We start from the raw sequence: 450,788 nt of genomic DNA on the forward strand, positions 1-450,788 counted from the left end.
CGAGGTACGGCATGACCGCCGTCACCCGCGCCGCGCCACCCTCCACGACGGCGCCCAGGAAGAACAGCAGGCGGCAGAGCCGGTCATGCACACTCTGCGCCGAATCGGAATACAGGCTCTCGATTACGTAGACGTCCTCGCCGCGGACGCCGACCATCGGGCGCGCCTTGTGCTCGCCGTCCTCGAACCGGCGTTCCTCATGCTCGGCCAGCGGCACGCCGAGCACCGCCGCGATGTGTTCGCCGAGACCGTGGCGCGAATCGAGTGCGAAAAGCTGCATGCCGGGAGTATAGGTCCACTCGGGGAGATTGCGGTCAGGCATCGACACGCCCGCAGTCCACGGTTCACGTACCCTGACCGGCGCTTTGCACCGGGTCATCGAATCTCCGGACGAACCCGCGATCCAGCCTGCGCTTGAGCCACGGCGCGGCGCGCCCGATGAGCCAGAAGCGGCCAGACAGCAGCAGCCCAGAGGGATCGCCGAGATCGAGAACCGATAACCAGCGGCGCTGAGGCCGGGCGCGAAGTGTTGAAGCGCGATTACCAGACCCACGCGCGGATCGCGCGCGCGAGCGCGACACCGGTTTGGTGCTCGACGGCGGCGATCCCGCGGAACTGGGACAGATGAACCGGGACAGCAGAGACAACCTCGACCGAAGCTATACTTCCATGGAAACAATTGAATCTTGCGCTCGGGTACCCGAAAACATGCGCGAACTGCCAAAGGGTTTCCGCGCGGCGACCCCGGACGACGCCGCTGCCATGGCCGAACTGGTGAACATGGCGGGCGAGGGCATGCCGCTGTACCTGTGGAGCCGCATGGCCGAGCCAGGCCAGGATCCGTGGGAGGTGGGGCGGCAGCGTGCCCGGCGCGAGACCGGTGCCTTTTCCTGGCGCAATACCGTGCTGCGCGAGGTCGACGGCCGCGTCGCCGCCTCGCTGGTGGGCTACCCGCTGCCGGATGCGCCCGAGTCCACGGACTACTCGGAGCTCCCGCCGATGTTCGTGCCCCTGCAGCAGCTCGAGGACCTAGCGCCGCGCACCTGGTACGTCAACGTGCTGGCGACCTACCCGGAATTCCGCCGCCAGGGACACGCCACGGCGCTGCTGGACATCGCGGCCCGGCTCGGCCGCGATGCCGACCGCGACGGTCTGAGCATCATCGTCGCCGATTCCAACACGGCCGCACGCCGCCTGTATGAGCAGGCCGGATTCCGCGAACGCGCCGCCCGCCCCATGGTCAAGGAAGACTGGGACGGTGCCGGGGACAACTGGGTGCTCCTGGTCCGCCAGTAGTGATAGGCCGTGGGCTGCACATGGCCAGCCCGACGCAGCGGCAGCAGCGCACTCAATGAAAAAGACCCGGCGCGAGGCCGGGTCCGGATAGATGGTGGAGGCGGCGGGAATCGAACCCGCGTCCGCAGGACCTCCGCCTCAGGGTCTACATGCTTAGATCCGTCTTTGTTTTTAACCAACTCCCTCCCGACGGACAGGGAGTGGAGTCGGCGAGCCCGTTAGGTTTCGCCTCACGGAGCCGGGCAATCCGTGGGGCTAGCCTGTGTGATATGCCCGCTCAACTCCGCCCACAGGCGAGCGGGAGCGAGCGGCTCACGGCTGTTTAGGCCGCGAGGGCGTAGTTGTCGTCGTTGGCAACTATCTTTTGTGCCACGTGTTTTACGAGGTGAGTGACGTCCTCGGCATGCACCTGAGGTTTCGCGACCTGCGTCGAAGCCATGTCGCCCCCGGTAGCTGAACCGACAGTATAGGCGCTGTAGCGTTCCGCTGCGAGGGGCTAGCTCAGACCGTGTGCTTCAGCAGCCGGGCCTTCTCGCGCTGCCAGTCCTGGTCCTTCTTGGCGGCGCGTTTGTCGTGCTGCTTCTTGCCCTTGGCGAGGCCGATGGTGAGCTTGGCGTTGCCCCGCTTCCAGTGCAGGTCAAGGGGCACCACCGTGTAGCCCTTCTGCTCGGTGGCGCCGATCAGCCGGGCCAGTTCGTGACGGTGCAGCAGGAGCTTGCGGGTGCGGGTGGGGTCCGGGCTGACGTGGGTGGAGGCCGTCGGCAGCGGCGGGATGCTGCAGCCGATGAGCCACGCCTCGCCGTTCTTGACCAGCACGTAGGCCTCAGTGAGATTCACTCGCCCGGCGCGCAGGCTCTTCACCTCCCAGCCGTGCAGGGCGATGCCCGCCTCGAGCCGATCCTCGATGAAGAACTCGTGCCGGGCCTTGCGGTTGACGGCGATGCTCGCGCCGCCGGTGCCGTTGCCCTTCTGCTTGCCTGCTTTCTTGCTCACCGCGCGCATTCTAGCGACGGCCGGAGGCCCCGCCAATGACGGTGCGCTTGCGGGCGCGACAAGCGCCCCTGACAATCGGGGCCCATTCCACAGTGGAGGGCGTGCGTGATCGGGCAGCCGGGCTCCGGCCGTGCCCAGTGGTCCAGCGGTTTCGTGTTCCTCCTCGCGCTGGTGGGCACCACCGTCGGTCTGGGCAACATCTGGCGCTTCCCCTACCTGGCCGGGCAGCACGGTGGTGGCGCGTTTCTGCTGCTGTACGCCTTCTGCGTGCTGGTGGTGGCGCTGCCGCTGATGGTCGCGGAGCTCGCCATCGGCCGGCATGGCCGGCGCGGTCCGTACGGCAGCATCCGACGGCTGGTGACGGCGGAGGCGCGGCCGGCGTCGTGGCGTGCCCTCGGTCTTGCCGCGGTGATCGGGGGCCTGCTGCTGCTCTCCGGCTACAGCGTGGTGGGGGGCTGGTCGCTGGCCTACGTCTTCCGCAGCGCCTCCGGGGTGTTCGACGGGGTCGATGCGCTGCAGGCGGCGGAGGTGTTCCGCGCGCTCACCGCGGACCCGGAGCGGCTGCTCGCCTGGCACACGGTGTTCATGGCCGTGACGGTGGTGGTGGTGGGGCGCGGTCTGCGGGACGGTGTCGAGGCCGCGATACGCTGGTTCGTCCCCGCGCTGACGCTGACTCTGGTGGGGCTGGTCGCCTTCGCCTGGGGCCGCCCCGGGTTCGAGCAGGCCTGGGCGTTTCTGTTCCGGCCGGATTTCTCGCAGGTGGGTCCGGAGGCGCTGCTGGCGGCTCTCGGGCATGCCTTCTTTTCCCTCAGCATCGGCATGGGCGCCCTGATGGCCTTCGGCGCCTATGCCTCGGCCGGACAGGCGCTGATTCCCACGGCGCTGGCGGTGGTGGTGCTGGATACGCTGCTGGCGGTGCTCGCCGGGCTTGCGGTGTTCCCGCTGGTGTTCGAGGCGGGCCTGCCGCCGGAGTCCGGCCCGGGGCTGCTGTTCCAGAGTCTGCCGCTCGCCTTCGGCAGCCTGCCCGGCGGGCGTTATCTCGCCACGCTGTTCTTCGCCATGCTGGCGCTGGCGGCCTGGACCTCGGCCTTCGCCATGCTGGAGCCAGCGGTGGCCAGTCTGGCGGAGCGCCCGCGCATGGATCGCGCCCAGGCCGGGAGCATCGCCGGCCTGCTGGCCTGGGCCCTGGGGCTGGTGCCGCTGCTCTCGTTCAACGTCCTCGCGGACAACGGTCTCGCGACGGGGCAGGGCGGTCTGTTCGAGCTCTACAACCTGGTCACCACCGGCGTGCTGCTGCCGGCGGTGGGCCTGGCGACGGCGCTGTTCGCCGGCTGGGTGGTGCGTGCGGATACCTGGCGCCTGGAGCTTCGCAGCCCCGCGCTCTACCCCGTGTGGCTGCTTCTGATAAGGTTCGTCACGCCCGTGGCCATGGCGCTGGTGTTCCTCCAGGCCTCGGGACTCCTGGGACCCCTGGCCGACTGGAAGAGCCTATGACGACGGTGGCGCGCTCCGCGCTGGTGCCCTATTCCGCCGAGGATATGTTTCGCCTGGTGGACGATGTCGCCTCCTACGAGCAGTTCCTGCCCTGGGTGAAGCGCAGCCGCGAGCTCCACCGGGACGCGGACACGGTGCGTGCCGAGCTGCTGTTCTCGAAAGGCGGGTTCGAGAAGTCCTTCACCACCCAGAACCGCATCCAGTACGGCAAGATGATCGATATTCGGCTGGTGGAGGGGCCTTTCCGGCATCTGGACGGCTACTGGCGATTCCAGTCCCTGGCCGACGACGCGTGCAAGGTCTCTCTGGATCTGGAGTTCGAGTTCTCGAACCGGCTGCTGGCGATGGCCTTTGGCCGGGTGTTCACCCAGGTGGCGGGGACTCTGGTGGATTCGTTCGTACGCCGGGCCCATGAGCTCTATGGCCGGCAGTGAGGCCACCGCCTACCTGAGCGTCGAGGTGGCCTATGCGCGGCCCGAGCGCCAGGAGATTGTGGCGGTGCAGGTGCCGGCAGGCACCACCGTGGCCGGCGCCATCGACGCCTCGGGCATCCGCGAGCGCTTCCCGGAGATCGACCTGGGGGCGCAGCCGGTGGGCATATACGGGCACGTGGTCGAGCTCACCACCCGGGTGAGGGATCGTGACCGGATCGAGATCTACCGCCCCCTGCAGGCGGACCCCAAGGCACAGCGCCGGGAGCGGGCCCGCCGCCAGCGCCGCCGGCGCTGACCGCCGCGCCGGCCGTCAGCCGTCCGCCGGTATGCCCGCGCGCAGCGGGCTGTCCGCGGCGACGAAATCCCCCCGGGCGCCGACCAGCGCCTCATCCTCGAAGTACAGCGTGAGCCGGCGCGAGACCGGTTCCAGCTCGTCATCGCTGCGCGGAACCACCCGCTGCACGTAATCCCACCGCTCGTCGGCGAACGGATGCTGCAGGGTCGGCGAGCCGAGCAGGAAACGCACCTGCCGCGGCGACATGCCGCGCTCGAGCTGGGTCACCGCTTCCTCCGTGATCACCGTGCCCTGGCGGATATGGGGCTTGTACACGATGGGCAGGCTGTCGACCAAGCTCGCACAGGCGGTCAGGGCCAGCAGTGAGATGCATACTGGAAGCGTTCTAATGAGAGTGTATACTGGAATCATTCTGAACACGGGCGGGGCTCAAGAGGCCATCAGGAGGTAGCGGGATGGTAACCCAGGTAGCGCGCAGTGGGCACGAGGGCATCAGCAGCAGTGCGGAAACGCGGGACCTGCGCAAGGCGGGTCTGAAGGTCACCCTGCCGCGGGTGAAGATCCTGCAGATCCTCGAGGCCAATCGCGACGGGCATCTCTCGGCAGAGGATGTCTATCGCGGGCTCATGGACGCCGGGGAGGACATAGGCCTTGCCACGGTCTATCGAGTCCTCACCCAGTTCGAGGCGGCCGGGATCGTCGTCCGCCACAACTTCGAGGGCAACCGGGCGGTCTTCGAGCTCAACCTCGGCGACCACCACGATCACATGGTCTGCATCGGCTGCGGTCGCATCCAGGAATTCAAGGATCGCACCATCGAGAACCGCCAGCGGCAGGTGGCCGCGGAGACCGGCTTCGAGCTCACCGACCACTCGCTGATCCTCTACGGCCGCTGCCGCGAGTGCCAGGCCGCGCACTGAGTCGCCTGCGGGGCGGCAGCGGCCGGGGCAAGCCACCCCGCGCCGAGCCAGCCAGGGGATTCGCGGCGGGGGCGTCGCTCCTACCCCGCCCGCTCCAGCATCTCGCGGGCGTGGTTCAGGGTGTTCTCGGTGATTTCCACGCCGCCGAGCATGCGCGCGAGCTCCTGGGTGCGGGCATCGCCCTCCAGCCGGCGGACCCCGGTGCGGGTACGCCCCTCCGTGACCCGCTTCTCCACCTGCAGCTGATGATGCGCCTGCGCGGCGACCTGGGGCAGGTGCGTGATGCACAGCACCTGATGCTGGCGGCCGAGCTCGCGCAGCTTCCGCCCCACGACCTCCGCCACGCCGCCACCGATGCCGGCGTCCGCCTCGTCGAAGACCAGGCTCGGGATGCGGCCGATATGCGCAGTGGCCACCTCCAGCGCCAGCCCGATACGGGAGAGCTCGCCGCCGGAGGCCACCTTGCTGAGGGGGCCGGGGCGCTGGTCGGGATTGGTGCGGATCTCGAAGCGGACGTCGTCGAGGCCATGGCTGGTGGGGCGGGCGTCCGGGTCGTGGGCGACGCGGACCAGGAGCTCGCCACCGGGCATGCCCAGCTCGCGCATCAGTGAGCCCACCTCGCCGGCGAGGCGGTCCGCCGCCGCCCGACGGCTCTCGCTGAGGCTCGCGGCGGCCTCGCGGTAGGCCTCGGCGGTGGCCTCCCGGCGGGCGTGGAGCTCCGCGAGACGGCTCTCCGCATTCTCGAGATCTTCCAGCTCCCGGCGCAGGGCCTCACGGCGCTCGGGAAGCGCCTCCGGCTCCACCCGATGCTTGCGGGCTAGGTCGGTGAGCTCGCCAAGCCGGCTCTCGACCCAGGCCAGGCGCTCCGGGTCCATCTCCATATGGTCGGCGAACTGGCGCAGGCCCTGGCAGCCCTCCTGGAGCTGCACCTGGGCGCTGGTGAAGAGATCGTGCGCCTCCTGCAGCGCCGGGTCTGCATCCAGCAGCGGTTCCAGCCGTCGCTGGGCGGCACCGAGCAGCCCCTGGGCGGAGGGTTCCTCGTCGTAGAGCTCGGCCAGAGTCGCCTGGCAGGCGGCGAGGATGTCGCCGGCGGCGGCGAGTCGGCGCTGCTCCTGCTCGAGCTCCCGGATGCCGTCGGCATCGAGACCCAGGGCGTCCAGCTCCTCGACCTGATAACGCAGCAGCTCCAGCCGGTCCTGGTAGTCGCCCTGGCCGCCCTCGAGCTGGCGAATCTCGTCGCCGATGCGGCGCCACTCCGCGTGCAGCTCGCGCACCCGGGCGAGGGCACCGTCGTGGCCGGCGAAGGCGTCGAGGGTTGCACGCTGAACCTCGGTGCGCATCAGTGACTGGTGGGCGTGCTGGCCGTGTACCTCGATCAGCCGTGCACCAAGCTCGTCCAGCTGCTGCAGCGGCACCGGCCGGCCGTTGATCCAGGACTGGGAGCGGCCGCCGCGCTGGATCACGCGGCGCAGGACGCACTCGTCCTCGGCGTCCAGTGCCTGCTCGGCGAGCCAGTCGCGGGCGCCGGGGTTGGCGGAAACGTCGAAGCTGACGTGGATCTCACTGCGCTGGGCGTGCTCCGGCACGGCGCCGGTGTCGGCGCGATCCCCCAGGCAGAGGCCGAGGGCGTCCAGGAGGATGGACTTGCCGGCGCCGGTTTCGCCGGTGAGCACGGTCATGCCCGGCGCGAGCTCGAGCTCCACCTCGTCGATGATGGCGAAGTCGCGGATGTGGATGTGGCGCAGCATGGCGATCTCCCTGTCGCGTTCGCCGCCCGGCGCGCTCAGGGCGGCGTCGCGTCCCCCCAGCGCAGCTTGGCGCGGAGGATGTCGAAATACCGGTAGCGCGGCGGGTGGACCAGGTGCACCCGTGCCTGGCGGCGGGTCACCACGATACGCCCCCCGTTGACGAGGCCGAGGTCTTCCTGGCTATCGCAGCTTACCCGGATCTGCTGGATGGAGTCGCTGTTCACCACCACCTCCACGGTGCTGGCGGCGCTGATCACCAGGGGGCGGTTACTCAGTGTGTGCGGGCAGATGGGCACCAGCGCCACGGCCTCGAGGTCGGGGTGGACCACCGGGCCGCCGCCGGACATGGCGTAGGCCGTCGAGCCGGTGGGCGTGCAGATGATGAGCCCGTCGGAGCGGTGTCGGTTGCAGAGCTCGCCGTCGATCCAGGTCTCGAACTCGACCATGCGGGCGGTGTTCCACTTGTGCAGAACCACTTCGTTCAGCGCCATGCCTTCGCTGATCACCTGGTCGCCGCGACAGATCCGGGCGCTGAGCAGGAGCCGGTCGTCGGCGATATAGTCGCCGTCGAGGACGGCGTCGATCTCGTCCAGCCGCCCGGGCGAGACGTCCACCAGGAACCCGAGCCGGCCGCGGTTGATGCCGAGCAGGGGGATGTCGTGATCCGCCACCAGGCGCGCGGCCCGCAGCAGGGTGCCGTCGCCGCCGACGGCGATCAGCAGGTCCACCCCGTGCAGCAGGGCATCGCGACCGATGCGCGGGGTGTCCCCGTGGCGGTCCACGCTCACCGAGTCGGCATCCAGCAGCACGCGGCGGTTGCTTGCCTGCAGATGGGCGATCAGCCGGTCGATGGTCTCGCTGACGTCCGGATCGCTCGGTTTGCCGGTAATGGCGATGGTCTGGAAGGGCTGCATGCACTCATCCTAGCGAAAGTATTGTCAGGTCTCAGCGGGCCTGTGCGCCGCGGCGGCAAGGCGCGAGGCGCGCAGTGTAGCCGAGCTACATAAGCGGCGAGCAACGCAGTCCGCCGCGGCGCACAGGCCCGCCCTGCGGGAGCCCCGGAGCGGGCCGGCGGCGGCGTTGCGCTCGCTTGACGTGGAATCACCACGCGGGCGCTCCCGCGCCTTGCCGCCGGCCCGCTCCGGGGCTCTGAGACCTGACAATACTTTCGCTAGGATGAGTAAGGTCCCGCCGCGATGTGCGGCAACGGTAGCACTTCGCCGGTGGGGGGCCAATCGGCCCCGCGGGCGCCAAATTGACAGCCCCCGGGGGCATTGATAGCGTCAATCTGGCACTCCCGGCCGGCGAGTGCCAATCCTGCTCGCAGTCACTGGCGCCACCGGGAGGCGCATATAGCGGAGTGGCCATGGCCCGGAGAAGCGGAGACCCGGTATTGAGCGAACGCGCTCAGCGCCTGCTGAAGGCGCTGGTACACCGCTATATCCGGGACGGCCAGCCGGTGGGCTCCCGGGTGCTGACCCGCGAGTCCGGCCTGGACCTGAGCCCCGCTACCGTGCGCAACGTCATGGCCGATCTGGAGGAGGCCGGGTATATCCGGGCCCCGCACACCTCGGCCGGGCGCGTACCCACGGACCGGGGCTATCGCTTCTTCGTGGATTCCCTGCTCACCGCGAAGCCCCTGCAAGGGCCGGACGTGGAGCGGCTGAGCATTCGCCTCGACGGCGAGGGCGACACCGAGCATCTCCTCGACTCCGCCTCCAACCTGCTCTCGGGGCTCACCCGGCTGGCCGGCGTGGTCACCCTGCCCAAGCACGGCTTCGGGGCGATCCGCCATCTGGAGTTTCTGCCGCTCTCGGAGCGGCGGATCCTGGCGATCCTGGTACTGAACGATCACGAGGTGCAGAACCGCGTGATCCACGCCGATCGCGACTACAGCGCCGCCGAGCTGCAGCAGGTATCCAACTATCTCAGCGCGGAGTTCGCCGGCAAGAGCGTGAGCGAGGTGCGGCGGGCGCTGCTGGAGGCCATGCGGGCCGATCAGCAGGACATGAACCGGCTGATGAGCGCGGCCATCGCCGTCGCCCGGCAGCTGTTCGAGGAGGAGGACGCCGAGGGCGGGGAGGATTTCGTGCTCGCCGGCGAGACCAACCTCATGACCTTCGCCGAGCTCTCCAGCGTGGACAAGCTGAAGGAGCTGTTCGAGGCCTTCAGCCGCAAGCGCGACATCCTCCACCTCCTGGACCGCTGCCTGGCCGCCGAGGGCATCCAGATCTTCATCGGCGAGGAGTCCGGCTACGAGGCCTTCGACGGGATGAGCCTGGTCACCTCCACCTACCGCAGCGATGACGAAGTGCTCGGCGTGCTCGGTGTCATCGGGCCGACGCGAATGGACTATGACCGGGTCATCCCCATCGTCGACGTCACCGCCCGATTGCTCGGCCATGCCTTGAAACCCGGGCATTGACCCCAAACATCGCCTCGCGAAGGCGACGGACCTGTCCGTCGTCGCGGGTAATTACGTTCACGCAGTCGACGACGCTGGCGGAGAGACAGATGGCAGAGGAAGAACGCAAGGACCGGCCCGCCACCGGGGAGCCGGCGCCGGAGCAGGCGCCCTCCGAGGCGGCCGACACCGAGCCAGGGCCCGACGCCGCGGCCGAGTCCCCGGCGAAGGGCGAGACCCAGCCGGAGGCGGAGCCCGACCTGCGGGAGGCGCTGGAAGCCGCGGAGGCGCGGGCCGAGGAGAACTGGAACCAGTTCCTGCGGGCACGGGCCGAGATGGAGAACATGCGCCGGCGTGCGGCGCGCGATGTGGAGCAGGCGCGCCAGCAGTCGCTGGAGAAGCTCGCCGGCGAGCTGCTGGCGGTGAAGGACAGCCTCGAGATGGGCGTCGATGCCGCCAACGAGGAGAGCGCCGACGTCGCCAAGCTCCGGGAGGGCTCGGAGCTCACCCTGCGCATGTTCAACCAGGCGCTGGAGAAGTTCGGCATCGAGGAGCTCAACCCGAAGGGCGAGCGCTTCGACCCGGAGCGGCACGAGGCCATGGCCGCGCAGGAGTCCACGGAATACGAGCCGAACACGGTGGTGCACGTGGTGCAGAAGGGCTATCGCCTGGGCGAGCGGCTGCTGCGCCCGGCGATGGTGATCGTCGCCAAGGGCGGCAGCGGCAGCGGCCAGAGTGGCGGCAACGTGGACGAGCAGGCTTGAAATCCCGGCCCGCCACCTAAATCACACGGCGGGAACGGTAATGAATTCACGACGCCCCGGCGCGGGGCGGCTCGGAACAGATAAATAGGGAGTGCACAGATGGGCAAGATCATCGGAATCGACCTGGGGACGACGAACTCCTGCGTCGCCGTGATGGAGGGCGGCCAGGCCCGGGTCATCGAGAACGCGGAAGGCAGCCGCACCACACCGTCCACCGTCGCCTTCACCGACGACGGGGAGGTGCTTGTGGGCGCCGCCGCCAAGCGGCAGGCGGTGACCAATTCGGAGAACACACTGCACGCGATCAAGCGGCTGATCGGGCGCAAGTTCGAGGAGGACGTCGTGCAGCGCGACGTCCGCGAGATGCCTTACAAGATCGTCAAGGCGGACAATGGCGACGCCTGGGTCGAGGTGCGCGGCAAGAAGATGGCACCGCCGGAGATCTCCGCGCGGGTGCTGCAGAAGATGAAGAAGACCGCGGAGGACTACCTCGGCGAGGAGGTCACCGAGGCGGTGATCACCGTCCCCGCCTACTTCAATGACTCCCAGCGCCAGGCCACCAAGGACGCCGGGCGCATCGCCGGGCTCGAGGTCAAGCGCATCATCAATGAGCCCACGGCGGCGGCGCTCGCCTACGGCCTGGACAAGAAGGGCGCGGACCGCAAGGTCGCCGTCTACGACCTCGGCGGCGGCACCTTCGACATCTCCATCATCGAGATCGCCGAGGTCGAGGGCGAGCATCAGTTCGAGGTGCTCTCCACCAATGGCGATACCTTCCTCGGTGGCGAGGACTTCGACCGCGCGGTGATCGACCACCTGATCGCCGAGTTCAAGAAGGATCAGGGCATCGACCTCTCCGGTGACCGGCTCGCCATGCAGCGCCTGCGCGAGGCGGCGGAGAAGGCCAAGATCGAGCTCTCCTCGGCGCAGCAGACCGAGATCAACCTGCCGTACATCACGGCGGACCAGGCCGGGCCGAAGCATCTCAACGTCAAGCTCACCCGGGCCAAGCTGGAGAGCCTGATCGAGGACCTGGTCAAGCGCACCATCGATCCCTGCAAGGTCGCGCTGAAGGATGCCGGCCTCAAGGCCTCGGAGATCGACGAGGTGATCCTGGTGGGTGGCCAGACCCGTACGCCCAAGGTCCAGGAGGCGGTGAAGGCGTTCTTCGGCAAGGAGCCGCGCAAGGACGTCAACCCGGACGAGGCCGTGGCCATCGGTGCCGCGATCCAGGGCGGCGTGCTCGGCGGCGACGTCAAGGACGTGCTGCTGCTGGACGTCACCCCGCTGTCCCTCGGCATCGAGACCCTCGGTGGCGTGATGACCAAGCTCATCGAGAAGAACACCACCATCCCGACCAAGGCGAACCAGGTGTTCTCCACCGCCGAGGACAACCAGAGCGCGGTGACCGTGCACGTGCTCCAGGGTGAGCGGGAGATGGCGAAGGACAACAAGTCCCTCGGCAAGTTCGACCTCTCCGACATTCCGCCGGCGCCCCGCGGCGTGCCGCAGATCGAGGTCACCTTCGACATCGACGCCAACGGCATCCTGCACGTGACCGCCCGCGACAAGGGCACCGGCAAGGAGCAGTCGATCCAGATCCGCGCCTCCAGCGGCCTCTCCGAGGACGAGATCGAGCGCATGGTCAAGGATGCGGAGGCCCATGCCGAAGAGGACCGCAAGGCGCGCGAGCTGGTGGAGGCCCGCAACCAGGCGGACAACCTCATCCACGCCGCGCGCAAGTCCCTCTCCGAGGCAGGCGACAAGGTGGACGCCGAGGAGAAGAAGGGCGTCGAGGACGCCATCGCCGAGCTCGAGGAGGCGATGAAGGGCAGCGACAAGGACGCCATCGAGGCCAAGACCCAGGCCCTGGCGGAGCGCTCCGGCAAGCTTGCCGAGAAGCTCTACCAGCAGGGCAGCGGCCAGTCCGGCGGCACCGACGCCGGCGGTGATGCCGGCCAGGGCGGCAGCGGCACCGAGGCCGGCAGCAGCCAGGAGGACGTGGTTGATGCCGAGTTCGAGGAGGTCAAGGACGACAAGAAGTAGGCGTCACGGCGGCGCCGCTGGCGCCGCCCGCCCGCGAGCGAGGCGCAGCGCGCCCGGCGGGTCCTGCGGGACCCATCGGCGCGGCCTGCGCCTTTCGCGTTCCGGTAGCGAGCACACGGGCCCGTCCGCGCGGCGGGTAGGCACGGCGAACAGTACAGAACGGGCACCATGGCGAAGCGCGACTATTACGAGATCCTGGGCGTGGCCCCGAACGCCTCGGAGGGAGACCTGAAGAAGGCCTATCGGCGGCTGGCAATGAAGTACCACCCGGATCGCAACCCCGGGGACGCCGATGCCGAAACCCGCTTCAAGGAGGCCAAGGAGGCTTACGAGGTCCTGAGTGACCCGCAGAAGCGTGCCGCCTACGACCAGTTCGGCCACGCCGGCGTGGATCCATCCGCCGGGGGTGCGGGCGGATTCGGTGGCGCAGCGGGCGGTGCCAGCTTCGCGGACATCTTCTCCGACGTCTTCGGCGATATCTTCGGGGGTGGTGGCGGCCGCGGCGGCAGCCGCGTCTTCCGGGGCGCCGATCTGCGCACGACGCTGGAGATCTCGCTGGAGGAGGCCGTCCAGGGCACGGAAAAGGATCTCGAGATCCCGACCATGGTCGACTGCGAGGCCTGTGACGGCAGCGGCGCGGCGCCGGGCAGCCAGCCGCAGACCTGCCCCACCTGCCACGGCCACGGCGACGTCCGCGTGCAGCAGGGTTTCTTCTCCATCCAGCAGACCTGTCCGCGCTGCCGCGGCAGCGGGACGGTGATCAGCGACCCCTGCACGCGCTGCGGCGGCAACGGCAAGGTCCGCGACCGCAAGCACCTGAGCGTACGGGTGCCGGCCGGCGTGGATACCGGCGACCGCATCCGCCTCGCCGGCGAGGGCGAGGCTGGCGAGAACGGCGGCCCGCCGGGGGATCTCTACGTCCAGATCGCGGTGCGCGAGCATCCGATCTTCAAGCGCGACGGGGCGGATCTGCGCTGCGAGATCCCCGTGAGCTTCCCGACAGCCGCCCTCGGCGGAGATCTGGAGGTGCCGACGCTGGACGGGCGGGTGAACCTGCGCGTGCCGCCGGGCACGCAGTCGGGCAAGATCTTCCGCATTCGCGGCAAGGGCGTGACGCCGGTGCGTGGCGGCGCGCCCGGGGATCTGCTCTGCCGGGTGAACGTGGAGACGCCGGTGAACCTCACCGCCCGCCAGAAGGAGCTGCTGGAGGAGCTGGCCGATACCCTGGAGCGGGGCGGCGAGCATCACAATCCACGCGGCAGCTCGTGGCTCGACTCGGTGAAGTCCTTTTTCGAGAACATGAAATTCTGAACGCGGAGGCGCGCACATGACCCGCATCGGGATTCTCGGCGCCGGCGGACGCATGGGTCGGGAGCTTATCCAGGCCGTTGCCGCGCGGCCGGGGGCGGAGCTCGCCGCGGCCGTGGTGCGCCCGGGCAGCGCCATGCTGGGGCGCGACGCCGGCGAGCTGGCCGGCACGGGCACGCTCGGCGTGACTCTCGGTGACGATCCGGCGGCGGCCGCAGCGGCGAGCGACGTCCTGATCGACTTCACGCTGCCGGCCGCCTTCGACACCAACCTCGCGGCGGCCCGGGCGGCCAGGGTGCCGATCACCGTGGGCACCACCGGGCTGGATGGCCGGCAGCTGGGGGCGCTGGAGACCGCGGCCCGGGAGATCCCGGTGGTGTTTGCGCCCAACTACAGCAGCGGCGTCACCCTGGCGTGCCGGCTGGCGGCGCTGGCCGCCCGCGCGCTTGGCGACGAGTTCGACGTGGAGATCATCGAGGCCCACCATCGGCACAAGGTGGACGCACCGTCCGGAACGGCCCGTCGCCTCGGCGAGGTGGTCGCCGGCGCGCTCGGTCGCGACCTGGACGCGGTGGCCTGCTATGGCCGGGAGGGGCACACGGGCGCGCGCGACGCGCAGACCATCGGCTTCCAGAGCATCCGCGGCGGCGACATCGTCGGCGAGCATACTGTCCTCTTTGCCGGCGAGGGCGAGCGTATCGAGATCACGCATCGGGCCTCCAGTCGCCGCACCTTCGCCGGCGGTGCGGTCCGGGCCGCCTGCTGGCTGGTGGCGCAGCCCCCCGGGCGCTACGGCATGGAGGAGGTTCTGGGTCTCACCGATTAGCCTGCCTTAGGAGTCTGCGCCGTAGAAGTCTTCCGAGCGAGGCGGTCCCACTGCGAGGCGATTTGGCCGCTCGTGGGCGTTCGGGATTCATAACGAGAACTGCGCCGCAGCAAGAACACCTGATAACCAGGCACAACCCTTGATCAGCTCACTCACAAATCGAGGGCGACAGGGGTTATACAGGTTGTTACACTTGACACTAATGAAGTTTTCGGATCTTGCCATTCACACCTTAGGAGACGATGACCATGCAGCTGAATGCTGACCAACCCGAACCTGCGTCAGGCTATTACCTCGGCACGGAACGCGCTGATCGCGCCGTCGAATATACGCTGAGCGCCGCCCACGGCTGGGAATTCCTGCTCGACAACCACCTCGAGGCGGAAGAAGAGCAGCGCCAGGCGGTCCGCCACAGCGTGGTCCTCGGCGAGAACTGATCGCGCCGGCATCGCCGGCGACACACACCCCGCAGGGCTTGCCCTGTGGGGTTTTTTTGGTTTGACGACAACGGGAGTCCGGCATGCCGGAGCTTGGCTGGGCGCCGGAACTGCTGCTGCTCATGCTGCTGGTCGGAGTGGCCGCGGGCTGGCTCGACAGCATCGCCGGCGGCGGCGGTCTCATCGCGCTCCCGGCGCTGCTCCTCACCGGCGTAGGGCCCCTGGAAGCGCTCGGCACCAACAAGCTCCAGAGCTGTGTGGGCGCCGGGGTGGCCGCTACCAACTACACCCGCCGCGGCTGGGTGGATCTGCACTGGGCGCGATGGCTCATCGTCGCCTCCTTCACGGGCGCGGCCGCCGGCACCTGGCTTGTACAACGGGTGGACACCCGCTTCATCGAGTGGGTGCTGCCGGCGCTGCTCGGCGGTGTCGCGCTCTATTTTCTGCTCTCGCCACGCCTCGGCGACCTCGAGAGCCGCCCGCGGCTTGGGCGGTTCGGCTACGGCCTGACGGCGGCTCCCGGTATCGGCTTCTACGACGGCTTCTTCGGACCCGGCACGGGCTCGTTCTTCACCGCCAGCGCCGTGGCGCTGCTCGGGGCCAGTGCCACCCGCGCGGTGGCGCTGACCAAGCTGCTCAACTTCGCCAGCAACGTGGCGGCACTTACCCTGTTCCTCGCCGGGGGGCACGTGGTCTGGGCCCTAGGGCTGGCGATGCTTGCAGGGCAGGCCATCGGCGCGTGGCTCGGCTCGAGCCTCGCCATCCGTCACGGCGTCGGGCTGATCCGGCCCCTGGTGGTGCTGGTAAGCGTCACCCTTATGCTGCGACTCCTCTGGCAGCAGTGGGGCGGGTGAACGCCCCACCGGCTTCGTGGTCCAGTGAGCGGGACAGCCAGGGTGCGGGGGAGCGATGCGGATAGCGATCATCGGTGCCGGTGTCGCCGGGCTGGCCGCGGCGCAGCGGCTGCGGACGGCAGGACTCGCCCCTGTCGTGCTCGACAAGGGCCGTGGCCCGGGCGGCCGTACCGTGTCCAAGCGCACGCCGCTCGGTGCCGTGGACCTCGGCGCCCAGTATTTCACGGCGCGTCACCCGGCGTTCCGGGAAGCAGTGGCGCGCTGGCAGCGCGACGGCGTGGTCGCCGAGTGGCCGGTGGCGCCCCGCGTGCTGCCGGAGGGCCGGGTCGCCGCTGGCGGGCCACGGTATCTGGCCTGCCCGCGCATGTCCATGCTCGCGCGCCATCTGGCCGAGGGCCTGGATCTGCGGCTGGCGGTGCGTGTGGCGGGGCTGCGATCGGGCGCCGCGGGCTGGACCCTGGAGACCGACACCCAGGGTGTCCTCGGCCCCTTCGACCGCGTGCTCGTCACCGCCCCGGCCCCGCAGACCCGAGAGCTGCTCGAGGGCGTCGCCCCGGCGCTGGCCGAGGCCGCGGCCCGGGCTGGCATGGCGCCGTGCTGGTCGCTGGCAGTGGCGCTGGAGACCCCATTGCCTGCGCTGCCGGATGCGGCCTTCGTGAACGCCGGCTCTCTCGGCTGGATCGCCCGCAGCGGCAGCCGCCCCGGACGCATGCATGAGGCCGAATGCTGGGCGCTGCATGGCTCGCCCGCCTGGAGCGCCGGGATGCTGGAGGCGGACGGGGAGACTGTTACGAACGCGCTCCTCGATGCGCTCGCCACCCTGGCCGGTGAACGCCCGCGCTGCCTGGCGGCGGTGCCCCATCGCTGGCGCTACGCCCGCGCTACCGCGCCGCTGGAGTGGCCGGCGGGTTATGTTGCCGACGGGGCGCTCCTGGTGGCCGGCGACTGGGTTGCCGATGGCCGCGTGGAAGGCGCCTGGCTGAGCGGCGGGGCTGCGGCCGACGCCCTCCTCGAGGGCGCCGGCCTCGCGTCAGCTCGGGGCTGAGGGCCGGCCGGGCACGGTGATCAGGTAGACCGCGCCGGTCAGCAGCAGCGCTCCGAGCAGACCGAATGGCCCCAGGGCCTCGCCGAGCAGCGCCCAGGCGAGCAGGGCGGCGCCGAGCGGCTCCAGCAGCACGAGAATGCTCGACGCCGTGGCCGTGGTATGGCGAAGGCCATGGAAGAAGCACAGATAGCCGAGGGTCGTGGGCACGAGGGCGATGTACAGCATCACCGGGACTGCGAGGGCGGCACCGTCCGCCACGGCACCCGGATCGGTGGCGAGTGCGAGCGGCAGCAGCGCCAGTGCCCCGGCGCCAAAGCCGAAGCCGGCGGTCTGCATGGGATGCACCCGGGCGGCGGCGTAGCGGCCGATGAGGGTGAAGGCGGCGTAGACGAGGGCAGCGCCCATGGCGGCCGCCAGCCCGAGCCAGAGCCCGTCCCCCAGCGCCAGGGCCTGGGGTGAGACCACGAGCATGGCAGTGCCCAGGATCGCCGTGGGCAGAGCGACGAGCACTCTGGGTGTCAGCCGCTCGCCCAGCAGCAGGGCGGCGAGCAGGGCCACCAGGATCGGTGCGAGGCAGAGCGTGACCAGGGTGGCCAGCCCGGCGCCGATCAGCTTGACGCCGGCGAGGTAGCCGCCCTGAAACCCGGCCTGGGCCAGGCCGAGGGCGATCATCCAGCGGCCGGTGCCTGCCGGCAGGCGGAAGAAGCCCCGGCCCATGGCCGCCATGCCGATGCCGATGAAGGCCGGCGCGGCGAGGGCGAGCCGGGCGAAGGCCACGGCGAAGGGCGAGACGTCGGTGTGGTCGAAGAGCACGCGGGAGACCACGCCGGTGGTGCTCCAGAGCGCAGCGGCAAAGGCGATGAGTGCGGTGCCGCGCACCGCGGCAGGGAGCTGGTCAAAGGCCATCATGACAGTGATTCCGTGTCCGTTGAGCGATTCGGTTCAACGGCCGGACACGGCCAGACTGCGGCCCGGAGGGCCGCTACGTGGAAAGCCGGTCCCGGCCCGGGTCAGGCCCGGGACGGGGGCGGGGTGCTGCCCGCGTGGCGCAGGGATCGATGGCGTTGCATGGCGCGGAGCATACTGTCCGCGCCCAGTCGCGGCAAGATGCAGATTCTGTGGACGGGTTCTTCGTAAAGTGGGAGCCCTGTCACGGCATTACGCGTCATTCCCAGTATCATTCTAGGCGTATTCGCGAGGTGCGAATGCGATAGTCTCTCTCCTCCTGTGAGTCGATATTTGCCGGCCCTCCCCCGGGCCGGCTCCTCTTTCCGGTGCCGCCCCTTGTCCGCGCTCACAGTGGCCGCGGTGTCGGACTCAATCCGGAGCGCCCCTCCTCCAGCCAGCGGTACACCCGCCGCCAGTGGTGACGTTCCCGGGCGGCGCGGCTGTCGTTGAGCTCGTGGATGCCGCAGCCCTGGTCCGTGGCGTGGACATAGCCCTGGGAGTCGCGTAGCTGCGCCACCACCGGGATGTCCAGGCTGCCGAGGAAGCGCGTCAGGGCCTGGAAGGCCCGGGTATTGGCGCGCACCCGGTTGGAGATGATCCCCACCTGAACGCGGTCGCCGCGCACCTTGCCGATGAGGAAAAGATCGCGGACGAAGTCCGCCGCCGCAGAGGTATCGATGGGAGAGGGCAGCACCGGGATGAGGATCGCGTCCACCTGGCGGACGTGATCGAGGAAATCCTGCCGGTCGATGCTTGCCGGGGTGTCCACCACGATGCGGTCCGTCTCCGGCGGCACGCGGAGCTGCCAGCTGCGGGTCATGGTCAGCGGAGTGCGCTCGTAGGCGGTCACGCCATGAATCGGGGCGGCGTTGCCGTTGCGCAGCTTCAGCCAGTGGCTGCTGGAGTGCTGGGCGTCATAGTCGAAGAGCGCGGTGACATGGCCCTGCCGAGCGTAGTAGCTGGCAAGATTCGTGGCGATGGTGGTCTTGCCACAACCGCCCTTGGTGTTCATCACCACGATCCGACGCATTCGGCTTCTTGCCCGCCTCGATTGCCCCTGCCGGCGTCAGTCTACGGCATCGGGCGCTGACCTTCAGGCCGCGGGGCGCGTCAGCGTGACGTCGAGCTCGGCAACGCCCTCGAGCTGCCCATGCAGATGATCGCCGACACCGACTGCCGCGACGCCGGCTGGCGTGCCGGTGAAGATCAGGTCCCCCGCGGCCAGGCTGACCAGCGCCGAGAGCCTGGCGATGATCTGGGGCACCTTCCAGCTCATCTGCGCGAGATCGCCGTCCTGGCGCACCTGGCCGTTCACCGTCAGCTGGATACGCCCCCGCTCGGGGTGGCCGATCTCTGCCGCGGGTACCAGCTCGCTGCAGGGCGCGGCGCCGTCGAAGGCCTTGGCGAGCGCCCACGGGCGCCCGAGGCGCTTGGCCTCTGCCTGCAGGTCCCGCCGGGTAAAGTCGATGCCGAGGGCATAGCCGTACACCCGCTCCAGCGCTGCTTCCGCGGGGATGTCGCGGCCACCGTCGCCGAGGGCGACCACCATCTCCAGCTCATGGTGCAGATCGGCCGTCGCCGGGGGATAGGGGACATCGCCGCCACCGGGCACCAGGTCGCCGGGATTCTTCTGAAAGAAGAAGGGCGGCTCCCGGGTCGGGTCCTGGCCCATCTCCACCGCATGGTCGGCGTAGTTGCGGGCGACACAGTAGATGCGGCGCACCGGGAAACGCGCCGTCGTACCGCGCACGGGCAGGGCAGGGCGCGCCGGCGCCGGGGTAACGTATTCATTGGACATTCGGGAAGAATAACCGCAAAGGCGGGGAGTGCGCCAAGGCCGGGAGATTCGCGGCGGGGGTGCCGCTCCCACAGGCCTCGCCCAGGCACCGCGATGGGGCTGACCTGTCGTCGCTCAGGCGAACAGGCCGTGGAGGTACCAGCCGCGGTGGGCGCGGCGGTCGCGGTAGATCCAGAGGCGCTCGCCCTCGGGGTTGTGGGCGACGTAGTAGTCGCGGGCGGTGTCGGTGCCGTCCCACCAGCCGGACTCGATGCGCTCCGGGCCGTGCTCCAGCACCAGCGGACCGCGCCAGCGGGGGAGGCCGCCGGCGGTGCTCAGGGGCTCGGGCTGCGGCAGCAGCCACAGCGGCCGCTCCCCGGCGGTGGGTGCAGCGGCGCCGGCGCCGGGGCGGGCATAGCGCCAGGCCCGCTCCGGCCGGTGCTCCTCGTGGACAGCGAGCCCGCGCACCGTGCGTTCCCCGAGCCGGGCCGCCAGCGTCTCCACCAGCTGCTCCCAGCCTGCATCCGCCGGACCGCCGCGGTCACCGTCGAGCAGGTTGCCGGTCTCGGCGGCGAGGGCTTCCAGCGTGCCCGCGGCAAGCTCGATGGCAATGACCCCGGCGGGCAGCCGGACGCGCTCGAGCTGCTCGTCCAGCAGGGCGAGCAGGCGTGTGGCCTCCCGGGCCGGGGCCAGCAGGCCCACGGTCACCGGCGTTGCCGCCTGGTGCAGGTGCTCCAGCGTTACCCGGCAGGTTCGCACGCCGGCCCCCAGGCCCTGCAGGTAGCCGCAGAGCTCCTCGATGAGCTGGCTGAAGCCGGGGCGCAGCTGAGCGGCATGCGCCACCTCGGCGGTGAGCTCCAGGCGGCTGCGGAAGCGTGGTGGCGGCTGCCAGTCCCGCCGCGGGTCCGGCTGCTCGCCATAGGCACGGGCGAGCTGGCGCAGCAGCCCGGGGCCGAGGCGCCGGGCGATGCCGGCCCGGGGCAGCCGGTACAGCTCGCCCAGGGTCTCCACGCCTAGCCCCCGCAGGGCATCCTGCTGGCGCGCCTCCAGCGCCAGGGTCTCTACCGGCAGCCCGTCCAGGCGACCGGCCAGTTCACCGGTCTCCAGCACCGGCGTGGTCTCGCCGGCCCGGGCGAGTAGCCAGGCCGCTGTGGGGGTGGGGGCGATGCCCGTCTGCAGCCGGTGGCCGAGCCGGGCGGCGCCATCCCGAACCCGACCCATGAGCCGCTCCAGCCCACCGAAGTAGCGCAGGCTGCCGCCGATCTCGAGCAGAACCGCCGCGGGCGGCTGCAGGCTGACCCGGGGCGTGAACCGCAGCGACCAGGCGGCGAGCTGCTTCAGCGCCCGGGCCTCGCTGTCCCGGCGGCGCTCGCGATGGTGCAGCTCGGGCAGCAGCGCGCCCGCAGCGGCAAGGCTCATGCCCGGGAGCACGCCACCGGAGCGCGCGGCGGCGTTGACCGCAAGCACCTCGCGCCCCTCGGCCACGGCAAACGGCAGCGCCGCATCCGCGGCCCGGGTAAAGACCGTGAGCGGCAGCTCGGGTAGATACAGGCAGAGCCAGAGCATGGGGGGTGGCGTTGCTGTTGGCGCTCAGAGCTCCGGACAGGTCCGGGGATTCAACACAACGACACAAAGGACACAAAGATTCACAAAGAAAATCAGATTCTTCGTTGTGTAACTTTGTGTTCTTTGTGTCGTTGTGTTTCTTCCTTGGCCTGCTTCTCGGCCAGCGTCCCCACAGGGCCTAACGCAGGCGTTTCCAGAGGCGGGTGAGGCGGCCATCGCCTTCTGCCGGCAACAGGGTGGCCTGGGGGCGGCTGCCGGGGCGTGGGGGTGTGGGCAGGGGGAGGTCCATCTGCCCGGGGCGCTCCGGTGTGCCGTTGCGGGGCAGGGGGATGACCGGCGCCCGGGGGCGCAGGCCCGGAGCGTGGCCCGCCGCCGAACGGCCGCGGGCGCCCGGGTGATGTGCGGTGGTCTCTGTGGGACGTGGCAGCGGCGTGACCGGTGTGCGCGGGGCGGATGTCCCGGGATCCGGGGCCGCCGTCGGGGCGAGTGGCCCGGGATACAGGGTCAGCTGCTGGCGGCGGCCGCCGCGGCACTTGATCAGCTCGAGCTCGAGCTTGCCTTCCCTGGCCGGCGTCAGGTGCAGGCGCAGGGCGGCGGGCGAGCTCTCGGCCGCCGCGCTGGCCGGGCGGAACAGCAGCCCGAGGCTGTCCCCCGCCTCGGCGGCGAGCTGCAGGCGGCGGAGACTGCGGTCGTCGCAGCGGCGCGGCCAGGCGAGGACGGCGGCGCAGGTGCCGGCGCGCAGCGCCTGCTCCACGGACCACAGGGCGTCGCGGTGGCCAGGGGGGTGCACCAGCAGCAGCCGGGAAAGGTCGATGCCCTGGGCCGCGAGGGCTGGCGCGTAGGGCAGGTAGGGGGGCGCAATCAGCGCGATCCAGCGGCCCTCGCGAGAGAGGCGCGCCAGCGCCGGCATCAGCAGGCGCAGCTCGCCGATGCCCTGACGTTCGTGCAGGATCTCGGTGAGCGCGCCGGCGGGCAGGCCGCCGCCGGGCAGGGCAGTGTCGAGCTCCGGAAAGCCGCTGGGGATGTGGCGACCGCCGGAGAGGGGCGTGCTGACACGCTGCTCACCGGCCCGCCAGATACCCGGCTGGGCGAGAAGCTGATCCAGGGCGTTCTCCATGGCTGACCTCGATACGTCAGGGAGGTGCGCCTACAGCCCGGAGCGGATAACGCCCACTCCGATGCCCTCGATCTCGAGGGGTTCCTGCCGCAGGTCGACCTCGATGGGCCGGAAGTCGGCGTTCTCCGGCAGCAGGCGGACGAGATGGCCCTCACGCGAGAAGCGCTTGACCGTGACCTCGTCCTGCAGCCGGGCGACGACGATCTGGCCTTCCCTGGCCTCGTGGGTGCGGTGCACCGCGAGCAGGTCACCGTCGAGAATCCCCGCGTCCTGCATGCTCTGGCCGCGCACCTTCAGCAGGTAGTCGGCCGGAGGCGAGAACATCGAGGCGGTGACCTGGCAGTAGTGGTCCACATGGGCTTCGGCGAGCAGCGGGCTGCCGGCGGCGACGCGGCCGATCACGGGCAGGCCGCTCACCCCCTCCGCGGCTGGCTCTGCGGGGGGGTCCAGCAGCAGGCGGATGCCGCGGGAGGCGCCGCGCTGCAGACTGATCACGCCCTTGCGGGCAAGGGCGCGCAGATGCTGCTCGGCCGCGTTGGAGGAGCGGAAACCGAGCTCGCGGGCGATCTCGCTGCGGGTCGGCGGATAGCCGGTCTCGCGCAGGAAGCGCCGGATGAGCTCGAGAATCTCCTGCTGTCGGGCTGTCAGTTCCTGCATGTTTCCTCCGCAGGCCATCGCAACGGCGATGGGCCAGTGACTGTTAATTTATACAGTGCTGTATGGATGTGCAAGGGCGGTGAGTTGCAAGTGGCAAGTTTCAAGTTGCAAGCGAGAGGCGGCCGGGGCTCCGGCTCAGATCGCTGCCACAGGCCACTCCCCTTCCGGCTTGTCACTTGCAACTTGCCACTTGCAACTCGTGGCTTGCCACTTGCAACTCCGGACGACTCACGAACCCGGCAAAGCCTAGTAGAATCCGCGCGGATTCCGGGTCGTGAAATGGACGCGCGATGGTACATGTGACCGGCGAGCTCGAGGACGTCAGCGAGCAGCAGCTCGACTTCGATGCCTGGACCGCCCGCCTGCCCCTGAAGCTGGAGCCCGAGGAGCGCGCGCGTCTGGCCCGTGCCTGGGAGACGGCGGAGCGTGTCTACGGCGACACCCGCCGTGAGGCAGGGGATACCTGCTTCGGCCATGCCCTGTCCGTCGCCAGCGTGCTGGCGGCACTGCGCCTCGACACGGACACGCTGATCGCCGGCCTGCTGCACGATCTGCCCTGGCACGAGGGCCCGGATAGCGAACAGCTCGCCCGCGAGTTCGGCGAGGACGTGTCGGTGCTGGTGGACGGCTGTGCGCGGATGGGCGTGGTGAGCGAGCTGCATGCCCGACCTGCCGGCGGCGAAAGCGGCGAGCGCGCCGAGGCGCTGCGCAAGATGCTGCTCGCCATGGCGCGGGATATCCGCGTGGTGTTCCTGGTGCTCGCCGAGCGCCTCCACGACATGCGTGTGCTCAAGCACCGCCCGCCGGAAGTCCAGCAGCGCATGGCGCGGGAGACCATGGATCTCTATGCGCCGCTGGCGAACCGGCTCGGCATCTGGCAGCTGAAGTGGGAGATGGAGGATCTCTGCTTCCGCTTTCTCGACCCCGTCACGTACAAGCGCATCGCCCGTCTGCTGGCCGAGAAGCGCGTGGACCGCGAGCGCTACATCGCCGAGATGCAGGAGCGGCTAGAGAGCGCGCTGAGGGAGGCCGGGATCGAGGCCGAGGTCACGGGGCGGCCCAAGCATATCTACAGCATCTGGCGAAAGATGCAGCGCAAGGGCCTGGGATTTCACGAGCTTTTCGATATCCGGGCGTTTCGCGTGCTGGTGGACACCGTGCCCCAGTGCTACGCCGCCCTGGGTGTGGTGCACAGCCTCTGGCAGCCGATCCCCCGTGAGTTCGACGACTACATCGCCAGCCCCAAGGAGAACCACTACCGCTCGCTGCACACGGCGGTGGTGGGGCCGTCGGGGCGTACCGTCGAGGTGCAGATCCGCACCCGCGAGATGCACCAGCAGGCGGAGCTCGGCATCGCCGCGCACTGGCGCTACAAGGAAGGCCGCGGCCAGGACCCGGCCTTCGACGCCAAGGTCGCCTGGCTGCGGCGCCTGCTGGAGGCCGGCACGGACGAGAACGCGGAGGAGGACATCCTCGACCGCTTCAAGGCCGAGGTGTTCGAGGACCGGGTCTACGTCATCACCCCGCAGGGTGACGTCGTCGACCTCCCGCGGGGCGCGACGCCGCTGGACTTCGCGTATCACGTGCACAGCGAGGTCGGCCACCGCTGCCGCGGCGCCAAGATCAACGGGCGCATCGTGCCGCTCACCCAGCCGCTGCAGAACGGCGATCAGGTGGAGATCCTCACCGCCCGCATCGGCCATCCGAGCCGCGACTGGCTCAATCCGGGGCTGGGTTACCTCGTCACCCCGCGGGCCCGGGCCAAGGTTCGTGCCTGGTTCCGGCAGCAGGACCACGACAAGAACGTCGCCGAGGGGCGTGCGATCCTGGAGCGGGAGCTGCACCGCCTGGGGCTCGCGGAGGTCAACCTGGAGCGCCTCGCGGCGCGCTCACGCTTCCCGCGCCTGGAGGAATTCCTGGCCGCCATCGGCCGGGGCGACGTCACCGGTGGCCAGATCGCCGGCCTGCTGAGCGACCAACTGCTGCCTGCGCAGGAGTCCGCCGAGGACATGCTCACCCGCCGGCGCGGTGCCGGCGAGGAGCGGGGTGGTGAGGACGACGTCACCGTCTACGGCGTCGGCAACCTGCTCACGCGCATGGCCCGCTGCTGCCAGCCGGCACCGGGGGACGACATCGTCGGCTTCATCACCCGCGGCGAGGGGGTCAGCATCCACCGGCGCGACTGCGCCAACGTCCAGCGGCTGGAGGAGAAAGCTCCGGAGCGGCTCATCGAGGTCAGCTGGAGCCGTCGCACCGAGCGGCACTACCCGGTGGACGTGCTGGTGGAGGCCTATGACCGCCAGGGCCTGATCAAGGACATCTCCGCCCTGCTCAGCAACGAGCACATCAACGTCACCGCGGTGAACACCCGCACCGACCCGGACGACCAGCAGGCCCGCATGACCCTCACCCTCAACGTCGCCGACGTCGGCCAGCTGAGCCGGGTGATGGAGCGCATCGCGGGGCTGCGCAATGTGCGCGACGTGCGCCGCGTCGGCTGATGCCGACGCGGCGCACGTCCGGCGCGAGTTCAAAGTGCGAAGTTCAAAGTTCAAAGGGTGAAAAAGCCGTGCCCTCGCGGAGGGATACTTTGAACTTTGAACGTGTAACTTTGAACTCAACGTGCTCCGGGCCGCGTCGCGGCCCGGAGCACGTTGCAGAAGAGCGCCCCCTGCTCGATGGCATCGTCCAGCGCGACGTGGGTGTGGGGCAGGTCATCGAACCAGTCGCGGGGCAGGGTGTGCTTGACGGTGCGCCGGTACTCGCGGCCGAGCACCGCCATGGCGTAGGTCTTGATGTCGATGGCGCTGAAGCCGAACGGGTTCTCGCCGGTGAAGCGCAGCAGGTACCAGGCGATGAACATGAAATCGAAGGACGCCGGGTAGCCGACGAAGACCGGGCGGCCGGGCAGCCTGCGCAGCCAGTCCCGATAGCGGGGCATGGCCTGCTCCGGTGCCTCCGGATCCTGCCGGCAGGCGATCCACGCCTCGCCCTGGGTCTGCCACCAGGCGGCGGTGTCGGGATGGGCGGCGGCCCCTGGAAGGCAGCGCAGGTTCGCGCTGAAGGTATCGATGAGGGTCTTGTCGCGATCGTACACCGCCGAGCCGAAGGACAGCATGCTGTGGAGCCCCGGGGCCGGGCCGTCGGCCTCGATGTCGGTGGAGACGTAGAGCTCTCGTGCCATCGCGGGTTCGCCACTCACCGCGCGCCGGCGCGGAAGCGCTCCTCGGCCAGCCGGTCCGCGACGGTGCCCGTCGGCAGCCCTTCCGCGTCGGCACGCCGGAAGATGATGTCCAGCGTGCGGGGAATCCGCTCGATGTGCCGGCGCACACTCGCCGCGTCGTAGTCCCCCAGATGCTCGAAGGCGACGTCGATGATGCCGCCGGCGTTGATGGCGTAGTCCGGTGCGTAGAGGATGCCGCGCCGGCGCAGGGCTTCGTCCTCCGCCGGGCTGTCCAGCTGGTTGTTCGCCGCGCCGGCCACCACGGCCACCCTGAGGGCTGCCACGGTGGACGCGTTCAGCACGCCCCCGAGGGCGCAGGGGGCGAGGACGTCGGCCGGCTCGGTGGCGATGTCCTCCGGGGCCACCGGGCGGGCGTCGAGCTCGCGCACGGCCCGCGCGACGCGCTCGCCATCGATGTCGCTTACCTGCAGCCTGGCACCGGCGGCGCGAAGCTGCTCGGCGAGGCGCCAGCCCACGGCGCCGAGGCCCTGGACGCTCACCGTGAGCCCTTCCAGGCCGCGCCCCAGACGGTGCGCCACGGCCACCTGCAGTCCGAGGAAGACGCCGTACGCGGTGGCCGGGGACGGATCGCCGCTGGCAATGCCCCCATCGAGACCGCGCCGTTCCCGGATACCTGTGACATGGGGTGTTTCCTGCGCCACGGTGCGCAGGTCGGCGACCGTGGTGCCGGAGTCTTCGGCGGTGACGTAGCGCCCGCCGAGGCTGTCGATCAGCCGCCCCAGCGCCGCCAGCAGAGCGGGGGTCTTGTCCCGTCCCGGGTTCGCCATGACCACGGCCTTGCCGCCTCCCACCGGCAGCTCGGCGAGGGCGGATTTGTAGGTCATGCCCCGGGAGAGGCGGAGGACGTCCCGCAGCGCAGCCGCCTCGCCGGCATAGGGGAACACCCGGCAGCCGCCCATCGCCGGCCCGCGGTGGGTGTTATGGATGGCGATGATGGCGCGCAGCCCCGCCGCCGTATCGCTGCCGAAGACCACCTGCTCGTGGCCGTCGAAATCCGGATGGCCGAAGATCTCCATGGCGTCGCCCTGCCGCGGGATGGTGCGGCGTACCATGCCATAATCCCGGCCGCATGCGCTGCGGAACCAGGGAGGGCAGGCGAGTGACACGGCGCTTCGGCGGATGCGGGCTAGTGCTGGCGCTGCTTCCGGCCGTGGCGGCGGCGGATTGCGGCGAGCCCGCGACCCCGCTCGCCGCGGTGCGGGGCGCGGGTGAGGCGCCGCTGCCCCCAGGGCGGATGGTGACGGTGGAGGCGACGGTCACCGGCAGCTTCCCGGGTGGCGACGGGCTCGACGGGTTCTACGTGGAGTCTGCCACCGAGCCCCGGGCCGGGGTGTTCGTCTACGCGCCGGAGGTGGACGCCGACGCCGCTCCCCGCAGCGCCGAGCGCTGGCGCATCCGGGCGCGTACCGGGCGCTACCGCGGGCGCATCCAGCTGGAGTCGGCCGAGGCACTGCAGCGCTGCGGCACCGCCAGCCTGGAGCCCGCGCCTCTGCGCCTGCCGGCCGCCGCAGGCGAGCTGGCCGGCCACAGTGACCGGCTGGTGCGCCTCGAGGGCGCGCTCGTGGTCACCGATGCCTGGGACCTGGCCCGTTACGGCAGCCTGGCCCTTGCCAGTCCGCAGCGGCGCATGCACCCGGCCAACGGCACGGCGGGGGGCGAGCCGGCCGGCGTGATCCTGGACGACGGCAGCTACCGGCGCGGCCCCGAGCCGATCCCCCACCTCGATGCCGAGGGGACCCGCCGCCTCGGCAGCCGGGTCGAGTCGGCCGTCGGTGTGCTGACCCGGGCCTTCGGCGCCTGGCGGCTGCACCCGGTGCAGCCGGTACGCTTCCGCGATGACAATCCGCGCCGCCTGGCGCCGGTGCGCGAGCCGGGCGCGCTGCGGGCGGTGAACTTCAACCTGCGCAACTACTTCCTCGACCGCGCCGGCCGCGGGCCCGACACCCCGTCGGGTTTCGAGCGCCAGCGCCGGCGGCTCGCGGCCAGCCTCGAGGCCCTCGACGCCGACGTCCTCGCCCTGCACGAGATCGAGAACCGCCCCGCGGTGGTGCGGGACCTGCTGCGCCTGGTCAATGCGGGCCGGGACGAGGCCCGGCGCTACGCCGCCGCCGCGGCGGCCATGGACCGCCGTGGCGTCATCCGCAGCGCGCTGCTCTACCGGCCGGCGCGCCTCACGCTCGAGTCCGTTCGTCTGGATGCTGCGCGGGTCCACGACCGGCCTCCGGTGATCGCCGATTTCCGTGACCCGGACGGCCAGCGGCTGCGCGTCGCCGCGGCACACTTCAAATCCCGTGGCGGCTGTCCGCAGGCGGGCGACGTGGACCGGGGCGAGGGCTGCTGGGCGCAGCGGCGCCGGGCACAGGCCGACGCCCTCGCCGATGCCCTGGCGGCGGACGGTCCGGCGCCGGTGCTGCTGCTGGGGGACCTCAACGCCTATCCGGCGGAGCGCGCGCTGGCCCCGCTGCGCGCGGCCGGACTGGTGGACCTGGTCGCCCGCGAAGTGCCGGCCCCGCGCCGCTACACCTACGTCTACCGGGGCGCGGCCGGGTATCTGGACCACGCGCTGGCGAGTCACGGGCTCGCCGGGCGCGTGGCGCGGGTCGGCATCTGGCATGTCAATGCGGACGAGCCGCCGTTCCTCGCCGATCGGGGCGACGGGGTCTGGCGAGCGTCGGACCACGATCCGGTGGTCGTGGACCTGCGTTAGGCAAGGCCGGCCGGCGCTGCTAATCTGCCGGTTCCGTGGAGCGGGCGGACGGGGATCATCGGCGCATGAGCACGGCGGCGCTGGAGCTGCACAACATCCACAAACGCTTCGGCGAGCTCGAGGTGTTGCGCGGCATCGACCTCACTGCGATGCGCGGGGACGTCATCGCCCTGATCGGTGCGAGCGGCTCCGGCAAGAGTACCCTGCTGCGCTGTATCAATCTGCTGGAGCCGCCGAACGAGGGCCGGATCCTCTTCGACGGCGAGGAGCTCGCCCTGCGCCGCTCGCGGGAAGGCACACTGGTCGCGGCCGATTCCCGACAGATCACCCGCTTGCGCGCCGGGGTCGGGTTCGTGTTCCAGAACTTCAACCTCTGGCCGCACATGAGCATTCTGCAGAATGTCATCGAGGCGCCGATGCAGGTGCTCGGGCGCAGCCGGCGCGAGGCGGTGGCGGAGGCCGAGGCGCTGCTGGAGAAGGTTGGGCTCGCGGACAAGCGCGACAGCTACCCGGCGTTCCTCTCCGGTGGCCAGCAGCAGCGTGCGGCCATCGCCCGGACGCTCGCCATGCACCCGAAGGTGATCCTCTTCGACGAGCCCACCTCCGCGCTGGACCCGGAGCTCGTGGGCGAGGTGCTGGGCGTGATCCGCCAGCTGGCCGAGGAGGGGCGGACGATGCTGATCGTCACCCACGAGATGCGCTTCGCCCAGGAGGTGGCGAGCCAGGTGGTGTTCCTGCATGAGGGCCGCATCGAGGAGCAGGGGCCGCCGGAGGCGGTATTCGGCGCGCCGCGCTCCGAGCGCTGCCGGGCATTCCTCGCGAACCACCTGGCCGTGTCCGCCGCCACGGGCTGAGTAACGGCTTCACCACACCCACGCCGGCGGGGTGCCGGCACTGACGGCGAGGAGACCGACAATGATGAGAAAGCTGCTCCTTGGGCTGCTTCTGGGCCTCGCGGCGACGCCGCTGGCCGCCCAGGACACCCTGCGCATCGCCACCGAGGGCGCCTATCCGCCCTTTAACTTCATCGACGCCTCCGGCGAGGTGAAGGGCTTCGACGTCGACCTGGCCCGCGCGCTCTGCGAGGAGATGGGCGTGGAATGCGAGCTGGTGACCCAGGACTGGGACGGCATCATCCCGGGCCTGATCGCCGGGCGCTACGACGCCATCATCGCCTCGATGTCCATCACCGAGGAGCGCCAGCAGGCAGTGAGCTTCAGCGAGCCGTACTACTCCAACAAGCTGCAGTTCATCGCGCCAAAGTCGAGCGACTTCAGCCCCGACGAGCTCGCCGGGCTCACCATCGGCGCCCAGCGGGCCACCATCGCTGCGCAGTGGCTCGAGGACAACACCGAAGACGTCAGCATCCGGCTCTACGACACCCAGGAGAACGCCTATCTCGACCTCGAGAGCGGGCGCCTGGACGCCGTGCTCGCAGACGTCTACGTGAGCTATGAATGGCTCGAGAGCGAGGCCGGCTCGGATTACGAGTTCAAGGGCGATCCGGTCTACGACGACGACAAGATCGCCGTGGCCGTGCGCAAGGGTGACGAGGCGCTGGCGCGCCGCTTTAGCGAGGCCATCGAGGCCCTGCGTGAGGACGGCACCTATCAGGAAATCAACGCCAAGTACTTCCCCTTCGACATCTACTGACGGCCGCCGCCGGCGCCCGGGCTGAGCCGGGCGCCGGCGGTCCCATTCCATGGATCTTCAGGGATTCGGCACACAGCTCGCTTCGGGCACCTGGGTGACCGTCCAGCTGGCGCTCGCCGCCATGGCCTGTGCCATTGTGCTGGGCCTGCTCGGCGCCGGCGCCAAGGCGTCGCCGGTGGCGCCGCTGCGCTGGCTCGGCACGTTCTATACCGGCACCGTGCGCGGGTTGCCGGAGTTGCTGGTGATCCTGCTGGTCTATTTCGGAGCCGCGCGGGTGCTCAACGCCGCGGCGGGGGCCCTGGGGCACGACGGCTACGTGGAGCTGTCGCCGTTCGCCGCCGGCGTGGTGGCGCTCGCCTTCAACTACGGCGCCTATATGACGGAGGTCTTCCGCGGGGCGCTCGCCACCATCCCCCGCGGCCACATCGAGGCCGGGCAGGCCCTCGGCCTCGGCCGGCGGGTGATCTTCCGGCGCATCGTGCTGCCGCAGGTCTGGCGGGTGGCGCTGCCTGCCACCGGCAACATCTTCCTCGCCCTGCTCAAGGACACCGCGTTGGTCTCCGTGATCGGGCTCCAGGACCTGATGCGCGAGACCGCCATCGCCGTCGGCTACAGCAAGCAGCCCTTCACCTTCTACCTGGCAGCGGCGTTCATCTACCTCGGCCTCACCGCGCTCGCCACCGCCGGCATCCATCTGCTGGAGCGTCGCACCGCCCACGGCATGAGGACGCTGCAGGGATGAACTGGCAGGTCATGATCGACAGCCTGCCGCGCCTGCTGGAAGGGGCGTGGCTGACCCTGGAGCTGGTCTTCGTCTCGGGGGTGCTGGGGTTGATGCTCGCCGTTCCCATGGCGATGGCGCGGGTGTCGCACCGGCTCTGGCTGCGGGTGCTGCCCTGGCTGCACATCTACTTCTTCCGCGGCACGCCGCTGCTGGTGCAGATCTATCTGGTCTACTACGGGCTGGGGCAGTTCGAGGCGGTGCGGGAGTCGCTGCTCTGGCCGTACCTGCGGGAGGCGTACTGGTGCGCCATCATCGCCTTCACGCTGAATACGTCGGCCTACACCGCGGAGATCCTGCGCGGGGCGCTGCAGGCGGTGCCGGGCGGGGAGGTGGAGGCGGCGCGCGCCCTCGGCATGCGCCCGGGCACCGTCTGGCGGCGGATCCTGCTGCCGCGGGCGTTCCGTATCGCGCTGCCGGCCTACAGCAACGAGGTCATCCTGATGCTCAAGGGCAGCGCGCTCGCCAGCACCATCACCCTGATGGACCTCACCGGCGTGGCCCGCACCATCATCGCCCGCACCTATACCCCGCTGGAGCTCTTCCTCGCCGCCGGTGTGCTCTACGTGGTCCTGGCGTTCCTGATCCTTGGCGGTTTCCGCCTGCTGGAGCACCGGCTCTCGCGTCACCTGCGCGCCTGAGGGCCGTCCGGAGTTCGCCGAGGCGCGGCGCGAACCGGGGGCGGCTTCGCTTTTCGTGCGCGGGTCCACGGTCCTGATGGCCGCTGCCGCGGGACGATGCCGGCATTGGGGGCCGTTGCGGGAGTGCACGTCGCCTGCCGCGCGCCAGCCACGGCGTGGGGTGGGTGGCGATATTGGGGGTGATGCAAGGGGCACTGGGGACACGCCGCTGGACGGGAGCACCGGCGCTGCTCGCCGGTTGGCTGCTGGCCGGCTGTGCCGGACCGGCCTCGCTCGCCGACGCGGAGCACGGCAGGTTGCCGGACGGCCATTCGGCGCCGGCGGTGGCAGAGCGCCCGGCCGGCCGACCGGCGGCGGAGCTGACACTGCCGGCGCTGGCCGGCGGGGCTGTGCCCGACGCGGCGCCGGCGCCCCTGCGCTCGAAGCTCTCCGGGATGCCCGCGGCGGCACCCGAGGCGGCTGCGGGCCTGCGGGTTCACGAGGACGGCGAGCGCACGCGCGGCCTCGCGCTGCAGGGCGCCCGCGACGGGGCGCTCGGCCGCCTGGCCCTCGAAGCGGCCTACACCCAGCGCGGGGGCATGCCGGCCGGTCCCGGGCAGACCGGCGGGGTCACCGGTGTGTGGGCGGGGGCGCTGGCGGTCGAGGCCCTGGAGCGCCGCCTTAGCCTGCACGCCGAGTACGCGCTCAGCCAGCACGATGCGCGGTCCGGCGAAGAGCCCGGGGAGGCTGCCACCGGCGAGGCGGGGGACCTGCGCCTCGCCTGGCGGCACGAGGCTGGCGCCGCCGTCGCCGCGCCGCGCTGGAGCGTCGCCCTGGAACAGAGCATGGCCGAATCCGCCTTTCGCGGCTTCGGTACGAGGCCGCGCGCCGGCGTGCGCGTCCGCCGCGTGGTGGGGGAGCTCGACTGGGGCCGGCTGCAGGCGCGGCTCGCGCGCGAGCTGCAGGCGGACGGGCTCGCGGGTACCGAGGCCTCGCGCCGGTTGCTGGACCTCTCGCTGCACTACCGGGGCGCATCGCCGAGCCGACTGCCGTTCGCGGACTGGCTGTTCCCGGCACCGCGCTACCGTCTGGACCTGCGGCGCACCCTTGTCGCCGACTCGGCGGCGGTGCCGGTCACCGCGACCGCCGAGGCGGTGTTTGGTCGCGGTGGCTGGCAGTGGGGGCTGTGGCATCGGCGCGAGTATCGGAGCGGCGCCGCCGGGAAGGCGGCACCGCCCGGCAGAGAGCGCACGCGGCTTCGGCTGGCGCTGCCGCTGGCCGGTGGCCTCACGCTGCGGCCAGCCGTGGAGCGGGTGTCCCGGCGACCCGCCGTCGGGGCGCCCACGCTGCGGTACTGGCACGGCGCACTGACGGCGGAGCTGACGGTTCTGCCGCGACGCCTGCGAGGCCATCTACGGCTGCATGCCCGGGAGCGGCAGGACCGGAGCGCGCCGCGCGTCGGCGGGCTGACCGGTGGACTGGACTGGACGCTGCCGGCCCTGCCGGGCCGCCGGCCGCGGATCGCGCTCAAGCTGGACGGCGGCGTGGAGCGGCGTGATCCACCAGCGGGAGACTCGACGCGCCATCATTACCAGGCCAGCGCCGCGCTGGAGGTGGCCTGGGGCGACTAGCCCCAGGGGAGACTGACGCGGCTGCCCGCGGTCGCCGGCAGCAGGCCCAGGTGGCGCGGGTCGGTGACCCATTCCAGGCGGCAGGCGAACGGCCGGAAGCCCCGCCGGCGGTAGAAGGCGAGGGCGCCGGGGTGGTCTTCGCTGCAGGTGTGCAGCCAGACGCGCCGGACGCCGGCGCTGGCAGCGGCGTGCAGCGCCGCGCCAAGCAGCGCGCAGCCAAGGCCCCGGCCTCCCTGCTCCGGCGTCAGCCCACAGTGCAGGATCTCGGCATCGAGCGGAGCGCGCAGCAGCAGCTCGCAGAAGCCCACCAGGCGGCCGCCTGCGCGGGCGGCCCAGAGCCGATGGCCCGGGTCGGCCAGATCGCGGGCGAGAGCGCCGGTGCCCTGCTGCAGGCGCCCGTGCCAGAGCCACGGATCCCCCACCCGGCGGTACAGGCCAAGGTAGGCGTCCGGGTCGGGTCGCCAGGGCCTCACGGCGGCGGTTCCGGGCGGCGCAGCGCCCGCGGGGTCCCGCTCCAGGCAGATCACGCGGGAGAGGTAGCGCCGGCGGGGGACGTCGGCGCGGCGGCTGTGCGGCTGGGCGATCCGGCGCTCGAGCGTGGGATTCACGGGCGTTGTGCTTACCCGCCGGACTCCGCATCCAGCAGATTGACGGCATAGCCGAACAGAGCGGCGCTGCCGCCGGTATGCAGGAACACCACGTTCTCGCCGTCGCCGAAGTGCCCGCGCCGGATGAGGTCGATGAGCCCCGCCATCCCCTTGCCCGAGTACACCGGATCCAGCAGCAGCCCCTCCAGCCGGGCGGCCAGCGATACGGCCTCCTGCATGCCGGCCGTGGGCACGCCGTAGCCGCCGCCGACGTAGTCGCAGTTGGCGCGTACGTCGGCGGCGGTTACGGCCCCCGGGATTTCCAGGTGCTCGGCGGTGCGCTCGGCCAGGGCGAGGACGTTCTCCTCCTGCTGCTTGCGCGGGGCGCGCACGCCGATGCCGAGCACCGGGATGCGGGTGCGGGCACCGGCCAGGCCGGTGACCAGGCCCGCCTGGGTACCGGCGCTGCCGGTGGCGTGGACCACGTGATCGATCCGCAACCCCTGATCATTGGCCTGACCGAGGAGCTCCAGGGCGGCGTTGACGTAGCCCAGAGCGCCGATCTCGTTGGAGCCGCCGCCGGGGATGATGTAGGGGCGCCGGCCCTCGGTGCGGAAGCGCTCCGCGGCCCGGGACAGGGCGGCCACCATGTCGGTACCGCCCTCATGGCGCTCGATGCTGGCGCCGTGCAGCCGGTCGAGCAGCACGTTGCCGTTGTCCTGGTAGTCCCGGTCCGCGCGCCCGGTGCGGTTCTCCAGCAGGATGTGGCAGTCGAGTCCCAGGCGGGCGGCGGCCGCGGCGGTCTGGCGGGCGTGATTGGACTGGGTCGCCCCCTGGGTGATGACCATGTCCGCCTCGTGGCGGCGGGCGTCGGCCATCAGGAACTCGAGCTTGCGCGTCTTGTTGCCGCCGGTGCTGAGGCCGGTGCAGTCGTCGCGCTTCACCCACAGCTGCGGGCCGCCAAGGTGGGCGGACAGCCGCGGCATGGGCTCGAGGGGGGTGGGCAGATGGGCGAGACGAACACGTGGATAGCGGGCCAGATGCATGGCGGACTCCTCCCGGGCTTCCCCCGGCGCTGGCGCGGGCCGGGTCGTCAGGCCGAAGCTACTGCGTCGGGGTGGGTCGCGGCCAATGCGGGATATGTTCGTTCCATAAAGAAAGGGCATGACGCATCATGCGGGCTGGCCGCAGCCCTCGCATCGCCATGGAGCCTGGAGCATGAAACTCGCCTGGCTGGAGGATTTCCTCGCACTCCTCGACTGCGGCACCTTCTCCGCGGCGGCGCAGCGCCGCAACGTCACGCAGCCGGCATTCTCGCGCCGCATCCGCATGCTCGAGGACTGGCTCGGCGTGGCGCTCGTGGACCGCAGTGCCCACCGCTTCACGCCCACCGCCACCGCCCGGCGCTTCGAGCGAGAGATGCGCACGCTGGTGGGCCGCACCCACGAGCTGCGTACCCGAATGCGCGCCGATACTCTCGACGAGCGCCGGCTGACGGTGACCACCCCGCACACGCTGATGGTGACGCACCTGCCAGTGTGGCTGCATCGGTTCCAGGGCTGGCAGCCGGAGACCGCCTTCCTGGTGCGCACGGGCAACTCGGAGGAGTGTGTGCGCCAGCTCGAGCGCGGCGATGCCGATCTGATGATCGGCTATGAGGCCGAGTCGGTGGCGGCGGTCAGCGAGGGCGCCATGGCGACGCTCGAGCGCGCCCCCTTGTCGGTGGAGTATCTGCTGCCGGTGGTGGCGCAGGGGGAGGGGAGCGCCGCCATCGGTGCCGACCGCATGCCGCTGCTCGCCTATCCCGCCGAGAGCTTCCTCGGGCGGGTCGTGCGCCGGCACTGCCTGCCGGCCCTGACGGGGCAGCTGGAGCCGGAGATCGTCTGCGAGTCGGCGTTCGCCGCGGGGCTCAAGGCGATGTGCCTTGCCGGCCTCGGGGTGGCCTGGCTGCCAAGCTCGCTGGTGGCCCAGGAGCTGGCCCGCGGGGCGCTCGACTCGCTCGCGCCCCGGCTGCCGGCGCCGGCCCTGGAGGTGAGCGCGCTGCGGCTGCCCGAGCACGTCAACCCGGCGCTGCCGGAGCTCTGGCGGCGGCTCGCACGCAGGCACGGTAACCCACCACCCGGCCAGCCCGGATAGCTCACCGATTCGCAAAGCGAACGCGTGGAGATGCCGGCCCGCCCGCCAGATACTTGCTCGCAACCGCGGATCGGTGAGCTATCCGGGCTGGCGCGCATCCGGGGTCCGCTGCCGGTAGCGTCCCCCGCCCGATGCCGTTTCTTTATCGCCCCTCCAGAACTCGGCATTGGCAGTGCCCGGGGCGGGTACTAGCCTGCTAGAGAGGGTCCGCGATCGGCGGTGTCCGGGGGAACGGCCGGGCCGCCGCGAGCGAACCCGCATCACCCAAGACGGAGGGTTGGCAGAAATGAGAACACAGCACCTCGTAGCCGGCATCGCTGGCCTCGTCATCGCCTGCGGCATCGGCAGCCCGGCCGTCGCCCAGGAGTTCCAGGAGACCCTGCAGCGCATCAAGGACCGCGGCACCATCAACATCGGCCACCGCGAGGCCTCGGTGCCGTTCGCCTACATCGGCGAGGAGGGCGACGAGCCCATCGGCTACACCATCGATATCTGCCTCAACGTGGTGGATCGCATCGAGGAAGTGATCGGCGTCGACGAGCTCGAGATCAACTGGGTGGCGATCAATCCGCAGACGCGGATTCCGCTGATGGCGAACGGCACCACCGACATGGAGTGCGGCTCGACCACCAACAACTTCACCCGCCAGCAGCAGGTGGACTACGCCTACACCACCTACATCACCGGCACCCGGCTGCTGACCAAGAAGGACAGCGGCATCGAGAACGTCGAGGACCTCTCCGGCAACGTCATCGCGCTTGCCCAGGGCACCACCAACGAGCGGGTGGTCAAGGAGGCGATCGAGGAGCGCGATATCGAGGACGTGGAGGTGCTCTCGGTGGCGGACCATGATGAGGGCTTCCTTGCCCTGCAGACGGACCGCGTGGATGCCTACTCCACCGACGACATCCTGCTCGCCGGACTGATCGAGAAGGCGCGCAATCCGGACGATTACCACATCGTCGGGGACATGCTGTCTTTCGAGCCCTACGCCATCATGGTGCCGAAGAACGACAGCGAGTTCCGGCGCGTGGTGAACATGGAGCTCGCGGAGCTCTTCCGCAGCGGCGAGATCTACGACATCTACGACAAGTGGTTCCCGCCCATGGGCGTGCCGCTGTCCGACATGCTGGATTACGCCTTCAAGGTCCAGGCGGTGCCGGAATAAGGCCCGGTTCCACCGAAACGGCGCCGGGGCCCGGCACGGGTCCCGGCGCGTTTCCTAGCGAGGGCGTGCAAGCACCATGAACTACAGCTGGAACTGGGGCATCCTCTTCCAGGAGCCATACTTCGGCTGGCTCATCTCGGGCACCGGCTGGACCCTGGCGGTGGCGAGCGCGGCCTGGATCATCGCCTTCGTGGTCGGCTCGGCCATCGGCATTCTCCGCACCACGCCGAGCCGCCTCGCCCGCGGCTTCGGTACCGCCTACGTCGAGCTCTTCCGCGGCATTCCGCTGCTGGTGCAGCTCTTCCTCTGGTACTTCGTCGTGCCCGAGCTGGTGCCTCATGAGCTGGGCATGTGGATGAAGCGCGACATGCCCAATCCCGAGTACACCACGGCGGTGATCTGCCTCGGCCTCTACACCGCCGCGCGGGTGGCCGAGCAGGTGCGCTCCGGGATCGAGTCCCTCGGGCGCGATCTGGTCTACGCCGGGCTCGCCATCGGGTTGACGCCGCTGCAGAACTATCTCTACATCCGGCTGCCGATCAGCTACCGCATCATCATTCCGCCGCTCACCTCGGAGTTCCTGACGATCTTCAAGAACTCCGCGCTGGCGCTGACCATCGGCGTGCTGGAGCTCACCGCCCAGGCCCGCCAGATCGAGAACTACACCTTCCAGGGCTTCGAGGCGTTCACCGCGGCGACGGTGATCTATCTCGTCATCACGATGCTGGTGGTATTCATCATGCGCATCATCGAGCGCTACACGAAGGTGCCGGGTTTCGGCGCGGGTGCCCGGTAGGCCATGGCGGACTTCGACTATCAGGTCATCATCGACTCGCTGCCCTTCCTGTGGCGCGGGATGCAGCTCAGCCTGCTGCTTACGGCGCTGGCCCTGTGCATCGGGTTCGCCTGGGGCACGGTGCTCGCCATCATGCGCGTCTGGGGACCGGCACCGATCCGCTGGTTCAGCGCGGTCTACGTCAACGTCTTCCGCTCGATCCCGCTGATCCTGGTCATCTTCTGGTTCTACTTCCTGGTGCCGCTGGTCACCGGCGAGTCCGTGGGGCAGTTCCAAAGCGCGCTGATCGCCTTCGCGCTGTTCGAGGCCGCCTACTACGCCGAGATCATGCGAGCCGGGTTCAACTCCGTATCCCGCGAGCAGTACTACGCCGGGCAGGCCATCGGCCTGACCTATCGGCAGAACATGCAGTACATCATCCTGCCGCAGGCGTTCCGGAACATGATCCCGGTGCTGGTGACCCAGGCCATCATTCTCTTTCAGGACACCTCGCTGGTGTACGTCGTCGCGCTGCGTGATTTCATGACCTCCGCCAGTGTGGTCGCGAGCCGCGAGGGGCGCCTGGTGGAGATGTACACCTTCGCGGCCCTCGTCTATTTCGTCATCTGCTTTTCGGGCTCCATGTTCGTCAAGCGCCTGCAGAAGAAGACGGTTTCATGATCGAGATCGAGCACGTCAGCAAGTGGTTCGGTGACTTTCAGGCCCTCAAGGACTGCTCGCTGAATGTGGAGCAGGGCGAGGTGGTCGTCGTCTGCGGGCCCTCGGGCTCCGGCAAGAGCACGCTGATCAAGTGCGTCAACGCCCTCGAGCCGGTGGACGAGGGGCGCATCGTGGTCAACGGCATCGAGGTGACCACCCGGCGCACCAACCTGCCCAAGGTGCGGGCGAAGATCGGCATGGTGTTCCAGCACTTCGAGCTGTTTCCGCACAAGACCGTCATCGAGAACGTCACGCTCGGCCAGATCAAGGTGCTGAACCGCAGCGCGGAAGAAGCCCGCGAGAAGGGCGAGCAGCTGCTGGAGCGGGTCGGGTTGGCTGACCAGGCGGAGAAGTACCCCGCGGCGCTGTCCGGCGGTCAGAAGCAGCGGGTGGCAATCGCCCGTGCGCTGGCCATGGACCCGGTCGCCATGCTCTTCGACGAGCCTACCTCGGCGCTGGATCCGGAGATGATCTCGGAGGTGCTGGACGTGATGGTGCAGCTCGCGCAGGAGGGCATGACCATGATCGTGGTCACCCATGAGATGGGCTTTGCCAGCAAGGTGGCCCAGCGCGTGGTGTTCATGGACCAGGGCGAGATCGTCGAGGTCCAGGAGACCGATCGCTTCTTCAAGCGCCCGGAAACGGACCGCGCACAGTACTTCCTCTCCCGCATCCTCCACGAGTGAACGCCTCAGCCACCGCCCGGGGAGGGCGTGACGATGGACACGGATTCCTTCGGTAACCCGCTGGCGGCGGGTCTGCCCTATGCTCGGGGCCGGATTCTCCGCAGCACCGAGGACGACCTCACCAAGCTGCGCCATGCCTGGACGCTGATCGAGCGCCGCCTGGCCGCGGGTGCCGGGGTTTTCAACTTCACCGGTCTCGAGCGCGGCTTCCACGCGGGCGCGGACGAGGTGCTGGACGACGAGCTGGCGCCGGCCCGGCATGCGCAGCGCCTCGCCGTGCTCGCCTGCGAGCACCTGGGCGGCGACCCCGGGCGCCATGACGTCATGCTGTTCAACCGCCAGACCGCGGCGCTGATGGCGGCCATGCTCTGCCTGGCGGAGCGTGGCGATACCATCATCGGCGTCTCGCCGACCTACAGCCATCCGTGCATCGCCCGCGGTGCCGGTCAGGTCGGTGCGCGCTACCTGGACGTGGTCGGCAGCGAGGGGCTGCGCCGGGCGCTGCGCGAGGCGGACGGCGTGTCCCTGGTGGTTCTGACCCGCCTGGCGGTGAGCTACGAAATCCTGCCCGAGGAGGAGCTGCGGGAGATCGTCACCCTGGCGCACCGCCATGGCGCGCGGGTACTCCTGGATGACGCCGGCGGCGCCCGCGTCGGCCCCGCGCTGTTCGAGCAGTCGCGATCACTGGAATACGGCGTCGACGTGGCGTCCACCGGGCTCGACAAGTACGGGACCGTGGGCCCGCGGCTCGGCCTGATGGTGGGCGAGCGCGACCTGGTGGCGCGGATCCGCGCCTTCGCCTTCGGCTTCGGCCTGGAGGCCCGGCCGATGCTGTATCCGGCCGTCGTGGCTTCCCTGGCACAGTACCGGCCGGCCCGGGTGCGGGAGCTGGTGGCCGCGACGAAGGGCGTTGCCACGGCGCTGCGCGGACGGCTTGGCGCGCGCGTCTCCGAGACCCCGATCATCGCGCTGTTGCGGGGCGAGGATATCCTGGAGCTGGCACTCGAGCGTGCCGGGCTTGCGGCCACCCGCGTCGTGCCGGTGGAGGCGACGGCGGCGCTGGCGATGACGCTGCTGCGCGAGCATGGCGTGCACACTGTGCATCTCGCGGCCATCCCGCCGGGAACCTCCGCGCTGCTGATCAAGTTCGTGCCACCGGAAACCCTGGAGCGCTTCGGCGGCCCGGACGCCCTGGCGGCCGCCATCGACGAGAGCATAAGCAGGGTGGCGACGCTGCTCACCGACGAGGCCGCCCTGCGGGCGGCGATTCTCGGTCCCGACGCGGAGTAGGTACTAATCGTTTCGGAAGTGTTGTCAGGTCTCAGCGGGCCTGTGCGCCGCGGCGGCAAGGCGCGAGCCGCGCAGTGTAGCCGGGCTACATAAGCGGCGAGCAACGCAGTCCGCCGCGGCGCACAGCCTCGCCCTGCGGGAGCCCCGGAGCGGGCCGGCGTCGGCGTTGCGCTCGCTTGACGTGGAATCACCACGCCGGCGCTCCCGTGCCTTGCCGCCGGCCCGCTCCGGGGCTCTGAGACCTGACAATACTTCCGAAACGATTAGTAAGCGCCGGCCAGCGCCGTCGGGCCTCCGCAAGCCCCCGGCACTCCGGTATCATCGGACGACGGCGTGGGATGCGTTGAGGGCGCGCGGTGAGTCTGGAGAGCTGGTTCCTGTTCCTGGCGGTGAGCCTGGTCCCGGCGATGTCGCCCGGGCCGGCGGTGGTGCTTGCGCTCAGCAACAGCCTGCGCTTCTCGCCGCGGGCGACGCTCTGGTCCGCGCTCGGCAACGCGCTCGGGCTGCTGGTGCTCGGTGCCGCCGTGACCCTCGGCCTCGGGGGGCTGATCGCGGCCTCGGCGAGCGCCTTCACCGCGCTGAAGCTCCTGGGCGCAGCCTACCTCGTCTACCTCGGCGTGCGCATCTGGCGGCGTGGCGCCGGCGAGATGGAGTGCCGGGTGACCGCCGGCGCGGCGCGTCCCGGACGTCTGTTTCGGGAGGGGTTGCTGGTCGCGGTGACCAACCCCAAGGCGATGATCATTCTGGTGGCCCTGCTGCCGCCGTTCCTGGACAGCAGCGCGGCGGTGTGGCTGCAGGGCAGCATCCTGTCGCTTACCTATGCCGTTCTCTGCTTCCTCAACCACATGCTGGTGGCGATCTGCGCCGAGCCGCTGCGGCTCGCCCTGCGCAGCCCGCGGGGCCAGCGCATGCTGCGGCGCGGCCTGGGCGGGACCTTCGTCGGTGTGGGCGCGGCGCTGGCGGCCTCCGGGCCCTGAGGGCAGGGCGTGAGCGAGGGGCGTGCGCCGCTGCCGCCCCGGCCGCAGCGCGGCCGTGGCGCCGTGAGCAACCGCGAGGGGCGTTTCGCCCGTCAGCGGCACGAGCCCCTGGACAGCGACTGGTCCGACCCCGCCGGCGAGGTGCCCGAGTCCTCGCCGCGGACCACGGTGGCTGAGGATCGCTCGCGCCGGGTCATCACCTACAACCGCTCGCCGGATATCGGCTTCGACCGCTCGCTGAATCCCTACCGGGGCTGCGAGCACGGCTGCATCTACTGCTATGCCCGGCCGAGCCACAGCTATCTGGACCTCTCGCCGGGGCTCGACTTCGAGACGCGGCTGTTCCAGAAGCCGGATGCGCCGGAGCAGCTGGCGCGGGAGCTGCGGGCCGAGGGCTACCGGCCGGCGCCCATCGCGCTGGGTGTCAACACCGATGCCTGGCAGCCGGTGGAGAAGCGGCTGCGGCTCACCCGGCGCATCCTCGAGGTGCTGCTCGCGTTCCGCCACCCGGTGCGCGTGATCAGCAAGTCCGTGCTCATCGAGCGCGATCTCGACCTGCTGGCAGCGCTCGCCGAGCAGGGGCTGGTGACGGCGGACGTCAGCGTCACGACCCTGGACGATGAGCTTAACCGGCGCCTGGAGCCCCGCGCCGCTGGCGGCCGCCGCCGCCTGGCGATGATCCGTCGCCTGGCCGCCGCCGGCGTGCCCACCAGCGTGCTCATGGCGCCGGTGATCCCCGCTCTCAACGACCATGAGATCGAGTGTGTCCTCGAAGCCGGCGCCGAGGCGGGCGCAGCGGCGGCGAGCTACGTCATCCTGCGGCTGCCCCACGAGGTGGCGCCGCTGTTCGAGGAGTGGCTGGAAACCCACTACCCGCAGCGCGCCGCCCACGTCCTGAGTCTCGTCAGCCAGCTGCACGGCGGGCGCACCTACCGCGCCGAGTTCGGCAGCCGCATGCGTGGCAGCGGCGAGCTGGCGACGCTGATTGCCCAGCGCTTCAATGTGGCCCGGCGCCGCCACGGCCTCGCCGAGAGCCTGCCACAGCCGCGCTGCGACGCCTTCCAGCCGCCGCCGGCGGCAGGCGATCAGCTGGGCCTGTTCTGAGCCCCCGCGGCATTCCGATACCGGCGCGGCCTGCGCTATGCTGGAGTGCCGCGAGCGCGGAGGTGCCCCATGAACCCCTTGCTCGAGCTGGCCGAAAGGCGGATTCAGGAGTCCCTGGAAAGGGGCGAGCTGGATGATCTCCCCGGGCAGGGCAGGCCGCTGGCGCTGGACGACGACAGTGGGGTACCCGAGCACCTGCGAGCGGCCTACCGCGTCCTGAAGAACGCCAACTGCCTGCCGCCGGAGCTAGCCGAACAGCAGGAGATCCGGCGCCTCGAGGATCTCCTCGCCCACGTCCACGAGCCGCAGGGGCCCGAGGCCGCGGCGGCCCGCCAGCGGCTGCTCGTGCTGCGCCTGTCCGTGGAGCGCCACAGCGGTCGTCCGCTGCGGACGGTGGCGGGCTACCAGGAGCAGCTGGCGGAGCGCCTGTCCGGATCCCGCGAATGAGCGGCGGCGACGTCTCCGGCCTGCACGGTGACCGCCGGCGCTCGGCGGTCACCGCGGCGTTTCCCAAGGAGGTGTTCACCGAGGGCGACGAGCTCTACGGTCGCATGCTGGCCGAGATCGGCGCGGCGCGCCGTGAGGTCTGCCTCGAGACCTACATCTACTGCGACGACGCGGTCGGCCGCCGTTTCGCCCGGGCCCTGGCCGAGCGCGCGGAGGCCGGCGTGCGCGTGCGCCTGCTGGTGGATGCGTTTGGCTCGCTTGGCTGCTTCCCCCGGGCGCTGGAGGACGAGCTGCGGCGAACGGGCGTGCGGGTACGCCGGTTCCACCGCTGGCAGTGGCGGAATCCGCTGCGCTACAACCGCCGGGACCACCGCAAGCTCCTGGTGGTGGACGGGCAGGCCGCCTACCTCGGCGGTTTCAACATTCATGCCGAGAGCTCGCGGCGGGCGGTGGGGGAGCGCCGCTGGCGCGATACCCACGTGCGCTTCGCGGGGGCGCTGGCGCGTGATGCCGCGGAGCAGTTCGACCTTTTCTGGTACCGCCGCTGGCGGCGGCACCAGCCCCTGCGCCTGCCGGCGACGGATGTCCTCGCCGGCAACCACAACGCCTATGCCCGCCGGCGCCTGCGCTATTTCATCGACGATATCCTGGAGACGGCGCGCCGCCAGGTCTGGCTGACCACCCCCTACTTCGTTCCCGACCACGCCATGCAGCGCCGGCTGGTGGAGGCCGCGGGTCGCGGCGTCGACGTGCGCATCCTGGTACCGGGCAAGAACGACATCCGGCTCGTGCGCTGGGCCTCCCATGCGGCCTACGCGCGGCTGCTCGGGGGCGGCGTGCGGCTGTTCGAGTACCGACCCCGCCTTCTGCATGCCAAGACGGTGGTCGCGGACGGCGAGTGGAGCATGGTCGGCACGGCGAATCTCGACTACCGCAGCTTCCGCGACAACTACGAGCTCAATCTGATCTCCTCGGACCCGGCCCTGTGTGCCCGGCTCGAGGAGAGCTTCCGCGCGGATCTGCGCGAGAGTATCGAGGTCCATCCGCGGCGCTGGCAGGAACGGCACCGCCTGGAGCATCTCGCCGAGGCGGTGGGGTGGTTCGCCCGGCGCTGGCTGTGAGCGCTGCGCGTTGACACCCACCGGCGCGAACCTGCTACCGTCACCGGTCTTTACCGACGCAGTCCGCCATCGGCGAGAGGTTGCCCCATGATGCGCATGATCACCCGCGGCTTTACCACCATCGCCCTGGCCACGACGCTGTCGCTTCTGGCGGCGCCGGCCTTCGCGCAGAGCATGGAGGGCAACGGCGGCGGCCAGGGCGGCGGCGAGGCGGCCGCCCTGCAGCAGGAATTGCAGGACCTGCAGCGCCAGCTTGCGGAGATCCGCACCGCGGCCATGGAGAACAACCCGGAGCTGCAGGAGCGCCAGACGTCGCTGCAGAACGAGGTGATGACGCGGATGCGCGACGAAGGGGTCAACCCCGAGCAGGACATTCGCGAGCTGCAGGATCTCGCCACTCAGCTGCGCAGCGGCGACCTTAGCCAGTCCGAGCAGCAGGAGCTTGCCCGGGAGTACCAGCAGACGCGCCAGGAGCTCCTGGAGGCGCGGCGCACTGCGCTGGATGACGAGAATATCCGCCGGGCCCAGGAGGACTTCCGGGAGGATCTGGTCACTGCCATGGAGGCGGAGAACCCGGACGTGCGCGACCTCATCGAGGAGTTCGAAGCCACCCGTGAGGCGCTGCGTGAGCAGATGCAGGGCGGCGGGCCTGGGGCTGGCGGCGGCAGCGCGGGCGCCCAGTGACCCCCGACGGACGGCGCGGCCGCTCGCGGCGGGGCAGGGCATGGGGCTGACTCTCGCCACCCCCTCACTGCTGTTTCCGGCGGTCTCGCTGCTGCTCCTTGCCTATACCAATCGCTTCCTGGCTCTCGCGTCCCTGATCCGCGACCTGCAGGCGGAATACCGCAACACCCATCACGCCAGCCTGCGGCGGCAGATCGACAATCTGCGGCGCCGGGTGCGCCTGATCCAGGGGATGCAGGCGGCGGGCGCAGGGAGCCTGCTGCTCTGCGTGGGCAGCATGTTCCTGCTATTCGCCGGGCTGGAGGCGCCGGCGCGCTGGCTGTTCGGCGCAAGCCTGGTGCTGATGATGCTCTCACTTGCCCTGTCCGTGCGCGAGATATGGATCTCGGTCACGGCGCTCAATATCCAGCTCGCCGACATGGAAGCGGAGGACGAGCGCTGACGCCCGCCTACCGGGAGACCCCGCCATGACCTCGCCGCTGGAGCTCGTCGTTCCGCTGCACGATCCCAATCAGTCCCTGCGCCTGCGTCGCTTCCTGCTGGCGGCGCTGGTCTACGGCGTTGCCATCGGCCTGATGGGACTGTACGTGGTGCTCGGCTTCATGACCCTGGTTGGCTGGCAGATCACCACCGCTGCGATCCTGGCGGTGAACGGGGTCATCTACACCGTGCTGCGCAGCGGCCGCAACGAGCGCCTGCGGGACCCGAGCCTCACGGGTGTGCAGATGTTCTGCACCTGCCTGCTCATGGCGCTCACCATGTATCAGGTCGACAGCGCCCGTGGCGCGCTGCTGCTGCTGTACCTGGTGCTGCTGATGTTCGGCGTGCTGCGGCTGCGGCAGTGGCAGTTCATGGCGCTCGGACTGTTCGCGCTGGTCTGCTACGCCGCCGCCATCGCCGCCGTGTGGCAGACGCGCCCCTGGGCGGTGAACATGGACGTGGAGCTGCTGCAGCTCGCCGCCATGGCGACGCTGGTCCCCTGCGGAGGCTTTTTCGCGGGCTATGTGGGCGGTCTGCGGCGCAAGCTGCGGGACCGGCATATCGCCCTGCAGCAGGCGCGGGAGCAGGCGCACGATCTGCGCGTGCTGGATCCGCTGACCGCAGTGAGCAATCGCAGCCGCATCATCGAATTCCTGGAATACGAGGTGGCTCGCGCGGCGCGGCTGGAGCAGCCGCTGTCGGTCATCATGCTCGACCTGGACCGCTTCAAGCGGATCAACCGCCAGTACGGTCATCCGGTGGGCGACGAGGTGCTCAAGCGCGTCGCCGAGCGCCTGCAGGGCGCCATGCGCAGCATCGACGGGCTTGGCCGCTACGGTGGCGAGGAGTTCCTGGTGGTTTTGCCGGACACGCCCCTTGCCGAGGCCAGCGTGTTTGCGGAGCGGCTGCGCGAGCGCGTGGAGGGCTGCCGATTCGCGAGCCTGCCGCCGACGTTCAAGCTGTCGGTATCCGTGGGGCTCGCCGAGTTCCGCCACGGGGACGGCGTCTGGAGCCTGATCGAGCGCGCCCGGGGCGCCGCCGACCATGCCCTGGACGCCGGCGGCGGGCGCATCGATGCCACGGAAAGCAGGTAACCCGCCCCCCTGCGCCCGCAGCCTCCGGCATCGCGGATAGGCGACAAAGGCCCCTGAATCGACGGAGTTTGCCGCCGTCGGGTCAGGCGTGGCCGAGCGGCGGCCGCGGCGCGTCGGAGCCGCCACGGTTGACCTGGTGTGTGCTGAGCTCGGACTCGATCGCCTGCCAGTCTGCCTCCGCCAGCAGTCGTTCGGCGAGTGGCAGCAGGCGCCGCCGGCGGATTGCGAGCTGATGGCGCTGGCGGCGCAGGAAGCGCTCCGCCCGGGCATCGAACTCGGCCTTGGGCACCAGCACGTCCTCGGCCATGTCCTCGACAGTCTCCATCAGACGCTGGGCTTCCTCGCGGAGTGCCGACTGGCGCCGTTCGACGGCGCTGATCAGCCGCCGCAGGGGCGGCTGGGCGTCGCTCAGGCGGTGATAGACCAGCCGCTCCCGCGCATATCGGGGCAGCTCGCCGTGATGGATGAGGAAGTACAGGGTTTCGCCCACTGTATCCAGATCCGCCTCGCCCGCCTCGCGGAAGCGCAGCAGCTCGCGTTCCAGCAGGCCGAGGGCATCCTCGAGGTCGGCGTGGGCAGTGTGCAGGTGGCGCGCCATGCTCATCGATGGGACCTCCCGGGCTGAGCGCCCGTCGCGCGTGGACACGGCCCGAAGCGGGCACCGGGAAGTCTAGTCAGTGCCCGGGCGTCTGCCCGCTTCGGGCAACGGAAACGTGAAGTGCTTCCTCACCGTCCGTCGGGGCGTGCAGGGCCTCGAGCCAGTCGGCGATCCGGCGGACGGTGTCGGCGCGGTGTGCGAGCGCCAGATGGCCGCAGGCCGGCAGCCACTGGCCGTCGCCGGGTGCGGCCAGCGCACTGTGGGCGGGACTGACCAGCTCGTCGGCCGGGCTCGCGAGGTGCAGGGATGGCAGGTGTGCCGGTGCCTGAGGCAACGCCGCGAGCCACGCCGAGGCCGCGCGCATCTGCCGCCCGTTGGGCCCGGGGGCCAGGCGGGCGAGGGTGGTACCGGCATGCGGGGTGCCGAGGGTGATGAGCCCCGCAAGCCGACTCGTTCCGTACGCCCCGAGGTAGGCGCGCGCGACGAGGCCGCCCATGCTGTGGGCAATCAGCACAAGACGCGGGTCCGGGTCGGTGGCCGCCAGGGCCTCGATACGCTCGTGCAGCCGTTCCGCCAGGGTGTCGATGTCGGCGAACACGGGCTCGAGATCCACGGCGCGCTGGCAGCGGTAGCCGGCCCGCGCCAGCCTGCGCCGCAGTGGCAGCCAGAACTCGGCATTGCAGCAGTAGCCGTGGACGAACAGCAGGCTCGGGCCCGACTCGGCAAAGGCGGGCGCGAGGTGCCGGGTGAACGGCTTCGCCGGCTGCAGCAGGCTGTGGGTGAGGGTAAAGGCGACGAGCTCGCCGATGAACACGCGCGCGAAGGGCAGGGGCCGCGGCCAGGCGCGTTCCGGATCGGTGGCGGCGGCGATGGCGAAGGCGGCGCCGACATAGATGGCGCGCCCGCTGAGGGCGAGCAGCAGGACGATGGTTGGCACTATCCAGCCGGGGGCGTCGGTGGCGAGCCACCATGCCAGCGCCAGCAGCAGGTGCAGCAGGAACTCGACGGCCAGCAGCCGTCGCTGGAGGCGCGCCAGCACGGGGGTCAGCCGCGGCTTGCGCGCATGGTCAGGCCGCGCTCCCGGTGCGGCTCTGCGTGATTTCCTCGCGCAGCGCCCGGCGCAGGATCTTGCCGACGTTGGTCTTCGGCAGCTCGGTGCGGAAATGGATCTCCCGCGGCACCTTGTAGCGAGTAAGGCCCTCGCGGCAGTGGGCGATCAGCTCCTCCTCGGTGACGCCCGGCCCCGAGGTCACCACGAAGGCGCAGACGCGCTCGCCGTGGTCGGGATCGGGCGCGCCGACCACGGCGGCCTCCAGGACCTTGGGGTGGGTCACCAGGACGTCCTCCACCTCGTTCGGATACACGTTGAACCCGGACACCAGGATCATGTCCTTGCGCCGGTCGACGATGTAGACGAAACCGCGCTCGTCCACCCGGGCCATGTCGCCGGTACGCAGCCAGCCACCCTCGAAGAACGCATCGGCGCTCTCCTCCGGGCGCCCCCAGTAGCCGGGGGTCACCTGCGGGCCGCGCACGCACAGCTCGCCCACCTCGCCGATGCCCAGCTCGTTGCCTTCGCTGTCACGGATGCTGATGTCCGTCGAGGGCACCGGCAGTCCGACGCTGCCGTTGAACGCCTCCAGATCCAGCGGGTTGATGCAGGCTGCGGGGGAGGTCTCGGTGAGCCCATAGGCCTCCAGCAGCGTGCAGCCAGTGACCTCGCGCCAGCGCTCGGCGACGCGACGCTGGACGGCCATGCCGCCGCCGAGGGTCAGCCGCAGGCTGCTGAAGTCGAGCTCGGCGAAGTCGGGATGGTTCAGCAGGGCGTTGAAGAGGGTGTTGACACCGGTCATGGCGGTAAAGCGAGTGGTGCGCAGCAGCCGCACGAAGCCGGGGATGTCCCGCGGGTTCGGCACCAGGACGTTCTCCCCGCCGAAGCGGATGAAGGTCATGCAGTTCGCGAGCAGGGAGAAGATATGGTAGAGCGGCAGCGCCGTGATGATCACCTCTTCGCCTTCACGCAGGGCATCGCCGAGCCAGGCGGACGCCTGCTCCAGGTTCGCGACCATGTTGCGGTGGGTCAGGATGGTGCCCCGGGCCGGGCCGGTGGTGCCGCCGGTGTATTGCAGGAAGGCGATATCGTCCGGACCGAGCGGCACGTCCCGCAGCGGCAGCCCCGCGCCCCGGCGCAGAGCGCCGGGCATGGCGATGGCGCCCGGGATCTGCCAGGGCGGCACCATGCGCTTGATATAGCGTGCCACCACGTTGACGAGCTGTCCCTTGGGCGTCGGCAGCAGGTCGCCGAGCCGGGTGGTGACCACCGTGCGCACCGACGTCTCGGCGATCACCGCCTCGAGCACGTGGGCGAAGTTCTCGAGGATGACGATGGTCTCCGCGCCGGAGTCCTGGAGCTGGTGACGAAGCTCGCGGGGGGTGTACAGCGGATTGACGTTGACCACGGTCAGGCCGGCGCGCAGGGCACCGAACAGGGCGACCGGGTACTGCAGCAGATTGGGCAGCATGATGGCGACCCGCTGGCCGCGTTCGAGGCCGGCCTCGTGCTGCAGCCAGGCGGCGAAGGCCCGGCTCAGGGCATCCAGGCGAGCGTAGCTCAGCGTCGCGCCCATGCAGGTGAAGGCGCGCCGCTCGGCGAAGCGCTCACAGCTGCGGTCGAAGATCTCACGCAGCGAGGGGTAGGCCTCGGGATCGATATCCGCCGGGACGCCGGGGCTGTAAGACGCCAGCCAGATCCGCTCCATCTCCCCCTCCTTTCGCCGGACCCGGCCGGCTTGCCGTCACGCGGGCGTCATGCTCCTCGCGCAGAGTATAGGAAGCCATGGCAGACGCAGCATCCGGTCATGTTGCATCGCGTCAATCGCTTTGTTATGTTGCACCACAACAGAGGCAAAGCCATGCACTCTGACAACCAAGAGGCCAGTGACCATGTTCGATGAGCTGTTTTCCAAGAACGCCGTGAGCGTAGACAAGATGTTCGAGCCGAGCCGCCGTTTCCACGCACTCATGCTGAATGGCGTGGAGAAGGTCGCCCACTTCCAGCTCGACGCCGTGAAGTCCTATGCCGAGTTCGGTCTGAAGAACCTGCGCGAGGGCCTCGAGCTGCGCGATGTCAACGATATCCAGGGCTTCGTGACCAAGCAGGGCGAGCGCGCCCGCGAGCTGGGCGAGAAGGTCCAGAGCGACGTTCAGACCCTCGCCGGCATTCAGCAGGAGCTGGGCACCGAGGTGCAGAAGCTCATGCAGAACAACGTCGCCGGCCTGAGCGAGGCGCCTCGCGCGGCCCGCAGCAGCAGCAGCAAGAGCAGCTCCGGCGCGTCCTCCAGCGGCTCCAGCGGCAGCCGCAAGAGCGCCTGACCACGTTTAGCCCGGATATCTCACCGATTCCCGGCTGCGGGCGCGGATCTGGCGGGCAGTCCGGCGTTGCGCTCGGTCCGGGTGCTCGACGTACTGTCGAGTACGCCTGCGCGCCCGGACTCTCCCGCGCCTTGTCCTGCCCGCCATCTCCACGCCCTCGCTTCGCGAATCGGTGAGATATCCGGGCTAGTCACCACGTCTTCCCCGACCGCCGGCCTCGCGCCGGCGGTTCTGTTTCCGGCCCTGGCATGACCGGGCGCGCCGCACGGCCATGCGCAGGCCACCGCGCTGCGGGTCCGGGCACGCTACGGGCTCATCTGCCGTGCCTGACCGCGCCCGAGCCTGTCACCTGATCGCCATAGGCGCCCGCGCCCGTGGGCGTTACTCTGAGGCGGCATCAGGAGCCGGCTGCAGGCGGAGGGCATCATGAGCAACGGGGCGCGGGTCATCGTCATCCGGCACGGCATTGCCGAAGACGCCGAGGCCGCCGCGCGCGCCGGGACGCCGGACGCGCAGCGCGCGCTCACCGGGGCCGGCCTGCGCAAGCTGCGGCGTGCCGCTGCCGGCCTGCGAAGCCTCGAGCCACAGCTGGCTGCGATTGGTCACAGCCCCCTGCGCCGTACCCGCGAGACCGCCGAGGCCCTGGCTGCGTTCTGGCCCGGGGTCGGCTGTCAGCCGTTGCCCGCACTCGCCCCCGGTGGCGACGCGGCCGGCGTGCTCGCCTGGGTTGCCGACTACCGGGACGGCATTCCGGTGGCGTTGGTGGGGCATGAGCCGGATCTCGGCGAATGGATCGCGCGCGCGGTCAGCGGTGAGCCCGGCCCCGGCTTTCCGCTGCGCAAGGCGGGGATGGCCTGCATCGAGTTCCCTGACCGGGTGCGCTTCGGGGAGGGACGACTGCGCTGGCTGCTGCAGCCGAAACAGCTCCGGCGCCTGGCATCGGAGTCCGGGTAGTGAGCGTGGCCAGGGCAGAGGACACCGCCGATCAGGTGGCCGCCATCGATCTCGGTTCCAACAGCTTCCACATGGTGGTCGCGCGGGTGGAGGGCACCGACCTCAAGGTCATGGATCGCCTGCGCGAGCCGGTGCGGCTGGCGGCGGGGCTCGGCGGCAACAAGCGTCTGACCCCTGAGGCAGTGGAGCGGGCCCTGGCCTGCCTGGAGCGCTTCGGTCAGCGGGTGCGGGAGCTGCCACCCGGCTCCGTGCGCGCCGTGGGCACCAACACGCTGCGCAAGGCGAAGGACCGGCGCGGCTTCCTCGCGGCCGCGGGTCGCGCCCTCGGCCATGACGTCGAGGTGGTCTCGGGCTATGAGGAGGCGCGGCTGATCTATCTCGGCGTCGCCCACAGCCTCGCCGACGACGAGGATCGCCGACTGGTGATGGACATCGGCGGCGGCAGCACCGAGCTGATTATCGGTGAGCGCTTCGCCCCGCGGCTCATGGAGAGCCTGCACATGGGCTGCGTGAGCGTGACCCAGGATTTCTTCGCCGACGGAGCGATCACGGCGAAGCGCATGGCACGGGCGGAGCTCGCGGCCCAGCGGGAGCTGGAACCGGTGGCCGAGCGCTTCCGCGAGCTTGGCTGGAGCCGGGCCGTGGGCGCCTCCGGCACGATCCGCGCGATTGACCGCACCCTGCGGGAGAACGGCTGGAGTGACGGCGCCATCGGGCCCGCCGGCCTGGCGCGCTTGCGCAAGGCGCTGATCGCCGCGGGTCACGTCGATCGGTTGAACCTGAAGGGCCTCGGCGGCGAGCGTGCGCAGGTCATCCCGGGCGGCTTCGCTGTCCTCAGCGGCGCCTTCAGGCAGCTCGACCTGGAGCGGCTGGACGCGGCCGACGGCGCGCTGCGCGAGGGACTGCTCTACGATCTCCTAGGCCGCATCCGCCATGAGGACGTGCGCAGCGCGAGCGTCGTCGGCCTGGCCCGCCGCTACCATGCCGATGCCGCGCAGGCGGCGCGGGTCGAGACCACGGCGGGGTATCTGCTGGCCCAGGTTGCCGACGACTGGGGCCTGCAGGGGCAGGCGAGGGCACGGCTGCTCGCCTGGGCGGCACAGCTGCACGAGGTGGGGCTGGATATCTCCCACAGCCAATACCACAAGCACGGCGCGTATATCGTCGGCTGGAGTGATCTCGCCGGGTTTTCCCGGGACGAGCAGCAGGTGCTGGCCACGCTGGTGCGCGCCCACCGGCGCAAGTTCCCGCTCGGCCAGTTCCGCGACCTGCCCGGCGGCTGGGCCGATACGGCCATGCGCCTCGCCGTGCTCCTGCGCCTGGCGGTGGTGCTGCACCGCGGCCGCAGCCCCGACCCGCTCCCCGCCGTCACGCTCAGGGCGCGAGAATCCGAGCTCGCGCTCGCTTTCCCCGCAGGCTGGCTCGATCGCCATCCCCTGGCCGGCGCCGACCTGGAGGAGGAGGCGGCCTACCTCGCCAACGCCGGGTTCACGCTCGGCCTCGAATGACTTGCCATCGCTGGCTTGAACACAACGACACCACGAGCACCACGGTTCACGATGACAGGAAAAGGCCCGTTGTGATCCGTTGTGTTCGTGGTGTCGTTGTGTTTATTCCATCGTTGCAGAACGCAAACCGGTTTCAGGCGCTCTCGGCGCGGTCGCGGAGCAGCTCCAGCTGGGCGCTGAAGGGCGCTTCGCCGTCCCCGGGGGTGGCCCGGGTGTAGCTGCCGTCGCGGTTCAGCACCCAGGCCTGGGTGTTGTCGCGCAGATAGCACTCGAGATCCTCCAGCACCCGCTCCCGCAGGTCCGGCTGCAGGACGGGGAAGGCGGTCTCCACCCGGCGGAAGAAGTTGCGCTCCATCCAGTCCGCCGAGCTGCAGTAGAGCTCCGGCTCGCCGTTGTTGGCGAAGTAGAACACCCGCGTGTGCTCCAGGAAGCGCCCGACCACGGAGCGCACCCGGATGTTGTCCGAGATCCCCGGCACCCCCGGGCGCAGCGAGCACATGCCGCGTACGATGAGGTCGATCTGCACGCCGGCCATGGCGGCCGCGTACAGGGCCTGGATGGTGCGTGCCTCCACCAGCGAGTTCACCTTGATGATCAGTCGTGCCGGGCGGCCCGCCTCGGCGTGCTCGGTCTCGCGTTTGATCTTCGCGAGCATGCCCTCGTGGAGGGTGAACGGGGACTCGAGCAGCCGCGCCAGGCGCGAGACCTTGCCGAGGCTCGTCAGCTGCAGGAACACCCGGTGGACGTCCTCGCCCATGTCCTCGTCGGCGGTGAACAGGCCGTAGTCCGTGTACAGCCGCGCGGTGCGCGAATGGTAGTTGCCGGTACCGAGGTGGACGTAATGCTGGAGGCGCCTGCCCTCACGGCGGACTACGAGGATCATCTTCGCGTGGGTCTTGTGCCCGACCACGCCGTAGACCACGTGCGCCCCGGACTCCTGCAGGCGATTGGCGAGCTTGATGTTCGCCTCCTCGTCGAAGCGCGCCCGCAGCTCCACCACCACGGTGACCTCCTTGCCCGCGCGTGCCGCGGCCACGAGATGGTCCACCAGCACCGAGTCCGGCCCGGTGCGGTAAAGGGTCTGCTTGATGGCGAGCACGTCAGGGTCCTGCGCGGCCTGGCGCAGGAACTCGATGACCGGCGCGAAGGACTCGAACGGATGATGCAGGAGAATGTCCTGCTGGCGCATGGCCTTGAAGAGGTCGCCGCTGTGGCCGAGCTTGGAGGGCAGGCCAGGAGTGAACGCCGGGTACTTGAGATCGGGGCGGTCGACGAGGTCGTATACCGCGAGCAGGCGGTTGAGGTTGACCGGCCCATTGACCTGGTAGAGATCCTCCTGACCGAGCTCGAACTCCTCCAGCAGGTAGTCGGCCATCCGTTCCGGGCAGTTGGCGGCGACCTCGAGTCGCACCGCATCGCCGTAGCGACGCGAGGGCAGCTCGCCCTCCATGGCCCGGAGCAGGTCGTCCACCTCCTCCTCGTCCACGTACAGATCACTGTTGCGGGTGACGCGGAACTGGTAGCAGCCGGTGGCGTTCATGCCCGGGAACAGGTCGGTCACGTGGGCATGGATGACGGAGGACAGGAAGACGAAATCGTTCGGGCCGTTGCCCTCGATCTCCTGCGGCAGACGGATCAGCCGCGGCAGGGCGCGTGGGGCCTGAACCACGGCCATGCCGCTGTTGCGGCCGAAGGCGTCCTTCCCCTCCAGCGAGACGATGAAATTCAGGCTCTTGTTCAGCACCTGCGGGAAGGGATGCGCGGGGTCGAGGCCGAGGGGGCTGAGGATCGGCAGCAGCGAATCCTCGAAGTACTCCCGGATCCAGGCCTGCTGGGCCTGGGTCCACTCGCTGCGACGCAGGAAACGGATGCCGGCGTCGGCCAGCGCGGGAGTGAGCTCAGCGTTGAGAATGCCGTACTGCTCGTCCACCAGGTCATGGGTGCGCTGGCTGACCTCGCGCAATACCTCCTGGGGCGTGCGATTGTCCGGCCCCGCCTGCACCGAGCCCATCTCCAGCGCCTGCTTCAGGCCCGCCACCCGGATCTCGAAGAACTCGTCCAGGTTCGAGCTCGCGATGCACAGGAACTTGAGGCGCTCCAGCAGTGGGTTGGCGGGCTCCATCGCCTGCGCCAGCACACGTCGATTGAACTCCAGCAGGCTGAGCTGTCGGTTGATGTAGAGGTCAGGGTTTTTCAGATCCGGCATGTCCATGGGAGTCATCCTGCGGCCGCCGCCACGGGCGGCATGAGTCTGGCGCGGAGTGTGCCGCGGGCCCGTGAACTCAAAGTGACAGCCACTGCCTCAGGCAGTGTGGGGCCGGCAAGCCGGCCAGCCCGGTTGAAAAGGTACTGCCACGGTCCTATTAGGACAGAAATCGCTGGCGAAGGGCTCCGTCGACAGAGGTACGGCGCATGCGACATGACAATACCCACAAGAAGTTCCGCCGCTGGCCGCCACGGGTCAAGAGGCGCAGACACGAACCGGCAGAGCGGGCTCCGGATGCCGGCGCCCCCGCCCCCGCCGGACGTGAGTCCCCTGCCGACCCGCCGGAGGAGCCCCAGGGCCGCTCGCGGCCGGTGGCCGGGCGCGACGTCAAGGTGAGCTTCCGCCACCGGCGGCGAAGCGTTTCGCAGCCGGAGACCTGAACCGAGGCGGCCCCTTCCGGGCCGCCGTCCTTTCCCGCATCGCCCATTCCGCCAAGGAGACATTCGATGAGTCGAGTAGTGAAAGCCTTCCTCGTCGCCGGCGCTCTGCTGCCCGGGGCTGCGCTCGCGCAGCAGACCTACGAGATCGACCCGACCCATACGTACCCGAACTTCACGGTCGACCATCTCGGCTTCTCGCTCATGCACGGCCGGTTCAACGAGACCACGGGCACGATCGTGATGGATCGGGAAGGTGACGGCTCCTCCGTGTCCGTGACGATCCAGGCCGATTCCATCGATACCGGCTACGACGAGCGCGACGAGCATCTGCGCTCGGGGGATTTCTTCGACGTGGAGAACTATCCCGAGATCACCTACGAGTCCCGCGAGGTGATCTTCCACGACGAGGACAGCGCCACCGTCCTGGGGGAGCTTACGCTGCTCGGCGAAACCCGTCCCGTCAGCCTGGCGGTCAGCGCCATCAACTGCGGCGAAAACCCCATGAGTGGCGCCGCCACCTGCGGGTTCAATGCCTACGCCACGATCAACCGCTCGGACTTCGGCATGAACTATGCGCTTCCGGCGGTTGGCGATCAGATCAACATCCGCATCGAGGCCGAGGGCATCCTGCAGGAGTAGGCGGCCCCGCTCCAGGCGCCGCAGGTCGGCAAGCGCGCGGCGCTCGCGGACAGCCGAGCCCCGGCGCGGCATTGTCCCATTCGCCTGCCGGTGTGTCGGGTCCCGCCTTGCGGCGGTTCCCGACCTTGTATGCTGCGCTTGAAGCTTTTCGAGCTTCACGAACCGGTTACCGGGGAAGCCGCGCCGACCTGGAGGCAGTCGCCGACTGACCTCGTCCGTAGAGCGGCTCCCCGCCTCATTGCCCACTTCGAGGAGTATCCGGAAGCCAGCCGTGCTGGACTTCGCATCACAAGGTCGAAGCGGCAACAACTGCGAGGTCGGGGAGCCTGGTAGCCAGTCTCTCTCAGTCACGTTCAGGAGGCCAAGAGGATGTGCAACGTCGGGGTCGATATCGCCGCTGCAAGCTTCGAGCTGGTCACGCGCAAGGCCGGGCGCAACAGCCCCTCGAAGCGCTTCGAGCAGACCCCGCAGGGCCATCGCCGCGCCATCGCCCACCTCCAGCGCCTCGCCCCCGAGCGCATCGTGCTCGAGGCCACCGGCGTGTACTTCCTCGATCTCGCCCTCGCGCTGCACCAGGCGGGGCTGCCCGTGTGCGTGATCAACCCGCGCGCGTTCAAGCACTTCGCCGATCTCAAGCTCACCGGCTCGAAGACCGATCCCATCGACGCCGCGCTGCTCGCCGACTACGCCGAGTGCATGCACCCGCCCCTGTGGCAGCCCCCGCGCGAGAGCGCCCTTGCCCTGCGCGAGCTCGGCCGCCAGGTCAACCGCCTCGTCGGCGAGCGCACCCAGGCGAAGAACCGCCTCCACGCCCTCGGCGCCAAGCAGGCCACGCCGGCGCTGGTCATCGACGACGAGCGCGAGGGCATCGCCGCGCTCGATCGGCGCATCGAGCGCCTGCGCGCCGCAGCGCTGGAGCTGATTAGCGCCGATGCCACCCTCCAGGCGCAGTTCCACGCCCTCACCGCCGCCGTCGGCGTCGGCGAGGTCAGCGCCATCACGCTCATCGCCGAACTCTGCACCTTGCCCGAGCAACTCAAGGCCAAGCAGGTCGCCCGCCACGCCGGGCTCGACGTGCGCCTCAACCAATCCGGTACCAGCGTCGCCAGACCCGGACGGCTCAGCAAGGCCGGCAATGCCTACCTGCGCGCGGCGCTGTTCATGCCGGCCATGGTCGCCATCCAGAATGATCCCTACGCCAAGGCCTTCTACGAGGCGCTCATCGCCCGCGGCAAAAAGCGCATCCAGGCCATCTGCGCGGTCATGCGCAAGTACCTCACCGGCATCTGGGCCTGCTTCAAAACACAGCAGCCCTTCGATAGCAGCCAGCTGTTCAGCAGAAACCACATGCAGAAGGCTTGACCCGGCAAGGGAGTATCTACGGCTATGGGAGCGGCACTCCCGCCGCGAATTCCCAGGATCATACCTGGCGCGCATATCTCACCGATCCACGCCCGCAGCCGTGAATCGATGAGATATGCGGGGTAGGGCGGCGGCGTTCGGGGCTTGCCATACGCCACCGTATGGACTAGATTCGATGCCATGAACGAGAGCAATGCCAGGCAGTCGCTGAGCGCCGAGGACTGGGCCGACGCCGCGCTGGAGGCGATCGCCGAGTCCGGCATCAAGGGGGTGGCGGTGGAGCCGCTGGCGCGGCGCCTCGGCGTCACCAAGGGCAGCTTCTACTGGCACTTTGCCAATCGGCGGGCGCTGCTGGAGGCCGCGCTGCGGCTGTGGGAACAGCGCGAGACCGACGCCGTGCTGGCCCGCGCCGCCGAGGAGCAGGACCCGCGCAAGCGGCTTGCGCGGCTCTTCCGCGAGGCGGATGGCAGTCAGCGCGCCGGCCGCCTCTACTTGGCGCTTACCGGTGCGACGGAGAACCGCTTCGTGCAGGTGGTGGTGCGCCGGGTGATGGAGGAGCGTATCGGCTTCCTGCGCCAGTGCTACGCGGCGATGGGCCTGGATGCGAACGAAGCCCACGACCGCGCGGTGCTCGCCTACTCGGTGTTCCTCGGCACGCTGCAGATGCGCCGCGATGCACCGGACGTGGTGCCGAGCGGGGAGCACTTCCACCAGTACATGCACTTCATCGGCGAGGCCCTGATCCCCGGCTACCGGCCGGAGCTGGTCCGCCGCGAGGGCACGGGGGCCGGTGCCGTGGCGAGCGCCACGGTGAATGTCGGGACCAACACCCGAGGAGACGTGTCATGACGACGCTCGCAGTGATCCTGCTGCTGCTGGCCGGGGCGCTGGCGCTGGCTTTTGTCGGCGTTCCACTCATCGTCTGGACTGTGGCGCTGGCTGCCCTGGTGGCGGTTGGCGCGGCCACCGGGGTGCTGGGTAGCGTCGCAACCGCCGCGGCGGTCGTCCTGCTCGGGCCGCCGGCGCTCGTGCTCAACGTGCCGGCGCTGCGCCGGCAGCTGCTCTCGGCCCGGCTGCTCACGATCTTCCGGCGCGTGCTGCCGCCCGTGAGCCAGACCGAGCGCGAGGCGCTGGAGGCGGGCGACACCTGGTGGGAAACCGATCTCTTCCGCGGCCGGCCGGACTGGCAGCGGCTGCTGGAGACCCGGGTCACCGAGCTCTCGGCGGAGGAGCGCTCGTTCATCGACAACGAGGTGGAGACCCTGTGCGCGATGCTGGACGAGGACCGCATCGTGCGCGAGGATCGGGACCTGAGCCCGGCGGCGTGGGACTACCTGCGCCGGGAGCGCTTCTTCAGCCTGATCATCCCCAGGCGCTACGGCGGGCGGGAGTTCTCCTCGCTCGCCCAGTCCACGGTGGTGGCCAAGATCTCTACCCGCAGCCTGTCGGCGGCGGTCACTGTCATGGTGCCGAACTCCCTCGGGCCGGGTGAGCTGCTGCTCAAGTACGGCACCGAGGCGCAGAAGGACTACTGGCTGCCGCGGCTTGCGGATGGCCGGGAGATCCCCTGCTTCGCGCTCACCGGCCCGGATGTCGGCTCCGACGCCGGCTCGATGCCGGACTACGGCGTCGTCTGCCGCGGCGAGCACGAAGGCCGCGAGGTGCTCGGGATCCGGCTCAACTTCTCCAAGCGCTACATTACGCTGGCGCCGGTGGCGACGGTGCTGGGCCTCGCCTTCCGGCTGCACGATCCGGACCATCTGCTTGGAGAGCGCGCGGACATCGGCATCACCTGCGCGCTGATCCCGGCGGATCACCCCGGAGTGCGCATCGGCCAGCGTCACTTCCCCATGGGACTGGCCTTCATGAACGGGCCCATCGAGGGGGAGGACGTCTTCATCCCGCTGGACTGGATCATCGGCGGTCAGACCATGGCCGGCCGTGGCTGGCGCATGCTGGTGGAATGCCTGTCGGTGGGCCGGGCGATCTCCCTGCCGGCATTGGGGACGGCCGCGAGCAAGGTCGCCTACCGCATGACCGGCGCCTACGCCCGCATCCGCCGCCAGTTCAAGCTGCCCATCGGCCGCTTCGAGGGCGTACAGGAGGCCATGGCGCGTATCGGCGGTGGCACCTACACCCTCGAGGCCGCCCGCGTGCTCACGGCGAGCGCCGGCGACCTCGGCGTCCGGCCCTCGGTGGTTTCGGCCATCGCCAAGTACCACATGACCGAGCGCATGCGCGGCATCGTCAACGACGCCATGGACGTGCATGCCGGACGCGCCGTGATCTTCGGCCCGCGCAACTACCTCGGCTACGCCTACCAGGCGGTGCCGGTGGGCATCACCGTCGAGGGCGCCAACATCCTCACCCGCAGCCTGATGATCTACGGCCAGGGCGCGATCCGCTGCCATCCCTACGTCTTCGACGAGATGGAGGCGGCGCGAGCCGACGACGTCGCCGCCTTCGACCGGCTGCTGTTCAGCCATCTCGGCTACACCGTCAACCGCGGCGTGCGGGCCTTCCTCCTGGGGCTGACCGGGGCACGGCTCGCGCGCAGCCCCGCGGACGGCGAGCTCGCCGGCTACTACCGCCAGCTCGAGCGCATGAGCGCCGCCCTGGCCTTCGTGTCCGACGTGGCCATGGCGCGCCTCGGCGGCGATCTGAAGCGCCGGGAGCGGCTCTCCGCACGCCTCGGCGACGTGCTGAGCCAGCTCTATCTGGCCTCGGCGGTGCTCAAGTACCACCACGACGGTGGTCGTGACGAGGCCGAGTTGCCCTATGTGCGCTGGGCTCTGGAGCAGGCCCTGTTCGAGATCCAGCGCGCCTTCGAGGGCTTCTTCGAGAACTTCCCGGGGCGTTTCGCCGGTGGTGCGCTGCGGTGGCTGGTGTTCCCCCTCGGCCGCCCCTACCGTGCCCCCGCCGACCGCCTCGGCTCCGAGGTCGCCCGCAGCATGATGACGGCCGGCGCCGCGCGCGACCGCATCAGCGCTGACATGTACCTGGGCGACGGGCCCGAGGACGCCATCGGCCGCATGGAGGCGACCTTCGCCCTGCTGGAGCGGGTGGAGCCGGTTTACGAGCGCTTCCTGAAGGCGGCGGCCCGGGGCGAGCTGGATGGGCACACCTTCGAGGCGCGCCTGGAATCGGCGCGGGCCCAGGGCGTGCTGGGCGCCGAGGAGGCCGCACTCGTGGCCGAGTACGAGGCGCTGCGCCGCGAGGCCATCGCCACGGACGTCTTCGAGCCCTCGACCCTCAGCCCGGCGGGCGCGGGCGAGGCGCCGCGACGCGCCGACGTGGCCTGAGGGGCGCAGGCGAGCAGCGTTTTCCGGCGCCCGCTCCGGGCGCCGGCAATGGCGGAGGAGCGCATGACGGAGCAACTGGAAGTCCGCCGCGCGGCGGTGCTCGGCGCCGGGGTCATGGGCGCGCAGATCGCCGCGCACCTGGCCAATGCCGGTATCGAGACCGTGCTCTTCGAATTGCCGGGGGAGGGCGCCGATCGCAGCGCCCCGGCGCAGCAGGCCATCGAGCGGCTGGCGAAGCTGCAGCCGGCGCCGCTCGCGACCCCGGCCTACGCCCGGCGCATCCGGGCGGCAAACTACGATGAGGACCTCGCCGAGCTCGCCGACTGCGATCTCGTGATCGAGGCGGTGGCGGAGCGGCTCGATATCAAGCGCCAGCTCTTCGAGGGGGTGGCGCCGCATCTGCCGCCGGCAGGGGTGGTGGGCACCAACACCTCGGGGCTGTCGGTGAACGCCCTCGCGGAGGTGCTGCCCGAGGGGCTGCGCGGCCGCTTCTGCGGCATTCATTTCTTCAACCCGCCGCGCTACATGCATCTGGTGGAGCTCATCCCCGGAGCGGCCACCGAGGCCGCCGTCCTCGACCAGGTGGAGGCCTTCCTCGTCACCAGTCTGGGCAAGGGCGTGGTGCGGGCGAAGGACACGCCGAACTTCATCGGCAACCGCATCGGCGTGTTCTCCATCATGGCCACGATGCACCACGCCGAGCGCCTCCGCATCCCCTTCGACGTGGTGGATGCCCTCACGGGACCCGCCATCGGCCGGCCCAAGAGCGCCACCTTCCGTACCGCCGACGTGGTGGGTCTGGACACCCTGGCCCACGTGGTGGAAGGCTCCGCACCGCGACTCTCCGACGACCCCTGGGTCGGTTATCTGAGGCTCCCGGACTGGCTGCGCGCGCTGATCGACCGGGGTGCCCTGGGGCAGAAGAGCGGCGCCGGGGTCTATCGCAAGGAGGGGCGGCAGATCCTGGTGCTCGATCCCGAGCGCGGCGAGTACCGCCCGGCGCAGCCCCAGGCGGCGGACGCGGTACAGACCCTGCTCGCCGAGCGCGATCCGGGCCGCAAGCTCGCCGCTCTGCGGGCCTCGGACCATCCTCAGGCGAAGTTCCTCTGGGCCATCCACCGGGACGTCTTCCACTACGCCGCGCACCTGCTCGGCGGCATCGCGGACAACGCCCGGGACGTGGATCTGGCCCTGCGCTGGGGGTTCGGGTGGCGGCACGGCCCGTTCGAGACCTGGCAGGCCGCCGGCTGGCGGGAGACCGCCCGGGCCCTCGGTGATGACATCGATGCCGGGCGTGCCCTGACGGCGGTGCCGCTGCCGGACTGGGTGCAGGCGGTGGAGGCCGTGCACACGCCGCAGGGCTCCTGGGCACCGGCAGCCGGAGATTACCGTGCCCCCTCGCCGCTGCCCGTCTATTGCCGCCAGCGCCAGCCGGAGACCGTGCTTGGCGGCCCGCGTCCGCCGGCGGGGGAGACCACCTTCGAGACCGAGGCGGTGCGGCTCTGGCATCTGGAGCCGGACGTGGGGATCCTCTCATTCCGCACCCGCAGCCAGGCCGTCAGCCGCGAGGTGCTGGAGGGCGTGCTCGCCGCCGTGGACGAGGCCGAGGCACGCTACCGCGCCGTGGTGCTCTGGCAGGACAGCGAGCCCTTCTCGGTGGGCGCGGATCTGAAGCAGGTCACCGCCGCCCTCGATGCGGGTGACTTCGACAGCCTCGAGCGCATGGTGGCGCGCTTCCAGGAGGCGACCGGGCGCCTGCGCAGCGCGCGGGTGCCGGTGGTGGCGGGGCTGCGCGGCATGGCCCTCGGCGGCGGCTGCGAGTTCGTCATGCACTGCGACCACGTCGTGGCGGCGCAGGAGAGCTACGTCGGCCTGGTGGAGGCAGGCGTGGGGCTCATCCCTGCCGGTGGCGGCTGCAGGGAGCTGGCCCGTCGCGCCGCGGTGCAGGCACCGGACGGCGACCCCTTCCCGTTCCTGCGCCACTACTTCGAGGCGGTGGCGAAGGCCGAGGTGGGTCGCAGCGCCCCTGAGGCCCGCCGGCTCGGTCTGCTGGGGCCGAACACCACCACCGTGATGCATGGCCAGGAGGTTCTGCACGTGGCCATGGCCCATGCCCGGGCGCTCGCCGAAGCGGGCTACCGGCCGCCGCTGCCGGAGCCGGTGCGGGTCGCGGGGCGCGAGGGGCTCGCCAACTTCGAGGGCATGCTGGCGAATTACCGTGCCGGTGGCTTCATCAGCGAGCATGACCACGCGGTGGCACGCGCCGCCGCGGCGGCCCTCTGCGGCGGCGAGGTGGAGAGCGGCACGGAGGTGGACCAGCGCTGGCTGCTGCGCCTGGAGCGGGAGGGCTTCATGGCGCTGCTGCGCAGCGAGGCCACCGCCGCGCGCATCCGCCACATGCTCGAGACCGGCAAGCCGCTGCGGAACTGACGGGGGATCGAACATGAGCCAGATCCAGGACGCCTACATCGTCTCCGCCCTGCGTACCCCCGTGGGCAAGGCGCCCAAGGGGCAGTTCCGGCACACCCGGCCCGACGATCTGCTCGCCCACGTGCTCCGCGGCGCGGTGGCGCGGGTGCCGGGGCTAGACCCCGCCCTGGTGGAAGACGTCATCGTCGGCTGTGCCATGCCCGAGGGGGCGCAGGGCCTCAACGTCGCCCGCATCGGCGCGCTGCTCGCCGGCTTTCCCGACTCGGTGCCCGGCGTGACCGTCAACCGCTTCTGCGCCTCCGGCCTGCAGACGGTGGCCATGGCCGTCGAGCGCATCCGCCTCGGCGAGGCCGACTGCATCGTCGCCGGCGGCACCGAGAGCATGAGCGCCGTGCCCATGATGGGCTTTCGCCCGTCGTTCAACCCGCGCCTGTTCGAGGATGACGAGCACGTGGGCATCGCCTACGGCATGGGCATCACGGCCGAACGCGTGGCCGAGCGCTGGCGGGTGAGCCGCGAGGACCAGGACGCCTTCGCCCTCGAAAGCCACCGGCGGGCCATTGCTACCATCGACGGCGGTGAGTTCCGCGACGAGATCCTGCCGGTCACCGTGCACACCCACGCCCCGTCCGCGGACGGCCAGACGGTGGCGGTCGCCGAGACCATCGCCGACACCGACGAGGGCCCACGCCGGGATACCAGCGCCGAGGCGCTGGCGAAGCTACGGCCCGCCTTCGCTGCCCGCGGCAGCGTCACCCCCGGCAACAGTTCCCAGACGAGCGACGGCGCGGGGGCCGTGGTGGTGATGAGCGAGCGCCTGCTGCGCAAGCTCGGCGCCGAGCCATTGGCACGTTTCGCCGGCTTCAGCGTGGCCGGAGTCCCTCCGGAGATCATGGGTATCGGCCCGAAAGAGGCGATACCCCGGCTGTTGAAGAGAACCGGCGTGCACCTTGCCGACGTGGACTGGATCGAGCTGAACGAGGCTTTCGCCGCGCAGAGCCTGGCGGTGATGCGCGAGCTGGAGCTGGACCCGGAGCGCGTGAACCCGCTCGGCGGCGCCATCGCCCTGGGCCACCCTCTCGGCGCCACCGGCGCGATCCGCACGGCCACCGTGGTGCACGCGCTGCGGCGGCGCGGGCTGCGATACGGCATGGTCACCATGTGCGTCGGCACCGGCATGGGCGCGGCGGGGCTGCTCGAGCGGGTTTGAGGGTCCTGTTCCCATAGGTGCTTGCCGGTGGGTAGGTCGCACGCGGCGCCGCCGCGCACGACCTACGGTGTGTGAAAGCGCTGCGCCAGGCGTTCCCGGAAGGCCTCGGGGGCGTGGGCGATGCGGCGTTCGCGGTAATCGAAGAACACGATGCCGGTCTTGGCGCGGGCGATCTCGGTGTCGTCGGCGGGGCGGTGGAGGCGGTAGGCGAGATCGCAGCCGCGGCGGTTATGGTCATGGGCGCCGACCGCGATCTCCAGATGGTCTCCGGCGAAGGCCTCGGCGCGGTACTGGATCGCGGCGTCGGCCACAATGATGCCGAGGCCCTCCACGTCCAGCTCCCGGTAGCCCAGCGCCGCGAAGAACTCGGCGCGGGCCTGCTGGCAGAAGGCGAGCACCGTGTCGTTGCCGACGTGTCCGCCGTAGTTGAGGTCGGTCACGCGTACGGTCAGACGTGTGACGAAGGGGAGCGTCTCCGGCAGCGCGACGTGAACCCTGGCCATGCTCAGTGCTCCCGGGCGGCCGGGCGGATCCCCTGCTCGCGCAGGGCCCGCTCGAGGGTGTCCACCGACACCGCTCCCGGAAAGGCGCGCTTGCCCACAACGAGCGTCGGCACCCCGGAGAGGCCGATGCGACGGGCGGCCTCCACATGCTCCAGCAGGCGTTCCAGCGGGGCCTGGGTCTGCCACGCCTGCTCCGTGAGATCGCCGGCGCCGTGGGCCGCGGCCAGCTCCCTCAGCACCGCCTCGTCACCGATATTGCGGCGCTCCACGAAGTAGGCATGGAAGATGGCGGCGTGCAGCGGCAGGAAGGCCTCCGGGCGCTGGTCGAATACCGTCTGGGCGAGCAGCAGGGCCTGGCGCGAGTTGGTGGTGAAGTCGCGCTCGGCAAGGGGCAGCCCGTCCTCGGCGGCCATGCGCTCGAGGTTCGCGGTCATGGCCTGCCACTGCTCCGGGAGATAGCCGAGCTCCGTGACCGGTCGCCCCTGGGCGGGGTTGTCCGGATGGATCTCGAGGAAGCGGTAGTGAACGGCGACCGGATAGTCCGCGACCACCCGGGCGAGCCGATGCCAGCCGATGTAGCAGAACGGACAGACGTAGTCGAAGTAGAGCTCGACCGGGATCCGCTCGGCAGTTGCGCTCACTTCGGCACCCGGTTGTAGCCGTTGAGTGCCGCGACGCGATAGCCCTCTGCCATGGTGGGATAGTTGAAGGTGGTGTTCATGAAGTAGCGCAGCGTATTGCCTGGCGCCGGCTGGGCCATGATCGCCTGGCCGATGTGCACGATCTCGGCAGCCTGGTCGCCGAAGCAGTGGATGCCCAGCAGCTCGAGGCTGTCGACGTGGAACAGCAGCTTGAGCATGCCCGTGGTCTGGCCCGAGATCTGCGCACGGGCCAGGTCCTTGAAGAAGGCATGCCCCACCTCGTAGGGCACCTGCGCCTCGGTGAGCTCGCGCTCGCTACGGCCAACCGAGCTGATCTCGGGGATGGTGTAGATGCCCGTGGGCACGTCGTGAGCGAGCCGGTAGTCGCACTCGCCGTTGACCATGTGCGTCGCGGCATAGCGGCCCTGGTCGTAGGCCGCGCTGGCGAGGCTCGGATAGCCGATGACGTCGCCGACGGCGTAGATGTGCGGCTGGGCGGTCTGGAAGTCGTCGTTGACCTCGATCTGGCCGCGGCCGTTGGGCACGATATCCAGGGCCTCGAGTCCCATGCCGTCGGTGTTGCCGCTGCGGCCATTGGCCCAGAGCAGCAGGTCGCCGCGGATGCGCTTGCCGGACTTGAGCTCCAGGGTGACATGATCATCGCCCGCCACCACCCGCTCGTACTCCTCGCGGTGCCGGATGAGCACGCCGTGCTCGCGCAGGTGATAGGAGATGGCGTCGGAGATCTCGTCGTCCAGGAAGGCGAGCATGCGCTCCCGGGTGTTGATCAGATCCACCTTCACGCCGAGCCCACGGAAGATCGACGCGTACTCGCTGCCGATGACGCCGGCCCCGTAGATGATGATGTTGCGCGGGGTGTGGTCGAGCTCCAGGATCTGGTCGCTGTCGCAGATGCGGGGATGCTCGAAGTCCACGTCCGGCGGGCGGTAGGGCCGGGAGCCGGTTGCGATCAGAAAGTGCCTGGCCTCGAGCCGGCTGCTGCGCCCGTCCGGCCCCATGAGCTCCACCGTTTGCGGGTCGACGAAGCGGGCCTCGCCCTGCAGCACGGGGACGTCGTTGCGCACGTAGAATCCGGTGCGCAGGCTCACCTGGCGGTCGATCACCTGCCGGGCGTGGCGGAGCATGGTCGGAAAGGACAGATGCCGGGGCTCGCTCGCCTCGCGGAACAGCGGGCTCGAGTTGTACTCCATGAGCCGCCGGACGTTGTGGCGCAACGCCTTGGACGGGATCGTGCCCCAGTGGGTACAGCCGCCCCCGACCTCGCGATGGCGCTCGATCATCGCCACCGAGCGCCCGGACTTGGCGAGCTTCATCGCCGCCCCCTCGCCGGCGGGCCCGCTGCCGAGGACGATGGCGTCGTAGCGCTTGGTGCTCATGGGCCCTCCGTCGGCGCGTTGCGGCGCCGCAGTATAGCGCGTGGGCCCCGCGCGGTCAGGCGGTGAGCCGGCCAAGGCAGAGCATGGTCTGCTCGGCCAGATGGCAGAAGCCGTCGAAGGCCTCGCGCAGGGCCTCGCCGCTGGCGGCGCCCGGCTCGGCGAGCAGCACACCGATGGTCCGGCCGCGGAGCTGCAGCGGCGCCACGAAGACCACCGGCCCAAGCTGCGCTGCCGCCTCGGCCATGACCTGGCGGCGGCGCGGGTCCTCCAGCCGCGCCGGCCGCCCTTCAGCGAGCAGACCCGCCAGCGCCGACCCCGGTTCCAGCGACACGCGTTCCAGGGCGCCGTAGAGCGCGGCGGGCACGCCCAGGGCCGCGCGGATGGCGAGCCCGCGGCGATCCCGGCGCAGGGCGGCGAGGGCGCAACGGTCCAGGGCCTGGCCGCGGTAGAGACCCTCCACCGCCAGATCGAACAGGGCCTGCAGGTCCCGAGACTCGTGGGCCGTGGCGGACATCTCCCGCAGCACCCGCAGCTGCAGTGCCGGGTCCGGCTGTCGCGTCGGTTCCGCCAGGCGCTCCGGTCGGGCCGCATCGGTGCGGGCGCCGACATCCACGCCCAGGGCCCGCCCGAGCTCGGGCAGCGCCGCCGTGGCCCGCTCGATCAGCGCGCCGGCCTCCACCGGCTCGAGGCGGGCCTCGCGCGCGACGCGGTTCGTGGCCGCCTCCAAGCGGCCGGCCTCGAGGTCCGCGACTACGGCATGGGCGTTGCGGGTGAGGCGGGCCCGGCCGTCCCGCGGCGCGCCGGGGCGGAGCGCTCCGGTGAGCAGGTCGCCGAGGCGCCAGTCCCGGGCGAGGGCGCGGGAGAGCTCCCGCAGCGCGAAGCCCAGGGTGTCGCGTTCGATATCCGCCGGGCTGCCGGCGCCCTCGGCCAGGGCGGTCTCCAGCCCGGCGGCGGTAGCGTCGTCGGCCAGGGACCAGAAAGCCAGCTCGCCGATGCGGTACAGCAGGGCGGCGATCAGCACCTCCTCCGGGGCCGGGTCGCCGGTGGCCTCTGCCAGCGCCCGGGCCTGCACCGCTGCGTGCAGCGAGCTGCGGAATACCCGGCGCACCCGGCTGTGCTGGTCACCGCGCACCAGGGTGTCGATCACCGTCAGCGAGAGCCCGATGGCCCGCACCGTGTCGAAGCCGAGCACGATCACCGCCCGGCTCACCGTGCTGATGCGCACCCCTGCGGGGTTGAAGTAGGCGCTGTTGGCGATGCGGATGACGTCCGAGGTAAGCGCCGCGTCGCGGAGGATCACCCGGGCGAGATCCGTAGCCGAGCTGCCGTGGTCCTGCGCGGTGTTGCACAGGGCCTGCACGGTGTCCCCGAGTACCGGCAGGTCCTCGCGCTGCAGCCGGCGCAGCCAGTCGTCGAGTCCGTCCGGTGCAAGGGGAGGGGCGTCGCTCACAGGCCGGCCTCGATCACCGCCCGGCGGTTGCGGGAGCGCTGGTAGCGGTCCCCGTTGTCGGCGACCGGCGCGGTCTCGCCCTCGCTGCGGATGCCGAGCCGCTCGGCCGCCACCCCTTCGGCGATCAGGCGGTTGCGCACCTCGATGGCGCGGGCGAGACCCAGTGCCCGGTTGTAGCCCCGGCTGCCGGTGCTGTCGGTGTGGCCGACAATGGTGATCTCCGAGAGATGGCCGGCATTGCGGAGCTGCCCGGCGAGCCGTCGGATGGCCTCGAAGTCGACCCGGTCCAGCCGGGCGGTGCCGTGGCCGAAGTAGATGGGTGTTGCCCCGCCGCCCAGGCCCCTGATGGTTGCCCCCAGGTCGGCCGGGTTGGGTGAATGGTCGCGCCGCTCGGGTGCGGCGCCGGCTGCCACGCCGGATGGCGCCGCTGTATTGCCGCCGCCGTCGTCGCCAGCGCGATCGCTCTCACTGCGGCTGTCGGGGGGATCGCCTCCGGTTGCCGCGCCCAGGCAGGCCAGGTGTCGGCGCAGCGCCGGCCGGAAGGCCACCGGCGAGACGACGGCGTCCAGCGGGCCCACCTGCCAGTCCGGGAAGCTCAGGCGCATCTCGTGCCCGGCCTCCAGACCCTCCAGCAGCAGGGCCGAGATCTGCCCGTCGAAGCGCAGGGCGTTGCGCTCGGGGCGCGCCTGCACGCGGGTGAGCCGCTCCCGTCGCCCGGACTGCCAGGCGGTGGCCTGGCGGTAGAGCTGTCCCTCGCGATCGGCCCCCGGGGGACGCCGGGTGACGAAGGTGGTGACCAGACGGTCGTCGCGATACTGGGTGAGGATCAGTGTGCCGAGCCGGGGTATTCGGTGAACGAGATGGCAGGCGTTACCGCCGGGCACGCTTTCCCAGCCGGCATCGGCGAGGCGCGCCCGGAAGCCGTCGGCGCCAGCGGCCGACGGCAGCAGGATCGCGGTCAGCCAGAGCGTAATCAGCATGCGTTGCATAACCGGGGAATCGGCGCCGTAGCCGCAGGCTTGAGGGGGACACCGGCATATCGCATCGTGCAATGAGCCCCGCTTTATGAATTCCGGTGCCTCGTTTAAGCTATTGGGCTTTTGCCAGTGGCGGTAGACTCCGGCCCTGGCGCTTCCGGCCATGGGGCCGGCCCCGGACAGCACAGCAGGAGCGAGACAGGCTATGACCGAGCGAGTTGAGGCAGGCGGGCTTCAGGTGGCGAAGCCGCTGCATGATCTGATCGAGCAGGCGCTGCCGGGAACGGGGGTCGATGCCGGCACGTTCTGGTCCGGGCTGGCGAGCATCGTCAGGGACCTCGGCCCCCGCAATCGGGAGCTCCTCGCCATTCGCGACGAGCTCCAGGCGCGCATCGATCAGTGGCACCGGGACAATCCCGGCCGCCACCACGACCCCTCCTACCGCAGCTTCCTCGAGGAGATCGGCTATCTGCGCCCCGAGGGCGAGGATTTCCAGGTCAGCACCCGCAACGTGGACCCCGAAATCGCGGATATCGGCGGGCCGCAGCTGGTGGTGCCGGTGAACAACGCGCGCTACGCACTGAATGCGGCCAACGCCCGCTGGGGCAGCCTCTACGATGCCCTCTACGGCACCGACGTCATCCCGGAGACGGGCGGCGCCGAGAAGGGCGCGAGCTTCAACCCGGTGCGCGCGCAGAAGGTGGTCGCCTGGGCGGCGGACTTCCTGGACCGCAGCTTCCCGCTCACTGGCGGCAGCCACGCCGACGCCACCGCCTACAGCATCGCCGCCGAGGGTGCCCGGGGCACGCTGCGGGTTGCGCTGGCCAACGGTCAGACCGTCGGCCTGCAGGACCCGACCCAGCTCGTCGGCTACCAGGGCGGCGAGACGCCTACCGCGGTGCTGCTGCGTCGACACGGGCTGCATGCGGAGATCCAGATCGATTCCGGGCACCCCATCGGTCGGGAGCATGCGGCGGGCGTCAAGGACGTGCTGCTGGAGTCCGCTGTCACCGCGATCCAGGACTGCGAGGATTCCGTCGCCGCGGTTGACGGCGAGGACAAGGCGCTCGTCTACGGCAACTGGCTCGGCCTGATGAAGGGGGATCTCAGCGAGACCTTCGAGAAGGGCGGCCAGCAGGTCACCCGCCGGCTCAACGCCGACCGCCAGTACACCACACCCGAGGGTGGCCAGCTGACGCTGCCCGGCCGCAGCCTGATGCTGATCCGCAACGTCGGCCACCTGATGACCACGCCGGCGGTGCTGGATGCGGACGGCAACGAGATCCCCGAGGGCATGCTGGATGCCCTGTGTACCGCGCTCATTGCGATGCACGACCTCAAGGGCAATGGCTCGGTGAGCAACAGTCGCAGCGGCAGCGTGTACATCGTGAAGCCCAAGATGCACGGGCCGGACGAGGTCGCTTTCACCGTGCAGCTGTTCGAGCGCGTCGAGGACATCCTCGGCCTCGAGCGCAACACCCTCAAGGTGGGGGTCATGGACGAGGAGCGGCGCACCACGCTCAACCTCAAGGCCTGCATCCGCGAGGCGCGCGAGCGCCTCATCTTCATCAACACCGGCTTCCTGGATCGCACCGGCGACGAGATCCACACCAGCATGGAAGCCGGGCCGATGATCCGGAAGGGTGAGATGAAGCAGTCCCGCTGGCTGAATGCCTACGAGGACTGGAACGTGGACATCGGCCTCGAGTGCGGGCTGCGCGGGCATGCCCAGATCGGCAAGGGCATGTGGGCCATGCCGGACCGCATGGCGGATATGCTCGAGGCGAAGATCGGCCATCCCAAGGCCGGTGCCAACTGTGCCTGGGTGCCTTCGCCCACCGCGGCCACCCTGCATGCCATCCATTACCATCAGGTGGACGTCAAGGCGCGCCAGCAGGAGCTCGGCGGGCAGCGCCGCGCCAGCCTGGAGGACCTGCTGGCCGTGCCGGTGGCCGAGGATCCGGGCTGGTCGGCCGAGGAGATCCGCCAGGAGCTGGAGAACAACTGCCAGGGCATCCTCGGCTACGTGGTGCGCTGGATCGATCACGGCGTCGGCTGCTCCAAGGTGCCGGACATCAACGACGTCGGCCTGATGGAGGACCGGGCGACGCTGCGCATCTCGAGCCAGCACATCGCCAACTGGCTGCATCACGGCATCGTCGGCGAGGATCAGGTGATGGACGCCCTGAAGCGCATGGCCGAGGTGGTGGACCGCCAGAACGCCGGGGATCCGGCCTACCGCCCCATGGCCCCGTCCTTCGATGGCGTCGCCTTCCAGGCCGCCTGTGACCTGGTCTTCAAGGGCCGTGAGCAGCCCAGCGGCTACACCGAGCCGGTGCTGCACGCACGGCGGCTGGAGCTTAAGGCGAAGGGCTGAGCAGAGTGCGGAGCGGGGCTGTGGCAAACGGCCCCGCCCGCGTTCCCGAGCCCGCCTATCTCGCCGGTTCGCGAAGCGAGGGCGTGGAGATGGCGGGCAGGACAAGGCGCGGGAGAGTCCGGGCGCGCAGGCGTACTCGACAGTACGTCGAGCACCCGGGCCGAGCGCAACGCCGGCCTGCCCGCCAGATCCGCGCCCGCAGCCGTGAATCGGTGAGATAGGCGGGCTAGTTACCCGCCGCCGCAGCAACCCGCGCTGCTCGCCCCGGCGCGGGCGCCTGGCGTCGCCGCCGGCTGCGGCACTGCCGGGGCTTGCCCCGAATCCACGGCGCCACCCCGCCGCCAGGCGATCAGCTCCGCCAGCACGGTGATGGCGATCTCCTCCGGCGTGCGTGCACCGAGGTCGAGGCCGGCGGGGGCCTTGATGGCATCCAGCCTGGCGGCGTGATGGCCGCGCTCGGCGAGCTGCTCCCGCAGTCGGGCGAACTTGCGGCGGCTGGCAATGAAGCCGATGCGCTCCGCTCCGCTGGCCAGGGCGGCCTCCAGGGCCGGGCGGTCGCCCCGGCCCTGGGTGGCCACTACCGCGAACCGAGGGGCCGGCCAGTCCTCACCGGCGCGCCAGTCGTCGGCGTGGCGGACCGCCCCGGCGAACGCCTCCGCCGTGGTGTCGGGGGCCACCGCCTGCACCGCGAAGCCGACACCGGCGGCGGTGACGGCGAGATGGCGCGCGGCCGGGCTGGCGCCGTACACCCGCAGTGCCGGCGCCGGCAGCACCGGGTCCACGAAAAGATCCAGCGTGCCGCCGCTGGCACAGCCGGTATGAAAGTCGCGGAGCCCTTCCACGGCGCCCTGCTCGCGCCGCGGCGAGACGCGGATGAGCTGGGGCTGGCCATCCTCCAGCGCCTCGGCGACGGTGCGCAGCACCGCCGGCTGGGCGCAGCCGCCCCCGATCCAGCCCGCCTCGATGCCCTCGGCGGTGACCACGGCCTTCTGCCCGGGACGGGCGGAGGTGGGCGTCTCGCAGCGCACCACGGTCACCAGGGCGCAAGGCACGGCGGCGTCCTGAAGGCGCTGCAGGGTGGCGAAGAGTGTCTGTTCCCCGGTCATGGCGGAGCCTCCTCAGAGTCTGGCCAGCTCGTCCTCGAGGGCGAGCAGGCTGGCGAGATCGTGGGCCGGCGCGAGCCGGTCGACATAGGGCAGGGCGGCGCGCATGCCCGCGGCCTCGGGCCGATAGCCGGTGCGCCCGGCGAGCGGATTGAGCCAGACCACCCGCCCACAGCGCCCGCGGAGCTCGGCCATGGCGGCGGCCAGGCGCTCGGGGGTCCCGGTGTCGAGGCCGTCACTGAGGATCACGGCGACCCCGCGGCGGCGAGCGACGGATGGGGCGTGGTCACGGTTGAAGGCCTCGATGGACTCGCCGATGCGCGTGCCGCCGGACCAGCCGCTGGAGAGCAGGGCGAGCTGCTCGCGCATGCGCTCCGGGGAGGGCGCCGCCACGGCCTCGGTGACCCGCACCAGGTGGGTGTGGAAGATGAAGGCCTCGGCCCGGGGAAAGGCGAGCAGGGCGCCGCGGGCGAGGCGCAGGAAACGCAGGCTGTAGACGCTCATGGAACGGCTGGCGTCCACCAGCAGCACCAGCGCCGGTGGCCGCCGGCGCGCCCGGCGGAAGGCCGGGTCCACGGGTATCCCGCCCTGGCCGAGGCTGTGCCGCAGGGTGCGCCGCACATCGAGCCGCCCGCGGCGCCCGGCGCTGCGCCAGCGTCGGCGCAGCCGTCGCTGCCAGCGGCGGGCAAGGCGCTCCATCAGGGCCTCCAGGGCGGCGTTCTCGTCGGCGTCGTGGAGATGGCGGAAATCCGTGTGGCCGAGGGCGCGGCGGGCGCTCGCCCCGTGCTGGGCGGCGCTGCCGGGCGCGGCGTCGGCGTCGCCGGGGCCCTCGCTCCGCCGCGGGCGGTCGGGGCTGCCGTGCTCGCCGCCGCCGGCGCCGGGTACCGGCTGCAGCCCGCCCCCGGGCCCCTGACTGCGGGTGCGCACGCCGCGGCGCGGGAACCAGTAGCGCTGGAAGAGCTCGTCGAACTCCCGCCACTGCTCCGGCGTGCCGCAGAGCAGGGGGCGCAGCGCCGCCGCGAGAGCGCGCCGGTCTTGGAGGCCGACGGCCTCGGCGATGCGCAGGGCGTCGTGCTGCTCCTCGATGCCCACCGGCCAGCCCCGCGCGCGCAGGCTCTGGCAGAGCCCGAGCAGGTTCGCGGCCACCGGCGGTGCGGTCGGGGTCATCGCGTCTCCGCGGCCAGCGCGTCGATGCGCTCCGGGGTGAGGGCGTCGCGGTCGGCGCGGGTCTTCACCAGGCAGGAGAGGGTCTCCAGCAGGGCCTCCGGCGACTGGTCGATGCGCTCCAGGCCGAGCCCCATGAGCGCGGCGGCCCAGTCCAGGGTTTCGGCCACCCCCGGCGCCTTGCGCAGCCCAAGCCGGCGCAGCTCGTGGACGAAGCGCACGGCCTGCTCGGCGAGCCGCCGGTCGATGCCGGGCAGATGCGCCTCGAGAATCGCGAGCTCCTTGTCCAGGCCGGGATAGTCCAGATAGTGGTAGAGGCAGCGCCGGCGCAGGGCGTCGGAGAGCTCGCGGGTGGCGTTGGAGGTGAGCAGCACCCGCGGGCGGCTGGCCGCGCGCAGGGTGCCGAGCTCGGGCACCGTGACCTGGAACTCCGAGAGCACCTCCAGCAGATAGGCCTCGAATTCCTCGTCGGCGCGGTCGATCTCGTCGATCAGCAGCACCGGCGGTTCGGTGGCCGAGATCGCTTCCAGCAGCGGGCGGCGCAGCAGATAGCGCTCGCTGAAGATCGCCGCCTCGGCGTCCTCGCCGGCCCGGCCCTCGGCCTCCAGCAGGCGAATGGCCAGCAGCTGGCGCTGGTAGTCCCACTCGTAGACCGCCGACTGCAGATCCAGCCCCTCGTAGCACTGCAGGCGGATCAGCCGGCTGCCGTGGAGGCGGGCGAGGGCCTGGGCGACGGCGGTCTTGCCGACGCCGGCCTCGCCCTCCAGCAGCAGCGGCCGGCCGAGCTGCTCGGCCAGGGCCAGAGTGGTGGCCAGCGCCGGGTCGGCGACATACCCTGCCTCGGCGAGCCGCTCGCGGTAGCCCTCGGCGCCCTCCATGGCGTCAGCGACTGCCCCCGAACAGCCGGCGGAAGAAGGCCTTGATGCTGCCCCAGAGCAGGGTCATGGCGTTCAGCTCCTGGGGGCCTTCCTCGAGCTTGCGCCGCGCGGCCTCGGCCTCGGCACCCTCGCCGCCGGCCTGCACGCGGGTCTCGAAGCGCTCCACGAACTGCGAGAGCAGCCGGTCGGAGATGTTCTCCAGCATGCGCCCGCCGAAGCTTGCGAACTTGCCGGTGAGCGAGATCACCGCCCGCCCGGCGAGTACCGTGCGCCCATCCGCGCCGGGCTCGAGCCGGGCGGTGAGCTCCATGGTGGCGCTGGAGGTGCCCTTGGAGTCGGCGCCGCGGCCGCTCATGCGCAGCTCCCGGCGCTCGGCGTCCAGCCCCAGGACCTCGATGTCGCCGTTGAAGGTGGCGCTCACGGGACCGACCTTGAGCCGCATCTCGCCGCGGTAATGGCTGTCGTCCAGCTGCTCGGTGATGCCGGCGCCGGGCATACAGGCGGCCACCTCACGGATGTCCTGGAGCAGGGCCCAGGCGTCGTCGGGCGCGATGGCAAGGTCGTAGCGCCGGTCGAGCACCACCTGCATGCCCTCGCCCTTTGCCTGGGGCTGGCCCGCCGCCGGTGCGCGCTCGCCCTCCGGGCGCGGCTTCGGCTGGAACGGTGCCACCTGGTCGGCCTCCGGCCGGCGGTCGAGGCCGAGCTCATGGAGCGTGCGCCAGACCCGGTAGGCGTTGTGGGGCATGTCCACGTGGGTGATGCCAAAGCGGGTGAAGGCGTCGTTGATGGCGTTGGAGAAGCAGGGGATGCCACCCACGTGGGAGGACTCGCCCACGCCCTTGGCGCCGATGGGGTGGTGCGGCGAGGGGGTGACGGTGTAGTCCGTCTCCCAGCTCGGCGCCTCCATCATGGTGGGCACGAAGTAATCCATGAGCGAAGCGCCGAGGATGTTGCCCTGGGCGTCATAGGGCAGCTCCTGGCCCATGGCCACACCAAAGGCCTCGGTGAGCCCGCCGTGCACCTGACCCTCGATGATCATCGGGTTGATGCGTGTGCCGCAGTCGTCCAGGGCGTAGAAGCGGCGGATCTTCGTCTCGCCGGTGTAGCGGTCGATGTCCAGCACGCAGAGGTAGGCGCCGAAGGGGTAGGTCATGTTCGGCGGGTCGTAGTACTCCACCGCCTCCAGTCCCGGTTCCATGCCCTCGGGGACGTTGTTGTAGGCCGCCCAGGCGATGGTGGGCATGTCCGTGACCTGGTCCGGCACGCCCTTGACCTGAAAGCCCTCGCCGGTCCACTCGAGGTCGTCCTCGCTCACCTCCATGAGGTGGGCGGCGATCTTCTTCGCCTTGTCGCGGATCTTGCGTGCGGCCTGGGCGGTGGCGGCGCCGGCCACCGGCGTCGAGCGCGAGCCGTAGGTGCCGAGGCCGTAGGGGGCGGTGTCGGTGTTGCCCTCCTCGATGATGATGTTGTCCGCGGGCAGGCCGAGCTCGGTGGCGATGATCTGGCCGTAGGTGGTCTCGTGGCCCTGGCCCTGGGTCTTGGTGCCCATGCGGGCGATGATGCTGCCGGTGGGGTGCACGCGGATCTCGGCGCTGTCGAACATGCCGACGCCGAGGATGTCGCAGTTGCGGGTGGGGCCGGCGCCGACGATCTCGGTGAAGGTGCACAGCCCGATGCCCATGAGCTCGCCGTGCTGCTCCCACTTCTCCTGCTGCTCGCGGCGCAGCCCCTCGTAATCACAGGCTTCCATGACCTTCTTCAGGGCGGTGTGATAGTCGCCGGAGTCGTACTCCCAGCCGAGGGCCGACGGGTAGGGGAACTGCTCCGGCCTGATGAAGTTCTTCAGCCGGATCTCGGCCTTGTCCATGCCGAGCTTCACCGCGAGCACGTCGATCATGCGCTCGATGAGGTAGCAGGCCTCGGTGACGCGGAACGAGCAGCGGTAGGCCACGCCCCCCGGCGCCTTGTTGGTGTAGACGCCGTCGACGCGGGCGTAGGCGGTGCGGATGTCGTAGCTGCCGGTGCAGATATTGAAGAAGCCCGCCGGCCACTTGCTCGGGTCGGCGCAGGCGTCGAAGGCGCCGTGGTCCGCCAGGACGTGGGCGCGCAGGCCGAGGATCTTCCCGTCCTTCGTCGCGGCGAGCTCGCCGGTCATGTGGTAGTCCCGGGCGAAGGCGGTGGTGGAGAGGTTCTCGATGCGGTCCTCGATCCACTTCACCGGCCTACCGAGGACGATGGAGGCCACCGTCGCCACCACGTAGCCCGGATACACGCCCACCTTGTTGCCGAAGCCGCCGCCGATGTCGGGGGCGTTGATGTGCACCTTGCTCTCGGGGATGCCGGAGAGCTGGGAGAACACGGTGCGCACCACGTGGGGCGCCTGGGAGGTGAGGTGCACGGTGAGCTCGCCGCGCACCTTGTCGAAGTCGGCCACACAGCCGCAGGTCTCGAGCGGGCAGGGGTGTACGCGGGGGTAGAGCATCTGCTCGCGCACCGTGACCTCGGCCTCGTCGAAGACGCGGTCCGTGGCGTCCTTCTCGCCCACCTCCCAGGTGAAGATGTGGTTGTGATGGACGCGCTTGCCGTGGGCACCCTCGTCCTGGCCCTGGAGGTCGTCGCGGATCACCGGGGCGTCCTCGGCCATGGACTGGTGCGGGTCCACCAGCGCCGGCAGGGGCTCGTACTCCACTTCCACCAGGTCGATGGCGTCGGCGGCGATGTAGCGGTCATCGGCCACCACCATGGCCACTTCCTGGTTCTGGAAGCAGACCTTGCCGTCGGCGAGCACCATCTGCTTGTCGCCGGCGAGGGTGGGCATCCAGTGCAGGTTCAGCGGCGCCAGGTCCTCGGCGGTGAGGACGGCGTGCACGCCGGGCAGGGCCAGCGCCTTGTCCTTGTGGATGGCCTTGATGCGGGCGTGGGCGTGGGGGCTGCGCACGAAATCCCCGAACAGCATGCCCGGGCGCTGGATGTCGTCCACGTAGTGGCCGCGCCCCTGGATGAAGCGCGCGTCCTCGGTGCGCTTGCGCCGGCAGCCGACGCCGCCGAGCTTCTCGCTCCGTGCCAGATCTTCCGCAGTGCTCGCCATGTCTGCTCTCCTCGCGATGGCCGCCCGCAGGTCGCGGCGGTCGGGAATCGGTGATGACGCCTGTCGGGCAGGGGCGCGGCTACTCGGTAGCCGCCTCGCCCTCTGCGACGGGCTCGCCGCGCAGCTCACGGGCGGCGCGGCGCACCGAGCGCACGATGTTCTGGTAGCCGGTGCAGCGGCAGAGGTTGCCCGCCATCTCGAAGCGGATCTCCGCCTCGCTGGGGTCGGGGTTGTCCTGCAGCAGCCGCCAGCCCCGCACCAGCATGCCGGGCGTGCAGTAGCCGCACTGCAGGCCGTGCTCCTGGACGAAGGCGGCCTGCAGCGGGTGCAGCCCGTCGGGCCCGGCCAGCCCCTCCACGGTGATCAGCTCGGCCCCCTGGCACTGGACCGTGAGCACGGTGCAGGACTTCACCGAGGCGCCGTCCAGATCCACCGTGCAGGCGCCGCAGTGGCTGGTCTCGCAGCCGATGTGGGCGCCGGTGAGGCGCAGGCGCTCACGCAGGGTGTGGATCAGCAGCTCCCGCGGGTCCACCAGCACGTCCACGGCCTCGCCGTTGACCGTGAAGCTCACATGCACCTTGTCGCTCATCGGGCGCCTCCTTCGGCTCGCTCCTGGGCCAGGCGCAGGGCCCGGCGGGTCATCTCACCGGCCACGTGGGCCTTGTACTCGGGGCTGCCGCGCAGGTCCTCGGCGGGGTCGGTGGCGGCGGCCGCGGCCTGGCCGGCCTGCTCGATGCGCCCGGCATCCAGCGGCTCGCCGGTGAGCAGATCCTCGACGTCGTGAACGCGGATCGGCGTGGGGCCGAGGTTGGTGAGCGTCAGCCGGACGCGCTGTACGCGGCCCTCCGCCAGCTCGAGAATGCAGGCGGCGGCGGCGGTGGCCCAGTCGCCGGTCTTGCGCTTGAGCTTGCAGTAGGCGTGGCCGTGGCCCGGCGCGGGGATGGGGATGCGGATGGCGGTGACCAGCTCGTCGTCCCCGAGATCCTTCAGATAGGGGCCGAGGTAGAAGCCGTCGGCAGCGGACTCGCGCTGACCGCGCGGGCCGCGGATGACGAAGCGCGCATCCAGGGCGGTCAGCACGGCGGGATGGTCATTGGCCGGATCGCCGTGCAGGGCATCGCCGCCCAGCGTTCCGCGGTTGCGGACCTGGGGGTCGGCAATCTGCCGGGCCACCTCCGGCAGCAACGGGCAGCGGCGGGCGAGCACGTCGGAGGCGAGCAGCTCGGCCTCGGTAGTCATCGGCCCGATGACCAGCTCGCCGCCTTCCTCGCGGATGCCCTTGAGCTCGGTGATCTTGCCCAGATCAATGAGATGCGCCGGCTCGGCGAAGCGCAGCTTCATCATCGGCAGCAGGCTGTGGCCGCCGGCGAGCAGGGCCCGCTCGCCCTCGAGCTCGCTCAGCAGGCGCAGCGCCTCGTCGACACCGCTTGCGGCGTGGTATTCGAATCGCCCCGGGATCATGGCTTGTCTCCTCCTTGCCCTGCCGGTTGCCCGGTCTACTTGTACACCCAATACAGCGCAGTGGGTCCATTGCGTACAAGCCGCCATTCACCAACGGCGTTATCGGTGCGTGAATGGCAGTATTGCCGCCGGAATGGCAGCCGGACGCTCAGGCAAGCCCGAAGGCATCCTTGACCCGCGGCACCTGGCTGCGGCTGATGGGCACCTCGGTGGTTTTCCGGTCGCCCAGGGTGAGTACGTAGCGCTCGTCCCGGCGGGCAAGGGCGGTGGCATACCCGAGGTTGACGATGTAGGAGCGATGCACGCGCAGAAAGCGCTCGGGGTCGAGGCGGGCCTCGAGGTCGGCGAGCGACAGGTTGCAGAGATAGCGCTCGCCCGCCGTGAAGACGTCGGTGTAATGCCCGCCGGCGCGCAGGTGCACCACCTCGTCCAGATCCAGCAGCATCACCTCCTGCTGGCGCGACACGGGCAGCTTGCGCAGCTGCCGCAGACGCCCGTCGGCGGCCGGGCGCGCCCCCGACGTGGCATCGGTGACGTCGAAGAACACCAGGCAGTAACCGCCCGGCGCACCGCCCGCGCCGACCATGCGGGTGAGCTTGATCAGGAGGATGCGGTCGGGGATGTTGATCATCATCGTCATTGGCGGCGAGCTGCTGACCGGGCAGTAGGCGCCGCCGCTCGCCTCCAGCAGCCAGGCGATCTTGTCGCGGCTCTTGAGCGGATGCAGCTGCAGTACCTCGCGGCCCATCACCTCGCCGGGTGCGACGCCCAGCACCTCGGCCGCGACGCCGTTAAGGGCCGTGACGCGGTGTGCGGCGTCGAGCCAGATCACGCCGGGATCGAATTTCTGCAGACGGTGCTCGAAGCGCTCTTCCATGAATGATTACCCCTCCTTGCCTGGCGCTCGCCGCGCGACCTCCACGCTTGGACCGTGGGCGGGGGGCGAGGTTGCGTACATACCCCCGGGTGTGTTTGCCGTTACTGCTCGGCGCCCCCGCGCCGGGATTTGCTCGCTGCGGCGGGGCTGTGATGTACTTTACGTGGTCTGACCAAGAGCGGATGGGTGACGGGCGATCGCTGCAGACGGCGCTCGCCGATGGGCTCTGAAGCCCATGGTCTATACTCTGACGCCACTACGGGTTGCTGCCCGCCGGGCGGTACAGGACAGCGGCCGGCCGCGCGGCAGGCGGAAGGACGCGGCAGCCGGCCGGACGGAATGAGAAGGTTCCCGCTCGGGTGTCGTCTGTTCGGGGCGATACGCGTGCCGAGCCGGGAAGCGGCCAGACGGCCGCCGATCGGTGCATAAACCAAGGCCCCAATGGGAGGAGTGAGATGACCGAGACGAAAGACAACGGCCAGGTCACGAACAAGACCAATCAGGCCGAAGTGACCAGCAAGCCGACCTCGCGTCGAAATTTCCTCAAGGGGGGGCTGCTTGCAGCCGGCGGCGCCGCCGCGGCGAGTACCTTCCCGGCCCCCTACGTGCATGCCCAGCAGAGCCCCATCACCCTGCGCATGCAGACTTCCTGGCCATCCGGCGACATCTGGATGGACTTCGCCCAGCAGTACGTTGACCGCCTCGAGGCGATGTCCGGCGGACGGCTGCGTGTCGAGCTGCTGCCGGCCGGTGCGGTCGTCCAGGCCTTCCAGGTGATGGACGCTGTCAGTGACGGGGTGCTCGACTGCGCCCATACCGTGGCGGCTTACTGGTACGGCAAGCACCGGGCGGCGTCGCTGTTCGGCACCGGGCCGGTCTGGGGCTGGGACGGCCAGAGCTTCCTCAGCTGGTTCTACCAGGGTGGTGGCCAGGAGCTCTACCACGAGCTGGCGCAGGATATCCTCGGGCTCAACGTCTACGGATTCTACGCCTTCCCGATGCCGCCGCAGCCGTTCGGCTGGTTCAAGGAGCCGGTGACCTCGGTGGAGGAGCTCCAGGGCTTCAAGTACCGCACCGTGGGGCTGGCCACCAATGTCATGCAGGCACTTGGCATGAGCGTGACCCAGCTGCCTGGCGGCGAGATCGTCCCGGCGATGGAGCGCGGCGTGATCGACGCGTTCGAGTTCAACAACCCGTCCTCCGACCTGCGCTTCGGTGCCCAGGACGTGGCCAAGCACTACATCCTGAGCTCGTACCATCAGGCCAACGAGACCTTCGAGATCATCTTCAACCGGGACGTGTTCGACGACCTGGACGACGACCTCAAGGCCATCGTGCGTCACGGCGCGGAGGCGGTGTCCACCGCGAACTTCGCCTCGGCGATGGACAACTACTCGCGCGATCTGCAGCGGCTCCAGGAAGAGCATGGCGTCACCCTGCACCGGACCTCGGACGAGATCCTGCAGGCGGAGCTCGAGGCCTGGTCGGACGTGATCACGGAGCTCGAGGAGGACGACGAGTTCAACAAGCGCGTCCTGGACAGCCAGCGCGAGTGGGCGCGGCGCGTGAGCTTCTACACGATCATGAACGGCGTGGATCAGGCGCTCGCCTACGAGCACTTCTTCCCCGGTCGTCTGAAGCTCTAGCAGCCAGCGAGGCCGTGAGGTCCGGGCCCTTATCCTGCCGGGCCGGGGCCTCGCGGTTCCCAGTGGCCGGGCCATGCGCGGCTACAACCGGAGAGATGCACGGCGGCCGCGGGGCCGCCGTGCCGTAACGACCGGCAAAGGATAATCCCGCACCATGGTAAGGCTGGTTACACTCATCGACTCGCTCACCGGCTGGTTCGGCCGCGCCTTTGCGTGGCTGATCCTGCTGATGGCCTTCGCGATGGGCTACGAGGTCCTCTCGCGCTATCTCTTCAATGCGCCGACCGCGTGGGCCTACGACCTCTCGTACATGATGTACGGCACGCTGCTCATGATGGGCGGCGCCTACACGCTGTCGCGCAATGCTCACGTGCGCGGCGACTTCCTCTACCGGCTCTGGCCGCCACGGGTGCAGGCAGGCGTGGAGCTGGTGCTCTACTTCCTGTTCTTCTTCCCGGGCATCCTCGCGCTGATCTTCGCCGGCGCGAAATACGCCGGACGCTCCTGGCGCTATCTGGAGACGAGCGTGTTCTCGCCTGCCGGGGTACCCATCTTCCATTTCAAGACGGTGATCGTCGTCGCCGGGGTGCTGCTCCTTCTCCAGGGCATCGCCCAGGTCTGCCGCTGCATCCTCTGCCTGCGCACCGGAGAGTGGATGCAGCATGAAGAGGACGTCGTGGAGCTCGAGGAGAAGCTGGCCCGCGAGGCCAAAGAACGAGAAAGCTATGCAGGTACCGACACCATGAGCGGCCACGCTTCCGGGGGAGAGCGCGCATGACCGAACCGCAAATCGGGATCCTGATGCTCGGGATCTTCATTCTGTTCATCTTCTTCGGCTTTCCCATCGCCTTCACGCTGATGGCCCTCGGCATCGCCTTCGGGTATTTCGCGTATTGGGAACCCGGGCGCATGTGGCGCGACTATGACCGCGCGGTGGAGGCCGGCGCCGAAGGCTGGGACGTCTGGATTGCCTGGCTGGACGGCTTCCTGAATAACCGCGTCTTCGACCTGTTCGTCAACCAGACCTATTCGGTCATGTCGAACGAGGTGCTGACCGCGGTGCCGCTGTTCCTGTTCATGGGTTATATCGTCGAGCGCGCGAACATCGTCGACCGCCTGTTCTCGACGCTCTACATCGCGGCACGCCGGCTGCCCGGCGCCATGGCCGTCGCGGCGCTCATCACCTGCGCGCTGTTCGCCACCGCCACCGGTATCGTCGGCGCCGTGGTCACGCTCATGGGGCTGCTGGCGTTCCCGGCCATGCTCAAGGCCCGCTATGACACGAGTTTCGCCTCGGGGGTGATCTGCGCCGGCGGGACGCTCGGCATCATGATTCCGCCGTCGATCCTGCTCATCGTCTATGCCGCGGCCTCCGGCACGTCGATCGTGCGGCTCTATGCGGGGGCGCTGCTCCCGGGCTTCCTCCTGGCCGGTCTGTATCTGGTCTACATTATCGTCCGTTCCATCCTGCAGCCGGAAAAGGCGCCGAAGCCCACGGACGAGGAGGTGGGCGACGTGCCCACCGGCAAGCTGGTGCTGATGATCATCGGCTCGTTCGTGCCGCTCGCGGTACTGATCCTCGCGGTGCTCGGCTCCATTCTGTTCGGGCTTGCCACGCCCACCGAGGCGGCGTCGGCCGGAGCGCTGGGAGGCCTCGCACTCGCGGTCGGCTACCGCGCGCTGACCTGGGACCGCCTGCGCGAGGCCGTCTATCTGACGATGAAGACCACGGCCATGGTTTGCTGGCTGTTCGTCGGGTCCTGGGTGTTCTCGTCGGTGTTCTCCTATCTTGGCGGCGAGCACGTGATCACGAACTTCGTGACCGGGCTCGACATGTCCCCGGTGATGTTCCTGATCCTGGCGCAGCTGATCATCTTCCTGCTGGGCTGGCCGCTGGAGTGGTCCGAGATCATCATCATCTTCGTGCCCATTTTCCTGCCGCTGCTGCCGCATTTCGGCATCGACCCGCTGTTCTTCGGGATTCTGGTGGCGCTCAATCTGCAGACTTCGTTCCTGACCCCGCCGATGGCGATGTCCGCGTATTACCTCAAGGGGATAGCGCCACCTCACGTGCAGCTCACGCAGATATTCCGCGGCTGCATGCCGTACCTGGCAATGGTGATCATCTGCATGGTCATCCTCTACAACTTCGAGGGCATCGTGTTCTGGCTGCCGGGGGTGATCTATGGCTGAGCGTATCCAGCCAGCTGACCCGGTGACCCTGACCGCCCGCGAGGCGGCGCGGCGGATCGGCTCCGGTGCGCTCAGCTCGCGCGCTCTCGTCGAGGCCTGCCTGGAGCGGATCGCCCGGGAGGACGAGTCCCTCCGGGCCTGGAAGTTCGTGGATCCGGAAAAGGCGCTGGCGGAGGCAGACGAACGCGATCAGCGCCGCAAGCGCGGGCTGCCGCTCGGGTCCCTGCACGGGGTGCCGGTGGGCATCAAGGACATCATCGACGTCCAGGGCATGCCCACGACCAATGGCACGGCCGTAGACGAGGGTCGCCGGCCCGAGGCGGACGCCACGCTGGTGCGCCGGCTCCGGCAGGCCGGTGCCGTCATTCTGGGCAAGACCGTGACCACCGAGCTCGCCTACTATCAGCCGGCCGACACGCGCAACCCCCATGACCCGGAGCGCACGCCGGGTGGGTCGTCCAGCGGGTCGGCCGCGGCGGTGGCGGCTCATATGGTCCCGCTGGCCGTCGGGACCCAGACCCATGGATCGGTCATCCGGCCCGCCGCCTTCTGCGGCGTGGTGGGATTCAAGCCTACCTACGGCGCCATTCCCCGCACTGGCGTGCTCAGGCTCGCGCCGACGCTCGATCAGGTTGGCGTATTCGCGCGCAGCATCGAGGACGCGGCGCTTGCCGAGGTGGTGATGGGTGCAGACGGCAGCGACACCGACGTCCGCGAGTACCCCGGGCCTCTCACCGGTACTACGCTCTCGGAACCGCCGGTGGCGCCGGACCTCGCGTTCACGGGCAGTCCGGCCTGGGACAGGGCCGAGGAGGGGACCGAGGCGGCCTTCGACGAGCTTCGGGAGGCGCTCGGCGACCGCATCGAAGCGATGGAGATGCCCGAGGTATTTGCTCGCGCCCGCGGGTGGCTGGATGCCGTCATGCGGGCGGAGATGGCGCGCAATGTCGGCCACTACGTGGATCGTTACCCGGATCAAATGAGCGACAAGCTCAGGGAGCTGGTGGAGGAAGGCCGAGGTATCCGCGCGCCGGACTACCTGGCTGCCCGGGACATGTCCACGGTGCTCCACGAAGGGTTGCGGCCCATCTTCCACCGCTTCGATGCCATCGTGACGCCGGCGGTGCCGGGCGAGGCGCCGGTGGGTCTGGACACGACGGGAGACCCGGCCTTCTGCAGTCTCTGGACGTTCTGTGGCTTGCCCTGCCTGAGCCTGCCACTGCTGACCGGGCCGAACGGCCTGCCTCTCGGCGTGCAGCTGGTGGGGCAGCGGGGGCAGGATGCGCGGCTCCTGCGCACGGCGCGCTGGCTGGTGCGACAGCTCACCGAGGGAGAGGCGACATGACGAGCGAATACATTCTCGCAGGTCTTGCCCTGCTCGGGCTTATCCTGTTCCTGATCGTCGTACCGCTGTTCGTGCCGCACGTGGACCTGATTCTGTTCACGATCGGCTGCGTGGCCCTGGCGGCCTACGACTTCTGGCGCACGCTCGCCAAGCGGGGTGAGTAGGGCCGGGCGCCGTGCCTGCGGAGCCGCTCCGGACGCCCGCAGGGCGCGCCTGCGTGGGAGCGGTCCCCGACCGCGAAACGCCGTGTAACGGCGTAGCGTAGCGCAATCGGCGACCGCTCCCACGAGGCGGAGAGGCCCGCCGATAGCTGAGCATACGTTCGACAGGCTCAGTAAAAAGCCCGGCCGAGGCCGGGCTTTTCTGTTGGCGACTCCTGCCGCGGTGTCTACGCCGCCTGGGACTTCTGCGCCAGGTCCCGCAGGACGTAGTGCAGGATGCCGCCGTTGCGGTAGTAGTCCCACTCGGTGGGGGTGTCGATGCGCACCCGCGCCTCGAACTCCTTCACCGAGCCGTCCTTCGCCTTCGCGCGTACCTTCACCGAGCTCGGCTCGCCCTCCAGGGAGCCGATGTCGAAGACCTCCTCGCCGGTGAGGCCGAGGCTCTCGGCATTCTCGCCCTCCGCATACTGCAGCGGCAGCACGCCGAAGCCGACCAGGTTGGAGCGGTGGATGCGCTCGTAGCTCTCGGCAATCACCACGCGCACCCCAAGGAGCGCGGTGCCCTTGGCCGCCCAGTCGCGGCTCGAGCCCGTCCCGTACTCCTTGCCGGCGAGGATCGCCAGGGGGGTGCCTTCCTCCTTGTAGCGCATGGCGGCGTCGTAGATGGACATTTCCTCGCCAGAGGGGTAGTGCACCGTCCAGCTGCCCTGGCTGCCCGGGACCAGCTGGTTGCGCAGGCGAACGTTGGCGAAGGTGCCGCGCATCATCACCTCGTGGTTGCCGCGCCGCGAGCCGTAGCTGTTGAAGTCCTGCGGCATGATGCCGAGGGACTGCAGATACTTGCCCGCCGGGCTGTCCGGCTTGATCGCGCCGGCCGGGGAGATGTGGTCCGTGGTGATGGAGTCCCCCACCTTGACCAGGCAGTGCGCGCCCTCGATCTCGGAGATGCCCCCGGGCTCCAGGTCCATGCCCTCGAAGTACGGCGGGTTGCGGACGTAGGTGGAGTCCGGCCACTCGTAGATCTCGCCCTCCGGCACCGGCAGCTTCTGCCAGGTCTCGGAGCCGGCGAAGACGTCCGAGTACTTGTCCTGGTACATCTGCGAGCTGATGCTGCTGCCGATCAGCTCGGCGATCTCGCGCTGCGACGGCCAGATGTCCTTCAGGTATACCGGCTTGCCGTCCTTGCCGTGGCCGATGGGCTCGTTGACCAGGTCCCGGGCCATGGTGCCGGCGAGGGCGTAGGCCACCACCAGCGGCGGCGAGGCGAGGTAGTTGGCGGGCACGTCCGGATGGATGCGGCCTTCGAAGTTGCGGTTGCCGGAAAGCACGCCGGAGACGATCAGATCACCCTCGCGGATGGCGTTGGTGATGGTCTCGTCCAGCGGCCCGGAGTTGCCGATGCAGGTGGTGCAGCCAAAGCCGACCACGTTGAAGCCGAGGGCCTCCAGCGGCTTCATCAGCCCGGCCTTCTCGAGGTAGGCCGGGACCACCTGGGAGCCCGGGGCGAAGGAGGTCTTCACCCAGGGCTTGGTGTCGAGGCCGAGCTCGTGGGCCTTCTTCGCCACCAGGCCCGCCGCCACCAGCACGGCCGGGTTGGAGGTGTTGGTGCAGGAAGTGATCGCGGCGATGACCACGTCGCCATGCTTGAGGTAGTGCTTCTCGCCGTCGAGCTCCACCTCGACGGCGCCGGCCTCGTGCCAGAGGTCGTTGCCCGGGGCGGTGTGGCCGCCTTCGCCCTCGAAGCGCTCCTCTTCGGCGTCGGGCAGCGTGCCGCGGCCCTCGAGCTCGCCCTCCAGGTAGCTCAGGAACGCCTCCTTCGCGCTGCGCAGGGCGATGCGGTCCTGCGGGCGCTTGGGGCCGGCGATGCTCGGCTCGACCTCGCCGAGGTCGAGCTCGAGGATGTCGGTGTACTCGGCCTCGCGATCGCCCGTGTCGCGCCACATGCCCTGCTCGCGGGCGTAGACCTCCACCAGGTCGATGGTCTCCTGATCGCGTCCCGAGAGCTCGAGGTAGCGGATGGTTTCCCGGTCCATCGGGAAGATGCCGCAGGTGGCGCCATACTCCGGCGCCATGTTGCTGATCGTGGCCCGGTCGGCCAGCGGCAGGTTGTCGAGGCCGTCGCCGAAGAACTCGACGAACTTGCCCACCACGCCCTTCTCGCGAAGCATCTGCGTCACCGTCAGCACCAGATCGGTGGCGGTCGCGCCTTCGGGCATGCTGCCGGTGAACTTGAAGCCGATCACCTCGGGGATGAGCATCGTGATCGGCTGGCCGAGCATGACCGCCTCGGCCTCGATGCCGCCCACGCCCCAGCCCAGCACGCCCAGGCCGTTGACCATGGTGGTGTGGGAGTCAGTACCCACCAGGGTGTCCGGATAGGCCAGCGGATTGCCCTCGGTCTCCTTGGTGAACACCACCTTGGAGAGGTACTCGAGGTTCACCTGGTGGACGATGCCGGTGCCGGGCGGCACCACACGGAAGTTCGAGAAGGCCTTCTGGCCCCAGCGCAGGAACTTGTAGCGTTCCTCGTTGCGCTTGAATTCGATCTTCGTGTTCAGGTCCAGCGCGTTCGCGGTGCCGTAGTGGTCGACCATCACGGAGTGGTCGATCACGAGGTCCGCCGGCTCCAGCGGGTTGATCAGCTTGGGGTCGCCGCCGAGCTTCTGCATTGCGTCGCGCATGGCGGCGAGGTCCACCACCGCCGGCACGCCGGTGAAGTCCTGCAGGACGACCCGCGCCGGCATGAAGGCAATCTGCTCCTGGGACTTGGTCTTCGGGTCCCAGTTGCACAGCGCCTCGATGTGCTCGGCGGTGACGTTCTGGCCGTCCTCCTTGCGCAGCAGATTCTCCAGCAGCACCTTCAGCGAGAAGGGAAGGCGGTCGACGTCGTAGCGGTCCTTGAGGGCGTCCAGCCGGTAGATATCGTACTGCCGGCCTTTGACGTTCAGCGTCGAGCGGGCGTTGTAGGTATTGCTCATCGGTCCTCCCGGTCCATTTGGCGGGTAGGGGCGGCCATCGATGCTCAGGGCCGGCACACCGATCCGTCTGCCCCGCAAGTCGTGTGTTCTGCGGCTTCGGGGCGGCAGGCGCCAGCCCCGAGGCGCCCATATTCTACATGACGCACCGCGGAAGAGCAGCGCGCCGGGCCGTCAGTAGATGCGGGCGAGCTCGCCGCGGGCGGCCTCGATGATGCCGCGTCGACCGATGATAAGCCGGAGCCGGCCGCCCCCCGATGCCCGCCAGAGGCTGGCGGCGCGCAGGGCCGCGAGCAGCAGGCTGCGGATGAGCGCGGCGTTGTAGGGGTCCTCGAGATAGGCCTGATGGCCCCGCACCACGATGCGCGGGCGCAGCGGGCTGATGTTCTCCCGGTAGAGCTCGCCGAGATTGCGCAGCACGCTGTCGTGGCTGACGCTCTCGAAGTACTCCGCCTGCTTGCTCGCCTGGGCGAGCCCGTCGATCACCCGTTGGAAGCGCTGCCGGTCGCGGCGCAGCTTACGCTCGAGCTGCATCACCGCCACCAGATAGCGCGTCAGCTCCATCTCCCGTGGCTGGGCGAGATGCTCCACCAGCAGCCGCAGCCCGGGCTCGAGGGCCCCGGGGCCGCCGTAGAGGTCGGCGACGGAGCCCTCCCACTGGTTCAGCAGGGCATGCAGGCAGGGCTCGATCCGCCGCCGCTCGCCCTGGCCGTGGGCGGCGATCTGGCGAACCTCGGAGAGCGCCTGTACCAGCCCGGCCAGCGCCAGCGCCTGCTCGCGCTCAGGCGACGCCAAGGTCGGGCTCCCCCGCTGCCGGGTCCAGACGCCGCTCGATAACCCCGCCGCCGAGGCAACGGCTATCGTCGTAGAAGACCACCGACTGCCCCGGCGCCAGCGCACGCTGCGCATGCCGGAAGATCACCCGTGCACGGTCGCGCCCCCGCGGCACTACCCGGCAGGGCTGCAGTGGCTGGCGGTGCCGCACCCGCGCCAGGGCGTCGAGGGGCGCCCGCGGCGGTGCACCGCTGATCCAGTGCACGTCGCTGGCCTCCAGCGCGCCGGCCAGCAGCGCCGGATGGTCGTGCCCCTGGACCACGATCAGGCGATTGCCGGTGAGGTCCTTGTCGAACACGTACCAGGGGGCGCCGCTGCGCTCGGCGCGCCCGCCGAGATCGAGCCCGCGCCGCTGCCCCACGGTGTAGAAGGCAAGGCCACGGTGCTCCCCCAGCACGCTACCGTCGATATCGACGATGGGTCCCGGCTCGCGCGGCAGGTAGCGACCCAGGAACTCGGCGAAATCGCGCTCGCCGATGAAGCAGATACCGGTGCTGTCGGGCTTGTCGAAGTTGGCGAAACCCGCGGCATCCGCGCGCCGGCGGACCTCCGCCTTGCGCAGTCCGGCAAGCGGGAACACCGCCGCCTCCAGCTGCGCCTGGTCCAGGGCATGCAGGAAGTAGGTCTGGTCCTTGTTGCCGTCGGCGGCGCGCAGCAGCGTCCGCGCCCCGGGTCGGCCGCCGACCCCCGCGTAGTGGCCCGTGGCAATGCGCGTGGCCCCGAGCCGGCGGGCGTGGTCGAGAAAGGCGCGGAACTTGATGTGCCGGTTGCAGAGGATGTCCGGATTCGGGGTCCGGCCGGCGCGGAACTCGGCGAGACACGCCTCGAACACCTGCTGGCGGTACTCGCGGGCGAAGTTCACCCGGTGCAAAGGGATGCCGAGGGTGTCCGCGACCTGGCGTGCGTCCGCAAAATCCGCCTCGGCGCTGCACTCGGTGTCGCTGTCGTCGTCCTCCCAGTTCTTCATGAACAGACCCTGCACGTCGTGGCCCTGCTCGACGAGCAGGAGCGCGGCGACGGCCGAGTCCACGCCTCCGGAGAGACCGACGACGATGCTGTCCCTGGAAACCGCCATGGTGTGCAGTGATCCGGCTGCCAATGCTGACCTGGCGCGGGAGCCTAGCACGGCAGGGCGTTCCGGTGCGGCAGGGTCAGGGAAGGTCCTGCAGCACCGCGAGCGGGTAGCGGGCGCCGGCGTCCAGATCGGCTATGACACGGCCGACCAGTGGGCTGCGCCAGCGTGGTCGTGCCGCTTTCAGTTCCTCCCGGGTAAGCCAGCGCACGGCCTCGATTTCCGCGTCCAGCTCAGCGTCGGGGATCCGCTCTACCGCGTGGGCGTAGAATGCCGTGCGCAGGAAGGTCTCTGCGCTGTTCGGGTGGCGCCAGCGGTACAGACCGATGATTGCCTCCGGCTCCACCCGCCAGCCGGTTTCCTCCCGGGCCTCCCTGATGGCCGCATCGACAAGGCTCTCCCGGTCCTCGAGATGACCGGCGGGCTGGTTCAGCACGCGGCGGCCATCGACATGTTCCTCAACCAGCAGCAGCCGGCCGTCGGTGTCCACCGCCACCACGGCAACGGTGACGTGCGGTCGCCAGTCGCTCATATCGCATCCACCCCGTCGGAGGCGACGAAGACATTCTCACGGTGCGCCGGCCGGCTGCGGGCGGCGCTCTCCGGCTCTTCGAAGAAGTCGGGCTTCATGAGCTCGATGAAGCGCTTGGCCTGGGCGGAAAGAAACCGCCCACGCCGCACCATGACCCCATAGGTCCGCTTGGGGAAGATCTCTGGCAGCGAGCGCACGGCCACCCGCTCCTCGCCCGTGAGGCAGATATTGCTGACGATGGCGATACCGAATCCCAGCTCGACGTAGCGCTTGATGGTCTCCCAGCCGCCCACCTCCAGGCGAACCCGGTAGGGGATGCTGTGCTGCTGGAAGACGAGGCTGATGAGCCGCCAGGTGGTGAGCTGGCGCGGCGGCACGATGAGCTCGCCGCCGGCGAGGTCACGCAGGGAGATGACGTCCCGGCGGGCGAGGGGGTGGTCCTGCGGTGTGATCAGGGAAAGCCCGTAGGAATAGATGGCGCGATAGTTGACGTCGTCTGGCAGATCCAGCATCGAGCCGACGCCGAAATCCACCTCGTCCTGGCGCAGGGCCTCGCCGAGCTCGCGGCCCTGCAGGTTGTGCAGCTTGATGCGCACCCCCGGATGGGCCGCCATGTATCGGCGCAGCAGCTCCGGCAGCAGATACAGCGTGGTGGACTCGCCGGCGGCGATGTCGAGGTGGCCACGGTCCACGCTGGCGCTGCGTTCGGCGAAACGGGTGGGCAGGGCGTCCACGCCCTCCACCAGCGGCTGGGCCAGCTCGTAGAGCCGCTCGCCGTCCGGCGTCAGCCGTATCCGCGGGCCCCGGCGCTCCAGCACGGTGATGCCGAGCTCGCGCTCAAGGGCCTGGACCTGCAGCGAGACTGACGGCTGGCTCAGGCCGAGCCGCTCGGCGGCGCGGGAGATGCTGCCGGCCTGGGCGGTGAAGCAGAACGCCCGCAGTTGCTTGAGGCGATCCTGGCGGTAGGGGGCACCGGTAACGGCTGGGGCACTCATGGCAGCGGCTCAAGCATTGGGTAAATTCATAATAGATATTGTGTGAATTGTATTGTCAAATGGTGCGGCGCGGCATACAGTCCGGGCAAGGCTGGCGTTCGCGGCATGCGAGCGCGCCTGCAGGGCCCGCGGACGGGCCGGCCCGCGCCTCGAACGGAGGTGGGGTCGACGGCCGTAGCGCGGCGTGGCGCCCCGCCTGGTAACCGGGCAGGCGGGGTCGACGGGGTGACAGGGCACCCCGGGGCCGGCCGGCGGCGCACAAAGGCGCCCGCATCGGCACAAAGGGAGCAAGCCACGCCCCCGACGACCGCCCCGGCAGCTGGCCGGGATTATCAGCGATATCCCGTAAGGGAGGCGAGAGATCCATCATGACCGAGCGCAAGAGCATCGAGCAGATCAAGCGTGACTGGGCCGAGAATCCGCGTTGGGCCGACGTCACCCGTCCGTACCCGGCCGAAGAGGTGGAGCGCCTGCGCGGCAGTGTGCACATCGACTACACCCTGGCGCGGCAGGGCGCCGAGAAGCTCTGGGGTAGCCTGCACGACGAGGAGATGGGCTACGTCAACGCCCTGGGCGCGCTGACTGGGAACCAGGCCATGCAGCAGGTCAAGGCCGGGCTCAAGGCCATCTACCTGTCCGGCTGGCAGGTGGCGGCGGACGCCAACTCCGCCCACACGATGTATCCGGACCAGTCGCTGTACCCGGTGAACTCCGTGCCGGCGGTGGTGGAGCGCATCAACAACTGCCTGCTGCGCGCCGACGAGATCCACCATGCCGAGGGGGACGACAGCATCGACTGGCTGCAGCCCATCGTCGCCGACGCCGAGGCCGGCTTTGGTGGCGTGCTGAACGCCTTCGAGCTGATGAAATCCATGATCCGCGCCGGTGCCGCCGGTGTGCACTTCGAGGACCAGCTCGCCTCGGTCAAGAAGTGCGGCCACATGGGCGGCAAGGTGCTGGTGCCCACGCAGGAGGCGGTGCAGAAGCTGATCGCCGCGCGCCTGGCGGCCGACACCATGGATGCCCCGACGCTTGTGGTGGCGCGGACCGACGCCCTGGCGGCGGACCTCATCACCTCGGACGTCGATGAGTACGACGCCCCGTTCCTCACCACCGAGCGGACGGCCGAGGGCTTCTTCCGCACCAAGGCGGGTGAGGACCAGGCCATCGCCCGCGGGCTCGCCTATGCGCCGTATGCGGACCTCATCTGGTGCGAGACCGGCACGCCGGATCTCGGCTTCGCCCGGCGCTTCGCCGAGGCCATCCGGCGGGAGTTCCCGAACCAGATGCTGGCCTACAACTGCTCGCCCTCGTTCAACTGGAAGGGCAAGCTGGACGACGCCACCATCGCGAAGTTCCAGGACGAGCTGGCTGCGATGGGCTACAAGTTCCAGTTCATCACCCTGGCCGGCTTCCACAGCCTGAACCACTCCATGTTCCAGCTCGCCAAGGGCTACAAGGCGCGCCAGATGGCGGCCTACTCGGAGCTGCAGCAGGAGGAGTTCGCGGCCGAGAAGGACGGCTACACCGCGACCCGCCATCAGCGCGAGGTGGGTGCCGGCTACTTCGACCAGCTCACCCAGGTGATCCAGGGCGGCCAGTCATCGGTGACGGCCATGACCGGCTCCACCGAGGAAGAGCAGTTCAAGGTCGCCCAGTAGCCGCGAGCGCCTTCCATCCCCGTCAGGGCCGTGCCATCCGTCGGATGGCACACTCCGCAGACCCGGAACTCAAAAGGTTCCGGGTTTTTTTCGCGCGCCGCCGGCGGCGCGCGAGTTGCAAGTTGCGAGTTGCAAGTGGCAAGTACAGAGGCCCCCTCTCGGAGCGCCTGCCGGCCCGTGACGGCGCCTTCCCCTCTTGCAACTTGCAACTTGCCACTTGCAACTCATTCCTTGCCGCTCAGTAGTTCCCACCGTTGGCGGCATCACGCCGACCTTTTAGAATCGGGATGTGATCCCCATCTCCCGGTGTCCGAGCAGGGCAGACTGATCCGGTATGAGTGACGAACGCGATCCGAAGCGTGAAGGTGACGACGGGCTCTCGGTCCAGGAGGCCGAGCCCAAGGTCAAGCAGCCCCCGCTGTACAGGGTGGTGCTGCTCAACGACGACTACACGCCGATGGAGTTCGTAGTGGAGGTCCTGCAGACCTTTTTCTACATGGACCGCGGCAAGGCCACACAAATCATGCTTCACGTGCATACTCGGGGTAAGGGGATCTGCGGGGTATTCAGTCGTGACGTCGCCGAGACCAAGGTGGATCAGGTCAACGATTACGCCCGCGAGCACGACCACCCGCTGATGTGCACGATGGAACCGGCCTGAGCGAGGAACCGGATACCGGCCACCGGGTCCAAGCGGTGGCAGTGACAGGTCACACGGCGGGGCAGACCAGGTAGACGCGCATGCTGAGCAAAGAGCTTGAGTTCACGCTGAATCTCGCCTTCAAGGAGGCGCGTGACAAGCGGCACGAATTTCTGACAGTGGAGCACCTGCTGCTCGCGCTGACGGACAACCCGGCAGCCCTGGAGGTGTTGCGTGCCTGTGGCGCGGACCTGGACAGTCTGCGCAAGGATCTGGAGACGTTTCTCGACGAGACGACGCCGCTGCTGCCGCCGCACGACACGCGCGAGACGCAGCCGACGCTTGGCTTCCAGCGGGTGCTGCAGCGCGCGATCCTGCACGTGCAGTCCTCCGGCAAGAAGGAAGTCACCGGTGCCAACGTGCTGGTGGCGATCTTCTCCGAGCAGGAGTCCCAGGCCGTCTACTTCCTGCACAAGCAGAACATCTCGCGTCTCGACGCGGTGAACTTCATCTCCCATGGCATCTCCAAGGTGCCCGGCGACGACGGCGGCGGCAGTGCCGAGCCCGGACCGCCGCAGGAAGACGAGGAGGCCGCGCAGGAAGGGGCGACCCGCAAGCCGCTGGAGAGCTTCGCGACGGATCTCAATGCCCGCGCCAACCAGGGGCGGATCGACCCGCTCATCGGCCGCCGCCACGAGATCGAGCGCACCATCCAGGTGCTCTGCCGCCGGCGCAAGAACAACCCCCTCTACGTGGGCGAGGCCGGCGTCGGCAAGACCGCCATCGCCGAGGGCCTGGCGAAGCTGATCGAGGACGGCGAGGTGCCGGAGATCCTCGCCGACGCCCGCATCTACTCCCTGGACTTGGGCGCTCTGGTGGCCGGTACCAAGTACCGGGGCGACTTCGAGAAGCGCCTGAAGTCGCTGCTCGCCCAGCTCAAGAAGGAGAAGCACGCGATCCTGTTCATCGACGAGATCCATACCATCATCGGTGCAGGATCGGCGTCGGGCGGCGTCATGGACGCCTCCAATCTCATCAAGCCCATGCTCGCGAGCGGCGAGCTGAAGTGCATCGGCTCGACCACCTATCAGGAATACCGCAGCGTCTTCGAGAAGGATCGGGCGCTGGCCCGGCGTTTCCAGAAGATCGATGTCTCGGAGCCCACCGTGCCGGAGACCGTGCAGATCCTGCGCGGGCTGAAGGAGCGCTTCGAGAGCCACCACGGCGTGCGCTACACGCAGCCCGCCCTGGAGGCGGCCGCGGAGCTGGCGGCGAAGTACATCACCGACCGGCATCTGCCCGACAAGGCCATCGACGTGATCGACGAGGCCGGTGCCAACCTGCGCCTGCTGCCGCCGTCGAAGAAGAAAAAGACCGTGAACGTCGGCGATGTGGAGTCCATCGTCGCCAAGATGGCGAGGATCCCGCCGAAGCGGGTCTCTACTTCGGACATGCGCCTGCTGGAGAGCCTGGAGAAGGATCTCAAGCGCGTCATCTACGGCCAGGATGAGGCCATCGATACGCTCTCGGCCACCATCAAGATGTCCCGGGCGGGCCTGCGCGACACCGAGAAGCCGGTGGGCAGTTTCCTGTTCGCCGGGCCCACCGGCGTCGGCAAGACCGAGGTCACCCGCCAGCTCGCCGAGGTGATGGGGATCCACCTCATCCGCTTCGACATGTCCGAGTACATGGAGCGGCACACGGTGTCCCGGCTGATCGGCGCGCCCCCGGGCTACGTCGGCTTCGACCAGGGCGGCCTGCTCACCGAGGAGGTGATCAAGCATCCGCATTCAGTGGTGCTGCTCGACGAGATCGAGAAGGCGCATCCGGACGTGTTCAACCTGCTGCTGCAGGTCATGGACCACGGCTCGCTGACGGACAACAACGGCCGCCACGCCGACTTCCGCAACGTCATCCTGGTGATGACCACCAACGCCGGTGCGGAAGAGCAGAGCCGCCGGTCCATCGGCTTCACGCCGCAGGATCACGGCACGGACGCCATGGAGGCGATCCGCAAGACCTTCACGCCGGAGTTCCGCAACCGGCTGGACGCCATCATCCAGTTCAACGGCCTGGCACCGGAGGTCGTGGAACGGGTGGCGGACAAATTCATCCGCGAGCTGCGCCATCAGCTCGCCGAGAAGAAGGTCACCGTGGAGATCTCCGAAGCCGGCCGCCGCTGGCTCGCGGAGAAGGGCTACGACCCGAAGATGGGCGCGAGGCCCATGGCGCGGCTGATCCAGGACCGCGTGAAGCGGCCGCTGGCGGACGAGCTCCTGTTCGGGCGCCTGGCGCACGGCGGCCACGTGGTGGTCGACGTGGACGAGGAAAGGGATTCCCTCGCCTTCCATATCGACGAACCCGACGTGGTGGAGTAGGGCAGCAGTGGCGGGGCGGCGATCGCCGCCCCGACGCGGGAATTCGGCAGGGAGGCCGGCGCTACGGTTTCAGCGGGCGCGGTAGACGATGCGCCCCTTGTTCAGGTCGTAGGGCGTGAGCTCCACGGTGACCTTGTCACCGCGCAGGATGCGAATATAGTGCTTGCGCATCTTGCCGGAGATGTGAGCGGTCACGGTGTGGCCGTTCTCCAGCTCCACGCGAAACATGGTGTTGGGCATCACGTCCACGATGGTGCCCTGCATTCGGATATTGTCTTCCTTCGCCATTCACCCTCTCTCGTATGGCCCCGGAATCTGGCTCTGTCATCACAGCCGCCCGATTCTACCGGAGCGCTGGCTCCGGGCCAACGAAAGTCCTTGTCGAGAGTTGAGACTTCTACCTGAAGACCTTCTTGCGCCAGCCACGCCGCTGCACCTCGTCGGCGCGGTTACGGGCGTGCGGGGGAATTCCTCCTTCCGATCCGCGAGGAAAAGGGCTGCTTCAGGCGCTCGTGCCAGGGGCGGAGTGCGGTGGCCCCTCCCGCCACTCCCCGTGCCTGGCACGGCGGCAAGTCAGCCACGGGACCGCGGATCACCCCGCGTTGAACTCCTGTACCCGGATCTATCCCCGATTCAGGAATCTCCCGGCCTATTCCACCGCTTCCCAACCCTCCGGGGTGAAAACCTCGTGAGGCCGGAAGTCCGCCTTGTAGCTCATGCGCGGGCAGTCCTCGATCCAGTAGCCGAGGTAGAGCCAGTCGAGGCCGCGCCGTTGCGCCTCCTCGATCTGCATCAGAATCGCCAGCGTGCCGAGGCTGCGCCGGGGGAGATCCGGGTCGTAGAAGGTGTACACGGCGGAGAAGGCGCCGTCCGTGACGTCGGTGACCGCGACGCCGAGGAGGTCCTGGCCGGCGCGCAGCTCCAGAAATTCCGTATGGCACCAGTCGGCGGTCAGAAAGCGCCAGTAGAGATCCGGATCCGCATCGTCCATGCCGCCGCCGGGGTGCCGGGCGCGGACGTAACGGGTATAGAGCGCATGGTGGGCGGGATCGAGCACACGGCCGCGGCTCCGCAGCCGGACGTCGTGGTTGTCGCGACGGCAGCGGCGGTGGCGACGACGGGGGCGGAACCGATGCACCGGCAGGCGCAGGCTGCGGCAGGCGGTGCAGCCGGGGCAGATCGGCCGGTAGATCTGCTCGCCGCTGCGCCGGAAGCCGTGGGCGAGAAGCTGGTCGTAGGCCGAGGAATCCAGCGGCAGGCGCGGATCCACGAAGCCGAGCCGCGCCGGGCGATCGCCGAAGTAGGGGCATTCGTGCAGCCCGGTTGGGAACAGGCGCACGCCCTCGCGGGCCAGCGTGTCCGTCATCCTGCCGCCTGCTCCCTGACGCCCGGCGGCACCAGCCCCGGGCTCAGCGACCAGATGCCGCGCCGGGTGGGGCAGGCGAGGGCGCTGCGCAGCTCCGCGAGGAACCGGCTTCGGGGCACGGTCACGGCGCCCAGGCGCTCGAGATGCGGGGTGGGCAGCTGACAGTCGATAATCGTGAATCCCCAGGCGCAGAGCTGGGCACAGAGCCAGGCGAGGGCGATCTTGCTGCCATCGGGCGCGCGGCTGAACATCGACTCGCCGAAGAAGGCGCTGCCGAGGGCGACCCCGTAGAGCCCGCCGATCAGCGCGCCGTCCTGCCAGACCTCGACGGAGTGGGCGAGGCCGTCATCGTGCATCGCCACATAGGCGCGGCGCATGCCGGGCGTGATCCAGGTACCGCTGGCATCGGCCCGCGGCGCCGCACAGGCATCGATCACGGTCTCGAAGGCCGTGTCCAGGGTGACGCGGTAGTCGCCCCGCCGCAGCCGCTTGCGGAGTGAGCGGCTTACCCGCAGCTCGTCGGGGTAGAGCACGGCGCGGGGGTCCGGGCTCCACCAGAGGACAGGCTGGTCCTCCGCGAACCAGGGAAACACGCCGGCGCGATAGGCGCCCTCGAGGCGGCGGCGGGACAGAGGGCCCCCGATGGCGAGCAGTCCGTTCGGCTCGCGCAGCGCATGGTCCGCCGGCGGGAAGGGCGAGTCATGGTCGTCGGCGGCGATCCAGGGAATGCGCGTGAGGTCAGAGCTCATCTCGCAACCGCTCCAGCATGTCCACGCGGTACGGCCCTTCCATTGTAAGCGTCTCGGCGTAGGCCTCGACCGCCTGTCGCTCCCGGGCGAGGAAGTCGCCGACGGCATCCCGGAAGCGCGAGTCTGCCAGGTAGTGGGCGGAATGGGTGAGGGTCGGCAGGAAGCCGCGCGCGACCTTGTGCTCGCCCTGGGCGCCGGGCTCGAAGCGCTGCAGCCCGTGGCGGATGCAGTAGTCGATGCCCTGGTAGTAGCAGGCCTCGAAGTGCAGGCCGTCGATCTCTTCGCGGCAGCCCCAGTAGCGGCCGTAGAGGGTGTGGTCGTCGCGCAGGCAGATCGCGCCCGCGACCGGTTCGCCGCCACGCTCGGCCACCACCAGCACGACACGGTCCCTGAGGGCCGCACCGATGTCGGCGAAGCAGGCCCGGCTGATCAGCGGCAGATTGCCATGCTCGCGGAAGGTCTTCGCGTAGAAGCCGTGCAGCTGCGCCCAGAGGGCATCGTCCGCCTCGTGGCCGTGGACGATGCGCAGCTCGATGCCGGCCTCGCGCACCAGACGCCGCTCGCGGCGGATATTCTTGCGCTTCTTGGACGTCAGCCCGGCGAGGAACTCGTCGAAGTCGGCATAGCCCGCGTTATACCAGTGATACTGGCAGCCGACGCGATGCTGATAGCCGGCACGGAGCAGGGCGGCATGATCCGGGCGCTCTGGGAAGAGCCAGTGCGCAGAGCTGAGTTCCAGCTGGTTGGTCATCGCGCGGGCACCGTCGGCCAGGGCGGCGCGCAGGCGGCTGGCATCGCCCTCCGGAGCGAGCAGCATGCGCGGCCCGTTGACGGGGCTGTAGGGCACGGCCACCACCAGCTTCGGGTAGTAGTCGAGGCCGTGTCGCTCATAGGCGTCAGCCCAGGCGAAGTCGAATACGAACTCCCCCCAGGAATGGCTCTTGAGATAGGCCGGCGCAGCGGCGACCAGGGCCCCGTCATGGTAGAGCGCGAGGTGATGCGGGGCCCAGCCGACGCGCGGGGAAACCGCGCCATGGCGCTCCAGCGCGGCCAGGAACTCGTGGCGCAGGAACGGATTCCCGGCCCCGGCAAGGCGGTTCCACTGCCCGGGCTCGATATCCTCGATGCGGGGGATCGCGTGCAGCTCCATCGACTGGCTGACCTCGGAATCGGCGCGTTAGTGCCCGTCGCCTTGGGCGGCGGCTGCGTGGCGCGAACCGCCGGGGTATACTGCGGTGCAGCGGTCCGGGGGTGACCGGCCGGCTTGCCGGGTCGGCCACGATGGCAGTAATGTTCGCGGCAATCGTCGCTTACGTAGCGTTCTTCACATTATTTCAAGCCCGGGTCCCGTGGCCAAGTCGGAAACCAGCAAACAGCCCAGTAGCGCCATTGGCCAGCACATCAGCCGCGTCCTCCGGGAGGCCGCGCTGCTCGTGCTGATGGCGGTCGCCGGCTTCCTGCTGCTGGCGCTGCTCACCTACAGCCCGTCCGATCCCGGCTGGAGCTACACCGCGCCCACCCGCGGCATCGCCAACGGGGGCGGCGTCGTGGGCGCCTACTATGCCGATCTGACACTCTATCTGTTCGGCTATCTGGCCTATCTCGTGCCGGCGCTTATCGCCTTCGCCGCGGCGCTGGTCTACCGCTGGCAGAGGCGCGATGGCGCCATCCACTGGGGCGTCTTCGGGCTGCGCCTCGCAGGGTTCGTGGTCACCCTCATTGCCGGCACGGCGCTCGCCACGCTGCACTTCGAGCCTGTGCCGGGCACTGTGCCGCTGTCCTCCGGCGGCATCCTCGGCGATCTCGTCAGCCGCGAGCTTACCGCGGCGTTCAGCTTCACCGGGGCGACCCTGCTCGCCCTCGCGGTGTTCCTCGCCGGCGTGACCCTCTTCACCGGGCTCTCGTGGATCCGCCTGATGGATCTGCTCGGGCGGCTCGTGCTGGCGGGGCTGCAGAGCCTCGGACGGGTCCGCGGCTGGCTGAACGAGCGTCAGGCCGGCCGGCGGGCGCGGCGCGAGCGCGAAGTGGCGCTGCGCGAGGAGCGCAAGCGCGCCCGTACCCGCAAGCCGCCGCAGATCGAGCCCGCCGTGGCCGAGGTCAAGCCCGGCAAGCGCGTGCAGAAGGAGAAGCAGATCGCGCTTTTCGAGGAGCCACCGTCCCCCGGCGAGCTGCCGCCCGTCTCTCTGCTGGACTCGCCCAAGGCCGAGCAGCCGGGCTACACCGGGGACGCCCTGGAGGCGATGTCCCGGCTGGTCGAGCACAAGCTGCGGGATTTCGGGGTCGAGGTGGAGGTGGTGGCCGTGCAGCCCGGGCCGGTGATCACCCGCTTCGAGCTCCAGCCGGCGGCGGGCGTGAAGGTCAGCCAGATCTCCAACCTGGCCAAGGATCTGGCCCGGGCGCTGTCCGTCACCGCGGTGCGCGTGGTGGAGGTCATCCCGGGCAAATCCGTGGTGGGGCTGGAGATCCCGAACGAGCACCGGCAGGTGATCGCGCTCTCCGAGATCATCCGCTCGGAGGGCTTCGAGCGCTCGCCGGCGCCGCTGACGCTGGCCATCGGCAAGGACATCGGCGGCCACGCGGTGACCGTGGACCTCGCCAAGATGCCGCACCTGCTGGTGGCGGGTACCACCGGCTCGGGCAAGTCGGTGGGGATCAACGCCATGATCCTGAGCCTGCTCTACAAGAATCGGCCGGATGCCGTGCGCTGCATCATGATCGACCCGAAGATGCTGGAGCTCTCGGTCTACGATGGCATCCCGCATCTCCTCGCGCCGGTGGTCACGGACATGAAGGAGGCCGCCAACGCGCTGCGCTGGTGTGTCGGTGAGATGGAGCGGCGCTACCGGCTGATGGCCACGCTGGGCGTGCGCAACATCGCCGGTGCCAATCGCCGGATCCGCGATGCCGCCGAGCGCGGCGAGCCGATTCGCGATCCGCTCTGGACCCCGCCGGAGCCGCTGGTGCCGGACGCCCCGGAGGAGACCGGCGAGCCCCCGGAGGCGCCGGTACTGGAGCCGCTGCCCTACGTCGTCGTGGTGGTGGACGAGTTCGCCGACATGATGATGATGGTGGGCAAGAAGGTGGAGGAGCTCATCGCCCGGCTGGCGCAGAAGGCCCGCGCTGCGGGCATCCATCTCATCCTTGCCACCCAGCGGCCGTCGGTGGACGTGATCACCGGGCTGATCAAGGCCAACATCCCCACGCGCATGGCCTTCCAGGTCTCCTCGCGGGTGGATTCGCGCACGATCCTGGACCAGATGGGGGCCGAGTCCCTGCTCGGTCACGGCGACATGCTCTACCTCGGCCCGAGCAGCCGTGGCATCCCGGAGCGCGTGCACGGGGCGTTCGTCTCCGATGCCGAGGTGCACCGCGTCGCCGAGCACCTGAAGCGCACGGGCGAGCCGGAGTACGTGGACGAGATCCTCTCCGAGGGTAACGGCGACAGCACACCGATCCCCGGTCTGCCCGGCGAGAACGGCGGCGACGGCGAGCGCGACGAGCTCTACGACCAGGCCGTGCGCGTGGTCACGGAGACGCGCAAGGCCTCGATCTCCGGCGTGCAGCGGCGCCTGAAGATCGGCTATAACCGGGCTGCGCGCCTGGTCGAGGAGATGGAGGCGGCGGGGGTCGTGGGCCCGCTGCAGGCCAACGGCGCCCGCGAGGTGCTCGCCCCGCCGCCCCCCGGCGACTGACCGCAACACCCCGGAGGCCCCCGTGCATCGATTGCTCCTGCTGCTCGCGCTGCTGCCCCTCGCCGCCGGCGCGAGCGACCCGGTCTCCACGCTGGAATCCTACTTCTCGGAGGTGGAGACCCTGCGCGGCGAGTTCCTCCAGGAGACCACCGACGAGGCCGGCACGGTGATCGAGGAGGCCGAGGGCACCTTCGTCATCGCCCGGCCGCAGCGTTTCCGCTGGCACTACGAGACGCCCTACGAGCAGCTGATCGTGGCCGACGGCGAGCGGCTCTGGGTCTACGACGTCGACCTCCGGCAGGTCACGGTCCGGCCACTGGACAGAGTCCTCGGCGTGGGCGCGGCGCAGCTGCTGAGCGGCGAGTTCGAGGCGCTCACGGAGAGCTTCAGCATCGTCGCGGGGGAGGGCGACTGGATCCGCCTGGAGCCCACGGATCCGGCCTGGGACTTTCAGCATGTCCGCCTCCTGCTGGAGGACGGCGTGCCGCGGGTGGTGGAGGTGCGCGACGACATCGGCCAGAGCGTGCGCATGCGGCTCTCGGCGCTGGAGCGCAACCCGGAGGTGCCGGAAGCGCGGTTCGATTTCGAGCCGCCGCCGGAGGCGGATGTGATTGAGGATGGCGCCAGCGCGGGGGAGGAATGACCGACTGGACCCGCCCGCTGGCGGATCGCATGCGGCCGCGCCGGCTCGAGGAGTTCATCGGCCAGTCGCATCTGCTCGCGCCTGGCCGCCCGCTGCATGAGGCCATCGCCGCCGGCCGGCCGCACTCCATGGTCTTCTGGGGCCCGCCCGGCACGGGCAAGACCACCCTCGCGCGCCTCATCGCGGCGACCGCGGAGGCGGAATTCCTGACCCTCTCGGCGGTCATGTCCGGGGTCAAGGACATCCGCGAGGCGGCCGCCCGAGGGCGGGACAATCAGGCCGCAGGACGACGGACCATCCTCTTCGTGGATGAGGTCCACCGCTTCAACAAGTCCCAGCAGGACGCCTTTCTCCCCTACGTGGAGGACGGCACGCTGATCTTCATCGGCGCCACCACCGAGAACCCGTCCTTCGAGCTCAACAACGCGCTGCTCTCCCGGGTGCGGACCTATGTGCTGCGGGCGCTGGAGGAGACCGACATCGCCGCCGTCGTGGACGCCGCGCTGGCAGACGCCGAGCGCGGCCTGGCCTCGCGCCGGCTGAGCCTGAGCGGGGAGGCACGGGCCCTGCTGACGGCCGCCGCCGATGGCGATGCCCGCACCGCGCTGAGTCTGCTCGAGGTGGCGGCGGACCTGAGCGCGGACGGCACCGAGATCGACAGCGGGCTGATCCGCGAGGCCGCGGCGGGCGGGCGCGCCCGCTTCGACAAGGGCGGCGACGCCTTCTACGACCAGATCTCCGCCCTGCACAAGGCCGTGCGCGGGACGGCGCCGGATGCGGCGCTGTACTGGTTCGCGCGCATGCTGGAGGGCGGCTGCGATCCGCTCTACATCGCCCGCCGGGTGGTGCGCATGGCCTCGGAGGACATCGGCAACGCCGATCCCCGCTCGCTGCAGATCGCCCTCGATGCCTGGCAGGCTCAGGAGCGCCTGGGCTCCCCCGAGGGTGAGCTTGCCATCGCCCACGCCATCGCCTACCTCGCCTGCGTGCCCAAGAGCAACGCGGTCTACCGGGCGTTCCAGGCCGCGCAGGCGGACGCCCGCCAGCACGGTTCGCTGGAGGTTCCGGTCCACCTGCGCAATGCGCCGACCCGCCTGATGAAGGAGCTCGGCTACGGCCGCGAGTACCGCTACGCCCACGACGAGCCGGAGGCCTATGCGGCGGGCGAGGAGTATTTTCCGGACGCCCTCGCCGGACGGCGCTACTACGAGCCCACCGATCGGGGCCTCGAGCAGCGCATTGGCGAGCGCCTGGCGCGTCTGCGTGCCCGCGACCGCGAGGCCCGTGGCCCCGGATCCTGACGGGGCGGCGGTTCGCCGCGGATCGCCGATCACGTACACTGCGCGCTTTCCGAGGCGGGAGAAGGTGATGCCGGGCGCAGTGGAGCTGGTGGCGGTGGCCGGCGGCGGCGCGATCGGCGCCGTGCTCCGGCATCTGACCGGGCTTGCCGTACACGGCCTGCTCGGCCGGGGCTTTCCCTGGGGCACCCTGGCGGTGAATCTGAGTGGCAGCCTCGCCATGGGCCTTGCCTACGTGCTGCTCGCCGAGCGCGGCCTGCTACCGGGCGCCTGGCGGAGCTTCATCACCGTCGGGCTGCTCGGTGCCTTCACCACCTTCTCCACGTTCTCGCTGGATACCATCGCACTGGTAGGCGCGGATGCGCCGGCCCGGGCCGCCGCATATGTGCTGGCCAGCGTCGGCCTCTGCCTGCTGGCGGCCTGGCTGGGCATCCTGCTCGGCAGAACCCTCTGAGAGGAAGCACGGAGCATGCTGGACCCGAAAGATCTGAGAGCCGATCCCGAGGGCGTTGCCGCTGCCCTGGCGCGTCGCGGCCATGCGCTGGACGTCGCGGAATACCGGGCGCTGGAGGACGAGCGTCGCGACCTGCAGGAGCGCACTCAGAGCCTGCAGCAGGAACGCAACACGCGCTCCAAAGCCATTGGTCAGGCCAAGGCCCGCGGCGAGGATATCCAGCCGCTGCTGGACGAGGTCGCCGACCTCGGCGACCGCCTGAAGGCGGCGGAGGGCGAGCTGGAGCGGGTACAGGCGAAATTGCGCGAGATCCAGCTCGGGCTGCCCAACCTGCCCCACGCGAGCGTCCCCGATGGCGACAGCGAGGCGGAGAACGTGGAGGTGCGCCGCTGGGGCGAGCCGCCGACCTTCGACTTCAGTCCCCAGGATCACGTCGACCTCGGGGCGCTCCATCAGGGCCTCGACTTCGAGGCCGCGGCGCGCATCGCCGCTGCGCGGTTCGTGGTCATGCGCGGGGACTTCGCCCGGCTGCATCGCGCGCTTGCCCAGTTCATGCTCGACCTGCACGCCGACGAGCACGGCTACCGCGAGGTCTACGTCCCCTATCTGGTGAACCCGGACGCCCTGCAGGGCACCGGGCAGCTGCCCAAGTTCGCGGACGACCTCTTCGCCATCGCCGGCGAGGATCATCCCTTCCACCTGATCCCCACCGCCGAGGTGCCGGTGACCAACCTCGCGGGCGGCCAGATCCTGGCGGACGAAGAGCTGCCGCAGCGCCTGGTCTGCCACAGTCCCTGCTTCCGCTCGGAGGCCGGCTCCTACGGCAAGGACACCCGCGGCATGATCCGCCAGCACCAGTTCGACAAGGTCGAGCTGGTACACATCACGCGGCCGGCGGAGTCCTATGACGCCCTGGAGACGCTCACCGGGCACGCCGAGTTGGTGCTGCAGCGGCTGAAGCTGCCGTATCGGATCGTCACCCTCTGCACGGGCGACATGGGCTTCGCCGCGGCCAAGACCTACGACATCGAGGTCTGGCTGCCGGGGCAGGAACGCTACCGGGAGATCTCCTCCTGCAGCAATGCCGAGGCCTTCCAGGCCCGGCGCATGCAGGCGCGCTGGCGCAACCCCGAGACCGGGCGCCCGGAGCTGGTGCATACGCTCAACGGCTCCGCGCTGGCGGTGGGGCGCTGCCTCATCGCCGTGCTGGAGAACTACCAGGAGGCGGACGGGCGCATCCGCGTACCGGAGGCCCTGCGACCATACATGGGCGGGCGCACCGTGCTGAAGCCGGCAAACGCCTAAGGAAGCGCTATTCCGGCACCAGCCAGTCGCAGCGCCAGTGGCCCGCCGGCGCGCCCAGCGCCTCGAGCAGCGCCGGCAGCGCCGTCTGCAGGGTCTCCGGCAGCGTCCAGGGCGGGTTGGCGATCACCATGCCGGCCCCGGTGAATCGGCCCGGCACGTCCGACGGCCAGGGCTGGAACTCCGCCACCAGCAGACGGCGCAGGCCGCTGTCCGCCAGGCGCTCGTGGAAGGCTGCTACGTCCTCGGCGTAGACCCGCGGGTACCAGAGGGCATAGATGCCCTGCGGCCAGCGCTGCCAGGCGGTGACCAGGCCGGTGGCGAGCCGGCGGAATTCGTCCCGCACCTCGAAGGGCGGGTCCACCAGCACGAGCCCGCGTCGCTCGCCGGGCGGCAGCAGGGCCTTCAGCGCCTCGTAGCCGTCGCGCCGGTGCACCGCCACCTGAGGGTCGCCGCGGTAGTGCTGGGCGAGGGTTGCGCCGTCCTCGGGGTGGAGCTCGCACAGGGCCGCGTGGTCGCCCTCCCGAAGCAGGCCCCGTACCAGTGCCGGCGAGCCCGGATAGGCCCGCGGGGTGCCGCCGCGGCGGTGCGCCTGCACCTGCGCAAGGTAGTCCGTGACGGCCGCCGGCAGGGGGCCGGGGGCGGCCAGCAGCTGCTCGATGCCACCGTCGGCCTCCCCGGTGCGTCGGGCCGCATCGCCGGCGAGATCGTAACTGCCGGGCCCGGCGTGGGTGTCGAGATAGGCGAAGGGCTTGTCCTTGCGCTGCAGATGCCGTAACAGCGCCAGCAGCACCACATGCTTGAAGACGTCCGCGAAGTTGCCGGCGTGAAAGACGTGGCGATAGTTCACGGCGTCTCGTCCGGCACCAGCAGGCTGCCTTCCAGGATCTCCGTCGCGTGGCCGCCGACGCGCACCGCCTGCACGTACTCGGGCTGCCCGATGACCTCCACCAGCGCCTCCCCCGGGCGTCCCATCCAGTGTCCCTGCTCGGCGGTGAAGTGGGGATGGCGGATCAGCTGGTGGTGCCAGAGGTAGGCCGCCATGCCGCCGGTGGCGGAGCCGGTGAACGGATCCTCCGTCATTTCCGGCGGAACCCCGAAGTGACGCGCGAAGGTATCGCCATGCTCGACACCCTCCGGCGTGAACAGATGCGCGCTGAAGAAGTCCCCGAATTCCCGCAGCTGAGCGTAGAGCACATGGTCCAGGTGCACCCGCCGCAGACTGTGGAGGGAGCGCACCGGGATCATCAGCTGTGGCGTGCCCGTGCTCACCGTCTGCACCGGAACGTCGGGCAGGAGATCGTCCGGCGTGAGCCCGAAGGCCGGGCAGACCTCCTGGGGCTCGTACACGCGCAGGAACTCGGGGCGCGGCTGGGTCATGGTGATCAGCGGCGGATCCCCCGGCGCGCCGGTGATGTCGATGTCGATCACCCCCACCTGCAGCTCCAGCTTCACCTGGCAGGCGCCTTCGCGGTGCAGGCGGCCGCTGCTCAGCAGGCCGTAGATCGCGGCGATGGTGGGATGGCCGGCGAGCGGAATCTCCTCGCCGGGGGTGAAATACCGCGCTCGGAAGTCCGCGCGGCTGGAGCGCATGAGGAACGCCGTCTCGGAGAGGTTCATCTCCCGGGCGATGGTCTGCATCGTCCCGCGGGAGAGATCGTCGGCGTCGAACACAACGGCGCACGGATTGCCGCCATAGGGCCGCCGCGTGAACGCATCCACCTGCATCATGGCGAGAACCTGCATGGCGATCACTCTCTCTGTCGGCGGATGGGGACAGCCCGGCCCGGCCGGCCATCATACTAACGCCGCCGGAAGTAAAGCCATGTCTCAGGGCCCATCGGCAGGTTCTCGGATGCGGGCTAACGACGCATGCGACGGCCATCTGCGGATACGCGACCCGGGTGGTCGCACCCTGCGATCGGTGATGGTAGGGTTCGCGCTGCCTGACGGCAGGGGAGCGACGGGACCACCCAAGCGGGAGGGCCACTGGCGTGTCGAGCGTGGAGTCTTCGATGAGCGAGATCAGGGACATCAACGCCGCGTTCGAGGCGTGGCTGGATGCCACCGAGCCGGCGACGCCACCGCGCGAGGATGCGGCCGACCTGCGCTACCGCCGCTACGGCCAGACGGTGGCCGCGCTGGAGTGCGAGTCGGACTACCTCGTCCTCTGCCGCATCGAGACCGACCCGGCCCATCGCGGCCAGGGCTCGGCCACGGCCCTGCTGGACCTGCTCAAGGCTCTCTGCGACCGCTACCACGTCACCCTGCTCGGCCAGGCGGCCTCGCACACGGATGAGGGCCTGGATCAGCAGGCCCTGCTCGACTGGTACGCCCGCCACGGCTTCACCATCGACCGCGAGCGCACCGCTCAGCCCCTGGTCTGGTACCCGGAGCGCCCATAGGCCGAAATCCGGCGCTAGTGCTTGGTGACATCGCGCTCCGCGACCTTTGGGCACGCCCATCGCCTGGTGCCCGGGGCGGAGTGGGGAGGCTTCTCCCGGGACACGCCGTGAATACGTCCCTGTAGGCTCGAAGGCGACATCCCTGTCGCCTACGGTCCCGGGAGAGGCCACCCCACTCCGCGCTCGACCCGCCGGGGCTGATCCGCGACCGAAAGCGAACAGGAGAGCTGCCCGTGGATCGGCATCCGCCGCGGGAGGAGGCCGACATCCCGTCGTCTTCCCGCGGACTGGCCCCGGCGGGTGGTGGTCGGCGAGTGGTCACCTCTCCCGGGACCCTCTGCGGCAGGGATGCCGCAGTGGAGGCTCCAGGGACGGATTCACGCCGTGTCCCGGGAGAGGTGACCACTCGCCGACCTGGGCACGAGACCCGATCCATGGCCGCGGGTGCAGCACACGGACTTACAAATCCGCCCGCCGTGGATGTCCGCGCACGGGCGCTACTGGACTGAGCGGGGCGCCGGCAACCCTCAGGCGGGCTGGTCCTTCAGCACCACCCGGCCATCGGCGCCGAGGACCCGGCGCTGGAGCCAGGTGAGCAGGAGGCCGTAGGCGGGGACGAACAGCAGCAGGCTGATGGCGATCTTCGAGGCATAGTCGACCAGGGCGATCTCCGGCCAGTTGGCGGCCATGAACGGGTCGGGGCTGCGGTGGAAGGCGAGGCCGAAGAACGCCAGCGTGTCGGCGGCGTTGCCGAACACCGTCGAGACCGCCGGCGCCACCCACCAGCGGGCCGCCCGGCGCAGGCGCTCGAACACGTGGATGTCCAGCAGCTGGCCGAGCACGTAGGCGAGGAAGCTGGCCGCGGCGATGCGGCCAACGAAGGCATTGGCCGCGGCCAGGGACTCCAGCCCCTGGAAGGCGCCCTGCTGGAACAGCACGCCGAAAACGTAGGAGACGATCAGCGCCGGACCCATCGCCACCAGAATGATCCGCCGCGCCGCCGCCTGGCCGAAGGTGCGCACCGTGAGGTCCGTGGCGAGGAAGATGAACGGGAACGAAAACGCCCCCCAGGTCGTATGCACGCCCAGCAGCTCGATGGGCAGCTGCACGAGATAGTTGCTCGCCGCGATGATCGCGATGTGCGCGCCGGCGAGGGCCAGCAGGGCGCGGCGGTATTGGCTGGGGGTGATCGTGCGCATTCGGGTAGTCAGTGAAGTTTCGGGTTTCGGGGTGACATTTTCGAGTTTCGGGTTCGAGGCTCAAAGTTCAGCGCCTTCGAGCCCGATCGTCCGGTGCTGCCGCCCTGGGTGCGTTGAAGCCGAACCTTAAACCTTAAACGCGAAACCCGAAACTCCACGTACTGCTCCGACGCACCCGCAAGACGCCCGCCCACCAAGGCCCGAAAGCGGCCAGCGCCACGCAGAGCTAGAGGCAGCTTGCGAAACGGGACACCAGGGAATCGCTGATCAGCTTCCTCTACTGGGGTTCAGGTTCCTGCGCATGGGCGCGACCGGGCTGACGGCGCAGGCCGACAGGCGGTGCGTACCCAGGAATCGGAATCAGTGGGTTAGCAGTCTGAGCAGCACCATGAACGTGGCCGTCCCCGCGCCGATGCTCAGCAGGGCGTGGCCGCGCCAGAGGTGCAGTCCGGCGGTGACGGCGATGGCGGCCAGGTGGTGGAGCCCGAAGGGCGCGCTGGTGAAGGCGACATCCTTCAGCGTGTAGATCACCAGCAGCAGCATCACCGCGGCGGGCAGGTAGCGCCCGAGATACTGCAGCAGCGGGTGATCGGCATGGCGGCCGAGCAGCACGAAGGGCGCGGCCCGCGTGGTGAAGGTGGCAAGCGCCATGATGACGATCGCCGCGCTCAGGTAGCCGAGCTCACCCATGCCTTCCTCCGTGGGTCCAGCAGAATGAGCGTGGTGGCGATGGCGAGCCCCGCGAGCAGCAGGTGTTCCGTCCCCACCACGCCGATGGCCAGCGCCGCCGCCGCCACCGCCACGGCGAACGGCCGCAGGTCCCGGATCGCACGGTACTGCTCGATGGCGAGGACGACGAACAGGGCGGTCAGCGCGAAGTCCAGCCCCGCGGTGTCGAGGGCAAAGCCGGTGCCGAGCAGGGCGCCGAGGGTGGAGCCGAGCACCCACCAGAGCTGGTTGCAGGCGGCGATCCAGGCGCGGAAACGCGTTGCATCCACTGCCGCGGGCGGCTCCACCCCGGACAGCAGCGAGTAGGTCTCGTCGGTCAGCGCGAAGATGAGATACAGCCGGGCGAGCCCCCGCCGCGGGAAGCGCGCGGCGAGGCTGAGGCCGAAGAAGGCATGGCGGGCGTTCAGCGCCAGCGTCGTGATACCGATCTCGAGCAGGCCGGCGCCGCCGCCGAGCAGCCCGACGGCCAGGAACTGCGCCGCACCGGCGAAAACCAGCACGCTCATCAGGGTGGCGAAGGGCCATGGGTACCCCAGCTCCACGAAGAGCACGCCGAAAGCCATGCCGAGCGGCACATAGCCGAACAGCACGGGCAGGCTCGCTCTCAGGGCGGGACGCAGGGCCGGGTCGGAAAACGCCATGAGCTCGGGTTGCTGCTTGTCCGGGGAGGCGGGAGATTAGCGCAAGCGGGCTGCCATTGTCTTTCACCTGCCGGCCGGCCGAATCGCCTCGCAGTGAGGCCGCCTCGCTCGGAAGCGTTCTACGGCGCAGACTCCCAGGGCGGGTTGGCGTAGCGGCCGGGCCTGGACCGGTACAGTGCCCTGCGGCATGGCCACCGGCAGCGCTCAGTAGCGGCGCATCTGCCCGACGACGACGCCCTGGACGGTGATTCGGGTCGGGTGGTAACGCTGAGGCTCGTGGGCGGCGTTGGCCGGATACAGGATCACGCAATCCGGGCGCTGCTCGATGCGCTTCAGCGTCGCGCTCTCGCCGTCCACCAGGGCCACGACGATCTCGCCGTTGCGGGCCTGCTCCCGGTGTTCCACCACGATGCGGTCACCATCCAGGATGCCCTCGTCCGCCATCGAGTCCCCGCGCACCTCGAGCACGTAGCAGCGCCCGCGCCCCCGCAGCCACGATGGCACGGCGACCTGCTCGCTATCGGCCACCGCCTCGATGGGCCGGCCGGCGGCGATGCGGCCGAGGAGGGGCAGCGTGTCCGCGTCTTCCATCGCGGTCTCGGTCAGGTGCACGCCGCGGTGTTGCCCGGCCATGGGTTGCACCAGCCCGGCATCCACGAGCGCCTGCACGTGGCGGTGCAACGAGCCGCGGGAGCGCATGCCGAGGCGACGGCAGAGCTCGTCGAGGCTCGGGGCCTGGCCCTCCCGGGCACAGTCGCGGAGCGCCTCGAGGACTTCGCGCTGCCGGGGCGTGAGTGGCGGCATAGGGGCGCTTGTTCGTTCTCGGTTGGTTCTCTATTCTAGCGTTTTGGAGGGCTTCGATATACGTGGGGTCGGCCCTGAGTGCCCTCCCCGCGGCACGGCCTGCCGGCCGCCTGCGAGACCGCGTGGGCCAAACCGGAAATGGCGGGGAAGGATATGGGCACTCCTGCAGAACGAATTCCGGAGACCACCGAAGACCCGGTGCGCCGGCTGGCGGCCCGTTTGCGCCGGCGCTATCGGGACCGCATCACCGGGGAGCTGGTGGTCCCCGCGCGGGAGGGGCGCTACGAGCCGCTGCCCGACGGGCTCGAGCCGAAGCTGCGGGAGGCGTTGACGAGCCGCGGCGTGAGCCGGCTCTACAGCCACCAGCGGGCGGCCTGGGATAGCGTGCGCGCCGGGAGGCATACGGTGATCGTCACGCCCACCGCCTCCGGCAAGACCCTCTGCTACAACCTGCCCGTGCTGCAGGACGCGCTCACTGAACGCAGCAAGGCCCTCTACCTGTTCCCCACCAAGGCCCTGTCCCAGGATCAGGTCGCCGAGCTCATGGAGCTGAACGAGGCCGGTGGCCTTGGCGTGCGCGCCTACACCTTTGATGGCGATACCCCGGGTGACGCCCGCAAGGCCGTGCGCACCAGGGGCGACATCATCGTCACCAACCCGGACATGCTGCACCAGGGCGTGCTGCCGCATCACACCAAGTGGGCGCAGTTCTTCGAGGGTCTGAAGTACGTCGTCATCGACGAGATGCACACCTACCGCGGCGTGTTCGGCTCCCACGTCGCCAACGTCATGCGCCGGCTGCGGCGCGTATGCCGCTTCTACGGCGCCGACCCGGTGTTCATCCTCTCCTCGGCGACCATCGCCAACCCGGCGGAGCTCGCGGCCGGGCTGGTGGGGGGCGAGGTCAGCCCGATCACCGAAAGCGGGGCGCCTGCGGGGGAGAAGCAGCTGCTGCTCTGGAACCCGCCGGTGATCAACGCCGACCTCGGGATCCGCGCCTCGGCACGCTCCCAGGCGACGCGCATCGCGCGCATGGCCGTGCGCGGCGGCCTGAAGACCATACTCTTCGCCCGCAGCCGGCTGATGGTGGAGGTGCTGACCAAGTACCTTAAGGACGTCTTCGACAACGACCCGCGGCGGCCGGCGCGGGTCTCGGCCTATCGCGGCGGCTATCTGCCCACCGAGCGGCGCGGCACCGAGCGTGCACTGCGCGCGGGCGAGGTGGACTGCGTGATCAGCACCTCGGCGCTGGAACTCGGTGTGGACATCGGCAGCCTCGACGTCTGCGTGCTCACCGGCTACCCCGGTACCATCGCCACCACCTGGCAGCGCCTGGGCCGGGCGGGGCGGCGCAACCGCCCGGCGCTGGGGGTGCTGGTGGCCTCCAGCGAGCCGCTGGACCAGTACATCATCCGCAATCCGGAGTTCTTCCTCGGCGCCTCCCCGGAGTCGGCGCGCATCGACCCGGACCAGCTGCTGATTCTGCTCGATCATGTGCGCTGTGCCGCCTTCGAGCTGCCGTTCCAGGCCGGCGAGCGCTTCGGCGGCGAGCCCCTGGAGGAGCTGCTGGACTACCTCGAGCAGCAGGGCGTGCTGCACCGCGAGCAAGACACGTGGCACTGGACGGAGGACAGCTACCCGGCCAACAGCGTCAGCCTGCGCTCGGTGGCCGAGGGCAATTTCGTGGTGGTGGACGCCACCGACGGCGGCAAGCGCATCATCGCCGAAGTGGACTACGCCAGCGCGCCGGAGACGATCTACGAGGGAGCGATCTATCTCGTCCAGTCGGCTCCCTACCAGGTGGAGCATCTGGACTGGGAGGGCCGCAAGGCCTACGTCCGCCAGACCCGGGCGGACTACTACACCGATGCCATCGACTACACCCGCCTGCGCATCCTCGAGCGCTTCGAGGGCCAGAGCGGCCGCGAGGCGGAGGCGGCGCGGGGCGAGGTGCATCTGGTGCGCCGCATCCCCGGCTACAAGAAGATCCGCTACTACACCCACGAGAATATCGGCTACGGCCATATCGACCTGCCGGACCAGGAGATGCATACCACCGCGGTTTGGTGGCAGCTGCACCCGGAGGCGCTGGCGGCCGCCTTCCCGAGCCGTCAGCAGGCGCTGGACGGCTTTCTGGGCGCGGCCTATGCCCTGCATCACGTCGCCGCCATGCGGGTGATGTCCGAGCCGCAGGACCTCGGCCGGGCGGTGGGGGACGGCGACGCACGCTGGTTCGCCACCGCGGGGCCCGGCGGCCGCGGACAGCTGCGCACCCTGGACGGCGGCGAGCTCGATCCGGATGCCGAGGCCCGGTTCCGGCCCGCGGTGTTCCTCTACGACAACTACCCGGGTGGGGTGGGGCTGTCCGCGCCGCTTTACGACCGGCGGGCGCTGGTGCTGCAGGACGCCCGCGATCTGGTGGCGGCCTGCGGCTGCGAGGCCGGCTGCCCGGCCTGCGTCGGGCCGATCCTGGCGGGGGAGGGGCAGCGCGGGTTCTCACCCCGGCAGGCGGCCCTGACAGTGCTCGACCGATTGCTCGCCGATGAGCCGTCTCGCCGCCCGGCTTGATGCCCTGCGCCGCGAGAGCGGCGCCGCGGCTGCGCCCGGCGCCGCGCCGGCGGGTGTCGCTGCGCGGCTGGAGCGCCTGGGCGCCGGCCGCCATGGGCGCGTGCCCGCGCCCCGGCACCTGGACGAGGCCGCGCTGGCGGCAGCCCTCGGCGCCGAGCGGCTCGCCCCAGGTTGCCTCCGGCGCGATCGTCATGTCGCCGTTTCTCCGCCCGCCGGACCGTTGCCAGGGCTGACGGCAGGGGCGCAACGCGATGCCCTCTTCCTGGACACCGAGACCTCCGGCCTCGCCGGCGGGACGGGCACGGTGGCATGGATGACCGGTGTGGCCCGCTACGAGGGCAATGGGCTCCTGATCCGGCAGTGGTTCCTGACCGGCTTCGCGGGCGAGGCGCCGATGCTGGCCGCCGTCGCCGAGGCCATTGCGGGTGCTGCGGTGGTGGTCACCTACAACGGCGGCAGCTTCGATCTGCCGCTGCTGCGCGACCGCTGCCGCCTGGTCCGTGGCGTGCCGCTTCCGGAGCCGGAGACACACCGGGATCTGCTGCACGACGTGCGCCGGCTCTTCGCCCGCCGGTGGCCGGACTGCCGCCTGGCGAGCGCCGAGGCGCGGCTGCTGGGGGCCCCGCGCACGGCGGACCTGCCCGGCGCCGAGGCGCCCGGCGTCTGGCTCGGGCTGTTGCGGGGCGAGGCCTCGGTACCCGTTGCCGGCGTCCTCGACCACAATGCCGAGGACGTGCGCAGCCTGGCCCGCATGCTGCCCGCGCTGGCGGCGGCCTACGCCGCACCGGCGGAGAGCGGTGCGGATGCCGCCGGCGCCGCCGGCGGCTGGTTGCGTGGCGGCGACCCCGACCGTGCCCGCTTCGCGCTGGAGCACTCGCGGGCGGAGCTCGATGCGCGCGCGCTGCACCGCCTCGCGAGTCTCTACCGGCGGGAGGGCCGCTGGGCGGATGCAGTGGCGTGCTGGGAGTCGCTGGCCGGCGCCGGCTGCCCGGAGGCGACGGAACGGCTGGCGAAGTACCACGAGCATGTGGCCCGGGATCCGGACCGTGCCCTGGCCCTGGCGCGCACCCTGCCGCCCGGCGAGGCCGCCGATCACCGGCGCCGGCGCCTGCAGCGGCGGCGCGAGACGCCGCGCAATCTGCCCCTGGATCTCGCGCCGCGCCCGCGGGAGTAAAACGGGGCCGAGCCCCCGGCACGGAGTGATACTGTCTGCGCATGGGCTAGCCCGCATATCTCACCGATTCACGGCTGCGGGCGCGGATCTGGCGGACAATCCGGCGTTGCACTCGGCTCGGGTGCTCGACGTACTGTCAAGTACGCCTGCGCGCCCGAACTCTCGCGCGCCTTGTCTTGCCCGCCATCTCCGCCCCCTCGCTGCGCGAATCGGTGAGATATGCGGGCTAAATGCCGCCACGCCGGAGGACCCCATGCTGCTCTACGACTGCCCCGGTGCCCCGAGCCCCCGCCGGGTGACGCTGTTCGCCGCGGAGAAGGGGATCGAGCTGCCGACGCGGCCCGTGGATCTGCGGGCCGGCGAGCACTTCGGCTCGGCGTTCCGCGCCATCAATCCGCGCTGCACGGTACCCGTGCTGGTGCTCGACGACGGCGAGGCGCTCTGCGAGAGCGAGGCCATCTGTCGCTACCTCGAGGTTCTCCATCCTGAGCCGCCGCTCATGGGGACGGATGCCCTCGACCAGGCCCGGGTCACGGAGTGGCAGCGCCGGGTTGACGGCGAGGGCCTGCAGGCGATTGTCGAGGGCTTCCGCAACGCCGCTCCGGGCTTCCGTGACCGGGCGCTGCCGGGGCCCGAGCCGGTGGCGCAGATCCCGGCCCTGGCCGAGCGCGGGCGCAGCCGCTACCGGCGCTTTCTCGAGGTCCTGGAGGCACGGCTGGACGAGTCCGAGTGGCTGGCGGGCGCGGGCTTCAGCATCGCCGACATCACCGCCTTCGTCGCCGTCGAATTCGCCGAACGGGCGCTGCAGTCCCCGATCACCGAGGCCGGCCCGGCGGTGCGCCGCTGGCACGCGCGCCTGGCCGCGCGACCGGCCATCGCCGGTGAGCCAGCGCTTCGCTAGCCCGCATATCTCACCGATTCGCGAAGCGAGGGCGCGGAGATGGCGGGCAGGACAAGGCGCGGGAGAGTCCGGGCGCGCAGGCGTACTCGACAGTACGTCGAGCACCCGGGCCGAGCGCAACGCCGGACTGCCCGCCAGATCCGCGCCCGCAGCCGTGAATCGGTGAGATATGCGGGCTAGGCGCTCGCGATCTCGTCCATGGCGGCCAGCAGGGCGTCGTGCTGTTCCGGGGTGCCGATGCTGATGCGGAGGCACTCGCGCAACCGGGGCTGGTCGAAGTGGCGGACAAAGATGCCCCGCTCGCGCAGGGCGCCATGGAGGGCCGCGGCCCCGCCGCCGTAGCCCTCGGGGACGTGCACCAGGAGGAAGTTGGTGGCGGAGACTGGCGCGGTCAGGCCGCGTTCGGCAAGCGCGGTGCGCAGGCGCTCGCGTTCGTGCCGCACTGCGTTCCAGCTCTCCGCAGCCTCCGCGCGCTGCTCCAGTGCCACCGCGGCGAGGCGCTCGGCCACGGCGTCGACGCTGTAGCTGTCGCGGGTCTTGCCGGCGATGGGGCTGATCAGGCCCGGGTCGCCGAGCCCGTAGCCGAAGCGCAGGCCGGCCAGGGAGTAGCCTTTGGAGAGGGTGCGCAGGATCAGCAGGTTGTCGTGATCGTGCACGAGAGAGACGACGTCATGCCCCTCGGAGGGCTCGGTGAAATCGACGTAGGCCTCGTCCACCAGCAGCACGCCCTGCAGGGCTCCGGCAATGGCATCAATGCGGGCGGGCGGCAGCAGCGTCCCCGACGGCGCGTGGGGGTTCACCAGGAAGGTCAGGTTGACGCCGGCGCGGTTCATGCGCTCGGCGAAGTCCGCCGGCGGCTGCCAGTGTTCGTCCAGCGCGACCCGCTCCACCGGCGAGCCGTGCACGGCGGCCAGCACCGGATACAGCGAATAGCTGGGTTCGGCCATGCCGATGGGACGGCCGGGCTCGACGAAGGTCGTGATGGCCAGCCGCAGCAGCTCGTCGCCGCCGTTGGTGGCGACCACATGCTCCGGGGTCAGCCCGTGCAGGGCTGCGGCCCGCTCGCGGAAGGTCGCTGCCGTGGGGGAGGGATAGCGGCGCAGCGCCTCGCCATCCAGCGCCCGCAGGGCGTCCATCACCGCCGCAGCGGGGGGATAGGGGTTCTCGTTGGTGTTGAGCTTGACGACATCACGCGCCCGGGGCTGCTCGCCAGGCGTGTAGCCCGTCATGCGCTGGATGTTCGGCCGTTCGTAGCTCATGACTGCCGTCCGGCATCTGGAGGGACCGCACATGATAACCGCTAACAGCCAGGCCCGGACACGGGCGTGGCGCCAGCTCGTCGCCCTCGCCGCCACCGTCCTGCTGGCTGCCTGTGGGACAACCGGCTCCGTGCCCTCCGACCCGGAGGCGCAGGATACCGGGGCATTCCCCTGGGATGCCTACCAGGCGGCGGACGGTGAGACCATCTGGCGCCTGGACGACGAGGCCTCGCGGCTCTGGATCTTCGTCGGTCGCGCCGGGCCGATGGCCGCCCTCGGCCACGATCACGTGGTGGCCGCGGGCGGTCTGGAGGGGGCGCTGCGGGTCGGACAGGACGACTGGCAGGCCACCCGGGGGGAGCTGCACCTGCCCGTGGCGCGCCTTGCGGTGGATCCGGCCGGCGTGCGCGATGGGCTGATCCCGGGCCTCGGCCCGGCGCCATCCGCCGAGGCGATCGCTGCGACGCGGGAGAATCTGCTTGGTCCAGGGCTGCTCGACGCCGAATCCCACCCGCGCATCATTGTCCATGTGCGCGATCTCGCGGGCACGCCCAGCCGGCCGCTGGCAACGCTGGAGATCATGGTTCGGGGTGCCGGTCACGCACTGGAGGTGCCGGTGCGCCTGCGCCGCGAAGGCGACGTGCTCACGGTCTCGGGGCTGGCGGCGATTCCCCACGGGGATCTCGGCCTGGAACCGTTTACGGCGCTGGGCGGGGCGCTGCGGGTGGCGGAGACGCTGGTGGTCGACTTCCGCCTGCGCTTCCGAAGGGATTAGCCAGCGGCTCCGCCGCTTGGGTGTGGATGGCGCCGCGCCGGCGGCAGCCTCAGCCGGGCACGACGGCGGCGGTGACCTCTTCCCGGTCGTGATAGAGCTGCTTGCAGCCCAGCCGTGCCGACGGCGGCAGCGCGGCCTCGAGGCGGGCGAGGGCCTCGCGGACCGCGGAATGGCGGCGCTTCATCGGCAGCTTCAGGTTGCACACGGCGCCGTGACAGTCGCCGCGCCGGAGCCACCCCGCGACCAGCGCGGCGATGCGGTGGGGCTGCTCGACCATGTCGCAGACGAGCCAGTCCACGGGCCGTCCCACCCGGTAGCGGAAGCCGTCGGCACGCACGTGTTCGACCAGCCCCTCGGCCATCAGGCGGGGATCCATGGGCCCGTTGTCCACGGCGGTCACCCGCAGGCCGCGCCGGGCAAGCTGCCAGCTCCAGCCGCCGGGGGCGGCGCCGAGGTCCACCGCACGCATGCCGGGCCGCAGCAGTCGCTCGCGCTCGGTGGCACCAAGGAAGGTCTGCAGCGCCTCGTCGAGCTTCAGGGTGGAGCGGCTCGGCGCGGCCCGCGGCAGCCGCAGCCGCGGGATGGCGAGCGGCCAGGGTGCACTGTTACGCGGGTCGGCGAGACCCACGCGCGCGTCGCCGGACCCGTCCAGAAAGACGTGCAGCCGCGGGGCATCGGTGACGTCGGTGGCGACGCCCCGCTCGGCCAGCGCCTTGAGTACGGGCGTGCGCAGGGCGCGGCAGAGCCGGGACAGGGCGCGGCCGTCGTTGCTGTCCGGGTGCTCGAGCCAGACGTCGCTGAAACCCGGGGCCAGCCCCACGACAGTCTCGGCGATGGGGGTGGCGCGGTCGGCGGCGGGCAGCGCCACCGCCGGGCCGAGGGCCAGGAGCTGACGCGCGAAGACCAGCCGGCTCCAGCGCAGATCCGCGATCAGAGGGCGCGCCGGCACCGGCAGCGCGTGGAAGGTGACGAAGGCCTGGCCGGGGCGGGCGTCGCAGTAGCCCGCCACCCCGATGGCGGCGCAGGCGTCGGTGATCTCCGCCGCGCAGTCCTTCTCGAAGCCGGGGCGGCAGTAGAGCAGCAGGCCATCCGCCGGGGCTGAAACCGCGTAGCGAGTACGCGTATCATCCGCATGCTCAAGCCCGTGCCGCTGTCCGGCGCTGCGCCCGGAGTGTCCGTGTCCGTAACCGCCCGCCCGTTGCCGATCACCGCCCGCGTCCTGGCCGCCGCCCGCCGCGGCGGGCTGTGGACGCTGATCACGACGGTCATCGCGGCACTCGTGGCGCTGCCGGTGCTCACTGTGCTCTATCACGTGTTCGTCCCGGCGCCGGAGGTCTGGTCGCATCTGGCCACGACGGTGCTGCCCCGGTACCTGGTCAATACCGCGGGCCTGGCCGTCGGGGTGGGGATCGGCGTGCTGGTCATTGGCGTCGGTACGGCCTGGCTGGTGGTCATGTGCCGCTTTCCCGGCCGGCGGCTGTTCGAGTGGTCGCTGCTGCTGCCGCTGGCGGTGCCGACCTACGTCATCGCCTACGCCTACACGGACTTCCTGCAGTATGCCGGCCCCCTGCAGAGCATGCTGCGGGAGCTCTTCGGCTGGACCGCCGACGACTATACCTTTCCGCCGATCCGCTCGCTCGGGGGGGCGATTGCGCTGCTCTCGCTGGTGCTCTACCCGTACGTCTACCTGCTCACGCGGGCGGCCTTCCTGGAGCAGTCGGTCTGCGTGCTGGAGGTCGGTCGCACCCTCGGCCGCGGCCCATGGAAGCTGTTCGGGACCATCGCCATCCCGCTGGCGCGACCGGCCATCGTCGGCGGTGTGTCGCTGGCGCTGATGGAGACGCTGAACGAGTTCGGCGCGGTGCAGTTCTTCGCCGTGGATACCTTCACGACCGGGATCTACCGCACCTGGTTCGGGCTCGGCGAGCGCACGGCCGCGGCGCAGCTGGCTGCCTGCCTGCTGATCTTCGTGCTCGTGCTCCTGCTGCTGGAGCGCTTCTCCCGCGGGCGGGCGCAGTTCTTCCATACCTCGCGCCGCTATCGGGAGCTGCCGCAGTACGAGCTCGCCGGCATGACGCGCTGGCTGGCGACGCTGGCCTGCGCGCTGCCGGTGCTCCTCGGCTTCCTGCTGCCCGCCGCGCTGCTGGTGAGCATGACGCTGCAGGAGGGCGATGCGCGCCTTGGCTGGGCCTTCCTGCCGTACATCGTCAACAGCGTCAGCCTCGCCGGCGTCGCGGCGGCGGCGGCGGTGCTGCTGGCGCTGCTGCTCGCCTACGGCGTGCGCATGGCGCCGTCGCCGCTCACCACCGCCGCGGCGCGGATCTCGGCCATGGGCTATGCGGTGCCGGGGGCGGTCATCGCCGTGGGTATCCTGATCCCCCTGGGCTGGGTGGACCGCCAGCTCTACGGGCTGTTTCAGGAGGGGCTTGGCTGGGATGTCGGCCTGCTGCTGACGGGCACGGCATTTGCGCTGGTCTACGCCTATCTCGTGCGCTTTCTGGCCGTCTCCTACAACGCGGTGCAGTCCAGCCTGACCCGCGTCACTCCGGGCATGGACGCCGCCTCACGGACCCTGGGGAAGACGCCCGGCGCGACGCTGCGCCGCGTGCATGCCCCGATCATGCGCGGCAGTCTGTTCGCTGCTGGCATCCTCGTGTTCGTGGACGTCATGAAGGAACTGCCGGCGACCATTATCCTGCGCCCGTTCGACTTCACGACGCTTGCGGTGCGCTCCTACGAGCTGGCCTCGGACGAGCGCCTCAGCCAGTCCTCCACCGCGGCGCTCGCGGTGGTGCTGGTGGGCGTGCTGCCGGTGATCCTGCTGAGCCGGGCGATGCGGCGCTCGCGCCCGGGCTCCGCGGGGGAGTAGAGCCGGGGGTCAGGCCGGAAAGACGAACGCCTGCTGCGGATCGAGCTGGACATCCACGGGCTGGTCGCGCTCCGGCAGGAACACGCCGGGCATGTGGGCGTGCATGTGGTACTCGTCGGTGCCGTGGTGCACGCACAGATGGATAAAGCTCGCCCGGCCCAGCAGCCGTGACATCAGCACATGGCTGCCGTTGTGCTCGCTGCTCCGCGAGACCGGCAGTACGCGCAGGGCCTCGGGGCGGATCAGCACCTGCACGGCCGTGCCCTCAGCCAGGTGGCCCGCCTCTAGGGTGCCGGCGGGGGTCTCGACGCGGCCGTTGCGCACCACGCCGCGGAGCTCGTTGCAGTCCCCGAAAAAGCGCACCACGAACGGGTCTGCGGGGTTGCAGTAGACGTCGATGGGGTGGCCCTGCTGGATGATGCGCCCGTCCCGCATCACGGCAATGCGGTCCGCCATGAACAGTGCCTCTTCCGGATCATGGGTAACCAGCAGGGTGGCGGTGCCGCTGCGCTTGAGCAGATGCAGTGTGTCGTCGCGGATACGGTCCCGCAGCCGGGCATCGAGGCCGGAGAAGGGCTCGTCCAGAAGCATGATGCGCGGCTCCGGTGCCAGGGCCCGCGCCAGCGCCACGCGCTGCTGCTGCCCGCCGGAGAGGACGTGGGGGTAGCTGTCGGCGAAGGGGCCGAGGCCGAGCTGGCCGAGCAATGCGCGGCCGCGGCGCTCACGCTCGCCGGCAGTGACCCGGTTCAGCCCGAAGGCGACGTTCTCGAGCACGGTTAGGTGCGGGAAGAGCACGGCGTCCTGAAAGACGAGGCCGACATTGCGCTGCTCGGGGGGTACCCAGGCCCCCGTCGCGCTGTCCGCCACGAGCTGGTCGCCGACACGGACGCGCCCTTGCTGCGGGCGCTCGAGGCCGGCGGCCATGCGCAGGAGCGTGGTCTTGCCGCAGCCGGAGGGGCCGAGAAGGCAGACGAGCTCCTCCGGCTGCACGTCCAGGGTGATGTCTTCGGCGGCGGTGACCTCGCCGAAGCGATGGGTGATCCCTTCCAGGGCGAGGGCGGTGCCCGCCGGCCGACGGCCCTCGCCGTGCAGAGTTGGGACCTCTCCCGAGGGGAAATGCGAGGGCAGCGGTGCGGCGTTGTGGATCATTCCGATAGTGTCACCGAACGGCCCGCGCGCGCGCAAGCGCTTCTCATTTGTAAAAATTACAATGTAAGCCCGGATGGTTGACCGGGGGCAAGGCGCGGGTTTCAATCCTTGGCGCAATTAGAGGGATTCGCATCTACAGCCGCAACAGGAGACCCCCATGCGCATCGTCCATCACCTGATTCCGGCGGTGACCGGTACCGCGCTCGCCGTAAGCGCCGGACTGGCCGCCGCCCAGGAAGTCAACCTCTACTCGGCGCGTCACTACGACTCCGACCAGGCCATCTACGACGCCTTCGAGGAGGAGACCGGCATCGAGGTGCGCGTCCTCCAGGGTGATTCCGACCAGCTCATCGAGCGCATTGAGCGCGAGGGCGAGGCCACCCCCGCGGACGTGCTCATGACCGTGGACGTCGGCCGCCTCTGGCGTGCGGACGAGGCCGGGGTGTTCACGCCCACGGAATCGGAAACCCTGAGCGAGCGTATCCCCTCCAGCCTGCGCCATCCGGACGGCCACTGGTTCGGCCTCAGCCAGCGCATGCGCGTGATCTTCTACGACACCGAGCAGTACGACGAGCCGCCGCTGTCGAGCTACGAGGAGCTCGCCGATCCGCGCTTCGAGGGCGAGGTCTGCATTCGCTCCTCGAACAACATCTACAACCAGTCGCTGATGGCGTCCATCATCAGCCACCACGGTGAGGATGCAGCGCTGGAGTGGGCCGAGGGCGTGGTCAACAACATGGCCCGCGCGCCCCAGGGCGGCGATACCGACCAGATTCGCGGCGTCGGCGCCGGCGAGTGCGGCCTGGCCGTGGCGAACCACTACTACTACGTGCGCCTGATGAAGTCCGACGACGAGGGCGACCGCGCCGTTGCCGAGCGGGCCGGCATCATCTTCCCGAACCAGGACGGCCGTGGGACGCACGTCAACGTCGGCGGCGCCGGCGTGGTGGCGAACGGTCCGAACCCGGAGAACGCCGTGCGTTTCCTCGAGTTCCTGGCCTCGGACGAGGCGCAGTCCCTGTTTGCCGCCGGCAACAACGAGTTTCCGGTGGTCGACGGCGTCGAGATGGACCCGATCCTCGAGGAGTGGGGCGAGATCAACACCGATGACGCCAACATCGCCGAGTTCGGGCCGCTCAACCCCGTGGCCGTGCGCCTGATGGACCAGGCCGGCTGGCGCTGATCGGCCGGGACCGGCGGCAGGGAGGCCGCCAGGCAGAAAGGGGCGCCCGTCGGCGCCCCTTTTTATTGGCTGATTGGCAGCGAACTTAAGCTGCGCTGCCCGCCTCGCGCCGGGCGCGACCGCTACAGCGCCTCCAGCGCCGCGGGTTCCTGGCGCACTCGGCGAACCCGGCGCATGGGATGGGTGTCGGAGAGGCGGGTGCGCGGGGTATCTTGAGGCCGCGCGCAGTCAGTTCTTGCCACGCCGGGCCATTGTGGCCCGAGCCGTGGATGCCGCAAGCCAGGAGGGGCCATGGCCATACCGGTTCTTATCGTCATCGGCGTCATTGCCGCCGTCATCATCGCCTCGTTCCGGGTCTTCCGGGAATACGAACGGGCCGTGGTGTTCCTGCTTGGGCGCTTCTGGAAGGTCAAGGGGCCCGGGCTGCGGCTGATCATCCCGATCATCCAGCAGGCCGTGAAGGTGGATCTGCGCCTGGTGACCCTGGACGTCCCGAGCCAGGACGTGATCTCCCGCGACAACGTCACGGTCAAGGTCAACGCCGTGCTCTACTTCCGCGTGCTCGATCCGGAGCGGGCGGTGATCCACGTGGAGGACTTCTTCGCCGCCACCAGCCAGCTGGCGCAGACCACGCTGCGCTCGGTGCTGGGCAAGCACGACCTGGACGAGATGCTCTCCGAGCGGGACAAGCTGAACGCGGACATCCAGGAGATTCTGGACTCGCAGACGGACGCCTGGGGCATCAAGGTTGCCAACGTCGAGATCAAGCACGTGGACCTCGACGAATCCATGATCCGCGCCATCGCCCGGCAGGCCGAGGCCGAGCGCAACCGGCGCGCCAAGGTCATCCACGCCGAGGGCGAGCTGCAGGCCTCCCAGCAGCTGTTCGAGGCCGCCGAGGTGCTTGCCCGGAACCCCCAGGCGATCCAGCTGCGTTACCTGCAGACCCTCTCGGACATCTCAGTGGACAAGAGCTCGACGATTGTCTTCCCGGTGCCCATGGAGTTCCTCAAGGGCTTTGGCACGAATGTCACGGCACCCCAGTCCCAGCCCCGCGGCCCGGCCGAGGCGCCGAGTGGCGGCGGCTGAGTCCGCCGCCCGCGACGTGCCCGAGGCGGACGTCGCGGGCGTCGACGCCTTCCTGGATGCGCTCTGGATGGAGCGCGGCCTGGCGGACAATACGCTCGCCGCCTACCGCAGCGACCTGACCGGCTTCGCCGCATGGCTGGCACGGCGGGGCCGGGCGGGTTTGCTCGGCGCGCATCGCGCCGACGTCATGGGCTATCTCGCCGAGCGCGTCCAGGCTGGGGCCCGAAGGCGCACCAGCGCCCGGCTGCTGTCGAGCCTGCGCCGCTTCTACCGCTACCAGGTGCGCGAGGGACGGCTAAGCGAGGATCCCACCGCCCGTGTGGAGCCGCCCCGACCGGACCGGCCGCTGCCCCACGCCCTCTCCGAGGCCGAGGTGGAGCGTCTGCTCGCCGCCCCGGATACCGCCGATCCCATCGACTATCGCGACCGAACCATGCTCGAGGTGCTCTATGCCAGCGGCCTCCGGGTCTCGGAGCTTGTCGGGCTGCGTCTCGAGCAGGTGAGCACCCGTCAGGGCGCGGTACGGGTGACCGGCAAGGGCGGCCGCGAACGCCTCGTGCCGCTGGGAGAGGCCGCCGTGGAATGGCTCGACGGCTACCTGCGGGGTGTTCGTCCAATGTTCGCCAGGGGATCGGCCAGTGCCGCGGTGTTCCTCACCCGCCGCGGCACGGGCATGACCCGCCAGGCATTCTGGTACCGCATTCGCCATCATGCCGAGCAGGCCGGGATACGCACCGCGCTCTCGCCGCACACACTGCGGCATTCCTTCGCCACCCATCTGCTCAACCACGGCGCGGACCTGCGGGTGGTGCAGCTGCTGCTGGGGCATAGTGACCTCTCCACCACGCAGATCTACACTCATGTCGCCCGGGCGCGCCTGCAGGCGCTGCATGCGGAACACCACCCGCGGGGCTGACCCCCCGCATGGAGATGCCATGATTCGCCACGCCCTCACCGCCGCGCTGCTCGCCCTGCCCACCCTGGTTGGCGCCCAGTCCGAGGCGGTGGAGACCCGCATCCGCGAGGCCATCAGCGGCATCAGCCCGGAGACCGTGGTGGAATCGGTGCGCGCGACCCCCGTGGACGGGCTCTATGCGGTCCGCCTGGAGGGCACGGTGATCTACGTCACCGGCGACGGCCGCTACCTGCTGCAGGGGGAGCTTATCGATCTGGAGACGCGGCGTTCCCTGACCGAGGACGCACGCCGCGACACCCGGCTCGAGCGCCTGGCGGAGATTCCGGAATCGGCGATGATCGTCTACGAGCCGGAGGGCGGTGCGGAACACTCGGTGACGGTGTTCACCGACATCGACTGCCCGTACTGCCAGCGCATGCACGCGCAGCTGGACGGCTATCTGGAGCGCGGCATCGGTATCCGTTACCTGCTCATGCCACGCGCCGGCCGGGACTCCGCCTCCTACGACAAGGCCGTGGCCGCCTGGTGTGCCGACGACCCGCGCACGGCCCTGACCCGGGCGAAGCGGGGAGAGGCCATCGAGCGCCTGAGCTGCGAGCACCCCGTGGAGGAGCACATGGCGCTGGCCCAGGCGTTCGGCGTGCGCGGCACCCCCAGCCTCGTGCTGCCGGACGGCACCATGGTAAGCGGCTACCGCCCGCCCGCTGATCTCGCGGAGCTTCTGGAGCAGACGGCGGCGCAGTAGCCAGGGCGTGGCTTCGCCCCGGCTTAGCCCTCAGCGCTCGAGCAGCTCGAGCTTGTTCGGCTTGCCGTCCCACTCCTCGGCGTCGGGCGGCGGTTCCTTCATCTCGGTGATCACCGGCCACTGCTGCGCGAGCTCGGCGTTGAGCTCGAGGAAGTGGTGCATCTCCTCGGGCAGATCGTCTTCGGAGTAGATCGCTTCCGCCGGGCACTCGGGCTCGCAGAGGGTGCAGTCGATGCACTCGTCGGGGTCGATGGCGAGGAAGTTCGGCCCCTCATGGAAGCAGTCGACGGGGCACACCTCGACGCAGTCGGTGTACTTGCACTTGATGCAGTTCTCGGTGACGACGTAGGTCATCGCTGTCTCCGCTCGGGGATCGCTGGTGGGGAGATGCTAGGCAGGCCCGCACCCCCCATCAACCTACAGCCGGGCAGGGAATCCCGGGCAAAGGCCCGATTGCCGCCGTAGGTCGTGCGCGGCGCAGCCGCGTGCGACGTTCCCGTGTGATCCGCGGCACCGCGGTGCATCCCGGTTCGGTGCCGGGGCGCTGGATGGCAGGCGCCGCGCACCAGGACCCTTCGGGCACCGGTCGCGATGAGCTGAAATCGTTTCAGAGCAGGGGTTTAGGCTTCTTTCTTGGCCAGAGTTTTGAGTTCGTAGAGCAGGGCATGGGCCTCGCGCGGGGTGAGATCGTCCGGATCGACGTCGCGCAGGCGCTCCAGGGCCGGATTGGGAGGCTGCGGGTCGAACAGCGGTAGCTGGCTGGCGCCCGCCGCCGACTGCGGGCGTGCGCCCGGCTCCAGCTCGCGGAGCTTCCTGCGCGCCGATTCCAGCACGTCCTGCGGCACGCCCGCCAGCGCCGCTACCTGCAGGCCGTAGCTCTGGCTTGCCGGGCCCTCCTGCACCGCGTGCAGGAACACGATCCGCTCGCCGTGCTCCACTGCCTGCAGGTGCACGTTGGCCGCCGCCGGGTGGCGCTCGGGCAGCGCCGTCATCTCGAAATAGTGCGTGGCGAACAGCGTGAAGGCGCGCAGGCGACCGGCAAGGGCGTCTGCTGCCGCCCAGGCCAGGGCGAGGCCGTCGAAGGTGCTGGTGCCGCGGCCGATCTCGTCCATCAGCACCAGGCTGCGGTCGGTGGCGTTGTTCAGGATATTGGCGGTCTCGGTCATCTCCACCATGAACGTCGACCGGCCGCCGGCGAGGTCGTCGGCGGCGCCGATGCGGGTGAAGATGCGGTCCACCGGCCCGATGCGCGCGGCCTCCGCGGGCACGAAGCTGCCGATGCGGGCGAGCAGCGTGAGCAGCGCCACCTGGCGCATGTAGGTGCTCTTGCCGCCCATGTTCGGCCCGGTGATCACCAGCATGCGCCGTTCGTCGTCGAGGGCGATGTCGTTGGGGACGAACGGCTCGTCAGTGACCTGCTCCACCACCGGATGACGGCCGGCCCGGATCTCGATGCCCGGCGCCTCGCTCAGCACCGGGCGCACGTACTGCAGGGCCTCGGCGCGCTCGGCTAGGGCGGCGAGCGCATCCAGCTCGGCCAGTGCCGTGCCGAGCTTGACCAGCTCGTCGATACCCTCCCGCAGTCTCGCCACCAGCGCCTCGTAGAGGGCCTTCTCGCGGGCGAGGGCGCGCTCCCGGGCGGACAGCACGCGGTCCTCGAAGGCCTTCAGCTCCGGGGTGATGTAGCGCTCGGCGCCCTTCAGGGTCTGGCGGCGGATGTAGTGCGCCGGGGCCTGGTCGCTCTGGCCGCGGCTGATCTCGATGTAGTAGCCGTGGACGCGGTTGTAGCTGACCTTGAGATTGCCGATGCCGGTGGTTTCGCGCTCGCGCCGCTCGAGATCCAGCAGGAACTCGTCGGCGTTGCGGGAGAGACCGCGCAGCTCGTCGAGCTCGGCGTCGTAGCCGTCGGCGATCACACCGCCGTCGCGGATGACCACCGGCGGCTGCGCCACCAGTGCCCGCTGCAGCAGATCCAGGCGCTCCGGCTGGGGCGCGGCGCGATGGGCGAGAGCGGCCAGGAGTGCGGCGTCGGCGTTGGCCAGGTGGTCGGCCAGCGCCGGCAGGGCGGCGAGGGTGTCGCGCAGGCCGGTGAGATCCCGCGGGCGTGCCGAGCCGAGCGCGACGCGCCCGCCGATGCGCTCGATGTCTGCGCAGCCCCGGAGCGTCTCGCGCAGCGGCTCCTGGAGGCCGCCCTCGATCAGGCTGGTGATCGCGTCCTGACGCGCCACGAGGGCGCGATCGTCACGCAGCGGCCGGCTCAGCCAGCGCCGGAGGGCGCGGCTGCCCATGCCGGTGACCGTGCTGTCCAGTACCCAGGCGACCGTGTGCTCGCTGCCGCCGCCGAGGTTGACCTCGAGCTCCAGATTGCGGCGGCTGGCGGCGTCAATGACCACGGCGGCCTCGCGGTTCTCGACGGTCACGCCACGGATGTGGGGCAGGGCGGCGCGTTGGGTGTCGGCGACGTACTGCAGCAGCGCGCCGGCGGCAGCCACGGCGAGGGACATTCCCGCGATGCCGAAGCCGCTCAGGTCACGCGTGCCGAACTGCTCGTTGAGCTGACGTGTGGCCGTCTCGGTGTCGAAGTGCCAGGGCGGACGTCGGGTCAGCCCACGGCGCTCGGCGAGGGCGGGCGGTGGCGAGGTGTCCTCGCCGAGCAGCACCTCGGCCGGGCGCAGCCGCTCGAGCTCCGCGGCCAGCGCCTCGGCATCCTCCACCTCGAGCACGCTGAATCGCCCTGCGGCCAGCTCCAGGGCGGCAAGCCCCCAGCGGCGGCCGTCGGTCGCCGCTGCCAGCAGCAGGTTGCTCTGGCGCTCCTCCAGCAGTGCCTCGTCGGTGAGTGTGCCCGGCGTGACGATGCGGACCACCCGGCGCTCCACCGGCCCCTTGGCACTGGCGGGATCGCCGATCTGCTCGCAGATGGCCACGGACTCGCCCAGGCGCAGCAGGCGGGCGAGATAACCCTCGTGGCTGTGCACAGGGACGCCGGCCATCGGGATGGGCTCGCCGGCGGACTCGCCGCGCCGGGTGAGGGTGATGTCCAGCAGCGCAGCGGCCCGCCGTGCGTCGTCATAGAACAGCTCGTAGAAGTCGCCCATCCGGTAGAACAGCAGCACCTCCGGATGCTCGGCCTTGATGCGCAGATACTGCTGCATCATCGGCGTGTGGGCGTGCTGCTGGCTGGTGGCCATGGCCTTGGCTCCGGCTCGGGGATCGACGACGGAGGCGAAGTATACGGGTCCGCAGCGCCGGCCTTCAGCCCCGGGGTGCTTGGCCGCCTCCTGCGGGTGGGGCAGACTCTGGACCGCATGCGGCGCCACTCGCGTGAGCCGAACGGCGATGGCCTGCGGAGTGGCCGCGAGCAGCTTTCCGCGTCTCCCCGGGGGGTGCGCGCTGGCTACAGGAGCAGGCGATGACGGCTGATGACGAAGGGCTGGTCGTGCTGGCGCGCGATGCCGGGCAGCGGCTGCGCATGGCAGGGCTGCGGCTGGTGACCGCCGAGTCGTGCACCGGCGGCTGGATTGCCAAGACGGTGACCGATGTACCCGGCAGCTCGCGCTGGTTCGAGCATGGCCTGGTGACCTATTCCAATGAAGCGAAGACCCGCCTGCTCGGGGTGGAGCCGGCGCTGTTGAGCGAGCACGGCGCGGTGAGCGACGCCGTCGCCCGGGCCATGGCGCGGGGGGCGGTGGCCGGTGCAGCGGACACCGTGGCGGTGGCGGTGACCGGAGTCGCCGGGCCGGAGGGTGGCACGCCCGACAAGCCGGTAGGCCTGGTCTGGCTTGCCTGGGCGGACGGCGCGGGCCGCGTCGCTAGCTACTGTGGCCGCTTCGAGGGGGATCGTATGGCGGTCAGACGGCAGAGCGTCGTCGCCGCCCTGCAGGGGTTGTGCACCTTCCTGGACTGAGTCGGGACACTAGCCCGCATATCTCACCGATCCGCGGCTGCGGACGCGGATCGGTGAGATATGCGGGCTAGGGGTTGTGGCCTCAGCCGCCGTGTGCTTGTATGACAAGGGCTTGAGCCGTGGTTCCGGCAAGCTGCATCAGCACAACGCTGTAACCTGCTATTAATGGAACAATGCCACGCTCGGGCCGACTCGGGGGAATTCGAACAATAATCTCGAATGAGGGGGCCCTTGCGGTGGATCCCTTGCAGCGCTACCGCGCACTGCCGATCGTCGTCGCCGAGGCCGCCGGTGATGAACCGGGCCTTGCGCCCATGCTGGCCCGGGCCGGGTTCCGGGATGTCCGCACGGCGGCGAGCGCCGCTGCGGTCGAGGCGGCTCTGCGCGAGGCCTGGCTCTCCGGCCGGCAGGACGAGCAGATCGCCCTGGTGGTGATCAGCTCCGGGCTGCTCGGGCGCCTTGACGGCGAGCGGGCGCAACGCCTCGGCGCCATGGCCGAGGAGGCGGACGCTGCCCTCGTTCTGCTCGGCGGCGATGACCCTGGCGGCCTCGACGGCATGGCGGAAGCCTGGGCGGCGGGGGTGCGGGAGATCCTCCCGTCGTCCCTGCCTGCCGAGGACACGCTGTCGCGCCTGGCCGCGGTGCTTGCCCATCAGGACGAGGTGCGCCGCCTGCGCCGGCGCGAGCGCAGCCTGGAGGGCGAGGTCGCCGAGCTGCGGGTGGCGGAGAACCGCCTCCAGCACATGGTCTACCACGACGAGCTCACCGGCCTCTGGAACCGCCGCCGCCTGAAACAGGCGGTGGAGGTCGCCATCCTGCGCGCCGCGACGCTGCACCGGGAATGCGCCCTGATCCTGCTCGACATGGATCGCTTCAAGTTCCTCAATGATCTCGAGGGGCACGAGGCGGGAGATCGCATGCTGGTGGAGGTCGGCCGGCTGCTGCGCCGCCACGCCCGGCCCGGCGATACCGTGGCCCGGGTCGGTTCGGACGAGTTCGTGCTGCTGATGGAAAATACCGCGGGAGACGAAGCGCTGGGGCGGGCCGAGGGGATCCGCGAGGCCCTCGAGGCCAACCGCTTCCGCTATGGCGAGCGTTACTACCGCACCTGCGCCAGCCTGGGCGTAGTGGACCTGCGCCCGGACGCGCATCATCTCCAGACCGGGGAGCTGCTGGCGCGGGCCGATCAGGCGTGCTTCGTCGCCAAGGAGCGCGGGCGCAACCAGGTACACCGCTACCAGGAAAGTGATCCGGGTCTGGAGCCGCTGCGGCGCGACCATCTCTGGGCACCGCGCATCCGCGACGCGCTCGAGCAGGACCGGCTGTTCTTCTGCTACCAGCCCATCGTGCGCATGCTCGACGGCACCGTCAGCCACTACGAATGCCTTGTGCGCATGCGCGACAGCGAGGGCCGGGTGCACCTGCCGGGGCAGTTCATCCCGGTGGCCGAGCGCACCGGGCTCATTCAGCAGATCGACATGTGGGCGGTGGACCAGGCCCTGGATCTGCTGGCCTCGCTGCCCGCCGAGCAGTCCCAGGTGTCGATCTCGGTAAACCTGTCCGCCCACGCCTTCCGAACCCGGGAGCTGTTCGATCTGATAGTGCGGCGGCTGGAGATGGCCTGGGTCTCACCCACCCGGCTGGTCTTCGAGATCACCGAGACGGCGGCGATCGAGAACATGGAGCGCTCGCGGGAACTGGTGGCCAGGCTGCGTGCCCTGGGCTGCCGCTTCGCCCTCGACGACTTCGGTTCCGGCTTCAGCACCTTCAACTATATCAAGCACTTCCCGGTAGATTATCTGAAGCTGGATGGGAGCTTCATCGTCAATATCAACCGCGACCGCACGGACCAGGAGCTGGTGCGGCACATGATTGCCATCGCCCGCAGCCTCGGCAAGCAGACCATTGCGGAGTTCGTCGAGTCCCGGGAGATCCACGACACTCTGCGCGAGCTCGGCGTCGACTATGTCCAGGGGCACTACCTCGGGGTGGCCGCGGAGACGATGGAGGCGCCGACGCCCCATGCCGCCGTGCGCCAGGGGGCCATGAGCAGCCTGTTCCGGGCGCCGGCCCCCCTTCCGCGAACCTTCGACAGCGACGAGGGACACTAAGCCCGAATATCTGACCGACGCGCGCCCGCCGCCGCGAATCGGTGAGATACGCGGGCTACCCCGACGGGTGGGGCGGGGTGTCGTCATCCGCGGGCTCGGCGCCCGTAGAACCGGCCCTCAGCTTCCCCTCGAGGGATTCGCAGCTCTCGACCAGCGCGGCCATGGCGGCGGCATCCCGCTCCAAGGCAGCCCGGCGCGCGGCCAGCGCGCCCCGAAGCTCGCCCAGTTCCCGACGCAGGGCCTCGCGGTCCGCGGTCAGTGGCGGATCGCCGCGGCGCTGGTGGGCCGCATCCAGGGCGCGCACCAGCGCAACCCCGTCCTCCGCCTGCCACTCCCGATGCTCCGGCAGCGCGCGCAGCCAGCGCAGCAACAGCCGCCGGGCCATGGCGGGGCGCCCGGCCAGGGTGTCGGTCAACCGCTCCAGCAGCGCCGTGAGCGTGTCGTCGCCGAGGGCCGCGAGCCGCTCGGCGAGGGCCTCCGGCGTGGGCGTCTCGTCGTCCGGGATGGCCCCGTAACGCTGGCGATAGCTCGCCCGCAGGGTCGCCAGCATCTCGCGATGATGCTCGCGCGGCAGCTGCTCGTGCAGTAGCGCGCCGTAGATGAGGTTCTTCAGATCAGTGGCGCGGCGGCGAAAGCGTGCGCCGAAGGCGCGCTCGGCCGTTGCAAACAGCCGCCGCGCATCGCTCTCCTCGAGCTCCGGATCGGCGAGGGTCCGCTCTACCGCGTCCGCCAGGCCCTGCACATCCGCCGGTGGTGCGGGGGCTTCGCGCAGGGCGCGGGGCGCGGTGACCACGGTGGCGGGCTCGGCCCTGGCGGCGGATGCCGGCGTCGGTGCCGCCGCGGGCTGCGCGTCATCGGGGCTCGCTGCGAATGTCTCGCCGGACTCGTCCCCGCGGCTCCGGTCCGTGAGGTCACCGGTCCAGGACTGCCAGAAGGCGGCGAAGCCACCGCGGCCGCTCGCCGGCGGGAACTGCCGCTGCAGAGTGGCGGCCAGCTGCAGGATCTGCCGTGCGGCGGGCGCCTGGGGGCTGCTCAGCAGCAGCGGCTGCTGGCGCAGGACGGCGGAGGTCACCGCGCGGTCCATGCCGATGTGGCCGAGGTAGTCTAGGGTCAGCCCCAGATGGCGCTGGGAAGCGGCATCGAAGCGGCGGAACAGGCGGTCGCCTTCCTGCTCGGCGGGGAGCATGTTCACCATGACGCTGATGCGCCCCGCGTACTCGCGGCGACGCAGCGTCTTCAGCAGCGTGAAGGCGTCGGTGAGGGAGGTCGGCTCGGTGGTGATGGTCAGCAGGACGGCGTCGCAGGCCTGCAGGAAGCTCAGCGTGCCCGCGCCGATGCCGGCGGGCGTGTCCACGATGAGATAGTCGAACTGCCGCTCGAGGGTCTCGAGCTCGGCGGCGATGCGCGCCCGGTCGCCGGCGTCGGCGCGCCGGCCAAGGCGCTCCAGGCCCGAGGCCGCGGGCACGATGCGCAGACCCTCGGGCGCCTCCAGCAGGACCTCCGCGAGCGTGGCCTCGCCGCTAATCACGTCTTCCAGCGTCCGCTCCGGGCGCAGACCGAGCAGGATATTGACGTTGGCCAGGCCCATGTCCGCGTCCAGCAGGCAGACGCGGCTGCCGCCGCGCGCCAGGGCGATGGCCAGATTGGTCGCCAGGCTGGTCTTGCCAACGCCGCCCTTGCCGCTGGTCACGGCCAGCGTGGTGGCAGCGCCCCCCGCCGCGTCTGATTCCGTGATCACCCCGCCCCCCATCTGTCCACCGGAATACGCGAATTTTTCCTGATTTTGTGACACAGCATACACATAGGGCGCCAGACGTGATATCACTGCGCGAACTTGGCTGCCAGGTGTGAGGGGTCACGGGTGGCGGACTATGAGGCGCGGCTGCCAAAGCGTGCGCTCGATCTGCTGGAGCGGGCTGGAGAGCCCGTCGGCGGCGAGCTTGCGCGGGCGCGCTTGCGCGCCCTGCTGGAGGAGCTCTGCGAGGCGGAGGTGAGCCGGAGCGCCGCCTGGGCGGGCTTCACCGCGGACCTGCTGCAACGCCTGCGGGACAGCGGTGCCCCCGAGGGCGGGCGCTACCGGGTGTTGGCCGAGCAGCTCGGGGAGGATCTCTCGCCGGGGGAAATCCACGCCCTGCGTGCTCTCCTGCCCGCGAGCGACGCCGAATGCCCCCTGAGCAGCGAAGAGCCGGCGGCCGACGCCGAGCCCGAGACCGAGACCGCCGCCGCGGCCGACGGTAGCGCGGACGCCCGTGCCGACGCCGATGCCGGTGAGGCGCACGAGGCCGCGGACCCGAATGCGGTCTACCGCCACCAGCTCGAAACCCGTACCCGGGATCTGGATGCCCTGCAGCGGCAGCTGGGGCGGGACGCCGCCGAGACCCTCCGCCGCAACCGTGAGGCAGGCGCCCTGCTGGAGTCGCTCATGGCGCGACTCGAGCTCGCGGCCGACATCCCGGAGGTGATGCGGGCGGATCCCTCCCTCAGCGAGGAGATCCGGCGTATCGCCGAGGCCCACGAGGCCCTGGGCCATCAGCTGGAGGCCACGGTGCGCTCGGTGGAGTCCATCGCCTCGGACAACCGCCGGCTGCAGGCGGAGCTGCGCCGCGTCCGCACCCTGAGCCTGACCGACGAGGGCACCGATCTGCCCAATCGCCGTGCCTTCTTCCGCCAGCTGCGCGCCGAGGCCGCACGCGTCCAGCGCGCAGGCGAGCGCTTCTCGCTCGCCATGCTCGACCTCGACCACTTCAAGCCCATCAACGACCGCTACGGGCACGCCGCCGGGGATCTCGTGCTGCGCGCCTATGCCGAGCAGGTGCTCTCCGTGTTCCGCGCCCACGACCTGGTGGCCCGCTACGGGGGCGAGGAGTTCGCCGTGCTGCTGCCGGGGACCACCCTCGACGGGGCTCAGCGTGCCCTCGGCAAGGTGCGCGAGCAGGCCCGCGGGCTGCACGTCACCTGGAAGGGCGAGACCATCCCCGTGCCGACCTTCTCCGCCGGCATTGCCGAGTTCGTGCCGGGCGAGCAGCCGGAGCTGGTCATCCAGCGCGCGGACCGGGCGCTTTACAAGGCGAAGCGCAACGGCCGCGACCGCACCGAGCTGGCCGTGCAGCAGTCGCCGCCGGGCGAGGCCGACGCCGCCGCACAGCGCGGAGCAGGGCGGTGAGCGTGCCCACGCGACACTCGGCGCTGGCGGGCAGCTGAGCCCATGCAGCCTCTGGCCCTGACGCCGCGGGACATCGTCCTCGCCGCTCCCGACCTGGCCTCGCCGCCGGAGGTCTACCGGCGCCTGACCGAGGTGCTGGAGCAGGGTGACTGGGATCTGCCGCAACTGGCGCGGGTGGTGGAGTCGGATCCCGGGGTGACCGCCCGGCTGCTGAAGCTCGTCAACAGCCCCTATTTCGGGATGCCACGGCGGGTGAGCTCGGTGGCGGACGCCGTCGGCGTCCTCGGCGCCAACGCACTCCGCAGCCTGGTGCTCGCCAGCACGGTGATGGAGCGCTACCGCGGCGTTCCGGAAGAGCTGCTGGACGTCCGCGCCTTCTGGCGCCGGTCTCTGCGCGTGGCGGTGACGGCAAGCCTGCTCGCCGAGGCAGCGCCGCGGGCGGTTGAGCGCCAGGAGCTGCTCCTCGGCGGCCTGCTCCACGATATCGGCGGGATGCTGCTCTGCCTCACGGTGCCGGAGGCGGTGCGGGAGGCCCTGCTGGAAGATCCCGATGTAGCCAGCTCCGGCGCCCTGGAGCGGGTCGTGCTGGGGAGCCCCCGACAGGCCCTGGGCGAGGCCCTGCTGGAGCACTGGCGGCTGCCGCCGCGGATCGTCGCCGCGGTGGCCTGGCACCCGCAGCCGGCACAGGCACCGCAGGCCGCTCTCCTGGTCGCCCTGACCTCCCTGGCGGTGGCCGGCGCCGCCGCTCTCGCCGAGGGCGAGGGCCCGCTGACGGATCCCGCGGACCCGCGCTGGGCGCTCGCCGGTGTGTCACCGCTCCCCGCCGAGGCGCTGGCCGAGGCCGCGGATTCGGCCTATCGCTCGACGCTTGCGCTGTTTGAGGGAACCGCCGGCGCGTACTAATCCTATCGAAAGTATTGTCAGGTCTCAGAGCCCCGGAGCGGGCCGGCGGCAAGGCGCGGGAGCGCCGGCGTGGTGATTCCACGTCAAGCGAGCGCAACGCCGCCGCCGGCCCGCTCCGGGGCTCCCGTAGGGCGGGCCTGTGCGCCGCGGCGGACTGCGTTGCTCGCCGCTTATGTAGCTCGGCTACACCGCGCGCCTCGCGCCTTGCCGCCGCGGCGCACAGGCCCGCTGAGACCTGACAATACTTTCGATAGGATTAGTTATGCCTGAGCGGCTGTTCTTCGCCGTGCAGCCACCCCCGCCGTCCCGTGCCATGCTGGCCGGAAGTGTCGCCGCCATGGGCCGCCCGGCCCGCCGCGTGCACGCGGATGACCTGCATCTGACGCTGGCCTTTCTGGGCGAGGTCGGGGGCACCGAGGCACCGAGCCGTGCCGGTGACCGGGCGGCGACGCAGGCGCCGCCGTTCTCCCTGGCGCTGGATCGGTTCGGGCTGTGGCGTCGCCGGGGGATCGCCTATGCCGCGCCGAGCCGGGTGCCGAGTGCCCTGCTCGCGCTGCACTCGGCGCTGTGGTCGGCCCTCGAGGCGGAGGGCTGGTCGCGGGAGCGCCGCCCCTTCCGCCCGCACCTGACCCTTGCCCGCGGTGCGGTGAGGGCGCCCCGTCAGGTGACGGTGGATCCCTGGCGGGTCGAGCACCTGCTGCTGCTGGCGAGCGGTCCACCACCGGCACCGCGTTATCGGGTGCTGGCGTCCTGGGCGCTCGGCGGTGCGGCGGCGGAGTAGGGTGCGGAATCCGGCATCGGACGCTCTCTCGCCGGGCGGCGGCGCCGCGGACCGGTCCGGCGCCGGGGCTGGGAGCAGTTCCGCTTCTGTGGAATAATCGGCGGCCGTTTTACGACTCACGCGAGCTCAGAGGTGGGCATGGACGAAGACCGCAAGAAGGCGCTGGGCGCCGCGCTGGGCCAGATCGAGAAGCAGTTCGGCAAGGGCGCGGTGATGCGCATGGGCGATGCCCGTGCGGTGCGCGACGTGCCGGCGATCTCCACCGGCTCGCTGACCCTGGACATCGCTCTCGGCGTCGGCGGTCTGCCGCGCGGCCGGGTGGTGGAGATCTACGGCCCGGAATCCTCCGGCAAGACCACGCTCACCCTGCACGCCATCGCCCAGGCGCAGAAGGCCGGCGGCACCGCAGCCTTTGTCGACGCCGAGCATGCCCTGGATCCGGACTATGCCGAGAAGCTCGGCGTCAACGTCGACGAGCTGCTTGTGTCGCAGCCGGATACCGGCGAGCAGGCGCTGGAGATCGCGGACATGCTGGTGCGCTCCTCGGCGGTGGACATCGTGGTGGTGGACTCGGTGGCGGCGCTGACCCCGAAGGCCGAGATCGAGGGCGAGATGGGCGACTCGCATGTCGGCCTGCAGGCGCGGCTGATGTCCCAGGCCCTGCGCAAGCTGACGGCGAACATCAAGCGCTCCAACACGCTGGTGGTCTTCATCAACCAGATCCGCATGAAGATCGGCGTAATGTTCGGCAGCCCCGAGACCACCACCGGCGGCAACGCGCTGAAGTTCTACGCCTCCGTGCGCATGGATATCCGCCGCCTGGGGGCGATCAAGAAGGGCGACGAGGTGGTGGGTAACGAGACCCGCGTCAAGGTCGTCAAGAACAAGATGGCACCGCCGTTCCGCCAGGCCGAGTTCGAGATCCTCTACGGCGAGGGCATCTCGCGCGAGGGCGAGCTCATCGACCTCGGCGTGAAGCAGGGCCTCGTGGAGAAGTCCGGTGCCTGGTACAGCTATAACGGCGACCGCATCGGCCAGGGCAAGGACAACGTCCGCAACCACCTGAAGGCCAACCCGCAGATCGCCGACGAGCTGGAGGCCAAGCTGCGCGAGCAGCTGCTCAGCCGGCCGAGCCGCGAGACCGCCGAGGAGGATCAGGCCGACGCCTGAGGCAAGCGTGGACGACGCCGACGAGGACGCTGTACGTGAGCAGGCCGTGCGTCTGCTGGCCCGGCGCGAGCACTCCCGCCGGGAGCTGGCGCGCAAGCTCGGCCAGCGCGGTCACCCGGCCCCGGTGATAGGCCGCGCGCTGGACGAGCTGGCGGCCGAGAACCTGCAGAGCGACGCGCGTTTCGCCGAGGCCTACGTCCGCAGCCGGCTGGAGCGGGGCTACGGTCCGGTGCGCATCGAGGCGGAGCTCGGCGAGCGCGGGGTGGATGCGGCCCTCGTCCGCCCGCTGCTCGAGGCCGATGACGACGAGTGGATCGAGCGCTGCCGCGAGGCCCACGCCCGGCGCTTCGGCCACGCCCCGGGCGACCTGCGGGAGCGCGCCAGGCAGACGCGCTTTCTCGCCAACCGGGGCTTCAGTGCCAGCCAGATTCGGCGCACTCTTGAGCTGGCAGGGGCCGCAGAGCCCGCCGACCGCGACGCGTAACAACGGACCGACATGACCACCAAGACCAGCGCAGAGATCCGCACCGCGTTCCACGAGTTCTTCCGCGAGCGCGGGCACGAAGTGGTGCCGAGCAGCCCGCTGGTGCCCGCGAACGACCCGACGCTGCTGTTCACCAACGCCGGCATGGTCCAGTTCAAGGATGTCTTCCTCGGCCGGGAGCAGCGGCCCTACAGCCGGGCCGTCACCAGCCAGCGCTGCGTGCGCGCCGGCGGCAAGCACAACGATCTGGAGAACGTGGGCTACACGGCCCGGCATCACACGTTCTTCGAGATGCTCGGCAACTTCAGCTTCGGCGACTACTTCAAGCGCGACGCCATCCGCTACGCCTGGACGTTCCTCACCGAGGTGCTGGAACTGCCGCCGGAGAGGCTCTGGGTCACCGTCTACGAGGAGGACGACGAGGCCGCGCAGCTCTGGCTGGAGGATATCGGCGTCGACCCCGGGCGCTTCTCCCGCATCGGCGCCGAGGACAACTTCTGGTCCATGGGCGACACCGGCCCCTGCGGCCCGTGCTCCGAGATCTTCTACGATCACGGCCCCGAGGTGCCCGGCGGACCGCCCGGCACCCCCGAGGAAGACGGCGACCGTTACGTCGAGATCTGGAATCTGGTGTTCATGCAGTACGACCGGGCCGCGGACGGCTCCCTGGCGCCGCTGCCGAGCCCGTCCATCGACACCGGCATGGGGCTCGAGCGCATCGCCGCCGTGGTCCAGGGCGTGCACAACAACTTCGAGATCGATCTCTTCCGCAATCTGGTGAGCGCCGCGGCCCGCCTTGCCGGCACCGACGAGCTCGAGAACAGCTCGCTGCGGGTAATCGCCGATCACATCCGGGCCTGTGCCTTCCTCATTGTCGACGGCGTATTCCCGAGCAACGAGGGTCGCGGCTACGTGCTGCGGCGGATCATCCGCCGGGCGGTGCGCCATGGCTACAAGCTCGGCATCGCCGAGCCGTTCTTCCATCGCCTGGTGGCGCCGCTGGTCACGGAGATGGGCGACGCGTACCCGGAGCTGCCGGCGGCTCAGGAAACCGTCGAGCGCATCCTGCGCCAGGAGGAGGAGCGCTTCCGCGAGACCCTGGAGCAGGGCCTGAAGCTCCTGGGCGAGGACCTGGACCGCCTGGAGGGTGGCACCATACCCGGCGAGACGGTGTTCAAGCTCTACGACACCTTCGGCTTCCCCGTGGACCTCACTGCCGATATCGCCCGCGAGCGCGGCCTCGAGCTGGACATGGCGGGGTTCGAGCGCGCGATGACGGCCCAGCGCGAGCGCGCCCGGGCCGCCAGCACCTTCCGCGCCGAGTACGGCGGTGCGGCGGACTTCGGTGGTCGCAGCGATTTCACCGGCTACACCGAGAGCGAGGATGTCGGCCGCGTGATCGGCCTCTACCGCGAGGGTGGTGCCGTCAACCGGCTCGAGGCCGGGGACCAGGGCATGGTGATCCTCGACCGCACGCCGTTCTATGCCGAGGCCGGCGGCCAGGTCGGGGACACCGGCTGGCTGGTGGCCGAAGGCTTCGTCTTCGAGGTACAGGATACGGTCCGCTACGGCGCCGCCCACGGCCATCTCGGCGTGGTCCGCGAGGGCGGCATCGGTCTCGACGAGGCGGTGGATGCCCGCATCGACCGCGAGCGCCGCGCCCGCACCGAGCTCAACCACACCGCGACGCATCTTCTGCATGCAGCCCTGCGTGAGGTGCTCGGCGAGCATGTGCGCCAGAAGGGCTCCCTGGTGGCGCCGGAGCGCCTGCGCTTCGACTTTGCCCACTTCGAGCCCGTGACCCGGGAGCAGCTGCAGCGCGTCGAGGCCCTGGTGAACGACCAGATCCGCGCGGACGAGCCCGCCGAGATCTTCGAGACCGACTACGACAAGGCCATCGCCCTCGGCGCCATGGCACTGTTCGGCGAGAAGTACGGGGATCGGGTGCGCGTGGTGCGCTTCGGCGACTTCTCCACCGAGCTCTGCGGTGGCACCCACGTCGCCCGGGCCGGGCGCATCGGCTACTGCAAGCTGGTGAGCGAGGGCGGCGTCTCCGCTGGCGTGCGCCGGGTCGAGGCAGTCACCGGCGATGCCGCGGTGCGCTGGGTGCAGGATGTCGAGGCACGCCTCGGCAGGGTGTCCGAGCTGCTCCGGGTGAGCCCGGAGAACGTCGCCGTGCGGGTGGAGCAGGAGCTGGAGCGCAGCCGCGGGCTGGAGCGCGAGCTGGGCCGCCTGCAGCAGAAGCTCGCCAGCGCCGCCGGCAGCGACCTCGCCGGGCGCGCCGAGCCCGTGGACGGGCTGCAGGTGCTGGCCTCGCGGGTGGACGGCGACGGCAAGTCGCTGCGCGAGACCGTGGACCAGCTGAAGAACAAGCTGGGCAGCGCGGCCATCGTGCTGGCGAGCGTCGACGGCGGCAAGGTGCGGCTGGTGGCGGGAGTCACCCCGGACGCCACCGACCGGATCAAGGCCGGCGAGCTGGTCAACGCCGTGGCCACCCAGGTTGGCGGCCGTGGCGGCGGCCGCGCCGATTTCGCCCAGGCCGGCGGCAGCGACCCCGAGCGCCTGGATCAGGCCCTCGCCTCGGTCACGGACTGGGTGCGGGCGCAGCTTTCCGGCTAGCGCAGGCGCCAGGGAACCGGGAGACAGAAGAACATGGCACTCATCGTTCAGAAATTCGGCGGCTCCTCGGTGGGCAGCATCGAGCGCATCGAGAACGTCGCCCGCAAGGCCATTCAGAGCCGCGAGGCCGGCCATGACGTGGTCGTGGTGGTCTCGGCCATGAAGGGCGAGACCGACCGGCTGCTCAAGCTCGCCCACGAGGCGGCGCAGACCGCGAGCCCGCGGCCGCGCGAGCTGGATCTGCTGCTCTCCACCGGCGAGACGGTCACGATCACGCTGCTCACCATGGTGCTGGAGCGGCTCGGCGCCCCGGCGCGCTGCTATACCGGCGCCCAGGTGCGCATCCTTACCGACAGCGCCTTCAGCAAGGCGCGCATCCAGGACATCGACGACGAGATCATCCGCGAGGATCTGCAGCTCGGGCGGATCGTTGTCGTCGCCGGCTTCCAGGGCGTCGACGAGAACGGCTCGATCACCACCCTCGGCCGCGGCGGATCGGATACCACGGCGGTGGCCCTGGCGGCGGCGCTCGGCGCCGACGAGTGCCAGATCTACACCGACGTGGATGGCGTCTACACGACGGACCCACGGGTGGTGCCCACCGCACGACGACTGGACCGGATCACCTTCGAGGAGATGCTGGAGCTGGCGAGCCTCGGCTCCAAGGTGCTGCAGATCCGGGCCGTGGAGTTCGCGGGCAAGTACCGGGTTCCGCTGCGGGTCCTCTCGAGCTTCGAGGAGGGGCCGGGCACACTGATCACGATGGAGGGAGAGAACATGCCTCAGGGGAGCATGGAGGAGCCGCTGATCGCCGGCATCGCGTTCAACCGCGATGAGGCTAAGCTGACGGTGATCGGAGTGCCGGACAAGCCCGGCATCGCGGCCCGCATCCTCGGGCCGATCGCGAAGGCCAACATCGAAGTCGACATGATCGTTCAGAACATCAGCAACGAGGGCATGACCGACTTCACCTTCACGGTGCACAAGAACGAGTACGAGCGGGCAATGGAGATCCTCCGGGACCAGGCCAAGGAGATGGGCGCACGCGAGGTCTTCGGTGACACCGGCATCGTGAAGCTGTCGCTGGTCGGTGTGGGCATGCGTTCCCACGCCGGCGTGGCGAGCCGGATGTTTGATGCCCTGGCGGATGAGGGCATCAACATCCAGATGATCTCCACCTCGGAAATCAAGATCTCGGTGGTGATCGATGAGAAATACCTGGAACTCGGCACCCGCGCCCTGCACAAGGCCTTCGAGCTCGACGACGAGGAAGGCCGGACCGTGCGGGTCGAGGGCAACTAGACCGGGCCAGGAAAGGACAGTCCCCGGGGCGCGGAACGCGCTTCGGGCGGCAGAGTCCCACTTTTGAGGGTTCGGCTGGAACGCAAGGATCAGCGTCACCCGCGGGGGTGACGGCTGGACGAGGGCCTGACAGCGGGGCAGGGCGTGGAGTGCCCGTGACCCGTTGGCAGGCGTCGTGGCCGCGGGGGCGGCAGGTGCTGCGACAATCTACGAGGAGTCGGGAAGATGCTCATTCTCACGCGCAGGGTCGGAGAGACCCTGATGATCGGCGATGAGGTAACGGTCACCGTATTGGGTGTGAAGGGAAATCAGGTGCGGATCGGAGTGAATGCCCCGCGCAATGTGTCGGTGCATCGCGAGGAGATCTACGACCGCATTCAGAAGGAAGAGCAGGACGACGAGCCGGAGGGGTCCGACGGCACGCCGTCCTGAGGCCGGTTTACGGCAACGGCACGTTGCCGTATCCTCTGCCGCGCAGATTGCGGACTGGCCGGAACAATGGCCACGCCCGCGGGCCTCGCTTCGCGGGGCGGGATCACCGGAGAGATGGCCGAGTGGCTGAAGGCGCTCCCCTGCTAAGGGAGTAAGGGCTTAACCGCCCTTCGAGGGTTCGAATCCCTCTCTCTCCGCCAAACAGCGCCGGGGCGGTCAACCCGCCCCGGCCCTGTCGAGTCGAAGGAAGCAAAGCTCGGCGTTGGCTTGACCGCTCAATCCAATCCCGACATACTTCGCGGCTCTCCAATCAGCGCCTGTAGCTCAACTGGACAGAGCACCTGACTACGGATCAGGAGGTTGGGGGTTCGAATCCTCCCGGGCGCGCCAAACATGACAGCCGGCACTCGTGCCGGCTGTTTTCGTTGTGCGCCGGGCACGGCGCGCCGGCGCCGTGACCGGCGCTGGATAACCGGTGAGCGAAAGCGAGCCGGGAAGTGGCCTGGGGGTGGAAGTCCCCTGCGGGCCCTGGTGACGGGAACCGCGAGCCGAACGGCAAGGGCATCATCGTGAGGTGCTGTCTGAAGGAAGCCTCAGGCGAATCTCCGACCCGACGAACAGGAACCGCATAGGAGGCGTGTCGTCGCGGGCGAGCAGGCAACGATCTGCGAACCCGATGTCACCCCGGAGCGGCGATACGTAGATGCGGCGGGTGTGGAGTGAAGGTCACGCGCCTTACCCCGGGAGGTCTGTCGGGCTGCTGTGAGCTACCGGCGCCGCGAGGTGCCGGGAAGGCCTGGCAGAAGTCAGCCGAGGCCATAGTAGTCGCCGGCACAGGGCGGCGAAGGGCCGAACGCGTGGAGCCGATCCGGCACTGGAGTGCTCGATGGCCGAAGCAGGCGTAGGCGAGGCGGCTGAGAGGTTGCCGCATCCCCGGAGGGCTGACGGCGGAACCGTCGGAGGTACGGGTGATGGACGCCAAGCGGCTGCGGCGCGCTCGAGACGAGCCGGGTCCGAGTCGACGGCGCTGCTGGAGGCGGCGCTGTGTCGCGAGAACCTGATGGCGGCCTACCGGCGGGTGGTGCGCAACCGGGGGGCCCCCGGCATCGACGGAGTGACCGTCGATGAGCTGTGGGCCTACTGCCAGGCGCACTGGTCGTCGATCCGCGAGCGGCTGCTGGAGGGGACGTACCGTCCCTCGCCGGTACGGGAGGTGAAGATCCCCAAGCCCGGGGGTGGCTCCCGGGCACTGGGCATCCCGACCGTGGTCGACCGGCTGATCCAGCAGGCGCTGGTGCAGGTGCTCACCCCGATCCTCGACCCGACGTTCTCGGGTGAGAGCTACGGCTTTCGCCCGGGGCGCAGTGCCCATCAGGCCGTCGAGCGTGCCCGCGGGCACGTGGCGGCGGGGCAGCGCTGGGTCGTGGACCTCGATCTGGCGCAGTTCTTCGACCGGGTCAATCATGACGTGCTGATGGCCCGGTTAGCGCGTCGGATCGAGGACCGGCGGGTGCTGCGCCTGATCCGGCGCTACCTGCAGGCCGGGGTGATGGCCGGTGGCGTGGTCTCGCCGCGGGCGGCGGGGACGCCGCAGGGCGGGCCGCTCTCGCCCCTGCTCTCGAACGTCCTGCTGGACGAGCTCGACCGGGAGCTGGAGCGGCGCGGCCACCGCTTCGTGCGTTACGCCGATGACGTCAGCGTCTACGTGCGCTCGCCCGAAGCGGGTGCGCGCGTGCTGGCATCGCTGGAGCGGTTCCTGTGGCGGCGGCTGCGCCTGGTGGTCAACCGTGAGAAGAGTGCGGTGGACCGCCCGTGGAAGCGCACGCTGCTCGGCTACAGCATGACCGCGCACCGTGAGCCGCGGCTGCGGGTGGCCCCCAGCTCGGTGCAGCGGCTCAAGGCCCGCCTGCGGGCCGCGCTGCGCCGCGGGCGGGGCCGCCACCTGCAGCGGGTGCTGGCGGCGCTGCAGCCGCTCATCCGGGGCTGGGTGGCCTACTTCCGCTTCGCCGAAGTCAAGGCGGCGTTCGAGGCGCTGGACCAGTGGCTCCGGCGCCGCCTGCGTTGCCTGCTGTGGCGGCAGTGGAAGCGCTGGCGCACCCGCGCCCGGCGGCTGATGCAGCACGGTGTCGAGCGCCTGCGAGCGTATCGCTCCGCCACCAACGGGCGTGGCCCGTGGTGGAACGCGGGGGCGGCCCACATGCACGTGGCCATCCCCGCGCGCTGGCTGCACCGTCAGGGTCTCGTGAGCTTCCTCGGCGAGCACCGTCGACTTGCGAGCGCTGCGTGAACCGCCGTATACGGCCCCGTACGTACGGTGGTGTGAGAGCCGGGGCGGGTGACCGCCCCGGCTACTCGATTGGTGGGCCCGGGAGGATTCGAACCCCCAACCCACCATGATCGGGTTCGACAGGCCCGTGTCAGCGCGCCTGAACGCCGCCGCGCAGCGGTGGCGGCCCGCAGGGCGAGGGCCGCCAGGCCCGAGTAATCCTCCCGGGCGCGCCAAACATGACAGCCGGCACTCGTGCCGGCTGTTTTCGTTGTGCGCCGGGCACGGCGCGCCGGCGCCGTGACCGGCGCTGGATAACCGGTGAGCGAAAGCGAGCCGGGAAGTGGCCTGGGGGTGGAAGTCCCCTGCGGGCCCTGGTGACGGGAACCGCGAGCCGAACGGCAAGGGCATCATCGTGAGGTGCTGTCTGAAGGAAGCCTCAGGCGAATCTCCGACCCGACGAACAGGAACCGCATAGGAGGCGTGTCGTCGCGGGCGAGCAGGCAACGATCTGCGAACCCGATGTCACCCCGGAGCGGCGATACGTAGATGCGGCGGGTGTGGAGTGAAGGTCACGCGCCTTACCCCGGGAGGTCTGTCGGGCTGCTGTGAGCTACCGGCGCCGCGAGGTGCCGGGAAGGCCTGGCAGAAGTCAGCCGAGGCCATAGTAGTCGCCGGCACAGGGCGGCGAAGGGCCGAACGCGTGGAGCCGATCCGGCACTGGAGTGCTCGATGGCCGAAGCAGGCGTAGGCGAGGCGGCTGAGAGGTTGCCGCATCCCCGGAGGGCTGACGGCGGAACCGTCGGAGGTACGGGTGATGGACGCCAAGCGGCTGCGGCGCGCTCGAGACGAGCCGGGTCCGAGTCGACGGCGCTGCTGGAGGCGGCGCTGTGTCGCGAGAACCTGATGGCGGCCTACCGGCGGGTGGTGCGCAACCGGGGGGCCCCCGGCATCGACGGAGTGACCGTCGATGAGCTGTGGGCCTACTGCCAGGCGCACTGGTCGTCGATCCGCGAGCGGCTGCTGGAGGGGACGTACCGTCCCTCGCCGGTACGGGAGGTGAAGATCCCCAAGCCCGGGGGTGGCTCCCGGGCACTGGGCATCCCGACCGTGGTCGACCGGCTGATCCAGCAGGCGCTGGTGCAGGTGCTCACCCCGATCCTCGACCCGACGTTCTCGGGTGAGAGCTACGGCTTTCGCCCGGGGCGCAGTGCCCATCAGGCCGTCGAGCGTGCCCGCGGGCACGTGGCGGCGGGGCAGCGCTGGGTCGTGGACCTCGATCTGGCGCAGTTCTTCGACCGGGTCAATCATGACGTGCTGATGGCCCGGTTAGCGCGTCGGATCGAGGACCGGCGGGTGCTGCGCCTGATCCGGCGCTACCTGCAGGCCGGGGTGATGGCCGGTGGCGTGGTCTCGCCGCGGGCGGCGGGGACGCCGCAGGGCGGGCCGCTCTCGCCCCTGCTCTCGAACGTCCTGCTGGACGAGCTCGACCGGGAGCTGGAGCGGCGCGGCCACCGCTTCGTGCGTTACGCCGATGACGTCAGCGTCTACGTGCGCTCGCCCGAAGCGGGTGCGCGCGTGCTGGCATCGCTGGAGCGGTTCCTGTGGCGGCGGCTGCGCCTGGTGGTCAACCGTGAGAAGAGTGCGGTGGACCGCCCGTGGAAGCGCACGCTGCTCGGCTACAGCATGACCGCGCACCGTGAGCCGCGGCTGCGGGTGGCCCCCAGCTCGGTGCAGCGGCTCAAGGCCCGCCTGCGGGCCGCGCTGCGCCGCGGGCGGGGCCGCCACCTGCAGCGGGTGCTGGCGGCGCTGCAGCCGCTCATCCGGGGCTGGGTGGCCTACTTCCGCTTCGCCGAAGTCAAGGCGGCGTTCGAGGCGCTGGACCAGTGGCTCCGGCGCCGCCTGCGTTGCCTGCTGTGGCGGCAGTGGAAGCGCTGGCGCACCCGCGCCCGGCGGCTGATGCAGCACGGTGTCGAGCGCCTGCGAGCGTATCGCTCCGCCACCAACGGGCGTGGCCCGTGGTGGAACGCGGGGGCGGCCCACATGCACGTGGCCATCCCCGCGCGCTGGCTGCACCGTCAGGGTCTCGTGAGCTTCCTCGGCGAGCACCGTCGACTTGCGAGCGCTGCGTGAACCGCCGTATACGGCCCCGTACGTACGGTGGTGTGAGAGCCGGGGCGGGTGACCGCCCCGGCTACTCGATCCAGGCTATGCGCATCGGGCGGGCTGAGCGGTGTGACCGATCTGCTCCAGCAGTGCGCGCTCGTCGAGGTGCAGCCAGGTCTCGACGATGTGCCCGGCTTCCAGCCGATACAGCACCATCCCGGTGAAGGTCACGCGTCGCCCGCTGGGCGGATAGCCCGCGTAGGCCCCTGTGTGGCGCACGGACACCACGAAGCGGGCCGCGACGAAGTCCCCCTCGGCCAGCATCGCGAGCGTTCGGTAGTCCATGTCACTGAACGCGGCGCCGAACTCCCGGAAGAACTGCTTGTAGGCCTCGCGACTGTCGGGGTTGCGGCCACCGGGGAAGCCGTGGGTCACGATCCCCTCCGCCACGGTGGCGTCGATGACGTCGAGATCGCCGCCGTGGGTGCCGTCGAGGAAGCGCGTGACCACTTCGCGGTTACGGGTCTCTGGTTGCATTATCCCGGTCTCCTTCATCTCACTGGTCTCCCTTGCTAGGGCGCTTGCGCTGCAGAGCTGTGTGCGGCGGCCAGGCGTTCCAGCAGCTCATGCGCGGGTACGTCCGTGGGTTGGGTGTGCACGGCCTCGGCCAGGATCCCGGTGAGCTCCGCGGTGCGGTCGCTCGCCGCGGGGAGGTGCCCACCGAGAATCGCGCTGGGCGCAAGCGCTTCGAGCGCCCGCAGCTTTCGGCCGAAGGCGTGTGCGTCCATTTCCCCGAGCCACGGGGCGTCCAGCGCGGACCAGCGCAGCAACCCGTCGCGCAGCGTGGCCCGGGGAATGGCCTGTGCCTCCTCCACCGGCGCCGGTAGCAGGGCGCCGAACGCATCGGCGGCAAACAGGGCCCGGGTGCGGGTGTCGAGGAAGCCGAGCGTCTCCGGCGCGTCGAAATACGGCGGGCGCAGGGCCACCAGCTCGCGGTCCGGCAGCTGCAGGCGCTCGCCGGGCGCGACCAGCCGCACCCGGTCCACCGGCAGCCCCTGCAGCGTCATCTTTCCCATGCCGAGAAAGCCGGTGACCACCTCGGCGCGGGGGGCGATATCCAGCAGTGCGGCCAGATTGCCGAGATGGTCCGGATCCGTGTGGCTGATCCAGATCCAGCGCAGATCCGCCGGGTCGATGACGCCCGCCAGACGCTGCAGCCAGTCCGTTCGCAGGGCCGCGAGGCCGGTTTCCACGAGCACCGGCTCGGGGCCCTGGATGACGAAGCTGTTCACGGCCAGTACGCCGTGTCCCGGCACCGGCAGCCAGGCGCCGAGCTCCCAGACCCCCGGCAGCACCTGCCGGGGCTGTTCCGTGCGGGGGGATTCCATGGTTTGCGTTCTCCTTCTGTCTCTCGAAGTCAGCCGGTGACCCGGCATAACCTGCCAATTACTTCAGTAACCAGTACTGTTCACTGAAGTGTGGCGAGTATTCCGCGGCGCCTCGCCATTGTCAATACTTGAGTAAACAGGTATGTTCATCGATATGGGTGAGCGCCGCTACCGCATGAAAAAACGCGCCGAGAGTCAGGCGCGTACGCGCGAGCGTATTGTCGAGGCGACGGTCGCCTTGCACGAGGAGCTGGGCCCGCGGCAGACGAGCATTCGTGCCATCGCCGAGCGTGCCGGGGTGCAGCGGCTGACCGTCTACCGGCATTTCCCGGACGACGCGAGCCTGTTCCAGGCCTGCACCGCGCACTGGCTGGCCCGCAACCCGCCGCCGGATGCCGCGGTCTGGCGAGCGTCCCCGGCGGGCGAGCCCCGCTGCCGTGACGCGCTGATCGCGTTCTATCGCTACTATCGCGACACCGAGGCCATGTGGGCGGCGTCGCATCGCGACGAGCCGGACGTCCCGGCGCTGCAGGGCCCCATGCAGGCCTTCCGGGCGCATCTCGACGCGGTTCGCGACGAACTGCTGGCCGGTTTCGCCGCGCCCTTGCGCACCCGGGAGGTGGCGCTCACCCTGAGGCATGCGCTCTCCTTCCCCACCTGGCAGGCGCTGGCACAGGCGGGCCTCGAGGACGAGCAGGCCGCTGCACTGGCCGTGGCGTGGCTGCGCGGAGCGGGGGAGGACGCTGCCGCCGGGGCCGGTGCCACGGATGCCGCGTCCCGGTCCGGAGCCGGCGGGGCATGACGGTTCCTGATCGGCAACGAGCGTCCGCCACGCTGGCAGCCCGTATGGGCGCGGCGGGAGGCACCCACGGCGGCCTCGCGCCCGGCACGGCGGCTGCAGCGACCCCTGCGTCGCGGGCTCCTGCCCCCGGGACAGCGGAAGGTCGTTGCTCATCAGGTGTCGATTTGCCGGTGACGGTCTGACACGGTAAAAAAGGACTCAAACGGTCCACATTGTTAGGAAATCGCTATGACGGCACGGGCACGGGCGGACGTAATGCTCGACCCTCAGGTGCAGGCACGGCATCACGAGCGGGTGCGCGAGGCGCACCAGACCGAGCTGGTGGAGGACTACGTCGAGCTCATCGCCGACCTGATCGACGCCAAGGGCGAGGCGCGGGCCGTGGAGCTCGCCCAGCGCCTCGGGGTGCGCCAGGCCACGGTGGGCAAGATGGTGGCACGCCTGCGCGAGATGGATCTGGTGCAGAGCGAGCCCTATCGGGCGATCTTCCTTACCCCGCGCGGCCGGCGCATGGCCGAGGCCTCGCGCCAACGGCACGCGACGGTGCTGCGCTTTCTGCGGGCCGCGGGGGTGTCCGAGGCGACGGCGATGACCGACGCCGAGGGCGTCGAGCACCACGTCAGCGACGAGACGCTGGCGGCGCTGGAGCGTCTGGCCGGCTGGCTGGAGGCGGGGCGGGATGCGTCCCGGTCCGGATAGTGCAACGGATGGCGAGGCGGGCGCGCGGGCGTGCTCGGCACGACGTCGAGCACTCGGTCAGGGCCCAGGGCACGGTTGCCCGCCGGATCCGCGGCCGCAGTCCCGAACCGGAGCGCTTTCCGGGCTGAAGCCATTGATCGGCGGTGTGGATTGTGTACACTGTGCGGCTGCAAGGCGGCGTTGGCCCGATTGGGTTGACCGCCCGGCACAGGCATCTTCGGGAAGGCCGCTTGCGGCCTTTTTTTGTAGCTGGCGCCCCGGTGGCGCAGGCGGGTTTCGAGGAATGGGCCGAGGGCCCATTTTTTGTTCCGGCACGGGCCGGATGCGGAGCGGATGACGGCAGTCGACAGTCTCACGGGGTTGCTGGAGCCGGTGGTCGAGGGGCTCGGCTACGAGCTGGTCGGCGTGGAATACCACCCGAGCGGCCGACAGGGGCTCCTGCGGGTGTACATCGATCACCCCGAGGGCATCGGCGTCGACGACTGCGCGCGGGTGAGCCACCAGGTCAGCGGTGTGCTCGACGTCGAGGACCCGCTGCCCGGCGAGTATCTGCTCGAGGTCTCCTCGCCCGGTCTCGACCGGCCGGTGTTCAAGCCTGCGGATTTCCAGCGTTTTGCCGGCGAACGAGTGCGCCTGCGGCTGCGCGGGCTGGTGGACGGCCGGCGCAAGTATCGCGGGCGATTGCTCGGGCTGCGCGGCGAGAGCGTGGTGATCGAGGAGTCCGGCGGGGAGGTGGCCGTGCCGCTTGCCGAGATCGATCGGGCCAATCTGGAGCTGGAGCCCTGAGCGCGGGCGCGCATGGGCTGTGGCGAGCGGGAGACGGAAGACGATGAGCAAAGAGATCCTGCTGGTGGTGGATGCCATCGCCAACGAGAAGGGCGTGGATCAGGAAGTGATCTTCGAGGCCATCGAGGCGGCGCTCGCCTCGGCGACCCGCAAGCGTCACCCCGAGGAGATCGACGCCCGCGTGGCGGTGGACCGGAACACCGGAGAGTACGAGACCTTCCGCCGCTGGCTGGTGGTGGACGACGAGGAAGAGATCGAGGAGCCGCAGGCGCAGCTGACGCTCTCCGAGGCACGCCAGCGCGACCCGAACGCCCAGCCCGGCGACTACGTCGAGGAGCCGATGGAGTCGGTGGAGTTCGGCCGCATCGCCGCGCAGACGGCCAAGCAGGTGATCGTGCAGAAGGTGCGCGAGGCCGAGCGGGCCAAGGTCGTCGAGGCCTACCAGGAGCGCGAGGGCGAGCTGATCACGGGCATCGTCAAGCGCGCCGAGCGCGGCAACGTGTTCCTGGATCTTGGTGGCAACGCCGAGGCCTTCATCCCGCGGGAGGAGATGATCCCGCGCGAGGCGGTGCGCCCCGGGGACCGGCTGCGCGCCTGGCTGCGCGAGGTGCGCGCCGAGGCCCGCGGGCCGCAGCTGTTCGCGAGCCGCTCCGCGCCCGAGTTCCTGATCGAGCTGTTCAAGCTCGAGGTGCCGGAGATCGGCCAGGAGCTGCTGGACCTCAAGGGCGCCGCGCGGGATCCCGGGCTGCGGGCGAAGATCGCCGTGCAGGCCCTGGATACGCGCATCGACCCGGTGGGTGCCTGTGTCGGCATGCGCGGCTCGCGGGTGCAGGCGGTCTCCAACGAGCTCTCCGGTGAGCGCATCGACATCATCCTCTGGGACGAGAATCCGGCGCAGTTCGTCATCAACGCCATGGCGCCGGCGGAGGTCGAGTCCATCGTCGTTGACGAGGACCGGCACAGCATGGACATCGCCGTGGCCGAGGAGCAGCTCTCCCAGGCCATTGGCCGGGGCGGGCAGAACGTCCGCCTCGCCAGCGAGCTCACCGGCTGGGAGCTCAACGTCATGACCGCCGAGGAGGCGGAGGCGAAGAGCGAGCAGGAGGCGGCTGAGCTGGTGCAGATGTTCATGGACGAGCTCGACGCCGACGAGGACGTCGCCGCCCTGCTGGTGGAAGAGGGCTTCTCGAGCCTGGAGGAGGTGGCCTATGTGCCGGCCTCCGAGCTTCTCGCCATCGAGGGGTTCGAGCACGAGATGGTCGAGGCGCTGCGCGCCCGTGCCCGGGATGTTCTCCTCACCCGGGAGATCGCGGCCGAGGAGGCCGGGGGCGGGAGCCAGGAGCCCGCGGACGATCTGCTCTCGATGGAGGGCATGGACGAGACGCTGGCCCGCAAGCTGGCAGCCCAGGGCGTGGTCACCATGGAGGACCTCGCCGAGCAGTCGGTGGACGACCTCACGGATATCGACGGTCTGGACCCGGAGCGCGCGGCCGCGCTGATCATGAAGGCCCGCGAGCCCTGGTTCGCCGACCAGGAGGACGGCCCGGCCTGAGCCGCGCCCGGAGCGCGGACAGCCGTGGGCGTGTCCTCTGAGGGCCGCCCGCCACGACGGGGACGGAGGTTAAGCATATGTCGCAGACGACAGTCAGAGAATTCGCCGAGGCGGTGGGCATCCCGGTGGAGCGCCTGCTGGGCCAGCTCAACGAGGCCGGCCTGGAAGGCCGCGAGCCCGATTCGGCCATGTCCGACGAGGACAAGTCCGCCCTGCTGGGTCATCTGCGCAAGACGCACGGGCGCAAGGACGAGGAGGCCGAAGGCGGCCCCAAGCAGATCACCCTGAAGCGCAAGAGCCACAGCCAGATCCGGCTGCCCTCCTCGGGCGCCGAGCGGCGTGGTGCGCGCGGCGCACGCACCGGTGGGCGCACGGTCAATGTCGAGGTGCGCAAGAAGCGCACCTACGTCAAGCGCAGCGTGGTGGAGGCCGAGGCCCAGGAGCAGGACGCGCAGATCCTGCAGACCGCGCTGCAGGAGGACCTCGAGGCCGCCGAGGCGCGGCGCGAGGCGGAGGCGCAGGAGGCCGCGCGGCGCGAGGCCGAGGCGGCGGAGGCTGCTGCCCGCGAGGCCGAGGCCGCCAAGGCCGAGGCCGCGAAGGGCGCCGAGGCCGCCGCTGCGACGGATACGCCGGCCGAGCCCGGCGCCGAGCCGGCCGAGGCCCAGAGCGTTGCCGATCTCGAGGCGGAGCAGCAGAAGTCCGACTCCGAGGCGGCGCGCAAGAAGGAGATCGAGGACGAGAAGGAGCGCAAGCGCCTGGAGGCCGAGGCGAAGCGCGAGCGCGAGGCCGAAGAGCGCGCGGCGCGCAAGGCCGCCCGCGGCAAGGGCAAGGCCCGGAAGAAGGCCGAGACGCGACCCTCCGGTCGCGGTGGCCGCGGCGCGCGGCGCCCGGCGGCAGGCTCCGCCAGCGAGGCCCTGCAGCAGGGCTTCGAGAAGCCCACGGCGCCGGTGGTGCGTGAGGTCCAGGTGCCGGAGTCGATCACCGTGGGCGATCTCGCCCAGCGCATGAGCGTGAAGGCCGCGGACCTGATCAAGGAGATGATGAAGCAGGGCGTGATGGCCACCATCAACCAGCCCATCGACCAGGACACTGCCGTCCTGCTGGTGGAGGAGATGGGCCACAAGCCGCGCATCGTGCGCGAGGATGCCATCGAGGAGACCGTGCTCAGTCAGGCCGCAGAGCCGGAGGGCGAGCAGGTGCCGCGTGCCCCCGTGATCACCATCATGGGCCATGTCGACCACGGCAAGACCTCGCTGCTGGACTACGTGCGCCGCTCCAAGGTGGCGGCCGGCGAGGCCGGCGGCATCACCCAGCACATCGGTGCCTACCGTGTGCCGACCGACCGCGGCGAGCTGACCTTCCTGGACACCCCGGGCCACGAGGCCTTCACGGCCATGCGCGCCCGTGGCGCCCAGGTCACGGACGTGGTCATCCTCGTGGTGGCGGCGGACGACGGCGTCATGCCGCAGACCGAGGAGGCGGTGAAGCACGCCAAGGCCGCCGGGGTGCCCATCGTGGTCGCCGTGAACAAGATCGACCGCGAGGATGCCGACCCGGACCGGGTGAAGAACGAGCTCGCCCAGCGCGAGGTGATCCCGGAGGACTGGGGTGGTGACACCCAGTTCATCAACGTTTCCGCCATTACCGGCGAGGGCATCGAGGATCTGCTCGAGGCGGTGGCGCTGCAGGCGGAGCTGCTGGAGCTCAAGGCCGTGCGCGACTGCCCGGCCTCCGGCATCGTCATCGAGTCGAGCCTGGATCGCGGGCGCGGCCCGGTGGCCACGGTGCTGGTGCAGAACGGCGTCCTGCGGCAGGGCGACACCATCATCTCCGGCACCGAGTTCGGCCGCGTGCGCGCGCTCCTCGACGAGAAGGGCGAGCGGGTGAAGGAGGCCGGGCCGTCGACGCCGGTGGTGGTGCTCGGCCTCTCCGGCCTGCCCGAGGCGGGCGACGAAGTGCTGGTGGTCGAGGACGAGAAGAAGGCCCGCGAGGTGGCCGACTATCGCCGCGAGAAGGGCCGCGAGAAGCGCCTGCAGGCGCAGAAGGCGGCGAAGATGGACGAGCTCTTCTCGCAGATGCAGGACCAGGAGGTGAAGACCGTCAACCTCGTGGTGAAGGGCGACGTGCAGGGCTCGGTTGAGGCGCTCACGCAGTCGCTGACCAACCTCTCCACCGACGAGGTCCGGATCAAGGCGGTGGCGAGCGGCGTCGGCGCCATCAACGAGTCGGACGTCAACCTGGCGCTGGCCTCCGAGGCCCTGCTGATCGGCTTCAACGTCCGTGCCGATGCCAAGGCCCGGCGCCTCGCGCAGGAGAACGGCGTCGACCTGCACTACTACAGCATCATCTACGACGCCATCGACCAGCTGCGCAACGCCATCAGCGGCATGCTCGAGCCGGAGACCCGGGAGCAGATCATCGGCCTTGCCGAGGTCCGGGATGTGTTCCGCTCCTCCAAGCTCGGCCAGATCGCCGGCTGCCTGGTGGTGGACGGCGTCGTGCGCCGGCGCAACCCGATCCGTGTGCTGCGCGACAACGTGGTCATCTTCGAGGGCGAGCTGGAGTCGCTGCGCCGCTTCAAGGACGACGTCAACGAGGTGCGCTCGGGCACCGAATGCGGCATCGGCGTCAAGAACTACAATGATGTCAGGGCCGGCGATCAGATCGAGTGCTACGAGCGCGTGACCATCGAGCGGACTCTGTAATGCCGAAGGACTTCCCGCGTACCCGCCGGGTGGCCGATCAGGTCCAGCGCGAGCTGGCCGGCCTGATCCGGGACGAGGTCCGCGACCCGCGGGTGGGGTCGGTGACCGTCTCCGAGGTGCAGGTGAGCCGCGATCTCGCCTACGCCGACGTGCACGTCACCGGCCTCGGCATGGATGCGGAGGCCTCCCGCGAGATGACGGCCGCCCTCAACCATGCCGCGGGCTTTCTGCGCAGCCAGCTGGCACGCCGTCTGCGGCTGCGTACGGTGCCGGCGCTGCGCTTCCGGCATGACGAGGCCTTCGACCGGGGCGCCCGCCTCTCGCGGCTGATCGACGACGCGGTGGCAGACGACGCCAGCCGCCGCGACGACTGATCGGGAGGGCGCTGATGCCGCGCAAGGGCCGCCCGGTCAGCGGCATTCTCCTGCTTGACAAACCCGCCGGCGAGACCTCCAACCGCGCCCTGCAGCGGGTGCGCCGGCTGCTGCAGGCGCGCAAGGCCGGGCATACCGGCAGCCTGGACCCGCTCGCCACCGGCCTGCTGCCGCTCTGTTTCGGCGAGGCCACCAAGGTCAGCGGCTGCCTGCTGGACGCCTCGAAGCGCTACGAGGTCACCGCGCGCTTCGGCGTGACCACCGACACCGCCGACGCCGAAGGCGAGACGCTGGAGCGCCGGCCGGTGCCGGCCCTGGACCGGCCAGGAGTGGAGGCGGCGCTGGCCGGCCTGCGCGGCGAGCAGGACCAGGTGCCGCCCATGTACTCGGCGGTAAAGCATCAGGGCCGCCGCCTCTACGAACTGGCCCGCTCCGGGGTGGAGGTGCCGCGGGCCGCCCGCCGGATCACCGTGCATGCCCTGGAGCTGGCCTGGCTCGCGGGCGAGGAGGCGGGCCTGCGTGTGCACTGCTCCAAGGGCACCTATGTGCGCACGCTGGTGGCGGATCTCGGCGAGGCGCTCGGCTGCGGCGCGCACGTCACCGCGCTGCGGCGCACGGCGCTCGGCCCTTTCGAGGCCCCCGGCATGGTGACCCTGGAGACGCTGGAGCAGCGTGCCGCGGATGGTCCGGCGGCGCTGGACGAGCTGCTGCTGCCGCCGGATACGGCCATCGCCGACTGGCCGGCGGTGGTGCTCGGCCCCGAGACCGCGCCGTATCTGCGCCAGGGCCAGGCGGTCTGGATTCCGCGGGCGCCGGCGCCCGGCGCGGTGCGGCTGTACGGGCCGGAGGGGTTCCTCGGCATGGGCTTGGTGCTGGATGACGGCAGGGTGGCACCGCGGCGCCTGCTCGCGGTCCCCGAAGGCTGAGCGCAGCCACCGGGGGGGCTTTCGCTTGTTCCCCCTCGGTGGCACCGATAGAATACCGAATTCGCTGGAATACCGGATTACTCAGGAGCTTTCGATGTCTCTCACGGCTGAACAGAAGCAGGAGATCGTCCGTGACTACGGGCGTTCCGAGGGCGATACGGGGTCGCCCGAGGTGCAGATCGCGCTGCTGACTGCGCGCATCCAGCACCTCACCGAGCACTTCGCCACGCACAAGCAGGATCATCACTCCCGCCGCGGGCTGCTGAAGCTCGTCAACCAGCGTCGGCAGATGCTCGACTATCTGCGGCGCAAGAGCCGGGATCGCTACCAGAGCGTCATCGAGCGCCTCGGCCTGCGCAAGTAGGCGAACTTTCCACGACCGCAGGGTGTAACCGTAGTGACTCCGACCGCCGTCAAGAAGTCTTTCCAGTTCGGCGAGCAGACCGTGACCCTGGAGACCGGGCGTATCGCCCGCCAGGCCAGCGGCGCCGTACTGGTGAACATGTCCGATACCGTGGTGCTGGTCACGGTGGTAGGGAAGAAGGAGCAGGTAGAGGGCCGCAGCTTCCTGCCCCTGACCGTCAACTATCAGGAGCGCACCTACGCCGCGGGCAAGATTCCCGGTGGCTTCTTCAAGCGTGAGGGTCGCCCCTCGGAGAAGGAGACCCTGGTCTCCCGGCTTATCGACCGGCCCATCCGGCCGCTTTTCCCGGAGGGCTTCTCCAACGAGGTGCAGGTGATCGCCACGGTGATCTCCATGAACCCCGAGGTCGACGCCGACATCCCCGCGCTCATCGGTACCTCGGCGGCCCTGGCCGTCTCCGGTATTCCCTTCGAGGGCCCGATTGGCGCGGCGCGGGTGGGCTACAGCGACGGCCAGTTCCTGCTCAACCCGACCTTCACCCAGCTGGAGAGCTCCGAGCTGGATCTGGTGGTCGCCGGTACCGAGCAGGCGGTGCTGATGGTGGAGTCCGAGGCACACCGCCTGCCCGAGCAGACCATGCTCGACGCGGTGCTCTACGGCCACGAGCAGATGCAGTCGGCGATCGCCGCCATCAACGAGCTCGCCGCGGAGGCCGGCAAGCCGCGCTGGGACTGGCAGCCGCCGGCGAAGGACGAGAGCCTCGCCGAGCGCGTGCGCAGCGTCGCCGAGCAGTCCCTGACCGAGGCGTACGCCATCACCGAGAAGCAGGCCCGCCAGGAGGCCATCGGCGCCGTTCGTGAGCGGGTGGTGGAAGAGCTCGTCGCCACCGACGAGAAGCCCGACGGGTATTCTCCCGATCAGGTCTCCGCCGCGTTCAAGGATCTCGAGAAGCGCATCGTCCGTGGCCGCATCATCCGCGGCGAGCCCCGGATCGACGGTCGTGACACCCGCACCGTGCGCGCCATCGACATCGAGGTGGGCTCCCTGCCACGCACCCACGGCTCGGCCATCTTCACCCGCGGCGAGACCCAGGCCGTGGTGGTGACTACCCTTGGCACCGGCCGCGACGCGCAGATCATCGATGCCATCGAGGGCGAGCGGCGCGAGCCGTTCATGCTGCACTACAACTTCCCGCCGTACTGCGTCGGTGAGACCGGCTTCATGGGCACGCCCAAGCGCCGCGAGATCGGCCACGGCAAGCTCGCCAAGCGCGGCATCCAGGCCGTGATGCCGACGCCGGAGGACTGCCCCTACGTCATCCGCGTGGTCTCCGAGATTACCGAGTCCAACGGCTCCAGCTCCATGGCCACGGTCTGCGGCACCAGCCTCTCGCTGATGGACGCCGGCGTGCCCATCGCCGCGCCGGTGGCGGGTATCGCCATGGGCCTGATCAAGGAAGGCGACGACTTCGCCGTGCTCACCGACATCCTCGGCGACGAGGACCACCTCGGCGACATGGACTTCAAGGTGGCTGGCACCGAGCAGGGCGTCACCGCCCTGCAGATGGACATCAAGATCAACGGCATCACCCGCGAGATCATGGAGCGGGCGCTGGAGCAGGCCCGGGAAGGGCGGCTGCACATCCTCGGCAAGATGAACGAGGTGATCGGCGAGGCCCGCGCGGAGATGTCCGCCTACGCGCCGCGGCTGATCACCATGAAGATCGACCCGGAGAAGATCCGCGACGTCATCGGCAAGGGCGGCGCCACCATCCGCCAGCTCACCGAGGAGACCGGCACCACCATCGACATCACCGACGATGGCACGGTGACCATCGGCTCCGTGGACAAGGCCGCCGGCGAGGAGGCGCGCCGGCGCATCGAGCTGCTCACCGCCGACGTCGAGGTGGGCCAGATCTACGAGGGCAAGGTCATCAAGCTGATGGACTTCGGCGCCTTCGTGAACATCCTCCCCGGCCGCGACGGGCTCGTGCACATCTCCCAGATCTCCAACCGTCGCGTGGAGAGCGTCTCCGACGAGCTGACCGAAGGCCAGACCGTGCGGGTCAAGGTGCTGGAGGTGGACCGCCAGGGCCGCATCCGCCTCAGCATCAAGGCGATCAACGAGGAGGGCGCCAGCGCCTGACCGGGTGCCGCCAGCCGACGATCGGGAAGGGGCCTGCGGGCCCCTTTTTCGTCTCTGAGCCGCTTCTGGGATTCAACACAAGGAGACCAAGGTTCACAAAGCCCTTTGCGCCTTTGTGTTCGTTCTTCTAGCGATCCACGAACAGGTCCAGTACCAGCTCCGATTCCGGCAGCGCCGGATCCACCTGGTAGCCGCTGAAGTCGGTGACGCCCTCACCACGCAGCACGTCCTCGTCGATGAAGAACTGCCCGGTGCACTCGCGGCTTGGCCGCGTCAGGATCACGTGCGCCGCATCGGCCACGATCTCCGGGTGGCGGCCGCGGGCGGAGAGGGCGGGGCCGCCGAGCAGATTGTCCACCGCGGCGGTCTTCAGCAGCGTGCGCGGCCACAGGGCGTTGCAGGCGACGCCGCGGTCGCGGAACTCCTCGGCCATGCCCAGCATGCACAGGCTCATGCCGAACTTGGCCAGGCTGTAGCCGACGTGCCCGCTGAACCAGCGCGGCTGCAGGTCGAGCGGCGGCGCCAGTGTCAGGATATGCGGATTCTCTGCCCGCAGCAGATGCGGCAGGCAGCTCTGGCTGCAGAGGTAGGTGCCGCGGGCGTTGACCTGGTGCATGAGGTCAAAGCGCTTCATCGGCAGGTCCAGCGTGCCGCGCAGGTCGATGGCGCTGGCGTTGTTGACCAGGATGTCGATACCGCCGAACCGCGCCACCGCCGCGTCCACGGCGGCCTGCGCTGCCGCCTCGTCGCGGATGTCGGTGACCACCGGCAGACAGCGTCCGCCTGCGGCCTCTACCGCCGCCGCTGCCTCGGGCAGCGTTCCGGGCAGCTTCGGGTGCGGGCGCTCGGTCTTGGCTGCGAGCACGACATTCGCCCCGTCGGCCCCGCACCGCCGGGCAATGGCGAGCCCGACCCCGCGGCTGCCCCCGGTGATGAACACCGTCCGCCCCGACAGCGTTGCCATACCCGTAGCCCTCCTCACCGATACGACCCGGCCTCGCCGGCACCGGACTGACACTGGGCAAGGTCTGTCCCAGCCCGGAGCCTCCTTCTCGCCCGGAGCATACGCCAGCGTATGTTCGCCCGTCGATGGACCCCGTCCGACCCGGTGTCACTGGATGGCCCCTTTCCGTCCCTGCCTTGCCCCCTCCCGGGCATGAGGCAGCCATGCCGCTGCCGTGCAATGGCGCTGGCCGCGCTTCGCCGGGCGGCCACAAGGAATGCCACTGGAGAGCCCCCGACATGACGACACTGATCCTCGACGACCTGAGCGAAGCGGCCCGCCGCCGCCTGTTGGGAACGCCACCGGCCCGCCCGGGCGCTCAGTCCGGAAACCCCTCCGCCAGCGCCGCCAGCGTGCGCCGCTCGACCCAGTACCGCGGCCGGAACAAGGGGCCCGCCTCGAGAAAGCCGACGTGACCGCCCCGCGGGCTGACCTCCAGGTCCACCGCCGGGGAAACCCGACCCGGGATGCCCGCGGCGGGTACGAAGGGGTCGTCCCGGGCCTGCAGCACCAGCGTGGGATCCGCGATACGGGCGAGAGCCGGGCCGGGGCTGCAGGCGCGGTAGTAGCCCACGGCACCGTCGAAGCCGTGCAGCGGCGCGGTCACATGCTCGTCGAAGGCGCGCAGGCTGCGCAGCTCATGGATCCGCTCCGCGGGCCAGGGCGCATCCGGCCGGCCCTCGAACTTGGCCCGATAACCCCGCCGCAGCCCCCGCAGCAGGTGCCGCTGGTAGACCCGGGCAAAGCCCTGGTCCACCGCCCGCGCGCAGGCATCCAGGTCGAACGGCACCGACACCGCCACCGTCAGCTCCGGCTGGACGACGCTCGCCCCGGCGGCCCGCCAGTTGAGCGCCATGGCGCCGCCGAGGGAAAAACCCACCACCGCGGCAGGTCGTTCACCGAGCTGCCGGCGCAGGTGGGCGAGGGCATGCAGGGCGTCGTCCCAGGCGCCGGCATGGTAGAACCTCGGCAGGCGGTTCGGCCGTCCGGCCGCTCCCCGATACTGCAGCGCAACCCCCTGATAGCCCGCGGCGTCCAGCGCGGCCAGGAGGCCGAGAATGTAAGGTGAGTTGGCACAGCCCCCGAGGCCGTGCAGCGCCAGTACCAGTGGTCCCGAGCGCCGCGGGCCGAGGAAGGTATCGACGAAGTCGCCGTCCGGCAGCTCCACCCGCTCCCGGCTCAGCGCCACCGGCGGCGGCCGCCGCAACAGCGCCGGCACCATGGTCTGCAGATGCCGGCCCCGCACCAGCGGATGCGGCCGGAACCCGCTGCTGCGCGCCTCCGTGGCGGGTTTGTCTATCGGAACGTCCATTTGCCCCGAGTGTAAGGCAACGGTTTCCGTAGGTCGCACACGGCGGCGCCGTGCACGACCTACATCCCGGTTACGAGCCGGTGCCGGCCGCGAGCCGCGGTGGGGCGGCGGGCTCGATGTCGCAGTGCTCGCCGCCGGCCCGGGGGAGGGTGACGATGAAGCAGGCGCCCTCGCCCGGGGTGCTCTCCACCGTGATGTCGCCCCAGTGCAGCTCGACGATGCGGCGGGCGATGGACAGGCCGAGGCCGCTGCCCTGGGGCTTGCCGGCGCGCTGGTCCTGAAGCTGGTGGAACTTCTCGAAGATGCGTGCCTGCTCCGCGGGCGGAATGCCGGGGCCGTTGTCCTGGACCCGCAGGGTGATGCGCTGGTCATCGGCCGCCAGACCGAGGTGCACCTCGCCGCTGCCGCGGGGGCAGAACTTTGCGGCATTGGAGAGCAGATTGATGAGGAGCTGCATCAGCCGGTCCCGGTCGCCCTTGACCGGCGCCGGCCCCTTGGGTGGATCCAGGCGCAGCGCTACCTCCGCCTCGTGGAACAGCTGCGAGGTCGCGTCCGCCGCCTCGCGCGCGACCTCGGCCAGGTCCAGCGTCTCCAGCCGCCAGCCGCTCCATCCGCTCTCCATCCGCGAGAGGTCCAGGACCTCGTTGATCAGGCGGCTCAGGCGCTCGGTTTCCCGGACTACGATCTGCAGGAACTCCCGGCGCTGCTCGTCGGGCATGTCCGGGCTCTCCAGCAGGATCTCGCCGAAGGCCCGGATCGAGGTGAGCGGCGTGCGCAGCTCATGACTGACCATGGAGACGAACTCGTCCTTGAGCCGGTCGAGCTCCTGCAGCCGCTCGTTGGCGGCGCGCAGCTGGGCGGTGGCGCGCTCCAGCTCCTGGGATTTCTGCTCCAGGCGTCGGCTGTATTCGATGGCCTGGGAGGTGGCGTCGAGGATCTCCAGCACGCCCTCGAAGGTGAGCGCTTCGCCCTTGACCACCGAGCCCATCATCACCCGCGCCGAGGTGGCACCGATGTGCCCCGCGAGCAGCCGCTCGGCGTGGCTCACCAGGGCCGGGTCGGCGAGGGCGTCGTCCGCGGGCAGGCCGCCATGGCGGCGGCCATAGTCGGCGAAGGCCTCGTGGGTGCGCCGGGCGCCGAGGAAGCGGGCGAGCAGGGCGTGCAGGTCCGCCACCGTGGTGCGTCCCTGCCAGAAGCGGCCCTCGTGGCCCGACTGACGGAAGACGTCCACGAACAGCGTCGCCTGGATGCGGTCGATGTCCCGTGTCGGGCCGAACACCGACAGGCCGATGGTCAGCCCCGTGTTCAGCAGCAGGCTCCATAGGGTGCCGTGGGCGATCGCATCCAGCCCCTCGAGGCCGAACAGTGCCTCCGGGCGCAGCCAGCCGATCCCGCCCGGGCCCTCGGCGAGCCAGGCCATGGGCAGCCAGCCGGCCCGGATCAGCGCCGGCAGCAGCAGCGTGTAGCCCCAGACCAGGAAGCCGCCGACCAGGCCGGCCAGTGCCCCGCGGCGCTGGGCGCCGTGCCAGTAGAGCCCGAGCAGGATGGGCGGGGCGAACTGGGCCACTGCCGCGAAGGCGATGAGGCCGATGCTGACCAGCGCATAGCTTTCGCCCACCAGCGCGTAATAGACGTAGCCGAGCAGGACGACCGCCACGATGGCGAGCCGGCGCACGCGCAGCACCAGCCGGCGCAGGTCGGCGTCGCCACGGCTCGGCAGCAGGCCGCTGCGCAGCAGCGCCGGCATGACGAGGTCGTTGCTGATCATGGTGGAGAGCGCCACGGTGGCGACGATCACCATGCTGGTGGCCGCGGAGAAACCGCCGAGATAGACCAGCAGCGCCAGCAGCTCCTGGCCCTGGGACAGGGGCAGGGTGAGTACGAACGTGTCCGGGTCCACGCCATGGCCTAGGGTGAGCAGCCCGCCCAGGGCGATGGGCAGGACGAACAGGTTGATCACGAACAGGTACAGCGGAAACAGCCAGGCCGCGGTGAGCAGGTGCCGCTCGTCGGTGTTCTCCACCACCGTGATCTGGAACTGCCGCGGCAGGAAAAGCACCGCCGCCATTGACAGCACCGTCAGCGCGATCCAGTGCCCGTAGCCGCCCGGCAGCGCCCCGAGACCGAACAGCGGCACAAGCTCGGGCTGGCTCGAGGCCCGCTGCAGCAGATCGCCGACGCCGTTGAACAGCCCCCAGGTCACGAACGCCCCGACGGCAAGAAAGGCCACGAGCTTGACCACCGACTCGAAGGCGATGGCCACCACCATGCCCTCGTGGCGCTCGGTGGCGTCCAGGTGGCGGGTGCCGAAGAGGATGGCGAACGCCGCCAGCACCATGGCCACGTAGAAGGCCTTGTCAGACAGGAAGAGCCCCGAGCCGACCATGGCCTCGCCCCCCTGGAGCACGCTGAAGCTGGCGGAGACGGCCTTCAGCTGCAGGGCGATGTAGGGTGTGGAGGCCACCACGGCGATCACGGTGGACGCTGCGCCGAGGCCGACGCTCTTGCCGTAGCGCGAGGCGATGAAATCGGCGATGGAGGTGATGCGGTAGGTCTTGCAGATGCGGATGATCTTGCGCAGCACCAGCCACCACAGCGCCGCCATGAGGGTAGGGCCGAGGTAGATGGGCAGGAAGCCGATGCCGGTCGCCGCGGCGCGGCCCACGCTGCCGTAGAAGGTCCAGGCCGTGCAGTAGACGGCGATGGACAGGGTATAGACGTAGGGGTTGCCGGCGAGCGAATTGCCCGCGTCCGCGCGCCGGTCCGCCAGCCAGGCGATGGCGAACAGCAGCGCCAGATAGAGGAAGGACAGACCTAGGATCAGCCCCTGGTCAACTGTCATCCGCCCTCCGGTGCAGCGCCGCGAGCAGCAGGATGAAGCCGGCCCAGACCGCGAACAGCCCGGCCCAGAGCCATCCGCGGCCGGCGGCGGCGAGCAGAGACAGGCCCGGGTAGGCGAAGACCACCAGTCCGAGCAGGAACAGCGCCACGGCGCGATCGGCGAAGCGCGAGCGTGACATGGCTAGAAGGCCCGCTGCTGGCGCCGGTACTCGACCATGCGCTCGGAGGCGCCGACCGCGTCGCGCAGGGTGACGATGCCCTGGGTCGGCAGCAGATCCAGCAGGCGCACGAAGATCTCCGCGGTGGTGAGGGCATCCCCGAGGGCCGTGTGGCGTCCGCCGACGCTCACGCCGAGGCGCTGCGCGATGGCCTCCAGCGTGTGCTCGGGAGTGTGGTCGTGGATGAGGATGGACAGCAGCAGCGAGTCGAGCACCGGGTTGTCGAAGATCACCCCGGTGGGGCGCTGCTTCAGCTTCAGGAAGCGCATGTCGAAGGCGACGTTGTGCCCCACCAGCACGGCGTCGCCGACAAAGGCGCGAAAACGCCGCAGCGCCTCGGCGATGTCCGGCGCGTCGGCCACGTCGGCGTCGGTGAGTCCGTGGACTCGGGTGGCGAGCTCCGGGATGCCGCGGCCGGGGTTGACCAGGGTTTCGAAGGTCTCGCCATGGATGACGCGACCGGCGGTGACCCGCACCGCGCCGATGGCCACGATCTCGTCGCCGTGGCTGGGCTCCAGGCCGGTGGTCTCGGTGTCGAAGACGACGTAATCCAGCTCCGCCAGCGGCCGCTCGGCCAGCTCGCCCAGCGGCCGGGCGCGCTCACTCAGGCTGAAATCGTAGAACTCGGGCCGCGGCGGCAACGGCCGGCCCGGCTCCAGCTTGGCCGGCGCCGCGGGCAGGGGCAGCCGGAGCAGGGCGCGCTGCTCGTCCGCCGGCTCGCGAAAGCTCCAGACGGTGGTGTCGTGGCGCTCCAGCACCTCGCGGGCGCTCACCGTGCCGCCCACGTCCTCCAGGGGGGCGTCCAGCCAGCCGGCGAGGCGGGCGGTGGGGACTGGCCGGCCGGACCAGCTCATGTCCAGATAGACGCGGCTGCCTTCCTCGCGGCCGCTGACCGTGAGCGCCGCCACGGCGTGCTCCGTGCGCAGGCGCAGCAGCAGCGTCTCCAGCACCTGGCTCACCAGATAGGGCTCGGCCCGCACCCAGACATCGGCGGCGGCCTGTACCCGCGGCAGGGCCTCGCCCTGGCGCTGGACGACGCTCGCCAGCAGATCCCCGGCGTGGACGTCTTCCAGCCGCCAGTTGTCGGTAACCACGGATTCCGTCTCGGCGCAGAGCCGCGCGAAGCGCTCGCCGAGGCGCGCGCTCTCGTCATCGATCACCCGGCCGAACCGCTCGACGTCGGCGGTGAGGCCCTCGGCGCGGGCGATGGCCAGGTTCTCGCTCGCCGCCCGCAGGCTCGCCAGGGGATCGCGCAGTCCCTCCACCTCCTGGCGCAGGGCACGCTCGCGGCGCAGCAGGGCGCGGGTGCGGGTGCTGACGTCCTCCAGCGTGAGCACGAAGCCGCCGGCCTCGGGGCCGTCCTCTGCCAGCAGGGTGACCCGGCAGCGCAGCAGTCGGTCGCCGCTTGCGCTGGCGCAGACAAGGTCGGCGCCGTCGTTGCCGCCGGCCTCCGCGCCGGCACGGCGCTGGCGCAGCAGGTCGAGGGTGTGGCGCAGGGGCGCGTCGTTCAGCACCTCGCCCACCCGGCGGCCGAGGCCGAGGGCGGGCTCGCCCTGGAGCAGGGCGCGGGCGGCATCGTTGTAGAGCAGGAGTCGGCCCTCGGCGTCACAGACCACGACGCCCTCGCGGATTTCCCGCAGCACCGTTTCCAGCCGCGCCTTGCGCTCCTCCAGCCGGGCCGACCAGGCGGCCACCGCCTCGCCGAGCTCCGCCTGACTGCGGCTGATCGCCGCCCCGAGCTCCTGCACCCGCTCCGGCAGCCGCTCCAGCCAGTGGCGGCCGCGCAGCTCCAGGCGGTGCTCGGGGTTGGAGCAGGCGAGGATTTCCGCACCGCGGCTCACCGTCGCCAGAGGGCGCAGCACCCGCCGGTCCAGCACCACCACGATCAACAGTGTCACCAGGATGGCGAGGCCGCCCAGGGCGAGCACTGCCGGCATCGCCGCCGGATAGCCGAGGGCAAGCCCCGCGGTGAGGCCGGCGAGGATAAGCACCCCCAGCGCGGCGAGATACCAGGCGCGGCGGCGGATCGGGGGCAGGCGGAAGGCCCGCACGGCTCAGTCCGCCTCGCCGGCGAGCCGTCGCACGCGCTCCACCACCTCGCGGGTGGAGAACGGCTTGACGATGTAGTCGTCGGCGCCGAGGGACAGCCCCTTCTCCCGGTCCACCTCGCGACCGCGGGCGGTGAGCATGAGGATGGGGACGCTCTCGAGGCCGGGTTGCTCGCGCAGGGCCTGGCAGAGCTCGTAGCCATCCATCCCGGGGAGCATGATGTCCAGCAGTACGACGTCGGGGCGCTGCTCGCGGGCCGCTGCGAGGGCGCCTTCGCCGTCATTTGCCGTGGCCACGCTGAAGCCGCTGCGGCTCAGCAGGAACTCCAGCGAGAGCACGATGTTGGGTTCGTCGTCGACGATCAGCACGTGTTGGGCCATGGCGGCGCCCTTGTCGTTCTGGCGGACCCGGTGCCGCCCGTCTCTCCTCCAGCGGCCGCCCCTGGGCGGCCGGGGATCCTTGCCCTCAGTATACGCACGCGGCAGAGCGGCTTGTCAGCGGCCCGGCGGCGTTCGACCGGGGACCGCTGACGGGGCTACTCTGGTGGCTGGTGCACCGGGCTCGTACGGTCGGTGCCGCCTTCGCCGCGGGAGTGATCATGGACGCTGATGCCGCCGCCAGCGTGCGCGCTTTCCTCGAGGCCCATGCGCCCTTCGACGGTCTGCTGCCGCGCCATCGCCAGTATTTCGCCGAACACTGCGAGCAGCGGGACTACGCGCCGGGGGAGGTGATCCTCGAGCCGCGCATGGGGCGGGTAAGCCATTTCCACCTGGTGGCCGCGGGCCGCGTCCGGGGCGAACGCCCCGACATCGGCGACGACGGCAGCGAGGCATTCGAGCTCGGCGAGGGGGATACCTTCCCCATGGCCGCGCTGCTCGGGGAGCGGGCGACCAGAACGGTCTACCGGGCCGAGGATGCCGTGCGCTGTTACCGGCTCGCCCGCGAGCACTTCGAGCGCCTGTTCACCGAGAGCCCGGCGTTTCGGGACTACTGCATCCGCGGCGTGAGCAGCCTGCTCGAGCAGGTGCAGCAGGACATCCAGCGTGGCGCGGCACGCAGCCTCGGCAGCGAATCCACCCTGGACATGCCGCTGGCGCGACTGATGCGGGCCGAGCCGCTGAGCTGCCCCCCCGAGCTCAGCGTGCGCGAGGCGGTGGAGCGCATGCATGCGCGCAAGGTCGGCAGCATGGTCGTGGTGGACGAGGCGCAGCGCCCGGTCGGCATCTTCACGCTGCACGACCTGCGGGCCCTGATCGCCGCCCGCGCCGACCTGGAGGCGCCCATCGGCTCCGTGATGACGCCGCGCCCCTGCTGCCTGTCCGCCGAGACCTATGCCTTCGAGGCGGTGGTGGAGATGGCCCAGCGGCATATCCGCCACGTGGTGGTCACCGAGGGGGAGCGCCTCGTCGGCGTCGTCTCCGAGCGTGATCTCTTCGCGCTGCAGCGGATCAACGTCGTGCACCTGATGCGCGCGGTGGCCCGGGCCGAGAGCCTGGACAGGCTGGTGGCCGCCCGCGGCGACATCAGCCGGCTGATCGACGGCATGATGGCCCACGGCGCCGGCGTCGAGCAGATGACCCGCATCATCACCCTGCTCAATGACCGTACCGTCTCCCGGGTCATCGAGCTCTGCCTCGCCGAAGAGGACGACCCCGGCGTGCCGTTTACCTGGATTGCCTTCGGCAGCGAGGGGCGCAGCGAGCAGACGCTGGTGACCGATCAGGACAACGCCATTCTCTTCGACCCCGGCAGCGAGGACACCGTCGCCGTGCGCCAGCGGCTGCTGCCCATTGCCCGGCGCATCAACGAGGCGCTGGACCGCTGCGGCTTCCCGCTCTGCAAGGGCAACATCATGGCGAGCAACCCGCGTCTTTGCCTGAGCTTCGCCGAGTGGGAGGAGGCGTTCCGCCGCATCGTGGCGAGCGCCACGCCGGAGCATCTGCTGGATTCCACCATTTACTTCGACTTCCGCCCGGTGTGGGGTGATATCGCCTTCGGTGAGCATCTGCATCAGCGGGTGCTCGCCATGGCCTCGGGTAACAGCCTGTTCCTGCATACGCTGGCGGGCAACGCGCTGTCCGTGAAGCCGCCGCTCGGCGTCTTCCGGGACTTCGTCACCGAGCGCGATCCCAAGGACGACGTCCACCGGCTCGATCTCAAGATCCGCGGGCTGACGCCGTTCGTCGATGGCGCCCGGGTGCTCTGCCTGCAGGCCGGTATCGAGGAGACCAATACACCGGAGCGCTTCGCCCGCCTGGCCGAAGCGGAGGCAATCCGCGGCGAGGAGGCGGAAGCGTTCACGCGCTCCTTCGCCTTCGTCCAGCTGCTGCGCATGCGTGAGCACCAGCGCCAGGCCGCCGCCGGCCTGCCCATGCACAACCGCCTAGACCCGGAGACCCTCAACCCGATGGACCGGCGCATCCTCAAGGAGGCCTTCCGCCAGGCCCGCCGGCTCCAGCGCAAGCTGGAGATCCGCTTTCACCTGTAGCGCCCAGCGCTACAGGTGAAAGCGAGTGGCAAGTAACAAGTAACAAGTTGCAAGTTGCAAGTTGCAAGTGGGCGATGAGAAATGCCGGGAGACAGGGCGCAAATAACGAGGCGTGAGCGGGATCGCTAGTGGCCGTGCCGTCGCGAGGCCGCCTCCCCATCTCGCTTGCAACTTGCAACTTGTAACTTGCTACTCGGAGCGACTGCCGACTCAGGAAAAAGCCTAGACCTCGCCACCATCGCTCAGCAGCGCCTTCAGCAACTGATTGGGAAAACGTCTCCGCATGGCCACGGCGTAGAAGGTCTCGGCGATGCCGGGGAGGCGGTCCGCCTCCACCAGCGTGCCCTGGGCGAGCTCGTCGCGTACGACGATCGGCGGGAGGATGGCGAGGCCGACGTCGGCGCGGCCGAGCAGTCGCATCATGGCCATGTCGTCCACCTCGGCGGCGATCCTCGGTGCCACGCCCAGGCGGTCGGTGAGGGCGTCGAAGCCGCTGCGCACGCTGCTGCCCGGGGTCGGCAGCACCACCGGATGGTGGCGCAGCAGCGCGTCCAGCGGGCCGCCGCCGGCGAGCCGCTGCGGCGTGCCCACAAGGCTCACCGGCTGCTCGTCGAGCCGGTGCACGAGGAATCGGGTGCGGGCGTCCGCCGGCGGCGGCCGGTTGCTGAGGACAACGTCCAGGGTAAGCGCCTGCAGCTCGGCGAGCAGTTCCGCCTGACTCCCCGAGCGCAGCACCAGGTCCACGTCCTCCCGCCCGAGCAGCGGGCGCAGGAAGCTGATCTGGAAATTGCGCGAGAGCGTGGCCAGGGCGCCGACGCGCAGCGCCTGCCGGGCCTCGCCGGTCTGACGCAGGGTCGCCAGCAGCTCGGTGCCGGTGGCGAAGATCGCGTCGGCGTGGTCCAGGGCAATGCGTCCGGCCTCGGTGAGGTGCAGGCCGCGGCCGCGGCGCTCGAACAGGTCATGACCGAGGCGATCCTCCAGCTTGCGGATCTGCACCGAGAGTGCGGACTGGGACAGATTCAGCCGCTCTGCGGCCCGGGTCAGGCTGCCCTCGTGGGCCACCGCGTGGAAATAGCGCAAATGCTGAAGGTTGAGGTTCATTACGGATAGCCTGGGTTGCATCGTTCGATTTTATCGAACGAAACAGGTAGAACAATGAATTTTTTATGCGGCTCCGCGCTGGTACTGTCTGCGCGGTGCCGGCCCGTCGGGGCGCCTGATCCCGGCTGACCGAGGCGAATTCGAGACCTCGCGGGCCGCGCACGGGCAACGGGCACTGGGCACTGGGCACTGGTAAGGAGATGACCTTGAACACCGCCTGGCTTGTCGCACTGGCGCCGGGGCTGCTGCTAGCGGCCGCGGCCCTGGCTTTCCGAGACCGCGCGCTGCGCCCGCGGCGTGCGCCGCGAGCGGTGGAGACTGCGGCCGTGCTCGCATTCGCCTGTGTCGCCCTGGCGGCCGTGGCCCTGGTGGGCGCGGGGTCGGTGACCTTCGGCCCGAGCCTCGCGGGGCTCGGTCTGACCCTGCGCGTGGACGTGGTGACGATCACGCTGCTGCTGCTGGTCACCTTCATCGGCTGGGTGGTGCTGCGCTACTCGGCCACCTACCTTGACGGTGAGCCCCGGCAGGGTCCCTTTCTGGGCTGGATGAGTGCCACCCTCGCCGCAGTGATGCTGCTGGTGAGCGCGGGTGATCTGCTCATGCTGCTGCTGGCCTGGGTCGCGACCAGCCTGACACTGCACCGCCTGCTGCTGTTCTACCCGCAGCGCCGGGCGGCCCGCCGGGCGGCGCGCAAGAAGTGGCTGGTGGCGCGCGCCGGGGACGTCGCCCTGGGCCTCGCCGCAGTGCTGCTGTGGCTGGCCACCGGCACCGGGGAGATCACGGCCATCGGCAGCGCGGCGGATGCGAGCGGTCCGATGGTCATCCTCGCAGCGGGACTGCTGGCCCTGGCGGCGGTGCTCAAGTCCGCCCAGTTCCCCACCCACGGCTGGCTCACCGAGGTGATGGAGGCGCCGACGCCTGTGTCCGCGCTGCTGCATGCCGGCGTGGTCAACGCCGGCGGCGTGCTGCTCATCCGTTTCGCCGATGTCATGCTGGCGGCGCCGGGCGTGCTTGCCGTGCTCGCCATGGTCGGCGGCTTCACGGCGCTGGCCGGGGGGCTGGTCATGCTCACCCAGAGCGCGGTGAAGACCTCCCTCGCCTGGTCCACCATCGCGCAGATGGGCTTCATGATGTTCCAGTGCGGCCTCGGGCTGTTCGCCCTGGCGCTGCTGCACATCGTCGCCCACTCCCTGTACAAGGCCCACGCCTTTCTCGGCGCCGGTGGCGCAGTGGAGCAGGTGGCGGCCAACCGCCGGCCCGGGCCGGTTGCCGTGCCCAGTGGCCGCGCGGTGTTGCGCTCCTTCCTGCTGGCGCTCGCCATCTACGCGGTCATCGGTCTGCTCTTCGGTGTCGAGAGCAAGTCGCCGCAGGCCATTGCCCTTGGCGCCATACTCATCTTCGGCGTCGCCTATCTCATCGCCCAGGGCCTTGCGGACGCCGCCCCCTGGGCCCTCACCCGGCGCACCGTGCTGGCGTCGGGGGCCGCCGCGGTGAGCTATTTCGCCCTGCAGACAGGCACCGAGTGGCTGGTGGCGGGCACGCTGCCGGCAACTCCGCCGCCCGGCCCCCTGGAGTGGGCGCTGATCGTCCTCGCGCTGGTGAGCTTCGGGACCGTCGCTGTGGCCCAGGCCCTGTTCCCGCTCTGGGCGGGGCACCCGGCGGCGGCCGGGCTGCGGGTGCACCTGGTCAATGGCCTCTATGCCAATGCCGTGTTCGACCGTCTCATCGGCGGCTGGTCCCACGCCTTCCATGATCGCCAGGGAGGGCTGCCTCATGACCGCTGAGCACGGACTCGCCCCCGAGCAGACCCGCGCCGCCGTGGCGGCGGCGATCCGGCTCGTGCCGCCGCTCTGGCCACTCACCGGGAGCGTGGCGGTGAACCCGTTCCTCGGCCAGAGCATGGATGACCTGGCCTTCGCCTCCGTGCGGCTCGCCCGGGTGGCGGGCGAGCGGGCCGTCCCGGAGCGCGCCCTGCAGGCACGACGGCTGGCCAGCGGCGAGGTGAACGACAGCGACCTCGCCGCGGCCCTTGCCGCCCATCCGGAGCTCGGCGATCTCGATGTCGCCGGCCTGCGCGCCGCCGCCGAGCAGCCGAGGCCTGCCCCCGAGCCGCTGCCGACGGTGGCGGAGCTCGCCGGCGAGGCCTCCGGCATCGACTGGCCTGCGGTGGTGACGGAGCGGATCGGCGTATGGGCTGGCGGCTACTTCGACGAGGGCCAGGCGCTGTGGGCCGCGCCCCGGGGTCGCGGTGCCTATGCCGCCTGGCGTGCCTTCGCGACCCGGGACCTTACCCCGGAGATTACCGGTCTGCGCAGCTTTGCCGCCTTCGTCGACGCAGCCCCCGAGCATGCCGAGGCAGCGCTGGCACGCAGCCTCCACAGCCTGGGCGCCGGCGCCGCGGCATTGGAGACGCTCTGCCACCGGGCGCTTACCAGCCTCGGTGGCTGGGCGCAGCTCGGCCGCTGGCGGCTCTGGCAGGCCGAGCTTGCCGGCGGCAGCGACAACACGCTTTCGGACCTGCTGGCGGTGCGGCTGCTCTGGGAGGAGGCCCTGTTCTCGCAGTACCGCGATCGCATTGCCGAGCGCTGGTCGGAAGTCCTTGCGGCCTACGCGGAGCCGCCGCGGCCGGCGCGGGACGACCTCATCGACACGGTGCTCCAGGAGGCGGCCGAGCGCGCCGCCCAGCGCCGGCTGGGATCCGTGCTGACGGCGGCGCCCGCGGCCACCCCGGAGCACACCCGGCCCGAGCTGCAGGCGGCCTTCTGCATCGATGTCCGCTCGGAGCGCTTCCGGCGCGCGCTGGAGGGGGTCGCACCGGCCTGCGAGACCATCGGCTTCGCCGGGTTCTTCGGCCTGCCCCTGGCGCACCGGCGCTTCGGCTCCATCCTCGAGGAGGCCCGGCTGCCGGCGCTGCTGGCGCCTGCGGTGCATTCGTCGCCGGGCGTGGAAGAGGCAGCGGAAGGCCGTGCCCGCATCGTCGCCCGGGCCCGGCGTGCCTGGGGCCGATTCCGGCTCGCGGCGGTTTCCTCGTTCGCCTTCGTCGAGGCTGCGGGGCCGCTGTACGGGTACAAGCTGGTGCGTGACAGCCTCGCCGCCGTAGGGCGGCGGCCGCCGCGGGAGCCACAGCCGGTGCTGGCGGATGAGGCCACGCGGCAGGCCCGGATCGGGCTCGCCGCCGGCATCCTGCGCGGCATGTCCCTCACTGAGGGCTTCGCACCCATGGTGCTGCTTGTCGGCCACGGTGCCAATGTGGTCAACAACCCCCATGCCAGCGCCCTGCACTGCGGCGCCTGCGGTGGCCAGAGCGGCGAGATCAACGCCCGTCTGGTGGCCGCGCTGCTGAACGCCCCGGACGTCCGGGGCGGACTGGCCGGGGAGGGCATCGAGATCCCCGACGACACCTGCTTCGTGCCCGGCCTCCATGACACCACCACGGACCAGGTCACCCTCTACACGGAGGACCTGCCGGCACCGCTCCCGGCCGCGAGCCGGGAGCGCCTGGAGGCCTGGCTGGCCGAGGCCGGAGATCGGGTGCGCACGGAGCGCGCCGGCACGCTGCCCCGGGTCGAACGGGCCCGCCATATCCTGCGTCGTGCCCGGGACTGGTCGGAGGTGCGACCGGAATGGGGGCTGGCCGGCTGCCGTGCCTTTGTCGCCGCACCGCGCGCGCGCACCGCCGGCCGCGCACTGAATGGCCAGGTGTTCCTGCACGACTACGACTGGCGTGCCGATGAGCGCTTCGGCGTGCTGGAGCTCCTGCTCACCGCCCCGGTGGTGGTGGCGAGCTGGATCTCGCTGCAGTACTACGGGTCCGCCGTGGCCCCGGAGACCTTCGGCGCCGGCAGCAAGCTGCTGCACAACGTCGTTGGCGGGATCGGCGTGCTCGAGGGCAATGGCGGCGTGCTGCGCGCCGGTCTGCCCTGGCAGTCGGTGCACGACGGTGAGCGGCTGGTGCACGACCCCCTGCGCCTGACCGTGGTCATCGAGGCCCCGCGCGAGGCCATCGCCGACGTGCTGCAGCGCCATCCCGAGGTGCAGGCGCTGTTCGACCAGCGCTGGCTTCACCTTCTGGTGCTCGATGAGACGGGGCGTCTGGCGTGGCGTTACGCCGGCAACCGCCAGTGGATTCCGGCGGCCACGTCCGCAGACACCGACGCCGCAATGGCGAAGGGCGGACCGAGGCCGACGTCCACTGCGGAAAACGCGGACGTCGCGCGGGCACGGCGAGCCCCGTAGCACGGCCGCTCACGGCGCGGACTGTGGCGGCGGCAGTCGACAGGGGATCCGCGGCCAGCGCCTCCACCCGCCTCGATCCCGCATGGCCGCGCCAGGTGCGCAAAGAGAACAAAAAGAAAGCCCCCGGCAGCCATGCTGCCGGGGGCTTTTTTCAGGCCGCCAGGCCGAGGCGCGTCAGTTGCTGCCGCCCACGGCCGCGCGCGGCACGCGGATGCTCTCCACCAGCTCCTGGATGTGCTTCGGCGGCGGCGCCGTCGCACGGGAGACCAGGACGGCCACGCCCACGTTGATCAGCGCACCCACGGCACCGATGGACTGCGGGCCAATGCCCAGCAGCCAGTACTCCGGCGTGTCGGGCAGGTTGTTCGTCCCGGGGATGAAGAACCAGCCCTTGTAGACGAACACGTAGACCAGCGTGAAGGTCAGGCCCGAGAGCATGCCGGCCATCGCGCCCTGGGCGTTCATGCGGGCATTGAAGATACCGAGCATGAGCACCGGGAAGAGCGACGAGGCCGCCAGGCCGAACGCCAGTGCCACCACCTGGGCCGCGAAGCCTGGTGGGTTGAGACCCAGGTAGCCGGCCACCACGATGGCGCCCGCCATGGCGAGACGCGCCGAGAGCAGCTCGCCCTTCTCGCTGATGCCCGGGTTGAACACGCCCTTGATCAGGTCGTGGGACACCGCCGAGGAGATGGCCATGAGCAGGCCCGCCGCCGTGGACAGCGCCGCGGCCAGGCCACCGGCCACCGTGAGCGCGATCACCCAGTTGGGCAGCCCGGCGATCTCCGGGTTGGCCATCACCATGATGTCCCGGTCGACCGTGAGCTCGTTGCCCTCCCAACCATACTGGGCGGCGGTGTCGGCGAAGGCCTCGTTGTCGTCGTTGTAGTACTGGATACGGCCGTCGCCGTTCTCGTCCTCCCAGGACAGAAGGCCGGTCTCCTCCCAGCGGGAGAACCAGTTCGGCACGTTCTCGTAGGCGAGGTTGCCCTCCTCGGCCCCGATCTCACCGGGCTGCACGGTGTTGATCAGGTTGTAGAAGGACATGGCACCCACGGCCGGGGCGGTGGTGTAGAGGATGGCGATGAACACCAGCGCCCAGCCCGCGGAAAGCCGTGCATCGCGCACCCGCGGCACCGTGAAGAAGCGCACGATGACGTGGGGCAGGCCGGCCGTGCCGATCATCAGTGACATGGTCAGGAAGAAGAGATTGAGCATGCTCCCCTTCATGACCGTGTACTGCGAGAACCCGAGATCAACCAGGATGTTGTCCAGGGTGTTCAGCAGGTAGCCGCCATTGCCGCCGACGGTGCCGCCGAGGCCGAGCTGCGGCAGCGGGTTGCCGGTGATGGCGAGCGAGATGAAGATCGCCGGGATGGTGTAGGCGAAGATCATCACGCAGTACTGGGCGATCTGCGTATAGGTGATGCCCTTCATGCCGCCGAACACGGCGTAGATGAACACGATGGCCATGCCCACCAGCAGACCGGTGGCGTACTCCGTCTCCAGGAAGCGCGAGAAGGCAACGCCGATGCCCCGCATCTGGCCGATGACGTAGGTCACCGAGGCCACGATGAGGCAGATGACGGCGATCACGCGCGCGGTCTTGGAGTAGAACCGATCGCCGATGAACTCCGGGACCGTGAACTTGCCGAACTTGCGCAGGTAGGGCGCGAGCAGCAGGGCAAGCAGCACGTAGCCGCCGGTCCAGCCCATCAGGTAGACCGAGGCGTCATACCCGAGGAAGGCGATCAGGCCCGCCATCGAGATGAACGACGCCGCGGACATCCAGTCCGCCGCCGTGGCCATGCCGTTGGCGACGGGGTTGACCCCCTTGCCCGCGACGTAGAACTCGCCGGTGCTGCCGGCCTTCGCCCAGATTGCAATGCCGATGTAGAGGACAAAGGTCGCGCCGACGATGAGGTAGGTGGTAACGGTAAGATCCATGCCTGTGTCCCCCGCTTATTCCTCGTGCACGTCGTATTTGCGGTCCAAGGCGTTCATCTTGGCCACATACACGAAGATCAGCACGATGAAGGTGTAGATCGAGCCCTGCTGGGCGAACCAGAACCCAAGCGGGTAACCGCCGATGACGATGTTGTTGAGCGCCGGCGCGAGGAAAATCCCCAGGCCGAACGAGACCGCGAACCAGATGATCAGCAGCGTGATCAGCAGCCTCACGTTCTCTTTCCAGTAGGCGATGGCCGCCTCTTCCTTCGATGAAGCCATACTGAGCTCCTCCTCTTTCCGTCACTGACCGGACCCCCCTGGATACAGAGTCCGGCGCTTACGGTTGACGCGGGCGTTTCGGGCGTTCGGGCAGGGGGGTGACCGGACGCGATCGGCGACCGGTGATCTCCTCCTCGAACGGGTGCGAGCCCCCGTCGTCTTATCGATCAGCCCCGTCCCGCGGAGCGATCGTCCCCTGCGAGCTGCAGGATTCGTGCAAGCCTGTGTGCCCTAGAGAAAACAACGGGTTGGCGTCCATCTCAGCCCTTACTTCCCTGTCCGCGTTACCGTTGGTAACGCTCATGCGTGTTGCGGGGTAACATCGGGCCGGCAGCGCCATGGCTACCGGCCCGGTTCGGAGGCTAGCGGTTGGCGCGGTTCTCGATCAGCTCGTCCACCACGCTCGGGTCGGCCAGCGTGCTGGTGTCGCCGAGGTTGTCGAGCTCGTTGGTGGCGACCTTGCGCAGGATACGGCGCATGATCTTGCCGGAGCGGGTCTTGGGCAGGCCGGGGGCCCACTGGATGACGTCCGGCTTGGCGATGGCGCCAATCTCCTTGCGCACCAGATCCACCAGCTCCTTTTTCAGCTCCTCGGAGGGCTCGGCGCCCTTGACCAGGGTGACGTAGCAGTAGATGCCCTGGCCCTTGACGTCATGGGGGAAACCCACCACTGCGGCCTCGGCGACCTTGTCGTGGAGCACCAGCGCGCTCTCGACCTCGGCGGTGCCCATGCGGTGCCCGGAGATGTTGAGGACGTCGTCGACGCGGCCGGTGATCCAGTAGTAGCCGTCCGCATCGCGGCGGGCGCCGTCGCCGGTGAAGTACTTGCCCGTGTAGTGGGTCAGATAGGTGTTCATGAACCGCTCATGATCACCATAGATGGTGCGCATCATGCTCGGCCAGGCCCGGGTCAGGCAGAGATTGCCGTCGGTGGCGCCCTCGAGGACGTTGCCGTCGTTGTCCACCAGCTGTGGCTCGACGCCGAAGAAGGGCAGGGTGGCGGAGCCCGGCTTGAGGTCGATGGCACCCGGCAGGGCGGAGATCATGATGGCGCCGGTCTCGGTCTGCCACCAGGTGTCGACGATGCGGCAGCGCTCGTCACCCACCACGCGGTAGTACCACTCCCAGGCCTCCGGGTTGATCGGCTCGCCCACCGTGCCGAGGATGCGCAGGCTCTGCCGGGAGTACTGCTTCACCGGCTCCTCGCCCTGGCCCATGAGGGCGCGGATGGCAGTGGGCGCGGTGTAGAAGATGTTGACCTTGTGCTTGTCCACCACCTGCCAGAAGCGCCCGGCATCGGGGTAGGTGGGGACGCCCTCGAACACCAGCGAGGTGGCGCCGTTGGCCAGCGGGCCATAGACGATGTAGCTGTGGCCGGTGACCCAGCCGACGTCGGCGGTGCACCAGTAGATCTCGCCGTCGTGGTAGTCGAAGACGTACTTGAAGGTCATCGCGGTCTGCAGCAGGTAGCCGCCGGTGGTGTGCAGCACGCCCTTCGGCTTGCCCGTGGAGCCGGAGGTGTAGAGGATGAACAGCGGATCCTCCGCGTCCATCTGCTCGGGCTCGCACTCGGCGCTGGCCGACTGAATGGCCTCGTGGTACCAGACGTCACGGCTGTCCACCCAGGTGACGTCCTTCCCGGTCCGGCGCACGGTGAGCACCGTGTGCACGTTCGGGCACTCGGCGAGGGCCTTCTCAACGTTTTCCTTCAGCGGCACGGTGCGCCCGCCGCGCACGCCCTCGTCGGACGTGATCACCACCTGACAGTCCGAGTCCTGGATGCGGTCGCGCAGCGCGCTCGGCGAGAAGCCGCCGAAGACCACCGAGTGCACGGCGCCGATGCGGGTGCAGGCCAGCATCGCCACCACCGCCTCGGGGATCATGGGCATGTAGACGCAGACCCGGTCGCCCTTGCGCACGCCGCGCTCCTTGAGCACGTTGGCGCACCTGCACACTTCCGCGTGCAGCTCGCGGTAACTGATGGTCTTGGACTGGTCGGGCTCGTCGCCCTCCCAGATCAGCGCCGCGCGCTCGCCGTTCTGCTCCAGGTGGCGGTCGAGGCAGTTGTAGCTGACGTTCAGCTTGCCGCCCTCGAACCAGCGGATCTGGCCCTTGCTGAGGTCGTTGTTGCTGACCCGGTCCCACTTGCGGAACCAGGTGAGGAACTCCTCCGCCTGCTCCGCCCAGAAGCTCTCCGGCTCCTCCAGGGAGCGGCGGTACATGCGCTCGTACTGCTCACGGTTGAGCAGGGCGTAATCCGCGACTTCTGCCGGAACGGGATACAGCTTGGCTTCGGACATGCCGTTTCTCCTCCTGTCGATGTCTGAAAGTGTCCCCGGCGAAGGCCGTGCCGTCGCCGTCGGTCAACCATCCCCGCCCGGGTCGTTGTTGTTCTCGTCGCCTGGCTCCGAGCTTTCCCAACTTTAACAGACAGGCCGCGATTCGCCTGTCGTCGCGGGCGTCCCGCGGTATCTGAGTGCTACTGCGCGTAACAGACCGTTACCCTAAGTAACAATCACGCCGACCGGCGCCGCGGAATCCCGAGCCGCTGACGCTTTTCCCATAGCGCCTTGCGGCTTATGCCAAGCCGCCGCGCGAGCTCCGTCTCCGTCAGCGAGGCCTCATGCTCGCGCACGAACTCGCGAAAGTACTCCTCCAGCGAGAGATCGAGCCCGCTGCCCGCGGCGGTATCCGTGTCCGCGGGCAGGGCCAGCAGATCGGCGGTAATCTGCGTGCTGTCCGTCAGGATCACCGCGCGCTCGATGGCGTTCTCCAGCTCGCGGACGTTGCCGGGCCAGGCGTAGCCACGGATGCGCTGCAGCGCCTCGTCGCTGAAGCGCAGGGGCGGGCGGTTGAGCCGCCGGCAGGCCTTGCCGAGCAGGAATCGCGCCAGCTCCGGGACGTCCTCGCCGCGCTCCCGCAGCGGCGGCAGCCGGATCTCCATCACCTGGATGCGGAAGTAGAGATCCTCGCGGAACTGGCCCGCCTCCACCATGCGCGGCAGGTCGCGGTGGGTCGCCGCCACCAGACGGATGTCCACACGCCGCGAGCGCGCGGCGCCGACGCGGCGGATCTCGCCCTCCTGCAGCACCCGCAGCAGCCGGGCCTGGGCCGCCGGCGGCAGCTCGGCGATCTCGTCGAGGAACAGCGTGCCGCCGCTCGCCGCCTCCACCAGGCCCTCGCGGGCCCCGGTGGCGCCGGTGAAGGCGCCCTTTTCGTGGCCGAACAGCTCGGCCTCGATCAGCGACTCGGGGATGGCCGCGCAGTTGACCGCGATCAGCGGCCCCTGCCGGCGCTCGCTGCCCTCGTGTACGGCCCGCGCCACCAGCTCCTTGCCCGTGCCGGACTCCCCCAGGATGAGCACCGAGGTGTCCGTTGGTGCCACCCGGCGCACCCGCTCGAACACGCGCTGCATCGGCGCGCAGGTGCCGATGATGCCGCTCACCGGGTAGTCCGCTTCGACGTGGGCGCGCAGGGCGGCGTTCTGGCGCTGCAGGGTGTGCTCCTTGATGGCGCGGCGCACGGTCAGGCGCAGCTCGTCGTTGTCGAAGGGCTTGGCGATGTAGTCGATGGCCCCTTCGCGCATGGCGTCCACCGCGGAGCGCACGCTGGCGTAGCTGGTCATGATGATCACCGGCGTCTCCTCCGCCAGGGGGATGACGTCGGTGCCGGGGCGCCCGGGGAGGCGCAGGTCCGCCAGGATCACGTCGTGGGTGCTGAGGCTGCCGGCGCGGGTGGCCGCCTCCACGGATTCCACCGCCGTCACACTGAGACCGTCGCGCTCGAGCAGCCGCGTCAGGGCGTTCCGGATGACCGCCTCGTCCTCGATGATCAGCACGCTAGGCATGACGCTGACTTGCCTCCATCGGTTCCCCCGGGGGCAGGGTGATCACCACCTCGGTGCCGCGCTGGCGGCCCCGGCGCGGCTGCAGCCGGAGATCCCCGCCGTGCTCGCGCAGGATGTTGTACACCAGCGGCAGGCCGAGGCCGGTGCCCTGCCCCGGGGCCTTGGTGGTGAAGAAGGGCTCCAGGATCTTGTCCCGGATCGGCGCCGGAATGCCGGGCCCGTCGTCCAGCACCTGGATGCGGATGCGCCCGCGATGGCGCCGGGCGGCGATGGTGATGCGGCCCTGGGCGTCACAGGCGTCGATGGCGTTGGTGAACAGGTTCACGAATACCTGAACCAGGCGCTGATAGTCCCCGAGCACCTGGATGCCGTCGGGCACGCAGTTGTCGAAGGCCATGCTGCGGGCGCGCTTGCTCAGGCGCACCACCCGCTCCGCTTCCTCCACCGCCGGGCGCAGGCGCACCGGCTGCGGCTCCGGGGCCTCGTGATGGCCGGCGTGGGCGTAGCTCACCAGCGTCTGCACGATGTTGTTGATGCGCTGGGTCTGCTCCAGGATCTGCTCGGCGGCCTCGCCGTCGGCGTCGCCCTCGCGCAGCTCCTGGGCCAGGCAGGCGATGCCGGTCACCGGATTGCCAATCTCGTGGGCAACGCCGGCGGCCAGACGGCCGATGGAGGCGAGCCGCTCGCTGTGGGTGAGCTCGTCCTCCAGGCGCTGCAGCTCGGTGACGTCCTCCACCAGCAGCAGCCGGTCGCCGGTCTCGCCGCGTCCGGGCTCGGCGATCCAGGCCTTGTGCAGGGACAGCCAGCGGCTCTCTCCCGGCAGGCGCAGCGGACGCTTGTAGGCATGGCTCGCGTCCTCGGCCACGAAGCCGGCGAGGAAGGCGCCCCACGGTTCCGGCAGCTCCTCGATGCGGTTGCCGATCACCCGCGGTGCCGCGAGCCCGGTCAGGGCCTGCATCGCCGGATTCCAGCGCACGATGCGGCGCATGGGCGTCACCGCCACCACGCCGAGGGGGAGATCCTCGAGAATCTGGCGGTGATATCGGCGCAGCTGGTCCAGCTCCGCGGCGAGACCGCGGAAGCGGCTGCGCGAGCGCTCCAGGCGCTCCTCGATCAGGCGCACGTTCTGGGCCAGCGCCGTGCGCGTGTCGGTATCGAGCTGCAGGCGCTCGTCGACGATCATGCGTGCGAGGATCGGGCCCATCATCCCGGAGAGGTTGCGCTCGATCTGCTCACGCAGGTGCTGCAGGCGGTCCGGCCGGCCCTCATCCCAGTCGAGCCCGAGGTCGGCGAGCGCCTTGCTCACCTCGGCACGGGCCGCCGGCCCGCCGGTGACGGGCGCCAGCTGCTCGGCGAACTGCGCCGGGGAACCCGCCACCAGCGCCCCGCGCGGGATGCGGGTACTGACGTCGCGGCAGGCGGCCGCCGCCTCCGCCTCGCGCTCGCCGGGCCGGGTGACCAGCGACACGGCGGCGAACAGCAGCGCGTTGAGGCTCACCGACCAGAAGGCGACCCGGCCGTAGTGCCCGGCGGACTGGGCCGTGGCCGCATCGAGCCCGATGATCTCCACCGGGCCCACGGTGGAGAGCGCCGGCAGGAGGCCGGCAAAGCCCCAGATCAGCCCGCCCGCCAGCAGCCCGCTGATGAAGCCTGCCCGCGTCGCCCGTGGCCAGAACAGCACGCCGAGGATTCCGGGCAGGAACTGTGCCATGGCGAGGAAGGAGATCAGGCCCCAGGAGACCAGGCCCTCGGCGCGCTCGAGGATGAGGTAGAACAGATAGCCGGCCGCGATGATGGCGGCGATCAGCATGCGCCGCGCCCAGCGCAGCGCCGCGTAGAGATTGCGCGCCGGGTCCGGGGGCACCAGCGGCAGCAGCAGATGGTTCAGCGACATCGACGACAGCGCCAGCGTGCAGACGATGATCATTGCGCTGGCCGCCGAGATGCCACCGAGGTAGGCCAGCACCGCCAGCGGCACCGACTCGCTGAACATGGCGATCGCCAGCACGTAATAGTCGGGCGGCGAGGGCAGCCCCAGCGCCTGCCCTGACCAGAGGATGGGCGGAATCACCGCCGCCAGCAGAAGCAGCAGCAGCGGGAAGGCCCAGCTCGCGGTGTGCAGGCCGTCGGCGCGCAGGTTCTCGGTGAAGATCATGTGAAACTGTCGCGGCAGCAGAAAGGCCGCCGCGAAGGTCATGAACAGCAGGCTGACCCAGGTATCCCCCTGCACCGGGCCGTAGAAGCTCGCGAGCCGCTCCGGGTTGGCGGCGAGCCAGGCCTGCATGCCGCCGGGGGAGCCGAAGGCGAGGCCCACTGCCACCGCCGCTACCAGCAGCAGCGCGCCGATCTTCACCAGCGACTCGAAGGCGATGGCCGCCACCAGTCCGGTGTGCTTCTCCCGCGGCGTGACGTGGCGGGCGCCGAAGATGATCGCGAACACCGTCACCATCACGCAGAAGCCGATGGCGATGACGTGCGGTGGCGAGTCGCCGCTCAGCACCTGGGTGGACTCCGCCACGGCGCGGATCTGCAGCGCCAGGTAGGGCAGGCTCCCGGTGAGCATCATCAGCGTCACCAGCACCCCCGCCAGCTGGCTGTCGAAGCGGAAGGCGAAGACATCCGCCACCGAAGTGAGCTGGTGGGTGCGCGTCAGCCGCAGCAGCGGCATGAGCAGCACCGGCGTGAGCGCAAAGGCCAGGGTCACGCCCAGGTAGATGGTCGCGTAGCCGAGCCCGAAGCGCTCGGCGAAGCCGACGCTGCCGTAGTAGCTCCAGGTGGTGGCGTAGACGCCGAGGGAGAGCACATAGACGGCGGGATGATGCAGCAGGCGATGCGGCAGCCAGCCCCGCTCGGTGCCGTAGGCGATCAGGAACAGCGCCGAGAGGTAGGCGATGGCGCTGACGAACAGCGTTGCGAGGCTAAAGGTCATGCCGCCCCAGCCGCCGCACCACCAGCCCGATCAGCACGATCAGCAACAGCCACAGCGCATAGGCCGTATACCAGGGCGGCTGCCGGGCGGCCCACCATTCGGTGAACGGCGAGGCAAAGAGCAGCAGCCCGAACAGGAAGACGATCAGACTCCCCGCGCCAGCGCCATGATCCGATGGAGCCATGCTCTCTCCTCCTCGCAGCGTTACAGAAGGTAGCACAAGGGCGGCGCGGCGGGGTCACGCCATCACGTATCAGCGCCGGCGTTCGGTCCTTGGCCCGCACATCTCACCGATTCGCGGCTGCGGGCGTGCACCGTGTTTTGGCGCGCTTGTGCCCGTCATGCGCCTGCTCAAAACTGGCGGTTCCCTTGTGCGGGCGCGTTCACGACTGACCGCTCCCCTCCGCGGGCGGACTGCGTGGCACCGCTCGGAGATGTGGCGATGCAGACGACGGACACGGTCGCGCAGGGCTGAAAGACGGCGCGGCAGGCGGCCGCCGATGGTGAGCGGCCGGCTCGCCGGAGCCGCCATCCCGTTGCGTGGGGCTGACGCTCATGGACGCTGTTGCGCACCGATATCCGCTGTTCGTCATGCTGGCCGACGCCTGCCGCGAGGCCGGCGTCGGCTATCGCATCGCAGCGCGGCTCGCGCGGGCGGGAGAGCCGGTGCGGGTGCTCGTGCGCAGGCCCAGCCGGCGTACCCGCACGCTGGTCCGTCTCGGCGTCGAGGTGATTCCCGCCGATCCCGTTCACCTCGGCGAGGTGCGCAGCGCCCTGCGGGGCTGCCGGGCGGCCTGCTTCGCCTACACCATGCATCCGGGGCTGCTGGATGCGGCCACCACCTTTGCCACCGCCGCGCGGGAGCTCGGCCTCGGCCATGCGGTGCATGTCTCCCAGCTCGAGTCAGCGCCGGACAGTCCGGCGCTGCGCCTGCGCGAGCACTGGCTCGCCGAGCAGGTCATGGACTGGGCGGGCATCGACGTGCTGCACCTGCAGCCGGGGCTGCTGACCGAGTCCCTGCTGCGCCACGTCGCCTACGACGTCGCCCAGGGCGAGGAAATCCGCCTGCCGCTGGGGGACGGGGAATGCCGGCTGCCGTTGATCGCCGCCGAGGATGTGGCCGCCATCGTGGCGGGGCTACTGCGGGAGCCCGGCCTCCAGCCTGCGCCCAGCCGCCGCCTGGCGCTCGCCACCGAGGTGCCGACCGTCGCCGGTCTGGTGGATCGGCTGGCCGCGACGAGTGAGCTGCCGCTGCGGTACCGACCGGTATCGGCGGAGGGCTGGCGCACGCTCGTGCGCCACCGGGCCCGGCCCAACAGTGATTATTCGCTGCACACGCTGCCCGCGCTCTGGGAGGCGATGACCTATCCGCGGCTCGACGGACACCCGCCGTTGCGGGAGGCCCATGCCCTGATCGCGAGGCTGAGTGGTCGGGAGCCGCGGCGGCTGGGCGAGCTGGCCCGCCGCCGTGTTCCGCTCTGGCTCGCCGAGCGCCGTGACACCGGCGCGGCAGGCGGCGCGCTGACGGCAGGCGAGCGCCGGCAGCTCGAGGACTACATCGAGGCGCACCTCACCGAGCCGATCACCGTGGCCGATCTCGGCAGGCTGCTGGGGCGGGACCGCCACGCCCTGCACCGGGCCTTCCAGAAGGCGTTTCACCGATCGCCCCACCGCTACGTGGTGGAGCGCCGTGTCGCCCGGGCCCGGGCCCTTCTGGAGCAGGGCGACCTCCCGCTCAGCGAGATCGCCCTGGCAGCGGGCTTCTCCTCCCAGTCCCACATGACGACGGTCTTCAAGCGCGTAACCGGGCTGCCCCCTGGCCGTTATCGCCGCAGCACGGCATAGATCAGCCGGCGCCGAAAAAGAAGGCCGCCGGGGGAAGGGCGGCCGAAAGCGGGGCAAGATCGCGGGCCGGGCAGACGCCGCCTACGCCGCCGCGGCCATGCGGCGCACGGCCTCCTCCGTGGTCCAGAGCGCGTTGGCGACGTAGCGGAAGTTGATGATCGCGGCCTGGTAGCCATCGCCGTCCGGGATCCTGGCGGCCGCCGTGGCGTCCCGCACCACCGCCACCTCGAAGCCCTGCTCCAGCAGCTCGAACAGGTGCGCCTGGGTGCACAGGTTCGCGGACATCCCCGCGAGAATGACCCGGCTGACTCCGCGCTTTCGCAATTGCAGGACCAGGTCGTTGTTCTCGGGGCCGTACACCTTGTGCGGACTGGCGATCACCGTTTCGCCGTCGAGAATGTGCTCGCGGTACTGAGGCATGAAGTCGGATCCGGAACCCTCGAAGCCATCCAGGCTGTAGGGGCCCTTGCGATCGAACATGCCGATGTCGTGCATCAGCTTCTCCAGCGGGCCGCCGAACCGCCAGCCGTGATCGGTGGGGTAGTAGTGGTGCGGGGAGATGAACACCGCCAGCCCGTGCCGCTTGGCCGCGGCCAGCAGCCGTCCGATGTTCTCCACCGTGTTGTGCTCGGTCACGCTCTCGCCCACCACCGGCCAGGTCACGCCCCGCTCGCTCAGGAAGTCGATCTGCGGATCGGTGATCACCAGCCCGGTGCTCTCGCGGGTCACCTCGACGTCGGTCGCCGGCAGGGCGGACTGCTCCGGGTCGGCATAGGGGTTGTTCTGCATGACTCGGTACTCCTTGCGTCAGAGCTGGGTCCAGCCGCCGTCGGCGACGATCTCGGTGCCGACGAGGTAGGAGGATTCATCGCTGGCGAGCAACAGGGCGACCTCGGCGATCTCCTCGGGGCGCCCGAAACGGCCCAGAGGAATCTTCCGGGAGAGGTCGGCGGCGAAGCCGTCCAGGGTGGCCTGGGGCAGGCCGAGCTTGCCGTAGATGGGTGTCTCGACCGGGCCCGGGCTCACCGCGTTGATGCGGATACCGCGCTCCACGAGCTCCCGGCCGAGGATGCGCACCAGCGAGCGGGCGGCGGCCTTGGAGGCGCCGTAGATGCTCGAGCCCGCCATACCCATGCGGTTGTTCACCGAGGTGGTGACCACGATGCTGCCGCCGTCAGTCATCAGCGGCGCGGCTTCGAGGATGCTGTACAGCACCCCCTTCACGTTGATCGTGAGCACCTCGTCGATGGTCGCGTCGTCCAGCGCCTCGGCGGGGCCGATGCGGGCGATGCCGGCGTTGGCGAAGAGGACGTCCAGCCCGCCGAGCTCGCGCCGGGCCTGCTCCATCAGCGTCGCGACCTCGCTGCGGCGCCCCACGTCGGCGACCATCGTCGCCACCCCCGGCAGCTCGGCGGCCGCGGCCTCCACCGCCGCCGGATTGCGGCCGGCGATGGCGATCCGCGCGCCTTCCTCCCGGAAGCGCCTTGCGGTCGCCAGGCCGATGCCGCTGCTGCCGCCAGTAATCAGTGCTCGCTTGTCCTTGAGTCGGTCCACGGCATCCGCTCCTCTGCGCTGCGTTCCGGCATGGTGTTGCAGCGTAGAGGGCGGTGTGCAGGCGGTCTTTCGTCATTGTGCGGCCCGGCTGGCGCCCCGCAGGCGCCGGCGGCCGCGGGCCGGTCAGCGGGGTGTCAGGCGCTCCAGTGCCGCGGTGGCCCGGTCGAAGACGTCGGGGCTGCCGAACACCCGCGCCAGCAGGCTCGCGCCCTCCAGCTGCGCGAGCACGGTCAGGGCGGTTGTCTCAGGTTCGCTCACCGAGTCGTGCAACCCCTCGGCCAGGTGCGCCGCCGCCCGTTCGAAGAAGCGCCGCGACTCACGCGCGACCTCGGGCGGGAGGGCAGCACTCTCCGCCCCCAGCAGCCCGCACAGGCACATCACGCATCCGCTCTCCAGCGAGCGGCGGAAGGCCTCGCGGTAGGCGGCGATACGGCCCGCGCCGCCGGGGGCGTCCGCCACCGTCGCGAGAAAACGATCCGCGTAGCGCGCCGCCAGCCGCGCGACCAGGTCCCCCTTGGTGGGGAAGTGATGGTGCACGCTCGCGCTGCGCACGCCGACATCCTCCGCCAGGTCGCGAAAGCTGAAACCGTTGTAGCCGCCGGCACGCAGGCGCCGCTCGGCGGCCTCGAGAATGCGCTCGGCGGTGCTGTTCTCCCGCGCCATGGCGAGGGACCTCCCGGTTGCCAGCGCTCGTGACAGAACGCCCGCAGTATATCAATCGACTGATAGATCGAGTGGGCGACTGTCGCAGCACCCGAGGCACAAACCTGGAAGTCGCGCACGCCGGCGGTCCGTAGGGTGACGCTCGACAGACCCCGCCGGACACCCGCGCCGGCGAGGCGGGCAGCGGCACGCGGAACCGGGAGGTGCCACATGAGCAACGGGGAGACGACAGTACTCAGGGTGGATGGCAGCGGCCGCTACGCCGGCTCGTACAGCCGCCATCTGGTGGACGCGGTGCTGGATCACTGGCGCGGGCGGGTCTCCGCGCTGCGCGTGCTGCGGCACGAGCTCGCAGGCGGCGTGCCGCAGGTGGATGAGCGCTGGATCGCGGCCAACTTCACACCGGCGGACGAGCGCTCACCGGCTCAGCGCGCGGCGCTGACGACCTCCGATGAGATGGTGGACGACCTGTTCGCGGCGGACGCGGTGGTGATCGGAGCGCCCATCTACAACTTCGGCATCCCCGCGGCCCTGAAGGCCTGGGTGGACCTCGTGTGCCGCGCGCGGCGGACCTTCCGCTACACCGAGTCCGGCCCCAGGGGATTACTGGAGGGCCGGCAGGCCTGCGTGGTCATGGTTTCCGGCGGTACGGCGGTCGGTTCCGATCTGGACCACGCCAGCGGCTATCTGCGTCACGTGCTCGGCTTCATCGGCATACAGGACGTCGAGTGGGTCGTGGCCGACGGGCTCATGTCCGCCGCCGACGAGCGCCTTGCTGCCGCGCGGGCACGCGTCGCCTCGCTGCCGGTACCGGGCCGGGTGCCTCACTGAGCGCGGCCGGCAGACGCTCCAAGGCGCAGACTCCAAGCCCATCCGGGGAAATACTACCTATCGCTCAATAGGCTTGAAACCCATCGGACAGCTCCCTATATTGCCGACCGATCACTAGGTAGGTGCGAGGAGCCGCCAGCCGGCGGAGCCATCATGAATCAGCGGGCCCCGATATCGTCCGCGGGTCCGCGCGAGGCAATCCGGAAGAGGAGATGCATCATGGCTACGGTCACCGAGCACGCCCCGATCCCTGTCAGCGACGCCGAGCTGCGTGCGCTCGTCGAGCGCGAGCCGCTGGTGCTGGTGGACTTCTGGGCTCCCTGGTGCGGCCCCTGCCACGCCATCGCACCGGTGCTGGAGGGGCTGGCGGCGAAGCACGGCGAGCGCCTCACCATCGCCAAGGTCAACGTGGACGAGCATCAGGAGACCGCCCGCCGCTTCAGCGTGCGCGCGATTCCGACGCTGGTGGTGTTCCGCGACGGCCGCGCCGTCGAGACGCTGGTCGGTTTGCAGACGCGGCGTTCCCTGGATGAGGCGCTGCAGCGGGCGGGCCTCGAGTAGTCCCGGATCGGGCACGGAAGCGCTTCGCTTTGGCAGCGCTTCCGTGTCATTCGGGTGGGATATCCCCTGGATAAAGGTATTCCATGCCTCGCGGTGAGCGGGGTAATTTCACACTGCTCCGGTGCACCGTAGTTCCGGTGATTCCCCGTATCGCAATTTCGTTTCACCGAGAGCAAATCCGGTTCCATTCCGCGAATAATCCGGATTTGCGCACCCGTTCGGGCGCTGCATTCCAACCCGCTCTCGAATCGCAGCCGAATCCCTGCCGACGGTGACGCCCCCGCGCCTGCCGCCGTCGGCTGGCCCAAACCCGCACAGCGAGCGCGATCGACGTCCGGCACCGCCCCCGGCCGCGCGGTGGCACGTGCAATAGGGCGGAAGCTCTGGGATTTGGAGAATTCCGCCCGGATTCTGCCCCGATCTGTCGTTCGCAAAAGCGGTTCACTACCCGCAATCCGGTCGCTTCCGCGGACAGTCGGGAATAACAAAACTGAACCTGCGAAAAGGCAGTGCTTTTTCCGTTGAAGGGCGCATTGCGGGCCGCGATGCGCCGCTGGATTCACGGAGCGGGGATTCCCGCCCGCGCCCCGGCCGCTGGCTGCGGTGCCGCGGGTGGCCGGGAGACCCGTTCAGGGAGGAAAGCAGCCATGGAGCGACCGGTTCACATCATCACCACTGACGACAGCGGCGCGTCGGCGCGGCGGGCGCTGTCCGGGCCCGAGCGGGCGCTGCTGCGGGACCACGTCCAAGGCAATCTCTGTGAGCCTCTGCTGGTTGCCGAGCTGGCCGCGCTGGTGGGGCTCGATCGCTACCGCTTCCACCGCGCGTTCCGGCGGGCCTTCGGGGTGCCGCCCTACCGCTACGTCCTCGCATGCCGTGTAGCCGAGGCCTGCCGGCTGATCGAGGCCGGAACCATGCCGCTGTGCGAGATTACCTACGAGGTCGGATTCTCGTCACAGTCGCACATGACCACCGTGTTCAAGCGCCTCACCGGCCGTACGCCGGGGCGCTACCGTGCGGAACGCGGCGGCAGTCCGGCAAACCGTGACGGCGGAAGCCGCAACGGCGTCGCGCGGCCAGGCTAGCCATGTTCGCCTGCCGCGCGCAGCCGCGAAACGGGACACTAGTGAAGCCCCGTGGAGGGGATCGGCGAAGGATCGAGATAGAAGCGGAGGTCGCGCACCTGATCCCGAGTCACCCGGGCGAACACGGCGCAGGGGATGATCAGCGGTGGCCGATCGCGGTCGCAGCCGACGCCGAGATCCGTTTCCAGAATGATGGCCTCGCGAAATTCCCAGGTGTCCCGAAAGCCGGTGCCGACGCTGTCGACGCGCCCCAGCAGGTGCTCGAGGGCGGAGAGGGCGCAGGCCTTGCCGAGGCAGGGCGGCCGGTTGCCGATGCGCAGGTGGCAGTCGTCGCCGAGGGCCGCACTCCAGCCGGCGCGGTCGAACGGACGGATCAGGAGCAGACGCCAGAGCTCCTTTGCCGTCAGCCGAGATCGTTCCCGCGTGCCCACTGCAGCCTCCAGGGCGTGGTGACGACCGAACATTCGGACCAACGGCTCCGGGCCCGTCGGGGATCGGCTCCGTAACGTCCTCTCCGGAACTTTGTCACCGCCATGGCCGCGGCGCCATGGGTTGACCGCGGCCCTGCGCACGTTTGCGCAAACGCGGAACAGGCGGCGCAAGATCGGCCACGGGTTGCAGAGGAGAGGGCAGGCCGCCGGCTGAAATTCGCGCTGGCGTCGGCTGGTAGCCCGCGGGCCGGCTCAGCGGCGGATCTGTCCGCGATAGCGCGCCGGGCTCATGCCGAGCTCCCGCCGGAAGAGGCGCCCCAGCGCCTGCGGGGTCTCGTAGCCAACGGCCTCGGCCACCTGGGCCACGGTGAGGTCGGTGTCGCGCAGCAGCGCCTGGGCCCGTTCCAGGCGCAGCCGCGTCTGGTAGCGGTGTGGCGGCAGGCCCAGGGTGGTCTTGAACGCACGGGCGAAATGGTAGGGCGAGAGATGAACCAGGGCGGCGAGCTCGTCGAGGCTGATCTGCTCGGCGAAGTGGGCGTTCAGATACTCGGTGACGCGGCGTGCCTGCCACGCCGCGAGGCCGCCCCGGAACGGCTCGCGGCCCTGGCTGCGCTGGGCGAGCAGGGCGATCCGCGCGAGCAGGGCGCTTGCCGCGCTCTCGACGAACAGCCGCGCCGCCGGCTCCTCGGCGGAAAGCTCGCCCCACAGGGCGTGCAGGGTCTGACGCACCAGCGGGTCGTCGCTGATCTGCGCGTGCAGGACACCGAAGTCCAGCGGCCGGTTGGCGTCGCCGTTGAGCCAGAGCGCGGCCGTGCGGGCATCGATGCCGACGTTGCGGATGCGGTGCGGGGCATCGATCAGGATGGTGGTGGGCACGCCCGGCGGCACGACCACGAACTGCCCGGGCAGCCCGCGCCCGGAGAACATTCCCGCCCCGAGGTCGCTGGAGAACGGCGTCGGCGTGAGCAGCTCGGTGATGACGAGATCCGACACCGGCGGGTCGGACATGTCCCCGGAGGGCTGGTGGGACTCGGTCATGCGTACCGGGCAGCCCTCGGGCGCCCGCACGTCCCGGACGTACGGCGCCAGGCGGCCGCCCAGATTCCACTCCACCAGATTAGGCAGACCGGTGGTGTCCATTACGGAACTCCCTGATCGACGCCGACGCCGAAGCGCGCTGCCACGCTTGAACGCCGCATAGACCTCCCAGGTTGAGTCAATCGGGCCCGCCATGGCGGCGTCTTTCATTCCTGCTCGCCCGTGGGTGATGGCTGCCGCGTCGGCGTCGGCACGAAGGGCGCCGCGATGGCCTGCCGGTCGTCCGCAGCGGTCTCGCGGCCGCTGAGCGGGTGGTGATCTCCGGGGTGCAGCGGGTGCGCCCCGGTGCCCGGGTAACGGCGGTGCCGGCGACCCTGCGCCTCGCCGCCGGGCACTGACCGCATGCGCCTCGCCCATTTCTTCATCGAGCGGCCGATCTCCGCGGCCGTGCTTTCCATCCTGATTACGCTGATCGGCGGGCTGGCGTATCTGGGCCTGCCGGTGACCCAGTACCCGGAGATCGCGCCGCCGACGATCGAGGTGCGCGCGAGCTACCCCGGCGCCTCCGGCGAGGTGATTGCCAACACCGTCGCGACGCCGCTGGAGCAGGAGATCAACGGCGTCGAGGGCATGCTCTACATGCTGAGCCAGTCCACCTCCAACGGCCGCCTGGTGCTCACCGTGACCTTCCGCCCTGGCACCGACCTCGACGAGGCCCAGGTGCTGGTGCAGAACCGCGTCGCCATTGCCGAGCCGCGGCTGCCCGAGGCGGTGCGCCGACTCGGCGTGCAGACCCGGCAGAGCTCGCCGGATCTGATGATGGTCGTGCACATGCTCTCCCCGGACGACTCCCGGGACCAGCTCTACATCTCCTACTACGCCCGCACCCAGGTGGTGGACCGCCTGCTGCGCATCCCCGGGGTCGGGCAGGCGACGGTGTTCGGCGAGCGCGCCTATGCCATGCGCGTGTGGCTCGACCCGGAACGCATCGCGGCCCGCGATCTCACCGCCGGCGAGGTAGTGGCGGCGTTGCGCGCGAACAACGTGCAGGTGGCCTCCGGTGTGCTCAATCAGCCGCCGGTGCCGCGGCCCGGCGCCTTCGAGCTGAACGTGGAGACCCTCGGGCGCCTGGCGGATCCGGCGCAGTTCGAGGACATCGTGCTGCGGGCCGGGCCAGAGGGGCGCAAGGTGCGCGTGCGGGACGTGGGCCGGGTGGAGCTCGGCGCCCAGGACTACGGCACCAACGGCTACCTGGACGACACCGTGGCCCTGCCCATCGGCATTTTCCAGCGCCCGGGCTCCAACGCCCTGGAGACCGCCGACACCAACGCCCCCAATGCCGGGACGATCTTCTTCACCACCGAACCGTTCCCGGAGCGGGCCGTCACGGGACGCTCCAATGAGGTGATCATCGACGAGGCCTACAAGCGCCTTGGCGCGTTGACCGAGGCCAACCTGTTCGTGATCGCGCCGCCGCCGGTGCGCGGCATCGGCAACGCCGGCGGGTGGAAGCTCTACGTGCAGGATGAGCGCGGGCGCGGCCTGCCGGCGCTGGAGGCGGCCGCCGCGGACATCGCCCGGCAGGCCAATGCGACGGAGGGGCTGACCGCCGCCTTCACGCTGTTCAACACGGCCACCCCCAAGCTGTTCGCCGACATCGACCGGGTCAAGGCCGAGGAGCTCGGCGTGCCGCCGGAGCGGGTGTTTGAGGCCATGCAGGTGTACCTCGGCTCCGCCTTTGTCAACGACTTCAACTTCCTCGGGCGCACCTATCGCGTCACCGCGCAGGCCGACGCGGCCTTTCGCGACGAGCCCCGCGACGTGCTGGACCTGCGCATGCGCTCGAGCAGCGGGGCCAGCGTGCCCCTCGGCTCGGTGGCGAGCCTCGAGCCCATGACCGGGCCGTACCGGGTCGCCCGCTACAATCTCTTCCCCGCCGCCGCGGTGCAGGGGGCGGTGCTGCCCGGCACCTCCACCGGCGAGGCGCTCGCGCGCGTCGAAGGAGTGCTGGCGGAGCACCTGCCGGACGGCTTCGTCTTCCTGCTGCTCGCCGCCCAGTACGAGAGCTGGCTGCTGCCGCTGGCGGTGATCCTGATCGTGCCCATGTGCCTGCTTGCCGGGGTGAGCGGCGTGATGCTGCGCGGCATCGACAACAACACCCTGGTCCAGATCGGCTTCGTGGTGCTGGTGGGGCTCGCCTCCAAGACCGCGATTCTGATCGTCGAGTTCGCGAAGCAGGCCGAGGCGCGGGGGCTCAGCGCCCTTGATGCCGCCGTGGAGGCCGCGCGCCTGCGCCTGCGGCCGATCCTCATGACCTCCTTCGCCTTCATCCTCGGCGTGGTGCCGCTGATGCTCGCCACCGGCGCCGGCGCCGAGATGCGCCAGGCCCTCGGCACGGCAGTGTTCTCCGGGATGCTCGGCGTTACCGCCTTCGGGCTGCTGTTCACCCCGGTGTTCTACGTGGCCTGCCGGTGGCTCGGCACACGCCGGCGCGCGCAGTGACCGGCAGTGCGCCATGGGCATATCCGCGCGCGCAAATCTGCAAGAACGCGCGCTGGCACGCGGCTACAAACTGGCCGCATATGGCCACCACGACTGCCGAGATCAACTACACCTTCTCCCCGCAGGAGCTCGAGCAGCTCCGGCCCTACGGGGAGGTGCTCTTCCACGAGGCCGGCGAGCTGCTCGTGGCAGAGGGGGAGCGGGAGGCCGACTGCCTGGTAACCCTTTCCGGGGAGACGCACATCATCGTCGAGAGCGCGGAGGGGCCGAAGCGCGTCGGCTGGATGGAGGCCGGGCAGTTCGCCGGGGACCTCTCCGTGCTCACGGGCAACGCATCGCTCGCGCGCATGGTGATGGGCAAGGCGGGGGAGGTCCTGCACATTCCCTACGCGAACTTCCGGCGGCTGCTGGTGGAAAGCCCCCGGCTCTCCGAGGTCTTCGTGCGCACGTTCACGGCGCGCCGGACGTTCGCGATCAGTCGGCGCCACGCTTCCGTCATCCTGCTCGGCAGCGCGCAGGATCGCGCGGTCGTGTCCCTGCGGGTTTTTCTGTCCCGCCGCTCCGTGCCCCACAACTGGCTGGACACGCAGACGGACCCTCTTGCCCGTGCCGTGATGGCCGCGAAGGGGCTCACCGGTCCCGACCTCCCCGCCGTTGTGCTCGGCGCCTCCGGGGTGCTGCGCAACGCGACCGCGGATGCCCTCGTGCGCAGCCTCGCTCTCGACTCCCTGGCTGACGGGGCCGAGGCGGACCTGGTGGTGATCGGTGCCGGCCCCGCCGGGCTCGCCGCCTGCGTCTATGCGGCGTCCGAAGGCCTCAACGTCATCGCCTTCGACGCCGAGGGGCCGGGCGGGCAGGCCGGAAGCTCCTCCAAGATCGAGAATTACCTCGGCTTCCCCGCCGGAGTCTCCGGCCGCGAGCTCGCCGACCGTGCGGCGGTGCAGGCGCAGAAGTTCGGCGTGCGCATCGCCGCCCCGGCGCGCGTCACCGCGCTGGAGCCGCTCGCGGATGGCCGCTACTGCCTGCGTGCCGCCGACGGGCGGGCAGTGGCTGCGCGCGCCGTGGTGATCGCGACCGGCGCGCAGTACCGGCGCCTGGACATCCCGCGGCTGGAGGCCTTCGAGGGAAACGGCGTCTACTATGGCGCATCGCCCGTGGAGGCCCAGCTCTGCGTCGGGGCCAGCGTGGCGGTGGTGGGCGCCGGCAACTCCGCCGGCCAGGGCGCGATTTTCCTCGCCGAGGTGGCGCGGGAGCTACACGTCCTCTACCGCCGTGCGGACATCCGGGAGACGATGTCGGCCTACCTCGTACGCCGGCTCGAGGAGACGCCCAACGTCATCCTACATCCGGGCAGCGAGCTCGCCGAACTGCTCGACGGGGGTGAGCCTGACGGCGGTGAGCGCCTCGGTGCAATCCGGATCCGCACCCCTCGCGGTCTCGAGCGGCTCGAGACACCCTTCGTGTTTCTGTTTATCGGCGCGCTGCCGTTCACCGCCTGGCTGCCGCCGGAGGTTGCGGTGGACGAGAAGGGGTTTGTCTGCACCGGGCAGACCCTCGGCCACCTCGCCCTGGTCCGGGCCCGCTGGCCCCTGGAGCGCCTGCCGAGCACCTTCGAGACGACCCTGCCCAGGGTCTACGCAGTGGGGGATGTGCGCGCGGGCTCGGTGAAACGTGTCGCAAGCGCCGTCGGCGAGGGTTCCGTGGTCGTGAGCGACGTGCATCGTGCGCTGGCGGAGCTGGAGCGCCAAGTGCAGGAAGCCGCTGGCGGGTAGCCGCCGCTTGCGGGACGATGTGCCGCGCCCCCTGCTGCTCAGGCATGGCATACCGACTTGGGGCTTGCTCTGCCAGCCGGCGAGTCCGGCGCCGGTGGATCGGGGTTACCGCGTGTTACTGGGAGCCGAAGGATGTTTGAGATGCTCATGGCACTGCACGTCACGGACGACGCGGGTTACCAGCGCTATCGAGAGGCGATGACGCCCATTCTCGAGCGGCATGGCGGTGGCTTCGGCTATGACTTCCGCGTCTCGGAAGTGCTGCGCTCGCAGGTGGAGCATCCGATCAACCGTGTGTTCACGATCCGGTTCCCCGACCAACCGGCCTCCCGGGCGTTCTTCGCCCATCCGGAGTATCTCGACGTCAGAAGGCGGTACTTCGAGGATGCGGTAAGCGCGATGACCATCATTGCCGAGTACACGCGGGAGTAAGCAGCGCTCGGTGATGGTGCAGTCCCTGGTACAGCTCTTCTAGGCCGAGATCCCTCCGATGACACTCGAAACCTGGCTCGCCTTCGTGGTCGCGGCGGTGGCCATCAGCCTCTCGCCCGGCGCCGGCGCGGTGGCCTCCCTCTCCAGCGGGCTGCGCAACGGCTTCCCGCACGGCGTGTGGACGGCGCTCGGGCAGCAGCTCGGGCTGATGCTGCAGCTGCTGGTGGTCGCCATCGGTTTGGGCGCGGTGCTGGCCGCCTCGGGCACGGCGTTCGAGATCGTGCGCTGGTGCGGTGTCGCCTATCTGCTGTGGCTCGGCGTGCAGCAGTGGCGCCTCGCCGGGGCACGGGCGGCGCTGCATGCCGAGACGGAGGTCGCGCAGCGCCCCGCCGCCATGGTCGCCCACGGCTTTCTGGTCAACGCCGTGAACCCCAAGGCGACGGTCTTCATGCTGGCGGTGCTCCCGCAGTTCATCGACCCGGTGCGGCCGCTCGCGGCGCAGTACGGAACCATGGCCGCCACCATGGTGGCCGTGGATATCGTGGTCATGGGCGGCTACACGCTGCTCGCCGCCCGCCTGCTCGCCTTCTGGCGGGATCCGAAGCACTTGCAGTGGGTGCATCGCGGCTTCGGCATGCTGTTCGTAGGCGCCGCGGCCTTGCTCGCCACGTTCCGGCGCTCAAGCTGAGCGGGGTAGTTCTTCCGGCGTTCCCCCTCGCTGGGTAGCGCTCTCATCCAGCGGCCCGCCGTGCGCGCTGCCTCTAGCGGCGCACGGGCCGAATGTCCGCATGGTCCACCACGTCCCACTCGCCGCTGTTGCGGTAGAGCCGCTTGGCGAGCCGCGGATAGTCGGTCACGTCCTGCGCAAGGCGCTGCCCGACCACTAGGCACACCAGGGGCTCGTCGCCGTCGTTGTAGAGGTCGTGGGCCGTGCCGTTCGTGGGGTAGCCGAGGAAGTCCCCCGGGCCGACGGCGAGCGTGTCCTCGCCGAGCGTCGCCCGGGCACGCCCGGATAGCACGTACACCGCCTCCTCCTCGTAGCGGTGGGCGTGATACTCGGTGGAGTAGTGCCCGGGCGGCACCGTGATGAGGTGCACGCCCAGGCGCTCCAGGCCCACGGCGTCACCCAGGGAGCGGTTCCGGCGCACCGCCTGCGGGTTGAGGAAGTGCACCTTCTCGGTGCCCTCCATCCGCTCGATGTCCTGTGCGGAGAGATACATGGCTGCCTCCAGGGCCGACGTCTTCGCGGCGAAGGATAGCGCCGATCTCTGGTCCCCGCGGCCGCGTTCTCGAAGGGGGGCAGAACCTATTCGGGTGATCCGAAAGGATGCCCGCCTCAACATCAGGGCTTTCCTCCAGAGACTTTCGAACGTTGCCGAAGAAGGCTCTGGCGGGAGGCGTGCCCGACCAGACGCTGGTCGCCAGCATTCGCCACACGTACGGGGAAGGACGCTTGCGTGAATGTTGGTAGCGGCGCTGTTGGCCGAGGGGGATTGGCTCAGCGGTCAGTCGGCGGGCGTGATGTTGCGGAAGGTCCGAAGCGGCGGTGTGTCGCGAAGGATCGCCACGCCGGACCTCCTGCGCTGGCGGAACAGCGCCGTCAGTTCCGTCGCAAGCTCGTCCGCGAGCCTCATGAGGTGCGGGTAGGCCCGCTGCCACTGCTCGCCGGTCACGGCGGGTCATAGTTGCGGTTGGGCCTCCCGTTCGTGACAGTGCGGCAGTGCAGGCGGGAGGCTGGCTTTGGACCCGAGGGACAGGACCGCTCCAAGGGGAGCGCAGGTGGAGGACCGGATATGCAAAAGGTGAACCTCAAGGAGAAGCTCGCGGGATTCACTGAGCAGTGGAGCCCGCGCGTCGTGGCCGAGCTGAACGGCCAGCACGTGAGGATCGTGAAGGTGCAGGGCGAGTTCGTCTGGCACCAGCACGAGCACGAGGACGAGCTGTTCCTGGTCATCCACGGCCGGCTGCGGATCCGGCTGCGCGACCGGGAGGTGGTCCTGGACGAGGGCGAGCTATTCGTGGTGCCGCGCGGCGTTGAGCATCAGCCGGTGGCCGAGGAGGAGGCCCATGTGCTGCTGTTCGAGCCGGCCGCGACGCTCAACACGGGCAACGTGCGCGAGGAGCGGACGGTGGATCGGCCGGCGCGGGTCTACGCAAACCGTCCCGTATGCCGTCGCATCCATGTGAGCTACCAGCCGACTCAAGCGGACTTCAAAGCGGTCATGTGCGGGCCGTGTGAATCCCTAGGCGCAGCCGTATGTCCATGACAGAATTGCCGATATGGAATTCTGCTACCGGACATCGAAGCGGACATGAAAGCGGATCCGGAAGGGCCGGCAACGGACCGGGGTGAGCCCATCAGCCTGATGGAGCCGCTGCTCATCGGCGAGACCTCCCGCCACCGAACCCCGCTCACTGATCTCGCCCTCGAGCTCGCGCAGCGGGCCGCGGGATTCCGGCGCAGCCTGCCCGACGGCCTGCTCGGGGCGCTCGCCGATCTCGTCCGCGCCATGAACTGCTACTACAGCAACCTCATTGAAGGGCACGACACCCATCCGGTCGATATCGAGCGCGCTCTTCGGGACGACTACAGCGCCGACCAGCAAAGGCGCAATCTGCAGCTGGAGGCCAGGGCCCATATCGCGGTCCAGAAGTGGATCGACGAGGGCGGGCTCGGGGGGCAAGCCACCACCCGGGATGGCCTCCTGGAAATTCATCGCCGGTTCTGTGAGCTGCTGCCCGACGAGCTGCTGTGGGTCGAAAGCCCCGACACCGGCGAGCGGCTCAGAGTCGTCCCGGGCGCCGAGCGCAAGCGCGATGTCCGGGTCGGTCGTCACATTCCCGTCAGCGCGGTGGCCTTGCCGCGGTTTCTCGAGCGCTTCGAAGCCGCCTATGGCGCCCTTGGGCGCGTGGACAGCATTCTCGCTGCCGCAACGGCGCATCACCGCCTGCTGTGGGTCCATCCGTTCGTCGACGGAAACGGGCGCGTTGCCCGGCTCATGTCCCACGCGATGCTTCTGGATTCGCTCGATACCGGCGGAATCTGGTCCATCGCACGGGGGCTCGCCCGTCAGGAAGGACGATACAAGGATCTGCTCATCGCCTGCGATGCCGAGCGACGTAACGACCTGGACGGCCGCGGTCACCTCAGCGAGGAGGCACTGGCGGAGTTCACCCGGTTTTTTCTAACGACGTGCATCGATCAGGTGAGGTTCATGGAAGAGCTGGTCCGGCCCGATCGCCTGCGCGACCGCATCCTGATCTGGGCGGAGGAGGAAATCCGCGCGGACCGCCTCCCGCCCAAGTCCGGCAATGTCCTCGAGGCCGTGCTTTACCGCGGGCAGCTGCCGCGGGGCGACGTCGCCGGCCTCCTTGGCACCGGGGCGCGGCAGGCCCGTCGCGTCACCTCGGCGCTTATCGAGCGCGAGGTGCTCGTTGCCGACAGTCCCCGTGCCCCTCTCCGCCTGGCGTTTCCGGCGGCGCTCGCGTCGCGCTGGATGCCCGGTCTCTTTCCCGAGAGTGCCTCTTGACCCGCGGACCTTGAGAGTATCGCAGGATCCTGGAAGAGCGACTTCCCGCCGGCGGATAGGTTGAATCCGCAGCGGCCCCCTGCGGAGCGCGCAAGGCCGCCGGCTCATCCAGCAGGCAGAGGAGCCCTCACGTGATCCACTACGACCCGTCCAACCTGAATCAGCTGAAGTCCATGTCCGGCCATGCGCCCGACGCGCTCAAGGCCTTACAGACGTTCAGCGGGGCCGCCACGCAGGAGGGTGCCCTGTCGACGAAGACCAAGGAGCTGATCGCGCTCGCGGTCTCGGTCAAGGCGCAGTGCCCCTACTGCATCGACATCCACACCAGCAACGCCCGCCGGGCCGGCGCCACGGACCCGGAGATCACCGAGGCGGTGGTCGTCGCCGCCGCCATCGGCGCCGGAGCGGTGATGACGCACGGCACCCACGCGTTGCTGACTGGGGCGAACGGGTCATGACTTGCTTTTACGGTCGTGATCGCCGCCGCTTCCGCTTCATTTCCGGGAGATCCCGGTATCCGGCTCGGAGCTCGCGGCGCCGCTATGCCTCCTGCGCCAGCAGCCATGAGCGGAACAGCCGCACCCGCCGGCTGTGCGCGCGCTGTGGCGGGACGACGACGGTGTAGGCAAGGCCGTCGACCGTGACTTCCGGCCGATAGGGGACGAGCCAGCCACGCCGGACGATGTCCGAGACGAGGACATCGCTGATCAGGATCAGGCCCTGCCCGGCGAGCCCGGCGTTGATCACGTGCTGCTCCTCGGTGAACGAGCGCAGCCGCGCACCGGCGGGTGGGAGTTCACCGGCCTGTGCGAACCAGTGCTGCCAGGTGACCGGCGGCGAACCGGCTCCCTGCCAGCGGGTATCGATGTACGTAGCCCGTGAGGGGTCCGCGAGCCCAGCGAGGTAGCCGGGGGTGCCGTAGGCGGCCAGGCGCTCGCGCGCCAGCGTCTCGGCGTCGAGTCCAGGGTAAGGGCCCCGGCCGTAGCGGACCGCGAGATCCATGCGACGCTCGCGCGCGAAGTCCACGACACTCACCGAGCTGTCGATGTGAACGCGTATGTCGCCGTGCGCGGCTTCGAAATCGCGGATTCGGGGTGCCAGCCACAGGGCGCCGAAGGCGGGGGTCGTGGAGACCGTCAGCGTCCGTTCCGCTTCTCTCAGCTCTTCCAGCGCCCGCTCGAGCTCCCCGAACGCGCGGCTGGCAGCCGAGGCGAGCCGCGCCCCGGCCTCGGTCAGCTCGACGCGGCGCGTCCTGCGCACGAATAGCGCGATGTCGAGCTGATCCTCCAGCGTGCGGATCTGGTGGGAGACCGCGGACGGTGATACGCCGAGCTCCTCTGCTGCAGCCTGAAAGCTGCCGCGGCGCGCGGCGGTCTCGAAGACGCGAAGCGCCATAGGGGAGGGCATACGCACAGGGCCACCCCACGCATGAGAAAAATCAATTTATAAGTGACGAATTTTCGCTTGTAGGTCAATAACCAGAAAAGAAAACTTGGGTTCAGCGCCCGCTGAGGAAGATGAGCAGGATTGTCCAGCGGCGGAGTCGGGCAAGTCCCGGCGCCGGATGCGGGTGGCGCGGGATCAGGTATGGAGGACGCGGTCGGCATGGCATGGATCCACCTTGCGCTCGCCGGCGTCGCAGAAGTCGTCTTCGTGGTCGGCATGAAGCTCTCGCGGGGTTTCGAGCGGCCGGCCTGGGTTGCTGTCGCGGCCGTCTTTCTCCTCACCAGCGTCGGCCTGCTCACCCTGGTGGCCAAGGCGCTGCCCATCAGTGTCGCCTATCCGATCTGGACGGCGGCCGGGATCTTCGGCTCGGCGATCGTTGGCGCCCTGGCCTTTGGCGAGGCGATGAGCATGCCGAAACTCGTCGGCCTCACGCTGATTGTCGCCGGCGTGGCGAGCCTGCGTGTGGCCGCCTGACCGTGATCGCCAAACCGAGAATGGAGAGTTGGGAAACCATGACGACCATCCTGCGTCTGGATGCCTCCGCGCGCCGGAGCCGTTCTCTCACCCGCGAGCTCGCGGATCGCTTCGAGGGCGCCTAGCGCGCCGAGGAGCCGGCTGTCACGGTGATCCGGCGGGATGTGGGGCGCGAGCCCCCCGCAATCATCAGCGAACGGTGGATCGCCGCGGCCTTCGAGCAGAAGGGACGCCGCACTGCGGAGCAGGTCGAGGTGCTGAAGCAATCCGACACGCTCATCGACGAGATCCGGCGCGCAGACGTGCTGCTGATCGCCACGCCGAACTATAACTACGGCATGCCCGCCGCGCTCAAGGCCTGGGTGGATCAGGTCATCCGGGTCGAGGAGACCTTCAGTTTCGACCTCGCCCGCGGTGACCAGCCACTGGAGCCCATCCTCTCGGGCAGGACGATGGTCATCCTGTCCTCCTCGGGCGAGTTCGGCTACGCACCCGGCGGTCCCAACGCCGAGCACAATCACCTGGAGCCGCATCTGCGCAGCGCCGGCAGGCTGTTCGGCGTCTCGAGCACATTCCACATCGCCATCGAATACGAGGAGTTCGGTGGCGAGCGCCACGCGCTTTCGAAGGCGGAGGCGCATCGCAGGGCTCGGGAGCTGGCCCGCCAACTCGCGTCGACGAGTGTGGACCATTGCGCCGAGCAGGCATGAGTATCCGGAGGCAGCCGAGCTCCAACGTGCTGAAGGCACACCTTGGAATGCTCGGCTGGGCGGTGATCGTGGGGTCATCATTTCCCGTCGTCGGGCTACTCACCCAGGGCCTGCCGCCGTTGCAGCTCACTGCGCTGCGATTCGCGATCGCGGCCGGCGTGCTGTGGCCGCTGGTGAGGCTGCCTTCCGATCGGCGTCCCGGTCTCCGTGCCCTGGCCGTCTATGCCCTCATGGGGCTGTGCCTCGCCAGCTTCTTCGGTGCGATGTTCTGGGCGGCGCATCGCACAACGGCGCTAACCATGTCGGTGCTGTACGTGAGCGTGCCGTTTCTAGCCTACCTGTTCGGCCGCATGCTCGCGCTCGAGCCGCGGGCGCTCGACCTGCCCCTTATCCTCGGCGCCGGTGCCGCCGGTGCCCTCGCGCTCGTCTGGGCGGAGGCCGCTTCTTCCGGGGGGAGCGTCCGCTTCGCCCTCGCCGACGCCGTCTTCTTCGCCGGCTGCATCGGCTCGGCGCTCTACCCGGTGCTCAGCAAGTGGGGGCTCGAGCGCCAGCTCCTCTCCAGGAGCGCGGCGGTGCGGACGTTCTGGAGCCTTGCCGCCGGGGCAGTCGCCATCGGCGTGCTGGGCGCGCTCGCGGAAGGCGCGGGCGCACTTGCCAGGGTGACCCTTCGCGATCTTCTGATCGTCGGCTACCTCGCCGTCTTCTCGAGCGGCGTGACCTTCTGGCTGATGCAGAGGTCGACGGAGGTCATGACGCCGGGGGCGGTCACGGCCTACACCTATCTCGTGCCCTCCGTTTCGATGGTGGTGCTGTTCTGGGAGAACCCCGCCCTCGTTGGCTGGCAGTGGCTGCCGGGGACGATGCTCGTGGCGGCTGCCATCGCCCTGCTGGCCGCCCGCGACACCCGCGGGCAGTTGCCGGCGCGGGGGCATCGCTGACCGCGGGGCGCTGGGAGTGCGTTTGAGCCCCCGCTTGCCGCTGCAGCGATCGGCCATGTTCATGGACCGGGAAGGGCGCCTTCCGGGCGCCGAGAGCATCCGACGCTGCGCATGGTCGCAACACCTCAAGGGAGTACGCACGTGAACGGTAAAACAGCGCCATGGCGGAACTGGCAGGACTTTCGCGCGGCGCAGCGGGAGCTGCGCCTGCCTGCGGGTGCGGCGGCGCACATCGAGGTGTCGATCCGCTACATCGACGTCGGGGAGCCCCGACGCGGCAGCCTGCTGCTGATGCACGGCATTCCCACCTGGGGCTATCTGTATCACGAGGTCATCCCGGCCTTCGTCCGGGCGGGCTACCGCGTTATCGCGCCGGATTTCCTCGGCCATGGATGGTCGGATCGCAGAGACCGGTTCGATCGCTCCTTCCAGGATCAGGCGCGCATGATCGATGCGTTGCTCTCGGCACTCGGGCTGCGGGGCCTGGACATCGTCGGCCACGACACCGGCGGGGCGGTCGCGCTGATCCTCGCCATCGAGCACGCGGCGCTGGTGCGCCGCATGGTGATCACCAACTCGGTCTGCTACGACCGCTTCGACGATGACATGCTGGACTTCGGCCACCCACTGCGCTGGAAGCCGCGCCCGGTCGCCGAGCTCGTGGCTGAGCTGGAGGAGAGCCTGGCCGCAGGGCTCTCCAATCGCGACCGCCTCACGGCCGGGTTCCGCGAAGGAATCATCGCGCCCTGGGCGAGCGAGGAAGGCAAGCTCAGCCTGTTGCGGAACGCGGCTGCGCTGAACGCGAACCAGACCATGGCGCTGGTGGACCGGCACGGCACCATTCGCGCGCCGACGCTGGTGCTCTGGGGGATGGATGACCCCTGGCAGAAAGCGGAGGACGGCGCCCGGCTTGCGCAGGAAATCCCCGACGCCAGGTTTCAGGGCATCGACGGGGCATCACACTGGCTGCCGCAGGATGCCCCGGAGCGTTTCTCGGCAGCGGTGCTCGATTTTCTCGGGTCGTGAACGCCGTTCGCCTGGAGCGGACCGATCGGGACGCCAACCTGGCACGCGGAGGAGGGTTGGCACCGATGGACGTCTGGCTTGCCTTTGTCATGGCCTCGGTTGTGGTGACGCTGCTGCCGGGGCCGTCCATGCTGCTGGTTATCGCGAAGGCGCTGGCGGAAGGGCCGGCCAGGAGCCTCGCCACGGTGACGGGTGTGGTCGTGGCGGACGCGTGCCTGATGCTGCTGGCCCTCGCCGGCGTGGGGGCGGTGATCTACAGCTCGGCGGTGGCGTTCACCACGATGAAATGGCTGGTCGCGGCCTATCTCGTCTACCTCGGCGTGCGTCAATGCCTCGCCGTCCGTCGGCCCATTCAGGATTCCCGCGCCGGCACAGGCACTGGATGACTTCGATGCCGTCTGGGCCGCTGTGGCGACGCCGCCGCGGGCGGGCAATGCGTCTTTCGGGAAGGCCGTGGAGCTCGCCTCGCCGTTCGGCCCGAAGGGTACGGGCTGGCCGACCAGCACGTGATCCACGGTGACGGTCAGGTTCATTCCTCCACCGCCTCCAGCCATTCGCTGAAGCAGCGCCGGCCCTGCTCGTGCAGGGTCGCCGAGTGGCGGGCCGTGTCCGCGCGCAGCTGCGGCACGGATACGCCCGGGGTGGCCGCGATCTCCACGGTGTGGCCGATGAACCAGCGCTCCAGCGCGCGCCCCGCGGCCTCGGCGTGGAACTGCAGGGCCAGCGCCCGCTCTCCGTAGGCGAAGGCCTGGTTCTCGCAGGCGCGGGTTGAGGCCAGGCGCGTCGCCCCCGCCGGCAGCTCGAAGGTGTCGCCATGCCAGTGCAGCACCAGGGTGATGCCGCCATCCAGGTGCCGCAGGCAGCCCGCGCGCCCCGCCGCGGTGAGCTCGAGCGGCGCCCAGCCGATCTCCTTCTCCCGCGCCGGGTACACCTGCGCGCCGAGGGCCCGCGCCATGAGCTGGGCGCCGAGGCAGAGGCCGAGGGTCGGGCGGTCGGCGGCGAGGCGCTCCCGCAGCAGCCGGACCTCGTCGGCGAGGAAGGGGTAGTCCGCCTCGTCGGCGGCGCCGATGGGGCCGCCGAGGATCACCAGCAGATCCGGGGCGTGGGGGTCCTCGGCGGTGAGGTCGTCGACGCCGGCCTCGCGATAGCGGATTTGGTAGCCGCTGGCCTCGAGCAGCGGGGCGAGCAGGCCGAGATCCTCGAAGGCGACGTGGCGGATGGCGAGGCAGCGGCGTTCGGCCATGGTCGGGTATCCTCCCTGACGGGGTTGCGGGGCTATTCGACGCGGCCTGGGAGGTCGAGGTCGCCGGAGGCGACGTCGAAGACGTCCTCCACGCAGAGCAGCGGGGCATGCACGCTCTCGTTCACCCGCAGGCCCGAGGTGACGCCGTCGAAGGCGCTGCCCTCGAGGGCGCCGGCGTCACGGAACGGCACCCGCACGGTGACGGAATCGCCGTCGACCAGCGGCGTGTAGCCCGGGCTGTCGATGTAGAGGGGCAGGCCCGGCCAGGTGGCCGGCAGCTCCGGTTCCTCGCCTTCGGGGATGTCGCGCACCTTCAGCCCGCCGGGGCAGTCCTCCTCCGCCGGCACCAGCACCACCCAGTGGCTGTGCCAGCGCCCCCCGTCGTTGTCCGGGTCGCCGTCGCCGTCCTCGTCGAAGGCGGGCGTGTCGTCAAAGTCCGGATGCGCGGTGACCGCGAGGGCCAGGATGCCCTGCTCCGGGCCGAACCCGACCGCCGCCGTGTCGAGCCCGGTGGGCCAGACGTAGGAGTACACCGGCGCGCCGCCGAGGCCACCGGCGGCCTCCGGGCGGTGGGCACCGGCCTCGCCGGCCACCTGCATGCGGAACTCGAGCCAGTGTGTCTCGGCGCTGACCTCGACGCGCACCACGTCGAAGGCGGCGTCCGCGCCGCCGCGCTCGGCGTCAATGCCGTGAGCCGCGGCGAGGGCGGGCAGGAGGGAGAGCGCGATGGCGGGAGCACGATGGAGCGGGTGCATGGCGTCAGTCCTCCGGTGTGGGGTGGGAAGCGGTGAATCGCCGCCAGTTGCGGCGCGCGAGTGCCCCGTCCGCCGGCTCGTGGTCGGGGCAGTCCAGGCGCAGGTGGCGGTCGCCGAAGGGGGCGTCGACGAAGGCGCAGTGATGGGGCGTCGCCGGGTCGTCGTGGGCGTGGGGCCGGAAGTAGCGGCAGCTCGCGCACATGCGCTGCACCGGGATCGCCCCGCGCGCCTGCAGGCCGCGGATGGTGCGGGTGAGCAGCCGCAGCAGCGCGGCCTGCTCGGCCTCCGGGAGGTCGTCCACCGCGGCCTGGAGCACATCCGGCCAGTCGCTGAGGCGCTCGGCCTCCGCCGTGCCGCGGTCGGTGAGCCGGATCGCCCGCGCCCGGCGGTCGTCCGCGGCGGGCTCGCGGCGCAGCAGCCCCTTCGTCTCCAGCGCCGTCACCGCCTGGCTCGCCGTCGGCGCCCGCACCGCGAGCTCGTCCGCCAGCGTGGAGAGCCGCAGCGGGCCGCGGGCGCGCAGCAGGGTCAGCACCTGCGCCTGGGTGGGCGTGAGGCGCTGCTCGCGGCCCTGGCTCCAGGCCTCGTGGCGCAGGACCAGGGAGAGCTTCGCGAGCCCGGCCACCACCCGGCGGGGCAGCGGTTCGCTGAGGGTGTCGAACGGGGTTTGCATAGTGGTTAGTAGTACTAAATAAATGTCCGGGACCTGTCAAGCCGGCGGTCCCACGCACGCAGCCATCGGTTGCAGTAAGGTGAAAGCCGGCGGTGCCCGTCCTGGTGCAGTCTTCTGAGGGGCAGGGGCTGCCGGGCCGCGGTGCGCTGCGCGGGCCCGTTTGCCGGGAGGCGAGCATGACGGATCCCTATCACGCGGGTGAGCGTGCCGTGCAGGAGGCCGCGGGCGAGCGGGATGCCGCCCTCGCCAATGGCCGCAACATGAACCCGCGCATTCCGGCGGCGGCCCATGGCTTCGTCGCGCAGCAGCAGTTCGTGCTCCTCGGCGGTGCGGACCGGGAGGGCCGGCTCTGGGCGGCGCTGATCGCCGGAGCGCAGGGCTTCGCGCAGGTGGCCGTTGCCGGGGAGACGCTGTCCCTGCAGCTCTCCGACCCGGGCGCCGTGCTGCCCGCGGTGGAGCCGCTGCGCGCCCTGCAGGCCGGCGATCACCTCGGCGTGCTATTCATCGAGCTCGCCACCCGGCGGCGCCTGCGGGTCAACGGGCGGGTGCGCTCGGTTGGCGCCGGTGAGCTCGTGCTCACCACCGACCAGGCGTATGCGCTCTGCCCGAAGTACATCCAGCGCCGCCGGCTCGAGGAGCGCCCCGCCGGGGGTGTCGCTGCGGACGTGCGCGAGGGTGAGCGGATGGATGGCGAGATCCGTGCCTGGATCGAGGCCGCCGACACGTTCTTCGTCGCGAGCGCGCACCCGGACGGGCCGGCCGACGTCTCCCACCGTGGCGGGCGGAGCGGCTTCGTCGAGGTGGCGGAGGGCAGGCTCCGGATCCCGGACTACCCTGGCAACAGCATGTTCAACACCCTCGGCAACTTCACCCTGCGCCCCGAGGCCGGGCTCGCCTTCATCGACTTCGAGGGCAACCGGCAGCTCCAGCTCACCGGTTCGGTGGAGCTCGCGCTGGATCAGGGCGACCGTGACGGGCGCACCGGCGGTACCGGGCGCTGGTGGTCGTTCCGCCCCGAGGCGTGGCGGATTGCGCCGCTCAACCGCGCCTTCGTGTGGGAGCTCATCGACAGCTCCCCGTTCAACCCGTGACGGGCGCGGCATGCAGCTTGTGCTAGCCGAGCGCACGCCGGTCGCCGAGGATACCCTGCGCCTGCGGCTGGCGCCGGCCTCCGGCCAGGGGCTGCGGCCGTTCGCGCCCGGCGCGCATCTGGCGCTCTCCTTTGCCGGCCTAGAGCGCCGCTACTCCCTGACCTCCGACCCCGCGGGCGTGGATTATTACGAGATTCACGTCCTGCGCGTGCGCCCGAGCCGGGGTGGCTCTGAGTATCTGCACGAGCAGGCGCAGCCCGGGGAGCGCATGGACGCCGCCGGCCCCTTCCACGCCTTTGCGCTTCAGGAGGACGCGCCCCGCTCGGTCTTCATCGCAGGTGGCATCGGCATCACCCCGTTCCTGACCATGATGGCTGCGCTGGAGCGGCGGGGCCGGAGCTTCGCCCTGCACTATGCGGCCCGCCGTGCGGAGAGGCTGCTGCCGCTGCCACCCTACCGCCACGGGGACGTGCACCGCTATAGCGCCGCCGACGGCGTGCGGCTGCAGGTGCCGGAGCTGCTTGCCGGGCTCTCCCCGGCGCTGCCGCTCTACGTCTGCGGCCCCCGCGGGCTGATCGAGTCGGTGCGCCAGTGCGCGGCCGCGCTCGGCTGGCCGGCGGTTCGGGTGCGCTTCGAGAGCTTCGGCGCCGCGCAGCGGCCCGGGGACCGGCCGGTGCTGGTGCGCCTTGCCCGCAGCGGGCTGAGCATCGAGGTGGCGCCGGGGCGGAGCATCCTGGACGCTCTGCTCGAGAACGGCGTCTGGACCGGCTACGAGTGCCGGCGGGGCGAGTGCGCATCCTGCGTCACCGAGGTGCTCGCCGGCACGCCGGACCATCGGGACTTCTGCCTCACCGAGGCCCAGCGCAGCCACTCGCTCTGCACCTGCGTGTCCTGGGCGCAATCGGCGGAGCTGGTGCTCGATCTATAGCGTCTCGACCTCTGCGCCGGCACGGGCAATGTCCCTGGAGGGTACGCCGCCGAATTGCCGTTGGCTCGTGATGACGGCCGACGAATGACGGGGCAGGAAGCTGAAAGACGGTGCCTGCCGGCAGCGGTAGGAATAGGACGAACCTTCAGCGATTGCGCGTCCGCGCCGGAGTGCCCCATGAGCGCACAGACCCTGACCATCGGACGCCTCACGGTGCCGGGCCCCGGAGGCGTCAACACCTGGTGGGTGGAGCCGGAGGCCGGGGTGGCTGTCATCGACCTCCAGCGCGACCCCCGGGCCGCCGAGCGTGCCATCGAGGCGGTGCGCGCCCTCGGCAAGCCTGTCTACGCGCTGCTGCTGACCCACGCGCACCCGGACCACATCGGCGGCGCCGAGGCCTTCCGCCGTGCTTTCCCGAGGGCCCCCCTCTGCGCCACCCGGGCGACCGACCGCGAGATCCGGCTCGATCCCCACGGTTTCCAGCGTCTCACCCGCGAGGCCCTCGGCGCCGCGGCACCCGAGACCTATCCGCCCGCGGATCGCATCCTCGGCGAGCGCGAGCGCCTGGTGTTCTGGGATCTGCACCTCGAGGCCCGCGAGCTCGGACCCGGTGAGGCGGGCTCGGCGACCGTCTACTGGGTCAAGCGCAGCGGCGCGCTTTTCTGCGGCGATGTGGTCGGCAACGGCGTCATCCCCTTTCTGCTGGAAGGGCGCAGCGGCGCCTGGCTCGCCCAGCTCGACCGCCTGGAGGCGGAGTTCCCCGAGGCCGAGCGTCTCTACCCGGGCCACGGCGATCCGGGTTCGCCCGCGGTGCTCATCGCCGGGCAGCGGCGCTACCTGGAGCGCCTGCGCGCAGAGGTGGAGCGCCAGATCACCGAAGGTCACTGGGACGGTGAGTCGCTCGACGCCTCGGGCCGTCGGGCCGTGGCCGGCGCCATGGCCGCCGAGTACCCCGAGGCGGTGCCGGTCGCCCCGATTCCGGACCTCGCCGAGCAGAATGCGGACGCGGTGGCGCGGGAGCTGATGTCGGATAATGGCACGGGGGCTTCCATTGGCCGGGAGGCCGCGCCGCACTGAGGGAGGAGCGATGATGTCGGGAAGGGCGGAGTGGCAGCTGCCGCAGACCTTCGAGTTTCACGGCCGCCTCGTGCGCTACGGCGTCACGGGCAAGGGGCCGCCGCTGGTGATGGTGCACGGCACGCCGTGGTCGTCGTTCAACCTGCGGCATCTGATCGCCGGGCTCGCCGGCGACTTCACCGTCCACTACTACGACCTGCTCGGCTACGGGGCCTCGGACCGGTCGCCGGGCGATGTCTCCCTCGGCATCCAGAACCGGGTGCTCGCCGCGCTGCTGGACCATTGGGGCCTGGATCGTCCGGCCATCATCGGCCACGACTTCGGCGGGGCGACGACGCTGCGTGCCCACCTGCTCGATGGCCGCGACTTCGCGCGCATCGTCCTCATCGACCCGGTGGCGGTGGCGCCCTGGGGCTCGCCGTTCTTCCGCCACGTGCGCGAGCACGAGGCCGCCTTCGCCGGCGTGCCCGGCTACATCCACGAGGCCATCGTGCGCGCCTACGTGCAGACCGCTGCCTACCGGCCCCTGAGCGAGGAGACCCTAGAGGGTGTCCTCGCCCCCTGGCGCGGCGACCCGGGCCAGGCCGCCTTCTACGGCCAGATCGCCCAGGCCGACCAGCGCTACACCGACGAGGTCCAGCCCCGCTACGGCGGGATCACCCGCCCCGTGCTCCTGCTCTGGGGCCGCGAGGATGCCTGGATCCCGGTCGAGCGTGGCGAGGCGCTGCAGCGGCTTATCCCCGGCGCGGAGCTGCGCGTCGTCGCCGATGCCGGGCATCTCGTGATCGAGGAGCGGCCCGAGGCGCTGCTGCGCGAGATCCGGCGGTTTCTCGGTGTTGCGGAAGGGGAATGAGCCGGGCGTAGACCCCGGGAAGGGGACGGGGCCACCACCGCGCGGATCTGTGACGGCACGGCCGGTGTCCAGTGCGCGGCGTCGCGGCGGAAGTCTCCGCAAGCATTCGGTAGTCACGTGCGTGATCAGGTAGCGGCGAGAACGTGGAAGCGCCGTCCCGGGCGGACGCTGCACAATCTCTCTCGTTGTCGCTGCCGGAGGCGGTCAAGGAGCGCCTCCTCGCCACCCGCGACCGGCGCATCCGCCGCGCCCGCATCAAGTCCCTGCGAGGGAAGCCGCCGCCGGAGTGAGGCGATGGGGTTCGTCGCGGGCGAGCCGCGCCCGTGGCCTTCCCGACGGGATGCTGCCTGCAACGACCGTCAGGAATCTGGAAGCCCCGGTAAGCGGCGTCGTGCTATCCAGGGACGCCTGAGACACCGCAGGCCCGGCGGCGCGGCCGCGCGAGGAGCAGAGAATGAGCAGTGTTTCCGTCCCCGTTCCCGCCTGGCGCAAGCCGGTGGTCATCCTCCTCTGCGGCTGCCTCATCGCCCTCATCGGGTTCGGCCTGCGCTCTAGCCTCGGCGTGTTTACCGACCCGCTCTCGGAGGGGCGCGGCTGGAGCCGCGAGGTGTTCGCGCTTGCCATCGCCCTGCAGAACCTGCTCTGGGGCCTCGGCCAGCCGCTCGCCGGAGCGGTGGCGGACCGCTTCGGCACCGCCCGGGTGCTGACCGCCGGCGGGCTGCTCTATGCCCTCGGCATCGCGCTGATGGCGCTTGCGCCGACCCCCGGAGCGCTGTACCTGAGCGGCGGGTTGCTCGTGGGGCTCGGACTCTCCGGGGCGTCGTTCCCGGTGGTGATCGCCGCCTTCGGCCGGCTGCTGCCGCCGGAGCGGCGCTCCTGGGCCTTCGGCATGGGCACCGCCGCGGGCAGTCTCGGGCAGTTCGTGTTCGCGCCGCTCGGCCAGGCGTTCATCGCCGCCTATGGCTGGGAGACCGCGCTGCTGCTGCTTGCCGCCACGGTGGCGCTGATCCCGCTGCTGGCGCCGCCGCTGGCCGGCCGTGGTGGCACCCAGGCGGCTGCGGGCGAGACCACGCTCGGCTTCCGGGACGCCCTGCAGCGTGCCTTCGGCCACGGCAGCTACTGGCTGCTGCTCGCCGGCTTTTTCGTCTGCGGCTTCCATGTGGCGTTCATCACCACGCATCTGCCGCCCTATCTGACGGACCTCGGCGTGAGCGCGGCGCTGGCCGCCTGGAGCATCGGGCTGATCGGCCTGTTCAACATCGTCGGCTCCTACAGCTCCGGGGTCCTAGGCGCACGCTATCCCAAGCGACATCTGCTGAGTGGCCTGTATGCGGCGCGGGCGGTGGCGATCGCGCTGTTCCTGATGCTGCCGCCGAGCCCGGCGGTGACGCTCGCCTTTGCCGCGGCCATGGGGCTGCTGTGGCTGTCCACGGTGCCGCTCACCTCGGGCCTGGTGGCCGTCATGTTCGGCACCCGCTACCTCGGCACGCTGTTCGGGCTCGTCTTCCTCTCCCATCAGGTGGGAGCCTTTCTCGGCGTGTGGCTTGGCGGCGCGCTGTTCGAGCGCTTCGGCTCCTACGACCCGGTGTGGTGGATCGCCGTAGCGCTCAGCGTCGTGGCGGCGGCGCTGCACTGGCCCATCCGCGAGGCGCGTGCGCCGGCGTTCGTGGCGCCGGAGGCCGCTTGAGGGGCGGACGTTCATGTATTTCGGTATCGGAGCAGGCAGTTCCTCACGGTACGGGTGAACGCGCCTACGGAGGCGGGTGAGCGGCGGCACGCCATGGTCAGCACCGTCAACACGGGGGCTCGCCCGAGGGCCTGGCCGTCAGCTGCCCGTTACGAATGCTTGCACGCAGCTCGGCCTTGTGCCGTTCAGCTTGGCGGTATCCGGAACACCAGGCTGTAGAGGACCGGCACCACGCCGAGGGTGAGCATCGTGCCCACGGCGAGGCCGCAGGCGAGCACGGCGGCGAGGCCGTAGAACAGGGCGTCCTCGGCGATGATGAGCGGCAGCAGCCCGAGCAGAGTGGTGATCGTGGTCATGAGGATCGGGCGCAGACGGCGCACGCAGGCGGCGATCAGGGCCTCGAAGTCCCCGGTCCCACCCGCGGCGCGCTCGATGTCGATGCGGTCGATGAGCACGATCGCGTTATTGATGAGGATGCCGGCGAGGGCGTAGAGGCCGAGCAGCGGCATGAAGCCGAAGGGCGCCCGCAGCAGATGCAGTCCCAGAACGGCGCCGATGGCGAGCAGCGGGATGGTCAGCACGATGATTAGCGGGCGCAGGTAGCCGTTGAACTGGGCCACGAGCAGCAGCGCCATGCCGCCAATGGCAAGCGGCAGGTTCGCGGCGAGGGCGGCGCGGCCCTCGGCGCTTTCCGCCACCACCCCGTCGAATTCGATTCCGTGGCCCGGCGGCAGCTCGGCGCGCAGGGCGTCCAGCGCCCCGGCCACTTCCGGGGCCAGATCCTCGGCGGCCATCCGCGTGTTGCGCGCGGAAACGGTCACCGTGCGCACCATGTCCTCCCGGGCGATGCGCGCCCAGTCCGCCCGGAGATGCACGTCGGCCACCTGGGTAAGCGGGACCACCGCCTCGCCTTCGGCGGCGAACACGCTCACCGTATGCAGGCGCTGCAGGTCGTCGCGCCCGGCGCCCACGGCGCGCGTGACGATGGGGATGAGCTCGTCGCCTTCGCGCAGCGCCGAGACCATGCGGCCCGAGTAGTGCCCCTCGAGGGAGCGGGCCACATCCTCGGCGGTGACGCCGGCCCGCCGGGCGCGCGTCTCGTCGACGTCCACCACCACCCGCTGCAGGCGGTTCTCCCAGTCGCTGCGGATGTCGATGGTGCCCGGCACCTGGGCGAGGATGCGCTCGATACGCCCGGCGGTCCGGTAGATATGGCCCGCGTCAGGCCCCTTCACCTGCACTTCCAGCACGCTGGAGTCGCTCGGGCCCAGGAACATGCCTGTGACCTGCGCCGAAAGCTGCGGGAAACGCTCCGCGAAAAGCCTCCGCAGCTCGTCCACCGTAGGCGCGACCTCTGCGTGGCTGCCCACGTCCAGCACCAGAAAAGCGCGGTTCGGCACGGGGTCGATCGGAGTCAGGGAGAGCACGAAGCGCGGTCCGCCAGATCCGGCATAGGCGGCGAAGCGCTCGATCTGCGGGAAGCGCTCCCGGTCGCCGAGCACCGCCATGACGTCCTGCAAGGTGCGGTCCGTGGTCCTGCGCGTCACGTCCGCGGGCAGGTCCAGGTAGACCAGCACCTGGGGGCGGTCCGAGTCGGGAAAGAACTTCTGCGGCAGCTGCGAGAAGGCCACTGCCGATCCACCGAGCAATAGCAGCATGAGCGAGAGGAAAGCCGTGCGATGGCGCAGGATCCGCCGCAGCAGCCACTCGTAGCCGTCGCCGAGGCCCCGGAAGAGCCAGCGACTCGGGTCGCGGCGTGCAGCCGCTTCGCCCGGTACCGGCTCGCGGATGAAGCGGTGGCAGAGCGAGGGCGTCACCGTCATGGCCAGCAGCCAGGAGGTGGAGAGACTGATGAGGATCACCAGCGAGATCGCCCGGGTGTATTCGCCGGCCTCGTGCTCGGCCAGCATCAGCGGCAGGAACACCAGAATGGTGGTCAGGGTGGCCGAGAGCAGCGGCAGGGCGAGCTCGCGGCCGACGCCGTGCAGGGCGGCATCCCGGCCCTGGCCCAGCTCCAGGCGGCGCTTGAAGTCCTCGGCGACGACGATGCCGTTGTCCACCAGCAGCCCGAGCGCGATCACCAGCGTGGCAAGGCTCATGCGCTCCAGCGGCATGCCGGCGAAGCCCATCACCGCAAGGGTGATGAGCATGACCGCGGGCACGATGCTGCCGACGATCAGGCCGGTACGCAGGCCGAGGAAGAGGACCACCACGGCAAGCACGATGGCGAGGGTCTGCAGCACGCTGGCGGTGACGCCGTAGACCGCCCGCTCCACGGCTTCCGGCTGGTAGGTGACGACCTCCAGGGCGTAGCCCACCGGCAGCGTGGCCTCCGCCTCCTCGAGCGCCGCCCGCAGGCGCGGGCCGTACTCCAGGACGCGCTCGCCATCCGCCATCGAGAAGGCGAAGACGATGGCCGGCTCGCCGTTGAAATAGGCCTTCGGCTCCGGCGGATCGACCGGGCCGCGGCGGATGTCCGCGACATCCCGCAGCGGCATCAGCTCGCCGGCAGGCAGGCGCACCAGGGTGTCACCGAGGGCCCCGACGTCAGGGAAGTTGCCTGTGGGCTCGATGGGAAAGCTGCGCTTACCGGTGTCCAGCTCCCCGCCGGGACGGATCGTGTTGTGGCGGCTTACGGCGCGGTCTATATCGCCGGGCGAGAGCCCGAGCTCGGCGAGACGGCTGTCGTCGGTCTCGACGTATACCCGCTCCGGCTGCACGCCGAGCAGGTCGATGCGATGCGTGCCGGGCACGGCGTAAAGCATGTCCCGGAGGTGCTGCGCGATGTCCAGCCGCTCGCCCCAGGAAAACCCGGAGTCGGCAGTGAGGGCAGCGGTGAGCACGGCGACGTCGCCGAAATCGTCGTTGACCCGTGGGCGGCCGGTACCCTCGGGTAGCTCGGCCCGCGCGGCGTCGACGCGGTTGCGCAGGTCCTGCCAGATGGGGTCGAGGTCGAAGTAGCGGTCGTCGACCTCGGCGTGAATGAGGGAGGTGCCGGGCAGCGACGTGGAGCGAATGGCCTCCACCTCCGGCACCTGCCGGATCGCCTCCTCCAGGGTCTTGGTGATGAGCCTTTCGACGCGGCTCGCGGACAGACCGGGGTAGTGGGTGGTGACCACGGCCTCGCGGATGGTGATCTTGGGGTCTTCCTGGGCGGGCAGGGTGAAGTAGCTCCAGGCGCCGACGGCCATCAGTACGGCCGTGACCAGATAGACCAGCGGGCGCCAGCGGAAGGCGAGCTCGCTCGGGGTCATGGCTGGTAGCGTGCGGGGCCGGTATGCAGGCGGGTGACGCGCTGGCCGTCCCGCAGGAAGGCGACGCCACGGGCGGCGACGATTTCGCCGGGCGCGAGCCCGGCGCTGACACGGGCACGGTCGCCGGCAAGCGAGGCCACGCGGATCTCGCGCCGCTCGACCGTGGCGCTACCGGGATCGTAGACGAACGCCCACGCCGTTTCCCCTGGCCCCGGCAGGAATGCCGTGGCGGGAATGGTGACACCCTCGTCCGCCTGCTTCGCTCGCAGGCGCAGATGCACCTCGGCGGTGAGGCCGGCGCGGAGGCCCGGCGGCGGGTCGAGGAGGGCGAGCGTGACGGGGTAGGCATTGCTGTCGCCGGTATCCGCGGCGATCTCCCTCACCCGCGCGCTGAGGGTTACGCCGTTGCGCACGGGCAGGTGCACCTCGTGCAGCGAGGCGGGCTGCAGCCGGTCGACCAGGGTCTCCGGCAGGGACAGGGCGACCTCCAGCGGGCCCCGCCCCTGGATCTGCAGCACCGGCTCGCCTGCCGCGACCCGCTGTGCCGGTTCCACTCGCCGCTGTGCCACCTCGCCCGCATAGGGTGCCCGCAGCACCGTGTCGGCCAGCGCGTCCCTGGCGAGCGCCACCTGGGCCTCTGCCGCATCCACCCGCCCGCGGGCCGTATCCCGCTGGGCTGCCGCGGTGTCCAGTGCCGCGCGGGAGATATGGCCGCCCTCGTGCAGCCGCTGCTGGCGGCGGAAGTCGTCCTCGGCCTCGGCGAGTCGCGCGCGGGCCTCGGCGAGCTCGCCCTCGCGGGCGCGCAGGGTGAGGCGGAAGCTTTCGGGCTCTAGCCGGGCGAGAGTTGCGCCGGCCGCAAAGCGGTCTCCCTCAGCCACCCTGACCTCGGCCACGCGCCCGGCCACTTCGAAGCTCAGCGGCGCGCGCTGCTCCGCGCGCAGGACGCCCGGCAGCACGCGGACCGGTGCCGCGTCGTCCGGGCGCGCCTCGGCCCAGGCGATCGGGCGCGGGGTGGAGGCCTCGACCCGGGGCTCCGGCTGGTCCGCCGAGCAGGCGCCCAGCAGCACCGCCAGCACCGCGATGGCAGGGGTGTGCCGGAGGTGCCATGTGCCGCGGCCCATTGCGCTACCCAAGAGCCACCGCGCCAACGGTCGCCCGAATGTGCCGGCGCACGATGGCTGCCTCCGACGCACCGACGTCGTCCCAGCCCAGGTGGTGCAGCATGCCGGCCCGGCAGGTTCGGAACACCAGCACCTGACCGACGACGGTGATGGCCCGGAGACGATGCGCTTCCGCCTCGCGCTCGCCCCGTGCCATCGCGATGAGCCGGGTCAGACAGCGCAGCACCGGTTCCATGAAGCCCTCCAGGACCACGCGGAAGGCGTCCGTCGGTGCCTGCTGCTCGCGCAGAATCAGCTGCGCCCAGGCGGCGGACTCGCCCGAGATCATGACGTCCGCAAAGGCGTCGGTGAGCCCGAACAGGGCCTCGAGCGCAGCCTCGCAGCGCCCCGCGGCGTCCGCGGGACGCTCGTTCAGCTGCTCGTCGATGCGCCGCAGCGCCGGCGCGATGCGGCGTCGGACACGCTCGACGATGTGCTCGAAGCAGGCGAGGTAGAGGCCGCGCTTGCCGCCGAAATGGTAGCCGATAAGCGCCTGATTGACGCCGGCATCGCGGGCGATGGCGCGGGTACTGGCGGCGTCGAAGCCGTCGCGGGCGAAGGCCTGCATGGCGGTGGCGATGAGCGCCTCGCGGGTGACGTCACCACGCGGCGGGAGTGTCGATTCTGTGCTCATGGCGCCATGTTAATTGCTCGAATGAATAAGTCAATCGACTGAATAAGACAAGCGGCTGCTCTCACGCCGGGCCAGTTCGGGAGGGGGCGCAGTGCAAGTGGTTGCCCCTTCCCGGAATCGGGGCGGCATCCGCCTTCGCGCTCGCCGCGTCTACGCCGAACGGCGCCGCTGCGGGCGCCTGTTTCGCGCTCGGAAGTCGCCGGTGCTTGGTTCGCCCGCCCCCCTAGGCCGCCTCCAGCCGCCCCGTGCGGCAGTCGTACAGATAGCCGTGGACGGTGATCGAGGCCGGCACCAGTGGATGGTTGCGGATGCGCTCGACGTCGGCGGCGATGCTCTCCGCCTGCTCGGCGATGGTGAGCCAGTCTATGTAATCGCCCTCGTGGGATCCCGGACCTCGGCCCACGTCCCGCCAGCCGCTGGCGTCACGGGACATGTCGGCTGCTCCTCTGCGCTGGCTGAACCATGGATGCCGTTGGTACGCCGCTAAGTCATCGGCGCCGACGCCTGTTGTTGAGCTGGAAGTCGAGATCGCGCTGCAGGTCTTCGCGCAGACGGTCCAGAGCCCGGCGGAACAGCACGGGCTGGCGGCGGGCGCGAGCGAGGACCAGCGCGCCCTGGACGCGCAGCACCACTTCCTCGGCGAGGCAGAGCGCCGGTTCAGGGGCGATGCCGGCGCGTCCCAGAACGCGCTGTACCACCTCGATCCAGCGGCCGAAGTAGGCCTGGACGCGGTCCGGGAAGCGGTCGCGGGTGTCGCTGAGGGCGAACGCGCCGACGAGGCAGATGCGGTGGCCCTCGCGGAAGTACTCGGCGACGGCATCAAACATGTGCGCGAGCCCGGATTCCAGCGACTCGGCCTGCTCCAGGGGCGTGAAGACGTGCTCCTCGAACCAGGCGTCGATGCCGGCGAGCACCGCTTCCGCCATCTCCTGCTTCCCGCCCGGAAACAGGTGATACAGGTTGCCCTTCCCAAGGCCGGTGCGCTGGCTGATGAGCGCGAGCGTCGTGCCTTCGAAACCGTGCTCGCGGAACAGCTCCGAGAGCAGCGGCAGCACGTCCCCGCGCTCCGTGATTCGCTCGACCATCAGGTCCAGTCCGCGTGGCGTCCACGCCCCCTGAAGGCGGTTCCCTCGGCCGCGTCCGGTTGCCCGCACCAACGAATCCGGCTCACCTTCCCGCGGCCGGCGTCATCCCGAATGGGCCTGAGTTGCTGGTGGACGCCGATGTTCCGGGCGGACTCGCGCATGACAGCCTCCGTTCCGTTGCAGTCGTCGTACCTTGTACCGAAAAGTCAGCACGCGGTGCGAGCCGGCCGGGCTCAGGGTCAAGCCTGGCCCGTGCACGCGGCCTTCGCTATTGCCGCCCGGCCGTCACACCCCCATCCACCGGTAGCACCACTCCGGTGATCCATGCGGCGGCGTCCGAGGCGAGGAAGAGCAGCGCCTCGGCCACGTCGGCCGGCTGCCCGTTGCGCCCCAGCGGGTGGAAGCTGTTGAAGCTCTGCAAGGTGCTGCGCACCTGTTCCTCATCCATGAAGGTGCCGTACACCGGCGTCTCCACCACGGCGGGCGCCACAGCGTTGACGCGTATGCCCTCGCCGGCGAGCTCGATGGCCAGGTTGCGCACCAGCGCATGCACTCCGGCGTTGGCCGCCGAGTAGGCGGAAGAGGGCGTGGCACCGACGGCCTGGGTTGCCCACATCGAACCCGTCTGCACGATGGCGCCGCCGCCGCGGCGCTGCATGGCCCGGGCTGCGGCCTGGGCGGTGAAGAACTTGCCCTTGAGAATGGTATCCAGGAAGCCGTCGTACTCGGCCTCGCTGAGCTCCAGGAAGGGCTTGGGCCGGAAGACGCCGGCGTTGTTGAAGAGCACGTCAACGCCGCCGAAGCGGTGCTCCGCGCGGTGGACGAGTGACCGTCCGGTGTCGGGGAGCGCGATGTCACCGGCCAGGGTGTCCACGCGCTGCCCCTGGGCGTCGATTTCCCGCGCCGCTGCCTCAAGCTTCGCAGCGTCCCGCCCGCCCAGGAGCACAGAGCCCCCTTCGGCGACGAAACGCTTCGCCACCTCCTTGCCGATGCCGGAGCCACCGCCGGTGACGATGGCGATGCGGTCTTTGAAGCGCATGGTTCACCTCTGAGGCTATTGATCGATAGGTAGGGCAAATCTACTTCGGTTCCTGGCGCTGGTGCAACCCGCCGGGTGTCCGTATTTCCACGAACCCCGGCGGGCAAACCTTGCGGCTAGAAGCTCTCGGCCGGAGCGCCCGCGGCGCCCCGACGAGCGTCCAGGGCGAGCAGCCGATCCGCATCCCGTAGCAGGAACAGCATCAGCATTGCCGCCAGGGTCGGCACGCTGGCCCAGAAGAGATGGTTGGGCGACTGATAGGGGTTGGCCAGCTCCCCAAGGGTCACGAGCACAGAGGCAGTGTGCATCGCGAGAATGGCGCCGTAGCTCCAGAAGCGCAGCAGCCCGGCGGCGAAGGCCATGATGATCAGCAGTTGCACCCCTCCGATGCTCATCACGAGTGCAGTGGAAGCGATGTCGAAGTAGAAGGTCTGGAAGATCGCCTGGGTAATCTCCGGATGCAGGATCTTCTCCAGCGCCCAGACGGCCATGAAGGCCGCCATTGCCAGGCGCAGCGTGAGCAGTCCGAGCTCGAGCTTGCGGTTCTCATTCATGGGGACAGTCCTCATGTCGGTCCAGTGGAACCGGACGCCGTGCACCGGCGCCCGCACCGCCGTGCCCCGCGGCCGATGTGCGCTGCACTCAGCCAGGATCCGGGTCATCGGCAGCGTCAGCGTGTGGACCCAGGCAGCGGGGGTCTTCTGAGTTTCTGCAGGGCGTGGGGTCTGGTAGGGATCGCGGTCTAGCGGACGGTTCGCAGGTGCTGATCGACGCACACCACGCATGCCCCGGCCACAGTGCCCGCCGCGGCATACGGGCAGAGGAGCAGCCACTCCTCGCCTTCCACGGCGATCACCGAGTAGCGCACGCCGAAGAGGCGGGGGCGGGTGCCAATGACGCTCGCCAGCCCTCGGCGCAGGATTGTCTGGCGGGACAGGGTTTCGCTGAGGAGCGCGTCGTCGGGCGTGGGCCAGTGGTCGCGGGCGCTGCCGTCGGCGGTCAGCCGGAAGCCGTAGGTGTCGGGCAGGCGCAGATGGTCGATGCCACTGTCCTCAGGGTCGCTTCGGGCCTGCCACCGGCGCAGCGCGCCGCGCACCGCAGCGTCGCAGACCCGCATGGGTGCGAGCTCCCGCAGGCCCCGGGCCGCAATCCCGGCGATGGTTCCGGTGAGAAAAGGAGGACGCGCCACCATGGCTCACCCCCCGGCGAAGGGCGGCACGATCGCCCGTCCCGCGTCGGGCCGGCGCGGACTCGCGGCCACCGGTCCCGACGCCGGCAGCAGCCGCACGGTCGTCCGTGTCAGGTGAATGCTTGGTTGGCGGGGCACCGGCCGGGTGGGCCGGGGGCTGGGGCAGGGCGCGGATGCAGGGGCCGGTGTTGCGGCGTGTCGCTTCATGATCCGTCCCTGCGGCCAGCAGCGATTGAGTGGCCCCCAGCATATTCGCGCTCCGGCGCAGCCGGCTTTCAGATTTGTGGGCTCTCCGACTTCCCCGGCCGCCCCGTCGGTGGCGGCCTCTACCGGTGGCACGATCGTTGAAGATTCCGCAGCGGACCCGCGCCGATACTGCCGGCAAGCGCGCGGGCCATGGTGGGTCCGGGCGCCGGTCGGCCGCCACCTGGAGGAATCCGAATGGTCGAAGTCCTGGATCCCCAAGCAAAACAGAAGCCTGCGTCGCCGCGTCACAATGGCCACGACCGGTCCGACCCTCTCCCGATGATTCCGGCCTACGTCGTCGACGGGGCGTCGCGGCAGCCGCAGATGCTCAGCGGTGACACGCTCCGCCGGGCGACCCTGGCGCACGTCGCGCCCGCGGTCATCCACGAGCTGCGCCAGCCGCTGACGGCGATTCTGTCCAGCGCGGCGGGCTGCGAGCGGCTGCTGGCGCAGGACATCCCGAGCAGGGAGGCCCTCGCCGCGGGTATCGGCATGATCCGGCGCAACGCCGAGCGCGCCGTGGGCACCATGCGCTCCCTGCAGCAACTGTTCGTCGAGGGTGGCCTGCAACGGCGCCGTCTGGACCTCACAGGCACCCTCGCGGAGACGGCGGCGCAGCTGGCCGACCGTGCGCAGGACCTGGGCGTGCGGCTGGAGCAGGTTCAGTCAGTGGAGGCGCTGTGCGTGGACGGGGACGGCATCCTGCTCCGCCAGGCCGTGGTGAACCTGGTGGAGAACGCCCTCCAGGCCGCGGCCAGCGCCGACGGCGAGCCGGCGGTGCAGCTGCGGGCGGTCGGCGCGGAGCATCGCTGCCTTCGCGTGACCGTGGCCGACTCCGGGTCCGGCGTTCCGCCGGGCTGCGTCAGCCGCATCTTCCAGCCCTTCGTTACGAGCCGCAGCGAGGGCATGGGTATCGGCCTGTGGCTCGCGCGGACCATCGCAGAGGCCCACGGCGGCACCATCAGCGTGGGGCGGGACGCGGCCCTGGGCGGTGCCGCCTTCCATCTGGTGCTGCCCGCGGCAAGGGCCTGACCGGCCGCCCCAGCCAACGCCCGCAGAAACCTGAAAGACCGCGCCCCGTCGCCGAAGGATGCTCAATGCCAGTGGAGCGCGGGAGGCCGCGCTCCGCCGGCGCGGCCCCGGCCTCGGCCGGGCCGCGGCGACCAGGCCCTGACACCAGAGGAGACCCGGCATGGCCCATCCGATGCACGAGCAGCTGAGCCCCCAGAATTGCGCCCTGGCACTGATCGACTTCCAGCCGGCGATGTATCAGGGGGTCTACTCCCACGACCGCCTGGCCCTGATGCACAACGTCCAGATTCTGGCGAAGACGGCCCGGCTGTTCGACGTCCCGGTGACCCTGTCCACGGTGGCCCAGGACTCCTTCGCCGGCCCGTTCATGCCGGAGGTGACCGAGCTCTTTCCGCAGGCCGAGGTGATCGACCGCACCTCGATCAACAGCTGGCTCGACCCGAACTTCCGCCGGGCGGTGGAGGCCACCGGGCGCAAGCGCATCGTGGTGGCCGGCCTGTGGACGGAGGCGTGCGTGATGTTCCCCACGCTCGAGATGCTCGCGGCCGGCTACCAGGTGCACGTGCCCGCCGACGCCTGCGGTGACGTCAGCCCGGAGGCCCACGAGCGTGCCGTCCAGCGCCTGGTGCAGGCGGGTGCGGTGCCCATGAACGCGTTGCAGTTCACCTTCGAGCTGCAGCAGGACTGGGCGCGCCAGGAGACCTACGACGGCGTCATGGAGATCCTCAAGGCGCACACCCCCTACGGCATCCAGGTGCGGTTCTCGAAGTGGGCGCTCGGTGAGCACGCCAGCGAGGCGGGCGCCGCCGCAGCAGGCTGATCCGCCGCCCGTCCCGGGCCGGCGGCGATGCGCCGCCGGCCGGATCCCGCCAACGCCGGAGGCGCCCCATGGCCGAGCTGATCGCCGTCAACGGCCGCATCACCACCCTGGACCCGGCCCGCCCGGAAGTGACCGCCCTCGCCGTGCGCGACGGCCGCATCGTCGCCACCGGCGGCGAGGCCGCCTGCCGCGCCGCCCTCGGCCCCGGGCCGACGACCATCGACCTGCGCGGGCGGCGGGTGATTCCGGGGCTCAACGACAGCCACACGCACCTGATCCGCGGGGGCCTGAGCTACAACCTGGAGCTGCGCTGGGAGAACGAGCCGTCGCTGGCGGATGCCCTGCGGGCGCTCCGCGCCCAGGCCGAGCGCACGCCGCCGCCGCAGTGGGTGCGGGTGGTGGGCGGCTGGTCGGAGTTCCAGTTCGCCGAGCGGCGCATGCCGACCCTGGAGGAGATCAACGCGGCGGCGCCGGAGACGCCGGTGTTCCTCCTGCACCTCTACGCCCGGGCGCTGCTCAACCGCGCGGCGTTGCGCGCGCTTGGCATCACCCGGGAGACCCCCGACCCGCCCGGCGGCGAGATCCAGCGCGATCGCAGCGGCGAGCCCACCGGCCTGCTCATCGCCAGGCCCTCGGCGCTGATCCTCTACTCGACGCTGGCCCGCGGGCCCAGGCTCGCGCCGGAGGACCAGGCCAACTCCACCCGGCACTACATGCGCGAGATGAACCGCCTCGGCATCACCAGCGTCATCGACGCCGGCGGCGGCGGGCAGAGCTACCCCGACGACTACGCCGTCATCCGGCGCCTGCACGAGGCTGGCGAGCTCACCGTGCGCATCGCCTACAACCTCTTCGCCCAGAAGCCCGGCGACGAGCTCTCCGACTACGAGCGCTGGGTGGCGATGACCGAGCCCGGCGCCGGCGACGAGTGGCTGCGCATGAACGGCGCCGGCGAGAACCTGGTGTGGTCCGCGGCGGACTTCGAGAACTTCCTCGAGCCGCGGCCGGATCTCGCCCCGGTGATGGAGTCCGAGCTCGAGGCGGTGGTCGGCCTGCTCGCCGAGCGGCGCTGGCCGTTCCGCATCCACGCCACCTACGACGAGAGCATCGGGCGTTTCCTCGACGTCTTCGAGCGGGTGAGCGGCGGCGCGCCGCTGCCGGCGCGCTTCATCATCGACCATGCCGAGACCATCGGCCCACGCAACATCGAGCGCGTGCAGGCCCTCGGCGGCGGCATCGCCATCCAGCACCGCATGGCCTTCCAGGGCGAATACTTCGTCGACCGCTATGGCCGCGAGGCCGCGGCCGAGACGCCGCCGGTGGCCCGCATGCTGGCAAGCGGCCTGCCCCTCGGCGCCGGCACCGACGCCACCCGCGTCGCCTCCTACGACCCGTGGGTGGCGCTCTACTGGCTCACCACCGGACGCACCCTCGGTGGCCTGCCGCTGTATGGCGAGGAAAAGGTCCTGGGGCGGGAGGCGGCGCTGCGGCTGTGGACCGAGGGCTCGGCCTGGTTCTCGGGCGAGGAGGCGGTCAAGGGCACCCTTGTCCCCGGGCGTCACGCCGACCTCGCCGTGCTCTCGGCGGACTACCTGTCGGTCCCGCCGGAGGAGATCCGCCACATCACCTCGGTGCTCACCATGGTGCGCGGTCGCGTCGTGTTCGCGGACGCGGAGTTCTCCAATCTCTCCCCGCCGCTGCCGCCGGCAAGCCCGGATTGGAGCCCGGTCGCGGCCGGCCCGAGCCCGGCGATGCGGCGGCCTCCGGTCGGCGCCGGCCATGGCTGCGCCTTCCACGGGCACCAGCGGGCCATCGCCTGGAACCGGCCGTTGCCGCTGGCGGACGAGGTCCGGCATGCCTTCTGGGGCGCGCTCGGCTGCTCCTGCTTCGTGTTCTGAGCGATGGCGGTCAGCACCGGAAAGCGGGCGGGATCCGCCGCGGCCGGGGTGGCGGAATCGGCCTTCGCGCCGCTTCGGCATCTCGCCTTCGCCGTGCTGTGGACCGCCACGGTGGTTTCCAACATCGGCACCTGGATGCACGAGGTGGCGGCGGGCTGGCTCATGACGAGCCTCAGCCCCTCGCCGATGCTGGTGGCGCTGGTGCAGACCGCGACCACCCTGCCGGTATTCCTGTTCGCACTGCCCGCAGGCGCGCTGGCCGATATCGTCGACCGGCGACGACTGCTGATCATCGTCCAGACCGGGCTCGCGCTGACCGCCGCGCTGCTCGGCACCCTGGTGCTGGCCGGGGCGATGACGCCGATGCTGCTGCTGGCCCTCACCTTCGTCATGGGCATGGGTGCGGCGCTGTTGGCCCCCGCCTGGCAGGCCATCGTGCCCAGGCTGGTGCCCCGGGAGGACCTGCAGTCCGCCGTGGCGCTGAACTCGGTGGGCATCAACGTATCCCGGGCGGTCGGGCCCGCGATCGCCGGAGTGCTGATCGCGGCGGTGGGCCTCTGGGCGCCGTTCTTCCTCAATGCGCTCTCTTTCCTCTGCGTGATCGCCGCGCTCGTCTGGTGGCGCCCGGCGCCGGCGCCGCCCCGCTGGCTGCCGCCGGAGCATCTCATCGGCGCATTGCGCACCGGGTTGCGCTATGCGCGGGCGAGCGTGCCACTGCGCGCCACGCTCGCGCGTGCTCTCGCGTTCTTCGTCTTCGCCAGCGCCTACTGGGCGCTGCTGCCGCTGATCGCCCGGCAGCTGCTCGGTGGCGGCCCGACGCTGTACGGCGGGCTCCTGGGCGCCGTTGGCGCGGGGGCGGTAGGCGGGGCTCTGCTGTTGCCGCGGCTGCGTGCGCGTCTCGGCGCGGATCGGGTGGTGGCCCTGGGCACGCTGGGCACCGCGACCACGCTGCTCGGCTTCGCGCTGCTGCGCGAGCCCTCGGTGGCCGTGGTCATGAGCCTGATCGCCGGCACCTCCTGGATCGCGGTGCTCTCCAGCCTCAACGTCTCCGCCCAGACCGCGCTGCCCGACTGGGTGCGGGCGCGGGGGCTCGCGCTCTTCGTCACCGTGTTCTTCGGCGCCATGAGTCTGGGCAGCCTGGTCTGGGGCCAGCTTGCCAGCGTGGCGGGCGTTCCCGCGGCGCTCCTGGCGGCTGCGGCGGGCGCCGTCCTGGCGGTGCCGGTCTCCCTGCGCTGGCGATTGGGGCAGGGGGAGTCCATGGACCTCACGCCCTCGCTGCACTGGCCGGCACCCCCCGCAGCGGAGGCGGTGGATGAGGGTCATGGTCCGGTCCTGGTGACGGTGGAATATGACATCGAGCCGGTCCGGACCACCGAATTCCTCGCCGCCCTGGAGGGGCTCGCCAGCGAGCGCAGAAGGGACGGCGCCTATGCCTGGGGCATCTTCGAGGACGTCGCCGTGCCCGGACGCTTCGTGGAGAGCTTCCTGGTGGCGTCGTGGCTCGAGCACCTGCGCCAGCACGAGCGGGTCACACGGGCGGATGCGGAACTGCAGGCGCGAGTGCGCGCCTTCCATCGCGGACCGGATGGCCCGGTAGTCCGTCACCATCTGGCGCGTTCCCCGGGGGAGAGGCCATGAAGATCGCCATCGGACTGCTGCTCGGGTTCGTCATCGGCGTCGTCTGCCGGTTGTCCGGCGTCCCCCTGCCGGCGCCGCCGGCACTGCTGGGGGCCTTGCTCGTGCTTGCCATGACCACCGGCTACCTGCTGATGGAGCGCCAGGCGCAGCATCGCGGTGCGCGCCATCGGGAGCACTGCGGGGGACCGACCGGCCTCGCGGCCGGCCGCCGGGGTGGCGGCGACGCTGCAGGGGAGGAGCCACGATGACGGCGGCGCTCACCGGTATCCTGCTCGGACTCGCAATCGGCGCCGGCTGCCGCTGGTTCGATATCCCCTTGCCGGCGCCGCCCCGCCTCGTCGGTGCGCTGCTCGTGGTAGCCATGACCCTGGGCTTCCTGGGGACCGACTACGTGCTGACGCTGACCGCCGCGCGCTAGCGGGTGGTGGCCGCCGCCGGTCGCCCCCGGGTGGTCCCCGCTCAATACGCTCGCAGGCCTGAGCGCAGCCGTGAATCGGTGAGGTATGCGGGCGAGGCGTATGCTGCTCGCGCGGGGCGCTTTCTCCCCACTTTCGACCTGACCGGAGAGACGTCATGAGCGAGGGGCAAGCCGACCGCGTCGGCGGGATCCATCACGTCACCGCGATCGCCGGCGATCCGGCGCGCAACGTGGCCTTCTACACCGGGGTGCTCGGGCTGCGGCTGGTGAAGCGCACGGTCAACTTCGACGACCCCGGCACCTGGCACCTTTACTACGGGGACGGCGCCGGCAGCCCCGGCACCATCCTCACCTTCTTCCCCTACCCGGGGCTGCCCGCCGGGCGCCACGGCACCGGGCAGGCAGTGGAGGTGGCGTTCTCGGTGCCGGAGGCCGCCTTCGCTTTCTGGCTCGATCGGCTGGTGCGCGAGCGCGTCGACTTCGACGGCCCGGAGGAGCGCCTCGGGCAGAAACTGGTGCGCTTCCGCGACCCTGACGGGCTGCAGCTCGAGCTGGTGGCAGACCCGCAGGCACCCGACGCCGCGGGCTGGGACGGCATGCCGGTGGCGCCGGCGCACGCCGTGCGTGGCTTTCACAGTGTCACCCTTTGGCAGCAGGGCTATGAGCGCACCGCCCGGGTGCTGGAGGAGGCCCTCGGTTATCGGGCGGCCGCGGAGGAGGGTAGCCGCTTCCGCTTCACGGCGCGGGGCGACGCCGCGCCGGGGCGGCTGGTGGATCTGCGCTGCCTGCCGGACTTCTGGCGCGGCGGCCCGGGTGCGGGCACCGTGCATCACATCGCCTTCCGCGCCGCGGACGATGCCGCCCAGGCGGCGGTCCGCGAGCGCCTGGTGGCCGCGGGTGTCGACGTCACCCCGGTGCTGGACCGGCGCTACTTCCGCTCCATCTACTTCCGCGAGCCCGGTGGCGTGCTCTTCGAGGTGGCGACCGACCCGCCGGGCTTCGCCGTGGACGAGCCGCCGGAGCGCCTCGGCACCGAGCTGCAGCTGCCGCCCTGGCTCGAGCCGCGGTGGCAGGCCATCGCCGGCCGGCTGCCGCCGCTCGAGCGGGGCGCCGGCGAGGCGGACGAGGTCTTCGACTACCGCTTCCTCCCGGCGCGGCCGGAGGGGCCAGGCTTCGCCCTGGTGCTGCTTCACGGCACCGGCGGTGACGAGCACAGCCTGGTGCCCATCGGCGAGGCCGTGGCCCCCGGCGCCGCGCTGCTGAGCCCGCGGGGGCAGGTGCTGGAGCAGGGGCAGCCGCGGTTCTTCCGCCGGTTCGCCGAGGGCGTGCTGGACGCCGACGACCTGCGCAGGCGCGCCGGCGAGCTGGCGGCGTTCGTGACCCGCGCGGCGGTCCGGCACGGCCTCGGGGAGACGCCGCGCATCGCCCTCGGCTATTCCAACGGCGCCAACATCGCCGCCGCGACCCTGCTGCTGCACCCGGCGGCCTTCGCCGGCGCGGTGCTGCTGCGCCCCATGCAGCTGCCCCTCGGCCAGGACGAGGCGGGCCGGCTCGCGGGGCAACCTCTGCTGATCCTGGCCGGGCGCCGGGATGCCATCGTCCCCGCCGGCCATCCCGAGGCGCTGCGGGACTTCCTCGTCCGCGCCGGCGCCGAGGTGGAGCTGCGCTGGCTGCCGGGCGGGCACGGCCTCGCCGAGGAGGAGCTCGCCATCGTCGCCGACTGGCTGCGGGCGCTTTCCTAGGCGGGACGCGGTTCAGCGACCGCCCGGGCCGGGATGGGGCGGGCGCCGGGGCGTACCAGCAGCGCGAACGCGGCGGGCACGAAGTAGAAGGAGACGATGGTCGAGAGGAGCACGCCGCCGGCGATGGCGACGGCGAAGGGTGGCCAGAAGCCGCCGCCGGCGAGGATCAGCGGCAGGAAGCCGCCGAACGTCGTCACCGTGGTGGAGACGAGATGGCGCGCCGCGCCGGTGATGCCGTCGCGGATGGCGCCGGACTCGCCCCGCAGGGCCGCTGGATCCTCCTGCAAGGCGGTGAGCAGGATGATGGCGGCGTTGATCGATACCCCGATGGAGCCGATCACGCCGATCACCGCCTGAATGCCGAAGGGCAGCTGCAGCAGTACCAGCGCGAACAGGCTGAGGCCCATGGCGAGCGCGGCCACCACGGCCGTGAGCCCGGCGAGGCGGAAGGAGCCGAGGGTTAGGACCACGGTCACGATACTGAGGGAGACGATCAGACCCAGGGGCGCCATCAGGTTGCGCAGGGTTTCGCTGCGGGCGTCGGCATCGCCGCCGGCCTCGATACGGTAGCCGGGCGGCAGGGTCGGGCCGGTCTCCTCCAGGCGGGTCTGGACCCGGGTGAGCACCTCCTCCGGCAGCACGCCGCGGCGCACGAAGCCCTGCACGGTATTGATGCGCTCGCCGTTGCGCCGGTAGATGGTCGTCTCCGAGGGCACGAGCCGGGGTTCGCCGAGTGCTGTCAGGGGGATGGCGGGAAAGCCATCCGCCCCGATGCCGGCGGCCGGCAGCAGGCCCAGTGAGCTCAGGTCGGCCACGCTGCGGCGTCGCTCCGCGGCGAGCCGCACGCGAACCGGCAGCTCCTCGGTCCCCTCCACCAGCGAGCCGCCGGTAATGCCCTCCAGGGCGGCATCGAGCTGGTGCGAGGCCCTGTCCAGATCGAGGCCGGCGAGGCGTACCCGGGCCTCGTCGAGGTCGAGGGCCAGCTTGGGGGCGCCGGCACGCAGCTGCGTGCGCGCCAGCACGATGTCCGGATCCGCGGCCATGGCCAGGCGCAGCGAGTCGCCGAGCGCGCGCAGGGTACCGAGCTCCGGGCCCACGAGCCGCAATTCCACCGGTGCGTCCACCGGCGGACCCTGCACCAGCCCGCGAACCACGATCTGTGCCTCCGGCAGCGCCCGGTTCAGGGCCAGCTGCAGGCGGGGTATCACCCGCTCCGTGGCCGCCGGCGAGGTGGTGGTCACCAGCGCCTCGGCATAATGCGGCGCGCCGTCCCGGTCCCGCAGCATGTTGTAGTAGAACGGCGGGGCGCTCTCGCCCACCACCCAGTGAGCATGGCTGACCTCCGCCTCCGCGCCCAGCACGGCATCAGCCCGGCGCATGGCGCGCTCGGTCTCGGCAATGCTCGCGCCCTCGCGCAGCTCCAGCTGGACGTACAGCTGGTCGCGGTCGACACCGGGGAAGAACTGGGCCTCCAGGGTCGGGAATGCCGCGAACCCGAGCAGGGGCACGACGGCGGCCCCCATCAGGGCCACCACCGGATGCCGTACCGCGAGGCCCACGGAGCCCGCGAACCACCGGCCGAGGCGCCGCGGCCGGATGCCGTTGCGCCAGGCCCCGCCCTGGCCCGGCTCCGGGAGCAGGTAGCCCGCCAGCGCCGGAGTCACCGTTAGCGAGAGTAAGAGGGAGGCACCGAGCATGACGATCACGGCGATGGCGATGGAGCCGACGAAGTCGCCCGCCGGCCCCGGCAGCAGCGCCATGGGCATGAAGGCGAGTGCCGTGGTCAGGGTGGAGGCGATGAGCGGCGCGGTCAGGCGCCGGACCGCGTGGCCCACGGCGGCGACGCGCTGCCGCCCGGTGGCGAGGCCGCGCCGGATCTCGTCGGTCATCACGATGGCGGTGTCCACCATCAGGCCCAGCGCGACGATCAGCCCGGTCACGGACATCTGGTGGATCGGTACGCCCAGCCGCTGCAGCACCGCCAGCGAGAGCAGGCTCGCCAGCGGCAGCACGGCGGCCACCACCAGCGCCGCCCGCCAGCCGAGGGTCACCAGCAGCACGGCGACCACCAGCGTGACGCCGAGCAGCAGGTTCCGGAGCACGCCGCCTAGGCGCTCCGCCGTATAGCGACTCTGGTCGAACAGCAGCCGGTGCTCCAGCCCCGCCGGCAGTCGCGCCTCGAAGTCCGTGAGCTCCGCGCGCACCCGGGCCATCCAGCGGTCCACCTGATAGCCGTCGTCCATGCGCACGGCCACCAGGACGGCGCGCTCGCCGTCGGCAAAGGCCAGGCTCCGGGGTGGCTCCTCGGCCGAGCGCACGATCGTGGCGAGATCGCCCACGCGCACCAGACGGCCGTCATCGGCCGTGGTGACGGGCACCCGGGCGATGCGGGCAAGGCCTTCGATCTCGCCGGTCACCTGCACCGGCAGGTCCAGGCCGGTGCCGCGCAGCTGCCCGGCTGGGTCCTTGGCGTCCCCGGCGGCGATGGCCCCGGCAACGTCCCCCGCCGTGAGGCCGAGATCCTCCAGCCGGCGGGGGTCCACCTGCACGAGCACCTCCTCGTCCGGCGCACCGAAACGCTCGACCACCTCGGCGCCGGGTAGCTGGCGCAGACGGTCCTGCAGCGCCTCGGAGTAGCGGCCCAGCAGGGAGGGCGGGACTGCGTGGCCGTTCCGGGGGAGGATCGCGCTGATGGCCGTAAACGCACCGGTGCGCTCGGTATCGAGCTGCGGCTCCGGTACCCCCGGCGGCAGCGCCGGGCCGGCGTCGGCAAGCGCGTCCCGGATCTCTGACCAGACCTGTTCGATGCGGGCATCCTCGAGCTGGTCCGAGAGCTCGATGCGGATGCTGGAAATCCCGCGGCGCGAGGTGGAGGCGATATCGTCGATCTCGGGAATGCCCCGGAGCTCCGTCTCGATCTTCTCCGTGACCAGCGCCTCCACGCGCGCCGGGTCGGCGCCGGGGTAGGGTGTCAGTACCGTGGCGAAAAGGTTGGTGATGCTCGGGTCTTCCTGCCGCCCCATGGCGGCCAGGGCCGACAGGCCGGCGGCGATCACGAGCAGCAGGATCAACGCCACCAGCCGCGGGCGGCGGTAGCAGAGCGTCGCCAGGTCGTCAGCCATCGCTGGCGACCACGCTCACCGGCTGCCCCGGTACCAATCGGTGCGGCCCGGCGGTGACCACTGCGGTGCCGGAGCGGAGAGTGCCCCGCACGTAGGCCTGCTCGTCGCGAACGTGCAGCACTTCAACGGCCTCGCGCACCACCCGCCGTGCGCCGGGCTCGCCGTGCAGCGTCAGCAGCGCCCACAGGCCGCGCTCGGCCTCGGTCAGGGCGGCCAGCGGCACCCAGAAGCCGCTCGCCTGGATGCGCCGCGCATGGACGAGCTCCACCAGCTCGCCGTAGGGCGGCGCGCTGTCGGCGGCGACGTCGAAGATCGCCTCGACGGTCCGGGTGCCGCCACTGAGGTCCGGGCGCAGCGCCAGCAATGTGGCGGAAAGGCTGCTGGCGCCGCTCAGCAGGGTATGCCCCTCGCCGGGCTGCAGGGTTTCGGCGACGTCCGGCGGCACGCCGATGCGGGCCCGACGGGTCGTGGATTCGAGCAGGTCCAGCACCGGCGTGCCCGCGCTTGCGACAGCGCCCTCGTCAAGATGGCGGGCCGCGACCGTGCCGTCGTAGGGTGCCCGCAACTCGGATTTGCGCAGATCCACATCGATCGCGCGCAGTCCCGCCTCCAGCGTGGCGACCGCCGCCTCCAGCCGCCGCACCTCCAGGCGCGCCTCGTCGTCCGCTTCCGCCGAGGCGTGGCCGGCGGCGTGCAGGCGGGCGATGCGCTGCTGATCGAGCCGGGCGATCTCGAGCTGCGCCGTGGTCTCCGCCCGGCGCGCCAGTAGCTGGTCACGCTCCGCGCGGAGCCGATCCGTGTCGAGCCGGGCGATGACATCGCCGGCGTCTACCGCGTCGCCCTCGTCCACCCGCACCGTGGTCACGGTGCCGCCGCGCTCGAAGGCGAGCGCCGTGCTGCGCGCGGGCTCCAGGCGGCCGGCATAGCGCGTCTCGACCACATAGCCGGGCTCTTGCTGGACGCGGGTCACGGCGACGGGCACAGGGTCCGGCGCCGCCGGCGGCGGCTCCTCGGCACGCAGGTGGAACCACGCGCCGCCGCCGACAAGCAGCCCGATGAACCCGAGTCCCACCAGCGCCGCCCGGAGGCGCGTCCACGGGCCTGGCCGCGACTTGACCTCTGATCGGGGTGGCGGGCTCGGAACGGGTGACCCGGCGGGGGAGGGGGCGGCCATGGCGGGCTCCCGGCTGTATGTGAATTGGCTTAACATATGTAAGTCGCGCCAACATCGCAAGCGCTCGCTGCGGCCGCGCCCTGCGCAGGCGATCTGGGTTAACTTGTTGCGGGGAGGGCGGCATGACGAGCACGAAGAAGCGAGAGCACTATCACCACGGGGCGCTGCGTGAGGCACTGCTCGCGGCCGCCCGCACTCTCGTGAACGAGCATGGCGCGGAGAACTTTTCCCTGGCGGATGCCTGCCGCCTTGCCGGCGTGAGTACGGCGGCACCCTACCGGCATTTCCGGGACAAGCAGCACGTGCTCGAGGAGGTCACCGCGCAAGGGTTCGAGACCCTGACCGCCCGCTTTCATCAGGCCATCCGTCGCCACGGCAGCGGCACCATTGCGGCCATCGCCGCCATGGGCAAGGCCTATGTGGCCTTCGCCCGGGAGCAGCCGGCGGTGTTTCGGCTGATGTTCGGCCAGCAGCCTGCCCTGAAGGACGCGGAGCGGGTGGAGCGCTGCGGCCACGACTGCTTCGGCACGCTCGTCGAGCAAACGGCGCTGTACTGCGAGCGCCAGGGGCTGTCCGCCAACGTCAGCGAGGTCGCCGTCCAGCTGTGGACTTTCGTTCATGGCGCCTCCTCGCTCGCGATCGACGGGGATTACGACGAGGTGGCGCCAGGGCTGGACATCGAGCGCATGATCGATGACGCCACGCCGAATCTGCTGCCAGTGAAGCGCGGCTGAGGCAGGGCGGCTGCGGTAGCCATCGCCCCGGCGCCGGCTGCACACGCCGAAACGATCAGTAATTCCCGGTCAGGCGTACGGCGCGATGGCGTTCCGGGCCGGCAGGCGTTCCGGCCGCCATGCCCCGACCGCCCAGGCGAGCAGCTCGCCGGGCCGTGCGCCGGCCAGAGCGGGAGGTGGCGGCTGCCCGAGGAAGGCGAGCGCAGAGGTTACGGCTTCTCCGGGGCGCTCGATGTCCAGGGCCGCGCTGCCGACGCTCTTGCTGAGCTTGTGTCCGTCGGGTGCGAGGGCGACCGGCAGATGGAGATAGCGCGGGGTGTGGAGACCCAGAGCCGCCTGCAGGGCGACCTGTGGTGCGGTGGCTGCCAGCAGGTCGCCACCGCGGACCACGTCGGTGACGCCGAGCTCCGCATCGTCTACGACCATGGCCAGGTGATAGGCGAACAGGCCGTCGGCCCGCCGGATCACGAAATCCCCGACCTCGGCCTCGAGATCCACCCGTTGCGGGCCATGCCGTCGGTCGTCGAAGGCCGGTTGCAGCCCGCGGGTCAGCAGCCGCCAGGAGCGGGCCTCGCGGCCCGGTGGCAGGCCGGCGCGGCAGGTGCCGGGGTAGATCATGCCCGCCGGGCCGCGGCGGGCAACGGCGGCGATCTCGCGCCGGGTGCAGCCGCAGGGATAGGCCCGGTCCGCGGCCTGCAGCCGCGCCAGGGCGGCGGCGTAGGCCTCGTCCCGGGCGCTCTGGTAGACGACGGGGCCGTCCCAGGTCAGCCCACAGGCCTCGAGCTGGCGCAGAATCACCGCATCGGCCCCGGTCACCGCCCGGCCGCGGTCGACGTCGTCGATGCGCACCGCCCAGCTGCCGCCCGCGGCCCGCGCATCCAGCCAGCTGCCCACCGCGGCCACCAGCGAGCCAAAGTGCAGCGGGCCGGTCGGGCTCGGCGCGAAGCGGCCGACGTAACGGGCGGGTTTCGGGTTTCGCGTTTCGGGCTTCAGGTTGGGGCCTCCTCGTGGTTCTCCGGGGCCTGAACACGGTTTGCCGGCGCCGCGTCGCTCCTACGTTCGCGTGAGCCTGCGAAGCCCCGGAAAATGTCCCTGATCCTATAGAAGGCATTGTCTCGCTGTCGCAGGGCGGGCCTGCGTGGGAGCTGGTCTCCGACCGCGAATCGCCGCGCAGCGGCGTACCGTACCGCCCTCCGGGCGCTCTCGCGGTCGGAGACCGCTCCCACAGGGTGCACAGGCCGGCCGGGAGCTGACGATACTTTCGATGCGGCCGGAAAGGTCGAAACCGGAAGCCCGAAACACGCCCGGAGCGCCATTGGTAGACTCGCCGCACACGCCGTGCCCCGGAGGCTTCATGCCCGCGCCGCTGCTTGCCGCCCGCGCCCATCGGATCCAGCCCTTTCACGTCATGGCGCTGCTCGCCCGTGCCCGCGAGCTGGAGGCCGCCGGGCGGGGGATCGTGCACATGGAAATCGGCGAGCCGGATTTTCCGACCGCCGAGCCGGTGGTGGCAGCGGGTCAGCGGGCGCTCGCGGACGGCCATACCGGGTATCTCCCGGCGGCCGGTCTGCCGGCCCTGCGCGAGGCCATCGCCCGGCATTACGCGGACCGCTACGGCCTCGACGTCGACCCGCAGCGCATCCTCGTCACGCCCGGCGCCAGCGGCGCGCTGGTGGTCGCCCTGGCCCTCGCGGCGGACCCGGGCCGCAACGTGCTGCTGCCGGACCCCGGCTATCCGTGCAATCGCAATTTCGTCGAGCTGGTGGATGCATTGCCCCGGGCGGTGGCGGTGGGTCCGGATGACGACTATCAACTCACCCCGGCCCTCGCGGAAACCGCCATGGACGAGACCACCGCCGCGCTGGTGGTGGGCTCGCCGGGCAACCCCACCGGGACGCTGGCCACGGCGGAAAGCCTGCAGGGGCTGGCGGCCCTTGCCGCACACCACCGGGCGACGCTGATCGTCGACGAGATCTACCACGGGCTGCAATACGGCCGGGAGCCCGCCCAGGCCCTTGCCCACGCGCCGGAGGCCATTGTCGTCAACAGCTTCTCCAAGTACTTCGGCATGACCGGCTGGCGCCTCGGCTGGATGGTGGTGCCGGAGGCCTGGGCGACGCCGGCGGAGAAGCTGCTGCAGAACCTCTTCATCAGCGCCTCGGCGCCAGCGCAGTATGCGGCCCTGGCCTGTTTCGGCGAGGCGGCTCAGGAGATCTTCGAAGCCCGCCGCGAGGCCTTCCGCCAGCGGCGGGACTTCCTGCTGCCGGCGCTGCGGGCGCTCGGCTTCCGCATCCCCGGCGAGCCGGCCGGCGCGTTCTATCTCTACGCTGACGTCAGCGGCCTGACCGACGACAGCTTCGCCTTCGCCGGCGATCTGCTGGAGCGCTCCGGTGTGGCCGCGACGCCGGGTCTCGACTTTGAGCGCACCGCCCCCCAGCGGCATCTGCGGTTCGCCTATACCACCAGCCTCCCGCAGCTGGAGCAGGGCGTGGAGCGCCTTGCGGCGCATCTGGCCAGCGGCTGACGGGCAGCGCTCGTCGGCCCGACAGGTCAGGCCCCTGGGCCATGCGTGCGGCGGCTGCTAGCGTTTGCGCACGTGCGCAACACCCATCACAAGGAGCGTGCCATGTCTCCCCGCCCGCTGCTCTGCCTCTGCCTGCTTGCCTTCGCCGTAGCGGGGCTGCGCCTGCCGGCGGCTGCCACCGTGGTGCCCGCGGACACGCTGGCGGTTATCGGCTGGTCGCCGTCGCCGCAGGCGGAGCGTGCCCCGGCCGCCCTGCGGGAGGAGCTCGCCGCGCTGCCCTGGGACGAGGCCGGAGAGACCCTGGAGGCGCTGCTGGCCCATGCTGCCGCCGGGGAGACCGTCGGGCCCCTCCGGGGCGTGGCGCGCACGATGCAGACCCTGTTCACCGAGGCGGGTCCGGTGGACGGCGTGATTGCCGCCTGCCCGGCAGCCGGCGCGGTGCTGGAGGGCGAGCGGCTGCCGCTGCCAGTGGGCGGGTTCGCCCTGGCCGCCGGCGCTCCGGAGCGCCCCGCCTGGTTTGCGGCGCTGGGCGGGCTGGCCCTGGTGGCACGCTTCGATGCCGAGGGCATGGCCCGGATCGGGCGGCTGCTGGATGCACTGGCGTCCTGCGAAGGCCTGGCCGGCCGGTCCCTGACCGACGGCGACGCTGCGCTGCGGCTGGACGTGTACCGGGCCGGCGGGCTGCTGCCGCTGGCGGTGGGCCGGGCGGCGGACGTGCTGGTGCTGAGCGCCAGCCCCGAGCGGGCCCGGGCCCTGCTGGAGCGGGCGCTGGCCGAGCCCGAGGCGCCGCTGCTACCGGCCATGCCCGGCGCCGCCGGGGGGCTGGCGGTGGACCTCGACTTCGCCGCCGCCGGACGGCTGCTCGCCCCGGACGCCGAGCGCCATCCGGGTGCGGCGCGCCTGGCCGCGACCCTGAACACCCTTGGCCACTTCCAGGCGCGCCTCGGCAGCGAGTCCGGCGGCCTCGCCAGCCGCAGCCGGCTGGCGGTGAACCCGGACGGCGGCGACGCTGCGCTGCGGGACCTGCTGCTCTGCCGGGACTGCGCCGTGGACCCGGACGTGGCCGCCCCCGCCGGCACGGTCGGGGTAAGCAGTCGGTACCTGAATCTGAGCGGCTGGCTGGACTATGCCGACGGGTGGGTCCGCCATGCCTCCGGCGGGGAGCAGACGCTGCGGGGCTGGCTGACCAGGGAGTACGGCCTGGACCCGGACGCACTGCTGCTCGACTGGATCGGCGACGAGGTGCACCGGATCGAGCTCGCCCCCCTGGACTCCCGGCTCGGCTCCCTGGTCTGGCTCCCGCCCCAGGCGCTGGTGCTACCGGTCACCGATGATGCGGCGGCGCGGGAAGGGGTCGAGGCGTTGCTCGAGGCACTCGCGGCGTTGCCGCTGGAGGCGATGCTGGCGGAGCGTGCGGGCGCCGATCTCGGGATGCTGGCCTCGACGCAGTGGGCGCGCCGTGAGGCCAGCTACCGTGGCGTCGACGTCACCAGGCTGCATGCCGGGCCGTTCGCGAGCCTGGCCTGGGCGGTGGCGGACGGCCGGCTGATCCTGGCGACACCGGCGCGCGCGATGGAGCCCATGCTGGACGCCGTCCTTGCCGGCGAGCGTCCCGCCGGGCTGCCGGTACGCGGCGGCGCGCCTGACGGCGCGCACGCCATCGCGCGTGTGGACGGCCCGGCCACCTACCGCGGACTGGAGGAGCTGTTCGCCGCCCTCGCGCAGCCGGCGGCCTACGTCACGCGGCTCGGGCTCGAGACGGCTACCGGCGGCGTCGGCTCGCAGGCGGCGGGCGGCGAGACCACCGTGGGTCCGCTGGCGGGGCGCATCAGCCTGCCCGAGGGGGCCACTTCGGTCAGCGTCGAAGGCGTGCTGGCGCCGGCGCAGGGAGCGGGGCGGCATTTCCGCCTGCAGGGCCTGCCGACGGACCGCCCGGTAACCGTCGAGCTGACCAGCGATACCTTCGATACCTACCTCTCCCTGATCGACGTCGACGCCGGCGGGATCGTGCGCGAGAACGACGACGCCCCCGACACCAGCCGCTCTGCCATCACCTTCTGGCCCCGCCAGGGCACCGACTACTGGGTTCGGGTCGGCAGTTACGGCGATTCCGGGGCCGGCCCCTATCGCCTCGCTGCCGCGGTGGCGGAGCGTGCGGCCGATCTGCCGGCGCCGGCCGAGTCGCTGGACGTCAGTGACGGGCCGGCCAGCGTATCCGGCACCCTCGGCCCGGAACGCCGGCCGCTGCTGTACCGGCTGGAGAGCATGGACGAGCCGCGTGAGGTCAGCGTTGCGCTGGCGAGCAGCGCCTTCGATACCTACCTCTACCTGGTGGACCCGGTGACCGGCGCTGTACTGGCCGAGAACGACGATGCGCCGGACACTACCCGCTCGGCGCTGGAATTCGTGGCGGAGCCGGGCCGCGAGTACTGGCTCCAGGTGGACAGCTACCAGGGCGGTGGCGCCGGTGCGTTCACCCTGAGCGCCAGCACCGGCCCGGCCGCCAGTGCCGCGCCGGAGGTACTGCAGCCGGTGGCCACGGAAGAGATCGAACCGCAGGGGCTGACCGTGGGCGGCGAGCCGGTGACCGGCCGTCTCGGCGGCGCGGCGGCCGCGCCCGTGCAGCAGGACTACGCCATGGACGGGCTGGCGCCCGGCGACCGGGTGCAGGTGGACCTCGAGGCCGGCGCCTTCGACACCTACCTGTACCTGATCGACGCCGCCAGCGGCCGCCTTCTCATGGAGAACGACGATTACGCCGGCAGCCTGGACCGTTCGCGGCTGACCTTCCGGGTGAACCCGGAGCGTGAGTACGTGCTGCGGGTGGGCAGCTTCGGCGGCGAGGGCACGGGCCCCTTCCGGCTCGAGCTGACCCGCCTCGCCACGGCTGGTGCCGTGCCGGCGGAGCGCCCGGCGCCGCCCACATTCGGCGAGCTGCTGACGCTCTACGGCCTGCTGCCCGACGCCACCGGCGTCCTCGCCCGGCACCTGGCTCCGGGCGGTGGTTACGGCGTGGTGGAGGGCGACACCGTGCGCAGCGAATCCGTCCTGCCCTGGCGCGAAGACTAGCCCGCATATCTCACCGATTCGCGAAGCGAGGGCGTCTGCTCAGGCCTCGCGGTGGCTGTTCTCCACGGCCAGCAGCGTCGCGCCGATGACGCCGGCGGGCATGGCCACCAGGTTCAGCCCCGGGATCAGCGTCAGGGCGAGGATGCCGGCGCCGAAGCCGAGGTGCAGCAGGCGCTGGCCGCGCAGGTGCTGGCGCTGGGCCCGGAAGCTCAGGCCGCGATTGCCGAGGGGGAAGTCCATGTATTCCAGCGCCAGGATCCAGGCGCCATAGAGCGCCCACAGAAAGGGCGCCGCAAGATTCGCCACCGGCACCACGAACAGCACCAGCAGCGGCACACCGAGCAGAGCGAAGTAGGCGATCTTGCGCAGCTCGCCGCCGAAGGCCCCGAGCACCTCGGCGGTGAACCCGGCGCCATCGCCGGCGGGCGCCCGGCCCGTGGCCTGCTGCTCCACGCGGGCGGACAGCCAGCCGTTGAACGGCGCCGCGATGAGGTTGGCGAGCGCGGTGAAGGTGTAGAACATCACCACCACGGCGGCGAGCAGGAACAGCGGCCAGAGCAGCCAGCGCGCCAGCAGCGCCAGGAATTCCAGGGTCTGGCTCCACCAGCCCTCACCCGAGAAGGTCGATGGCTCCGGCAGCAGCCAGGTCAGCAGGGCCTGGTACTGGGCCCCGGCGAACCAGAACAGGCCCGCGAACACCAGCACATTCACCCCGATGGGTACCCAGACGTAGGGCGCCAGCCAGGGCGCGGCCAGCAGCCGCAGGCCACGGGGGACGTAGCTGACACCGCGCAGGAAATCGGTCATCACGGCAGCGTCACCGGCACGGGCGGCTCCCAGCCCGGGGCACGGTGCTCCGCGACGACGGTGGTGTAGATCCCGCCGCGGACGTTGAACACCCCGCGCACGCGCATGAACCGGGGTGCGGTGGCCGCCACCAGGTCGCCGAGGATGTGGTGGGTAACCGCCTCGTGAAAGGCGCCCTGGTCGCGGAACGACCAGATGTAGAGCTTGAGGGACTTCAGCTCCACGCAGTGGGCCTCAGGGACATAGTCGATCTCCAGCGTCGCGAAGTCCGGCTGGCCTGTCTTCGGGCAGAGACAGGTGAACTCAGGGATGCTGAAGTGGATGGTGTAGTCCCGCTCGGGGGCCGGATTGGGGAAGGTCTCGAGCGCGCGGGAGGGCTGCGTGGTCATGGACGTCGAGTCTCCGGACAGAGGGCGATTTTCGGCAGGATCGATAACGCGGTATTTTGACCGGCTGACGCCACCGCCGTCGAACGGACGCCATCATGCGCCTCAGCAAGATCAAGCTCGCCGGCTTCAAGTCCTTCGTGGACGCCACCACGGTGCCCCTGCCGGGGCCGATCACCGCGGTGGTAGGGCCGAACGGCTGCGGCAAGTCCAACATCATCGATGCCGTGCGCTGGGTGATGGGCGAGAGCTCCGCCAAGCATCTGCGCGGTGGCTCCATGGCCGATGTCATCTTCTCCGGCTCAAACAGCCGCAAGCCGGTGGGGCTGGCCAGCATCGAGCTGGTGTTCGACAACAGCGAAGGCAGCCTGGGCGGGCAGTATGCGGGCTACAGCGAGATCTCGGTGCGCCGGCAGGTCAACCGCAATGGCCAGTCCGCCTATTACCTGAACGGCACCCGCTGCCGCCGGCGGGACATCACCGACGTCTTCCTCGGCACCGGGCTCGGGCCCCGCAGCTACTCCATCATCGAGCAGGGCACCATCTCGCGGCTGATCGAGGCTCGCCCCGAGGAGCTCCGCGGCTACCTCGAGGAGGCCGCCGGTATCAGCCTCTACAAGGAGCGCCGGCGGGAGACCGAGCGCCGCATCCGCGACACCCTGGACAACCTCGAGCGCCTGGAGGATGTGCGCGACGAGGTCGGCCGCCAGCTCGAGAAGCTGGGGCGCCAGGCCGAGACCGCCGAGCGTTACCGCGCGCTCAAGGCCGAGGAGGCACGGCGCCGCGGCGAGCTGCTGCTGCTCCGCCGCCAGGGCCTGGAGGCGGAGCGTGAGCGCCTGCGCGGCGAGCTCAACGAGCGCGAAAACGCGCTGCAGGAGAAGATCGCACGCCAGCGGGCGCTGGAGCGCGAGGCGGAGACGCTACGCGCCCGCCACGCCGAGGACAGCGATCGGCTGAACGAAATCCAGGGGCGCTACTACGGACTCGGTTCGGATATCGCCCGCATCGAGCAGCGCATCGCTCATCGTCGCGAGCTGCGCGAGTCCAGTCAGCGCGAGCTGGAGCGTAACCGCGAGGCGCTGGGCGGCACCGAGCGGGAGCTGGAGGACGATCGCGAGAAGCAGGCCGTGCTCCTGCGCCGGCTCGAGGAGCTGGAGCCCGCCCTGGAAGACGCCGACGAGCGGCTGGAGACCGCCGAAGCGGAGGTACGCGCCGCCCGGCAGCGACTGGACGCCTGGCGCGAGCGCTGGGACGCGCTGACCGAGGCCGCGGCCACCGCCGGACGCAACGCCCAGGTGGAACGTACCCGCATCGAGCAGCTGGAGGCCCGTCTCGCCGAGCAGCAGCGCCGGCGGGAGCGCCTCGCCGCCGAGGCGGAGAGCCTCGCTGCCGGTGGTGACGACGCCCTGGAGACCTGGCGCGAGGAGGCGGAGACGCTGGCCGAGGATCGCGCCGAGCTGCAGGCGCAGCTGGATGAGGTCCAGCAGCGGCTGGGCCATCAGCGCAATCAGCTGCGCGGGGCCGAGGAGGAGGCGGAGCTCGCCCGCGCCGCCCTCGGCGAGGACCGCGCCCGGCTCGCCTCCCTCACCACGCTGCAGGAGGCGGCGCTGGGCGCCGACGCCGAGCTCGCCCGCTGGCTTGAATCGCTGGGCCTGCAGGACGCCGAGCGCCTGGGCGAGCGGCTGCAGGTGACACCCGGTTGGGAGCAGGCGGTGGAGGCCGTGCTCGGGGACGCGCTGCAGGCCAGGGTGGTGAGTGAGGCCGCGCTGGATGCCGGGCAGGCGGCGGCCCTCGGCCATGGCCGGGCCATGCTGTTCGCCGGCGGCGAGGCGTCCGGCGCGGCGCCGGCGCCAGCGGTGGGCACGCCGCTGCGCGAGCTGGTCTCGGCACCGTGGCCACTGGACGACCTGCTGGCGGCGGTGTACGCCGCCGAGGACGACGCCGAAGCGGAGCGGCTGCTCGCCCGGCTCGGCCCGGAGGCCTCCGTGGTCACCCCCGACGGGCGCTGGCGGGGCCGGCGCTGGATTCGGGTGCGGGCCGCGGACGACGGTGCCGGGGCCGGCGTCCTCGCCCGCGGCCGTGAGATCGAGCGTCTGCGGGAAGCGATCGGCGAGCACGAGGAGCGCCTCGCCGCGGCCGAGGCCGCGGCCGGTGAGGCACGTCAGGCTCTGGAGAGCGTGGAGGCCCAGCGCGAGGACGCGGCGGCCGAGCTCGCGGAGCTGGACCAGCGCCTGGCCGGCCTGCAGGCGCGCATCGAGGGCGAGGAGCGGCGGCAGCGTGAGCGCGGCGAACGGCGCGCGGCCCTTGCCGAGGAGCGTGAGGATCTGGCCGAGGCCCTGGAGAGCGGCGAGGCCGAGGTACGCGCTGCGCGCCGGCGCCTGGAGGCGGCGCTGGAGGAGGGTGAGCGCCTGGACGGCGAGCGCGAGCGCCTGAACGATGAGCGCCTGGCGCACCAGGATGTCGTGGACCGGGCCCGGGAGGCCGCCGAGGCGATCCGCGCGGAGCGCCACGACCTGGCGCTGCGTCTGGAGAGCGCAAGCACGGCCCGGCAGTCGCTGGAAGAGGCCATCGCCCGCCTCGAGCGGCAGCGCGGCCAGCTCGAGGCGCGCAACCGGGAGCTCGATGCCGCGCTGGCCGAGGTGGCGGACCCGGACGACAGCCTGGAGCAGGAGCGCCAGGACTTGCTGGCGCGGCGATTGGAGGTGGAGGGCGAGCTCGGCGAGGCCCGTTCGCGCCTGGAAGCGGCGGATCACCGCCTGCGTGAGCTGGAGCAGGCGCGCAGCGCGGTCGAGGCCGAGGTGACCGAGCTGCGCGGCAGCGCCGAGTCCGCCCGCTACCGTGACTACGAGCTGCAGGCCCGCCTGCAGACCCTGGACGAGCAGCTCGGAGAGCTCGATCTCTCCCGTGCGGACCTCGCCGAGGGGCTGCCCCAGGCGGCCACCGAGGCGGAGTGGGAGGCCGAGCTGGAGCGTCTGGATGCGCGCATCCGCCGGCTCGGGCCCATCAACCTTGCCGCCATCGACGAGCATCAGGCGCTGTCCGAGCGCAAGGGTTACCTGGATGCGCAGCAGGCGGACCTGAGCGAGGCGCTGGAGACGCTGCAGGACGCCATCCAGCGCATCGACCGCGAGACCCGCAACCGCTTCCGGGACACCTTCGACAAGGTCAACGCCGGCCTGCAGCGGCTGTTCCCGCGCCTCTTCGGCGGCGGCCAGGCGTATCTGGAGATGACCGACGACGATCTGCTGGAGACCGGCGTCACCATCATGGCGCGACCGCCGGGCAAGCGGATCACCAACATCCATCTGCTGTCCGGTGGCGAGAAGGCGCTCACTGCGGTCTCCCTCGTGTTCGCCATCTTCGAGCTCAACCCGGCGCCGTTCTGCATGCTGGACGAAGTGGACGCCCCGCTGGACGAGGCCAACGTCGGCCGCTTCTGCGAGCTGCTCGGCCAGATGTCCGGTCAGGTCCAGTTCGTGGTCATCACCCACAACAAGACCACCATGGAGGCGGCGAGCCACCTCGCCGGCGTCACCATGGCCGAGCCGGGGGTGTCGCGGCTGGTGGCGGTGGATGTGGAGGGGGCGGTCGAGCTGGCGGACGCTTAGCTTCCGCCAGCTCGACAGTTCAAAGTGGCAAGTTCAAAGTTCAAAGCTGCCGCTCTTGGCACTTGGGCCGGTGTGGGCACCTTCTTTGAACTTTGGACTTCGAACTTGGAACTCGCCCGTGCTTGAGGGCGCGGGCGAGGCGTTGCACTCTGTCGCGGTCGACGGGGCCACCGAAACCTTGACAGGCCGATCGGAACTATGGACGAGCTGCGCTGGATACTGCTGATTCTCGGGGTGGTGGTGATCGCCGGGGTGTATGTCTATGGCCGCCTGCAGGACTGGCGCCATGACGGGCCGCCCTGGCGACGGCGGGGGCGGCGCGAGCAACGGGAGCCGTTCGCCGACCACGATCTCTCCCGGGAGGACATCGAGAGCACGCTGGGCGAGCTGGACGAGCTGATCCACGAGTCCGAGACCGAGATCCGGCGGCCGCGGCGTGCCCCCGAGGAGGCCGAGCGTGCGGAGGCGGGCAACGCTGACCCGGAACACGACCCCGAGCCGGAGGGCGACGCGCCGCACCCGGAGCCGGCGCCGGCGCGTGAGCCGGGTGGATCCGCGGGCGGGCGCCCGGAGCTTGCGTTCTCCGAGGAAGGCGTTGGCGAGGTGCGTGTGCGTGGCGCCGACGGCGACGTGGCCGCGAGCAGCGAGCGTCGCCTGGACACCCGGCGTGCCGAATCGGCGGCGGAGGCCGGCTCGCGACCGGTTGCGCGGGACGGCCGCGGCGAGGCCTTTGCGGCCCGCCTGCGGCGGGCCTTCCGGGGCGAGGAGGGCGGCCAGCAGGAATCCGTGGCGGGGACCCCGAGCGACCCGCCCGAGATGGCCGGCGAGGAGAAGATCGTGGTGCTCTCGGTGATGGCGCCGGAGGGCGAAGTCTACGTGGCCCGGGCGCTTACCGAGGCGCTGGAGGACTGCGGGCTGCGCCTGAACAGCCAGGGCATCTACCAGCGTACGCTCGATACCCGCACCGGCGCGGTGGCGCTCTACAGCGCCGCCAACATCCTCGAACCGGGGACCTTCGACCCCGAGGCCCTGGACGAGACGGATACCCCCGGGGTGGTGCTCTTCCTGCGGCTGCCCGGCCCCTTCGACGGCCTGGCGGCGTTCGAGCAGATGCTGGCCACCGCCCGGACCCTGGCAAGGCAGCTCGGCGGTCAGGTGCTCGATGGCCGCCGGTGCGACCTGACCACCCAGTCCATCGAGCATATCCGCGAGGAGCTGCTGGAGTACCGCCGCCGCGCCCACCTGGCAGCCCGCCAGGCGCGGTAGGTCGCGCACGGCCGCCGCGAACCGGAGCACAAGCGTACCGCGCATGAGCCAGCAGCCATCGAGCAAGGACCCTGCCGCCCGCGCCGCCGAGTTGCGCGAGGCGATCGAGTATCACAACCACCGCTACTACGTCCTCGACGATCCGGCCATATCCGACGCCGACTACGACGCTCTGCTGCGGGAGCTGCAGGCTATCGAGGCCGAGCACCCGGAGCTGGTGACGCCGGACTCGCCCACCCAGCGCGTCGGCTCGGCCCCGCTGGAGAGCTTCGGCGAGGCGCCGCACGAGCAGCCCATGCTCTCCCTGGACAATGCCTTCGACGAGGACGAGCTGGCTGAATTCGACCGCCGCGTGCGCGAGGGCCTGGGCCGGGACGCCGTCGATTACGTCGCGGAGCCGAAGCTGGACGGGCTGTCGGTCAATCTCCGCTACGAGCACGGGCGGCTGGTGCGCGCCGGCACCCGGGGCGACGGCCGGGTCGGCGAGGACATCAGCGCCAACATCCGCACCATCCGCAGCGTGCCGCTGCGGCTGCTCACCCGCGAGCCGCCGGCGCTGGTGGAAGTCCGCGGCGAGGTGGTCATCCGCCGGCGGGACTTCCAGCGCCTCAACGCCGAGCGCGAGCAGCGCGGCGAGCGGCCCTTCGCCAACCCGCGCAACGCTGCCGCCGGCAGCCTGCGCCAGCTCGACCCCCGCATTACCGCGCGTCGGCCGCTGACGCTGTTCACCTTCGGCGTCGGCGCCTGCAGCGCGCCGCTGGGCGAGACGCACACCCAGGTGCTCCGGCACCTGGGCGAGTGGGGGTTTCCGGTGAACGAGCGGGTGGAGGCGGTGCGCGGGCTCGAGGGCTGCCTGGACTACCACCGCCGCCTGTTGGCGGACCGCGACCGGCTTGACTACGAAGTCGATGGCGCCGTGTTCAAGGTCGACGATCTGGCCGCCCGGGAGGAGCTCGGCTTCACGGCCCGGGCGCCGCGCTGGGCCATCGCCCACAAGCTGCCGGCGCGGGAAGCGACCACCGTGGTGGAGCGGATCCTGCCGTCGGTGGGGCGGACCGGCGTGATCACGCCGGTGGCGGCGCTGGAGCCCGTGGCGGTGGGCGGCGTTACGGTAAGCCGGGCGACCCTGCACAATCTCGACGAAGTCCACCGCAAGGACGTTCGCGAGGGTGACACGGTCATGGTGCGCCGCGCCGGGGACGTGATCCCCGAGGTGGTCAGCGTCGTGACGGAAAAGCGGCCCGCCGGTGCCGAGGCCTGGCAGATGCCCTCGGTCTGTCCGGTCTGCGGCTCCGAGGTGGTGCGCCTGGACGACGAGGCCGCGCACCGCTGCATGGGCGGGCTCTATTGCCCGGCCCAACGCATGGGCGCGATCCTGCACTTCGTCTCGCGCCGGGCCATGGACATCGACGGCCTCGGCGAGAAGCTGGTGCAGCAGCTGGTGGACAGCGAGCGCGTGCGCACCGTGGTGGACCTCTACCACCTCACCCGCAGCGACCTGCTCGGCCTCGAGCGCATGGGCGAGAAGTCCGCCGGCAACCTGCTGGCGGCCATCGAGCACTCGAAGCGGACCACGCTGCCGCGGCTCATCTATGCGCTCGGCATCAGCCAGGTGGGGGAGGTCACGGCGCAGGCGCTGGCCGAGCACTTCGGCGACCTCGATCCGCTGATGGCCGCGGACGAGGCGGCGCTTACCGAGGTGCCGGACGTCGGCCCGGTGGTGGCGCAGAGCGTGGCGCGATTCTTCGCCCAGCCCCACAACCGCGAGGTGATCGATGGCCTGCGCGCTGCGGGCGTGAGCTGGGAGCCGCTGGCCGGGCGCGCCGGCTCCGGGCCGCTCAGCGGCAGGACCTTCGTGCTCACCGGCACGCTCGAGGGCTATACCCGGGACAAGGCGAAGGCGCGCATCGAGGCCCTGGGCGGGCGCGTCACCTCCAGCGTCTCGAAGAAGACCGACTACGTGGTGGCGGGCGCCGATCCAGGGTCAAAGCGGGACAAGGCGGAGCGCCTGGGCGTGGAGATTCTGGATGAGGCGGCGTTCCGGCGGCTGATCGACGGCGGCGCGGGTTAGTTCGCCGCCCGAAGCGCCTTTGCCTTGCCGGATCCTGACTAGCAACGAGCTTCAGCCATGATGGCGACAGGGACCCGCGGGCCCGAAGCCGCAGCAACGGCCGTGCCGGGCGCGAGACGGGGCAGGCGCGCCCGGGACACGCTGTGAATACGTCCCTGTAAGCTCGTAGGCGAGGTCCCTCTCGCCTACGGTCCCGGTCGCGCCTGCCCCGCCTCGCTCGGCCGCCGTGGGTACCCGCCGCCGCGCCAATACCGGCAGGGTCCGGTGTTTTCCTGCGATCAGTCCTGCGCCGGCTCGGCCCAGTCGGCCTCGTACTCGATCTCGGCCTCGGCGCGGAGCTCCTGCACGTACTGCTGCACGCTCCGGCGGACCAGCTCCATGCGCAGCTGGTCCTCGACCTCATCGAAGGCCGGCGGATCGGTCGCGCGGGTGTCGTCCACCTGCACCACGTGCCAGCCGAAGCGGGTCTCCACCGGTTCGTCGGAGTACTCGCCGGGTTCCAACGCCTCCACCTCGGCGGCGAACGGGCCGACCATGTCGGCAGCGGCGAACCAGCCGAGATCACCGCCATTGTCGGCGTTGGAGTCCTCGGAGTGCTCGGCGGCGAGCTCGGCGAAGTCGCCCCCGGCGTCGAGCTCGTCGATGATGCCGACGGCGGTCTCACGCTCGGGGACGAGGATGTGGCGGGCACGGTACTCGCGGTCGCCGCCGCCGGCGAAGCGCTCGTCGTAGAGCTCGCGCACGGCCTCGTCGCTCACCCGGTCCTCCCCCGAGAGGCTGCGCACCAGTGCCTGGGCGAGGATGGCGCGGCGGGTATTCTCCAGCTGCGCGGCGATGTCCGGCTCGCGGTGGAGGTCGCGTGCCTCGGCGTCCTGTGCGAGCAGGGTGACGGTGATCACCTCGTCCAGGAACTGCTGGCGCTGGGCGGCGGTCACCTCGCCCCGGCCCTGGGTCTGCTGGGCGAGCAGCTGGGCAAGGGCATCGGCGGAAATCGGCTCGCCGTTCACCCGCGCCACCACTTCGCCGCTGGCATCGTCCTGGGCGAGCGCGGGGGCGGCGAGCAGGCCCGCGGCGAGGGCGGCGGCAACGAGGCCGGTACGGAAGCGGATGGGCATGGGGCTCTCCTCGTGAGTAATCGGTTTCAGGCGTCGTCGCCGGCGGCTTCGTCCGGGGTCAGGGCGCGAATGCTGAGGGCGTGGATGGTGTCGGCCCGCATGGCGTCGCCGATGGCATCGTAGACGAGGCGGTGACGCTGCAGGCGGCCGTGGCCGGCAAAGTCGGGGCTGACCACCAGCACGCGATAGTGTCCGCCGCCGGCCCGGGCGCCGGCGTGACCGGCATGCAGGTGGCTCTCGTCCTCCACCTCGAGCCGCTCCAGGGTCAGGGCCTGACCGAGGCGCTCGCGGATCAGGCGTACGCGTTCGGACTCGCTCATGGCAGCACCGCCTTGAATGGCTTCACGGTCACCTCCCGGTAGACACCGGCGGCGACGTAGGGATCCGCGTCGGCCCAGGCCCGGGCCTCCTCCAGGGAGGGGAACTCGGCCACCACGAGGCTGCCGCTGAAGCCGGCCGGGCCCGGGTCCTCGGCATCGATGGCGGGGTGGGGGCCGGCGAGGAGCAGTCGGCCCTGGTCGCGGAGGGCCTCGAGGCGGGCGAGGTGCTCGCCCCGGGCGCCCTTGCGGCGCTCCAGGCTGTCCTCGACGTCCTCGCTGATGATGGCGTAGTACATGGCGGCATTCTCTCCGCGTGATCCAGACGGCAGCCGGGAACGCTACCATATCCGGGAGCGGCCTCCCCACCGTGCTTGCACCGCCGCGGCGGCGGTGCCCATCATGCCGTTGAAAGGCGGCGCAGCGAGGCAGCCATGAGCCAGTATTTCAGCGTGCATCCCGAGACACCGCAGCCGCGCCTCATCCGGCGCACGGTGGAGGTTCTCCAGCGCGGTGGCGTGATCGTCTACCCGACGGACTCCACCTATGCCCTCGGCTGCGTCATGGGCGAGAAGGCCGCCATCGACCGCATCCGCCAGATCCGCGCCCTGCGGGAGGATCACGACTTCACCCTGGCCTGCCGCGACCTCTCGGATATCGGCACCTACGCGCGTCTGGAGAACAACGCCTTCCGCCTGCTCAAGGCGCACACGCCCGGGCCCTATACTTTCATCCTCAAGGCCACGGGCGAGGTGCCGCGGCGCCTGCAGCACCCCAAGCGCAAGACCATCGGCATCCGTGTGCCCGGGAATCCGGTGGCCCAGGCCCTGCTCGCCGAGCTCGGCGAGCCGCTGATGACCACGAGTCTGCTGCTGCCGGGGGACGACATGGCCATGACCGACGCCGAGCTCATCCGCGAGCGTATCGGCCGGCAGGTGGACGCCGTGCTCGACGGCGGCTCCGGCGGCCTCGAGCCGAGCACGGTGATCGACCTCAGCGAGCCCGCGCCGCGGATCCTGCGCCGCGGTCAGGGCGACCCTACCGCCTTCGAGACCTGATCTCGGCACGGGGCGGCGCGAGCCGCTATCATGGCGGCCCTGTTCGTCGCGAGGGTCGGGAGGGTCCTTTGAGCATCTCCAGCGCACGACCGGCGCGCGTCCTCTCCGGGATGCGCCCTACCGGACGGCTGCATCTCGGGCACTACCACGGTGTGCTGAAGAACTGGGTGCGCCTGCAGGAGGAGCACGAGTGCTTCTTCTTCATCGCCGACTGGCACGCCCTGACCACCGCCTATGAGGAGCGCGAGATCATCGCGCAGAACGTCTGGGACCTGGTCGTGGACTGGCTCGCCTGCGGGGTGAACCCGCGGCTGGCGACGCTGTTCATCCAGTCGCGCGTCATCGAGCACGCCGAGCTGCATCTGCTGCTGTCGATGATCGCGCCGCTCGGCTGGCTCGAGCGCGTCCCCACCTACAAGGATCAGATCGCCCAGCTGCGGGAGAAGGACCTCGCCACCTACGGCTTCCTGGGCTACCCGGTGCTGCAGAGCGCCGACATCCTCATCTACCGCGCCACCGGCGTGCCGGTGGGGGAGGATCAGGTCTCCCACGTCGAGCTCACCCGGGAGCTGGCGCGGCGGTTCAACTGGATGTTCGGTCGCGAGCCGGGCTTCGAGGCGCGCGCGGAGACGGCGGCGCGGAAGATGGGCAAGAAGAACGCCCGCCTCTATCGCGAGCTGCGCCGCCGCTATCAGGAGGCGGGCGACGGCGAGGCCCTGGCGGAGGCGAAGGCGCTGATCGAGGGCCAGCAGAACATCACCCTGGCCGACGGTGAGCGGCTGCTCGGCTACCTCGAGGGCGGCGGGCGCACGGTGCTGCCGGAGCCCGAGGCCATGCTCACCCCGGCGCCACGCATGCCGGGGCTGGACGGGCGCAAGATGTCGAAGTCCTATGGCAACACGATCTCCCTGCGCGAGGCGCCCGAGGATATCGACCATAAGCTGCGCACCATGCCCACCGACCCCGCCCGCGTGCGCCGCAGCGACCCGGGCGAGCCCACCAAATGCCCGGTCTACGACCTGCACCGCCTCTATTCCGACGCCGGCACCCGGGAGTGGGTGGAGCAGGGCTGCCGCTCCGCCGGCATCGGCTGCCTGGACTGCAAGCAGCCGCTGATCGAGGCCGTGCAGGCGGAGGTGGCACCGATCCGCGAGAAGGCCGCCGAGCTCGAGGCCGACCCCGACACCGTCCGCCAGATCGTGGCGGAGGGCTGCGAGCGGGCGCGCGGGGTAGCCCGGGAGACCATGAAGGACGTCCGCGCGGCCATGGGGCTGGAGTACCGCTGAGCATGCAGGAGGCCGCCGCCGGCAGCGACGATGCCGCCCCGATCGCGCGTGTGCGCGGGGAGCCGCTGGCGGATCTGCCGCGGGACCTCTACATCCCACCGGATGCGCTGGAGGTCTTTCTGGAGACCTTCGAGGGCCCGCTGGATCTGCTGCTTTACCTCATCCGGCGGCAGAATCTGGACATCCTCGACATTCCCATCGCGGAGATCACGCGCCAGTACATGGCCTACGTGGAGCTGATGAAGGACGTGCGCCTCGAGCTCGCTGCGGAGTACCTGGTGATGGCCGCGGTGCTGGCGGAGATCAAGTCGCGCATGCTGCTGCCTCGCCCGCCCGCGGCCGATCAGGACGAGGAGCACGACCCGCGCGCCGAGCTGGTGCGCCGGCTGCAGGAGTACGAGCGCTACAAGGAGGCAGCCGCCGAGCTGGACAACCTGCCGCGGGTGGCCCGGGACATCTTCCCGGCCAAGGCGCTGGCGCCGGAGATGACCACCGCCCGGCAGGAACCCGAGGTGGCGCTGCGGGAGCTGCTGGCGGCCTTCGCCGAGGTGCTGGACCGCGCGGAGATGTTCACCCATCACCAGGTCCAGCGGGAGGCGCTGTCGGTGCGCCAGCGCATGGCAGAGACGCTGGAAGCGCTCTCCGGGGAGCGCTTCACCGGGCTCGGCGATCTGCTGCGCCCGGAGGAGGGCCGTGCCGGCGTCGTGGTGACCTTCCTCGCCATCCTGGAGCTGCTCAAGGCCTCGCTGGTGGAGCTGGTGCAGGCCGAGCCATTCGCGCCGCTCTATCTCCGGGCGGCCGGCAGTCGCAGCGAGGCGCCGCCGGTACCCGCGGACGGGGAGGGCGCATGAGCCGGCCTCCGCTCGAGCACATCCTCGAGGGGGCACTGCTCGCCGCCGGCGAGCCGCTGTCGGTGGAGCGTCTGCGCGGGCTGTTCGAGGCCCACGAGCAGCCCGAGCCCGGCGAAGTGCGCGCGGCCATGGATCGGCTCGCGCAGGCCTACGAGGGCCGGGGCGTGGAGGTGAAGGCGCTGGCGAGCGGCTATCGGATCCAGGTGCGGGAGAGCCTGGCGCCCTGGGTCTCGAAGCTCTGGGAGGAGAAGCCCGGACGCTACTCCCGCGCCCTGCTGGAGACCCTCGCGATCATCGCCTACCGCCAGCCCATCACCCGCAGCGAGATCGAGGAGATCCGCGGCGTGAGCGTGAGCAGCGGCATCATGCGCACGCTCCAGGAGCGCGGCTGGGTGCGCATCGCCGGCCACCGGGACGTCCCCGGCCGCCCGGCGGTGTTCGCCACCACCCGGGCGTTTCTGGACTACTTCAACCTCCAGGGTCTGGACCAGCTGCCTACCCTTATGGCCCTGCGCGACCCCGACGACGAGCAGCCGGAGCTGGATCTGCGCTTCAGCGAGGAAAGGCAGCGCAGCACGACCGCCGATGGCCACGGTCCTGCGGAGGCCCCGGAGTGACCACCGAGAAGCTGCAGAAGGTGCTGGCCCGGGCCGGCGTCGGTTCCCGGCGCGAGATGGAGCGCTGGATCGCCGAGGGCCGGGTGAGCGTCGACGGTCGTACCGCGCAGCTCGGGGACCGGGTCGGCGCCGCCGCCCGCATCGCGGTGGACGGCCGGCCCCTCGGCAAGCGGGCGGCGGAGCCGCTGCCGCGGCGCGTGCTCGCGTATCACAAGCCCGCCGGCGAGGTGGTCACCCGGCAGGACCCCGAAGGCCGGCGCACCGTGTTCACCCGCCTGCCGCGCCTGCGCGGCGGGCGCTGGGTCGCGATAGGGCGGCTCGACGTCAACACCTCGGGACTGCTGCTCTTCACCACCGACGGCAGTCTCGCCAGCCGGCTCATGCACCCGAGCTATCGGCTGCCGCGGGACTACGCCGTGCGGGTATTCGGCCATGTCAGCGAGGCCATGCTGGAGCGCCTGCGGGAGGGAGTGACCCTGGACGACGGCAAGGCGGCCTTCGAGCGCATCGAGACCCTTGCCGCCGGCGAGGCCGCCAACGAGTGGTACCGGGTGCGGGTCCGCGAGGGCCGCAATCGACTGGTGCGGCGGCTCTGGGAGTCTCAGGGCGTGACGGTGAGCCGGCTGATGCGCGTGCAGTACGGCCCGGTGGCGCTGCCGCCCAACCTGCGCGAGGGTCAGCATCACGAGCTTGGGCCGGGCGCGGTGGACGAGCTCTGCACGCTGGTGGACCTGCCGGCCGAGGCATCGGCCGGCGACCGGCGCAAGGCGGCTCCCCGACGGCCCCGCCGGCGGCCGCCCCGGCGCGGATGAGCGGCGGTCGCGGGCTGCACGACACCTACCGCCGTCTTCACGCGGCGTTCGGCCCGCAGGGCTGGTGGCCGGGGGAGACCGCCTTCGAGGTGTTGGTGGGCGCGGTACTCACCCAGAATGCCGCCTGGAGCAACGTGGAGCGCGCCATCCAGGGCCTGCGCAACGCATGCCTGTTCGCCCCGGAGCGCATCGTCGCCGCGGAACACGGCGCCCTCGCCGCGGCCATCCGCCCCTCAGGCTATTTCAACGTCAAGGCGCGGCGCCTGCGCGCGGCCTGTGAGGCCTGGCTCGAGCATGGCGGCGAGGCGGGGCTTGCCCGGCTCGACACGGCCACGCTCCGGGCGAGACTGCTGGCGGTGAAGGGACTCGGCCGCGAGAGCGTGGACGACGTCGTCCTGTACGCCTTCGAGCGCCCGGTGTTCGTGGTGGATGCGTATACCCGCCGCATCTTCAGCCGCCTCGGCGTTCTCGCCGGCGACGAGCCCTACGAGACCATCCGTGCCCGCTTCGAGGCCGCGCTGCCGCAGGATCCGGCCCTGTTCAACGAGTACCACGCCCTCATCGTCGCCCTCGGCAAGGACATCTGCCGCCCGCGCAGACCCCGCTGCGACGAGTGCCCGCTGCAGGCGGGCTGTGCCTTCGCCGGCGGGCCATGAAGCCGCGCCCACACGGGCGCATCTGCGGCCGTGCCAGGTGCGGTGCGGGGTGGGAGCACCCGGGACACGCTGTGCGGTCAGAGGCCCACGGACATCGTTCAGCGCGGCCCTAAGGTCCCGGATGCTCCTCCCCCGCCACGCACTGCCAGCTCAGCGAGCTGTTCCGCGACGGGATGGGCCGCCCCCCATGGGTCATCGGTAGCGCGGACACCGTTGCCCCGTGCCGGTTTTCGTGGCGAACTGGCGGCATGCTGCGGATCGATGAACAGCTGGCGGTCCCCGAGGAGGAGATCGAGATCACGGCCGTGCGCGCGCAGGGGCCGGGTGGGCAGAACGTCAACAAGGTAGCGACGGCTGTGCAGCTGCACTTCGACGTGCGTGCCTCGTCGCTGCCGGAGGACGTCAAGATGCGGCTTCTGGCCCGGCGCGACCGCCGGCTGCGCAAGGACGGGGTGCTGGTGATCAAGGCGCAGCGCCGTCGCACCCAGGAGGGCAACCGGGAGGATGCGCTGGCCCGCCTCGCGGAGCTGGTGCGTGCTGCCAGCACACCGCAGAAACGGCGCCGGCCGACCCGCCCGCCGAAGAGCGCCCATCGCCGCCGCCTGCAGGCGAAGGCCCGGCGCGCACGGCTCAAGTCACTGCGTGGCCGCCCGCCGCCGGAATAGGCGACCACCACTCGTACCGGAGGAGATGGCCTTGATCACCGACACGGACCGAAGCCACCTGCGCCGCTGCGTGGCGCTGGCCAGGCAGGCCCTGGAGGCCGGCGATGAGCCGTTCGGCTCGGTGCTGGTCTCGGCGCAGGGGGTGGTGCTTTTCGAGGACCACAATCATGTGGCCTCCGGCGATAGCACCCGGCATCCGGAATTCGCCATCGCCCGCTGGGCGGCGGCACACCTTTCGCCGGGCGAGCGTGCCGCCGCGACGGTGTATACCTCGGGCGAGCACTGTCCGATGTGTGCCGCCGCCCACGGCTGGGTGGGCCTCGGCCGCATCGTCTATGCGAGCTCCTCGGCCCAGCTCGGGGAGTGGCTGGCGGAGATGGAGGTTCCGCCGCCCCCGGTGCGGCCGCTCGCGATCCGCGAGATCGTGCCGGATGCCGTCGTGGAGGGGCCGGTGGCGGACCTCGCCGATGAGGTACGGGCCCTGCACCGGCGCCTGCACGGGTTCGAACCCGACCCCGCGCGGTAACCGCTCCGGCCTCAGCAGAGCTCGGCTTCGCCCTTGTCTCCCGGTGCCTCGGTCTTCGCGGGCCTGGCCAGCAGGCTCTCCCAGGGTGTGCCGGACGCCGGGAGGCCGTCGTGCGTGCGCTCCGCCGCCTCGGGCATCTCGCAGCTGGCCACTGCGGGCTGCGCCGCCAGGGCTTTCGCCAGATACTCCGCAAGATCCCGCTCGCCGGGATTCGTGTCGATATGGGCACCGGCATGGCTGCCCATCAGCATCAGCGCCAGCGCCACCGGGATTCGCCAGGTCATCGCCGTCCCTCCCGCTCCGTTATCCGGAGCCGATTCGGAAACAGCTTCAGGCTGGCACGCCGGGCAGGTCTTCGCTATTCGCGGAAGCCTCTACGTGGTCGCCTGTGGTGAGGCCGGCGCTGTGCTCCGGTGTGCCGAGACCTGACGATACTTCCGAGACGATCAATGAGGCGGGCTGCCAGCTTCCCGCCCGACGGTGGCCAGACTGGCGGGTTCGGCCTCCGCGGCTACCGGGGTGTCGGACTCCAGGCGCTCGGAGTAGCGCGCCGTCATCTGCGCCACATGCGGGCGCAGCAGCACGGTGAAGCGGATCAGCTCCTCCATGACGTCGACGATGCGCCCGTAAAGCGGCGACGGGCGCATGCGGCCGCGGTCGTCGAACTCCTGCCAGGCCTTGGGGATGCTGGACTGATTGGGGATGGTCACCATGCGCATCCAGCGCCCGAGCAGGCGCAGGGTGTTTACCGCGTTGAACGACTGCGAGCCGCCGCTGACCTGCATCACCGCCAGCGTCCGCCCCTGGGTCGGGCGCATGCCGCCGGTCTTGAGCGGCAGATGGTCGATCTGGGCCTTCATCACGCCGGTGATCTGGCCGTGCCGCTCCGGGCTGCACCAGACATGGCCTTCGGACCAGTGGGAGAGGTCGCGCAGCTCGCGCACCGCGGGATGGTCGTCGCCGGCGACCTGGTCCGGCAGCGGCAGGTCCTGCGGGTCGAAGATGCGGGTCTCGGCGCCGAACCGCCGTAGCAGCCGGGCCGCCTCCTCGGCGGCCAGGCGGGAGTAAGAGCGCTCGCGCAGCGAGCCGTACAGCAGCAGGATACGCGGCGGATGGCCCAGGGGATCGGGCAGTCCCTCGGCCGGCCGTTCGATCAGATAGCGCGCATCAAGCGCGGGGAAGTGATCAGGCTCGGGCAGAGCGCGCAGTCGCATGAGTGGGTGGCATCCAGTTGTCCGGTGGGCAAATTGGGCGACCAGTGTATCGCGCTTGTTGCCCTGCAGCATCTCCACGCCACCCTTGTTGGCGGCGGATACACGGGTCGACGCCGGCCCGGGCATCCGCCGCCCTGGCGTGCTCAGCGCTCGTAGGTGCCAATCAGGCGGTTCATGCCGATGACATGCGGCTCGGCGCGCTCCAGGAACTGCCAGAGGGTGAGCCCTGGCTCCAGGTCCAGTGCCTGGTCGAGCGCCAGGATCCAGAAATAGTAGTGATGGACGCCATGGCCCTCCGGGGGCATCGGGCCGCCGTAGGCCTGCTTGCCGAAATCGGTGACGCCGTTGGTGTGATCGCTGTTGCCCTCGGCGAGCCGGGTGACCTCGGCCGGGATGTTGTAGTACACCCAGTGCACGAAGCCATAGGCGCCGGGCACGATCAGCGGCGCGTCCGGATCATGACAGATCACCGCGTAGGACCGGGTACCGCCCGGGGCGCCGCTCCACTCGAGCGCGGGGGAGACGTCCTCACCCTCCCCGGTGTGGCGTGCCGGTATCGGCTGATGGGCGCCGAAGGCGGTGCTGCGCAGCTGCATGTCGGAGAGTGCGAATCCCATGCTGACTCCTCCCTGGGTTGGCGGGTGTCGTCAGCATGCTTGCATCCGGCTTCCTGATTGGCAACGAGCGTCAGCGCTGAGGGCGCCGGGAGTCCGCGGCGCTGGGGCCGCTGTAGTGGCCGTGCCGGGCGCGAGGCGGGGCAGGAGCGCCCGGGACACGCTGTGAATACGTCCTTGTAAGCTCGTAGGCGAGGTCCCTCTCGCCTACGGTCCCGGTCGCTCCTGCCCCGCCTCGCTAGGCCGCCGTGGGTACCCGCCGCCGCGCGCGTAGCGCCAGGCGGCGTAGCCGGGCCTGGTGGTCATCAGGTCCGGCTTTGTGCGGCGGGAAGCGGTGGTGTTGCAGGAAGAGATCCGGGGTGTCCGCGCCCGGGCGAGCGCGGGCATGGGGTATCGGCCAATAGCCGGGCCTGTGGGAGCCGCGCCCCGCCGAGAAATCCCGGCCGCGGCGCAACGCCGCCCGGATCAGCGCTTCAGGACGAGACGCCGGCCTGCTGGCGGGCGCGGACGTTGTGCCGGATCATCGCGGTGCGCCCGCGCAGGCCCTCGGGGATATCCAGATGCTCGCCTACCAGCATCACCAGCCGGCGGACGCCGTCGTCCTTGGCGTGGATCTCGTGCAGCGTGCGCTGGACCGAGGCCTTCGGCAGCGCGTCCGCGAAGCCCTGCAGGAGATAGATCCCGTAGTGGCGGCTTGCGGAGATGTAGGAGAGCACCTCCGCCGGCGCGCGCGTGCGCGGAATGAAGATGTGCTCCACGCCGAGCCGGTAGAGGCCGCTGTCCGCGGTCCAGTGATAGACCGCGCGGCCCGTGGTCAGCGTCAGTCGCTTGAACAGGGCGAGGAGCCGGTCCGTCTCGCCGGTTTCCAGCGCCGCGATGCGGTAGTTGGAGTCGATGACCCGCTGCAGCGTCCGTGTTGCATCCATCGTCTTTCGCCCTCGCATGAGCATGACCTGTGGACAGTATCGTGCATGCGGGGCCGACCGGCGACTGTGAGGGATTTCATACTTGGGCGATCCGGTGATCGCCTGTGGATCACCCGCCGTCCGACGTGGGCGCCACCCGGTACTGCCCGCCCGGCGTGACCGGCGTCGCCGGTGCCAGCAACGGCAGCAGGATTTCGGCGACGCGGTCCGCGGAGGGCAGGTCGTCCGTCGTCTCCCCCGGGTAGGCAGAGCGGCGCAGGGCCGTGTGTATCGGGCCCGGATCGACGCTGGCGACGGTCACCGGTGAGCCCGCCGGCTGCTCGGCGGCCAGGGTGCGCATCAGGCCCTCGAGGCCGGCCTTGGCGACGGCGTAGGCGCCCATGTAGGCCTGCCCCTCGCGGCCTGCGCGGTCGCTGATGAACAGCACCCGCGCATCGCGCGAGCCCGCCAGCAGGGGCAGGCAGGCGCGGGTGAGCAGGAAGGGGGCGTTCAGGTTGACCTGCAGCGTCTTCATCCAGTGCTCGACGTCGTAGTGCGCGAGGGGGGCCGGCTCGCCGAGCTGCGCCGCGCCGTGGACGAGGGCATCCAGCCCGCCCAGGGCCTCTTCCAGGCGCTCGGCGAGCTCGGCGTGGTCGTCGGGCGAGGCGCCGAGCAGGTCCATGGGGTAGAGCGCGGGTTGCGGATGGCCGGCGGCCTCGAGTGTGTCGTACAGCTGCTCCAGGGCACGCAGGTTCCTGTCCAGCAGCACCACGGTGGCGCCGTGGGCTGCCGCGAGCCGCGCGAGGGCGGCACCCAGGCCGGCGGCCGCGCCGGTGATCAGGACCCGGCGGCCGGCAAGGGCATCGGCGGGCAGCTCGGCGGACGGGGGCAACGGCAGCGGCGCGGTCATTCGGCGGTCTCCGATGGCAGGGGGCGGATGCGCTCCGGTCGTCGGGCACTGCGCCAGGCGAGCCAGAGCTTGCGCAGGGGCGTGAGGTGGTGGCGACGCTCGAGCTGCGGGTGATCGTCCTCGGCCATGACCGCCAGCAGCCGTCGATAGAGCACGGCCAGCACCAGAGCAGGCCGCTGCCGGCGCCGGGCCGGGCGGGGCAGACGGCGGATGGCGCTGTCGAGAAAGTCGCGGGCGCGTTGCCCCTGCACGGCCAGGACGCGGCGCAGCGCCTCGCTGTCGCGGCGGGCGAGGAGGTCCTCCCGGGTCAGCCCCTCGGCCGCCAGATCCGCCTCCGGAATGTAGACGCGGCCGGCGGCGATGTCCCGACCCAGATGGCGCAGCAGCCGGGTGAGCTCCAGACCCATGGCGAGGTCGTGGGCGAAGGCGGCGGTCTGCGGGGTGTCCGGTCCGCCCACCCGTCGCGCCAGCTCGGCCAGCCCGCCGGCGCGGTGGCAGTAGACGGTGAGCTCGCGCAGGGCCGGGTAGCTGCCGTACTCGAGATCCATGCGTGCGGCCTCGATGACCTCGGCGAAGGGCTCGCGGGCAAAGCCGTGACGCTCGATCACCGGCGCCAGGGCCTGGCTCACGGGATGGCGGGGCTGGCCGGCGAACAGGCGCTCCAGCTCTTCCTGCCACCATTTGAGCTTGACCGCGCCCACGCCGGGGTCGCTCACCTCCCGCGGCACCTCCAGCACCTCGGCCCGGTAGGCGGCAAGGGCCAGCAGCGCCTCGCGTTCGGGAGCGCCTGCAAACAGCAGGGCATAATGCAGGCTCGAGCCTTCCGGCGCCGCCTTGTCGCGGCAGTACGCGAGAGGATCCATTCCGGCTCAGAGGGCCGCAACGGCGGTGTGGCGGCCGTTGCGGTGGTCCGCCCAGGCATCGGCGGCGAGCCAGCGCTCGATCTCCTGCGGGTGGCCGATGAGGCCGTCAGCCCCCCAGCGGGTGACCCGGTCCTCGGCGGAGAGGTAGCCGAACAGGGCCACCAGCGTGAGTGTGCCGGCGCGGCGGCCGGCCTCGACGTCGCGCTCGGCATCGCCCACGAAGACGCATTCCCGTGGCGGCAGACCGAGCCGCCGGCAGCCCTCCAGCACCTGGTAGGGATCGGGCTTGCGGCGGCGGAGATCGTCGCCGCTGACCACGCAGTGCGGGCGCTCGCCATAGCCGAGGGCGGCCACCAGCGGCTCGGTGAGCCAGCCTGGCTTGTTGGTGACGATGCCCCAGGGCACACCGCCGCGCTCGAGGGTATGCAGGAGCTCTTCCATGCCGTCGAAGGGTTGCGTCTCGCAGCTGAGACGCTCGCGGTAAAGGGCCAGAAAGCGCTGGCGTAGCGGCTCGAAGCGCGGATCATCCGGGGCGAGGTCGAAGCCGCGGCGGATCATCGGGGCACTGCCGTGGGAGACCGCGCTGGCGAGCTGGGCGGCGGCGAGGGGCGGCAGATCCTCTTCCCGGCGCAGGGCGTTGAGGCTGCTGATGAGGTCGGGCGCGGTGTCGAACAGGGTACCGTCGAGGTCGAGCAGCACGGCGCGGGCGAGGGGTAGGCGTCTCATGGGCTTTGCGGGTCGGGCCGCCGGCAGTGGGCGAGGTAGTTCACGGTGACATCGTCGCCGAGGAAGTAGCGGCGGGTGATCGGGTTGTAGCCGAGCCCCTGCAGATGCGCGAGCTCGAGGCCGCTCGCCCGCACCCAGGTGCCGAGCTCGGAGGGCCGGATAAAGGCCGAGTAGCGATGGGTGCCCCGCGGCAGCAGCCGCAGCACGCGCTCGGCGCCGACGATGGCGAAGAGATAGGCCTTGGGCGTGCGGCTCAGGGTGGAGAAGACGACATCACCGCCGGGGCGCACCAGCGCCGCGCAGGCCCGCACCACGGAGGCCGGGTCCGGCACGTGCTCCAGCAGCTCGAGGCAGGTCACAAGATCGAAGCTCGCCGGCGCCTCCTCGGCCAGCGCCTCCACGGCGACGTGGCGGTAGGTTACCGCCGCCCCCGTCTCCAGGGCGTGCAGCCGTGCCACCTCCAGGCTGCGCTCGGCGAGGTCGATGCCGGTCACCTCGGCGCCGCGGTCCGCCAGACCCTCGGCGAGGATGCCGCCACCGCAGCCGACATCGAGCACGCGACGGCCGGCGAGCGCCCCCGCGCGGCGCTCGATATAATCCAGGCGCAGCGGATTGATGGCGTGGAGGGGGGCGAAATCGCCCGCGGGATCCCACCAGCCGCTCGCCGCCTCGTCGAAACGGGCGAGCTCCTCGGGGTCGGCGTTGCGGCTGTGGCCGTCCATCAGTGTGGCCGTCGGTCGTCGCGCTCTCGGCTATGCCGAAATCGTATCACGCCAGCGCCGCACCCGCTCCAGCAGCGCCGGCATGTCGAGGGTCTGCGGCAGGCGGTCCGCCAGCACCGGCCGCCCGGCGATCCAGACGTCGGTAACCTGGCTGCGGCCGGTGGCGTAGGCGAGCTGGGAGACCACGTTGTGCAGCGGCTGCGCCTCCGGCCCGGAGAGGTCGACGGCGATCATGTCGGCGGCCTTGCCAGGCAGCAGGCTGCCGATCTCGTGGTCACGGCCGAGGGCGCGGGCGCCTCCCAGGGTGGCGAGATGCAGTGCCTGCCAGGCGGGCAGGGCGCCGGCGTCGCCGCTCTCGGCCTTGGCCACCAGGGCGGCGCTGCGCAGCTCGCCGAAGAGGTTGAGGTCGTTGTTGCTGGCGGCGCCGTCGGTGCCGAGGGCCACGTTCACGCCGCGGGCGAGCAGGTCGGTGACCGGGCAGAGGCCGCTGGCGAGCTTGAGATTGGCCTCGGGGCAGTGCACCACGTGGGCGCCGCTCTCGGCGAGGCGCGCGCGCTCGTCGCCGGTGAGCTGGGTCATGTGCACCGCGAGCAGGCGCGGGCCGAGCAGGCCGAGGGCGTCCAGTCGCGCCAGGGGCCGGTCACCGTGCTCGCGCACCGAGTCGGCCACCTCGCCGGCGGTCTCGTGCAGATGGATGTGCACCCGCCGGTCCAGATCATCGGCCAGGATGCGCACCCGCTCGAGGCTGGCCTCGCCCACGGTGTAGGGCGCATGGGGGGCGAGCACGGTGTCCACCAGCGGATGGTCGCGCCAGTCGGCGTGCAGGGCGCGGCCGCGCTCGAGGTAGCCATCGGGGCCGTCGGCGTAGACGGTAGGGAAGTCGAGCACGATCATGCCTACGGTGACCCGCATGCCGGCGTGGCTCGCCACCTCCGCCACGGTCTCCGGGAAGTAGTACATGTCATTGAAGCAGGTCACGCCGCCGCGCAGCATCTCGACCACAGCAAGCTCCGTGCCGTCGCGCACGAAGGCCTCGCTGACATGGGCCTGCTCCGCCGGCCAGATGTGTTCGGTGAGCCAGGTCATCAGTGGCAGGTCGTCGGCGTAGCCCCGGAGCAGCGCCATCGCCGCATGGGTGTGGGCGTTGACGAGCCCCGGCATCAGCGCCTGACCCGGCAGCTCGCGCACCCTGGCGGGCCGGTAGTGGCGTTCCGCCTCCGGGCGCGGCAGCAGGGCGACCAGGGCGCCGTCACGCACGGCCACGGAGTGGTCCTCGAACACCGCGCCGGCTGGCTCCATGGGCACCACCCAGCCCGGGTGCAGCAACAGGTCCACGTCTTCCATCGGGGGTCTCCTCACAACTCGGTGGGCCGGGCGTCCGCGGGGCGCCCGGCAAGGCCAGTGTGCGACAATGGCGGCCACACTGTCAGGCGCGTCAGGGAGCCCGGATGACCGCATTCGACCGCATCCGCGCCGTGTTCTGGGAGTCCGGCCGGCTGCACCTGCTCGATCAACGCCGGCTGCCGACGGTGGAGCACTACCTCGACTGCACCCGCTGGCGCGAGGTGGCCGAGGCCATCCGCGACATGGTCGTGCGCGGCGCCCCGGCCATCGGCATCGCGGCGGCTTATGGCGTCGCCCTGGCGGCCCGGGAGCGCAGCGAGCGCGAGCTGGCCGCCGCCTTCGAGGGGCTGGCGGCGACGCGGCCGACGGCGGTCAATCTTGGCTGGGCGCTGGCACGCATGCGCCGTGCCCACGACGCCGGCGCCGACGCCGGGGCGCTGCTGGCGGAGGCGCAGCGCATCCAGGCCGAGGACGTTGCCGCCAACCGCCGTATCGGCGCGCTGGGTGCCGAGCACCTGCCCGCGGGCCGCGCGGTGCTGACCCACTGCAACACCGGCTCGCTCGCCACCGGCGGCTACGGTACCGCGCTCGGCGTGGTGCGTTCGGCCTACGCCGCCGGTCGCCTCACCCGGGTCTACGCCGGCGAGACGCGGCCCTGGCTCCAGGGTGCGCGGCTCACGGCCTGGGAGCTGCAGGCCGACGGTATCCCGGTGCGGCTGATCGCCGACGGCGCCGCGGCAAGCCTGCTCGCGAGCGGCGAGGTGGGCGCCGTGGTCGTTGGCGCCGACCGCGTCGCCGCCAACGGCGACGTGGCCAACAAGATCGGCACCTACGCCCTGGCGCTGGCCGCCGCGGCGCACGACGTGCCGTTCCTGGTGGCCGCACCGCTGTCGACCCTCGACGCTGACACCGCGAGCGGGGCCGGGATCCCCATCGAGACGCGCGGCGCGGAGGAGTTGCTGAGCATTGCGGGACAGGCCATTGCGCCACCGGATATCGAGGTCTGGAACCCGGTGTTTGACGTCACCCCGGCGCGCCTCGTGGACGCGCTGATTACCGAGCGGGGCGTGGTCGCGCGCCCCGATGCCCATGCGATCCGGCGCCTGCTGAGCGCGCCGGCACACGAGGAGATCCCCTGACATGCGCCTTCCCCTGCTTACCCTGGCCATGGCGGCCGGCATCGGTTCCGCCGCCGCAGACGGCAATCCCGAGGTGGTATTCGAGACCAGCGCCGGCGAAATCCGCCTGGAGCTGCTGGCGGACGCTGCCCCGGTGACCGTGGAGAACTTCCTTGGCTACGTGGACGACGGCTTCTACGACGGCACCATCTTCCACCGCGTGATCCCCGGCTTCGTGGTCCAGGGCGGCGGCTTCACCGAGGACCTCTCGCGCAAGCCCACGGGTCAGCCCATCGTCAACGAAGCGGACAACGGCCTGAAGAACGAACGCGGGACCCTCTCCATGGCCCGCACTCAGGCGAAGGACAGTGCCACCTCGCAGTTCTTCATCAACCTCGCGGACAACGCCTTTCTCGATCACGGTGCGCGGGACTTCGGCTACGCCGTCTTCGCCCGCGTGGTGGAGGGAATGGACGTGGTCCAGCGCATAGCCGAAGGGCAGACCAGCCGGCGCGGTCCGATGACGGACGTGCCGGTGGACCCGGTGGTGGTGGAGCGGGCGCGCCGCGTCGAGCCCTGACGGCGCCGCCCCGGGGCCGAGCAGCGGGGCCCGCTCGCCGCCGGCCGCGGTCCGGTGCCGCCACCAGGGCGGGCGCTGCCGGGGGCGGCCAGCGCGTGGTATGATTGACGGCTATCCGCGGGCGGCCCGGTGCATCACCGGGCCGCCTGCATTGTGCCCCCACTCCCGAGAAGTGAGACCGCCCGATGTCGAGCGTTGCCAAGGAGATCCTGCCGGTCAATCTCGAGGACGAGATGCGGCAGTCCTACCTCGATTACGCCATGAGCGTGATCGTCGGCCGCGCCCTGCCGGACGTGCGCGACGGCCTCAAGCCCGTGCACCGGCGGGTCCTGTTCGCCATGCGCGAGCTCGGCAACGACTGGAACAAGAGCTACAAGAAGTCCGCCCGCGTGGTGGGTGACGTCATCGGTAAGTACCACCCCCACGGCGACTCCGCCGTCTACGACACCATCGTGCGCATGGCCCAGGACTTCTCCATGCGCTATCCGCTGGTGGACGGGCAGGGCAACTTCGGCTCCATCGACGGCGATAACGCCGCGGCGATGCGCTACACCGAGGTGCGCATGGCGCGCATCGCCCACGAGCTGCTGGCGGACATCGACAAGGAAACCGTCGACTTCACCGACAACTACGATGGCTCCGAGCGCGAGCCCCAGGTGCTGCCGACGAAGGTGCCGAATTTCCTCGTCAACGGCGGCTCCGGCATCGCCGTGGGCATGGCCACCAACGTGCCGCCGCACAACCTGCGCGAGGTGGTGGATGCCTGCGTCGCCCTGATCGACGACGAGGACCTCACGGTCGAGGACCTCATGGCCTACGTGCCCGGGCCGGACCTGCCCACCCGCGGCATCATCAACGGCGTCGAGGGTATCCGCGAGGCCTACCGAACCGGCCGTGGGCGCATGGTGATGCGCGCGCGCTGCAGCTTCGAGACCGACGAGCGCAACGGCAAGGTCAGCATCATCGTCCACGAGCTGCCCTATCAGGTGAACAAGGCGCGGCTGCTGGAGAAGATCGCCGAGCTGGTCAAGGAGAAGCGCGTCGAGGGCATCACCGAGCTGCGGGACGAGTCCGACAAGGACGGCATCCGCATGGTCATCGAGCTGCGCCGCGGCGAGGTGCCCGAGGTGGTGCTGAACAACCTCTACCAGCACACCCAGCTGGAGACGGTGTTCGGCATCAACATGGTGGCACTGCACGAGGGCCAGCCCCGCCAGCACAACCTGAAGAACATCCTCGAGGCCTTCCTCCGCCACCGCCGCGAGGTGGTCACCCGGCGCACGGTCTACGAGCTGCGCAAGGCCCGCGACCGGGCCCACACGCTGGAGGGCCTGGCGGTCGCGCTCGCCAACATCGACGAGGTGATCGCGCTGATCAAGGCCTCGCCCGGGCCGGCGGATGCGAAGCAGGCGCTGGTGGGCCGCACCTGGGCTCCGGGCGTGGTGAGTGACATGCTCGCCCGCGCCGGCGCCGAGGCCTCACGCCCCGAGGGGCTCGGCCGCAACGTCGGCCTGGTGGACGGCCGCTACCAGCTCACCGAGACCCAGGCCCAGGCGATCCTGGACCTGCGCCTGCACCGGCTGACCGGCCTCGAGCAGGACAAGATCGTCGACGAGTACCGTGAGATCCTCGACACCATCGAGGAGCTGCTGGCCATCCTCGGCAGCAGCGAGCGGCTGATGCAGGTGATCCGCGAGGAGCTCGCGGACATCCGCGAGCGCTACGGCGACGAGCGTCGCACCGAGATCCTCGAGCAGCGCCTCAGCCTCACCACCGAGGACCTGATCTCCCCCCAGGACGTGGTGGTGACCCTCTCCCACAACGGCTACGCCAAGTCCCAGCCGCTGGACGGCTATCAGGCTCAGCGCCGCGGCGGCAAAGGCAAGGCCGCCACGCGCATGCGTGACGAGGACTTCGTCGACCAGTTCTGGGTCGCCAACAGCCACGATACGCTGCTCTGCTTCTCGAGCCGGGGCAAGGTCTACTGGCTCAAGGTCTACGAGCTGCCCCATGGCGCCCGCGGCGCGCGCGGCAAGCCCATCGTCAACCTGCTGCCGCTGGAGCAGGGCGAGCGCATCAACACCGTGCTCCCCATCAGCGAGTTCGACGACGATCACTTCGTGTTCATGGCCACCCGCCGCGGGACGGTCAAGAAGACGCCGCTGTCGCATTTCTCGCGGCCGCGCTCCACCGGCATCATCGCCGCACACCTCGGCGACGACGACTGGCTGGTCAACGTCGGCGTCACCGACGGCCAGCGCGAGATCATGATGATCACCGACGCCGGCAAGGCCCTGCGCTTCCGCGAGGAGGAGGTGCGCCCGATGGGCCGCACCGCCGCCGGCGTGCGCGGCATTCGCCTCGGGCCCGGGCAGTCGGTGATCCAGTGCCTGATCCTCGGCGAGGGCGATGTGCTCAGCGTCACCGCCAACGGCTATGGCAAGCGCACGCGGGTCGCCGACTACCCGATCCGTGGCCGCGGCGGCATGGGCGTCATCTGCATCCAGACCTCCGAGCGCAACGGCCAGGTGGTCGGCGCAGCGCAGGTGGTCGAGGAGGACGAGATCATGCTCATCACCAACGGCGGCACGCTGGTGCGTACCCGCGTGGAGGAGATCTCCGTGCTCGGGCGCAACACCCAGGGCGTGAAGCTCATCCGCCTGGACGACGACGAGCAGCTGGTTGGCATCGCACGCATCGAGGCGCTGGGCGAGGACGAGGAGGAGTAGCAGGCACACTGCGACGCCCCTTCGCGTCCTGGCCCGGGCGCCCACCGGTTATTCACGCAAAGCTCTGGAGCGAACCCATGTCGCGAGTCTTCAACTTCAGCGCCGGTCCGGCGGTGCTGCCGGAGCCCGTGCTCCGGCAGGCCGCCGAGGAAATGCTCGACTGGCAGGGCAGTGGCATGTCCGTGATGGAGATGAGCCATCGCGGCAAGGAATTCGTCGGCATCGCCGCCCAGGCGGAGCAGGACCTGCGGGATCTGCTCGCGGTACCGGACAACTACAAGGTGCTGTTCCTGCAGGGTGGGGCGACGGGGCAGTTCGCCGCCGTCCCCCTCAACCTGCTTGGCGACAACGGCCGTGCCGACTACCTCGACACCGGGAGCTGGTCGAAGAAGGCCATCGCCGAGGCCCGCGGGCACGGGGAGGTCAACGTCGCCGCCGAGGGGGGCTCGGGCGACCCCATGAGCATCCCGGCCCCGGACGCGTGGCGGCTCGACCCGCAGGCAGCCTACGTCCACTACTGCGCCAACGAGACCATCACCGGCGTGGAGTTCCACGACATCCCCGAGACCGGCGAAGTGCCGCTGGTCTCGGACATGTCCTCCACCATCCTCTCGCGGCCGCTGGACGTCTCCCGCTTCGGCGTGATCTACGCTGGCGCCCAGAAGAACTTCGGGCCGGCGGGGCTGACCCTGGTGATCGTGCGCGAGGACCTGCTCGGCCGCGCCCGGCCCGGCACGCCGGCGATCTGGGACTGGGCCCGACAGGCCGAGGCGGACTCCATGCTCAACACCCCTGCCACCTACTCCTGGTACATCGCCGGGCTGGTGTTCCAGTGGCTGAAGCGCGAGGGCGGTCTGGAGGCCATGGCCGAGCACAACCGGCGCAAGGCGGAGAAGCTCTACGCCGCCATCGACGGCTCCGACTTCTATCGCAACCCCGTGGACCCGGCCTGTCGCTCCTGGATGAACGTGCCCTTCGTGCTGGCGGACAGCAGCCTGGACGGCGACTTCCTCGCCGAGGCCTCCGCCGCCGGCCTGAAGACGCTGAAGGGCCATCGGTCGGTGGGCGGCATGCGCGCCAGCCTCTACAACGCGATGCCCGAGGCGGGCGTGGACGCGCTGATCGACTTCATGCAGGACTTCGAGCGCCGCCGGGGCTGAACCGGCGGCTGCCGCGACCGGGAGGAACCCAATGTACAAGATCCTCACGCTGAACAACATCTCGGCCAAGGGCCTCGACCGGCTGCCGCGGGAGCTCTTCGAGGCCTCCTCCGAGATCCAGCATCCGGATGCCGTGCTGCTGCGCTCGGCGAAGCTCCACGACTGGCCGATCCCGGACACCCTCAAGGCGGTGGGCCGGGCCGGCGCCGGCGTGAACAACATCCCCGTCGAGGCCATGAGCCGGCGTGGCATTCCGGTGTTCAACGCGCCCGGGGCCAACGCCAACGCCGTCAAGGAGCTGGTGATCGCGGGCCTGTTCCTGGCGGCCCGCAATATCTGCCCGGCCTGGGACTTCGCCCGCCAGCTGCAGGGCAGCGACGCGGAGATGAACCAGCAGGCCGAGGCGGAGAAGAAGCGCTTCACCGGTTTCGAGCTGCCGGGACGGACCCTCGGCGTGATCGGACTCGGCGCCATCGGCGTCAACGTCGCCAATGCCGCGCGGGCGCTCGGCATGAACGTCATCGGCTACGACCCGGACATCACCGTGCGCAGCGCCTGGCGGCTGGAGGCCGCGGTGCGCCGGGCCCACAGCATCGACGAGGTGTTCGCCGAGTCGGACATGGTGACCCTGCACGTGCCCGAGACCGACACGACCCGCCACATGGTCAACGGCTCGCGCCTCGCCACGGCGCGCAAGGGGATGGTGCTGGTGAACTTCGCCCGCGCCGGGGTCGTGGACGTGGAGGCGGTGGCCGGCGCCCTGGACAGCGGCCGGCTGCACTCCTATATCTGCGATTTCCCGAGCAATGCGCTTAAAGGAAGGGACGACGTGGTCGCACTGCCGCACCTGGGGGCTTCCACCCACGAGGCGCAGGAGAACTGCGCCATCATGGTGGCCGATCAGGTGCGGGACTTCCTCGAGACCGGCAACGTGGTCAATTCGGTGAACTTCCCGGAGCTGGTGCTGCCGCGCAACGGCAGCGGCGACCGACTGACGGTGGTGAACGCCAATGTGCCGAACATGCTCGGGCAGATCTCCACGGCCGTCGCCGAGGCCGGGCTCAACATCGACGACATGGTCAACAAGTCCCGCGGAGACATCGCCTACACGGTCACCGATGTCGCCGGCCGCATCCCCGCCGAGGTGGTGGAGCGGCTGCGTGGCATCGAGGGGGTGCTGAGCGTGCGGGTGATCGAGTAACGACGCAGCGGGGGGAGAGGGGAACGCGGTGAGCGACGACGATGCCCTGCAGAGCGTACGGGCGCGCATCGACGAGATCGATGAGCAGCTGCTGCGCCTGATCAACGAGCGCGCCGAGGCGGCGCGCGAGGTGGCGCGCATCAAGCGCGAGGCCGGCGACGCCGGTGACTTCTACCGCCCGGCGCGGGAGGTGGAGGTGCTGCGGCGCATGCGCGAGGCCAACGCCGGTCCGCTGCCGGATGCCGACGTCACCCGGCTGTTCCGCGAGATCATGTCCGCCTGCCTGGCCCTGCAGCGGCCGCTCACGGTGGCGTTCCTCGGGCCCGAGGGCACCTTCACCCAGGAGGCGGCGATCAAGCACTTCGGCCACGGCGTCAAGAGCCTGCCACTGGATGGGATCGACGCCGTCTTCCGCGAGGTGGAGTCGGGCTCGGCGGAGTACGGGGTGGTGCCGGTGGAGAACTCCACCGAGGGCGTGGTCTCCCACACGCTGGACCGCTTCCTGAACTCCTCGCTGCACATCGTCGGCGAGGTGGAGCTGCCGGTGCGGCACAACCTGGCCACGCTGGCCGAGGACCCGTCCACCGTGCAGCGCGTCTACTCGCATCAGCAGGGGCTGGCGCAGTGCCGCGTGTGGCTCGACACCAACCTGCCGAGGGCGGAGCGCATCGCCGTCTCGAGCACGGCGGAAGCGGCCCGCCTGGCCGCCGAGGATCCCACCGCCGCCGCCCTGGCCTCGGATGCGGCCGCCGAGCGCTACGGCCTCGGCGTGCGCTACCCCTCGGTGCAGGATGGCGCGGCGAACACCACGCGCTTCCTCGTCCTCGGCGAGCAGTCGCCGCCGCCGTCCGGCGAGGACAAGACCTCCATCGTCGTGGCCCGCGAGAACCGCCCCGGCGGCCTCGCCGGCCTGCTGGCGCCGCTCGCCCGCTACGGGCTGAACATGACGCGGCTGGAGTCCCGGCCCTCGCGCCAGGGCATGTGGGAGTACGTCTTCTTCATCGACATCCTCGGCCACGCCGAGGACCCGACCCTGAAGCGCGCCCTCGGCGAGATGCAGCAGCTGGCGAGTCTGCTGAAGATTCTGGGCTCCTACCCCCGGGCCGCGCATTAGCGCGGCCCGGGGGAGTTGCAAGTTGCAAGTGGCAAGTTTCAAGCGGGATATCAGCGTAGGTCGTGCAGCGCGTAGCGCTGTGCGACGTCCCGACCGCGTCGCTGGTGGAGGAGCGATGGGGTGATGTCGCAAACGGCTTCGCCGCGCACGACCTAAGGCCTTCCGTTCTCCCTTGCAACTTGCAGCTTGCAACTTGCCACTTGTCACTACCCCGCAAACATTCGGGCAACCATGACACAAGCGAACTTCGACCCCACCTCCCTCGCCGCCCCCGGCATCGCCGGCCTTACGCCCTATCAGCCCGGCAAGCCGGAAGGGGAGCTGGCCCGGGAGTACGGGGTGAGCGACATCGTCAAGCTCGCCTCCAACGAGAATCCCCTGGGGCCGAGCCCACGGGCGCTGGCGGCGGCGCAGGAGGCGGTGGCCGGGGCGCACCGATACCCGGACGGCGGTGCCTGGGCGCTGCGTCAGCATCTCGCTGCGGTGCATGACGTCGCGCCGGAGTGCCTGATCTTCGGCAACGGCTCCAACGATGTGCTGGACCTGGTGGCGCGCGCCTTCCTGGCGCCGGGGCGCTCGGCGGTGTTCGCCGAGCACGCCTTTGCCGTCTATCCCATCGCCACCCGCAGCGCCGGCGCCGAGGCGGTGGTGGTGCCGGCCAACCCGGCCGACCATCCCCAGCCCTTCGGCCATGACCTCGCCGCCATGGCCGAGGCGGCGCGGCGCCCCGGCGTCGCGGTGATGTTCGTGGCCAATCCCAACAACCCCACCGGCACCTGGGTGGACGGTGACGCGGTGGCGGCGCTGCTGGCGGCGGTGCCGCGCGAGGTCATCGTCGTGCTGGACGAGGCCTATGTGGAGTACGCCCTGGACGTACCCGGCTACGTTGACGGGCGCCGCTGGCTCGAGCGCCATCCCAACCTCGTGCTCACCCGCAGCTTCTCCAAGGCCTACGGTCTGGCCGGCCTGCGGGTCGGCTATGGCATCGCCCACCCGGCGGTGGCGGACCTCATGAACCGCGTGCGGCACCCCTTCAACGTCAATGCGGCGGCCCAGGCCGCGGCGCTGGCGGCGCTGGAGGACGAGGCGCATATCGCCCGCTCGGTGGCGGAGAACGCCGCCGAGCGGGGCCGTCTGACCACCGGCCTCGAGAGCCTCGGGCTGCGGGTTCTGCCCTCGGCGGGCAACTTCGTCTGCGCCCGGGTCGGGGACGCGGCGGCGGTCAACGAGGCGCTGCTGCGCGCCGGGGTGATCGTGCGTCCGGTGGCGGGCTATGGGCTGCCCGAGTGGCTGCGCATCACCGTCGGGCGCCCAGGGGAGAACGACCGGCTGCTGGCGGCCCTTGCGGACTGTCGGCGTGGCGGCCTGCTCGGAGGATGCTGAGCGGCGTGGTCATCGAGCGTCTGTGCATCGCCGGCGTCGGCCTCATCGGCGGATCGCTGGCGCTCGCCCTGCGGGCCGCGGGCGCCGTGGGCGAGGTGGTGGGCACCGGGCGCCGGTCCGAGCCCCTCGAGCGGGCGCTGGCCCTGGGCGTGCTGGACCGCTACGAGCTGGAGCCGGCGCGGGCGGCGGAGGGTGCCGACGTGGTCCTGCTCGGCGTGCCGCTTGGCGCCATGCGCCCGGTGCTTGCCGCGCTCCGCCCGGGGCTTGGCGAGGGCACCGTGATCACCGACGTCGGCAGTGCCAAGGGCTGCGTGGTGGCGGACGCCGAGGCCGTGTTCGGGGCGCTGCCGGCGCGCTTCGTGCCGGCGCATCCGATTGCGGGTACCGAGAAGAGCGGTGTGGAGGCGGCCTTCCCCACGCTGTTCCGCGGGCGCCGGGTGATTCTGACACCGGATCGGCACACTGACGGCGAGGCCCTCGCCACCGTCCGCGGGCTCTGGAGTGCTGCCGGGGCGGAGGTGGTGGAGATGGGCGTGACCGCCCACGACCGCATGCTGGCGGGCACGTCGCATCTGCCGCACCTGCTCGCCTTCGGTCTGGTGGACATGCTGGCGCGCTCGCCGGACCACGACGAGATCTTTCAGTACGCCGCCGGCGGCTTTCGCGACTTCACCCGCATCGCTTCCAGCGATCCGGTGATGTGGCGTGACGTCTGCCTCGGCAATCGTGAGGCGCTGCTGGCGGCACTGGCCGCCTACCGGGAGGACCTGGAGCGGCTCACGGCCATGGTGGCGGCGGCGGACGGTGATGCGCTGGAGGCGGTGTTCCGCAATGCCAAGCGCACCCGGGACCGCCATCTGCACATCTTCGAGAAATGAGGCCCGGGCACGGCCATCGGCCGGCATCGGGCAGGAGGCAGCAATGACGAATGCGGCAGAGAGGGGCCGGCGCTTCCGGGTCCGCCCCGGCGGGCGCCTGTCCGGGGCGCTGAGGGTTCCTGGGGACAAGTCCATCTCCCACCGCGCGGTGATGCTGGGGGCCCTCGCCGAGGGCACCACCGAGATCGGCGGGTTCCTGGAGGGGGCTGACGCGCTCGCAACCCTGGCCGCCTTTCGGGCCCTCGGCGTCGAGGCCGAAGGGCCGCGCCGCGGCCGGCTGCGCATCCGCGGCGTGGGGCTGCACGGCCTGCGCGCGCCTGACGGACCGCTGGATCTCGGCAACTCGGGGACCTCCATGCGCCTGCTGGCGGGGTTGCTGGCGGGCCAGGCATTCGACAGCACGCTGTTGGGCGACGCCTCGCTGATGCGCCGGCCCATGCGCCGGGTGACCGAGCCGCTGGCCGCCATGGGGGCGCGGATCGACACCAGCGCCGAGGGCACCGCGCCGCTACGCATCCACGGCGGCCAGCGGCTGCGCGGCATCGACTATGCGCTGCCGGTGGCGAGCGCACAGGTGAAATCCGCGCTGCTGCTGGCGGGTCTCTACGCCGACGGTGAGACCCGGGTGACCGAGCCCGCACCCACGCGGGACCACACCGAGCGCCTGCTGGCGGGCTTCGGCTATCCGGTGCATCGCGACGGCGCCAGCGTCCGGCTCAGCGGCGGCGGCCGCCTGCAGGGCGGGCCCATCGTGGTGCCGGCAGACATCTCCTCGGCGGCGTTCTTTCTGGTGGGTGCGAGCATCGCGCCGGGCTCGGCGCTGGTGCTGGAGCACGTCGGGCTCAATCCGACACGGACCGGGGTGATCGGAATCCTGCGGCGCATGGGGGCGGACATCGAGATCGAGGACCAGCGCGAAGTGGGCGGCGAGCCGGTGGGACGAATCGCCGTGCGGCATGCGCCGTTGTACGGCATCGAGATTCCTCCGGAGCTGGTGCCGCTTGCCATTGACGAGTTTCCGGCGATCTTCGTCGCCGCCGCCTGCGCCCAGGGCGAGACCCGGCTGGCCGGCGCCGAGGAGCTGCGGGTGAAGGAAAGCGATCGCATTCAGGTCATGGCCGACGGTCTCGCGGCCCTCGGCATTACGGCGGAGCCGCAGCCCGACGGCATCCGGATCCAGGGCGGCAGGCTCGGCGGCGGGCAGGTACGTGCCCACGGCGATCACCGCATCGCCATGGCCTTTGCCATGGCCGGACTGGCGGCCGAGGACGAGATCCTCATCGACGACTGCACGGAGGTGGACACGTCCTTCCCCGGCTTCGTGGACATGGCACGGGATGCCGGGCTCGCCATCACCGTGGAGGCCGGGGCATGACGCCGGCACCGGTGCTGACCCTGGACGGCCCCGGCGGTGCCGGCAAGGGCACCGTGGCGCGGGCGGTGGCCAGGGAGCTCGGCTGGCATCTGCTGGACAGCGGTGCGATCTACCGGCTGCTGGCGCTGGCGGCGGAGCGCGCCGGTGTCGATGTGGACGACGTGCCCGGTCTGCTGCGGGTCGCCCGCGGCATGCGGCTCGAGTTCCGGCCGCGCGCGGATGGCGGCACCGAGGTCCGGCTCGACGGCGAGGAGGTGAGCACGGAGATACGCAGCGAGGCCTGCGGCGAGCGGGCGTCGCGCCTCGCCGTGCTCCCGGCCGTGCGCGAGGCGCTGCTGGCCCGTCAGCGCGACTTTCGCGAGCCCCCCGGACTGGTGGCCGACGGCCGCGACATGGGCACCGTGGTCTTCCCCGATGCCGAGGTGAAGGTTTTCCTCACCGCCTCCGCCGAGGAACGCGCCCGGCGGCGCCATAAGCAGTTGAAGGAGCAGGGTCTCGGTGGTAATCTCACCGACCTTTTACGGGAGATCACGGCGCGGGACGAGCGCGACGCCAACCGTGAGGTGGCGCCGCTGGTGCCGGCCGGGGATGCCGTCACCATCGATACCACCGGCGTGCCGGTGGAAAGCGTGGTGGCGCAGGTCATGAGCCGGGTCCGCGAGCGGCTGGGCCGTTAGCGGGCGCGGAGACTCCGGGAGCGGGCAACGTCACGGCGACGACTGCCCATGTCAGCAGCAACCAAACGGATCGGTGACGGTCCGGGAATCCAGTGAACCCATGAGCGAAAGCTTTGCAGAACTCTTCGAGGAGAGCCTCGCGCAGACCGATATGCGGCCGGGCTCGATCGTCACGGCCCAGGTCGTGGCCATCGACGGCGAGGATGTCATCGTCAACGCCGGCCTCAAGTCGGAAGCCATCATCCCGCTGCGCCAGTTCATGGACGAGCAGGGCAACGTCGAGATCAACGTCGGCGACGATGTCGAGGTGGCCCTCGACGCGGTCGAGGACGGTTCCGGCGAGACCCGCCTGTCGCGGGAGAAGGCCAAGCGGGCGCGCGCGTGGAAGGTCCTCGAGACGGCGTACGACGCCGGCGAGACCGTCACCGGTCAGATCAGCGGCAAGGTCAAGGGCGGCTTCACTGTCGACCTCGGCCACATCCGTGCCTTCCTCCCGGGTTCGCTGGTGGATATCCGCCCGGTGCGGGATACCACCTACCTCGAGGGCAAGGACCTCGAGTTCAAGGTGATCAAGCTCGACCCCCGGCGCAACAACGTGGTGGTCTCCCGCCGCGCGGTGGTCGAGGAAGAGTACAGCGCCGAGCGCGAGGCTCTGCTCGAGAAGCTGCAGGAGGGCCAGCAGCTCAAGGGCATCGTCAAGAACCTCACCGACTACGGCGCCTTCGTCGACCTCGGCGGGATCGACGGCCTGCTGCACATCACCGACATGGCCTGGCGGCGGGTCAAGCACCCTTCCGAGGTGGTCAACGTCGGCGACGAGATCGAGGTCAAGGTCCTCAAGTTCGACCGCGAGCGCAACCGCGTCTCCCTCGGCCTCAAGCAGCTGGGCGAGGATCCGTGGGAGGCCATCGGCCGGCGCTACCCCGAGGGCAGCCGCGTGGTCGGCCGGGTGACCAACATCACCGACTACGGCGCCTTCGTCGAGATCGAGGAGGGCGTCGAGGGTCTGGTCCACGTCTCCGAGATGGACTGGACCAACAAGAACGTCAACCCGGCCAAGGTGGCGGCCATCGGTGACGAGGTCGAGGTGATGATCCTCGACATCGACGAGGAGCGCCGCCGCATCTCGCTCGGCATGAAGCAGTGCCAGCCGAACCCGTGGGACGAGTTCGCCGCGAAGTACAACAAGGGTGACCGCGTCGTCGGCGCTATCAAGTCGATCACCGACTTCGGCATCTTCGTCGGCCTCGAGGGCGGTATCGACGGCCTGGTGCATCTCTCCGACCTCTCCTGGAGCGAGACCGGCGAAGAGGCCATCCGCGACTTCCAGAAGGGCGAGGAGGTCGAGGCAGTGGTGCTCTCGGTGGACCCGGAGCGCGAGCGGATCTCCCTCGGCGTCAAGCAGCTGGCCCAGGACCCGATCTCCCAGTGGGTGGCCAACAACCCCAAGGGCACGGTGGTCACCGGCACGGTGACCGAGGTGGATGCCAAGGGTGCGGTCATCGACCTCGGCAATGACGTGCCGGGCTACATCCGTGCCTCCGACCTCTCCCGCGACCGGGTCGACGACGCCCGCAACGTGGTGAAGGAGGGCGACAGCGTCGAGGCGAAGTTCGTCGCCGTCGATCGCCGCAACCGGATGATCAACCTCTCCGTGCGTGCCAAGTATCAGCAGGACGACCGCGACGCCGTGGAAGACTACGGCCGGCCCGGCAGTGCCGGCACCACAACCCTGGGGGATCTGCTCAAGGAGCAGATGCAGAACCGGGATCAGGACGACTGAATCCCGGGCGGGCGCACCGCCGGCCGCCAATGGCGGGCGGTGCATGCCCACCCACCCGAATGCCACGTCCCATTGCAGACCGATCCGGCTGGCGCCGCCAGCGGATTGCTTGTGCGGGTGTTGAGCGATGACCAAATCAGAACTCATCGAAACGATCGCCGCGAGCCAGCAGCACCTCGCCTACAAGGACGTGGAGCTGGCCGTGAAGACCCTGCTCGAACAGATGAGCGAGGCACTTTCCTCCGGCGAACGCATCGAGATCCGCGGCTTCGGCAGCTTTTCGCTGCATCATCGCCCGCCGCGTATCGGCCGCAATCCCAAGACCGGAGAGCCGGTGGCGCTGCCGGGCAAGTACGTGCCCCACTTCAAGCCCGGCAAGGAGATGCGTGAGCGCGTCAACCAGAATCGGGACAAGCCCATCCGGGCCTGAGCCGGCATCCCGCGTCGGCCTGCTAAACTAGCTCGCATTGCCTACCGGCCGGGAAGACTGACATGCGACGCCTGATTGCCCTCGTCATCGCCGTGCTCGTCGTGGCCCTGGGCCTGAGCTTCGCGATGCTCAATGCCGAGTCGGCGGAGCTGAATTTCTACTTCGGCCAGCTTTCCATGCCCATCTCGCTGTGGATGGTGATCGCCGTTGTCGTCGGCGCGGTGCTGGGTGTCCTCTCCTCCGTCGGTATGGTTTTCCGCCAGCGTCGCCAGCTCGCGCGGTTGCGGCGGCAGATCGCCGACGCCGAAAAAGAGCTCTCGGAGCTGCGCAAGCTGCCGATCCGGAACAATCCCTGACGATGCCCGAGCTGCTATGGCTGCTGCTCCCGGTGGCGGCCCTGTCCGGCTGGGTCATCGGGCGCCGCGACCGGCGCCGGAGGCAGGCCGAGCGCGAGCTGAGCGGCGACTACTTCCAGGGCCTTAACTACCTCCTCAACGAGCAGCCGGACAAGGCCATCGAGGTCTTCACCCGGATGGTGGAGGTGGACGAGGACACCGCCGAGACCCATCTCACCCTGGGCAACCTGTTCCGCCGCCGCGGCGAGGTCGACCGCGCCATCCGCATCCATCAGAACCTGATCGCGCGGCCCTCGCTGGAGCGCACCCAGCGCGGCTACGCACTGCTGGAGCTCGCCAAGGACTACATGAGCGCCGGGCTGCTGGACCGGGCGGAGAGCCTGTTCACCGAGGTGGTGGAGCTGGACGAGCACGCCGAGACGGCGCTCCGCCAGCTGCTCGACATCTACCAGCAGGAGAAGGAGTGGGATCAGGCCATTGCCGTGGCGGCGCGCCTGCAGAGCCGCAGCGGCGAGGACCTGCGCCCGGTGATGGCGCAGTTCGCCTGCGAGCAGGCGGAGGAGGCATTGCGCAACCACGCCGAGCCCGGACATGTGCGCAGTCTGATCAAGCGGGCGCTAGGCTACGACGGCCAGTGCGTGCGCGCCTCGATCCTGCGGGGTGATCTGGAGCAGCGCGAGCAGGCCTGGCGCGCAGCCATCAAGGCCTACCAGCGGGTGGAGAACCAGGACCTGGACTACATCCCCGAGGTGCTACCGCGGCTCGAGACCTGCTATCAGATTCAGGGCAACGAGGAGGGGTTTCTGCGCTACCTGCACCACCTGCTGAACCGCTACCCGGGTATGTCGGTGGTCATGAAGCTCTCCGAGCTGATCCAGGCCCATGAGGGCCGGCAGGCCGCGGTGGAGTTCATGGCCTCCCAGCTGCGCCGACGGCCCTCGGTGCGAGGCCTCAACCGCCTGATCGAGCTGAACATCGACGACAACGACCCCGACCGCCGCCGCCAGCGGGACCTGCGCGTGCTGCAGGAGCTGTTCACCGCACTGCTGGGCGACCGCATGCCCTACCGCTGCCGCGAATGCGGCTTCGAGGCCCGCCAGCTCCACTGGCAGTGCCCGAGCTGCCGGCAGTGGGGGACGATCAAGCCGGTCAGGGGGCTGCAGGGGGAGTAGGGCGCTTTGCGCCCTACTCCCCCTGCAGAGTTCAAAGTTGCAAGTTCAAAGTTCAAAGTTACCCGCCGCACCGCCATGCTGACCAATACCGCGCGGAGAAGGTCTTTGGACCTTGAACCTTGAACTTTGAACCCGCATCCATCGATGCCGCGAATCGGCCGGCCACCGGCGCCGTGACAGTCACCGTAACGAGGAAGCCCCCAACCGTGTCGCGCTTCATCATCGCCCTCGACTTCCCCGACCCCGACGCCGCGCGGCGGCTGGTGGCGCGGCTGCCGGCGGGGCGGTGCCGGCTGAAGGTGGGCAAGGAGCTGTTCGTGCGCGGCGGGCCGGGGCTGGTGCGGGAGCTGGTGGATGGCGGCTGGGACGTGTTCCTGGACCTCAAGTTCCACGACATCCCGAACACCGTCGCCGGCGCCTGCCGGGCCGCGGCGGACCTCGGGGTGTGGATGGTCAACGTGCACGCCCTCGGCGGCAGCCGGATGCTCGCCGCCGCCCGTGAGGCCATCGGCGAGGGCGCCGAGCGGCCGCTGCTCACCGCCGTCACCGTGCTCACCAGCCACGACGAGGCGACGCTCGCCGAGCTGGGCCTCGCCGGTCCGCCGGCGGCCGCCGTGGACCGACTGGCTGGACTTGCCATGGCGGCGGGGCTGGATGGGATGGTCTGCTCGGCGCAGGAGGCCCGCCGCCTGCGTGCCGCCTATCCTCGGGGCCGGCTGGTCACCCCTGGTATCCGGCCCGCCGGCAGCAGCGCGGACGACCAGCGTCGGGTGATGACGCCGGCGGCGGCCCTTGCCGCCGGGGCGGATGATCTGGTGGTCGGACGCCCGGTGACCGCGGCGGCGGATCCGGCCGCGGCGCTGGCCGCGCTCGAGGCCGAGCTCGCCTAGGAGCCTGCGCCGCAGCCGGGAGACGTTCTACGGCGCAGGCTCCTGGCCCGCAGCCGCGAATCGGTGAGGGATGCGGGCTAGGGTTGACCTCGTTCACGGTGTTGCTAATCTCTCAGCGTCCTGCCACGACGGCGGGGCGGTCCGCCCAGGCGGCGGGCCAGTCCATCAACCAGGGAAGGAGACTCTCCCATGCGTATCCTGCGTCATCTGCTGGCGGGCCTGTGCCTCGCCGTCGCGTCCACCGCGGCCCTGGCGGCCGATCCCGTGAACGTCAATGCTGCCGATGCGGAGGCCCTGCAGACGCTGAACGGCGTCGGTCCGGCCACCGCCGAGGCGATCATCGAGGAGCGGGAGGCCAACGGCCCGTTCGCGAGCGTCGAGGAGCTGGTGCGCGTCAACGGCATCGGCGAGACCACCATGGAGCGTCTTCGCGACGCCGTCACCGTCGAGTGACGACACGCCGCTGGCGGGGCGCCTGACAGGGCCCCCGCCATCGGTTACGCTCCGGGGCGTTGATTAACCCGCTGGAGTGCAACGGACAATGGCGAAACGCATCCGCAAGGCCGTGTTCCCGGTTGCCGGGCTCGGCACCCGCTTTCTGCCCGCCACCAAGGCCAACCCCAAGGAAATGCTGCCGGTGGTGGACAAGCCACTGATCCAGTATGCCGCCGAGGAGGCCGTGCGCGCCGGGATCGAGACCCTGGTGTTCGTCAACGGGCGCAACAAGCGCAGCATCCCGGACCACTTCGACAAGGCCTACGAGCTCGAGACCGAGCTCGAGAGCAAGGGCAAGCTGGATCGCCTGAAGGCGGTGCGCAACATCGTGCCGAGCAGCGTCGCCTGCGTGTACATCCGCCAGTCCGAGGCCCTGGGGCTCGGTCATGCCGTGCTCTGTGCCGAGCCGGTGGTGGGGGATGAGCCCTTCGCCGTGATTCTCGCCGACGACCTGATCGACGATCCGGAGGGCCACGGCTGCCTGGCGCAGATGGTGGAGCAGTACGACAACCACGTCGCCAGCATGATCGGCGTCCAGCGTGTGCCCAAGGACCACACCGACCGCTACGGGGTGGTCAGCATCGATCCCGTGGACGAGCGCCTCGGGCGCATGCACGGCATCGTCGAGAAGCCAGCGCCGGAGAAGGCGCCATCGACCCTGGGCGTGGTCGGCCGCTACATCCTCAACCCCGCCATCTTCAACAAGCTGCGCCAGACCCGGCCCGGTGCTGGCGGCGAGATCCAGCTTACCGACGCCATTGCCGCCCTGATGAAGGACGAGGACGTCTTCGCCTACGAGTTCCGCGGCACCCGCTACGATTGCGGCGACAAGCTCGGCTACCTGCAGGCGACGGTGGAGTATGGCCTCAAGCACCCCGAGCTGGGGGCGGCCTTCCGCGAGTACCTAGCGGCGCGCGAGTGATCCTGCCATGGGGTGACGAGCCGGGCCGCTGCGAGTTGCGGCCCGGCTGCGTCTGACGTCTCAGGATAGAGAAGCGCCCCGGCGAGGTGACGAGCAGCGGGCACGCGCGGCGATGAGACCGAGCATGCCCATGGCAAGCAGCGGCGCGGTGCCGGGCAGGGGTACGGTGCCATTGTCGGGCACTGGCGCGGCGGAGGATATCGCGCCAACGGCGTCAATGTCTGCTCCGGCGTAGGTCACATTGCTGGTATTTTCGTTGGGATCGTCCTGAAGCCGGACATAGGAGAACTGCGTGAAAGGATCGATTCCCGCATCCGCCAGGAACGGGTCAATATCGATGCTGGACGTACTCCCGGTCACCGAGCCTACGCTCAGAAAGTTCTCGTTGTCGTCACTGATCCACACGAACGTATCCTCTACCAGAGGCCCCACCTCGAAGATATGAAGATCCGCCTGGTCGCTGTCACTCCCGGTGAGGGAGTTGTCCGTGAACCGGTAAGTGATGAAGCCACCCTGACCCAGCGAGTAGGCCGCCTCTCCGTCGTTCGGAGGGCCCAAGCTCGCCGCTGGATCAAAGTTACCGGCCGTCGGAGCAGGATCACCAACGATAACGTCAAGGTATTCATCCGCAAAGGAAACATCACCTGATGGGAAGGTGATCCCGTCATAGGTGGTCGCCGCGCTGGCGGCGTTAACCGCAAGCAGACTGCCTGCAAGAATGGCAAGGCATCCAGTATATCGAAGTCGCATATTTCTCCCCCTTGTTGTGCTTCGCAATGACTTCGTATGCAAACTGCAGGCCAATCAACTAATCGCGGGAAAAATCAGCGCGATGCGATTGGGTGCGCATGACAAGAGTGAGAATTTGTAAAGTATTTGAACACAGACTGCGCACAGGAGGGTGGAAGTCGCATTTATGCTTGCGGCGAGGCATGCCGGTAAGTTGGGTGGGTATTGATGCGCGCTGGGGCGGCCCCTTGGTTCGGAGTCCGGACTGCACGGCGGCGGTACGGCAATATGACGCGCATGAAAAAGGCGCTTCCACTGGAAGCGCCTTCTCCGCATGCGAATTGGCTCCCCGGGACGGATTCGAACCGCCGACCCAGTGGTTAACAGCCACTTGCTCTACCGCTGAGCTACCGGGGAATAGGCTGCGTAGTCTATCGGCTCTGCCGCTGCCGTCAACCGGCGCCCCGCGGGCGCCGGTGGCGGTCACGCTTCACTTGCGCCCGAACACGCCCTCTAGGCGATCCATTGCCTTCTGCAGGTTTTCCATGCTGGTGGCATAGGAGATTCGGACGTAACCCGCCAGGCCGAAGGCTGTGCCCGGCACCAGTGCCACGTTGGCCTGCTCGATGAGGTGCTCCGCGAGCTCGGTGTCGTTGCTGACCCCGTCCAGGGCATCGATGGCGCCCTTGACGTTCGGATAGCAGTAGAACGTGCCCTCGCAGGTGATGCACTCGACGCCGCGCATGCCGTTGAGCCGGCCGACGACGTAGTCATGACGCTCCTTGAAGGCCTCGACCATTGGACCGACCACCCCTTGGTCGCCGTCCAGCGCAGCGACGGCCGCCGCCTGGGAGACCGAGCTCGCCCCGGACGTGCTCTGGGACTGGATCTTCTTCATCGCGCCGATCACCCGTGCGGGACCTGCGGCATAGCCGATGCGCCAGCCGGTCATGGCGTAGGCCTTGGAGACGCCATTGACCACCACCGTGCGGTCCATGAGGTCCGGGCAGGCCATGACGATGTTGCAGAACGGCTCGCCCGCCCAGAGGATGTGCTCGTAGATGTCGTCGCTCGCGATCAGCACCTGCGGGTGGCGCCGCAGCACCTCGCCCAGGGCCTCCAGCTCGGCACGGCTGTACGCGCTGCCGGTCGGGTTGGAGGGGCTGTTCAGGATCACGATCCGGGTGCGGTCGGTAATGGCGGCGTCGAGCTGCTCCGGGGTGATGCGGAAGCGCTGGTCCTGGCCGGCCTCGATGATCTCCGGCACGCCGTCGGCGAGCAGCGCCATGTCCGGATAGGACACCCAGAACGGCGCCGGGATCACCACCTCGTCGCCCTCGTCCAGCACCGCGGCCATGAGGTTGTACAGGCTCTGCTTGGCGCCGTTGGAGACGAGGATCTGGTTGCCCTCGTAGTCCAGGTCGTTGTCGCGCTTGAGCTTGTTGCGGATGGCCTGCTTCAGCGCCGGGGTGCCGTCCACCGCGGTGTAGCGGGTCTCGCCGTTGTGGATCGCCTCGATGGCGGCCGCCCTGATATGCTCCGGCGTGTCGAAGTCGGGTTCCCCCGCGCCGAGCCCGATGATGTCATGTCCCGCCGCGCGCATCTCCGCGGCCCGCGCCGTGACGGCCAGCGTCGGCGACGGCTTTACCCGCTGAACGCGCTTCGCCAGTTGAATGTCCAAGTGCGACCTCCGATGACGTTACTAATCGTCTCGACAGTATTGTCAGGTCTCAGAGCCCCGGAGCGGGCCGGCGGCAAGGCGCGGGAGCGCCGGCGTGGTGATTCCACGTCAAGCGAGCGCAACGCCGCCGCCGGCCCGCTCCGGGGCTCCCGCAGGGCGAGGCTGTGCGCCGCTGCGGACTGCGTTGCTCGCCGCTTATGTAGCTCGGCTACACTGCGCGACTCGCGCCTTGCCGCAGCGGCGCACAGCCTCGCTGAGACCTGACAATACTGTCGAGCCGATTAGTATGCCGGCCCGTGATGATACGGCAAAGGGTTGACCCTCTGAACCGCCATGTCCAGCACCTTCGAACTGCACAGTGACTTTGCCCCCGCCGGAGACCAGCCCCGGGCCATCGACACGCTCGCGGCGAGTCTGCAGGCGGGGCACCGGCACCAGACGCTGCTCGGCGTCACCGGGTCGGGCAAGACCTTCACCATGGCGAGCCTGATCGCGCGCGAGCAGCGGCCGGCGATCATCCTCGCGCCCAACAAGACCCTGGCCGCCCAGCTCTATGGCGAGATGAAGGCGTTCTTCCCGGAGAACGCAGTGGAGTATTTCGTTTCCTACTACGACTACTACCAGCCGGAGGCCTACGTCCCCTCGTCGGACACCTACATCGAGAAGGACGCCTCGATCAACGAGCACATCGAGCAGATGCGCCTCTCCGCCACCAAGGCCATCCTCGAGCGCCGGGATACGATCATCGTGGCCTCGGTCTCCTCCATCTACGGTCTGGGCGACCCGAGCGCCTACCTGAAGATGGTGCTGCACCTCTCCCGGGGCGAGCGCGTCGATCAGCGCCAGATCCTGCGCCGGCTCGCGCAGCTTCAGTACGCGCGCAACGATCACGACTTCGCCCGTGGCAACTACCGCGCCCGCGGCGACGTCATCGACATCTTTCCGGCGGAGTCCGAGGACGAGGCCGTGCGGGTGGAGCTGTTCGACGACGAGATCGAGAGCCTGTCCTGGTTCGACCCGCTTACCGGCGAGGTCCTGCGCCGGGTGCCACGGCTCACCATCTACCCCAAGACGCACTACGTCACGCCGCGGGAGACCGTCCTCGCCGCTATCGAGAAGATCAAGGTGGAGCTTGCCGAGCGCCTGGAGGAACTGCGCAACGCCGGCAAGCTGCTGGAGGCACAGCGCCTGGAGCAGCGCACCCAGTTTGATCTGGAGATGATGCAGGAGCTCGGCTACTGCAACGGCATCGAAAACTACTCGCGCTATCTCTCCGGGCGCGGGCCCGGCGAGCCGCCGCCCTGCCTGTTCGACTACGTCCCCGAGGACGCCATCCTGTTCGTGGACGAGTCCCACGTCACCATCCCGCAGCTCGGGGGCATGTACCGCGGCGACCGCGCGCGCAAGCAGACGCTCGTGGAGTACGGCTTCCGGCTGCCCTCGGCGCTGGACAACCGGCCGCTCAAGTTCGAAGAGTTCGAAGCCCTGGCACCCCAGGCGGTCCACGTCTCGGCCACGCCTGGCCCCTACGAGAAAGCGCACTCCGCGGTCGTGGCCGAACAGGTGGTCCGGCCCACGGGCCTGGTGGACCCCGCCGTGGATATCCGCCCGGCCTCGAGCCAGGTGGATGATGTCCTCTCGGAGATCCGCGAGCGGGCCGATGTCGGCGAGCGGGTGCTGGTGACGACGCTCACCAAGCGCATGGCCGAGGACCTCACCGAGTATCTGCACGAGAACGGCGTGCGCGTGCGCTACTTGCACTCGGACATCGACACGGTGGAGCGAACCGAGATTATCCGCGACCTGCGCCTCGGCGAGTTCGATGTGCTCGTCGGCATCAACCTGCTCCGGGAGGGCCTGGATATCCCGGAGGTGTCGCTGGTGGCGATCCTGGACGCGGACAAGGAAGGCTTCCTGCGCGCCGAGCGCTCCCTCATCCAGACCATCGGCCGCGCGGCTCGCAACGTGCACGGCAAGGCCATTCTCTACGCCGACGAGATGACCGATTCCATGCGCCGCGCCATCGACGAGACCGAGCGCCGGCGGGCGAAGCAGATCGCCCACAACGAGGCCCACGGCATCACCCCCCAGGGCATCCGCAAGGCCATTGCCGATGTCATGGAGCGGGGCGGTCCCGCCGCTCCCGATACCCCGGAGCACTACGCCAAAGTGGCGGCGGAGACGAAGCAGTACGCGAGCCTCAGCACCGCGGATGCCGTTCGCCGCATCCGCGAGCTGGAGCAGCAGATGCACCAGCACGCCCGCAACCTGGAGTTCGAGGAGGCCGCAAAGCTGCGCGACGAGGTCAAGCGCCTGCAGAAGTACGCCCTTGGCGAGCCCGACCGCGACGCGGTCTAACCGCGTCGCGGTCGGGCTCGCCAAAGGCGAGTTCCAAGTTCAAAGTCCAAGGTTCAAGGTTCGCGCGGTTCCGCCCGTGAGGCTTCTTGGCGGTGTGCGGGTTAAGCAACGTGGTCACTGTCGGTAAGGGCAAGGCCGTGCGGGGGCGGACTTTGAACCTTGAACTTTGAACCTTGAACTCGCCGAGCTCGCCGCCGCGCCGGTTGCGCCTGTACCACCCGCTCGGTATAGTCCGTCGTCGTAGAAGGCGCGTAGCTCAGCTGGTTAGAGCACCACCTTGACATGGTGGGGGTCGGTGGTTCGAGTCCACTCGCGCCTACCAGGATTCGGTAAAGCATCGCTTGTGCGATGCTTTATTTTTTCCGGCCGCCCTCGGGGCGGTCTTCTCCCGACCGGCGCGGCCGGCCATGCATGTGGCCTCTCGTATGGGTCACCACTGTGGAGCATGTCATGCCCGCAATCACCCTTCCCGACGGCAGCCGGCGCGATTACGCCGATTCCGTGTCCATCATGCAGGTGGCCGAGGACATCGGCCCGGGTCTCGCGAAGGCGACACTGGCCGGACGCGTCAACGGTGAGCTGCACGACGCCTGCGACCGGATCGAGGCCGACGCCGAGCTGCAGATCATCACCCCGAAGGACCCCGAGGGCCTGGAGATCATTCGCCACTCCTGCGCGCACATGCTCGGGCAGGCGGTGAAGCAGCTCTACCCCGAGGCGCAGATGGCCATCGGCCCGGTGATCGAGGACGGCTTCTTCTACGACATCCGCTACGACGCCGGCTTCACCCCCGAGGACCTGGAGCGCATCGAAGCGCGCATGGCGGAGCTGATCGAGCAGGAGTACGACGTCATCAAGCGGGTGACGCCGCGGGAAGAGGTGCTGCGGATATTCCGCGAGCGCGGCGAGACGTACAAGGTCGAGCTGGTGGAGGCCATGCCCGAGGTGCGGGAGATGGCGCTCTACCACCACCAGGAATACGTGGACATGTGCCTCGGCCCGCACGTGCCCAACACCCGCTTCTGCAAGGCCTTCAAGCTCACCAAGCTGGCCGGCGCCTACTGGCGCGGCGACGCCCGCAACGAGATGCTGCAGCGCATCTACGGCACCGCCTGGGCGGACCGCAAGCAGCTCAGGCAGCACCTGGCCTTCCTCGAGGAGGCGCAGAAGCGCGACCACCGCCGCATCGCCCGCACCCAGGACCTCTTCCACCTGCAGGAGGAGTCACCGGGGATGGTGTTCTGGCACCCGGCGGGCTGGCAGGTCTACACCGTGCTTCAGGACTACCTGCGTGGTCGCCTGCGGGCTCACGGCTACCAGGAGATCCGCACGCCCGAGCTGGTCGACCGCAGCCTCTGGGAGCGTTCCGGACACTGGGAGAAGTTCCGCGAGGACATGTTCACCACCGAGTCCGAGAGCCGGGACTACGCCATCAAGCCCATGAACTGCCCCTGCCACGTGCAGGTGTACAACCAGGGCCTGAAGAGCTATCGCGACCTGCCACTGCGGCTCTCGGAGTTCGGCAACTGCCACCGCAACGAGCCCTCAGGCACGCTGCACGGGCTCATGCGCGTGCGCAATTTCGTCCAGGACGACGCCCACATCTTCTGCACCGAGGACCAGATCCAGTCAGAGGTGGCCGGGTTCCTGGAGCTGGCATCCGGCGTCTACCGGGACTTCGGCTTCGACGATGTCATCGTCGCCCTGTCCACCCGGCCGGAAAAGCGCGTCGGCGAGGACGCCCTCTGGGACAGGGCCGAGGCCGCCCTCGAGCGGGCCCTGGACGCCTGGGGCGTCGAGTGGACGCTGAACCCGGGGGAGGGCGCCTTCTACGGCCCGAAGATCGAGCTCTCCATGCGCGACTGCCTCAACCGCGTCTGGCAGTGCGGCACCATGCAGGTGGACTTCTCCATGCCCGGGCGGCTCGGCGCGCAGTATGTGGCCGAGTCCGGTGAGCGGGTGGCGCCGGTGATGCTGCATCGGGCCATCTTCGGCTCCTTCGAGCGCTTTATCGGCGTGCTCATCGAGCACTACGGCGGCAACTGGCCGGCCTGGCTCGCGCCCCAGCAGGCGGTGGTGATGAGCATCACGGACCGGCACGCGGCGTACGCGGCGGAAGTCGAAAAAGAGCTTGCAGAACACGGATTTCGCGCCTCAAGCGACTTGAGGAACGAGAAGATCGGCTTTAAAATTCGCGAGCACACGATTCGTCGCGTTCCCTATCTGCTGGTCGTGGGGGAGCGGGAGCGCGAGTCCCACACGGTGGCCGTGCGCACACGCAGCGGCGAGGACCTGGGCGCCATGCCTGTCGCGGAATTCCGCGAGCGCCTCGCCTCGGATGTCGCGCGGCTCGGCAGAACGCTTTCGGAGGACTGAAGCATCGCTATACGCAGAAAGCCAGGGGCACGGCGCCAGCAGCCCGGCGTCGGCGACAACCGCCGCGTCAACGAGGACATTCAGGTCCCGCAGGTCCGCCTGATCGACCAGAATGGCGAACAGGTGGGCATCGTCGACACGGAAGACGCCATCCAGCGCGCCGCCGAGGTGAACCTGGACGTCGTCGAGCTCGACCCGAATGCCGACCCGCCCGTCTGCCGGGTGATGGACTTCGGCAAATGGAAGTTCGAGCAGTCGAAGAAACAGCAGGCGGCGAAGAAGAAACAGAAGCAGATCGAGGTCAAGGAAGTGAAGTTCCGCCCCGGCACGGACGAGGGCGACTACCAGGTCAAGCTGCGTAACCTGAAGCGCTTCCTCGACGACGGCGACAAGGTCAAGGTGACGCTGCGTTTCCGCGGCCGCGAGATGGCGCATCAGGAGCTCGGGCTGGAGCTGCTGGAGCGCGTGGAGCGAGACCTCGAGGAGTTGGCGACCGTCGACCAGCGCCCCCGTATGGAGGGCCGGCTGATGGTCATGATGATGTCCCCGAGAAAGGGTCGCTAACGCGGCCCGCGGCCCTCGGGGCGGGTGATCTCCCGGCCGCGGCCGGGAGTTCTTGTTTTGGGCAGCGGAGAATCGGTCAATGCCGAAGATCAAGACCAACCGCGGCGCCGCCAAGCGCTTTACCAAGACCGCCTCCGGGCGGTTCAAGCGGGCGCACGCTTACCACAACCACATCCTGACCAAGAAGGATGCCAAGCGTAAGCGCAAGCTGCGGGCCAGCACGCTCGTCTCGGAGCAGGACACCGCCATGGTGCGGCGCCTGCTGCCGTACGCGTAACGTTCACAACCACTAGAGGATTCTGAAGATGGCCAGAGTCAAGCGCGGCGTCGAGGCACGCCGCCGCCACAAGAAGGTCCTCGGCAAGGCGAAGGGCTATTACGGGGCGCGGCGCAAGTCGTTCCGGATCGCCAATCAGGCGGTCACCAAGGCCGGCCAGTACGCCTACCGGGATCGCCGCGTCCGCAAGCGCGAGTTCCGCGCCCTGTGGATCCAGCGCATCAACGCCGCCGCCCGTCTCAACGGGCTGTCCTACAGCCGGCTGATGGACGGCCTCCGCCGGGCGGAGATCGAGGTCGACCGCAAGGTGCTGGCGGACATGGCGGTGCACGACGCCGACGGGTTCGCCAAGCTCGCCGAGCGCGCCAAGGCCAGCCTGGGCTGAGCAAGCCGGGGGGCCGGGCGGGGCCCGGCCGATTCCGGTCGCGAAGGGGAAGGGTTGGCCGCATCCTTCCCCTTTTTTGTCGGTGAACGGGATACAGCATGACCGAAGATCTGCAGACCCTGGTGGCCGAGGCCGAGGAGGCCATCGCCACCGCCGCCACCGTGGCCGAGCTCGAGCAGGTGCGGGTCGCGTACCTGGGCAAGAAGGGCCGGCTCACCGCCGAGCTCAAGGGCCTCGGCCGGCTGCCGGCGAACGAGCGGCCCGCCGCCGGGCAGGCCATCAACCAGGCAAAGGCCCGGCTCGGCGAGGCGCTGGACGCGCGGCGGGAAGCCCTGCAGCGCGCGGAGATGGACCACGCCCTGGAGGTCGAGCGGGTGGACGTCACCCTGCCCGGGCGGGGCGAGCCGCCGGGGGGGCTGCATCCCATTACCCGTACGCTCGAGCGCATCGAGGACCTGTTCACCGCCGTGGGTTTCCGGGTCGCCGAGGGTCCGGAGGTGGAGGACGACTACCACAACTTCGAGGCCCTCAACATCCCCGAGGCCCATCCTGCCCGGGCGATGCACGACACCTTCTATTTCGACGCCCGCCACCTGCTCCGCACCCACACCTCGCCGGTGCAGATCCGGGTGATGGAGGGTGAGGGCGCGCCGGTGCGCGTGATTGCGCCGGGGCGCGTCTACCGTTGCGACTCGGATCTCACCCATACCCCCATGTTCCACCAGGTCGAGGGGCTGCTGGTGGATGAGGGCATCACCTTCGGGGACCTGAAGGCGGTACTGGACGACTTCGTCAAGCGCTTCTTCGAGCAGGATCTGGCGGTACGCTTCCGCCCCTCCTACTTCCCCTTCACCGAGCCCTCGGCGGAGGTGGACGTGGAGTGCATGTTCTGTGCGGGGGAGGGCTGCCGGGTCTGCGGCCAGAGCGGCTGGCTGGAGATCCTCGGCTGCGGCATGGTCCATCCGGCGGTGTTCGAGTATGCCGGCGTCGATGCCGAGCGCTACAGCGGCTACGCCTTCGGCATGGGCGCGGAGCGCCTTGCCATGCTGCGCTACGGGGTCAACGACCTGCGTATCTTCTTCGACAACGATCTGCGCTTCCTGCGCCAGTTTCGATAGGGCACATCCAGCATGAGGATCAGCGAGCACTGGCTGCGCGAATGGGTGGACTTCCCCGGCAGCACCGAGGAGCTGGCCCATCGCCTGACCATGGCGGGCCTCGAGGTGGACGCCATCGAGCCGGCGGCGCCCGCGTTCGAGGGCGTCGTGGTGGGGGAGATCGCCGCCTGCGAGCCGCATCCGGAGGCCGACCGGCTGAGCGTCTGCCGCGTGGTGGCCGGTGACGGCGATCCGCTGCAGGTGGTCTGCGGTGCGCCCAACGCCCGCGTCGGCCTGAAGGCGCCCTTCGCCCGCGTCGGCGCCACGCTGCCGGACGGCACCCGCATCGAGCGCGCCACGCTCCGCGGCACTGCCTCCGAGGGCATGCTCTGCTCCGCCCGCGAGCTCGGGCTCTCCGAGGACGCGGCCGGGCTCATGGCGCTGCCGCCGAGCGCGCCCGCCGGCGCCGACCTGCGCGAGTACCTGGCGCTGGATGACACTGTCATCGAGCTGGAGCTCACCCCGAACCGGGCGGACTGCCTGGGCATGGCCGGCGTCGCCCGCGAGGTGGGCGTGCTCGCCGGGCGCGAGCCCGTCTGGCCCGGCGTGGAGGCGGTCCCGCCCCGGTGCGACGCGCAGTTCCCGGTCACTCTCGAGGCGCCGGCGGAGTGCCCGCGCTACACGGGGCGGGTGATCCGGGACGTGGATACCAGCGCCGAGACGCCGGTCTGGATGCGCGAGCGCCTGCGGCGCGCGGGCGTCCGGCCGCTCTCGATCACCGTCGACATCACCAACTACGTGATGCTCGAGCTTGGCCAGCCTATGCACGCCTTCGACCTGGAACGGCTCGAGCAGGGCATCCGGGTGCGCTCGGCAACCAAGGGTGAGCGTCTGGCGCTGCTGAATGGCCAGACGGTCGAGCTGGAGCCCGGCACCCTGGTCATCGCCGACGCCGCCGGCCCGGTGGCCATGGCGGGCATCATGGGCGGCGAGCCGACGGCCGTCACCGAGGCCACGCGCCACGTCTTCCTGGAAGCCGCTTTCTTCGCGCCGGCGGCCATCGCCGGCCGCGCCCGCGCCTACGGCCTGCACACGGACTCCTCCCATCGCTTCGAGCGCGGGGTCGATCCGGAGCGGGCCGCCGTCGCCGTGGAGCGGGCCACGCGGCTGCTGGTGGGCATCGCCGGGGGCGACCCCGGCCCCACCGTGGTGACCGAGCGCGCCGAGCAGGTCCCGGTGGCGCCGGCCGTCAGCTTCCGGCCCGGGCGCTGCACGGCGCTCCTGGGGGCCGCAATCCCGCATGAGACGATGCGCGGGATCCTGGAGCGCCTGGGCATGGCGGTTGCCGCCGGCGCCGAGGCCTGGACCGTCACGCCGCCGAGCTGGCGGTTCGATATTGCCCGCGAGGTGGACCTGATCGAGGAGATCGCTCGCATCCACGGCTACGATGCGCTGCCGCTCTCCCGCACCCCGGCGCCGCTCGCCATGCCGGCGCAGCCCGAGGCGCACCTGCCGCTGCGGCGCCTGCGACGGCTGCTGGTGGATCGTGGCTATCAGGAGGCGATTACCTACAGCTTCGTCGCCCCGGAGCTGCAGGCCAGCCTCGACCCCGAGGCCGAGACGCTGCCGCTGGCCAATCCGCTCTCCGCCGATCTCGCGGTGATGCGCAGCAGCCTCTGGCCGGGTCTCGTGCGCGCCCTGCAGCACAACCGCAACCGCCAGGCCGGCCGCGTGCGCCTCTTCGAGAGCGGGCTGGCGTTCCGCGGGCGACTTGAGAACCTGGAGCAGGCGCCGCGCGTCGCCGGCATCGCCGCCGGCCAGCGCCATCCGGAGCACTGGGACGCGCCGCGCACGCCACTCGACTTCTTCGACGTCAAGGGCGACGTCGAGGCGTTGCTCGCACTCACCGGCGAGCCCGAGCGCTATCGCTTCGAGCCGGCCGCGCATCCGGCCCTGCACCCCGGGCAGAGCGCCCGCGTCCGCCATGCTGACGGCCACGCCGGCTGGGTGGGGGCGTTGCACCCGGAGGTGCTGCGCAGGCTCGACCTGGACGGGCCGGTCTTCGTCTTCGAGCTCGATCTCGGCCGGATTACCGCCGCACGGGTGCCGGCGTTCCGGGAGATCTCACGCTATCCGGCGATCCGCCGCGACCTCGCGGTGGTGCTGCCGGAGGCCGTGAGTGCGGCGGAATTGCGCGCCACCGTGGTTGCGAGCGCGGGGGAGGCCCTGCGCGAGCTGATCCTGTTCGACGTCTATCGCGGCAAGGGCGTGGCTGACGGTTTCAAAAGCCTGGCCATAGGCTTGATTTTACAGGACTCTTCGCGCACGCTTACCGATAGCGACGTGGACGCGGTCGTTGCCCGAGTGGTGGAGCGGCTGCGCGCGGAACTCCAGGCAGAGTTAAGGGAGTAGCATCCGAATGGCACTGACCAAGGCCGATATGGCCGAGCGCCTGTTCGAGGAGGTCGGTCTCAACAAGCGTGAGGCCAAGGAACTGGTGGAGAGCTTCTTCGAGGAGATCCGCGCAGCCCTGGAGGAAGGCACCCCGGTGAAGCTCTCGGGGTTCGGCAACTTCGATCTGCGGGACAAGAACGAACGCCCCGGCCGCAATCCGAAGACCGGCGAGGAGATCCCGATCTCCGCCCGGCGCGTGGTTACCTTCCGCCCGGGCCAGAAGCTGAAGTCGAGGGTCGAGGCGTATGCTGGACACGTCAAGCAATGACGAGCTGCCGGCGATCCCGGCAAAGCGCTACTTCACCATCGGCGAGGTCAGCGACCTCTGCGCGGTGAAGCCGCACGTCCTGCGCTACTGGGAGCAGGAGTTCCCACAGCTCAAGCCGGTCAAGCGCCGGGGCAACCGCCGCTACTACCAGCGCCAGGACGTCATCCTCATCCGCCAGATCCGGGCGCTGCTCTACCAGCAGGGCTTCACCATCGGCGGCGCGCGCCAGCAGCTCTCCGGCGAGCACGCCCGGGAAGACGTCAACCAGAGCCAGCAGATCATCCGCCAGCTGCGCACGGAGCTGGAGGACATCCTCGCCGGCCTCAAGCGCTAGCCGAGCGCGGATCGACGTTGGCCCGCGCGGGGCGCTGTTGTATCCTCTCGATTCGACAACGGGGTGTAGCGCAGTCTGGTAGCGCACCTGCATGGGGTGCAGGTGGTCGGAGGTTCGAATCCTCTCACCCCGACCATATTTTGGGAGGCGGGTCAGCTGGTTAGGGAATGACTGGCGGCCCGCCTCTTTCGCGTTGAAAGATCGTTGCAACGGAGTTGCGAAACCTCCCTTGTGCCACCCTGCGGCACGCCACCGCGATGCCCTCGCGGTGTCGTTGCCGGTAGAGCTTGCGCACGTCGTAGACCCGGAAGTTCGCCTCCCATACGCGGCGGACCTCGGCGTTGAGCCAGGCATCGCGGTTGGCCCGCGCAGGCAGCCACGCGGGATCGGTCTCCCGGGGCTTGTGCTCGTAGTACGCCGACGGGGCGATCGGCAGCAGCGCGCAGATCGACTCCACCCCGTGAACTATTCGATGGCGGTGGATGAACGCCACCATGACTTCCCGTGGCGGTCGCGCTTTGCCTGGGCGAAGAAAGCCGACGCTTTGCGCAGGATCTCGTTGGCACGCTTGAGCTAGTAGTGCTCGTGCTCCATCGCCTTCAACAGCCGGCGCCCCTCGGTGGTCAGCCCGGCACGCCGGCCGCTGGCACGCTCGCTCTGGCTCACCCACCGGCACAGCGTCTCCACGGTGCAGCCAATCTTGGCCGCAATCGAGGCGACAGCCGCCCACTGCGAGCCGTCGCTGTCCTGGTGCTTCAGCACCATCCGAACCGCGCGTTCCCGGACCTCGGCGGGGTATTTCACCGCAGTGTTCATGACCTGATCCTCTCAAGGCTTCGGGTCTCCGGGAATCCGGGGCGGTTCACTCTGCAGCGTTGTCGCTTTCCCGCTGTCCCGGGGCGATATCGGGACCGAACCCGCTGGAAAGTACGAAAACTGGCCACGGAGAGACGCTCATCTCATGCTGACCGAATGGTGGTCTGGACGGCAGCAATGGTGGGGGCCTATGGTGGCGAGTGGCTTTGAGGATCGCGGGGCTAAGGCGATGTAAGGCCATCAGTACCCGCTCAATATGACGCTCTCTTGCCCCACAAACCGGTGCGTGCTGGCTGTCTGTGGCCTCTATGCACTCGCCGGGCTCACGGCTATCCCGCTCATCGAGCTGATCGTTATCCAGATCTTTGGGGATGTCAGGCCGCTGTCACTGGCAGCCGGGCCAGGCCTGTTATTCGTCTCGGTCTCGGCGCCCGTACTTGCCTTGGGCGCATGGCGGCTCCACCGGGAGCATCTAGCGGTACGCCGTCGCTATGAGGCACTGGTTCAGCACAGTCTCGACGGGCTGCTCCTTACCGCTCCCGATGGTCGAATTCTCACCGCCAACCCGGCTGCCTGCCAGGCTCTCCGGTACACCGAACGTGAGCTGCAGGGCGCCGGTCGCGCCTCGGTTCTCGACGAGTCGGACCTCGCGGTGCAGGCGTTCCTGGCCGAGCGCGAGGCCAAAGGCCAGGCAAGAGGGGAATTCTGGGCGCGGCGCAAGGACGGACGTCGGATACGCGTGGAGGTGGGTAGCGCGCTCTTCCAGGCGGCTGGTGACACCTTCACCTCGATGAGTTTTCGGGACATCACCGACAGAGTCGTCGAGACGTACCGCGCCCAACTTGCGGATGTCGCCTTCGATAAGACGTCGGAATGTATCGGCGTACTGGACAGCAAGCTGCGCATCATATGGGCCAATCCCGCCTTCGAGCGGGTAACGGGGTGGCGTCTCACCGAGATCATTGGCCAGGTGGCACCCTTCTACCGATTGCTGGAGGCCGAGCCCGAAAGCCTGCGGGCCTTTGAGCATGCAATGGAAAGTCAGGGCTACTGGACGGGGGAGCTGACGTCTCGCCGCGCCAACGGGGAGCTTTACCCGTTGGCCGGTGCGGTGACGCGCGTAATCAACGACGTCACAGGGGAAGTGCAGTACGTGGCGACCTTCACCGATACCTCGCTCCTGGAAGAGTACGAGGCGCAACTCAGCCGCGCAGGCCGGCATGATGAGGCGACGGGCCTTGCCACGCGCTGGGCGTTCGAGGAGAGCTGCGAGACGGCCCTCGCCAAAGCCGATCCCCAACATGAGTCAGTGGGGCTATACCTGCTCAATCTTGACCATTTCGGTCACGTGAACCAGAGCCTGGGTCACGCAGCGGGGGACAGGTGCCTGCGGGAGGTGGCGAACAGGCTGGTTGAGGCCGACATCCCGGCTTCCGTCGTGGCCCGGCACGGTGGTGACAGCTTCCTGATCATGGTGCCCTCGCTACGGTCTCAGGAAGACACTGGCCTCATCGCACGACAGCTCAAGGCCGTGTTCGAGCAGCCGGTCGAGATCGATGGGTCGAGTATCGCGCTCACCGCATCGATTGGCATCAGCGTGTTCCCGACAGATGGCATGACGGTCGACGCCATGCTGCGCGCCGCGGAGTCTGCGCTCGATAGTGCCAAGGCGGATGGTGGTGACGATTTCAGATACTACCGAGAAGGCGCCGAGGAGCGGGCGAGAGAGTTCGTTTCCAAGACGTCGGAGATTCGGGCAGGCATCCGGCGCCGGGAGTTTGCACCGTACTTTCAGCCCATTGTCGATGCGGTTACCGGAAGCGTGGAGAAGTTCGAGGTGCTGGCGCGCTGGAAACACCCAACCCGTGGTGTCCTGGGTCCAGCGGAATTCATCGGTGTCGCTGAGCGGTCAGGCCTTATTGGCGACCTCTCGCATATCCTGCTGGAAGAGGCGGCTCGTGAGATGTCGGGGCTCTGTGACCGCGTCCAGCGAAGGCTGGTCATCACGTTCAATCTATCAGCGCGCCAGTTGCGCCAGGAGATGATCGCTAACCATCTGCTGCAGGTCGTCATAGATAACGGGCTTGCCGCGAATCAGGTCGTGTTCGAGATCACTGAGTCGACGATCATGGATGACCCTCCCACGACCCGGCGGATTCTCGAGGAGCTGCGCGGCTACGGGTTCCGCATCCTGCTGGACGATTTCGGAACCGGATACTCCTCGCTGAATTACCTGAGGCGGCTGCCCGTTGATGGCCTGAAAATCGACCGCTCTTTCGTTGCTCGCGTGGCCGATGATGTCACTGATGCCGCAATCGTTAAGGCGATCCTGGCTGTTGCCAGGGAGCTCAGGCTGCGGGTGGTCGCGGAGGGAATCGAGGAAGAGCAGCAGGCGGAATGTTTGCGGCGGTACGGCTGCGACCAGCTTCAGGGATTCCTGTTTGCCAAGCCCATGCCGGGTGAGGAGCTCGAGCATTACCTAACAGAGACGGCAGAGCGATAGCGGCCCAGCATGCAATCGATTTGACCCGACTGCTCTGTTGAGTCGCCTCAGCCCGCTCCGCGCTGGCGGCGAATGAGAAGCCTGCCGAGCGCCCAGAGGAAGACGGCGAACAGGGCATGGGGCACGAGCGCGCCCGGAATGAGGGCCGGGCTGACCCCGAGGCCGAGCATGCCCCAGCCGTTGATGGGGAAGAAGACCACCAGCGCGACGACCCACAGCAGCGCGGCGAGGGCAGCGGCGGTCGACAGGCGCAGCCGCGGATAGTCCCAGACAACCCACACGGCCGACCAGAAAGTGACGTAGGCCAGGTGGAACAGCAGCCCGACCGGCATCGGCAACCCCTCGCCGAAGAGGGCCTCGGCGAACGCCAGGCTCGGCGGTTTCGGCATCGGCGGCAGACCGGCGACAAACGCCGGCACCATGATCAGCGACAACAGCGCGCCATTGGCGATGCCTAGGCCAAGCCCGCGAACGATGACCTGGGGTCGTGCGTTCATGGTGTCTCCTGCTCGGCCTGTGAGTCGCTCCGGGCGCCAGGGCCCGCCGTGCCGGCGGCACAGATCGGCTGGCAACGGCCCTCGCCCTCGGCATGGGTGCAGCACGTGTCAGTGAGGAAGTCGACCAGCTCGCGCATTTCCTCGAATCGCGCGCTGTAGCGGATTTCCCGGCCGAGTCGCCGGCGCCGGGCCAGGCCGGCGAGCCGCAGACGGTCGAGGTGAAAGGTGGCGGCGCTGGCCGCAAGCCCTGCCGCCCGGGCCAGCTCGCCGGCAGCCACCCCGTCGACCCCGGCCGCCATCAGCAGCCTCATGACCTGGAGCCGTGCCGGATGCCCCAGCGCCGCGAGGCGTTCCGCCGCCTGTATTTCAATCATAATTGAAATATAGAAATCAATTCCGGGTGCGTCAAAGCGTGACTGCCGCGTTCGATGGCGGGCATCGACGGCATCCAGGCCGGGGACCGGGAGCGGCCCTGCACGCTGAGGGGGACGTCAGCGGTCTTGGGGCGCAACGCCGCGAATGGGCTCGGGCTCGAGATGAAGGCTCAGGTAAAGTGGATGCGCCGGCTCCCCAAAGCGGGTGAGGGCGAGGGCGTGAGGCACGACGCCAAGGCGCTGGATCCGCGCCAGCACGGTCCGGCCGCGGCCCCCGAGTCGGCCGTGATTGCCCCAGCCGCAGAGCACCCGGTGCGCGTCCCGGACACGGGCGCGCAGGACGCGATCGTTGTGCGGGCTCACCGGGTCATGGGCCTCATAGAGGGCTCGCGGATCGCGGGAACGCAGGGCAAAGAGGTTGACCACTTCAAGGCCGCCGAAGCCAAGGCGTTCGGCGCGCCGGCGGCAGCGGGCGATGGTGGCGTCGTCGTGGTCGGCGTCCGCGGTGCTCGGATTGAGCATGATGAACAGCAGCGTGTCGCCTGCGCTCCAGCGCCGCCAGAGGCGGTATCGATAGCGTCCGCAGCGCGAGAACAGCGCGCCGGACTCGGGCGTGTTGCGACGGCTCACTCGTTCGGTTCGGTTCCGGCGGCGGGAGGCGCCGCCTCCGGCGGCACGAAGCTGGTCGCCCCCACGGCGGCATCGCCCACCGTGGGGGCGACCTGCGGATTCTGCAGCAGCCGCTGCCGGCGACGGCGGCGCTCCTCGCTCGGCGAGTGGCCGAAGTGGTCGTGATAGCACTTGGTGAAGTGCGGCGGCGAGACGAAGCCGCAGGCCACCGCAACGTCGGTAATGGGCATGTCGGTCTGCAGCAGGAGCTGGCGGGCGCGGGCCAGGCGCAGATCCAGGTAGTAGCGCGTCGGCGGGCAGCCGAGATAGCGCTGGAACAGCCGCTCCAGCTGGCGGCGCGAGGTGTTGGCATGCTCGGCGAGCTCGTCCAGGGTCAGCGGCTCGTGGATGTTCGCCTCCATCAGAGTGACCACCTCCACCAGCTTGGGCTGGCTGGTGCCGAGGCGGACCCTGAGCGGTACGCGCTGGCGCTCGCTGAACTCGCGGATGCGCTCGTGCAGAAACTCCTCGGCGATGGACTCGGCCAGTTCCAGGCCCTGCTGCCGCGCGACCAGATTCAGCATCATGTCGAGCGGCGCTACGCCGCCGGAGCAGGTGTAGCGGTCGCGATCCATCACGAAGAGCTCGGAGGTGAAGACCGTCCCCGGGAACAGCAGCCCCTCGTAGATGCCCGAGATGTGCTCCCAGTGCAGCGTGCAGCGATACCCCTCCAGCACGCCGGCCTGGGCGAGCAGGAAGCTGCCTGTGCACACGGCCCCGAGAGTGACCTGGCGACGGGCCAGGCGCCGGATCCAGGCGAGGATGTCGCGCTCCGCCCGGGTCTCCACGTCCACCCCGGCGCAGACGATGGCGAGATCGGGCACGGGGGCGTCGGCCAGGGAATGGTCCACGGCGATTCGCGTGCCGTTGCTGGCGGCCACCGGCTCGCCATCCCGCGAGACCAGAGACCAGTCGTAGAGTTGCCGTTCGGAGAGCTGGTTCGCCATGCGCAGCGGCTCGATGCTCGAGGCGAATGCGAGCTGCGAGTAGCCGGGCACCAGCAGGAAGACCACCCGATGGGTATGCTGCGCCGCCGCCATTGAGCCTCCGCAGGGAGCGAACCGTTCATGGATTGTGGATGCTCGTCGGGGGTTTGCCCAGAGTCTTGTCTGCAGGCGACCTGCGTCTGCGCGTCCGCGCCAGCGCCTGCGCCACGCGCACGGCAGCTGTCGTTACTGCGGTGATCGGTGACGTGCACGGCAAAATGCTGCATCCCGGCGCCACCCATACTCCTTGCCAATCCGTCGCCCGACGGTTGGCAGATCAACAGAGTGAGGGTGGATTATGGCGACGAGCCCGGAAGACGCGGTACCGGCGGCGTTGCCGAGCGATCTCGAGATCGCCCGGCAGGCATTCCTGAAGCCGATCGACGATATCGCCGCCCGCCTCGGGCTGCCGCCGGGGGTGGTCGAGCCCTACGGCCACCACGTCGGCAAGATCCCGCTGGAGGCTATCGAGCAGCTGGCCGAGCGGCCCCGGGCACGCTATGTGGTGGTCTCCGCGATCACGCCGACGCCCCTCGGCGAAGGTAAGACCACCACCTCCGTCGGGCTCGCCCAGGGTTTCCACCATATCGGACGTACCGCGACGGTGGCCCTGCGCCAGCCCTCCATGGGCCCGACCCTCGGCATCAAGGGCGGTGCCGCCGGCGGCGGCTGGAGCCAGGTGGTGCCGATGGAGCGCATCAACCTGCACCTCACCGGCGATATCCACGCCGTGACCGCGGCCCACAACCTGCTTGCCGCGGTCGTGGACAACCACCTCATTCAGCGCGACGGCGTCCCCATGGATCCGGCCCGCGTGGCGTGGCGGCGCGTGGTGGACATCAACGACCGCGCCCTGCGCAACGTGGTGATCGGCCTCGGCGGGCCGGAGAACGGTATCCCACGGGAGACGGGCTTCGAGATCACGGCGGCCTCCGAGGTCATGGCCATCCTGGCTCTGGCCGATTCGCTGGAGGACCTGCGCCGGCGCCTCGGGCGGATCGTGGTTGCCTGGACCCGGGACGGTGAGCCAGTGACGGCGGACGACCTCAAGGTCGCCGGTGCCATGGCGGTGATGTTGAAGGAGGCGATCAAGCCGAACCTCATGCAGACGCTGGAGAACACCCCGGCGCTGATCCACGCCGGCCCCTTCGGCAACATCGCCCACGGCAACTCCTCCATCCTCGCCGACCGGATCGGCATCCATGGCGGCGACTTCCTGGTGACCGAGGCGGGCTTCGGCGCGGACATGGGTGCGGAGCGGTTCTTCAACATCAAGTGCCGCGCCTCGGGCATGACGCCGGACGCCGCGGTGCTCGTGGCCACGGTCCGCGGGCTCAAGCTCCACTCCGGACGCCACCGGGTGGTCGCCGGCAGGCCCCTGCCGAGCGGCATGCTGCGGGAGAGCCCGGAAGACGTTGCCGCCGGCGCCGACAACCTGCGCAAGCAGATCGAGAACATCCGCCTGCACGGCGTCTCCCCCGTAGTGGCGATCAACGCCTTCCCCGGTGACTACCCGAGCGAGCACGCCGTCATCCGCGAGGTGGCCGAGGCCATGGGCGCGCGGGTCGCGGTCTGCACCCATGTGCGCGACGGCGGTGCGGGCGCTGCCGAGCTCGCCGAGGCGGTGGCCGAGGCGGCGGAGGAGCCCGGCGACTTCCGCTTCCTCTACGCGGCCGGGACGCCGCTGGAGGGCAAGATCGAGTGCATCGCGCGCGAGGTCTACGGCGCCGACGGCATTGACCCGTCCGCGCTGGCGCGGCGTCAGCTGAAGGAGTTCACTGCCCAGGGCTACGGCGAGCTGCCGGTGTGCATCGCGAAGACGCACCTCTCGCTGTCGTCGGATCCCGCGCTGCGCGGTGCCCCCCGGGGCTGGCGCATGCCGGTGCGCGAGGTCCGCCTTTCCGCGGGAGCGGGCTTCGTCTACGCCCTGTGCGGCGACATTCGCACCATGCCGGGGCTGGGCGCGCAGCCGGCGGCGGCGGCCATGGATCTGGATGCCGAAGGCCGGATTCACGGCCTGTTCTGAGGCGCTGCCATGCCACGGGCCCAGGCAGTCGCACCGCCGCGGGAAGGCTACGCCGCCGAGTCGGCCGCGGGGCTGCTGGAGCGGCTGGCCTCGCGCCACGCAGTGCCGGGGGGTGGCGCCGGCGCCGCCCTCGCGGTGGCGTCGGGGGCTGCGCTGGCCGCCATGGCGGCAAGGCTTGCCGGCGCCCGTATCCCGGATTCCGGGCTGCTGGTGCAGCGCCTCGACGCCCTGCGCCGGCATGCCCTCGGCCAGATCGACGCCGATGCCGAGGCGGTGACGGCGATGCTGGCGGGTGGCCCGGCGGCCCGGGCCCGGATCTGCGATACCCCGCTGGCCCTCGCCGAGAGCGGCGCGGAGATCGCGGAGACGGCGGCCCGGCTCGTGCGCGAGGGCAATCCGCGGCTTGCGGGCGACGCCCATGCGGCGTTGCTGCTGGCGGAGGCGGGCGTGCGCGTGGCCCGCGCCCTGCTCGAGGACACGCTGGCGGCACGCCCGGCCGACCCCCGCCGGGCGCGCGTCGGCCGCCTCGCCGATCGGGCCCGCGTCGCCGTGAGCGCGGCGCAGGGCTCGCGAGGGTCAGGCTAAGCCATGGCCCGGGCCGACAGTACGCCGGAGGCGCGGTATGCTGAGGCCTACGGCCACGCCCAGGCGCGGGCGGCCGGCGAGGAGGCGAGCATGCGACTGCTGGAGCGGCTCGAGGCGATTCAGGCGCGCGGCGGCGCCGTGACGGACGCCGACCTGCAGGCGCTCGCCCGCGACACCGGAACGCCGCTCTACCATCTCGAGGGCCTGCGCAGCTTCTACCCTGTCTTCCGGGAAGCGCCGGGGCCGGTGCATCGTGTTCAGGTCTGCCGCGATGCCGTGTGCCGGCTGGCGGGTGCCGAGCCCGCCGTCGCCGCCCTGGAGGCGGCGCTCGCCGGCCGGGACGACGTCGCACTGGAGCGGGTCTCCTGCCTGGGGCTCTGCGACTGCGCGCCGGCGGCGAGCCTGGACGAGGCGCCCGGCGCGCTGCCCGCGCCGGAGCGCCTCAGCGCCTGGCTGGACGGCGGCGAGCGGCCCCCTGCCGCCACGGCCGCCGGTGGGCCGCTGCCCACCGACCCGTATGCCGGGCGCCACGAGCACTACGCCACGGCCGCCCGCTGGCAGGGCGCCGACCCCGAGGCGGTGATCCGGGCGCTGGACGAGGCCGGCCTGCAGGGACTCGGCGGCGCGGCCTTCCCCACCGCGCGCAAGTGGGCCTTCACCCGGGCCGCCCAGGGCGCGCCGCGCACCGTCATCTGCAACGCCGACGAGAGCGAGCCCGGCACCTTCAAGGACCGGCTCATCCTCGAGGCCGCACCGCACCTGGTGATCGAGGGCATGGTCATGGGCGCGCGGGTGATCGGCGCCGGCCACGGCATCATCTACCTGCGCCACGAGTACCAGCGGGCGCGCGAGTCGATCGCGGCGGCGCTGGCCGACGCACGCGGCCGCGGCCTGCTCGGCGAGGGCTTCGACATCGAGCTGTTCGTCTCCCCGGGCGGCTACATCCTCGGCGAGGAGACGGCGCTGCTGGAGGCCCTCGAGGACCGCCGCGGCGAGCCGCGCAACAAGCCGCCGTTCCCCACCAATGTCGGCCTGCACGGCGGCCCGACGCTGATCAACAACGTCGAGACCCTGGCGGCGGTGACCACCATCCTCGCCCACGGCCCGGAATGGTGGCGCGCCCAGGGCAGCGGCGGCTACTCCGGGCTCAAGTACGTCAGCGTCTCCGGGGACGTCGTCACCCCGGGAGTGCACTGCCTGCCCTGGGGCACGCCGGTGCGGGAGGCCATCGAGCGCTGCGGCGGGGTGATGGAGGGCCGAGGGGTACTCGCCTTCTCCCCCGGCGGCGCCTCGACGCCGTTCCTGCCCGGGTCGCTGCTGGACACCCCCCTCGCCTTCGAGACCCTGCGCGAGGCGGGCAGCGGGCTTGGCACCGGCGCGCTGGTGGTGGTGGCCGAGGGCCGTGACCTCGCCGACGTGCTGCTCGCCCAGGCCCGGTTCTTCCGCAACGAGTCGTGCGGCAAGTGCGTGCCCTGCCGGGTTGGCTCGCGCAAGGGCGTGGCCCTGGCCGAAGCGGCGGCTGCAGGCGAGGTCGCCCCGGGCGTGGCCGAGGCGCTGCGCACCCTTCATGGCACGCTCGCACGCACGTCCATCTGCGGCCTCGGCCAGGTGGCCCTGCTGCCGGTGGTGGACGCCCTCGAGCGCTTCGCCGACGAGCCTTCCGTCCAGCGACTGCGGGGAGAGGTCCCATGGGCGACGTCACCCTGACCATCGACGACCGGACCGTCACGGTGCCTGCCGGCACCAGCGTCTGGGAGGCGGCGGCCCGGCTCGGCATCGACATCCCCGTGCTCTGCCACGATCCGCGCCTGCGGCCGGTGGGTGTCTGCCGGGTCTGCGCTGTGGACACCGGCGAGCGGACGCTGCCTGCGTCCTGCGTGCGCGAGGTGCAGGAGGGCATGCAGGTGCGCACCGATACCGACGAGGTGCAGGCGCACCGCCGCGTGCTCACGGAGCTCCTGCTTGCCGACCAGCCACCGGTGAGCCGCCGCGAGGCCACTACCGGCCATGACCAGCTCTATGCCCTGGCGCGCAGGCTCGGCGTGGGGACGATCCCCTGGCCGGATGGCGCCGAGGGTCATCCCCGCGGCGAGGACTGGAGCTCGCCGGTGATCGCCGTCGACCACCAGGCCTGCATCCTCTGCGACCGCTGCGTGCGCGCCTGCGACGAGATCCAGCACAATGACGTCATCACCCGCAGCGGCAAGGGCTACGCCACCCGCATCGCCTTTGACCTGGACGCCCCCATGGGCGAGAGCAGCTGCGTGTCCTGCGGCGAGTGCGTCGCGGTGTGCCCGACGGGGGCGCTCACCCACCGGGCGCTGCCCGCTGCCGCGGCGGGGGAGGGAAGCCAGCCATGAAGCGTTTCGACGCCGGCGCCGCTGCCCCGGCACTGGACGACATCCGCGAGGTGCCGACCCTCTGCCCGTACTGCGGGGTGGGCTGCGCCCTCGCCTACGGGGTGGACCGCGAGGGCATCATCCACTATGCCCGCGGCCGGGACGGCGCCTCCAACGCCGGGCGGCTCTGCGTGAAGGGCCGCTACGGCTTCGACTACGCGAGCCACCCCCAGCGCCTGACCCGCCCGCTGGTGCGCCGGGACGAGGCCTACCCGCGGGGCCCGCTGTCCGCGTTCTCCCGCCCGGGCGCCAGCGGGCCGCGCAAGCCCGGCGGCATCGTCGACTATGCCGAAGTGCTGCCGCACTTTCGCGAGGCGAGCTGGGCAGAGGCGCTGGATCGCGTCGCCGCCGGGCTGGCCGGCGTGCGCGACCGTCACGGCGCGGACGCCGTGGCCGGGTTCGGCTCCGCCAAGGGCTCCAACGAGGAGGCCTACCTCTTCCAGAAGTTCATTCGCGCGGTGATCGGCACCAACAACGTCGACCACTGCACCCGCCTCTGTCACGCCTCCTCGGTGTACGCACTGATGGAGGGCATCGGCTCCGGGGCGGTGACCAACGTCGTGCGTGACGTGGAGAACGCCGAGGTGGCGGTGATCGCCGGCTGCAATCCCACCGCCAACCACCCGGTGGCCGCGACCTTCATCAAGCAGGCGGCGGCCGCGGGCACGAAGCTGCTGGCGGTGAACGTGCGCCGCCCCGGGCTCGCCGACTACGCGCAGCAGTACTGCCAGATCCGACCCGGCACCGACGTCGCCTTCTACAACGCGGTGATGCACGTGCTCATCGACGAGGGCCTGCACGATCGCGCTTTCGTCGCCGAGCGCACCGAGGGCTTCGAGGCCCTGCGCGAGGTGGTGGCCCGCTACAGCCCGGAGGCGGTGGCCGGGATTACCGGCGTGCCGGCGGACGAGATCGCGGGCTTTGCGCGCACCCTCGGGCGGGCGGGCTCGGCGATGTTCTTCTGGGGCATGGGCATCAGCCAGCATGTGTTCGGTACCGACAACGCCCGCTGCCTGATCGCCCTGGCACTGCTTACGGGCAATATCGGCCGTCCCGGCACGGGCCTCCATCCCCTGCGCGGGCAGAACAACGTCCAGGGCGCCTCCGATGCCGGGCTCATCCCCATGTACTACCCGGGCTATCAGAAGGTGGCGGACGCGACGGTGCGGGCGCGCTTCGAAGGGCTCTGGGGCGTGCCGCTGTCGCCGGAGCCGGGGCTCACCACCGCCGAGATCACCCACGCCGCACTGGAGGGGCGGATCCGCGCCCTGTACTGCATGGGCGAGAACCCGTTCCTCTCCGACCCGGACGTGAACCGGGTGCGCGAGTCCCTCTCGAGCCTGGAGTTCCTGGCGGTGCAGGACATCTTCCTCACCGAAACCGCGGAGTTCGCGGACGTCGTGCTGCCGGCGAGCTCGTTCATGGAGAAGCGCGGCAGCTACACCAACACCGACCGCCGCGTGCAGCTTGGCCGCCCGGTGCGCGAGCCCCCCGGCGAAGCGCGGGAGGACTGGCGCATCATCGCGGCCCTGGCGCGCCGGCTCGGGCATGACTGGGACTACGCCGACGAGGCGGCGATTTTCGACGAGCTGGTGGCGGCAGCGCCGCTCTATGCCAACCTCAGCCACGAACGGCTCGGCGACAATGGGCGCTGGTATCCCTGCCCGTCGCCGGAGTCCGACGGCGAACGGCTACTCTTCACGGAGCGCTTCCCCATCGGCCGCGGCCGTTTCGTGCCGGCGGAGCTCGGCGAGGCGCCGGATCTGCCGGACGCCGAGTACCCGCTGGTGCTCAACACCGGGCGGCAGCTGGAGCACTGGCACACGGGCGTGATGACGCGGCGCTCGCGGGCGCTGGACGCCCTGGCCCCGGAGGCGCGGGTGGAGGTGCACCCGGACGATGCCGGGCGCCTCGGCATCGCCGACGGCGACTGGACGCGCCTCACCTCCCGGCGCGGCAGCGTGCAGGTGCAGGCGAAGGTCACCGATGACGTCGCCCTGGGCACGCTGTTCCTGCCGATGCACTTCCGCGAGGCCGCCGCCAACCTCCTTACCAGCCCGGAGCTCGACCCCTACGGCAAGATCCCCGAGTTCAAGATCTGCGCCGTGCGCCTGGAGCGGTTGCCGGAGCCGGAATAACCGCGAAGGCGCGAAGGACGCCAAGGCGGGAGGAAGGCGGGTAGGTCGTGCGCGGCTGCAGGCCGCGTGCGACATGGGCGGTGGCGTTCCTGCCGCGCGGGGATAAAACACAACGGCACAACGGGCACAACGTTTCACCACGACGGAGATTTGGGAGAGGGGGCGACTTGCCAACTTGGCCGATTGGTTCCTGTGTCGCCCGTCGGCTCGTTATCGCCTCCGGAAGCGTTGTGCCCGTTGTGTCGTTGTGTTTATCCAGCCTGGCTGGCGCAGGGAGAAACGCAACGCCCGGCCCCGGTGCGCGTCCTGTCTGCGAAACGGTGAGATAGGCGGGCTAGGGCAGGCAGGCGAGGGTTACGTCCGCGCCGTCCGCCTTGGCCTGCTGTTTGAGGTCGGCCAGCAGCTGCATGAGGGCCGCGTCGTCGCGCTGCCGCGACTGCGGAGCGAGGACGGCGGTCGCGGCGCAGGCCGCGAGCAGCGGGAAGCGTCGCACCCTGCCGCGGCGGTCGACACCGCGCAGATAGCCGGCCCTGCGATGGGCCTCTTCGTAGAACGCGCGCACGTCTTCTCGGAAGCTGTCGAGAATGCCGCCAAGCGTTCGGGGCAGAAGGCGGCCATCATCGCCGGGCAGGCCGACGAAGAAGTCATCGCCGCCGATATGGCCGACAAAGGCATTCTGATCGCTCAGTCGCTTGCTGAGCAGCTCCGCCAGCAGACGCAGCACGCGGTCGCCCTGGCGGAAGCCGTAGTGGTCGTTGTAGGCCTTGAAGTGGTTGAGGTCCACGTAGGCCATGGTGGTGGGCTCGGAGACGTGCAGCCGCTCGCCGATGAAGCGCTGGATCATGCGGTTGCCCGGCAGCTGGGTCAGCGGGTTCTGGTCCCGGGCCTGCTCGAGGCTGCGCTTGTGCATGGCGAGCAGCAGCGCCTCGGCGTGCAGCATGCCGTGGTAGCGGCCGTCACGGGTGAGGAGCACGCCCTCCCCGCCGCCGGCAGCGGTGTATGCCTCCAGCAGCGCCTCGACGGGGGTGCCGAGCTCGGCTCGCAGGGCCGGGTGGACAAACTGGCCGAAGCAGTCGCCGAGCCGCTTGCGGGATAGCAGGTCGCGGCCGCAGGCGGAGTAGATGTAGGCCTTGAGGTCGCGCTCCCGAACCAGGCCCCGGGGCCCGCCCTCGACGCCGACGAAGGGGAAGGCGCGGCGCTCGGGATTGCGCCGGAACATCTCGAATACGTCTGCCATGCGCATGTCCGCATTGACAGTAGGCGCCTGGTCCACCTGCTCCTCGGCGCAATCGGCATCGTCGCGCGAGCGGCGGCGCTCCCCGGCGTGCAGCTCGGTGACCCGCTCGCAGTGGCAGCGCATGCGGTGGGCATCCAGTGCCGGCGCTCCGGTCCAGTAACCCTGCACCCGATCACAGCCGATCTGCTCGCAGGTGCGGAACTCCTCGGCGGTCTCCACGCCCTCGGCGATCACCTGGATCCCGAGCGTCTTGGCGAGCTCCACGGCATGCGCCGCGAACACCCGCTTGCGCGGATCGGCATCGATGTTGGCGATGAAGTAGCGGTCCAGCTTGATGAAGTCCGGATGCAGGTCGTAGAGGAGCGAGAGGCCTGAATAACCGGTACCAAAATCGTCGAGGGCGATCTGCACCCCGGCGTCGCGGTAGCGGGTGAGTCGCCTCTGCAGGGTCTCCAGATCCCGGATCTCCCGCCGCTCGGAGACCTCGATGACCACCGACAGCGGCGAGACGCCCCGCTCGCGTATGGCATCCAGCCAGTTCTCGGGGCTGTCGGCTGAATCCTCGAGCACGCGGTTGTCCACGTTCAGGAACAGCGTGAGCTCGTCCGCCTTGTCCAGCTGCCGGAAGGCGGCGAGCGCGCCCTGGCGGAGCAGGTTCTCCAGCAGTCGCAGACGCCCGCTGCCGGCGGCGGTTTCCAGCATCTCCGGCACCGAGGCGAAGCCGATCCGGTCCACGCCGCGGGTCAGTGCCTCGACGGCGACACAGCGGCCGCTGCGGATGCCGACAATGGGCTGGAACGCGAACTGGAGATGCTTCTGCGCCAGGCCGAAGGGAAACTCCGGCACCGCCTCGATGTGGCTCGCCATGGTGCCCCCGTTTTGATAACCCCTGTACAAAGCTTAAGCAAGGATTGTCCCAACCGTCCTTACCGAATGATGACAGTTGGACGGGCGGCGCAACCGGGGGCTCCATGGTGCCGGAACGGCACTCCGGCCGGCAGCTCGACCGACGGCGCCGCAGGTTCAGGCCAGGGCGTCGGCCCGTGGCCGGACCAGGATGGGCAGGTAGGTGACGGCGTAGGTCAGAAATGCCAGGGCCCAGGCGAGGCCCGCGAGTGCCTGCAGGCTGGCAGTGGGGAGCGGGGTGTAGGCGCCGAGGCGCAGCGCGGCCGCGATCAGCATCAGCCCGAATGCGGCGACCATCGGCCTCGGCGCGCGCATGGGCCGGCCAGTGTGGCCGAGGGCGACGCGGGCCATCATGCCGAGGGCGAGCAGTCCGAGTGCGCCGGCGGTGAGAGCATGCGCACCGGCGCTCCAGGGTATGCCGGCCCCCAACAGATTCGCGGCCTGCAGCGCAAAGCCGACAGGCAGAAACCAATAGCCCGCATGCAGCACCCAGAGCATGGGCTCGCCCAGGGTGCGCCACGGCTGCCAGGTGAGCCAGCGGGCCAGCGTCAGCGCCGCTGCCGCCAGCAGCACCGCCGCGAGCAGGGCGCTGCGTCCGCTCACGAGCCAGGCGATTGGTATCGTGGCGGTTGCCAGTGTCGCCGCCCAGGCGAGCCAGGGGCGTGGCGGGATGCGCACCGCCGCCAGCCGGCGCTCGGTGAAGAAGGGGATGACGCGACCGCCCATGAAAGTCAGCAGCAGGGCGACCAGCCAGACCGACAGGGTGAGCGCCGGGTAGGCGGCCCCCGGTGCGATCCCCAGCCAGTCCGCGTGAAACCCGGCGTTGAGGGCGGTAAAGGCCGCCAGCAGCGGCACGAACACGTAGTTGCGCCGGTTGCCCGCACGCCAGAGAACCCGCCCCAGGGCGAGGGCGAGCGCCGGCAGGAAGGCGAGGTCGAGCAGCGCCAGCGCCCACGCTGGCAGGAGGCCCGGCAGCAGGAAGCCGAGCCTGGCCGCGAGCCAGAGCAGGAACAGCGCCCCCAGCCCCCGGGGCCCGATGGGCCGAAGCCCGGTCCAGTTGCCCACGGCGGTGAGGCAGAAGCCGGCGATCACCGCGCTGGTGAAGCCGAAGAGCAGCTCGTGGGCGTGCCAGTACACCGGCACCATACCGGCCGGCAGCGGCACGTGTCCGGCGAGGAAGCCGACCCAGACCAGCAGCAGCACCGGCGCCAGACAGGCGGCACCGAGGAAGAAGGGCCGGAAGCCCACGGAGAAGAACGGCAGGGTGCAGACGTTTTTCATAGCGCTGGCAGCATGGACGCTCAGGGCGCCGCAGTGCCTTGATCTGGGGCAACTACTCCCCATCCCGGCGCAGCCGCTCCGGCGCGTGAATGGTGACCGCGCGGCCGCGCAGGCTGAGGATGCCGGCCTCGGTGAGCTGGGCGAAGCTGCGGGAGAGCGTCTCCGGGCTCACCGACAGCCGCGCCGCGATGGTCTGTTTCGGGACGGGCAGGGTCAGGGTGGTGCCGGCGGTCGCGCCCTCGGGCAGCAGCGCGAGCAGGTAGTCCGCCAGGCGCTCGCGGGCGCTGCGCAGGGTCAGCCGCTCGATCTCCGCGACGCGGGCGTGCAGATGCATGCTGAGATCCCCCAGCAGCTCCAGGCAGGCTGTGTTGTCGGCGGCGAGGATCTCGCGGTAGGCGGCATTGCCGACGGCAAGCAGGCGGGCGTCGGTGACCGCGGTGGCGTCCACCGGATAGCAGGCGATGTCCATGAACATCACCGCCTCGGCGAAGGCCTGTCCTGGGCCGAACAGCTCGATGATCTTCTCGTGGCCGGTGCGCGAAGTGCGCGAGAGCTTGATCTGACCCGCCTCCACCAGAAAGAAGCGCTCGCACGGGTCCCCCTGGTGGAACAGCGGCTCCCCGGCGGCTAGCGCGACCTCCCGGGTGGCGCCGGCGAGCTGCAGCCGCTGGGCGGCGGAGAGGGGGCGGAACAGCGCATGCCCTGCAAGCCGCGCGGCGATGCCCTCGCGGATATCATTCATTCTGCGGGGCTCGCGGTTGCCTAACCTCCTCGAGCCAGCGGCGGATGAACGCGGCCACCGATTCCGGCTGATCCAGGGCCAGCACCGGGAGCCGGGTATCGACCTGCTCCGGGCTGTCCGTGACCACGGCGAGGATGTGAGCGTCCCCGGGGTAGAGCGGCGGCTCACCCCGGGCGGCGCGCCAGACCTCGAGCTTGGGGATGGGCGCATGGCGGAACCCCTCTACCAGCACCAGGTCGTTCCGCTGCCGGTCCACCCGGGCCAGCTCCTCCTCCAGCACCGGATCGCGCGGCTCGGCACGCTCGACGATGCGCACGTGGCGCCGGGCGGAGGTGATCAGTACCTCACGGGCGCCGGCCTCACGCAGCCGATGGCTGTCCTTGCCGGGGTGGTCCACGTCGAAGCGGTGATGGGCGTGCTTGACCAGGGCAACCCGCAGCCCCGCCGCCGTGAGCCGTGGTATGACGGCGGCGAGCAGGGTCGTCTTGCCGGCGCCGCTCCAGCCGGCGATACCGAGGACAGGGGCTGGCTGTGCAGCGGAGGCCGGTTGCGCGGTCACGCTGGGTCCTGGGAATGGCGGCCGGGACAATCATGATGCCTGTGCGCTCTGCGGCGGGCCAGTGGGCGATGTCGGCCGGCTTCCACCTGGGCGGATGGGTTGCGCGCAGCATGGGTGCGCTCCCCCCGGGGGATTCGCGGCGGGGGCGCAGCTTCGACGCGTTGCGTGCCGGGACCGCCAGCGGACGAAAGCCCTGGGAGGCGCGCCCTCGCGCCGAAGCCGGCGGCCGCGGACAGATGGAAGCGCAGGCGGGCGAGGGGCCTGGACCCACCCGGCCTACTCGATGCCGTGCTGCACGGCCCACACGGCCGCCTCCACCCGCGAGCGCAGCCCCATCTTGCGCAGCAGATTGCGGACGTGGACCTTCACCGTGCCCTCGCTCACTTTCAGCTCACTGGCGATGCGCTTGTTGCTGAGGCCACGGGCAAGGCAGCCGAGCGCCGCTCGCTCCCGGGGTGTCAGCTGTTCCAGGCCCTCGCTGCCCGGATCGCGACCCTGCACGGCACGGGCGAGCACGCCGGTGAGGCGCTCGCTCAGCACCATCTCGCCCTCGGCAGCCTCGCGGATGCTCTCCTGCAGGGCCTCGGGTTCCATGTCCTTGAGCAGGTAGCCGTCGGCGCCCGCCCGTAGCGCCGCCACCACATGCTCGTCACTGTCGGAGACCGTGAGCACAACGATGCGGCACTGCACGCCGGCGCTGCGCAGGGCGCCGATGGCGGCAAGTCCGTCCATGCCGCGCATCCGCAGGTCCATCAGGATGAGGTCGGGCTCGTCGTTCTTCACCGCGGCCAGGGCCTGCTCGCCGTCGCTGGCCTCACCGGCGCAGGCGAGCCCCGGCGTGAGCTCGAGCAGCTGGCGTACTCCGCGGCGAAAGAGCGGATGGTCGTCGACGATGAGCACCGTGGTTGGCGTGCTCATGGGACGTCCTCCGTTTCACGGGTGGCCTGGGGCCGGAAGCACACCTGTACGCGGGTCCCGCCCTCCGGGCGCCGGGTGAGCTCGAGCCGGCCGCCGAGGGTCTCCGCCCGCTCGCGCATGATGACCAGGCCATAGTGATGATCGGGCTCACCAGCCGGCGGGCCGATACCATCGTCATCCACTGTCAGGCACAGCCGCCCCTGGGCGTCAGTGGCAAGGCGCACCTCGCAGTGTTTCGCTTCGGCATGCTGGGTAACGTTGGCCAGCGCCTCGCGGGCGATCTGCACGAGATGCAGCTCCTCGTTGGCGGTCAGCGGCGGCTCCGCGCCGGCATGATACAGCGACACGCGAACGCCACCACGCTCGGCACTGTCGCTGACTGCCGCCTCCAGGGCAGCACCGAGCCCGCCCTCGGTGAGCCGCAGACGGAAGGTGTCCAGGAGCTCGCGTAGCTGGCGGTAGGCATCGGCCAGGCCCGTGCGCAGCTCCTCCAGCACGGCCCGTGCCTCTTCCCTGCCGTCCTCCTCCAGCGCCGCCTGCATGCGAGTGGTCTGGATCCGCAGGTATGACAGCGACTGCGCCAGCGAGTCGTGCAGCTCGCGGGCGATGACGGCGCGCTCCTCCGCCAGGGCCAGCCGCCGGCGCTCGGCCTCGCGCTCCCGCTGCCCCAGGGCGCCGGCGAACTGTCCGGCGATGGACTCGGCGAGGCGGATCTGCCAGCCGGCGAGCGGTCGCCCGGGGGGGTGGGCGATGCGCAGCGTGCCGTAGCGGTGGCCGGCCTCGCTCAGCCGCAGATCGAAGACACCGCTCTCGCCGTGGGGCGGCGGCGGGCAGCTCGGTACCGCCGGGCCATTGCCCGCCAGCGGACCCGCGGCGACGAGCTGGCGGTAGGGCTGACGGTGGCCGGGCCGTGTCAGGCACAGGCTCGCCGGGCCAACGTCCAGCACCGCCGTCAGATGCTCCAGCACCTCCTGGAAGTCGGCGACGGCCGGTGCCTCGCGGCCGAGTCGCCGGGCACCCTCGTAGAGCAGCTGCAGCGCCCGATTGCTCTGGGTCAGCCGAGCGGTGCGGTCCGCTACCAGCGTCTCCAGGCGGTGGGTCATGCCCTGCAGGCTCTCGGCCATGCGGTTGAAGGTCATGGAGAGCAGGCCGATCTCGTCGTCCTCACGGTAGCGGGTGCGGGCCGCGAGATCGCCGGCACGAACCTGCTCCACGGCCGCGAGCAGCTGCCGCAGCGGGGGCAGGATCTGCGTGCTGAGGCGATACATGGCGTAGAACACCAGCGCCAGTGTCGCGAACAGAGCTATGCCCTGGAGCGTGCGCAGGAGCTGGATCTTGGCCTCCGCCTCGCGCTCGAGCCCGGTCACCAGCTCGTCCACCCTGGCAACAAAGGGGCCGACCACCTCCAGGTAGTCGCGCACTGCCTGGCTGTCGCCGCTGCTGGCTCGCCGAGCCAGCGGCTCCAGTGCCAGGGACCACTGCACGGTGACCGTGCTGTAGGTGACGCGAACGGGGTGGCCGTCGGCGCCTGGCAGCACGCGGGTAAGCGCCGGTGCCTCCAGGTCGTCCCTGAAGCTGGCCAGGGCACCGTCGACCTCAGCCCTGGGAGCGCCCTGCTGCAACAGGCTGGCCAGCCGCCAGGCCTGCATGCGCAACGTCCCGGCATGGTTGATGGCGGCCGCATCTCCCGCCGCGGTCTGCGCCACGATCACCGAGGACAGCAGGCCCAGCAGCGCCAGCGCGACGATGGCCCCGAGCACCACCCCGAGCTGGGCGAGCAGGGATCGCTTCGGAGTCGGGTACGTGCTGGCAGCCATGCGCCGAGACTCTCATCCAATGGCTGGCCGGTGTCTACCTAAAAAGAGGTAGGCAGTTGATATCCTTGGAACATCTCCAGGGTGACCTTGATCCGCATCAAGGTTATCCCGCTGACCCTCCGTAGCCTCGGCTCCAACGACAAAGCCATTGGCAACCGGAGGGCGTCATGTCTCAACCACCAGAGGGCGTACAACGCCCCGAGCAATACCGGGCACTGACCCTGAGCACCGTCGCCTTCACCGTCTGCTTCGCGGTGTGGACGATCTTCTCGATCATCGGTGTGCGCATCCAGCAGGATCTGGGCCTCTCCGAGACTCAGTTCGGCCTCCTGGTGGCCACACCGGTGCTCACCGGCTCCATCAGCCGCATCTTTCTCGGCATCTGGACGGAGCAGTTCGGCGGCCGGCTCGTGTTCACCATCCAGATGCTGCTCACGGCCCTCTGCGTGTATCTGCTCTCGTTCGTGCAGACCTACGAGCTTTTCCTGCTCGCCGCGCTGGGCGTGGGGCTTGCCGGCGGCTCGTTCATCGTCGGCATCGCCTACACGTCGGCCTGGTTCGAGAAAGAGAAGCAAGGCACGGCCCTCGGCATCTTCGGCGCCGGCAACGTGGGCGCGGCAGTGACCAACTTCGGCGCACCGTTCCTGCTGGTGGCGCTCGGCTGGGAGCAGACCGCCGTCGTCTACGCGACGGTGCTCGCCATCATGGCCGTAGTGTTCTTCATCTTCTCCAAGGAGGATCCGGCCACCGCGCGGCGCAAGCGCGAGGGCCGCAAGCCGAACAGCGCCCTGATGCAGCTCGAGCCGCTGAAGTACCTGCAGGTCTGGCGCTTCTCGCTGTACTACTTCTTCGTCTTCGGGGCGTTCGTGGCGCTGGCGTCCTACCTGCCGCGCTACTACGTCGGCGCCTACGGCGTGGATATCGCGCTGGCCGGCACCTTCGCCGCGCTCTACTCGCTGCCCGGCAGCGTCTTCCGGGCCCTGGGCGGCTGGCTGTCCGACGTCTACGGCGCCCGGGCGGTGATGTACTGGACCTTCATCGCCTCGCTGGTCTGCCTGTTCTTCCTCTCCTATCCGGAGACCCGCTACGTGGTCCAGGGCAAGGACGGGCCCATCGAGTTCAGCATGGCGTTACCGCTGTGGGGGGCGGTGCTGTTCACCGTGGTGCTCGGCTTCTTCATGTCGCTGGGCAAGGCCGCCGTCTACAAGCACATCCCCGTGTACTACCCGAACCACGTGGGTTCGGTGGGCGGCCTGGTCGGCATGATCGGCGGCCTCGGGGGCTTCTTCCTGCCCATCGCCTTCGGGATGGTGCTCGATTTCACCGGCATCTGGACCAGCTCCTACATGGTGCTGTTCGTGCTGGTGGCTGTCTCGCTCACCTGGATGCACTTCGCCATCCGGCGCATGGAGCGGCGCAAGTTCCCGGGCCTGGAGAGCGAGGAGAGCTTCCGTTACCTGCCGGAGATCCAGGACCTCCCCGGCACCGCCCGGCCGCCCGAGCGGGCGACCGGTCCCCAGTCACAACCCCAGGGCAGCGGCGCCTGACGGCGCCCCCCGCTACGGATTCCCGGGAGGAACCTGACCATGGCTACCATCGCCACCCCTGGCAACAGACACCTGATCACGGACTGGCGTCCCGAGGATGCCGAGTTCTGGGAGAGCTACGGCAAGCGGGTTGCCACCCGCAACCTCTGGATCTCCATCCCCTGCCTGCTGCTGGCCTTCTCGGTGTGGATGGTGTTCAGCGCCGTCGCCGTGCGCCTCAACAGCATCGGCTTCACCTTCACCGACAACCAGCTGTTCTGGCTCGCCGCGCTGCCCGGGCTCTCCGGAGCGACGCTGCGCATCTTCTACAGCTTCATGGTGCCGATCTTCGGCGGCCGGCGCTGGACGGTGATCAGCACCGCCTCGCTGGTGATCCCGGCGCTGGGCATGGGGCTGGCGGTGCAGAGCCCGGACACGCCCTACTGGGTGTTCATCGTCCTCGCGCTGCTTTGCGGCTTCGGCGGCGGCAACTTCGCCTCCAGCATGGCCAACATCAGCTTCTTCTACCCGAAGAGCCAGCAGGGCACGGCCCTTGGGCTGAACGCCGGGCTCGGCAACCTGGGCGTGTCGGTGATGCAGTTCGTGGTGCCGGCGGTGATCACCACCGGCGCCTTCGCCGCCGTGTTCGGCGGGCCCCAGGAGCTCTCCGACGGCGGGCGCCTGTGGCTGCAGAACGCCGGCTTCATTTGGGTGCCGTTCATCCTGCTGTTCACGGTGCTCGCCTGGTTCGGGATGAACGATCTTGCCACCGCGCAGGCCTCGTTCCGGGATCAGGCCGTCATCTTCAAGCGCAAGCACCAGTGGCTGATGACCTATCTCTACATCGCCACCTTCGGCAGCTTCATCGGCTACTCGGCGGGCTTCCCACTGCTGATCAAGACCCAGTTCCCGGACGTGGACCCGCTCCAGTACGCCTTCCTCGGGCCGATGGTGGGCGCGCTCATCCGCCCGGTCGGCGGCTGGATGTCCGACAAACTGGGCGGTGCCCGGGTCACTTTCTGGAACTTCGTGGTGATGATTGCAGCGGTCTTCGGTGTGGTCTATTTCCTGCCGGTGCTGGGCACGGAGGGCAATTTCTGGGGCTTCTTCGGCATGTTCATGCTGCTGTTCATCACAACCGGCGTGGGCAACGGCTCCACCTTCCGGATGATCCCGGTGATCTTCCGCAACATCCACGAGCGCGGTGCCGAGGGGCAGGGCGAGGAGGCCCGGCTCGCCGCCATCAAGGCCGCCAACAAGGAGTCCGCGGCGACGCTGGGGTTCAGCTCGGCGATCGCCGCCTACGGCGCGTTCTTCATCCCCAAGGCGTACGGCACCTCCATCGCCGTGACCGGCGGGCCGACGGCGGCGCTGTATGCCTTCGCCATCTACTACCTGACGTGCATCGCCGTGACCTGGTGGTTCTACCACCGCCGCGGCGCGGAGGCGCCGTGCTGAGCGCGCGGCGCGACCCATTCGCCGGGGCGGCGGCCTGCCGCCCCGGCCTCGTGGCAACCAGCGGAGCGAGAGAGCGATGAGCCACTTCCTCGACAGACTCACCTTCTTCAAGCGGGTGCAGGACACCTTCTCCGGCGATCTGGGGCAGACCACCCTGGAGGACCGCTCCTGGGAGAAGGCCTACCGCCAGCGCTGGCAGCACGACAAGATCGTGCGCTCCACCCACGGCGTGAACTGCACCGGGGCCTGCTCCTGGAAGATCTACGTCAAGGACGGCCTGGTCACCTGGGAGACCCAGCAGACCGACTACCCGCGCACGCGGCCCGGTCTGCCCAATCACGAGCCCCGGGGCTGCGCCCGCGGTGCGAGCTACTCCTGGTACATGTACAGCGCCAACCGCCTGAAGTACCCGATGGTGCGCGGGCGGCTGCTGCGGCTGTGGCGCGAGGCGCGCAAGGTCCACGACGACCCGGTGGCCGCCTGGGAGTCCATCGTCTCCATCCCCGAGAAGGCCGACGAGTACAAGCGCAAGCGCGGGCTGGGCGGCCTGGTGCGGGCGGACTGGGACGAGGTCGAGGAGATGATCGCCGCGGCCAATGTCTACACAGCCCGCGACTACGGGCCGGACCGCATCATCGGCTTCTCGCCGATCCCGGCCATGTCCATGGTCTCCTACGCCGCGGGTGCGCGTTACCTGTCCCTGATCGGCGGGGCCTGCCTGTCTTTCTACGACTGGTACTGCGACCTGCCCCCGAGCTCGCCCATGACCTGGGGCGAGCAGACGGACGTCCCCGAGTCGGCGGACTGGTACAACGCCAAGTTCCTGATGATGTGGGGCTCCAACGTGCCGCAGACGCGCACGCCGGACGCCCACTTCATGACCGAGGCGCGCTACAACGGCACCAAGACCGTGGTGGTCTCCCCCGACTACGCGGAGGCCACCAAGTTCGGCGACCTGTGGCTGTCGCCGAAGCAGGGCACGGACGCCGCCCTCGGCATGGCCCTCGGGCACGTGATCCTCAAGGAGTTCCACGTCGACCGCCAGGAGCCCTACTTCACCGACTACTGCCGGCGCTACACGGACATGCCGCTGCTGGTGGAGCTGGAGGAGACCCCGCGCGGTACCGCCCCCGGGCGCTTCCTGCGCGCCAGCGACCTGGAGGACGGCGCCGGGCAGAAGCAGCACACCGAGTGGAAGACCCTCGGCATCGACGGCAAGTCCGGCGACATCGTCTGCCCGCGGGGCTCGATCGGCTTCCGCTGGGACGAGAGCGGGCGCTGGAACCTGGAGCAGAAGGAGGGCGGCGGCAAGGGCCGCAACGTCGAGCTGGTGCTCTCGCTGGCCGACGGCCACGACGAGCTCGCCACCGTGGCCTTCCCCTACTTCGGTGGCATCGAGCACGAGTACTTCACCGCCAACGAGCAGCAGGACGTGCTCGAGCGCAAGGTGCCGGTGCGCCGGCTCACGCTGGCCGACGGCCGCGAGGTGAAGGTGGCCACGGTGTTCGACCTCATGGCCGCCCACTACGGCGTCGACCGCGGCTTCGAGGGTGACGACGTCCCCAAGTCCTACGAGGACGACAAGCCCTATACGCCGGCCTGGCAGGAGCGCATCACCAGCGTGCCGGCGGAGCACGTGATCCGGGTGGCCCGGGAGTTCGCCGACAACGCCGCGAAGACCAACGGCAAGTCCATGGTCATCCTCGGCGCCGGTCTGAACCACTGGTACCACATGGACATGAACTACCGCGCCATCATCAACATGCTGGTGATGTGCGGCTGCATCGGCCAGAGCGGGGGCGGCTGGGCCCACTACGTCGGCCAGGAGAAGCTGCGCCCGCAGACCGGCTGGCTGCCGGTGGCCTTCGCCCTGGACTGGGCGCGCCCGCCACGGCACATGAACGGCACCTCCTTCTGGTACGCGCACTCCGATCAGTGGCGCTACGAGAAGCTCGAGGTCTCCGAGATCCTCTCGCCGCTGGCCGATCCCAAGGACTGGGGCGGCAGCATGATCGACTACAACGTCCGCGCCGAGCGCATGGGCTGGCTGCCCTCGGCTCCCCAGCTTGGACGCAACCCGCTGCAGGTCGCCCGGGACGCCGCGGCTGCGGGCATGGAGCCGAAGGACTACGTGGTCGAGCAGCTCAAGAGCGGCGAGCTGCGCATGGCCTGCGAGGACCCGGACAACCCGGCCAATTTTCCGCGCAACCTCTTCATCTGGCGCTCAAACCTGCTCGGCTCGAGCGGCAAGGGTCACGAGTACCTGCTCAAGCACCTGCTCGGCACCGACGATGGCGTCCAGGAGCAGGACCTCGGCGACGAGGGCTTCCAGCGTGCCGAGGAGGTGGTCTGGCGGGACGAGGCCCCCCGCGGCAAGCTCGATCTGCTGGTGACCCTGGACTTCCGCATGTCCACCACCTGCCTGTACTCGGACATCGTCCTGCCGACGGCGACCTGGTACGAGAAGAACGACCTCAACACCTCGGACATGCACCCGTTCATCCACCCGCTCTCCGAGGCCACCGATCCGGCCTGGGAGGCGCGCAGCGACTGGGACATCTTCAAGGGTCTCGCGCGCAAGTTCTCGGAGGTGGTGCCGGGGCATCTCGGGGTGGAGAAGGACGTGGTCACCGTGCCGCTGCTCCACGACACCCCGGGGGAGCTCGGTCAGCCCTTCGACGTCAAGGACTGGAAGCGGGGCGAGTGCGATCCGGTGCCGGGCAAGACCATGCCCAACCTGGTCGTCGTGGAGCGGGACTATCCCAACACCTACGAGCGCTTCACCAGCGTCGGGCCGTTGCTGGACAAGCTTGGCAACGGCGGCAAGGGCATCAGCTGGAACACCGAGTCGGAGGTGGACTACCTCGGCCGGCTGCACGGGCGCCACAACGGCAACGGCAGCGATGCGCGTCCGAGCATGGACACGGCCACCCAGGCCGCGGACACCATCATGTCCCTCGCCCCGGAGACCAACGGCCATGTGGCGGTCAAGGCGTGGGAGGCGCTCGGCAGGTTCACCGGGCGCGATCACCGGCACCTGGCCCTGTCCAAGGAGCACGAGCACATCGGTTTCCGCGACATTGTCGCCCAGCCGCGCAAGATCATCTCCTCGCCCACCTGGTCGGGCATCGAGTCGGAGGAGGTCTGCTACAACGCCGGCTGGACCAACGTCCACGAGCTGATCCCCTGGCGCACCCTCACCGGGCGCCAGCAGTTCTACCAGGACCACTCCTGGATGCGGGCCTTCGGCGAGGGCTTCGTGAGCTACCGCCCGCCGGTGAACACCAAGACCTGGAAGCAGCTCGAGGGCCGGCGCTCCAACGGCAATCCGGAGCTGGTGCTGAACTGGATCACCCCGCATCAGAAGTGGGGCATCCACAGCACCTACAGCGACAACCTGCTGATGCTCACGCTCTCGCGGGGCGGGCCCTGCATCTGGATCTCGGAGGTGGACGCGAAGAAGGCCGGCATTGAGGACAACGACTGGATCGAGGTCTTCAACGTCAACGGCGCGGTGGTGGCCCGGGCGGTGGTTTCCCAGCGCGTCCGCGAGGGCATGGCGATGATGTACCACGCCCAGGAGCGGATCGTGAACACGCCCGGATCCGAGATCACCGGCAAACGCGGCGGCATCCACAACTCCGTCACCCGGGCGGTGCTCAAGCCGACCCACATGATCGGCGGCTATGCCCAGCTCTCCTACGGCTTCAACTACTACGGGACGGTGGGCTCCAACCGCGACGAGTTCGTGGTGGCCCGCAAGATGTCCCGGGTCGACTGGCTGGAGGGCGATGACGAAAGCATCCTGGCACAGGAGTACACGCGATGAAGGTCCGCGCGCAGATCGGCAAGGTCCTCAACCTCGACAAGTGCATCGGCTGCCACACCTGCTCGGTGACGTGCAAGAACGTCTGGACCTCGCGGGAGGGCATGGAATACGCCTGGTTCAACAACGTCGAGAGCAAGCCCGGCATCGGCTACCCCAAGGACTGGGAGAACCAGGCCCGCTGGCGTGGCGGCTGGGAGCGCACCGGCAACGGCAAGGGCACGCTGCGCCCGAAGCAGGGCGGCAAGTGGCGGCTGCTCGCCAACATCTTCGCCAACCCGCACCTGCCGGAGATCGACGACTACTACGAGCCCTTCAACTACGACTATCAGCGCCTGCACACCGCTCCCGAGTCCAAGGCGCAGCCCACGGCGAAGCCCTACTCGGCCATCACCGGGCTGCCCATGGACAAGATCGAGTGGGGCCCGAACTGGGAGGAGATCCTCGGCGGCGAGTTCGAGAAGCGCTCCCAGGACTACAACTTCCAGCAGGTGCAGAAGGAGATCTACGGGCAGTTCGAGAACACCTTCCTCATGTACCTGCCGCGGCTCTGCGAGCACTGCCTCAACCCCACGTGCGTCGCGAGCTGCCCGAGTGGGGCAATCTACAAGCGTGAGGAGGACGGCATCGTCCTGATCGACCAGGACAAGTGCCGCGGCTGGCGGATGTGCATCTCCGGCTGCCCGTACAAGAAGATCTACTACAACTGGCAGTCCGGAAAGTCCGAGAAGTGCACCTTCTGCTACCCGCGGATCGAGGCGGGTCAGCCGACGGTGTGCTCGGAGACCTGTGTCGGCCGCATCCGCTACCTGGGTGTGCTGCTCTATGACGCCGACGCCATCGCCGAAGCGGCCGCCACCCCCAACGAGCAGGACCTCTACGAGGCGCAGCTGCGGGTATTCCTCGACCCCAACGACCCGGAGGTCATCGCCCAGGCCCGCAAGGACGGCGTGCCGGACTCCTGGCTGGAGGCGGCCAAGGTCTCGCCGGTGTGGAAGATGGCCATGGACTGGAAGGTGGCCTTCCCGCTGCACCCCGAGTACCGGACGCTGCCCATGGTCTGGTACGTGCCGCCGCTCTCGCCCATTCAGTCGGCGGCGGATGCGGGCAACGTCGGCATGGACGGGCTCATCCCGGACGTGAAGTCCCTGCGCATCCCGCTCAAGTACCTCGCCAACATGCTCACCGCCGGCGACGAGCGCCCCGTCGCCCACGCCCTGGAGCGCATGCTCGCCATGCGCGTGTACAAGCGCGGGCAGACCGTGGACGGCGTCGAGCACACCGAGGTGCTGGAGAACGTGGGCCTGACCCCGGCGCAGCTTGAGGACATGTACCGCATCATGGCGCTCGCCGACTACGAGGACCGCTTCGTCATCCCCACGGCGCACCGCGAGCTCTCCACCGAGGATCCGTACGGGGATCGCAGCGGCTGCGGCTTCAGCTTCGGCGACGGCTGCAACACCACCGGTGTCACCAGCCCGAACCTGTTCGGCTCGAAGAGCCCGCGCAAGCGGAAGTTCCCCAACCGCGACGAGCTGCTGGCCCGCGCGAAGCAGGTCTCGTGAGGAGGGCAGGGTCATGCATACGTTCAAGGTGATCGGCCTGCTGCTGCACTACCCGGACGAGCAGCTCGTGGCCCATACCCGCGAGCTCGGCGAGGCCCTCGATGTGGAGGGCCTGGTGGCCGGCCGCTGCCGGGAGGGCTTCGAGCGGCTGCTGGAGCGGCTGCGCGCCCGGGATCTGCTCGATCTGCAGGCGGAGTACGTGGAGACCTTCGACCGCGGCCGGGCCCGGTCGCTGCATCTCTTCGAACATGTGCACGGCGAGTCGCGGGACCGCGGCCAGGCCATGGTGGACCTGCAGCAGGTATACCGGGAGAACGGCTTCCAGATCGCGAGCCGGGAGCTGCCCGACTACCTGCCGCTGTTCCTCGAGTTCCTGTCGACGCTGGAGCTGGAGGCCGCGGCGGCCTGGCTGGAGGAGACCGGGCCACTGCTCGCCGTCCTCCACGCCCGGCTCGCCGAGGACGGCAACCCGTACGCGGTGGTCTTCGAGCCGCTGCTGGCGCTCGCCGGCTGTGAGCCGGAGGACGCCGAGCTGCGGGCGCGGGTGGCGGCGCAGCCGCCGGACAACACGGCCGAGGCGCTGGACCGGGTCTGGATGGAAGAGCCGGTGACCTTCGGACCCGAGGGCGGCTGCCCCTCGGCCCGGCCCCAGCGCAAGACCACGCCCATCCAGTGGGCGGAGCGCCGCCAGCAGGCCCGCTGAGGCGGGCCGGCGCGCGGTAACGATTGAGCTGATCCACAGGCGGAGATCCCGACCATGGAATTCCTGAACAACCTTCTCTTCGGCTACTTCCCGTACGTCGCCGGAACCGTGTTCCTCGCCGGGAGCCTGGTGCGCTTCGACATGAGCCAGTACACCTGGAAGACCAACACCAGCCAGCTGCTGGACTCCAGCCGGCGCTTCCAGATCGCCAACAACCTGTTCCACGCCGGGATGATCCTGCTCTTTTTCGGGCACTTCTTCGGCATGCTGACCCCGCCGGCGGTCTACCACGCCATCGGCATCAGCACCTCGTTCAAGCAGGTGGCCTCGATGACGGCGGGTGGCCTGTTCGGCATTCTGGCGCTGGTCGGTGGAGCCTTCCTGCTGCACCGGCGGCTGACCAACCCACGGGTGCGGCGCACGAGCTCCCAGGGCGACGTGTTCATCCTGGTGCTGCTCTACGTCCAGCTCATCCTCGGCATGGGCACGATCTTCGTCTCCGTGGACCATCTGGACGGCTCGACCATGCTGCTGCTCACCGGCTGGGCGCAGAAGATCGTGACCTTCCAGCCGGGCGCGGCGGAGATGATTGCGGGCGTGCACTGGATCTACAAGCTGCACATCTTCCTGGGGCTGGTGGTGTTCCTGGTGTTCCCGTTCACCCGGCTCGTGCACATCTGGAGCGTGCCCTACACCTACATCGCGCGTCGCTACCAGATCGTGCGCCAGCGCAGCGCGTGAGCGGGAGCCGTCGCACCCCTGCCGTGCACGCCCTACCCCTTGCGTAGGTCGTGCACGGCCAAGGGCCGTGTGCGACATCCCGCCCGGGAATACCGCCGGCAATGAGGACCGAGGCCGCCATGCCCATTACCGTCAATGGCGTCGAGATCAGTGACCACGCCGTCAACGTCGAGTCCGCCCACTACGAGGGCGGGGACATCCGCGAGCGCCAGCACCAGGCCGCCGTGGCCCTGGTGGTGCGCGAGCTGCTGCGCCAGCGGGCCGACGAGCTCGGCCTGCCGCAAGAGGAGGACGAGGAGCGGCGCCTGGATGCGCTGCTTGCCGAGGACGCGCCCGTGCCCACCGCCGACGAGGCGGCCTGCCGCGCCTACTACGACAAGAACCCGGAGCGCTTCACCACCTCGCCGGTGCTGGTGGCGCGTCATATCCTGCTGCCCGCCCACCCGGACGACCTGGAGGAGCAGGACCGCCAGCGCGACCTGGCCGAGCGCCTGATCGCCAGCCTGCAGACGGACCCCGAGGCCTTCCCGGCGCTCGCCCGGGAGCACTCCGCCTGCCCGTCGCGGGAGGAGGGCGGCTACCTCGGCCAGCTCGAGCGCGGCTCCACCGTGCCCGAGCTCGACGAGGTGCTGCTGCGCCAGCCCGAGGGCCTGTGCACCCGGCCGCTCGGCAGCCGTTATGGCTGGCACGTGGTAGAGGTGCTGCAGCGCGCCGAGGGCCGCCAGCAGCCCTACGACGCGGTGCGCGCACGGATCGCGGAGTACCTCACCGAGCGCACGCGGCGGCGGGCGATACGCCAGTACATCGCGGTGCTGGCGGGGGCAGCGGAGATCGAGGGCATCGAGCTGGAGACAGCGGACTCGCCCCTGGTGCAGTGACGGGCTGGGAGTCTCCGCCGTACCGGGGTGCACGCCCCGGCAGGGCGCCCCGGCTGCCCGCCGTTTACCTGCCCAGGCGATGGCCGGGGAGTGGTTCGAGGCATTCCGGTGCTACCCTATGGCGCGTCTTCAGTCGCGCCATCAGGAGGGGGGAATGCCGCAACCGATCCACCGAGTCACCTTTTTCCAGGGGTTTCTGCGCAACCCGAAGCAGGTGGGCTCGATCATCCCCAGCTCCCGCTTCCTCGAGCGGCGCATCGTGCGCACCACCGCCGCCAGTAGCGCAAGAACGCTCGTGGAGCTCGGCCCGGGTACCGGCGGGACCACCCGTGCCGTGCTCGACGCCATGCCTGCGGACTCACGTCTGCTGGCCATCGAGGCGAATGCCGAGTTCGCCCGCGTGCTCGAGGAGTTCGACGATCCGCGACTGATCCCGCACCACGGCAGCGCCGAGGACATCGCCGACATCCTGCGCGAGCACGAGCTGCCCGCTCCGGAGGTGGTCTTCTCCGGGATCCCGTTCTCCACCATGCCGAAGGCGGTTGGGCAGGGCATTATCCGCGCCGTCTGGGATTCCCTCGCCGAGGGTGGCCGCTTCGTCGCCTATCAGTTCCGCGACCAGGTCATGGTGCTGGGCCGCGAGCTGCTGGGGGACCCGGAAGTGGAGCTCGAGCTGCTCAACGTCCCGCCCATGCACTTCTACAGCTGGCACAAGCCGAACGGCGCCGCCGGCAACGGCCACGCCGTGTGAGCTGAGCCGAGGGCGTCCAGGCCCTGGCGCGAGGGGAGGAGACCGAGGCATGGGGGCCACGCGCGAGCTCGGCCGGTTCGACTACATCATCGTCGGCGCCGGCACGGCTGGCTGCCTGCTGGCCAACCGCCTCAGCGCCAACCCGCAGAACCAGGTACTGCTGCTGGAGGCGGGCGGCGCGGATCGCTACCTCTGGATCCACATCCCCGTGGGCTACCTCTACACCATGAACAACCCGCGCACCGACTGGTGCCTGCGCACCGAGCCCGATCCCGGGCTCAACGGCCGCAGCCTCGGTTATCCGCGCGGGCGGGTGCTCGGCGGTAGCAGCGCCATCAACGGCATGATCTACATGCGCGGCCAGGCCCAGGACTACGATCACTGGCGCGACCTCGGCAATCCCGGCTGGGGCTGGGAGGAAGTGCTGCCCTACTTCCTGCGCCATGAGGATCACGCCTTCATTCACAACGAGTGGCATGCCCAGGGCGGCGAGTGGCGCGTGGAGCGACAGCGCCTCTCCTGGGAGATCCTCGAGGCCTTCCGGGATGCCGCCGAACAAGTGGGCATCCCCAGGACCGACGACTTCAATACCGGCGACAACAACGGCTGCGGCTACTTCCACGTCAATCAGCGCCGCGGCGTCCGGGTGAGCGCGGCCAGGGCGTTTCTCCACCCCGTTCGCCGCCGCCGCAATCTCACCGTCGTTACCGGCGCCCAGGCAGAGTGGCTGGAGCTGGCCGAGGGGCGCGTGCGCGCGATTCGCTTGCGCCGAGACGGCGAGCGGCAGCGGGCCGAGGCCAACGCCGAGATCCTGCTGGCCTCCGGCTCCGTCGGCTCACCCTGCCTGCTGCAGGCATCGGGCATCGGCCCCGGGGAGACGCTGCAGCGCCTCGGCATCGAGGTGGCGCGTGCGCTGCCTGGCGTGGGCGAGAATCTGCAGGATCACCTGCAGATCCGCACCGTGTTCCGGGTTCAGAACACGGTCACCCTCAATCAGCGGGTGAACAGCCTCTGGGGCCGCATCGCCATGGGCATGGAGTACGCCCTGCGCCGTTCCGGCCCGCTGTCCATGGCCCCGAGCCAGCTCGGCTGCTTCACCTACAGCGACGACCGCGAGACCCGGCCGAACCTCCAGTACCACGTGCAGCCGCTGAGCACGGACAAGCTTGGCGACCCGCTGCATCCGTTCCCGGCGCTCACCGCCTCGGTCTGCAACCTGCGCCCCGAGAGCCGGGGTCGCGTGGTGCTGCGCGACCCCGATCCGCGCAGCGCACCGAGCATCTTCACGAACTATCTCAGCACCGAGCGCGACCGCGAGGTGGCGGCGAGCGCCATCCGTGTCACCCGCCACATCCTCGCCGCCCCGGCGCTGCAGGCTTTCTCCCCGGACGAGCTGCTCCCGGGCGCTGGGGTGCAGAGCGACGACGAGCTGGCAAAGGCCGCCGGCGACATCGGAACCACCATCTTCCACCCGGTCGGCACCTGCCGCATGGGCCCGGCGAGCGAGCCGGACGCGGTGGTCGACCCCCGCCTGCGCGTCCACGGCGTCCCCGGCCTGAGAGTGGTGGACGCCTCGGTGATGCCCACCATCACCTCCGGCAACACCAACTCCCCCACCCTCATGATCGCCGAGAAGGCCGCCGAGATGATCCTGGAGGACAATCGGTAGGCAGCGGTTCAGCGAAGCCCCCGATTAAACACAACGACACAACGGACACAACGGAACACAATGCCAGGAAGTTATCTTTCAGCGCAGTAAGAAACCTCTTCCGATGTGATTCGTTGTGTCCGTTGTGTCGTTGTGTTGAACAGCAAGGCCCGAATCGCTTGCCGGCGGCGCACAGGAATCGTTCGATTACCCGCGAGCCCGGCGGTTGCCGGAGCCGCCGGTGGGGGGTGGGGTCCAGACATTGCGGATGGGCTGGCGGGCGCGCTCGGGGACGTCGCGGGAGAACTTCAAGCGCCGCGCGCTGCGCAGGCCCACGCCGCGCACCGTGCCGCTGCGGATGTCGTAGAGCCGGGCGATGTCGTCGCAGGCGTCGACGAAGCCCGGGGGTGGCTGGCCGCGCCGCCGCCGGGCACGACCGTTGTCGAACTCCACCTCGAACTGCGTCGTCCCGCCGAGCATTCCGGTCCCCTGGCTGCTGCCCGCATGATACCGCCTCGGCCCGCCGAGCGGCAGGCGCGACCCTGCTGGGCGGATGCGCACCGCGACGGCCTGCAGGCAAAACCGGTGCCGGGCCGTGCCCGTCAGCGCGTGTGGGGGGCGCCCGCCAGGGCACCCTTCACACACGCTCCGTTCAGCCGGTCAGCCGGAGCCGAGCTCCGCCCTGGTCAACGTGACGTTGGTGCCGGCCAGGGCACGCGAGACCGGACAGAAGCCCTTGGCCTCCTCCGCGATGCGCTCGAACTCGGCCGCATCGATGCCTTCGACCCGGCCGCTGACGCTGAGCTCGGAGCCAGTGATGGTCGGGCGGCCATCCACCTCGTCGATGGTGACCTCCGCCTGCGCATCGATGCGCTCGACCCGGTAGCCCTTCTGGCCGAGCAACAGGGAGAACGCCATCGCATAGCAGGAGGCGTGGGAGGCACCAATGAGCTCCTCCGGGTTGGAGCCGTCGCCGTCTTCGAAACGGGACGGGAACGAGTACGCCGCCGACAGCGCCCCGGACTGGGTCGTCACCTCGCCGGTGCCACCGGGAACCGCCCCGTGCCATGTCGCCTTGCCGTTTCTCGTAGGCATTGTCGATCCTCCTGTTTGAAGAAGTATTATGGTTACATCAATAGTCCCGAATTGCCACAGGCGCCGGCAGCCTCAGCGTCAGCGCCAGCGTGGCGGCGACATAGGCGAGAATCGGCCAGAGCGCGGCCGTGGGGCGCCCGAGGGCGTCGGCCAGGGCGCCCCCGAGTAGCGGGACCAGGAAGGCAATGCTGTAGCCCACGGTGAACATGCCGGCGGAGAGTGCCGCGGTGCCGTCATTGCCCGCATAGAGCGGTGGCAGTGCCACCAGCAGTATCAGCAGCACCCCGGAGCAGAAGCCCACCAGCGCCGCGGCGCTCAGCCCCGCCCAGCCCGGCAGCACGAGGAAGCCCGCGAGACCGATGCCGCCGAATACGGAGAGCCAAAGCAAGGGTTGCGGCCGGCCCACCCAGTGCCGGGCGACCCGCAGCATCAGCAGCGAGGAGGCGACCTGGCTGCCGTTCAGCATGATCAGCCCGGTGGCCAGCCAGTCGGTTTCGCCACGTCCGCCGAGCACGGAGCCGAGATAGGCGTTGGTGCCGAAGAACAGGCAGGCGGTGGCGCCGAGCAGGGCACCGAGGCGCCAGACCAGCGGATCGCGCCAGCGCGGCATCCAGGCGCCGCCACTGGGGCCGGGGTGGTCATCGTCCCGGCGCAGCAGCAGACCGGCGGCCAGCAGCACTGCAGGCGCCGACCAGGCCACCAGCACGAGGCGCCAGTCATCGCCGAGCAGCGGCATGAGCACGGGGAGGGTGAGCCCGGCGCCCGCAATCTCGCCGAGGAGCATGCCGTTCATGTAGACGGCGGTGCCCAGTGCAATGCGCTCCGGGCACCAGCGGGTGAGCAGGGTAGGCAGGCCCGGCTGCAGGGTGGCGACACCGAGCCCCATGACCGCGGTGGCGGTGAACAGTGTCAGCGCCCCCGGTGCGAGGCTGCGCGCGGCCGAGCCCAGCGCGATCACCAGCAGGGCCAGCGCCACGGCCCGGCGGGGGCCGAGTCGCGCGATCACGAAGGCCGCGGCCACGGAGGCCAGCGCCAGGGCCAGTACCGGAATCGTCGTGAGGGCGCCGGTGCCGGCCTGGCTGAGCCCCAGATCCGCGGCCATGCGCGGCGCCAGCGGCGGCGCCACGAGCACCGTCAGCCGGAGGTAGAGCCCCGCACACCAGAGCAGAACGAGTGCGACGGGCAGGCTGGGTGCGGTGCGTGACTCGGTCATTGGCTCCCCCCGGGGCAGGGCGCGCAGTGTCGGCCCTCCGCGGGGCGCCCGGCAAGCACCGTACTCGACAGTCCCGGACGGGCGCGTCACCCTGTCGCCCATACTCGGCACGGGACCACGGTTCATGACCCCGGTACGGCTCGAAGCGCACACCGGTGCCTCCCTCGAGGCGCACCTGGACACCCTCGCTGCCCTGCGGATCCGGGTGTTCCGGGATTTCCCCTACCTGTATGCGGGTGACGCCGACTACGAGCGGCGCTATCTGCGTACCTATGCCGAGGCCCAGGGCGCGGTGGTGGTGCTGGCGCTTGCCGGCGATCGGGCGGTGGGGGCGGCCACCGGCATGCCGCTGGCGGAGGAGACGGAGAACCTGCGCGCGCCGTTCCGGTCCGCCGGCTTCGATCCCGCTCAGGTATTCTACTTTGGCGAGTCGGTGCTGGAGCCGGCGTGGCGCGGGCAGGGCATCGGCGTGTCGTTCTTCGACGCCCGCGAGGCCCATGCCCGCGGTCTCGGTGGCTTCCAGTGGACCGCGTTCTGTGCGGTGGAGCGCCCGGCGGATCATCCCCGACGGCCGCCGGGCTACACGCCGCTGGATGGCTTCTGGCGGCGCCGCGGCTACCGCCGGCGCGACGATCTGCGTGCGCGCATGGCCTGGCGGGATCTCGACCACAGCGAGGAGACGGACAAGCCCATGGTGTTCTGGCTGAAGGCCCTGCAGCCGTGAGCGGGCGCTGGCGCATCGCGGCGGCCCAGTACGACATCCGCCGCCCCGCGGATTGGGATGGCTACGTCCGGCGCATCGGTGACTGGGTGACCGAGGCGGCCGACGCCGATGCGAGCCTGCTGGTCTTCCCCGAGTACGGGGGGCTGGAGCTGGCCGGCCTGGATGAGCGGGAGGCGCTGACAGCGGCGGACGGCTTCGCCGTGGTGCACGAGCACCTGGCGGCGTTCAAGGCGCTGTTCCACGACCTCGCCCGCGGACATGGACTGCATATCCTCGCCCCCAGCGTGCCGGTGCGGGCCCGCGGCGGGCGCTACCGCAACCGCGCCATGCTCTTCGGCCCCCACGGCCGGCTCGGCTGGCAGGACAAGCTGCGCCTCACCCGCTTCGAGACAAGCCTTGACCTCCTCGAGCCGGGCGAAGGGCTGACCCGCTTCGCCACCGCGCTCGGCGGCCTCGGCATCATCACCTGCTATGACAGCGAGTTTCCGGACGTCGCCCGTGCCCTGGTGCGCGCGGGGGCGGACACGCTGCTCGCGCCAAGCTGCACGGAGAGCGTCACGGGCTTCAACCGCGTGCGCATCGGCTGCCGCGCCCGGGCGCTGGAAAACCAGTGCTATACGGTGCAGGCCTCGCTGGTGGGCCAGGCGCCGTGGATGCCCGTGATCGACGTCAACCACGGCGCCGCCGGGGTGTTCGGGCCGCCGGAGCCCGGCCTGCCTGGAGACGGCCTGCTGGCGAGCGGACGCGAGGACGAGCCGGGCTGGGTCTATGCGGACCTGGACACCACCGTGCTGGCGGAGATTCGCCGGCATGGCGAGGTCGGTCTGCACGAGGAGTGGACCTGCGCCGAACCCGGCCTGCCTGACGTGCGCCAGCGCGGCGGCCGCGCCACGCCAGGAGGTGGCGGGTGAGCGGTGACGACAGCCTGTGGCTCACGACCCACTGCCGGATCGATTTCCAGGTCGGCCTGCCGACGCCGTTCATCTTCATGCTGAGGCCCGGCAGCGATGATCGCCAGTGGGTGGCCGAGGACGCGCTGAGTGTGGAGCCGGCGGTCCCCGTCACCGAATACCGGGACACCTTCGGCAACCGCTGTCAGCGTCTTGTCGCCGACCCGGGGCCCTTCAGCATCGATGCCCGGGCCCGCGTGCGGACCGCCGCGAGCGCGGCGACGGCCCCGGGCGCACCGTTCGTGCCGGTTCCGGATCTGCCGGCCTCGCTGCTGGGTTACCTCATCGCCAGCCGCTACTGCGAGGCCGACCGCCTCGGCGACCGCGCCCGGCATCTGGTGGCGAACGAGTGGCCCGGCTACGACCAGGTGCGCCGCATCAACGACTGGATCCGCGCCGAGATCGCCTACCGGCCGGGGACCAGTAACGTCCCGGTGTCGGCGCTGGAGACGCTGGCGCGGGGGCAGGGGGTATGCCGGGATCTGGCCCATCTCGGGGTCGCCCTCTGCCGGGCGCTGACAATCCCGGCGCGGCTCGTGGTGGGCTATCTGCACGGGCTCGAGCCGATGGACATGCATGCCTGGTTCGAGGCCTGGGTAGGGGGGCGCTGGTACGCCTTCGATCCGACGCAGGCCGAACCCCGGGGCGGGCGGGTCGCCATCGCCTACGGTCACGACGCCGGAGACGTCGCGCTGTTCACGCAGTTCGGGCCTTCTCTGGCGCCCACGGCCATGACCGTAAGCGTGGAGCGCTGCGACTGAGAGCTGCCGGCGGCGGTGCGCCGGCAGCTGCGGCTCACTCGTCCTGGCCGGCGAGCATGCGGGCCTTGCGCAGGTACCGGGGGCCGTGCTCGCGCAGCGTCTCCCGGTCCAGGCGCTCGGAGGCGAGGTGCACCTCCTCGAGGTTCACCGCCATGCCCTCCACCTCGGTGTTGAACCGGGCAAGGGCGTTCTCCAGCGTGTAGGTGAGCTGGTGGATGGCGTCGAGATCGTCGGGGGTGAGCTCATCCTTTTCCATGATGGCGCTCAGCCGGTCGTTGTACTCGGCCAGGTTGGTCAGCGCCTCCTCCAGGGTGCGCGAGGGCTGGGCCTCGTAGTGATCGACCTCGTCGGCGACAGCCGCACCGGAGGCAGCGAGCAGGCCGGCGAGCGCGAGCGCAGACAGCAGGTGGCGCATCGGGAATCCCTCCTGTAACTGTAATGCACCTGATTCGCATATCGAATCTAGCAGCCGAAGCGGCCACGGGCAACACCGGCACGGGTGTTGCAATGAATATGCAGAAGATATACTTCTTACGCGTATGTCAGCGGCCCGGCGGGAGGGCGGCCATGGCACTGAGACTGGGCGTGATGGCGCTGCGTATCGGCGACGAGGCGCCCGACTTCACCGCTGAGACCACCGTGGGCGAGCTGGCCTTTCACGACTGGCTGGGACACCACTGGGGCATGCTGTTCTCGCACCCGGGGGATTTCACGCCCGTCTGCACCACCGAGCTGGCGGCTGTCGCGCGCCTGGCACCGGAGTTCGAACGTCGTCGCACCCGGGTGATTTCGCTCTCGGCGGATGCCCTGGCAAGCCACCACCAGTGGTCGCGCGAGATCGCCGCGAGCGAGGGTATCGCACCCAACTTCCCGATGATCTCCGACCCTGAGCTCGAGATCGCCCGCGCCTACGACATGCTGCCCGCCGCCGACATCAGCGCGCCCGGCTGCGGTCCGGCCCTGGACCGCGTCGCCGGGCGCTCGGTGGTCATCGTCACGCCGGGACACCGGGTGGCCGCCATGCTCTCCTATCCGCTCGCCTGCGGGCGCAACTTCCACGAGGTCCTGCGCCTGCTGGACGCACTCCAGCTCACGGACCGGCATCCGGTGGCGACACCGGCCGACTGGGTGCCGGGCGAGCCCGTGCTCGCCAGTCCGGTACCGGCGCCGGGCACACGGGGGTTGAATCGCCCTGGGGAGCGCGCGGTGAGCAAGCCCTATGTGCGCCGCATCCGCCAGCCGTTGTGAGCCCGGCTCCCCGGCGCCCCCTCCGAACTGCACGGCGCGATCAGGGACGTCCCGGCGCCCGTCTTCGGGCCTCCCCGCTGGCGCGGGCCGCGCGCCTCCGACCGTGGGGAACGCGCAGGAAAAGTCCGAGCAGCACCAGGTAGGCCAGCGCCCAGAGGGCCGCGGCCGCGAGTAGCGCCGGCTCGCTGCCGGGCTGCAGCAGCCGCAGCGCCGCTGCGCCCGCGAGCAGCAGCGTGCCGATGACCGGTTCGGGTGCCGCCGCGGGATCGGCGCCGGCCTTGACGAGCCAGATGCGCGCCATCACCGATACGGTGAGCGTGCCCATGGCGCCGACGGTGATCGCGTGCACGGCCTCGCCGCGGCCAGGTACCCCGAGCAGGGCGCTCGCGCCCCAGAGCAGCAGGCCGACAGCGAGCCACGCGTAGCCGGCGCCGAGGCAGAGCAGGTCCGGGCGGTGGCGACTCCACCACAGACGCCAGCGGGCGAGGCGCACAGCCGCGACCGCGCCCGCGAGCACCAGCGCGGTGCCGCCCGCGACCCTCGCGCCAGGTATCAGCATGGCCACCAGGGCGATGGCCATGAGCAGCAGCAGGGCAGCCTCCAGACGCGGCTGCACGCGCGCCTCCAGGTGATGCCCGGCCTGCCGGGCGGCACCGGCCGCGGCCGGCGCGATGATGCGTCCCGCCATGAAAAGCATGAGCACCGCGAATAGCAGCACGCCGGCATGCACGGCCGCATAGCGCGCCGGTATGCCAAGGCTGGCTCCGGCGGCGTGGAAGGCCGTTGCGGCCAGGCTGATGGCGATCAGGATGGGGGCGAAGGTCTGGTTGCGGAGCTTCTTCGCCGCGCTCAGGAACCGTGGCGCGGCCACCGCGGCGACGAGCAGCGCGAAGCCGCTGCCGGCGAGAGCGGCAACGGGCCCCGCGGGAGCCACCAGGGTGGCGGTGCGCGCCAGCAGCCAGAAGCCGAGCAGCAGCGCGAGCACAGCCGGCCGCTCGCGGCTCAGCAGGAATCCGGCCGCCACCAGGAGGCCGAAGCCGAAGAGCAGCTCCTGGGCGTGCCCCCACGGCGTCGCCAGAGGGGGCAGGGGCGCCATGCCGTGCAGGGCCAGTACGGAGACCGGCAGCGCAATGGCCCCATAGGCCGCGGCGACCGGAAAGAACACCGGGTAGGCCGGGTGCCGCCGCGAGCCGCCTGTCAGCTTGCCCATTCAGTCATGCCCGCCCCGGCGCGCCGGCGGCGGCGATCCGGACCCGTTTTCCGGCCCGGGATTCAGGTAGTGTCTGAGGTAGCAGTAGGAGCCGATCAGGCGCAGGCGATACACTGGCTCGGCGGCCGGGGCCGAGCGGTTGAGCACTGCCCGGCGGTAGATCCCGCGGGTGCGCCGCGCGAACGCCTGCGCCTCCCCAGGACTGCGCGTGCGCTCGAGAAAGCGGACACGCTCGGCCTCTAGCTCCTGACTCCTCGCGAGTTCCTGCCTAATGTCCATCGGACCTCTCCTGGGCTGGCTTCCGGTCGGGTGGCAGTAGGCGCGGTAACTAGTAAACTGAGTACTAATATATGACGCCCGATCACTGCGCTGGGCGCGGACGCCTGGAGGAATCCATCATGGATCGCAGCTTTCCCCGGATCATTCCCGAAACTGCCCCGCTTGCCCGGGTCTTCTGGCTGTATGGGGTCATTCCGAGCAACGTGCTCTGGATCGTGTTGCTGGCCATGCTCTGGGCCGGCTCGTCGGCGGCGCTCATCGCGGCCCTGGGCGCGGTCCTGCTGGTCTACACCGGCTGGATCGTCGTGGCCGTCTGGGCTGCGGCGGACAACGTGCAGAAGGAGCTCTACGGGGTGCTGGCGCGCTGGCTGACAGTGGCCTGGGCCTTGAATACGGTCCTTTTCCTCGGGTTCCTGCTGGTGGACCTCGGCGCCTGAAGAGCGGCCGGGAGCGACCGGGCGCCTGCGTCCGCAGTCCACAGCGGCAGTGCCGGGAAGTGCCGCGTCTCCCGGCGCCGACGGGTGGCGTCATTCCAGCCGCAGGGGGACGAACGCGAAGCCGCTGGCCGGATAGGCAGCAGGCTGGGGCGTCGCCTGCGGTTGCGGCGCCAGCCCGGCGACGTCCAGCAGCGCCCGCACCGCGATCTGGAGCTCGAGCCGCGCCAGCGGCGCGCCGGGACAGACGTGCAGGCCCTCGCCCCAGAGCAGGTTGCGGGACTGATCCCGCTCCGGGCGGTAGGCTAGGGGGTCGCTGAAGGCCGCCGGATCCCGGTTGGCGGGCACCCAGAGCAGCGTCACGCGATCCCCGGCGGCGACCGGCTGGCCGGCGATGGTCGTGTCCCGGGTGACGCGGCGGCGATTGGCGAGCAGCGGCCCGTGCAGGCGCAGGATCTCCTCGATGGCGTCGGGGACTGCGGCCGGGTCTGCGCGCAGGCGTTCCTGCTCCGCCGGGTGTCCGGCAAGGAAGGCGCCGATGATGCCGAGGGAGGCCGCCAGGGTGCCGACCTCCCCCATGGTCCAGTTGCGCAGGATGCTGACGATCTCCGCGTCCGTGAGCCGCCGTCCGTCCACCTGCTCATGGAGGAGCCGTGTCGTGCGGTCCGGCGGTGCGTCGTCCCCAAGGGCGCGGCGCTCGTCGAGCAGTGCCACCACCAGGGCATCCAGCTCGGCGGCGATCTCGGCCAGGGCCTGGCGGTCCTGCTCCCGGGTAGCCGCCTCGTTGCGCCGCGCCCATTCCGCAAGCCGCGCCTCCACCGAGCGCGGCCAGCCGAGGAAGGCGCACTGGGCGCGGACTGCGAAGGGTTCGCAGAAGTCACTGACGAGGTCCACATCCCCCGCGCCGCGTGCAGCCTCGGCCAGCTCGCGGGCGATGCCGTCGAGCTCGGGCTCCAGTCCGGCCACCTCGGCGGGCTCGAAGTAGCGCTCGACGAGGCGCCGGAAGGGCGTGTGCTGGGGTGGATCCATGCCGTTCGGCACCGACAGGTGCCGCGAGACCGAGTTGCTGAAGGTCTCCGGGTCTTGCAGCACCGCGCGGATGCCGGCGTTGTCCGTCAGGGTCCAACCGAGCAGCCCGCTCCATGCCATGGGGCAGCGCGCGCGCAGTCCGTCGTAGGCGGCGAGTGGATCGCGGATCACGTCATCGCTGCGTGGGTCCCAGTCCTGCGGGCATTGTGGGGTCACGATGGGCGCCTCCGAGGCCATGGTGCGTTGTATCCAAAGCAGTATAGTGATTGCTTGTTCTGTGAGGCGTACGGTACAGATGCCACGGCGACGCGTCATGGCGTGAGGCGCCAAGGTGTTGTGACCGGCGGGCAGCGGGGGGGAGCGCAAGTGCGCTGGGTTCCCGGTGCGCGGGCGCGGGGCGCCAGCCCGTCGTATCGGCGGGGCTGGCGCCCGGGGCTCGGGTGAACGGTCGCTAGCCCGGATATCTCACCGATTCACGGCTGCGGGCGCGGATCTGGCGGGCAGGCCCGCGTTGCGCTCGGCCCGGGTGCTCGACGTACTGTCGAGTACGCCTGCGCGCCCGAGCTCTCCCGCGCCTTGTCCTGCCCGCCATCTCCACGCCCTCGCTGCGCGAATCGGTGAGATATCCGGGCTAGTCGTCAGTGGCCGTCGCAGACGGGGCAGCGTTGCGCGGCGTCGACCCCGACTGGCCAGAGGCCGCCGGCCTCGTGCACGATCCGCCGTCGTAGCACAGCGTACTCGGACCGCTCCGGGTTCACCTCGGTGAGGCCGCAGTGCCAGTGGCAGGCGGTCACCAGCTCGAGCCAGTCGCGCGTACGGAGATGCTGCTCGAGTGCGGGGAACACCGCCGTCTCCTCGCGGGCAATGAGCGCCTGATAGCCGTGGACGTAGCGCAGCCCGAGCCGGGTCAGGCGCTGTCGCGGGACCATCAGTCCGTCGAGCACCTCGCTCACCATGCGTTGCAGCTTGCGCCCGGCGGTGACGACGCGCCCGCGTTCCCGGTTGAGTGCCGCGGCGGCGTTGGCGAGATGCGGCGCCCGCTCGCCGAGTCGCTCGAGCAGCCGGGCCTCCAGCGGGTGGTGATGGCGCTCGGGCTCGTCACCGAGGTAGTCCAGCAGCTCCGCCATGACCTCGAAGTCCGGCGAGCCGCCGTCGTGGGTGCTGAGGAGCTGGCGCTCGAGGATGGTGAGGAGCCCGTGCAGCTCGCGGTGCTCCTCGCGCAGCCCGTCAAGGGTGTTGTGCGGCATGGTGGGGCCTCCCATTCATCACATAAGTAGTATAGCAAATAAATGTTAAATGTCGCAGGCCATGAGGCGGGTTGCGGATGGGTGCGAGGCAAGGGCAGGGGGCTCAGGCGAAGCTGATCGTCTTCAGCTGGTCGGCAAGCTGCCGCCGGGGTGCGATGAGATCGGCCAGGGTGTAGCGGTCAAGCACCTCGAGAAAGGCGCGCAGGGCCTCGTCGAGGGCGCCGCGCAGCACGCACACCGGGGCCAGGCAGCAGGTGTTGTCGCTGCCGAAGCACTCCACCAGCTCGAGGCTCGTCTCCGTGCGCCGCACCAGCTCGCCGACATTGATCTCCTCCGGTGCCCGCCGCAGCCGGATGCCGCCGCGCTTGCCGCGCACCGTTTCGATGTAGCCGATGCGCCCGAGATCGAAGACCACCTTCATGACATGGTTGCGCGAAATGCCGTAGGCCTCGGCGATCTCGCTGATGGTCGCGAGCCCCTCGCCGCGCACCCCCAGGTACATCAGCACGCGCAGGGAGTAGTCGCTGTAGCGCGTGAGCTTCATGGGAACCGGTTCCTCGCAGTCGGCCGCAGCGGGGTGGAGCGTTTCTCGCCCCGCAACTGAGCCCTTTAATGGTTCATTCAGGATAATGGTTAGACGCGTCGCTAGCGACCACCGGGTTGCTCCCTCGCAAGGGAAGAAAGGGTTATGCGTTATACGTATCCGGCCCGTAGGTGAGTCATGCGGGTCACGCGGTATGCGGCTGCCCATGCGCTCGCCAGAGAGGGCGCGGTGCGTGGCCCGCGAGAAGTACCAGTCGCAGCCCGCCTGAGCCCGACCCCTGGGTGACCCGGATCGGCGTCGCGCCTTTATCGCAGTACCATGGGGCAGTCCGGAATGCTCCGGTGCCGCCAGGTCCGAGGCAGTGGGAGACGCGGCCATGTCCGCAGATATCTTGCTCAAGCGCGTGCGTGACCCGGTGGAGGAGGGTGACGGTACGCGTGTGCTTGTGGACCGGGTCTGGCCGCGCGGCGTGCGCAAGGCCGATGCCGCGGTGGACCGCTGGCTGAAGGAGGTCGCGCCCTCCACCGAGCTGCGCAAGTGGTTCGGCCACGACCCGGAGCGCTGGGCGGAGTTCCGCCGGCGCTACCGACGGGAGCTCGCCGACGTGCCGGAGGCGCTGCGCGAGCTCATGGCCTTGTGTCGCCGCGGGCCGGTGACGCTGCTGTTCGGCGCCCGCGACCGCGAGCACAACCAGGCGGTGGTGCTGCGCGAGGTGCTGCGCGAGGAGCTCGCGGCCGAGGACGAGCCCCGGGAGCCGGCGTCGCCGGTCTGCTACGCGGACCAGTTTCCGCAGCGATGAGCCGGCCGGAGCGGCTGGGAGGTGCCATGCGAACTCTGACCGATGACCGGGGCCGGCGCTGGAGCGTGGACGTGACCTTCGGTTCCTACGGCACCCATGTGCTGATCTTCGCCCTGCAGGGCGGGAGCGAGGTGCGCAAGACCGCCCTGGGTGCCGACTCGCAGATCGAGGCGGCGCAGACCCTGGAGGGGATGAGTGATGAAACCCTTGCCGAGGAGCTCGCCGCCTCGGTGCCGCTGGACGATGCGTCGCCATTCGGGATCTAAAGGGCTTGCAGGAGCGCCGCCATGACCACCCCTGCCGCAAGACTCGCGGGCGAGCGCCGCGCAGTCGCTACGCGTTCCCTCACTTGGCGGTATGCCCGCTGAGGTCATCCCGCCGATGCTGGCCTGGAAGCCACCCGTCGCTCATGTCTCCGTTGCTGACGCCCGTGGCCCGGCTCAAGGCTCAACGACCCTCGAGGCAGTCCCGGCAGGGCAGGGTGTGGCCTAGCATGCGCCGCCGGCCGGTGGCGGTGACCACCCAGGGGCGCTGGAACCAGGGCGGGCGGTGGCGCACGTGCTGGGTGTGGCCACAGGCCAGGTCGGCGACCCAGTCGCCCTCCTCGTCCCGGTGGAAGCCGACGATGGGCTGGGGGACGCCGGGGCGAGCGTGCGGCCCGGTGCTCATGATTCGGCGGGCCGCTCGGCCACGTGCGCCAGCGCGTCAGGGTCGCGGATCTCCACGCGCCGCCCGCGCCGACGCAGGATCCCGCGGGTCTCCAGCGTCGACAGGGCACGGCTTGCCGTGGCGAGGGTCATGTCCATGTGTGCGGCGAGACTGCGGCGGGACATTGGGAGCACGAGATGCGAGCCGGTGCGCAGGCGCCGGCGCAGGTCCAGCAGCACGGACGCCATGCGCTGCAGCGCGGAGCCGTGGCGCGCCCGCTGCAGGCCGGCAAGCACACCCTCCGAATCCTGGAGCAGCAGGCGCATCAGCGCCAGCGCCGTCCGCCGCTCGCCGGCGAGCAGCCGGGCCACCTCGCCCCGGGGCAGCATGCAGAGATGGCTCGGCTGCAACGCCACCCAGGAGGCGGCGCCGGGCCCCTCGGCCAGGCTCAGCGCTTCCCCCGGCAGCCGGTAGCCGGTGACGTCGACTTCGCCCTCCGGCATCACCCACTGGTGCTCCAGGGCGCCGGAGCGCACGGCGCAGGCGGTGGGGCCCGGCATGCCGGGCAGGGTCGCGCCGGCAGGCAACGACAGCCGCTTCAGCCCGCCGGTTGCGGCGAGCCGCAGCCGCGGTGCGAAGCAGAGCTTGTAGAGTCCGCACTCCTCGCAGGGGATGTTCGCGGCGCCGCCCCGGCTGGCGATGGATGGAGCGGTGCGCGGCTGGGTCATGCGTCGGTGCTCCACGGTCGAGTTCGGCCGGGTGAGGCTGTGCGTCGGGCGCATGCCAAGTTAACCAGTAATCACAATGCAGCTTCAAGCTCGGCCGCCCCGGCCTGGCCATGCCAGTAGCCGTTGCAGGTCCCGACGGGGGCCAGCGGGGCGAGTGCCGCGGTGGTGGCCCCTGGGTCGGCACCGTGACGCAGGGCGTCGAAGCCCGCGACGACCTGCTCCGTCCCCTCCGCCTGGGGGACGATGCGGAGCGCGCGTGCGCCGGCGGCGACCACGGCGGGATACTCGGCGGCCAGGCTCTGGGTGAGGGCGGACTCGGTGTGGATGCCGTTGATGTTGAGGAAGGGCCGTCCGTCCCGGGTGCGGGTGAGCCGGCCATCCGGGTCCCGTTGGCAGACGAAGCCGCACCGGTCCCGGGAGCGGTTCTCCGCCCGGGCCGTGAAGCAGCGGGCCGACCAGGCGAGCGGCAGCCGGCCCCAGACGAGGACCTCCAGGGTCATTGCCGGCTCGGCAGCGGCGAGCGCGGCGGCGTCGTCCCGCCCTAGCTCCGCGGCCAGGAGCCAGCGCTCCGCCCCGGCGGCACGCAGGCGGGCGAGGCTGCGCGGGTTGTAGACGTTGAGCGGACCCCCGGCGACGAACGGCCGGCCGAGCCGGGCGAGGACGTTGACCGCGGCCATGTCGTTCGCCTCTACGGTGAACCGCGTCTCCCGGCAGAGCTGGCGCAGAGCGCCGAGCTCCGAGCCCGCCTCCAGCAGGGTCAGCGTGGAGATGACCACGCGCTTGCCGGCGGCTTCGAGCCGCTGGCCGATGGCCGCCCAGTCCGCGGGGCGCAGCTCCCGGCGCTTGGGGCAGACGGTCTCGCCCAGGTACACGGTATCCACGGGCCAGTCGCGGACGGCCGCGTAGAAGGCGAAGACGCGCTCCCGCGGCCAGAAGTAGGGAATGGGGGCGAGGGTCAGCTCGGGGATGCTCATGGCGGGCTCCGTGTCAGCCCCAGGGGCGGTGATAGGCGCCGAGGGTGACCTGGCTGCCCTCGGCCAGCTCGCCGAGCCGGCGCTGCCAGGCGTCGGTCGGCGCCGGACTGCCGCTGCCGCAGGCGTCGATGGCCGCGCGCAGCAAGGCCGTGGCCTCCGCCACGTAGGCCGGGCTGCGCTGGCGGCCCTCCACCTTGATCGCCGCCACCCCCGCGCGCTGCAGGTCGGCAAGGATGTCGACGCTGCTGAGGCTGGTGGGCTCCTCGAAGGCGTGGTACGCGTTGCCGCCGACGAGGAAGCGGCCCTTGCAGAGCGTGGGATAGCCGGCCCGCTCGCCGGGTGCAAAGCGGTCGATGAGATGGCCGTTGAGCCGCGCCTCCAGGCCCCCGGCCTGCTGCTCCCAGCGCACGTGGGCTGCCGGCGAGCAGGCACCGTAGGTGTTGGGGGACTGGCCAGTGGCGTAGCTGGACAGCAGGCAGCGCCCTTCCACCATGATGCAGAGGCTGCCGAAGCCGAACACCTCCACCGGCACCGGCGCGCTCGCGGCCACCTGCGCCACCTGCTGCAGCGAGAGCACGCGGGGCAGCACCGCGCGCCGGATGCCGAAGCTGCGGTGGTGGAAGTCGAGGGCCTCGGCGTTGGTGGCCGAGGCCTGCACCGACAGATGCAGCCGCAGCCCGGGATGGCGCTCGGTGGCATAGTCCAGCACGCCGAGATCGGCGGCGATGAGGGCGTCGACGCCGAGACCCGCGGCGCGGTCCACCGCCGCCCGCCAGCGCGGCCAGCCGGCCGTGCCCGGATAGGTATTGATGGCGAGGTAGACCTTGCAGCCGCGGGCCCGGGCGTGCTCGATGCCGCGCTCGAGCTCGCGCTCGCCGAAGTTGAGGCCGGCGAAGTGGCGGGCGTTGGTGGCGTCGCGAAAGCCCGTGTACACCGCATTGGCACCCGCCTCCACGGCGGCCCGCAGAGCCGGCAGGCTGCCGGCGGGGCAGACCAGTTCCATGCAGCGTTCCTCCCGATGTCCCGTCAGCGATGCAGGCTGCCAGAGCGCTTCGGCAGTGGTTTGCGCTGCGACAAACGCGGGTCCGGAGGCCTGACCTAGGCTGCCGCCGGGTCACCACTGATGTCTGGCCCGAAGGAGGTGCCCATGACACCGATTGCGCGCCCGGCCGCCGTGCCGTCTCTGCCTGCTCTGGATGCCCTGCTGCGCCTCCCGGCCGAGGCCGCGCTGAACCACGCCCTTGCCGCCAGCCTGAGCGATGGGCGGCTGGGCTTCCTGGAAGGGAGGGTGCTGGTGCTCGAGGTGCAGGGAATCGGCCTGCGCCTGGCGCTGACGGTGCTGCGCGGCCGGCTGCTCGTGCTCCCGCCCGCCACCGCGGCGGACACCGTGATTCGCGGCCCTGCGGCGATCTTCGTCGGGCTTGCCCGGCGCCGCCTCGACCCGGATACGGCCTTCTTCCAGCGCCGGCTGGTGGTGGAGGGGGACACGGAGCTGGCGCTGGCGGCCAAGAATGCCCTCGACGGGATCGACGCCGAGGCGCTGCCGCCGCTGCTGCGCCGTGCGCTCCGGCTCTGATGCAAGCGGCCCGCATGGCACACTGTGCGGCAGCGCCTGCTGCGAGCCGTCCGCCGATGCCCGAGATCCCGCCCGATTCATCCTCAGCACGCCGCCACTACCCCGGCGGCACCATCGACCTGCGCCTGTTCGACCCGCGGGAGCGTCTGGGGCTGCTGCACATGACCCTGGAGGCCCTGCGGCCGGGCGAGGATCTGCTGGTGGTCTTCGGCGAGGCGCCGGCGCGGCTGCCGGCCCATCTCGAGGCCCGCTACCCGGGGCGCTTCCAGTGGCTGCCAGTGGCGGAGGGTCCGCCGGTGTGGGAGGTCTGCATCCGGCCGCTGGGGGAGCCCTAGCCCGCCATTTCCACGCCCTCGCCTCTGGAATCGGTGAGACAGGTGGGCCAGCCCGAACGATCAGGCGTTGCCCAGCCGCTCGTTCGCCGCCGGTTGCCGCGGCTCGCGCAGCTGCAGGGCTGCCAGCCGCGCGTAGAGCGGATCCCGCTCGAGCAGCCGGTGGTGGCTGTCCACCGCGCGCAGGCGGCCCTGCTCGAGTACGGCGATGCGGTCCGCCGCGGTCACCGTGGCCAGCCGGTGGGCGATGACGATGCTGGTGCGTCCCGCCATCAGCCGCTCCAGCGCGTGCTGCACCTGGCGCTCGCTCTCGGCGTCGAGGCTGCTGGTGGCTTCGTCGAGCAGCAGCAGGGCCGGGTCGCGCAGGATCGCGCGGGCGATGGCGATGCGCTGGCGTTGTCCCCCGGAGAGCTGAATCCCGCCCGGGCCGAGCCAGGTATCGAAGCCCTCGGGCAGGGCCTCAACGAATTCGGTGCAGTGGGCCGCGGCCGCGCGAATGGCGCCGTCGTCGGCATCCGGGCGGCCGAAGCGGATATTGTCCGCGGCGCTGCCGGTGAACAGCAGCGGCTCCTGTGCGACGAGGGCGATCCGCGCCCGCAAGGCCGCCGGGTCCGCGGCGCGCAGGTCGACGCCGTCGAAGCGGATGGCGCCGGCCTGGGGGTCGTGGAAGCGCAGCAGCAGGGCGAAAAGCGTGCTCTTGCCGGCGCCGGACGGGCCCACCAGGGCCAGGCGCTCGCCGGGGCGGATCTCGAGACTGATGCCGTCCAGCGCCGGCGTGCGCGGCCGGCTCGGGTAGGCGAAGCGCACGCCGTCGATGCTCACTGCGCCGCGGGGCGGTGTCGGCAGTGGTTTGGGCTGCGGCGGGGCGGCGATGGCGGGCTGGGCGTCCAGCAGCTCGAACAGCCGCTCGGCAGCACCGGCGGCCCGCATGACCTCACCGGCCACCTCCGAGATCACCCCCACCGAGCCGGCGGCGAGCACGGCATAGAACACGAACGCCGAGAGCTCCCCGGCGCTCATGCGCCCGGCCAGCACGTCATGCCCGCCCTGCCAGAGAATCACCCCGACGGCGGTAAAGGCGAGGCTGAGGGCGACGCCGTTGAGCCAGGCTCGCTGACGGATGCGCGCCCCGGCGGTGGCGAAGGCCTGCTCCACCAGGCTGTCGAAGCGTCGCCGGTCCTCCGCTTCGTGGCCGAAGGCCTGCACGGTGGCGATGCCGCTCAGGGTCTCGCCGGCGTAGCTGCCGAGCTCGGCGATGCGGTCCTGGCTCAGGCGCGAGAGCCGGCGCACGCGGCGGCCGAAGATCAGCATCGGCAGCAGTACCAGCGGCAGCCCGAGCAGCACCAGCGCGGTGAGCCGGGGGCTCGTCACCACCAGCATCACCAGCGTGCCGGCGAGCAGCAGGACGTTGCGCACCGCCATGGAAAAGGTGGAGCCGAGCACCGTCTGCAGCAGGGCGGTGTCGGTGGTCACCCGGGACTGGATCTCGCCGACGCCGTTGCGCTCGTAGAAGTCCGGCTCGAGGCTCAGGAGGTGCGATAACACCGCATGCCGCAGGTCCGCCGCCACCCGCTCGCCGATCCAGGTCACGAGATAGAACCGCAGCGCCGAGGCGACCGCCATCACCGCGATCACCCCGAGGGTCAGCGCCAGCGCCCGGTCCAGCATTCCCGGCTGCCCGGCCATGAAGCCCTCGTCCACCACCAGTCGCAGCCCCTGGCCAAGGACGAGCACGCTGCCGGCCGCGACCACCAGTGCCAGGGCCGCCGCGGCGGCACGCCAGACGTAGGGCCGCAGGAAGCCGATCAGCCGGGTCAGCGCACCCAGATTCCGGCTCGCGGGACGGCGGGGGAGGTCGCGCAAGGCGGCGCTCAGAGCCCGTGCCGGGCGCGGGCGGCGTCGACGATTCGCTGGAGCAGTCCGGCGTAGTCCCAGCCTGCCCAGCCGGCCATCATCGCGAGCTTGCCGTCCCAGCTCCAGGTCGGGTTGAAGTTGGCGTCGAGCAGCCGCGGCACGCCGTCGGCGCCGGCGCGGAAGTCGATGCGGGCGTAGTCGCGGAAGCCGAGCCGGCCGAACAGCCACGCGGCCTGGTCCACCATCTGCGCCCGCACCGCCTCCGGCAGCTCCGCCTCACGGAAGCGCAGGGCCTGCCAGTAGGGGGACTCCGGGTCCACCTTGGAGCCGTAGGAGAGGATCGGCGGCAGATCGGCGGGCAGCCGGCTGTAGTCCACCTCCAGGATGGGCAGCACCTCCAGGCCCTGGGCCGCATTGCCGACGAGGCCAACGGTGTATTCGGGGCCGGTCAGGAAGTCCTGGATGAGGGCCCGGTCATGGGCCGGGTTGCTGGCGAGCTGGCGCAGCCAGGCATCCGCCGAGGCGGCGTCGTGGACGACGCAGTCCGGCGTCACGCCCTGGCTGCCGCAGCCGTCGTTCGGCTTGATCAGCGCCGGGTAGAGCTCCGGCAGCGGCAGCGGGTCCGACTGCAGGTCCACCAGAGTCTCGTTCGGCACCGGCACCCCCTGGGCCACGGCAAGATGCCGCACCAGTGCCTTGTCCGCGCAGATGCCCATGCACGCCGGGCCACTCCCGGTATAGGGGACATCCAGCAGCTCCAGCAGCGCCGGGACGTTCGGCTCCAGGGCGAGGCGGTTGCGATAGCCCGTGTCGCAGAAGTTGACTGCGAGCTGCGGCGGCTCGGCGCGCAGCTGGTCGATCAGCCGGTCGTGGTCGTCCAGCAGGCGCACCCGCAGGCCGGGCAGCCCGGCGAGGGCGTCCCGCGCGCGGCCGACGGCCTCCTGCTCGTCCTCGCCGAAGCGGCCGTCAACGCCGTACTCGTAGGGCAGGTGGGGGTCGCCGGCGAGCAGCGCTACATCCAGGGTCGCGTCGGTCATGGGTAGCCTCCTGCGCGGTCCAGGCGGGCGATGTCGCCGGCGATGTCGAGCATGCGGTGGGCGAAGCCCCATTCGTTGTCGAACCAGCAGATGAGCTTCACCAGCCGCCCCGCGGCGACGCGGGTCTGGGTCGCATCCAGTATCCCGGAGCGCGGGTCGTGGTTGAAATCCATCGAGGCCACCGCGTCGTCCACGACCCCGAACAGCCCCGAAAGGGGGCCGTCCGCGGCCTCGCGGAACGCAGCATTCACCGTCTCGGCGTCGGTGTCCTGCGCCAGGGTCACGGCGAGATCCATGGCGGAGACGTTGATCGTCGGCACGCGCATGTGCAGGCACTCGAAGCGCCCGGCGAGATGGGGCATGAGGCGCTCCACGCCGCGGGCCAGGGCGGTATCCACCGGTACCATGGACTGCAGGGCCGAGCGGGTCAGGCGGGGACTGCCGGACTGCAGCGAGTCGATCACCGGCTGGTCGTTCATGGCCGAGTGCAGCGTCGTCGCCACCCCGTGCTCGACGCCGAACGCCTGGTCCAGGGTCGCGATCAGCGGAATCAGGCAGTTGGTGGTGCAGGAGGCCGCGGAGACGATGCGGTGGCCGCGGCGCAGATCGGCCTGGTTGTAGCCGCGCACCAGGGTGACGTCCACATCGCTGCTGGCAGGCTGGGAGAACAGCAGGCGGCGGGCGCCGGCGGTGAGATGGGCCTCGGCGGTGGCGCGGTCACGAAAGCTGCCGGAGCACTCCAGTACCAGGTCCACCCCGCACTCGGCCCAGGGCAGCCGTGCGGGGTCGGTCTCGTGACTCAGGCGGATCCACCGCCCGTCGATCTCCAGCGCGCCGTCAGCCAGCGCGACCTCTCCGGGGAACCGGCCATGGGTGGTGTCGTGACGGGTGAGATGGGCCATGGCGGCGGCGTCGGCCGGGTCGTTGATGGCCACCACTTCCATGCCGGTCGCATCGCCGCGCTCGGCAAGCGCGCGCAGCAGGCAGCGGCCGATGCGGCCGTAACCGTTGATGGCGAGGCGATAGGGGCGATCGGCCACCGGCGTGCCCTCCGAACAGGTGTGCTTCCTGAACGCTAGGATCGCATGCCAGGCGAAGCCCCAGAAGCCTGCGCCACGAGTCGCGATGATGACCTATTCTGGAGGGTAGCGCGGCCGACCGGGACCGGTGGCCGCCTTGACCCGGGTCAACAGGGTTCCGCCGAGGCTCGGGCATGATTGTGCCTGAACGGCAACGGATCCCCTGCGGGGGAACTGCAACGCGGGAGGACGATGCGATGACGGGTGCACCCAGGATGCTGCTGGTACCGGTGGACGGCTCCAAGGGCGCCGGCAGGGCGGCGCAGCTCGCGGCAACGCTGGCCGAGGGGCTGAACATCCCCCTACGGCTCGTGTTCGCCTTCCCCAGGGATCCGGTGGAAATGTTCGGTATCCCCACGGAGACGCCCCGCCCGGAGGAGCTCAAGTACTTCTCTCCGGAAGCCTTCGGCCAGCTGCGCGACCGCAGTGCCGAGAAGGCCTTCAAGGCCGCGCGGGAGGCGATGGGGGAAACCGCGGCCGAGGTGGAGCAGGAGGTGGTGTCGGGGGACGCCGCCGAGGCGATCATCCGGCACGCGGAGGCTGTCTCCGACCCGATGATCGTCATCGGCAGTCGCGGCCTCAGCAGCTTCAAGGAGCTGCTGCTCGGCAGCGTCAGCCAGCGCGTGCTCCATCACGCCCACTGCCCGGTGACCGTGGTGCGCTGACGGCCCCTGCCGGTACCGGCCACGGAGGGCGTACGCTACGCATCGTCGTAGCGTGAGGGGCGGTGGCGCCATGGTCATGGCAGGCCGCGGGGCATGACGGCGGCGGGGCGGGCCGCGCCGGGTACGTTGGCGGGCATCCTGCTGGTGGCCGCCTCGGGTGTGATGCTGGCCAGCATGGACGCCATGGGCAAGCACCTGGCAGTCCGCCTGGAGGTGCTCCAGGTGGTCTGGGCGCGCTACGCGGTGCACACCGTGGTGGTGTTCGTATGGCTGCTGCTGCGTCAGGGCAGCCTCCGTTTCCTGCGCACGAGGCGCCCGGCCGGGCAGTTCCTGCGCTCGCTGAACCTGCTCGGCGTGACGGCGTGCATGTACACGGCACTCGTGTTCGTGCCGCTGGCCGACGCCACCGCGGTAATGTTCTTTGCCCCGGTGCTGGTGACCGTGCTCGCGGGGCTCTTCCTCGGCGAGGAGGTGGGCCCGCATCGCATCGCGGCGGTAGTGATGGGATTCGCGGGGGTGCTGGTGATCGTGCGCCCGGGCTTTGGCGCCGATCCGGCCATGCTGCTGCCGCTGGGCGCGGCAGTGATGCTCTCGGGCTACCTGCTCATCACCCGCTGGATGAGCGAGCGCGACCACCGTGCTGCCACGGTGTTCTACTCCACCGCCTTCGGCAGCGTGGCGCTCACCCTCGCCGTACCCTGGTTCTGGCAGACGCCGACGCTGCCGGAGCTCGGCATGATGCTGGCCATGGGCCTGCTCGGGGCGCTCGGTCACGGCTGCATCGTGCTCGGCTTCTCGCGGGCGCCGGCCTCGGTGCTCTCGCCGTTCCTGTACATGCAGCTGCTGGCCGCGAGCGTAATCAGTGTCACCGCCTTCGGCGACCCGCTCAGCGTGTTCACCCTGCTGGGCGCGGTGCTGCTCGTGGGCGGCGGTCTCGTGATCTGGTGGTGGGAGGGCGTCCTCGCCCGCCGCGCACGCCATCGGGCGCGCGGCGGGCGGTCTGACACTCGAGCCGTGTGACGCTAACGCGAGGCCGTCGTCTCCAGGACCTCCCAGCTCGTCGTCTGCTCGCCGTTGCGATAGCTCAGGTAGGTATTGTCCGTTTCACCCTCGTAGATCCGGAAGCACTTCTCCTCGTTGTCTTCGACCTCCAGAGACCGGCAGAACCGACCGTCGTCGGCGATGCGCCAGGTGCCCGCGGTACCGCCGCCGTCCCAGGCCGCCTCCAGGGTTCCGTCCGGGTAGTACGTGGCGGTGCCGGATCCCTGCGCGTTCGACCATGACAGGTGGAGTCCGTCTTCGTGCAGCGCCTCCAGCTGTTCACGGTCCAGCGGCCCGCGCCCGGCCTCCTGCAGCTCGGTGGGGGAAGGCGCGGTGGCGCAGCCGGCCGCAATGAGGATGGCCGTGGAGGCGGCGGCGAGGCGGAGGGTGTTGCGGGACGGATGCATGGTGGCACTCCTTCTCTTTCTGATCGTGAGGCGATGGCGCTCTTTCGCTGGGGTGTGTCCAGCGCTCGCAAGCTGAAGCAAAGTCGATGCGCCATCGCCGCACTACCCCCAGATGGGGGGGAATCGTCCCAGCGGTGAAGGGACCTTCTGATTACGTCCCGGACTGCGCCCCGCCTTGGCACGGCCGATGCGAAGCCCGCGGCGTCGCGGCCGACGGCTCCGCGGGCATGGCACAGTCCGAAGCGCAATCGGGAAGGCCCTAGGGACTTGCGCGACGGGGCCGGCAACGGCGAGCCTTGGCGGCATGAGCAGCCACCGGAACCCGGCAACGCGTCCATCCCCGACGGCCGCGCGCGGATGTACGCCAGGGGCAGGCCTTTGACCGCCCGGATCGTCCCCGGCTTCATGGTAATTCACGGCAACCGCCTGGAGGACCTGCGGGCGCTCGCCGTGGAGTGGCTGCGCCGGCATCCGCTGGCGCCGCTGGAGAACGAGATCTTCCTGGTCCAGAGCAACGGCATCGCCCAGTGGCTGAAGCTTGCCCTGGCGCGGGCCCCGGAGGCGCCGGAGGGCGGCTGCGGCATCGCCGCGGCGGTGGATGTGCAGCTGCCGGCCCGCTTTCTCTGGAGCGCGTATCGTGGCGTGCTCGGGGCCGATGCCGTGCCGGCCGAGTCGCCTTTCGCCAAGGAGGCGCTCACCTGGCGACTGATGCGCCTGCTGCCCGACCTGCTGCACGATCCCGTCTTCGCGCCGCTGCAACGCTTCCTCAGTGATGACCACGACCGGCGCAAGCGTCATCAGCTCGCCCTGCGGCTCGCCGATCTGCTGGACCAGTACCAGGTGTATCGCGCCGACTGGCTCTCCGACTGGGCCGAGGGGCGGGACGTACTGCGCGATGCCCGCGGCCATGAGGCCGCGCTGGCGGCGGATCACGCCTGGCAGCCCGCGCTCTGGCGCGCGGTGCTGGCCGATCTCCCCGCTTCCGCGCGGCAGCGTAGCCGGGCCGCCGTACACGAGGCCTTTCTGCGCGCCGCCGGCGAGCTCACTGCGCGCCCCCCCGGGCTGCCGCGCCGGGTCATCGTCTTCGGCATCTCCTCGCTGCCGCGGCAGAGCCTGGAGGCACTGGAGGCGCTGGCGGGGGTCAGCCAGGTGCTGCTCTGCGTGCACAATCCCTGCGAGCACTTCTGGGCGGATATCGTCCCCGACCGGGAGCTCCTCACCGGCCCACGCCGGCGCCAGGCGCGACGCCCGGACATGCCTGCCGACCTCTCCCCGGAGGCCCTCCACGGCCATGCCCACCCGCTGCTCGCCGCCTGGGGCAAGCAGGGGCGGGACTATATCCGGCTGCTCGACGAGCACGACGATCCCGAGCGCTATCGGGCGCTGTTCCGTACGCTCTCCTGGCAGCGGATCGATCTGTTCGAGCCCCATGGCGAGGACTGCCTCCTGCACCAGCTGCAGGAGGATATCCGCGACCTGCGCCCCTTGAGCGAGACGCGCGAGCGCTGGCCGGCGGTACCCGCGGAGGACGACTCCATCCGCTTCCAGATCGCCCACAGCCCCCAGCGCGAGGTGGAGGCCCTGCACGATCGGCTGCTGGACTGCTTCTCCGCCGATCCGACCCTGCGCCCGCGGGATGTCATCGTCATGGTCCCCGACGTTGACCGCTACGCGCCCCATATCGAAGCGGTGTTCGGGCGTCTCGACCCGGACGACCCGCGCTACATCCCCTTCACCGTGGCCGACCGCGGCCGGCGCGGTCAGGCACCGCTGCTGATCGCCCTGGAGCAGCTGCTGCGCCTGCCGGAGGCCCGTGTGGCGGTGAGCGAGGTGCTGGACCTGCTCGACGTGCCCGCGCTGCGCCGGCGCTTCGGCCTGGCGGAGGCGGCACTCGGGCGCCTGCATGGCTGGGTCGAGGGGGCCGGCGTGCGCTGGGGGCTGCATGCCCGCCAGCGCGCGGCCCTGGGACTGCCCGATGGTTTCGAGCAGAACAGCTGGGCCTTCGGCCTGCGGCGCATGCTGCTCGGCTATGCCGTGGGCGAGGCCGACCCCTGGCAGGGCATCGAACCCTTTGCAGAGGTCGGGGGGCTGGAGGCCGCCGAGCTCGGCCCGCTGGCGGACCTGCTGGAGACCCTGGACCGCTGGTGGCAGGCCCTGGCCGCGGAGGCCACGCCCGCCGACTGGGCGGTGCGCCTGCGGGCGCTGCTGGACGACTGCTTCCATGCCGCCGGAGAAGACGATCAGCTCCTCCTCGATCGGCTGCTGGAGGCCCTTGACGACTGGGAGTCGACCTGCGCCGAGGCGGGGCTCGAGGAGCCCCTGCCGCTCGCCGTGGTCCGGGAGCACTGGCTCGCCGCCGTCGATGCGCCGAGCCTCAGCCGGCGCTTCCTGGCCGGGGCGGTCAACGTCTGCACACTCATGCCAATGCGCGCCATCCCTTTCCGCGTGGTCTGCCTGCTCGGCATGAGCGACGGCGACTACCCGCGCAGCCCGCAGCCGGTGGACTTCGACCTCATGGCCCGGGACTATCGCCCCGGCGACCGCTCGCGCCGCGAGGACGACCGTTATCTCTTCCTGGAGGCGCTGCTCTCGGCCCGCGAGCGGCTGCTTGTGAGCTGGGTCGGGCGCAGCGTGCAGGACAATACGGCGCGGCCGCCGTCGGTGCTGGTGGGCCAGCTGCGGGATCATCTTGCCGCCGGCTGGCGCTCGGCGGAGGGCGCCGATCTGCTGGCGCAGCTCACCGTGGATCAGCCGCTGCAGCCCTTCAGCCCCGCGCTGTTCCCGGTGGAGGACGATGCGCGGCTGTTCACCTACGCCCGGGAGTGGCAGGCCGTCCACCGGAGCGTGGCGCCGACCCCGCCACCGGCACGGCTGCCAGCGGTGAGCCCGACGGAGCCGCTTGCCCCCGCGGTGCTCGGGCGCTTTCTGGCCAGCCCGCCCCGGGCGTTTTTCACCGGGCGACTGCAGGTGGTGCTGGAGGACGAGGCGGCAACGGCCGAGGACCTGGAGCCCTTCGCCGTGGAAGGGCTGGGTGCCTGGCAGCTGCGCCGGCAGCTCGCCGACGTCGCGCTCGCTCCCTTGCCGCCGGATGCCGCAGCGGCGCGGAGCCGGCTGGACGCCGGGCTGGAGCGTCTGCGGCGCAGCGGTGCGCTGCCGCCGGCGGCGCCGGGGGAGGCGGCGGCAGCGGCGCTGGCGGAGGCGGTGACACCGCTCCTGGACGGGGTGCTCGAGTGGTGCGAGGCCTATCCGGAGCGGGTCTCTCCCGAGGCGGCGCTGCGCTTCGAGCATGCCGGCGTCGTGGTCGAGGCCTGGCCGGAGGGCCTGCGCCGGGCCGCAGACGGGCGCACCCTGCAGCTCGCTCACAGCGTCGGCCGGCTGCGCATCGGCAGCCGGCCCTACTGGCGCTACGACAGCGCGGCGCCCTCCTGGGTCGCCCACTTGCTGGCCTGCACGGTGGTCGGGCCGGTCACCACCGTGCTGGTGGCCGCGGACGCCGCGCTGCGGCTCGACCCGCTCACCGCCGAGGCCGCCGGCGAGCACCTGCGAGCGCTGATGGAGGCCTGGCTCGAGGGCCAGCGCGAGCCGTTGCCGGTGACCTGCCAGAGCGCCTGCGCCTGGCTGGAGGCGCTGACCCTCGAGCGCGACGCCCAGGCCGACGCGGCCAGCGTCTATGCCGGCCAGGGCCAGCAGAGCGGTGAGGTGGACCACAGCCCCTATCTCGCCCGGGCCTTCCCCACCGCCGAGGCGCTGCTCGCCGACAGCCGTTTTCCGGCTTTGGCCGAGCGCCTTTACCGGCCCCTGCATGCGGCCCTGCAGACGCCGCCGGAGGCCTCGGCATGAGCCTGGACCTCGCCCGCCTGCCGCTGCGCGGCAGCCGCCTCATAGAGGCCAGCGCCGGCACCGGCAAGACGTACACCATCGCGGGGCTCTACCTGCGGCTGGTGCTCGGCCACGGCGGCGAGGCCGGCCCGCCGGAGCCGCTGCTGCCGCCGGCGATCCTGGTGGTTACCTTTACCGAGGCCGCCACCCGGGAGCTGCGCGAGCGTATCCGCCAGCGCCTGAGCGAGGCGGCGGCCTGCTTCCGGGAGCCGCAGGCCGCCACGCCGGACCCGGTCCTCGCCGAACTGCTCGCGGACTATCCGGACCCCGGGGCGCGCGCGGTGGCGGCGCGGCGTCTGGCGCTGGCGGCGGAGTGGATGGACGAGGCGGCGGTGTCCACCATCCACGCCTGGTGCTATCGCATGCTGCGCGAGCACGCCTTCGACAGCGGCAGCCTGTTCGAGCAGCATCTGGAGACCGACCCCAGCGAGCGCGAGGCCGAGGCGGTCCGCGACTACTGGCGCAGCATGGTCTACCCGCAGCCGTCGGCGCGGGCGGCGCTGCTGACGCAGCTGCTGGGCGGCTCGCCCGAGGCGCTGCACCGGCAGCTGCGCGGGCTGCTGGGCCACGAGCCGGCACGCCCGGCGGAGCGCGCTGCGCTGGAGGCGCTGCTCGATGCCCACCTCGCCGCCCTGGAGCCGTTGAAGGCCCCGTGGCGGGACGACTTCGCGGCCGCGGCGGCGAGCTTCCGCGCTCTGCTGCCGCTGCTCAACGGCGGCAAGTACAGGAATCCGGAGAAGCTTCTGGAGGCCGTGGGTGCCTGGGCTCGAGACCCGGCCGCAACCGTGCCGGAGTGGAGCGGCAGCTACCCGGCCCTGGAGATGGTCAGCCGCCGCGGCATGCAGGCGCGCCGGTTGAAGAACGCCACGCTGCCGGACGAGCTGCATCCGGCCCACCTCGCCGCCGACGCCCACGACAGCCTGCCGCCGGCGCCGCGGGCCGCGGTGCTGCGCCATGCCGCGGCGTGGGTGCGCTGGCGCTTCGAGGCCGAGCAGCGCCAGCGCGCCGAGCTCGGCTTCGGCGATCTCCTCACGCGCCTGCTGGAGGCCTTGGAGCAGGACCCCGCCGGCCGCCTCGCCGCCACCATCCGCCGCCAGTTTCCGGTGGCGATGATCGACGAGTTCCAGGACACCGACCCGGTCCAGTACGCCATCTTCGAGCGTGTCTACGACATCGCCGGCAACGCCGACCGGGAGGCGCTGCTGCTGATCGGCGATCCCAAGCAGTCCATCTATGCCTTCCGCGGGGCGGACATCCACAGCTACCTGCGGGCTCGGCGGGCCACCGCCGGGCGCCATCACACGCTGGCCCGCAACTTCCGCTCGTCGGCGGACATGGTGACCGCGGTGAACCGGCTGTTCAGCCATGGCGAGGCCCAGCCCGGCGGCGCCTTCGGCTTCCGCAGCGACGACGCCGACCCGGTGCCCTTCCAGCCCGTGTCCGCCGAGGGGCGCACCGAGCGCTTCGTTCTTGCCGACGGCCCGCCGGCGGCGCTGACCTTCTGGGTGCAGGAGGGCGAGTCCGTGTCCCAGGGCGCCTACCGGGAGACACTGGCCGCGCGCGGCGCCAGCGTGATGACCGCGCTGCTGGAGCAGGGGCGCCGGGGCGAGGCGGGGTTCCGGGGCGAGGGGGGGTTGCGCCCCCTGCGCCCGGCAGACATGGCCGTGCTCGTGCGTGACCGCCGGGAGGCCGACGCCGTCCGCACCGCGCTCGCCGCCCGGGGCGTGCGCAGCGTCTACCTCTCCGACCGTGACTCGGTCTTCCGCACCGACGAGGCGGCGGACCTGCTGCGCTGGCTGCGCGCCTGCGCCGAGCCCGGCAGCGACCGGCTGCTGCGCGCGGCCCTCGCCACGGCCACGCTGGACCTCGATTACGCCGCCCTGGAGCGGCTGAACAGCGACGAGCTGCACTGGGAACAGCGGGTGGTCCAGTTCCGCGACTACCACCGCCTCTGGCGCAGCCGCGGCGTGCTGCCGATGCTGCGGCGTCTGCTGCACGACTTCGACCTGCCGCGAAGGCTGCTGGCGCAGCCCCGGGGCGAGCGCCGGCTGACCAATCTGCTGCACCTCTCCGAGCTGATGCAGCAGCGCGCCGGTGAGCTGGACGGCGAGCAGGCCCTGGTGCGCCACCTGGCCGAGCACCTGGAGGCGGCGGGCGGCACGCCGGCCGAAGAGCAGGTGATGCGCCTGGAGAGCGACGAGGGCCTGGTGCAGGTGGTCACCGTGCACAAGGCGAAGGGCCTCGAGTATCCGCTGGTGTTCCTGCCCTTCGCCTGCAGCTTCCGCCCGCCGACCGCCGACCGCGCCCCCCTGCGCTACCACGATGCCGATGGTGCCCCGAGGGTGGCGCTGGAGCCGGACGAGGCGGCGCTGGAACGGGCCGATGCCGAGCGTCTGGCGGAGGATGTGCGCCTGCTCTACGTCGCCGTCACCCGGGCCCGGCACGCCTGCTGGCTCGGCGTGGCGCCGCTGCGGCTCGGGAACCGGCGGCAGAACCAGCTCCACCGCAGTGCGCTCGGCCATCTGCTCGCCGGCGGCGAGCCGATCCCGGACGATGGCCTGTCGGCGGCCCTCGCCCCGCTTGCCGCGGCGGACGATGCGGTCGCCATCGAGCCGGCCCCGGCGGTGACCGGCGAGCGCTACGCCGGCCCCGGCGAGGCCGCCGCCACCGGCAGCGCCCGCCGACCGCGGCGGCCCGCCCGAGAGCTGTGGTGGATCGCGAGCTACAGCGCCCTGCGCCTGGCGCAGCCCGAGGCGGCCCCGGAGACGGCGCGAGCCGAGGTGATCGGCGAGGTGGCGGAAGAGGCCGATCCGGCGGGTCCGGCGCCGGGCGTGGCGGCGGGCCTGCACGCCTTCCCCCGCGGGCCCGGTCCGGGAACGTTTCTCCACGGCCTGCTGGAGTGGGCGGCGCGCGAGGGCTTCGCCGCGCTCGCCGCCGACCCGGCGCGGCTGCGGGAGACCGTGGTGCGGCGCTGTGCCCGGCGTGGCTGGGGGGAGTGGGCCCAGGTGCTGGGCGACTGGCTGCAGCGGCTGATCGCGGAGCCGCTGGCGTTGCCCGGGGCGGGGCCGGTCACGCTACACGGGGTTGCCGCGTACCAGCCGGAGCTGGAGTTCTGGTTCGAGACCCGCTGGACCGATGCCCGGCGGCTGGACCGCGCGGTGCGAGCGGCCACCCTGGACGCCGCACCGCGCCCGCCCGCCGCGCAGAGCGTGCTGAACGGTCTGCTCAAGGGCTTCGTGGATCTCGTCTTCGAGCACGAGGGGCGCTACTGGGTCGCGGACTACAAGTCCAACTGGCTCGGCCCGCAGGCCCGGGACTACGCCCCGGCGGCCCTGCGCACCACTGTGCTCGAGAAGCGCTACGACCTGCAGTACGTCCTCTACACCCTGGCGCTGCACCGGCTGCTGACGTCCCGGCTGCCGGACTACGACTACGATCGCCATGTCGGCGGTGTGGTCTATCTCTTCCTGCGCGGCATCGACGCCGAGGGCCAGGGCCTGTACTGCGAGCGCCCGCCGCGGGCGCTCATCGAGCAGCTGGATGCCGATCTGCGGGCCGGGCCGGACGCTCCGGAGGAGGGCCCGTGAGCGCCGCCGGCGCCCTGCCACAGGATCGCGACGGCATCCTCGCGCTGCTGGCGGACTGGGTCGCTGCGGGCTGGCTGCGGTCGCTGGACCGGGCGTTCGCGGCGTTCCTCGCCCGCGAGGCGCCGGCCACGGAGCCGCTGCCGCTGCTGCTGGCCGCGATCGCGAGCCAGCACCAGGGGCGGGGCCACGTCTGCCTCGATCTCGAGGCCCTGGCCGAGGATCCGGACGCGACGCTCGGGCTCGCCCCGCCGGTGGCGGAGGTGGCCGAGCCGCTGCGCCCCGCGGCCTGCCTGGGCGGGCACGACGCCGGGGCCCTGGCGGCGGCGCTGGGAGGGGCGCCGGTGGTGGCCGGGAGCGATCATCCGACGGCACCGCTGGTGCTGGAGCCGCCGCGGCTCTACCTGCGCCGCTATCGGGACGCCGAGGCACGCGTGGCCGAAGGCATCGCCGCGCGGCTTGCGACGGGTCGTGCGCGCCGCGCCGCCGTCGACCCGGCCGCGCTGGCGCGCTGGCTGGAGTGGCTGTTCGGCTCGCCGCCCACGGCGGCGACGGACTGGCAGCGTGTCGCCTGCGCCCTGGTCGCAGGCGGGGACTTCGGGGTGATTACCGGCGGCCCAGGCACCGGCAAGACCACCACCGTGGTGCGCCTGCTGGCCATCCTGCAGGGGCTGGCCCTGGAGGCGCCAGAGGGTCGCGCGCTGCGCATCGCTCTGGCCGCGCCCACCGGCAAGGCCGCCGCGCGCCTCAACCGCTCCGTGGCGGGGGCCGTGGCGGCGCTGGCGCTGCCGGGGGATGCCCTGGGCGCAGCAGTGCGGGACGCCGTGCCCACGAGGGTGACGACCCTGCACCGGCTGCTCGGCAGCCAGCCGGGCAGCCGTCGCTTCCGACACGACGCCCGCCACCCGCTGGCGCTGGACGTGCTGGTGGTGGACGAGGCCTCCATGGTGGACCTGGAGCTGATGGATGCCACCCTGGCCGCGTTGCCTGCCCAGGCCCGGCTGGTGCTGCTGGGTGACCGGGACCAGCTTGCCTCGGTGGAGGCGGGGGCCGTCCTCGGCGAGCTCTGCGCCCGGGCGCGCGCCGGCGCCTACAGCCGGGAAACGGCGGACTGGCTCGTCGCCGCCGGGGCCGGGCACCTGCCGCCGCAGACCCTGGCGGCGCCGGCGCAGGCGCTGGACCAGCAGGTGGTGATGCTGCGCCACAGCCACCGGTTCCCGGCCGAGGGCGGCATCGGCCGACTCGCGGCGGCGGTCAACGCCGGGGATGCCGCAGGCGCCGAGGCCGTTCTCGACAGCGGGGCGGAGGGTCTGGCGCGGCTCCGTGTGGCGGACGGCGCCGACGGGATGGCCGGGCTGGAGTCCCTGGCCACCGATGCGGTGGCCGGCTACGGCCAGTACCTGGCGCGGCTGCGGGCGGCGGACCCCGGCGACACGGCGACCCCGGACGCGTGCGATGCCTGGGCGCACGAGGTGCTCAGGGCCCATGCCGGGTTCCAGCTCCTCGCGGCCCTGCGGGCCGGGCCCTGGGGCGTGGAGGCGCTGAATGTCCGCATCGCCGGCGCGCTAGAGGCCGCCGGCGCCATCGCGCCCCGGGGTGTCTGGTACGAGGGCCGGCCAGTGATGGTCACCCGCAACGATTATGGTCTCGGGCTGATGAACGGTGATCTCGGCATCGCCTTGCGCCGGCCGGAGCAGGACGAGGCCGGGCACTGGCGGCGGGTGCTGCGGGTTGCCTTCCCCGCGGCGGATAGCGAGCGCGGCGTGCGCTGGGTGCTGCCGAGCCGTCTGGACGCGGTGGATACGGTGTTCGCCATGACCGTGCACAAGGCCCAGGGCTCGGAGTTCCGCCACGCCTGCCTGGTACTGCCGGAGCGGACCGCACCGGTGCTTACCCGCGAGCTGGTCTATACCGCCATCACCCGGGCCGCGGAGCGCTTCACCCTGGCGGAGGCGGCGCCGGGGGGGCTGCGGGCGGCCATCGGCCGCAGCGTGCGGCGCTGCAGCGGCCTGGAGGCGCGGCTGCGCGGCGGCTGATGCCTCAGTCGGCCGTCACTGCGGTGGCGGCTCCGGCGTGCGGCAATGCCGCCTGCAGCCAGGTCACCAGCCGGCGGATCTCGGCGGGGTGTGCCGTGTCGGCCTGGCTCGCGAGCACGGCCCGCAGCAGCGCCTCCGGCTCCAGCGGCGGCTCGGGGTCGAGGTAGCCTTCCGCCTGTAGCCAGGCCTCCAGCTCGTCGGTGGTCTGGCCCCGGAAGCGCTTGACCTGCCCCTCGCGCAGCGCGCTGACCAGGGCCTCGGCATCGCCGCCCACGCGGTCGGCGAGCTCGCTCACCCGGTCGATGAAGGTCTCCCGGATCACCCCGGACGCCTCCAGCACCCCCCGGTCCACAGGCCGGCCGCGCCCGCGCCGCCAGTGTCCGAGCCAGCTGCGGGCGATGCGGCAGCGCGCCGCCAGGCGTTCGCGCACATCCCGGTCCGGCAGGGCCCGCTCGGCGGCCGCCCCCGCCAGCAGGGCCTCGAGTTCGCCCAGGCGGGTGACCCGCCAGTCCTCCATCAGCCGGTGCAGCTGGGGCAGATCGTCCCGGAGGAGATGGAACAGCGGGATCGCCTCCGGCGGCTGCCAGGGGTCCGGCGCAGGGACGCCCAGGGCCGCGGCATACGCCTCCGGGGTCCGGGCATCCGGCGCGGGCAGGGGCGCGGGCTCAGGCACCTGATAGTCCACCGGGGCCGCCGTGGGGCGGCGGAAGCGTATGGCGGCGAGGTCCACCACCGCCGGTGCCTTGCCGGTGGCGTGCTCCCAGAGCCCGATCTCCTCGCGGCGGGCGCTCAGGTAGAAGATCTGTCGGCCCTCTTCGTCGGCGAGCTGCTGCAGGCTGGCGGCCACTTCCGCAAAACGCCCGGTGTCGCTGGTGGTCAGCGCCTCGTCCAGGAACAGCGGCAGCGGTTTCTTCTCGCGCTCGATCTGCCGGGCCCAGGCGATGCGCACCGCGAGCAGCAGCTGCATGCGCGTGCCCGAGGAGAGCGCGGAGAGGGGCCGTCGCTCGCCGCTGGCCGCCTCGCGGGCGTGAAAGCCGCGCTCGGCGTCCAGCTCCAGCGACCAGCCGTGGTGGGTGAAGCGCAGGAAGCGCTCGCTCGCATCCTGCAGCACCGGCGGCTGGCGGGCGCTCCGGTATTCCCCCGCTACCTGGTCCAGAAGGAATCGTCCGGCGGCGCCGAGGAGCGCCTCGTCGCGCAGGCCGGCCAGCGCCTCCGCCGCGCCCCGCTCCGCAGCCAGCGCCTGCTCCAGGCCGCCGTCGCGGCCGGCCTCCTCCAGCCGGGTGCGGATGGCCTTGGCCTCCTCCAGCAGCGATTCGTAATCCGCCGCCAGGGTCTGCTGCTCGCTGAGATCGGCCTCGAGCCCCGCTGCGTCGCCGGCTTCCACCCGGGCCAGCAGGTCGTCCTCCCCGGCGAGCGGCCGGCGCCGCTCGGCCTCGGTAGCGCAGGCGGCATCGTGCTGCCGGCGGAGCTCGCGCCAGGTCTCCAGCGCGGCGCAGCGGCGCTCCAGACCGGCCCGGTCTCCTGGCTCGATGCCGGCCTCCCGGTACAGCGTCCCGATCTCGGCGGCCCGCTCCGCAACGGTTTCCTCCAGCCGGCGCAGCTCCCGGTCCGCCTCGCCGCCGTCGCGGGCGGCCTGCTCCGCGGCGCGCCAGCGCTCCCGGAACGCATCGAGCGCCGTCTCCAGCGCCACCGGGTCTGAGGTCTCGGGGGCGGCGCCCCACTGGGCGAGGAAGCCGTGCACGGCCGTGGCCTCGGCCTGCAGCTCGGCGTCTATACGGTCCAGCTCGGCCCGGGCGGCGGCGTGTGCCGAGCGTGCCTGATCGAGGGCGGCGGTGAGGCGGATGAGCCGGTCGAGCCCGGCACCTGCGAGCCCTGCCGGGTCGATGCCGTGCGCCTGGCAGAACTCACGGGCCGCCTCGCGGGCCGCCTGCTCCCGGGCCTCGGCGGCGGCTACCCGGTCCGCCAGCTCGCGGTGGCGGCGGCGGGCGAAATCCCGCTCGCTCTCCGCCTCGCGGTGGCTGCGCTGCTCGCGCCAGGCCGCCGGGACTGCAAGGCCGGTCGCGAGGGCCGCGAGCAGGCTGGCGGCGATGGCCCACCAGAGCGCGGTGAGCACGGCGGCAACGCCGCCGAGGACCGCGCTGGCAAGGGCCAGCCCGGCGATCCAGGGCAGGCGCGTCGGCCGTGGCCCGTCGCCGGCAGGTTCCGCAGCGGCCTGGGCCTGGGCGCGGCAGGCGTCGAGCTCGGCGCGGGCCGCATGCAGGTCCTGAGCGAGCCGTTCGGCCGCGGCGACCTCCGCCGGGCCGGCGGTGATCAACGCCGCGTCATCGCCTCCCAGGGCCTCGGCCGCGGCCCGCCACTCGGCCTCGCGCTCGGCCAGGCGCCGGCGGGCCTCCTCACGTTGCCGGTCACGCTGGATCAGCGTCTGCAGCCGCCGCGCCGTGGCCTCGAGCTCGGACGCCTCGGGCCGCGCATCGGCGAGTCCCGTCTCTGCGGCGCGGGCGCGGGCCTCGTCGCGGCGTCGGCGCTGCTCGGCGGCTCCATCACGGGCCCGGCCACGCTGCGCCTCGAGCTCGTGGAGGCGCTGCAGCTCGCGGCCGGTGAGGCGCTCCATGCCCTCCGGATGGCTGGCGAGCGCTGCGTCCAGACGCTCCCGCTCCTGCCGCGCCTCCAGCAGCGCGAGGGCCTGTTCCAGCTGCCGGGCGCGCTGGCCGGCGGCACGGGCCGCCTGCACGCGGGCCTCCAGGCGCGGCAGTGTCTCCTCCTCGCGCAGGAGCGCCTCGTAACGGCTCTCGATGCGCTGGCGCTGCTGGCGGGCGTCGCGCAGGGCCTGGCCCTCCTGCTGGCCCCGCCGCGGGCCAAACTCGAAGGCGTTGCGCACCGCATCGAGGTCGAAGCCGGCGGCGAGCTCACGGCGCAGCAGCTCCACCAGCGACTGCTCGTCGCGGCCCTCGGCCTGCAGCAGGTCCTCCACCCGCAGCCAGTAGCAGTGCAGCCGATCGGCCTCGGGCAGGGGAGGAACCGCCGCGGGCTCGCCGTCCCGGGTCCACACCACCTGGCGGCCACTGCGCACCACGCGCCAGTGGCCGTCGTCGTCCACCAGCTCCGCCTCCAGGCTCAGGGCCGACGGATCGGCGGGCCGGGAACCGGCGACCAGATGCCACAGGGCCCTGGCGAGGCTGCTCTTGCCGACGGCGTTTGGACCCACCACCAGGTTCACGCCGGGCGCGAGGCCGTCCACCGTGAAGGCGTCTACCCCGGGCAGCTGGCGGATGGCGAGCGCCGTCAGTCTCATGCCGCCTCCTGCTGCCGGAGCAGGGCCTCAAGCGCCGAGCGCGCGGCCCGCTCGAGCCAGTCGGCCACGGCGGCGTCGTCAGGATCGGCCCGCCCGAGGGGCTGCCAGCGGGCCTCCCGGGCGACCGGCAGCAGCGCCTCCCGGGCCTCGGCAAGCAGCGCCCGGCGCTCCGCGTCGTCCGCCGGGCGCTGCAGGGTCAGCAGGCGCCGGGCAAGCAGACCCGCCGGATCCTCGCGGGCCGCCAGGGTTTCGAGGGGAACCTCCGGCAGGGTCTCCACCCGGAGGGTCTCGATGAAGTAGCGCACGCCCGCGCTGTCGTGGATGCCCCCGCGCTCGTCCTCGGGGAACAGCGCGGCGAGGGCGTCGCCGCCGATCGCCGTGCGGCCGGTAAAGCTTACCCGCAGGCCGACGGCGACCGGCTGGCCGCGACCGCTGGCGATCTCCCGGTCCAGCGTCCGTACGGCCCGGAGCAGCGTCGCGCGGGCCTCCGCCGGATCGGTCAGGTTCTCGCAGGGCACGTTGATCGGTTGCCAGCGCAGCGGTGCCAGCGGCCAGTGGTCTACGGTCGCGACACGCCCGCTGGCGATGGTCACGAGCCACGGCCCGCGAGGCCCCGGCTCGCCCGGGTCGAGGCCGGTCACGGTACCGAGATAGCCGCTCGGCTGAGACGCCGAGAGCGCGTCCGGCTGGTGGATGTGCCCGAGCAGCCAGCCGTCGAGGCCGGCATCGGTCAGGGCGCGGCTGGTTACCGGGGCGTAGGGACTGTCTGCGACGTCGCGGTCGGCGTGCAGCAGGCCGAGGTTGGGGCCGGGTCCGCGCTCGAGGGCGGCGCCCTCGAGCGGGCTCTGCAGCACCCGTGGCTGCGGAAAGGACCAGCCCCACAGGGTCAATGCCTCGCCGCCACGCTCCAGGGTCACCCGCTGCCAGCGGCCGCCCTCGCCCAGCAGCTCCAGACCGTCCACCTCGCGGGCCAGGCGCGGCAGCACGGCACCGTCATGATTGCCGGCAACGGCGAGCACGCGGATGCCGGTCCCCGCAAGTTGCTCCACGCCGGCGCGCAGGGCGCGGTAGGCCTCGAAGAAATCGTGCTCGCGCTCGACCACGTCGCCGGCCAGGGCCACGGCATCGACGCCGGCCTCCAGCGCCGCCGCCACCACCCGCTCCCAGGCACCGGCCGGGCCGAGCTCACGGGCGCGCCCGGCGAGCTCGTCCGGCAGGCGCGAGGGGCGGCGCCCGAGATGCAGGTCGCCAACGGCGAGGAGGTGAAGCGGCATGGCTGCCCCGGGGTGGCCGAACGGAACGGGCGCAGCATGCCACGAGCCGGCGCCGATTTGGTGAGGGCAGGCCGGCCGCGGCGAGCTTCATCCGCCGGGGGGCATGGTGGCCAGTCCGCTCGATCCGACCTCAGTCGCCGCCCGTTGCGGCGGCCTGCGCAGCGGCTGCCGCGGGACCCCGCATCAGGAACCAGTAGAACAGGCCGCCGAGGAAGGCCCCGATGAGCCAGGCGTAACCGTCCAGGGCCTGCAGGGCGGGCACCCAGACCGAGGCGAGGGAGAACACCGCAGCCAGGGCGAAGGCGACCAGGCCGCGCTGGTTCCAGCCGCGGACGTAGTGGTAGGCGGCGTCCGCGTCGGTGGAGAAGAGCTGCTGGACGTCGAGACGCTGGCGCTTCACCAGGTAGTAGTCGCAGACGATGATGCCGTAGAAGGGCGCGAGCACCGCGCCGAGCGCGTTGACGAAGCCGGCGATGCCGAGGCGGCTGATCACCGATACCCAGAGGGCGCCGATGAAGAACGCCACCACCGCGGTGATGAGCCCGCCGAGGCGGAAGTCGATGCGGCTCGGGATCAGGTTCGCCAGGTCGTAGGCCGGCGGGATGAAGTTGGCCACCATGTTGATGCCCACCGTCGCCACGAAGAACGTAATCGCCGCGATGATGGTGAGCGGCAGGAGGTCCACGCGTTCGATGATGTCGGTGGGATTGGTCAGGCGCTCGCCGAAGAGCACCACGGTGCCTGCGGTGACCACAAGCGCGATGAAGGAGAACACGGCGACGTTCACCGGCAGGCCGAGCAGGTTGCCGATGCGCATCTCGCGGTCGCTGCGCACGAAGCGCGAGAAGTCCCCGTAGTTGATTACCACCGCGGCGAAGTAGGCGACCATGGTTCCGGTGATGGCGAGGAAGGCCGCGACGGGGCCGCCCTCGTAGCCGCCGCCGGCGGTGAACAGATCGCCAATGGCGGGCAGGAGCTCCGCCCCCGCCTCGAGCCAGAGGATGATCATCAGCGCGAACATCACCAGGTAGACGAACGGTCCGGCCCAGTTGAGAAAGCGCCGCACCCACTCGATGCCGCGCCAGAAGATCACCACCTGGAACGTCCAGACCAGCACGAATGACAGCCATGCCACGGCGTCGAGGCCGAGGAGCTGCCCGCCGCCGGGGCTGCCCAGGAGCGAGTTGAGCAGCAGGGCGAGGGCCGTGGACGCGAAGTAGGTCTGCACGCCGTACCAGAAGATGGCGACGATGGCGCGCAGCATGGCCGGGAAGTTGGCGCCATGCACGCCCATGCTGGCGCGTGCCATGACCGGAAACGGGATGCCGTACTTCACGCTTGGCTGACCAGTGAGATTCACCAGGAACATCACGATGACGCCGGCCAGGATGATGGCGGCCATCACCGCCCAGCCATTCAGCCCGTAGGTGATGAACAGGGACGCCGCCAGCGTGTAGCCGAACAGGCTCTGGATGTCGTTCGCCCAGACATTGAATATCTCGAACCAGCCCCACGTGCGCCGGCTCTTCGGGATCGGCGCGAGGTCGGCGTTGTAGAGGCGCGGGTCGTGCTCGGTCAGCTTCAGATCCGGATCGCTCATCGTCGGTCTCCCGTAGACATGGCGGGCTGCGATTCGGGCGACGCCAGGGGCCGGGCCATCCTGTTCCGGCCCCTGGCGTGACCGGCGTCAGCTGCGGAAGCGCGCGCAGGCGCTCCAGTGCCGCATCAGCAGGTAGTAGGTGAGGCCGGCCGGAATCAGGCTCGCGTACCAGGACACCTGCGAGAAGGTGAGCGCGGCCACCGCACCGACCGCCGTGGCCACCAGCGCGGCGTAATTCACGCCGCGATAGGGGCCCTCGCTGTCATAGAGCTTGTCCAGATCCAGCGTGCGGCGGCGGATGAGGTAGTAGTCCACCACCAGCACCGCGAAGATCGGGCCGAGGAATGCCGAGTAGGTCTGCACGAACAGCTGCAGCCCGGCGGCCGAGTCGTCCTTCACCAGCTCCCAGGGGAAGGTGGCGAAGGCCAGGAAGCCGACGATCACCGTGGCCGGGCGGTAGCCGAGCTTGAAGATGTCCATGAGCGCATAGGTCGGCGGCACCACGTTGTTCAGCACGTTGGTCGTGACCTGCGCCGAGGCGATGAACAGCAGCGTGGTCATCAGCAGCGGCGTGTTGTCCACGGCGTTCGCGAACACCTGGATGGGGTCGGCGACCCCTGTCGCCTCCGAGACCATGTAGCCAATCAGCCCCATGAGCAGGGTCGCCGGCAGGATGGAGAAGGAGTAGATGGTCGTCAGCAGGCCGGGACCGGTGCCGGGGCGATGTTCGCGCGAGTAGTCGCTGACGTTGAGCATCATGGTCGCGTAGATGCCCATGAACAGCATGGTGGCGCCCCAGAAGGGCAGGCCCCAGGAGCCCTCCATGGTGACCAGGCTCGCCGATAGCGCATCGCCGTAGCGCACGATGGTGGCGTAGAACATGTACACCAGCGAGGCGAGGATGAACCCGCTGCCGATGTTCTCCAGCCACTTGATGCCCTGGAAGCCGAGCACCGACAGCATGATCTGCAGCAGCTGGAAGGTGATGAAGTAGAACACCAGGTTGTCGAAGCCGAACAGCGTCGCCGACACCATGTTCAGCGCGCCGGCGCCGATCCAGCTCTGGAAGCCGTACCAGACGATCGCCGGCACGGCCCTGACCAGACCCGGCAGACGGGTGCCCGTGAAGCCGAAGGCGCTGCGCGCCTGCACCATGAACGGGATGCCGTACTTGTAGCCGGCGGCGCCGTTGATCATCAGGGCCAGCCCGATAACGAAGCAGCCGATGGCGATGGCGAGTGTGGCCTGGAGCAGGTTGAGCGTCCCCACCACGCTCGAACCCATGGCGAAGGTGCCGATGGACACGCACCCGCCGAACCAGGCCAGGAAGTACGACGTCCGCCCCATGATGCGGATCTGCTGGGGGGCGAGGGACTCCTCGCCCGGTGCCTTGGTGCCCGGTGAAGCGCCCGGGGCGTGACGGTCTTCCGCCGTCAGCGTCTGATCGGTAGTGGCCATCTCTCCCTCCTCATGTTGGATTCAAATGCCCCGGACTCACCCGGGGCGACGGCGGATACGTCTGCCCGCCGCCATGCCGGACGCTATCCGGCGGTTGTGGCGGTTCCCCCCAGGTCGGAATAGCGCTGGAACTCGCCGGTGAACGTTTTCGGGCGCGGGAACGCGAGCTCCCCGTGCTTGCTGGTGCCAAGGCCAAGGGCCGCGAGGGACTCGCAGAGCTTCACGGCCGCGGCGACGCCGTCCACCACGGGCAGGCCGATCTCGCGTCCGAGGTGGGCCGTGAGGTCGGACATGCCGCCGCAGCCGAGCACCAGTGCGCCGATGTCGTCCTCCTCGCGGGCGCGGCGGCCCTCGGCGATGATCCGCTCCAGCGCGGTCTCGCCGTCATCCTCGAGGTCGAGCACCGGGATCTCCGCGGCCCGCACGCGCCGGCAATGGCCGGCGAAGCCGTAGCGCCGCAACAGGTCCTCGGCGATGCCGACGGTGCGCCCAAGCGTGGTGACCACGGAGAACCGCGGGGTGATCAGCGTGGCCACGTGGAACGCGGCCTCGGCGATGCCGACCACCGGGGCACGGGTCAGCTCCCGCGCCGCGGCGAGACCGGGATCCCCGAAGCAGGCGATGACGTAGGCGTCCGTACCCGCGCGCTCGCCGGCGAGCACCTCGTCGGCCACGCCGAGTGCGCTGACCGCCTCGTCGAAGTGCCCCTCGATGGACACCGGGCCACTGGCCGGCTGCGTGGCGACGATCTCGGTCCCTGGGCTGGCACCGGCGCGGGCCGCCTCGCCGATCTTGTCGGTCATGCTGCGGGTGGTGTTCGGGTTGATGACGCGAATCTGCATGGGCGCAACGTCCTTCCGGCGGCTGGCGATGGGTTGTCGCTGACGGCGTGCTTGAAATGTGTAGCGTATACAAGCTATGTATACAAGAACGGATGCAACATTTTCCGCATCGGGATCCGACGAATGGCGCAGACGATCCGTCCATGCTCAGGTGGCGGCTCCGTAATGGGGAGCTGATAGGCTTGGGGGACGTCGATCGAACCGGGAAGGGGCAGCCCGCCGCCCCGCTCGGAGGTGCCTGGAGACAGTCTTGTATACACGGGAAGGGGAGCGCATGAGCTCGGAAGGTGGACATGCAACCGGCGCGCCCGGGGTCGCGGACGCCGTGTCGGCGAGCCCGAGGGATGCGCGGATCTACCGCGAAATCGTTGATGCCATCGTCGATCACCGGCTGCGGCCGGGAGCGCGCCTGCCGGAGGACGCGCTGAGCGAGGTCTTCGGGGTCAGCCGCACGGGTATTCGCAAGGTCCTGCAGCGGCTTGCCCTGGAGCGGCTGGTGACCATCCGGCCGCGGCGCGGTGCCCAGGTGAGCCGGCCGAGCGCCCGGGAGGCGCGCAATGTATTCGCCGCCCGGCAGCTTGCCGAATGCGGCAGCATCCCGGAGGTCATCGCACGGTTCGACGGGGCGGACGAGCGCGCGCTGCAGGCGCTAGCGGAGCGCGAGTGCGTCGCGCAGCAACGCGGTGCCCAGAGCGAGGCCATCCGCCTGTCCGCGGCGTTTCACGTGCGCCTGGTGGGTGTTGCCGACAATGACATCCTGACCAGCTTCGTCGAGCAGCTGACCTCCCTCTCCTCCCTGATCATCGCGGTCTATGGCTCGCCACGCAGCGTCGGCTGCGACTGCGGCGAGCACGGCGATCTGGTGCCGCTGCTTGCGAGCGGACAGGCATCGGTGGCGCGGGAGTGGCTGACGGACCACCTGAGCCGGATCGAGGCGAGCCTGGACTTCGCCGGGGGCGAGGAGGTGACGCCGGACTTCGAGGCCATCTTCTTTGGTGAGGCAGCGCGCGGCACGGCGGCGGGCCAGTAGGCGGAGGCCGACGTGCCCGTGCGCGCGGCGGCGGAGGAGCGACGCGATGCAGAGCGATTACCCCCGGGACCTGGTCGGCTACGGCCGCCATCGCCCGCACCCGGACTGGCCCGGCGGCGCCCGGGTGGCCGTGCAGTTCGTGCTCAACTACGAGGAGGGCGGCGAGCGCTGCGTGCTCGACGGCGACCCGCACGCCGAGACATTCCTCTCCGAGATCATCAATGCCCCCGCAGTGCCGGACCGGCATCTGAGCATGGAGTCGATCTACGAATACGGCTCGCGGGTGGGCGTCTGGCGCGTGCTGCACGAGTTCGAGCGGCGCGGGCTGCCACTCACCGTGTTCGCCGTGGCCCGGGCCCTGCAGCGCAACCCCGAGGCTGCCGCCGCGTTCCGCGAGGCCGGGCACGAAATCGCCTGCCACGGGCTGCGCTGGATCAGCTATCAGGACGTGGACGAGGCTACCGAGCGTGCCCACCTGGAGGAGGCGGTGCGCCTGCACCGGGAGCTCACCGGCGCGGCACCGCTCGGCTGGTACACCGGCCGCGACAGCCCCAACACCCGGCGCCTGGTGGTGGAGCACGGCGGCTTTCTCTACGACGCCGACCACTACGGCGACGAGCTGCCGTTCTGGACCGAGGTGCGCCTGTCCGACGGCCGCCGCGAGCCGCACCTGGTGGTGCCCTATACCCTGGATGCCAACGACATGCGCTTTGCCACGCCCCAGGGGTTCAACAGTGGGGACCAGTTCTTCGCCTATCTGCGGGATGCCTTCGATGTGCTCTATGCCGAGGGCAGCGAGGCGCCGGCGATGCTCTCGGTGGGGCTGCACTGCCGGCTGATCGGCCGGCCCGGGCGATTCCGGGCGCTGCAGCGCTTCCTCGACCACATCGAGCGCCACGATGACGTCTGGGTCTGTCGGCGGGTGGATATCGCCCGGCACTGGCGGGAGCGGCATCCCTGGCATGGGGAGGCCCGCGGCCATGGCTGAGCGTCTCGTCGCCCGCCCGCTGACCCGGGAGGCCTTCGCCCCCTTCGGCGAGGTGCTGCAGACCGGGGGCGCGGAGCACTTCCCGATCAACGCCGGGACCACGGAGCGCTACCACGCCCTCGCCGCCGTGACGCTGGATGGGCCGCCGGCACGGGCGATTCTCAGCATCTTCCGCGGCCAGCCCGTGACCCCGCCGGTACGGCTGGCCTTGCTGGAGCGCCATCCCCTGGGCAGCCAGGCGTTCATGCCGCTGGACCGGCGGCCGTACCTGGTGGTGGTGGCGCCGCCCGGCGAGGGCTTCGCGCTGGGGGACCTGCACGCCTTCCTCGCCCGTGGCGATCAGGGCGTGAGCTATGCGCCGGGCGTCTGGCACCACCCACTGCTGGCGCTCGAGGCGGTGTCCGATTTTCTGGTGGTGGACCGCGACGGTCCGGGGAACAACTGCGATGAACGCCCGCTGCCGGCGCCGGTGGAGGTCGTGCTCCCCGCGGCCGCAGCCGGGGCAGGCAACGAGGAGGGGCCACGATGACTGAAGCCGCGCGCCATGCGAACCCCGTCGAGCGGCCGGATTTCGCCCGGGGGCTCAGCAATCTCGCGGACGCACGGGCCGGCGCCACGGTGGTGGCGGTCAGCGACGAGTTCTTCGCGCCCGGCGAGCGCATGCTCGCCGCCGCGCCGCCGGTGTTCTACCCGGAGCGCTTCGACGATCACGGCAAGTGGATGGACGGCTGGGAGACGCGCCGTCGGCGGGGGCCCGGGCACGACTGGGCGGTGGTGCGGCTCGCCATGCCCGGCGTGATCGAGGCCATCGAGCTGGATACCTCGTTCTTCACCGGCAACTTCCCGCCGGCCGCCTCGGTGGAGGCCTGCCGGGTGGAGTCGGGGGACCCGGATGCTGCCACCGTCTGGCAGGAGATCGTGCCCGTGGTGAGCCTGCGGGGCGATGACCATCGCTTCTGCCGGGTGGAGGCCGGCGAGGTGTTCACGCACTTGCGCCTGAATCTCTACCCGGATGGCGGCATCGCCCGCCTGCGCGTCCACGGCCGCGGCCGCCCGCGCCTCGCGGCCGCGGGGGGTGACGTCCCGGACCTCGCCGCCCTCGGGCATGGAGGGCGGGTGGTCGCCGTAAGCGATGCCCACTACGGCGACCCGAACGCCATCCTCGCCCCCGGCCGCGGCGTGAACATGGGCGACGGCTGGGAGACCCGCCGACGGCGCGAGCCCGGCAACGACTGGGGCATCATTGCCCTGGGCTGTCCGGGTCGCATCGAGCGGGTCGTGGTGGACACGGCGCACTTCAAGGGCAACTTCCCGGCCCGTGTCTCGCTGCAGGCCGCCCGTCCCGAGAATGCCACCGACGAGTCGCTGGTGCCGCAGAGCATGTTCTGGGAGACGCTGCTGCCGGAGATGCCGCTGCAGGCGGACGCGATCCACGAGTTCCAGACGGAGCAGCTTGTGGACGTGGGCGTGGTGTCCCATGTCCGGTGCAACCTGATACCCGACGGCGGTATCAGCCGCCTGCGTCTCCACGGCTGGCCCGAGGGGTCAGGCTAGCCCGCAGCCGTGAGTCGGTGAGACTTGCGGGCCAGCAGCCCGCGTTCGTGCCCTCCAGGGCAGCGACGGGCCCTCGCGCTGGCTGGCGCGGGGTGCTGGCCAGTCCTGGTCGCGCCGGATCGCCCGGCCCCTGATGCCCTCGCAACGGAATCGGCCGCGCCTGGCGCTGACTGCCGCGGGATCGTCCTGGCGGCGCTGGCAGTCGACGCTGGGTTGCCGCACCATGCGGGTCAGGATCTCGGGGGAACGTGAGTGGAATATCGGGAAGTCGAACTGCCGGCCTGCAAGAGCATCGCGCTTATCGCCCACGATAACCGCAAGGCGAGCCTCGTCGCCTGGTGCGCACGGCATCGCGAGGCGCTGGCGCAGCATCGCCTCTGCGCCACCGGCACCAGCGGCGCGCTGGTGGCAGAGGACACCGGGCTCGTGATCGAGCGGCTCGTGAGCGGCCCGCTCGGCGGCGACCAGCAGGTGGGTGCGCTTATTGCCGAGGGCAAGGTGGACCTGCTGATCTTCTTCTGGGACCCGTTCGAGCCCATGCCCCACGACCCGGACGTCAAGGCGCTGCTGCGCATCGCCGCGGTCTGGAACATCCCGGTGGCCTGCAACGAGAGCTCGGCGGACTTCATCGTCGCCTCGCCGCTGTTTGCCGGACGCAGCCAGAGAATGGTGCCGGACTACGAGCGCTACACGGCGAGCCGCAGCGCCCGCTGACGGCGGGCGGCCGCGGACCTGTGGGAGCGGTCTCCGACCGCGATGCCGCGCGCAGCGCGGTACCGCGAACCCGGTTCATCACCGGGGCGGTCGATGTCCCGGGTGACGCCGCTGCGCGTCGTATCGCGGTCGGAGACCGCTCCCACGGCGAGGGCGTCAGAGGCCGGCGGGTGGGCAGGCCCCGGAACGAGAAACGGCGACCCCGGATGCTCCGTAAGTCGCCGTTTCGCCGGGTATTCTTGGTGGGCGGTGCTGGGATCGAACCAGCGACCCCTGCCGTGTGAAGGTAAGCAAGGTGAACCGCAGTCCCTTGTATAACAACGGTCACACGAGATAAATCATAAGTTTGCGGAAACACCAGATGAATGGTGGGGCACGTTTGTGCATGGTTATGTTACCGTGATGGTCACAGATTGGTCACACGGGACATACGGCCATGTCCGGCAAGGCCCTGGATACCAGCATCACCGACACCGCCGCACGACGCTTCCTTAACGAAGCTGACGACCGCGCCACCCTCTGGTGCGACAAGGTCTCCGGCTTCCACCTACTGAAGACCCTCAAGGGCGGGAGCTGGCGCTACCGCTACACCGACCTGAAGGGGCGAAGGCGCGTGGCCACCGTGGGGCGTTACCCGAGCATGAAGCCGCAGGAGGCGGCAGAGAAGGCGCAGGCATGGCGAAACGACCGGGTGGACGTACTCTCCGAGCAGGAACGCGACAGAGAGGCTCAGAAAGCCGCTGAGCGCCTCGCAAAGCACCGGACGCTTGGGAAGTACATCGAAGGCCCCTATGCGCGCTATCAGGCCCGCAAGAAGGCTGGAGACGAAACGCTCGCCATCCTGCGGAACAACTTTGCCGCATGGCTCGATCGGGACATGGCGACGTTCAGCCGGGCGGACGTGCTCGAGTGGCAGGCAAAGCGTGAAGGCGAGGGCAGAGCGCACGCGACCCTGACCCGGGCGTTCGGGGCGCTCAAGACGCTGATGCGCCATGCGGTGCGTGAGGGCTTCCTTGACGAGAACCCTTTGGATGGCGTGACGCTGGAGCGACCCACCGACACCGAGCGCGCCGCGCAGCTATCCGCCGAGCGTTCGTCAGCGCGCCGCTTGCTGACCGATGACGAGATTCAGGGGCTGCATACCGGGCTCTCCGCGTTCGCCGACGAGGTACGTGCCCAGCGGCGCAACAGCCGCAAGCACGGCAGGGCTTACCTTCCCGACCTTGATGCTGTGGCCTATCCGCACTGGTTCATCCCATTCGCCTACTGCGCGCTCTACACCGGGATGCGCCCGGGTGACCTGTACTCGCTGACGTGGCTTGAGCTGAACGTGAACTTCGGTCGGCTGGTTAAGGTGCCGGAGAAGACCCGCCACCATCCGGACCCGGCGCGCATCACGATGGACCTGCCGCCGGAGCTGCTCAGGATCATGCGCGCATGGTGGGAGCAGCAGGGCAAGCCGGAGTCGGGCCTGGTGTTCCCGAGCCCCGTCAACGGCGAGCGCATGGACAAGAAGGCGCACCTGAGAGCGTGGGCGCGGGTGAAGCGCCTGGGCGGCCTGCCGGAGAACCTCACCTTCTACGCCCTGCGGCATCACTTCATATCGGCGCTGGTATCCGCCGGCGTGCCGCTGCTCACGGTCGCGCACATGGCGGGCCACAAGTCGGCCTCGATGATCGAACGGCACTACGGGCATCTGTGCCCGGTGGCGGCCGCGGATGCGCTCGCGGCGTTTTCCCGGACGGTGGCGCGGAGGGAGCGGGCATGACCACGTTGCACGATCCGCTCGAAATCGGAGAGGCAATCTTCTGGCGTGTGGTGCAAGACGTTGAGCCTCAAGTGAGGAGTGTCATCGAGGACACCGGGTGGTCAGCAGAGGAAATCTCTGAGGCGAAGAAATGCTTCCACGTCGAACCGCCGCACGTCTTCCCACAAACGATCGAAATCGAGTCATGCCCGGACCCCGCGCATTACGCACTAATGTTTGAGAAGGTCATGGATCGGGTTCGATCTCTGCTCGTGGACAGCCCCAACTCTGCGCGCGATATCGAAATGATGCGCCTGGGAGCCATGCTCCAGCAGTGTGTCGAGGGCGTTGAGGCACCCGATGCCAGAGCCGCAATTGACCGCCAACGTCAAGGACGGGCCGGCTTGCGCAAGCGCGGTCAACAAGGGCCATTGAAACGGGTAATTCGCGCCGTAATGAGCGCTGGCGCCGACTCCGTTGACGACGTACTCGCTGCGCTTACGGACGACTGCTTTTTGGAGGTGATCGACGAGGTCGACGAGTCCTCCCGTACGGTCTACTACGTCCCAGGTCCGGGCCGTGAGCCGAAGGCCGCGACCGAGAAGCGCATCCGGAACCTCATGAGCGAGATTCGCAACGGCAGGTAGTCCCTGCGTCCCGAGATTCCGGTATCCCGGGATACCCGCCTGATTCACTGGCCTCACGTCCTAAACGTGAGGCCATATTCATGAACGACCCCAAGCACTCCGGCGTGCTCCGGCCACCGCAGGCCGCTGAGTATCTCGGAATGACAACTCGGCATCTCTACAACGTTGCCGAGCGTGATCCGACCTTCCCCCGAAAGATCGTCTTCAGTGCTCGCTGCGTCGGCTGGCGCCGCGAGGCGCTGGATGCGTGGCTGAAAGAAAAGGAGCGGGCGGCATGAGTAATCGAGACATCAATTCCTGCCTCTGCCGAATCTGGGAAACGGTTTGGCTGGCCGATACTTTCGCCAAGTTCGACGAAAATAAACTTCACGCATTACTGGGCGAAGGCCACGCCGGAAACGTGATTGAGGCAATGCGCCGAGAATTGGAGCGACGCGCACTGGATGCGATGGACGCAATGGATTGTGTGGAGGAGCAAATTGGCCACGTGCCCGACTTCCATGCCTTCCTCAAATCGCGCGGAACGGAGGAGGCCAAGAAGCATGAGCACGACTGAACGAAAGCGACCCGCTCCGGGTGACGCCGGGCGGGCCGCTAGGAATGAGCACAGGGCAGCACTCAATAGAGAGACTACCACCGTCCGCCGTCCGCCTAAAGCCTTCTGGACCAAGCGCCGGCGCGTGCTGCTGTTCTTGGCCCGCGGCGGTTCCCTGAACCGATTCGAGGCGGTCTCCAAGCTTCACGACTGGGTGCTGCCGAGCACCGTGGCAGCCATCCAGGAGGCCGACAGCATCGAGGTCGCCCGCCGGTACGAGCAGGTGTCGGGCTTCATGGGTAACCCCGTCACCGTCTCGCGTTACCGCCTGACCGACACAGAGCGCCTGAGAGCGCGTCAGAAGCTCGCAGCGGATATGTGCGCCGCCGGGCTCGCGAAGGACCGCGAGAGCGCGCTCAGGATGCTCGAGGCGGGCGAGGCGGCATAGATGGCGGGCGCCAGCCGCAAGCGCGGCCGCTACTACGGCGGGCGTGATGGCAAGGGCTTTTGCCCCTGGCCGGTCGAGTGCGCGACGCACCCGAACTTCTACGGGCTGAGCGCCATTGCAAAGGCGCTGCTGTTCGAGCTGCTCGGTCAGTACCGGGGGCGCAACAACGGCGACCTCACCACTGCATGGTCGGTGCTCAAGCACCGCGGCTGGCGGTCCCGGGACACGGTTCAGCGGGCCGAGGGAGAGCTGCTGAGGACAGGCTGGATTGTGAAGACCCGCCAGGGCGGACGGAACCGCTGCAACCTCTTCGCCTTGACCTTCTTTGACATCGACGAATGCGGCGGGAAGCTCGACACCCATCGCGTCGGCGAGCGGCTGAGCTACTGGCGACTCGGCTACAACCCGGAGCTCTCCGAGCAGGAGGGGCAAGCCGCGTGATTGCGAACAGTTCTTACATGAGTTGCCCGATTATCGGTCAACCCTTGCCCGAATATCGGGCTTATGGCCCCGGTTTGAATCTCCCGGGAGAGTCAATTAGCCCGATTATCGGGCTAGTCCGCCCCCTTTCCCGAAACCCGTTAGCCCGATTATCGGGCACCTTCTCAGATCTACCAGGTGGGGTCTGGGGTATCTCAACCCTTCTGAAATGGTCTCCAAAGCGTTTGGGTCGAAATGGCGAGCGAGGCGAACCAATGAACGAGCCAATTACGAAACGCCCCCAGGTCGGCGACTGGGTCCAGGTGGGCGACCTGCCGGAGCTGTTCAAGGTCATCGACCGCGACGGCGGGCTGTACGTGCTGGAGAGCAAACACGGCGCCCGCTGCCGCGCCGGCGTGCTGGTCGTCCGCTTGGCGGAGCAGCGGCGGGAGAAGGCGGCATGAGGAAAAAGCGCGCGGGATGGATGCGCCGATGGGCGCGTCGGGAATGGGCCCGGCTCCAGGCGCAGGGGCTGTCCGCAGACCAGCGCCGGGCGCTGCGCATGGAGGAGCTCGGCCCGAAGGCCGTGCCGTGGGGGGATCCGGGTGAGCGTCGCCCGTCTTAACCGCCTGGTGGAGGCCGTGGACGACCCGGAGCTGCAAGAGTGGCTCCGGGGCGGCCTCGAGGCGTGGCGGGCCGGTGAGGACCTGGACCGCGCTCTCGGCCTGAGCGGCCCGCAGGCGACAAAGGCACGAGACGCTGCGATACGCCGCTGCGCTGACCTGCTGGACCGGGATGGCGCACTCTCCACCTGGGCGAAAGCCGGCCACGTCGAGGCGGCCATGAAGCACTACGAGGGCGTTGTCTGGCCGCGTCGTTATTCGCTGCCGAAGCGATTGGCAGATACGCCATTGAAGGCCGCATTGCACGAATGGATGACGATGGAAACCGCGAACGGGGTTCGCCCCATTCGGGTACAGCGTGCCCTCTACGAAATCCTGTGTTTCTGAATGAAAAGTCCGCCCCGTTCAGAAAAACGCCGGTAGCCTTGAAACTAGGCAAACCGGAGTAACGCAGGATGCTTGAAGCAACCGCCAACACTCGAGACTTCACCGTCTCGGACATCCGCGATGCGGGCGCCGATCTATTCGCCAAGGCGATGGGCGCACGCACCACGAATTCGCACCCCGTGGCCGAACAGCTCCGAAATCGGGAGCTGAGTCTGGCAGAGGCCGCATACATCCTCGGCGAGCCCGAGGTGAAGCGGCGCGGCGCAAGCGGCAAGACCGCGGGCCAGGTGGTCGGCATCGGACTGACCACCGACGACTTCGGCTCGGTGATGGAGTCCGCCGTCGGGCGCGTCGTCTCGCAGGCGTACCTTGCCGCGAGCGAGCATCGAAATCTGGTGCTCCCGTGGCCGGTGCCGAACTACCAGCCGGCACAGGTGGCCACCATCGACGTGGACGCCGACACGGGCGAGATTGGCGAGCTGGAGGAAATCCCCAGCGTTCAGGTGAGCGTGCCGCCCGGCCATACCGGCAGTGTCGAGAGCTACGCGGCCAACCTGATCGTTTCCTACAAGCTCGTCGTCAATGACCAGCTCGACGTGATCGCCACCACGGCCCGCGCCATTGCCGTCTCGGCAGCCCGGCGCGAGGCCCGTCGTCTTTACGAGTTTTTAGAAGGCAATCCCGAGATGGGTGACGGTGCCGCGATGTTCTCGTCTGGCGCGGGGAACCTAGTCACCGGCGTGAGCGGAGTCACGGCCGCCAACCTCGGCACCGCTATGGCCGCCCTGCGCAACCAGAAAACGCCAGGCGACCAGTACGCCAACCACCGGGTGCAGACCCTCATCGTCCCGCCGGCTGAGGAGCAGCCGACTTACCAGGCGCTCCGCGAGACCGGCATCGAAGGTGTCTCGGTGATCGCTGCGCCCTGGGTCGCCTCAAGCAACTGGTACGCGATGGCCGCCCCGGACGTGGCCCCCACCGTGGCGATGATGTACCTCGCCCCTCGCGGCGATACGGCCATGCGGACGGTGCGCACCTACCGCCGGCCGGGCGACCGCCTGAACCGTCGCACCGGCGTCGAGATTGCCCACGACTTCGGCTATGCCCCCGTGTCCCGGGTGGGCATCGTCAAGCTGACCAACTGAGGTGACGACCATGCGCATGCGCAAGGATGAAACCCCTGACGAGGCAATCGGCCGTCTGATGGCTGAGGCAGCCAAGAAGGCCGCGCCCAAGGTCCGGGAGGCCTACGAGCTGGCCGTCGCCGAGAACGGACACACAGGCTCAGTGCTGGACCTGGTGGAGGACGTCCTCCAGCCGGCGCTCGCTGAGCACTTCGGCGAGGAATACACGCAGCGGCGCAAGCCGTTCGCGGCGTGATGGGTATCACCAGTCATGGTGTACATCGGGGGGCATGGATATGGCGGTCTACTCGGGCTAGTGCCGTCGCCCCAAAGCAACCCCGAGATGAGGCAGCGCGGTGGTCTCCTCTTTGCGCGCGTGGCCTCCCGCGCCCGGCACATGCCGGGGATCGCCCTCGCGGCGCTGCAAGAAGGCGGGCTCCAGCAACGACGGCAGCGGCACGGGCGAGGCCCTCGGGCCTTTCAAGGTACTTCCTGCAACTCTCTGTTGCGGGTCATTCGAGGCGCGAAAGTTGTCCAGTCACAGCACCGCCTATGGTTCCTTCCCGAGTGAGGCGATAGCCGTATGAAGCTGAGCAAGCAGCACCTCGCGGACCTGTTCGGCGTCACGGTGCGCACGGTCTCCGAGTGGCAGCGCGATACCGAGTTCCCGGCGCCGACTCGGGAAGGCCGCAGGAACCTCTACGACGCGGCCGCGGTGGTCGCCTGGTGGCGTGACCGGGAGATTGCCCGGCTCATCGAAGGCGAGGACGGCCGGCTGCTCGACCTGAACCACGAGCGGGCTCGGCTGGCGAAGGCACAGGCCGACCGACAGGAATACGCGCTGGCCCGCGAGCGCGGCGAGCTGGTCGAGGCGGCAGCGGTCGGCGAGGTGGTCGGCGACGACTACACGCGGATGCGCGCCCGACTGCTGGCGTTGCCGACCAAGGCCGCCGCGATGGTCACGCCCGAGACCGACACCGCGGTCTGCCAGCGCATCCTCGACGACCTGGTGCGCGAGGCCCTCAACGAGCTGAGCGATCCGAACACCGTCTACCAGGAGGCCGTGTAATGGCAGGCCGTACTTTCACCTTCGGCGTTCGCGTCACCGGCGACGCCCGCGGTGGTGTCCAGGCGATGCAGATGACCGAGCGCGAGCTCAAGGACCTTCGCCGGGAGCTACAGCGCACCGACCGAGGCTTGAAGAACAGTCGCCGTGGCTTCGATCGCTGGGCACGCGGAATGCTCAGCATGCGCAACGCCATCGGCCCGCTGGTGGGCGTGGCTGGTGCGGGCATGCTCGCCCGCCTTGGGCAGCAAAGCATCTCCGCGGCCTCTGAGGTCGGCAAGGCGGCGGATACCGCTGGCGTCGGGGCTGAGTCCCTTCAGGAATTGCGCTTCGCCCTCGGCGAGCTGGCGAACGTCTCCGAGAGCCAGACCGATACCGCTCTGCAACGGCTGAACCGTCGCCTCGGCCTTGCAGCGGACGGCAGCGGTGCGGCCAAGGACACCTTTGACGAACTCGGCATTGCGATGCGTGATGCCGGTGGCCGTGTCCGGGATACCGAGGTGGTCCTGGAAGAAGCGCTGCGGTCGCTCGCCGAGATCGACAACAATGCCACCCGGGCGGCCAAGGCATCGGAGCTGTTCGGCGAGGAGATGGGGCCACGGATCGCCGCCTCGCTGTCCGACGGCATCCAGGCGATGGAGGACTCCCGCGACCGTGCCCACGAGCTGAACGCGGTGCTCGGCGAGGACCTGGTGGAGTCCGCCGAGAAGTTCGACGACTGGCTGAGGCGGCTCTCGATCCGTCTCAGGGGCGGATTCCGCAGGGAGCTGCTGGAGGCCGGAGCGGCGCTGGAGCGTTTCTTTGAGATCGGTGAGGGTGAAGACCTCGCCTTCCGCATCGGCCGGCGCCTGGAGACGCTGGAAGAGGCGACGATGGGCCGCCTGGAGCTGCCCGCCCGGCGCGTGGCTGAGCTTCGGCAGGAGATCGTCTGGCTCGCGAAAGATATAGACGCGCTCGACCCCAGCGTTGTGAACGTTCACCCGATTCAAAACCAGTCCACCGAGCTGCCTCTGCCGGGCCTTCGCTTCGGCTTTGCAGAGGACACGCAACGCGCTCTGGATGCCGCCGCCCGTCGCCGACAGGCCCGCCGGTTCGTAGCCGAGAACTACGGCGGGAGCCCCGGCCCGAACCCTCTGGTGGACCTGCCCGAGGTCACCATGAGCATGCGGGAGCTGCGCGAGGCGGCGCGCAGTGCCACCGAGCCCGTGCGGGAGCTCAACAACCTCGGAGCCGATCTTGGGATGACCTTCTCCAGCTCTCTGGAAGATTCACTGGTCAGCTTCGATGACTGGCGCGATACCGTGAAGAGCGGCCTCGAGGACGTTGCCCGCATCATCTACCGCACCTTCATCACCGCACCGCTCGGACGCCAGGCGGGAAACTTCGTCTCGGGGCTGTTCCCCAGCGGCGGCTTTGAAGGCGTCGGGAACGCCACTCCGCGGGCCTTTGCGGATGGGGGCGTTATCGACCGCCCCACGGTCGCCCTTGCTGGCGAGGCTGGCCCCGAGGCCGTGTTCCCGCTTACCCGCATGGGCGGGAAGCTCGGGATTCAGGCGAGCGGTGGCGCCGGCGACGTTCACATCCACAACGAAGGCCAGCCGATGCAGGTTGAGCGCTTCGAGCGGCGAGGCCCTGATCTTCACGTCTGGGTGCGCAACGAGATGCGCCGAAGCCTGAACCAGGGCGAGCTGGACCGTGAGATGGCCGGCAACTTCGGGATCAACCGCCGGGGCTCGCGATGAGTGAGGGCGACACCCTGGACGAGGAGCTGCGGGCCCTCGGGCGCTACCTCGACAGTCGGCCCGTGGATACCGGCACCGCACTGGTAACGATGGCCCGGGCGATGGGTGCCAGCGTGCGGTCGCTGGCGCGCACAGACGAGGACAGGCGGGCGTTGCTGGAGCGGCTGGCCGTGGTCACCGAGACGCACGCAGGGCTAGCTGATAAGCCCAACTGAGACGCCCACCGCCGCGATGCGGCGAGACTCCCTGTCTGGTAGTCGCCTTCCCGGGCGACGGTGGGCGGATGAAGGATGTCAGATCCGGCAAACGCGTCATTACCTCGGAACCGTGCCGCCCAAGTGCTCTATTTTGCTCTCGATCTTCTCGATGAGTTGGCTTTGCTCATCGTCTGGAACATTGTCTTTCCGGATTGAGAACAGTGCCTCAAGGTAGATTTCAAGTGCCTTTTTGTTTTGCCCTTTGAATTCCGCTTTCTCGGCTTCGTGAAGATGCGCATGGGCGATTGTATCGGCGATTTCTTTACGTACTTCGTGCTCAAATTCTTGTAGCTCATCAATGTCTTCAAACTGGATTTGATATTCGGTGACTTGCTCTAGAACTTTGCTGAAAGGCTCGATCTTTCCCGATACGGTTATCGCGTTCTCAGACTTGCTCCTAGCTAGGATACGCTGAGTGTTCAGTGGCTCCAAAACCTTCTTAGCTCGCTCCTCCCGCCATTCCTGTATAGCTTGTGATGGTGGCGGGTCAATCGTGCTAATTCCACGATCTTCAAACATCTTTAAGTTTTCCAATGCCATCAAACCAAGCTTATAATAAAAGAGAGTGGTATCGAGTTTTTTGCTGTTCCTGATGTGCTCGGTATATTCATCAAGAAGCCTCATAACCTCAGACTTTTGGGGATTTACTTTTTTTTGGCATTTTGTGCAAATGCCGTCCTTATCTTTTCCCAGAAACCATCCTGAGCGCTTGCACAACTTGCACTTAGCCATCGTTATCCCCCGTAGTGTTAAGGGCGACCTCAAATGCCTTATACGTATGAACGGCCCGTCGGCCGGGCCAGCGGGGCGCGGGATTGGAATGCCGGGCGTATGGCCGGCTCTGTGGGGGTGCTACTCGGCATCTACTCCGGTCTTGATCGTCACATCCACGAATACGCGGCGGTTCCAGAAGAAGCCTTCCAGTCTCACGTCTTTCACTTGGACGAATACGGAGCGGCCCTTGTCCATTCTCTCCGCGAGCCATGACGCATGCCTCGCCGGTATGTAGCCGACCATCGTGTGGTCGCCGAGGTAAAGGGCTACCGCGTTGGGGTCTACCGGATTATCAGGTTCACGCTTGGCGACGAGCTGAGAGCCCGAGGTTAGCCGGCTGGCGGCCTTCCGACGCTGCTTGTTGATGATGCCTGCGATGTAGGATGAATAGTTGCCCATCGGTTCTTCTTCGGTCGGTTGGGCGGACTATGAAAGGCGCAGAAGGCCATCTATAGTTGAACGGTGGCACCCGCCACCCCATCACCTTCGCCCATCTAGCAGCGACCCGAAGAAGTCTTGGGCTTGGACCGCCGGTGCGAGGACACCGGGACGGTCTTAGGCCCGGGCTTCGGGCTCGTCCGCTTCGAGTAACACTTCCGCTTGGCCATGCCAAACCTCCGGTTACCGATGGCAGGAAGGGCCTGCCGCCCTGGGAGCCCCATGCTCCCCTTGGCAATAGAGCGTGGGTACCAGGTTGAACAGGAAGGATGGCGGGTGCCACGTAGGAAGATAGAAGACAGCCCGATGCCTCGCCATCGGAAGAGGGCCGACCTCGGTAATGAACCGATGTTGGTCACAGATCGGTCACACGAGGTCGGGTTCCGCGACCCAAACGAGAAACGGCGACCCCCGATGCTCCGTAAGTCGCCGTTTCGCCGGGTATTCTTGGTGGGCGGTGCTGGGATCGAACCAGCGACCCCTGCCGTGTGAAGGCAGTGCTCTCCCGCTGAGCTAACCGCCCGGCGCGATCGAGAGTCTATGGAGGGGCGGCCGGGCTGTCAACGCAGCTGGCCGCCGCCCCCGGGCGCCGAGTACACTACGCCGCCGCATGGCGCCGGAATCCCCTCGCGGCTTGTGTTCCCAGGCTTCCACGGAGATCGCCCCACGATGACGGTGAAGACGCGTTTCGCCCCGAGCCCCACCGGCTATCTGCACATCGGCGGTGCCCGCACGGCGCTGTTCTGCTGGCTCTACGCGCGGCGCCACGGCGGGCGGTTCGTACTGCGAATCGAGGACACGGATCGCGAGCGCTCCACCCCCGAGGCCATCAACGCCATTCTCGAAGGCATGGCCTGGCTCGGGCTCGATTACGACGAAGGGCCCTTCTACCAGACCCAGCGCTTCGACCGTTATCGCGAGGTGCTGGACCGGATGCTTGCCGAAGGGACGGCCTACCGCTGCTACTGCTCCCGGCAGCGGCTGGAGCAGTTGCGCGAGGCCCAGCTCGCGCGCAAGGAGAAGCCCCGCTACGACGGCCGCTGCCGGGATCTTGACGGGCCGCCCGCCGACGCCGAGGGCGAGCCGGTGGTCCGCTTCCGTCAGCCCCGCGAGGGCATGACCGTGGTGGACGACCGGGTGAAGGGCCGCGTCGCCTTCCAGAACAGCGAGCTGGACGACCTCATCATCGCCCGGGCCGACGGGACGCCCACCTACAACTTCGTGGTCGTGGTGGACGACATGGACATGGCGATCACCCACGTCATCCGGGGTGACGACCACCTGAACAACACCGCCCGCCAGGCCAACATCCTCCAGGCGCTCGGCGTGACGCCGCCGGTGTACGCCCACGTGCCGATGATCCTGGACGAGCACGGCAAGAAGCTCTCAAAGCGCACCGGTGCCGCCAGCGTGATGGATTACCGCGATCAGGGCTTCCTGCCGGAAGCGGTGGTGAACTATCTGGTGCGCCTTGGCTGGGCCCACGGCGACCAGGAGATCTTCACCCTGGACGAGATGGTGGAGCACTTCGATATCGGCGACATCAACCATTCCGCCTCGAGCCTCAACCCCTCCAAGCTCGAATGGCTGAACCAGCACTACCTGAAGACCCTGCCGCCCGCCCACGTCGCGCGGCATCTGGCCTGGCACCTGGGTGCGCTCGGCATCGACCCGACCGAGGGGCCGGACCTGGAAGCCATCGTGGCGGCGCAGGCCGAGCGCAGTCGCACGCTGGTGGAGATGGCGGAGAACAGCCGCTTCTTCTTCCGCGAGCCGGAGGGCTACGACGAGAAGGCGGCGCGCAAGCATCTGGGGGAGGGCTCCGCGCCGGTTCTGGCGGCGCTGCGGCTTGCCCTCGGCACCCTCGAGAGCTGGACCGCCGAGGCCATCCACGCGGCGGTGCAGGGTGTCGCCGATGAGCAGGACCTCAAGCTCGGCAAGGTGGCCCAGCCGCTGCGCGTGGCGGTCTCCGGCGGGCCGGTGTCGCCGCCCATCGATGTCACCCTGGCGCTGCTCGGCCGGGAGTCGACGCTGCGCCGTATCGAGGCCGCCGAGGCGCATATCCGGAGCACCGCCGGTGCTTGACACCCTCCGGTGCCGATCCTAGACTGCGCGCTCGTTTCGGGGCCATAGCTCAGCTGGGAGAGCGCCTGCATGGCATGCAGGAGGTCGGCGGTTCGATCCCGCCTGGCTCCACCAGATTCCTCACGTTTCGGGCCGCCTTGTTGCGGCCCGTCGTGTTTCCGGGCCCCCCTTCCGATGCCCGCCGGCTCAGCCGGATACCATCCACCCGCTTACGCGACCCTCGCCGGCATCCTGGTCCAGGACCGGCGGCTCGCCGGCCTCGGCGTCAACCCGAGCGGCGGCTCGAGCTCGGCATCGCCTATGCCATGATCGACGAGAACGATGACAATGCCGAGATCGGGGCCGAAGGCCCCGAGGGCGACGAGGGCGTCCAGGCCGAGGCCTGGTGGCAGGACCCGGTGCTGCTCGCGAGGCAGGCATGAGCCCGTTGGCTGACGATGCATGGTGGCGCGGGGGCATCATCTACCAGATCTACCCGCGCAGCTTCCTGGACGCGAGTGGTGACGGCGTCGGGGATCTGGAGGGCATCCTGCGCCGGCTTGATCACGTGGCCGGGCTGGGTGTGGACGCGGTCTGGATTTCCCCCTTCTTCCGCTCGCCGATGCAGGATTTCGGCTACGACGTTGCCGACTACCGCGCCGTGGACCCGATGTTCGGCAGCCTGGAGACCTTCGACCGCGTGCTCGCCGAGGCGCATCGCCTGGGCCTGCGCGTGCTCATCGACCAGGTGCCGAGCCACACGTCGGACCAGCACCCCTGGTTCCTGGAGAGCCGCGCGAGTCGCGACAATCCGAGGGCGGACTGGTACGTCTGGGTGGACCCGAAACCGGACGGGATGCCGCCGAACAACTGGCTGTCGGTCTTCGGCGGCTCCGCGTGGCAGTGGGACAGCGTGCGCTGCCAGTATTACCTGCACAATTTCCTCGCGAGCCAGCCCGACCTCAACTACCACAACCCGGCGGTGCAGGACGCCATGCTCGCCGAGATGCGCTTCTGGCTCGAGCGCGGCGTCGACGGCTTCCGCCTCGACGCCATCAACTTCTGCTTCCACGATGCCGCGCTGCGTGACAACCCGCCGCGCGCGGGCCGCGCTGCCGCCACCACGGTGTCCGGCCCGGAGAACCCGTACTCGTGGCAGGTCCACGTGTACGACAAGTCGCGCCCGGAGATGATCGGCTGGCTGCGGCATATACGGTCACTGGCACGGGAGTTCGGTGACGCGGTCCTCATGGGCGAGATTGGCGACGAGCGGGGCCCCGAGCTCATGGCGGAATACACCGCCGGTGGCGAGCGGCTGCACATGGCCTACAGCTTTGACCTGCTCACCGAACGCGGCGACGCCGCCTACCTCCGCGAGCGGGTGGAGGGCACGGTGCGGGCCCTGGGTGAGAACGGCTACGCCTGCTGGTCGATCGGCAATCACGACGTGCCGCGGGTGGTGACCCGCTGGGGGCGCGGCGCGCCGCCGGAGAAGGTGGCGCCGCTCTACCTCGCCCTGCTGCTGTCGCTACCCGGGGCGGCCTGCCTGTACCAGGGCGACGAGCTTGGCCTGCCGGAGGCGGATCTGACCTACGAGGACCTGCGGGATCCTTACGGCATCCGCTTCTGGCCGCGCTTTCGCGGGCGCGATGGCTGCCGCACGCCGATGCCATGGGCGGCGGATCCGCCGGGCGCCGGGTTCACGACGGGACGGCCCTGGCTGCCGATCCCGGAGGCCCACCGGCCCCTCGCCGTGGACCGCCAGGCCGGCGTACCGGGCAGCGTCCTGGAGGCCTGCCGGGCGTTCATCGCCTGGCGGCGCGGATACCCGGCCCTGCGCCATGGCGCGGCGCGCTTCCATGAGGCGCCGCCGGGCGTGCTGCTGCTCGAGCGCCACGTCCCCGGCGAGCGGCTGCTGGCGGCGTTCAACCTCACCGCGAGCCCGGCGCAAGTGCCCCTGCCCGGACCGGTGGCGGCGCTCGCCGGCAACGGCTTCGGTGGCCGCCTTGTCGGCGGCGCCGTGGAGCTGGAGGGCCACGACGCATTCTTCGGGCGTATCCTGGGCCGTGGCTAGTGCTCTGCCCGCACATGACCGTCCACGACGACATCGCCCTCGGGCTCAACGTGAAGCAGGGCGGATCCGAGGCAGTGCGCGCGAAGGTGCAGGAGACGGCTCGGCTGTTGCAGATCGACGCCCTGCTGGAGCGACTGCCCGGTCAGCTCTCTGGCGGGCAGCGCGTCGCCGGGCGTGTGCTGGTCAGCGAGCACCCGGGCGAGAGCACCCTGGTGCATGTCGACTGCCCCGCCTTCCCGGATGGCCTCGTGGCGCGCTTCGACGGTGCCCGCGCCTACCGCGAGGGTGAGTCCGTCGAGCTCGCCCTGCCGCCGCTCGCCTGCCATGTGTTCGACGCCGACGGCCAGGCCCGCGAGCGGCGGTTCCGCTGCGAGGAGGGAGCACACCCCGCGAATCGGTGAGATATGCGGGCTGGCGCAGGTCGTGCGGCGCAAGGCGCCGTGCGACATCTCCGGTCTCACGGGGACGTCGCACACGGCTTCGCCGTGCACGACCTACGTGTGCCGCATGAGCTCGCGCTGGATGGCGAGGACGAGGCGCTGCAGGCGGCCGGTCTCGGCGACGGGGAGGTCGAGGAACTGGGCGCCGAGGCGCTGGCGGTGGCTGACGCGGTCCTGCTGGGCGAAGCGGATCTCGACCCGGGTGTTCAGCACGGGCTCGTTGCGCAGGCGCAGCTCCAGCTCCCAGCGCTCGCCGACGGCGACGTCACCGCCGCGGGTCACATGGGCGCCGATGCCCCCGGCGGAGAGGTCGAGCAGGCGCAGCGTCACCTCCCGCTCGTCGTTGCGCAGCACGGCCTTCTGCTGCAGCGCCATGCGCACCGGTACGCGCACGTGCTGCCGGCGCTGGTGATAGCGGATCTCATCGGGGTAGGCGAGCTCGTAGTAGGCGATGCCGCCGTCGCTGTCGACGCGCTCCACCACGGCCTGGAATCGCATCTCCACGCCCTCGACGAAGCTTACGATCCGCAGCTCCTGGCCCGGGGCAACCGCGCGGTGGCCGCGCTCGGGGTGGAGCTCGTCGAGCTGGAAGCGGCTCGTGGCGGAGTCGACGGCGAGAACCGCGCTGCGGAAGTCCCCGGCGAGCTCGGGCACGCGGACGTTCACCAGCGCGCGGCTCTCGCAGAGGCGCTTCAGCAGTCGCGTGCGGTGGCCGTGATTGCGGACGAGCTGCGGGCCGTCGTCAGGATCCATGGGCTCCCCGTTCCGATGGGTGCGGCCCGCGCTTCAGGGGGGATCAGGCGCGGCTCAGCAGGCTGCCGCCTCCGCCCGTTTCCGATCGCCGGCCGTTCTGGGCATAGGTACGCTCGCCGGGGCCGGCGTGCCCGTGCAGCAGGGCGATCTCCGTGGCCACGGCAGAGAGCGTGCGCTGGATGGTGAGGCCGTTGACCTCGTTCTCCCGCCGCACCGCGCGCAGGGACGATACCAGATCGCGCCACTCGGCGAGGGTGTGATCGCCATGCCGCGCGGCCAGCGCGCTCTCGACGCCTTCGGCGCCGGGCAGCCGCCCGGGCAGGTCCAGAGCGTCCAGGGCGGAGAAGTGGGCCTGCTTGCGCTCGGCAATGGCGGTAAGCCGCTCACCATCCCGGGTGCGCAGCGCCTCCCGCTCCTCGGCCAGCAGCGTGGCGAGGGCCTCGAGCTCACGGCGTCCGGCGGCGATGGCCTGGGGGAGCCCCTGCGGTACGGCGTCAGTCATCGTCAGCCTTCGGCCAGCAGGCGCTCGAGCTCGACCATCCGCTCCGCGGTGCGCTCGGCATCCAGCGGATACTCGCCGCTGGCGATGCGCTCGCGGATGTCCTGAACGCGGGCGCTGTCCACCTCGGGGGTGCGGTCGATGGCATCGCGCACCGCCTGCAACCGCTCGGAGGTCTGCGACTGGTCCGCGCCGGGGCGGCCCTCGGAGGCCTCCACGGGCTTCTGCTGGCCGTTGACGCTCTGGCCGCCGCGGGTGCCGTCCGTCTGCACCGGGCGGTTGAAGCGCGGCCCGTTGTCGATGGGGTCGGTCATTGTCGGTCTCCTTGTACCCGGCATATTGCTGACTGCCGGGAATGTGTCACCCCTCACGGAAACCTATCGGCTCCGTAAGGCAGGACTTTAGAAACGCACGCGCACCCGGTCCTGGCCGATGACGCGGCCTTCCACCACGCGCTCGGAGCGGGTGTTGCGCACCCGCACCGGGTCGCCCTTGCCGCCGTCCTCCAGCGCCCGGCCGGGGGCGCTGACGCTGATGCCGCCACCGCCCGCCTCCAGCGTGACGGCATGGCCACGGCGCACCAGTAGCGGCCTGGCCACGTGGCGGGCGGTGAGCGTCTCGCCGGCGGCCAGGCGCCGCGCCGTCTCCATACCCGCAACCTCCTGAGGGGAATGATAATACGCGCCCCGCAGCTCGGCGACGTCCCGGCGCTCGACGGTGACGTCCTCCGCGGTCACGGGCACGCCGCGGGGCAGCGGCCGCGCGGCCACCAGCACCGGCACCAGACGCACCACCTGCACCGGGACGTAGACCCGCCAGGGGGCAGGCTCATGGCAGCGCACCGCCACGGTCAGACGTCCGACGCTGGGCTGGGAGCGCGGCAGGCTGGCCTCCAGCGGACCGGTGCAGGCGCGGAGCTTGAGCCGCGGGTCCAGCCGGTCGATGCGCACGGACTCCACCTCACCCGGGCCCTGTGCCAGCCGATCCTGGAGGAACGCCTCCACCGCCTCGCGCACTCCGGCCAGGGATTGCCACTGGGGTGCCGCCACGGCCGGCGCGGAGGCAATGATCAGCAGCAGGGCGAAGGCGAGGCGATACATGAGCAGGCCCTTCCGGACGACGCACTGTCCGGGGGCGTTGCACGAGCCGTGCCAGAGGCTCAAGTTCAGGCTGAGACGGCCGTCACCCTTGCGGGGACCGCACAGCCAGGCGGCTCTGCTACCGTATGCGCACCGCCGGGCGAGCAGAAGACCACAGGAAACCAGCCCTTGGCCGTCAACGCCATCGACCCCGACCACTACGACCGCTTCCGGCGCTTCCTGGAGCGCAGCTGCGGCATCGTGCTCGGCAGCAACAAGCAGTATCTGGTGGCGAGCCGCCTCGGCCAGCTGATGGCCCGCCAGGGCGTGCGCGACCTCGGCGAGCTGGTGCAGCGCCTGGAGGGCGCCGGTAGCCACGCCCTGCGCTCCGCGGTGATCGACGCCATGACCACCAACGAGACCCAGTGGTTTCGGGACACGTACCCGTTCGAGATGCTGGAGTCCCAGCTGCTGCCGGCACTGGATCGTGGCCGGGTGCGGATCTGGTCGGCGGCCTGCTCCTCGGGGCAGGAGGCCTATTCCCTCAGCATGGCGGTGCAGGAGTACCGCGACCGTGGCCGCCCGGTTGAGGCGAGCGTCGTCGGCACGGACATCTCGCCGCAGATGATCGAGCGCGCCCGCGCGGGGGCGTACTCGGCGTCGGAAATCCGTCGCGGGCTCAGCGCCGAGCGCCAGCGGCGGTTTTTCGTCGCCGTGGACAAGGACACCTGGCGGGTCCGCCCGGAGGTGAGCCGCGGGGTGAGCTTCCGCCAGCACAATCTGCTGGAGAGCTTCACCCTGCTTGGCAGCTTCGAGATCATCTTCTGCCGCAACGTGCTGATCTACTTCTCCCTGCAGGCCCGCCAGGACATCCTCCACCGCATGGCCCAGGCCCTCGTCCCCGGCGGCTACCTGGTCCTCGGCGCCTCGGAATCCCTCCCGCGCCAGCTCAACGAGTTCGAGCTCGTCCGCACGCCACAGGGCGTCGCCTACCGCCGGCGGTGAATCTCCTGCGGGGAGATGACCGCGAAGGCGCGAAGGACGCGAAGCAGACGCAAAGCAAGGAAATGCCTCCAGAGCGACGGAATTAAACACAACGACACAACGGGCACAACGTTTCACAACGTTTTGATTGCAATAGATTTGAATCCTTCATTCCCGCGTTGTGTATCGTTGTGTCCGTTGTGTCGTTGTGTTTAAACCCGCGTTTTCTTGCCGCCCCTTCGCGCCTTTGCGGTTAACGCCTCTTCCCGCCTGGCACAGCGATTGCAAAGAGCCCGTCGAGCCCATGAATGGGAGGTGACGGGCCATGACCCTATCCCTCGACAAGGCCCTCGGGCCGGCGGCGGATGCGCTGCAGCTGCATGAGCGGCGGACGCAGCTGCTGGCGGAGAACATCGCCAACGCCGATACGCCGAACTACAAGGCGCGCGACCTCGACTTCCGCGCGGCCATGCGGCAGGCGGCGGGTGACGGCGGGCTGGCACTTAACCGCACGAGCGCCGGACATCTGACGCCCCCGGGCAGCAGTGTCGGCAATCCGACGCCGCAGTACCGGGTGCCGGCCAATCCCTCCCTCGACGGCAACACCGTGGAGCTCGACCAGGAGCGCGGGCGCTTCGCCGAGAGCACGGTGAACTACCAGGCCTCGCTGCAATTCCTCGGCAGCCGCTTCACCGGGCTCATCAACGCCCTGCGGAGGGAGTGACCATGGCGCTGTACGACATCTTCAACATCTCGGGCTCGGCGCTGACGGCCCAGTCCACCCGGCTGAACGTCACCGCCAGCAATCTTGCCAATGCGGAGACCGTGAGCGGCTCGCCGGAAACCGCCTACCGGGCCCGCCAGCCGGTGTTCGCCGCCGAGCTGCAGGCGGCCCGCGGCGGGCTGCAGGCGCCGGGCGGGCAGGGCGGCGGCGGTGTGCAGCTGCGCGGCATCGTCGAGAGCGACGCGCCGGTGCAGCCGCTCTACCAGCCCGAGCACCCCGAGGCGGACGCCGACGGCTACGTCTACCGCTCGAACGTCAACACGGTGGAGGAGATGGTCAACATGATCTCCGCCTCCCGCTCCTACCAGAACAACGTGGAGGTGATGACCACCTCCCGCGACCTGCTGCTGCAGACGCTGCAGCTTGGCCAGTAACCCGCGCCGCGCGCAGAGGGCAGAGACCATGTTCGACGTCTCCGGTATCAACGGCAGCGCCGCGACCGGCGCCAGCAACGGCGAGGGCAAGCGCCGCGACGAGCTCGGCCAGGAGGACTTCCTCGAGCTCATGACCACGCAGCTGCGCAACCAGGATCCGCTCAAGCCCATGGAGAGCGGGGACTTCATGGCGCAGATCGCGCAGTTCACCAGCGCCGCGGGCATCCAGGATCTGCAGTCCGCCTTCGGCGACTTCTCGGAGTCCATGCAGGCCACGCAGTCGCTGCAGGCGGCGGGGCTGGTCGGGCGCCAGGTGCTCGTCGATGCCGGCAGCGGCTACCTGCCGCAAGAGGGCGAGCTCGCCGGCAGTGTCAGCGTACCGTCGTCCGTCGACAATCTGACGGTGACGATCACCGATGCCGCCGGGCAGACCGTGCGCCAGCTCGACCTCGGGGCGCGCCCCGCGGGCAGCGCCGCCTTTCAGTGGGACGGGCGCAACGCCGCCGGCGAGCGCCTGCCCGCCGGGACCTACACCGTGCAGGCCAGCACCCGCCTCGGCGGCGAGGCCGTGGGCCTCGACACCCGCATGGCGGCCACCGTGGAGAGCGTGAGCCTCTCCCGCGACGGCCGCAGCCCCCAACTCGAACTCGAAGGCCTGGGGTCCATGAGCCTGGCCGACGTTCGCCAAGTCAAGTGAGCCTGGAGGAAGGGCCATGTCTTTCGAAACCGCATTGAGCGGCCTTAACGCCGCCGCCTCGGACCTCGACGTCACCGGCAACAACATCGCCAACAGCGGGACCGTGGGCTTCAAGTCCTCCCGGGCCGAGTTCGCGGATCTGTTCGCGGCGAGCAACCTGGGCGTCTCCCAGACCGCCATCGGCCAGGGCGTGCGCCTCGCCGACGTGAAGCAGAGCTTCGGCCAGGGCCAGTTCGACTTCACTGGCAACAGCCTGGACCTCGCCATCAACGGCACGGGCTTCTTCCGCATCAGCGAGGGCGAGGGGGAGGTCAGCTACACCCGCAACGGCTCGTTCCAGCTCGACCGCGACGGCTACATCGTCGACGCCAACAACCGGCGGCTGACCGGCTATCAGGCGGATGGCGACGGCAACATCGGCGGCGCGCTGGACGATCTGCAGGTGAATATCGGCAATGTGGCGCCGGAGGCGACCACGGAGCTGTCGGTGAGTGCCAACCTCGATGCGGCCGCAGCGGAGCCGGCCAACGCGTTCGATGCAACCGATCCGCAGAGCTACAACTTCTCCACGAGTACGACCATCTACGACGGTCAGGGCACGGACCACCGGGCGACCCTGTACTTCCGCAAGACCGCGACCGCGAACGAGTGGGAGGTCCACGTTGATGGCGGCGGCACTGGTGGCGTGCTGGGACCGCGTACGCTCTCATTTAATAATGACGGTACGTTCGACTCACTGAGCGACACCAGCGCCTACACGTTCAACTATCCAGGCGTCGACCCGGTTAGCGTGACCCCCGACTTCGACGCCCTCACCCAGTTCGGCGCCGAGTTCGAGGTCAAGCAGATCAACCAGGACGGCTTCGCCGCCGGCCAGTTCTCCAGCCTGAACGTGGAGGGCGACGGCCGCCTGCTGGCGCGCTTCACCAACGGCCAGAGCCAGGTGCTCGGGCAGGTGGCGCTGGCGCGCTTCCAGTCCCCGGAGAAGCTGCAGGAGGCGGGAGACACCCGCTGGCGGGAGACCTTCGAGTCCGGCCCCGCGCTGCTGGGCGCGCCGGATTCCTCCGGCCTCGGCTCGCTGGAGGCGGGGGCGCTGGAGCAGTCCAACGTCAACCTCACCGAGCAGCTGGTGCAGATGATCACCGCGCAGCGCAACTACCAGGCGAACTCGCAGGTGATCAGCACCCAGGACCAGATCACCCAGGAGATCCTGAACATCCGCTAGGGCTCGCTGAGCTCAGGCGGAAGGAGGCAACGCCATGGACCGCATGGTCTACCTGGCGATGACCGGCGCGAAGCACGCCTTCGAGGCGCAGCGCGTCAACAACCACAACCTGGCGAACGTGAACACGCCCGGCTTCCGTGCCGACCTGGAGTCGCTGCAGAGCCGGCCGATGAGCGGGCCCGGGCATCCGGCCCGGGTGTACTCGGAAGCGGTGGGCATGGGCGCCGATCTGTCCCAGGGGCCGCTGGTCAGCACCGGCCGGGAGCTGGATGTCGCCATCAAGGGCGAGGGCTGGATCGCCGTGCAGGCCGCCGACGGCACCGAGGGCTATACCCGGCGCGGCGACCTGCAGATCAGCACCGGCGGCCTGCTGGAGACCGGGGACGGGCGCCTCGTCCTTGGCGAGGCGGGCCCAGTGGCCGTGCCGCCGGCGGAGAAGATCGAGATCGGCGAGGACGGCACCGTCAGCATCGTGCCCCTGGGGCAGGACGAGACGGCGATCGCGGCGCTGGACCGCATCAAGCTCGTCAACCCGCCGCCGGAGCAGCTGCAGAAGGGCGAGGACGGGCTCTTCCGCCTCGCCGAGGGCGGTGTAGCCGCGGCGGATGCCGGCGTGCGCGTGGTCTCCGGGGCCCGCGAGGGCAGCAACGTCAACGCCGTGGACGCGCTGGTGAACATGATCGACCACTCGCGCAGCTACGAGACGTACGTGAAGCTGATGCAGTCCGCCCGCGAGAACGACGAGACCGCCCAGCGCCTGCTGCGCGGTGGCGGCTGAACGGGCACGCCCCTTGCAAGCTACCCGGCATGAGGCGGCGTGACGCCGCCCCGAGCCAACGGAGGATATGCCATGAATCCCGCACTCTGGGTCGCCAAGACCGGTCTCGATGCGCAGCAGACGCGCATGAGCGTGGTCTCCAACAACCTGGCGAATGTCAACACCACGGGCTTCAAGAAGGACACGGCCAAGTTCGAGGATCTGGTCTACCAGACCATCCGCCAGCCCGGTGGGCAGAGCACCCAGGACACCCAGCTGCCCTCGGGGCTGATGCTGGGTACCGGCGTGCGCGTCGCCGGCACCGAGAAGAACCATACCCAGGGCAATCTGCAGCAGACCGGCAACAGCCTGGACGTCGCCATCAACGGCCGCGGCTTCATGCAGGTGCTGCGGCCCGACGGCACCGCGGCCTACACCCGCGACGGCTCCCTGCAGCTGGACAACCAGGGCCAGATCGTCACCAAGAACGGCTATCCCATCGAGCCGAACCTGGTGATCCCGCAGGACACGGAGAGCATCACCATCGGCGCCGACGGCACGGTGAGCGCGCAGGTGGCCGGCCAGGCGCAGCCGGTGCAGGTGGGCAATATCCAGCTCGCCGACTTCATCAACCCGGCGGGTCTCCAGCCGATCGGCGACAACCTCTACACCGAGACCGCCGCCAGCGGCGCACCGCAGCAGGATGCCCCCGGCGTGAATGGGCTCGGCAGTCTCCAGCAGGGGGCGCTGGAGAGCTCCAACGTCAACATCGCCGAGGAGCTGGTGAACATGATCGAAACCCAGCGCGGCTTCGAGACCAACACCCGCGCCATCTCGGCCACCGACCAGATGCTGCAGTTCATCACGCAGAACGTCTGATCGGCGTGCAACGCCACCGGAGTGCCGTCATGATCCGCACCGTCCCTGTTCTGCTCGCGCTGGCGCTGCTGCTCGGCGGCTGTGCCTCGCGCATGCCCGACGAGCCGCCGGCCGCACTCCCGGAGCCCGAGTTCGACCAGCCCGAGGTCGCCGCCAACGGCAGCATCTATCAGGCCGGCCGCGACGTGCGCCTCTACGAGAGCCGCATCGCCCGGCGCGTGGGGGACATCATCACCGTGGTGCTGGAGGAGTCCACCGACGCCAGCAAGGACGCCAACCAGTCGCTGTCCCGCTCGAGCAACGTCGACTTCCCGGCGCCCACGATCATGGGCCGGGAGGTGACCCGCGACGGCGTTCCGGTGGAGTTCGGCGTCGAGGCGGATCAGTCCTTCGACGGCGGCGGCTCTGCGGCGCAGAGCAATGCCCTCTCCGGCACGCTCACCGCCCAGGTCATCCGCGTGCAGCCCAACGGCAACCTGGTGATCCAGGGCCAGAAGAAGCTCACGCTGAACCGCGGCGACGAGTACGTCACTATCAGCGGCACCGTGCGCCGGGACGATCTCTCGGCGGACAACACGGTCTCCTCGACCCGCGTCGCCAACGCGCGCATCAGCTACACGGGCAGCGGCGCGCTCGCCGACAGCAGCCGCATGGGCTGGCTCTCGCGGCTGTTCATGAGCGTGATCTCACCGTTCTAGGAGGACGCCATGCGTCGCTGGATCTTCGCACTGCTTTTCCTCGCCCTGGTGGCACCCGCCGCCCAGGCCGAGCGCATCAAGGACCTGGCCGCCGTCGAGGGCGTGCGTGCCAACCAGCTGGTGGGCTACGGCCTGGTGGTGGGCCTGGACGGCACCGGCGACCAGACCAGCCAGACGCCGTTCACCGTGGAGAGCGTGCGCGCCATGCTCGCCGCCCAGGGCATCAGCCTGCCGAGCAACCAGAACCTGCAGCTGCAGAACGTGGCCGCGGTCATGGTCACCGCGGAGCTGCCGCCCTTCGCCAAGCCCGGCCAGAGCATCGACGTCACCGTCTCGTCCCTCGGCAACGCCGACAGCCTGCGCGGCGGAAACCTGCTGATGACCCCGCTCAAGGGCGCCGACGGCCAGGTCTACGCCATGGCGCAGGGCAATCTGCTGGTCAGCGGCTTCAGCGCCGAGGGCGGTGACGGCAGCTCCATCACGGTGAACATCCCGAGCACCGGCCGGGTGCCCAACGGCGCCACCGTCGAGCGCGAGGTGGCCAACGGCTTCGCCGACAGCGGCGCCGTGGTGCTGAACCTCCACACCCCGGACTTCACCACCGCGCAGCGCATGGCCCAGGTGCTGAATGACCACCTAGGCCCCGACACCGCCCAGGCCCTGGACGCCGTCTCCGTGCGCGTGCGGGCACCCCAGGGCGCGGACCAGAAGGTGAGCTACATCAGCTACATCGAGAACCTGGAGGTGGACCCCGGACAGGGGCCGGCGAAGGTCATCATCAACGCCCGCACCGGCACCATCGTCATTGGCAGCCAGGTACGCGTGCAGCCCGCCGCGGTGAGCCACGGCAGCCTCACGGTGACCATCAGCGAGGACCCGGAGGTCGTGCAGCCGAACCCCCTCGCCGAGGGTGACACCGCCATCGAGCAGGACACGGAGATCACCGCCGAGGAGGAGGCCGAGCCCATGTTCCTGTTCGGCCCCGGCACCGAGCTCTCCGAGATCGTCAACGCCGTCAACCGCGTCGGCGCCGCCCCCAGCGACCTGGTCGCGATCCTCCAGGCCCTCAAGCAGGCCGGCGCCCTCCGCGCCGAGCTGATCGTCATCTGAGGTTGGCCATGAGCGTGGTATCTGGATGGGGACAACCGCAAAGGCGCAAAGGGCGCGAAGGGAGCGCAAAGGGGATTATTTTTTCTTGTTCCGATTCGGCGCGCCGGCGCGCCTCCCGTAACGCTTACCCCTGCGCCGGGACCGGAGCGTGTAGGAGCGGCGCCCCCGCCGCGAATCTCACGCCGCCCGGCAAGAACCCCGTAGGTCGTGCAGCGCGCAGCGCTGTGCGACATCCCGCTCGGCCCGGACCCGAGACGTCGCACGCGGCTGCGCCGCGCACGACCTACGCACGCGTTCCCGGCAGCCGTAGGTCGGCAAGCGCGCAGCGCTCGCCGACAGCCGCGCGCAGCGCGGCCTGGTCCGTTGGCCGGTACGTGCCTTCCGGCGTGTCTGGCCGGGGACAACCGCCAAGGCGCGAAGGGCGCAAAGGGTTACAGAGGGACGATTCCTGCTCGTGCTGGCTCGATGCCCCTTCGCGCTCCCTTCGCGCCCTTCGCGCCCTTTGCGCCTTGGCGGTTAATCCCCAAGCGGCCGTATACCTACACTCATGAACAGCTACGACCTCGACAGCGTCCACGCCAACGCCCTCGACAGCCGCCACCTGACGCAGCTGCGAGGGGCGGTGCAGGGGGCCGACGGCGGCAGCCGGGAGGCGGTGCGCGAGGTCGCGGAGCAGTTCGAGTCCCTGTTCGTGCAGACCATGCTCAAGCGCATGCGCGCCACGCTGCCCGAGGGCGGCATGTTCGACGGCCCCGGCATGGACCAGTACCAGAGCCTGTTCGACCAGCAGCTCGCGAGCGACGTCGCCCGCGGCCAGGGCATGGGCCTCGCCGACATGGTCGAGCGCCAGATTCTGCAAAGCCGCGGCCTGACGGAAGAGGGCCCGGGGCTGGACCGGGGCATCGACGGCTACAGCCGCCTGCCCGCCCGCCCGCTGCCGGGCGAGCTACAGGCGAGAGCAGGGCAGATTCGGGGCGAGGGTGCCCCAGCGCCCGGATCGGAGCCTGTAGGAGCGGCGCCCCCGCCGCGAATCCCGGCCGAGGCCGGGACGACGGGCGTTCCCAACACGCCCGAAGCCTTCGCCCAAACCCTCTGGCCCCTCGCCCAGCGCACCGGCCGCGAGCTCGGCGTCCCGCCGGAGGCCCTGGTGGCCCAGGCGGCCCTGGAAACCGGCTGGGGCCAGCACGTCCTGCGCGGCGCCGAGGGCGCCAGCTCGCACAACGTCTTCAACATCAAGGCGCATCGGGACTGGGACGGCCCCACCGTCGGCGTGCCGACGCTGGAGTACCGGGACGGCGTCGCCGTGCGCGAGCACGCGCAGTTCCGCGCCTACGAGTCCCTGGAGGCGGCGTTCCGGGACTACGCCGACTTCCTGCGCAGCCACCCGCGCTACACCGAGGCGCTGCGCTCCGGTGACGACCCCGACCGTTTCATCCGCGCGCTGCAGGATGCCGGCTACGCCACCGACCCGGCCTATGCCGACAAGGTGGGCCGCATCCTGCGCGGCGACACCCTCTCCGCGCTCAAGAACGGCGGCGGCGAGACGACAACCTGACGGTGAGGGGCGAAGCGAGCGCCCCCACAGCGAGGCAAGGCCATGGCGGACATCTTCCAGAGCGGGATCTCGGGGCTGCTGGCGGCACAGCGCTCGCTCGGCACCACGTCCCACAACATCTCCAACGTCAACACCGAGGGCTTCACCCGCCAGCGCGTGGAGCAGGGCACCCGCACGCCCACCGCCACCGGCGCCGGGTTCCTCGGCAACGGCGTGGAGACGCAGACCGTCCGCCGCATCTTCAGCCAGCAGCGCGAGACCGCCGTGCAGGTGGCCACCAGTGAGTTCCAGCGCCTTGACACGCTCTCCGGCCTGGCCGGGCGCCTCGACGACCTGGTAGCGGATCAGTCCGCCGGCCTTTCGCCGGCGCTGCAGGAATTCTTCGGCGCCGTGCAGGACGTCGCCAACGACCCGACCTCCAGCACCGCCCGCGAGGCCCTGCTCGGCCAGGGCGAGAATCTCGCGGCCCGCTTCCAGTTCCTGGATGGCCGCTTCAGCGCCATCAACGCCGACGTCGACCGGCAGCTGGAGACCCAGGTTGCCGAGGTCAACGAGCTCGCCGGCGCCATCGCCGACCTCAACCGCGACATCGTCGGCGAGCTCGGCCGCACCGGCGGCCAGCCGCCCAACGACCTGCTGGACGAGCGCGACAGCCTCATCCGCCAGCTCAACGAGCGCGTCTCCGCCCGCACCGTGGAGCAGGAGGACGGCTCGCTGAACGTCTACATCGGCAGCGGTCAGACCCTGGTCAGTCGCTACGAGGCGAGCGAGCTCGGCGTCATCGACAGCCCCGAGGACCCGCAGCAGACGCGCATCGCCTTCACCGGCGGCTCCGACAACGTCGACATCACCGACTCCATCCAGGGCGGCACCCTCGGCGGCGCCCTCGACTTCCGCCGCGAGGTGCTGGACCCGGCGCGGGACGAGCTCGGGCGCATTGCCACCACGGTGGCCGCCACGTTCAATGATCAGCAGAACCTGGGGCTGCAGTTCGATAGCGGGAGCGCCGGGCAGCTGGGGGAGGATTTCTTCAACCTCGGCCAGCCCCAGGTCATTGCCCGCGAGACCAATACCGGGACCGGCGAGCCGGTGGTGAGCATCGATACCAGCAACATCGGGGCGCTGACCGGGGACAATTATCGGCTGAGCTTCGACGGTACGGACTACACGCTGACCAATCTTGCGGACGGCAGTAGCCAGAATCTAGGCGGCGCCACGGCACAGATCGATGGCCTGGACATCGACGCGAGCGCGGTGACGGCGGGGGACAGTTTCCTCATTCGTCCCACCCGCCTTGGCGCGAGTGAGTTGACGGTGGCACTAGACCGGCCTGCGCAGGTCGCGGCGGCCTCGCCGCTGCGTGCCGTGGAGGCGACGGACCCGAATGGCCAGGGCACCAACGGCGGCACGGCAGGCATCTCGGATCTGTCCGTTCGGAGCACCAGTGGCCTACCCCTCAGCGGCGGCGAGAATCCGCTGACGCTGACCTTTAATGCCACCGGTGGCAGCGGGAGCAACGGTGCCTGGGAGATCACCGACGGCAATGGTGCGACGGTAGCGACCGTGGACTATGATCCGAGCACGGATGCGGGCGGTGTCACAGTAGACGGTGCCGGATCCCTGGCGAACTACGGGGACCCGACCTTCACCCTGAGCGGCGTGCCAGCCGATGGTGACCAGCTCATCATCGAGAACAACACCAACGGCCGCGGCGACAACACCAACGCCCTGGCCCTCGGCAACCTCAACGAGGAATCCATCCTGAACGGCGGCGACACCACCTACCAGGAGGCCTACGCCAGCCTGGTGGGCGAGATCGGCAGCAGCACCCGCCAGGCCCAGGTGAACCGCGACGCCCAGGAGAGCGCCCTGGAGCAGGCCAACGCCGCCCGGGAGTCCCTCTCCGGCGTGAACCTCGACGAGGAGGCCGCCAACCTCCTGCGCTTCCAGCAGGCCTACCAGGCCTCCGCCCAGGCCATCTCCATCGGCCGCAGCCTGTTCGACTCGCTGCTCGCCGCGGTGAGGTAACCCATGCGCATCTCCACGCCCCAGATCCAGCAGACCGGCGTCAACGCGCTGCTCGACCAGCAGGGTCGGCTCTCCAAGGTCCAGGAGCAGCTCGCCACCGGCCGGCGCATCCTCAACCCCTCGGACGACCCGTCCGGCTCCGCCCGGGCGCTGGAGCTCGCCAAGTCCGTCGAGACCATCGAGCGCTACAACCGCAACATCGACTTTGCCGAGTCCCGCATGCGGGTGGAGGAGGGCGTGCTCGAGCAGGTGGGCAACAGCATCACGCGCATCCGCGAGCTCGCCGTGCAGGCCAACAACGCCACCACCGGCGACGACGGCCGCCAGAAGATCGGCGCCGAGATCCGCGAGCGCCTGGACCAGCTCGTCCAGCTCGCCAACAGCACCGACGGCGACGGCGAGTACCTCTTCGCCGGCAGCCAGAGCCGCGAGAAGCCCTTCGTGCGCGAGGGCGACAAAATCGTCTACCAGGGCGACCAGACCAGCCGCTTCGCCCAGGTCGGCCCCGGCCGCCAGATCGCCACCACGCACTCGGGCTACGAGACGTTCATGGCCATCTTCAATGGGGATGGGGAGTACGCGACGTCGGCGGCGGATGCCAACTCCGGATCCGGGATCATCTCCGGCGTCGACGTGGTGGATGCCAGCCAGACCCCGGACGCGCCCTACACCATCGAATTCGCGGACAATGGCGGCGGCGGGCTCGATTACACGGTGACGGACAACTCCGGTGGCACGGCCGCTTCCGGAACCTACGAGGCCGGCACGCCGATCCAGTTCGACGGGCTGTCGGTGACCGTCGAGGGCACTCCTGACGGAACGACAGGCTCTGAAGATACCTTCACAGTGGCGCCGAGCAGCCGCCAGTCCCTCTTCGAGACCGTCGGCCGCTTCGCCGACGCCCTTGAGAACGCCCGCGACGGCGCTGCCGCCAACGCCGAATTCCTGAACATCGGCAACCGCACCCTGGAAGACCTCGACCAGGCCCAGAGCAACATCCTCCAGGTCCGCACCGAGCTCGGCGGCCGCCTGAACGCCCTGGACAGCGAAAAGCAGGCCAACGAAACCGCCGTGCTCGAGCTGAAGACCACCAGAAGCGAAATCGAAGACCTCGACTACGCCAGCGCCGTCAGCGACCTCAGCCTGCGCCTCACCGGTCTCCAGGCCGCCCAGCGCAGCTTCAGCCAGATCCAGGGCCTCAGCCTGTTCCAGTTCCTGTAGGCCGGTCGCCCGTGCTGGCGGCGACGCGATACACCACCGCAGGAGTCGAAGAGTGGCAAGTGCAACCGCCAAGCCTTCCCCGCACGTCGACGCACTCAGGCTCGCATCGCGGGATTTCGATGCCGGCCGCCTCGAGCGGGCCAAGCAACGCTGCGAAGCGGTGCTGGCCCGCAGCGAAGGCGATCCCGACGCCCTGCACTTGCTTGGGCTGATCGCCTATCGCCACGAACAGCATCCACTGGCGCTGCGGCTGATATCCGAGGCCCTCACCCGGCGCCAGCATTTCCCGCAGGCACTGGCGAATCTGGGTGCCGTGCTCGTTGCGATGCGCGAGTGGTCTACCGCCATCGAGACGCTCGAGGCCGCGTTGCGGCAGGATCCGGATCAGCCGGGTGTGCTCTCGAACCTGGGTACGGCCCACCTCGAGCAGGGCGATCTGGATGCAGCCGAGCTCTGGTTCCGCAAAGTACTGAAGCGCGCGCCCGACCGCGCGATTGCCTGGAACAACCTTGGCAATGTCCACCGGCTGCGTCACGCGTGGCGTCGCGCGGAGCGTTGCCTGAGGCGTGCCGTGCGCCTCGACGCGAGCTACGCCGATCCCCACAAGAATCTCGGGTCGGTTCTCTTGGCTCAGGGCCACCTTGCGGAGGCGGAGGCCGCCTTCCGTAAGGCCCTGTCGCTTGCGTCGGGCGATGTTGAGGCGCTGACCGGGCTTGCGCAGACGAAGCGCTTCTCACCGGAGGATGCCGATCTCCAGCTGTTCCCACGAGCTGCTGGTGACGTGAAGCGGTGGACCGACGAGCGCCGGGCCCTGTTCTTCTTTTCCTGGGGCAAGGCGCTCGATGACGCGAAGTGCTATTCCGATGCGTTCCGGTGCTTCGCGGAGGGCAATGCCGTCAGGGCCCGACAGCGCCCCTATCCTGAAGGGTCCTACACCCGACTGGTCGATGAGCTCACGGCGGCGTTTCCGCGTGAGCGAATCGCCGACTTGCAGGCGCACGGCTCCCGGGATGAGAGCCCGGTGTTCATCCTGGGGATGCCTCGCTCGGGAACCACGCTGACCGAGCGCGTCCTGGCAAGCCATCCCCAGGTTCTGGCCGGCGGCGAGCTGCCGGCGATGACCCGCGCCATTACGGACGACAGCGAGCGGCCGCTGCAGAACTTCTACCCCGAGTGGCTCGCCGGCCTGGACGGCGAGGCTTTGGCCGCCGTGGTGCACCGCTATCTTTCGGCAAGGCCCGACCCGGCAGCGCACCACGCCCGCGTGACCGACAAGATGCCCGGCAACACGCTGCACATCGGGTTGATCCGCCTGGCCTTTCCGCGTGCCCGCATCCTGCACTGCGTGCGCGATCCGCTGGATGTCTGTCTGTCCTGCTACCAGAAAGACTTCAGTGAGGGCCAGAACTTTTCGTTCTCCCTGGAGCGGCTCGCCGAGCGTTTTCGAGACTACATCCGGCTGATGGAGTTCTGGCGCTCGGTATTCCCGGATGGCTGGCTCGATGTCCCCTACCAGGCAGTGACGGCGGACCCTGAGCAGTGGTCACGCCGGATCATCGACTACGTGGGTCTGCCATGGGACGACGCCTGTCTATCACCCCATCGCAGTGGAGGTTTGGTGCTGACCGCGAGCGCTTGGCAGGTCCGCCAGCCCGTCTACCGCAGCTCGAATGAGCGCTGGCGGCGCTACGAGGCCGAGCTTGCGCCGTTGCGCGATGCGTTGGCGCCATACGTGGACTGGCATCGCCGTTTTCCAAGGCTTGACGAGGCTGTGTCCGGTCGTCCCACGTCGGACGCCTGAGGACGCATTGCCCGGCCGGATCGTTTTCCCGCGGTCGATCTGTGACGAATTTCGCGTCAATCCCTAAAGCGAGTCCGAGTCAGGCCGTTAACTCCAGCGAGGGCGGTGGTTGCCGCCCGAGTCACAGCAAGCAGCGGCCAAACGCGCCGTAACGAGAGGAGTTAACCTCATGGCTCAGGTGATCAACACCAACATTGCCTCGCTCAACGCGCAGCGCAATCTCAATCAGTCCCAGTCCCAGCTCAACGTCTCGCTGGAGCGGCTGTCTACCGGCCTGCGCATCAACAGCGCCAAGGACGACGCGGCGGGTCTTGCCATTGCCGAGCGCTTCACCGCGCAGATCCGTGGCCTCGACCAGGCGACGCGGAACGCCAATGACGGAATTTCCTTTGCGCAGACGGCAGAGGGAGCCCTTGGGGAGATCGGTAACGCCCTGCAGCGGATCCGCGAACTCTCCGTGCAGTCGGCCAACGACACCAACTCGGCGTCCGACCGCGAAGCCCTGAATAACGAGGTCAATGCCCTCGTCTCCGAGGTGAATCGGATTGCCCAGTCCACGCAGTTCAACGGCCAGAATGTGCTGGACGGCTCACTGCAGGACTTGGTCTTCCAGGTCGGCGCGAACCGTAACCAGACGATTTCGGTCGATGGTGTGGACTCCCGGGGATCGGAGCTCGGCGCCGCATTTGATGAGGGTGATGCGCTCCTGGCATCGGAAATCGCGGGTGTGACGGGCAGTGGTGATCTCACCATCAATGGTATCGATATCGATATCTCCGGTGTTGCCGACATCACGGGGGCCTCCGATGTCAGTTCCAACACCATCAGCGAGGTGATCTCCGCGATCAACGCGAAGTCCTCCTCCAGCGGTGTTTCCGCCACTCAGGCCTCGGTGACCGAAACCACCATCGCGAACGGTGACCTCACCGCGCTTACCGGCACCAACACTGCTGATGTCACCATCAACGGCGTCACTATCAACTTCGACGCCACCAGCAGCGCGGATGCTACCGCCGTTGCGGACCGGCTCAACGAATTCTCGTCGCAGACCGGTGTGACGGCCTCGCTGGATGGTACTGATCTTGTTCTCACCGAGGGCAACGGCGCCTCCATCGATGTCTCTGCGGATGCCAGCAGCATCATCAACGGCGCTGAGGAATACTTCGCCGGCATCGAGCTCGCCACTGATGTGGGTGAGAGCATCGCCGTTGCAGGCGGCGATGCAGCGGCGTTTGGCCTCGATTCCATCAGTGCGACGGATTCGGCGTTGAACGGCGTGAGTGTGCTCACTCGCGAAGACGCCACCGACGCCTTGCGCACCGTCGACTTCGCGCTCGATCAGGTGAACGGCCTGCGGGCCGAGCTCGGTGCAGTGCAGAGCCGGTTCGAGTCCACCATCGCCAATCTGAGCACCACCGGCGAGAACCTCTCTGCCGCCCGCTCCCGCATCCAGGATGCGGACTTCGCCTCCGAGACGGCCTCGCTGACCAAGGCTCAGATCCTGCAGCAGGCGGGCACCTCTGTGCTGGCCCAGGCCAACCAGATCCCGCAGAACGTGCTCTCCCTGCTGCAGTAAGGGCTGGCACGCATGGCGGACCCGGCGTGGCCGGGTCCGCGCCTTCCAGGTGATCGCGAGGTGATCGTCTGATGAGCAATTCCATTGATGCCTCCCGGTTCGGTGAGCTCCTGCGGGTGCCTTCGGATTCGGGCCGTTCCGAGAGCCGGGCCGTATCCCCTCGGGCGCTGCTGCGTCCGGTGTCGGCGGCTGTCGAAACGGCGCAGGCGAAGCGGGCCGAGCAGTCCGCCTCCGTCGGCGATGCGGTCGCTCGCATCAACGATTTCGTGCAGGTGGTGCAGCGGGACCTGCGTTTCTCGGTGGACGAGGCCACCGGGCGCACGGTGGTGAAGGTGATCGACTCGGAGACGGATCAGGTGGTGCGCCAGATTCCCGCCGACGAGGTGCTGGCCATCGCGGAGAACCTGCAGGAGTTGCAGGGCGTGTTGTTTCGGGGGGAGGCGTGAATCTTGCTTGCGGGGATGTCGGCGTCCGCGTTCGGTGGATGCCGACCTGCGCGGGTGGCCCGCGGCGGGACATGACGTCACGAGGTTTCTGAATCATGGCTTCCATCAGCTCGCTCGGTGTCGGTTCCGGGCTGGATATCCGCTCGCTGGTCGACCAGCTGGTCGCCGCGGAGCGGGCGCCCCGGGAGAACCGGATCAACAGCCAGCAGCAGCGCTTCGAGACGCGGCTCTCGGCGCTGGGGCAGGTGAAGTCGGCGCTCTCGGATTTCCGCGGCACCGTGCGAGATCTCTCCAGCATCGACGCCTTCCAGAAGATGAAGGCGACCTCATCGGACAGCGACGCCCTGTCGGTCAGCGCCGAGAGCGGCGCGGAGACCGGGCGCTATGACATCGGCGTCAATCGCCTGGCGGACGCCCAGGGGGCGGCATCGTCGGCATTCGCGGCGCGCAGCAGTGCGGTGGGCTCTGGAACCCTCACATTCCGTTTCGGCGAGGTCACCACGGACGGCACCGGCGCGGTGACGGGCTTCGCCGAGAACACTGAGCGGGGCGCAGTGGACATCGAGATCCCCGGCTCCGCGAATACGGTCGAGGACGTGCGCGACGCGGTGAACGCCGCGGAGATCGGCGTGCGTGCCTCCATCGTCAACGACGGCAGCGGCGAGCGGCTGGTGTTCAGCTCCTCCGAGACCGGCGCAGCCAACGGTTTCGTGGTCGAGGCGGCGGACGACGACGGCAACAACACCGACAACGCCGGCCTCTCCCGGCTCGCCTTCAACACCGCGGCCACCAACCTGGAGCAGACCCGAGCGGCGCAGGATGCCGAGCTAACGGTGGACGGGCTCACCATCACCCGCGCCAGCAACACGGTGGACGATCTCTTCGAGGGCGTGACGCTCACGCTGAACGGCACCACCGAGACGGCCGCCCGCGTGGAGATCAGCGAGAACCGCGCCGCCGCGAAGAAGCAGATCCAGGGCTTCGTGGACGCGTACAACGGCCTGCAGGAGACCCTCGGCAAGCTCACCAGCTACGACGCCGAGACCGACCAGGCCGGCCCGCTCAACGGCGATGCCCTGGTGCGCAGCATCCAGAGCGGGCTGCGCAGCACGCTGGGGCAGACGCTGGGCGAGCTGGAAGGCACGGGCCTGCGCTCCCTCGCGGACCTCGGCATCACGACGACCCGCAGCGGCGCGCTGGAGGTGGACGACGCCCGCCTCGACGCCGCGCTCGACGAGAACTTCGATGCCGTGGGGGCGCTCTTCGCCCCCACCGGGCTCACCGGCAATGCCGACAACGTCGCCTACGAGAGCAGCCGCAGCGCGACCCAGGCCGGCGAGTATGGCGTGAACGTCTCCGCGCTCGCGACCCGCGGCACGCTGACCGGCGGCGACATCAGTGGCAGCTTCCCGCTGGAGATCACCGACGCCAACGACGGCCTGCGCTTCGAGATCGATGGTGTCCAGACCGCCGCGCTCAATCTCACCCAGGGCAGCTATGCCGACGGCGACGCGCTGGCGGCGGAGATCCAGTCCCGCATCAACGGCGACAGCAACCTGCGGGATGCCGGCATCTCCGTGAGCGTGGCGTTTAATGGCACGGGGCTCGAAATCACCTCCAGTCGCTACGGCTCGGAATCCGCCGTGGAGCTGGTGAGCGCGGATGCAGCCGGTGACTTCGGCCTGACCGTGGGCGACCGCGCCCAGGGCACGGACGTCCAGGGCACCATCGGCGGACGCGAGGCCGAGGGCTTCGGCCGCTTCCTCACCGGCCTGGAGGGGCCGGCCGAGGGGCTGAAGCTCGAGATCACCGGCGAGGCCACGGGCGACCGCGGCAGTGTCATCTTCTCCACCGGCCTCATGGGCGAGCTGGACCGCCAGATCAGCAGCTTCATCGATTCCGACGGCACGCTCTCCAGCAGCACGGAGAGCCTGAACAACCGTCTTGAGGGTCTGGCGGACGACCGCCAGCGCCTGGAGGACCGCATGGACCGCATCGAGCGCCGCTACACGGAGCAGTTCAGCGCCATGGACGCGCTGGTGGCCGAGCTCAACCAGACCAGCACTTTTCTCAGCCAGCAGCTCTCCGGCCTGCCCGGTGCGGGCGGTAGTGGCGGTGGCGGCGGTCTCGGCTGACGCCGGGGCCAGGGCATGAACGCACAGAGGAGCACAACGGATGGCCTTTAATCGCGGCATCGCGCAGTACCAGCAGGTGGGCGCCAGCAAGGCGGCCTACGCCGACCCGTGGGAGCTCACCCGCATGCTGTTCGAGGGCGCGCTGGAGCGCATGGCCCAGGCCCGCGGGGCCATCGAGCAGCGCGATATCGTTCGCAAGGGCGAGCGTATCGGCAAGGCGATCGCCATCATCGACGGGCTGCGGGGCAGCCTGGACTTCGAGCAGGGCGGCGAGCTGGCCGCGAACCTGGACGGGCTTTACGACTACGTCCAGCGCCGGCTGGTGACCGCCAACGCCCGCAGCGACGTCGCCGCCCTGGACGAGGCCGCGGCATTGGTGCGCGAGATCCGCGATGGCTGGGACGCCATCCCCGCCGAGGCGCGGGATGCCCGCCGACAGGGAAACCCCGCGAGTGCCGGCGGAGCGCTCTGACCACGCGCCGGACGCGGCGGCGCGCGAGCGCATCGCGCGCCAGCTCCTGGCGCTCACCCGCGAGATGGTCGAGCTCGGCCAGGCGGGTGACTGGCCGGCGTTCGCCGCCCGCGAGCGCGAGCGCCAGCAGCTCTCCAGCGAGCTGTTCGCGAGCCCCGTGCCCCGGGAGGCGGCAACGGTGGTGGCCGACTGCATCCGCCGCGTGCTCGACCTCGACCAGGAGCTCTTCGCCCTCACCGAGGCCCACCGCGACGAGGCCTCCCGGGCGCTGAAGGACATGCAGCGGGGTCAGAAGGCCGCGAACGCGTATCGGCGGTTCTCGCGCTGATCCGGTCCGCGGACTCGGCGCGGGGGGCGCGCCTCCTGCCGGTGATATCCCGCGCGCCGGGAAATCAACGCAACGACACCACGTGCACAACGTGACAGCCAGATACGACGTAGGTCGGGAACCGCCGCAGGCGGTACCCGACACGCCGGCAGGCGAACAGGCCCGTGCCTCACGGGGCAGAAGACCAACCGCAAAGCCGCGAAGGTCGCAAAGGGTAACCACGGGAGCCGTAGGTCGTGCGCGGCGCAGCCGCGTGCGACATCCCCGATCTCAACGCCGGGAAATCAACACAACGACACAACCGACACCACGATTCACGACGCGAGAGACGGTTATGGCGTAGGTCGGGAACCGCCGCAGGCGGTACCCGACACGCCGACAGGCGAACAGGCCCGTGCCTCCCGGGGCAGAAGACCAACCGCAAAGCCGCGAAGGTCGCGAAGGGTAACCACGGGAGCGTAGGTCGTGCGCGGCGCAGCCGCGTGCGACATCCCCGATCCCAACGCCGGGAAATCAACACAACGACACAACGGACACCACGATTCACAACGCGAGAGACGGATATAGAGTAGGTCGGGAACCGCCGCAGGCGGTACCCGACACGCCGGCAGGCGAACAGGCCGGGCCCTCGCCTTCGTTTTGTTTAAACCCCGGACACATTCCTGTGCATCCGGTCCCGTTGCGGGTAAACCGTCACCAAAGTGCGATTGACCGTCGCCATTCCCCGACGTACCGTCGAAAAAATGACGGGGTTCACACTTGACGGACGGTTCGTGCCGTTAGGCTGACACCCATCGGGCAATAAGAAGACGGGGCATCCTCCATGGTTCGGGTTCTTGTCGTCGACGACGACCGCCGGCGCCGCGACGGCATTGACGCGGTGCTGCGCTTTCTCGGCCACGAGCCGCTGCTCCCCGATGACGACGGCACGCTGGCCCAGCTTGTACGCCAGCGCGAGCCGGCCGTTGCCCTGGTAACGGATGACGGTGCCGGTACTGCCCATGGCCCCCTCGGCGAGCTGTGGGAAGCGGCGCCGCACATGCCCGTCTTCCTGCTGCGCGAGGGTGATGCGCGCGCGCCGCGCGGGGCCGCCCTCGGTGCGAACGTGCTCGGCGTGCTCAGTCTTCCCCTGCGCCAGCAGGCCTTCGACGCCGCCCTGCGCCAGGCCCTCGGCCACAACCGCCAGGCCGAGCCCAAGGCCGCACCGTCCGAAGCGCCGCGCCTGGTGGGTGAGAGCCCGGCGATGCAGCGCCTCCGCCGGCTCATCACCCAGGTGGCCGGCAGCGAGGCCAGCGTGCTTATCCTCGGCGAGTCCGGCACCGGCAAGGAGGTCGTCGCGCGCCAGATTCACGAGCTCTCCGAGCGCCGCAATGGGCCCTTCGTGCCGGTGAACTGCGGCGCCATCCCGGGGGAGCTGCTGGAGAGCGAGCTGTTCGGCCATGAGAAGGGCGCCTTCACCGGCGCCATCTCCTCGCGCCAGGGGCGCTTCGAGCTCGCTCAGGGTGGCACGCTCTTCCTCGACGAGATCGGTGACATGAGCCTGCCCATGCAGGTGAAGCTCCTGCGCGTGCTGCAGGAGCGCACCTTCGAGCGCGTCGGCTCCAACCGCACCCAGCACGCCGATGTGCGTATCCTCGCGGCCACCCACCGCGATCTGGAGGCGCGCATCGTCGAGGGCGAGTTCCGCGAGGACCTCTTCTACCGCCTGAACGTCTTCCCCCTGGAGCTGCCACCGCTGCGCCGGCGCGCCTCGGACATCCCCGTGCTGATCGAGGAACTGGTGCGCCGGATCGAGGACGAGGGCCGCGGCTCGGTGCGCATCTCGCCCCGGGCGCTGTCGGTGATGAGCCAGTATCCCTGGCCCGGCAACGTGCGCGAGCTTGCCAATGTGGTGGAGCGCCTGGCTATCCTCGCCCCCTACGGCGAGGCCGCGCTGGACGACCTGCCGGAGAAGCTCCTCGCCGCCGCCGAGGAGCTGCCGGAGGACGCCGGGATCGCTGCGGAGGACGAGGCGCACGAGCCCCCCACCAACGGCCACGCCCATCCGGGTGGCCTGGGTCAGATCCGCGTCGCCCCCGACGGCATCGACCTGCGCGGGATCATGGGCGACCTCGAGCAGCGCCTCATCCGCGAGGCCCTGGACGCCAGCGAGGGCGTCGTCGCCCAGGCGGCGAAGCTGCTCAACCTGCGCCGGACCACGCTGGTGGAAAAGCTGCGCAAGTACGATATCCAGCGGGATACAGCCTGACGCCGCCGGCGCGTGGCCGGCCGTGGCCGCGAGACAACCGCGAAGGCGCAAAGGGTGCGAAGGGGAAGCCCTGAGGTAGGTCGGCAAGCGCGCAGCGCTCGCCGACGCGCCGGCAGGCGAATCTCCCGTTTTACCGCTACTCGACAGCCACGCGAGGAACCGGCCTGTTCGCCTGCCGGCGTGTCGGGTACCGCCTGCGGCGGTTCCCGACCTACGTCATGTCCGCTTCTCGCGTTGTGCATCGTGGTGTTCGTGGTGTCGTTGTGTTGACCTTCCGCCGTCCTGGTCGGGGACGTCGCACACGGCTTCGCCTTGCACGACCTACGGCTCCCGTCGTTGCCCTTCGCGACCTTCGCGCCTTTGCGGTTGGTCTTCTGCCCCGCGTGGCACCGGCATATTCGCCTGCCGGCGTGTCGGGTACCGCCTGCGGCGGTTCCCGACCTACGCCATATCCGATTCCCGCGTTGTGAACCGTGGTGTCCGTTGTGTCGTTGTGTTGACCTTCCGCCGTCCTGGTCGGGGACGTCGCACACGGCTTCGCCGTGCACGACCTACGGCTCCCGTGGTTACCCTTCGCGGCCTTTGCGGCTTTGCGGTTGCTCTTCAGCCAAGCCAGGCACCGGCCTGTTCGCCTGCCGGCGTGTCGGGTACCGCCTGCGGCGGTTCCCGACCTACGTCATATCCGATTCCCGCGTTGTGAACCGTGGTGTTCGTTGTGTCGTTGTGTTGATTTCCCGGCGTCGGGATCGGGGACGTCGCACACGGCTTCGCCGTGCACGACCTACGCCCCTCCCAAAAAATCTTCCCCTTTGTGAATCTTCGTGTCTTTGTGTTTGTTCCCCGCCCGACCCCTGGCCCGAAACCTGCATTCACCCCGCCAGCATGCTTTGACCAGCGAGGTGAGCCATGACGGACGTGCGGATGCAGCAGGTGCTCGAGCAGATGCGGGCGCTGCAGGCGCAGGCGGCAGGGGGCGTCCAGGCGCCGGCCCAGGGGCCGCAGCAGGCGGGGCAGGGGGACTTCTCCTCGGTGCTGCGCTCGGCCATCGACACCGTCAACGAGACGCGCCAGGCGTCCAGTCAGAAAACCGACGCCTTCCTTCGCGGCGAGGACGTTTCCCTGACGGAGGTCATGATCGCCTCGCAGAAGTCCCGGGTCGCCTTCGAGGCCACGAAGCAGGTCCGCAACCGCCTGCTGGAGGCCTATCAGGAAATCTCACGGATGCAGGTCTGAGGGCGGGGAACGTCTAGATGGCACAGTCAGCACAGGCAATGACCCAGGGCAGCGCCGCCGGTGCCATGGGCGGCGGGGGGATGCCGGAGCAGGGCCGGCTCGGGGCACTGATCGCGGAATACCTAGGCCCCAACGCCCTGCGCCAGCTCGGGCTCATCATCGGCCTGGCCGCGGCGGTGGCCGCGGGCGTGGGGCTGTTCCTGTGGGCGCAGGAGCCGGTGCACCGGGCACTGTTCGCCGATCTGCCGGCGGAGGACGTGGCGGCGGTGCAGCAGGCGCTGGACGGCGCCGGCATCCCCTACCGCAACGGCCCCGGCGGCAGCATCGAGGTGCCGGCGGGTCAGCTTGACCAGGCGCGACTGATGCTCGCCGAGCAGGGCCTGCCCAACGCCGGCGGCGTCGGGTTCGAGAGCCTGCGCCAGGACCAGGGCTTCGGCACCAGCCGCTTCATGGAGAACGCCCGCTTCCAGCGTGCCCTGGAGACCGAGCTCGCCCGCACCATTACCAGTCTGGACGCCGTGGGCGAGGCCCGGGTACACCTCGCCATCCCCGAGCGCAGCGTCTTCCTGCGCGACCGCCAGGCCCCCCGCGCCTCGGTGACCGTCGGCCTGCACCAGGGGCGCAGCCTCAGCGACCGCCAGGTCAATGCCATTGCGCAGATGGTCGCGAGCGCGGTGCCGGATCTGGCGCTGGAGAACGTGGCGGTGGTGGACCAGCGCGGCCGCCTGCTCACGGACATGGGCGGCGACGAGGGCATGCAGGGCAGCGGCGAGCAGCTCGCCATGCGCCAGCGCATCGAGGACGCCTACGCCCGCCGCATCCAGGACCTGCTCACCCCGATCGTCGGCGAGGGCAATGTCCGCGCCGAGGTGAGCGCGCGCCTGGACTTCTCCGAGGTGGAGAGCACCGAGGAGATCTACGACCCGGAGAGCCAGGTGCTGCGCAGCGAGCAGACCCAGGAGCAGCGCAGCCAGCGCGGCCAGGGCGCCATGGGCATTCCGGGCGCGCTCACCAATCAGCCTCCGGGGGCCGGAGAGCTGGAGGACCCGGCGGGCGACGCCGCGGCGGCCGGCGAGGCCGGCGCCGAGGAGGAGGGCGAGGCGAGTGAAAGCGAGGTGGTGGACGCCACCTCCAGCGCCACCCGCAACTTCGAGATCAACCGCACGGTGCGCCACGTCCGCACCCCGAGCGGCGGCATCCAGCGCCTCAGCGTCGCGGTGCTCCTGGACCAGCCCACCACCACCAACGAAGAGGGCGAGACCGTCGCCGCCCCCTTCGAGCCCGAGCGCCTGGAGGAGATCACGGCCCTGGTACGCGAGGCGGTGGGCTTCGACGCCGAGCGCGGCGACAGCGTCAACGTCGTCAGTACCGAGTTCCAGCCGCTGGAGGCCCCGGAGCCGGCACCGACGCCGTTCTGGGAGCAGCCCTGGCTGTGGCAGGGCGGCAAGCTGCTGCTCGCCGCCCTGCTCGGCCTCCTGCTCATCGTGATGGTCCTGCGGCCGCTGGTGAACGGTCTCCTCGGCCGCGACCGCCGCAGCCGCGAGCTGGCGGTGGCCCGCCACCAGGCCCGGCAGGAGGGCGAAGAGGGCGCCGAAACCGATCCTAACCGCCAGCTCACCGGCCCGGACTCACAGCCCCGCCAGCTCCCCGGCAGCAGCCGCAACTACGAGGAGCAGCTGCAGGCCGCGCGCGAGGTGGTGAACAAGGAGCCGGCCCTCGCCGCCAACGTGGTGAAGGGCTGGCTGGCACGGGGGGATGCCTGAGGTCATGGCGAAGCTAACGGGCGCCGAGCGCGCCGCCGTATTCCTGATGAGCCTGGGCGAGAACGAGGCCGCGGAGGTGATGAAACACCTCGGACCGCGGGAGGTCCAGCAGCTCGGCGTGGCCATGTCGGCGATGGAGAACGTCACCCGGGACAAGGTGAACGAGGTCATCGGCGACTTCGTGCAGACCGTCGAGGAGCAGACCTCGCTCGGCATCGGCAACACCGACTACGTCCGCTCGGTGCTGGTGAAGGCGCTGGGCGAGGACCGGGCCGGCGGCATCATCGACCGCATCCTCATGGGCGGCAACACCCGCGGCCTCGAGCAGCTGAAGTGGCTCGACCCGAAGACCATCGCCGAGATGATCCGCCTGGAGCATCCGCAGATCATCGCCATCGTCCTCGCCTACCTGGATTCCGATCAGGCCGCCCAGGTGCTGCAGCAGCTCCCGGAGCGCACCCGCCACGACATCGTCATGCGCGTGGCGACGCTGGAGGGCATCCAGCCGGCGGCGCTCAAGGAGCTCGACGAGATCATGGAGCGCCAGTTCTCCGGCAAGCAGCGGATCAAGTCCTCCAGCATCGGCGGCGCCCAGGCCGCCGCCAACATGCTGAACTTCCTGGAGAGCAGCTCCGAGTCCCAGATCATGGAGCAGATCAGCGACATCGACAGCGACCTCGGTGACGAGATCCAGGACCTGATGTTCGTGTTCGAGGACCTGGCCGACGTCGACGACCGCAGCGTGCAGATGCTGCTGCGCGAGATCGGCACCGACGTCCTGGTGATGGCGCTGAAGGGCGCCGACGAGTCGGTGAAGGAGAAGTTCTTCCGCAACGTCTCCAAGCGCGCCGGCGAGATGCTGCGCGACGACCTGGAGGCCAAGGGGCCGGTGCGCGTCAGCGAGGTGGAGAGCGCGCAGAAGGAGATCCTGGCGGTGGCCCGGCGCATGGCGGACGAGGGTCAGATCGCCCTCGGCGGCGGCGGTGAGGACTACGTCTGATGAACCAGGAGCGGGTCATCCCCCGGGAACGGGCGGCCGCGGGCGACGCCTGGGAGCTGCCGGACATGGGCGCCGGCGCCAGGCGCCAGCCCCAGCGTCCGGACGTCAGCGTCGAGGCCCTGGAGCGCATCCAGCGCGACGCCTATCAGGAGGCCTTCGAGCAGGGCCGGCGCGAGGGCTACGAGGCCGGCTTCCGCGAGGGCCGCGATGCCGGTCTGAAGCAGGGCCAGGCCGAGGGCCGGCAGCTCGTGCAGCGCCTCAGGCAGGTGCTCGACGCCACTGCCGAGCCCGCCGCGCAGCTGGACCAGGCGGCCGAGGACGAGCTGGCGGCACTTGCCCTGGCCGCGGCCCGACAGGTCATCCGCCGCGAGATCCAGACCCAGCCCGGCGAGGTGGTGGCGGTGGTGCGCGAGGCCGTGGGCCTGCTGCCGCTGTCGGCCCGGGAGATCACCGTGCGCCTGCACCCGGACGACGCCGCCTTCGTGCGCGAGACCCTGGGCGAGGGCGAGCGCAGCGCCTGGCGGCTGCAGGACGACCCGGCGCTCAGTCGCGGCGGCTGCGTGGTGGAGACGCCGCGCTCGCGCGTGGATGCCAGCCTCGAGCGGCGCCTGAATGCACTCGCGGCCGACCTGCTGGGCGCCCAGGCACGGGTGGAGGACGGCGACGAGGACGAGCCGGGGGACGGGGATGGCTGAGACCGCTGCCGACTGGCCGGAGCGCCTGCGCGCCCGCGGCCGCCGGCTGCGCCGGCCGCAGCTGGTGGTGGAGGGGCAGCTCCGGCGCATGGTGGGGCTGACCCTCGAGGCCGAAGGCTGCGAGGCGGCCGTGGGCTCGCGCTGCGACGTGGTGGCGAGCGACGGCACCACCGTGGAGGCCGAGGTGGTCGGCTTCGCCGGCGAAAGCCTCTATCTCATGCCCGCCGGCCCGCTGCATGGCATCACCCCCAACGCCCGCGTCATTCCCCGGGGCGGCGTCAGCCGCGCGCGGGTGGGGGAAGGCCTGCTCGGGCGCATCCTCGACGGCGGCGGCCATCCGCTGGACGGCGAGCCGCTGCCCGAGCTGGAGGACGAGGCCCCGCTCACCGGCCGCGAGATCAACCCGCTGCTGCGCGCCCCCATCCGCGAGCCGCTCGATGTCGGCATCCGCGCCATCAATGCCCTGCTCACCGTGGGCCAGGGCCAGCGCATGGGGCTGTTCGCAGGCTCCGGTGTCGGCAAGAGCGTGCTGCTCGGGATGATGACCCGCTACACCGCCGCGGATGTGGTGGTGGTGGGGCTGATCGGCGAGCGTGGCCGCGAGGTCAAGGAGTTCATCGAGAACATCCTCGCCGAGGAGGGCCGCCGGCGGGCCGCCGTGGTGGCGGCCCCCGCGGACGCCTCGCCGCTGATGCGCCTGCACGGCGCCATGCTCGCCACCAGCATCGCCGAGTACTTCCGCGACCGCGGCCAGCGCGTGCTGCTGCTGATGGACTCCCTCACCCGCTATGCCCAGGCCCAGCGCGAGATCGGGCTGGCCATCGGCGAGCCGCCCACCACCAAGGGCTATCCGCCCTCGGTGTTCGCGCGCCTGCCGCATCTGGTGGAGCGCGCCGGCAACGGCCGTGACGGCGGCGGCTCGATCACGGCGTTCTACACAGTGCTCACCGAGGGCGACGACCAGAACGACCCGGTGGCCGACGCCGCGCGGGCCATCCTCGACGGTCACGTTGTGCTTTCGCGGCGCCTCGCCGAGGCGGGCCACTACCCCGCCATCGACATCGAGGCCTCGGCGAGCCGGGCCATGCTCAACATCACCGACGCCCGCCAGCAGGCGGCGAGCCAGCGCTTCCGCGAGCTCTACAGCGCCTACCGCCAGAACGAGGACCTGATCAACGTCGGCGCCTACCGCAGCGGCAGCGACCCGCGGGTCGACGAGGCCATCGCCTGTCAGGACGACATGCGCAGCTTCCTGCGCCAGGACGTCAGCGAGGCGGTCGGTTTCCAGGACAGCGTCCGGGGCCTCGTGGACCTGATGGGCACCGGCAGCAGCGAGGTGGCGGGGCGATGAGCCCGCAGCGCGATGCCGGCCGGCGTAGGTCGTGCGCGCCTCCGGTGCGTGCGACGTACGGCGTGCGTGCCGGGATGTCGCACACGGCTGCGCCGTGCACGACCTACGGCGCTGATCACACCGCATTCCCAGAGGAGGCTCCATGAGCACCCGCTCCACCCGCATGGAGCCCGTGCGCCGGGTGGCCGACCAGCGTGCCCAGGAGGCGGCGAAGCGCCTGGCCGAGCGTCAGGAGGCGCTGGAGCAGGAGCGCGAGCGCCTGGAGCAGCTCGGTGCCTTCCGCCGCGAGTACGAGCAGAAGCTCGCCTTCGCCGGCCAGAACGGCATCGATGCCTACCGCCTGCGGGACTACAACGCCTTCCTCGGCCGCATCGACCAGGCCATCGCCCAGCAGCGCGAGCAGCTGCACAGGATCGAGGCGGAGGCGGAGAAGCTGCGCGAGCACTGGCTGGCCGAGTGGGGCAACGCCAGGGCCCTGGAGCAGCTCGTCGAGCGCTACCGCGCCCATGAGCGCCGCGACGCCGAGGCCCGCGAACAGCGCCAGAATGACGAGCTGGCCCGGCAGCGGCGGGGGAGAACGTGAGCGTGCGGCTCGGGGCGACAACCGCAAAGACGCGAAGGACGCAAAGAGTACACAACGGCCGTAGATACTCCCTTGCCGGGTCAAGCCTTCTGCATGTGGTTTCTGCTGAACAGCTGGCTGCTATCGAAGGGCTGCTGTGTTTTGAAGCAGGCCCAGATGCCGGTGAGGTACTTGCGCATGACCGCGCAGATGGCCTGGATGCGCTTTTTGCCGCGGGCGATGAGCGCCTCGTAGAAGGCCTTGGCGTAGGGATCATTTTGGATGGCGACCATGGCCGGCATGAACAGCGCCGCGCGCAGGTAGGCATTGCCGGCCTTGCTGAGCCGTCCGGGTCTGGCGACGCTGGTACCGGATTGGTTGAGGCGCACGTCGAGCCCGGCGTGGCGGGCGACCTGCTTGGCCTTGAGCTGCTCGGGCAGCGTGCAGAGCTCGGCGATGAGCGTGATGGCGCTGACCTCGCCGACGCCGACGGCGGCGGTGAGGGCGCGGAACTGCGCCTGGAGGGTGGCATCGGCGCTAATCAGCTCCAGCGCTGCGGCGCGCAGGCGCTCGATGCGCCGATCGAGCGCGGCGATGCCCTCGCGCTCGTCGTCGATGACCAGCGCCGGCGTGGCCTGCTTGGCGCCGAGGGCGTGGAGGCGGTTCTTCGCCTGGGTGCGCTCGCCGACGAGGCGGTTGACCTGGCGGCCGAGCTCGCGCAGGGCAAGGGCGCTCTCGCGCGGGGGCTGCCACAGGGGCGGGTGCATGCACTCGGCGTAGTCGGCGAGCAGCGCGGCGTCGATGGGATCGGTCTTCGAGCCGGTGAGCTTGAGCTCGGCGAAGTGCTTGAACGCGCGCGGGTTGATCACGCACACGGGCAGCCCCGCCTGGTGCAGCGCGAGGGCGAGATCGAGGAAGTACACGCCGGTGGCCTCGAGCACGATGCGCTCGGGGGCGAGGCGCTGGAGGTGGGCGATGGCGTGGCGATGGCCCTGCGGGGTCTGCTCGAAGCGCTTCGAGGGGCTGTGGCGCCCGGCCTTGCGCGTGACCAGCTCGAAGCTTGCAGCGGCGATATCGACCCCGACGTTGCACATCCTCTTGGCCTCCTGAACGTGACTGAGAGAGACTGGCTACCAGGCTCCCCGACCTCGCAGTTGTTGCCGCTTCGACCTTGTGATGCGAAGTCCAGCACGGCTGGCTTCCGGATACTCCTCGAAGTGGGCAATGAGGCGGGGAGCCGCTCTACGGACGAGGTCAGTCGGCGACTGCCTCCAGGTCGGCGCGGCTTCCCCGGTAACCGGTTCGTGAAGCCCGAAAAGCTTCAAGCGCAGCATACAAGGTCGTGCGCCGCGGAGCGGCGTGCGACGTCCGCGGAGCAGGCCCGGATGTCGCGCACCCCTGCGGCGTGCACGACCTACCGGGAGGGATGGGATTCGCGCGGCGAAGGCGCTCTTTGCGGGCCAACCGTCCCTTTGCGCCCTTGGCGCCTTGGCGGTTGGCTTCCTGATCCCATCCGGGCAGCGCGCCCGGCATGAATGACAGCGAGGACGAACCATGATGTCGAGCAACATCGTTCAGACCCTGGCTCAGCAGCCCGCGGGGCGGGCCGCGCCGGAGGGCAATGCAGGGGGTGACGGGTTTCTGGCGGAGCTGGCGGAAGGCGTGGAGAAGCTCACCGGGGAGAAGGTCTCCGTGGAGCAGCTGCGGGCCTGGCTGGCGGGGGATGCGCCCGACGGGTTTCCGACGCAGGCGCTGATGCAGGGGCTGGCGGAGGGGCTGGGGCAGGAACGGGCGGCGCTCGATGCGGAGGTCCTGGATCCCGAGGCCCTCGCCGGGCTGCTGGCCGAGGGCGAGGACCTGCCCGACGCCGCCCGCGCCGCCGGGGAAGATGGGCAGACCGACATCGCCGGCCTGCTGGGTCTGCTGGCGCTCGCCCGGGAGGGCGATGGCCGCAGCGTCGGGGGCGATCAGCCCCTCGGGCGGCAGCTGGAGGGCGTGCTCGCCCGGCTCCGTCAGGGCGGGGGCGAGGAGGGCCTGCGCGGGGCGCTGGCCGAGGCCCCGCGCGGCGGCGAGTCCGAGCCTGCCGCCGACAGCCGCGCCTTCCGCCAGCTGGTGGAGGCCGCCACCGCCGCCCGGGACGCCCAGAGCTCCACGAGCCGCGCCGACATGCCGACGCTGCAGCCCGTGCGCACGCCGGTGAACCAGCCGGGCTTCAGCCAGGCGGTGGGGGAGAGCGTGCTCTGGATGGCCCGCAACGAGGTCCAGCAGGCCCGCATCCAGCTCAACCCGCCCGGGCTCGGGCCGCTGGAGGTGAGCCTGCAGCTCGGCGAGGAGCGCGCCAGCGTGCACTTCAATGCCCATCACGCCGCCACCCGCGAGGCGCTGGCCGCGGACATGCCGCGCCTGCGCACGATGCTCGCCGAGGGCGGGTTCGAGAACGTGGACGTCAATGTTTCGTCGCAGGAGCGGGGGACCGACGGCCGTGCGGGCACGGACAGCGACGGTTCCCAGGCGGGCGGCACCTTCCGCGGCCAGGCCGCCGAGGGCGAGGGCGGCGAGCTCGGCGTGCAGGACATCGCCGGCCACGCCAGCGGACGGGGGCTGGTGGATCATTACGTCTGATCGCTTGGGCACCGCGCCACGATGCGCCGAGGCGCTCCCGGTCGGGACCGGGGGCGTCGCACACGGCTTCGCCATGCACGACCTACCTCCTCCCTCGTTTCGCGCCCTTCGCGGCTTGGCGGTTAATCCTCGCCTCAGATGACTTCGGTCGGGAACCGCCGAAGGCGGTACCCGACACGCCGGCAGGCGTACGCGCCCAGCGGTAGTGTCCGCGCTTCGCGCGGCTGTCGGCGAGCGCGGCGCGCTTGCCGACCTACTGGCCATTGTCTTCGTTGTGTTTCGTGGTGTCCGTTGTGTCGTTGTGTTGACCTTCCGCCGTCCCGGTAGGGAACGTCGCACACGGCTTCGCCGTGCATGACCTACCTCCTTCTTCGCGCCCTGGTGGTCAATCCCCGCCTCCGGACTGGCACGCTAATCGCATAGGGATTCCTGTCGATGCAGGGGATAGCGATCCCCGCAAGAACAGGAGCCCAGCCGATGCCGAATCCTTCGCCTCGCCGTCAGCGTGGCCTCTCCACCCTGGTGCTGGTGATCCTCATCGCCGCGCTGCTGCTCGCCATCACCGGCGGCACGCTGGCGACGCTGTACTTTGCCGGGCTGCTCGGGGGCGGCGGCGAGGAGGCCGCGGAGATGGCGGACGGCGAGCCCGAGCCCGAGCCGCCGAAGCCGCCGATCTACCTGCCGGTGGAGCCGGCGCTGATCACGCACTTCGAGGACGATGGCCGCAGCCGCTACCTGCAGGTGGGCATTCAGCTGATGGCCCGCGAGCAGCCGGCCATCGACGTCGCCCGGCAGCACCTGCCGAAGATCCGCAACGACCTGCTCATGCTCATGTCCGGCCAGGAAGCCGACGAGCTGCAGGGTCCGGACGGCCGCCAGCGCCTGCGCGAGGCGGCGCTGGCCGAGGTGAACGAGGTGCTGGCCGAGGCCGGCGCGGACGAGCGCCTCGAGGACCTTTACTTCACCGAATTCGTGATGCAGTAGCCATGGCCCAGCAGGACATCCTCAGCCAGGACGAGATCGACGCGCTGCTGCACGGCATCGACGGCGGCGAGGTCGGCGAGGGCGATGACGACACCCCGAAAGAGGGTGTCCAGAGCTTCGATTTCCAGAGCCAGGACCGCATCGTGCGCGGGCGCATGCCCACGCTCGAGATGATCAACGAGCGTTTCGCACGTCTGTTCCGCATCGGGCTGTTCAACATGCTGCGCAAGGCGCCGGAGGTGTCGGTGGCCGGCGTGGAGATGATGAAGTTCTCGGAGTACGTGCACACGCTGTTCGTGCCCACCAGCCTGAACATGGTCAAGATCCAGCCCCTGCGCGGCACCGCGCTCTGCGTGCTGGACCCGAAGCTCGTGTTCATCGTCGTCGACAACTTCTTCGGCGGCGACGGGCGCTACTTCACCAAGATCGAGGGCCGCGAGTTCACTGCCACCGAGAGCCGGGTGATCCGCATGGTGGTGGACCAGGCCTTCGAGCACCTGCAGGACGCCTGGAATCCCGTGCTGCCGGTGGAGTTCGAGTACCAGAACATGGAGGTCAACCCGCAGTTCGCGAACATCGTCTCGCCGAGCGAGGTGGTGGCGGTCTCCAAGTTCCACGTCGAGCTGGACGGCGGCGGCGGCGAGTTCCACGTCACCATCCCCTACACGATGATCGAGCCCATTCGCGACATCCTCGACGCCGGCGTGCAGAGCGACCGCAACGAGGTGGACGAGCGCTGGAGCCGCTCCCTGCGCGACGAGATGAAGACCGCGGAGGTGGAGCTCTCGAGCATGCTGACCCACGTGCGCATCGGGCTGCGGGAGCTCACCCGCCTCAAGCCCGGCGACGTCATCCCCATCGAGATGCCCGAGCTGGTGAGCCTGCAGGCCGAAGGCGTGCCGGTGATGCGCGGGCGCCTCGGGCAGGCCAACGGCAACGTGGCCATCAAGATCGTCGAGCAGATCCGCGCCCCGGAGCGCGAGAGCCTGGCCAAGCTGAGGAAGGACTGATGAGCGAAGACGAGCGCAACGACGACCAGGACGCCCTGGGTGACGACTGGGAGGCGGCCCTCGCCGAGCAGCAGAGCGAGGACGACGGCGCCGAGGCAGAGTCCGGCAAGGCCGGTGCCGGGCGCGAGCGCCCCGCCAGCGGCGCCGCCGAGCGCGGCGCGCAGGGCAACGGCGGCGACCGGGACGGCGCGAGGGGCAATGGCAGGGATCGCCGCGGAGCCGACGCCGAGCCGGCGGATCTGGACGATCTCGAGCCCGAGGGCCGCGCGCCGGCGGACGAGGACGTCAACCTGGATGTCATCCTCGACATCCCGGTGACGCTGTCCATGGAGATCGGCCGCACCCGCATCAACATCCGCAACCTGCTGCAGCTCAACCAGGGCTCCGTGGTGGAGCTGGACCGGCTGGCCGGCGAGCCCATGGACGTGCTGGTGAACGGCACGCTGGTGGCCCACGGCGAGGTGGTGGTGGTCAACGAGCGCTTCGGCATCCGTCTCACCGACGTGGTGAGCCCGAGCGAGCGGGTGAAGAAGCTGCGATGAGGGCGTCGGCGACCATCCTGCTGCTGCTCGCCCCGGCGCTGGCCGCGGCCCAGGACGGGGGCTCCGGCGTGGACCTGTCCTCGCTGGTGCGCCTCACCCTCGGCCTGGCAGTGGTGGTGCTCGCCATCCTCGGGCTCGGCTGGCTGCTGCGGCGCACCGGCGCCGGCGTCGCCGGCGGCGTGACGGGGCAGCTCCGGCTGCTCGGCGGGCTCTCGGTGGGCAACCGCGAGCGGGTGGTGCTGGTGCAGGTGGGCGGACGGCAGCTGCTGCTCGGCGTCGCCCCCGGGCGGGTGCAGACGTTGCACGTGCTCGAGGAGAACCTGGAGCCGGCACGCGGCGAGTCCGCCGGCGGCGAGGATTTCGCCAGCCGCCTGCGCGGGCTGATGGGGCAGGGCGGGGCGAAGCCATGATCCGCATCCTGCTGATACTCGCCGGGCTCCTGCTGCCGGCCGCGGGTGCTATCGCCCAGGTGGGCGGCATGGAGGCGCTCACCGTGGAGCAGAACGGCGACGGGCAGACCTACAGCATCACGCTGCAGGTGCTGCTGCTGATGACCGTGCTCGCCCTGCTGCCGGCGGGGCTGCTGATGATGACGGCCTTCACCCGCATCATCGTCGTGCTGGCCATCCTGCGCCAGGCCATCGGTACGGCGACCACGCCCTCGAACCAGATCCTCATCGGGCTGGCGCTGTTCCTGACGCTGTTCGTCATGGCGCCGGTGTTCGGCGAGGTCTACGAGCGCGCCGTCACGCCCTATCTTGCCGAGGAGATGCCCGCCGAGGAGGCGGTCCGCACCGCCATCCAGCCCATGCGCGAGTTCATGACCGCCCAGACCCGGGAGCAGGACCTCGCCATGTTCCTGGAGCTCTCCGGCAGGGGCGCCGTGGAGGGGCCCGAGGACGTGCCGCTGTCCGTGCTGGTGCCGGCGTTCGTCACCAGCGAGCTCAAGACCGCCTTCCAGATCGGCTTCATCCTGTTCCTGCCGTTCCTGGTGATCGACCTCGTGGTGGCGAGCACGCTGATGTCCATGGGCATGCTCATGCTCTCGCCCATGATCATCTCGCTGCCCTTCAAGATCATGCTGTTCGTCCTCGTCGACGGCTGGAGCATGGTCCTGGGCACGCTCGCCTCCAGCTTCTTCCCGTCGGCATAGGGAGCGCGACGCCATGTCCCCGGAATTCGCCATCGAGCTCGGTCAGGAGGCGCTTACCGTGGCGGTGCTCATCGCCGCGCCGATCCTGCTCTCGGCGCTGGCCGCGGGCCTGCTCATCGGCATGTTCCAGGCTGCCACCCAGATCAACGAGCAGACGCTGTCCTTCGTGCCCAAGCTCGGCGTCATGGTGGTGACGCTGTTCGTCGGCGCCCCCTGGATGCTGAACGTCCTGCTCGACTTCACCGAGGGCCTGATGGCCAACATCCCGGCCTTCATCGGCCAGTAGCCCCGCGCACCATGCCGCTCAGCCTTACCACCGCGGAGATCAGCGCCTGGGTGGCCGGCTTCATGTGGCCGTTCATCCGGGTGAGCGCGATGATGGCGGCGGCGCCGATCTTCTCCAACGCCAGCGTGCCGGTGAGCATCCGCGTGCTGCTGGCGGTGGGCATCACAGTGGGCATCCTGCCGGCGACGGGGGAGATGCCCCGGCTCGACCCGCTCTCCCTCGAGGCCCTGATGGTGGGCGCGCAGCAGGTGCTCATCGGCGTCGCCATGGGGCTGATGGTCGGCATGACCCTGCAGGTGGTCGTCATCGCCGGCGAGAGCGTGGCGCTCACCATGGGCCTTGGCTTCGCCACCATGGTGGACCCGCAGACCGGCGTCTCCACGCCGGTGGTCTCGCAGTTCCTGCTGATCACGGTGACGCTGCTCTTCCTGGCGGTCGGCGGGCATCTGATGCTCATCCAGCTCACCGCCGAGAGCTTCACGCTCATGCCGGTGAGCACCGAGGGCATCGGCGCCGGGGGCTTCTATCGGGTGGTGGCCTGGGGCAGCGAGATGTTCGCCGGCGCCGTGCTGATGGCCCTGCCGGCGCTGGTGCTGCTGCTGACGCTGAACATGATCATCGGCGTCATGACCCGCGCCGCCCCGCAGATGAACATCTTCTCCGTGGGCTTCCCGCTCACCATCCTCGTCGGCATGGTCAGCCTCGTCGTCCTCCTCCTCCCCGCCATGCCCGGCCGCATGTCCGACCTCTGGCGCGACGCCTTCCTCACCCTGCGTCAGATTCTCGGCGCCTGAGCGGCGGTTCTCCGGCGGTTTGGGAGACAACCGCAAAGGCGCCAAGGGCGCAAAGGGGAGAGTTTGGGTAGGTCGTGCGGGGCGGAGCCGCGTGCGACGTTCCGGGTCCGGGGCCAGGATCAGGCGGCGGGGATTCAACACAACGACACAACGGACACAACGGGGCACAACGGGGAGAGAGGGATTCCGGTAGGTCGGCAAGCGCTCAGCGCTCGCCGACAGCCGCGCGCAGCGCGGCCATCCAGGGGTCGCCTGCCGGCGTGTCGGCGAGCACTGCGTGCTTGCCGACCTACATTTCTCCCCCTCTCCCCGTTGTGCCCCGTTGTGTCCGTTGTGTCGTTGTGTTGCAAAGCGGCGCCCGAAAACGGCATCAGACCGGAACGTCGCACGCGGCGTTGCCGCGCGCGACCTACCCACAACATTTCTCTCAAAACCTTCGCGTCCCCTTTGCGCCCTTCGCGCCTTCGCGTCTGTCCCCCGCGGCGTCCCCCGGTACGACCCTTGCAACAGCCACCCCGGATAACCCGCAAAGGACGCCGCGACCGCGATGGCCGAGGAAAGCGAGAACGGGCAGGAGAAAACCGAAGACCCGACTCCGAAACGGCAACGGGATGCCAAGGAGAAGGGTCAGATCCCGCGCTCCAAGGAGCTCAACACGCTCGCCGTGATGCTCGTGGGGGCGGGGGCGCTGTTCGCGCTCGGGGACTACATGGGCAACCGGGTCGCGGCGATCATGGAGGACGGCCTGCGCCTCGAGCGCGGCATGGTGTTCAACCCCAACGCCCCGCAGGAGATGCTCGCGCTGCTGTTCGGCGAGGGCCTGCTGGCGGTGCTGCCGTTCGCGCTGATCATGCTGGTGATCGCGCTGATCTCGCCCGTGGCGCTGGGCGGCTGGATCTTCTCCGGCAAGGCGATCGCGCCGAAGCTCGAGAAGCTCAACCCGCTCAAGGGCCTGAAGCGCATCTTCGGCCCCCAGGGGCTGATGGAGCTCGCCAAGGCGATCGCCAAGGTGGCGGTGGTGGGTGTGGTCGGCGGGCTCATGCTCTACGCCCAGCGCGAGGGCTTCCGCGACCTCGCCGGCCTCGCCCTGGGGCCGGCACTCGGCAAGGCGGCGGATCTCTTCTTCGGCACCTTCCTGATCCTTTCCGCCTCGCTGATCCTCATCGCGCTGGTGGACGTGCCGTTCCAGATCTGGAACCACACCCAGAAGATCCGCATGACCCACCAGGAGGTAAGGGACGAGTTCAAGGAGACCGAGGGCAAGCCCGAGGTCAAGAGCCGCATCCGCCAGCTCCAGCAGGAGCTCGCCCAGGGGCGGATGATGGAGAACGTGCCCAAGGCCGACGTGGTGGTGACGAACCCCACCCACTTCGCCGTCGCCCTGCGCTACGACCAGCTGAAGATGAAGGCCCCGCGGGTGGTGGCCAAGGGCACCGACCAGGTGGCCCTGCGGATCCGTGAGCTGGCCGCCGAGCACAACGTGCCGCGGTTCGAGGCGCCGATGTTGGCACGGGCCTTGTATCACACCTCCGAGCTGGAGCGGGAAATCCCGGCGGGGCTCTACCTCGCCGTCGCCCAGGTGCTGGCCTACATCTACCAGCTGCGCACGGCGACCCGCGGCCGGCGGCCTGCGCCGCCGAAGCCCGAGATACCGGAGGAATTCATGGCCTACGCCCGCCGCGGCCGCCCTGAGGCCGGCCGATGAACGCGACCATCGCCAGCGGCTGGAACCGCATCGGCATCCTCGGCCTCGGCACGCCCGGGCTGCTCATCGCGCTGCTGGCGATGATGATCCTGCCGCTGCCGCCGCTGGCGCTGGATCTGCTGTTCACCTTCAATATCGTGCTCTCGCTGGTGATCCTGCTGGTGGCGGTGTATGCGTTGCGGCCGCTGGAGTTCGCCGTGTTCCCGACGGTGCTGCTGGTGGCCACGCTGCTGCGCCTGGCGCTCAACGTCGCCTCCACCCGGGTGGTGCTGCTGGAGGGGCATACCGGCACCGACGCCGCCGGCCAGGTGATCGAGTCCTTCGGCGACTTCGTCGTCGGCGGCAACTACGCCGTCGGCCTGGTGGTCTTCGCCATCCTGGTGATCGTCAACTTCGTGGTGGTGACCAAGGGCGCCGGGCGCGTCTCCGAGGTCAGCGCCCGCTTCACCCTGGACGCGCTGCCCGGCAAGCAGATGGCCATCGACGCCGACCTCAACTCCGGGCTCATCGGCCAGGAGGAGGCGCGCACCCGGCGCGCCGAGGTGGCCCAGGAGGCAGACTTCTACGGCTCCATGGACGGCGCGAGCAAGTTCGTCCGCGGCGACGCCATTGCCGGCATCCTGATCCTGCTGATCAACATCATCGGCGGCCTTGCCATCGGCACCATGCAGCACGGCATGGCCATGGGCGATGCCATGCACAACTACACCCTGCTCACCATCGGCGACGGCCTGGTGGCGCAGATCCCCTCGCTGGTGCTCTCCACCGCCACGGCCATCCTGGTCACCCGCGTCTCCGCCTCCCAGGACATGACCGGGGCGGTGAGCGATCAGCTGCTCGGCAACCCCAAGGCGCTGCTCATCACCGGCGGCATCGTGGCGAGCCTCGGCGTCATCCCGGGCATGCCCAACCTTACCTTCCTGCTGCTCGGCGGCCTCTGCCTGGGTGCCGCCTGGTGGCGGCGCCGGCGCCTGCAGCGCGAGGCCGCCGAGCCGGAGGTGCCGGCCCAGCGCCAGGGCGAGGAGACTTCCCCGGAGCAGCGCGAGCTCACCTGGGACGACGTCCCGCCGGTGGACGTCATCGGCCTGGAGGTGGGCTACGGCCTGATCCCGCTGGTGGACCGCCAGCAGGGCGGCCAGCTGCTCACCCGCATCAAGGGCGTGCGCAAGAAGGTCTCCCAGGACCTGGGCTTCCTGGTGCAGTCGGTGCACATCCGCGACAACCTCGACCTCGGCCCCAACAGCTACACCATCAGCGTGCTCGGGGTGCCCGTGGCGGAGGCGGAGGTACAGCCCGGCCGCGAGCTCGCCATCAACCCGGGGACGGTCACCGGCCAGCTCCAGGGCACCCCCACCAGGGATCCGGCCTTCGGCCTGGAGGCGGTGTGGATCGACCCGGGCCGGCGCGACTACGCCCAGACCCTGGGCTACACCGTGGTGGACGCCAGCACCGTGGTGGCCACCCACCTCTCCCAGGTGATCCACGACCACGCCCATCAGCTCCTCGGCCACGACGAGACCCAGAAGCTGCTGGACCTGCTCGCCCAGCAGCAGCCGAAGCTGGTCGAGGAGCTGGTGCCGAACACGCTGCCGCTGTCGGTGGTGGTGAAGGTCCTGCAGACCCTGCTGGAGGAGCGGGTGCCGCTGCGGGACATGCGCACCATCGTGGAGACGCTGGTGAACTTCGGCGGCCGCACCCAGGACCCGGCCCAGCTCACCCAGCACGTGCGCGAGGCCCTCGGGCGCATGATCGTCCAGCACGTCGGGGGACTGTCGAAGGAGCTGCCGGTGATTACCCTGGAGCCCCAGCTGGAACAGCTCTTGCAGGACACGGTTCAGGGGGTCTCCCAGGGCGCCGCCGGCTTCGAGCCGGGGCTCGCGGAGCGGCTGCAGCGCTCCCTGGGCGACAGCGCCCGGCGCCAGGAGATGGCGGGGCAGCCGGCGGTGCTGCTCACCTCGCCGCAGCTGCGCAGCTGGCTCTATCGGCTGACGCGCCACGCGAGCGCCGGGCTGCATGTGCTGGCCTACAACGAGATCCCCGACGACAAGCAGATACGCATCGTGGCCAGCATCGGCCAGCAGCAGGTTTCCGCCCAGGCGGGCTGATCGGACGGGAAGCAACCGCATGAAGATCAAGCGCGTTTTCGCCAGCGACATGCGCCAGGCCATCCGCCTGGTGCGCGAGGAGCACGGCCCGGACGCCGTCATCCTCTCCAGCCGCAACGTCGACGGCGGCGTCGAGGTGATCTCCGCCATCGACTACGACGAGAACGCCGTCCAGGCGGCGGCCCGGCAGGCCCCGGCCGCCACGCCCACCCCCGCGGAGCGCGCCCCGGCCGCCGAGCGCAGCCGCCTGTCCGTGACCGTGGGCGACGACGAGGACGACGGAAAGCCGACGCTATCCTTCGCCGAGGAACCGTCACCGCCGCCGCCCGGCGCCAGCGAGCCGGCGCCCGCGCCCGCCGCGGCGAACCGCATCCAGTGGTCCCAGGAGCCCGCCATGCAGGCCATGCGCGAGGAGCTGCGCACCCTGCGCTCGCTCTTCCAGAGCCAGCTGACGCTGCTGGAGTGGCAGCAGATGGGCCAGCGCAGCCCGGTGCGCGCGGCGCTCCTGCGCCGCCTGCACGGCCTGGGTCTGGGCCCTGACGTCTGCCGCAAGCTCGCCGACCACGTGCGCGAGGGCGACGACCCCGAGCGCGCCTGGAACCAGGCCATGACCACGCTCGCCCGCCATTTGCCGGTCACCGACGACGACATCGTCGAGCGTGGCGGCATCGTCGCCCTGGTGGGGCCGACGGGCGTGGGCAAGACCACCACCGTGGCCAAGCTCGCGGCCCGCTTCGCGCTGCGCCACGGCAAGCGCGACGTGGCGCTGGTGACTACCGACAACTTCCGCATCGGCGGCCAGGACCAGCTGCGCAGCTTCGCGCGCATCGTCGGCGTGCCGGTGCACACGGCGGGCGACGCCGCGGAGCTCGAGCGCGTCCTCGCCGACCTCGCCGACAAGCGCCTGGTGCTGATCGACACCGCCGGCATGAGTCAGCGCGACCTCCGCCTCGGCGAGCAGCTGCAGACCCTGAAGCGCGTCGGCCGCGAGGTGCGTCCCTATCTGGTGCTCTCCGCGGGCACCCAGCTCACCTCCCTCATGGACGCCGTGCGCAGCTTCCGCGCCGTCGGCCCGGCCGCCTGCATCCTCAGCAAGACCGACGAGGCCGGGAGCCTCGGCGGGGCGATCACCGCCGTGCTGCGGGCGCGCCTGCCGGTGGCCTATGTCGCCCACGGCCAGCGCGTGCCCGAGGACCTGCGTCCCGCCCGCAGCGACCGGCTGCTCGCCGACGCCCAGGCGCTGGTCCGCGAGCAGGATTCCCGGGAGGACGAGGAGAGCCTGGCCATTGCGCTGGGCGCGACGGGGGGCGCCGGCGAATGAGCGCAACGGATCAGGCGGCAGGACTCAGAAGAATGTCGAAACCGCGACCGGTCAAGGTGATCGCCGTCACCAGCGGCAAGGGGGGCGTGGGCAAGACCAACGTCTCGGTGAACCTCGCCACCGCGCTGGCGAGCCAGGGCCGGGGGGTGATGCTGCTCGACGCCGACCTCGGCCTCGCCAACGTCGACGTGGTGCTCGGGCTCAGCCCGCGGAAGAACCTCTCCCACGTCATCGACGGCGAGGCGAGCCTGGAAGAGGTGCTGGTGTCGGGCCCGGAGGGAATGCACGTGGTGCCGGCGTCCTCGGGCACCCAGCGCATGGCGGAGCTCAGCCACGCCGAGCACGCCGGGCTCATCCAGAGCTTCAGCGAGCTCAGCCACGACATCGACTACCTCATCGTCGACACCGCCGCCGGCATCTCCGACTCGGTGATGAGCTTCGCCCGGGCGGCCCGCGAAGTGCTGGTGGTGGTCTGCGACGAGCCCTCGTCCATCACCGACGCCTACGCCCTGGTGAAGGTCCTGAACCGCGACCACGACGTGCAGCGCTTCCACATGGTGGCCAACCGGGTGCGCAGCCCGCGCGAGGGCGAGGAGCTGTTCTCCAAGCTCTCGCGGGTGACCACCCGCTTCCTCGACCTTACGCTCGACTACCTCGCCGCCATCCCCGAGGACGACGCCCTGCGCAAGGCAGTGCAGCGCCAGCGCCCGGTGGTGCAGGCCTTCCCCGGCAGCCCGTCCGGGCGGGCGCTCACCGACCTCGCCCGGCGGGTGGACCAGTGGCCCGTGCCGAGCGGGGCCCAGGGGCACCTGGAGTTCTTCGTCGAGCGCGTCATCCAGTACGGCAGCGAACGACAGGGGGTGGTCGGATGAACGGCCATGCCATGTACGAGCAGATGCGCGCCGGCAGCGGCGACGACGTGGTCGTCCGCCACGCGCCGCTGGTCAAGCGCATTGCCCATCACCTCGCGAGCCGCCTGCCCGCCTCGGTGCAGGTGGAGGACCTCATCCAGGCCGGCATGATCGGCCTGCTGGAGGCCGCCCGCCAGTTCGACTCCGGCCAGGGCGCGAGCTTCTCCACCTACGCCGGGATCCGCATCCGCGGCGCCATGCTGGACGAGATCCGTCGCCTGGACTGGACCCCGCGCTCGGTCCACCGCAAGGCCCGGGAGGCGGCCGACGCCATCCGCGAGATCGAGCACCGCACCGGGCGCGAGGCGAAGGACAGCGAGGTTGCGGAGGCGCTCGGCATCGGCCTCGAGGAATACCACCGCATCCTGCAGGACTCGGCCGCTGCCAAGGTGTTCAGCATCGACCAGGACGACAGCGAGGGCGGCGAGCACTGGGAGCCGGCGGGGGATATGCCGCAGCCGGACACGGTGCTCGGCCAGGAGGGTTTCCAGGCGGATCTCGCCGCCGCCATCCGCAAGCTGCCGGAGCGCGAGCAGCTGATCATGCAGCTCTACTACGACGACGAGCTCAACCTCCGCGAGATCGGCGAGGTGCTCGGCGTCACGGAATCACGCATCAGTCAGATCCACGGCCGCATCATGCTAAAGCTGCGCGGGCATCTGGCCGATTGGATGGATAGCTGAATCAGGGGGTAGGCGTGGCACTGGACAAGAACATGAAGATCCTCGTGGTGGACGACTTCTCCACCATGCGCCGGATCATCCGCAACCTGCTGAGGGATCTCGGTTTCGAGAACGTCACCGAGGCCGACGACGGCAACACCGCGCTGCCGAAGCTCAAGGGCGGCGGCTTCGACCTGCTCATCACCGACTGGAACATGCCGGGGATGACCGGCATGGAGCTGCTGGAGGCCGTGCGCGCCGACGACGAGCTCAAGGACCTGCCGGTGCTCATGGTCACCGCCGAGGCCAAGCGCGAGCAGATCGTCGCCGCGGCCCAGGCCGGGGTGAACGGGTATGTGGTCAAGCCCTTCACCGCCGTCACCCTGCGCGAGAAGATCGAGAAGATCTTCGAGCGCATCCAGGCGGCGGGGTGAGCCGTGGCCGAGGAGACGACGCTCAGCATGGATGAGTACCTCGCGCATGCCCGCGAGCTGGTGCGCCAGATCGAGGCCGGCGAGGAGGACGCCGCCCGGGTCACGGTGGAGGCGTTGGCGCGGCTGCGCGAGCGCGAGCTCTTCCGCGAGCTCGGCACGCTCACCCGCGAGCTGCACGAGGCGCTGAAGTCGTTCAAGGTGGATACCCGCCTCGGCGACATCGCGGCCAACGACATCCCCGACGCCCGCGAGCGGCTGAACCACGTCATCGAGCTCACCGAGCAGGCCGCCCACCGCACGCTCACCGCCATCGAGTCTGGCCTGCCGCTGGCCGAGGGGCTGGCCGGCGAGGCGGGGAAGCTCGCCGAGCGCTGGCAGCGCTTCCGCCAGCGCGAGCTCTCGGCGGCGGAGTTCCGGGAGCTCTCCCGGGACATCGAGGCCTATCTCCAGCGCTGCGGCGGCGAGGCGGCGACGCTGCAGGCGCATCTCTCGGACGCGCTCATGGCGCAGGACTATCAGGACATCACCGGGCAGATCATCCGCCGGGTGATCGGCCTGGTGCAGGAGGTGGAGGACGGGCTCGTGGAGCTCGTGCGCATCTCGGGCCACCGCATCGCTGAAGAAACCCCGGCCGCCGCCGATAAGGCGGACGACCAGGAGGCCGACCGGCGCGGGCGCGGACCCGCGATTCCGGGCCAGGAGGGCGACGTCGTCTCCGGCCAGGACGAGGTCGACGACCTGCTCTCCAGCCTCGGCTTCTGACTGCGATTCACGCCTCCGGAGGGGCTGGCATGGACATCGATCCGCAGGACGACATCGTTCAGGACTTCCTGGTGGAGTCCCGGGAGATTCTGGAGTCCCTCGGCGAGCAGCTCGTGGACCTCGAGCAGCAGCCCGAGGACCGGGACCTGCTGAACGCCGTCTTCCGCGGCTTCCACACCATCAAGGGCGGTGCCGGCTTCCTTGCGCTGGACCGGCTGGTGGAGATCTGCCACGTCACCGAGGACATCTTCAATCTCCTGCGCTCGGGGGAGAAGACCGTCGACTCCGAGCTCATGGACGCCGTGCTGCAGGCCCTGGACGTGGTCAACGGCATGTTCACCGCGCTGGAGAATGGCGAGAGTCTCGACGCCGCGCCACCGGAGCTGATGCGCACCCTGCGCCGGCACAACGCCCCGGACGGGGCGGACGACGCAGCCACCGGCGCCGCCGACCCGCCGGCCGCGCCCGCGGCATCCGGCGACGCGCAGGGCGCCGACCCGGCCGAGGGCGATATCAGCGACCGCGAGTTCGAGGCGCTGCTGGACGCCCTGGACGAGCCCGCCGAGGCCATGGAGAAGGTCGCCGAGGCCGCCGGCGAGACGCCGGCGCAGGAGGGCGGCGGCGACGAGATCGACGAGGACGAATTCGAGGCCCTGCTGGACGAGCTCCACGGCCAGGGCCGCCATGCCGGCCGCCCGGCAGCCGCCGCCGACGCGCCAGCCAGCGCCAAACCGCCGGACGCACCGGAGGCTGCCGGGAAGGCGGCTGCAGCGGCGTCCGGCGACGAGCACATCAGCGAGGACGAGTTCGAGGCGCTGCTGGACGAGCTCCACGGCGAGGGCCGCGGCCCCGGTGCCGAGGCCGCCGGCGCCTCCGACGCGGCAGCCGGCTCGCCATCAGCCGCCGATGCTGCGGCGCCGGCTGCCTCACGGGCCAGCGCCGGGCAGGAACCCGACTCGAAGGCCGAGCCGGCGCCCGAGCCCGAGCCGAAGCCTGCGAGCGCGGGCGGCGGCCGGGGCGCCGGGCGCGGTGGCGCTGCGGCCGGCGGCGGCAGCGGCGACCACAAGCCCCAGGGCGGTCAGGCGCCGCGGGGCGAGACCAGCGTGCGCGTGGACACCGCCAAGCTCGACGACATCATGAACCTGGTGGGCGAGCTGGTGCTGGTGCGCAACCGCCTGGCGACGCTGCGCGGCGAGCTGGAGGACGAGCGCCTCGGCAATGCCGTGGGCAACCTGGAGCTCGTGACCTCGGATCTGCAGAACGCGGTGATGAAGACCCGCATGCAGCCGATCAAGAAGGTCTTCGGGCGCTTCCCGCGCGTGGTGCGCGACCTCGCCCGCAGCCTGAAGAAGGAGGTGGCGCTGACCACCCGCGGCGAGGACACCGACCTCGACAAGAACCTGGTGGAGGCGCTGGCGGACCCGCTGGTGCACCTGGTGCGCAACGCGGTGGACCACGGCATGGAGAACCCGGACGAGCGCGTCGCCGCCGGCAAACCGCGGCAGGGGAGCGTGGTGCTCTCCGCCGAGCAGGAGGGTGACCACATCCTGCTCTCCATCGCCGACGACGGCCGCGGCATGGACCCGGAGGCGCTGCGCCAGAAGGTGGTCGACAAGGGCCTGATGGACGCCGAGTCCGCCCGCCGGCTGGATCCGGGCGACTGCTTCAACCTGATCTTCCTGCCCGGGTTCTCCACCAAGGACCAGATCTCCGACGTCTCCGGCCGCGGCGTCGGCATGGACGTGGTCAAGAACAGCATCTCCCGGCTGAACGGCAGCATCGACATCGACTCGAAGCTCGGCGTCGGCACCACCATCCGCATCAAGGTGCCGCTGACGCTGGCAATCCTGCCGACCCTCATGGTCCGCATCCGCGGGCGCAAGTTCGCCCTGCCCATGTCCGTGGTGCGGGAGATCTTCGAGCTGGACCAGGCGCGCACCAACACCGTGGACGGCCGGCTCACGGTGCGCGTGCGCGGCAAGGCCATGCCGCTGTTCTTCCTCGAGCGCTGGCTGCAGCAGATGGGCGCCGGCGCCATGGCCGCGGCGGCGACCCTGGAGGGCAGCGCCGAGAGCGAGCCGGAGCATCAGGTGGTGACCGTGACCATCGGCCACCAGACCGTGGGCTTCGTGGTGGACGAGGTGATCGGCCTGGAGGAGGTGGTGATCAAGCCCCTCGGCGCCATGCTCCATGGCCTGCCCGGGCTGGCCGGCTCCACCATCACCGGCGATGGCCGGATCGCGCTGATCATCGACATCCCGAGCCTGATCAAGCAGTACGGCGGCCGCCTGTAGCCGCCGCCACCGAGACCCGGGGAGGACCGCCTCTTGCCCAGCGTGCGCGCGCTCATCGTCGATGACTCCGGCTTCTTCCGGCGGCGCATCCGCGCCCTGCTGGAGGCGGACCCGGCCATCGAGGTAGTGGGCGAGGCGGCGAACGGGCGCGAGGCGGTGGAGCTGGTGCGCCGGCTGCGCCCGGACGTGGTCACCATGGACATCGAGATGCCGGAGATGGACGGAATCTCGGCGGTGCGCGAGATCATGCGCCGCTGCCCGACGCCGGTGCTCATGTTCTCCTCGCTCACCTACGACGGCGCCAAGCCCACCTTCGACGCCCTCGACGCCGGCGCCGTGGACTTCCTGCCCAAGCGCTTCTCCGACCTCTCCGGCGACGCCGAGCAGGCCCAGCGCCTGCTGCGGGAGCGGGTGAAGCTCGTCGCCCGCCGCGCGCGCCGCGGCCCACCACCGGGCAGCAGCGCCGGCAACGGCCCGGCAGGCGCGGCGCCCTCGCCGCGAACCGGTGCAGCCGGACCCGAGCCCCGCCGCGAATCCCAATCGGCGCCGATGCGCGGCGAGGGCGCCGCTCCTGCCGCCGCGCCACCCGTCCGCCCGCAACGCCCGCCGGAGGTCGCCCCCGGTCGCGTGCAGCTCGTGGTCATCGGCACCTCCACCGGCGGCCCGGTGGCCCTGCAGCGGGTGCTCACTGCGCTGCCGGCGACGTTCCCGTTCCCGCTGCTGCTCATCCAGCACATGCCGGCGAGCTTCACCACCGCCTTCGCCCAGCGGCTCGATCAGATCTGCCAGATTCGCGTGCGCGAGGCGCAGGAGGGCGACCTGCTGCGCCCCGGCACGGCGCTGCTCGCCCCCGGCGGCGTGCAGCTCGGCCTGCGCCGCCAGGGGGCGCTGACCAGCGTGCACCTGTTCGAGGCCGGCGCCGGCCAGTTCTACAAGCCGAGCGTGGACATCGCCTTCGAGGCCGCCGCCGAGGCCTTCCCCGGCCGGGTGCTGGGCGTGGTGCTCACCGGCATGGGCTCCGACGGCGCCCGGGGTGCGGCAACACTGAAGCAGGGCGGCTCGCTGATCTGGGCCCAGGACGAGGCCAGCAGCGTCATCTACGGCATGCCGGGGGCGGTCACCAAGGCCGGGCTCAGCGACAGCGTCCTCGACCTCGACGCCGTCGGCCCCGCGCTCGCGGCCATACGGCACTGATGCCATGCGCGTGTGGACCGTCGCCAACCAGAAGGGCGGGGTGGGCAAGACCACCACGGTGGTGAGCCTCGGCGGGCTGTGCACGCTGCGCCGCCAGCGTGCGCTGCTGGTGGACCTCGACCCCCACGGTTCGCTCACCGCCTACTTCGGCGTCGACCCGGAATCCGTCTCGCCGAGTCTGTATGACGTCTTCCGCGGCAACGGACAGGTGCCGGCGGGGCTGGTGCGCGGCACCGGCGTCGAGGGCCTGGACCTGCTGCCGGCGGCGACGGCGCTCGCCACCCTGGACCGCCAGCTTGGCACCCGCCAGGGCATGGGGCTGATCCTGCGCCGCGCGCTGGCGAGCCTCGGCGGTGACTACGACCGCGTGCTCCTGGACTGCCCGCCGATGCTCGGCGTGCTCATGGTCAACGCGCTGGCGGCGAGCGAGCGGCTGATCATCCCGGTGCAGACCGAGTTCCTGGCGCTCAAGGGCCTCGACCGCATGCTCGCGACGCTGGCCATGATCCAGCGCTCGCGCACCCATCCGCTGCCCTACGTCATCGTGCCCACCATGTACGACCCGCGCACCCGGGCCTCCACCGAGAGCCTGGCGGCGCTGCGCGAGCAGCACGGCGAGACGCTCTGGAGCGGGGTCATCCCCGAGGACACCCAGTTCCGCGAGGCCAGCAAGCAGGGCCGCCCGCTCACCGTCGCCCACCCCTGGGAGCGCGGCAGCCAGGCCTACCGCAAGCTGCTGCAGGCCCTGGAGGCCGAGCCCGCCGCCGCTGGCAGCGAGGAGGCGGCAGGCCATGGCTGAGCCGAAGACCACCCTGCTGGAGCAGGACGCGGCCATCTACGATTACCTCGACGCGCTGCTGCGGGAGATCCCGGAGGAGGCGCCCCGAGGAGCGGTCTCCGATCGCAAATCCTCCTCAGTGGGAGCGGTCTCCGACCGCGATCCGGCGCGTGAGCGCCGGACGAAGGCCCCGGAGCATCGCCGCGAAATCGCGCCTCCCACAGCCGAAGCCACCCCAGCGGCCGAATCGAAGCCTGTAGGAGCGGCGCCCCCGCCGCGAATCCCCGAGCCGGCCTCGGCGCCAGCCCGCGCCCCCGGCGAGCCCCCCGAATGGGCCCATCCCAGCTTCCAGGCCCTGCTCTTCCAGGTCGGCCGGCTGAGCCTCGCGGTGCCGCTGATCACCCTGGAGGGCGTCGTCCCCTGGGACGGCGATCACGTGAGCACCATGCCCCGGCAGCCGGCCTGGGTGCATGGCCTCATGCGCCACCGCGACCGCAACGTCACCGTCATCGACACCGAGCGCCTGGTACTGCCCGCCGAGCGCCGGCCGGCCGCGGAGGCGCAGACCGGGCCCGGACATATCCTGCTGGTGGGGGACGGGCGCTGGGGCCTCGCCTGCCGCACGGTGGGCGAGGTGATCCGGCTGCGCCCCGACGAGGTCAAGTGGCGGGGCGCCGGCGGCCAGCGGCCCTGGCTCGCCGGCACGGTGCTCGGGCGCCTCTGTGCCCTCATGGATACCGGGGCCTTTGCCGATATGCTCCAACAGGGGACCGCCGCCGGCGCGGCGGCCACAGCGGACAGGAGAACAGGACATGGCTGAGCAGCAGGCAGCGCGGGTGGAGGACGCGACAACCCAGTGGGTGACCTTCAAGCTCGATGACGAGGTCTACGGCATCAACGTCATGCAGGTGCAGGAAGTCCTGCCCATGACCGAGATCGCCCCGGTGCCCGGGGCGCCGCCGTACGTGATGGGCATCATCAACCTGCGCGGCAACGTGGTCACGGTTATCGACACCCGCATGCGCTTCGGCCTCGAGCAGAAGACCCCCGAGGACGGCGACCGCATCATGGTGGTGGAGACCGAGGACCAGGTGGCCGGCATCGTGGTGGACGGCGTGGCCGAGGTGACCTACGTGCGCGAGTCCGAGGTGGACACCGCTCCGAACGTCGGCAACGACGACGCCGCCCGCTACATCTGGGGCGTGGTCAGCCGCGAGGACTCGCTGACCATCCTGGTGGACGTCAACCGCCTGCTGACGCGGGACGAGTGGGAGGAGGTGGCGGCGCTCTGACGCAGGCCGCCGGGCGGCGTGCCCGGCGTCTGCGCCCGCCGCCCGCCGCGCGCATCGTGGACGAGCAGGATCCGGTCCGGCCGACGTCGCCGACCACGCCGGTGCGCCCGCGGCGCGACCGGCGCGAGGAGCCGCGCCCGGAAAAGCCGCCGAAAAAGCGCCGCCGCCCGGGGGATATCACCGACGACGACGGCGAGCGCAAGGATGACGGGCCGCTCGTGGACGATTACGCTTGAGCCCATGCCGCTCCTGCCGCTGATCGCCGTCATCATCGCCGCCTTCGCCCTGGCCATTGCCGCCGTGGCGCTGGTGGCCAACCGCCGCCTCGCCGGTGAGCTCGCCCGCATCGAGGCCCAGTCCCGCGACACCGCCGAGCAGTTCCGCGGGCTGACCGCCGGCACCGTGGGCCAGAGCCGCAACCTGGCCCGCCTGCAGCAGGACCTGGAGCGCCTGCGCGAGCGCCTGGACCAGGTGGCCAGCCAGGAGGGCGGCGGCGCCGCCTTCGAGCAGGCCATCCGCATGGCCCGCAAGGGCCACCCCGCCGGCGAGATCATGGAAACCTGCGGCCTCTCCCAGATGGAAGCCGACCTCGTCGTCCTCCTGCATCAGGAATCCCGCGCCGAGGGCTGAACTCTGGCTTTCTGGCCGACGTGGGATTAACCGCGAAGACGCGAAGGGCGCAAAGCAAAGCAGGTCGTGCGCGGCAACGCCGCGTGCGACACCCCCAAGCCATCCGCCGGGCCCACGCCACGCGCCGCTGTTGAACACAACGACACAACGGACACAACGATTCACCACGAAAACTCCCATCGTTGTGACCCGTGGTGCTCGTGGTGTCGTTGTGTTTAATCGCCCCCGTCAGACTTTTGCCCCAACGGACGCAGGATTATGCACAAAGCAAAGTACGTCGTGCGCGGCAACGCCGCGTGCGACATCCCCAGACCATCCGCTGGCCCAATGCCACGCGCCGTTTTGGAACACAACGACACAACGGACACAACGATTCACCACGAAAACTCCCATCGTTGTGACCCGTGGTGCTCGTGGTGTCGTTGTGTTTAATCGCCCCCGTCAGACCTTTGCCCCAACGGACGCAGGATTAAACACAAAGCGACGAAGTCCTGTAGGTCGGCAAGCGCAGAGCGCTCGCCGACAGCCGCGCCGAGCGCGGCGCCTGGCAGTCCGCCTGCCGACCTAATTCCTTTTGCGTCGCCTTTGCGCCCTTCGCGCCTTCGCGGTTAATCCCCTAATCCCCGCCCCGATCCGGCGCACCCCCCGAGCCCGGCCGCCGCCCCTTGACCAGGTACGCAAAGGCAATCACCTCGGCGACCGCGCGGTAGAGCGGGGCGGGGATCTCCTGGTTGAGGGGGAGCTTCGCGAGCACCTCCACCAGGTCGCGGTCGTTCTGCAGGGGGATGTCGTGGGCCTCGGCGAGGCGCAGGATCTCCTCGGCCAGGGCGCCGCGGCCCTGGGCGGTGACCCTGGGCGCCTCCCCGGTGTACTCCAGTGCAACCGCGATGCGCTCCTGGCGCCGCTCGCGCTTAGGCCCGCTCATCGAGCACCCCCGCCGCCGGCAGCGTGATGCGGTCCGCGGGTTGCCGCGGCCGGCCCGGCCAGGCCTCCAGGGTGGCGACGGCGAGCCCCGCCGCCTCCAGCTGCGCGGCCAGCTGCGGCAGCATCGACTCCAGCCGCCCCCGCAGCGCCTCGCTCTCGCTCCACCAGTGCACCCCGAGCCCCTCGGCGCCGAGCCACAGGCGCGCCTCCAGGCGGTCGCCGTCGGCGAAGGCGAGGGTCACGTCCACGCTCCATTCGTCCTCCTCCGGAGTCTCACCGCCCTGGCCGTCGCGCTCCTCCTCCAGCGGGCCGCGCAGGCGCAGGTTCAGGGTATCCAGCTCGCCCTGGGCGTTGATCAGCAGCTCGAAGGCCAGGTCGAGGCGGTTGGCCTCGCCGCCCTGGCCAGGCTCGAGCTGCAGCAGGGCCAGCCGGCTCAGCGCCGCCTCGCTGCCGCGGGCGAGCTCCAGCAGCTGACGCTGCAGGCCTTCGTCCACCGTCGTGTCCGCGCCCCCCGTCGCCGCGAGCTGGCCGCGCACCCGGTCGGCGAAGCGGGCGAGCAGCGCCTTCACGTCCTGGCCGGCGAGCTCCGGCACGCGCTGGGGCGGTGTGCGCGCGAGCAGGGGCTCCAGCAGCACGCCGGAATCGCGCAGGGCGGTGCGCAGGCCCTCGGCGTCCGCCAGTGTGCGCGGCGAGGGCAGGGCGGCCAGCAGCGCCTCCGCCGCCTGGCGCACGGGCGGCGCGAGGGCGCCCGGCGCCGTCTGCGGCTGGGGCCCTGTCGGCGCCGGCGTACCAGCCTCGCTGCGCGCCGGGGCGGCGCGCAGGGCCGGGGGCAGGGCCCGCATCGCCTCGCCCAGGGGCTGCTGCCGGGGCTGATGGCGGCGTATTGCGCTGGTCTCGGCCGGCGGCGCTTCGCGTCGCCGGGCGACGATCTCCAGGGCGAGGCGACCCTTGTCCTCCGTAACCTGCAGGGTCAGCCGCTCGCCGGCGGCCAGGTCGGCGCCCCGGGGCAGCGGCAGCGTCAGCCGGCCCACGCGCACCGCCAGCCGGGCGTCCTCGCCGCGGACCACCTCGCCCTGCAGGCGCGTGCCCGGGGCGGCCGGCAGCGTCGGCCGCTCGCCGGCGGGCAGCGGCAGGCGCGGCAGGGCAGCGGAGGCGGGCAGCTTCATGGGCTGCCCGCGCGCTTTATCGGGAACCCGACGGGCGAGTCGGGAATCCGACGGTCTATACTGGCCGGCATTGTCATCGTGAAGAATCCGTCAGAATGTCGACATTACGCCCGCGATAGCGGCGGTTTTTCGTTGGCACACTTCTCGCAGAAGCCCCTGCAACCCAAGCATGGAGAAAGGATTGCAGCATGGCCGAACAGTATCAGTCCGCGGGCGGCCCGGTGGGTAGCAGCGTGATGCCCCCGGCCGTGGGGGCGGAAAGCCGGGCCTCCGCCGCCGCGCGGATGCTGTTCTATCTCCAGTCGGTGCTCGAGCCGCGGGCCGTGCTTGGCCTGTTTGCGGAAGAGCTGGGCCACTGGCTGCCGGTGGACCGTGTACGTTTCGAGGATGCCGAAGGGCGCCTGCTCCATGGCGGCGCACGGCGCGGCCTCAGCCATCGTGCCGAATACCGCCTGAGCGACGCCGATGGCGGCCCCCTCGGGAGGCTCACGGTCGAGCGCCGCATCCGCTTCACCGAGCCGGAGCTGGAGCGCCTGGAGGAGGCCATCATCCTGCTGGAGCGGCCGCTGCGGAATGCCATCGCGCATCAGCGTGCGCTCCGACAGGCGCGCTGCGACGCGCTCACCGGACTCTACAACCGCGCCGCCCTGGACGACATGCTGGCCCGGGAGCTCGAGCTCGCCCGGCGCCACGCCGCCCCGCTGGCGCTGGTGGTGCTGGACATCGACGCGTTCAAGCAGGTCAACGACGAGCACGGCCACCGCCTCGGCGATGCCTTCCTGACCCATGTGGCCGGGCAGCTCAAGCGCTTCGCCCGCGGCAGCGACCTGCTCTTCCGCTACGGCGGCGACGAGTTCGTCCTGCTCACCCGCCAGACCGGCGCCGATGGCGCCCGCTGTCTGGCCGCGCGGCTGGTGCGGGCGCTCGGCGAGAGCCCGTTCCGCGAAGGCGACCTGGAACTGCCTGTCAGCGTAAGTGCCGGTATCGCCGAGCGGCGCGGCAATGAAAGCGCGGACGAGCTCTTCGACCGCGCCGACCGCGCCCTCTATAACGCCAAGGCCAACCCGGAGACCCGCGTCGAGAAGGACTGACCCCGCGCCCCGCGGCGAGGGCAGGCTGCAATGGCCTGTAGGTCGTGCACGGCGAAGCCGTGTGCGACATCCCGATTAATGCAACCCCGGCGGCACTGCACGTCGAGCGGCACGGTCGATAGGCAAACGCCCCTCACTCGCCGCCAGGGCCCGCAGCTTGTGCACGGCGAAGCCGCATGCAACATCCCATGTAGGTCGGCAAGCGCGTAGCGCTCGCCGACAGCCGCGCGGAGCGCGGCACGCGGTTAGGCACCGGACCGGAAACTACCCACCCCTCACCGACCCAAACGTCGGCGTCCAGGCCCCGGCGCTGCGGGCCCCCTCCGGCAGCGCCGCCAACGCCTCCCTGGCCGCCTCGCGCTCCGCATAGTCACCGAGGAACAGCCGATACCACTCACCGCCATCGCGCTCGCCCCGCACCACCCGCACTTCGTCCGCAATCTCCGGATTCTGGCCGAGGAAGCGCTCCACGGTACTCATCTGGCGGGCAGCCAGAAGCTGGATCGTGTAGTGATCCGCCGGCCGCGTGGCGAACCAGTCATTGTCGTCGGCAGGCGTGGCCGGCGCCTCGCCAGCGTCGCCCGTGTCCCCCGATCCGGCAGCGGTGTCTGCGGCCTCCGCCTCCGGTGTCTCCTCCGCTGCCCCCGCAACCTCATCAACCTCTTCGGATGAGCCGTCCGCGGCTGCCGCGGCGTCGTCTGTCTCGACGGTCGTCGCAACGTCCGCGTCGGCGGAGCCTTCGCTGCCTCCGGCAGCCGGCGCCACCTCCGCGGCTTCAGCCGCGTCGTCTCCTTCGGTCTCGGCGAGTCCGGCCAGCGGGTCGGGCAATGTCCAGACGTCCAGCGGCTCCGCCTCCGGCGGCGCGTCCGGCACCGGGCCGTCGGAAACGGCCGCCTCGTCGGCGGCGGACAGCTCGCTCCCGGAAGCCGTCGGTTCGTCCTCGGTGTTGGTCAGGGCGTCCGCCCCCTCCCGATCAGCCGCGCCCTCCGCGTCAGCCTCGTCGCCATCGTTGCGGGTGATATCGATGGCAACGGTCTCGCGGTCGCTGGTGTCCTCGAATGTCTCCGTCTCCTCGCCACCAAAGGGGCCAAGCACGTTCAGCGAGAGCACGGCCAGCGCGAGCGCGCCGCCGGCGAGCAGCAGCGTCCGGCCATGGCCGCCCAGCAGGCCCCCGCCGGCGCCGCCGTGCCGGGCCTTGGCCCGCAGCACCGCCGCAGCCGCAGTGTCGATCCGCCCCGGCAGTCCCTCGGAGACGCGATGAATGCGCCGGTAGTCCGCCGGGCGCAGCAGCCGGCTCGGGCTGCCGCCGGCGGCGGTGATGCGGTGGTCGACATGGATACGCGTCTTCTGCTCCGAGAACGGCGGCAGGCGCAGCACCGGCGGCGGCTCGGCCAACGCCAGCGTGTCGCTCACCTGGCGCGCGGTGGCCTCGGCCGTGCGCTCCTCCAGCGCCAGCGCCAGCCCGCAGTCGAGCTCCCGGGCGTGGCGGAGCAGGGCGTCCAGACTCGCGCCGTCGAGGGCGTCCGCGTTGTCCACCAGCAGCGCCTGCGGCCCGCGGCGGCCACTCACCGCCACCAGCGCGGCCGCCGGGTCCTCAGAGCGCGCGTCCACCCGCGTGGCGGCCAGCGTCTCCGCCGCCTCGGCGACCTGGGCGAGGAAATGCGTGCGCCCGCTGCCGGGCAGCCCGCTCACCAGCAGCGGCGTCGCCCGGGCATCGAGCACACCGAGTGCAAGGTTTACCCGCGTCTCGTCGTCCTCGTCCGGCGGCACCGGCGCCACGCCGTCGAACGGCTGGTGCTGCAGCCCAAGCGCCTCCAGCGCCTCCGGCGCCAGGCGCCGCTCGTCCCCTGTGTCGGCCATCGACCGCCTCCCGGCAGTGAGAACGGCGCTCAGTCTAGGGCCGCACCAGCCTCGGACACCAGCGCCGACGCACGCCCCGCGCCTTGACTCCCGGGGGCACCCTCCCTAGTATTTCCGACGCTTTACCGGACACGTCCCCATCGTCTAGCTGGCCTAGGACACCACCCTTTCAAGGTGGCGACACGGGTTCGAATCCCGTTGGGGACGCCATTTCTCTGGTTGGCAAATAAAGCGCACCGGGCCGCGACGTAGTCTTTCGCCCTACACAATCGCCAGTGGCCGCCGTGATGCCGGCGGCGGAAACAGGCCCTCCAGCTCCGCGCGCTGTTCCTCGGTAAGCCGGATGTCCAGTGCCCCCCGGTTCTCCGCCACCCGCTCCCGGTGCGCGGTTTTCGGGATGGCGATGACGTCGCCTTGATCCAGGAGCCAGGCAAGTGCCGCCTGGGCCGGCGTGATGCCATGGCGCTCGGCAAAGGCCCGCAATTCCTGGTGGCGCAGCAGCGCACCCTGGCCGAAGGGGCAGTAAGCCATGACCGGGATCGCGCGCTGGCGCAGCCAGGGCTGGATCTCCCATTCGATGCCGCGCTCGCCCAGGTGGTAGAGCAGCTGGTTGGTGGCGACGGCGCGGCCGCCGGGGACTTCCCAGAGCTCCTCCAGGTCGGCGAGATCCAGGTTGCTCACGCCCCAGTGGCGGATCTTCCCGGCCTGCTGGAGGTCCTGGAACCCTGCCACCGCCTCGCCGAGGGACGCGCCGCCGCGCCAGTGCAGCAGGTAGAGGTCGATGCGGTCAGTGCCAAGCCGGCGCAGGCTGCGCTCGCAGGCGGCGGCGACGCCGCGGCGGGAGGCGTTGTGCGGGAAGACCTTGCTGACCAGGAAAACCTCGTCGCGGCGACCGGTGATGGCCTTGCCCACCACCTCCTCGGCGCCGCCGTCGCCATACATCTCCGCGGTGTCGATCAGGGTCAGGCCCTGGTCGAGGCCGGCCTGCAGGGCCGCCACCTCGGCCTTGCGCTCGGCGCGGCGCTCGCCCATGTGCCAGGTGCCCTGGCCCAGCGCCGGCACGCGTTCACCTGCGGGTAGCTCGACGTATTGCATGCTCATGGTCCGTATGTTGGTTGCGCTGTTGTGCGGGCAGGCTATCAGAGCAGCGTCGTCGCTGGCCGGCAGCAGATGTGCCGATACGTTGTGCCGTCATTGCCTGAACGAGAAGTGGCGGGGCTGCGACTTTCTGGTTGAGCAGTGTGGTGTTATGGTGCGTTGGTGTACTTGCTCGAGAGGCCGATATGGGACGCTTGACGATTACGCTCTCGGATGAGCAGCAGCGGGCCCTCAGGGAGACTGCTGCCCGCACGGGCAAGAGCATCCGGCAGCTGATCGAGGAGAGCCTCCAGGCGTACGGCGTTAAGTCCACGACGACAGCAGCGGACCTGGTAGCGCGCGCTCGGGCACACGCGCGGTTGCCGCCGGACGAGGCCGTCGACCTTGCGATTCGGCAGACCCGGGACCATCGCGCGGGTCGGTGATGGCCCCGCCAGCCGTCATCGACACCAATGTGCTGATCGCTGGTCTGCTCGCGCGTGATCCGCAATCCCCGCCGGTCCGCATTGTCGACGGCATGCTGGCGCGCAACTTCCGCTACCTGCTCTCGCTGCCACTGCTCGTGGAGTACCGCAGCGTGCTTCTCCGCGCACGGATCAGACAGCTGCACGGCCTTGGCGATGCTGAAATCGACGGCCTCCTGGAGGCATTGGTCGCGAATGCGCTGCTTCAGGAACCGATCCCGACGCTGGACGAAGATCCACCGGATCCCGGAGATCGGCATCTCTGGCTGCTGCTTGGAGCGCGCCCGGGGGCCCTTTTGGTAACCGGCGATACCGCCCTTCTGCGAAATCCGCCGTCGTTCGCTAGCGTTGTCTCACCCGCAACCTTTATTGGGTTGACTTCCAACCTAACGCCGTGACAGGGATTCGCGACCCGGCCGGTTCCGTCTCCCCCTACCTCGGACGTTATCTGGGGAGACGGGTACGTCTAGCGCCGAGGCGACAGCTCGTCTTCCGCTCTGCTGCCTTGCGTATCAGCCCAGCGCGGATGGTTCCTCTGTTCTACCGGGGGAGCGTTGCATTGAAAGACGCCACTGCGTCGTCCGAGATGTTGAAGCTTGCCGTTGCCCTGGCTGCAGGCCGTTGTGAGCCCAACTGGGCCTGATCGCCAACAGTCAGCCGCCCCTGCCTTCCTGCGCGTGGGGTTGAGGTGGCGGTAGACTCCGCGCATGGCCGATGACTCCCCGCAGATCAGCCTTTTCGACCGCCCGGAGGACGTGGTCGCGCGTCTCGGCGGTCGCCGCTGGCCGGATCCCGAGTCTGTGCCGCATAACGCGGGACGCAACAAGGTTTCGGAGCAGGTGTTGCGGGATCTGCGCGCGGCGGAGCAGCCGCTGCTGGTGGTGGGCTATGCGTCGCTGGACCGGTTGCTGGACTTCCTCGCCGAGGAGCCGCGGCCGGGGCGGCGGGTGCGGATCCTGTTCGGGGCGGAGCCTTTTCCCAGCCGTGAGGTGAGCTTCCCGTTCCGCGGCGGGTTTCCGGAGGAGGTGCGGCGCTATTGGGAGCGCCAGGGCGTCTCGCTGCGGCTCTGCGGGGCGATCATCGCCGTGCTGGAGCGGCTTGCCGCCGGGGAGATCGAGGCGCGCTACGTGGACGGCGCCCGGCTGCACGCGAAGCTCTACTGCACGGAGGCGGCGGTGACGCTGGGCTCGAGCAATTTCACCGCGGGTGGGCTCAGCCGCAATCTGGAGGCGAACGCCCGCTTCACCGCGGGTGAGTCGCGCTTTCGCGAGATCTGGCAGCTGGCGGAGAACTACTGGGCCTCCGCCCGCGATTACGGGAGCGAGCTGTGCCGGCTCCTGGAGGCGATGCTGCGCTTCGTCGGCTGGCGTGAGGCGCTGCTGCGGGCCTGTACGGAGCTGCTCGAGGGGGAGTGGGCGGAGCAGTATCTGCGCATGCAGGGCTATGCGAGGGAGCTGCCCCTGTGGCCGAGCCAGCGCCAGGGCATCGCGCGGGCCTTATGGGTGATCCAGAACGCCGGCAGCGTCCTGGTGGCGGATGCCACCGGCTCCGGCAAGACGCGCATGGGGGCGCACCTGGTGCGCTCGGTGATGGACCGCATCTGGTCCCATCAGCGGATCCGCAAGGGCCAGCCGCTGCTGGTCTGCCCGCCGGCGGTGCAGGAGACCTGGCGGGACGAGGCGCGGGAGTGCTCGCTGCCGCTGCTCACCGAGTCCCACGGGCAGCTGAGCCGGGGTGGCGGGGACGCGGGATCGTCCATCCAGGATCAGGTCCGCCGTGCGCAGGTGCTGGCGGTGGACGAGGCGCACAACTTCCTCAACGCCCGCTCGCGGCGGACCCGGGCGCTGCTGAACAACATGGCGGACCACACCGTGCTGTTCACGGCCACGCCCATCAACCGCAGCGCCCAGGATCTGCTGCGCCTGGTGGACATGCTCGGTGCGGACAATCTGGACCCGGATACGCTCAAGCGATTCGAGCGCATGCTGCGCCGGGAGCGGGTGGACCGCACCCTCTCCCGGGAGGAGCTCGCGCTGCTGCGTCGCGAGATCCGCCGCTTCACCGTGCGGCGGACGAAGGCGGAGCTCAACCGGATGATCGACCGCGATCCGGACGCCTATCGCAACGCCTACGGCGAGCGCTGCCGCTACCCGGAGCACCGCTCACGGCTCTACGCCCTGGAGGAGACGGCCGCGGACCGGGACCGCGCGCGGCAGATACGCGAGCTCGCCGACCAGCTCTGCGGCGTCGCCTATCTGCATCGGCGCATCCAGATGCCCGGTGTGCTGCGCCAGGAGGGGTGGAGCGAGGAGAAGTATCTCGCCTCCCGGCTCAGCGCCGCCCGCAAGCTGCCCGCCTACATCGTGATGGCGGCGCTGCGCTCCAGCCGCGCCGCATTGCTGGAGCATATCCGAGGCACAGTGCATGCCGCCGAGGCCTTCGGCCTGGAGGCGACGTTACACAAGACGCCCACGGGCGATGTCCTGAGCACCCTGGCCGAGCTCGCCGGCCGGCCGCCGGAGAACGGGCTGCGTATCCCGCTGCCGGACTGGCTGACGGACCCGGAGCGCCACCGCGCTGCCTGCGAGACGGACCGCCGCATCTACCGGGAAATCGAGGCCCTGGTGCTGGCGATGAGCGACGCACGGGAACGCCGCAAGGCCACGTTTCTGCAGACGTTGCTGCGCTCCCACGGGCTGCTGGTGGCCTTCGACAGCCGCCCGGTCACCCTGGCGCTCATGCAGCGGCTGCTGGCGGGTGCCGCTGGCGCGAAGTCGATCCTCGCCTCGGGGAGCGAGGCACGGGGGCGGGGCGAGGTCAACCAGCGGTTTCGCCTGGGCTCCGCGGATCGCGGCATCGTGGCGCTCTGCTCGGACAGCATGGCCGAGGGCATCAACCTGCAGCAGGCGGGCTGCATGGTGCATCTGGACATGCCGAGCGTGGTGCGCGTCGCCGAGCAGCGGGTAGGGCGGGTGGACCGCATGGACAGCCCCCACGAGCGCATCGACGTGTGGTGGCCGAAGGATGCCCCGGAGTTCGCCCTGCGGGCGGACGAGCGCTTTATCGAGCGCTACGAGACCGTCGAGGCGCTGATCGGGGCGAACATGCCGCTGCCGGAGGGCATGGCGGACACTCACCGCGAGGCGGTGGATGCCGAGCAGCAGGTGCAGCGCATCGAGGAGTCGCTCAACGCGGAGGCGAGCTGGGATGGCATCGAGGACGCCTTCTCCAGCGTGCGACGGCTCATCCAGGGTCCCAGCGCGCTGGTGGACGCCGAGGCCGGGGAGGCCCGCACCCCGGATGGTGATGAGGTCTCCTCACGGGTCTGTCTGGTGCGCAGCGAGCGCTCCTGGGCGTTCTTCTGCCTGGGGGGTACCGGCGCGCAGGCGCCCAACTGGCTGATGTTCCCGGCGGGCGGTGGCGGGCCGCTGACGGATCTGGCCGCGGTGTCGGGCGCCTTGCGCGAGGCGCTGGCGGAGAATCCGGAAGACGTCCCGTTCGACCGCGGGGCGGCGGACTGGCTGAATCGTTTCATCGACCGCCTGCCGGCCGCCCAGCGGCAGATGCTGCCGCTGAAAAAGCAGAAGGCGCTGGCGGAGATGGAGCATGTGCTGGACCACTACCGCCACGAGGCGGCCTTGGCGCAACGCCAGTCCGAGCTCGAGGCCTGCGACCATCTGCTCGACGCGCTGCGGCATCCCGATCCGGAGGCGCCGCCGGACTGGGACGCCCTCGCCGAAACCTGGCTCGATCTGATTCGCCCCGTGTGGTACCGCAAGCTCACCGAGGGGCGCCGCCGGCGGCGGCCGCTGCTGCTGCGGGATCTGCGCCGGGATCTCACCGGGGCCGACCGCATCCCGCCCGAGCGCATTATCGAGGCCGTGCAGGGAATCGGCACGCTCCCCGCGCTGGAGCGCCGCGTGCGGGCGGCGATTATTGGGGTGCCGGAGTGAGATCGTCGGCGCCCACTGATTTCGTGCTCTAAAAGTGGCGCAGATGCAGGAGCTCGTCGACGAGGGCTTGCGTAGCGGCGCCGGGACTCGCGCGATGGATGAGCTGCGTGACGAGGCATTGCGGCGGGCGGACAACAGTTGACCTAACGCCGAATGAGCTACCGCCTCAGCCGCGATGTCTTCATCATCCGCGTGCGCCATGCGCACTAGGACTGGCAGTGAGTTCCGGCCTGCGGGAATGGATCAGTGCTTCTTTAAGGGTCGGAGAACGTCGCGGGTGTCTGCGGGCTTCGATTCACCGTCAGCGAGAACACATCGGGCCGCGCATAGTGCCCGCAGACGTCCAGTGAGCGCCGTGCGTGCCGGGCGTCCTCGGTGTCGATCTCGGCGTAGAGGATGCCCTTGTCGCGGTTGAGCGGGCCGGCGGCGATCTCGCCGGAGGGGGCGATGACGACGGCGTTGCCGACGTTGATCCACTCGTCCGGGGTGTAGAGCGCATCGCGCTGGGGGAAGTCGGCGGGGAGGTCGCTGCCCTGGATGGCGGTGGCGGTGCCGATCACCCAGCAGCCGCCCTCTTTGGCGATGTGCCGCAGGGTGGCGAGGGCGGTGTCGCTGGCGTCCCACGTCGGGTTGACGAAGATCTCCATCGCCTGGGCGTAGAGCGCGTAGCGGGCGAGCGGCATGTAGCACTCCCAGCAGATCAGGCTGCCGAGCCGCCCGGCGGGGGTGTCGACCACGTTCAGGCCGCTGCCGTCGCCCATGCCCCAGACCATGCGCTCTGGGTTGGTCGGCATGAGCTTGCGATGCCGGTTGAGCAGGCGGCCGTCGGGCCCGATCACCACCACGGTGTTGAACAGGGTGGTGCCGCTGTACTGACTGTCGATCTCGTGGATGCCGGTGACCAGGGTCACCCCGTGACGGGCGGCGGCGTCCTGGATGGGGAGTAGCGTCTCTCCGCGGAGGTCGACGGCGTTGGCGCGCAGGCGTGCGTGGATCTCGCTGGAGAGGGCCATGTCGCCCCCGGGCCGCAGCCGCCAGATCCAGGTGGGATAGCCCGGAATGTAGGCCTCGGGAAACACCAGCAGCCTGGCGCCGGCGCCGACGGCCTCGTCGATGGAAGCAAGCATCCCTTCGATGGTGGCGTCCCGCTGCAGCAGCACCGGGGGCTTCTGGATCACGGCGATCCGGGTGGTCATCGGGGGATCCTCGGCAGGGAGGCCCCTGCGGCGGTTCACGCGGACGCGGAACCTCTACCTAGCATACGCGGTTTTCGCCGCCTCACCGGCGCTGCCGCTCGGGCAGCGGGCCATTCGCGGGCCACCCAGAGACCCGGTTCTCGGGCTGCGCATCGCGCTCCCAGGGTGTGCGCTCATTCACCCTGGAAAAACGTAACCGATTGACTACGCTCGATGTTGTTCCGTCCGGGGGTGCGGGCGCGCGCGGGGCGCGCTCACGGCGGGGGATCGGGAGGGGGATCATGTGTTGCCGGTTTGCTGCGCCGCTCGTGGCGCTCCTGTGCCTGCACTGGGGGAGTGCCCTGCACGCCTTCGAGCTGCCCGGCTGTGGGCCGCTGGAGGAGTGGGCGGGGACCCTGGAACCCGGGGAGACGTTCGCGCTGCGCGAGGCGGTCGAGGTGACGACGCTGCT

Annotated in this window: 411 protein-coding genes, 8 tRNA genes, 1 other RNA gene, 3 pseudogenes and 1 other annotated feature (2 of these 424 cut by a window edge); of the genes and pseudogenes, 269 read left to right on the forward strand and 154 right to left on the reverse strand. The window is 70.3% G+C overall.

Annotation, left to right across the window (positions count from 1 at the left end; translation table 11 throughout):
• Positions 1–379: the 5' end (the start) of a ribose-phosphate diphosphokinase gene (locus LMH63_RS07180; RefSeq protein ID WP_229332750.1), read on the reverse strand. Its footprint begins 701 nt before the window's first position; the window shows 379 of its 1,080 coding nt (coding positions 1–379); the start codon lies at positions 377–379; the stop codon falls past the left edge of the window.
• A 329-nt stretch (positions 380–708) separates the two neighbouring features.
• Here LMH63_RS07180 and LMH63_RS07185 point away from each other — a divergent pair, with 329 nt between their 5' ends.
• Positions 709–1,296 (forward strand): GNAT family N-acetyltransferase, encoded by a 588-nt coding sequence (locus tag LMH63_RS07185; protein WP_229332751.1) that lies wholly within the window; start codon positions 709–711, stop codon positions 1,294–1,296.
• A 92-nt stretch (positions 1,297–1,388) separates the two neighbouring features.
• Here LMH63_RS07185 and ssrA read toward each other — a convergent pair.
• Both ssrA and smpB read right to left on the reverse strand, forming a co-directional pair.
• Positions 1,389–1,744, reverse strand: a transfer-messenger RNA (tmRNA) gene (gene ssrA / locus LMH63_RS07190).
• 53 nt (positions 1,745–1,797) lie between these two features.
• The gene (smpB, locus tag LMH63_RS07195; RefSeq protein ID WP_109676900.1) at positions 1,798–2,298 is read right to left on the reverse strand and encodes an SsrA-binding protein SmpB; all 501 of its coding nucleotides are present in this window, start codon (positions 2,296–2,298) and stop codon (positions 1,798–1,800) included.
• Between the two features lie 96 nt (positions 2,299–2,394).
• Here smpB and LMH63_RS07200 point away from each other — a divergent pair, with 96 nt between their 5' ends.
• From LMH63_RS07200 to LMH63_RS07210, 3 genes are read left to right on the forward strand one after another with little or no spacing between them, the layout of a single operon-like run.
• Positions 2,395–3,783 carry a sodium-dependent transporter gene (locus tag LMH63_RS07200; protein ID WP_229332752.1) on the forward strand — a complete coding sequence of 463 codons (1,389 nt, stop codon included), beginning with the start codon at positions 2,395–2,397 and terminating at the stop codon, positions 3,781–3,783.
• Positions 3,780–4,217: a type II toxin-antitoxin system RatA family toxin gene (locus tag LMH63_RS07205; protein ID WP_109676896.1), complete on the forward strand. Its 438-nt coding sequence runs from the start codon at positions 3,780–3,782 to the stop codon at positions 4,215–4,217. Before LMH63_RS07200 ends, LMH63_RS07205 begins: the two co-directional genes overlap by 4 nt.
• Positions 4,195–4,512, forward strand: a complete 318-nt coding sequence (locus LMH63_RS07210) for an RnfH family protein (protein WP_229332753.1) — start codon at positions 4,195–4,197, stop codon at positions 4,510–4,512. Before LMH63_RS07205 ends, LMH63_RS07210 begins: the two co-directional genes overlap by 23 nt.
• A 15-nt stretch (positions 4,513–4,527) precedes the next feature.
• On the opposite strand, the gene LMH63_RS07215 is transcribed toward LMH63_RS07210, so the two are convergent.
• On the reverse strand, positions 4,528–4,848 hold the full coding sequence (locus LMH63_RS07215) for an outer membrane protein assembly factor BamE (RefSeq protein WP_158280307.1): 321 nt from the start codon (positions 4,846–4,848) through the stop codon (positions 4,528–4,530).
• A gap of 119 nt (positions 4,849–4,967) precedes the next feature.
• On the opposite strand from LMH63_RS07215, the gene fur reads away from it, so the two are divergent.
• Entirely contained in the window at positions 4,968–5,432 is a 465-nt protein-coding gene (gene fur / locus LMH63_RS07220) for a ferric iron uptake transcriptional regulator (RefSeq protein ID WP_109676890.1), read from the forward strand.
• A gap of 80 nt (positions 5,433–5,512) precedes the next feature.
• Here the strand turns inward: fur and recN are convergent, their stop codons facing one another.
• Entirely contained in the window at positions 5,513–7,180 is a 1,668-nt protein-coding gene (gene recN, locus LMH63_RS07225; protein ID WP_109676889.1) for a DNA repair protein RecN, read from the reverse strand.
• A gap of 35 nt (positions 7,181–7,215) precedes the next feature.
• A complete protein-coding gene (locus tag LMH63_RS07230; protein ID WP_109676887.1) occupies positions 7,216–8,094 on the reverse strand; it encodes an NAD(+) kinase in 879 nt (292 codons plus the stop codon).
• A gap of 452 nt (positions 8,095–8,546) precedes the next feature.
• Here LMH63_RS07230 and hrcA point away from each other — a divergent pair, with 452 nt between their 5' ends.
• The 8 genes from hrcA to LMH63_RS07270 all read left to right on the forward strand — a co-directional run bounded on the left by hrcA (position 8,547) and on the right by LMH63_RS07270 (position 16,864).
• The gene (gene hrcA / locus LMH63_RS07235; RefSeq protein WP_109679739.1) at positions 8,547–9,605 is read left to right on the forward strand and encodes a heat-inducible transcriptional repressor HrcA; all 1,059 of its coding nucleotides are present in this window, start codon (positions 8,547–8,549) and stop codon (positions 9,603–9,605) included.
• Positions 9,606–9,694: 89 nt separating this feature from the next.
• Positions 9,695–10,348: a nucleotide exchange factor GrpE gene (gene grpE, locus LMH63_RS07240; RefSeq protein WP_109679738.1), complete on the forward strand. Its 654-nt coding sequence runs from the start codon at positions 9,695–9,697 to the stop codon at positions 10,346–10,348.
• Between the two features lie 99 nt (positions 10,349–10,447).
• Positions 10,448–12,394: a molecular chaperone DnaK gene (gene dnaK, locus LMH63_RS07245; protein WP_109679737.1), complete on the forward strand. Its 1,947-nt coding sequence runs from the start codon at positions 10,448–10,450 to the stop codon at positions 12,392–12,394.
• Between the two features lie 168 nt (positions 12,395–12,562).
• Positions 12,563–13,705, forward strand: a complete 1,143-nt coding sequence (gene dnaJ / locus LMH63_RS07250; protein WP_109679736.1) for a molecular chaperone DnaJ — start codon at positions 12,563–12,565, stop codon at positions 13,703–13,705.
• Positions 13,706–13,721: 16 nt separating this feature from the next.
• Positions 13,722–14,528 carry a 4-hydroxy-tetrahydrodipicolinate reductase gene (gene dapB, locus LMH63_RS07255; RefSeq protein ID WP_109679735.1) on the forward strand — a complete coding sequence of 269 codons (807 nt, stop codon included), beginning with the start codon at positions 13,722–13,724 and terminating at the stop codon, positions 14,526–14,528.
• A 242-nt stretch (positions 14,529–14,770) separates the two neighbouring features.
• Complete coding sequence (locus tag LMH63_RS07260) at positions 14,771–14,965, forward strand: hypothetical protein (RefSeq protein WP_109679734.1); 195 nt, start codon at positions 14,771–14,773, stop codon at positions 14,963–14,965.
• A gap of 83 nt (positions 14,966–15,048) precedes the next feature.
• Positions 15,049–15,819 (forward strand): TSUP family transporter, encoded by a 771-nt coding sequence (locus tag LMH63_RS07265; protein ID WP_109679733.1) that lies wholly within the window; start codon positions 15,049–15,051, stop codon positions 15,817–15,819.
• A gap of 55 nt (positions 15,820–15,874) precedes the next feature.
• Positions 15,875–16,864 (forward strand): NAD(P)/FAD-dependent oxidoreductase, encoded by a 990-nt coding sequence (locus LMH63_RS07270; protein WP_109679732.1) that lies wholly within the window; start codon positions 15,875–15,877, stop codon positions 16,862–16,864.
• Here LMH63_RS07270 and LMH63_RS07275 read toward each other — a convergent pair.
• The 6 genes from LMH63_RS07275 to lexA (LMH63_RS07300) form a co-directional block, all read right to left on the reverse strand.
• A complete protein-coding gene (locus LMH63_RS07275; RefSeq protein WP_109679731.1) occupies positions 16,850–17,773 on the reverse strand; it encodes a DMT family transporter in 924 nt (307 codons plus the stop codon). The two genes, LMH63_RS07270 and LMH63_RS07275, sit on opposite strands and share 15 nt — an antisense overlap.
• A 385-nt stretch (positions 17,774–18,158) precedes the next feature.
• Positions 18,159–18,842 carry a nucleotide-binding protein gene (locus LMH63_RS07280; protein ID WP_109679730.1) on the reverse strand — a complete coding sequence of 228 codons (684 nt, stop codon included), beginning with the start codon at positions 18,840–18,842 and terminating at the stop codon, positions 18,159–18,161.
• Positions 18,843–18,905: 63 nt separating this feature from the next.
• Entirely contained in the window at positions 18,906–19,610 is a 705-nt protein-coding gene (locus tag LMH63_RS07285; RefSeq protein ID WP_109679729.1) for a fumarylacetoacetate hydrolase family protein, read from the reverse strand.
• 114 nt (positions 19,611–19,724) lie between these two features.
• The gene (locus LMH63_RS07290) at positions 19,725–21,155 is read right to left on the reverse strand and encodes a Y-family DNA polymerase (protein ID WP_109679728.1); all 1,431 of its coding nucleotides are present in this window, start codon (positions 21,153–21,155) and stop codon (positions 19,725–19,727) included.
• 178 nt (positions 21,156–21,333) lie between these two features.
• The gene (gene imuA, locus LMH63_RS07295; RefSeq protein WP_109679727.1) at positions 21,334–22,272 is read right to left on the reverse strand and encodes a translesion DNA synthesis-associated protein ImuA; all 939 of its coding nucleotides are present in this window, start codon (positions 22,270–22,272) and stop codon (positions 21,334–21,336) included.
• A 30-nt stretch (positions 22,273–22,302) separates the two neighbouring features.
• Positions 22,303–22,929 (reverse strand): transcriptional repressor LexA, encoded by a 627-nt coding sequence (lexA, locus tag LMH63_RS07300; protein WP_109679726.1) that lies wholly within the window; start codon positions 22,927–22,929, stop codon positions 22,303–22,305.
• 290 nt (positions 22,930–23,219) lie between these two features.
• On the opposite strand from lexA (LMH63_RS07300), the gene relA reads away from it, so the two are divergent.
• On the forward strand, positions 23,220–25,430 hold the full coding sequence (relA, locus tag LMH63_RS07305) for a GTP diphosphokinase (RefSeq protein ID WP_109679725.1): 2,211 nt from the start codon (positions 23,220–23,222) through the stop codon (positions 25,428–25,430).
• A 116-nt stretch (positions 25,431–25,546) separates the two neighbouring features.
• On the opposite strand, the gene LMH63_RS07310 is transcribed toward relA, so the two are convergent.
• Together LMH63_RS07310 and LMH63_RS07315 are read right to left on the reverse strand one after the other, a co-directional pair.
• Positions 25,547–26,113 carry a 3'-5' exonuclease family protein gene (locus LMH63_RS07310; protein WP_109679724.1) on the reverse strand — a complete coding sequence of 189 codons (567 nt, stop codon included), beginning with the start codon at positions 26,111–26,113 and terminating at the stop codon, positions 25,547–25,549.
• Positions 26,114–26,127: 14 nt separating this feature from the next.
• On the reverse strand, positions 26,128–27,225 hold the full coding sequence (locus LMH63_RS07315; RefSeq protein ID WP_229332754.1) for a Glu/Leu/Phe/Val family dehydrogenase: 1,098 nt from the start codon (positions 27,223–27,225) through the stop codon (positions 26,128–26,130).
• Positions 27,226–27,272: 47 nt separating this feature from the next.
• On the opposite strand from LMH63_RS07315, the gene LMH63_RS07320 reads away from it, so the two are divergent.
• From LMH63_RS07320 to LMH63_RS07345, 6 genes are all read left to right on the forward strand, one after another.
• Positions 27,273–28,880: an ExeM/NucH family extracellular endonuclease gene (locus LMH63_RS07320; RefSeq protein WP_158280449.1), complete on the forward strand. Its 1,608-nt coding sequence runs from the start codon at positions 27,273–27,275 to the stop codon at positions 28,878–28,880.
• A 65-nt stretch (positions 28,881–28,945) separates the two neighbouring features.
• Positions 28,946–29,734, forward strand: a complete 789-nt coding sequence (locus tag LMH63_RS07325; RefSeq protein WP_109679722.1) for an ABC transporter ATP-binding protein — start codon at positions 28,946–28,948, stop codon at positions 29,732–29,734.
• A gap of 61 nt (positions 29,735–29,795) precedes the next feature.
• A complete protein-coding gene (locus LMH63_RS07330) occupies positions 29,796–30,533 on the forward strand; it encodes an ABC transporter substrate-binding protein (RefSeq protein WP_109679721.1) in 738 nt (245 codons plus the stop codon).
• A 49-nt stretch (positions 30,534–30,582) separates the two neighbouring features.
• Positions 30,583–31,275, forward strand: a complete 693-nt coding sequence (locus LMH63_RS07335) for an ABC transporter permease (RefSeq protein ID WP_109679720.1) — start codon at positions 30,583–30,585, stop codon at positions 31,273–31,275.
• Positions 31,272–31,955 (forward strand): ABC transporter permease, encoded by a 684-nt coding sequence (locus tag LMH63_RS07340; protein ID WP_109679719.1) that lies wholly within the window; start codon positions 31,272–31,274, stop codon positions 31,953–31,955. The genes LMH63_RS07335 and LMH63_RS07340 overlap by 4 nt, the downstream gene beginning before the upstream one ends.
• 182 nt (positions 31,956–32,137) lie before the next feature.
• Positions 32,138–33,565, forward strand: a complete 1,428-nt coding sequence (locus tag LMH63_RS07345) for a hypothetical protein (RefSeq protein ID WP_146205261.1) — start codon at positions 32,138–32,140, stop codon at positions 33,563–33,565.
• On the opposite strand, the gene LMH63_RS07350 is transcribed toward LMH63_RS07345, so the two are convergent.
• Together LMH63_RS07350 and cuyA are read right to left on the reverse strand one after the other, a co-directional pair.
• Entirely contained in the window at positions 33,562–34,173 is a 612-nt protein-coding gene (locus LMH63_RS07350; protein ID WP_109679717.1) for a GNAT family N-acetyltransferase, read from the reverse strand. The genes LMH63_RS07345 and LMH63_RS07350 overlap by 4 nt on opposite strands.
• Positions 34,174–34,184: 11 nt before the next feature.
• On the reverse strand, positions 34,185–35,198 hold the full coding sequence (cuyA, locus tag LMH63_RS07355) for a D-cysteate sulfo-lyase (RefSeq protein WP_109679716.1): 1,014 nt from the start codon (positions 35,196–35,198) through the stop codon (positions 34,185–34,187).
• 172 nt (positions 35,199–35,370) lie between these two features.
• On the opposite strand from cuyA, the gene LMH63_RS07360 reads away from it, so the two are divergent.
• The 13 genes from LMH63_RS07360 (at position 35,371) to LMH63_RS07420 (ending at position 46,834) form a co-directional block, all read left to right on the forward strand.
• Positions 35,371–36,288: a LysR family transcriptional regulator gene (locus LMH63_RS07360; RefSeq protein ID WP_158280448.1), complete on the forward strand. Its 918-nt coding sequence runs from the start codon at positions 35,371–35,373 to the stop codon at positions 36,286–36,288.
• Positions 36,289–36,574: 286 nt separating this feature from the next.
• Positions 36,575–37,456: an amino acid ABC transporter substrate-binding protein gene (locus LMH63_RS07365; RefSeq protein WP_109679714.1), complete on the forward strand. Its 882-nt coding sequence runs from the start codon at positions 36,575–36,577 to the stop codon at positions 37,454–37,456.
• A gap of 76 nt (positions 37,457–37,532) precedes the next feature.
• Positions 37,533–38,252 (forward strand): amino acid ABC transporter permease, encoded by a 720-nt coding sequence (locus tag LMH63_RS07370; RefSeq protein ID WP_109679713.1) that lies wholly within the window; start codon positions 37,533–37,535, stop codon positions 38,250–38,252.
• A gap of 3 nt (positions 38,253–38,255) precedes the next feature.
• Complete coding sequence (locus LMH63_RS07375; protein ID WP_109679712.1) at positions 38,256–38,912, forward strand: amino acid ABC transporter permease; 657 nt, start codon at positions 38,256–38,258, stop codon at positions 38,910–38,912.
• Complete coding sequence (locus LMH63_RS07380; RefSeq protein WP_109679711.1) at positions 38,909–39,637, forward strand: amino acid ABC transporter ATP-binding protein; 729 nt, start codon at positions 38,909–38,911, stop codon at positions 39,635–39,637. Before LMH63_RS07375 ends, LMH63_RS07380 begins: the two co-directional genes overlap by 4 nt.
• Positions 39,638–39,670: 33 nt before the next feature.
• Positions 39,671–40,927 carry an aminotransferase class I/II-fold pyridoxal phosphate-dependent enzyme gene (locus tag LMH63_RS07385; protein WP_109679710.1) on the forward strand — a complete coding sequence of 419 codons (1,257 nt, stop codon included), beginning with the start codon at positions 39,671–39,673 and terminating at the stop codon, positions 40,925–40,927.
• A 356-nt stretch (positions 40,928–41,283) separates the two neighbouring features.
• Positions 41,284–41,904 carry a LysE family translocator gene (locus tag LMH63_RS07390; RefSeq protein ID WP_109679709.1) on the forward strand — a complete coding sequence of 207 codons (621 nt, stop codon included), beginning with the start codon at positions 41,284–41,286 and terminating at the stop codon, positions 41,902–41,904.
• A gap of 9 nt (positions 41,905–41,913) precedes the next feature.
• The gene (locus LMH63_RS07395; protein ID WP_109679708.1) at positions 41,914–43,008 is read left to right on the forward strand and encodes a PA0069 family radical SAM protein; all 1,095 of its coding nucleotides are present in this window, start codon (positions 41,914–41,916) and stop codon (positions 43,006–43,008) included.
• A gap of 69 nt (positions 43,009–43,077) precedes the next feature.
• The gene (locus tag LMH63_RS07400) at positions 43,078–43,455 is read left to right on the forward strand and encodes a DnaJ family domain-containing protein (RefSeq protein ID WP_109679707.1); all 378 of its coding nucleotides are present in this window, start codon (positions 43,078–43,080) and stop codon (positions 43,453–43,455) included.
• Positions 43,452–44,576: a phospholipase D-like domain-containing protein gene (locus tag LMH63_RS07405; protein WP_109679706.1), complete on the forward strand. Its 1,125-nt coding sequence runs from the start codon at positions 43,452–43,454 to the stop codon at positions 44,574–44,576. The genes LMH63_RS07400 and LMH63_RS07405 overlap by 4 nt, the downstream gene beginning before the upstream one ends.
• Positions 44,577–44,663: 87 nt before the next feature.
• Positions 44,664–45,260, forward strand: coding sequence for a hypothetical protein (locus LMH63_RS07410; RefSeq protein WP_109679705.1), 597 nt, complete (start codon positions 44,664–44,666; stop codon positions 45,258–45,260).
• Positions 45,261–45,300: 40 nt separating this feature from the next.
• Positions 45,301–45,702, forward strand: coding sequence for a DUF2721 domain-containing protein (locus LMH63_RS07415; RefSeq protein WP_109679704.1), 402 nt, complete (start codon positions 45,301–45,303; stop codon positions 45,700–45,702).
• 25 nt (positions 45,703–45,727) lie between these two features.
• Positions 45,728–46,834, forward strand: coding sequence for a GGDEF domain-containing protein (locus LMH63_RS07420; protein WP_109679703.1), 1,107 nt, complete (start codon positions 45,728–45,730; stop codon positions 46,832–46,834).
• Between the two features lie 82 nt (positions 46,835–46,916).
• Here the strand turns inward: LMH63_RS07420 and LMH63_RS07425 are convergent, their stop codons facing one another.
• The 3 genes from LMH63_RS07425 to LMH63_RS07435 form a co-directional block, all read right to left on the reverse strand.
• Positions 46,917–47,438, reverse strand: coding sequence for a hypothetical protein (locus LMH63_RS07425; RefSeq protein ID WP_109679702.1), 522 nt, complete (start codon positions 47,436–47,438; stop codon positions 46,917–46,919).
• A gap of 70 nt (positions 47,439–47,508) precedes the next feature.
• Entirely contained in the window at positions 47,509–48,471 is a 963-nt protein-coding gene (locus LMH63_RS07430; protein ID WP_158280447.1) for an alpha/beta fold hydrolase, read from the reverse strand.
• A 28-nt stretch (positions 48,472–48,499) separates the two neighbouring features.
• Positions 48,500–50,191, reverse strand: a complete 1,692-nt coding sequence (locus LMH63_RS07435) for an AMP-binding protein (RefSeq protein ID WP_109679700.1) — start codon at positions 50,189–50,191, stop codon at positions 48,500–48,502.
• Between the two features lie 184 nt (positions 50,192–50,375).
• On the opposite strand from LMH63_RS07435, the gene LMH63_RS07440 reads away from it, so the two are divergent.
• From LMH63_RS07440 to LMH63_RS07450, 3 genes are all read left to right on the forward strand, one after another.
• Positions 50,376–50,804, forward strand: coding sequence for a phasin family protein (locus tag LMH63_RS07440; RefSeq protein ID WP_158280446.1), 429 nt, complete (start codon positions 50,376–50,378; stop codon positions 50,802–50,804).
• Between the two features lie 426 nt (positions 50,805–51,230).
• Entirely contained in the window at positions 51,231–51,758 is a 528-nt protein-coding gene (locus tag LMH63_RS07445; protein WP_109679698.1) for a SixA phosphatase family protein, read from the forward strand.
• A 71-nt stretch (positions 51,759–51,829) separates the two neighbouring features.
• Entirely contained in the window at positions 51,830–53,266 is a 1,437-nt protein-coding gene (locus LMH63_RS07450) for a Ppx/GppA phosphatase family protein (RefSeq protein WP_109679740.1), read from the forward strand.
• 133 nt (positions 53,267–53,399) lie between these two features.
• Here the strand turns inward: LMH63_RS07450 and ppk1 are convergent, their stop codons facing one another.
• On the reverse strand, positions 53,400–55,478 hold the full coding sequence (gene ppk1 / locus LMH63_RS07455; protein WP_109679697.1) for a polyphosphate kinase 1: 2,079 nt from the start codon (positions 55,476–55,478) through the stop codon (positions 53,400–53,402).
• 200 nt (positions 55,479–55,678) lie between these two features.
• On the opposite strand from ppk1, the gene LMH63_RS07460 reads away from it, so the two are divergent.
• From LMH63_RS07460 to LMH63_RS07490, 7 genes are all read left to right on the forward strand, one after another.
• Positions 55,679–55,912, forward strand: a complete 234-nt coding sequence (locus tag LMH63_RS07460) for a hypothetical protein (protein WP_146205260.1) — start codon at positions 55,679–55,681, stop codon at positions 55,910–55,912.
• A gap of 66 nt (positions 55,913–55,978) precedes the next feature.
• The gene (locus LMH63_RS07465) at positions 55,979–56,551 is read left to right on the forward strand and encodes a YceI family protein (RefSeq protein WP_109679696.1); all 573 of its coding nucleotides are present in this window, start codon (positions 55,979–55,981) and stop codon (positions 56,549–56,551) included.
• 369 nt (positions 56,552–56,920) lie between these two features.
• Positions 56,921–57,913 carry an IS110 family RNA-guided transposase gene (locus LMH63_RS07470; protein WP_229332755.1) on the forward strand — a complete coding sequence of 331 codons (993 nt, stop codon included), beginning with the start codon at positions 56,921–56,923 and terminating at the stop codon, positions 57,911–57,913.
• A 180-nt stretch (positions 57,914–58,093) separates the two neighbouring features.
• A complete protein-coding gene (locus LMH63_RS07475; protein WP_109679095.1) occupies positions 58,094–58,762 on the forward strand; it encodes a TetR/AcrR family transcriptional regulator in 669 nt (222 codons plus the stop codon).
• Positions 58,759–61,215, forward strand: a complete 2,457-nt coding sequence (locus LMH63_RS07480; protein WP_109679096.1) for an acyl-CoA dehydrogenase — start codon at positions 58,759–58,761, stop codon at positions 61,213–61,215. The genes LMH63_RS07475 and LMH63_RS07480 overlap by 4 nt, the downstream gene beginning before the upstream one ends.
• A 63-nt stretch (positions 61,216–61,278) precedes the next feature.
• Complete coding sequence (locus tag LMH63_RS07485; RefSeq protein WP_109679152.1) at positions 61,279–63,645, forward strand: 3-hydroxyacyl-CoA dehydrogenase/enoyl-CoA hydratase family protein; 2,367 nt, start codon at positions 61,279–61,281, stop codon at positions 63,643–63,645.
• Positions 63,646–63,658: 13 nt separating this feature from the next.
• Positions 63,659–64,855 carry an acetyl-CoA C-acyltransferase gene (locus LMH63_RS07490; RefSeq protein ID WP_109679097.1) on the forward strand — a complete coding sequence of 399 codons (1,197 nt, stop codon included), beginning with the start codon at positions 63,659–63,661 and terminating at the stop codon, positions 64,853–64,855.
• A 62-nt stretch (positions 64,856–64,917) separates the two neighbouring features.
• Here LMH63_RS07490 and LMH63_RS07495 read toward each other — a convergent pair whose 3' ends face one another.
• From LMH63_RS07495 to LMH63_RS07515, 5 genes are read right to left on the reverse strand one after another with little or no spacing between them, the layout of a single operon-like run.
• On the reverse strand, positions 64,918–65,358 hold the full coding sequence (locus tag LMH63_RS07495) for an acyl-CoA thioesterase (RefSeq protein WP_109679098.1): 441 nt from the start codon (positions 65,356–65,358) through the stop codon (positions 64,918–64,920).
• A gap of 2 nt (positions 65,359–65,360) precedes the next feature.
• Positions 65,361–65,999 (reverse strand): DsbA family oxidoreductase, encoded by a 639-nt coding sequence (locus LMH63_RS07500; protein WP_109679099.1) that lies wholly within the window; start codon positions 65,997–65,999, stop codon positions 65,361–65,363.
• Positions 65,996–67,396, reverse strand: a complete 1,401-nt coding sequence (sthA, locus tag LMH63_RS07505) for a Si-specific NAD(P)(+) transhydrogenase (protein ID WP_109679100.1) — start codon at positions 67,394–67,396, stop codon at positions 65,996–65,998. Before sthA ends, LMH63_RS07500 begins: the two co-directional genes overlap by 4 nt.
• A gap of 55 nt (positions 67,397–67,451) precedes the next feature.
• On the reverse strand, positions 67,452–68,846 hold the full coding sequence (locus LMH63_RS07510) for an HDOD domain-containing protein (RefSeq protein WP_109679101.1): 1,395 nt from the start codon (positions 68,844–68,846) through the stop codon (positions 67,452–67,454).
• Positions 68,843–69,826 carry a MotY family protein gene (locus LMH63_RS07515; RefSeq protein ID WP_109679102.1) on the reverse strand — a complete coding sequence of 328 codons (984 nt, stop codon included), beginning with the start codon at positions 69,824–69,826 and terminating at the stop codon, positions 68,843–68,845. The genes LMH63_RS07510 and LMH63_RS07515 overlap by 4 nt, the downstream gene beginning before the upstream one ends.
• Positions 69,827–70,028: 202 nt before the next feature.
• Here LMH63_RS07515 and LMH63_RS07520 point away from each other — a divergent pair, with 202 nt between their 5' ends.
• Entirely contained in the window at positions 70,029–72,200 is a 2,172-nt protein-coding gene (locus LMH63_RS07520; protein ID WP_109679103.1) for a malate synthase G, read from the forward strand.
• 230 nt (positions 72,201–72,430) lie between these two features.
• On the opposite strand, the gene LMH63_RS07525 is transcribed toward LMH63_RS07520, so the two are convergent.
• The 7 genes from LMH63_RS07525 to LMH63_RS07555 all read right to left on the reverse strand — a co-directional run bounded on the left by LMH63_RS07525 (position 72,431) and on the right by LMH63_RS07555 (position 80,771).
• Positions 72,431–73,306 carry an XdhC family protein gene (locus tag LMH63_RS07525; protein ID WP_109679104.1) on the reverse strand — a complete coding sequence of 292 codons (876 nt, stop codon included), beginning with the start codon at positions 73,304–73,306 and terminating at the stop codon, positions 72,431–72,433.
• A 12-nt stretch (positions 73,307–73,318) separates the two neighbouring features.
• On the reverse strand, positions 73,319–74,470 hold the full coding sequence (locus LMH63_RS07530; RefSeq protein ID WP_109679105.1) for a vWA domain-containing protein: 1,152 nt from the start codon (positions 74,468–74,470) through the stop codon (positions 73,319–73,321).
• Positions 74,467–75,345 (reverse strand): AAA family ATPase, encoded by an 879-nt coding sequence (locus LMH63_RS07535; protein WP_109679106.1) that lies wholly within the window; start codon positions 75,343–75,345, stop codon positions 74,467–74,469. The genes LMH63_RS07530 and LMH63_RS07535 overlap by 4 nt, the downstream gene beginning before the upstream one ends.
• 4 nt (positions 75,346–75,349) lie before the next feature.
• Positions 75,350–78,433 (reverse strand): aerobic carbon-monoxide dehydrogenase large subunit, encoded by a 3,084-nt coding sequence (locus LMH63_RS07540; RefSeq protein WP_109679107.1) that lies wholly within the window; start codon positions 78,431–78,433, stop codon positions 75,350–75,352.
• A 79-nt stretch (positions 78,434–78,512) separates the two neighbouring features.
• Positions 78,513–79,022: a (2Fe-2S)-binding protein gene (locus LMH63_RS07545; RefSeq protein ID WP_109679108.1), complete on the reverse strand. Its 510-nt coding sequence runs from the start codon at positions 79,020–79,022 to the stop codon at positions 78,513–78,515.
• A complete protein-coding gene (locus LMH63_RS07550; protein ID WP_109679109.1) occupies positions 79,019–79,894 on the reverse strand; it encodes an FAD binding domain-containing protein in 876 nt (291 codons plus the stop codon). The genes LMH63_RS07545 and LMH63_RS07550 overlap by 4 nt, the downstream gene beginning before the upstream one ends.
• Positions 79,895–80,042: 148 nt before the next feature.
• Positions 80,043–80,771 carry a LytTR family transcriptional regulator DNA-binding domain-containing protein gene (locus LMH63_RS07555; RefSeq protein WP_109679110.1) on the reverse strand — a complete coding sequence of 243 codons (729 nt, stop codon included), beginning with the start codon at positions 80,769–80,771 and terminating at the stop codon, positions 80,043–80,045.
• A 455-nt stretch (positions 80,772–81,226) separates the two neighbouring features.
• On the opposite strand from LMH63_RS07555, the gene LMH63_RS07560 reads away from it, so the two are divergent.
• From LMH63_RS07560 to LMH63_RS07580, 5 genes are all read left to right on the forward strand, one after another.
• Positions 81,227–82,417 carry a TRAP transporter substrate-binding protein gene (locus LMH63_RS07560; protein WP_109679111.1) on the forward strand — a complete coding sequence of 397 codons (1,191 nt, stop codon included), beginning with the start codon at positions 81,227–81,229 and terminating at the stop codon, positions 82,415–82,417.
• 154 nt (positions 82,418–82,571) lie between these two features.
• Entirely contained in the window at positions 82,572–83,195 is a 624-nt protein-coding gene (locus LMH63_RS07565; protein ID WP_109679112.1) for a TRAP transporter small permease subunit, read from the forward strand.
• Positions 83,192–84,610: a TRAP transporter large permease gene (locus tag LMH63_RS07570; RefSeq protein WP_109679113.1), complete on the forward strand. Its 1,419-nt coding sequence runs from the start codon at positions 83,192–83,194 to the stop codon at positions 84,608–84,610. Before LMH63_RS07565 ends, LMH63_RS07570 begins: the two co-directional genes overlap by 4 nt.
• Positions 84,603–85,955: an amidase gene (locus LMH63_RS07575; protein WP_109679114.1), complete on the forward strand. Its 1,353-nt coding sequence runs from the start codon at positions 84,603–84,605 to the stop codon at positions 85,953–85,955. Before LMH63_RS07570 ends, LMH63_RS07575 begins: the two co-directional genes overlap by 8 nt.
• Positions 85,952–86,119, forward strand: a complete 168-nt coding sequence (locus tag LMH63_RS07580; RefSeq protein WP_158280399.1) for a hypothetical protein — start codon at positions 85,952–85,954, stop codon at positions 86,117–86,119. Before LMH63_RS07575 ends, LMH63_RS07580 begins: the two co-directional genes overlap by 4 nt.
• Positions 86,120–86,343: 224 nt before the next feature.
• Here LMH63_RS07580 and acnA read toward each other — a convergent pair whose 3' ends face one another.
• The 5 genes from acnA to LMH63_RS07605 all read right to left on the reverse strand — a co-directional run bounded on the left by acnA (position 86,344) and on the right by LMH63_RS07605 (position 92,524).
• Positions 86,344–89,094, reverse strand: coding sequence for an aconitate hydratase AcnA (gene acnA / locus LMH63_RS07585; protein ID WP_109679115.1), 2,751 nt, complete (start codon positions 89,092–89,094; stop codon positions 86,344–86,346).
• Between the two features lie 171 nt (positions 89,095–89,265).
• Entirely contained in the window at positions 89,266–89,886 is a 621-nt protein-coding gene (gene hflD / locus LMH63_RS07590) for a high frequency lysogenization protein HflD (RefSeq protein ID WP_109679116.1), read from the reverse strand.
• On the reverse strand, positions 89,873–91,000 hold the full coding sequence (gene mnmA, locus LMH63_RS07595) for a tRNA 2-thiouridine(34) synthase MnmA (RefSeq protein WP_109679117.1): 1,128 nt from the start codon (positions 90,998–91,000) through the stop codon (positions 89,873–89,875). Before mnmA ends, hflD begins: the two co-directional genes overlap by 14 nt.
• A gap of 76 nt (positions 91,001–91,076) precedes the next feature.
• Complete coding sequence (locus tag LMH63_RS07600) at positions 91,077–91,529, reverse strand: NUDIX domain-containing protein (protein WP_109679118.1); 453 nt, start codon at positions 91,527–91,529, stop codon at positions 91,077–91,079.
• Positions 91,526–92,524 (reverse strand): LysR family transcriptional regulator, encoded by a 999-nt coding sequence (locus LMH63_RS07605; RefSeq protein WP_109679119.1) that lies wholly within the window; start codon positions 92,522–92,524, stop codon positions 91,526–91,528. The genes LMH63_RS07600 and LMH63_RS07605 overlap by 4 nt, the downstream gene beginning before the upstream one ends.
• Positions 92,525–92,892: 368 nt before the next feature.
• Between LMH63_RS07605 and aceA the strand changes: the two genes are divergently transcribed.
• From aceA to clpA, 3 genes are all read left to right on the forward strand, one after another.
• Positions 92,893–94,185 (forward strand): isocitrate lyase, encoded by a 1,293-nt coding sequence (aceA, locus tag LMH63_RS07610; RefSeq protein ID WP_109679120.1) that lies wholly within the window; start codon positions 92,893–92,895, stop codon positions 94,183–94,185.
• Between the two features lie 334 nt (positions 94,186–94,519).
• Positions 94,520–94,846, forward strand: coding sequence for an ATP-dependent Clp protease adapter ClpS (clpS, locus tag LMH63_RS07615; protein ID WP_109679121.1), 327 nt, complete (start codon positions 94,520–94,522; stop codon positions 94,844–94,846).
• 80 nt (positions 94,847–94,926) lie between these two features.
• Positions 94,927–97,203, forward strand: coding sequence for an ATP-dependent Clp protease ATP-binding subunit ClpA (clpA, locus tag LMH63_RS07620; RefSeq protein ID WP_109679122.1), 2,277 nt, complete (start codon positions 94,927–94,929; stop codon positions 97,201–97,203).
• A 69-nt stretch (positions 97,204–97,272) separates the two neighbouring features.
• On the opposite strand, the gene infA is transcribed toward clpA, so the two are convergent.
• From infA to LMH63_RS07640, 4 genes are all read right to left on the reverse strand, one after another.
• Positions 97,273–97,491, reverse strand: coding sequence for a translation initiation factor IF-1 (gene infA, locus LMH63_RS07625; protein ID WP_109679123.1), 219 nt, complete (start codon positions 97,489–97,491; stop codon positions 97,273–97,275).
• Between the two features lie 361 nt (positions 97,492–97,852).
• A complete protein-coding gene (locus LMH63_RS07630) occupies positions 97,853–98,569 on the reverse strand; it encodes an arginyltransferase (protein WP_199225685.1) in 717 nt (238 codons plus the stop codon).
• Positions 98,566–99,318 carry a leucyl/phenylalanyl-tRNA--protein transferase gene (gene aat, locus LMH63_RS07635; RefSeq protein WP_109679124.1) on the reverse strand — a complete coding sequence of 251 codons (753 nt, stop codon included), beginning with the start codon at positions 99,316–99,318 and terminating at the stop codon, positions 98,566–98,568. The genes LMH63_RS07630 and aat overlap by 4 nt, the downstream gene beginning before the upstream one ends.
• Entirely contained in the window at positions 99,308–100,468 is a 1,161-nt protein-coding gene (locus LMH63_RS07640) for a GNAT family N-acetyltransferase (RefSeq protein ID WP_109679125.1), read from the reverse strand. The genes aat and LMH63_RS07640 overlap by 11 nt, the downstream gene beginning before the upstream one ends.
• A 199-nt stretch (positions 100,469–100,667) precedes the next feature.
• Between LMH63_RS07640 and LMH63_RS07645 the strand changes: the two genes are divergently transcribed.
• The 5 genes from LMH63_RS07645 to serS all read left to right on the forward strand — a co-directional run bounded on the left by LMH63_RS07645 (position 100,668) and on the right by serS (position 106,710).
• The gene (locus LMH63_RS07645) at positions 100,668–103,010 is read left to right on the forward strand and encodes a DNA translocase FtsK (RefSeq protein ID WP_109679126.1); all 2,343 of its coding nucleotides are present in this window, start codon (positions 100,668–100,670) and stop codon (positions 103,008–103,010) included.
• A 22-nt stretch (positions 103,011–103,032) separates the two neighbouring features.
• Positions 103,033–103,653: an outer membrane lipoprotein periplasmic chaperone LolA gene (lolA, locus tag LMH63_RS07650; RefSeq protein ID WP_109679127.1), complete on the forward strand. Its 621-nt coding sequence runs from the start codon at positions 103,033–103,035 to the stop codon at positions 103,651–103,653.
• Positions 103,650–104,954: a replication-associated recombination protein A gene (locus LMH63_RS07655; RefSeq protein WP_109679128.1), complete on the forward strand. Its 1,305-nt coding sequence runs from the start codon at positions 103,650–103,652 to the stop codon at positions 104,952–104,954. Before lolA ends, LMH63_RS07655 begins: the two co-directional genes overlap by 4 nt.
• A 67-nt stretch (positions 104,955–105,021) precedes the next feature.
• Complete coding sequence (gene crcB / locus LMH63_RS07660) at positions 105,022–105,405, forward strand: fluoride efflux transporter CrcB (protein ID WP_199225686.1); 384 nt, start codon at positions 105,022–105,024, stop codon at positions 105,403–105,405.
• 15 nt (positions 105,406–105,420) lie between these two features.
• Positions 105,421–106,710, forward strand: coding sequence for a serine--tRNA ligase (serS, locus tag LMH63_RS07665; RefSeq protein ID WP_109679129.1), 1,290 nt, complete (start codon positions 105,421–105,423; stop codon positions 106,708–106,710).
• Positions 106,711–106,717: 7 nt separating this feature from the next.
• Here serS and LMH63_RS07670 read toward each other — a convergent pair whose 3' ends face one another.
• Positions 106,718–107,557, reverse strand: coding sequence for a 23S rRNA (adenine(2030)-N(6))-methyltransferase RlmJ (locus LMH63_RS07670; protein WP_109679130.1), 840 nt, complete (start codon positions 107,555–107,557; stop codon positions 106,718–106,720).
• Entirely contained in the window at positions 107,554–108,453 is a 900-nt protein-coding gene (locus tag LMH63_RS07675) for a PhzF family phenazine biosynthesis protein (RefSeq protein WP_109679155.1), read from the reverse strand. Before LMH63_RS07675 ends, LMH63_RS07670 begins: the two co-directional genes overlap by 4 nt.
• A gap of 269 nt (positions 108,454–108,722) precedes the next feature.
• Between LMH63_RS07675 and LMH63_RS07680 the strand changes: the two genes are divergently transcribed.
• The gene (locus tag LMH63_RS07680) at positions 108,723–109,112 is read left to right on the forward strand and encodes a GNAT family N-acetyltransferase (RefSeq protein WP_199225687.1); all 390 of its coding nucleotides are present in this window, start codon (positions 108,723–108,725) and stop codon (positions 109,110–109,112) included.
• A gap of 527 nt (positions 109,113–109,639) precedes the next feature.
• Here the strand turns inward: LMH63_RS07680 and LMH63_RS07685 are convergent.
• The 4 genes from LMH63_RS07685 to lexA (LMH63_RS07700) all read right to left on the reverse strand — a co-directional run bounded on the left by LMH63_RS07685 (position 109,640) and on the right by lexA (LMH63_RS07700) (position 112,485).
• A complete protein-coding gene (locus LMH63_RS07685; protein ID WP_109679131.1) occupies positions 109,640–110,311 on the reverse strand; it encodes a 7-cyano-7-deazaguanine/7-aminomethyl-7-deazaguanine transporter in 672 nt (223 codons plus the stop codon).
• Between the two features lie 360 nt (positions 110,312–110,671).
• Positions 110,672–111,001, reverse strand: coding sequence for a branched-chain amino acid transporter permease (locus LMH63_RS07690; protein WP_109679132.1), 330 nt, complete (start codon positions 110,999–111,001; stop codon positions 110,672–110,674).
• Positions 110,980–111,681, reverse strand: coding sequence for an AzlC family ABC transporter permease (locus tag LMH63_RS07695; protein ID WP_109679133.1), 702 nt, complete (start codon positions 111,679–111,681; stop codon positions 110,980–110,982). Before LMH63_RS07695 ends, LMH63_RS07690 begins: the two co-directional genes overlap by 22 nt.
• Before the next feature lie 204 nt (positions 111,682–111,885).
• The gene (lexA, locus tag LMH63_RS07700; protein ID WP_109679134.1) at positions 111,886–112,485 is read right to left on the reverse strand and encodes a transcriptional repressor LexA; all 600 of its coding nucleotides are present in this window, start codon (positions 112,483–112,485) and stop codon (positions 111,886–111,888) included.
• Between the two features lie 153 nt (positions 112,486–112,638).
• Between lexA (LMH63_RS07700) and LMH63_RS07705 the strand changes: the two genes are divergently transcribed.
• From LMH63_RS07705 to LMH63_RS07715, 3 genes are all read left to right on the forward strand, one after another.
• Positions 112,639–115,053, forward strand: coding sequence for a DEAD/DEAH box helicase (locus LMH63_RS07705; protein WP_109679135.1), 2,415 nt, complete (start codon positions 112,639–112,641; stop codon positions 115,051–115,053).
• A complete protein-coding gene (locus tag LMH63_RS07710) occupies positions 115,028–116,227 on the forward strand; it encodes a ribonuclease H-like domain-containing protein (RefSeq protein ID WP_109679136.1) in 1,200 nt (399 codons plus the stop codon). Before LMH63_RS07705 ends, LMH63_RS07710 begins: the two co-directional genes overlap by 26 nt.
• Before the next feature lie 253 nt (positions 116,228–116,480).
• Positions 116,481–117,128: a glutathione S-transferase family protein gene (locus LMH63_RS07715; RefSeq protein ID WP_109679137.1), complete on the forward strand. Its 648-nt coding sequence runs from the start codon at positions 116,481–116,483 to the stop codon at positions 117,126–117,128.
• Between the two features lie 176 nt (positions 117,129–117,304).
• Here LMH63_RS07715 and hisC (LMH63_RS07720) read toward each other — a convergent pair whose 3' ends face one another.
• Positions 117,305–118,387 carry a histidinol-phosphate transaminase gene (gene hisC / locus LMH63_RS07720; protein ID WP_109679138.1) on the reverse strand — a complete coding sequence of 361 codons (1,083 nt, stop codon included), beginning with the start codon at positions 118,385–118,387 and terminating at the stop codon, positions 117,305–117,307.
• A gap of 31 nt (positions 118,388–118,418) precedes the next feature.
• On the opposite strand from hisC (LMH63_RS07720), the gene LMH63_RS07725 reads away from it, so the two are divergent.
• The gene (locus tag LMH63_RS07725; RefSeq protein ID WP_109679139.1) at positions 118,419–119,162 is read left to right on the forward strand and encodes a YceI family protein; all 744 of its coding nucleotides are present in this window, start codon (positions 118,419–118,421) and stop codon (positions 119,160–119,162) included.
• A gap of 49 nt (positions 119,163–119,211) precedes the next feature.
• Here LMH63_RS07725 and rlmM read toward each other — a convergent pair whose 3' ends face one another.
• Positions 119,212–120,246 (reverse strand): 23S rRNA (cytidine(2498)-2'-O)-methyltransferase RlmM, encoded by a 1,035-nt coding sequence (gene rlmM / locus LMH63_RS07730; protein ID WP_109679157.1) that lies wholly within the window; start codon positions 120,244–120,246, stop codon positions 119,212–119,214.
• Positions 120,247–120,339: 93 nt separating this feature from the next.
• Between rlmM and LMH63_RS07735 the strand changes: the two genes are divergently transcribed.
• Positions 120,340–122,031, forward strand: a complete 1,692-nt coding sequence (locus LMH63_RS07735) for an ABC transporter permease (RefSeq protein WP_199225688.1) — start codon at positions 120,340–120,342, stop codon at positions 122,029–122,031.
• Between the two features lie 9 nt (positions 122,032–122,040).
• Here the strand turns inward: LMH63_RS07735 and LMH63_RS07740 are convergent, their stop codons facing one another.
• On the reverse strand, positions 122,041–123,180 hold the full coding sequence (locus tag LMH63_RS07740; protein ID WP_109679158.1) for an ABC transporter ATP-binding protein: 1,140 nt from the start codon (positions 123,178–123,180) through the stop codon (positions 122,041–122,043).
• A gap of 157 nt (positions 123,181–123,337) precedes the next feature.
• Between LMH63_RS07740 and LMH63_RS07745 the strand changes: the two genes are divergently transcribed.
• The 4 genes from LMH63_RS07745 (at position 123,338) to LMH63_RS07760 (ending at position 127,113) form a co-directional block, all read left to right on the forward strand.
• A complete protein-coding gene (locus LMH63_RS07745; protein WP_109679141.1) occupies positions 123,338–124,363 on the forward strand; it encodes a Fe(3+) ABC transporter substrate-binding protein in 1,026 nt (341 codons plus the stop codon).
• Positions 124,364–124,654: 291 nt separating this feature from the next.
• A complete protein-coding gene (locus LMH63_RS07750) occupies positions 124,655–125,452 on the forward strand; it encodes a slipin family protein (protein ID WP_109679142.1) in 798 nt (265 codons plus the stop codon).
• A 67-nt stretch (positions 125,453–125,519) separates the two neighbouring features.
• Positions 125,520–126,368 (forward strand): site-specific tyrosine recombinase XerD, encoded by an 849-nt coding sequence (xerD, locus tag LMH63_RS07755; protein ID WP_229332785.1) that lies wholly within the window; start codon positions 125,520–125,522, stop codon positions 126,366–126,368.
• Between the two features lie 19 nt (positions 126,369–126,387).
• On the forward strand, positions 126,388–127,113 hold the full coding sequence (locus LMH63_RS07760; protein ID WP_109679144.1) for a DsbC family protein: 726 nt from the start codon (positions 126,388–126,390) through the stop codon (positions 127,111–127,113).
• A 30-nt stretch (positions 127,114–127,143) separates the two neighbouring features.
• On the opposite strand, the gene fdxA is transcribed toward LMH63_RS07760, so the two are convergent.
• The gene (fdxA, locus tag LMH63_RS07765) at positions 127,144–127,467 is read right to left on the reverse strand and encodes a ferredoxin FdxA (RefSeq protein ID WP_109679145.1); all 324 of its coding nucleotides are present in this window, start codon (positions 127,465–127,467) and stop codon (positions 127,144–127,146) included.
• Positions 127,468–127,733: 266 nt separating this feature from the next.
• On the reverse strand, positions 127,734–130,301 hold the full coding sequence (gene mutS, locus LMH63_RS07770) for a DNA mismatch repair protein MutS (RefSeq protein WP_109679146.1): 2,568 nt from the start codon (positions 130,299–130,301) through the stop codon (positions 127,734–127,736).
• Positions 130,302–130,522: 221 nt separating this feature from the next.
• On the opposite strand from mutS, the gene LMH63_RS07775 reads away from it, so the two are divergent.
• Together LMH63_RS07775 and LMH63_RS07780 are read left to right on the forward strand one after the other, a co-directional pair.
• Positions 130,523–131,017, forward strand: coding sequence for a CinA family protein (locus LMH63_RS07775; protein ID WP_109679147.1), 495 nt, complete (start codon positions 130,523–130,525; stop codon positions 131,015–131,017).
• A gap of 236 nt (positions 131,018–131,253) precedes the next feature.
• Entirely contained in the window at positions 131,254–133,128 is a 1,875-nt protein-coding gene (locus LMH63_RS07780) for a putative bifunctional diguanylate cyclase/phosphodiesterase (protein WP_109679148.1), read from the forward strand.
• Between the two features lie 55 nt (positions 133,129–133,183).
• Here LMH63_RS07780 and LMH63_RS07785 read toward each other — a convergent pair whose 3' ends face one another.
• A complete protein-coding gene (locus LMH63_RS07785) occupies positions 133,184–134,866 on the reverse strand; it encodes a MinD/ParA family protein (protein ID WP_158280400.1) in 1,683 nt (560 codons plus the stop codon).
• A gap of 123 nt (positions 134,867–134,989) precedes the next feature.
• On the opposite strand from LMH63_RS07785, the gene LMH63_RS07790 reads away from it, so the two are divergent.
• The 12 genes from LMH63_RS07790 (at position 134,990) to ltrA (LMH63_RS07845) (ending at position 148,381) form a co-directional block, all read left to right on the forward strand.
• Complete coding sequence (locus LMH63_RS07790) at positions 134,990–136,291, forward strand: GGDEF domain-containing protein (protein ID WP_109679150.1); 1,302 nt, start codon at positions 134,990–134,992, stop codon at positions 136,289–136,291.
• Positions 136,292–136,333: 42 nt separating this feature from the next.
• Entirely contained in the window at positions 136,334–137,194 is an 861-nt protein-coding gene (locus LMH63_RS07795; RefSeq protein WP_109679151.1) for an HDOD domain-containing protein, read from the forward strand.
• 262 nt (positions 137,195–137,456) lie between these two features.
• Positions 137,457–137,975: an RNA 2',3'-cyclic phosphodiesterase gene (gene thpR, locus LMH63_RS07800; protein ID WP_109680383.1), complete on the forward strand. Its 519-nt coding sequence runs from the start codon at positions 137,457–137,459 to the stop codon at positions 137,973–137,975.
• 138 nt (positions 137,976–138,113) lie between these two features.
• Complete coding sequence (gene recA, locus LMH63_RS07805) at positions 138,114–139,145, forward strand: recombinase RecA (protein WP_109680382.1); 1,032 nt, start codon at positions 138,114–138,116, stop codon at positions 139,143–139,145.
• A 7-nt stretch (positions 139,146–139,152) separates the two neighbouring features.
• Positions 139,153–139,629, forward strand: coding sequence for a regulatory protein RecX (locus LMH63_RS07810; protein WP_229332756.1), 477 nt, complete (start codon positions 139,153–139,155; stop codon positions 139,627–139,629).
• 12 nt (positions 139,630–139,641) lie between these two features.
• Positions 139,642–142,248, forward strand: a complete 2,607-nt coding sequence (gene alaS / locus LMH63_RS07815) for an alanine--tRNA ligase (RefSeq protein WP_109680381.1) — start codon at positions 139,642–139,644, stop codon at positions 142,246–142,248.
• A 33-nt stretch (positions 142,249–142,281) separates the two neighbouring features.
• Complete coding sequence (locus LMH63_RS07820) at positions 142,282–143,550, forward strand: aspartate kinase (protein ID WP_109680380.1); 1,269 nt, start codon at positions 142,282–142,284, stop codon at positions 143,548–143,550.
• Positions 143,551–143,775: 225 nt separating this feature from the next.
• Complete coding sequence (gene csrA / locus LMH63_RS07825) at positions 143,776–143,982, forward strand: carbon storage regulator CsrA (RefSeq protein ID WP_109680379.1); 207 nt, start codon at positions 143,776–143,778, stop codon at positions 143,980–143,982.
• Between the two features lie 108 nt (positions 143,983–144,090).
• A tRNA-Ser gene (locus LMH63_RS07830) sits at positions 144,091–144,182 on the forward strand.
• Between the two features lie 113 nt (positions 144,183–144,295).
• Positions 144,296–144,372 (forward strand) — tRNA-Arg (locus LMH63_RS07835).
• Between the two features lie 670 nt (positions 144,373–145,042).
• Positions 145,043–146,269, forward strand: coding sequence for a group II intron reverse transcriptase/maturase (ltrA, locus tag LMH63_RS07840; protein WP_229332588.1), 1,227 nt, complete (start codon positions 145,043–145,045; stop codon positions 146,267–146,269).
• 885 nt (positions 146,270–147,154) lie between these two features.
• Positions 147,155–148,381 carry a group II intron reverse transcriptase/maturase gene (gene ltrA, locus LMH63_RS07845; RefSeq protein ID WP_229332588.1) on the forward strand — a complete coding sequence of 409 codons (1,227 nt, stop codon included), beginning with the start codon at positions 147,155–147,157 and terminating at the stop codon, positions 148,379–148,381.
• 75 nt (positions 148,382–148,456) lie between these two features.
• Here ltrA (LMH63_RS07845) and LMH63_RS07850 read toward each other — a convergent pair whose 3' ends face one another.
• Positions 148,457–148,891 (reverse strand): ester cyclase, encoded by a 435-nt coding sequence (locus LMH63_RS07850; RefSeq protein WP_158280349.1) that lies wholly within the window; start codon positions 148,889–148,891, stop codon positions 148,457–148,459.
• A 35-nt stretch (positions 148,892–148,926) separates the two neighbouring features.
• Positions 148,927–149,742 carry an oxygen-binding di-iron domain-containing protein gene (locus LMH63_RS07855; RefSeq protein WP_158280348.1) on the reverse strand — a complete coding sequence of 272 codons (816 nt, stop codon included), beginning with the start codon at positions 149,740–149,742 and terminating at the stop codon, positions 148,927–148,929.
• 142 nt (positions 149,743–149,884) lie between these two features.
• On the opposite strand from LMH63_RS07855, the gene LMH63_RS07860 reads away from it, so the two are divergent.
• The 9 genes from LMH63_RS07860 to pnp all read left to right on the forward strand — a co-directional run bounded on the left by LMH63_RS07860 (position 149,885) and on the right by pnp (position 160,095).
• Positions 149,885–150,544, forward strand: a complete 660-nt coding sequence (locus LMH63_RS07860; protein ID WP_109678181.1) for a TetR/AcrR family transcriptional regulator — start codon at positions 149,885–149,887, stop codon at positions 150,542–150,544.
• A 228-nt stretch (positions 150,545–150,772) separates the two neighbouring features.
• Positions 150,773–151,243 carry a manganese-binding transcriptional regulator MntR gene (mntR, locus tag LMH63_RS07865; protein WP_109678179.1) on the forward strand — a complete coding sequence of 157 codons (471 nt, stop codon included), beginning with the start codon at positions 150,773–150,775 and terminating at the stop codon, positions 151,241–151,243.
• Positions 151,244–151,576: 333 nt separating this feature from the next.
• On the forward strand, positions 151,577–152,029 hold the full coding sequence (gene rimP / locus LMH63_RS07870) for a ribosome maturation factor RimP (RefSeq protein WP_109678177.1): 453 nt from the start codon (positions 151,577–151,579) through the stop codon (positions 152,027–152,029).
• A gap of 43 nt (positions 152,030–152,072) precedes the next feature.
• Positions 152,073–153,581, forward strand: coding sequence for a transcription termination factor NusA (nusA, locus tag LMH63_RS07875; protein ID WP_109678175.1), 1,509 nt, complete (start codon positions 152,073–152,075; stop codon positions 153,579–153,581).
• Positions 153,582–153,658: 77 nt separating this feature from the next.
• Positions 153,659–156,286 (forward strand): translation initiation factor IF-2, encoded by a 2,628-nt coding sequence (gene infB, locus LMH63_RS07880; protein ID WP_109678173.1) that lies wholly within the window; start codon positions 153,659–153,661, stop codon positions 156,284–156,286.
• Positions 156,286–156,660, forward strand: a complete 375-nt coding sequence (gene rbfA, locus LMH63_RS07885; RefSeq protein WP_109678171.1) for a 30S ribosome-binding factor RbfA — start codon at positions 156,286–156,288, stop codon at positions 156,658–156,660. Before infB ends, rbfA begins: the two co-directional genes overlap by 1 nt.
• A gap of 14 nt (positions 156,661–156,674) precedes the next feature.
• Positions 156,675–157,586, forward strand: a complete 912-nt coding sequence (gene truB / locus LMH63_RS07890) for a tRNA pseudouridine(55) synthase TruB (protein ID WP_109678169.1) — start codon at positions 156,675–156,677, stop codon at positions 157,584–157,586.
• A gap of 94 nt (positions 157,587–157,680) precedes the next feature.
• Entirely contained in the window at positions 157,681–157,950 is a 270-nt protein-coding gene (rpsO, locus tag LMH63_RS07895; RefSeq protein ID WP_109678167.1) for a 30S ribosomal protein S15, read from the forward strand.
• Between the two features lie 33 nt (positions 157,951–157,983).
• Complete coding sequence (pnp, locus tag LMH63_RS07900; RefSeq protein ID WP_109678165.1) at positions 157,984–160,095, forward strand: polyribonucleotide nucleotidyltransferase; 2,112 nt, start codon at positions 157,984–157,986, stop codon at positions 160,093–160,095.
• A 127-nt stretch (positions 160,096–160,222) separates the two neighbouring features.
• Here pnp and LMH63_RS07905 read toward each other — a convergent pair whose 3' ends face one another.
• From LMH63_RS07905 to LMH63_RS07930, 6 genes are all read right to left on the reverse strand, one after another.
• Entirely contained in the window at positions 160,223–161,059 is an 837-nt protein-coding gene (locus LMH63_RS07905; RefSeq protein WP_109678163.1) for an SDR family oxidoreductase, read from the reverse strand.
• Between the two features lie 358 nt (positions 161,060–161,417).
• Positions 161,418–162,410 carry a hydrolase gene (locus LMH63_RS07910; RefSeq protein ID WP_109678161.1) on the reverse strand — a complete coding sequence of 331 codons (993 nt, stop codon included), beginning with the start codon at positions 162,408–162,410 and terminating at the stop codon, positions 161,418–161,420.
• Between the two features lie 70 nt (positions 162,411–162,480).
• Positions 162,481–165,252 carry a sensor histidine kinase gene (locus tag LMH63_RS07915; protein WP_109678159.1) on the reverse strand — a complete coding sequence of 924 codons (2,772 nt, stop codon included), beginning with the start codon at positions 165,250–165,252 and terminating at the stop codon, positions 162,481–162,483.
• Positions 165,242–165,430, reverse strand: a complete 189-nt coding sequence (locus LMH63_RS07920) for a hypothetical protein (protein WP_109678157.1) — start codon at positions 165,428–165,430, stop codon at positions 165,242–165,244. The genes LMH63_RS07915 and LMH63_RS07920 overlap by 11 nt, the downstream gene beginning before the upstream one ends.
• Before the next feature lie 2 nt (positions 165,431–165,432).
• Positions 165,433–167,520 (reverse strand): 3'-5' exonuclease, encoded by a 2,088-nt coding sequence (locus tag LMH63_RS07925; protein WP_109678149.1) that lies wholly within the window; start codon positions 167,518–167,520, stop codon positions 165,433–165,435.
• 3 nt (positions 167,521–167,523) lie between these two features.
• Positions 167,524–167,898, reverse strand: coding sequence for a response regulator transcription factor (locus tag LMH63_RS07930; RefSeq protein WP_109678148.1), 375 nt, complete (start codon positions 167,896–167,898; stop codon positions 167,524–167,526).
• Positions 167,899–168,116: 218 nt separating this feature from the next.
• On the opposite strand from LMH63_RS07930, the gene LMH63_RS07935 reads away from it, so the two are divergent.
• Positions 168,117–170,006, forward strand: a complete 1,890-nt coding sequence (locus tag LMH63_RS07935) for a DUF294 nucleotidyltransferase-like domain-containing protein (RefSeq protein ID WP_109678146.1) — start codon at positions 168,117–168,119, stop codon at positions 170,004–170,006.
• 222 nt (positions 170,007–170,228) lie between these two features.
• On the opposite strand, the gene LMH63_RS07940 is transcribed toward LMH63_RS07935, so the two are convergent.
• Entirely contained in the window at positions 170,229–171,107 is an 879-nt protein-coding gene (locus LMH63_RS07940; RefSeq protein ID WP_109678144.1) for a LysR family transcriptional regulator, read from the reverse strand.
• A gap of 206 nt (positions 171,108–171,313) precedes the next feature.
• On the opposite strand from LMH63_RS07940, the gene LMH63_RS07945 reads away from it, so the two are divergent.
• Together LMH63_RS07945 and LMH63_RS07950 are read left to right on the forward strand one after the other, a co-directional pair.
• A complete protein-coding gene (locus LMH63_RS07945; protein WP_229332757.1) occupies positions 171,314–172,891 on the forward strand; it encodes a proton-conducting transporter transmembrane domain-containing protein in 1,578 nt (525 codons plus the stop codon).
• On the forward strand, positions 172,881–175,343 hold the full coding sequence (locus LMH63_RS07950; RefSeq protein ID WP_109678140.1) for a YbcC family protein: 2,463 nt from the start codon (positions 172,881–172,883) through the stop codon (positions 175,341–175,343). The genes LMH63_RS07945 and LMH63_RS07950 overlap by 11 nt, the downstream gene beginning before the upstream one ends.
• 174 nt (positions 175,344–175,517) lie before the next feature.
• Here LMH63_RS07950 and LMH63_RS07955 read toward each other — a convergent pair whose 3' ends face one another.
• The 6 genes from LMH63_RS07955 to LMH63_RS07980 form a co-directional block, all read right to left on the reverse strand.
• Positions 175,518–177,290, reverse strand: a complete 1,773-nt coding sequence (locus tag LMH63_RS07955; protein WP_109678138.1) for a sodium:solute symporter family protein — start codon at positions 177,288–177,290, stop codon at positions 175,518–175,520.
• A 15-nt stretch (positions 177,291–177,305) separates the two neighbouring features.
• The gene (locus LMH63_RS07960; protein WP_109678136.1) at positions 177,306–177,572 is read right to left on the reverse strand and encodes a DUF4212 domain-containing protein; all 267 of its coding nucleotides are present in this window, start codon (positions 177,570–177,572) and stop codon (positions 177,306–177,308) included.
• A gap of 362 nt (positions 177,573–177,934) precedes the next feature.
• Positions 177,935–179,872, reverse strand: coding sequence for an acetate--CoA ligase (acs, locus tag LMH63_RS07965; protein WP_109678134.1), 1,938 nt, complete (start codon positions 179,870–179,872; stop codon positions 177,935–177,937).
• A gap of 215 nt (positions 179,873–180,087) precedes the next feature.
• Positions 180,088–181,419: a sigma-54-dependent transcriptional regulator gene (locus LMH63_RS07970; RefSeq protein WP_109678132.1), complete on the reverse strand. Its 1,332-nt coding sequence runs from the start codon at positions 181,417–181,419 to the stop codon at positions 180,088–180,090.
• A complete protein-coding gene (locus tag LMH63_RS07975; RefSeq protein WP_109678130.1) occupies positions 181,412–184,348 on the reverse strand; it encodes a sensor histidine kinase in 2,937 nt (978 codons plus the stop codon). Before LMH63_RS07975 ends, LMH63_RS07970 begins: the two co-directional genes overlap by 8 nt.
• Complete coding sequence (locus LMH63_RS07980; protein WP_109678128.1) at positions 184,338–184,532, reverse strand: hypothetical protein; 195 nt, start codon at positions 184,530–184,532, stop codon at positions 184,338–184,340. Before LMH63_RS07980 ends, LMH63_RS07975 begins: the two co-directional genes overlap by 11 nt.
• 371 nt (positions 184,533–184,903) lie before the next feature.
• Between LMH63_RS07980 and LMH63_RS07985 the strand changes: the two genes are divergently transcribed.
• Positions 184,904–186,193, forward strand: coding sequence for a helix-turn-helix domain-containing protein (locus LMH63_RS07985; protein WP_109678126.1), 1,290 nt, complete (start codon positions 184,904–184,906; stop codon positions 186,191–186,193).
• 81 nt (positions 186,194–186,274) lie between these two features.
• Here the strand turns inward: LMH63_RS07985 and LMH63_RS07990 are convergent, their stop codons facing one another.
• From LMH63_RS07990 to LMH63_RS08000, 3 genes are all read right to left on the reverse strand, one after another.
• On the reverse strand, positions 186,275–186,982 hold the full coding sequence (locus tag LMH63_RS07990; protein ID WP_109678124.1) for a cysteine hydrolase family protein: 708 nt from the start codon (positions 186,980–186,982) through the stop codon (positions 186,275–186,277).
• 18 nt (positions 186,983–187,000) lie between these two features.
• Positions 187,001–187,747, reverse strand: a complete 747-nt coding sequence (locus LMH63_RS07995) for an SDR family oxidoreductase (protein ID WP_109678122.1) — start codon at positions 187,745–187,747, stop codon at positions 187,001–187,003.
• A gap of 123 nt (positions 187,748–187,870) precedes the next feature.
• The gene (locus LMH63_RS08000; protein ID WP_109678120.1) at positions 187,871–188,410 is read right to left on the reverse strand and encodes a TetR/AcrR family transcriptional regulator; all 540 of its coding nucleotides are present in this window, start codon (positions 188,408–188,410) and stop codon (positions 187,871–187,873) included.
• A 210-nt stretch (positions 188,411–188,620) separates the two neighbouring features.
• Here LMH63_RS08000 and LMH63_RS08005 point away from each other — a divergent pair, with 210 nt between their 5' ends.
• The 3 genes from LMH63_RS08005 to LMH63_RS08015 all read left to right on the forward strand — a co-directional run bounded on the left by LMH63_RS08005 (position 188,621) and on the right by LMH63_RS08015 (position 190,887).
• Positions 188,621–189,241, forward strand: a complete 621-nt coding sequence (locus LMH63_RS08005; protein WP_109678118.1) for an FMN-dependent NADH-azoreductase — start codon at positions 188,621–188,623, stop codon at positions 189,239–189,241.
• A gap of 219 nt (positions 189,242–189,460) precedes the next feature.
• A complete protein-coding gene (gene trxA / locus LMH63_RS08010; RefSeq protein ID WP_109678116.1) occupies positions 189,461–189,802 on the forward strand; it encodes a thioredoxin in 342 nt (113 codons plus the stop codon).
• 647 nt (positions 189,803–190,449) lie between these two features.
• A complete protein-coding gene (locus tag LMH63_RS08015; RefSeq protein ID WP_158280347.1) occupies positions 190,450–190,887 on the forward strand; it encodes a helix-turn-helix domain-containing protein in 438 nt (145 codons plus the stop codon).
• Between the two features lie 38 nt (positions 190,888–190,925).
• Here LMH63_RS08015 and LMH63_RS08020 read toward each other — a convergent pair whose 3' ends face one another.
• The 3 genes from LMH63_RS08020 to LMH63_RS08030 all read right to left on the reverse strand — a co-directional run bounded on the left by LMH63_RS08020 (position 190,926) and on the right by LMH63_RS08030 (position 192,760).
• Complete coding sequence (locus LMH63_RS08020) at positions 190,926–191,351, reverse strand: hypothetical protein (protein ID WP_109678112.1); 426 nt, start codon at positions 191,349–191,351, stop codon at positions 190,926–190,928.
• 219 nt (positions 191,352–191,570) lie between these two features.
• Entirely contained in the window at positions 191,571–192,458 is an 888-nt protein-coding gene (locus LMH63_RS08025) for an AraC family transcriptional regulator (RefSeq protein ID WP_229332758.1), read from the reverse strand.
• Between the two features lie 104 nt (positions 192,459–192,562).
• The gene (locus LMH63_RS08030; RefSeq protein ID WP_146205195.1) at positions 192,563–192,760 is read right to left on the reverse strand and encodes a hypothetical protein; all 198 of its coding nucleotides are present in this window, start codon (positions 192,758–192,760) and stop codon (positions 192,563–192,565) included.
• On the opposite strand from LMH63_RS08030, the pseudogene LMH63_RS19615 reads away from it, so the two are divergent.
• From LMH63_RS19615 to LMH63_RS08050, 5 genes and pseudogenes are all read left to right on the forward strand, one after another.
• Positions 192,759–193,613: pseudogene (locus LMH63_RS19615) on the forward strand (efflux RND transporter permease subunit); the annotation flags it as partial. The gene LMH63_RS08030 and the pseudogene LMH63_RS19615 overlap by 2 nt on opposite strands.
• A 120-nt stretch (positions 193,614–193,733) precedes the next feature.
• Positions 193,734–194,858, forward strand: a pseudogene (locus LMH63_RS19620) (efflux RND transporter permease subunit); the annotation flags it as partial.
• 80 nt (positions 194,859–194,938) lie between these two features.
• A complete protein-coding gene (locus LMH63_RS08040; RefSeq protein ID WP_109678108.1) occupies positions 194,939–196,630 on the forward strand; it encodes an FAD-dependent oxidoreductase in 1,692 nt (563 codons plus the stop codon).
• A gap of 132 nt (positions 196,631–196,762) precedes the next feature.
• Positions 196,763–197,062, forward strand: a complete 300-nt coding sequence (locus tag LMH63_RS08045; RefSeq protein WP_109678106.1) for a DUF1330 domain-containing protein — start codon at positions 196,763–196,765, stop codon at positions 197,060–197,062.
• A 58-nt stretch (positions 197,063–197,120) separates the two neighbouring features.
• Complete coding sequence (locus LMH63_RS08050; protein WP_109678104.1) at positions 197,121–197,750, forward strand: LysE family transporter; 630 nt, start codon at positions 197,121–197,123, stop codon at positions 197,748–197,750.
• A gap of 73 nt (positions 197,751–197,823) precedes the next feature.
• On the opposite strand, the gene LMH63_RS08055 is transcribed toward LMH63_RS08050, so the two are convergent.
• A complete protein-coding gene (locus tag LMH63_RS08055) occupies positions 197,824–198,282 on the reverse strand; it encodes a cupin domain-containing protein (protein ID WP_109678102.1) in 459 nt (152 codons plus the stop codon).
• Between the two features lie 285 nt (positions 198,283–198,567).
• Entirely contained in the window at positions 198,568–198,735 is a 168-nt protein-coding gene (locus tag LMH63_RS08065) for a hypothetical protein (RefSeq protein WP_158280346.1), read from the reverse strand.
• Positions 198,736–198,855: 120 nt separating this feature from the next.
• On the opposite strand from LMH63_RS08065, the gene LMH63_RS08070 reads away from it, so the two are divergent.
• The 3 genes from LMH63_RS08070 (at position 198,856) to LMH63_RS08080 (ending at position 201,050) form a co-directional block, all read left to right on the forward strand.
• Positions 198,856–199,329, forward strand: a complete 474-nt coding sequence (locus LMH63_RS08070; protein ID WP_109678100.1) for a cupin domain-containing protein — start codon at positions 198,856–198,858, stop codon at positions 199,327–199,329.
• Positions 199,330–199,374: 45 nt separating this feature from the next.
• The gene (locus tag LMH63_RS08075; protein ID WP_229332759.1) at positions 199,375–200,592 is read left to right on the forward strand and encodes a Fic family protein; all 1,218 of its coding nucleotides are present in this window, start codon (positions 199,375–199,377) and stop codon (positions 200,590–200,592) included.
• A gap of 131 nt (positions 200,593–200,723) precedes the next feature.
• Positions 200,724–201,050, forward strand: a complete 327-nt coding sequence (locus tag LMH63_RS08080; RefSeq protein WP_199225639.1) for a carboxymuconolactone decarboxylase family protein — start codon at positions 200,724–200,726, stop codon at positions 201,048–201,050.
• 82 nt (positions 201,051–201,132) lie between these two features.
• Here the strand turns inward: LMH63_RS08080 and LMH63_RS08085 are convergent, their stop codons facing one another.
• Positions 201,133–201,987 carry a LysR substrate-binding domain-containing protein gene (locus LMH63_RS08085; RefSeq protein WP_158280345.1) on the reverse strand — a complete coding sequence of 285 codons (855 nt, stop codon included), beginning with the start codon at positions 201,985–201,987 and terminating at the stop codon, positions 201,133–201,135.
• A 192-nt stretch (positions 201,988–202,179) separates the two neighbouring features.
• On the opposite strand from LMH63_RS08085, the gene LMH63_RS08090 reads away from it, so the two are divergent.
• The 5 genes from LMH63_RS08090 to LMH63_RS08110 all read left to right on the forward strand — a co-directional run bounded on the left by LMH63_RS08090 (position 202,180) and on the right by LMH63_RS08110 (position 205,572).
• Positions 202,180–202,512 carry a DMT family transporter gene (locus tag LMH63_RS08090; RefSeq protein WP_199225638.1) on the forward strand — a complete coding sequence of 111 codons (333 nt, stop codon included), beginning with the start codon at positions 202,180–202,182 and terminating at the stop codon, positions 202,510–202,512.
• Between the two features lie 164 nt (positions 202,513–202,676).
• Positions 202,677–203,222 (forward strand): FMN-dependent NADH-azoreductase, encoded by a 546-nt coding sequence (locus LMH63_RS08095; protein WP_199225637.1) that lies wholly within the window; start codon positions 202,677–202,679, stop codon positions 203,220–203,222.
• Positions 203,219–204,160 carry a DMT family transporter gene (locus tag LMH63_RS08100; protein WP_109678096.1) on the forward strand — a complete coding sequence of 314 codons (942 nt, stop codon included), beginning with the start codon at positions 203,219–203,221 and terminating at the stop codon, positions 204,158–204,160. Before LMH63_RS08095 ends, LMH63_RS08100 begins: the two co-directional genes overlap by 4 nt.
• 141 nt (positions 204,161–204,301) lie before the next feature.
• Positions 204,302–205,186, forward strand: coding sequence for an alpha/beta fold hydrolase (locus tag LMH63_RS08105; RefSeq protein ID WP_199225636.1), 885 nt, complete (start codon positions 204,302–204,304; stop codon positions 205,184–205,186).
• Between the two features lie 65 nt (positions 205,187–205,251).
• The gene (locus LMH63_RS08110; protein WP_109678092.1) at positions 205,252–205,572 is read left to right on the forward strand and encodes a LysE family translocator; all 321 of its coding nucleotides are present in this window, start codon (positions 205,252–205,254) and stop codon (positions 205,570–205,572) included.
• Positions 205,573–205,715: 143 nt separating this feature from the next.
• Here LMH63_RS08110 and LMH63_RS08115 read toward each other — a convergent pair whose 3' ends face one another.
• The 3 genes from LMH63_RS08115 to LMH63_RS08125 are packed head-to-tail and all read right to left on the reverse strand — an operon-like array spanning position 205,716 to position 207,854.
• On the reverse strand, positions 205,716–206,429 hold the full coding sequence (locus tag LMH63_RS08115; protein WP_109678090.1) for a glutamine amidotransferase: 714 nt from the start codon (positions 206,427–206,429) through the stop codon (positions 205,716–205,718).
• 32 nt (positions 206,430–206,461) lie between these two features.
• Complete coding sequence (locus LMH63_RS08120) at positions 206,462–207,184, reverse strand: hypothetical protein (protein ID WP_109678088.1); 723 nt, start codon at positions 207,182–207,184, stop codon at positions 206,462–206,464.
• Between the two features lie 4 nt (positions 207,185–207,188).
• On the reverse strand, positions 207,189–207,854 hold the full coding sequence (locus LMH63_RS08125) for a MarR family winged helix-turn-helix transcriptional regulator (RefSeq protein WP_109678086.1): 666 nt from the start codon (positions 207,852–207,854) through the stop codon (positions 207,189–207,191).
• Positions 207,855–208,030: 176 nt separating this feature from the next.
• On the opposite strand from LMH63_RS08125, the gene LMH63_RS08130 reads away from it, so the two are divergent.
• The 6 genes from LMH63_RS08130 to LMH63_RS08155 all read left to right on the forward strand — a co-directional run bounded on the left by LMH63_RS08130 (position 208,031) and on the right by LMH63_RS08155 (position 213,490).
• Positions 208,031–208,945, forward strand: coding sequence for a pyridoxamine 5'-phosphate oxidase family protein (locus LMH63_RS08130; RefSeq protein ID WP_109678084.1), 915 nt, complete (start codon positions 208,031–208,033; stop codon positions 208,943–208,945).
• A 10-nt stretch (positions 208,946–208,955) separates the two neighbouring features.
• Positions 208,956–209,873: a PDR/VanB family oxidoreductase gene (locus LMH63_RS08135; protein WP_109678082.1), complete on the forward strand. Its 918-nt coding sequence runs from the start codon at positions 208,956–208,958 to the stop codon at positions 209,871–209,873.
• 177 nt (positions 209,874–210,050) lie between these two features.
• On the forward strand, positions 210,051–210,950 hold the full coding sequence (locus LMH63_RS08140) for an MBL fold metallo-hydrolase (RefSeq protein ID WP_158280344.1): 900 nt from the start codon (positions 210,051–210,053) through the stop codon (positions 210,948–210,950).
• Between the two features lie 10 nt (positions 210,951–210,960).
• Positions 210,961–211,803, forward strand: coding sequence for an alpha/beta fold hydrolase (locus LMH63_RS08145; protein WP_229332760.1), 843 nt, complete (start codon positions 210,961–210,963; stop codon positions 211,801–211,803).
• Between the two features lie 143 nt (positions 211,804–211,946).
• Positions 211,947–212,093, forward strand: coding sequence for a hypothetical protein (locus LMH63_RS08150; RefSeq protein ID WP_158280343.1), 147 nt, complete (start codon positions 211,947–211,949; stop codon positions 212,091–212,093).
• A gap of 164 nt (positions 212,094–212,257) precedes the next feature.
• Positions 212,258–213,490, forward strand: coding sequence for an MFS transporter (locus LMH63_RS08155; protein WP_109678078.1), 1,233 nt, complete (start codon positions 212,258–212,260; stop codon positions 213,488–213,490).
• A 185-nt stretch (positions 213,491–213,675) separates the two neighbouring features.
• Here the strand turns inward: LMH63_RS08155 and LMH63_RS08160 are convergent, their stop codons facing one another.
• The 8 genes from LMH63_RS08160 to LMH63_RS08195 form a co-directional block, all read right to left on the reverse strand.
• A complete protein-coding gene (locus tag LMH63_RS08160; RefSeq protein WP_109678076.1) occupies positions 213,676–216,744 on the reverse strand; it encodes an efflux RND transporter permease subunit in 3,069 nt (1,022 codons plus the stop codon).
• Complete coding sequence (locus LMH63_RS08165) at positions 216,741–217,865, reverse strand: efflux RND transporter periplasmic adaptor subunit (protein WP_109678074.1); 1,125 nt, start codon at positions 217,863–217,865, stop codon at positions 216,741–216,743. The genes LMH63_RS08160 and LMH63_RS08165 overlap by 4 nt, the downstream gene beginning before the upstream one ends.
• Before the next feature lie 4 nt (positions 217,866–217,869).
• Positions 217,870–218,538, reverse strand: coding sequence for a CerR family C-terminal domain-containing protein (locus LMH63_RS08170; RefSeq protein ID WP_109678073.1), 669 nt, complete (start codon positions 218,536–218,538; stop codon positions 217,870–217,872).
• Between the two features lie 223 nt (positions 218,539–218,761).
• Positions 218,762–218,971, reverse strand: coding sequence for a carbonic anhydrase (locus LMH63_RS08175; protein ID WP_199225635.1), 210 nt, complete (start codon positions 218,969–218,971; stop codon positions 218,762–218,764).
• A gap of 55 nt (positions 218,972–219,026) precedes the next feature.
• Entirely contained in the window at positions 219,027–219,623 is a 597-nt protein-coding gene (locus tag LMH63_RS08180) for a TetR/AcrR family transcriptional regulator (protein WP_109678071.1), read from the reverse strand.
• Positions 219,624–219,891: 268 nt separating this feature from the next.
• Entirely contained in the window at positions 219,892–220,662 is a 771-nt protein-coding gene (locus LMH63_RS08185; RefSeq protein WP_109678069.1) for an SDR family NAD(P)-dependent oxidoreductase, read from the reverse strand.
• A gap of 116 nt (positions 220,663–220,778) precedes the next feature.
• Positions 220,779–221,216, reverse strand: coding sequence for a DoxX protein (locus tag LMH63_RS08190; RefSeq protein ID WP_109678067.1), 438 nt, complete (start codon positions 221,214–221,216; stop codon positions 220,779–220,781).
• Positions 221,217–221,404: 188 nt separating this feature from the next.
• Positions 221,405–221,854 (reverse strand): hypothetical protein, encoded by a 450-nt coding sequence (locus tag LMH63_RS08195; RefSeq protein ID WP_146205194.1) that lies wholly within the window; start codon positions 221,852–221,854, stop codon positions 221,405–221,407.
• Positions 221,855–222,376: 522 nt separating this feature from the next.
• On the opposite strand from LMH63_RS08195, the gene LMH63_RS08200 reads away from it, so the two are divergent.
• The 7 genes from LMH63_RS08200 (at position 222,377) to LMH63_RS08230 (ending at position 229,645) form a co-directional block, all read left to right on the forward strand.
• Positions 222,377–223,129, forward strand: a complete 753-nt coding sequence (locus LMH63_RS08200; RefSeq protein ID WP_158280342.1) for a sensor histidine kinase — start codon at positions 222,377–222,379, stop codon at positions 223,127–223,129.
• A gap of 160 nt (positions 223,130–223,289) precedes the next feature.
• A complete protein-coding gene (locus LMH63_RS08205; protein WP_199225634.1) occupies positions 223,290–223,949 on the forward strand; it encodes a hydrolase in 660 nt (219 codons plus the stop codon).
• A 68-nt stretch (positions 223,950–224,017) separates the two neighbouring features.
• Entirely contained in the window at positions 224,018–225,847 is a 1,830-nt protein-coding gene (locus LMH63_RS08210; protein WP_109678061.1) for an amidohydrolase, read from the forward strand.
• A 3-nt stretch (positions 225,848–225,850) separates the two neighbouring features.
• Positions 225,851–227,485: an MFS transporter gene (locus LMH63_RS08215; protein WP_109678059.1), complete on the forward strand. Its 1,635-nt coding sequence runs from the start codon at positions 225,851–225,853 to the stop codon at positions 227,483–227,485.
• The gene (locus LMH63_RS08220; protein WP_109678057.1) at positions 227,482–227,733 is read left to right on the forward strand and encodes a DUF1427 family protein; all 252 of its coding nucleotides are present in this window, start codon (positions 227,482–227,484) and stop codon (positions 227,731–227,733) included. Before LMH63_RS08215 ends, LMH63_RS08220 begins: the two co-directional genes overlap by 4 nt.
• Complete coding sequence (locus LMH63_RS08225) at positions 227,730–227,903, forward strand: DUF1427 family protein (protein ID WP_109678054.1); 174 nt, start codon at positions 227,730–227,732, stop codon at positions 227,901–227,903. Before LMH63_RS08220 ends, LMH63_RS08225 begins: the two co-directional genes overlap by 4 nt.
• A 155-nt stretch (positions 227,904–228,058) precedes the next feature.
• Positions 228,059–229,645, forward strand: a complete 1,587-nt coding sequence (locus LMH63_RS08230) for a VOC family protein (RefSeq protein ID WP_109678052.1) — start codon at positions 228,059–228,061, stop codon at positions 229,643–229,645.
• On the opposite strand, the gene LMH63_RS08235 is transcribed toward LMH63_RS08230, so the two are convergent.
• Positions 229,642–232,767: an efflux RND transporter permease subunit gene (locus LMH63_RS08235; RefSeq protein ID WP_109678050.1), complete on the reverse strand. Its 3,126-nt coding sequence runs from the start codon at positions 232,765–232,767 to the stop codon at positions 229,642–229,644. The genes LMH63_RS08230 and LMH63_RS08235 overlap by 4 nt on opposite strands.
• Positions 232,760–233,839 (reverse strand): efflux RND transporter periplasmic adaptor subunit, encoded by a 1,080-nt coding sequence (locus tag LMH63_RS08240; protein ID WP_158280341.1) that lies wholly within the window; start codon positions 233,837–233,839, stop codon positions 232,760–232,762. Before LMH63_RS08240 ends, LMH63_RS08235 begins: the two co-directional genes overlap by 8 nt.
• Before the next feature lie 224 nt (positions 233,840–234,063).
• On the opposite strand from LMH63_RS08240, the gene LMH63_RS08245 reads away from it, so the two are divergent.
• On the forward strand, positions 234,064–234,675 hold the full coding sequence (locus tag LMH63_RS08245; RefSeq protein WP_109678046.1) for a TetR/AcrR family transcriptional regulator: 612 nt from the start codon (positions 234,064–234,066) through the stop codon (positions 234,673–234,675).
• Positions 234,676–234,744: 69 nt separating this feature from the next.
• Here LMH63_RS08245 and gluQRS read toward each other — a convergent pair whose 3' ends face one another.
• Positions 234,745–235,578, reverse strand: a complete 834-nt coding sequence (gene gluQRS, locus LMH63_RS08250; protein WP_373317919.1) for a tRNA glutamyl-Q(34) synthetase GluQRS — start codon at positions 235,576–235,578, stop codon at positions 234,745–234,747.
• A 451-nt stretch (positions 235,579–236,029) separates the two neighbouring features.
• Here gluQRS and LMH63_RS08255 point away from each other — a divergent pair, with 451 nt between their 5' ends.
• The gene (locus LMH63_RS08255; RefSeq protein ID WP_109678042.1) at positions 236,030–237,199 is read left to right on the forward strand and encodes a pyridoxal phosphate-dependent aminotransferase; all 1,170 of its coding nucleotides are present in this window, start codon (positions 236,030–236,032) and stop codon (positions 237,197–237,199) included.
• Between the two features lie 102 nt (positions 237,200–237,301).
• A complete protein-coding gene (locus LMH63_RS08260; protein WP_109678040.1) occupies positions 237,302–240,268 on the forward strand; it encodes a hypothetical protein in 2,967 nt (988 codons plus the stop codon).
• A gap of 39 nt (positions 240,269–240,307) precedes the next feature.
• On the opposite strand, the gene cysZ is transcribed toward LMH63_RS08260, so the two are convergent.
• Positions 240,308–241,075, reverse strand: coding sequence for a sulfate transporter CysZ (gene cysZ, locus LMH63_RS08265; protein ID WP_229332761.1), 768 nt, complete (start codon positions 241,073–241,075; stop codon positions 240,308–240,310).
• Positions 241,075–241,464 (reverse strand): preQ(1) synthase, encoded by a 390-nt coding sequence (queF, locus tag LMH63_RS08270; protein WP_109678036.1) that lies wholly within the window; start codon positions 241,462–241,464, stop codon positions 241,075–241,077. The genes cysZ and queF overlap by 1 nt, the downstream gene beginning before the upstream one ends.
• 95 nt (positions 241,465–241,559) lie before the next feature.
• Here queF and smc point away from each other — a divergent pair, with 95 nt between their 5' ends.
• From smc to ligA, 3 genes are all read left to right on the forward strand, one after another.
• Complete coding sequence (gene smc, locus LMH63_RS08275; RefSeq protein WP_109678034.1) at positions 241,560–245,069, forward strand: chromosome segregation protein SMC; 3,510 nt, start codon at positions 241,560–241,562, stop codon at positions 245,067–245,069.
• A gap of 198 nt (positions 245,070–245,267) precedes the next feature.
• Positions 245,268–246,335: a cell division protein ZipA gene (zipA, locus tag LMH63_RS08280; RefSeq protein ID WP_109678032.1), complete on the forward strand. Its 1,068-nt coding sequence runs from the start codon at positions 245,268–245,270 to the stop codon at positions 246,333–246,335.
• A 43-nt stretch (positions 246,336–246,378) separates the two neighbouring features.
• Positions 246,379–248,406 (forward strand): NAD-dependent DNA ligase LigA, encoded by a 2,028-nt coding sequence (ligA, locus tag LMH63_RS08285; protein ID WP_109678030.1) that lies wholly within the window; start codon positions 246,379–246,381, stop codon positions 248,404–248,406.
• 278 nt (positions 248,407–248,684) lie between these two features.
• Here the strand turns inward: ligA and LMH63_RS08290 are convergent, their stop codons facing one another.
• From LMH63_RS08290 to LMH63_RS08300, 3 genes are read right to left on the reverse strand one after another with little or no spacing between them, the layout of a single operon-like run.
• Positions 248,685–249,521: a peptidylprolyl isomerase gene (locus tag LMH63_RS08290; protein WP_109678028.1), complete on the reverse strand. Its 837-nt coding sequence runs from the start codon at positions 249,519–249,521 to the stop codon at positions 248,685–248,687.
• A 26-nt stretch (positions 249,522–249,547) separates the two neighbouring features.
• Positions 249,548–249,841, reverse strand: coding sequence for a BolA family protein (locus LMH63_RS08295; protein WP_109678026.1), 294 nt, complete (start codon positions 249,839–249,841; stop codon positions 249,548–249,550).
• On the reverse strand, positions 249,838–250,137 hold the full coding sequence (locus LMH63_RS08300) for a YciI family protein (RefSeq protein ID WP_109678024.1): 300 nt from the start codon (positions 250,135–250,137) through the stop codon (positions 249,838–249,840). The genes LMH63_RS08295 and LMH63_RS08300 overlap by 4 nt, the downstream gene beginning before the upstream one ends.
• 135 nt (positions 250,138–250,272) lie before the next feature.
• On the opposite strand from LMH63_RS08300, the gene LMH63_RS08305 reads away from it, so the two are divergent.
• The 8 genes from LMH63_RS08305 to LMH63_RS08340 all read left to right on the forward strand — a co-directional run bounded on the left by LMH63_RS08305 (position 250,273) and on the right by LMH63_RS08340 (position 256,309).
• Positions 250,273–250,896 carry an L-threonylcarbamoyladenylate synthase gene (locus LMH63_RS08305; protein ID WP_109678022.1) on the forward strand — a complete coding sequence of 208 codons (624 nt, stop codon included), beginning with the start codon at positions 250,273–250,275 and terminating at the stop codon, positions 250,894–250,896.
• 110 nt (positions 250,897–251,006) lie between these two features.
• Positions 251,007–252,182, forward strand: coding sequence for a tryptophan--tRNA ligase (locus LMH63_RS08310; RefSeq protein WP_373317934.1), 1,176 nt, complete (start codon positions 251,007–251,009; stop codon positions 252,180–252,182).
• Positions 252,183–252,184: 2 nt separating this feature from the next.
• Positions 252,185–253,033, forward strand: a complete 849-nt coding sequence (locus LMH63_RS08315; protein ID WP_109678018.1) for a segregation and condensation protein A — start codon at positions 252,185–252,187, stop codon at positions 253,031–253,033.
• The gene (gene scpB, locus LMH63_RS08320) at positions 253,030–253,650 is read left to right on the forward strand and encodes an SMC-Scp complex subunit ScpB (RefSeq protein ID WP_109678016.1); all 621 of its coding nucleotides are present in this window, start codon (positions 253,030–253,032) and stop codon (positions 253,648–253,650) included. Before LMH63_RS08315 ends, scpB begins: the two co-directional genes overlap by 4 nt.
• Complete coding sequence (rluB, locus tag LMH63_RS08325; RefSeq protein ID WP_109678014.1) at positions 253,647–254,462, forward strand: 23S rRNA pseudouridine(2605) synthase RluB; 816 nt, start codon at positions 253,647–253,649, stop codon at positions 254,460–254,462. Before scpB ends, rluB begins: the two co-directional genes overlap by 4 nt.
• A complete protein-coding gene (locus LMH63_RS08330; RefSeq protein ID WP_109678012.1) occupies positions 254,459–255,118 on the forward strand; it encodes an endonuclease III domain-containing protein in 660 nt (219 codons plus the stop codon). Before rluB ends, LMH63_RS08330 begins: the two co-directional genes overlap by 4 nt.
• A gap of 248 nt (positions 255,119–255,366) precedes the next feature.
• Complete coding sequence (gene arfB / locus LMH63_RS08335; protein ID WP_109678010.1) at positions 255,367–255,783, forward strand: alternative ribosome rescue aminoacyl-tRNA hydrolase ArfB; 417 nt, start codon at positions 255,367–255,369, stop codon at positions 255,781–255,783.
• Between the two features lie 31 nt (positions 255,784–255,814).
• Positions 255,815–256,309: a nucleoside deaminase gene (locus LMH63_RS08340; protein WP_109678187.1), complete on the forward strand. Its 495-nt coding sequence runs from the start codon at positions 255,815–255,817 to the stop codon at positions 256,307–256,309.
• Positions 256,310–256,320: 11 nt separating this feature from the next.
• Here LMH63_RS08340 and LMH63_RS08345 read toward each other — a convergent pair whose 3' ends face one another.
• The 9 genes from LMH63_RS08345 to LMH63_RS08385 all read right to left on the reverse strand — a co-directional run bounded on the left by LMH63_RS08345 (position 256,321) and on the right by LMH63_RS08385 (position 263,607).
• The gene (locus LMH63_RS08345) at positions 256,321–256,593 is read right to left on the reverse strand and encodes a hypothetical protein (protein WP_109678008.1); all 273 of its coding nucleotides are present in this window, start codon (positions 256,591–256,593) and stop codon (positions 256,321–256,323) included.
• A gap of 162 nt (positions 256,594–256,755) precedes the next feature.
• Positions 256,756–257,523: an arsenical resistance protein ArsH gene (gene arsH, locus LMH63_RS08350; protein WP_109678006.1), complete on the reverse strand. Its 768-nt coding sequence runs from the start codon at positions 257,521–257,523 to the stop codon at positions 256,756–256,758.
• 143 nt (positions 257,524–257,666) lie between these two features.
• Complete coding sequence (locus tag LMH63_RS08355) at positions 257,667–258,140, reverse strand: YbhB/YbcL family Raf kinase inhibitor-like protein (protein WP_109678004.1); 474 nt, start codon at positions 258,138–258,140, stop codon at positions 257,667–257,669.
• Positions 258,141–258,610: 470 nt separating this feature from the next.
• Positions 258,611–259,063 carry a Ycf46 family AAA ATPase gene (locus LMH63_RS08360; protein WP_109678002.1) on the reverse strand — a complete coding sequence of 151 codons (453 nt, stop codon included), beginning with the start codon at positions 259,061–259,063 and terminating at the stop codon, positions 258,611–258,613.
• Between the two features lie 109 nt (positions 259,064–259,172).
• Complete coding sequence (locus tag LMH63_RS08365) at positions 259,173–259,952, reverse strand: SDR family NAD(P)-dependent oxidoreductase (protein ID WP_109678000.1); 780 nt, start codon at positions 259,950–259,952, stop codon at positions 259,173–259,175.
• The gene (locus tag LMH63_RS08370; protein ID WP_109677998.1) at positions 259,949–260,815 is read right to left on the reverse strand and encodes a squalene/phytoene synthase family protein; all 867 of its coding nucleotides are present in this window, start codon (positions 260,813–260,815) and stop codon (positions 259,949–259,951) included. The genes LMH63_RS08365 and LMH63_RS08370 overlap by 4 nt, the downstream gene beginning before the upstream one ends.
• A gap of 6 nt (positions 260,816–260,821) precedes the next feature.
• Positions 260,822–261,541, reverse strand: coding sequence for an HAD family hydrolase (locus tag LMH63_RS08375; protein WP_109677996.1), 720 nt, complete (start codon positions 261,539–261,541; stop codon positions 260,822–260,824).
• Positions 261,538–262,263, reverse strand: coding sequence for a bifunctional 2-polyprenyl-6-hydroxyphenol methylase/3-demethylubiquinol 3-O-methyltransferase UbiG (ubiG, locus tag LMH63_RS08380; RefSeq protein WP_109677994.1), 726 nt, complete (start codon positions 262,261–262,263; stop codon positions 261,538–261,540). The genes LMH63_RS08375 and ubiG overlap by 4 nt, the downstream gene beginning before the upstream one ends.
• Before the next feature lie 30 nt (positions 262,264–262,293).
• The gene (locus LMH63_RS08385; protein ID WP_109677993.1) at positions 262,294–263,607 is read right to left on the reverse strand and encodes a TRZ/ATZ family hydrolase; all 1,314 of its coding nucleotides are present in this window, start codon (positions 263,605–263,607) and stop codon (positions 262,294–262,296) included.
• Positions 263,608–263,711: 104 nt separating this feature from the next.
• Here LMH63_RS08385 and mtnA point away from each other — a divergent pair, with 104 nt between their 5' ends.
• The 17 genes from mtnA to galU all read left to right on the forward strand — a co-directional run bounded on the left by mtnA (position 263,712) and on the right by galU (position 281,870).
• Entirely contained in the window at positions 263,712–264,746 is a 1,035-nt protein-coding gene (gene mtnA / locus LMH63_RS08390) for an S-methyl-5-thioribose-1-phosphate isomerase (protein WP_109677991.1), read from the forward strand.
• A 1-nt stretch (position 264,747) separates the two neighbouring features.
• On the forward strand, positions 264,748–265,305 hold the full coding sequence (locus LMH63_RS08395) for a peptidylprolyl isomerase (RefSeq protein WP_109677989.1): 558 nt from the start codon (positions 264,748–264,750) through the stop codon (positions 265,303–265,305).
• 185 nt (positions 265,306–265,490) lie between these two features.
• Positions 265,491–268,034, forward strand: a complete 2,544-nt coding sequence (gene gyrA / locus LMH63_RS08400) for a DNA gyrase subunit A (protein ID WP_109677987.1) — start codon at positions 265,491–265,493, stop codon at positions 268,032–268,034.
• A 77-nt stretch (positions 268,035–268,111) separates the two neighbouring features.
• Positions 268,112–269,194, forward strand: a complete 1,083-nt coding sequence (serC, locus tag LMH63_RS08405; RefSeq protein WP_109677985.1) for a 3-phosphoserine/phosphohydroxythreonine transaminase — start codon at positions 268,112–268,114, stop codon at positions 269,192–269,194.
• A 31-nt stretch (positions 269,195–269,225) separates the two neighbouring features.
• Entirely contained in the window at positions 269,226–270,395 is a 1,170-nt protein-coding gene (locus tag LMH63_RS08410) for a phosphoglycerate dehydrogenase (protein WP_109677983.1), read from the forward strand.
• 28 nt (positions 270,396–270,423) lie between these two features.
• A complete protein-coding gene (gene pheA / locus LMH63_RS08415; RefSeq protein WP_109677982.1) occupies positions 270,424–271,509 on the forward strand; it encodes a prephenate dehydratase in 1,086 nt (361 codons plus the stop codon).
• Positions 271,510–271,740: 231 nt separating this feature from the next.
• Positions 271,741–272,892: a histidinol-phosphate transaminase gene (hisC, locus tag LMH63_RS08420; protein WP_109677980.1), complete on the forward strand. Its 1,152-nt coding sequence runs from the start codon at positions 271,741–271,743 to the stop codon at positions 272,890–272,892.
• A gap of 5 nt (positions 272,893–272,897) precedes the next feature.
• Positions 272,898–273,770 (forward strand): prephenate dehydrogenase, encoded by an 873-nt coding sequence (locus LMH63_RS08425; RefSeq protein WP_233242717.1) that lies wholly within the window; start codon positions 272,898–272,900, stop codon positions 273,768–273,770.
• 43 nt (positions 273,771–273,813) lie between these two features.
• Complete coding sequence (gene aroA / locus LMH63_RS08430; RefSeq protein WP_109677976.1) at positions 273,814–275,145, forward strand: 3-phosphoshikimate 1-carboxyvinyltransferase; 1,332 nt, start codon at positions 273,814–273,816, stop codon at positions 275,143–275,145.
• On the forward strand, positions 275,142–275,822 hold the full coding sequence (gene cmk, locus LMH63_RS08435) for a (d)CMP kinase (RefSeq protein ID WP_109677974.1): 681 nt from the start codon (positions 275,142–275,144) through the stop codon (positions 275,820–275,822). Before aroA ends, cmk begins: the two co-directional genes overlap by 4 nt.
• A 100-nt stretch (positions 275,823–275,922) precedes the next feature.
• On the forward strand, positions 275,923–277,605 hold the full coding sequence (rpsA, locus tag LMH63_RS08440) for a 30S ribosomal protein S1 (protein WP_109677972.1): 1,683 nt from the start codon (positions 275,923–275,925) through the stop codon (positions 277,603–277,605).
• Positions 277,606–277,732: 127 nt separating this feature from the next.
• Positions 277,733–278,035, forward strand: a complete 303-nt coding sequence (locus LMH63_RS08445; RefSeq protein WP_109677970.1) for an integration host factor subunit beta — start codon at positions 277,733–277,735, stop codon at positions 278,033–278,035.
• A 62-nt stretch (positions 278,036–278,097) separates the two neighbouring features.
• Positions 278,098–278,391 (forward strand): lipopolysaccharide assembly protein LapA domain-containing protein, encoded by a 294-nt coding sequence (locus LMH63_RS08450; protein WP_109677968.1) that lies wholly within the window; start codon positions 278,098–278,100, stop codon positions 278,389–278,391.
• A gap of 2 nt (positions 278,392–278,393) precedes the next feature.
• Positions 278,394–279,563 carry a lipopolysaccharide assembly protein LapB gene (lapB, locus tag LMH63_RS08455; protein WP_109677966.1) on the forward strand — a complete coding sequence of 390 codons (1,170 nt, stop codon included), beginning with the start codon at positions 278,394–278,396 and terminating at the stop codon, positions 279,561–279,563.
• Positions 279,564–279,769: 206 nt separating this feature from the next.
• Entirely contained in the window at positions 279,770–280,453 is a 684-nt protein-coding gene (gene pyrF, locus LMH63_RS08460; RefSeq protein WP_109677964.1) for an orotidine-5'-phosphate decarboxylase, read from the forward strand.
• Positions 280,454–280,642: 189 nt separating this feature from the next.
• Positions 280,643–280,906, forward strand: a complete 264-nt coding sequence (locus LMH63_RS08465; protein WP_109677962.1) for a ComEA family DNA-binding protein — start codon at positions 280,643–280,645, stop codon at positions 280,904–280,906.
• Positions 280,907–280,994: 88 nt separating this feature from the next.
• Positions 280,995–281,870, forward strand: a complete 876-nt coding sequence (galU, locus tag LMH63_RS08470; protein ID WP_109677960.1) for a UTP--glucose-1-phosphate uridylyltransferase GalU — start codon at positions 280,995–280,997, stop codon at positions 281,868–281,870.
• Positions 281,871–281,930: 60 nt separating this feature from the next.
• Here the strand turns inward: galU and LMH63_RS08475 are convergent, their stop codons facing one another.
• The 3 genes from LMH63_RS08475 to LMH63_RS08485 all read right to left on the reverse strand — a co-directional run bounded on the left by LMH63_RS08475 (position 281,931) and on the right by LMH63_RS08485 (position 284,280).
• On the reverse strand, positions 281,931–282,620 hold the full coding sequence (locus LMH63_RS08475; RefSeq protein WP_146205193.1) for a PEP-CTERM sorting domain-containing protein: 690 nt from the start codon (positions 282,618–282,620) through the stop codon (positions 281,931–281,933).
• 321 nt (positions 282,621–282,941) lie between these two features.
• Positions 282,942–283,016 (reverse strand) — tRNA-Asn (locus tag LMH63_RS08480).
• Positions 283,017–283,089: 73 nt separating this feature from the next.
• The gene (locus LMH63_RS08485) at positions 283,090–284,280 is read right to left on the reverse strand and encodes a pyridoxal phosphate-dependent aminotransferase (RefSeq protein WP_109677957.1); all 1,191 of its coding nucleotides are present in this window, start codon (positions 284,278–284,280) and stop codon (positions 283,090–283,092) included.
• A 333-nt stretch (positions 284,281–284,613) separates the two neighbouring features.
• Here LMH63_RS08485 and uvrB point away from each other — a divergent pair, with 333 nt between their 5' ends.
• From uvrB to LMH63_RS08540, 11 genes are all read left to right on the forward strand, one after another.
• Entirely contained in the window at positions 284,614–286,638 is a 2,025-nt protein-coding gene (uvrB, locus tag LMH63_RS08490; protein ID WP_109680261.1) for an excinuclease ABC subunit UvrB, read from the forward strand.
• Positions 286,639–286,883: 245 nt separating this feature from the next.
• Positions 286,884–286,960 (forward strand) — tRNA-Val (locus tag LMH63_RS08495).
• Positions 286,961–287,088: 128 nt separating this feature from the next.
• Complete coding sequence (gene thrS / locus LMH63_RS08500; RefSeq protein ID WP_109680260.1) at positions 287,089–289,014, forward strand: threonine--tRNA ligase; 1,926 nt, start codon at positions 287,089–287,091, stop codon at positions 289,012–289,014.
• A 102-nt stretch (positions 289,015–289,116) separates the two neighbouring features.
• Positions 289,117–289,578, forward strand: coding sequence for a translation initiation factor IF-3 (gene infC / locus LMH63_RS08505; protein ID WP_442777725.1), 462 nt, complete (start codon positions 289,117–289,119; stop codon positions 289,576–289,578).
• Positions 289,579–289,657: 79 nt separating this feature from the next.
• Positions 289,658–289,855, forward strand: coding sequence for a 50S ribosomal protein L35 (gene rpmI / locus LMH63_RS08510; protein ID WP_109680258.1), 198 nt, complete (start codon positions 289,658–289,660; stop codon positions 289,853–289,855).
• 28 nt (positions 289,856–289,883) lie between these two features.
• Positions 289,884–290,240, forward strand: a complete 357-nt coding sequence (rplT, locus tag LMH63_RS08515) for a 50S ribosomal protein L20 (RefSeq protein WP_109680257.1) — start codon at positions 289,884–289,886, stop codon at positions 290,238–290,240.
• A gap of 98 nt (positions 290,241–290,338) precedes the next feature.
• Positions 290,339–291,358 carry a phenylalanine--tRNA ligase subunit alpha gene (pheS, locus tag LMH63_RS08520; protein ID WP_109680256.1) on the forward strand — a complete coding sequence of 340 codons (1,020 nt, stop codon included), beginning with the start codon at positions 290,339–290,341 and terminating at the stop codon, positions 291,356–291,358.
• A gap of 12 nt (positions 291,359–291,370) precedes the next feature.
• On the forward strand, positions 291,371–293,749 hold the full coding sequence (gene pheT / locus LMH63_RS08525) for a phenylalanine--tRNA ligase subunit beta (RefSeq protein ID WP_109680255.1): 2,379 nt from the start codon (positions 291,371–291,373) through the stop codon (positions 293,747–293,749).
• Positions 293,750–293,756: 7 nt separating this feature from the next.
• A complete protein-coding gene (gene ihfA / locus LMH63_RS08530) occupies positions 293,757–294,059 on the forward strand; it encodes an integration host factor subunit alpha (protein WP_109680254.1) in 303 nt (100 codons plus the stop codon).
• Positions 294,037–294,393 carry a MerR family transcriptional regulator gene (locus tag LMH63_RS08535; protein ID WP_109680253.1) on the forward strand — a complete coding sequence of 119 codons (357 nt, stop codon included), beginning with the start codon at positions 294,037–294,039 and terminating at the stop codon, positions 294,391–294,393. Before ihfA ends, LMH63_RS08535 begins: the two co-directional genes overlap by 23 nt.
• A 59-nt stretch (positions 294,394–294,452) precedes the next feature.
• Positions 294,453–294,529 (forward strand) — tRNA-Pro (locus LMH63_RS08540).
• 111 nt (positions 294,530–294,640) lie between these two features.
• Here LMH63_RS08540 and LMH63_RS08545 read toward each other — a convergent pair.
• Positions 294,641–295,209, reverse strand: a pseudogene (locus LMH63_RS08545) (transposase); the annotation flags it as partial.
• Positions 294,815–294,931, reverse strand: a sequence feature (AL1L pseudoknot). Its footprint overlaps the pseudogene before it by 117 nt.
• A 286-nt stretch (positions 295,210–295,495) precedes the next feature.
• Here LMH63_RS08545 and LMH63_RS08550 point away from each other — a divergent pair.
• Complete coding sequence (locus LMH63_RS08550; protein WP_158280486.1) at positions 295,496–297,712, forward strand: putative bifunctional diguanylate cyclase/phosphodiesterase; 2,217 nt, start codon at positions 295,496–295,498, stop codon at positions 297,710–297,712.
• A gap of 47 nt (positions 297,713–297,759) precedes the next feature.
• On the opposite strand, the gene LMH63_RS08555 is transcribed toward LMH63_RS08550, so the two are convergent.
• The 4 genes from LMH63_RS08555 to LMH63_RS08570 all read right to left on the reverse strand — a co-directional run bounded on the left by LMH63_RS08555 (position 297,760) and on the right by LMH63_RS08570 (position 300,292).
• A complete protein-coding gene (locus LMH63_RS08555; protein ID WP_109680249.1) occupies positions 297,760–298,209 on the reverse strand; it encodes a hypothetical protein in 450 nt (149 codons plus the stop codon).
• Positions 298,206–298,583, reverse strand: a complete 378-nt coding sequence (locus LMH63_RS08560) for a metalloregulator ArsR/SmtB family transcription factor (RefSeq protein WP_199225765.1) — start codon at positions 298,581–298,583, stop codon at positions 298,206–298,208. The genes LMH63_RS08555 and LMH63_RS08560 overlap by 4 nt, the downstream gene beginning before the upstream one ends.
• Positions 298,584–298,700: 117 nt before the next feature.
• Positions 298,701–299,213 (reverse strand): DUF1643 domain-containing protein, encoded by a 513-nt coding sequence (locus LMH63_RS08565; protein ID WP_109680248.1) that lies wholly within the window; start codon positions 299,211–299,213, stop codon positions 298,701–298,703.
• Positions 299,210–300,292, reverse strand: coding sequence for a GlxA family transcriptional regulator (locus tag LMH63_RS08570; RefSeq protein ID WP_109680247.1), 1,083 nt, complete (start codon positions 300,290–300,292; stop codon positions 299,210–299,212). Before LMH63_RS08570 ends, LMH63_RS08565 begins: the two co-directional genes overlap by 4 nt.
• A 244-nt stretch (positions 300,293–300,536) precedes the next feature.
• Here LMH63_RS08570 and LMH63_RS08575 point away from each other — a divergent pair, with 244 nt between their 5' ends.
• From LMH63_RS08575 to fdhF, 5 genes are read left to right on the forward strand one after another with little or no spacing between them, the layout of a single operon-like run.
• A complete protein-coding gene (locus LMH63_RS08575; RefSeq protein WP_199225764.1) occupies positions 300,537–302,264 on the forward strand; it encodes a formate--tetrahydrofolate ligase in 1,728 nt (575 codons plus the stop codon).
• A 9-nt stretch (positions 302,265–302,273) separates the two neighbouring features.
• The gene (locus LMH63_RS08580; protein ID WP_109680246.1) at positions 302,274–302,849 is read left to right on the forward strand and encodes a cyclodeaminase/cyclohydrolase family protein; all 576 of its coding nucleotides are present in this window, start codon (positions 302,274–302,276) and stop codon (positions 302,847–302,849) included.
• Positions 302,850–302,852: 3 nt separating this feature from the next.
• Entirely contained in the window at positions 302,853–304,556 is a 1,704-nt protein-coding gene (locus LMH63_RS08585; RefSeq protein WP_229332762.1) for an NADH-ubiquinone oxidoreductase-F iron-sulfur binding region domain-containing protein, read from the forward strand.
• Positions 304,538–305,209, forward strand: a complete 672-nt coding sequence (locus LMH63_RS08590; RefSeq protein ID WP_109680418.1) for a 2Fe-2S iron-sulfur cluster-binding protein — start codon at positions 304,538–304,540, stop codon at positions 305,207–305,209. The genes LMH63_RS08585 and LMH63_RS08590 overlap by 19 nt, the downstream gene beginning before the upstream one ends.
• Complete coding sequence (fdhF, locus tag LMH63_RS08595) at positions 305,206–307,386, forward strand: formate dehydrogenase subunit alpha (protein ID WP_229332763.1); 2,181 nt, start codon at positions 305,206–305,208, stop codon at positions 307,384–307,386. Before LMH63_RS08590 ends, fdhF begins: the two co-directional genes overlap by 4 nt.
• A 334-nt stretch (positions 307,387–307,720) precedes the next feature.
• Here fdhF and LMH63_RS08600 read toward each other — a convergent pair whose 3' ends face one another.
• The 6 genes from LMH63_RS08600 to LMH63_RS08625 form a co-directional block, all read right to left on the reverse strand.
• A complete protein-coding gene (locus LMH63_RS08600; RefSeq protein ID WP_109680024.1) occupies positions 307,721–309,490 on the reverse strand; it encodes a bifunctional diguanylate cyclase/phosphodiesterase in 1,770 nt (589 codons plus the stop codon).
• A 156-nt stretch (positions 309,491–309,646) separates the two neighbouring features.
• On the reverse strand, positions 309,647–310,810 hold the full coding sequence (locus LMH63_RS08605; protein WP_109680025.1) for an NnrS family protein: 1,164 nt from the start codon (positions 310,808–310,810) through the stop codon (positions 309,647–309,649).
• Between the two features lie 52 nt (positions 310,811–310,862).
• Positions 310,863–311,552 carry a Crp/Fnr family transcriptional regulator gene (locus tag LMH63_RS08610; protein WP_109680026.1) on the reverse strand — a complete coding sequence of 230 codons (690 nt, stop codon included), beginning with the start codon at positions 311,550–311,552 and terminating at the stop codon, positions 310,863–310,865.
• Positions 311,545–312,111, reverse strand: coding sequence for a molybdopterin-guanine dinucleotide biosynthesis protein B (gene mobB, locus LMH63_RS08615; protein ID WP_109680027.1), 567 nt, complete (start codon positions 312,109–312,111; stop codon positions 311,545–311,547). Before mobB ends, LMH63_RS08610 begins: the two co-directional genes overlap by 8 nt.
• Positions 312,112–312,387: 276 nt before the next feature.
• Positions 312,388–313,029 carry a two-component system response regulator NarL gene (narL, locus tag LMH63_RS08620; RefSeq protein ID WP_109680028.1) on the reverse strand — a complete coding sequence of 214 codons (642 nt, stop codon included), beginning with the start codon at positions 313,027–313,029 and terminating at the stop codon, positions 312,388–312,390.
• Positions 313,026–314,846 carry an ATP-binding protein gene (locus tag LMH63_RS08625; protein WP_109680029.1) on the reverse strand — a complete coding sequence of 607 codons (1,821 nt, stop codon included), beginning with the start codon at positions 314,844–314,846 and terminating at the stop codon, positions 313,026–313,028. The genes narL and LMH63_RS08625 overlap by 4 nt, the downstream gene beginning before the upstream one ends.
• A gap of 167 nt (positions 314,847–315,013) precedes the next feature.
• Between LMH63_RS08625 and LMH63_RS08630 the strand changes: the two genes are divergently transcribed.
• The 9 genes from LMH63_RS08630 to LMH63_RS08670 all read left to right on the forward strand — a co-directional run bounded on the left by LMH63_RS08630 (position 315,014) and on the right by LMH63_RS08670 (position 327,963).
• On the forward strand, positions 315,014–316,393 hold the full coding sequence (locus tag LMH63_RS08630) for an MFS transporter (protein ID WP_109680030.1): 1,380 nt from the start codon (positions 315,014–315,016) through the stop codon (positions 316,391–316,393).
• A 39-nt stretch (positions 316,394–316,432) separates the two neighbouring features.
• Positions 316,433–317,830 carry a NarK family nitrate/nitrite MFS transporter gene (locus LMH63_RS08635; RefSeq protein WP_109680031.1) on the forward strand — a complete coding sequence of 466 codons (1,398 nt, stop codon included), beginning with the start codon at positions 316,433–316,435 and terminating at the stop codon, positions 317,828–317,830.
• Between the two features lie 76 nt (positions 317,831–317,906).
• Positions 317,907–321,659 carry a nitrate reductase subunit alpha gene (locus tag LMH63_RS08640; protein ID WP_109680032.1) on the forward strand — a complete coding sequence of 1,251 codons (3,753 nt, stop codon included), beginning with the start codon at positions 317,907–317,909 and terminating at the stop codon, positions 321,657–321,659.
• Positions 321,656–323,221, forward strand: coding sequence for a nitrate reductase subunit beta (gene narH / locus LMH63_RS08645; protein WP_109680033.1), 1,566 nt, complete (start codon positions 321,656–321,658; stop codon positions 323,219–323,221). The genes LMH63_RS08640 and narH overlap by 4 nt, the downstream gene beginning before the upstream one ends.
• Positions 323,222–323,234: 13 nt before the next feature.
• Positions 323,235–323,924 (forward strand): nitrate reductase molybdenum cofactor assembly chaperone, encoded by a 690-nt coding sequence (gene narJ, locus LMH63_RS08650; protein WP_109680034.1) that lies wholly within the window; start codon positions 323,235–323,237, stop codon positions 323,922–323,924.
• A gap of 54 nt (positions 323,925–323,978) precedes the next feature.
• Entirely contained in the window at positions 323,979–324,665 is a 687-nt protein-coding gene (narI, locus tag LMH63_RS08655; RefSeq protein WP_109680035.1) for a respiratory nitrate reductase subunit gamma, read from the forward strand.
• Positions 324,666–324,766: 101 nt separating this feature from the next.
• Positions 324,767–325,543, forward strand: a complete 777-nt coding sequence (locus tag LMH63_RS08660) for a peptidylprolyl isomerase (RefSeq protein ID WP_229332764.1) — start codon at positions 324,767–324,769, stop codon at positions 325,541–325,543.
• Positions 325,544–325,697: 154 nt separating this feature from the next.
• Entirely contained in the window at positions 325,698–326,294 is a 597-nt protein-coding gene (locus LMH63_RS08665; protein WP_109680036.1) for a class I SAM-dependent methyltransferase, read from the forward strand.
• A gap of 49 nt (positions 326,295–326,343) precedes the next feature.
• Positions 326,344–327,963, forward strand: a complete 1,620-nt coding sequence (locus LMH63_RS08670) for a GMC family oxidoreductase (protein WP_109680037.1) — start codon at positions 326,344–326,346, stop codon at positions 327,961–327,963.
• A gap of 186 nt (positions 327,964–328,149) precedes the next feature.
• On the opposite strand, the gene LMH63_RS08675 is transcribed toward LMH63_RS08670, so the two are convergent.
• The 3 genes from LMH63_RS08675 to LMH63_RS08685 all read right to left on the reverse strand — a co-directional run bounded on the left by LMH63_RS08675 (position 328,150) and on the right by LMH63_RS08685 (position 330,250).
• A complete protein-coding gene (locus LMH63_RS08675) occupies positions 328,150–328,422 on the reverse strand; it encodes a DUF3634 family protein (protein WP_109680038.1) in 273 nt (90 codons plus the stop codon).
• A gap of 180 nt (positions 328,423–328,602) precedes the next feature.
• Complete coding sequence (locus LMH63_RS08680) at positions 328,603–329,037, reverse strand: OsmC family peroxiredoxin (protein WP_109680039.1); 435 nt, start codon at positions 329,035–329,037, stop codon at positions 328,603–328,605.
• A gap of 37 nt (positions 329,038–329,074) precedes the next feature.
• Positions 329,075–330,250: an MFS transporter gene (locus tag LMH63_RS08685; RefSeq protein WP_109680040.1), complete on the reverse strand. Its 1,176-nt coding sequence runs from the start codon at positions 330,248–330,250 to the stop codon at positions 329,075–329,077.
• Positions 330,251–330,374: 124 nt separating this feature from the next.
• Between LMH63_RS08685 and LMH63_RS08690 the strand changes: the two genes are divergently transcribed.
• From LMH63_RS08690 to LMH63_RS08700, 3 genes are read left to right on the forward strand one after another with little or no spacing between them, the layout of a single operon-like run.
• Positions 330,375–330,974, forward strand: a complete 600-nt coding sequence (locus tag LMH63_RS08690) for a GNAT family N-acetyltransferase (RefSeq protein WP_109680041.1) — start codon at positions 330,375–330,377, stop codon at positions 330,972–330,974.
• A complete protein-coding gene (locus LMH63_RS08695; RefSeq protein WP_158280471.1) occupies positions 330,971–331,885 on the forward strand; it encodes a carbon-nitrogen hydrolase family protein in 915 nt (304 codons plus the stop codon). The genes LMH63_RS08690 and LMH63_RS08695 overlap by 4 nt, the downstream gene beginning before the upstream one ends.
• 14 nt (positions 331,886–331,899) lie before the next feature.
• Positions 331,900–332,685 (forward strand): transglutaminase family protein, encoded by a 786-nt coding sequence (locus LMH63_RS08700; RefSeq protein ID WP_109680046.1) that lies wholly within the window; start codon positions 331,900–331,902, stop codon positions 332,683–332,685.
• A 34-nt stretch (positions 332,686–332,719) separates the two neighbouring features.
• Here the strand turns inward: LMH63_RS08700 and LMH63_RS08705 are convergent, their stop codons facing one another.
• A complete protein-coding gene (locus tag LMH63_RS08705) occupies positions 332,720–333,100 on the reverse strand; it encodes a DUF6746 family protein (protein ID WP_109680043.1) in 381 nt (126 codons plus the stop codon).
• 152 nt (positions 333,101–333,252) lie between these two features.
• On the opposite strand from LMH63_RS08705, the gene LMH63_RS08710 reads away from it, so the two are divergent.
• The gene (locus LMH63_RS08710) at positions 333,253–333,933 is read left to right on the forward strand and encodes a redoxin domain-containing protein (RefSeq protein ID WP_229332765.1); all 681 of its coding nucleotides are present in this window, start codon (positions 333,253–333,255) and stop codon (positions 333,931–333,933) included.
• A 40-nt stretch (positions 333,934–333,973) separates the two neighbouring features.
• Here the strand turns inward: LMH63_RS08710 and LMH63_RS08715 are convergent, their stop codons facing one another.
• Together LMH63_RS08715 and LMH63_RS08720 are read right to left on the reverse strand one after the other, a co-directional pair.
• Positions 333,974–335,143: an NnrS family protein gene (locus LMH63_RS08715; protein WP_229332766.1), complete on the reverse strand. Its 1,170-nt coding sequence runs from the start codon at positions 335,141–335,143 to the stop codon at positions 333,974–333,976.
• The gene (locus LMH63_RS08720; protein ID WP_229332767.1) at positions 335,144–335,422 is read right to left on the reverse strand and encodes a hypothetical protein; all 279 of its coding nucleotides are present in this window, start codon (positions 335,420–335,422) and stop codon (positions 335,144–335,146) included.
• 119 nt (positions 335,423–335,541) lie between these two features.
• Here LMH63_RS08720 and LMH63_RS08725 point away from each other — a divergent pair, with 119 nt between their 5' ends.
• The gene (locus tag LMH63_RS08725) at positions 335,542–335,859 is read left to right on the forward strand and encodes a hypothetical protein (protein ID WP_109680410.1); all 318 of its coding nucleotides are present in this window, start codon (positions 335,542–335,544) and stop codon (positions 335,857–335,859) included.
• 90 nt (positions 335,860–335,949) lie between these two features.
• Here the strand turns inward: LMH63_RS08725 and LMH63_RS08730 are convergent, their stop codons facing one another.
• From LMH63_RS08730 to LMH63_RS08740, 3 genes are all read right to left on the reverse strand, one after another.
• The gene (locus tag LMH63_RS08730; protein ID WP_199225774.1) at positions 335,950–337,101 is read right to left on the reverse strand and encodes a cytochrome P450; all 1,152 of its coding nucleotides are present in this window, start codon (positions 337,099–337,101) and stop codon (positions 335,950–335,952) included.
• 422 nt (positions 337,102–337,523) lie between these two features.
• The gene (locus LMH63_RS08735; protein WP_158280502.1) at positions 337,524–338,132 is read right to left on the reverse strand and encodes a hemerythrin domain-containing protein; all 609 of its coding nucleotides are present in this window, start codon (positions 338,130–338,132) and stop codon (positions 337,524–337,526) included.
• A gap of 103 nt (positions 338,133–338,235) precedes the next feature.
• Positions 338,236–338,676, reverse strand: coding sequence for an RrF2 family transcriptional regulator (locus tag LMH63_RS08740; protein ID WP_229332768.1), 441 nt, complete (start codon positions 338,674–338,676; stop codon positions 338,236–338,238).
• 376 nt (positions 338,677–339,052) lie between these two features.
• Between LMH63_RS08740 and LMH63_RS08745 the strand changes: the two genes are divergently transcribed.
• Positions 339,053–339,475 carry a DUF488 domain-containing protein gene (locus LMH63_RS08745; RefSeq protein WP_229332769.1) on the forward strand — a complete coding sequence of 141 codons (423 nt, stop codon included), beginning with the start codon at positions 339,053–339,055 and terminating at the stop codon, positions 339,473–339,475.
• A gap of 26 nt (positions 339,476–339,501) precedes the next feature.
• Positions 339,502–339,741, forward strand: coding sequence for a hypothetical protein (locus LMH63_RS08750; RefSeq protein ID WP_229332770.1), 240 nt, complete (start codon positions 339,502–339,504; stop codon positions 339,739–339,741).
• 181 nt (positions 339,742–339,922) lie between these two features.
• On the opposite strand, the gene LMH63_RS08755 is transcribed toward LMH63_RS08750, so the two are convergent.
• The 4 genes from LMH63_RS08755 to ubiU form a co-directional block, all read right to left on the reverse strand.
• The gene (locus tag LMH63_RS08755) at positions 339,923–340,144 is read right to left on the reverse strand and encodes a DUF3565 domain-containing protein (RefSeq protein ID WP_109679224.1); all 222 of its coding nucleotides are present in this window, start codon (positions 340,142–340,144) and stop codon (positions 339,923–339,925) included.
• Positions 340,141–340,851 carry a Crp/Fnr family transcriptional regulator gene (locus tag LMH63_RS08760; RefSeq protein WP_109679223.1) on the reverse strand — a complete coding sequence of 237 codons (711 nt, stop codon included), beginning with the start codon at positions 340,849–340,851 and terminating at the stop codon, positions 340,141–340,143. Before LMH63_RS08760 ends, LMH63_RS08755 begins: the two co-directional genes overlap by 4 nt.
• Before the next feature lie 71 nt (positions 340,852–340,922).
• On the reverse strand, positions 340,923–341,825 hold the full coding sequence (gene ubiV / locus LMH63_RS08765; protein WP_109679222.1) for a ubiquinone anaerobic biosynthesis protein UbiV: 903 nt from the start codon (positions 341,823–341,825) through the stop codon (positions 340,923–340,925).
• 13 nt (positions 341,826–341,838) lie between these two features.
• A complete protein-coding gene (ubiU, locus tag LMH63_RS08770; protein ID WP_109679221.1) occupies positions 341,839–342,828 on the reverse strand; it encodes a ubiquinone anaerobic biosynthesis protein UbiU in 990 nt (329 codons plus the stop codon).
• Between the two features lie 144 nt (positions 342,829–342,972).
• Between ubiU and ubiT the strand changes: the two genes are divergently transcribed.
• On the forward strand, positions 342,973–343,401 hold the full coding sequence (ubiT, locus tag LMH63_RS08775) for a ubiquinone anaerobic biosynthesis accessory factor UbiT (protein WP_158280402.1): 429 nt from the start codon (positions 342,973–342,975) through the stop codon (positions 343,399–343,401).
• Positions 343,402–343,457: 56 nt separating this feature from the next.
• A complete protein-coding gene (locus LMH63_RS08780) occupies positions 343,458–343,736 on the forward strand; it encodes a DUF2249 domain-containing protein (protein WP_158280401.1) in 279 nt (92 codons plus the stop codon).
• Between the two features lie 60 nt (positions 343,737–343,796).
• On the opposite strand, the gene LMH63_RS08785 is transcribed toward LMH63_RS08780, so the two are convergent.
• Genes LMH63_RS08785 through LMH63_RS08795 form a run of 3 tightly spaced genes read right to left on the reverse strand, consistent with a single transcriptional unit; the run spans position 343,797 to position 347,664 of the window.
• A complete protein-coding gene (locus tag LMH63_RS08785; RefSeq protein WP_199225692.1) occupies positions 343,797–345,596 on the reverse strand; it encodes an ABC transporter transmembrane domain-containing protein in 1,800 nt (599 codons plus the stop codon).
• 8 nt (positions 345,597–345,604) lie between these two features.
• Positions 345,605–346,624: a D-alanine--D-alanine ligase family protein gene (locus tag LMH63_RS08790; protein WP_109679218.1), complete on the reverse strand. Its 1,020-nt coding sequence runs from the start codon at positions 346,622–346,624 to the stop codon at positions 345,605–345,607.
• Positions 346,621–347,664: a type I glyceraldehyde-3-phosphate dehydrogenase gene (locus LMH63_RS08795; RefSeq protein WP_109679217.1), complete on the reverse strand. Its 1,044-nt coding sequence runs from the start codon at positions 347,662–347,664 to the stop codon at positions 346,621–346,623. Before LMH63_RS08795 ends, LMH63_RS08790 begins: the two co-directional genes overlap by 4 nt.
• 236 nt (positions 347,665–347,900) lie before the next feature.
• Between LMH63_RS08795 and LMH63_RS08800 the strand changes: the two genes are divergently transcribed.
• Together LMH63_RS08800 and LMH63_RS08805 are read left to right on the forward strand one after the other, a co-directional pair.
• Positions 347,901–348,368, forward strand: coding sequence for a universal stress protein (locus tag LMH63_RS08800; protein ID WP_109679216.1), 468 nt, complete (start codon positions 347,901–347,903; stop codon positions 348,366–348,368).
• A gap of 93 nt (positions 348,369–348,461) precedes the next feature.
• On the forward strand, positions 348,462–349,388 hold the full coding sequence (locus LMH63_RS08805) for a DMT family transporter (protein WP_109679215.1): 927 nt from the start codon (positions 348,462–348,464) through the stop codon (positions 349,386–349,388).
• Positions 349,389–349,390: 2 nt separating this feature from the next.
• Here LMH63_RS08805 and LMH63_RS08810 read toward each other — a convergent pair whose 3' ends face one another.
• Complete coding sequence (locus LMH63_RS08810) at positions 349,391–349,816, reverse strand: hypothetical protein (protein WP_109679214.1); 426 nt, start codon at positions 349,814–349,816, stop codon at positions 349,391–349,393.
• A 357-nt stretch (positions 349,817–350,173) separates the two neighbouring features.
• Between LMH63_RS08810 and recC the strand changes: the two genes are divergently transcribed.
• Genes recC through recD form a run of 3 tightly spaced genes read left to right on the forward strand, consistent with a single transcriptional unit; the run spans position 350,174 to position 359,315 of the window.
• Positions 350,174–353,656 carry an exodeoxyribonuclease V subunit gamma gene (gene recC / locus LMH63_RS08815; RefSeq protein WP_109679228.1) on the forward strand — a complete coding sequence of 1,161 codons (3,483 nt, stop codon included), beginning with the start codon at positions 350,174–350,176 and terminating at the stop codon, positions 353,654–353,656.
• On the forward strand, positions 353,653–357,282 hold the full coding sequence (recB, locus tag LMH63_RS08820) for an exodeoxyribonuclease V subunit beta (RefSeq protein WP_109679213.1): 3,630 nt from the start codon (positions 353,653–353,655) through the stop codon (positions 357,280–357,282). The genes recC and recB overlap by 4 nt, the downstream gene beginning before the upstream one ends.
• Positions 357,279–359,315 carry an exodeoxyribonuclease V subunit alpha gene (recD, locus tag LMH63_RS08825; protein WP_109679212.1) on the forward strand — a complete coding sequence of 679 codons (2,037 nt, stop codon included), beginning with the start codon at positions 357,279–357,281 and terminating at the stop codon, positions 359,313–359,315. The genes recB and recD overlap by 4 nt, the downstream gene beginning before the upstream one ends.
• A 4-nt stretch (positions 359,316–359,319) precedes the next feature.
• Here recD and LMH63_RS08830 read toward each other — a convergent pair whose 3' ends face one another.
• The 5 genes from LMH63_RS08830 to LMH63_RS08850 form a co-directional block, all read right to left on the reverse strand.
• Complete coding sequence (locus LMH63_RS08830; RefSeq protein ID WP_109679211.1) at positions 359,320–362,607, reverse strand: hypothetical protein; 3,288 nt, start codon at positions 362,605–362,607, stop codon at positions 359,320–359,322.
• Complete coding sequence (locus tag LMH63_RS08835) at positions 362,604–363,881, reverse strand: metallophosphoesterase family protein (protein WP_109679210.1); 1,278 nt, start codon at positions 363,879–363,881, stop codon at positions 362,604–362,606. The genes LMH63_RS08830 and LMH63_RS08835 overlap by 4 nt, the downstream gene beginning before the upstream one ends.
• 130 nt (positions 363,882–364,011) lie before the next feature.
• On the reverse strand, positions 364,012–365,481 hold the full coding sequence (locus LMH63_RS08840) for an NCS1 family nucleobase:cation symporter-1 (RefSeq protein WP_109679209.1): 1,470 nt from the start codon (positions 365,479–365,481) through the stop codon (positions 364,012–364,014).
• Positions 365,482–365,568: 87 nt separating this feature from the next.
• Positions 365,569–366,939 (reverse strand): NCS1 family transporter, encoded by a 1,371-nt coding sequence (locus LMH63_RS08845; RefSeq protein ID WP_109679208.1) that lies wholly within the window; start codon positions 366,937–366,939, stop codon positions 365,569–365,571.
• 83 nt (positions 366,940–367,022) lie between these two features.
• Positions 367,023–367,781, reverse strand: a complete 759-nt coding sequence (locus LMH63_RS08850) for an aspartate/glutamate racemase family protein (RefSeq protein ID WP_109679207.1) — start codon at positions 367,779–367,781, stop codon at positions 367,023–367,025.
• Between the two features lie 274 nt (positions 367,782–368,055).
• On the opposite strand from LMH63_RS08850, the gene LMH63_RS08855 reads away from it, so the two are divergent.
• The 18 genes from LMH63_RS08855 (at position 368,056) to LMH63_RS08940 (ending at position 381,021) form a co-directional block, all read left to right on the forward strand.
• On the forward strand, positions 368,056–368,811 hold the full coding sequence (locus tag LMH63_RS08855) for a GntR family transcriptional regulator (RefSeq protein WP_109679206.1): 756 nt from the start codon (positions 368,056–368,058) through the stop codon (positions 368,809–368,811).
• 46 nt (positions 368,812–368,857) lie between these two features.
• On the forward strand, positions 368,858–369,799 hold the full coding sequence (gene puuE / locus LMH63_RS08860; protein ID WP_109679205.1) for an allantoinase PuuE: 942 nt from the start codon (positions 368,858–368,860) through the stop codon (positions 369,797–369,799).
• Positions 369,792–370,328: an ureidoglycolate lyase gene (locus tag LMH63_RS08865; RefSeq protein ID WP_109679204.1), complete on the forward strand. Its 537-nt coding sequence runs from the start codon at positions 369,792–369,794 to the stop codon at positions 370,326–370,328. Before puuE ends, LMH63_RS08865 begins: the two co-directional genes overlap by 8 nt.
• Positions 370,325–371,353, forward strand: a complete 1,029-nt coding sequence (gene alc / locus LMH63_RS08870) for an allantoicase (protein ID WP_109679203.1) — start codon at positions 370,325–370,327, stop codon at positions 371,351–371,353. Before LMH63_RS08865 ends, alc begins: the two co-directional genes overlap by 4 nt.
• Before the next feature lie 252 nt (positions 371,354–371,605).
• Positions 371,606–372,067, forward strand: coding sequence for a methylglyoxal synthase (locus LMH63_RS08875; protein ID WP_109679202.1), 462 nt, complete (start codon positions 371,606–371,608; stop codon positions 372,065–372,067).
• 436 nt (positions 372,068–372,503) lie between these two features.
• Positions 372,504–373,835, forward strand: coding sequence for a site-specific integrase (locus LMH63_RS08880; RefSeq protein ID WP_109679201.1), 1,332 nt, complete (start codon positions 372,504–372,506; stop codon positions 373,833–373,835).
• Positions 373,832–374,461, forward strand: a complete 630-nt coding sequence (locus LMH63_RS08885) for a hypothetical protein (RefSeq protein WP_109679200.1) — start codon at positions 373,832–373,834, stop codon at positions 374,459–374,461. The genes LMH63_RS08880 and LMH63_RS08885 overlap by 4 nt, the downstream gene beginning before the upstream one ends.
• Before the next feature lie 80 nt (positions 374,462–374,541).
• Positions 374,542–374,739: a helix-turn-helix transcriptional regulator gene (locus tag LMH63_RS08890; RefSeq protein WP_109679199.1), complete on the forward strand. Its 198-nt coding sequence runs from the start codon at positions 374,542–374,544 to the stop codon at positions 374,737–374,739.
• On the forward strand, positions 374,736–375,017 hold the full coding sequence (locus LMH63_RS08895; RefSeq protein WP_146205232.1) for a hypothetical protein: 282 nt from the start codon (positions 374,736–374,738) through the stop codon (positions 375,015–375,017). The genes LMH63_RS08890 and LMH63_RS08895 overlap by 4 nt, the downstream gene beginning before the upstream one ends.
• Positions 375,004–375,444 carry a hypothetical protein gene (locus LMH63_RS08900; protein ID WP_146205231.1) on the forward strand — a complete coding sequence of 147 codons (441 nt, stop codon included), beginning with the start codon at positions 375,004–375,006 and terminating at the stop codon, positions 375,442–375,444. The genes LMH63_RS08895 and LMH63_RS08900 overlap by 14 nt, the downstream gene beginning before the upstream one ends.
• Positions 375,445–375,885 (forward strand): hypothetical protein, encoded by a 441-nt coding sequence (locus LMH63_RS08905; protein WP_109679197.1) that lies wholly within the window; start codon positions 375,445–375,447, stop codon positions 375,883–375,885.
• Between the two features lie 254 nt (positions 375,886–376,139).
• Complete coding sequence (locus tag LMH63_RS08910) at positions 376,140–376,328, forward strand: hypothetical protein (RefSeq protein ID WP_109679196.1); 189 nt, start codon at positions 376,140–376,142, stop codon at positions 376,326–376,328.
• A gap of 141 nt (positions 376,329–376,469) precedes the next feature.
• Positions 376,470–376,874: a hypothetical protein gene (locus LMH63_RS08915; protein WP_109679195.1), complete on the forward strand. Its 405-nt coding sequence runs from the start codon at positions 376,470–376,472 to the stop codon at positions 376,872–376,874.
• 68 nt (positions 376,875–376,942) lie between these two features.
• A complete protein-coding gene (locus tag LMH63_RS08920; protein WP_109679194.1) occupies positions 376,943–378,019 on the forward strand; it encodes a phage major capsid protein in 1,077 nt (358 codons plus the stop codon).
• Positions 378,020–378,029: 10 nt separating this feature from the next.
• Positions 378,030–378,254 (forward strand): hypothetical protein, encoded by a 225-nt coding sequence (locus tag LMH63_RS08925; RefSeq protein ID WP_109679193.1) that lies wholly within the window; start codon positions 378,030–378,032, stop codon positions 378,252–378,254.
• A gap of 327 nt (positions 378,255–378,581) precedes the next feature.
• Positions 378,582–379,067: a DUF1441 family protein gene (locus LMH63_RS08930; protein WP_109679192.1), complete on the forward strand. Its 486-nt coding sequence runs from the start codon at positions 378,582–378,584 to the stop codon at positions 379,065–379,067.
• Positions 379,067–380,806: a phage tail tape measure protein gene (locus LMH63_RS08935; protein ID WP_109679191.1), complete on the forward strand. Its 1,740-nt coding sequence runs from the start codon at positions 379,067–379,069 to the stop codon at positions 380,804–380,806. The genes LMH63_RS08930 and LMH63_RS08935 overlap by 1 nt, the downstream gene beginning before the upstream one ends.
• On the forward strand, positions 380,803–381,021 hold the full coding sequence (locus LMH63_RS08940; protein WP_109679190.1) for a hypothetical protein: 219 nt from the start codon (positions 380,803–380,805) through the stop codon (positions 381,019–381,021). Before LMH63_RS08935 ends, LMH63_RS08940 begins: the two co-directional genes overlap by 4 nt.
• A 99-nt stretch (positions 381,022–381,120) precedes the next feature.
• Here the strand turns inward: LMH63_RS08940 and LMH63_RS08945 are convergent, their stop codons facing one another.
• From LMH63_RS08945 to LMH63_RS08955, 3 genes are all read right to left on the reverse strand, one after another.
• Positions 381,121–381,795 carry a hypothetical protein gene (locus LMH63_RS08945; RefSeq protein WP_146205230.1) on the reverse strand — a complete coding sequence of 225 codons (675 nt, stop codon included), beginning with the start codon at positions 381,793–381,795 and terminating at the stop codon, positions 381,121–381,123.
• Positions 381,796–381,915: 120 nt separating this feature from the next.
• Positions 381,916–382,236, reverse strand: coding sequence for an HIRAN domain-containing protein (locus LMH63_RS08950; protein WP_109679189.1), 321 nt, complete (start codon positions 382,234–382,236; stop codon positions 381,916–381,918).
• A 487-nt stretch (positions 382,237–382,723) separates the two neighbouring features.
• Positions 382,724–382,798: transfer RNA gene (locus LMH63_RS08955), tRNA-Val, on the reverse strand.
• Positions 382,799–382,944: 146 nt separating this feature from the next.
• Between LMH63_RS08955 and gltX the strand changes: the two genes are divergently transcribed.
• From gltX to LMH63_RS08975, 4 genes are all read left to right on the forward strand, one after another.
• A complete protein-coding gene (gltX, locus tag LMH63_RS08960) occupies positions 382,945–384,360 on the forward strand; it encodes a glutamate--tRNA ligase (RefSeq protein ID WP_109679188.1) in 1,416 nt (471 codons plus the stop codon).
• Between the two features lie 38 nt (positions 384,361–384,398).
• Positions 384,399–384,474, forward strand: a tRNA-Ala gene (locus LMH63_RS08965).
• Positions 384,475–384,778: 304 nt separating this feature from the next.
• Complete coding sequence (locus tag LMH63_RS08970) at positions 384,779–386,413, forward strand: alpha-amylase family glycosyl hydrolase (RefSeq protein ID WP_199225691.1); 1,635 nt, start codon at positions 384,779–384,781, stop codon at positions 386,411–386,413.
• A gap of 14 nt (positions 386,414–386,427) precedes the next feature.
• Complete coding sequence (locus LMH63_RS08975) at positions 386,428–386,814, forward strand: TOBE domain-containing protein (RefSeq protein ID WP_109679187.1); 387 nt, start codon at positions 386,428–386,430, stop codon at positions 386,812–386,814.
• A gap of 93 nt (positions 386,815–386,907) precedes the next feature.
• Here the strand turns inward: LMH63_RS08975 and LMH63_RS08980 are convergent, their stop codons facing one another.
• From LMH63_RS08980 to flgA, 4 genes are all read right to left on the reverse strand, one after another.
• Entirely contained in the window at positions 386,908–387,606 is a 699-nt protein-coding gene (locus LMH63_RS08980; RefSeq protein WP_109679186.1) for a flagellar brake protein, read from the reverse strand.
• A 43-nt stretch (positions 387,607–387,649) separates the two neighbouring features.
• The gene (locus tag LMH63_RS08985; RefSeq protein WP_109679185.1) at positions 387,650–388,108 is read right to left on the reverse strand and encodes a flagellar protein FlgN; all 459 of its coding nucleotides are present in this window, start codon (positions 388,106–388,108) and stop codon (positions 387,650–387,652) included.
• A gap of 2 nt (positions 388,109–388,110) precedes the next feature.
• The gene (gene flgM / locus LMH63_RS08990; protein ID WP_109679184.1) at positions 388,111–388,419 is read right to left on the reverse strand and encodes a flagellar biosynthesis anti-sigma factor FlgM; all 309 of its coding nucleotides are present in this window, start codon (positions 388,417–388,419) and stop codon (positions 388,111–388,113) included.
• Between the two features lie 87 nt (positions 388,420–388,506).
• On the reverse strand, positions 388,507–389,205 hold the full coding sequence (gene flgA, locus LMH63_RS08995) for a flagellar basal body P-ring formation chaperone FlgA (RefSeq protein WP_109679183.1): 699 nt from the start codon (positions 389,203–389,205) through the stop codon (positions 388,507–388,509).
• Between the two features lie 168 nt (positions 389,206–389,373).
• Between flgA and LMH63_RS09000 the strand changes: the two genes are divergently transcribed.
• From LMH63_RS09000 to fliJ, 25 genes are all read left to right on the forward strand, one after another.
• A complete protein-coding gene (locus LMH63_RS09000) occupies positions 389,374–390,189 on the forward strand; it encodes a CheR family methyltransferase (RefSeq protein ID WP_109679182.1) in 816 nt (271 codons plus the stop codon).
• 304 nt (positions 390,190–390,493) lie between these two features.
• Complete coding sequence (flgB, locus tag LMH63_RS09005; RefSeq protein ID WP_109679181.1) at positions 390,494–390,892, forward strand: flagellar basal body rod protein FlgB; 399 nt, start codon at positions 390,494–390,496, stop codon at positions 390,890–390,892.
• 2 nt (positions 390,893–390,894) lie between these two features.
• Positions 390,895–391,326: a flagellar basal body rod protein FlgC gene (gene flgC / locus LMH63_RS09010; protein ID WP_109679180.1), complete on the forward strand. Its 432-nt coding sequence runs from the start codon at positions 390,895–390,897 to the stop codon at positions 391,324–391,326.
• Between the two features lie 28 nt (positions 391,327–391,354).
• On the forward strand, positions 391,355–392,023 hold the full coding sequence (locus LMH63_RS09015; RefSeq protein WP_109679179.1) for a flagellar hook assembly protein FlgD: 669 nt from the start codon (positions 391,355–391,357) through the stop codon (positions 392,021–392,023).
• A gap of 16 nt (positions 392,024–392,039) precedes the next feature.
• Complete coding sequence (gene flgE, locus LMH63_RS09020; RefSeq protein WP_109679178.1) at positions 392,040–393,248, forward strand: flagellar hook protein FlgE; 1,209 nt, start codon at positions 392,040–392,042, stop codon at positions 393,246–393,248.
• Between the two features lie 34 nt (positions 393,249–393,282).
• Complete coding sequence (flgF, locus tag LMH63_RS09025) at positions 393,283–394,026, forward strand: flagellar basal-body rod protein FlgF (RefSeq protein WP_109679177.1); 744 nt, start codon at positions 393,283–393,285, stop codon at positions 394,024–394,026.
• Between the two features lie 72 nt (positions 394,027–394,098).
• Positions 394,099–394,884 carry a flagellar basal-body rod protein FlgG gene (gene flgG / locus LMH63_RS09030; protein WP_109679176.1) on the forward strand — a complete coding sequence of 262 codons (786 nt, stop codon included), beginning with the start codon at positions 394,099–394,101 and terminating at the stop codon, positions 394,882–394,884.
• Positions 394,885–394,913: 29 nt separating this feature from the next.
• Positions 394,914–395,582, forward strand: a complete 669-nt coding sequence (flgH, locus tag LMH63_RS09035) for a flagellar basal body L-ring protein FlgH (protein ID WP_109679175.1) — start codon at positions 394,914–394,916, stop codon at positions 395,580–395,582.
• Positions 395,583–395,591: 9 nt separating this feature from the next.
• Complete coding sequence (locus tag LMH63_RS09040) at positions 395,592–396,692, forward strand: flagellar basal body P-ring protein FlgI (protein WP_109679174.1); 1,101 nt, start codon at positions 395,592–395,594, stop codon at positions 396,690–396,692.
• A 547-nt stretch (positions 396,693–397,239) separates the two neighbouring features.
• Entirely contained in the window at positions 397,240–398,247 is a 1,008-nt protein-coding gene (flgJ, locus tag LMH63_RS09045; RefSeq protein ID WP_109679173.1) for a flagellar assembly peptidoglycan hydrolase FlgJ, read from the forward strand.
• Positions 398,248–398,289: 42 nt separating this feature from the next.
• Complete coding sequence (gene flgK / locus LMH63_RS09050; protein WP_109679172.1) at positions 398,290–400,275, forward strand: flagellar hook-associated protein FlgK; 1,986 nt, start codon at positions 398,290–398,292, stop codon at positions 400,273–400,275.
• Between the two features lie 3 nt (positions 400,276–400,278).
• Positions 400,279–401,496, forward strand: a complete 1,218-nt coding sequence (gene flgL / locus LMH63_RS09055; RefSeq protein WP_109679171.1) for a flagellar hook-associated protein FlgL — start codon at positions 400,279–400,281, stop codon at positions 401,494–401,496.
• 52 nt (positions 401,497–401,548) lie between these two features.
• Positions 401,549–403,297 carry a tetratricopeptide repeat-containing sulfotransferase family protein gene (locus tag LMH63_RS09060; RefSeq protein ID WP_109679170.1) on the forward strand — a complete coding sequence of 583 codons (1,749 nt, stop codon included), beginning with the start codon at positions 401,549–401,551 and terminating at the stop codon, positions 403,295–403,297.
• A gap of 169 nt (positions 403,298–403,466) precedes the next feature.
• Positions 403,467–404,873 (forward strand): flagellin N-terminal helical domain-containing protein, encoded by a 1,407-nt coding sequence (locus tag LMH63_RS09065; RefSeq protein ID WP_109679169.1) that lies wholly within the window; start codon positions 403,467–403,469, stop codon positions 404,871–404,873.
• Between the two features lie 71 nt (positions 404,874–404,944).
• Entirely contained in the window at positions 404,945–405,319 is a 375-nt protein-coding gene (locus LMH63_RS09070) for a flagellar protein FlaG (RefSeq protein WP_109679168.1), read from the forward strand.
• A 95-nt stretch (positions 405,320–405,414) separates the two neighbouring features.
• A complete protein-coding gene (fliD, locus tag LMH63_RS09075; RefSeq protein ID WP_109679167.1) occupies positions 405,415–407,454 on the forward strand; it encodes a flagellar filament capping protein FliD in 2,040 nt (679 codons plus the stop codon).
• A 40-nt stretch (positions 407,455–407,494) separates the two neighbouring features.
• Positions 407,495–407,926: a flagellar export chaperone FliS gene (gene fliS / locus LMH63_RS09080; RefSeq protein ID WP_109679166.1), complete on the forward strand. Its 432-nt coding sequence runs from the start codon at positions 407,495–407,497 to the stop codon at positions 407,924–407,926.
• A complete protein-coding gene (locus LMH63_RS09085; protein WP_229332771.1) occupies positions 407,907–408,254 on the forward strand; it encodes a flagellar protein FliT in 348 nt (115 codons plus the stop codon). The genes fliS and LMH63_RS09085 overlap by 20 nt, the downstream gene beginning before the upstream one ends.
• Positions 408,255–409,077: 823 nt before the next feature.
• A complete protein-coding gene (locus LMH63_RS09090; RefSeq protein WP_109679164.1) occupies positions 409,078–410,502 on the forward strand; it encodes a sigma-54 dependent transcriptional regulator in 1,425 nt (474 codons plus the stop codon).
• Between the two features lie 906 nt (positions 410,503–411,408).
• Positions 411,409–411,735 carry a flagellar hook-basal body complex protein FliE gene (gene fliE / locus LMH63_RS09095; RefSeq protein ID WP_109679163.1) on the forward strand — a complete coding sequence of 109 codons (327 nt, stop codon included), beginning with the start codon at positions 411,409–411,411 and terminating at the stop codon, positions 411,733–411,735.
• A gap of 17 nt (positions 411,736–411,752) precedes the next feature.
• Entirely contained in the window at positions 411,753–413,498 is a 1,746-nt protein-coding gene (gene fliF, locus LMH63_RS09100) for a flagellar basal-body MS-ring/collar protein FliF (protein WP_109679162.1), read from the forward strand.
• A gap of 4 nt (positions 413,499–413,502) precedes the next feature.
• Positions 413,503–414,498, forward strand: a complete 996-nt coding sequence (fliG, locus tag LMH63_RS09105; protein WP_199225690.1) for a flagellar motor switch protein FliG — start codon at positions 413,503–413,505, stop codon at positions 414,496–414,498.
• On the forward strand, positions 414,498–415,193 hold the full coding sequence (locus LMH63_RS09110; protein WP_109679160.1) for a FliH/SctL family protein: 696 nt from the start codon (positions 414,498–414,500) through the stop codon (positions 415,191–415,193). The genes fliG and LMH63_RS09110 overlap by 1 nt, the downstream gene beginning before the upstream one ends.
• Positions 415,186–416,544 carry a flagellar protein export ATPase FliI gene (gene fliI / locus LMH63_RS09115; RefSeq protein ID WP_109679159.1) on the forward strand — a complete coding sequence of 453 codons (1,359 nt, stop codon included), beginning with the start codon at positions 415,186–415,188 and terminating at the stop codon, positions 416,542–416,544. The genes LMH63_RS09110 and fliI overlap by 8 nt, the downstream gene beginning before the upstream one ends.
• 142 nt (positions 416,545–416,686) lie before the next feature.
• Entirely contained in the window at positions 416,687–417,127 is a 441-nt protein-coding gene (gene fliJ, locus LMH63_RS09120) for a flagellar export protein FliJ (RefSeq protein ID WP_229332772.1), read from the forward strand.
• Between the two features lie 80 nt (positions 417,128–417,207).
• On the opposite strand, the gene LMH63_RS09125 is transcribed toward fliJ, so the two are convergent.
• Positions 417,208–418,200, reverse strand: a complete 993-nt coding sequence (locus tag LMH63_RS09125) for an IS110 family RNA-guided transposase (RefSeq protein ID WP_229332773.1) — start codon at positions 418,198–418,200, stop codon at positions 417,208–417,210.
• A gap of 460 nt (positions 418,201–418,660) precedes the next feature.
• On the opposite strand from LMH63_RS09125, the gene LMH63_RS09130 reads away from it, so the two are divergent.
• The 22 genes from LMH63_RS09130 to LMH63_RS09235 all read left to right on the forward strand — a co-directional run bounded on the left by LMH63_RS09130 (position 418,661) and on the right by LMH63_RS09235 (position 438,585).
• Positions 418,661–419,728 (forward strand): flagellar hook-length control protein FliK, encoded by a 1,068-nt coding sequence (locus tag LMH63_RS09130; protein ID WP_109677708.1) that lies wholly within the window; start codon positions 418,661–418,663, stop codon positions 419,726–419,728.
• Between the two features lie 477 nt (positions 419,729–420,205).
• On the forward strand, positions 420,206–420,712 hold the full coding sequence (locus tag LMH63_RS09135; RefSeq protein WP_158280331.1) for a flagellar basal body-associated FliL family protein: 507 nt from the start codon (positions 420,206–420,208) through the stop codon (positions 420,710–420,712).
• Between the two features lie 2 nt (positions 420,713–420,714).
• Positions 420,715–421,722 carry a flagellar motor switch protein FliM gene (gene fliM / locus LMH63_RS09140; protein WP_109677712.1) on the forward strand — a complete coding sequence of 336 codons (1,008 nt, stop codon included), beginning with the start codon at positions 420,715–420,717 and terminating at the stop codon, positions 421,720–421,722.
• Positions 421,722–422,264, forward strand: a complete 543-nt coding sequence (fliN, locus tag LMH63_RS09145; RefSeq protein WP_109677714.1) for a flagellar motor switch protein FliN — start codon at positions 421,722–421,724, stop codon at positions 422,262–422,264. The genes fliM and fliN overlap by 1 nt, the downstream gene beginning before the upstream one ends.
• Positions 422,261–422,674, forward strand: coding sequence for a flagellar biosynthetic protein FliO (gene fliO / locus LMH63_RS09150; RefSeq protein ID WP_109677716.1), 414 nt, complete (start codon positions 422,261–422,263; stop codon positions 422,672–422,674). The genes fliN and fliO overlap by 4 nt, the downstream gene beginning before the upstream one ends.
• Complete coding sequence (gene fliP / locus LMH63_RS09155) at positions 422,671–423,417, forward strand: flagellar type III secretion system pore protein FliP (RefSeq protein WP_109677718.1); 747 nt, start codon at positions 422,671–422,673, stop codon at positions 423,415–423,417. Before fliO ends, fliP begins: the two co-directional genes overlap by 4 nt.
• A 13-nt stretch (positions 423,418–423,430) precedes the next feature.
• A complete protein-coding gene (gene fliQ / locus LMH63_RS09160; protein WP_109677720.1) occupies positions 423,431–423,703 on the forward strand; it encodes a flagellar biosynthesis protein FliQ in 273 nt (90 codons plus the stop codon).
• Between the two features lie 11 nt (positions 423,704–423,714).
• Positions 423,715–424,497, forward strand: a complete 783-nt coding sequence (gene fliR, locus LMH63_RS09165; RefSeq protein WP_109677721.1) for a flagellar biosynthetic protein FliR — start codon at positions 423,715–423,717, stop codon at positions 424,495–424,497.
• Between the two features lie 547 nt (positions 424,498–425,044).
• Positions 425,045–426,202, forward strand: coding sequence for a flagellar biosynthesis protein FlhB (gene flhB / locus LMH63_RS09170; protein WP_109677723.1), 1,158 nt, complete (start codon positions 425,045–425,047; stop codon positions 426,200–426,202).
• A complete protein-coding gene (gene flhA / locus LMH63_RS09175; protein WP_109677725.1) occupies positions 426,199–428,307 on the forward strand; it encodes a flagellar biosynthesis protein FlhA in 2,109 nt (702 codons plus the stop codon). Before flhB ends, flhA begins: the two co-directional genes overlap by 4 nt.
• Positions 428,308–428,326: 19 nt before the next feature.
• Positions 428,327–429,628 carry a flagellar biosynthesis GTPase FlhF gene (gene flhF, locus LMH63_RS09180; protein ID WP_109677727.1) on the forward strand — a complete coding sequence of 434 codons (1,302 nt, stop codon included), beginning with the start codon at positions 428,327–428,329 and terminating at the stop codon, positions 429,626–429,628.
• A 32-nt stretch (positions 429,629–429,660) separates the two neighbouring features.
• The gene (locus LMH63_RS09185) at positions 429,661–430,500 is read left to right on the forward strand and encodes a MinD/ParA family protein (protein WP_109677729.1); all 840 of its coding nucleotides are present in this window, start codon (positions 429,661–429,663) and stop codon (positions 430,498–430,500) included.
• Complete coding sequence (locus LMH63_RS09190; protein ID WP_109677731.1) at positions 430,497–431,222, forward strand: RNA polymerase sigma factor FliA; 726 nt, start codon at positions 430,497–430,499, stop codon at positions 431,220–431,222. The genes LMH63_RS09185 and LMH63_RS09190 overlap by 4 nt, the downstream gene beginning before the upstream one ends.
• A 20-nt stretch (positions 431,223–431,242) precedes the next feature.
• Positions 431,243–431,635: a chemotaxis response regulator CheY gene (gene cheY, locus LMH63_RS09195; RefSeq protein WP_109677944.1), complete on the forward strand. Its 393-nt coding sequence runs from the start codon at positions 431,243–431,245 to the stop codon at positions 431,633–431,635.
• A 3-nt stretch (positions 431,636–431,638) separates the two neighbouring features.
• Complete coding sequence (locus LMH63_RS09200; RefSeq protein WP_373317927.1) at positions 431,639–432,397, forward strand: protein phosphatase CheZ; 759 nt, start codon at positions 431,639–431,641, stop codon at positions 432,395–432,397.
• 29 nt (positions 432,398–432,426) lie between these two features.
• Positions 432,427–434,691, forward strand: coding sequence for a chemotaxis protein CheA (locus tag LMH63_RS09205; RefSeq protein WP_109677733.1), 2,265 nt, complete (start codon positions 432,427–432,429; stop codon positions 434,689–434,691).
• Positions 434,692–434,724: 33 nt separating this feature from the next.
• Positions 434,725–435,885: a protein-glutamate methylesterase/protein-glutamine glutaminase gene (locus LMH63_RS09210; RefSeq protein ID WP_109677735.1), complete on the forward strand. Its 1,161-nt coding sequence runs from the start codon at positions 434,725–434,727 to the stop codon at positions 435,883–435,885.
• Positions 435,886–435,889: 4 nt separating this feature from the next.
• On the forward strand, positions 435,890–436,684 hold the full coding sequence (locus LMH63_RS09215) for a ParA family protein (protein WP_109677736.1): 795 nt from the start codon (positions 435,890–435,892) through the stop codon (positions 436,682–436,684).
• The gene (locus LMH63_RS09220) at positions 436,677–437,483 is read left to right on the forward strand and encodes a chemotaxis protein CheW (RefSeq protein WP_109677738.1); all 807 of its coding nucleotides are present in this window, start codon (positions 436,677–436,679) and stop codon (positions 437,481–437,483) included. The genes LMH63_RS09215 and LMH63_RS09220 overlap by 8 nt, the downstream gene beginning before the upstream one ends.
• A complete protein-coding gene (locus tag LMH63_RS09225) occupies positions 437,476–437,955 on the forward strand; it encodes a chemotaxis protein CheW (protein ID WP_109677740.1) in 480 nt (159 codons plus the stop codon). The genes LMH63_RS09220 and LMH63_RS09225 overlap by 8 nt, the downstream gene beginning before the upstream one ends.
• Positions 437,956–438,011: 56 nt before the next feature.
• The gene (locus LMH63_RS09230) at positions 438,012–438,191 is read left to right on the forward strand and encodes a hypothetical protein (RefSeq protein WP_146205189.1); all 180 of its coding nucleotides are present in this window, start codon (positions 438,012–438,014) and stop codon (positions 438,189–438,191) included.
• Positions 438,160–438,585 (forward strand): DUF2802 domain-containing protein, encoded by a 426-nt coding sequence (locus tag LMH63_RS09235; protein WP_109677744.1) that lies wholly within the window; start codon positions 438,160–438,162, stop codon positions 438,583–438,585. Before LMH63_RS09230 ends, LMH63_RS09235 begins: the two co-directional genes overlap by 32 nt.
• Positions 438,586–439,201: 616 nt before the next feature.
• Here the strand turns inward: LMH63_RS09235 and LMH63_RS09240 are convergent.
• On the reverse strand, positions 439,202–439,510 hold the full coding sequence (locus tag LMH63_RS09240) for an EscU/YscU/HrcU family type III secretion system export apparatus switch protein (RefSeq protein WP_109677746.1): 309 nt from the start codon (positions 439,508–439,510) through the stop codon (positions 439,202–439,204).
• Entirely contained in the window at positions 439,497–440,675 is a 1,179-nt protein-coding gene (locus tag LMH63_RS09245) for a flagellar hook-length control protein FliK (protein WP_109677748.1), read from the reverse strand. Before LMH63_RS09245 ends, LMH63_RS09240 begins: the two co-directional genes overlap by 14 nt.
• A gap of 188 nt (positions 440,676–440,863) precedes the next feature.
• Here LMH63_RS09245 and LMH63_RS09250 point away from each other — a divergent pair, with 188 nt between their 5' ends.
• Positions 440,864–441,766 carry a GGDEF domain-containing protein gene (locus LMH63_RS09250; protein WP_109677750.1) on the forward strand — a complete coding sequence of 301 codons (903 nt, stop codon included), beginning with the start codon at positions 440,864–440,866 and terminating at the stop codon, positions 441,764–441,766.
• 264 nt (positions 441,767–442,030) lie between these two features.
• Here the strand turns inward: LMH63_RS09250 and LMH63_RS09255 are convergent, their stop codons facing one another.
• Positions 442,031–443,626 carry an SPOR domain-containing protein gene (locus tag LMH63_RS09255; RefSeq protein ID WP_109677752.1) on the reverse strand — a complete coding sequence of 532 codons (1,596 nt, stop codon included), beginning with the start codon at positions 443,624–443,626 and terminating at the stop codon, positions 442,031–442,033.
• Between the two features lie 133 nt (positions 443,627–443,759).
• On the opposite strand from LMH63_RS09255, the gene LMH63_RS09260 reads away from it, so the two are divergent.
• Positions 443,760–443,836 (forward strand) — tRNA-Glu (locus LMH63_RS09260).
• A gap of 51 nt (positions 443,837–443,887) precedes the next feature.
• Here the strand turns inward: LMH63_RS09260 and LMH63_RS09265 are convergent.
• Positions 443,888–444,727 carry an aldo/keto reductase gene (locus tag LMH63_RS09265; RefSeq protein ID WP_199225626.1) on the reverse strand — a complete coding sequence of 280 codons (840 nt, stop codon included), beginning with the start codon at positions 444,725–444,727 and terminating at the stop codon, positions 443,888–443,890.
• A 182-nt stretch (positions 444,728–444,909) separates the two neighbouring features.
• Here LMH63_RS09265 and LMH63_RS19500 point away from each other — a divergent pair, with 182 nt between their 5' ends.
• The 3 genes from LMH63_RS19500 to LMH63_RS09275 all read left to right on the forward strand — a co-directional run bounded on the left by LMH63_RS19500 (position 444,910) and on the right by LMH63_RS09275 (position 449,141).
• Complete coding sequence (locus tag LMH63_RS19500) at positions 444,910–445,149, forward strand: ribbon-helix-helix protein, CopG family (RefSeq protein WP_109677754.1); 240 nt, start codon at positions 444,910–444,912, stop codon at positions 445,147–445,149.
• Positions 445,149–445,586, forward strand: coding sequence for a PIN domain-containing protein (locus tag LMH63_RS09270; protein ID WP_109677757.1), 438 nt, complete (start codon positions 445,149–445,151; stop codon positions 445,584–445,586). Before LMH63_RS19500 ends, LMH63_RS09270 begins: the two co-directional genes overlap by 1 nt.
• Positions 445,587–445,895: 309 nt before the next feature.
• Positions 445,896–449,141: an SNF2-related protein gene (locus LMH63_RS09275; RefSeq protein ID WP_109677759.1), complete on the forward strand. Its 3,246-nt coding sequence runs from the start codon at positions 445,896–445,898 to the stop codon at positions 449,139–449,141.
• A 254-nt stretch (positions 449,142–449,395) separates the two neighbouring features.
• Here the strand turns inward: LMH63_RS09275 and LMH63_RS09280 are convergent, their stop codons facing one another.
• Entirely contained in the window at positions 449,396–450,337 is a 942-nt protein-coding gene (locus LMH63_RS09280; RefSeq protein WP_109677761.1) for a carbon-nitrogen hydrolase family protein, read from the reverse strand.
• A 281-nt stretch (positions 450,338–450,618) separates the two neighbouring features.
• On the opposite strand from LMH63_RS09280, the gene LMH63_RS09285 reads away from it, so the two are divergent.
• Positions 450,619–450,788, forward strand: partial view of a hypothetical protein gene (locus LMH63_RS09285; protein WP_146205190.1) — the 5' end (the start) only. It continues 1,468 nt past the right edge of the window; only the first 170 of its 1,638 coding nucleotides appear in the window; its start codon is at positions 450,619–450,621; its stop codon lies off the right edge, out of view.

The sequence above is a fragment of the Spiribacter halobius genome (genome assembly GCF_020883455.1).
GTDB classification, from domain to species: Bacteria; Pseudomonadota; Gammaproteobacteria; order Nitrococcales; family Nitrococcaceae; genus Sediminicurvatus; species Sediminicurvatus halobius.

Excerpts from the sequence above, each read along its gene's own strand:
- LMH63_RS07630 (WP_199225685.1), bottom strand. The coding sequence starts at position 98,569 with ATGACGGACACGCTGGCCCGCGAGGGCGTGCGCCTGTTCCCAACCGGG.
- clpA (WP_109679122.1), top strand. The coding sequence starts at position 94,927 with ATGCTGAGCAAAGAGCTTGAGTTCACGCTGAATCTCGCCTTCAAGGAG.
- infB (WP_109678173.1), top strand. The coding sequence starts at position 153,659 with ATGTCGCAGACGACAGTCAGAGAATTCGCCGAGGCGGTGGGCATCCCG.
- lexA (WP_109679726.1), bottom strand. The coding sequence starts at position 22,929 with ATGCAGGAACTGACAGCCCGACAGCAGGAGATTCTCGAGCTCATCCGG.
- alaS (WP_109680381.1), top strand. The coding sequence starts at position 139,642 with ATGACCACCAAGACCAGCGCAGAGATCCGCACCGCGTTCCACGAGTTC.
- LMH63_RS08445 (WP_109677970.1), top strand. The coding sequence starts at position 277,733 with ATGACCAAATCAGAACTCATCGAAACGATCGCCGCGAGCCAGCAGCAC.
- LMH63_RS07950 (WP_109678140.1), top strand. The coding sequence starts at position 172,881 with ATGACCGCTGAGCACGGACTCGCCCCCGAGCAGACCCGCGCCGCCGTG.
- flgM (WP_109679184.1), bottom strand. The coding sequence starts at position 388,419 with ATGACCGACCCCATCGACAACGGGCCGCGCTTCAACCGCCCGGTGCAG.
- LMH63_RS08055 (WP_109678102.1), bottom strand. The coding sequence starts at position 198,282 with ATGTATCTCTCCGCACAGGACATCGAGCGGATGGAGGGCACCGAGAAG.
- LMH63_RS08475 (WP_146205193.1), bottom strand. The coding sequence starts at position 282,620 with ATGCGACTTCGATATACTGGATGCCTTGCCATTCTTGCAGGCAGTCTG.
- fliO (WP_109677716.1), top strand. The coding sequence starts at position 422,261 with ATGAGGGCGTCGGCGACCATCCTGCTGCTGCTCGCCCCGGCGCTGGCC.
- LMH63_RS08935 (WP_109679191.1), top strand. The coding sequence starts at position 379,067 with ATGGCAGGCCGTACTTTCACCTTCGGCGTTCGCGTCACCGGCGACGCC.
- LMH63_RS07325 (WP_109679722.1), top strand. The coding sequence starts at position 28,946 with ATGAGCACGGCGGCGCTGGAGCTGCACAACATCCACAAACGCTTCGGC.
- LMH63_RS08305 (WP_109678022.1), top strand. The coding sequence starts at position 250,273 with ATGAGCCAGTATTTCAGCGTGCATCCCGAGACACCGCAGCCGCGCCTC.
- fliJ (WP_229332772.1), top strand. The coding sequence starts at position 416,687 with ATGAGCACCCGCTCCACCCGCATGGAGCCCGTGCGCCGGGTGGCCGAC.
- LMH63_RS08750 (WP_229332770.1), top strand. The coding sequence starts at position 339,502 with ATGCGAACTCTGACCGATGACCGGGGCCGGCGCTGGAGCGTGGACGTG.
- LMH63_RS08230 (WP_109678052.1), top strand. The coding sequence starts at position 228,059 with ATGAGCGAGGGGCAAGCCGACCGCGTCGGCGGGATCCATCACGTCACC.
- LMH63_RS07260 (WP_109679734.1), top strand. The coding sequence starts at position 14,771 with ATGACCATGCAGCTGAATGCTGACCAACCCGAACCTGCGTCAGGCTAT.
- LMH63_RS08165 (WP_109678074.1), bottom strand. The coding sequence starts at position 217,865 with ATGGGCCGCGGCACATGGCACCTCCGGCACACCCCTGCCATCGCGGTG.
- LMH63_RS07980 (WP_109678128.1), bottom strand. The coding sequence starts at position 184,532 with ATGGCTCCATCGGATCATGGCGCTGGCGCGGGGAGTCTGATCGTCTTC.
- flgF (WP_109679177.1), top strand. The coding sequence starts at position 393,283 with ATGGACCGCATGGTCTACCTGGCGATGACCGGCGCGAAGCACGCCTTC.
- nusA (WP_109678175.1), top strand. The coding sequence starts at position 152,073 with ATGAGCAAAGAGATCCTGCTGGTGGTGGATGCCATCGCCAACGAGAAG.
- LMH63_RS09245 (WP_109677748.1), bottom strand. The coding sequence starts at position 440,675 with ATGAAGCTGCCCGCCTCCGCTGCCCTGCCGCGCCTGCCGCTGCCCGCC.
- LMH63_RS08855 (WP_109679206.1), top strand. The coding sequence starts at position 368,056 with ATGAGCTCGGAAGGTGGACATGCAACCGGCGCGCCCGGGGTCGCGGAC.
- LMH63_RS07695 (WP_109679133.1), bottom strand. The coding sequence starts at position 111,681 with ATGGCGTTTTCCGACCCGGCCCTGCGTCCCGCCCTGAGAGCGAGCCTG.
- LMH63_RS08740 (WP_229332768.1), bottom strand. The coding sequence starts at position 338,676 with ATGAAGCTCACGCGCTACAGCGACTACTCCCTGCGCGTGCTGATGTAC.
- serC (WP_109677985.1), top strand. The coding sequence starts at position 268,112 with ATGTCGCGAGTCTTCAACTTCAGCGCCGGTCCGGCGGTGCTGCCGGAG.
- LMH63_RS07435 (WP_109679700.1), bottom strand. The coding sequence starts at position 50,191 with ATGGAGCGGATCTGGCTGGCGTCTTACAGCCCCGGCGTCCCGGCGGAT.
- LMH63_RS09130 (WP_109677708.1), top strand. The coding sequence starts at position 418,661 with ATGATGTCGAGCAACATCGTTCAGACCCTGGCTCAGCAGCCCGCGGGG.
- LMH63_RS07415 (WP_109679704.1), top strand. The coding sequence starts at position 45,301 with ATGGGGCTGACTCTCGCCACCCCCTCACTGCTGTTTCCGGCGGTCTCG.
- clpS (WP_109679121.1), top strand. The coding sequence starts at position 94,520 with ATGAGTGACGAACGCGATCCGAAGCGTGAAGGTGACGACGGGCTCTCG.
- LMH63_RS07530 (WP_109679105.1), bottom strand. The coding sequence starts at position 74,470 with ATGACCCCGACCGCACCGCCGGTGGCCGCGAACCTGCTCGGGCTCTGC.
- LMH63_RS08845 (WP_109679208.1), bottom strand. The coding sequence starts at position 366,939 with ATGGCCACTACCGATCAGACGCTGACGGCGGAAGACCGTCACGCCCCG.
- LMH63_RS08200 (WP_158280342.1), top strand. The coding sequence starts at position 222,377 with ATGATTCCGGCCTACGTCGTCGACGGGGCGTCGCGGCAGCCGCAGATG.
- LMH63_RS08840 (WP_109679209.1), bottom strand. The coding sequence starts at position 365,481 with ATGAGCGATCCGGATCTGAAGCTGACCGAGCACGACCCGCGCCTCTAC.
- LMH63_RS08630 (WP_109680030.1), top strand. The coding sequence starts at position 315,014 with ATGTCTCAACCACCAGAGGGCGTACAACGCCCCGAGCAATACCGGGCA.
- LMH63_RS07525 (WP_109679104.1), bottom strand. The coding sequence starts at position 73,306 with ATGACCGGGGAACAGACACTCTTCGCCACCCTGCAGCGCCTTCAGGAC.
- LMH63_RS08345 (WP_109678008.1), bottom strand. The coding sequence starts at position 256,593 with ATGACCTGGCGAATCCCGGTGGCGCTGGCGCTGATGCTGATGGGCAGC.
- LMH63_RS08245 (WP_109678046.1), top strand. The coding sequence starts at position 234,064 with ATGACGAGCACGAAGAAGCGAGAGCACTATCACCACGGGGCGCTGCGT.
- LMH63_RS07640 (WP_109679125.1), bottom strand. The coding sequence starts at position 100,468 with ATGGAGCTGCACGCGATCCCCCGCATCGAGGATATCGAGCCCGGGCAG.
- LMH63_RS09065 (WP_109679169.1), top strand. The coding sequence starts at position 403,467 with ATGGCTCAGGTGATCAACACCAACATTGCCTCGCTCAACGCGCAGCGC.
- rpmI (WP_109680258.1), top strand. The coding sequence starts at position 289,658 with ATGCCGAAGATCAAGACCAACCGCGGCGCCGCCAAGCGCTTTACCAAG.
- recC (WP_109679228.1), top strand. The coding sequence starts at position 350,174 with ATGTACGCCAGGGGCAGGCCTTTGACCGCCCGGATCGTCCCCGGCTTC.
- LMH63_RS08600 (WP_109680024.1), bottom strand. The coding sequence starts at position 309,490 with ATGGCGAGCCACATCGAGGCGGTGCCGGAGTTTCCCTTCGGCCTGGCG.
- LMH63_RS07910 (WP_109678161.1), bottom strand. The coding sequence starts at position 162,410 with ATGGACGTTCCGATAGACAAACCCGCCACGGAGGCGCGCAGCAGCGGG.
- flhB (WP_109677723.1), top strand. The coding sequence starts at position 425,045 with ATGGCCGAGGAAAGCGAGAACGGGCAGGAGAAAACCGAAGACCCGACT.
- flhA (WP_109677725.1), top strand. The coding sequence starts at position 426,199 with ATGAACGCGACCATCGCCAGCGGCTGGAACCGCATCGGCATCCTCGGC.
- LMH63_RS07310 (WP_109679724.1), bottom strand. The coding sequence starts at position 26,113 with ATGGCACGAGAGCTCTACGTCTCCACCGACATCGAGGCCGACGGCCCG.
- LMH63_RS07315 (WP_229332754.1), bottom strand. The coding sequence starts at position 27,225 with ATGGTACGCCGCACCATCCCGCGGCAGGGCGACGCCATGGAGATCTTC.
- LMH63_RS07380 (WP_109679711.1), top strand. The coding sequence starts at position 38,909 with ATGATCGAGATCGAGCACGTCAGCAAGTGGTTCGGTGACTTTCAGGCC.
- LMH63_RS08930 (WP_109679192.1), top strand. The coding sequence starts at position 378,582 with ATGAAGCTGAGCAAGCAGCACCTCGCGGACCTGTTCGGCGTCACGGTG.
- LMH63_RS08170 (WP_109678073.1), bottom strand. The coding sequence starts at position 218,538 with ATGAGCACAGAATCGACACTCCCGCCGCGTGGTGACGTCACCCGCGAG.
- LMH63_RS07445 (WP_109679698.1), top strand. The coding sequence starts at position 51,231 with ATGAGCAACGGGGCGCGGGTCATCGTCATCCGGCACGGCATTGCCGAA.
- LMH63_RS08220 (WP_109678057.1), top strand. The coding sequence starts at position 227,482 with ATGAAGATCGCCATCGGACTGCTGCTCGGGTTCGTCATCGGCGTCGTC.
- flgG (WP_109679176.1), top strand. The coding sequence starts at position 394,099 with ATGAATCCCGCACTCTGGGTCGCCAAGACCGGTCTCGATGCGCAGCAG.
- LMH63_RS08865 (WP_109679204.1), top strand. The coding sequence starts at position 369,792 with ATGGCTGAGCGTCTCGTCGCCCGCCCGCTGACCCGGGAGGCCTTCGCC.
- LMH63_RS08715 (WP_229332766.1), bottom strand. The coding sequence starts at position 335,143 with ATGGGCAAGCTGACAGGCGGCTCGCGGCGGCACCCGGCCTACCCGGTG.
- LMH63_RS07290 (WP_109679728.1), bottom strand. The coding sequence starts at position 21,155 with ATGCTCTGGCTCTGCCTGTATCTACCCGAGCTGCCGCTCACGGTCTTT.
- LMH63_RS08160 (WP_109678076.1), bottom strand. The coding sequence starts at position 216,744 with ATGACCCCGAGCGAGCTCGCCTTCCGCTGGCGCCCGCTGGTCTATCTG.
- LMH63_RS08895 (WP_146205232.1), top strand. The coding sequence starts at position 374,736 with ATGAGTAATCGAGACATCAATTCCTGCCTCTGCCGAATCTGGGAAACG.
- LMH63_RS08120 (WP_109678088.1), bottom strand. The coding sequence starts at position 207,184 with ATGCACCCGCTCCATCGTGCTCCCGCCATCGCGCTCTCCCTCCTGCCC.
- fliD (WP_109679167.1), top strand. The coding sequence starts at position 405,415 with ATGGCTTCCATCAGCTCGCTCGGTGTCGGTTCCGGGCTGGATATCCGC.
- LMH63_RS07285 (WP_109679729.1), bottom strand. The coding sequence starts at position 19,610 with ATGTCCAATGAATACGTTACCCCGGCGCCGGCGCGCCCTGCCCTGCCC.
- LMH63_RS08215 (WP_109678059.1), top strand. The coding sequence starts at position 225,851 with ATGGCGGTCAGCACCGGAAAGCGGGCGGGATCCGCCGCGGCCGGGGTG.
- ubiU (WP_109679221.1), bottom strand. The coding sequence starts at position 342,828 with ATGGAACTGGTCTGCCCCGCCGGCAGCCTGCCGGCTCTGCGGGCCGCC.
- flgA (WP_109679183.1), bottom strand. The coding sequence starts at position 389,205 with ATGTATCGCCTCGCCTTCGCCCTGCTGCTGATCATTGCCTCCGCGCCG.
- ubiV (WP_109679222.1), bottom strand. The coding sequence starts at position 341,825 with ATGAGCATCCCCGAGCTGACCCTCGCCCCCATTCCCTACTTCTGGCCG.
- LMH63_RS09240 (WP_109677746.1), bottom strand. The coding sequence starts at position 439,510 with ATGAGCGGGCCTAAGCGCGAGCGGCGCCAGGAGCGCATCGCGGTTGCA.
- LMH63_RS08735 (WP_158280502.1), bottom strand. The coding sequence starts at position 338,132 with ATGCCGCACAACACCCTTGACGGGCTGCGCGAGGAGCACCGCGAGCTG.
- LMH63_RS07760 (WP_109679144.1), top strand. The coding sequence starts at position 126,388 with ATGATTCGCCACGCCCTCACCGCCGCGCTGCTCGCCCTGCCCACCCTG.
- cysZ (WP_229332761.1), bottom strand. The coding sequence starts at position 241,075 with ATGACCGATTTCCTGCGCGGTGTCAGCTACGTCCCCCGTGGCCTGCGG.
- csrA (WP_109680379.1), top strand. The coding sequence starts at position 143,776 with ATGCTCATTCTCACGCGCAGGGTCGGAGAGACCCTGATGATCGGCGAT.
- LMH63_RS07750 (WP_109679142.1), top strand. The coding sequence starts at position 124,655 with ATGGCCATACCGGTTCTTATCGTCATCGGCGTCATTGCCGCCGTCATC.
- LMH63_RS08805 (WP_109679215.1), top strand. The coding sequence starts at position 348,462 with ATGACGGCGGCGGGGCGGGCCGCGCCGGGTACGTTGGCGGGCATCCTG.
- gltX (WP_109679188.1), top strand. The coding sequence starts at position 382,945 with ATGACGGTGAAGACGCGTTTCGCCCCGAGCCCCACCGGCTATCTGCAC.
- LMH63_RS08020 (WP_109678112.1), bottom strand. The coding sequence starts at position 191,351 with ATGTTCGGTCGTCACCACGCCCTGGAGGCTGCAGTGGGCACGCGGGAA.
- LMH63_RS08145 (WP_229332760.1), top strand. The coding sequence starts at position 210,961 with ATGATGTCGGGAAGGGCGGAGTGGCAGCTGCCGCAGACCTTCGAGTTT.
- scpB (WP_109678016.1), top strand. The coding sequence starts at position 253,030 with ATGAGCCGGCCTCCGCTCGAGCACATCCTCGAGGGGGCACTGCTCGCC.
- narJ (WP_109680034.1), top strand. The coding sequence starts at position 323,235 with ATGCATACGTTCAAGGTGATCGGCCTGCTGCTGCACTACCCGGACGAG.
- LMH63_RS07915 (WP_109678159.1), bottom strand. The coding sequence starts at position 165,252 with ATGACAGTTGACCAGGGGCTGATCCTAGGTCTGTCCTTCCTCTATCTG.
- rbfA (WP_109678171.1), top strand. The coding sequence starts at position 156,286 with ATGCCGAAGGACTTCCCGCGTACCCGCCGGGTGGCCGATCAGGTCCAG.
- hisC (WP_109677980.1), top strand. The coding sequence starts at position 271,741 with ATGACACAAGCGAACTTCGACCCCACCTCCCTCGCCGCCCCCGGCATC.
- LMH63_RS08090 (WP_199225638.1), top strand. The coding sequence starts at position 202,180 with ATGGAGGACGCGGTCGGCATGGCATGGATCCACCTTGCGCTCGCCGGC.
- ltrA (WP_229332588.1), top strand. The coding sequence starts at position 145,043 with ATGGCGGCCTACCGGCGGGTGGTGCGCAACCGGGGGGCCCCCGGCATC.
- LMH63_RS08890 (WP_109679199.1), top strand. The coding sequence starts at position 374,542 with ATGAACGACCCCAAGCACTCCGGCGTGCTCCGGCCACCGCAGGCCGCT.
- LMH63_RS07745 (WP_109679141.1), top strand. The coding sequence starts at position 123,338 with ATGCGCATCGTCCATCACCTGATTCCGGCGGTGACCGGTACCGCGCTC.
- LMH63_RS07920 (WP_109678157.1), bottom strand. The coding sequence starts at position 165,430 with ATGTCACGCTCGCGCTTCGCCGATCGCGCCGTGGCGCTGTTCCTGCTC.
- LMH63_RS08375 (WP_109677996.1), bottom strand. The coding sequence starts at position 261,541 with ATGAGACGCCTACCCCTCGCCCGCGCCGTGCTGCTCGACCTCGACGGT.
- fliI (WP_109679159.1), top strand. The coding sequence starts at position 415,186 with ATGGCTGAGACCGCTGCCGACTGGCCGGAGCGCCTGCGCGCCCGCGGC.
- mtnA (WP_109677991.1), top strand. The coding sequence starts at position 263,712 with ATGACCGCATTCGACCGCATCCGCGCCGTGTTCTGGGAGTCCGGCCGG.
- aroA (WP_109677976.1), top strand. The coding sequence starts at position 273,814 with ATGACGAATGCGGCAGAGAGGGGCCGGCGCTTCCGGGTCCGCCCCGGC.
- ppk1 (WP_109679697.1), bottom strand. The coding sequence starts at position 55,478 with ATGGACATGCCGGATCTGAAAAACCCTGACCTCTACATCAACCGACAG.
- LMH63_RS08210 (WP_109678061.1), top strand. The coding sequence starts at position 224,018 with ATGGCCGAGCTGATCGCCGTCAACGGCCGCATCACCACCCTGGACCCG.
- LMH63_RS08040 (WP_109678108.1), top strand. The coding sequence starts at position 194,939 with ATGGCCACCACGACTGCCGAGATCAACTACACCTTCTCCCCGCAGGAG.
- LMH63_RS08175 (WP_199225635.1), bottom strand. The coding sequence starts at position 218,971 with ATGTCCCGTGACGCCAGCGGCTGGCGGGACGTGGGCCGAGGTCCGGGA.
- LMH63_RS08975 (WP_109679187.1), top strand. The coding sequence starts at position 386,428 with ATGACCGTCCACGACGACATCGCCCTCGGGCTCAACGTGAAGCAGGGC.
- ihfA (WP_109680254.1), top strand. The coding sequence starts at position 293,757 with ATGGCACTGACCAAGGCCGATATGGCCGAGCGCCTGTTCGAGGAGGTC.
- LMH63_RS08945 (WP_146205230.1), bottom strand. The coding sequence starts at position 381,795 with ATGGCTAAGTGCAAGTTGTGCAAGCGCTCAGGATGGTTTCTGGGAAAA.
- LMH63_RS07360 (WP_158280448.1), top strand. The coding sequence starts at position 35,371 with ATGAAACTCGCCTGGCTGGAGGATTTCCTCGCACTCCTCGACTGCGGC.
- LMH63_RS07485 (WP_109679152.1), top strand. The coding sequence starts at position 61,279 with ATGACGGAGCAACTGGAAGTCCGCCGCGCGGCGGTGCTCGGCGCCGGG.
- fliP (WP_109677718.1), top strand. The coding sequence starts at position 422,671 with ATGATCCGCATCCTGCTGATACTCGCCGGGCTCCTGCTGCCGGCCGCG.
- arsH (WP_109678006.1), bottom strand. The coding sequence starts at position 257,523 with ATGCGACTGCGCGCTCTGCCCGAGCCTGATCACTTCCCCGCGCTTGAT.
- relA (WP_109679725.1), top strand. The coding sequence starts at position 23,220 with ATGGTACATGTGACCGGCGAGCTCGAGGACGTCAGCGAGCAGCAGCTC.
- LMH63_RS07540 (WP_109679107.1), bottom strand. The coding sequence starts at position 78,433 with ATGGCGAGCACTGCGGAAGATCTGGCACGGAGCGAGAAGCTCGGCGGC.
- LMH63_RS09110 (WP_109679160.1), top strand. The coding sequence starts at position 414,498 with ATGAACCAGGAGCGGGTCATCCCCCGGGAACGGGCGGCCGCGGGCGAC.
- LMH63_RS07935 (WP_109678146.1), top strand. The coding sequence starts at position 168,117 with ATGGACGCTGATGCCGCCGCCAGCGTGCGCGCTTTCCTCGAGGCCCAT.
- LMH63_RS08125 (WP_109678086.1), bottom strand. The coding sequence starts at position 207,854 with ATGCAAACCCCGTTCGACACCCTCAGCGAACCGCTGCCCCGCCGGGTG.
- xerD (WP_229332785.1), top strand. The coding sequence starts at position 125,520 with ATGGAGCGCGGCCTGGCGGACAATACGCTCGCCGCCTACCGCAGCGAC.
- LMH63_RS08575 (WP_199225764.1), top strand. The coding sequence starts at position 300,537 with ATGGCGACGAGCCCGGAAGACGCGGTACCGGCGGCGTTGCCGAGCGAT.
- LMH63_RS07860 (WP_109678181.1), top strand. The coding sequence starts at position 149,885 with ATGTTCATCGATATGGGTGAGCGCCGCTACCGCATGAAAAAACGCGCC.
- LMH63_RS07855 (WP_158280348.1), bottom strand. The coding sequence starts at position 149,742 with ATGGAATCCCCCCGCACGGAACAGCCCCGGCAGGTGCTGCCGGGGGTC.
- LMH63_RS07555 (WP_109679110.1), bottom strand. The coding sequence starts at position 80,771 with ATGGAAGAGCGCTTCGAGCACCGTCTGCAGAAATTCGATCCCGGCGTG.
- LMH63_RS08970 (WP_199225691.1), top strand. The coding sequence starts at position 384,779 with ATGAGCCCGTTGGCTGACGATGCATGGTGGCGCGGGGGCATCATCTAC.
- LMH63_RS07655 (WP_109679128.1), top strand. The coding sequence starts at position 103,650 with ATGACCGACTGGACCCGCCCGCTGGCGGATCGCATGCGGCCGCGCCGG.
- hrcA (WP_109679739.1), top strand. The coding sequence starts at position 8,547 with ATGGCCCGGAGAAGCGGAGACCCGGTATTGAGCGAACGCGCTCAGCGC.
- LMH63_RS08640 (WP_109680032.1), top strand. The coding sequence starts at position 317,907 with ATGAGCCACTTCCTCGACAGACTCACCTTCTTCAAGCGGGTGCAGGAC.
- LMH63_RS08555 (WP_109680249.1), bottom strand. The coding sequence starts at position 298,209 with ATGAACGCACGACCCCAGGTCATCGTTCGCGGGCTTGGCCTAGGCATC.
- LMH63_RS09205 (WP_109677733.1), top strand. The coding sequence starts at position 432,427 with ATGGACATCGATCCGCAGGACGACATCGTTCAGGACTTCCTGGTGGAG.
- pheS (WP_109680256.1), top strand. The coding sequence starts at position 290,339 with ATGACCGAAGATCTGCAGACCCTGGTGGCCGAGGCCGAGGAGGCCATC.
- LMH63_RS08005 (WP_109678118.1), top strand. The coding sequence starts at position 188,621 with ATGAGCAACGGGGAGACGACAGTACTCAGGGTGGATGGCAGCGGCCGC.
- LMH63_RS08950 (WP_109679189.1), bottom strand. The coding sequence starts at position 382,236 with ATGGGCAACTATTCATCCTACATCGCAGGCATCATCAACAAGCAGCGT.
- flgL (WP_109679171.1), top strand. The coding sequence starts at position 400,279 with ATGCGCATCTCCACGCCCCAGATCCAGCAGACCGGCGTCAACGCGCTG.
- LMH63_RS07600 (WP_109679118.1), bottom strand. The coding sequence starts at position 91,529 with ATGAGCGACTGGCGACCGCACGTCACCGTTGCCGTGGTGGCGGTGGAC.
- LMH63_RS07330 (WP_109679721.1), top strand. The coding sequence starts at position 29,796 with ATGATGAGAAAGCTGCTCCTTGGGCTGCTTCTGGGCCTCGCGGCGACG.
- LMH63_RS09250 (WP_109677750.1), top strand. The coding sequence starts at position 440,864 with ATGGCCGAACAGTATCAGTCCGCGGGCGGCCCGGTGGGTAGCAGCGTG.
- LMH63_RS08570 (WP_109680247.1), bottom strand. The coding sequence starts at position 300,292 with ATGGCGGCGGCGCAGCATACCCATCGGGTGGTCTTCCTGCTGGTGCCC.
- LMH63_RS07775 (WP_109679147.1), top strand. The coding sequence starts at position 130,523 with ATGACGGCTGATGACGAAGGGCTGGTCGTGCTGGCGCGCGATGCCGGG.
- LMH63_RS08665 (WP_109680036.1), top strand. The coding sequence starts at position 325,698 with ATGCCGCAACCGATCCACCGAGTCACCTTTTTCCAGGGGTTTCTGCGC.
- LMH63_RS09275 (WP_109677759.1), top strand. The coding sequence starts at position 445,896 with ATGGCCGATGACTCCCCGCAGATCAGCCTTTTCGACCGCCCGGAGGAC.
- flgB (WP_109679181.1), top strand. The coding sequence starts at position 390,494 with ATGACCCTATCCCTCGACAAGGCCCTCGGGCCGGCGGCGGATGCGCTG.
- LMH63_RS08535 (WP_109680253.1), top strand. The coding sequence starts at position 294,037 with ATGCTGGACACGTCAAGCAATGACGAGCTGCCGGCGATCCCGGCAAAG.
- rpsO (WP_109678167.1), top strand. The coding sequence starts at position 157,681 with ATGTCTCTCACGGCTGAACAGAAGCAGGAGATCGTCCGTGACTACGGG.
- LMH63_RS07605 (WP_109679119.1), bottom strand. The coding sequence starts at position 92,524 with ATGAGTGCCCCAGCCGTTACCGGTGCCCCCTACCGCCAGGATCGCCTC.
- LMH63_RS08920 (WP_109679194.1), top strand. The coding sequence starts at position 376,943 with ATGCTTGAAGCAACCGCCAACACTCGAGACTTCACCGTCTCGGACATC.
- LMH63_RS08395 (WP_109677989.1), top strand. The coding sequence starts at position 264,748 with ATGCGCCTTCCCCTGCTTACCCTGGCCATGGCGGCCGGCATCGGTTCC.
- fliE (WP_109679163.1), top strand. The coding sequence starts at position 411,409 with ATGACGGACGTGCGGATGCAGCAGGTGCTCGAGCAGATGCGGGCGCTG.
- LMH63_RS07340 (WP_109679719.1), top strand. The coding sequence starts at position 31,272 with ATGAACTGGCAGGTCATGATCGACAGCCTGCCGCGCCTGCTGGAAGGG.
- crcB (WP_199225686.1), top strand. The coding sequence starts at position 105,022 with ATGCCGGGCGCAGTGGAGCTGGTGGCGGTGGCCGGCGGCGGCGCGATC.
- LMH63_RS07495 (WP_109679098.1), bottom strand. The coding sequence starts at position 65,358 with ATGGCCAGGGTTCACGTCGCGCTGCCGGAGACGCTCCCCTTCGTCACA.
- LMH63_RS07465 (WP_109679696.1), top strand. The coding sequence starts at position 55,979 with ATGAGTCGAGTAGTGAAAGCCTTCCTCGTCGCCGGCGCTCTGCTGCCC.
- LMH63_RS07580 (WP_158280399.1), top strand. The coding sequence starts at position 85,952 with ATGACGAGCGAATACATTCTCGCAGGTCTTGCCCTGCTCGGGCTTATC.
- LMH63_RS08780 (WP_158280401.1), top strand. The coding sequence starts at position 343,458 with ATGCCCGAGATCCCGCCCGATTCATCCTCAGCACGCCGCCACTACCCC.
- LMH63_RS08290 (WP_109678028.1), bottom strand. The coding sequence starts at position 249,521 with ATGCCCATCCGCTTCCGTACCGGCCTCGTTGCCGCCGCCCTCGCCGCG.
- LMH63_RS08030 (WP_146205195.1), bottom strand. The coding sequence starts at position 192,760 with ATGCGGTCAGTGCCCGGCGGCGAGGCGCAGGGTCGCCGGCACCGCCGT.
- LMH63_RS07715 (WP_109679137.1), top strand. The coding sequence starts at position 116,481 with ATGCTGCTCTACGACTGCCCCGGTGCCCCGAGCCCCCGCCGGGTGACG.
- LMH63_RS07345 (WP_146205261.1), top strand. The coding sequence starts at position 32,138 with ATGCAAGGGGCACTGGGGACACGCCGCTGGACGGGAGCACCGGCGCTG.
- LMH63_RS08115 (WP_109678090.1), bottom strand. The coding sequence starts at position 206,429 with ATGGCCGAACGCCGCTGCCTCGCCATCCGCCACGTCGCCTTCGAGGAT.
- LMH63_RS07905 (WP_109678163.1), bottom strand. The coding sequence starts at position 161,059 with ATGGCAACGCTGTCGGGGCGGACGGTGTTCATCACCGGGGGCAGCCGC.
- mnmA (WP_109679117.1), bottom strand. The coding sequence starts at position 91,000 with ATGGCGGTTTCCAGGGACAGCATCGTCGTCGGTCTCTCCGGAGGCGTG.
- hisC (WP_109679138.1), bottom strand. The coding sequence starts at position 118,387 with ATGAGCTACGAACGGCCGAACATCCAGCGCATGACGGGCTACACGCCT.
- LMH63_RS07955 (WP_109678138.1), bottom strand. The coding sequence starts at position 177,290 with ATGGATCTTACCGTTACCACCTACCTCATCGTCGGCGCGACCTTTGTC.
- LMH63_RS08590 (WP_109680418.1), top strand. The coding sequence starts at position 304,538 with ATGGGCGACGTCACCCTGACCATCGACGACCGGACCGTCACGGTGCCT.
- fliR (WP_109677721.1), top strand. The coding sequence starts at position 423,715 with ATGCCGCTCAGCCTTACCACCGCGGAGATCAGCGCCTGGGTGGCCGGC.
- LMH63_RS08450 (WP_109677968.1), top strand. The coding sequence starts at position 278,098 with ATGCGACGCCTGATTGCCCTCGTCATCGCCGTGCTCGTCGTGGCCCTG.
- LMH63_RS08925 (WP_109679193.1), top strand. The coding sequence starts at position 378,030 with ATGCGCATGCGCAAGGATGAAACCCCTGACGAGGCAATCGGCCGTCTG.
- LMH63_RS07335 (WP_109679720.1), top strand. The coding sequence starts at position 30,583 with ATGGATCTTCAGGGATTCGGCACACAGCTCGCTTCGGGCACCTGGGTG.
- recN (WP_109676889.1), bottom strand. The coding sequence starts at position 7,180 with ATGCTGCGCCACATCCACATCCGCGACTTCGCCATCATCGACGAGGTG.
- LMH63_RS09125 (WP_229332773.1), bottom strand. The coding sequence starts at position 418,200 with ATGTGCAACGTCGGGGTCGATATCGCCGCTGCAAGCTTCGAGCTGGTC.
- LMH63_RS07975 (WP_109678130.1), bottom strand. The coding sequence starts at position 184,348 with ATGACCTTTAGCCTCGCAACGCTGTTCGTCAGCGCCATCGCCTACCTC.
- LMH63_RS07470 (WP_229332755.1), top strand. The coding sequence starts at position 56,921 with ATGTGCAACGTCGGGGTCGATATCGCCGCTGCAAGCTTCGAGCTGGTC.
- lapB (WP_109677966.1), top strand. The coding sequence starts at position 278,394 with ATGCCCGAGCTGCTATGGCTGCTGCTCCCGGTGGCGGCCCTGTCCGGC.
- LMH63_RS08410 (WP_109677983.1), top strand. The coding sequence starts at position 269,226 with ATGTACAAGATCCTCACGCTGAACAACATCTCGGCCAAGGGCCTCGAC.
- ligA (WP_109678030.1), top strand. The coding sequence starts at position 246,379 with ATGAGCCAGCAGCCATCGAGCAAGGACCCTGCCGCCCGCGCCGCCGAG.
- LMH63_RS08880 (WP_109679201.1), top strand. The coding sequence starts at position 372,504 with ATGTCCGGCAAGGCCCTGGATACCAGCATCACCGACACCGCCGCACGA.
- fliF (WP_109679162.1), top strand. The coding sequence starts at position 411,753 with ATGGCACAGTCAGCACAGGCAATGACCCAGGGCAGCGCCGCCGGTGCC.
- LMH63_RS08675 (WP_109680038.1), bottom strand. The coding sequence starts at position 328,422 with ATGCTCGGCGGGACGACGCAGTTCGAGGTGGAGTTCGACAACGGTCGT.
- LMH63_RS09270 (WP_109677757.1), top strand. The coding sequence starts at position 445,149 with ATGGCCCCGCCAGCCGTCATCGACACCAATGTGCTGATCGCTGGTCTG.
- gyrA (WP_109677987.1), top strand. The coding sequence starts at position 265,491 with ATGTCGAGCGTTGCCAAGGAGATCCTGCCGGTCAATCTCGAGGACGAG.
- LMH63_RS07985 (WP_109678126.1), top strand. The coding sequence starts at position 184,904 with ATGGACGCTGTTGCGCACCGATATCCGCTGTTCGTCATGCTGGCCGAC.
- LMH63_RS08360 (WP_109678002.1), bottom strand. The coding sequence starts at position 259,063 with ATGGATGCAACACGGACGCTGCAGCGGGTCATCGACTCCAACTACCGC.
- LMH63_RS08885 (WP_109679200.1), top strand. The coding sequence starts at position 373,832 with ATGACCACGTTGCACGATCCGCTCGAAATCGGAGAGGCAATCTTCTGG.
- flhF (WP_109677727.1), top strand. The coding sequence starts at position 428,327 with ATGAAGATCAAGCGCGTTTTCGCCAGCGACATGCGCCAGGCCATCCGC.
- LMH63_RS09215 (WP_109677736.1), top strand. The coding sequence starts at position 435,890 with ATGCGCGTGTGGACCGTCGCCAACCAGAAGGGCGGGGTGGGCAAGACC.
- flgJ (WP_109679173.1), top strand. The coding sequence starts at position 397,240 with ATGAACAGCTACGACCTCGACAGCGTCCACGCCAACGCCCTCGACAGC.
- ltrA (WP_229332588.1), top strand. The coding sequence starts at position 147,155 with ATGGCGGCCTACCGGCGGGTGGTGCGCAACCGGGGGGCCCCCGGCATC.
- LMH63_RS07515 (WP_109679102.1), bottom strand. The coding sequence starts at position 69,826 with ATGCTGATTACGCTCTGGCTGACCGCGATCCTGCTGCCGTCGGCCGCT.
- LMH63_RS07690 (WP_109679132.1), bottom strand. The coding sequence starts at position 111,001 with ATGGGTGAGCTCGGCTACCTGAGCGCGGCGATCGTCATCATGGCGCTT.
- LMH63_RS08660 (WP_229332764.1), top strand. The coding sequence starts at position 324,767 with ATGAGGACCGAGGCCGCCATGCCCATTACCGTCAATGGCGTCGAGATC.
- LMH63_RS08045 (WP_109678106.1), top strand. The coding sequence starts at position 196,763 with ATGTTTGAGATGCTCATGGCACTGCACGTCACGGACGACGCGGGTTAC.
- LMH63_RS09015 (WP_109679179.1), top strand. The coding sequence starts at position 391,355 with ATGTTCGACGTCTCCGGTATCAACGGCAGCGCCGCGACCGGCGCCAGC.
- LMH63_RS07960 (WP_109678136.1), bottom strand. The coding sequence starts at position 177,572 with ATGGCTTCATCGAAGGAAGAGGCGGCCATCGCCTACTGGAAAGAGAAC.
- LMH63_RS09255 (WP_109677752.1), bottom strand. The coding sequence starts at position 443,626 with ATGGCCGACACAGGGGACGAGCGGCGCCTGGCGCCGGAGGCGCTGGAG.
- LMH63_RS07685 (WP_109679131.1), bottom strand. The coding sequence starts at position 110,311 with ATGCGCACGATCACCCCCAGCCAATACCGCCGCGCCCTGCTGGCCCTC.
- LMH63_RS08465 (WP_109677962.1), top strand. The coding sequence starts at position 280,643 with ATGCGTATCCTGCGTCATCTGCTGGCGGGCCTGTGCCTCGCCGTCGCG.
- mntR (WP_109678179.1), top strand. The coding sequence starts at position 150,773 with ATGACGGCACGGGCACGGGCGGACGTAATGCTCGACCCTCAGGTGCAG.
- LMH63_RS07275 (WP_109679731.1), bottom strand. The coding sequence starts at position 17,773 with ATGATGGCCTTTGACCAGCTCCCTGCCGCGGTGCGCGGCACCGCACTC.
- LMH63_RS08075 (WP_229332759.1), top strand. The coding sequence starts at position 199,375 with ATGAAAGCGGATCCGGAAGGGCCGGCAACGGACCGGGGTGAGCCCATC.
- LMH63_RS07850 (WP_158280349.1), bottom strand. The coding sequence starts at position 148,891 with ATGCAACCAGAGACCCGTAACCGCGAAGTGGTCACGCGCTTCCTCGAC.
- pheT (WP_109680255.1), top strand. The coding sequence starts at position 291,371 with ATGAGGATCAGCGAGCACTGGCTGCGCGAATGGGTGGACTTCCCCGGC.
- LMH63_RS08205 (WP_199225634.1), top strand. The coding sequence starts at position 223,290 with ATGGCCCATCCGATGCACGAGCAGCTGAGCCCCCAGAATTGCGCCCTG.
- LMH63_RS07795 (WP_109679151.1), top strand. The coding sequence starts at position 136,334 with ATGCAGCCTCTGGCCCTGACGCCGCGGGACATCGTCCTCGCCGCTCCC.
- dapB (WP_109679735.1), top strand. The coding sequence starts at position 13,722 with ATGACCCGCATCGGGATTCTCGGCGCCGGCGGACGCATGGGTCGGGAG.
- LMH63_RS08100 (WP_109678096.1), top strand. The coding sequence starts at position 203,219 with ATGAGTATCCGGAGGCAGCCGAGCTCCAACGTGCTGAAGGCACACCTT.
- LMH63_RS08085 (WP_158280345.1), bottom strand. The coding sequence starts at position 201,987 with ATGGCGCTTCGCGTCTTCGAGACCGCCGCGCGCCGCGGCAGCTTTCAG.
- LMH63_RS07450 (WP_109679740.1), top strand. The coding sequence starts at position 51,830 with ATGGTGGTCGCGCGGGTGGAGGGCACCGACCTCAAGGTCATGGATCGC.
- cmk (WP_109677974.1), top strand. The coding sequence starts at position 275,142 with ATGACGCCGGCACCGGTGCTGACCCTGGACGGCCCCGGCGGTGCCGGC.
- LMH63_RS07210 (WP_229332753.1), top strand. The coding sequence starts at position 4,195 with ATGAGCTCTATGGCCGGCAGTGAGGCCACCGCCTACCTGAGCGTCGAG.
- LMH63_RS08910 (WP_109679196.1), top strand. The coding sequence starts at position 376,140 with ATGAACGAGCCAATTACGAAACGCCCCCAGGTCGGCGACTGGGTCCAG.
- LMH63_RS07490 (WP_109679097.1), top strand. The coding sequence starts at position 63,659 with ATGAGCCAGATCCAGGACGCCTACATCGTCTCCGCCCTGCGTACCCCC.
- LMH63_RS08315 (WP_109678018.1), top strand. The coding sequence starts at position 252,185 with ATGCAGGAGGCCGCCGCCGGCAGCGACGATGCCGCCCCGATCGCGCGT.
- dnaK (WP_109679737.1), top strand. The coding sequence starts at position 10,448 with ATGGGCAAGATCATCGGAATCGACCTGGGGACGACGAACTCCTGCGTC.
- LMH63_RS07460 (WP_146205260.1), top strand. The coding sequence starts at position 55,679 with ATGCGACATGACAATACCCACAAGAAGTTCCGCCGCTGGCCGCCACGG.
- LMH63_RS09235 (WP_109677744.1), top strand. The coding sequence starts at position 438,160 with ATGACGGGCCGCTCGTGGACGATTACGCTTGAGCCCATGCCGCTCCTG.
- trxA (WP_109678116.1), top strand. The coding sequence starts at position 189,461 with ATGGCTACGGTCACCGAGCACGCCCCGATCCCTGTCAGCGACGCCGAG.
- fliM (WP_109677712.1), top strand. The coding sequence starts at position 420,715 with ATGGCCCAGCAGGACATCCTCAGCCAGGACGAGATCGACGCGCTGCTG.
- infA (WP_109679123.1), bottom strand. The coding sequence starts at position 97,491 with ATGGCGAAGGAAGACAATATCCGAATGCAGGGCACCATCGTGGACGTG.
- LMH63_RS08225 (WP_109678054.1), top strand. The coding sequence starts at position 227,730 with ATGACGGCGGCGCTCACCGGTATCCTGCTCGGACTCGCAATCGGCGCC.
- LMH63_RS08260 (WP_109678040.1), top strand. The coding sequence starts at position 237,302 with ATGTCTCCCCGCCCGCTGCTCTGCCTCTGCCTGCTTGCCTTCGCCGTA.
- LMH63_RS07725 (WP_109679139.1), top strand. The coding sequence starts at position 118,419 with ATGATAACCGCTAACAGCCAGGCCCGGACACGGGCGTGGCGCCAGCTC.
- narL (WP_109680028.1), bottom strand. The coding sequence starts at position 313,029 with ATGAGCACGCCAACCACGGTGCTCATCGTCGACGACCATCCGCTCTTT.
- aat (WP_109679124.1), bottom strand. The coding sequence starts at position 99,318 with ATGAGCTCTGACCTCACGCGCATTCCCTGGATCGCCGCCGACGACCAT.
- LMH63_RS09220 (WP_109677738.1), top strand. The coding sequence starts at position 436,677 with ATGGCTGAGCCGAAGACCACCCTGCTGGAGCAGGACGCGGCCATCTAC.
- acs (WP_109678134.1), bottom strand. The coding sequence starts at position 179,872 with ATGTCCGAAGCCAAGCTGTATCCCGTTCCGGCAGAAGTCGCGGATTAC.
- LMH63_RS07570 (WP_109679113.1), top strand. The coding sequence starts at position 83,192 with ATGACCGAACCGCAAATCGGGATCCTGATGCTCGGGATCTTCATTCTG.
- LMH63_RS07475 (WP_109679095.1), top strand. The coding sequence starts at position 58,094 with ATGAACGAGAGCAATGCCAGGCAGTCGCTGAGCGCCGAGGACTGGGCC.
- LMH63_RS08690 (WP_109680041.1), top strand. The coding sequence starts at position 330,375 with ATGACCCCGGTACGGCTCGAAGCGCACACCGGTGCCTCCCTCGAGGCG.
- truB (WP_109678169.1), top strand. The coding sequence starts at position 156,675 with ATGCCGCGCAAGGGCCGCCCGGTCAGCGGCATTCTCCTGCTTGACAAA.
- LMH63_RS08670 (WP_109680037.1), top strand. The coding sequence starts at position 326,344 with ATGGGGGCCACGCGCGAGCTCGGCCGGTTCGACTACATCATCGTCGGC.
- zipA (WP_109678032.1), top strand. The coding sequence starts at position 245,268 with ATGGACGAGCTGCGCTGGATACTGCTGATTCTCGGGGTGGTGGTGATC.
- serS (WP_109679129.1), top strand. The coding sequence starts at position 105,421 with ATGCTGGACCCGAAAGATCTGAGAGCCGATCCCGAGGGCGTTGCCGCT.
- thpR (WP_109680383.1), top strand. The coding sequence starts at position 137,457 with ATGCCTGAGCGGCTGTTCTTCGCCGTGCAGCCACCCCCGCCGTCCCGT.
- LMH63_RS09280 (WP_109677761.1), bottom strand. The coding sequence starts at position 450,337 with ATGACCACCCGGATCGCCGTGATCCAGAAGCCCCCGGTGCTGCTGCAG.
- LMH63_RS08745 (WP_229332769.1), top strand. The coding sequence starts at position 339,053 with ATGTCCGCAGATATCTTGCTCAAGCGCGTGCGTGACCCGGTGGAGGAG.
- LMH63_RS08625 (WP_109680029.1), bottom strand. The coding sequence starts at position 314,846 with ATGGCTGCCAGCACGTACCCGACTCCGAAGCGATCCCTGCTCGCCCAG.
- puuE (WP_109679205.1), top strand. The coding sequence starts at position 368,858 with ATGCAGAGCGATTACCCCCGGGACCTGGTCGGCTACGGCCGCCATCGC.
- LMH63_RS08830 (WP_109679211.1), bottom strand. The coding sequence starts at position 362,607 with ATGAGACTGACGGCGCTCGCCATCCGCCAGCTGCCCGGGGTAGACGCC.
- LMH63_RS08385 (WP_109677993.1), bottom strand. The coding sequence starts at position 263,607 with ATGGAAGACGTGGACCTGTTGCTGCACCCGGGCTGGGTGGTGCCCATG.
- LMH63_RS08810 (WP_109679214.1), bottom strand. The coding sequence starts at position 349,816 with ATGCATCCGTCCCGCAACACCCTCCGCCTCGCCGCCGCCTCCACGGCC.
- LMH63_RS08135 (WP_109678082.1), top strand. The coding sequence starts at position 208,956 with ATGCAGCTTGTGCTAGCCGAGCGCACGCCGGTCGCCGAGGATACCCTG.
- LMH63_RS08130 (WP_109678084.1), top strand. The coding sequence starts at position 208,031 with ATGACGGATCCCTATCACGCGGGTGAGCGTGCCGTGCAGGAGGCCGCG.
- LMH63_RS07230 (WP_109676887.1), bottom strand. The coding sequence starts at position 8,094 with ATGCAGCCCTTCCAGACCATCGCCATTACCGGCAAACCGAGCGATCCG.
- fdxA (WP_109679145.1), bottom strand. The coding sequence starts at position 127,467 with ATGACCTACGTCGTCACCGAGAACTGCATCAAGTGCAAGTACACCGAC.
- LMH63_RS08190 (WP_109678067.1), bottom strand. The coding sequence starts at position 221,216 with ATGAATGAGAACCGCAAGCTCGAGCTCGGACTGCTCACGCTGCGCCTG.
- LMH63_RS07545 (WP_109679108.1), bottom strand. The coding sequence starts at position 79,022 with ATGAGCGACAAGGTGCATGTGAGCTTCACGGTCAACGGCGAGGCCGTG.
- LMH63_RS08070 (WP_109678100.1), top strand. The coding sequence starts at position 198,856 with ATGCAAAAGGTGAACCTCAAGGAGAAGCTCGCGGGATTCACTGAGCAG.
- LMH63_RS08560 (WP_199225765.1), bottom strand. The coding sequence starts at position 298,583 with ATGATTGAAATACAGGCGGCGGAACGCCTCGCGGCGCTGGGGCATCCG.
- LMH63_RS08940 (WP_109679190.1), top strand. The coding sequence starts at position 380,803 with ATGAGTGAGGGCGACACCCTGGACGAGGAGCTGCGGGCCCTCGGGCGC.
- grpE (WP_109679738.1), top strand. The coding sequence starts at position 9,695 with ATGGCAGAGGAAGAACGCAAGGACCGGCCCGCCACCGGGGAGCCGGCG.
- LMH63_RS08330 (WP_109678012.1), top strand. The coding sequence starts at position 254,459 with ATGAGCGGCGGTCGCGGGCTGCACGACACCTACCGCCGTCTTCACGCG.
- LMH63_RS07930 (WP_109678148.1), bottom strand. The coding sequence starts at position 167,898 with ATGGCCCAACACGTGCTGATCGTCGACGACGAACCCAACATCGTGCTC.
- LMH63_RS07370 (WP_109679713.1), top strand. The coding sequence starts at position 37,533 with ATGAACTACAGCTGGAACTGGGGCATCCTCTTCCAGGAGCCATACTTC.
- LMH63_RS08310 (WP_373317934.1), top strand. The coding sequence starts at position 251,007 with ATGCGCCCTACCGGACGGCTGCATCTCGGGCACTACCACGGTGTGCTG.
- LMH63_RS08255 (WP_109678042.1), top strand. The coding sequence starts at position 236,030 with ATGCCCGCGCCGCTGCTTGCCGCCCGCGCCCATCGGATCCAGCCCTTT.
- LMH63_RS07820 (WP_109680380.1), top strand. The coding sequence starts at position 142,282 with ATGGCACTCATCGTTCAGAAATTCGGCGGCTCCTCGGTGGGCAGCATC.
- LMH63_RS07970 (WP_109678132.1), bottom strand. The coding sequence starts at position 181,419 with ATGCCTAGCGTGCTGATCATCGAGGACGAGGCGGTCATCCGGAACGCC.
- LMH63_RS08580 (WP_109680246.1), top strand. The coding sequence starts at position 302,274 with ATGCCACGGGCCCAGGCAGTCGCACCGCCGCGGGAAGGCTACGCCGCC.
- alc (WP_109679203.1), top strand. The coding sequence starts at position 370,325 with ATGACTGAAGCCGCGCGCCATGCGAACCCCGTCGAGCGGCCGGATTTC.
- LMH63_RS08705 (WP_109680043.1), bottom strand. The coding sequence starts at position 333,100 with ATGCGCCACCTGCTGTCTGCGCTCGCGCTCGCCGGCCTGCTCGCTGCC.
- LMH63_RS07205 (WP_109676896.1), top strand. The coding sequence starts at position 3,780 with ATGACGACGGTGGCGCGCTCCGCGCTGGTGCCCTATTCCGCCGAGGAT.
- flgK (WP_109679172.1), top strand. The coding sequence starts at position 398,290 with ATGGCGGACATCTTCCAGAGCGGGATCTCGGGGCTGCTGGCGGCACAG.
- uvrB (WP_109680261.1), top strand. The coding sequence starts at position 284,614 with ATGTCCAGCACCTTCGAACTGCACAGTGACTTTGCCCCCGCCGGAGAC.
- flgC (WP_109679180.1), top strand. The coding sequence starts at position 390,895 with ATGGCGCTGTACGACATCTTCAACATCTCGGGCTCGGCGCTGACGGCC.
- LMH63_RS08985 (WP_109679185.1), bottom strand. The coding sequence starts at position 388,108 with ATGACTGACGCCGTACCGCAGGGGCTCCCCCAGGCCATCGCCGCCGGA.
- LMH63_RS08585 (WP_229332762.1), top strand. The coding sequence starts at position 302,853 with ATGGCCCGGGCCGACAGTACGCCGGAGGCGCGGTATGCTGAGGCCTAC.
- LMH63_RS07740 (WP_109679158.1), bottom strand. The coding sequence starts at position 123,180 with ATGATCCACAACGCCGCACCGCTGCCCTCGCATTTCCCCTCGGGAGAG.
- flgE (WP_109679178.1), top strand. The coding sequence starts at position 392,040 with ATGTCTTTCGAAACCGCATTGAGCGGCCTTAACGCCGCCGCCTCGGAC.
- mutS (WP_109679146.1), bottom strand. The coding sequence starts at position 130,301 with ATGGCCACCAGCCAGCAGCACGCCCACACGCCGATGATGCAGCAGTAT.
- LMH63_RS08370 (WP_109677998.1), bottom strand. The coding sequence starts at position 260,815 with ATGGATCCTCTCGCGTACTGCCGCGACAAGGCGGCGCCGGAAGGCTCG.
- smpB (WP_109676900.1), bottom strand. The coding sequence starts at position 2,298 with ATGCGCGCGGTGAGCAAGAAAGCAGGCAAGCAGAAGGGCAACGGCACC.
- fliQ (WP_109677720.1), top strand. The coding sequence starts at position 423,431 with ATGTCCCCGGAATTCGCCATCGAGCTCGGTCAGGAGGCGCTTACCGTG.
- LMH63_RS08725 (WP_109680410.1), top strand. The coding sequence starts at position 335,542 with ATGGATCGCAGCTTTCCCCGGATCATTCCCGAAACTGCCCCGCTTGCC.
- LMH63_RS08300 (WP_109678024.1), bottom strand. The coding sequence starts at position 250,137 with ATGTACTACGCCATCATCAGCGAGGACGTCGAGGACAGCCTGGAGCGC.
- LMH63_RS08760 (WP_109679223.1), bottom strand. The coding sequence starts at position 340,851 with ATGACCCAGCCGCGCACCGCTCCATCCATCGCCAGCCGGGGCGGCGCC.
- LMH63_RS08790 (WP_109679218.1), bottom strand. The coding sequence starts at position 346,624 with ATGACCGACGCGACCCTGGATGTAGCGCTGCTCGCCGGCGACCCCCAC.
- LMH63_RS08900 (WP_146205231.1), top strand. The coding sequence starts at position 375,004 with ATGAGCACGACTGAACGAAAGCGACCCGCTCCGGGTGACGCCGGGCGG.
- LMH63_RS07280 (WP_109679730.1), bottom strand. The coding sequence starts at position 18,842 with ATGCGTCGGATCGTGGTGATGAACACCAAGGGCGGTTGTGGCAAGACC.
- LMH63_RS07565 (WP_109679112.1), top strand. The coding sequence starts at position 82,572 with ATGGTAAGGCTGGTTACACTCATCGACTCGCTCACCGGCTGGTTCGGC.
- narI (WP_109680035.1), top strand. The coding sequence starts at position 323,979 with ATGGAATTCCTGAACAACCTTCTCTTCGGCTACTTCCCGTACGTCGCC.
- LMH63_RS08980 (WP_109679186.1), bottom strand. The coding sequence starts at position 387,606 with ATGGATCCTGACGACGGCCCGCAGCTCGTCCGCAATCACGGCCACCGC.
- LMH63_RS07265 (WP_109679733.1), top strand. The coding sequence starts at position 15,049 with ATGCCGGAGCTTGGCTGGGCGCCGGAACTGCTGCTGCTCATGCTGCTG.
- fdhF (WP_229332763.1), top strand. The coding sequence starts at position 305,206 with ATGAAGCGTTTCGACGCCGGCGCCGCTGCCCCGGCACTGGACGACATC.
- flgH (WP_109679175.1), top strand. The coding sequence starts at position 394,914 with ATGATCCGCACCGTCCCTGTTCTGCTCGCGCTGGCGCTGCTGCTCGGC.
- smc (WP_109678034.1), top strand. The coding sequence starts at position 241,560 with ATGCGCCTCAGCAAGATCAAGCTCGCCGGCTTCAAGTCCTTCGTGGAC.
- LMH63_RS08800 (WP_109679216.1), top strand. The coding sequence starts at position 347,901 with ATGACGGGTGCACCCAGGATGCTGCTGGTACCGGTGGACGGCTCCAAG.
- LMH63_RS08710 (WP_229332765.1), top strand. The coding sequence starts at position 333,253 with ATGGCACTGAGACTGGGCGTGATGGCGCTGCGTATCGGCGACGAGGCG.
- LMH63_RS08610 (WP_109680026.1), bottom strand. The coding sequence starts at position 311,552 with ATGAATGATATCCGCGAGGGCATCGCCGCGCGGCTTGCAGGGCATGCG.
- LMH63_RS08355 (WP_109678004.1), bottom strand. The coding sequence starts at position 258,140 with ATGGGATTCGCACTCTCCGACATGCAGCTGCGCAGCACCGCCTTCGGC.
- LMH63_RS07440 (WP_158280446.1), top strand. The coding sequence starts at position 50,376 with ATGTTCGATGAGCTGTTTTCCAAGAACGCCGTGAGCGTAGACAAGATG.
- LMH63_RS08680 (WP_109680039.1), bottom strand. The coding sequence starts at position 329,037 with ATGCCTACGAGAAACGGCAAGGCGACATGGCACGGGGCGGTTCCCGGT.
- LMH63_RS19500 (WP_109677754.1), top strand. The coding sequence starts at position 444,910 with ATGGGACGCTTGACGATTACGCTCTCGGATGAGCAGCAGCGGGCCCTC.
- fur (WP_109676890.1), top strand. The coding sequence starts at position 4,968 with ATGGTAACCCAGGTAGCGCGCAGTGGGCACGAGGGCATCAGCAGCAGT.
- arfB (WP_109678010.1), top strand. The coding sequence starts at position 255,367 with ATGCTGCGGATCGATGAACAGCTGGCGGTCCCCGAGGAGGAGATCGAG.
- LMH63_RS07410 (WP_109679705.1), top strand. The coding sequence starts at position 44,664 with ATGATGCGCATGATCACCCGCGGCTTTACCACCATCGCCCTGGCCACG.
- LMH63_RS07535 (WP_109679106.1), bottom strand. The coding sequence starts at position 75,345 with ATGGAGGGCGCCGAGGGCTACCGCGAGCGGCTCGCCGAGGCAGGGTAT.
- rplT (WP_109680257.1), top strand. The coding sequence starts at position 289,884 with ATGGCCAGAGTCAAGCGCGGCGTCGAGGCACGCCGCCGCCACAAGAAG.
- LMH63_RS07385 (WP_109679710.1), top strand. The coding sequence starts at position 39,671 with ATGGACACGGATTCCTTCGGTAACCCGCTGGCGGCGGGTCTGCCCTAT.
- fliG (WP_199225690.1), top strand. The coding sequence starts at position 413,503 with ATGGCGAAGCTAACGGGCGCCGAGCGCGCCGCCGTATTCCTGATGAGC.
- LMH63_RS08050 (WP_109678104.1), top strand. The coding sequence starts at position 197,121 with ATGACACTCGAAACCTGGCTCGCCTTCGTGGTCGCGGCGGTGGCCATC.
- LMH63_RS07270 (WP_109679732.1), top strand. The coding sequence starts at position 15,875 with ATGCGGATAGCGATCATCGGTGCCGGTGTCGCCGGGCTGGCCGCGGCG.
- LMH63_RS08720 (WP_229332767.1), bottom strand. The coding sequence starts at position 335,422 with ATGGACATTAGGCAGGAACTCGCGAGGAGTCAGGAGCTAGAGGCCGAG.
- rpsA (WP_109677972.1), top strand. The coding sequence starts at position 275,923 with ATGAGCGAAAGCTTTGCAGAACTCTTCGAGGAGAGCCTCGCGCAGACC.
- imuA (WP_109679727.1), bottom strand. The coding sequence starts at position 22,272 with ATGGAGAACGCCCTGGATCAGCTTCTCGCCCAGCCGGGTATCTGGCGG.
- LMH63_RS09265 (WP_199225626.1), bottom strand. The coding sequence starts at position 444,727 with ATGAGCATGCAATACGTCGAGCTACCCGCAGGTGAACGCGTGCCGGCG.
- LMH63_RS07710 (WP_109679136.1), top strand. The coding sequence starts at position 115,028 with ATGAGCCGTCTCGCCGCCCGGCTTGATGCCCTGCGCCGCGAGAGCGGC.
- fliN (WP_109677714.1), top strand. The coding sequence starts at position 421,722 with ATGAGCGAAGACGAGCGCAACGACGACCAGGACGCCCTGGGTGACGAC.
- recB (WP_109679213.1), top strand. The coding sequence starts at position 353,653 with ATGAGCCTGGACCTCGCCCGCCTGCCGCTGCGCGGCAGCCGCCTCATA.
- LMH63_RS09135 (WP_158280331.1), top strand. The coding sequence starts at position 420,206 with ATGCCGAATCCTTCGCCTCGCCGTCAGCGTGGCCTCTCCACCCTGGTG.
- sthA (WP_109679100.1), bottom strand. The coding sequence starts at position 67,396 with ATGAGCACCAAGCGCTACGACGCCATCGTCCTCGGCAGCGGGCCCGCC.
- LMH63_RS08015 (WP_158280347.1), top strand. The coding sequence starts at position 190,450 with ATGGAGCGACCGGTTCACATCATCACCACTGACGACAGCGGCGCGTCG.
- LMH63_RS08835 (WP_109679210.1), bottom strand. The coding sequence starts at position 363,881 with ATGCCGCTTCACCTCCTCGCCGTTGGCGACCTGCATCTCGGGCGCCGC.
- galU (WP_109677960.1), top strand. The coding sequence starts at position 280,995 with ATGGCGAAACGCATCCGCAAGGCCGTGTTCCCGGTTGCCGGGCTCGGC.
- LMH63_RS07480 (WP_109679096.1), top strand. The coding sequence starts at position 58,759 with ATGACGACGCTCGCAGTGATCCTGCTGCTGCTGGCCGGGGCGCTGGCG.
- LMH63_RS07520 (WP_109679103.1), top strand. The coding sequence starts at position 70,029 with ATGACCGAGCGAGTTGAGGCAGGCGGGCTTCAGGTGGCGAAGCCGCTG.
- LMH63_RS09040 (WP_109679174.1), top strand. The coding sequence starts at position 395,592 with ATGCGTCGCTGGATCTTCGCACTGCTTTTCCTCGCCCTGGTGGCACCC.
- LMH63_RS07550 (WP_109679109.1), bottom strand. The coding sequence starts at position 79,894 with ATGATCCCGGGGCGATTCGAATACCACGCCGCAAGCGGTGTCGACGAG.
- LMH63_RS08235 (WP_109678050.1), bottom strand. The coding sequence starts at position 232,767 with ATGGCTGACGACCTGGCGACGCTCTGCTACCGCCGCCCGCGGCTGGTG.
- LMH63_RS07425 (WP_109679702.1), bottom strand. The coding sequence starts at position 47,438 with ATGAGCATGGCGCGCCACCTGCACACTGCCCACGCCGACCTCGAGGAT.
- LMH63_RS07575 (WP_109679114.1), top strand. The coding sequence starts at position 84,603 with ATGGCTGAGCGTATCCAGCCAGCTGACCCGGTGACCCTGACCGCCCGC.
- LMH63_RS07705 (WP_109679135.1), top strand. The coding sequence starts at position 112,639 with ATGGGCACTCCTGCAGAACGAATTCCGGAGACCACCGAAGACCCGGTG.
- LMH63_RS08755 (WP_109679224.1), bottom strand. The coding sequence starts at position 340,144 with ATGAGCACCGGGCCGCACGCTCGCCCCGGCGTCCCCCAGCCCATCGTC.
- LMH63_RS08195 (WP_146205194.1), bottom strand. The coding sequence starts at position 221,854 with ATGGTGGCGCGTCCTCCTTTTCTCACCGGAACCATCGCCGGGATTGCG.
- LMH63_RS09185 (WP_109677729.1), top strand. The coding sequence starts at position 429,661 with ATGTCGAAACCGCGACCGGTCAAGGTGATCGCCGTCACCAGCGGCAAG.
- LMH63_RS07365 (WP_109679714.1), top strand. The coding sequence starts at position 36,575 with ATGAGAACACAGCACCTCGTAGCCGGCATCGCTGGCCTCGTCATCGCC.
- LMH63_RS08295 (WP_109678026.1), bottom strand. The coding sequence starts at position 249,841 with ATGAGCGAGTCCGAACGCGTACGCCTGATCCGCGAGCGCCTCGGTCAG.
- LMH63_RS08185 (WP_109678069.1), bottom strand. The coding sequence starts at position 220,662 with ATGCGCTTCAAAGACCGCATCGCCATCGTCACCGGCGGTGGCTCCGGC.
- LMH63_RS07405 (WP_109679706.1), top strand. The coding sequence starts at position 43,452 with ATGAGCGGCGGCGACGTCTCCGGCCTGCACGGTGACCGCCGGCGCTCG.
- LMH63_RS07940 (WP_109678144.1), bottom strand. The coding sequence starts at position 171,107 with ATGAACCTCAACCTTCAGCATTTGCGCTATTTCCACGCGGTGGCCCAC.
- LMH63_RS08850 (WP_109679207.1), bottom strand. The coding sequence starts at position 367,781 with ATGCAGATTCGCGTCATCAACCCGAACACCACCCGCAGCATGACCGAC.
- ubiT (WP_158280402.1), top strand. The coding sequence starts at position 342,973 with ATGACACCGATTGCGCGCCCGGCCGCCGTGCCGTCTCTGCCTGCTCTG.
- LMH63_RS07185 (WP_229332751.1), top strand. The coding sequence starts at position 709 with ATGCGCGAACTGCCAAAGGGTTTCCGCGCGGCGACCCCGGACGACGCC.
- narH (WP_109680033.1), top strand. The coding sequence starts at position 321,656 with ATGAAGGTCCGCGCGCAGATCGGCAAGGTCCTCAACCTCGACAAGTGC.
- LMH63_RS07990 (WP_109678124.1), bottom strand. The coding sequence starts at position 186,982 with ATGCAGAACAACCCCTATGCCGACCCGGAGCAGTCCGCCCTGCCGGCG.
- LMH63_RS09090 (WP_109679164.1), top strand. The coding sequence starts at position 409,078 with ATGGTTCGGGTTCTTGTCGTCGACGACGACCGCCGGCGCCGCGACGGC.
- rimP (WP_109678177.1), top strand. The coding sequence starts at position 151,577 with ATGACGGCAGTCGACAGTCTCACGGGGTTGCTGGAGCCGGTGGTCGAG.
- LMH63_RS08155 (WP_109678078.1), top strand. The coding sequence starts at position 212,258 with ATGAGCAGTGTTTCCGTCCCCGTTCCCGCCTGGCGCAAGCCGGTGGTC.
- LMH63_RS07420 (WP_109679703.1), top strand. The coding sequence starts at position 45,728 with ATGACCTCGCCGCTGGAGCTCGTCGTTCCGCTGCACGATCCCAATCAG.
- fliS (WP_109679166.1), top strand. The coding sequence starts at position 407,495 with ATGGCCTTTAATCGCGGCATCGCGCAGTACCAGCAGGTGGGCGCCAGC.
- LMH63_RS08635 (WP_109680031.1), top strand. The coding sequence starts at position 316,433 with ATGGCTACCATCGCCACCCCTGGCAACAGACACCTGATCACGGACTGG.
- LMH63_RS08685 (WP_109680040.1), bottom strand. The coding sequence starts at position 330,250 with ATGACCGAGTCACGCACCGCACCCAGCCTGCCCGTCGCACTCGTTCTG.
- LMH63_RS08140 (WP_158280344.1), top strand. The coding sequence starts at position 210,051 with ATGAGCGCACAGACCCTGACCATCGGACGCCTCACGGTGCCGGGCCCC.
- LMH63_RS08365 (WP_109678000.1), bottom strand. The coding sequence starts at position 259,952 with ATGACCGCGCCGCTGCCGTTGCCCCCGTCCGCCGAGCTGCCCGCCGAT.
- recA (WP_109680382.1), top strand. The coding sequence starts at position 138,114 with ATGGACGAAGACCGCAAGAAGGCGCTGGGCGCCGCGCTGGGCCAGATC.
- aceA (WP_109679120.1), top strand. The coding sequence starts at position 92,893 with ATGACCGAGCGCAAGAGCATCGAGCAGATCAAGCGTGACTGGGCCGAG.
- thrS (WP_109680260.1), top strand. The coding sequence starts at position 287,089 with ATGCCCGCAATCACCCTTCCCGACGGCAGCCGGCGCGATTACGCCGAT.
- LMH63_RS08180 (WP_109678071.1), bottom strand. The coding sequence starts at position 219,623 with ATGGTCGAGCGAATCACGGAGCGCGGGGACGTGCTGCCGCTGCTCTCG.
- acnA (WP_109679115.1), bottom strand. The coding sequence starts at position 89,094 with ATGAGCAATACCTACAACGCCCGCTCGACGCTGAACGTCAAAGGCCGG.
- LMH63_RS07375 (WP_109679712.1), top strand. The coding sequence starts at position 38,256 with ATGGCGGACTTCGACTATCAGGTCATCATCGACTCGCTGCCCTTCCTG.
- LMH63_RS08110 (WP_109678092.1), top strand. The coding sequence starts at position 205,252 with ATGGACGTCTGGCTTGCCTTTGTCATGGCCTCGGTTGTGGTGACGCTG.
- LMH63_RS08905 (WP_109679197.1), top strand. The coding sequence starts at position 375,445 with ATGGCGGGCGCCAGCCGCAAGCGCGGCCGCTACTACGGCGGGCGTGAT.
- ubiG (WP_109677994.1), bottom strand. The coding sequence starts at position 262,263 with ATGGACGGCCACAGCCGCAACGCCGACCCCGAGGAGCTCGCCCGTTTC.
- LMH63_RS08605 (WP_109680025.1), bottom strand. The coding sequence starts at position 310,810 with ATGAAAAACGTCTGCACCCTGCCGTTCTTCTCCGTGGGCTTCCGGCCC.
- LMH63_RS09070 (WP_109679168.1), top strand. The coding sequence starts at position 404,945 with ATGAGCAATTCCATTGATGCCTCCCGGTTCGGTGAGCTCCTGCGGGTG.
- queF (WP_109678036.1), bottom strand. The coding sequence starts at position 241,464 with ATGACCACGCAGCCCTCCCGCGCGCTCGAGACCTTCCCCAATCCGGCC.
- lexA (WP_109679134.1), bottom strand. The coding sequence starts at position 112,485 with ATGCCGCCACTCACGCCCCGGCAGCGCGAAGTCCTCGAGGCGCTCCGC.
- LMH63_RS09190 (WP_109677731.1), top strand. The coding sequence starts at position 430,497 with ATGAACGGCCATGCCATGTACGAGCAGATGCGCGCCGGCAGCGGCGAC.
- LMH63_RS08025 (WP_229332758.1), bottom strand. The coding sequence starts at position 192,458 with ATGGACACCACCGGTCTGCCTAATCTGGTGGAGTGGAATCTGGGCGGC.
- LMH63_RS08000 (WP_109678120.1), bottom strand. The coding sequence starts at position 188,410 with ATGGCGCGGGAGAACAGCACCGCCGAGCGCATTCTCGAGGCCGCCGAG.
- LMH63_RS07675 (WP_109679155.1), bottom strand. The coding sequence starts at position 108,453 with ATGCAGGTTCTCGCCATGATGCAGGTGGATGCGTTCACGCGGCGGCCC.
- LMH63_RS07680 (WP_199225687.1), top strand. The coding sequence starts at position 108,723 with ATGAGCGAGATCAGGGACATCAACGCCGCGTTCGAGGCGTGGCTGGAT.
- LMH63_RS07400 (WP_109679707.1), top strand. The coding sequence starts at position 43,078 with ATGAACCCCTTGCTCGAGCTGGCCGAAAGGCGGATTCAGGAGTCCCTG.
- LMH63_RS07560 (WP_109679111.1), top strand. The coding sequence starts at position 81,227 with ATGACCGAGACGAAAGACAACGGCCAGGTCACGAACAAGACCAATCAG.
- cuyA (WP_109679716.1), bottom strand. The coding sequence starts at position 35,198 with ATGCATCTGGCCCGCTATCCACGTGTTCGTCTCGCCCATCTGCCCACC.
- dnaJ (WP_109679736.1), top strand. The coding sequence starts at position 12,563 with ATGGCGAAGCGCGACTATTACGAGATCCTGGGCGTGGCCCCGAACGCC.
- LMH63_RS09225 (WP_109677740.1), top strand. The coding sequence starts at position 437,476 with ATGGCTGAGCAGCAGGCAGCGCGGGTGGAGGACGCGACAACCCAGTGG.